The 461,373-nt window shown below is 53.0% G+C and carries 391 protein-coding genes, 4 tRNA genes, 2 pseudogenes and 1 riboswitch (2 of these 398 only partly in view); of the genes and pseudogenes, 184 read left to right on the top strand and 213 right to left on the bottom strand.

The genetic code is table 11. From position 1 onward, the window contains the following. The 5 genes from sucD to ACQ0MK_RS15395 form a co-directional block, all read right to left on the bottom strand. On the bottom strand, positions 1 to 807 hold the 5' portion of the coding sequence (gene sucD / locus ACQ0MK_RS15415; RefSeq protein ID WP_350042671.1) for a succinate--CoA ligase subunit alpha. The gene continues 69 nt to the left of window position 1, outside the view; only the first 807 of its 876 coding nucleotides appear in the window; its start codon is at positions 805 to 807; its stop codon lies beyond the left edge, outside the window. Between the two features lie 2 nt (positions 808 to 809). Next, positions 810 to 2,039: an ADP-forming succinate--CoA ligase subunit beta gene (gene sucC / locus ACQ0MK_RS15410; protein ID WP_350048833.1), complete on the bottom strand. Its 1,230-nt coding sequence runs from the start codon at positions 2,037 to 2,039 to the stop codon at positions 810 to 812. Between the two features lie 143 nt (positions 2,040 to 2,182). After that, positions 2,183 to 3,133: a malate dehydrogenase gene (mdh, locus tag ACQ0MK_RS15405; RefSeq protein WP_350042670.1), complete on the bottom strand. Its 951-nt coding sequence runs from the start codon at positions 3,131 to 3,133 to the stop codon at positions 2,183 to 2,185. A gap of 611 nt (positions 3,134 to 3,744) precedes the next feature. Next, complete coding sequence (zapE, locus tag ACQ0MK_RS15400) at positions 3,745 to 4,872, bottom strand: cell division protein ZapE (protein WP_430473354.1); 1,128 nt, start codon at positions 4,870 to 4,872, stop codon at positions 3,745 to 3,747. A gap of 132 nt (positions 4,873 to 5,004) precedes the next feature. Beyond that, positions 5,005 to 5,994, bottom strand: a complete 990-nt coding sequence (locus ACQ0MK_RS15395) for a zinc transporter ZntB (protein WP_430473353.1) — start codon at positions 5,992 to 5,994, stop codon at positions 5,005 to 5,007. 166 nt (positions 5,995 to 6,160) lie between these two features. Between ACQ0MK_RS15395 and ACQ0MK_RS15390 the strand changes: the two genes are divergently transcribed. Continuing rightward, the gene (locus ACQ0MK_RS15390) at positions 6,161 to 8,788 is read left to right on the top strand and encodes a DUF3772 domain-containing protein (RefSeq protein ID WP_430473352.1); all 2,628 of its coding nucleotides are present in this window, start codon (positions 6,161 to 6,163) and stop codon (positions 8,786 to 8,788) included. Between the two features lie 16 nt (positions 8,789 to 8,804). Here the strand turns inward: ACQ0MK_RS15390 and ACQ0MK_RS15385 are convergent, their stop codons facing one another. The 3 genes from ACQ0MK_RS15385 to nadA form a co-directional block, all read right to left on the bottom strand. After that, positions 8,805 to 9,227 carry an NUDIX hydrolase gene (locus tag ACQ0MK_RS15385; protein ID WP_430473351.1) on the bottom strand — a complete coding sequence of 141 codons (423 nt, stop codon included), beginning with the start codon at positions 9,225 to 9,227 and terminating at the stop codon, positions 8,805 to 8,807. A gap of 6 nt (positions 9,228 to 9,233) precedes the next feature. After that, on the bottom strand, positions 9,234 to 10,073 hold the full coding sequence (gene nadC, locus ACQ0MK_RS15380) for a carboxylating nicotinate-nucleotide diphosphorylase (protein ID WP_430473350.1): 840 nt from the start codon (positions 10,071 to 10,073) through the stop codon (positions 9,234 to 9,236). A gap of 78 nt (positions 10,074 to 10,151) precedes the next feature. Continuing rightward, positions 10,152 to 11,174: a quinolinate synthase NadA gene (gene nadA, locus ACQ0MK_RS15375; RefSeq protein ID WP_430473349.1), complete on the bottom strand. Its 1,023-nt coding sequence runs from the start codon at positions 11,172 to 11,174 to the stop codon at positions 10,152 to 10,154. Between the two features lie 569 nt (positions 11,175 to 11,743). Here nadA and ACQ0MK_RS15370 point away from each other — a divergent pair. Next, positions 11,744 to 12,019, top strand: a complete 276-nt coding sequence (locus tag ACQ0MK_RS15370) for a hypothetical protein (RefSeq protein WP_350048175.1) — start codon at positions 11,744 to 11,746, stop codon at positions 12,017 to 12,019. A 307-nt stretch (positions 12,020 to 12,326) separates the two neighbouring features. Continuing rightward, complete coding sequence (locus tag ACQ0MK_RS15365; protein ID WP_430476038.1) at positions 12,327 to 12,551, top strand: hypothetical protein; 225 nt, start codon at positions 12,327 to 12,329, stop codon at positions 12,549 to 12,551. A gap of 57 nt (positions 12,552 to 12,608) precedes the next feature. On the opposite strand, the gene ACQ0MK_RS15360 is transcribed toward ACQ0MK_RS15365, so the two are convergent. From ACQ0MK_RS15360 to fsa, 6 genes are all read right to left on the bottom strand, one after another. Continuing rightward, positions 12,609 to 13,997, bottom strand: coding sequence for a glutamine synthetase family protein (locus tag ACQ0MK_RS15360; protein WP_430473348.1), 1,389 nt, complete (start codon positions 13,995 to 13,997; stop codon positions 12,609 to 12,611). Between the two features lie 72 nt (positions 13,998 to 14,069). Further along, positions 14,070 to 14,561, bottom strand: a complete 492-nt coding sequence (locus ACQ0MK_RS15355; protein WP_350048181.1) for a class I SAM-dependent methyltransferase — start codon at positions 14,559 to 14,561, stop codon at positions 14,070 to 14,072. A 97-nt stretch (positions 14,562 to 14,658) separates the two neighbouring features. Further along, a complete protein-coding gene (locus tag ACQ0MK_RS15350) occupies positions 14,659 to 15,264 on the bottom strand; it encodes a glutathione S-transferase family protein (RefSeq protein WP_430473347.1) in 606 nt (201 codons plus the stop codon). Positions 15,265 to 15,367: 103 nt separating this feature from the next. Continuing rightward, positions 15,368 to 16,318, bottom strand: coding sequence for a tyrosine recombinase XerC (locus ACQ0MK_RS15345; RefSeq protein WP_430473346.1), 951 nt, complete (start codon positions 16,316 to 16,318; stop codon positions 15,368 to 15,370). Next, entirely contained in the window at positions 16,297 to 16,986 is a 690-nt protein-coding gene (locus ACQ0MK_RS15340) for a DUF484 family protein (protein WP_350042657.1), read from the bottom strand. The genes ACQ0MK_RS15345 and ACQ0MK_RS15340 overlap by 22 nt, the downstream gene beginning before the upstream one ends. A 139-nt stretch (positions 16,987 to 17,125) precedes the next feature. Next, complete coding sequence (fsa, locus tag ACQ0MK_RS15335) at positions 17,126 to 17,782, bottom strand: fructose-6-phosphate aldolase (protein WP_350042656.1); 657 nt, start codon at positions 17,780 to 17,782, stop codon at positions 17,126 to 17,128. Positions 17,783 to 17,978: 196 nt separating this feature from the next. Here fsa and ACQ0MK_RS15330 point away from each other — a divergent pair, with 196 nt between their 5' ends. Further along, positions 17,979 to 20,210 (top strand): primosomal protein N', encoded by a 2,232-nt coding sequence (locus tag ACQ0MK_RS15330; RefSeq protein ID WP_430473345.1) that lies wholly within the window; start codon positions 17,979 to 17,981, stop codon positions 20,208 to 20,210. Between the two features lie 24 nt (positions 20,211 to 20,234). Here ACQ0MK_RS15330 and ACQ0MK_RS15325 read toward each other — a convergent pair whose 3' ends face one another. After that, on the bottom strand, positions 20,235 to 21,068 hold the full coding sequence (locus ACQ0MK_RS15325) for a substrate-binding periplasmic protein (protein WP_430473344.1): 834 nt from the start codon (positions 21,066 to 21,068) through the stop codon (positions 20,235 to 20,237). 65 nt (positions 21,069 to 21,133) lie between these two features. Between ACQ0MK_RS15325 and ACQ0MK_RS15320 the strand changes: the two genes are divergently transcribed. From ACQ0MK_RS15320 to atpC, 7 genes are all read left to right on the top strand, one after another. Continuing rightward, positions 21,134 to 21,457 (top strand): dATP/dGTP pyrophosphohydrolase domain-containing protein, encoded by a 324-nt coding sequence (locus ACQ0MK_RS15320; protein ID WP_430473343.1) that lies wholly within the window; start codon positions 21,134 to 21,136, stop codon positions 21,455 to 21,457. A 40-nt stretch (positions 21,458 to 21,497) separates the two neighbouring features. Further along, positions 21,498 to 22,136, top strand: a complete 639-nt coding sequence (locus ACQ0MK_RS15315; protein ID WP_430473342.1) for a glutathione S-transferase family protein — start codon at positions 21,498 to 21,500, stop codon at positions 22,134 to 22,136. Between the two features lie 419 nt (positions 22,137 to 22,555). Then, positions 22,556 to 23,113 (top strand): F0F1 ATP synthase subunit delta, encoded by a 558-nt coding sequence (locus ACQ0MK_RS15310; protein ID WP_430473341.1) that lies wholly within the window; start codon positions 22,556 to 22,558, stop codon positions 23,111 to 23,113. Then, positions 23,113 to 24,645 (top strand): F0F1 ATP synthase subunit alpha, encoded by a 1,533-nt coding sequence (gene atpA / locus ACQ0MK_RS15305; protein ID WP_350042650.1) that lies wholly within the window; start codon positions 23,113 to 23,115, stop codon positions 24,643 to 24,645. Before ACQ0MK_RS15310 ends, atpA begins: the two co-directional genes overlap by 1 nt. 30 nt (positions 24,646 to 24,675) lie before the next feature. Then, positions 24,676 to 25,566, top strand: coding sequence for a F0F1 ATP synthase subunit gamma (locus tag ACQ0MK_RS15300; RefSeq protein ID WP_430473340.1), 891 nt, complete (start codon positions 24,676 to 24,678; stop codon positions 25,564 to 25,566). 52 nt (positions 25,567 to 25,618) lie between these two features. After that, positions 25,619 to 27,037 (top strand): F0F1 ATP synthase subunit beta, encoded by a 1,419-nt coding sequence (atpD, locus tag ACQ0MK_RS15295; protein WP_350042648.1) that lies wholly within the window; start codon positions 25,619 to 25,621, stop codon positions 27,035 to 27,037. A gap of 41 nt (positions 27,038 to 27,078) precedes the next feature. Continuing rightward, positions 27,079 to 27,483, top strand: coding sequence for an ATP synthase F1 subunit epsilon (atpC, locus tag ACQ0MK_RS15290; RefSeq protein WP_350042647.1), 405 nt, complete (start codon positions 27,079 to 27,081; stop codon positions 27,481 to 27,483). 113 nt (positions 27,484 to 27,596) lie between these two features. Here atpC and ACQ0MK_RS15285 read toward each other — a convergent pair whose 3' ends face one another. From ACQ0MK_RS15285 to ACQ0MK_RS15270, 4 genes are all read right to left on the bottom strand, one after another. Then, a complete protein-coding gene (locus ACQ0MK_RS15285) occupies positions 27,597 to 30,203 on the bottom strand; it encodes an ABC transporter permease (protein ID WP_430473339.1) in 2,607 nt (868 codons plus the stop codon). A gap of 22 nt (positions 30,204 to 30,225) precedes the next feature. Then, a complete protein-coding gene (locus ACQ0MK_RS15280; RefSeq protein WP_430473338.1) occupies positions 30,226 to 30,672 on the bottom strand; it encodes a response regulator in 447 nt (148 codons plus the stop codon). A gap of 316 nt (positions 30,673 to 30,988) precedes the next feature. Then, a complete protein-coding gene (ccmI, locus tag ACQ0MK_RS15275; protein ID WP_430473337.1) occupies positions 30,989 to 32,218 on the bottom strand; it encodes a c-type cytochrome biogenesis protein CcmI in 1,230 nt (409 codons plus the stop codon). Positions 32,219 to 32,239: 21 nt separating this feature from the next. Then, the gene (locus tag ACQ0MK_RS15270; RefSeq protein ID WP_430473336.1) at positions 32,240 to 34,222 is read right to left on the bottom strand and encodes a heme lyase CcmF/NrfE family subunit; all 1,983 of its coding nucleotides are present in this window, start codon (positions 34,220 to 34,222) and stop codon (positions 32,240 to 32,242) included. A 206-nt stretch (positions 34,223 to 34,428) separates the two neighbouring features. Here ACQ0MK_RS15270 and ACQ0MK_RS15265 point away from each other — a divergent pair, with 206 nt between their 5' ends. Further along, positions 34,429 to 35,448, top strand: a complete 1,020-nt coding sequence (locus ACQ0MK_RS15265; RefSeq protein ID WP_430473335.1) for a cation diffusion facilitator family transporter — start codon at positions 34,429 to 34,431, stop codon at positions 35,446 to 35,448. Between the two features lie 124 nt (positions 35,449 to 35,572). Here the strand turns inward: ACQ0MK_RS15265 and ACQ0MK_RS15260 are convergent, their stop codons facing one another. The 6 genes from ACQ0MK_RS15260 to ACQ0MK_RS15235 all read right to left on the bottom strand — a co-directional run bounded on the left by ACQ0MK_RS15260 (position 35,573) and on the right by ACQ0MK_RS15235 (position 40,892). Further along, positions 35,573 to 36,328, bottom strand: coding sequence for a PhoH family protein (locus ACQ0MK_RS15260; protein ID WP_430476037.1), 756 nt, complete (start codon positions 36,326 to 36,328; stop codon positions 35,573 to 35,575). A gap of 336 nt (positions 36,329 to 36,664) precedes the next feature. Further along, entirely contained in the window at positions 36,665 to 37,891 is a 1,227-nt protein-coding gene (gene arsJ / locus ACQ0MK_RS15255) for an organoarsenical effux MFS transporter ArsJ (RefSeq protein WP_430473334.1), read from the bottom strand. An 11-nt stretch (positions 37,892 to 37,902) separates the two neighbouring features. Continuing rightward, positions 37,903 to 38,919, bottom strand: coding sequence for an ArsJ-associated glyceraldehyde-3-phosphate dehydrogenase (locus ACQ0MK_RS15250; protein WP_430473333.1), 1,017 nt, complete (start codon positions 38,917 to 38,919; stop codon positions 37,903 to 37,905). Positions 38,920 to 38,960: 41 nt separating this feature from the next. Next, positions 38,961 to 39,995, bottom strand: coding sequence for an ACR3 family arsenite efflux transporter (arsB, locus tag ACQ0MK_RS15245; RefSeq protein ID WP_430473332.1), 1,035 nt, complete (start codon positions 39,993 to 39,995; stop codon positions 38,961 to 38,963). 20 nt (positions 39,996 to 40,015) lie between these two features. Further along, complete coding sequence (locus ACQ0MK_RS15240; protein WP_430473331.1) at positions 40,016 to 40,528, bottom strand: arsenate reductase ArsC; 513 nt, start codon at positions 40,526 to 40,528, stop codon at positions 40,016 to 40,018. A 31-nt stretch (positions 40,529 to 40,559) separates the two neighbouring features. Next, positions 40,560 to 40,892 (bottom strand): ArsR/SmtB family transcription factor, encoded by a 333-nt coding sequence (locus tag ACQ0MK_RS15235; protein WP_430473330.1) that lies wholly within the window; start codon positions 40,890 to 40,892, stop codon positions 40,560 to 40,562. 120 nt (positions 40,893 to 41,012) lie between these two features. Here ACQ0MK_RS15235 and ACQ0MK_RS15230 point away from each other — a divergent pair, with 120 nt between their 5' ends. From ACQ0MK_RS15230 to ACQ0MK_RS15215, 4 genes are all read left to right on the top strand, one after another. Continuing rightward, positions 41,013 to 41,366 (top strand): ArsR/SmtB family transcription factor, encoded by a 354-nt coding sequence (locus ACQ0MK_RS15230; protein WP_430473329.1) that lies wholly within the window; start codon positions 41,013 to 41,015, stop codon positions 41,364 to 41,366. 49 nt (positions 41,367 to 41,415) lie between these two features. After that, the gene (locus ACQ0MK_RS15225) at positions 41,416 to 42,450 is read left to right on the top strand and encodes a permease (RefSeq protein ID WP_430473328.1); all 1,035 of its coding nucleotides are present in this window, start codon (positions 41,416 to 41,418) and stop codon (positions 42,448 to 42,450) included. A gap of 111 nt (positions 42,451 to 42,561) precedes the next feature. After that, positions 42,562 to 44,157, top strand: coding sequence for a peptide chain release factor 3 (locus ACQ0MK_RS15220; RefSeq protein WP_430473327.1), 1,596 nt, complete (start codon positions 42,562 to 42,564; stop codon positions 44,155 to 44,157). A gap of 8 nt (positions 44,158 to 44,165) precedes the next feature. Next, a complete protein-coding gene (locus ACQ0MK_RS15215; RefSeq protein WP_430473326.1) occupies positions 44,166 to 45,203 on the top strand; it encodes an acyltransferase family protein in 1,038 nt (345 codons plus the stop codon). 12 nt (positions 45,204 to 45,215) lie between these two features. Here ACQ0MK_RS15215 and ACQ0MK_RS15210 read toward each other — a convergent pair whose 3' ends face one another. The 3 genes from ACQ0MK_RS15210 to ACQ0MK_RS15200 all read right to left on the bottom strand — a co-directional run bounded on the left by ACQ0MK_RS15210 (position 45,216) and on the right by ACQ0MK_RS15200 (position 47,407). Continuing rightward, positions 45,216 to 45,542 carry an AzlD family protein gene (locus ACQ0MK_RS15210; RefSeq protein ID WP_350048215.1) on the bottom strand — a complete coding sequence of 109 codons (327 nt, stop codon included), beginning with the start codon at positions 45,540 to 45,542 and terminating at the stop codon, positions 45,216 to 45,218. Then, entirely contained in the window at positions 45,539 to 46,348 is an 810-nt protein-coding gene (locus ACQ0MK_RS15205) for an AzlC family ABC transporter permease (protein ID WP_430473325.1), read from the bottom strand. The genes ACQ0MK_RS15210 and ACQ0MK_RS15205 overlap by 4 nt, the downstream gene beginning before the upstream one ends. Before the next feature lie 150 nt (positions 46,349 to 46,498). Continuing rightward, positions 46,499 to 47,407, bottom strand: coding sequence for a LysR family transcriptional regulator (locus ACQ0MK_RS15200; RefSeq protein WP_430473324.1), 909 nt, complete (start codon positions 47,405 to 47,407; stop codon positions 46,499 to 46,501). 181 nt (positions 47,408 to 47,588) lie between these two features. On the opposite strand from ACQ0MK_RS15200, the gene ACQ0MK_RS15195 reads away from it, so the two are divergent. From ACQ0MK_RS15195 to ACQ0MK_RS15165, 7 genes and pseudogenes are all read left to right on the top strand, one after another. After that, the gene (locus tag ACQ0MK_RS15195; protein ID WP_430473323.1) at positions 47,589 to 47,936 is read left to right on the top strand and encodes a hypothetical protein; all 348 of its coding nucleotides are present in this window, start codon (positions 47,589 to 47,591) and stop codon (positions 47,934 to 47,936) included. Between the two features lie 15 nt (positions 47,937 to 47,951). Further along, a pseudogene (locus tag ACQ0MK_RS15190) lies at positions 47,952 to 48,689 on the top strand (ABC transporter substrate-binding protein); the annotation flags it as partial. 152 nt (positions 48,690 to 48,841) lie between these two features. Then, positions 48,842 to 49,891 carry an ABC transporter ATP-binding protein gene (locus ACQ0MK_RS15185; protein WP_430473322.1) on the top strand — a complete coding sequence of 350 codons (1,050 nt, stop codon included), beginning with the start codon at positions 48,842 to 48,844 and terminating at the stop codon, positions 49,889 to 49,891. Beyond that, the gene (locus tag ACQ0MK_RS15180) at positions 49,888 to 50,739 is read left to right on the top strand and encodes an ABC transporter permease (protein ID WP_430473321.1); all 852 of its coding nucleotides are present in this window, start codon (positions 49,888 to 49,890) and stop codon (positions 50,737 to 50,739) included. Before ACQ0MK_RS15185 ends, ACQ0MK_RS15180 begins: the two co-directional genes overlap by 4 nt. Continuing rightward, positions 50,736 to 51,542 (top strand): ABC transporter permease, encoded by an 807-nt coding sequence (locus ACQ0MK_RS15175; protein ID WP_350042625.1) that lies wholly within the window; start codon positions 50,736 to 50,738, stop codon positions 51,540 to 51,542. The genes ACQ0MK_RS15180 and ACQ0MK_RS15175 overlap by 4 nt, the downstream gene beginning before the upstream one ends. 62 nt (positions 51,543 to 51,604) lie before the next feature. Beyond that, positions 51,605 to 52,660: an agmatinase gene (gene speB / locus ACQ0MK_RS15170; protein WP_430473320.1), complete on the top strand. Its 1,056-nt coding sequence runs from the start codon at positions 51,605 to 51,607 to the stop codon at positions 52,658 to 52,660. Positions 52,661 to 52,663: 3 nt separating this feature from the next. Next, positions 52,664 to 53,467: a carbon-nitrogen hydrolase family protein gene (locus ACQ0MK_RS15165; protein WP_430473319.1), complete on the top strand. Its 804-nt coding sequence runs from the start codon at positions 52,664 to 52,666 to the stop codon at positions 53,465 to 53,467. On the opposite strand, the gene ACQ0MK_RS15160 is transcribed toward ACQ0MK_RS15165, so the two are convergent. Next, positions 53,440 to 54,348 (bottom strand): AraC family ligand binding domain-containing protein, encoded by a 909-nt coding sequence (locus ACQ0MK_RS15160; protein WP_430473318.1) that lies wholly within the window; start codon positions 54,346 to 54,348, stop codon positions 53,440 to 53,442. The genes ACQ0MK_RS15165 and ACQ0MK_RS15160 overlap by 28 nt on opposite strands. A gap of 360 nt (positions 54,349 to 54,708) precedes the next feature. Between ACQ0MK_RS15160 and ACQ0MK_RS15155 the strand changes: the two genes are divergently transcribed. From ACQ0MK_RS15155 to ACQ0MK_RS15130, 6 genes are all read left to right on the top strand, one after another. Beyond that, a complete protein-coding gene (locus ACQ0MK_RS15155; protein WP_430473317.1) occupies positions 54,709 to 56,838 on the top strand; it encodes a methyl-accepting chemotaxis protein in 2,130 nt (709 codons plus the stop codon). 345 nt (positions 56,839 to 57,183) lie between these two features. Beyond that, a complete protein-coding gene (locus ACQ0MK_RS15150) occupies positions 57,184 to 58,329 on the top strand; it encodes an efflux RND transporter periplasmic adaptor subunit (protein ID WP_430473316.1) in 1,146 nt (381 codons plus the stop codon). 2 nt (positions 58,330 to 58,331) lie between these two features. Further along, positions 58,332 to 61,520, top strand: a complete 3,189-nt coding sequence (locus ACQ0MK_RS15145; protein WP_430473315.1) for an efflux RND transporter permease subunit — start codon at positions 58,332 to 58,334, stop codon at positions 61,518 to 61,520. 1 nt (position 61,521) lies between these two features. Further along, positions 61,522 to 62,973 carry an efflux transporter outer membrane subunit gene (locus ACQ0MK_RS15140; RefSeq protein ID WP_430473314.1) on the top strand — a complete coding sequence of 484 codons (1,452 nt, stop codon included), beginning with the start codon at positions 61,522 to 61,524 and terminating at the stop codon, positions 62,971 to 62,973. A 117-nt stretch (positions 62,974 to 63,090) separates the two neighbouring features. Next, positions 63,091 to 63,708: an alpha-ketoglutarate-dependent dioxygenase AlkB family protein gene (locus tag ACQ0MK_RS15135; protein ID WP_430473313.1), complete on the top strand. Its 618-nt coding sequence runs from the start codon at positions 63,091 to 63,093 to the stop codon at positions 63,706 to 63,708. Positions 63,709 to 63,804: 96 nt separating this feature from the next. Further along, positions 63,805 to 64,851, top strand: a complete 1,047-nt coding sequence (locus ACQ0MK_RS15130) for a LacI family DNA-binding transcriptional regulator (RefSeq protein WP_430473312.1) — start codon at positions 63,805 to 63,807, stop codon at positions 64,849 to 64,851. Here ACQ0MK_RS15130 and ACQ0MK_RS15125 read toward each other — a convergent pair. Next, positions 64,848 to 65,999 (bottom strand): glycosyltransferase, encoded by a 1,152-nt coding sequence (locus tag ACQ0MK_RS15125; protein ID WP_430473311.1) that lies wholly within the window; start codon positions 65,997 to 65,999, stop codon positions 64,848 to 64,850. The genes ACQ0MK_RS15130 and ACQ0MK_RS15125 overlap by 4 nt on opposite strands. Positions 66,000 to 66,051: 52 nt before the next feature. Then, positions 66,052 to 66,639, bottom strand: coding sequence for a DNA-3-methyladenine glycosylase I (locus tag ACQ0MK_RS15120; protein ID WP_430473310.1), 588 nt, complete (start codon positions 66,637 to 66,639; stop codon positions 66,052 to 66,054). Between the two features lie 290 nt (positions 66,640 to 66,929). On the opposite strand from ACQ0MK_RS15120, the gene ACQ0MK_RS15115 reads away from it, so the two are divergent. The 3 genes from ACQ0MK_RS15115 to folD are packed head-to-tail and all read left to right on the top strand — an operon-like array spanning position 66,930 to position 68,470. Then, a complete protein-coding gene (locus tag ACQ0MK_RS15115; RefSeq protein WP_350048245.1) occupies positions 66,930 to 67,226 on the top strand; it encodes a YggT family protein in 297 nt (98 codons plus the stop codon). Positions 67,227 to 67,242: 16 nt separating this feature from the next. Next, the gene (locus ACQ0MK_RS15110) at positions 67,243 to 67,578 is read left to right on the top strand and encodes a DUF167 family protein (RefSeq protein ID WP_430473309.1); all 336 of its coding nucleotides are present in this window, start codon (positions 67,243 to 67,245) and stop codon (positions 67,576 to 67,578) included. After that, positions 67,571 to 68,470 carry a bifunctional methylenetetrahydrofolate dehydrogenase/methenyltetrahydrofolate cyclohydrolase FolD gene (gene folD / locus ACQ0MK_RS15105; protein ID WP_430473308.1) on the top strand — a complete coding sequence of 300 codons (900 nt, stop codon included), beginning with the start codon at positions 67,571 to 67,573 and terminating at the stop codon, positions 68,468 to 68,470. Before ACQ0MK_RS15110 ends, folD begins: the two co-directional genes overlap by 8 nt. 446 nt (positions 68,471 to 68,916) lie before the next feature. Here the strand turns inward: folD and ACQ0MK_RS15100 are convergent, their stop codons facing one another. Next, positions 68,917 to 69,438, bottom strand: a complete 522-nt coding sequence (locus ACQ0MK_RS15100; protein WP_430473307.1) for a hypothetical protein — start codon at positions 69,436 to 69,438, stop codon at positions 68,917 to 68,919. 496 nt (positions 69,439 to 69,934) lie between these two features. Between ACQ0MK_RS15100 and larA the strand changes: the two genes are divergently transcribed. The 4 genes from larA to larB are packed head-to-tail and all read left to right on the top strand — an operon-like array spanning position 69,935 to position 73,918. Next, entirely contained in the window at positions 69,935 to 71,227 is a 1,293-nt protein-coding gene (larA, locus tag ACQ0MK_RS15095; RefSeq protein WP_430476036.1) for a nickel-dependent lactate racemase, read from the top strand. Beyond that, positions 71,224 to 72,477: a LarC family nickel insertion protein gene (locus tag ACQ0MK_RS15090; protein WP_430473306.1), complete on the top strand. Its 1,254-nt coding sequence runs from the start codon at positions 71,224 to 71,226 to the stop codon at positions 72,475 to 72,477. Before larA ends, ACQ0MK_RS15090 begins: the two co-directional genes overlap by 4 nt. Before the next feature lie 2 nt (positions 72,478 to 72,479). After that, positions 72,480 to 73,265 (top strand): hypothetical protein, encoded by a 786-nt coding sequence (locus tag ACQ0MK_RS15085; protein ID WP_430473305.1) that lies wholly within the window; start codon positions 72,480 to 72,482, stop codon positions 73,263 to 73,265. Beyond that, complete coding sequence (gene larB / locus ACQ0MK_RS15080) at positions 73,262 to 73,918, top strand: nickel pincer cofactor biosynthesis protein LarB (RefSeq protein ID WP_430473304.1); 657 nt, start codon at positions 73,262 to 73,264, stop codon at positions 73,916 to 73,918. The genes ACQ0MK_RS15085 and larB overlap by 4 nt, the downstream gene beginning before the upstream one ends. 76 nt (positions 73,919 to 73,994) lie before the next feature. Here larB and ACQ0MK_RS15075 read toward each other — a convergent pair whose 3' ends face one another. Continuing rightward, complete coding sequence (locus ACQ0MK_RS15075) at positions 73,995 to 75,959, bottom strand: SLC13 family permease (RefSeq protein WP_430473303.1); 1,965 nt, start codon at positions 75,957 to 75,959, stop codon at positions 73,995 to 73,997. Positions 75,960 to 76,159: 200 nt separating this feature from the next. Here ACQ0MK_RS15075 and ACQ0MK_RS15070 point away from each other — a divergent pair, with 200 nt between their 5' ends. Then, complete coding sequence (locus ACQ0MK_RS15070) at positions 76,160 to 77,398, top strand: winged helix-turn-helix domain-containing protein (protein WP_430473302.1); 1,239 nt, start codon at positions 76,160 to 76,162, stop codon at positions 77,396 to 77,398. 260 nt (positions 77,399 to 77,658) lie between these two features. Here the strand turns inward: ACQ0MK_RS15070 and ACQ0MK_RS15065 are convergent, their stop codons facing one another. The 7 genes from ACQ0MK_RS15065 to ACQ0MK_RS15035 all read right to left on the bottom strand — a co-directional run bounded on the left by ACQ0MK_RS15065 (position 77,659) and on the right by ACQ0MK_RS15035 (position 85,093). Then, complete coding sequence (locus tag ACQ0MK_RS15065; protein ID WP_430473301.1) at positions 77,659 to 78,429, bottom strand: SDR family NAD(P)-dependent oxidoreductase; 771 nt, start codon at positions 78,427 to 78,429, stop codon at positions 77,659 to 77,661. An 81-nt stretch (positions 78,430 to 78,510) separates the two neighbouring features. Further along, positions 78,511 to 79,518, bottom strand: a complete 1,008-nt coding sequence (locus ACQ0MK_RS15060) for an ABC transporter ATP-binding protein (RefSeq protein WP_430473300.1) — start codon at positions 79,516 to 79,518, stop codon at positions 78,511 to 78,513. A gap of 39 nt (positions 79,519 to 79,557) precedes the next feature. Beyond that, entirely contained in the window at positions 79,558 to 80,388 is an 831-nt protein-coding gene (locus ACQ0MK_RS15055; RefSeq protein ID WP_350048267.1) for a carbohydrate ABC transporter permease, read from the bottom strand. A gap of 10 nt (positions 80,389 to 80,398) precedes the next feature. Then, a complete protein-coding gene (locus ACQ0MK_RS15050) occupies positions 80,399 to 81,271 on the bottom strand; it encodes a carbohydrate ABC transporter permease (protein ID WP_350043142.1) in 873 nt (290 codons plus the stop codon). A gap of 156 nt (positions 81,272 to 81,427) precedes the next feature. Further along, on the bottom strand, positions 81,428 to 82,738 hold the full coding sequence (locus ACQ0MK_RS15045) for an ABC transporter substrate-binding protein (RefSeq protein ID WP_350048269.1): 1,311 nt from the start codon (positions 82,736 to 82,738) through the stop codon (positions 81,428 to 81,430). A 196-nt stretch (positions 82,739 to 82,934) separates the two neighbouring features. Continuing rightward, positions 82,935 to 83,885 carry a sugar-binding transcriptional regulator gene (locus ACQ0MK_RS15040; RefSeq protein ID WP_350043144.1) on the bottom strand — a complete coding sequence of 317 codons (951 nt, stop codon included), beginning with the start codon at positions 83,883 to 83,885 and terminating at the stop codon, positions 82,935 to 82,937. A 182-nt stretch (positions 83,886 to 84,067) separates the two neighbouring features. Next, the gene (locus ACQ0MK_RS15035; protein WP_430473299.1) at positions 84,068 to 85,093 is read right to left on the bottom strand and encodes an aspartate-semialdehyde dehydrogenase; all 1,026 of its coding nucleotides are present in this window, start codon (positions 85,091 to 85,093) and stop codon (positions 84,068 to 84,070) included. A gap of 385 nt (positions 85,094 to 85,478) precedes the next feature. Here ACQ0MK_RS15035 and ACQ0MK_RS15030 point away from each other — a divergent pair, with 385 nt between their 5' ends. The 4 genes from ACQ0MK_RS15030 (at position 85,479) to sigJ (ending at position 89,284) form a co-directional block, all read left to right on the top strand. Then, positions 85,479 to 86,768 (top strand): class I SAM-dependent methyltransferase, encoded by a 1,290-nt coding sequence (locus tag ACQ0MK_RS15030; RefSeq protein ID WP_430473298.1) that lies wholly within the window; start codon positions 85,479 to 85,481, stop codon positions 86,766 to 86,768. Positions 86,769 to 86,982: 214 nt separating this feature from the next. Then, a complete protein-coding gene (locus tag ACQ0MK_RS15025) occupies positions 86,983 to 87,405 on the top strand; it encodes a hypothetical protein (protein ID WP_430473297.1) in 423 nt (140 codons plus the stop codon). Positions 87,406 to 87,533: 128 nt separating this feature from the next. After that, the gene (locus ACQ0MK_RS15020; protein ID WP_430473296.1) at positions 87,534 to 87,968 is read left to right on the top strand and encodes a carboxymuconolactone decarboxylase family protein; all 435 of its coding nucleotides are present in this window, start codon (positions 87,534 to 87,536) and stop codon (positions 87,966 to 87,968) included. A 380-nt stretch (positions 87,969 to 88,348) separates the two neighbouring features. Continuing rightward, on the top strand, positions 88,349 to 89,284 hold the full coding sequence (gene sigJ / locus ACQ0MK_RS15015; RefSeq protein ID WP_430473295.1) for an RNA polymerase sigma factor SigJ: 936 nt from the start codon (positions 88,349 to 88,351) through the stop codon (positions 89,282 to 89,284). A gap of 54 nt (positions 89,285 to 89,338) precedes the next feature. Here sigJ and leuB read toward each other — a convergent pair whose 3' ends face one another. The 20 genes from leuB to ccoN all read right to left on the bottom strand — a co-directional run bounded on the left by leuB (position 89,339) and on the right by ccoN (position 108,455). After that, positions 89,339 to 90,442, bottom strand: coding sequence for a 3-isopropylmalate dehydrogenase (leuB, locus tag ACQ0MK_RS15010; RefSeq protein ID WP_350043150.1), 1,104 nt, complete (start codon positions 90,440 to 90,442; stop codon positions 89,339 to 89,341). An 89-nt stretch (positions 90,443 to 90,531) separates the two neighbouring features. Further along, positions 90,532 to 91,143 carry a 3-isopropylmalate dehydratase small subunit gene (leuD, locus tag ACQ0MK_RS15005; RefSeq protein ID WP_350043151.1) on the bottom strand — a complete coding sequence of 204 codons (612 nt, stop codon included), beginning with the start codon at positions 91,141 to 91,143 and terminating at the stop codon, positions 90,532 to 90,534. 4 nt (positions 91,144 to 91,147) lie between these two features. Continuing rightward, a complete protein-coding gene (locus ACQ0MK_RS15000) occupies positions 91,148 to 91,336 on the bottom strand; it encodes a hypothetical protein (RefSeq protein WP_350043152.1) in 189 nt (62 codons plus the stop codon). Between the two features lie 12 nt (positions 91,337 to 91,348). Continuing rightward, entirely contained in the window at positions 91,349 to 92,755 is a 1,407-nt protein-coding gene (gene leuC / locus ACQ0MK_RS14995; protein ID WP_350043153.1) for a 3-isopropylmalate dehydratase large subunit, read from the bottom strand. Positions 92,756 to 93,380: 625 nt separating this feature from the next. Then, on the bottom strand, positions 93,381 to 93,791 hold the full coding sequence (rplS, locus tag ACQ0MK_RS14990) for a 50S ribosomal protein L19 (protein ID WP_350043154.1): 411 nt from the start codon (positions 93,789 to 93,791) through the stop codon (positions 93,381 to 93,383). A gap of 3 nt (positions 93,792 to 93,794) precedes the next feature. After that, positions 93,795 to 94,511, bottom strand: a complete 717-nt coding sequence (gene trmD / locus ACQ0MK_RS14985) for a tRNA (guanosine(37)-N1)-methyltransferase TrmD (protein ID WP_350043155.1) — start codon at positions 94,509 to 94,511, stop codon at positions 93,795 to 93,797. 3 nt (positions 94,512 to 94,514) lie between these two features. Further along, positions 94,515 to 95,192: a ribosome maturation factor RimM gene (gene rimM / locus ACQ0MK_RS14980; protein WP_350043156.1), complete on the bottom strand. Its 678-nt coding sequence runs from the start codon at positions 95,190 to 95,192 to the stop codon at positions 94,515 to 94,517. Positions 95,193 to 95,240: 48 nt separating this feature from the next. Continuing rightward, the gene (gene rpsP, locus ACQ0MK_RS14975; RefSeq protein WP_350043157.1) at positions 95,241 to 95,651 is read right to left on the bottom strand and encodes a 30S ribosomal protein S16; all 411 of its coding nucleotides are present in this window, start codon (positions 95,649 to 95,651) and stop codon (positions 95,241 to 95,243) included. A 150-nt stretch (positions 95,652 to 95,801) separates the two neighbouring features. Further along, positions 95,802 to 97,289 (bottom strand): signal recognition particle protein, encoded by a 1,488-nt coding sequence (ffh, locus tag ACQ0MK_RS14970; RefSeq protein ID WP_430473294.1) that lies wholly within the window; start codon positions 97,287 to 97,289, stop codon positions 95,802 to 95,804. Between the two features lie 232 nt (positions 97,290 to 97,521). Continuing rightward, complete coding sequence (gene panC / locus ACQ0MK_RS14965; RefSeq protein ID WP_430473293.1) at positions 97,522 to 98,391, bottom strand: pantoate--beta-alanine ligase; 870 nt, start codon at positions 98,389 to 98,391, stop codon at positions 97,522 to 97,524. 56 nt (positions 98,392 to 98,447) lie between these two features. Further along, a complete protein-coding gene (panB, locus tag ACQ0MK_RS14960; protein ID WP_430473292.1) occupies positions 98,448 to 99,293 on the bottom strand; it encodes a 3-methyl-2-oxobutanoate hydroxymethyltransferase in 846 nt (281 codons plus the stop codon). Positions 99,294 to 99,507: 214 nt separating this feature from the next. Beyond that, complete coding sequence (locus ACQ0MK_RS14955; RefSeq protein ID WP_430473291.1) at positions 99,508 to 100,206, bottom strand: cyclic nucleotide-binding domain-containing protein; 699 nt, start codon at positions 100,204 to 100,206, stop codon at positions 99,508 to 99,510. An 81-nt stretch (positions 100,207 to 100,287) separates the two neighbouring features. After that, entirely contained in the window at positions 100,288 to 100,476 is a 189-nt protein-coding gene (ccoS, locus tag ACQ0MK_RS14950; RefSeq protein ID WP_430473290.1) for a cbb3-type cytochrome oxidase assembly protein CcoS, read from the bottom strand. Positions 100,477 to 100,480: 4 nt separating this feature from the next. After that, positions 100,481 to 102,901 (bottom strand): heavy metal translocating P-type ATPase metal-binding domain-containing protein, encoded by a 2,421-nt coding sequence (locus ACQ0MK_RS14945; RefSeq protein WP_430473289.1) that lies wholly within the window; start codon positions 102,899 to 102,901, stop codon positions 100,481 to 100,483. Beyond that, positions 102,898 to 103,416 carry a FixH family protein gene (locus ACQ0MK_RS14940; RefSeq protein ID WP_430473288.1) on the bottom strand — a complete coding sequence of 173 codons (519 nt, stop codon included), beginning with the start codon at positions 103,414 to 103,416 and terminating at the stop codon, positions 102,898 to 102,900. Before ACQ0MK_RS14940 ends, ACQ0MK_RS14945 begins: the two co-directional genes overlap by 4 nt. Before the next feature lie 34 nt (positions 103,417 to 103,450). Further along, entirely contained in the window at positions 103,451 to 104,944 is a 1,494-nt protein-coding gene (gene ccoG / locus ACQ0MK_RS14935; RefSeq protein WP_430473287.1) for a cytochrome c oxidase accessory protein CcoG, read from the bottom strand. Between the two features lie 241 nt (positions 104,945 to 105,185). Next, positions 105,186 to 106,058 (bottom strand): cytochrome-c oxidase, cbb3-type subunit III, encoded by an 873-nt coding sequence (gene ccoP / locus ACQ0MK_RS14930; RefSeq protein WP_430473286.1) that lies wholly within the window; start codon positions 106,056 to 106,058, stop codon positions 105,186 to 105,188. 15 nt (positions 106,059 to 106,073) lie between these two features. Then, positions 106,074 to 106,235 carry a cbb3-type cytochrome c oxidase subunit 3 gene (locus tag ACQ0MK_RS14925; RefSeq protein ID WP_430473285.1) on the bottom strand — a complete coding sequence of 54 codons (162 nt, stop codon included), beginning with the start codon at positions 106,233 to 106,235 and terminating at the stop codon, positions 106,074 to 106,076. Positions 106,236 to 106,251: 16 nt separating this feature from the next. After that, positions 106,252 to 106,983, bottom strand: coding sequence for a cytochrome-c oxidase, cbb3-type subunit II (gene ccoO, locus ACQ0MK_RS14920; RefSeq protein ID WP_430473284.1), 732 nt, complete (start codon positions 106,981 to 106,983; stop codon positions 106,252 to 106,254). Positions 106,984 to 106,997: 14 nt separating this feature from the next. Beyond that, positions 106,998 to 108,455, bottom strand: a complete 1,458-nt coding sequence (gene ccoN / locus ACQ0MK_RS14915) for a cytochrome-c oxidase, cbb3-type subunit I (protein WP_430476035.1) — start codon at positions 108,453 to 108,455, stop codon at positions 106,998 to 107,000. 422 nt (positions 108,456 to 108,877) lie between these two features. Here ccoN and ACQ0MK_RS14910 point away from each other — a divergent pair, with 422 nt between their 5' ends. Beyond that, positions 108,878 to 109,384 carry a hypothetical protein gene (locus tag ACQ0MK_RS14910; protein ID WP_430473283.1) on the top strand — a complete coding sequence of 169 codons (507 nt, stop codon included), beginning with the start codon at positions 108,878 to 108,880 and terminating at the stop codon, positions 109,382 to 109,384. Here ACQ0MK_RS14910 and ACQ0MK_RS14905 read toward each other — a convergent pair. After that, positions 109,348 to 109,932: a Crp/Fnr family transcriptional regulator gene (locus tag ACQ0MK_RS14905; protein ID WP_430473282.1), complete on the bottom strand. Its 585-nt coding sequence runs from the start codon at positions 109,930 to 109,932 to the stop codon at positions 109,348 to 109,350. The two genes, ACQ0MK_RS14910 and ACQ0MK_RS14905, sit on opposite strands and share 37 nt — an antisense overlap. Positions 109,933 to 110,024: 92 nt before the next feature. On the opposite strand from ACQ0MK_RS14905, the gene ACQ0MK_RS14900 reads away from it, so the two are divergent. From ACQ0MK_RS14900 to ACQ0MK_RS14885, 4 genes are all read left to right on the top strand, one after another. Beyond that, positions 110,025 to 110,792: an SDR family oxidoreductase gene (locus tag ACQ0MK_RS14900; RefSeq protein WP_430473281.1), complete on the top strand. Its 768-nt coding sequence runs from the start codon at positions 110,025 to 110,027 to the stop codon at positions 110,790 to 110,792. A 12-nt stretch (positions 110,793 to 110,804) separates the two neighbouring features. After that, positions 110,805 to 111,497, top strand: a complete 693-nt coding sequence (locus tag ACQ0MK_RS14895; protein ID WP_430473280.1) for a TVP38/TMEM64 family protein — start codon at positions 110,805 to 110,807, stop codon at positions 111,495 to 111,497. Positions 111,498 to 111,504: 7 nt separating this feature from the next. Further along, on the top strand, positions 111,505 to 112,386 hold the full coding sequence (gene dapF, locus ACQ0MK_RS14890; RefSeq protein ID WP_430473279.1) for a diaminopimelate epimerase: 882 nt from the start codon (positions 111,505 to 111,507) through the stop codon (positions 112,384 to 112,386). Between the two features lie 202 nt (positions 112,387 to 112,588). After that, entirely contained in the window at positions 112,589 to 113,785 is a 1,197-nt protein-coding gene (locus ACQ0MK_RS14885; RefSeq protein WP_430473278.1) for a phosphoglycerate kinase, read from the top strand. 89 nt (positions 113,786 to 113,874) lie between these two features. On the opposite strand, the gene ACQ0MK_RS14880 is transcribed toward ACQ0MK_RS14885, so the two are convergent. From ACQ0MK_RS14880 to gpmI, 11 genes are all read right to left on the bottom strand, one after another. Continuing rightward, positions 113,875 to 114,120 carry a hypothetical protein gene (locus ACQ0MK_RS14880; protein WP_350048315.1) on the bottom strand — a complete coding sequence of 82 codons (246 nt, stop codon included), beginning with the start codon at positions 114,118 to 114,120 and terminating at the stop codon, positions 113,875 to 113,877. Between the two features lie 170 nt (positions 114,121 to 114,290). Next, positions 114,291 to 115,277, bottom strand: a complete 987-nt coding sequence (locus tag ACQ0MK_RS14875; protein ID WP_430473277.1) for a phytoene/squalene synthase family protein — start codon at positions 115,275 to 115,277, stop codon at positions 114,291 to 114,293. Between the two features lie 99 nt (positions 115,278 to 115,376). After that, positions 115,377 to 116,042, bottom strand: a complete 666-nt coding sequence (locus ACQ0MK_RS14870) for a hypothetical protein (RefSeq protein ID WP_430473276.1) — start codon at positions 116,040 to 116,042, stop codon at positions 115,377 to 115,379. A 220-nt stretch (positions 116,043 to 116,262) separates the two neighbouring features. Continuing rightward, positions 116,263 to 117,108, bottom strand: a complete 846-nt coding sequence (locus ACQ0MK_RS14865) for an alpha/beta fold hydrolase (protein WP_430473275.1) — start codon at positions 117,106 to 117,108, stop codon at positions 116,263 to 116,265. 36 nt (positions 117,109 to 117,144) lie between these two features. Further along, positions 117,145 to 117,951 carry a methyltransferase domain-containing protein gene (locus ACQ0MK_RS14860; protein ID WP_430473274.1) on the bottom strand — a complete coding sequence of 269 codons (807 nt, stop codon included), beginning with the start codon at positions 117,949 to 117,951 and terminating at the stop codon, positions 117,145 to 117,147. Positions 117,952 to 118,010: 59 nt separating this feature from the next. Beyond that, complete coding sequence (locus tag ACQ0MK_RS14855; RefSeq protein WP_350043181.1) at positions 118,011 to 118,199, bottom strand: hypothetical protein; 189 nt, start codon at positions 118,197 to 118,199, stop codon at positions 118,011 to 118,013. A gap of 84 nt (positions 118,200 to 118,283) precedes the next feature. Next, positions 118,284 to 118,829 (bottom strand): RNA pyrophosphohydrolase, encoded by a 546-nt coding sequence (locus ACQ0MK_RS14850; RefSeq protein WP_430473273.1) that lies wholly within the window; start codon positions 118,827 to 118,829, stop codon positions 118,284 to 118,286. A 45-nt stretch (positions 118,830 to 118,874) separates the two neighbouring features. Further along, on the bottom strand, positions 118,875 to 120,437 hold the full coding sequence (locus tag ACQ0MK_RS14845) for a divergent polysaccharide deacetylase family protein (protein WP_430473272.1): 1,563 nt from the start codon (positions 120,435 to 120,437) through the stop codon (positions 118,875 to 118,877). Between the two features lie 34 nt (positions 120,438 to 120,471). After that, positions 120,472 to 121,773 carry a S41 family peptidase gene (locus ACQ0MK_RS14840; RefSeq protein WP_430473271.1) on the bottom strand — a complete coding sequence of 434 codons (1,302 nt, stop codon included), beginning with the start codon at positions 121,771 to 121,773 and terminating at the stop codon, positions 120,472 to 120,474. Further along, entirely contained in the window at positions 121,770 to 123,095 is a 1,326-nt protein-coding gene (locus tag ACQ0MK_RS14835) for a murein hydrolase activator EnvC family protein (protein ID WP_430473270.1), read from the bottom strand. Before ACQ0MK_RS14835 ends, ACQ0MK_RS14840 begins: the two co-directional genes overlap by 4 nt. A gap of 13 nt (positions 123,096 to 123,108) precedes the next feature. Beyond that, positions 123,109 to 124,701: a 2,3-bisphosphoglycerate-independent phosphoglycerate mutase gene (gene gpmI / locus ACQ0MK_RS14830; protein ID WP_430473269.1), complete on the bottom strand. Its 1,593-nt coding sequence runs from the start codon at positions 124,699 to 124,701 to the stop codon at positions 123,109 to 123,111. Positions 124,702 to 124,989: 288 nt separating this feature from the next. Next, positions 124,990 to 125,085: riboswitch (glycine riboswitch) on the top strand. A gap of 195 nt (positions 125,086 to 125,280) precedes the next feature. Here gpmI and ACQ0MK_RS14825 point away from each other — a divergent pair. Continuing rightward, on the top strand, positions 125,281 to 126,708 hold the full coding sequence (locus ACQ0MK_RS14825; protein ID WP_350162132.1) for an L-serine ammonia-lyase: 1,428 nt from the start codon (positions 125,281 to 125,283) through the stop codon (positions 126,706 to 126,708). A gap of 161 nt (positions 126,709 to 126,869) precedes the next feature. Further along, a complete protein-coding gene (locus tag ACQ0MK_RS14820; protein WP_350043187.1) occupies positions 126,870 to 127,406 on the top strand; it encodes a dihydrofolate reductase family protein in 537 nt (178 codons plus the stop codon). Between the two features lie 66 nt (positions 127,407 to 127,472). Here ACQ0MK_RS14820 and fabG read toward each other — a convergent pair whose 3' ends face one another. Next, positions 127,473 to 128,252 (bottom strand): 3-oxoacyl-ACP reductase FabG, encoded by a 780-nt coding sequence (fabG, locus tag ACQ0MK_RS14815; protein ID WP_430473268.1) that lies wholly within the window; start codon positions 128,250 to 128,252, stop codon positions 127,473 to 127,475. A 306-nt stretch (positions 128,253 to 128,558) separates the two neighbouring features. Between fabG and ACQ0MK_RS14810 the strand changes: the two genes are divergently transcribed. Then, positions 128,559 to 129,557, top strand: coding sequence for a phosphotransferase enzyme family protein (locus ACQ0MK_RS14810; RefSeq protein WP_430473267.1), 999 nt, complete (start codon positions 128,559 to 128,561; stop codon positions 129,555 to 129,557). Then, the gene (locus tag ACQ0MK_RS14805) at positions 129,557 to 130,921 is read left to right on the top strand and encodes an aspartate aminotransferase family protein (protein ID WP_430473266.1); all 1,365 of its coding nucleotides are present in this window, start codon (positions 129,557 to 129,559) and stop codon (positions 130,919 to 130,921) included. The genes ACQ0MK_RS14810 and ACQ0MK_RS14805 overlap by 1 nt, the downstream gene beginning before the upstream one ends. A gap of 12 nt (positions 130,922 to 130,933) precedes the next feature. Here ACQ0MK_RS14805 and ACQ0MK_RS14800 read toward each other — a convergent pair whose 3' ends face one another. The 6 genes from ACQ0MK_RS14800 to ACQ0MK_RS14775 all read right to left on the bottom strand — a co-directional run bounded on the left by ACQ0MK_RS14800 (position 130,934) and on the right by ACQ0MK_RS14775 (position 136,632). Continuing rightward, positions 130,934 to 131,707 carry a DeoR/GlpR family DNA-binding transcription regulator gene (locus tag ACQ0MK_RS14800; protein WP_430473265.1) on the bottom strand — a complete coding sequence of 258 codons (774 nt, stop codon included), beginning with the start codon at positions 131,705 to 131,707 and terminating at the stop codon, positions 130,934 to 130,936. A 50-nt stretch (positions 131,708 to 131,757) separates the two neighbouring features. Beyond that, positions 131,758 to 133,518: a methyl-accepting chemotaxis protein gene (locus tag ACQ0MK_RS14795; protein WP_430473264.1), complete on the bottom strand. Its 1,761-nt coding sequence runs from the start codon at positions 133,516 to 133,518 to the stop codon at positions 131,758 to 131,760. 238 nt (positions 133,519 to 133,756) lie between these two features. Continuing rightward, positions 133,757 to 134,215 carry a 23S rRNA (pseudouridine(1915)-N(3))-methyltransferase RlmH gene (rlmH, locus tag ACQ0MK_RS14790; RefSeq protein WP_430473263.1) on the bottom strand — a complete coding sequence of 153 codons (459 nt, stop codon included), beginning with the start codon at positions 134,213 to 134,215 and terminating at the stop codon, positions 133,757 to 133,759. 80 nt (positions 134,216 to 134,295) lie between these two features. Continuing rightward, positions 134,296 to 134,685, bottom strand: coding sequence for a ribosome silencing factor (rsfS, locus tag ACQ0MK_RS14785; RefSeq protein WP_430473262.1), 390 nt, complete (start codon positions 134,683 to 134,685; stop codon positions 134,296 to 134,298). 55 nt (positions 134,686 to 134,740) lie between these two features. After that, positions 134,741 to 135,349, bottom strand: a complete 609-nt coding sequence (locus tag ACQ0MK_RS14780) for a nicotinate-nucleotide adenylyltransferase (RefSeq protein WP_350048350.1) — start codon at positions 135,347 to 135,349, stop codon at positions 134,741 to 134,743. Beyond that, complete coding sequence (locus tag ACQ0MK_RS14775) at positions 135,346 to 136,632, bottom strand: glutamate-5-semialdehyde dehydrogenase (protein ID WP_430473261.1); 1,287 nt, start codon at positions 136,630 to 136,632, stop codon at positions 135,346 to 135,348. The genes ACQ0MK_RS14780 and ACQ0MK_RS14775 overlap by 4 nt, the downstream gene beginning before the upstream one ends. Positions 136,633 to 136,885: 253 nt before the next feature. On the opposite strand from ACQ0MK_RS14775, the gene ACQ0MK_RS14770 reads away from it, so the two are divergent. Both ACQ0MK_RS14770 and ACQ0MK_RS14765 read left to right on the top strand, forming a co-directional pair. Beyond that, positions 136,886 to 138,769, top strand: a complete 1,884-nt coding sequence (locus ACQ0MK_RS14770; protein WP_430476034.1) for an ABCB family ABC transporter ATP-binding protein/permease — start codon at positions 136,886 to 136,888, stop codon at positions 138,767 to 138,769. 91 nt (positions 138,770 to 138,860) lie between these two features. Next, positions 138,861 to 139,958: a YHYH protein gene (locus tag ACQ0MK_RS14765; protein ID WP_430473260.1), complete on the top strand. Its 1,098-nt coding sequence runs from the start codon at positions 138,861 to 138,863 to the stop codon at positions 139,956 to 139,958. A gap of 51 nt (positions 139,959 to 140,009) precedes the next feature. On the opposite strand, the gene ACQ0MK_RS14760 is transcribed toward ACQ0MK_RS14765, so the two are convergent. Beyond that, positions 140,010 to 140,966, bottom strand: a complete 957-nt coding sequence (locus tag ACQ0MK_RS14760; RefSeq protein ID WP_430473259.1) for an AEC family transporter — start codon at positions 140,964 to 140,966, stop codon at positions 140,010 to 140,012. A gap of 134 nt (positions 140,967 to 141,100) precedes the next feature. On the opposite strand from ACQ0MK_RS14760, the gene ACQ0MK_RS14755 reads away from it, so the two are divergent. Beyond that, on the top strand, positions 141,101 to 141,721 hold the full coding sequence (locus tag ACQ0MK_RS14755; protein WP_430473258.1) for a DUF4269 domain-containing protein: 621 nt from the start codon (positions 141,101 to 141,103) through the stop codon (positions 141,719 to 141,721). A gap of 4 nt (positions 141,722 to 141,725) precedes the next feature. Here the strand turns inward: ACQ0MK_RS14755 and ACQ0MK_RS14750 are convergent, their stop codons facing one another. The 4 genes from ACQ0MK_RS14750 to nadB form a co-directional block, all read right to left on the bottom strand. Then, positions 141,726 to 142,796, bottom strand: a complete 1,071-nt coding sequence (locus tag ACQ0MK_RS14750; RefSeq protein ID WP_430473257.1) for a sensor domain-containing diguanylate cyclase — start codon at positions 142,794 to 142,796, stop codon at positions 141,726 to 141,728. A gap of 144 nt (positions 142,797 to 142,940) precedes the next feature. Then, complete coding sequence (locus tag ACQ0MK_RS14745) at positions 142,941 to 144,011, bottom strand: diguanylate cyclase (RefSeq protein WP_430473256.1); 1,071 nt, start codon at positions 144,009 to 144,011, stop codon at positions 142,941 to 142,943. A 170-nt stretch (positions 144,012 to 144,181) separates the two neighbouring features. Next, positions 144,182 to 144,631, bottom strand: a complete 450-nt coding sequence (locus ACQ0MK_RS14740; protein WP_430473255.1) for an MOSC domain-containing protein — start codon at positions 144,629 to 144,631, stop codon at positions 144,182 to 144,184. Between the two features lie 57 nt (positions 144,632 to 144,688). Beyond that, positions 144,689 to 146,395, bottom strand: a complete 1,707-nt coding sequence (nadB, locus tag ACQ0MK_RS14735; RefSeq protein ID WP_430473254.1) for an L-aspartate oxidase — start codon at positions 146,393 to 146,395, stop codon at positions 144,689 to 144,691. Between the two features lie 179 nt (positions 146,396 to 146,574). Here nadB and ACQ0MK_RS14730 point away from each other — a divergent pair, with 179 nt between their 5' ends. Then, on the top strand, positions 146,575 to 146,991 hold the full coding sequence (locus ACQ0MK_RS14730; protein ID WP_430473253.1) for a GFA family protein: 417 nt from the start codon (positions 146,575 to 146,577) through the stop codon (positions 146,989 to 146,991). Here ACQ0MK_RS14730 and ACQ0MK_RS14725 read toward each other — a convergent pair. From ACQ0MK_RS14725 to ACQ0MK_RS14690, 8 genes are all read right to left on the bottom strand, one after another. Continuing rightward, entirely contained in the window at positions 146,972 to 147,946 is a 975-nt protein-coding gene (locus ACQ0MK_RS14725) for an SAM-dependent methyltransferase (RefSeq protein ID WP_430473252.1), read from the bottom strand. The genes ACQ0MK_RS14730 and ACQ0MK_RS14725 overlap by 20 nt on opposite strands. Before the next feature lie 132 nt (positions 147,947 to 148,078). Further along, complete coding sequence (locus tag ACQ0MK_RS14720) at positions 148,079 to 149,380, bottom strand: esterase-like activity of phytase family protein (RefSeq protein WP_430473251.1); 1,302 nt, start codon at positions 149,378 to 149,380, stop codon at positions 148,079 to 148,081. A 172-nt stretch (positions 149,381 to 149,552) separates the two neighbouring features. After that, complete coding sequence (locus ACQ0MK_RS14715; RefSeq protein WP_350041384.1) at positions 149,553 to 150,158, bottom strand: flavin reductase family protein; 606 nt, start codon at positions 150,156 to 150,158, stop codon at positions 149,553 to 149,555. A gap of 55 nt (positions 150,159 to 150,213) precedes the next feature. Continuing rightward, positions 150,214 to 151,503 (bottom strand): amidohydrolase family protein, encoded by a 1,290-nt coding sequence (locus ACQ0MK_RS14710; protein WP_430473250.1) that lies wholly within the window; start codon positions 151,501 to 151,503, stop codon positions 150,214 to 150,216. 67 nt (positions 151,504 to 151,570) lie between these two features. Continuing rightward, a complete protein-coding gene (locus ACQ0MK_RS14705) occupies positions 151,571 to 152,512 on the bottom strand; it encodes an ABC transporter permease (RefSeq protein ID WP_350041386.1) in 942 nt (313 codons plus the stop codon). 11 nt (positions 152,513 to 152,523) lie between these two features. Continuing rightward, positions 152,524 to 153,591, bottom strand: a complete 1,068-nt coding sequence (locus tag ACQ0MK_RS14700; protein ID WP_430473249.1) for an ABC transporter permease — start codon at positions 153,589 to 153,591, stop codon at positions 152,524 to 152,526. Beyond that, positions 153,588 to 155,186, bottom strand: coding sequence for an ABC transporter ATP-binding protein (locus tag ACQ0MK_RS14695; RefSeq protein ID WP_430473248.1), 1,599 nt, complete (start codon positions 155,184 to 155,186; stop codon positions 153,588 to 153,590). Before ACQ0MK_RS14695 ends, ACQ0MK_RS14700 begins: the two co-directional genes overlap by 4 nt. A 175-nt stretch (positions 155,187 to 155,361) precedes the next feature. Beyond that, a complete protein-coding gene (locus ACQ0MK_RS14690; protein ID WP_350041389.1) occupies positions 155,362 to 156,369 on the bottom strand; it encodes a BMP family protein in 1,008 nt (335 codons plus the stop codon). A 510-nt stretch (positions 156,370 to 156,879) separates the two neighbouring features. Here ACQ0MK_RS14690 and ACQ0MK_RS14685 point away from each other — a divergent pair. Further along, positions 156,880 to 157,980, top strand: coding sequence for a site-specific DNA-methyltransferase (locus ACQ0MK_RS14685; protein WP_350041390.1), 1,101 nt, complete (start codon positions 156,880 to 156,882; stop codon positions 157,978 to 157,980). A 139-nt stretch (positions 157,981 to 158,119) separates the two neighbouring features. Continuing rightward, positions 158,120 to 158,329 carry a hypothetical protein gene (locus tag ACQ0MK_RS14680; protein ID WP_350041391.1) on the top strand — a complete coding sequence of 70 codons (210 nt, stop codon included), beginning with the start codon at positions 158,120 to 158,122 and terminating at the stop codon, positions 158,327 to 158,329. Between the two features lie 99 nt (positions 158,330 to 158,428). Here ACQ0MK_RS14680 and mutY read toward each other — a convergent pair whose 3' ends face one another. Next, entirely contained in the window at positions 158,429 to 159,502 is a 1,074-nt protein-coding gene (gene mutY / locus ACQ0MK_RS14675) for an A/G-specific adenine glycosylase (RefSeq protein WP_430473247.1), read from the bottom strand. A 69-nt stretch (positions 159,503 to 159,571) separates the two neighbouring features. Between mutY and ACQ0MK_RS14670 the strand changes: the two genes are divergently transcribed. From ACQ0MK_RS14670 to ACQ0MK_RS14615, 12 genes are all read left to right on the top strand, one after another. After that, positions 159,572 to 160,195: a DUF721 domain-containing protein gene (locus tag ACQ0MK_RS14670; RefSeq protein WP_350048381.1), complete on the top strand. Its 624-nt coding sequence runs from the start codon at positions 159,572 to 159,574 to the stop codon at positions 160,193 to 160,195. A 189-nt stretch (positions 160,196 to 160,384) separates the two neighbouring features. Beyond that, positions 160,385 to 160,741, top strand: coding sequence for an ArsR/SmtB family transcription factor (locus ACQ0MK_RS14665; protein ID WP_430473246.1), 357 nt, complete (start codon positions 160,385 to 160,387; stop codon positions 160,739 to 160,741). After that, positions 160,716 to 161,204 carry an SRPBCC family protein gene (locus ACQ0MK_RS14660; RefSeq protein WP_430473245.1) on the top strand — a complete coding sequence of 163 codons (489 nt, stop codon included), beginning with the start codon at positions 160,716 to 160,718 and terminating at the stop codon, positions 161,202 to 161,204. Before ACQ0MK_RS14665 ends, ACQ0MK_RS14660 begins: the two co-directional genes overlap by 26 nt. Before the next feature lie 198 nt (positions 161,205 to 161,402). Next, on the top strand, positions 161,403 to 161,999 hold the full coding sequence (locus ACQ0MK_RS14655; RefSeq protein WP_350041396.1) for a DsbA family protein: 597 nt from the start codon (positions 161,403 to 161,405) through the stop codon (positions 161,997 to 161,999). A gap of 73 nt (positions 162,000 to 162,072) precedes the next feature. Next, positions 162,073 to 163,158, top strand: a complete 1,086-nt coding sequence (locus ACQ0MK_RS14650; protein WP_430473244.1) for an AAA family ATPase — start codon at positions 162,073 to 162,075, stop codon at positions 163,156 to 163,158. A 160-nt stretch (positions 163,159 to 163,318) separates the two neighbouring features. Further along, positions 163,319 to 165,607 (top strand): hypothetical protein, encoded by a 2,289-nt coding sequence (locus ACQ0MK_RS14645; protein ID WP_430473243.1) that lies wholly within the window; start codon positions 163,319 to 163,321, stop codon positions 165,605 to 165,607. A gap of 65 nt (positions 165,608 to 165,672) precedes the next feature. Beyond that, the gene (locus ACQ0MK_RS14640; RefSeq protein WP_430473242.1) at positions 165,673 to 167,004 is read left to right on the top strand and encodes a class I SAM-dependent methyltransferase; all 1,332 of its coding nucleotides are present in this window, start codon (positions 165,673 to 165,675) and stop codon (positions 167,002 to 167,004) included. Between the two features lie 435 nt (positions 167,005 to 167,439). After that, positions 167,440 to 167,805, top strand: a complete 366-nt coding sequence (locus tag ACQ0MK_RS14635; protein WP_350162105.1) for an AtpZ/AtpI family protein — start codon at positions 167,440 to 167,442, stop codon at positions 167,803 to 167,805. A gap of 21 nt (positions 167,806 to 167,826) precedes the next feature. After that, positions 167,827 to 168,549 carry a F0F1 ATP synthase subunit A gene (locus ACQ0MK_RS14630; RefSeq protein ID WP_350048395.1) on the top strand — a complete coding sequence of 241 codons (723 nt, stop codon included), beginning with the start codon at positions 167,827 to 167,829 and terminating at the stop codon, positions 168,547 to 168,549. 60 nt (positions 168,550 to 168,609) lie between these two features. After that, positions 168,610 to 168,834 carry an ATP synthase subunit C family protein gene (locus tag ACQ0MK_RS14625; protein ID WP_033068123.1) on the top strand — a complete coding sequence of 75 codons (225 nt, stop codon included), beginning with the start codon at positions 168,610 to 168,612 and terminating at the stop codon, positions 168,832 to 168,834. Positions 168,835 to 168,908: 74 nt separating this feature from the next. Beyond that, positions 168,909 to 169,394, top strand: coding sequence for a hypothetical protein (locus ACQ0MK_RS14620; protein ID WP_430473241.1), 486 nt, complete (start codon positions 168,909 to 168,911; stop codon positions 169,392 to 169,394). Positions 169,395 to 169,398: 4 nt separating this feature from the next. Further along, positions 169,399 to 169,902: a F0F1 ATP synthase subunit B gene (locus tag ACQ0MK_RS14615; protein ID WP_350041402.1), complete on the top strand. Its 504-nt coding sequence runs from the start codon at positions 169,399 to 169,401 to the stop codon at positions 169,900 to 169,902. A 109-nt stretch (positions 169,903 to 170,011) separates the two neighbouring features. Here the strand turns inward: ACQ0MK_RS14615 and ACQ0MK_RS14610 are convergent, their stop codons facing one another. After that, positions 170,012 to 170,974 carry a glutathione S-transferase family protein gene (locus ACQ0MK_RS14610; protein WP_430473240.1) on the bottom strand — a complete coding sequence of 321 codons (963 nt, stop codon included), beginning with the start codon at positions 170,972 to 170,974 and terminating at the stop codon, positions 170,012 to 170,014. 165 nt (positions 170,975 to 171,139) lie between these two features. On the opposite strand from ACQ0MK_RS14610, the gene ACQ0MK_RS14605 reads away from it, so the two are divergent. Continuing rightward, positions 171,140 to 172,108: a LysR substrate-binding domain-containing protein gene (locus ACQ0MK_RS14605; protein ID WP_430473239.1), complete on the top strand. Its 969-nt coding sequence runs from the start codon at positions 171,140 to 171,142 to the stop codon at positions 172,106 to 172,108. 21 nt (positions 172,109 to 172,129) lie between these two features. On the opposite strand, the gene ACQ0MK_RS14600 is transcribed toward ACQ0MK_RS14605, so the two are convergent. The 4 genes from ACQ0MK_RS14600 to ACQ0MK_RS14585 are packed head-to-tail and all read right to left on the bottom strand — an operon-like array spanning position 172,130 to position 178,907. After that, positions 172,130 to 174,205, bottom strand: coding sequence for a hypothetical protein (locus ACQ0MK_RS14600; RefSeq protein ID WP_430473238.1), 2,076 nt, complete (start codon positions 174,203 to 174,205; stop codon positions 172,130 to 172,132). After that, a complete protein-coding gene (locus tag ACQ0MK_RS14595; protein ID WP_430473237.1) occupies positions 174,202 to 176,916 on the bottom strand; it encodes a DUF4159 domain-containing protein in 2,715 nt (904 codons plus the stop codon). The genes ACQ0MK_RS14600 and ACQ0MK_RS14595 overlap by 4 nt, the downstream gene beginning before the upstream one ends. Continuing rightward, positions 176,913 to 177,860 carry a DUF58 domain-containing protein gene (locus tag ACQ0MK_RS14590; RefSeq protein ID WP_350041407.1) on the bottom strand — a complete coding sequence of 316 codons (948 nt, stop codon included), beginning with the start codon at positions 177,858 to 177,860 and terminating at the stop codon, positions 176,913 to 176,915. Before ACQ0MK_RS14590 ends, ACQ0MK_RS14595 begins: the two co-directional genes overlap by 4 nt. A 9-nt stretch (positions 177,861 to 177,869) precedes the next feature. Then, entirely contained in the window at positions 177,870 to 178,907 is a 1,038-nt protein-coding gene (locus ACQ0MK_RS14585; RefSeq protein WP_430473236.1) for an AAA family ATPase, read from the bottom strand. A gap of 114 nt (positions 178,908 to 179,021) precedes the next feature. Here ACQ0MK_RS14585 and ACQ0MK_RS14580 point away from each other — a divergent pair, with 114 nt between their 5' ends. The 5 genes from ACQ0MK_RS14580 to ACQ0MK_RS14560 are packed head-to-tail and all read left to right on the top strand — an operon-like array spanning position 179,022 to position 182,586. Next, positions 179,022 to 179,603: a DUF1285 domain-containing protein gene (locus ACQ0MK_RS14580; RefSeq protein ID WP_430473235.1), complete on the top strand. Its 582-nt coding sequence runs from the start codon at positions 179,022 to 179,024 to the stop codon at positions 179,601 to 179,603. Continuing rightward, the gene (locus ACQ0MK_RS14575) at positions 179,600 to 180,244 is read left to right on the top strand and encodes a CoA pyrophosphatase (RefSeq protein ID WP_350041410.1); all 645 of its coding nucleotides are present in this window, start codon (positions 179,600 to 179,602) and stop codon (positions 180,242 to 180,244) included. Before ACQ0MK_RS14580 ends, ACQ0MK_RS14575 begins: the two co-directional genes overlap by 4 nt. 24 nt (positions 180,245 to 180,268) lie before the next feature. Further along, positions 180,269 to 180,556: a hypothetical protein gene (locus ACQ0MK_RS14570; RefSeq protein ID WP_430473234.1), complete on the top strand. Its 288-nt coding sequence runs from the start codon at positions 180,269 to 180,271 to the stop codon at positions 180,554 to 180,556. A gap of 54 nt (positions 180,557 to 180,610) precedes the next feature. After that, entirely contained in the window at positions 180,611 to 181,945 is a 1,335-nt protein-coding gene (locus tag ACQ0MK_RS14565) for a CCA tRNA nucleotidyltransferase (RefSeq protein ID WP_430473233.1), read from the top strand. Continuing rightward, positions 181,942 to 182,586 (top strand): GDSL-type esterase/lipase family protein, encoded by a 645-nt coding sequence (locus ACQ0MK_RS14560; protein WP_430473232.1) that lies wholly within the window; start codon positions 181,942 to 181,944, stop codon positions 182,584 to 182,586. Before ACQ0MK_RS14565 ends, ACQ0MK_RS14560 begins: the two co-directional genes overlap by 4 nt. Before the next feature lie 35 nt (positions 182,587 to 182,621). On the opposite strand, the gene ACQ0MK_RS14555 is transcribed toward ACQ0MK_RS14560, so the two are convergent. The 5 genes from ACQ0MK_RS14555 to ACQ0MK_RS14535 all read right to left on the bottom strand — a co-directional run bounded on the left by ACQ0MK_RS14555 (position 182,622) and on the right by ACQ0MK_RS14535 (position 188,263). Beyond that, on the bottom strand, positions 182,622 to 182,969 hold the full coding sequence (locus tag ACQ0MK_RS14555) for a hypothetical protein (protein WP_430473231.1): 348 nt from the start codon (positions 182,967 to 182,969) through the stop codon (positions 182,622 to 182,624). Between the two features lie 121 nt (positions 182,970 to 183,090). Continuing rightward, positions 183,091 to 184,911 carry a GGDEF domain-containing protein gene (locus ACQ0MK_RS14550; protein WP_430473230.1) on the bottom strand — a complete coding sequence of 607 codons (1,821 nt, stop codon included), beginning with the start codon at positions 184,909 to 184,911 and terminating at the stop codon, positions 183,091 to 183,093. A gap of 255 nt (positions 184,912 to 185,166) precedes the next feature. Then, positions 185,167 to 186,117 (bottom strand): site-specific tyrosine recombinase XerD, encoded by a 951-nt coding sequence (gene xerD, locus ACQ0MK_RS14545; protein WP_430473229.1) that lies wholly within the window; start codon positions 186,115 to 186,117, stop codon positions 185,167 to 185,169. A 12-nt stretch (positions 186,118 to 186,129) separates the two neighbouring features. Next, a complete protein-coding gene (locus ACQ0MK_RS14540) occupies positions 186,130 to 188,124 on the bottom strand; it encodes an antifreeze glycopeptide (protein ID WP_430473228.1) in 1,995 nt (664 codons plus the stop codon). A gap of 1 nt (position 188,125) precedes the next feature. After that, on the bottom strand, positions 188,126 to 188,263 hold the full coding sequence (locus ACQ0MK_RS14535; RefSeq protein WP_350041417.1) for a hypothetical protein: 138 nt from the start codon (positions 188,261 to 188,263) through the stop codon (positions 188,126 to 188,128). A gap of 431 nt (positions 188,264 to 188,694) precedes the next feature. Between ACQ0MK_RS14535 and ACQ0MK_RS14530 the strand changes: the two genes are divergently transcribed. The 6 genes from ACQ0MK_RS14530 to ACQ0MK_RS14505 all read left to right on the top strand — a co-directional run bounded on the left by ACQ0MK_RS14530 (position 188,695) and on the right by ACQ0MK_RS14505 (position 194,776). Next, on the top strand, positions 188,695 to 189,306 hold the full coding sequence (locus ACQ0MK_RS14530; RefSeq protein WP_430473227.1) for a shikimate kinase: 612 nt from the start codon (positions 188,695 to 188,697) through the stop codon (positions 189,304 to 189,306). Between the two features lie 4 nt (positions 189,307 to 189,310). Then, positions 189,311 to 190,426 carry a 3-dehydroquinate synthase gene (gene aroB / locus ACQ0MK_RS14525; RefSeq protein WP_430473226.1) on the top strand — a complete coding sequence of 372 codons (1,116 nt, stop codon included), beginning with the start codon at positions 189,311 to 189,313 and terminating at the stop codon, positions 190,424 to 190,426. Positions 190,427 to 190,576: 150 nt separating this feature from the next. Then, positions 190,577 to 191,851: an HlyC/CorC family transporter gene (locus tag ACQ0MK_RS14520; protein WP_350041420.1), complete on the top strand. Its 1,275-nt coding sequence runs from the start codon at positions 190,577 to 190,579 to the stop codon at positions 191,849 to 191,851. 233 nt (positions 191,852 to 192,084) lie between these two features. Further along, on the top strand, positions 192,085 to 192,534 hold the full coding sequence (locus ACQ0MK_RS14515) for a CBS domain-containing protein (protein WP_350048423.1): 450 nt from the start codon (positions 192,085 to 192,087) through the stop codon (positions 192,532 to 192,534). Positions 192,535 to 192,710: 176 nt separating this feature from the next. Next, the gene (locus ACQ0MK_RS14510; protein WP_350048425.1) at positions 192,711 to 193,292 is read left to right on the top strand and encodes a DUF2889 domain-containing protein; all 582 of its coding nucleotides are present in this window, start codon (positions 192,711 to 192,713) and stop codon (positions 193,290 to 193,292) included. 185 nt (positions 193,293 to 193,477) lie between these two features. Then, on the top strand, positions 193,478 to 194,776 hold the full coding sequence (locus ACQ0MK_RS14505; RefSeq protein WP_430473225.1) for a hypothetical protein: 1,299 nt from the start codon (positions 193,478 to 193,480) through the stop codon (positions 194,774 to 194,776). 26 nt (positions 194,777 to 194,802) lie between these two features. Here the strand turns inward: ACQ0MK_RS14505 and ACQ0MK_RS14500 are convergent, their stop codons facing one another. The 3 genes from ACQ0MK_RS14500 to ACQ0MK_RS14490 all read right to left on the bottom strand — a co-directional run bounded on the left by ACQ0MK_RS14500 (position 194,803) and on the right by ACQ0MK_RS14490 (position 197,108). After that, positions 194,803 to 195,417, bottom strand: coding sequence for a c-type cytochrome (locus ACQ0MK_RS14500; protein ID WP_430473224.1), 615 nt, complete (start codon positions 195,415 to 195,417; stop codon positions 194,803 to 194,805). Beyond that, the gene (locus tag ACQ0MK_RS14495; RefSeq protein WP_430473223.1) at positions 195,417 to 196,670 is read right to left on the bottom strand and encodes a PQQ-dependent sugar dehydrogenase; all 1,254 of its coding nucleotides are present in this window, start codon (positions 196,668 to 196,670) and stop codon (positions 195,417 to 195,419) included. The genes ACQ0MK_RS14500 and ACQ0MK_RS14495 overlap by 1 nt, the downstream gene beginning before the upstream one ends. Before the next feature lie 141 nt (positions 196,671 to 196,811). Beyond that, positions 196,812 to 197,108 carry a BolA family protein gene (locus ACQ0MK_RS14490; protein ID WP_430473222.1) on the bottom strand — a complete coding sequence of 99 codons (297 nt, stop codon included), beginning with the start codon at positions 197,106 to 197,108 and terminating at the stop codon, positions 196,812 to 196,814. Positions 197,109 to 197,268: 160 nt separating this feature from the next. On the opposite strand from ACQ0MK_RS14490, the gene ACQ0MK_RS14485 reads away from it, so the two are divergent. The 4 genes from ACQ0MK_RS14485 to gluQRS all read left to right on the top strand — a co-directional run bounded on the left by ACQ0MK_RS14485 (position 197,269) and on the right by gluQRS (position 201,962). Next, complete coding sequence (locus ACQ0MK_RS14485) at positions 197,269 to 197,919, top strand: J domain-containing protein (RefSeq protein ID WP_350041427.1); 651 nt, start codon at positions 197,269 to 197,271, stop codon at positions 197,917 to 197,919. 200 nt (positions 197,920 to 198,119) lie between these two features. Then, entirely contained in the window at positions 198,120 to 199,127 is a 1,008-nt protein-coding gene (gene cobS / locus ACQ0MK_RS14480; RefSeq protein ID WP_350041428.1) for a cobaltochelatase subunit CobS, read from the top strand. A gap of 51 nt (positions 199,128 to 199,178) precedes the next feature. Further along, positions 199,179 to 201,104 (top strand): cobaltochelatase subunit CobT, encoded by a 1,926-nt coding sequence (gene cobT, locus ACQ0MK_RS14475; RefSeq protein WP_430476033.1) that lies wholly within the window; start codon positions 199,179 to 199,181, stop codon positions 201,102 to 201,104. 18 nt (positions 201,105 to 201,122) lie between these two features. Further along, on the top strand, positions 201,123 to 201,962 hold the full coding sequence (gene gluQRS / locus ACQ0MK_RS14470; RefSeq protein WP_430473221.1) for a tRNA glutamyl-Q(34) synthetase GluQRS: 840 nt from the start codon (positions 201,123 to 201,125) through the stop codon (positions 201,960 to 201,962). On the opposite strand, the gene ACQ0MK_RS14465 is transcribed toward gluQRS, so the two are convergent. Further along, entirely contained in the window at positions 201,959 to 202,894 is a 936-nt protein-coding gene (locus tag ACQ0MK_RS14465; RefSeq protein WP_430473220.1) for a LysR substrate-binding domain-containing protein, read from the bottom strand. The two genes, gluQRS and ACQ0MK_RS14465, sit on opposite strands and share 4 nt — an antisense overlap. Positions 202,895 to 202,996: 102 nt before the next feature. Here ACQ0MK_RS14465 and ACQ0MK_RS14460 point away from each other — a divergent pair, with 102 nt between their 5' ends. Next, positions 202,997 to 203,596, top strand: coding sequence for a short chain dehydrogenase (locus ACQ0MK_RS14460; protein ID WP_430473219.1), 600 nt, complete (start codon positions 202,997 to 202,999; stop codon positions 203,594 to 203,596). Between the two features lie 162 nt (positions 203,597 to 203,758). Then, a complete protein-coding gene (locus tag ACQ0MK_RS14455) occupies positions 203,759 to 205,825 on the top strand; it encodes a putative bifunctional diguanylate cyclase/phosphodiesterase (RefSeq protein ID WP_430473218.1) in 2,067 nt (688 codons plus the stop codon). Between the two features lie 15 nt (positions 205,826 to 205,840). Here ACQ0MK_RS14455 and ACQ0MK_RS14450 read toward each other — a convergent pair whose 3' ends face one another. Further along, the gene (locus ACQ0MK_RS14450; protein ID WP_430473217.1) at positions 205,841 to 206,239 is read right to left on the bottom strand and encodes a winged helix-turn-helix transcriptional regulator; all 399 of its coding nucleotides are present in this window, start codon (positions 206,237 to 206,239) and stop codon (positions 205,841 to 205,843) included. Between the two features lie 122 nt (positions 206,240 to 206,361). Between ACQ0MK_RS14450 and ACQ0MK_RS14445 the strand changes: the two genes are divergently transcribed. Then, a complete protein-coding gene (locus ACQ0MK_RS14445) occupies positions 206,362 to 207,447 on the top strand; it encodes an NAD(P)H-dependent flavin oxidoreductase (RefSeq protein ID WP_430473216.1) in 1,086 nt (361 codons plus the stop codon). Positions 207,448 to 207,484: 37 nt separating this feature from the next. Beyond that, positions 207,485 to 208,093 (top strand): glutathione transferase GstA, encoded by a 609-nt coding sequence (gene gstA, locus ACQ0MK_RS14440; protein WP_430473215.1) that lies wholly within the window; start codon positions 207,485 to 207,487, stop codon positions 208,091 to 208,093. 120 nt (positions 208,094 to 208,213) lie between these two features. Here the strand turns inward: gstA and ACQ0MK_RS14435 are convergent, their stop codons facing one another. Further along, positions 208,214 to 208,402: a hypothetical protein gene (locus tag ACQ0MK_RS14435; protein WP_350042875.1), complete on the bottom strand. Its 189-nt coding sequence runs from the start codon at positions 208,400 to 208,402 to the stop codon at positions 208,214 to 208,216. A gap of 484 nt (positions 208,403 to 208,886) precedes the next feature. Between ACQ0MK_RS14435 and rpmB the strand changes: the two genes are divergently transcribed. Beyond that, complete coding sequence (gene rpmB, locus ACQ0MK_RS14430; protein ID WP_350042876.1) at positions 208,887 to 209,180, top strand: 50S ribosomal protein L28; 294 nt, start codon at positions 208,887 to 208,889, stop codon at positions 209,178 to 209,180. 375 nt (positions 209,181 to 209,555) lie between these two features. Then, positions 209,556 to 210,122 (top strand): HNH endonuclease, encoded by a 567-nt coding sequence (locus ACQ0MK_RS14425; protein ID WP_430473214.1) that lies wholly within the window; start codon positions 209,556 to 209,558, stop codon positions 210,120 to 210,122. A 78-nt stretch (positions 210,123 to 210,200) separates the two neighbouring features. Here ACQ0MK_RS14425 and ACQ0MK_RS14420 read toward each other — a convergent pair whose 3' ends face one another. From ACQ0MK_RS14420 to ACQ0MK_RS14405, 4 genes are all read right to left on the bottom strand, one after another. Next, positions 210,201 to 212,378 (bottom strand): TonB-dependent siderophore receptor, encoded by a 2,178-nt coding sequence (locus tag ACQ0MK_RS14420; protein ID WP_430473213.1) that lies wholly within the window; start codon positions 212,376 to 212,378, stop codon positions 210,201 to 210,203. Between the two features lie 148 nt (positions 212,379 to 212,526). Continuing rightward, positions 212,527 to 213,414, bottom strand: coding sequence for a helix-turn-helix domain-containing protein (locus ACQ0MK_RS14415; RefSeq protein WP_430473212.1), 888 nt, complete (start codon positions 213,412 to 213,414; stop codon positions 212,527 to 212,529). Between the two features lie 257 nt (positions 213,415 to 213,671). Further along, positions 213,672 to 214,184 carry a disulfide bond formation protein B gene (locus ACQ0MK_RS14410; RefSeq protein WP_430473211.1) on the bottom strand — a complete coding sequence of 171 codons (513 nt, stop codon included), beginning with the start codon at positions 214,182 to 214,184 and terminating at the stop codon, positions 213,672 to 213,674. Positions 214,185 to 214,227: 43 nt separating this feature from the next. Beyond that, positions 214,228 to 214,815, bottom strand: coding sequence for a YqaA family protein (locus ACQ0MK_RS14405; protein ID WP_430473210.1), 588 nt, complete (start codon positions 214,813 to 214,815; stop codon positions 214,228 to 214,230). Positions 214,816 to 215,031: 216 nt separating this feature from the next. On the opposite strand from ACQ0MK_RS14405, the gene ACQ0MK_RS14400 reads away from it, so the two are divergent. Further along, positions 215,032 to 215,117, top strand: a tRNA-Leu gene (locus ACQ0MK_RS14400). 325 nt (positions 215,118 to 215,442) lie between these two features. On the opposite strand, the gene ACQ0MK_RS14395 is transcribed toward ACQ0MK_RS14400, so the two are convergent. Then, positions 215,443 to 216,138: a GntR family transcriptional regulator gene (locus ACQ0MK_RS14395; RefSeq protein ID WP_430473209.1), complete on the bottom strand. Its 696-nt coding sequence runs from the start codon at positions 216,136 to 216,138 to the stop codon at positions 215,443 to 215,445. 177 nt (positions 216,139 to 216,315) lie between these two features. Between ACQ0MK_RS14395 and ACQ0MK_RS14390 the strand changes: the two genes are divergently transcribed. From ACQ0MK_RS14390 to ACQ0MK_RS14370, 5 genes are all read left to right on the top strand, one after another. Beyond that, complete coding sequence (locus ACQ0MK_RS14390) at positions 216,316 to 217,353, top strand: C-terminal binding protein (protein WP_430473208.1); 1,038 nt, start codon at positions 216,316 to 216,318, stop codon at positions 217,351 to 217,353. An 88-nt stretch (positions 217,354 to 217,441) separates the two neighbouring features. After that, a complete protein-coding gene (locus tag ACQ0MK_RS14385; RefSeq protein WP_430473207.1) occupies positions 217,442 to 218,458 on the top strand; it encodes a TRAP transporter substrate-binding protein in 1,017 nt (338 codons plus the stop codon). Positions 218,459 to 218,534: 76 nt separating this feature from the next. Then, positions 218,535 to 219,134 (top strand): TRAP transporter small permease subunit, encoded by a 600-nt coding sequence (locus ACQ0MK_RS14380; RefSeq protein WP_430473206.1) that lies wholly within the window; start codon positions 218,535 to 218,537, stop codon positions 219,132 to 219,134. Beyond that, on the top strand, positions 219,127 to 220,455 hold the full coding sequence (locus tag ACQ0MK_RS14375) for a TRAP transporter large permease (protein ID WP_430473205.1): 1,329 nt from the start codon (positions 219,127 to 219,129) through the stop codon (positions 220,453 to 220,455). The genes ACQ0MK_RS14380 and ACQ0MK_RS14375 overlap by 8 nt, the downstream gene beginning before the upstream one ends. Before the next feature lie 188 nt (positions 220,456 to 220,643). Next, the gene (locus ACQ0MK_RS14370; protein WP_430473204.1) at positions 220,644 to 221,489 is read left to right on the top strand and encodes a fumarylacetoacetate hydrolase family protein; all 846 of its coding nucleotides are present in this window, start codon (positions 220,644 to 220,646) and stop codon (positions 221,487 to 221,489) included. 108 nt (positions 221,490 to 221,597) lie between these two features. Here ACQ0MK_RS14370 and ACQ0MK_RS14365 read toward each other — a convergent pair whose 3' ends face one another. The 7 genes from ACQ0MK_RS14365 to hutI all read right to left on the bottom strand — a co-directional run bounded on the left by ACQ0MK_RS14365 (position 221,598) and on the right by hutI (position 230,178). Then, the gene (locus tag ACQ0MK_RS14365; protein WP_430476032.1) at positions 221,598 to 223,145 is read right to left on the bottom strand and encodes a TRAP transporter large permease; all 1,548 of its coding nucleotides are present in this window, start codon (positions 223,143 to 223,145) and stop codon (positions 221,598 to 221,600) included. A 2-nt stretch (positions 223,146 to 223,147) separates the two neighbouring features. After that, complete coding sequence (locus ACQ0MK_RS14360; RefSeq protein ID WP_430473203.1) at positions 223,148 to 223,669, bottom strand: TRAP transporter small permease subunit; 522 nt, start codon at positions 223,667 to 223,669, stop codon at positions 223,148 to 223,150. 63 nt (positions 223,670 to 223,732) lie between these two features. Then, positions 223,733 to 224,827 (bottom strand): TRAP transporter substrate-binding protein, encoded by a 1,095-nt coding sequence (locus ACQ0MK_RS14355; protein ID WP_350043527.1) that lies wholly within the window; start codon positions 224,825 to 224,827, stop codon positions 223,733 to 223,735. A gap of 74 nt (positions 224,828 to 224,901) precedes the next feature. Next, positions 224,902 to 226,587, bottom strand: coding sequence for a urocanate hydratase (gene hutU / locus ACQ0MK_RS14350; protein WP_430473202.1), 1,686 nt, complete (start codon positions 226,585 to 226,587; stop codon positions 224,902 to 224,904). Next, entirely contained in the window at positions 226,584 to 227,387 is an 804-nt protein-coding gene (hutG, locus tag ACQ0MK_RS14345; RefSeq protein ID WP_430473201.1) for an N-formylglutamate deformylase, read from the bottom strand. The genes hutU and hutG overlap by 4 nt, the downstream gene beginning before the upstream one ends. A 2-nt stretch (positions 227,388 to 227,389) precedes the next feature. Beyond that, positions 227,390 to 228,931, bottom strand: a complete 1,542-nt coding sequence (gene hutH / locus ACQ0MK_RS14340) for a histidine ammonia-lyase (RefSeq protein ID WP_430473200.1) — start codon at positions 228,929 to 228,931, stop codon at positions 227,390 to 227,392. A gap of 44 nt (positions 228,932 to 228,975) precedes the next feature. After that, entirely contained in the window at positions 228,976 to 230,178 is a 1,203-nt protein-coding gene (gene hutI / locus ACQ0MK_RS14335; RefSeq protein WP_430473199.1) for an imidazolonepropionase, read from the bottom strand. Between the two features lie 82 nt (positions 230,179 to 230,260). Between hutI and ACQ0MK_RS14330 the strand changes: the two genes are divergently transcribed. The 3 genes from ACQ0MK_RS14330 to ACQ0MK_RS14320 all read left to right on the top strand — a co-directional run bounded on the left by ACQ0MK_RS14330 (position 230,261) and on the right by ACQ0MK_RS14320 (position 233,472). Further along, a complete protein-coding gene (locus ACQ0MK_RS14330) occupies positions 230,261 to 231,634 on the top strand; it encodes a formimidoylglutamate deiminase (protein ID WP_430473198.1) in 1,374 nt (457 codons plus the stop codon). Next, positions 231,631 to 232,332, top strand: a complete 702-nt coding sequence (locus ACQ0MK_RS14325; protein WP_350043533.1) for a GntR family transcriptional regulator — start codon at positions 231,631 to 231,633, stop codon at positions 232,330 to 232,332. The genes ACQ0MK_RS14330 and ACQ0MK_RS14325 overlap by 4 nt, the downstream gene beginning before the upstream one ends. 192 nt (positions 232,333 to 232,524) lie before the next feature. Further along, entirely contained in the window at positions 232,525 to 233,472 is a 948-nt protein-coding gene (locus tag ACQ0MK_RS14320; protein WP_430473197.1) for a cyclase family protein, read from the top strand. Positions 233,473 to 233,577: 105 nt separating this feature from the next. On the opposite strand, the gene ACQ0MK_RS14315 is transcribed toward ACQ0MK_RS14320, so the two are convergent. The 12 genes from ACQ0MK_RS14315 to ACQ0MK_RS14260 all read right to left on the bottom strand — a co-directional run bounded on the left by ACQ0MK_RS14315 (position 233,578) and on the right by ACQ0MK_RS14260 (position 248,008). Then, entirely contained in the window at positions 233,578 to 234,732 is a 1,155-nt protein-coding gene (locus ACQ0MK_RS14315) for an iron-containing alcohol dehydrogenase (RefSeq protein WP_430473196.1), read from the bottom strand. Positions 234,733 to 234,754: 22 nt separating this feature from the next. Beyond that, positions 234,755 to 236,227: an NAD-dependent succinate-semialdehyde dehydrogenase gene (locus ACQ0MK_RS14310; protein WP_430473195.1), complete on the bottom strand. Its 1,473-nt coding sequence runs from the start codon at positions 236,225 to 236,227 to the stop codon at positions 234,755 to 234,757. Positions 236,228 to 236,242: 15 nt separating this feature from the next. After that, a complete protein-coding gene (locus ACQ0MK_RS14305) occupies positions 236,243 to 237,397 on the bottom strand; it encodes an iron-containing alcohol dehydrogenase (protein WP_430473194.1) in 1,155 nt (384 codons plus the stop codon). A gap of 27 nt (positions 237,398 to 237,424) precedes the next feature. Then, positions 237,425 to 238,087, bottom strand: coding sequence for an ATP-binding cassette domain-containing protein (locus tag ACQ0MK_RS14300; protein ID WP_430473193.1), 663 nt, complete (start codon positions 238,085 to 238,087; stop codon positions 237,425 to 237,427). After that, positions 238,084 to 238,860: an ABC transporter ATP-binding protein gene (locus ACQ0MK_RS14295; RefSeq protein WP_430473192.1), complete on the bottom strand. Its 777-nt coding sequence runs from the start codon at positions 238,858 to 238,860 to the stop codon at positions 238,084 to 238,086. The genes ACQ0MK_RS14300 and ACQ0MK_RS14295 overlap by 4 nt, the downstream gene beginning before the upstream one ends. Beyond that, complete coding sequence (locus ACQ0MK_RS14290) at positions 238,857 to 239,804, bottom strand: branched-chain amino acid ABC transporter permease (protein ID WP_430473191.1); 948 nt, start codon at positions 239,802 to 239,804, stop codon at positions 238,857 to 238,859. The genes ACQ0MK_RS14295 and ACQ0MK_RS14290 overlap by 4 nt, the downstream gene beginning before the upstream one ends. Position 239,805: 1 nt before the next feature. Further along, entirely contained in the window at positions 239,806 to 240,705 is a 900-nt protein-coding gene (locus tag ACQ0MK_RS14285) for a branched-chain amino acid ABC transporter permease (RefSeq protein ID WP_350043541.1), read from the bottom strand. A 75-nt stretch (positions 240,706 to 240,780) separates the two neighbouring features. Next, positions 240,781 to 242,094, bottom strand: a complete 1,314-nt coding sequence (locus ACQ0MK_RS14280; RefSeq protein WP_430473190.1) for an ABC transporter substrate-binding protein — start codon at positions 242,092 to 242,094, stop codon at positions 240,781 to 240,783. Positions 242,095 to 242,115: 21 nt separating this feature from the next. After that, positions 242,116 to 243,453, bottom strand: a complete 1,338-nt coding sequence (locus tag ACQ0MK_RS14275) for an ABC transporter substrate-binding protein (RefSeq protein ID WP_430473189.1) — start codon at positions 243,451 to 243,453, stop codon at positions 242,116 to 242,118. Between the two features lie 242 nt (positions 243,454 to 243,695). Further along, positions 243,696 to 245,075 (bottom strand): sigma-54-dependent transcriptional regulator, encoded by a 1,380-nt coding sequence (locus ACQ0MK_RS14270; RefSeq protein ID WP_430473188.1) that lies wholly within the window; start codon positions 245,073 to 245,075, stop codon positions 243,696 to 243,698. Continuing rightward, complete coding sequence (locus ACQ0MK_RS14265) at positions 245,041 to 246,756, bottom strand: sensor histidine kinase (RefSeq protein WP_430473187.1); 1,716 nt, start codon at positions 246,754 to 246,756, stop codon at positions 245,041 to 245,043. Before ACQ0MK_RS14265 ends, ACQ0MK_RS14270 begins: the two co-directional genes overlap by 35 nt. 229 nt (positions 246,757 to 246,985) lie before the next feature. Further along, positions 246,986 to 248,008, bottom strand: coding sequence for a LacI family DNA-binding transcriptional regulator (locus tag ACQ0MK_RS14260; protein ID WP_430473186.1), 1,023 nt, complete (start codon positions 248,006 to 248,008; stop codon positions 246,986 to 246,988). Between the two features lie 195 nt (positions 248,009 to 248,203). Here ACQ0MK_RS14260 and ACQ0MK_RS14255 point away from each other — a divergent pair, with 195 nt between their 5' ends. The 7 genes from ACQ0MK_RS14255 to ACQ0MK_RS14225 all read left to right on the top strand — a co-directional run bounded on the left by ACQ0MK_RS14255 (position 248,204) and on the right by ACQ0MK_RS14225 (position 255,427). Next, positions 248,204 to 249,517 (top strand): ABC transporter substrate-binding protein, encoded by a 1,314-nt coding sequence (locus ACQ0MK_RS14255; protein WP_430473185.1) that lies wholly within the window; start codon positions 248,204 to 248,206, stop codon positions 249,515 to 249,517. A 119-nt stretch (positions 249,518 to 249,636) separates the two neighbouring features. Then, the gene (locus ACQ0MK_RS14250) at positions 249,637 to 250,584 is read left to right on the top strand and encodes a carbohydrate ABC transporter permease (RefSeq protein WP_430473184.1); all 948 of its coding nucleotides are present in this window, start codon (positions 249,637 to 249,639) and stop codon (positions 250,582 to 250,584) included. Beyond that, a complete protein-coding gene (locus tag ACQ0MK_RS14245) occupies positions 250,581 to 251,519 on the top strand; it encodes a carbohydrate ABC transporter permease (RefSeq protein WP_350048562.1) in 939 nt (312 codons plus the stop codon). The genes ACQ0MK_RS14250 and ACQ0MK_RS14245 overlap by 4 nt, the downstream gene beginning before the upstream one ends. Further along, entirely contained in the window at positions 251,516 to 251,704 is a 189-nt protein-coding gene (locus ACQ0MK_RS14240) for a hypothetical protein (protein ID WP_350043558.1), read from the top strand. Before ACQ0MK_RS14245 ends, ACQ0MK_RS14240 begins: the two co-directional genes overlap by 4 nt. A gap of 3 nt (positions 251,705 to 251,707) precedes the next feature. Further along, positions 251,708 to 252,805 carry an ABC transporter ATP-binding protein gene (locus tag ACQ0MK_RS14235; protein WP_430473183.1) on the top strand — a complete coding sequence of 366 codons (1,098 nt, stop codon included), beginning with the start codon at positions 251,708 to 251,710 and terminating at the stop codon, positions 252,803 to 252,805. Continuing rightward, positions 252,798 to 253,793, top strand: a complete 996-nt coding sequence (locus tag ACQ0MK_RS14230) for an ABC transporter ATP-binding protein (RefSeq protein WP_430473182.1) — start codon at positions 252,798 to 252,800, stop codon at positions 253,791 to 253,793. Before ACQ0MK_RS14235 ends, ACQ0MK_RS14230 begins: the two co-directional genes overlap by 8 nt. A gap of 11 nt (positions 253,794 to 253,804) precedes the next feature. Beyond that, complete coding sequence (locus ACQ0MK_RS14225) at positions 253,805 to 255,427, top strand: dihydroxyacetone kinase subunit DhaK (RefSeq protein ID WP_430473181.1); 1,623 nt, start codon at positions 253,805 to 253,807, stop codon at positions 255,425 to 255,427. 127 nt (positions 255,428 to 255,554) lie between these two features. Here ACQ0MK_RS14225 and yghX read toward each other — a convergent pair whose 3' ends face one another. The 3 genes and pseudogenes from yghX to ACQ0MK_RS14210 form a co-directional block, all read right to left on the bottom strand. Then, positions 255,555 to 256,442, bottom strand: coding sequence for a YghX family hydrolase (gene yghX, locus ACQ0MK_RS14220; protein ID WP_430473180.1), 888 nt, complete (start codon positions 256,440 to 256,442; stop codon positions 255,555 to 255,557). A gap of 194 nt (positions 256,443 to 256,636) precedes the next feature. After that, positions 256,637 to 257,355: pseudogene (locus ACQ0MK_RS14215) on the bottom strand (IS5 family transposase); the annotation flags it as partial. Positions 257,356 to 257,509: 154 nt separating this feature from the next. Beyond that, positions 257,510 to 258,427 carry a LysR family transcriptional regulator gene (locus tag ACQ0MK_RS14210; RefSeq protein WP_350048590.1) on the bottom strand — a complete coding sequence of 306 codons (918 nt, stop codon included), beginning with the start codon at positions 258,425 to 258,427 and terminating at the stop codon, positions 257,510 to 257,512. A 130-nt stretch (positions 258,428 to 258,557) separates the two neighbouring features. Between ACQ0MK_RS14210 and ACQ0MK_RS14205 the strand changes: the two genes are divergently transcribed. The 6 genes from ACQ0MK_RS14205 to ACQ0MK_RS14180 all read left to right on the top strand — a co-directional run bounded on the left by ACQ0MK_RS14205 (position 258,558) and on the right by ACQ0MK_RS14180 (position 266,461). Next, entirely contained in the window at positions 258,558 to 260,162 is a 1,605-nt protein-coding gene (locus tag ACQ0MK_RS14205; RefSeq protein WP_350048592.1) for an ABC transporter substrate-binding protein, read from the top strand. 4 nt (positions 260,163 to 260,166) lie between these two features. Continuing rightward, positions 260,167 to 261,192, top strand: a complete 1,026-nt coding sequence (locus ACQ0MK_RS14200) for an ABC transporter permease (protein WP_430473179.1) — start codon at positions 260,167 to 260,169, stop codon at positions 261,190 to 261,192. Next, positions 261,189 to 262,118, top strand: a complete 930-nt coding sequence (locus ACQ0MK_RS14195; RefSeq protein WP_430473178.1) for an ABC transporter permease — start codon at positions 261,189 to 261,191, stop codon at positions 262,116 to 262,118. The genes ACQ0MK_RS14200 and ACQ0MK_RS14195 overlap by 4 nt, the downstream gene beginning before the upstream one ends. A gap of 2 nt (positions 262,119 to 262,120) precedes the next feature. Next, positions 262,121 to 263,749, top strand: coding sequence for a dipeptide ABC transporter ATP-binding protein (locus tag ACQ0MK_RS14190; protein WP_430473177.1), 1,629 nt, complete (start codon positions 262,121 to 262,123; stop codon positions 263,747 to 263,749). 50 nt (positions 263,750 to 263,799) lie between these two features. Then, complete coding sequence (atzF, locus tag ACQ0MK_RS14185; RefSeq protein ID WP_430473176.1) at positions 263,800 to 265,575, top strand: allophanate hydrolase; 1,776 nt, start codon at positions 263,800 to 263,802, stop codon at positions 265,573 to 265,575. 145 nt (positions 265,576 to 265,720) lie between these two features. Continuing rightward, on the top strand, positions 265,721 to 266,461 hold the full coding sequence (locus ACQ0MK_RS14180; protein WP_430473175.1) for a thioesterase II family protein: 741 nt from the start codon (positions 265,721 to 265,723) through the stop codon (positions 266,459 to 266,461). A 3-nt stretch (positions 266,462 to 266,464) separates the two neighbouring features. Here the strand turns inward: ACQ0MK_RS14180 and ACQ0MK_RS14175 are convergent, their stop codons facing one another. The 3 genes from ACQ0MK_RS14175 to ACQ0MK_RS14165 all read right to left on the bottom strand — a co-directional run bounded on the left by ACQ0MK_RS14175 (position 266,465) and on the right by ACQ0MK_RS14165 (position 270,933). Further along, positions 266,465 to 268,105: a cyclic peptide export ABC transporter gene (locus ACQ0MK_RS14175; RefSeq protein WP_430473174.1), complete on the bottom strand. Its 1,641-nt coding sequence runs from the start codon at positions 268,103 to 268,105 to the stop codon at positions 266,465 to 266,467. Between the two features lies 1 nt (position 268,106). After that, positions 268,107 to 269,756: a cyclic peptide export ABC transporter gene (locus ACQ0MK_RS14170; RefSeq protein WP_430473173.1), complete on the bottom strand. Its 1,650-nt coding sequence runs from the start codon at positions 269,754 to 269,756 to the stop codon at positions 268,107 to 268,109. 103 nt (positions 269,757 to 269,859) lie between these two features. Continuing rightward, positions 269,860 to 270,933, bottom strand: a complete 1,074-nt coding sequence (locus tag ACQ0MK_RS14165; protein WP_430473172.1) for a pyridoxal-phosphate dependent enzyme — start codon at positions 270,931 to 270,933, stop codon at positions 269,860 to 269,862. Between the two features lie 231 nt (positions 270,934 to 271,164). Here ACQ0MK_RS14165 and ACQ0MK_RS14160 point away from each other — a divergent pair, with 231 nt between their 5' ends. Further along, entirely contained in the window at positions 271,165 to 272,442 is a 1,278-nt protein-coding gene (locus tag ACQ0MK_RS14160; RefSeq protein ID WP_430473171.1) for a TAXI family TRAP transporter solute-binding subunit, read from the top strand. Here the strand turns inward: ACQ0MK_RS14160 and ACQ0MK_RS14155 are convergent. From ACQ0MK_RS14155 to ACQ0MK_RS14140, 4 genes are read right to left on the bottom strand one after another with little or no spacing between them, the layout of a single operon-like run. Then, the gene (locus ACQ0MK_RS14155; protein WP_430473170.1) at positions 272,430 to 273,095 is read right to left on the bottom strand and encodes a hypothetical protein; all 666 of its coding nucleotides are present in this window, start codon (positions 273,093 to 273,095) and stop codon (positions 272,430 to 272,432) included. The genes ACQ0MK_RS14160 and ACQ0MK_RS14155 overlap by 13 nt on opposite strands. Continuing rightward, positions 273,092 to 274,108, bottom strand: coding sequence for an ABC transporter substrate-binding protein (locus tag ACQ0MK_RS14150; protein ID WP_430473169.1), 1,017 nt, complete (start codon positions 274,106 to 274,108; stop codon positions 273,092 to 273,094). The genes ACQ0MK_RS14155 and ACQ0MK_RS14150 overlap by 4 nt, the downstream gene beginning before the upstream one ends. Continuing rightward, positions 274,105 to 276,120 carry an MFS transporter gene (locus ACQ0MK_RS14145; RefSeq protein ID WP_430473168.1) on the bottom strand — a complete coding sequence of 672 codons (2,016 nt, stop codon included), beginning with the start codon at positions 276,118 to 276,120 and terminating at the stop codon, positions 274,105 to 274,107. Before ACQ0MK_RS14145 ends, ACQ0MK_RS14150 begins: the two co-directional genes overlap by 4 nt. Continuing rightward, positions 276,117 to 276,887: a hypothetical protein gene (locus tag ACQ0MK_RS14140; RefSeq protein ID WP_430473167.1), complete on the bottom strand. Its 771-nt coding sequence runs from the start codon at positions 276,885 to 276,887 to the stop codon at positions 276,117 to 276,119. The genes ACQ0MK_RS14145 and ACQ0MK_RS14140 overlap by 4 nt, the downstream gene beginning before the upstream one ends. Before the next feature lie 190 nt (positions 276,888 to 277,077). Between ACQ0MK_RS14140 and ACQ0MK_RS14135 the strand changes: the two genes are divergently transcribed. The 5 genes from ACQ0MK_RS14135 (at position 277,078) to ACQ0MK_RS14115 (ending at position 280,778) form a co-directional block, all read left to right on the top strand. Continuing rightward, the gene (locus ACQ0MK_RS14135; RefSeq protein WP_350162286.1) at positions 277,078 to 277,584 is read left to right on the top strand and encodes a YcjF family protein; all 507 of its coding nucleotides are present in this window, start codon (positions 277,078 to 277,080) and stop codon (positions 277,582 to 277,584) included. Between the two features lie 41 nt (positions 277,585 to 277,625). Then, positions 277,626 to 277,823: a hypothetical protein gene (locus ACQ0MK_RS14130; protein WP_350048620.1), complete on the top strand. Its 198-nt coding sequence runs from the start codon at positions 277,626 to 277,628 to the stop codon at positions 277,821 to 277,823. A gap of 47 nt (positions 277,824 to 277,870) precedes the next feature. Further along, complete coding sequence (locus ACQ0MK_RS14125; RefSeq protein WP_430473166.1) at positions 277,871 to 279,214, top strand: SPFH domain-containing protein; 1,344 nt, start codon at positions 277,871 to 277,873, stop codon at positions 279,212 to 279,214. 106 nt (positions 279,215 to 279,320) lie between these two features. Continuing rightward, positions 279,321 to 279,884: a YcjF family protein gene (locus tag ACQ0MK_RS14120; RefSeq protein ID WP_430473165.1), complete on the top strand. Its 564-nt coding sequence runs from the start codon at positions 279,321 to 279,323 to the stop codon at positions 279,882 to 279,884. A 153-nt stretch (positions 279,885 to 280,037) separates the two neighbouring features. Further along, a complete protein-coding gene (locus tag ACQ0MK_RS14115; protein WP_430473164.1) occupies positions 280,038 to 280,778 on the top strand; it encodes a 4'-phosphopantetheinyl transferase family protein in 741 nt (246 codons plus the stop codon). 34 nt (positions 280,779 to 280,812) lie between these two features. On the opposite strand, the gene ACQ0MK_RS14110 is transcribed toward ACQ0MK_RS14115, so the two are convergent. The 3 genes from ACQ0MK_RS14110 to ACQ0MK_RS14100 form a co-directional block, all read right to left on the bottom strand. Continuing rightward, positions 280,813 to 284,325, bottom strand: a complete 3,513-nt coding sequence (locus ACQ0MK_RS14110; RefSeq protein WP_430473163.1) for an AMP-binding protein — start codon at positions 284,323 to 284,325, stop codon at positions 280,813 to 280,815. Continuing rightward, complete coding sequence (locus ACQ0MK_RS14105; RefSeq protein WP_430473162.1) at positions 284,325 to 301,658, bottom strand: amino acid adenylation domain-containing protein; 17,334 nt, start codon at positions 301,656 to 301,658, stop codon at positions 284,325 to 284,327. Before ACQ0MK_RS14105 ends, ACQ0MK_RS14110 begins: the two co-directional genes overlap by 1 nt. 280 nt (positions 301,659 to 301,938) lie before the next feature. Then, positions 301,939 to 302,892 (bottom strand): D-2-hydroxyacid dehydrogenase family protein, encoded by a 954-nt coding sequence (locus ACQ0MK_RS14100; protein WP_430473161.1) that lies wholly within the window; start codon positions 302,890 to 302,892, stop codon positions 301,939 to 301,941. Positions 302,893 to 303,201: 309 nt separating this feature from the next. Here ACQ0MK_RS14100 and ACQ0MK_RS14095 point away from each other — a divergent pair, with 309 nt between their 5' ends. Together ACQ0MK_RS14095 and ACQ0MK_RS14090 are read left to right on the top strand one after the other, a co-directional pair. Continuing rightward, complete coding sequence (locus ACQ0MK_RS14095; protein ID WP_430473160.1) at positions 303,202 to 303,627, top strand: fumarylacetoacetate hydrolase family protein; 426 nt, start codon at positions 303,202 to 303,204, stop codon at positions 303,625 to 303,627. A 332-nt stretch (positions 303,628 to 303,959) separates the two neighbouring features. Next, positions 303,960 to 304,364, top strand: coding sequence for a DUF2218 domain-containing protein (locus ACQ0MK_RS14090; protein WP_430473159.1), 405 nt, complete (start codon positions 303,960 to 303,962; stop codon positions 304,362 to 304,364). A 171-nt stretch (positions 304,365 to 304,535) separates the two neighbouring features. Here ACQ0MK_RS14090 and ACQ0MK_RS14085 read toward each other — a convergent pair whose 3' ends face one another. Next, positions 304,536 to 305,423: a LysR family transcriptional regulator gene (locus ACQ0MK_RS14085; protein ID WP_430473158.1), complete on the bottom strand. Its 888-nt coding sequence runs from the start codon at positions 305,421 to 305,423 to the stop codon at positions 304,536 to 304,538. A gap of 152 nt (positions 305,424 to 305,575) precedes the next feature. Here ACQ0MK_RS14085 and ACQ0MK_RS14080 point away from each other — a divergent pair, with 152 nt between their 5' ends. Beyond that, on the top strand, positions 305,576 to 307,075 hold the full coding sequence (locus tag ACQ0MK_RS14080; RefSeq protein ID WP_350044482.1) for a CoA-acylating methylmalonate-semialdehyde dehydrogenase: 1,500 nt from the start codon (positions 305,576 to 305,578) through the stop codon (positions 307,073 to 307,075). A 114-nt stretch (positions 307,076 to 307,189) separates the two neighbouring features. Here the strand turns inward: ACQ0MK_RS14080 and ACQ0MK_RS14075 are convergent, their stop codons facing one another. Genes ACQ0MK_RS14075 through nirB form a run of 4 tightly spaced genes read right to left on the bottom strand, consistent with a single transcriptional unit; the run spans position 307,190 to position 313,697 of the window. Continuing rightward, the gene (locus ACQ0MK_RS14075; protein ID WP_430473157.1) at positions 307,190 to 308,200 is read right to left on the bottom strand and encodes an NAD(P)-dependent oxidoreductase; all 1,011 of its coding nucleotides are present in this window, start codon (positions 308,198 to 308,200) and stop codon (positions 307,190 to 307,192) included. Further along, on the bottom strand, positions 308,172 to 310,880 hold the full coding sequence (locus tag ACQ0MK_RS14070) for a molybdopterin-dependent oxidoreductase (RefSeq protein WP_430473156.1): 2,709 nt from the start codon (positions 310,878 to 310,880) through the stop codon (positions 308,172 to 308,174). The genes ACQ0MK_RS14075 and ACQ0MK_RS14070 overlap by 29 nt, the downstream gene beginning before the upstream one ends. Next, positions 310,870 to 311,220, bottom strand: coding sequence for a nitrite reductase small subunit NirD (nirD, locus tag ACQ0MK_RS14065; protein ID WP_350041742.1), 351 nt, complete (start codon positions 311,218 to 311,220; stop codon positions 310,870 to 310,872). Before nirD ends, ACQ0MK_RS14070 begins: the two co-directional genes overlap by 11 nt. A gap of 5 nt (positions 311,221 to 311,225) precedes the next feature. Then, positions 311,226 to 313,697 carry a nitrite reductase large subunit NirB gene (nirB, locus tag ACQ0MK_RS14060; protein WP_430473155.1) on the bottom strand — a complete coding sequence of 824 codons (2,472 nt, stop codon included), beginning with the start codon at positions 313,695 to 313,697 and terminating at the stop codon, positions 311,226 to 311,228. 630 nt (positions 313,698 to 314,327) lie between these two features. On the opposite strand from nirB, the gene ACQ0MK_RS14055 reads away from it, so the two are divergent. The 3 genes from ACQ0MK_RS14055 (at position 314,328) to ACQ0MK_RS14045 (ending at position 317,692) form a co-directional block, all read left to right on the top strand. Next, entirely contained in the window at positions 314,328 to 315,779 is a 1,452-nt protein-coding gene (locus ACQ0MK_RS14055) for a NarK family nitrate/nitrite MFS transporter (protein ID WP_430473154.1), read from the top strand. A gap of 137 nt (positions 315,780 to 315,916) precedes the next feature. After that, a complete protein-coding gene (locus ACQ0MK_RS14050; protein WP_350041746.1) occupies positions 315,917 to 316,507 on the top strand; it encodes an ANTAR domain-containing response regulator in 591 nt (196 codons plus the stop codon). A 3-nt stretch (positions 316,508 to 316,510) separates the two neighbouring features. Further along, entirely contained in the window at positions 316,511 to 317,692 is a 1,182-nt protein-coding gene (locus ACQ0MK_RS14045; RefSeq protein ID WP_430473153.1) for a CmpA/NrtA family ABC transporter substrate-binding protein, read from the top strand. Positions 317,693 to 317,695: 3 nt separating this feature from the next. On the opposite strand, the gene ACQ0MK_RS14040 is transcribed toward ACQ0MK_RS14045, so the two are convergent. The 4 genes from ACQ0MK_RS14040 to ACQ0MK_RS14025 form a co-directional block, all read right to left on the bottom strand. After that, positions 317,696 to 320,455 carry an ATP-binding protein gene (locus ACQ0MK_RS14040; RefSeq protein ID WP_430473152.1) on the bottom strand — a complete coding sequence of 920 codons (2,760 nt, stop codon included), beginning with the start codon at positions 320,453 to 320,455 and terminating at the stop codon, positions 317,696 to 317,698. Then, a complete protein-coding gene (locus ACQ0MK_RS14035; RefSeq protein WP_430473151.1) occupies positions 320,456 to 320,680 on the bottom strand; it encodes a hypothetical protein in 225 nt (74 codons plus the stop codon). Positions 320,681 to 320,713: 33 nt separating this feature from the next. Continuing rightward, positions 320,714 to 321,097: a response regulator transcription factor gene (locus ACQ0MK_RS14030; protein WP_350048652.1), complete on the bottom strand. Its 384-nt coding sequence runs from the start codon at positions 321,095 to 321,097 to the stop codon at positions 320,714 to 320,716. A gap of 132 nt (positions 321,098 to 321,229) precedes the next feature. After that, entirely contained in the window at positions 321,230 to 322,807 is a 1,578-nt protein-coding gene (locus tag ACQ0MK_RS14025) for a helix-turn-helix domain-containing protein (RefSeq protein ID WP_430473150.1), read from the bottom strand. A gap of 201 nt (positions 322,808 to 323,008) precedes the next feature. On the opposite strand from ACQ0MK_RS14025, the gene ACQ0MK_RS14020 reads away from it, so the two are divergent. The 5 genes from ACQ0MK_RS14020 (at position 323,009) to ACQ0MK_RS14000 (ending at position 328,193) form a co-directional block, all read left to right on the top strand. After that, a complete protein-coding gene (locus ACQ0MK_RS14020) occupies positions 323,009 to 324,370 on the top strand; it encodes an ABC transporter substrate-binding protein (protein ID WP_430473149.1) in 1,362 nt (453 codons plus the stop codon). 118 nt (positions 324,371 to 324,488) lie between these two features. Next, positions 324,489 to 325,505 carry a branched-chain amino acid ABC transporter permease gene (locus ACQ0MK_RS14015; RefSeq protein ID WP_350041753.1) on the top strand — a complete coding sequence of 339 codons (1,017 nt, stop codon included), beginning with the start codon at positions 324,489 to 324,491 and terminating at the stop codon, positions 325,503 to 325,505. Between the two features lies 1 nt (position 325,506). Further along, positions 325,507 to 326,676: a branched-chain amino acid ABC transporter permease gene (locus tag ACQ0MK_RS14010; RefSeq protein WP_430473148.1), complete on the top strand. Its 1,170-nt coding sequence runs from the start codon at positions 325,507 to 325,509 to the stop codon at positions 326,674 to 326,676. Between the two features lie 3 nt (positions 326,677 to 326,679). Further along, entirely contained in the window at positions 326,680 to 327,444 is a 765-nt protein-coding gene (locus ACQ0MK_RS14005) for an ABC transporter ATP-binding protein (protein WP_430473147.1), read from the top strand. After that, on the top strand, positions 327,441 to 328,193 hold the full coding sequence (locus tag ACQ0MK_RS14000) for an ABC transporter ATP-binding protein (RefSeq protein ID WP_430473146.1): 753 nt from the start codon (positions 327,441 to 327,443) through the stop codon (positions 328,191 to 328,193). Before ACQ0MK_RS14005 ends, ACQ0MK_RS14000 begins: the two co-directional genes overlap by 4 nt. 132 nt (positions 328,194 to 328,325) lie before the next feature. Here the strand turns inward: ACQ0MK_RS14000 and ACQ0MK_RS13995 are convergent, their stop codons facing one another. Continuing rightward, on the bottom strand, positions 328,326 to 328,793 hold the full coding sequence (locus ACQ0MK_RS13995) for an Lrp/AsnC family transcriptional regulator (protein WP_350041757.1): 468 nt from the start codon (positions 328,791 to 328,793) through the stop codon (positions 328,326 to 328,328). Positions 328,794 to 328,947: 154 nt separating this feature from the next. Here ACQ0MK_RS13995 and hppD point away from each other — a divergent pair, with 154 nt between their 5' ends. From hppD to ACQ0MK_RS13980, 3 genes are all read left to right on the top strand, one after another. Further along, positions 328,948 to 330,060: a 4-hydroxyphenylpyruvate dioxygenase gene (hppD, locus tag ACQ0MK_RS13990; RefSeq protein WP_430473145.1), complete on the top strand. Its 1,113-nt coding sequence runs from the start codon at positions 328,948 to 328,950 to the stop codon at positions 330,058 to 330,060. Positions 330,061 to 330,161: 101 nt separating this feature from the next. Next, positions 330,162 to 331,532, top strand: a complete 1,371-nt coding sequence (gene hmgA / locus ACQ0MK_RS13985; RefSeq protein WP_430473144.1) for a homogentisate 1,2-dioxygenase — start codon at positions 330,162 to 330,164, stop codon at positions 331,530 to 331,532. 15 nt (positions 331,533 to 331,547) lie between these two features. After that, positions 331,548 to 332,582 carry a fumarylacetoacetate hydrolase family protein gene (locus ACQ0MK_RS13980; RefSeq protein ID WP_430473143.1) on the top strand — a complete coding sequence of 345 codons (1,035 nt, stop codon included), beginning with the start codon at positions 331,548 to 331,550 and terminating at the stop codon, positions 332,580 to 332,582. A 10-nt stretch (positions 332,583 to 332,592) separates the two neighbouring features. Here the strand turns inward: ACQ0MK_RS13980 and ACQ0MK_RS13975 are convergent, their stop codons facing one another. After that, positions 332,593 to 334,185, bottom strand: coding sequence for a gamma-glutamyltransferase family protein (locus ACQ0MK_RS13975; RefSeq protein WP_430473142.1), 1,593 nt, complete (start codon positions 334,183 to 334,185; stop codon positions 332,593 to 332,595). A gap of 143 nt (positions 334,186 to 334,328) precedes the next feature. Between ACQ0MK_RS13975 and ACQ0MK_RS13970 the strand changes: the two genes are divergently transcribed. Continuing rightward, positions 334,329 to 335,042 (top strand): GntR family transcriptional regulator, encoded by a 714-nt coding sequence (locus ACQ0MK_RS13970; RefSeq protein WP_350044148.1) that lies wholly within the window; start codon positions 334,329 to 334,331, stop codon positions 335,040 to 335,042. Between the two features lie 113 nt (positions 335,043 to 335,155). Here the strand turns inward: ACQ0MK_RS13970 and ACQ0MK_RS13965 are convergent, their stop codons facing one another. Next, positions 335,156 to 335,581, bottom strand: coding sequence for a nuclear transport factor 2 family protein (locus ACQ0MK_RS13965; protein ID WP_350044147.1), 426 nt, complete (start codon positions 335,579 to 335,581; stop codon positions 335,156 to 335,158). 270 nt (positions 335,582 to 335,851) lie between these two features. On the opposite strand from ACQ0MK_RS13965, the gene ACQ0MK_RS13960 reads away from it, so the two are divergent. The 4 genes from ACQ0MK_RS13960 (at position 335,852) to ACQ0MK_RS13945 (ending at position 341,796) form a co-directional block, all read left to right on the top strand. Next, positions 335,852 to 337,039, top strand: coding sequence for an ABC transporter substrate-binding protein (locus ACQ0MK_RS13960; RefSeq protein WP_350044146.1), 1,188 nt, complete (start codon positions 335,852 to 335,854; stop codon positions 337,037 to 337,039). 104 nt (positions 337,040 to 337,143) lie between these two features. Next, positions 337,144 to 338,019 (top strand): branched-chain amino acid ABC transporter permease, encoded by an 876-nt coding sequence (locus tag ACQ0MK_RS13955; RefSeq protein ID WP_430473141.1) that lies wholly within the window; start codon positions 337,144 to 337,146, stop codon positions 338,017 to 338,019. Between the two features lie 8 nt (positions 338,020 to 338,027). After that, positions 338,028 to 340,583 carry an ATP-binding cassette domain-containing protein gene (locus ACQ0MK_RS13950; protein ID WP_430473140.1) on the top strand — a complete coding sequence of 852 codons (2,556 nt, stop codon included), beginning with the start codon at positions 338,028 to 338,030 and terminating at the stop codon, positions 340,581 to 340,583. After that, on the top strand, positions 340,576 to 341,796 hold the full coding sequence (locus ACQ0MK_RS13945) for an amidohydrolase family protein (protein ID WP_430473139.1): 1,221 nt from the start codon (positions 340,576 to 340,578) through the stop codon (positions 341,794 to 341,796). The genes ACQ0MK_RS13950 and ACQ0MK_RS13945 overlap by 8 nt, the downstream gene beginning before the upstream one ends. A 118-nt stretch (positions 341,797 to 341,914) precedes the next feature. Here ACQ0MK_RS13945 and ACQ0MK_RS13940 read toward each other — a convergent pair whose 3' ends face one another. The 11 genes from ACQ0MK_RS13940 to ACQ0MK_RS13890 all read right to left on the bottom strand — a co-directional run bounded on the left by ACQ0MK_RS13940 (position 341,915) and on the right by ACQ0MK_RS13890 (position 354,017). Further along, positions 341,915 to 343,252 (bottom strand): sensor histidine kinase, encoded by a 1,338-nt coding sequence (locus tag ACQ0MK_RS13940; RefSeq protein WP_430473138.1) that lies wholly within the window; start codon positions 343,250 to 343,252, stop codon positions 341,915 to 341,917. A 2-nt stretch (positions 343,253 to 343,254) separates the two neighbouring features. After that, complete coding sequence (locus ACQ0MK_RS13935) at positions 343,255 to 343,935, bottom strand: response regulator transcription factor (protein WP_350044135.1); 681 nt, start codon at positions 343,933 to 343,935, stop codon at positions 343,255 to 343,257. Between the two features lie 91 nt (positions 343,936 to 344,026). After that, positions 344,027 to 344,602, bottom strand: a complete 576-nt coding sequence (locus ACQ0MK_RS13930; protein WP_430473137.1) for a nucleotidyltransferase family protein — start codon at positions 344,600 to 344,602, stop codon at positions 344,027 to 344,029. A 46-nt stretch (positions 344,603 to 344,648) separates the two neighbouring features. Beyond that, complete coding sequence (locus ACQ0MK_RS13925; protein WP_430473136.1) at positions 344,649 to 345,644, bottom strand: XdhC family protein; 996 nt, start codon at positions 345,642 to 345,644, stop codon at positions 344,649 to 344,651. Positions 345,645 to 345,723: 79 nt separating this feature from the next. Then, positions 345,724 to 347,892: a molybdopterin cofactor-binding domain-containing protein gene (locus ACQ0MK_RS13920; RefSeq protein WP_430473135.1), complete on the bottom strand. Its 2,169-nt coding sequence runs from the start codon at positions 347,890 to 347,892 to the stop codon at positions 345,724 to 345,726. A 3-nt stretch (positions 347,893 to 347,895) separates the two neighbouring features. After that, positions 347,896 to 348,357 carry a (2Fe-2S)-binding protein gene (locus ACQ0MK_RS13915; RefSeq protein ID WP_430473134.1) on the bottom strand — a complete coding sequence of 154 codons (462 nt, stop codon included), beginning with the start codon at positions 348,355 to 348,357 and terminating at the stop codon, positions 347,896 to 347,898. Between the two features lie 275 nt (positions 348,358 to 348,632). After that, complete coding sequence (locus ACQ0MK_RS13910; protein WP_430473133.1) at positions 348,633 to 350,051, bottom strand: FAD-binding oxidoreductase; 1,419 nt, start codon at positions 350,049 to 350,051, stop codon at positions 348,633 to 348,635. A gap of 22 nt (positions 350,052 to 350,073) precedes the next feature. Beyond that, positions 350,074 to 350,973 (bottom strand): 4-hydroxy-tetrahydrodipicolinate synthase, encoded by a 900-nt coding sequence (dapA, locus tag ACQ0MK_RS13905; protein ID WP_430473132.1) that lies wholly within the window; start codon positions 350,971 to 350,973, stop codon positions 350,074 to 350,076. A 40-nt stretch (positions 350,974 to 351,013) separates the two neighbouring features. Next, positions 351,014 to 352,318 carry a TRAP transporter large permease gene (locus tag ACQ0MK_RS13900; RefSeq protein ID WP_430473131.1) on the bottom strand — a complete coding sequence of 435 codons (1,305 nt, stop codon included), beginning with the start codon at positions 352,316 to 352,318 and terminating at the stop codon, positions 351,014 to 351,016. Between the two features lie 8 nt (positions 352,319 to 352,326). Further along, complete coding sequence (locus ACQ0MK_RS13895) at positions 352,327 to 352,818, bottom strand: TRAP transporter small permease (RefSeq protein WP_430473130.1); 492 nt, start codon at positions 352,816 to 352,818, stop codon at positions 352,327 to 352,329. Between the two features lie 164 nt (positions 352,819 to 352,982). Then, on the bottom strand, positions 352,983 to 354,017 hold the full coding sequence (locus ACQ0MK_RS13890) for a TRAP transporter substrate-binding protein (protein WP_430473129.1): 1,035 nt from the start codon (positions 354,015 to 354,017) through the stop codon (positions 352,983 to 352,985). 406 nt (positions 354,018 to 354,423) lie between these two features. Here ACQ0MK_RS13890 and ACQ0MK_RS13885 point away from each other — a divergent pair, with 406 nt between their 5' ends. Together ACQ0MK_RS13885 and ACQ0MK_RS13880 are read left to right on the top strand one after the other, a co-directional pair. After that, positions 354,424 to 355,041: a helix-turn-helix domain-containing protein gene (locus ACQ0MK_RS13885; protein ID WP_430473128.1), complete on the top strand. Its 618-nt coding sequence runs from the start codon at positions 354,424 to 354,426 to the stop codon at positions 355,039 to 355,041. Between the two features lie 4 nt (positions 355,042 to 355,045). Continuing rightward, positions 355,046 to 356,191 (top strand): alpha-hydroxy acid oxidase, encoded by a 1,146-nt coding sequence (locus ACQ0MK_RS13880; protein WP_430473127.1) that lies wholly within the window; start codon positions 355,046 to 355,048, stop codon positions 356,189 to 356,191. A 70-nt stretch (positions 356,192 to 356,261) separates the two neighbouring features. On the opposite strand, the gene ACQ0MK_RS13875 is transcribed toward ACQ0MK_RS13880, so the two are convergent. After that, a complete protein-coding gene (locus tag ACQ0MK_RS13875; RefSeq protein WP_430473126.1) occupies positions 356,262 to 356,495 on the bottom strand; it encodes a hypothetical protein in 234 nt (77 codons plus the stop codon). 216 nt (positions 356,496 to 356,711) lie between these two features. Here ACQ0MK_RS13875 and ACQ0MK_RS13870 point away from each other — a divergent pair, with 216 nt between their 5' ends. Continuing rightward, positions 356,712 to 357,149, top strand: coding sequence for an Lrp/AsnC family transcriptional regulator (locus ACQ0MK_RS13870; RefSeq protein WP_350044129.1), 438 nt, complete (start codon positions 356,712 to 356,714; stop codon positions 357,147 to 357,149). Positions 357,150 to 357,460: 311 nt separating this feature from the next. On the opposite strand, the gene ACQ0MK_RS13865 is transcribed toward ACQ0MK_RS13870, so the two are convergent. The 4 genes from ACQ0MK_RS13865 to nspC form a co-directional block, all read right to left on the bottom strand. Further along, positions 357,461 to 357,856: a response regulator gene (locus ACQ0MK_RS13865; protein ID WP_430473125.1), complete on the bottom strand. Its 396-nt coding sequence runs from the start codon at positions 357,854 to 357,856 to the stop codon at positions 357,461 to 357,463. 2 nt (positions 357,857 to 357,858) lie between these two features. Beyond that, positions 357,859 to 360,966, bottom strand: coding sequence for an ATP-binding protein (locus ACQ0MK_RS13860; protein WP_430473124.1), 3,108 nt, complete (start codon positions 360,964 to 360,966; stop codon positions 357,859 to 357,861). 185 nt (positions 360,967 to 361,151) lie between these two features. Next, positions 361,152 to 362,393, bottom strand: a complete 1,242-nt coding sequence (locus ACQ0MK_RS13855) for a saccharopine dehydrogenase NADP-binding domain-containing protein (protein ID WP_430473123.1) — start codon at positions 362,391 to 362,393, stop codon at positions 361,152 to 361,154. 78 nt (positions 362,394 to 362,471) lie between these two features. Beyond that, positions 362,472 to 363,569, bottom strand: a complete 1,098-nt coding sequence (gene nspC, locus ACQ0MK_RS13850; RefSeq protein WP_430473122.1) for a carboxynorspermidine decarboxylase — start codon at positions 363,567 to 363,569, stop codon at positions 362,472 to 362,474. 674 nt (positions 363,570 to 364,243) lie between these two features. On the opposite strand from nspC, the gene ACQ0MK_RS13845 reads away from it, so the two are divergent. After that, on the top strand, positions 364,244 to 364,732 hold the full coding sequence (locus tag ACQ0MK_RS13845) for a VOC family protein (protein WP_430473121.1): 489 nt from the start codon (positions 364,244 to 364,246) through the stop codon (positions 364,730 to 364,732). A 32-nt stretch (positions 364,733 to 364,764) separates the two neighbouring features. Here the strand turns inward: ACQ0MK_RS13845 and ACQ0MK_RS13840 are convergent, their stop codons facing one another. Beyond that, on the bottom strand, positions 364,765 to 365,799 hold the full coding sequence (locus ACQ0MK_RS13840; protein ID WP_430473120.1) for a LacI family DNA-binding transcriptional regulator: 1,035 nt from the start codon (positions 365,797 to 365,799) through the stop codon (positions 364,765 to 364,767). A 174-nt stretch (positions 365,800 to 365,973) separates the two neighbouring features. On the opposite strand from ACQ0MK_RS13840, the gene ACQ0MK_RS13835 reads away from it, so the two are divergent. The 11 genes from ACQ0MK_RS13835 to ACQ0MK_RS13785 all read left to right on the top strand — a co-directional run bounded on the left by ACQ0MK_RS13835 (position 365,974) and on the right by ACQ0MK_RS13785 (position 378,466). Next, entirely contained in the window at positions 365,974 to 367,527 is a 1,554-nt protein-coding gene (locus ACQ0MK_RS13835) for a sugar ABC transporter ATP-binding protein (RefSeq protein WP_430473119.1), read from the top strand. Then, positions 367,520 to 368,542, top strand: coding sequence for an ABC transporter permease (locus tag ACQ0MK_RS13830; protein ID WP_430473118.1), 1,023 nt, complete (start codon positions 367,520 to 367,522; stop codon positions 368,540 to 368,542). The genes ACQ0MK_RS13835 and ACQ0MK_RS13830 overlap by 8 nt, the downstream gene beginning before the upstream one ends. A 64-nt stretch (positions 368,543 to 368,606) precedes the next feature. Continuing rightward, complete coding sequence (locus ACQ0MK_RS13825; protein ID WP_430473117.1) at positions 368,607 to 369,563, top strand: ABC transporter substrate-binding protein; 957 nt, start codon at positions 368,607 to 368,609, stop codon at positions 369,561 to 369,563. A 116-nt stretch (positions 369,564 to 369,679) separates the two neighbouring features. Further along, the gene (locus tag ACQ0MK_RS13820) at positions 369,680 to 370,735 is read left to right on the top strand and encodes a sugar phosphate isomerase/epimerase family protein (protein ID WP_430473116.1); all 1,056 of its coding nucleotides are present in this window, start codon (positions 369,680 to 369,682) and stop codon (positions 370,733 to 370,735) included. Between the two features lie 83 nt (positions 370,736 to 370,818). Then, complete coding sequence (locus tag ACQ0MK_RS13815; RefSeq protein WP_430473115.1) at positions 370,819 to 371,982, top strand: Gfo/Idh/MocA family protein; 1,164 nt, start codon at positions 370,819 to 370,821, stop codon at positions 371,980 to 371,982. 453 nt (positions 371,983 to 372,435) lie between these two features. Then, positions 372,436 to 373,401, top strand: a complete 966-nt coding sequence (locus ACQ0MK_RS13810) for a 2-hydroxyacid dehydrogenase (protein ID WP_430473114.1) — start codon at positions 372,436 to 372,438, stop codon at positions 373,399 to 373,401. 200 nt (positions 373,402 to 373,601) lie between these two features. Continuing rightward, positions 373,602 to 374,765 carry a TRAP transporter substrate-binding protein gene (locus tag ACQ0MK_RS13805; RefSeq protein WP_430473113.1) on the top strand — a complete coding sequence of 388 codons (1,164 nt, stop codon included), beginning with the start codon at positions 373,602 to 373,604 and terminating at the stop codon, positions 374,763 to 374,765. A 100-nt stretch (positions 374,766 to 374,865) separates the two neighbouring features. After that, the gene (locus ACQ0MK_RS13800) at positions 374,866 to 375,438 is read left to right on the top strand and encodes a TRAP transporter small permease subunit (RefSeq protein WP_430473112.1); all 573 of its coding nucleotides are present in this window, start codon (positions 374,866 to 374,868) and stop codon (positions 375,436 to 375,438) included. A 55-nt stretch (positions 375,439 to 375,493) separates the two neighbouring features. Continuing rightward, entirely contained in the window at positions 375,494 to 376,915 is a 1,422-nt protein-coding gene (locus ACQ0MK_RS13795; protein ID WP_430473111.1) for a TRAP transporter large permease, read from the top strand. A gap of 13 nt (positions 376,916 to 376,928) precedes the next feature. Then, entirely contained in the window at positions 376,929 to 378,281 is a 1,353-nt protein-coding gene (locus tag ACQ0MK_RS13790) for an amidase (protein WP_430473110.1), read from the top strand. Continuing rightward, positions 378,281 to 378,466, top strand: a complete 186-nt coding sequence (locus ACQ0MK_RS13785; RefSeq protein WP_430473109.1) for a hypothetical protein — start codon at positions 378,281 to 378,283, stop codon at positions 378,464 to 378,466. Before ACQ0MK_RS13790 ends, ACQ0MK_RS13785 begins: the two co-directional genes overlap by 1 nt. A gap of 84 nt (positions 378,467 to 378,550) precedes the next feature. Here ACQ0MK_RS13785 and ACQ0MK_RS13780 read toward each other — a convergent pair whose 3' ends face one another. The 14 genes from ACQ0MK_RS13780 to ACQ0MK_RS13715 form a co-directional block, all read right to left on the bottom strand. Further along, on the bottom strand, positions 378,551 to 379,714 hold the full coding sequence (locus ACQ0MK_RS13780) for a sulfotransferase family protein (protein WP_430473108.1): 1,164 nt from the start codon (positions 379,712 to 379,714) through the stop codon (positions 378,551 to 378,553). Then, positions 379,711 to 380,400 (bottom strand): hypothetical protein, encoded by a 690-nt coding sequence (locus ACQ0MK_RS13775; protein ID WP_430473107.1) that lies wholly within the window; start codon positions 380,398 to 380,400, stop codon positions 379,711 to 379,713. The genes ACQ0MK_RS13780 and ACQ0MK_RS13775 overlap by 4 nt, the downstream gene beginning before the upstream one ends. 89 nt (positions 380,401 to 380,489) lie before the next feature. After that, complete coding sequence (locus tag ACQ0MK_RS13770; RefSeq protein ID WP_430473106.1) at positions 380,490 to 380,798, bottom strand: hypothetical protein; 309 nt, start codon at positions 380,796 to 380,798, stop codon at positions 380,490 to 380,492. Further along, positions 380,795 to 382,183: an arylsulfotransferase family protein gene (locus tag ACQ0MK_RS13765; protein ID WP_430473105.1), complete on the bottom strand. Its 1,389-nt coding sequence runs from the start codon at positions 382,181 to 382,183 to the stop codon at positions 380,795 to 380,797. Before ACQ0MK_RS13765 ends, ACQ0MK_RS13770 begins: the two co-directional genes overlap by 4 nt. A gap of 216 nt (positions 382,184 to 382,399) precedes the next feature. Then, a complete protein-coding gene (locus tag ACQ0MK_RS13760) occupies positions 382,400 to 383,848 on the bottom strand; it encodes a hypothetical protein (RefSeq protein ID WP_430473104.1) in 1,449 nt (482 codons plus the stop codon). 126 nt (positions 383,849 to 383,974) lie between these two features. Further along, entirely contained in the window at positions 383,975 to 384,466 is a 492-nt protein-coding gene (locus ACQ0MK_RS13755; protein WP_430473103.1) for an Lrp/AsnC family transcriptional regulator, read from the bottom strand. A gap of 1 nt (position 384,467) precedes the next feature. Continuing rightward, positions 384,468 to 385,466: a N(2)-acetyl-L-2,4-diaminobutanoate deacetylase DoeB gene (gene doeB / locus ACQ0MK_RS13750; RefSeq protein ID WP_430473102.1), complete on the bottom strand. Its 999-nt coding sequence runs from the start codon at positions 385,464 to 385,466 to the stop codon at positions 384,468 to 384,470. Between the two features lie 111 nt (positions 385,467 to 385,577). Beyond that, a complete protein-coding gene (gene doeA / locus ACQ0MK_RS13745; RefSeq protein WP_430473101.1) occupies positions 385,578 to 386,759 on the bottom strand; it encodes an ectoine hydrolase DoeA in 1,182 nt (393 codons plus the stop codon). A 57-nt stretch (positions 386,760 to 386,816) separates the two neighbouring features. Beyond that, positions 386,817 to 387,809 (bottom strand): ectoine utilization protein EutC, encoded by a 993-nt coding sequence (gene eutC, locus ACQ0MK_RS13740; protein ID WP_430473100.1) that lies wholly within the window; start codon positions 387,807 to 387,809, stop codon positions 386,817 to 386,819. A 6-nt stretch (positions 387,810 to 387,815) separates the two neighbouring features. Then, positions 387,816 to 388,805 (bottom strand): hydroxyectoine utilization dehydratase EutB, encoded by a 990-nt coding sequence (eutB, locus tag ACQ0MK_RS13735; RefSeq protein ID WP_430473099.1) that lies wholly within the window; start codon positions 388,803 to 388,805, stop codon positions 387,816 to 387,818. Continuing rightward, positions 388,802 to 389,605, bottom strand: coding sequence for a maleate cis-trans isomerase family protein (locus ACQ0MK_RS13730; protein WP_430473098.1), 804 nt, complete (start codon positions 389,603 to 389,605; stop codon positions 388,802 to 388,804). Before ACQ0MK_RS13730 ends, eutB begins: the two co-directional genes overlap by 4 nt. Before the next feature lie 107 nt (positions 389,606 to 389,712). After that, on the bottom strand, positions 389,713 to 390,996 hold the full coding sequence (locus ACQ0MK_RS13725; protein WP_350044170.1) for a TRAP transporter large permease: 1,284 nt from the start codon (positions 390,994 to 390,996) through the stop codon (positions 389,713 to 389,715). Positions 390,997 to 391,009: 13 nt separating this feature from the next. Next, on the bottom strand, positions 391,010 to 391,591 hold the full coding sequence (locus ACQ0MK_RS13720) for a TRAP transporter small permease (protein ID WP_350044171.1): 582 nt from the start codon (positions 391,589 to 391,591) through the stop codon (positions 391,010 to 391,012). Between the two features lie 154 nt (positions 391,592 to 391,745). Continuing rightward, positions 391,746 to 393,143, bottom strand: a complete 1,398-nt coding sequence (locus tag ACQ0MK_RS13715) for a PLP-dependent aminotransferase family protein (RefSeq protein WP_430473097.1) — start codon at positions 393,141 to 393,143, stop codon at positions 391,746 to 391,748. Between the two features lie 219 nt (positions 393,144 to 393,362). On the opposite strand from ACQ0MK_RS13715, the gene dctP reads away from it, so the two are divergent. Further along, on the top strand, positions 393,363 to 394,382 hold the full coding sequence (gene dctP / locus ACQ0MK_RS13710) for a TRAP transporter substrate-binding protein DctP (protein WP_430473096.1): 1,020 nt from the start codon (positions 393,363 to 393,365) through the stop codon (positions 394,380 to 394,382). A gap of 89 nt (positions 394,383 to 394,471) precedes the next feature. Here dctP and ACQ0MK_RS13705 read toward each other — a convergent pair whose 3' ends face one another. Beyond that, a complete protein-coding gene (locus ACQ0MK_RS13705) occupies positions 394,472 to 394,852 on the bottom strand; it encodes a hypothetical protein (RefSeq protein ID WP_430473095.1) in 381 nt (126 codons plus the stop codon). Positions 394,853 to 395,053: 201 nt separating this feature from the next. Between ACQ0MK_RS13705 and ACQ0MK_RS13700 the strand changes: the two genes are divergently transcribed. After that, positions 395,054 to 395,443, top strand: coding sequence for a hypothetical protein (locus ACQ0MK_RS13700; RefSeq protein WP_430473094.1), 390 nt, complete (start codon positions 395,054 to 395,056; stop codon positions 395,441 to 395,443). 111 nt (positions 395,444 to 395,554) lie between these two features. On the opposite strand, the gene ACQ0MK_RS13695 is transcribed toward ACQ0MK_RS13700, so the two are convergent. The 8 genes from ACQ0MK_RS13695 to ACQ0MK_RS13660 all read right to left on the bottom strand — a co-directional run bounded on the left by ACQ0MK_RS13695 (position 395,555) and on the right by ACQ0MK_RS13660 (position 405,718). Then, positions 395,555 to 396,955, bottom strand: a complete 1,401-nt coding sequence (locus ACQ0MK_RS13695) for an aspartate aminotransferase family protein (protein ID WP_430473093.1) — start codon at positions 396,953 to 396,955, stop codon at positions 395,555 to 395,557. Positions 396,956 to 396,997: 42 nt separating this feature from the next. Continuing rightward, complete coding sequence (locus ACQ0MK_RS13690; protein WP_430473092.1) at positions 396,998 to 398,485, bottom strand: NAD-dependent succinate-semialdehyde dehydrogenase; 1,488 nt, start codon at positions 398,483 to 398,485, stop codon at positions 396,998 to 397,000. A 180-nt stretch (positions 398,486 to 398,665) separates the two neighbouring features. After that, the gene (locus tag ACQ0MK_RS13685) at positions 398,666 to 398,911 is read right to left on the bottom strand and encodes a hypothetical protein (RefSeq protein ID WP_430473091.1); all 246 of its coding nucleotides are present in this window, start codon (positions 398,909 to 398,911) and stop codon (positions 398,666 to 398,668) included. A 29-nt stretch (positions 398,912 to 398,940) separates the two neighbouring features. Beyond that, entirely contained in the window at positions 398,941 to 402,210 is a 3,270-nt protein-coding gene (locus ACQ0MK_RS13680) for an ABC transporter transmembrane domain-containing protein (protein ID WP_430473090.1), read from the bottom strand. 89 nt (positions 402,211 to 402,299) lie between these two features. Next, a complete protein-coding gene (locus ACQ0MK_RS13675) occupies positions 402,300 to 403,079 on the bottom strand; it encodes an MBL fold metallo-hydrolase (protein ID WP_430473089.1) in 780 nt (259 codons plus the stop codon). 132 nt (positions 403,080 to 403,211) lie between these two features. Further along, positions 403,212 to 404,030, bottom strand: a complete 819-nt coding sequence (locus ACQ0MK_RS13670) for an ion transporter (RefSeq protein ID WP_430473088.1) — start codon at positions 404,028 to 404,030, stop codon at positions 403,212 to 403,214. Positions 404,031 to 404,158: 128 nt separating this feature from the next. After that, complete coding sequence (locus ACQ0MK_RS13665) at positions 404,159 to 405,115, bottom strand: acetyl-CoA carboxylase carboxyltransferase subunit alpha (RefSeq protein ID WP_350043007.1); 957 nt, start codon at positions 405,113 to 405,115, stop codon at positions 404,159 to 404,161. A gap of 234 nt (positions 405,116 to 405,349) precedes the next feature. Continuing rightward, on the bottom strand, positions 405,350 to 405,718 hold the full coding sequence (locus ACQ0MK_RS13660) for a winged helix-turn-helix transcriptional regulator (protein WP_430473087.1): 369 nt from the start codon (positions 405,716 to 405,718) through the stop codon (positions 405,350 to 405,352). 177 nt (positions 405,719 to 405,895) lie between these two features. Here ACQ0MK_RS13660 and ACQ0MK_RS13655 point away from each other — a divergent pair, with 177 nt between their 5' ends. Next, positions 405,896 to 406,918, top strand: a complete 1,023-nt coding sequence (locus ACQ0MK_RS13655; protein ID WP_430473086.1) for a zinc-binding alcohol dehydrogenase family protein — start codon at positions 405,896 to 405,898, stop codon at positions 406,916 to 406,918. 173 nt (positions 406,919 to 407,091) lie between these two features. After that, positions 407,092 to 407,661, top strand: coding sequence for a hypothetical protein (locus tag ACQ0MK_RS13650; protein WP_430473085.1), 570 nt, complete (start codon positions 407,092 to 407,094; stop codon positions 407,659 to 407,661). Between the two features lie 94 nt (positions 407,662 to 407,755). Here the strand turns inward: ACQ0MK_RS13650 and ACQ0MK_RS13645 are convergent, their stop codons facing one another. Next, on the bottom strand, positions 407,756 to 408,661 hold the full coding sequence (locus tag ACQ0MK_RS13645) for a LysR family transcriptional regulator (RefSeq protein WP_430473084.1): 906 nt from the start codon (positions 408,659 to 408,661) through the stop codon (positions 407,756 to 407,758). A 98-nt stretch (positions 408,662 to 408,759) separates the two neighbouring features. On the opposite strand from ACQ0MK_RS13645, the gene ACQ0MK_RS13640 reads away from it, so the two are divergent. Continuing rightward, positions 408,760 to 409,593: an NAD(P)H-dependent oxidoreductase gene (locus ACQ0MK_RS13640; protein WP_430473083.1), complete on the top strand. Its 834-nt coding sequence runs from the start codon at positions 408,760 to 408,762 to the stop codon at positions 409,591 to 409,593. Between the two features lie 63 nt (positions 409,594 to 409,656). Here ACQ0MK_RS13640 and ACQ0MK_RS13635 read toward each other — a convergent pair whose 3' ends face one another. Continuing rightward, positions 409,657 to 410,643: an HpcH/HpaI aldolase/citrate lyase family protein gene (locus ACQ0MK_RS13635; RefSeq protein WP_430473082.1), complete on the bottom strand. Its 987-nt coding sequence runs from the start codon at positions 410,641 to 410,643 to the stop codon at positions 409,657 to 409,659. Between the two features lie 324 nt (positions 410,644 to 410,967). Between ACQ0MK_RS13635 and ACQ0MK_RS13630 the strand changes: the two genes are divergently transcribed. Further along, a complete protein-coding gene (locus ACQ0MK_RS13630) occupies positions 410,968 to 412,179 on the top strand; it encodes a diguanylate cyclase (protein ID WP_430473081.1) in 1,212 nt (403 codons plus the stop codon). Between the two features lie 89 nt (positions 412,180 to 412,268). Here ACQ0MK_RS13630 and ACQ0MK_RS13625 read toward each other — a convergent pair whose 3' ends face one another. After that, positions 412,269 to 412,790 carry a glycine cleavage system protein R gene (locus tag ACQ0MK_RS13625; protein ID WP_430473080.1) on the bottom strand — a complete coding sequence of 174 codons (522 nt, stop codon included), beginning with the start codon at positions 412,788 to 412,790 and terminating at the stop codon, positions 412,269 to 412,271. A 264-nt stretch (positions 412,791 to 413,054) separates the two neighbouring features. Between ACQ0MK_RS13625 and ACQ0MK_RS13620 the strand changes: the two genes are divergently transcribed. Together ACQ0MK_RS13620 and ACQ0MK_RS13615 are read left to right on the top strand one after the other, a co-directional pair. After that, positions 413,055 to 413,543, top strand: coding sequence for a fasciclin domain-containing protein (locus tag ACQ0MK_RS13620; RefSeq protein WP_430473079.1), 489 nt, complete (start codon positions 413,055 to 413,057; stop codon positions 413,541 to 413,543). A 259-nt stretch (positions 413,544 to 413,802) separates the two neighbouring features. Next, positions 413,803 to 414,348: a YaeQ family protein gene (locus ACQ0MK_RS13615; protein ID WP_430473078.1), complete on the top strand. Its 546-nt coding sequence runs from the start codon at positions 413,803 to 413,805 to the stop codon at positions 414,346 to 414,348. A gap of 328 nt (positions 414,349 to 414,676) precedes the next feature. Here ACQ0MK_RS13615 and ACQ0MK_RS13610 read toward each other — a convergent pair. Continuing rightward, positions 414,677 to 414,753: transfer RNA gene (locus ACQ0MK_RS13610), tRNA-Arg, on the bottom strand. Positions 414,754 to 414,808: 55 nt separating this feature from the next. Beyond that, positions 414,809 to 414,885, bottom strand: a tRNA-Arg gene (locus ACQ0MK_RS13605). Positions 414,886 to 415,219: 334 nt separating this feature from the next. On the opposite strand from ACQ0MK_RS13605, the gene ACQ0MK_RS13600 reads away from it, so the two are divergent. After that, on the top strand, positions 415,220 to 416,335 hold the full coding sequence (locus tag ACQ0MK_RS13600; RefSeq protein ID WP_430473077.1) for a hypothetical protein: 1,116 nt from the start codon (positions 415,220 to 415,222) through the stop codon (positions 416,333 to 416,335). A 163-nt stretch (positions 416,336 to 416,498) separates the two neighbouring features. Further along, a complete protein-coding gene (locus ACQ0MK_RS13595; RefSeq protein WP_430473076.1) occupies positions 416,499 to 416,813 on the top strand; it encodes a DUF4169 family protein in 315 nt (104 codons plus the stop codon). Positions 416,814 to 417,271: 458 nt separating this feature from the next. Here ACQ0MK_RS13595 and ACQ0MK_RS13590 read toward each other — a convergent pair whose 3' ends face one another. From ACQ0MK_RS13590 to lipB, 3 genes are all read right to left on the bottom strand, one after another. Further along, positions 417,272 to 417,811 (bottom strand): hypothetical protein, encoded by a 540-nt coding sequence (locus ACQ0MK_RS13590; RefSeq protein ID WP_350048790.1) that lies wholly within the window; start codon positions 417,809 to 417,811, stop codon positions 417,272 to 417,274. 299 nt (positions 417,812 to 418,110) lie between these two features. Next, positions 418,111 to 419,112 (bottom strand): diguanylate cyclase, encoded by a 1,002-nt coding sequence (locus ACQ0MK_RS13585; protein ID WP_430473075.1) that lies wholly within the window; start codon positions 419,110 to 419,112, stop codon positions 418,111 to 418,113. After that, positions 419,109 to 419,771 (bottom strand): lipoyl(octanoyl) transferase LipB, encoded by a 663-nt coding sequence (gene lipB, locus ACQ0MK_RS13580; RefSeq protein WP_430473074.1) that lies wholly within the window; start codon positions 419,769 to 419,771, stop codon positions 419,109 to 419,111. The genes ACQ0MK_RS13585 and lipB overlap by 4 nt, the downstream gene beginning before the upstream one ends. A 127-nt stretch (positions 419,772 to 419,898) precedes the next feature. On the opposite strand from lipB, the gene ACQ0MK_RS13575 reads away from it, so the two are divergent. The 5 genes from ACQ0MK_RS13575 (at position 419,899) to mgtE (ending at position 426,462) form a co-directional block, all read left to right on the top strand. Then, positions 419,899 to 419,985 (top strand) — tRNA-Leu (locus ACQ0MK_RS13575). 234 nt (positions 419,986 to 420,219) lie between these two features. Continuing rightward, positions 420,220 to 421,422 (top strand): N-acyl amino acid synthase FeeM domain-containing protein, encoded by a 1,203-nt coding sequence (locus ACQ0MK_RS13570; RefSeq protein WP_430473073.1) that lies wholly within the window; start codon positions 420,220 to 420,222, stop codon positions 421,420 to 421,422. Further along, a complete protein-coding gene (locus tag ACQ0MK_RS13565; protein ID WP_430473072.1) occupies positions 421,419 to 422,315 on the top strand; it encodes a class I SAM-dependent methyltransferase in 897 nt (298 codons plus the stop codon). Before ACQ0MK_RS13570 ends, ACQ0MK_RS13565 begins: the two co-directional genes overlap by 4 nt. Positions 422,316 to 422,610: 295 nt before the next feature. Next, complete coding sequence (locus ACQ0MK_RS13560; protein ID WP_430473071.1) at positions 422,611 to 424,902, top strand: NADP-dependent malic enzyme; 2,292 nt, start codon at positions 422,611 to 422,613, stop codon at positions 424,900 to 424,902. A gap of 156 nt (positions 424,903 to 425,058) precedes the next feature. After that, a complete protein-coding gene (gene mgtE / locus ACQ0MK_RS13555) occupies positions 425,059 to 426,462 on the top strand; it encodes a magnesium transporter (RefSeq protein WP_430473070.1) in 1,404 nt (467 codons plus the stop codon). A gap of 138 nt (positions 426,463 to 426,600) precedes the next feature. Here the strand turns inward: mgtE and ACQ0MK_RS13550 are convergent, their stop codons facing one another. Then, the gene (locus ACQ0MK_RS13550) at positions 426,601 to 429,225 is read right to left on the bottom strand and encodes a bifunctional diguanylate cyclase/phosphodiesterase (protein WP_430473069.1); all 2,625 of its coding nucleotides are present in this window, start codon (positions 429,223 to 429,225) and stop codon (positions 426,601 to 426,603) included. Between the two features lie 390 nt (positions 429,226 to 429,615). Here ACQ0MK_RS13550 and ACQ0MK_RS13545 point away from each other — a divergent pair, with 390 nt between their 5' ends. Next, positions 429,616 to 431,004 (top strand): class I SAM-dependent RNA methyltransferase, encoded by a 1,389-nt coding sequence (locus tag ACQ0MK_RS13545; RefSeq protein ID WP_430473068.1) that lies wholly within the window; start codon positions 429,616 to 429,618, stop codon positions 431,002 to 431,004. A gap of 260 nt (positions 431,005 to 431,264) precedes the next feature. Continuing rightward, the gene (locus ACQ0MK_RS13540; protein WP_430473067.1) at positions 431,265 to 432,314 is read left to right on the top strand and encodes a hypothetical protein; all 1,050 of its coding nucleotides are present in this window, start codon (positions 431,265 to 431,267) and stop codon (positions 432,312 to 432,314) included. A 54-nt stretch (positions 432,315 to 432,368) separates the two neighbouring features. Here the strand turns inward: ACQ0MK_RS13540 and ACQ0MK_RS13535 are convergent, their stop codons facing one another. Continuing rightward, a complete protein-coding gene (locus ACQ0MK_RS13535) occupies positions 432,369 to 432,884 on the bottom strand; it encodes an SH3 domain-containing protein (protein ID WP_430473066.1) in 516 nt (171 codons plus the stop codon). Positions 432,885 to 433,083: 199 nt separating this feature from the next. On the opposite strand from ACQ0MK_RS13535, the gene ACQ0MK_RS13530 reads away from it, so the two are divergent. The 7 genes from ACQ0MK_RS13530 to ACQ0MK_RS13500 all read left to right on the top strand — a co-directional run bounded on the left by ACQ0MK_RS13530 (position 433,084) and on the right by ACQ0MK_RS13500 (position 438,873). Next, on the top strand, positions 433,084 to 434,070 hold the full coding sequence (locus tag ACQ0MK_RS13530; RefSeq protein WP_430473065.1) for a 2-hydroxyacid dehydrogenase: 987 nt from the start codon (positions 433,084 to 433,086) through the stop codon (positions 434,068 to 434,070). Between the two features lie 150 nt (positions 434,071 to 434,220). After that, on the top strand, positions 434,221 to 434,625 hold the full coding sequence (locus ACQ0MK_RS13525) for a hypothetical protein (RefSeq protein WP_430473064.1): 405 nt from the start codon (positions 434,221 to 434,223) through the stop codon (positions 434,623 to 434,625). Between the two features lie 112 nt (positions 434,626 to 434,737). Then, positions 434,738 to 435,424 carry a fumarylacetoacetate hydrolase family protein gene (locus tag ACQ0MK_RS13520; RefSeq protein WP_430473063.1) on the top strand — a complete coding sequence of 229 codons (687 nt, stop codon included), beginning with the start codon at positions 434,738 to 434,740 and terminating at the stop codon, positions 435,422 to 435,424. Positions 435,425 to 435,500: 76 nt separating this feature from the next. Next, entirely contained in the window at positions 435,501 to 436,298 is a 798-nt protein-coding gene (xth, locus tag ACQ0MK_RS13515; protein ID WP_430473062.1) for an exodeoxyribonuclease III, read from the top strand. A gap of 184 nt (positions 436,299 to 436,482) precedes the next feature. Then, on the top strand, positions 436,483 to 437,322 hold the full coding sequence (locus tag ACQ0MK_RS13510) for a hypothetical protein (protein ID WP_430473061.1): 840 nt from the start codon (positions 436,483 to 436,485) through the stop codon (positions 437,320 to 437,322). Between the two features lie 471 nt (positions 437,323 to 437,793). Continuing rightward, on the top strand, positions 437,794 to 438,645 hold the full coding sequence (locus ACQ0MK_RS13505; RefSeq protein ID WP_430473060.1) for an OmpA family protein: 852 nt from the start codon (positions 437,794 to 437,796) through the stop codon (positions 438,643 to 438,645). A gap of 30 nt (positions 438,646 to 438,675) precedes the next feature. Next, complete coding sequence (locus tag ACQ0MK_RS13500; protein ID WP_350040489.1) at positions 438,676 to 438,873, top strand: YqaE/Pmp3 family membrane protein; 198 nt, start codon at positions 438,676 to 438,678, stop codon at positions 438,871 to 438,873. A 109-nt stretch (positions 438,874 to 438,982) separates the two neighbouring features. Here the strand turns inward: ACQ0MK_RS13500 and ACQ0MK_RS13495 are convergent, their stop codons facing one another. The 3 genes from ACQ0MK_RS13495 to htpG all read right to left on the bottom strand — a co-directional run bounded on the left by ACQ0MK_RS13495 (position 438,983) and on the right by htpG (position 442,600). Then, entirely contained in the window at positions 438,983 to 439,213 is a 231-nt protein-coding gene (locus tag ACQ0MK_RS13495) for a hypothetical protein (protein WP_430473059.1), read from the bottom strand. Between the two features lie 3 nt (positions 439,214 to 439,216). Beyond that, positions 439,217 to 440,551 carry a deoxyguanosinetriphosphate triphosphohydrolase gene (locus tag ACQ0MK_RS13490; RefSeq protein ID WP_430473058.1) on the bottom strand — a complete coding sequence of 445 codons (1,335 nt, stop codon included), beginning with the start codon at positions 440,549 to 440,551 and terminating at the stop codon, positions 439,217 to 439,219. Positions 440,552 to 440,719: 168 nt separating this feature from the next. Further along, positions 440,720 to 442,600: a molecular chaperone HtpG gene (gene htpG, locus ACQ0MK_RS13485; protein ID WP_430473057.1), complete on the bottom strand. Its 1,881-nt coding sequence runs from the start codon at positions 442,598 to 442,600 to the stop codon at positions 440,720 to 440,722. A 283-nt stretch (positions 442,601 to 442,883) separates the two neighbouring features. On the opposite strand from htpG, the gene ACQ0MK_RS13480 reads away from it, so the two are divergent. Further along, positions 442,884 to 443,210: an HPF/RaiA family ribosome-associated protein gene (locus tag ACQ0MK_RS13480; protein ID WP_033067024.1), complete on the top strand. Its 327-nt coding sequence runs from the start codon at positions 442,884 to 442,886 to the stop codon at positions 443,208 to 443,210. Positions 443,211 to 443,382: 172 nt separating this feature from the next. Here the strand turns inward: ACQ0MK_RS13480 and ACQ0MK_RS13475 are convergent, their stop codons facing one another. After that, positions 443,383 to 443,712, bottom strand: a complete 330-nt coding sequence (locus tag ACQ0MK_RS13475) for an antibiotic biosynthesis monooxygenase family protein (protein WP_430473056.1) — start codon at positions 443,710 to 443,712, stop codon at positions 443,383 to 443,385. After that, positions 443,712 to 444,296, bottom strand: coding sequence for an NADPH-dependent FMN reductase (locus ACQ0MK_RS13470; protein WP_430473055.1), 585 nt, complete (start codon positions 444,294 to 444,296; stop codon positions 443,712 to 443,714). The genes ACQ0MK_RS13475 and ACQ0MK_RS13470 overlap by 1 nt, the downstream gene beginning before the upstream one ends. A 113-nt stretch (positions 444,297 to 444,409) precedes the next feature. On the opposite strand from ACQ0MK_RS13470, the gene soxR reads away from it, so the two are divergent. The 7 genes from soxR to ACQ0MK_RS13435 form a co-directional block, all read left to right on the top strand. Then, entirely contained in the window at positions 444,410 to 444,871 is a 462-nt protein-coding gene (gene soxR, locus ACQ0MK_RS13465) for a redox-sensitive transcriptional activator SoxR (protein WP_430473054.1), read from the top strand. Between the two features lie 182 nt (positions 444,872 to 445,053). Further along, complete coding sequence (locus ACQ0MK_RS13460) at positions 445,054 to 447,966, top strand: helicase-related protein (RefSeq protein ID WP_430473053.1); 2,913 nt, start codon at positions 445,054 to 445,056, stop codon at positions 447,964 to 447,966. Between the two features lie 96 nt (positions 447,967 to 448,062). Further along, positions 448,063 to 448,470 carry an RNA-binding S4 domain-containing protein gene (locus tag ACQ0MK_RS13455; protein ID WP_430473052.1) on the top strand — a complete coding sequence of 136 codons (408 nt, stop codon included), beginning with the start codon at positions 448,063 to 448,065 and terminating at the stop codon, positions 448,468 to 448,470. A 201-nt stretch (positions 448,471 to 448,671) separates the two neighbouring features. Next, complete coding sequence (locus ACQ0MK_RS13450; RefSeq protein ID WP_430473051.1) at positions 448,672 to 450,393, top strand: peptidase domain-containing ABC transporter; 1,722 nt, start codon at positions 448,672 to 448,674, stop codon at positions 450,391 to 450,393. After that, a complete protein-coding gene (locus tag ACQ0MK_RS13445; protein ID WP_430473050.1) occupies positions 450,390 to 452,531 on the top strand; it encodes a peptidase domain-containing ABC transporter in 2,142 nt (713 codons plus the stop codon). Before ACQ0MK_RS13450 ends, ACQ0MK_RS13445 begins: the two co-directional genes overlap by 4 nt. Continuing rightward, positions 452,528 to 453,883 (top strand): HlyD family type I secretion periplasmic adaptor subunit, encoded by a 1,356-nt coding sequence (locus ACQ0MK_RS13440; RefSeq protein WP_430473049.1) that lies wholly within the window; start codon positions 452,528 to 452,530, stop codon positions 453,881 to 453,883. Before ACQ0MK_RS13445 ends, ACQ0MK_RS13440 begins: the two co-directional genes overlap by 4 nt. Positions 453,884 to 454,028: 145 nt before the next feature. Continuing rightward, a protein-coding gene (locus ACQ0MK_RS13435; protein WP_430473048.1) for a hypothetical protein crosses the window boundary here: on the top strand, positions 454,029 to 461,373 show its 5' portion. Its footprint extends 21,152 nt past the window's final position; 7,345 of the gene's 28,497 nt are visible here — the first part of the coding sequence; it begins with the start codon at positions 454,029 to 454,031; its stop codon lies beyond the right edge, outside the window.

The raw sequence follows: 461,373 nt of genomic DNA, 5'->3' as shown, positions 1-461,373 counted from the left end.
ACTGCGCATTGCGTCCATTTTTGCGTCCGCGGTACCCTGACCACCGGAGATGATCGCACCGGCATGGCCCATGCGTTTACCCGGAGGTGCGGTAACACCGGCGATGAAGCCTGCAACCGGTTTCTTGACGGCCGAAGCTTTCAAGAACTCACATGCTTCTTCTTCTGCTGTACCACCGATCTCACCGATCATGATGATGCCTTCGGTTTCCGGATCCCGCAGGAACAGGTCAAGGCAATCGATGAAGTTGGTACCGTTAACCGGGTCACCACCGATACCGATACAGGTCGACTGACCCAGGCCTGCGGCCGTGGTCTGTGCAACTGCTTCGTAGGTGAGTGTACCGGAACGCGATACGATACCGATTTTACCACGACGGTGAATGTGACCCGGCATGATGCCGATTTTGCATTCGTCTGGCGTGATGATACCCGGGCAGTTCGGGCCGATCAGGCGGGTCGAAGAACCTTCGAGCGCACGCTTGACGCGGACCATGTCAGCAACCGGAATACCTTCGGTGATGCAGACAGCCAGTTCGATTTTTGCATCGATGGCTTCAAGAATTGCATCTGCAGCGAAGGGCGGCGGAACATAGATCACAGAAGCATTTGCTTCGGTGACGTGTTTCGCTTCGGCAACGGTGTTGAAAACCGGCAGGTCAAGGTGCTTGGTGCCGCCTTTACCCGGGGTTACGCCACCAACCATTTTGGTGCCATAGGCAATTGCTTGTTCGCTGTGGAAGGTACCCTGCGAACCAGTGAAACCCTGGCAGATAACTTTGGTGTTTTTATCGACGAGAACAGCCATAGTTACGCGGCCTCCTTCACAGCTTTGACCACCTTTTCGGCGGCATCGGCAAGGTTGTCAGCCGAAACAATCGGCAGACCCGACTCTTCGAGGATCTTCTTGCCAAGTTCGACATTCGTACCTTCGAGGCGAACGACCAGCGGGACGTTCAGGCTGACTTCGCGTGCCGCGGCGATAACGCCCTCGGCGATCACGTCACAACGCATGATGCCACCAAAGATGTTGACCAGAATGCCTTCGACATTCGGATCAGACAAAATCAGTTTGAAGGCCGTGGTAACGCGTTCTTTGGTTGCGCCGCCACCAACGTCAAGGAAGTTTGCCGGTGCGCCACCATAAAGCTTGATGATGTCCATGGTTGCCATGGCAAGGCCTGCGCCATTCACCATGCAGCCGATGGTACCATCGAGCTTGATGTAGTTGAGGCTGTGTTTGGCAGCTTCAAGTTCAGCCGGGTTTTCTTCGTCTTCGTCGCGCAGGTTTTCGATGTCCGGATGACGGAACAGCGCGTTGTCGTCGAAGTTCATTTTGCAATCAAGCGCAATGATATCGCCTTCACCGGTCACGACCAGCGGGTTGATTTCAACCATGGCAGCATCGGTGTCGAGGAAGCACTGGTACATTGCCGACATGAATTTGACAGCTTTGGAAACCTGCTTGCCTTCGAGGCCAAGTGCGAATGCCAGTTTACGGCCGTGGAAGCCCGAGAAGCCGGCTGCCGGATCGATATCAACGGTGATGATCTTTTCCGGGGTTGCTTCTGCTACTTCTTCAATGTCCATTCCGCCTTCGGTGGAAGCCATGAAGATCACGCGCGAGCAAGCGCGGTCGACGAGAACCGAAAGATACAGTTCGCGTGCGATATCGCAGCCTTCTTCGATGTAAACGCGTTTGACTTCTTTGCCGTCCGGGCCGGTCTGGTGGGTCACCAGGGTCGAACCGAGCATCTGTCCTGCGTTTACGCCAACTTCTTCGACGCTTTTGACAACGCGAACGCCGCCTTTATCGCCTGCTTTGGCTTCCTTGAAGGTGCCCTTACCGCGGCCACCTGCATGGATCTGGGATTTCACCACGTAAACCGGACCAGCCTGTGACTGGGCAGCTTCGATGGCTTCTTCGGCGGTATATGCAACTTTGCCGTTCGGCACGGTCACACCGTATTTGCGAAGAATTTCTTTCGCCTGGTACTCATGAATATTCATGTTCGGTCGCTTTCTTGCCTTCCGTACGATTTCCTGTGGGTCAGAAATCGGGATTTCAACGTCCCCATTATCTTGCGAGAGGGACTTTGTTTGCGAGGCCCGCGATCATTGACGTCATACAAACGACAATGATTGAAAAACGGGCTGGTCACTGACCAGCCCGTTTCGCGTTCTTAGAGCATGCCCTTGGCAGCTTCGACCAGTCCGCGAACTGCGTTCACGGAATTTTCGAAGTTTGCTTTTTCGGACTCATCAAGATTGATCTCGACAATACGCTCAACACCGCCAGCTCCCAGAACAACCGGGACGCCAACGTAAATACCATCAACGCCATACTCGCCGCTCAGGTAAGCAGCAACCGGCATGACGCGTTTCTGATCTTTCAGGTAGCTTTCTGCCATTGCGACTGCCGAAGCAGCCGGAGCATAGAAAGCAGAACCGGTTTTCAGCAGAGCAACGATTTCGGCGCCACCATCACGGGTGCGCTGCACGATCTCGTCGATTTTCTCCTGCGTGGTCCAACCCATTTTGATCAGGTCAGGAACCGGGATGCCTGCAACGGTCGAATAGCGGATCGACGGGACCATGGTGTCGCCGTGGCCGCCAAGAACGAATGCGGTAACGTCCTTGACCGAAACTTTGAATTCTTCTGCGAGGAAGTAACGGAAACGTGCTGAGTCCAGAACGCCTGCCATGCCGACAACTTTCTTCGGATCGAAGCCGGTTGCCTGCTGCATCACCCAAACCATCGCATCAAGCGGGTTGGTGATGACAATGACGAATGCGTCAGGTGCATGTTCTTTAATGCCCTGACCAACCTGGGTCATGACTTTGGTGTTGATGCCGATGAGATCATCACGGCTCATGCCCGGTTTGCGGGCGACACCTGCGGTGACGATGACGACATCAGCGCCTGCGATGTCTTTATAGTCACTGCTACCCTTGAGGTCGGCATCAAACATGTCGACGGGGGAGGATTCAGCAATGTCGAGCGACTTGCCCTGTGGCATGCCATCAACGATGTCGAAAAGGACGACGTCGCCAAGCTCTTTCAGTCCGACGAGGTGTGCAAGTGTGCCACCAATATTGCCAGCACCGACGAGCGCGATCTTGTTGCGGGCCATTCCGTTACCTTCTTCCCTATTGCGCTTCCTGGGGGTCAAACTCAAGTTGGGAGCGCGATTGAAAATTTAAACCTGCGAACGCGAAATAATCGTTCGTAAACACCAAGTGTCCTAAACTGATTTGTCCTGATTTACAAGGGGAAACCCTGCTGTTTTCACGAGGAAAACTGCCGGTTCGGGGTTTGTTGCAACTATGGTCTAAAAGCTCAAAAACCATTCATGTTGCAGATGCGAAGATGGGCGAATGCGCAGCAAAACCAAAGCCTGTTTACGGTTGCGGCCTGCTTAAAGGAAAGGCAGTCTGCGTGTTTGCTGCGTATTCGGGCCTGAAAGCACCGCGAAACAGCCAGAGCATTGCGCCAAACTGCTATCTGCCATGCAGGGCGTGCCTATTCGAAAAATCTCTAATGTGATGAATTTTGCGCGAAGATGCGTTTGTGACATGGCTCACGCAAGAATCGCCCGGCGATACGCGCCCATACGGTGAATTATTGCGATGGTTTTAAACTCTGATGGGTGGAGTCGTTTTAAAGCCGGTCTATCAGGGGGATTCAGAGGGCTTCTGGTATAGCCGCAGGTGAGGCAAATCCCCCAATTGGTCGCTCAGACCATCAGGTCAGATGCGTCATATCAAGATATTCCTGACTGCGCATTTCCGTCATCCGCGATACCGTGCGCTGGAATTCGAATGAATAATCGCCGTCGGTATAAATATCTGTCGGATCACATTCGATGGCGCAAATCAGTTTGGTTTTATGTTCATACATCGCATCGATCAGGGTTCCGAACCGTTTCGCCCAGTCGCGACGCGCATCGGGAAGCTTGGGGATGAAATCAATGACGATCGTATGGAAGTGGGTGGCAAGTGCTATATAGTCACCCGGACCAAGCGGGCGGGTGCAAAGCTCTTCAAAGCTGAATTTGGCGACACCTGCACCGACGGCAGAAATCTCGATCTTGCGGCCTTTGACCGTCAGGCTATCGGCGGCAACGCGCGCGCCTTCGGTCACGGTTTTGAACATCTCATCGATTTTGCTTGCGGCTTGCTTTTGCGTGATCGGATACACAAACACGTCCGCCGCGGTCAGGTTGCGCATGCGATAGTCGGTCTGACTGGCCAGTTCGAGAACATCAAGTTTGTGCTTGATCATATCGATGAAGGGCAAAAAGTTCTGGCGCTGCAATCCGTCTTTATAAAGATCGTCAGGCATGCGGTTTGAGGTGGTGACAATCACCACACCATGATCGAACAGCTGTTCAAACAACCGGCCAAGGATCATGGCATCGGTAATGTCGGTGACCTGCATTTCATCAAAGCACAAAAGCCATGCGTCATCGGCCAGATCGCGCGCAATTGGCGGGATCGGATCGGCATCGTCTTTTTTCTTGGTCTGGCGATAACGGTGCATGCGTTCATGCACATCCTGCATGAAGTCATGGAAATGAACCCGGCGCTTTTTTTCAATGTCGATGGTTTCATAAAACAAATCCATCAGCATCGATTTGCCACGCCCGACCTCACCATAAATATAAAGCCCCGATGGCGGGGTGGGTTCGTCGCGACGACGGGTCAGCCCAAACCGTTCGCGCCAGCCACCCGTGCCGGTTGCCGGCTCGTAATGGGTCAGCGCATTTCTAAGACTTTGCAGTTTTTCAGCACAAAGTTCCTGCATCGGATCGTGGGACAGCTCACCAGAGGTGATTTTCGCGCGATAACGTGAAAGCGGGCCGTCGGTCATCAACATATCTCGAATGCAGTGAAAGAAATGGGGGCGTTGGCAATGTCATAGCGCCAAGATGCACTGCATTGCAATAAGGGGCTTTGCATTGCAGTTCCGTCTTCTCTGCAGTGAATGACGAAATTGGTGTATCTAGATCAAGCGCATTTTCTTAAACAGCCAGACTTCAAATGCGACAATTGCGGCCAGTATGATTGCAACCCCGACAAACCCCAACGGGCTATCCGCCGCAGGAATGCCGCCGACATTGATCCCCAAAAGGCCGGTGACGAAACTGATCGGCAGGAACAGACCGGCAATGACAGTTAGCCAATACATGGTTCTGTTCATGCGTTCGGTTTCAAGCGCCATCAGATTTTCATTCACAATTTGAAGACGTTCGCGCAAAGAATCGAATTCTTCGACTTGGCGGATCGTTTTATCGGCCAGCGCACGGGCGCGCCGTTTAAACCGTTTGTCTGACCAGCTGGGTTTTTGTTCGACAAACAAACCAAGGGCATCGCGCTGTGGCGCAAGATGGCGTCTTAGGCGTGACAGTTGATTGCGGATATCGGACCCGCGCATGCGTAAGGGGAGAGTTTTCCCTTCGGTCATGGCGACCTGATCGTCTTCAAGGGCTTCGACGTCTTCTTCAAGGTCATGGACAACATTTTCAACCCGATAGGCCAACCGTTCGGCAACGGTCAGAACAAAATCGTCGGGGCTTTTGGGGGCTGCGTTTGCGGCAATGGCGCTTCGAATGTCGTCAAAAGCCTTCAATGACTGATTGCGCAGCGTGATTATGATGTTTTCTGAAAGCCAGAAACGCACAGAAATCATATCCGCCGGGTCATTTTCTGCGTTCAGGTTAACCCCGCGAAGGTTCATGGAAAAACCATGATCATAGAAGAAGACAGACGGGCGCGTGCCACGGGTTGCCAAACTGTTGGCAATGGTCGGGTCAATGCCGGCAATATCGGTCAACCAGGAATGAACGCCATCGGCCATCCAGTCGAGATGAACCCAAAGATAATGTCCGCTATCAAGCACGGGTAACTGGGTTGCAATTTTGTCCCAGGCAATCGGTTGTGCTGAGCTGTCTGGCGCGATGTCGAATGCGTTGATCAGACCCGATGTCGTCATCTTTGGTTCCCTTTTTACTGTGGTACGCACAGAAACGGATGGAGGGTCGTGTCTTGCCGGGAACGAAACGTTGCGTGATTCGTTATGAGCTTCAGTGTAACCTGTTTACAAATCGGGAAAAACGGTCAAATACCGTTCTTTTGAGGATCATGGTGGAATATCAAGCATGAGTTCAATGCGTCGTTTATGTGCCGGGTTTGCCATTTGTATTTTTGTGATGGCAATGGCAGCAGATCTTCAGGCTCAGAATGCAACGTCTGGCGGTGATATTGGTCCGGGGCAAGAGGCAGTTCAAAAGGTTGAACTCGACAATGCCCAGGCGCGTATCGCTGAATGGGACACGCAGCTTGGTGAGCTTGAAGATGCGTTGGGCAACAGCGAAATTCTCGGCCGTGTGATATCGGACGGTCGTAGAACGACCGAGCAAATGGCTGTTGCGACATCTGCCTTGCGTAATTTGGCATCAGATCGTCTGAAACGATTAAACGCCGCCAAAAGCAAACTTGGCGAACCGCCTGCGGAAGGGCAAGACGAAGTGCCCGCCGTTGCCCGTGAACGCGAACGGCTTAATCAGGATATTGCAAAAGTAAGTGGATTGATCAAACAGATTGAACTGGTTGATTTCCGGGCTGCTGAACTCTCAGACCGGTTGGCCAGTTTGGCGCGAGAACGTTTTACACGGCGCATCCTGGGTCGGGTTGATGTGCCGCTTGATCCCAGCATTTGGGGTGATGCCGGGGGTGAAATTCTTGCCTTTCCAAGTATGGTTCAGGCCCGTTATTCCAATCTGGAAGTCCAAGGCGTTATTGCCGATGAGTTGAGCGAAATCGCACCGGGATTGGTGTTTTTGGCGATGGTCGTGTTAGCGGCTTTGGTTGGTGGCGAGGTCGTCGTTCTGCGATACATCCCCGCCCGCTGGAAGGTCATGCCAAAAGAAGACCGGATTGCGTTGATTTCGGGAACCCGGTTTGTCTTTACGGCATTGGTGCCCGGCATTGCGCTTCTGATTGCCTACAGCATGCTCGACTCTCAGGAAGAGCTGCTTAAGGGCAGTATGGGCGACTTTATTCATCAATGTTTTGCGGCGGCATTGTTCTTGCTGTTTGTGGGTGCGTCGGTCCGCAGTGTTCATTCGCCATTTGCCCCGACTTTGCGCCGATCCGGGACCACCACGCGTGGTGCACGGGTTGTTGGTGTCGCATCGCTTGCCGTCGCCCTGATTTTTGCTGTCGATATGATCTTGCTGCAGGGGGCAACCACGCTTGGGACTTCACTGAATGTTGCGTTGATTCAAAGCATCACCAATGTCCTTGTCATTTCGATCCTGCTTTATATCTGCTCGCTTGGTGTGTTTTGGGTCCATGGGGAACGGGTGCGGCACGAATTTTGGGCCAAACTGGAACGCCGCAGTCGTCGGGGGCTTAAGGCTGTTGCGATTGTTTTGCCGGTTCTGATGGTGCTGGGCTATGTCGCACTGGCGCGGTTTATTCTTGAAAACCTGATCATGGCGGCGGCGTTCCTGACCTGTTACTGGCTGTTGCGCGGATTTTTCCGGGCCTTGATGCACACCTATCTGGTGCAGCCCGATGAACCCAAAGATGACAGCACGCCCGATACGGTGCACGGCACATTGTATTTCTGGTTACGGGTAACGATTGATGTCGTGATGGTCATCATCGCAATCCCTGCTGCGGTCATGGTCTTTACCGATATTGCATGGGTTGATTTGATCAGCGCAGGCGAGCAGGCCTTCATCGGTATTCAAGTTGGCGGCATTCATTTCTCGTTGCGTGCGATCCTTCTGGCTGTCCTGATGTTTGTCATTGTGCTGGGCCTGATGCGGTTCTTCCAACGCATGCTTTCAACGCGCGTTTTGCCCAACACCAAACTTGATCAGGGATTGCAGCATTCTGTTTCGGCGATTTTTGGCTATGCCGGGATTTGCCTTGCGGTTTTGATGGCAATTTCCGCCGCCGGTATGGATTTGTCCAACCTTGCGATCATTGCCGGTGCCATTTCGGTCGGTATCGGTTTTGGCATGCAAAGTATTGTGAATAACTTTGTCTCCGGCCTGATCTTGCTGGTCGAACGTCCGATCAAGGTTGGTGACTGGATTGTGGTCGGGGCCGATCAGGGGTTTGTTAAAGACATTCGGGTGCGTGCAACCGAGATTGAAACATTTGATCGATCGTCGATTGTGATCCCGAACTCCGAACTGATTTCCAACCGGGTTCTGAACTGGACGCTTAAGGAGCGTTCAGGGCGTGGCATCATCAAGATTGGCGTGTCTTATGGATCAGATGTCGAAAAGGTCCGCGAAATCCTGCTTGAAATGGCCGATAAACGCCGCGAAATCCTGAGTTACCCGGCACCCCAGGTGGTGTTTATGGATTTCGGAGCCAGTTCGCTTGATTTTGAATTGCGGTATTTCCTGCGCGATATTGCAGATGTCCTGGCGGTTGCCAGTTCAATTCGCTTTGAACTGGTGCAGCGTTTCCGCGATGACGGGGTCGAAGTTCCGTTCCCGCAGCGTGATCTTAATCTGCGCGATATCGATAAGCTGACCGATGCAATTCGTGAAGCCGGGCAGGGGCGCAGGGAGCCTGCGCGCGATGCGCAAAAGCATGATGAACCTGACCCGTCGGCGTCAGATGATGCCGATGACATTGGCGAAGGGGCAGAAAAGAAACCGACCCCGCCATCCGCGGCAAAAGATGTTTCGCGCGATGGGGATGCGGCAGGGCGTTCTATTCCCGATGCCGGTGGTGATCCTGATGGGGATGCGCCGCGCTAGGCGAGAGCGTGTCGCATCAGATATCAAACAATGCAGCAGTGATCTTTTGGCCCATCGGGGCCATCAGATCGCGCTCGCGCGGGGTGAGCCAGCGGAGTTCGGCAATTTCACGGGAAGGCGCAAGTTCGCCGGTATAATAGGCGGTGAAACAGGTCATTCGGACAATCGCGCCGTCTGGCTGGTTATGCCCCTGTCCGGCAAAGGTGCCAAGGGTGCGAATTGTGCCGGGGATCAGGCTGACGCCAAGTTCTTCGTTGATTTCACGCTGGATGGCATCGCGTGCAGTTTCGCCTGGATCAATCTTGCCACCGGGCAGATAAAACCGGTCCCGCCCGTGGCTGCGCACAGACAGGATTTTCGCACCGTCCCGCAATATCCAGTTGGCGGTTTCAACCACCTTGGTGATGGCGGGTTCTATCTGGTTTTCCTGATTTCGCATGCGGCCTTACAGGATCGCAACATCAAGCCCGATATCGACGGCCGGGGCTGATTGCGTAATCCGCCCGACTGAAACGTAATCGACACCGGTGGCGGCAATGGCTCCAATGGTTTGAAGGTTTACACCGCCCGATGCCTCAGTCTTACAGCGACCACCTACAATTGCAACAGCCTTGCGCAGTACATCCGGATTCATGTTGTCAAGCAGGATGATATCAGCACCTGCATCTGTGGCCTCAAGCACCTGATCAAGGGTGTCGCATTCAACTTCGATTTTCGGAAGATTGGCCGCACGGGCAGCTTCGACGCATTTCGTGATCGATCCGACAACACCGATATGGTTGTCCTTGATCATCACCCCGTCATAAAGCCCCATGCGGTGGTTCTGTGCGCCGCCCATACGGGTTGCGTATTTTTCAAGTTTACGCCAGCCCGGAAGTGTTTTGCGGGTATCAAGCAGCTTTGCCGATGTGTTGCCCATGGCGCTCACATAGGTGCGCGTGGTGGTGGCGATCCCTGAAAGATGCTGCAGGGTATTAAGCGCAGTGCGTTCGGCGGTGAGAATGCCGCGTGCATTGCCCTCGACCACGGCGAGAACATCCTTGGCCGATACCGCGTCACCGTCTTCACAAAGCTTTTCGATTTTGGCGTCAGGGACCAGCTTGCGAAAACAATCAAGCGCAATATCAAGGCCAGCCACCACGATATCTTCTCGGGTTTCAAGGGCGACGCGCAGGCGTGCATCAGCGGGAATGACATTGTCCGATGTGATGTCGCCAGTCCCGATATCCTCGGCAAAGGCGCGGTCGATGAATTCCGAAATTTCAGCTTGGGTCAGGACGGTCATTTTGGATTGGCGCTTTGAATGCTGATGGGGATACGGAAACAGCCCCGCAAGTTTTGCGGGGCTGTGAATTGTTTTGGCCTAGGCCGCGTCGTCTTTTTTGACCGGAATGTGTTTTGACATTTCGAGCATACGTTCAAGCGGTGCTACCGCCGCCACGCGCAGGTCTTCTGGCATGACAATCTGTGGGCCGTTATTGACCAGACACAGATACAGCTTTTCGAGCGTATTAAGTTCCATGAACGGGCAATTGTTGCACGCACATGACCCATCGGCACCCGGAACCGGAATGAATTCCTTGTGCGGGGCGGATTTTTCCATCTGGTGGATGATGTGGGGCTCGGTCGCGATCAGGTATTTCTGATCCGGGCCATTAATCACATATTCCAGAATGGCACGGGTCGATCCAATGTGATCGGCATGTTTCAGAATGCCTTCATGGCATTCCGGGTGTGCGGCAACCTTGGCGTCCGGGTTTTGCGTTTGCAAACGGATCAGTTCGCGTTCGGAAAACTGTTCATGCACGATGCATGACCCGTTCCAAAGCGTCATGTCCCGACCGGTTTTTTTGGCAAGATAGGCGCCAAGATGGCGGTCCGGGGCCCAAAGGATCGGCTTGTCTGCCGGGATTTGATCAATGATCTCGGCCGCATTGGACGAGGTCACGATAATATCGGATGCGGCCTTCACCTCAGCTGAGCAGTTGATATAGGTGATCGACACGTGATCTGGATGTTCTGCACGGAATTTGCGGAACGGTTCTGGCTGGCACGAATCTTCGAGCGAGCAACCCGCTTTGGAATCCGGCAGCAGAACGGTTTTATTGGGGCTAAGGATTTTGGCAACTTCGGCCATAAAGCGCACGCCACAAAACACGATGACATCGGCATCGGTTTCGGCGGCTTTGCGCGACAAATCAAGGCTGTCACCGACAAAGTCGGCAAGGTCCTGAATTTCCCCATCCTGATAGTAATGGGCCAGAATGATCGCGTTCTTTTCTTTCTTAAGACGGGCAATTTCCGCCTCAAGATCCAAAGTCGGATCAATCTGCATTTCTGACATTGCGTCGGCTGATGCCTCGGCAATGGTGATCATCTCATTCATGGCGTCGTCTCATCTCGCCTGTTGCAAGCCGGAGATAAGCAGTGGGGCCCGGCATTGCAAGTTAATGACAGTTTGAAACCTGAATATCGCCATTGGGCCGGGAAGGCAAGGAATAGGGGTGCTTGATGGCGATTGTTTAAGTCAGGATGGCGGTTGGCCCGGCTTCCGCCCTAAAAACCCTGTTCTTGATTTACCAAGAAAAATGGGTTGTCGATGCCGGAGCCCTAAAAATTAAGGCGGCGTTTTATTTGAAAATGCGAAATAAAAAAGAAGATGATTGCAAATTTCAAGGAAATATTCATATAGTAAAAACTGGATATATTTTTAGAGTATCGCAAATATATCGCTTTCTGTTTTGAATTTTATTTTGATCAACGCGGTGTCGATGGGGATGTTTTAAGTCCCGATGGCGACCCGCGATAAATCACGTGCCTGAAATGATATCTGATTGTTAGGTGGTGGGAATCGTCCTGCATGTCCTTTCGAACCAACGTGCGTTCGCGCGCCAGGAGCTCTTTTTGACAAACCGTACCACATCGAAGATTCTGAATTTTGTAAGACCTTTTAGCATGCGCGGCTATGCCGAAGTTTTGCCAGCCGGTTCCTATAAGGTCACCACGGAAGAAACGCAGGATGAAAGTGTTACCTATCCGACATGGCAATGGGTTTCGACACAGATGCATCTGAATACCAATTCTGACCTTCCGGTCGATGGCCGCGTGGTCAGCGTTGATCCCCGTGATCTTGAAGTAGCCTATCTGCGCGATCAGAAAATGATTGATGCCCGCCCGAAAGTCGCATTCTCGGCGCGAAAATCAAATAATCGCGCCAAACGCGTCTTCTGATGCCTGATGGTGTCTCGATCTGTTCCCGGTCAGGCCATCCTGACCGGAAAACGGATCACACCGATTATCCGTAATATTCCCATTCAGCACCTGAAACCTTCAGCGCAATCTGTTCATGTTCTACCTGCTTGATCCTAGTGAAAGCAGTGTCGAATCGCGGGCCGGGTGCGTGTTGGTTGACATCAGTCACCCCGAACGGATCAATCGCGTTCTGCCGTTACATGTCAGCGTTGCAGAAAGAGAGGTACATGTTCGCCCAAGATGAATTCATAACTCACATAGCTGACGTAAATGAGAAGTCTTGAATATGGATTGGGTCCCGATCGTCTTCGGTACGTTTAAAGTTGTTGCACTGCTGACCGCGATGTTCTTCGCCATCAAGTGGCATTACGACCAAGGGGAGAAGAAGGGAAGGGAAGCGGTTCTGCGCGCAAGCGCCAAGATCACCGCACTCTTCGTTGTGGCGTTGGTAGGGGTTGGGCTGATGGCCTATACCATTAGCAGCATGCTCGGTCTGAACTTGAGCTACTGACGATGGCTTCCTAAAGGCACGCAAATGCGAACAGATTTGTTCTTTTGGGAACAGATGTTAGACCGAAAATCCGTAATATTCCCATTCAGCGGCTGAGATCTTCAGCGCCATCTGTTCATATTCCGCCTGCTTGATCTTGGTGAAGGCCATATGGAATCTTGGGCCAAGGGTGCGTTTGTTGAAATCAGACGCGCCAAATTGGTCAATTGCGTCCAGCCAATGACGCGGCAGGTCATTCGGCGCTTTTGCCTGACCGATTTCATCATCGCATGGCGTGCCCGGATCAATCTTGCCTTCAATCCCATCAAGTGCAGCACCCAGCGTGACAGCTGCGACCAGATACGGGTTGGCATCAACCCCGGCAATGCGATGTTCGAAATGGCGGGTTTTGCCCGGTGTGCCCGGAACCCGTAATGCCACGGTGCGGTTTTCAACGCCCCAGTCATCAGAGGCAGGTGAATACATCGCCGATGCAAACCGGCGCCATGAATTCATGAACGGGGCCAGAAGAAGCATGGTTTCGCCAATGGTGCCGCTAATGCCGCCAATGGCATGAAGCATGAGCGGGCTTAATGAACCATCGGCCTGATCGGCAAACAGGTTGTTGCCGTTTTCATCGGCCAGTGACAGATGAAGATGCATGCCCGATCCGGCTTCGTTGCCAAACGGTTTGGGCATAAACACTGCTTCCATCCCGAAGCGCCGGGCGCAGGTGCGAATCAGGCGTTTGGCAATGATCACGTCGTCCGCAGCGCGCATCAGATCGCGATAGCGGATGGTCATTTCATACTGACCCGGACCATATTCCGAAATCAGGGTTTCAAGTGTCAGATCAAGATGCTTGGCCCCTTCGTACACCGCATCAAACAGCGGCGACATTTCGTCAATCTCGTCGACCGACATGGTGTTGCGCAGTGTGCTGCGGCGTTTGGTCATGGCATAGGATGCCGGATGATACAGCCCGCCTGCATCCGCCTTGCGATCCACCAGATAAAATTCCAGCTCGAACGCGCCCATCGGGTGATAGCCAAGTTTTTGTGCACGTTTGACCTGTGCGGCAAAGACATTGCGCGGATCAACATCGTGGGGCGATCCGTCATCTTCATACATGCTGATCAGAAGCTGCCCGCGTCCGGTATGGGGCAAATATCCCAATGTTCCGGGAACCGGCCAGCACCGGCAATCACCACCCCCGCCGGTCTGAACCAGCCCGCAATCATCGACATCCTCACCGCTGACATCCTGACCAAAGATCGAACTTGGCAGGCCGCGCCCGGATTTATAGATGCTTTCCAGTTCGTGACGACGGATCGTCTTGCCCCGGCCAATGCCATGGAAATCGGTGAGGATGATATCAATGGCTTCAACATCCGGATATTTCGCAAGGAAATCCTGTGCTTCGGAAAGTTGGCTGGTGCTTGGCGATGGGGCGTTTGCGGTGGTCACAAGATGGCATCCTGATGGTGTTTTATCGTATTAGTCCCGCCATGATCGGCGGGCAACCTTGAGATCGGGATATTACCCCTGATAGCGCCGGAAGAAATAACGATCTTTCGGCACACCTTCGGGCAAGGGTTCTTCGATGGTGTTGGGCACGTCAATTTTCTGATCGGATGCGACAATCGCACCTGTCATAAGGGCGGTCGGCAGGGTCGCGCCGATAAAGGAAGCGATCTTGGCATTCAGGGCCTCGTCACCCGTACCGACATCGGAATGCACCAAAGCGACTTTGCCCTTGAACCGTTCAACCGCCATTGGCAGCGTTTCAAAAATATCGCCAAGGAACAAATGATCGTCATCAGGAATGCATTTCGGGTGGGCGGCGATCTGACGATCAAAGACATAGATTTCCCGGTCTGGCATGATTTCACGCAAATGATCGAACGTACGACCATTGCCCAAGCCAACTTCAAGCACGATGCCATCCTGATCCTTGATCATTTCTGCGGCCGCATTCAGGCAATCGCGTTGTGCTTGCAGGCGGCGAATAACGCTGTTCAGGCGTGACATATCAGTTGAAGCTCCGAGTTATATTAATATTATAAATATCTGATTTATCTGGGTTTACGCCCTGTGCAGGGAGACCCTTACACAGGGCATAAAAAGCTTAGCCTTCAAATTTCGTCGCATCAAACGCCGGAACGCGGGCGCGGAACGCATCAAGCCAGGCCACCAATGTCGGATAGGTTGCGCGCCATGCACCGTCAAAGCGCAGATCAAGATATCCAAGCGCACAGGCAATCGCGACGTGCCCAATGGTAAGGTCACCGTCAAGTGATGGCGGGGTGACGCTGATCTGATCCAGGGCCCGTTTGACCTTGTCTGACTGATAGCTCATCCAATCGGCATAGCGTTTTTCTTCCGGGCGCATGCGGACTTCATAGACCTGAAGGATCGATGCATCGACGATGCCATCGCCAAGTGCCTGAAGGGTTAGGGCTTCCCAGCGGGCGTCGCCTTCGGTTGGATGCAGGCTGATGCCATCGACTTGCGCGTCGAGATATTCACAAATAACCCGGCTATCAAAAATCTTGCGATCCCCGTCCAAAATCAGGATCGGGATTTTCCCCAACGGGTTCTGGATGCGCAGGCTGTCTTCGGGGTCGTTGGTGTTGGACATTTCAACGGTCAGCTGATCGTAAATGCCAAGCATTTTAGCAACGATTTTAACTTTTCGGCCAAACGGGGACGGGCCACTCGATCGCAGAATCATGATTTTCCTCCGGGCGGATCAATTGTTTGCGCGCAGTGTAAGGGGGAAGTGCAACCCGGAGAAACCGAAATTTTGCAAAATGATTATGGCATCGTCTTTGCGGTCATCGCCGCGCACGCGGATGGGTGCCGTTATAGACCGCCATGAGCTGTTCGGTATCAACGGCGGTATAGCGCTGGGTGGTTGAAAGCGACGCGTGACCCAGCAAATCCTGAATGGTGCGCAAATCTCCACCACCAGCAAGAAGATGGGTGGCAAAGGAATGGCGTAATGCGTGCGGCGTTGCGGTTTCAGGAAGGTTTAAAAGTTCGCGGACCTTGCGCATTTCACGTTGGGCGACCTGGGCAACCAGCCGGTTGCCACGCGCACCAAGAAACAGGGCATCATCCCCGTTCGGGGCAAAGGGGCAGGTGCGGACGTAATCTTCTATCGCTTCGCGCACGATGGGAAGAACCGGGACAAGACGCTGTTTGTTGCCCTTGCCGGTGATAACCATCGAATCGCCCGTTGGCCGTTGATTGGCGTTAAGGTCCAACGCCTCGGAAATACGAAGGCCACAGCCATATAGCAGGGTGAAAAGAGCAAGATTTCGTTTGGCCAGCCACGGTTCATCCTGCCATGCACCGGCATTTTCAAGAACCGCCATGGCATCAATCGGGGCCAATGGCTTTGGGGTGGTTTGGGGTAATCGCGGATTGCGGATTGACTGCACGGCGGCATTCTGTCCGCGGCCGGATCGTTCCAGAAATCGATAGAAATTGCGCAAGGATGAAAGGGCACGGGCCGTCGATGTTTTGGCCATGCCATCCATGCTGCGCCGGGCCAGCCAGCTTCGAAAATCACGCGGGTTTAAGCGCAGCAGATCTTTGAGGGTTGGCACATCACCAAGATGCCCGCCGATAAAACCAAGAAAGGCATATAAATCTGCCAGATAGTTTTCGGTGGTGTGGCTGGAGGCGCGGCGTTCATCGCGAAGCCATGTGCGCCAATCGGCAATGGCTTCGCGTATATCAGATGGAAGATTAATTGCGGTCAGACTGTTTGAGTCAGCCATCGACGCACACCAAATTCAATCACAGACGCCAAAAACATGATCAGGTCATTGGCCTGTGCCGGGCTGAAATAGCCCGGTTCCTTGACGCCAAAGGCAACAAGCCCGACCGGATCGCCATAAAACGGGGCAAGACGGACAATGGCAGCCGATCGGATTTCAGAGGCTTTGGGGCCAAAGATCGCTTCATCGCCGGCATCATCTGGCAAAAGCCAGACATCCTGTTCTTCACCAAGAACCTGATCAACCGCCCCGACAACAAGACGGCGCACACGCCCGTCACAGCTTGGTACCGGTGCTTCGTCACATTCTTCAAAACAAATGGCGATGGCATCAAGATCAAGTAGCTCGGGTACAAGATCCTGTAGTGCTTCGACAAAGGTTTCAAAGCCGCGGGCATTCAGCAATGCCAGAACCGCACGGTGAATGCGGCTTTGGGTTTCGAGATTGGATTTGGAGATATTGATAAGCTCGCTGGTCGCACCGCGCAGCTTTTCACGTTCATCACGCAGGCGGGTGACGACATATTGCTGCATATCGGCAACGCCATCGCCCATTTCGCGTACCGGTAGCTCAAGACTTTCGAGCAAATCAGCGCGCGAGGTGAAAAATTCAGGATGTTCGGCAAGGTAGTCGGCCACATCGTCGGCGCGCAAAGCTGTCTTTTCCATCGGTTCCGGCTTGAAAAATGAGAAATAAAAAACCCGGCTGCCACAATGCGGGCAGCCGGGTTAAATGCATGTTAAAAACCGCAGCAAGGTCGGTTTTTATCTGCTGATCAGGCAATATTGCCTGATAACAGCGCCGATATTACAGAATCGACTGGCCGGTTTTTTCCCAATCAGCAAGGAAGGTCTCAAGACCTTTGTCGGTGAGCGGGTGTTTGGTCAACTGACCGAGAACCTGCGGCGGGATGGTGACGACATCGGCACCAAGGCGGGCCGAATCGACAACATGCTGCGGGCCACGTGCGGAAGCCACGAGGACTTCGGTGGTCCAGTTCGGGTAGTTGCCATAAACGTCAACGATGTCAGCAATCAGCTGCATGCCATCAGACGAAATGTCATCCAGACGGCCAACGAACGGCGAAACATAAGTTGCACCGGCTTTGGCGGCAAGAATGGCCTGACCAACCGAGAAGCAAAGTGTAACGTTGGTTTGAATGCCTTCGTCGGTGAAGGTGCGGCAAGCTTTGAGGCCGTCCGCGGTAAGTGGTAGCTTAACGACGACATTGTCGGCAATTTTTGCCAGTTTACGGCCTTCTGCGACCATGGTGTCGTAATCGGTCGCAGCAACTTCTGCGCTGACCGGGCCGTCGACGACGTCACAAATTTCCTTGATCAGTTCGAGAAACGGTCGGCCAGACTTTGCTACCAGCGACGGATTGGTGGTGACACCGTCTACGAGGCCGGACATGGCGAGTTCGCGGATTGCTTCGATGTCAGCGGTATCGATGAAAAACTTCATTGGATTTCCTATTCGGACCTTTTGAAGATCGTCGTTTGAAGATCGTTGTTCGATGATGCGGTTAGCTGCTAGGGTCCGGCTCCATCCAATGGACGGTTCCTGATCCAAGCTGTGGGACCGTTTTCTAATATGCTGCGGGTCGTCGAAGATGTTCTTCCGACCGGCCCAACAGGCATTCCGACGGGGTTTATAATATATGAGCGCGGCAAAGGCCACATCTGGAAATCTGTTTGCTGATGATCCGGCCTTTCAGGTAACTGCACAGACCATTTCTGTGCTGCCGCCACTGCCGTTGGCCGGGCCGTATGACTATCTTGTGCCCGAAGGTTTATCCGTTGCACCCGGTGACTTCGTCGAAATCCCGTTAGGGCGGCAAACCCAGCGCGGCGTTGTCTGGGGGGATGCCAAGGGCGATGTCGAGTCGTCCAAGCTGCGCGAGATTTATGGTGTTCTGCCCGCCGAACCGATGCCCGCGGTTACCCGCAAATTCATTGATTGGGTTTCGGCCTATACCATGGCGCCGCAAGGGGCTGTTTTGCGCATGGCAATGAGCGTCCCGGATGCACTGGAACAGCCAAAACCCATTTTTCGATTTACGCTCAACCGTGATTTTGACGCATCAAGTTTGCGGATGACCCCGCCGCGTAAACGCGTCATGGCGTTTCTGGCCGATCACCCGTCGATGGAACAAGGCGATATCCTGCGTGAAACCGGGGCAGGTGCCAGTGTGGTCAAGGGGCTGGTTGAAGCTGGTGCTGTGCAACGTTTGATGGTCGCGCGCCCGTCACCGTTTGAGTTGCCGGATCTTGATATTGCCCGGCCTGATTTGTCCGATGAACAAACCGAAGCCGCCGACGCGCTGTGTCAACGTGTCGAGGAAGATGGTTTTTCCTGCACGCTTCTGGATGGCATTACCGGCTCGGGGAAAACCGAAGTCTATTTTGAACCCGTCCGCGCGGCCTTGGCGCAAGGCAAACAAGTGGTGGTTTTGCTGCCTGAAATTGCGCTTTCGGCGCAATGGTTGCAGCGGTTCCGCGACCGATTTGGCGTAAACCCGGCACTTTGGCATTCCGAAGTGGGGCAGGCGCGACGGCGTGATACGTGGCGCTCCGTCGCGGATGGTTCGGCCCATCTTGTTGTTGGTGCGCGATCAGCCCTGTTTTTACCGTTCCAGAATCTTGGCCTGATCGTGGTCGATGAAGAACATGAACACGCGTTCAAGCAAGAAGACGGTGTGATTTATCATGCGCGTGATATGGCGGTAACGCGTGCGCATCTGGGCAATATTCCGGTGGTTCTGGCATCGGCAACCCCGTCGCTTGAAACATTGGCCAATGTCGAAGCCGGTCGATATCACCGGGTTGAACTTGGTAATCGCCATGGGGCTGCGGTTCTGCCCAGTGTCGAAATCATTGATATTCGCAAGGACAAACCGGAACGGAATCGCTGGATTACGCCAACACTCAAAAAGCGGTTGATCGAAACCTTTGCCAATGGCGAACAGGCAATGCTGTTTTTGAACCGCCGTGGCTATGCGCCGCTGACCCTGTGTCGGGCCTGTGGGCATCGGTTCCAGTGCCCGAACTGCACGGCATGGCTGGTCGAGCATCGCGCATGGGGGAAGCTGCAATGCCACCATTGCGGATATCAGGCAAAAGCCCCTGATACCTGCCCGGCCTGCGGGGCTGAGGGCAAGTTAGCCCCCTGTGGTCCGGGGGTGGAACGATTGTTTGAAGAGGCGGTCGAAACATTCCCCAATATCCGGATCGAGGTTGCGACATCTGACAACATTATGGGGCCCAAAGCCGCGACAGAGCTGGTTAAACGGGTTCACAATCAGGAAGTGGACCTTTTGATTGGAACGCAGATTCTTGCCAAGGGCTATCACTTTCCGATGCTGACCCTTGTCGGAGTTGTCGATGCTGATCTTGGATTGGCGGGCGGGGATTTGCGTGCTGCCGAACGAAGCTATCAGCTTCTGACACAGGTTGCAGGGCGTGCCGGGCGTGGGGATCGACCGGGGACTGTGATGTTGCAAACGGCTGATCCGGCCAACCGCGTGATCATGGCAATTGCCGCAGGTGATCGCAATGCCTTTAACGAGGTTGAGCTGTCCCAACGCATGACCCATGGCATGCCGCCGCATGGTCGGTTGGCCGCCCTGATCATTAGCGGGAAAAAAGAAAATGAAGTTGATGAAGCCGCATGGCGGATTGGCCGCGCGGCGCCACGAGGCGATGGATTGATGGTTTTGGGGCCTGCCCCCGCACCATTATCACTACTGCGTGGGCGGTATCGCCGACGGTTCCTGATCCGGGCGGATAAATCGGTCAAGATGCAAGCCTTGATTCACGAATGGCTGTCGAAGGTCAAAACACCAGGCAGTGTCCGCGTGCAGGTCGATATTGATCCCTACAGCTTCATGTAATCTGCAGATGCTTCAGTGTGTGGTCTATTGCGCATATTGAGACTCCCACCAATCAACACCATCCGGGCCAAGATACCGTTCAAAAATCGCAAGCAACCGGCCGTCGTTTCGCATGTCGCGGATGATGCGGTCGTAACGTGCGATAAAGCGTTCCTTGCCCGGATAATCGGATGCCTTGGAAAACGGGTTGTAATATGCTGCCCGACGTAAGGGCGGATAAAGGAATGCGATCTTTTGCCGCAGGCCCGACTGGATGGTTTCAAATGCCGTGCTCAGGTAATTCACCGGGACGACGTCAAAGCGTTCTTCAAGAAGCATCGGAATTAAAAGGTCATTGCGGGCGACGGCTTCGATGTCGAGCTCGGAATCCCAAAAAGCTTTTGTATAGGAATAGCCCGCTGCGGCCCCGATCCGAAATCCTTCCAGATCACTAAGTTCGCTAAAACGGATGCGATTGGCGTCTTCGGCGCGGACGGCAAACCGCCAATCAAGAAGCAAATGTGCTTCGTTTGGATATAGCAGATACTTGCTGCGCTCATCATTAAGCGAAAGTGTCAGTGTGATGTCGGAAAAGCCGTTTTCGGCATTGTGCAAAAGCCTGCGGCCGCTATCGACAAAGTGAAATGTGAAATCGGTGATGCCCATTTCATCGAGAACTTCGGTCATGATATCGATATCAATGCCGCGCGGGACGTCTTGTGAGAGCCACTTTAACGGTGGCTCGGAAAGTCCTTCGATGATCAACGTCCGGGCAATGGCGGTTTGCGATGATACGATAAGAACGCACAATGTGACGCAGACACAGGCCATAAGGCGAAAGAAGTTCCACCCGTTTGCTGTGATTGCGCTTATATTCATACCTGCTGTCCTCAAACTTTAGGCGGCGGTCGCGTTTGCTATCTTACTCTATATATGGATTAAAATTGGAAAAGAGTTGCGAAATTAATAATTCTGAACCGGAAACGCAGCGTTCGATGTGTGATTGGGCGGAAAAGACTTTTGGCCCGGTTCGTGATCCCAAGGCGCTTTTGATGCGGGCAATGCTTGAAATGGATGAGCTTGGCGAAGCCATTGATGCGGATGATGTTGCCGAGATCGGCAAAGAAGCTGCTGACGTCATGATCTTGCTGTATCGGTTGGTCGATCAGTTCGGTCTGGAGCTGAAGAAAAAAGTCCGCGCGAAAATGGCAATCAACCGGTCGCGCAACTGGTCCTCAAAAGGTGATGGTACCGGATTGCATATTTGATCAGGTCGATAATCCTTACGTATATTTTTGGGAAAGCATGATGAGTTACACGCTTTTTTATGCGCCGGGTGCTGCGAGCATGGCCGTGCACTGGATGCTGATCGAACTTGACGTTCCGTTTAAGACGCTGCTGGTTGATATTGATAACAACCAGCAGCGCAATCAGGACTATTTACGTTTGAACCCGTCCGGACGGGTGCCGACCCTTGTGGTCGATGATGTGCCATATGGCGAATCCGTTGCCTTGATGATGATGTTGGCCGAACGCCACCCCGAATCAAACCTGTTGCCAGAACCTAATACAGCGCAGCGGGCCGAATGGCTGCAATTGACACTTTATATTGCCAATACCCTGATGCCTGCGATGCGGGACTGGCTTTATGCCGCCAAGGATGGCGACCCGGATGGGGCCGCTGCGGTAAAGGCACTTGCGGAAAAGCGCATCAGTGCGACCTGGGATGATTTCGAAAAACGACTTCACGGCGGCCAGCCATATCTGATGGGGGATATATTTGGCACCGTTGATATGCTGGCTATCATGTTGATGCGCTGGTCGCGCCATATGGCATGTGCTGCGACGACCCGACCGGTATTGCGCAAATATATCGATCACGTGTGCGAAAGACCGTCCTATCGCGATCTGAATGAACGCGAAGGTCTTTCGGGATGGCCAGATTGATACAAGAGATGGTTTGGATCGGTAAAATTGGCAGTTTGCCTGCAAAAATGTGAAGTCGATTACACTTTTTGACAGCAATGTTAATTCTTGATCGCGGTGGGCACGCGGCTGCGAGATCAGAATGTCTGGAGAATCGCACCTTAAACGCGATTTGGTCGCGGCAAGAATCCGCGTCTTGCGCGAAACAGCTTATTATTAAATAGTTGTAGAACCCCGCGAAAAACAGGTGAATTGGTGCAGTTTAAGCCCTTCTTTGCCACAGAATGAAAAAGAGCGTCCAAATGCGCTTGCGCGGGGGTTGCCCATGCTCAGGACATGTGATACCAAACGCTCGCTTCCCGGAAGGAGACCCTTTCGGGAGATCATTTTTTTATACGTATCCGAGTCGTTCTCATAACCAGAATTGAGGGCTTTCACCGGTGTCCCAAAATACTGCCGCGACCGGGCTCCAAGGGCGCTATGCCACAGCACTATTTGACTTGGCCAAATCGGCTAAGCAGCTTGATGCTGTCAAAAGTGATCTTGTCTTGCTCGACCAGGCCATTGCAAACAGCGATGACCTCCGGAATGTACTCCGCAGTCCCGTGATTTCCCGGGATGTGCAGGCCAACGCGATGGCTGCTCTTTTGGATAAGCTTGGTATTTCCGAGTTGACCAAGAAGACAGTTGGGCTTCTGTGTCAGAAGCGTCGTTTGTTTGTCCTGCCGGGTGTTATTAGTTCCTACCTTTCCATGCTCTCAGCTCATAATGGCGAAGTGACCGCTCAGGTGACTTCGGCAGCCGAGCTGAAGAAAGAGCAAATCGAAGCCGTTACCGACGCTCTTAAAGACGTTGTCGGCGCCACTGTAAAAGTGGACCTTAAAATTGATCCGGCGGTTCTTGGCGGCCTTGTCGTCCAAGTCGGCTCCCGGGTTTTTGATGCCTCGCTTCGTACTAAATTGCAGAAGCTCGAGCTCGCTATGAAAGGGGTTGCGTGATGGAAATCCGCGCTGCGGAAATCTCCGCTATTCTCAAGGATCAGATCGCTAATTTTGGCGCTGAAGCCGAAGTTGCCGAAGTTGGACAAGTTTTGTCCGTCGGTGACGGTATTGCCCGTGTTTATGGTCTGGACAATGTTCAGGCTGGTGAACTCGTTGACTTCCCGGGTGGCATTAAGGGCATGGCCCTTAACCTCGAAGAAGACAACGTTGGTGTCGTGATCTTCGGTTCTGACCGTTCGATCAAAGAAGGTGACCAGGTTAAACGTACTGGCGCCATCGTTGACGTTCCGGTTGGTAAAGAACTTCTCGGCCGCGTCGTTGACGCACTGGGTAATCCGATCGACGGTAAAGGTGATCTTGGTACCAAAGAACGTCGCCTTGCCGACGTCAAAGCACCGGGCATCATTCCGCGTAAATCGGTTCACGAACCAGTTCAGACCGGTATCAAGTCAATTGACTCCCTGATCCCGATCGGCCGTGGCCAGCGTGAGCTGATCATTGGTGACCGTCAGACCGGTAAAACCGCAATCATCATCGACACCATTCTGAACCAGAAGCCGGTGAACGATGCTGCGAAAACCGACAGCGACAAGATGTTCTGCATCTATGTTGCAGTTGGTCAGAAACGTTCGACCGTTGCACAGGTTGTTAAGGTTCTCGAAGAACGTGGCGCGATGGAAAACACCATCGTCGTTGCCGCAACCGCGTCCGATCCGGCGCCGATGCAGTTCCTTGCACCGTTTGTTGCTTGCGCAATGGGCGAGTATTTCCGTGATAACGGCATGCACGCAACGATCTTCTACGATGATCTGTCCAAACAGGCAGTTGCATATCGTCAGATGTCCCTTCTGCTTCGCCGTCCTCCAGGGCGTGAAGCATTCCCGGGTGACGTTTTCTATCTGCACTCGCGTTTGCTCGAACGTGCTGCGAAAATGAATGACGAAAACGGCGCTGGCTCGCTGACCGCACTTCCGGTCATTGAAACCCAGGGCAACGACGTTTCCGCGTTTATTCCGACCAACGTGATTTCGATCACCGACGGTCAGATCTTCCTTGAAACCGACCTGTTCTACAAAGGCGTACGCCCGGCTGTGAACGTTGGTCTGTCGGTTTCGCGTGTTGGTTCGTCCGCACAGATCAAAGCGATGAAGCAGGTTGCCGGCTCGATCAAGCTGGAACTCGCTCAGTATCGTGAGATGGAAGCATTCGCACAGTTCGCATCGGATCTTGATCCAGCAACCCAGAAACTTCTGGCCCGTGGCGCACGACTGACCGAGCTGCTCAAACAGCCGCAGTATTCGCCGCTTAAAGTCGAAGAGCAGGTCGTTGTGATCTATGCAGGTGTTAAAGGTTACCTCGACGGTGTTGCGGTAAACAAGGTTCGCGCTTTCGAAGACCAGTTCCTGTCGGACATTCGTTCCGCTGGTGCTGACATCCTTGATGCGATCCGCACCGAAAAGGTTCTGTCTAACGACAGCGAAACGAAGCTTAAAGCGTTCCTCGACAAGTTCGCGAAAACCTTCGCGTAAGACTGAAACTTAGGCGAAGGAGGAAACGCAATGGCTAGTTTGAAGGATCTGCGCTCGCGCATTGCCAGCGTCAAGTCGACGAAGAAAATCACTTCGGCGATGAAGATGGTGGCAGCCTCCAAGCTCCGTCGTGCACAAGATGCAGCGGAAGCAGCGCGTCCCTATGCTGAACGCATGGGAACGATGCTGGGCCGTCTTGCAAGTGCCGTCGGTAGCAATGAAGGTGCTCCAAAGCTTCTGGCCGGTACGGGTAAAGAGGACGTGCATTTGCTCGTCGTCTTTACTGCCGACCGTGGCCTTTGCGGTGGTTTCAATGCATCGATCGTGAAAGCGACCCGCCTTAAAGCCAAGGCCCTTCGGGCTGAAGGCAAGACGGTGAAGCTGATCTGTGTTGGCCGCAAAGGGGCAGATGCGCTCAAGCGTGAATTTGGTGACAGTATTGTCGCCCGGTATACCGGCATCGAAGGCAAGAAAGGGATTAACTTCTCCTCTGCCAGCGAAGTAGCCGATAAAGTTCTGGCGCTGTATGGCGAAGGCGAATTTGACGTTTGCACGGTCTTCTATAACAAGTTCGTGTCCGCAATTTCGCAAGTCCCGACAGGACAGCAGTTGATCCCATTCGTGGGTGAAGATGTTGACGTGCAGGAAGAAGCAACTGGTTCTTCTGCGGTTTACGAATATGAACCGTCTGAAGAAGCAATTCTCGCTGATTTGCTGCCACGGAATGTTGGCGTCCAGATTTTCGGTGCAATGCTTGAAAGCAGTGCGTCCGAACACGGTGCGCGTATGTCCGCTATGGATAACGCAACCCGCAATGCCGGCGACATGATCGACCGACTGAGCATCCAATATAACCGCTCACGTCAGGCTCAGATCACCAATGAACTGATTGAAATCATTTCCGGCGCCGAGGCTTTGTAAGCGGGTCGCAGGAAGATAACGGATAGTTTTGTCCGAGCAGGAGACAACACTTATGGCTGATATAAAGTCGGGGAAAATTTCCCAGGTAATGGGCGCCGTCGTCGACGTTAAGTTCGACGGAGAGTTGCCGCCCATTTTGAACGCACTGACCGTTGACAACAACGGCCAGCGTCTGGTTCTTGAAGTTGCACAGCATCTTGGTGAGAATGCCGTCCGTACCATCGCGATGGACACCACCGAAGGCTTGCAGCGTGGCCAGCAGGTCCTTGATACGGGCGATGCAATCATGGTTCCGGTTGGTCCGGAAACCCTTGGTCGTATCCTCAATGTCATCGGCGAGCCGGTTGATGAACGTGGTCCGGTCAATTCAAAAATGAAATTGCCGATCCACCGTGAAGCACCGTCTTTCACCGATCAAGCAACTGATACCGAAATCCTGGTTACCGGTATTAAGGTCATCGACCTTATCGCTCCGTACACCAAGGGTGGTAAAATTGGTTTGTTCGGTGGTGCAGGTGTGGGTAAAACCGTTCTCATCATGGAACTGATTAACAACGTGGCAAAAGGCCACGGTGGTTATTCTGTTTTCGCAGGTGTTGGTGAACGTACCCGTGAAGGTAACGACCTCTATCACGAGATGATGGACTCGGGCGTTATCAATCCGGAAGGCGGTTCTAAAGCTGCACTGGTTTATGGCCAGATGAACGAACCACCGGGAGCACGTGCACGTGTTGCTCTGACCGGTCTTACGCTTGCGGAATATTTCCGTGATGAAGAAGGCCAGGACGTTCTGTTCTTCGTCGATAACATCTTCCGCTTTACTCAGGCTGGTTCGGAAGTGTCCGCACTTCTCGGTCGTATCCCGTCTGCTGTGGGTTATCAGCCTACGCTGGCAACCGACATGGGCGCGCTGCAGGAACGTATTACCTCAACCAAAAAAGGTTCTATTACCTCGGTCCAGGCAATTTACGTCCCGGCCGATGACTTGACCGATCCGGCACCGGCAACCTCGTTTGCTCACCTTGATGCAACCACCACGCTGAACCGTCAGATTGCCGAGCTCGGCATCTATCCGGCAGTTGACCCGCTCGATTCCACCTCGCGTGCACTCGATCCCGGCGTGATTGGTAAGGAACACTACGAGACCGCTCGTGAAGTTCAGCGTATTCTGCAGACCTACAAAGGTCTTCAGGACATCATCGCCATTCTCGGCATGGACGAGCTTTCGGAAGAAGACAAACTGGTCGTGGCACGTGCCCGTAAGATTCAGCGTTTCCTTTCGCAGCCGTTCCACGTTGCAGAAGTCTTCACCGGTACTCCGGGCGTGTTTGTTCAGCTCGAAGACACCATCAAGGCTTTCTCAGCGATCTGCGCTGGTGAATACGACCACATGCCAGAACAGGCATTCTACATGGTCGGTACTATCGAAGAAGCCATCGAAAAAGCCAAGAAGATGGCCGAAGCTGCTTAAGGCAGTTTCGGTCCCCCTCCGGCTAAGGAGCGAGGATTGTCATGACTGATACGACTGTACTGGAACTTGTTTCGCCGTCTGCCCTGCTCAAATCCGAGCCGGTCGAGATGGTCGTTGTTCCGGGCACGGACGGGAATTTCGGTGTGCTGCCAAAGCATGCACCGATGATCTCGACCATTCGTCCGGGTGTCATCGACATCTATGCAGGTGGTAAGGTTTCCGAGCGTATCTTCGTTGCTGGCGGTGTTGCAGAGGTTAATCCCGAGCGTTGCACCATTCTGGCAGAAGAAGCGGTTCCGGTTGCCGACTTGAAAGCTGACGAAGCGCAGGCACGTCTTGAGACGGCACAAGCCGATCTTAAGGCTGCCAGCACTGCACACGATAAAGCCAATGCCGAGCGTTCGCTTGACATTGCCCGTGCACAGATTGCTGCCCTGTCGAACTAATCGTTGGTTCAAGAATATTGAAAAAGGCCGCTCTTTTTGGGGCGGCCTTTTTCGTTGCGTTGTCTCGTCCAGGAATTGGTGGTTCGGGGCAGGTAACAGCGTGCCGCAAAGACTTACCCGCGCCAGCCGGGTTGGGAGCGCAAAGCCGATGCTTGCAATACCCAGCCCCCACCAAACCCAATCGCGCAAATCCCGATCATGGTGATGACGGCAATCGGTCCAATAACCTCTATAATCTGCGCGAAAGTAATCGCACCGACGGCCTGACCGGCGACAATGGCAATTGCGCTCCCGGCACATAATCCAACGAGTCCACTTGCCCCCAATATCATGCCTGTTTCAAGCGCACCGGTTTTGACAATCTGGTTTGGGCGCATGCCCAAGGCGCGCAACATGGCAAGATCGTTGGCCTGACTTTGGCGAAGGGCGATCAGGCCGCTAAGGATCACAAACACCGCCCCAACGGTTGCCAGGACAGTCAATCCGACAAGTCCGCGCAACGCAGCGTCAAACAGGCCCGTAAGCTTTGCCAGTGCATCGGGTATGTGGATGGCGGGAATGTCGGGAAAGGCCGCCTGAAGGGTGCTTGCGACGGCCGCAAGGCTGTTTCTGTTCTGATCCAGCAGGCTAAGCGTACTGATCACGCCATGATCAATGGCGGGTGCCATCGGTGAAAAGACCAGCGGGAAATCAAGGCCAAGCCGGGTCCAGTCAATCTTGCGAAGGTTGGCAATAGTGACGTCATGTCCTTGGCCCCTGATATTGACCGTCAATTGATCATTTATCCCAACGCCAAGGGTCTTCGCCACATCGGCATCAAGGGACGCCAATTGTGCATTAAGGCTGTTTTCCTGCCACCACTGCCCCGCGACCACCTGATTGTTTTGCATATCGGCATTGGGCACATCTGCCCATGAAATCCCGCGATCTCCGCGCACGAACCAGTGATAGCGCCGCGGCACATCGGCAAGTTTGATTGGCTGGCCGCTGATATGGGTGACACGGCCATGAAGGAACGGCATCTGGGTCACTGATTTTACCGCCGGTATCGCGCTGGCTTGCGCGCGAAAAGCGGCCGCCTGATCTGGGGGCAGATCGAAAAAGACAAGATCGGGTGTTTGTGCTGGCAAGACGGATTTCAAATGATGCCTGGCAAGGGAACCAAACAGGATCACGGCAAACAGGCACGTGATCGCCAAGCCAAATGATGCTGCCATGGTGACGGTCGGGGCATTGGGACGGGCAATGTTGCGCAATGCCAGCCGGACGGACGGTAGTGCTATTTTCTGACTGGCAAGCTTCCCGGCCCCCCAGCGCATCAAACCGCCAAACCCAACAAAGACGACAAGGCACAGGATCAGGATACTGATCAGAACGGCGGAAAACCAGCCAAGATCAATCAGCTGACAGGCAAGGGCGAACAGGGAAATGCCGAGCCCATAAGACAGCAGCCGGTGTGGGGATAGCATTGATTGGATGCGATTGGCAGACGGGCCGGTGTTTGATGCCTGACGCGCGGACTGATGGCGAAACAGTCTTGCAGGTGTGGTTTGGCAGGCTGATCGTATCGGGTTGATGGCGACAAGTGCGACGAAGCCGATAATAAAACCAAGGATCAGATGTCCATCTTGATAGCTTTGGGTGAGGTCAAATCCGAATTGTTGGCTCATCACCGGCAGAAGCAGTTGATTGATCAAAGTAGTGATCAATGCGCTAACCGCAATTGCTGCCACGATGATCAGCGTGATGTGCCAAATAATTGCTGCTCCCAATTGTCTTGGGCGGACCCCGGTGCTCCGCATCAGGGCAAAGCGTTTCTGACGGCTGAGAAGATCGGCATGCAGGGCATTATGGATGGCCGTCATGGCTATGGCGAAGACGGCAATGCCAATCAAGCTGACAAAGGCGGATGCAAAATCACCAATGCGTTCAATCCCCGGAATGCCATCGGTCGCATTAACAATCCGCCAACCACTATCGGGAAAGCGATCTTCAATTTGGGCGATGACATTGCGGTTCTGCGTTGGGCTACTGCCCGGAATTTTCAATCGGGCATACCAGTAAATCTGTTTTCCCGGCGCAAGAAGATTGCTGTTGCGATAAGCCTCCAGCGACACAAGGACCCGTGGCCCGAGTGAGAAAAGCCTGAATTTGCGTTCTGGCTCAGATGTACTGACGCCCCGAATTTGAAAACCCTGACGACCAAGCCGGATCATATCACCAATCGACAGTCCCGTTTCATCAACGAATTCCGGGTCAACAACCGCGCCCGCGATCCCGTTTTGCGTTGAAAGCGCATTTGTGATCGGTATGTCAGGTGACAAAGATGTCGCGCCATAAAGCGGATATGTCCGGTCAATCGCCTTTAATTCCGAAAGAACGGGTGGTTTATCGTTCTCGTGCCGGACCATGACCCGTTGTTCGGCACTCAGGCTGAGGGCGCCGAGTGTCTTTAGGAACGTAATTTCATCCGATGATGGCGCGCGGTGAAACAGACGTAGGGAAATGTCCCCGCCGATTGTCTGTTGGGCCGATTGGCGCATGGCATCGCGCACGGAATGGGTCAGGCTGACGGTCAGGATAAGGACCGTTATGGCGAACACAAGGGTCGCAAACATCGCCCATACCCCAATATCAGGTTTACGCAACTCGCGAAGCGCAAATCCAAGACTGGCGATATGCAGTCGATATCTGGAAAATCGTAAGGGCAGGCGGGACACGGCAGTCTCGCTGGCAGGTGGGTTACGGCGTCGGGGTTAACGCCAACCCCAGCCAGAAAGATTCGATCATTTTCATCAGTTCAATGAATTCTGTCACATCGACGGGTTTGCGCAAATAACAGTTTGCACCCGCTGCATAACAAAGATCAACATCATGATCCGCACCCGACGTGGTCAGAACAATTACCGGGATGGAGGAAGAATTGGGATCATTGCGGATATCGCGCAGCATTTCCCGGCCATCTTTGCGCGGCATATTCAAATCCAGAAGGATAAGACGCGGACGCGGGGCATTGCGAAATGGGCCATCTTGTTGAAGAAACTGCAAAGCCGTCATTGCATCTTTAACGTGATGAAGTTCTACCGGTTTTTTGAACTCCCGAAGCGCCTCACGTACAAGACGTGCATCGCCGGGATTGTCTTCAATCAACAATAGATTGTTTATCGCACCATTTTCCTGAGCGGACATTGTACCCATTATCCTTCCGGGTGGGTTTTCCCTATCCCAGTTCACTTCGAGCCGCATTAACTAGATCACTGAACCCAAAGAGAGAATGGCCCCCCAGCCATAAAAGGCATCTCGTTCAGTTAGGATGATCACTTTCGATTTAGCTATCCTTAAGTCTGGTTCTCATACTTTAGCACGAAAATCAATTCAATAAGGCTTGGTAAAGTAGAAAACCATATCCTTACGTATGAAAGATGGTGCGCGAGAAGTGCCAGAAAAAGGGGGATTGTCATAAAATTTGCGACTCTATCGCAAACCAACGAACAAGCCCGGTTCCCTAGTTGGTGACGATCCCGATCTCTTTGGCAAGGGCATCGAACCTGTTCACCAGTTCAGGTTGATCGGCAAAGACATCGCCAGCCTTTTGATAGGCTGTGCGGGCCTCTGCGGGTTTGCCAAGAACCATATAGGCCTGCATCAAACGGGCCCAGCCATCCGGATTATCCGGTTCAGTTTCAAGACGCTCCGCCAAGCCACTAACCATCGAAAGAATCATTTCCTGACGTTCTTCTGGCGTCATTTGCTGGGCTGCGCGAACATCGTCTTCGCTTGGCCCTGCCATCGGAGCGGGGGCCTCTGCGATCGCAAGACGGTTTTCAATGTCGATCCCTTGTGCAAGGGCGGCATCCTTGATTCGGGTAACCACGATTGGAAGCCACCCGGCATCCGCCGGGGCATCATTGGCAAGTGCGATCCAGCGATCAACAGCCGCCGGAACCTTACCGTTCTGCGCGTCGGCCAGACCGATATAGTACTGAATGCGCGGATCAGCGCTGTCGGTGGTTGCGGCTTCGTTCAGGACACCAAGGGCGATGGGGTTGATTTGGCCGTTATTGCTGCGAATCAGGCTTTCGGCATACATCGCCAGATAATCACCATCCCGGCCAGACAGTTTGACGGCTTCAAGAAAGGCTGTTTGTGCCTCAACAGGACGCCCCAGCGCCATCAGGCTTGCGCCAAGAAGCTCCCACCCTTGAAGGTTGGCAGGGTCTTCAATCAGTTTTTGTGAAAGATCACTCACCGCGCGGTTCAGGACAATGGCCCGGTCTTCATCAATGGATTCGGCCTGCCGAATGGCATTTATTTCATCAACCCGGCTGGCAATCGGTCGGTCGGGCATGTCGGGATTGCCAAGATCAAGGTAAAGCCCAAAGCCCCCCAAAAGGAACAATGCAATCGATCCGACGGCGATGAAGCTTGGTGCGGCGGGGCTTAATGTCCGGTTTGGTGCTTCGGTCTGATCCTTGATCCGCTGATCCGCGGCAAGGATGCGGCGTTGCACTTCAATGCGGGCGGCGGTTGCCTGTTCGGCGTTCAAGACGCCACGATCAATGTCACGGTCAATTTCCGAAAGTTGATCGCGATAAACAGCAAGATCGCGTTCAATTTCGCTATCGGGGACGTCATTGGAAGAAGACGCGGCCTTTTGGTGCTGTTGTACAACAGGCCAAAGAACAAACCCCGCTACCAGAAGCGTTATCGTGCCAAGAACAATCCAGATGGTCATGAAGGTTTTCTGCCCTAATGCTTATTCTGCAGGAACCGCCTTGGCGGCGGATTTTTGGGAACGGGTCGGCGCACCAATGCGATAGCGCCGATCAGATAATGACATCAAACCGCCAAACACCATGACAAGACCACCGGCCCACATCCACGGGATCATCGGTTTGACGTAAAACCGTGTAATCCACTTGCCGGTTTCATCCTGATCCCCGATCACGGCATAGATATCGCCGGTGAAGCTTGAATGAATGCCGGCCTCGGTCGTTGGCATGCCTTCAACCGTGTAAACGCGCTTCTCCGGTGTCAGGACAAGGGTGCGTGCGCCCGGTGTGGTGATGGTGACTTCTGCTTCACGGGCGACAAAGTTCGGCCCCTGATATTCGCGGATGTCAGACAGGGTAAAGGTGTGGTCCGCGATTTGCGCACTTTCACCAACCGACAGCGACTGAACGGCTTCTTCTGTCCATGCTTGCGATCCGGTAATCCCGGCAACGACAATCGCCACCCCGGCATGGGCCAACATGGTGCCATGTGCGGATCGTGGCAGATTGCGCATCCGGCGCAGGCTGACATCAAAGGGTTCACGAAACAGCTTGATACGCCCGGCCCATTCAAGAATGGAGCCGACAAACAACCAGGTTGCCAAACCCAACCCAAACAGGGCAAAGGCCGGACCACCTGATAGCCATAATGCGATCAGGACAATCACAACGGTTGCAGCCAATGCGATCTTGAGCTTGTTAAATACGCCAAGAAGGTCGGCGCGTTTCCACGGCATCATCGGGCCAAAGGCCATGGCAATGATCACCGGCGTCATAATCGGGACAAAGGTCGCGTTAAAGAACGGTGCGCCGACGGAAATCTTTTCGCCGGTCAGGGTTTCAAGCAGCAATGGATACAGGGTGCCCAGCAAAACCATGGCCGCCGCAATCGACAGCAGCACATTGTTAAACACCAATGCGCCTTCGCGTGAGATCGGCTGAAACAGCCCGCCGCCCTTTAAGGTCGGTGCGCGCCAGGCATACAAGGTCAAAGACCCACCGACTGCGATACACAAAAGGATCAGGATAAACACCCCACGCGTCGGATCAGTGGCAAAGGCATGAACCGATGTCAAAGCACCCGAACGGACAAGGAAGGTGCCCAAAAGGGAAAATGAAAAAGCCATGATGGCTAAAAAGATGGTCCAGCTTTTAAGGGCATCGCGTTTTTCCACCACGATGGCAGAATGAAGCAATGCCGTCCCGGCAAGCCAGGGCATAAAGGATGCGTTTTCCACCGGATCCCAGAACCACCAGCCGCCCCAGCCAAGCTCGTAATACGCCCACCATGATCCAAGCCCGATACCCGCGGTCAGAAAGACCCACGCGGCCAAGGTCCATGGACGGACCCAACGGGCCCATGCGGCATCAACCCGCCCTTCAATCAGGGCGGCCACCGCAAAGGCAAAGGCAACGGAAAACCCGACATAGCCGAGATACAGGAACGGCGGATGAATGGCGATCCCCGGATCCTGAAGCAACGGGTTCATGCCTTCCCCGTCAAGTGGCGGGTTCATAATGCGGCCAAACGGGTTGGAGGTCAGAACAATAAACAGGATGAACCCAAACCCGATCAGGCCCATCACACCCAGAACTCGCGCAAGCAGGCTGGGTGGAAGGTTACGACCAAAGGCAGCAACCGCGCCGCCAAACAGTGTGAGAATCATCACCCACAGCAACATCGACCCTTCATGATTGGCCCACACACCGGTGATTTTATAGATCATCGGTTTGGATGTGTGGCTGTTTGCCATGACGTTTACGACCGAGAAATCGGACGTGACATAGGCATAGGTCAGCGCAAGGAAGCTGGTCGCGACCAAGGCAAAGCATGTTATCGCCAAACGCGGTGCAATCATCAAAAGCACCGGATCCCGGCGGGATGCCGCCAAAAACGGGATGGTCGATTGCGCGATAGCTACCACAAGCGATAGTATCAACGCGTAATGTCCGATCTCTACAATCATGAGTAGGCCTATGGTTTTCTTTTATGTGCCTGATTGGGAGATATAATCCCTTAAAAGCGGCTTGGAAACCTTGCGGAATATCAAATATGCGCTATTTGCTGCACAACAATGGGCAGAAATATGGCAATAGACATTACATGTTATTTCCAAACAGGCTATAAAACCGTTGTCAGACAGCGGATTGCTAGGCCAGAGGTCAACAACGTATGAGTCAATGTCCTGTCATTGACATAGCACAGAAAGAAATATGGGCGCGTCGTGCAACGACGGCCTCTATTGTTATTGCTGCGATTCTGATTGCCATCAAAGCGGTTGGTTGGTTCCTTACCGATTCGGTCAGTTTGCTGTCTTCTATGGTTGATAGCATGCTTGATGTCGGTACCGCGGTTGTCAATTTTATGGCGGTGCGATCCGCCTGGCGACCGGCGGACCACGATCACCGATTTGGCCATGGCAAGGCAGAGCCGCTTGCTGGTCTGTTCCAATGTGCTTTCATGATCGGGGCTGCTGTCTTTGTTGTCGCCGAGGCGTCATCACGGGTGTTTGAACCTCAACCGCTTCGGTTTGCGACCGAAGGCATCTGGATGATGGCGGTTTCGATGGTCATGACATTCGGGTTGGTTCTTTTGCAACGTAAAGCCGCCCGTGTGTCCGGGTCGGTTGCGGTTGAAGCCGACTCTTTGCAATATACCAGCGACATTCTTGCCAATGCGGCTGTGATCCTGGCCCTTGTATTGGGCATGTCGGGCTTCCTGTGGGCGGATCCGGTGATTGGTGTTCTTGTTGCAGGCTTCCTTGTGTTTTCCGCGATCAAGGTTGGCAAACATTCGATCAAAGTTCTGATGGATGCCGAACTTCCCGATTCCGATAGCCAGCGCATCATTGAATTGACGATGAAAAATGCGTCCGTGATCGGTATTCACCGTTTACGCACCCGTTCATCGGGTGTTCATCGCTTTGCCGAGATCGAACTGATCATGGATGGCGGCATGTTGATGCGCGACGCGCATACCATCTGCCATCACGTGATGGACAGTATCCGTTCGGAATATCCCGATCTTGATATCACCATCCATCCGGAACCACCTGAAGACATCCATCTTGATGAATTCAGCGGCTATACCGAAGATCCGGAATTCTGGCACACCGGCCGGGCCAAGCGCGCAGGTCAGCATGATATTCCGGTGTCTAATAGTGGCGGCGAAATTGCTGCGGTGGGCCGGTAATCAGGCGTGTGATCCATCACGCGTCAGGATGCTCGAGGATTCCATATCTTTGTTTCTATCGACAAAAATGTAGGCGGGCCCTTTCGGACCCGCCTTTTTCTTCTTTGGTTTGCTCTGTCGGAAATTAAAGAACGGTGAGCATGCTGGCGACCAGTGGGTGACGGACGATGTCTTTGTCGCGCAGACGAACACAGGCAATGTCTTCGACATTTTCAAGACGATCAGACATTTCCGACAGGCCGGACATTTCCGGGAGAAGGTCAGTCTGGTCCGGGTCGCCAGTCAGGATCATCGTCGCATTCCAGCCAAGGCGCGTGACCAGCATCTTGAGCTGCCCATAGGTGCAGTTCTGGGCTTCATCAATCACGACGAATGCATTGTTAAGGGTACGACCGCGCATATATCCGATTGGCGCGATTTCAATTGTGCCATCGGAAAGGTAGGTCCGCAGGCGTTTGGTCCCAAGGCGATCATTTAGGGCATCATAAAGCGGGCGAAGATACGGGGCCATTTTGGCTTCGACGTCGCCGGGAAGGAAACCGATATTTTCGCCAGCTTCAACAGCCGGGCGGGCCAGAACGATACGGCCGATATCCCCTTTATCAAGGGCCTCTACCGCCTTGGATACAGCGATATAGGTTTTCCCTGTGCCTGCTGGTCCAAGGGCCAGAACGAGGTTAAAGGCATCAATGGCCTCCATTAGGGCAGCCTGGTTTTCACTTTTTGGTCGAATGTGACGGCGGAAGCTTTGGTCGCGTTGTGTTTTCTCTTCTGAGCTTTCCAGAGGATGCCAATCGGCGTTCTTTTCATCAAACAGGTCATGAACATTGTTGTCAGACTGCTGCGGACGACCACGACGGCGTGCTGCGCGTTTACCCATTACAATCACCTCATCAATTGTGCCAAAAAGCAAAACGCGCCGTTCCGTCATGGAAGGGCGCGCATTCAGTTTTCATATTCAGATGGAAGTGGCGGTAGGAGTTTCCGCCGGTCACAGCATGTTGCATGTGCGATCCGGGGGGCGAAAATTCTCGTTTTACGACGCTTTCTCGCGGCACTCGGGAACTCCTCCTTGCGGTCTAGTCATTGACCGTTAATTTGAATCGTACCCCTACATGCTGTGTCTGTCACTGTTTTTATGCGATGAAATTTTCGTGAATCTGGAAGATGAATCTTTTCAGATGTTTATCCCGCATCTGCGAAAGAACTTTTCCGATCAACCCTGCGGTGTGGCCGTTGATCGGGTTGGTAATGCGGTGCTGATGATCCAGCTGATGGTCAAAAATGCTACCGATGTCACAAGGCATCCAACCAAGCCGCCATAGAAATAGGCGGCCCCGGACAGGATGGTGCCGGTCAGGCGCCCGATGGCATTGGACATATAATAGAACCCGACATTCATCGCGACCTTATCGCCCTGTGCATAGGCAAGGATCAAATAGGAATGTAGCGATGAATTGATGGCAAAGACCACCCCAAAGACCAGCAACCCACCAAGGACCGCAAGTTCCGGGGCGACATCCTGTTGAATGGCAGCGGCAATCGCAATGGTCACCGCAATCAGGGCGATCACCCAAAACTGTGCGGCTCGGCCATCGGGTTCATGGCTTTGTGCGCGGAGCATTTTGGGCGCTATGGCTTGAACAAAGCCATATCCAATCACCCATGCTGCCATATAGGTGCCAACTTCAATGTGGCCCCAGCCAAGTTCAGCCGCCAAAAACACAGGAAGCCCAACAACAAACCAGATATCGCGTGCACCAAACAAGAACAGCCGGGCACCGGAAAGAATATTGATTTTGCGATCTGATGAAAACACATCGCGGAACTTTGGTTTTGCGGCACTACTTGGGCCAGACATCGCATCGCCAAGTGATATGGCGACCGCAATCAGGGTTATGGCAAGACCGGCAGCCATGGCAAGCACCGCACCGCTAAAACCAAGCCAGGATAAAAGCGCACCGCCCATGAAAAAACCTACACCTTTTAGGGCGTTTTTTGATCCGGTTAAAAGGGCGACCCACCTGAAAAGAGCACCTTTTGCATCGGCAGGGACCAGAACCTTGATCGCCGATTTACTCGACATCTTGGTCAGGTCCTTGGCCACCCCGGATGCGGCCTGTAGCCCCATGACATAGGCAACTGAAACGGCCGGGAGCCAATCGGGACTGGTTAAGGAAAGAGCGGCAAGAGACGCGATCTGAAGGCTTAAGCCGCAATAAAGCGTAAAGCGCAATCCGCGGGCCTGTGCCAACCAACCGCCAACCAGATTGGTGACGATGCCAGCAAATTCATACAGGACAAACAGTAGTGCAATTTCAAACGCGGAATAGCCCAACGCATGAAAATGCAACAGCACCAGCATCCGCAATGCACCATCGGTCAGGGTAAAACCCCAATAGGCACTTGTGACCAGCGCATAGTTGCGGATTGCGGCTGACATGGTATTTCCCCTTACAGGCCTTGTGCGACTTTGGCGGCAAGATCAGCCATCCGGCAGACATAGCCCCATTCATTGTCATACCAAGCCAGCAATTTGACCTGACGTTTATCAATCACCATGGTGGATCCGGCATCAATGATCGAAGACCGACTGTCATTGAGGTAATCGACGCTGACCAGCGGACGTTCTTCATAGCCCAGAATACCGGCCAGATAGGTTTCCGATGCTTCGCGCATCAGGCGGTTGACAGTTTCAACATCGGTGTCGCGCGCGACTTCAAATACGCAATCGGTCAGCGACGCATTTAACAATGGTACCCGCACAGCAATACCGTTCAGTTTGCCCTTAAGTTCCGGGTAAATCATGGTGATTGCAGTTGCTGATCCGGTGCTGGTCGGGATCAAAGATTGCAGGCAAGATCGAGCACGGCGTAGATCACTGTGGGGTAAGTCAACCACACTTTGGGTATTGGTCACGTCATGAATGGTCGTGATTGATCCATGAACGATGCCAATTTGTTCGTGGATGACTTTGACCACCGGGGCCAGGCAATTGGTCGTGCAACTTGCCGCAGTTAAAAGATTGTGTGTGGCAGGATCATAAAGATCGTCATTGACCCCATAGACGATGTTAAGCGCACCTTCTTTGACCGGTGCGGCAACGATGACTTTTTTAACACCCTGATCAAAATACGGGGCGATTGTTTCGGGCGTTTTGAACTTGCCAGTACATTCCAGAACAATGTCACAGCCCATCCCGACCCAATCGGTCTCGCCCGGCGTAGCATTTTCGCTAAACGATATTTTGTGGGCCTGATCAATCACCACCTGATCGCCAATGCAGTCAACGCGTTTGGTCCAGCGGCCATGAACGGAATCAAATTCCAGAAGATGGGCCGCAGTTTTAGCCCCGCCTTTGATTTCGTTGATATGTACAAACTCAAAACTGGGATGACCCCAGCCAGCCCGCAGAACCAACCGGCCCATACGACCGAAACCATTTATGCCGATGCGGATCTTTTTCGTCATGACGCGAACCTGAAACCTTTAGCCGATAGAGGCAATTTTGATTAATGTGACGTGCTTTGCGATGGCGCGAACCAGCCGCGGGATCGATTGGCAATGGCGACAAGTGACAGCATGACCGGGACTTCAACCAAAACCCCGACGACAGTTGCCAATGCCGCACCCGATGAAAACCCGAACAGGCCAATTGCGGTTGCCACGGCCAGTTCAAAGAAGTTCGAAGCGCCAATCATTGCCGATGGCGCGGCAATGCGGTGCTCTACCCCAAGGACCTTGTTGGCTACATAGGCAATGGCGGCAATGAAATAGGTCTGCAAAATGATGGGGACAGCCAAAAGAGCGATGATCATTGGTTGGGCAATGATTTGCTGTCCCTGAAAGGCAAACAGCAAAACCAGTGTGCTCAGAAGGGCGATCATGGAAACGGGTTTAAGCTTGGCATCAAACGTATTGAACCGTTCGACCCCGCCTTTCATCATCTGATTTCGGATTATTTGGCCGATAATGACCGGAATAACGATGAATGCCACGACCGAAATGGTCAGGGTTTGCCACGGAATGGTGATCGCTGAAATGCCAAGCAGCAAGGCGACAATCGGGGCAAAGGCAAAGATCATGATCGTGTCGTTCAACGCCACCTGTGTCAGGGTGAAATTGGCATCCCCCTTGGTCAGGTTCGACCAGATAAACACCATCGCCGTACAAGGTGCTGCACCCAGCAGGATCAAGCCGGCGATATAGCTTTCAATCTGGGCTTCGGGCAAAAGAGGGCGGAACAAAAAGCCGATAAACAGCCAGCCAAGGGCAGCCATGGTAAACGGCTTGATCAACCAGTTCACACCAAGGGTGACGCTAATGCCGCGCCATTGACGGCCGACTTCGTGCAGGGCGCCAAAATCAACTTTCATCAGCATTGGGATGATCATCGCCCAAATCAGGACGGTGACGGGCAGATTGATTTCGTAGGCGGTCAGATTACCAATCGCCTGAAACAGGTTCGGAAATAGCTGACCTAGCGCAATACCAACCACGATACTAAGTGCCACCCACACCGTCAGATAGCGTTCAAACAAGTTCATTGGGGCATCTTCTTGGGCGGTCATACATCCTCGCGGTCGGTGATTTGTCCGATTTTGTTCAGTTCCTGTTGTAAGGACATGCGGTCAAGTGACCGGAATGGCAGACTGGTGAAAATCGAAATCCGGTTGCGCAACATGCGATAAGTATCGGCAAATGCCAGACGCTTTTCCGCTTCACTGCCTTCGACAGCAGCCGGATCGGGAACGCCCCAGTGGGCCGTCATTGGCGATCCGGGAAAGATCGGGCAGTCTTCATTGGCCGTCGCGTCACACACCGTGAACACGAAATCAAATTTGATCTCGTCCTGTTCGGAATAGGTCTCCATCGCCTTGGACGAAAAATCTGCCGGATTATGATCAAGGCTTTTCAAAAGTTCTTGAGCATAAGGATGGACTTCGCCACGTGGATAGGAACCTGCGCTGTAGCCAAAGAAATGGTCGTGACCTTCTTGCTTCAGGATCGCTTCGGCCATGATGCTACGTGCGGAATTGGCTCGGCACAGAAATAGCACGTTATAAATACCACCAGACATATCATTTATCCCTTAAGTGAGGCAATTTAGGCTAACAGCAGCCCTTATCCGTCGCGGGTGTCAGTCCACACAGTTCGGGGCGACCATGGCAGCAATCATCTGTCAGGAAACCCAGAAGGCTGCGCATGACTTCGGGAACAATGCGGTAAATCATCGACCGCCCGTCACGTGTTGCGGCAATCAGCCCCGCATTACTCAATGTCGCCAGATGCGATGACATTGTGTTGTGCGGGATGCCGATTTTGCGTGCGACGTCACCTGCGGCCATGCCGGTTTCTCCGGCCTCGGCCAGCAAACGAAACGCTGCCAATCTGTGTTCCTGTGCCAATGCGGCAAGTGCGCTAATTGCGTTATTTGTGTCCATATGTCGAGAATTATCGACATAATGATGGTTTGGCAAGTGACAATTGTGTTTCAGTTTGAATTATGAAGATGTGTGGCTAATTACATATTTAAAATCAATAAGTTGCATTGGAAATCGGAAATGCCTTTAAATAACTATAAAAATAGTTATAATGGTGGCATGAAGGAAACAGACATCGCCCCTATCCTTGCCGCATTGGGCCATACAGCCCGTTTGGGCATTTTCCGTTTGCTGGTGCGGGCGGGGAATAGCGGATTAAATATCGGTGAAATCGGTCGTCTCACCGGCCTTCCGGCTTCGACTCTGGCGCATCATCTGGGCGCGCTTGTACAGGTCGGGCTGGTCCAGCAGGAAAAACACGGTCGCGAGGTTGTCAATCATGCCGACATCCTGGCGGTTCACAACGTGTTGGGTGCGCTGATTGATGAATGCTGCATCGGGGTTGATGTCGGGCAAGACGAAGAAAAGGTCTGAGCGGCCACTTTTTTTGCCTTAACGAAACTAATTTACTAGGGATATGGATATGACAGATATTGCTCTGACACTGCGCCGGTTTGCTAAAACCGGCAGGTCTTTTGACCGGGTATGGGTTACCTTTGTCGCAATACTGGTGGTGCTGGCCGTGATCGTGCCAGCTCAGCTGCCCGGCAGTCTGGTTTTTACCGGACAGCAGCTTGCGTCAGTTGCACCGTTTTTGTTGTTGTCGGTGATGATTGCTGCCTGGGCCGGTGCGACCGGAGCCGATAGCCTGATTGCACGGGCTTTCAGTGGTCATCCGGTAAAGATGGTCCTGATGGCGTCTGCCTTTGGGGCATTGTCGCCGTTTTGTTCGTGCGGGGTGATCCCGTTGATTGCGGCATTGTTGTCAATGGGGGTGCCATTGGCACCGGTGATGGCATTCTGGCTGGCGTCGCCGGTGATTGATCCGGCAATGTTCATGCTGACTGTGGGCACAATCGGGATGGAATTTGCGGTTGGTAAATTGCTGGCCGCGATTGCACTTGGTTTGATTGGTGGATTTGCCACACTTTGGTTGACCCGGCTTGGTTTCCTGACCGACCCTTTGCGCGATGGGATTGGAAATGGTGGTTGCGGCGGGGCAAAGGTGCGGGTGCCGAAACCGCCAGTATGGCGTTTCTGGCAGGAAACGGATCGTGTTGACAGATTTCGTCGGGATGCCTTTAAGACCACTCTGTTTTTGGGAAAATGGCTGGCGTTGGCGTTTCTGCTGGAAAGCCTGATGGTTGCTTATATCCCGGCCGAGATGGTTTCGGCAGCGGTTGGTGGGGATGGTGTGATGCCGGTCCTGATCGCGACCCTTGTCGGTGTTCCGGCCTACTTGAACGGTTATGCGGCTTTGCCGTTGGTTGGTGGACTGATCGGGCAAGGGATGCAGGCCGGTGCAGGCATGGCGTTTCTGGTAGCAGGCGGGGTGTCGTCCCTTCCGGCGGCGATTGCGGTTTTTGCACTCGTCAAGAAACCTGTTTTTGCGCTGTATCTTGCCTATGCCTTGATCGGATCATTTGCTGTCGGGCTTGTGTTCCAGATCATGCATTGATCATATTGTGACGGGCAGAATTCATACCCGTCATGACGATTTCGGGATGGCGCGCAGCTTAAAAATCGGTACAGTGCGCGCCAAACCGAAATTAATGTTAATGGATCAAGAATGTCGACGATTGACCAGCAAGTATCGCGTCGCCGTACCTTCGCCATCATCTCGCACCCGGATGCGGGTAAAACGACCCTGACGGAAAAGCTATTGCTTTTCGGGGGGGCGATTCAAATGGCCGGTGCGGTGAAGGCGAAAAAAGAACAGCGCGGCGCGCGTTCGGACTTCATGAAGATTGAACAGGATCGCGGTATTTCTGTGTCTTCTGCTGTCATGACGTTCGAGTTCGAAGATCATATCTTCAACCTGCTTGATACGCCGGGCCACGAAGACTTTTCCGAAGATACCTACCGTGTTCTGACCGCGGTGGACTCTGCCGTCATGGTGATTGACGCCGCCAAAGGCATCGAGGCCCAGACACGTAAGCTCTTTGAAGTCTGTCGTCTGCGTGATGTGCCGATCACGACCTTTGTAAACAAGCTTGACCGTGAAACCCGCGATTTCTTTGAACTGATCGATCAGATCGAACAGGATCTCGCACTTGATGTATCACCGGTCACCTGGCCAATTGGGTCGGGCCGTGATTTCAAGGGCTGCTATGATCTGGTCAATGACCGCATCATGTTCATGGAAAAGGGCGGAAATGTTGTTAAGGAAGCCATTCAGATTGACGGTCTGAATGATCCAAGGCTTGATGAACTTGTCCCGGATTACCTTGTGGCCCAGCTTCGCGAAGATGTCGAAATGGTTCGCGCGGTGTGCCCGGAATTTGATCTTGAAAGCTACCGCGAAGGTCATCTGACCCCGGTCTTTTTTGGCTCGGCGATTAACAATTTTGGTGTGCGTGAATTGCTGCGCGGGATTGGCGAAAATGCCCCGACCCCGCGCCCGCAAGAAGCCGCCACCCGGACGGTTCATTCATCCGAAACCAAGGTGTCGGGCTTTGTGTTCAAGGTCCAAGCCAATATTGATCCGAACCACCGGGACCGTATTGCGTTTATTCGTCTGTGCTCCGGTCATTTTAAACGTGGCATGAAGCTTAAGCATGTCCGTGCAGGCAAACAGATGGCGGTGCATAACCCGATGCTGTTCTTTGCCAATGAACGTGACATTGCCGAAGAAGCATGGCCGGGCGATATCATCGGCATTCCAAACCACGGAACCCTTCGGATCGGCGATACCCTGACCGAAGGCGAAGATTTGCGCTTCCGCGGTGTTCCGGCCTTTGCGCCTGAGTTGCTGCAAAAAGTCCGCCTTGATGACCCGCTTAAGGGTAAGCACCTTCAGCGGGCCCTTGAACAGCTTGCTGAAGAAGGCGCATCCCAGGTGTTTAAACCCATGATGGGGGCGGACTGGATCGTCGGTGTGGTCGGGCAACTTCAGTTTGAAGTTCTCAAAGAACGCATCTCGGCGGAATACGGCATCAAGGTTCACTTCGAACAGACTCCGGCCTATGCCGCCCGTTGGGTAGTCGGCAGTGATCCGCTGGAAATTAAAAAATTCCGCGATGCCAACCAGTCTGCTTTGTTTGAAGACCATGACGAAACGCTTGTCTTTATCGCGCGGAATGCTTGGCATCTTGAAACCGCACAACGCGATTGGCCGAACCTGAAATTCGAAGCCACCCGCGAACAGAATATGGTTGCTGCCTAGGCATGCAGATGCCGGGCCAACCCGCACAAAACAGGATGGTGGCAATCGATGGATTGCGCGCCATCGCTGTTTTGATGGTGGTGGCATTCCATTATCTTGGTCGTTGGCCCAATGATTATACCGGGCTTTCAATCGAACCGATGTTTCAGTTCGGTTGGTTGGGAGTAGACCTGTTTTTTGTGATCAGCGGGTATTGCATTGCCATGACCGCATCCCGTGCGGGGTCGCTTGCGACCTTCTGGGGGCGGCGGTTTGGGCGGATTTATCCAGCGTATATTGGCGGTGTTCTTCTGACCTTTGTTCTGGTCAGCAGTTTTGGCCTGCCGGGTAAGGAAGTAAGTGCGGTTCAGGCTGCGGGCAATCTCGTATTCTTGAATGCCGTTCTGTTCCCGCCCGTCGACGGTGTTTACTGGAGCCTGATCGTCGAGCTGAAATTCTATTTCATCTACGGGCTATTGCTGTGTGTCAGCCGACAGCCCTCTATTATCTTGGGCGGTATGGCGGGTCTTTTTGTTCTTGGGCTTGGTTTGCGTCTGGTTGGAATTGATCATTTTGATCGAATCATTCGCCCGGAACATATCATTCTGTTCCTGATTGGTGCCGCACTATTCTTTGCCCATGCGCAAGAGTCTGTTGCGCAGAAAAGACCATTTTACCTGCTTGCGGGCGGTGCGTTTTTCGCCAGTTTTGCGACCGGGGTTTATGACGCTGTATTGCCATATGCCGCTGTCACTTTGTTGGCGGGGATTGTCGTGATCGCAACGCGGCGCTTGCCGGTTTTCACTCTTTTGTGGCCGATTGGGTTGGTGTCTTATAGCTGGTACTTGCTTCATCAGAATATTGGCCTGCTGATCATTCGTGCTTTGACCGACGCAGGGTTTGCCGATGCGCTGGCGGTTGCTGGTGCTGTAACCGGTACGTTTATCTTGTCGGTCATGCTGTATTTTGTTTTTGAAAATCGCACGATACGCAAAAAGGCCAACCAGTTGTTTGAAAAGATTTTCTCTCTTCTGAAATTCAACCGGTTAGCCAATCAATCTGCGTAACTGGTGTGATTATCAACCAATAAAATACCGGCCAACCCCAACCAGAACCATCCCTACCGCCATCGCGGCAAACAGGTTGCGGGCAAGCGCCATCGTGATCACGGTGGCAGCAGCCCCGGCGATGCCAATCGGGCCGGCTGACAAGGCACTTGGCACCCAGACCGAGATTAAAACCGCACCGGGCAGGCGTTCAAGGACATGCGCCCAGCGGCCATGTTGCGGCAAACGGTCCGCCATCATAAGGCCGCCCAATCGCATGCCATAGGTCACAGCCGCCATACCAAGAATAGTCAGGACAGCTTCAAGGCTGAAAGTGGTCAGATCAGGGAACGCTGTCATTTGCCGGTCTCCGGATTGAGTGTGCCTTCCGGCGCGCCATAAGCAGCGCGGCCTTCAACGGCATATTCGCTATCAAGGCCGGTATCATCCATATCCTGGCGCCATGTCAGGGCTGCGGTCACAACACCCGCCCCCGCACCGGCCAAAATCGACCAGGTTCCGGGCAAAGTGTAATGCCCAATGATCGATCCGATGGCCGCGGCAATCCATGGCAACAGATCAACTTTGCCTTTCCACATGCCAATGGTCAGGGCGGCGAAAACAGCGGTAAAGGCAAAATCAAGCGCATAGACTTCTGGATCGGGAATGCCACCCCCCAGAAGATAGCCCGCAATATTGCCAGTGGCCCAAACAACACCAAGGAAGATCCCGCCGCCCAGCAAAAAGCCCGGATTGGCGAGTTTTTCCTGGGTCATGGTCACCGCCCAGTTTTCATCGGCCACCATATGCATGCCACAAACCTTGACCCAAAGCGGGCGTCCACGAAACACCGGGCGCAGCGACGCACCAATCAGGATATAGCGCATATTGATTACAGTGGTGGCGATGATGATGGTCGCCGCCGGGACTGTTTCGCGCCACAGATCAACCGATACGAACTGGGCCGATCCGGCAAAGACCGTCAGGCTCATGAAAAGAAGTTCGCCAAGCGACAATCCGCGCTGGGCAGCAAGAACGCCAAGCACGGCACCAAAAATGATGGTGCTGGGCAAAAGGGGCAGACAGGCAAGGGCGCCACGTCTGATGGAGTCTGGGTCGAAATGCCCGATCTGGGCATCGTGTGGGGCGGTTTCGGGGCGTGCCATTTCCGACATTTCCTAAGTCATGATGCCGCCGGTTGTTTTGGGGCGTTCCGGCGTTTGTGTTTGTTCGGTGGGCGAGGAGCCTTATCGTTCAGGCTCCCTTATGGTGCAAATCAGACAGGGGGTATTGGACGATATTGCTATTGCCGATTTTTAATCGCGGCTGGCGCCGAAATCTTCGATCAGCAGATCAAGAAACAGCTCAGAAACCGGATCAAGCTGCTTGTTGGAATCAAAACTTGCCTGAAAATTTGCCTCGACAAAGAACTGATCGGGGCGGATCGGGCGCATGCGCCCGGCTTCGACAAATTGCTTGGCGTAATGTTCGGGAAGATATCCCAAAAACGCGCCTGACAGGATAAGGCGTGCTTCGGCCTCCATATCCGAAACCATGGCGTGGGGGCGGGCAATGGCAAAGTCTTTGAGATCACGCCCCAACCAGAATTTACGTCCGACAATGCGAAACCTCCGGATTTCATCAATGTCGATATCGGTATCGGATTGTTGGAATAACGGATGGTCCGATCCGCAATAGAACCGATGCATTTCAGGATAAAGCGAGATGTAGCTGAGGCCCAGAACCGTCTTTGGAAAGGCGCAAATTCCAACCTGAATGGCACCGGTAACGACTTCGCGCAAAAGATCGTTGGGCGGATAGGTCACAACATTTAACGTCACATCCGGGGCCTTTTCGACAAAGCGCGCGATGGTATGTTCGATCTTACGGGCCCCGGGATCGGTGATGGTATTGTCGGTCAGGCCGATGGTTAGTGTGCCGTTCAGTTTATCGCGCAAGGACCGCATTTTGGTTTCATATTGCGTTACCGCTTTAAACAAACGATGGGCTTCTTCGAAAACAATTTGTCCTTCGCGGGTCAGCGAAAAGCCGCTTCGACCGCGTTTGCACAACGTAAATCCAAGCCGCGTTTCAAGGCTGGTGACATAGCTTGATATCGTTGAAAGCGACAGATTCAATTCGCTCTGTGCTGCAGCAAAACCGCCAGCTTCAACAATCTTTAGGAAGATCCGAAGAAGCTTGAGGTCTGATTGTTCCGTTGCCATGCAATCCATGCCTTGTGATGATTACTTTGGGTTTTCTCAAAGTAAGTTTCAGCAATACGTGATTTTTCAAACCTGCGCAATTTGATCTGCTGATGAAACCAGATCGCTGTATCGGGAAAAAGCAGCGACAAAAAATCAAAATTGGCGGGCTGTTGCCCCCAAGTCATCAGAGGTGGATCACATGGACGACATGAAGAAGGGGATCAGTCGCCGTTCCGTACTGGCAGGGATTGCTGGCGGTTCTGCGGTTGCTATGGCGGGTATTACCGGCTTTCCGGGCATCCTTAAGGCACAGGAAAAAAGCCTGAAGATCGGTGCCTATGGCGGCTATTTCAAAGACAGCTTTGATAAACACATCTTCCCTGAATTCACCAAGGCAACCGGCATCGCGGTCGAGTCTGTGGCACAGCCAACAGGCGAAGCATGGCTGGTGCAGATCGAACAGGCCGCCCGTGCAGGCAAGGCACCGACGGATATTTCGATGATTTCGCAAGGCATGATGCAGCGTGGGGCTGCGGCCAACCTGTGAGCCAAACTTGATACCGCGAAAATGCCGAATGTGGCGAACGTTTTGCCGGCTTATCTCAACAAATATGCCGATGGCAGCCTGTGTGGTGTTGGTGCGGTTACCTGGTACATCACGCTTGTTTCCAATACCGACGTGATCAAAGAAGCCCCGACCAGCTGGGCCGAACTTTGGAAACCAGAACGTGCCGAACAGCTTGGCCTGTTGGCACTGGTTTCGAACTCCTTCCTGCTGGACGTGACGGCAAAAACTCATTTCGGTGGTCAGGACATTCTTGATACTGAAGAAGGCATCATGCAGGTCATGGACAAGCTGGCCGAGGTGAAGAAAAACGTGCAGCTTTGGTACCGTGACGAAGCGCAGTTTGAACAGGCGCTGAAATCTGGTGAAATCCCGATGGGCCAGTATTACCACGACGTTGCCGGTCTTGCGGCGGCTGACGGTCATCCGGTGCGCTCCACCTTCCCGAAAGAAGGCGGTATTAACGATTCCGGTAGCTGGGCGGTTTCGGGCAAGTCGGAAAAAATCGAAATGGCCCATGAGTTTATCGACTTCATGAGCCAGGCTGAAATTCAGTCACTTCTGTCACGCAAAGTCGGGACGTCGCCGACCGTTGCGCGTTCGAAAACCGATCTGACCGATGCCGAATTTGCATCAGTGTCGTCTGAGATTGAGCCGATCATTCCGCGTTATGACATCTATCTGCAGCGTGCCGATTGGCTGTCGCAGAAATGGACAGAACTGATCGTCAGCTAATGCTGGCGTTGGTTTCAGCATCATTTTGCTGATCTGGTCAGGCAGCATGCCTCCTGTTGCATCGTGCAGACATTTGCACCGGCATGCTGCCTGACATTTCGACTTCCAGGGCAATTCGTTTGTCGCGTCTAACGTTATATACAGGATCGCCAATGTCCGGTTTGGTCTTTGATTCCATTGTAAAAAAGTTCGGTGATTTTATCGCCGTTCATGAAACCAGCCTTACAATTCCGCAAGGAAAGTTTGTCTGTCTTCTTGGGCCGTCGGGCTGCGGCAAGACAACCTTGCTTCGAATGATTTCCGGTCTGGAAGACCCGACCGCTGGACGTATTTTGTTGGAAGGTGACGATGTCACCCGCATTCCGACCCATCAGCGCGATTTTGGGATGGTGTTTCAAAATCTGGCCCTTTTCCCGCATCTGAGCGTTGGCGAAAACATCGCCTATCCGCTGCGCATTCGCGGCGGGTCCAAGGCCGATTGTTTCAAGGCGGTCAAACGTCTGCTTGATCTGGTGCAATTGCCCGACATGGCGGACCGTCCGGTCGCCAAGCTTTCCGGTGGCCAGAAACAGCGCGTTGCAATCGCACGCGCCTTGGCGTTGGAGCCAAAGCTTTTCCTGCTTGATGAACCGCTATCAGCCCTTGATGCCAAACTGCGTGAAAGCATGCAGATTGAACTTAAACAGCTGCAGCAAAAATTGGGCATTACCACCATTGTTGTGACCCACGATCAGCGTGAAGCCATGACCATGGCCGATCTGGTTGTTGTGATGTCACAAGGAAAAGTCCATCAGGTTGCCCCTCCGGTTGAAATTTACCGCAAACCGAAGGATGCTTTTGTTGCCGACTTTATCGGTTCGACCAATCTGATTTCTGGGCGGGTGAGTGGCGTTGGTAAGATTGCAGTGGCAGGGGGCACTTTGCGGGCTGATGATCTGCCAAAATCGGGGGATGTTACCCTGTCCGTGCGTCCGGAAAATATTCGGGTGTCTAAGGATAATGGCGAAAATTCCCCTGGATCATTGATCGGTGATGTTTCCTATATCCGCGATCTTGGCGCGAGTATCGAATTTTATCTGAACGTCGCAGGCCAACAGATTATGGCGATTACAACGCCTTCGGACCGCCCGGATGTTGTTGCCGGTGATAGTGTTTCTGTCGCCTTCCCCAAAGATGCCTGTGTGGTGTTGGGGGACGCATGAAAATCAAACCCGGAAAGTTTTCTGATTACGCGGCGATTGGCTTCCCGGCCGGGATGCTGACGGTTTTCTTTGTCATACCGTTTGGCATCATGATCGCGATGTCATTTTTTCAGCGTGTGCAGGGTGCCTTTTATGAACCGGCCTTTGTGTTTGAGAACTATGCACGGTTTCTAAGTACATTTTTTGGCGGCATTCTTGGGTTCTCGGTTGGTTTGGCGGCCCTTGTTGCGGTGGTGTCCGTCCTTTTGGCCTTTCCGTTCACCTATATCCTGACCCGAATGGCGCGCCGAACACAGGTCGTGTGGCTGGTGTTTTTACTATCGGTTCTGTCACTCTCGGAAGTTCTGATCGGGTTTGGTTGGTCGACCTTATTGTCACGAACCGCCGGGATTACCAATCTTCTGGTGTCACTCGGCATCATGGATAAACCGATGTCGCTGTCGCCAAGCTTTGGCGCGGTTATGACCGGCATGGTCTATCAGACATTCCCCTATACGGTTCTTGTCCTTTACCCCGCATTGTCACGCCTTGATCCGTCGCTGGTTGAAGCCGCACGGACATTGGGTTCTGGCCCGGCGCGCAGTTTCTTGAATGTCGTTGTTCCGGCCTTGCGCAACAGCATCGTCTCGACCCTTATCATGGTGTTTGTCTTTGCTCTGGGCTGTTATTTGCTGCCGCAATTGTTGGGCAAACCATCGCATTGGACACTGTCGGTGCTGATCACGGATCAGGCGATTTATCAGTCAAACATGCCGTTTGCTGCTGCCATGGCGGTGTTTCTTGTGCTGGTCAGCCTGTCGTTGGTCGCGATCTCGCTTCTCTATGGCAAAAAGGAGAATGCAGGATGATCAACCGTTTTGTCTTGCGCCTGTTCCTTGCCGCAATGGCGCTGTTTCTTTCGGCTCCGTTGGTTGTGGTCGCCGGAGTATCGTTTAACGAAAAGAAGTCCCTTTCATTCCCGCCCGAAGGTTTCTCGCTTGATTGGTATGCTCAGATATTTACCGAAGATAGCTGGCGACAGGCCCTGTTTAACAGTCTGGGTGTGGCAATCGGGGCATCAAGCCTTTCGGTAATCATTGCCTTTCCGCTTGCATGGTTCTTATGGCGGTTTCATGCTCCGTGGGCGCGGATTGTTCAGGTGCTTGGACTGGCACCCTTTATCTTGCCGCCGGTAATTACCGCTCTTGGCTTCCTAAGTTTCTGGACCACGGCCGGTGCCTATGGGCAGCCATGGACGGTGGTGATCAGTCACGGGATATTCTTTGTTACCTTGCCGCTGGTCACGCTGACCCTTGGGTTCGAGGCCGTCGATGACAGTCTGGTCGAAGCCGCAGCCACAATGGGGGCGGATGATAGGACCATTTTACGGACAATCATTTTGCCGCTGATCCTGCCTTACATCATTTCGGGCATGGCTTTCGCTTTCGTGCTCTCGCTGAACGAATATATCGTTGCCTATATGGCGGTCGGCTTCACGGTCGAGACCCTGCCGATCAAGATTTTCAATTCCCTGCGATATGGCTACACGCCAACCATGGCCTCGGTCACTGTGCTGTTTGTCGCGGTGGCGATAGTGGTGTTTGGTTTGATTGCACGGTTTGGCGATCTGCCGCGTCTACTTGGCGCCTGGCGTCATGACGAGGACAGCTAATGCAATCTACGCCCGCAATTTCAAACAATTAGAAACGTCCCACACGGTATTAGGAGGCCACCATGGTTAACAGTGAAAAGCTTGCGAAACTCCGCGAGAAATATGGCAATGCCAAAGGCGGCGATATGTTCGACCCGCATTTCAAAGAAGTAGCTGAAACCCAGTTTTCCGCCACTGGAGAACGCAAATGGCCATTTGCCGGTGTGCCGACATTCCTTGATGCGCCTTTTGCACCGGATGCAGCAAAAACCAACTTTGAAGGCATTGATGTTGCTTTGGTCGGGGTGCCGATGGATTTGGGTGTGACCAACCGTGCCGGTGCGCGTCTTGGCCCGCGTGCGGTGCGCAACATTGAACGCATTGGCCCGTATGAACACGTTTTGCGTATGGTGCCGGGCGCCCAATGTGCGGTTGCCGATATTGGCGATGTGCCGTTCAGAAGCCGGTTTTCTCTGGAAAAATGCCATGAGGATATCGAAGAATATTTCACCAAGATTGTTGATGCTGGTGTCATTCCAATTGCGATTGGTGGGGATCATTCGATCACCTATTCAATCCAGCGTGCGGTTGGCAAAGATCGCCCGGTTGGCATGATCCATCTGGATGCCCATTGCGATACCAGTGGCGAATATGAAGGGGCGAAATTCCATCATGGTGGACCGTTCCGTCAATCGGTCATGGATGGGGTGCTTGACCCGGAACGCACCATTCAGATCGGTATTCGCGGTGGCGCGGAATATCTCTGGGAATTTTCCTATGATAGCGGCATGACCGTGATCCACGCTGAAGAAGTTCCGCAAATGGGGGTTGAGGCCGTCATTGCCAAGGCGCGTGAAGTCATTGGTGATGGCCCGGTTTATCTGTCCTTTGACGTTGATTGCCTTGATCCGTCCTTTGCACCGGGAACCGGAACACCGGAAATCGGTGGCCTGACATCACGCGAAGCACTGGCCATTCTGCGCGGGCTTAAGGGGCTTGATTTCGTCGGTGCCGATGTTGTCGAAGTCGCCCCGCAATATGATGCCACCACCAATACCGCCCATGCCGGTGCACAGGTTCTGTTCGAAGAACTATGCTTGGTGACCGACGCGCTGAAACGTCGCAAAGGCGGAGCATAAGTCATGAAAATTGCGGTTTATCAGTCCGGCCAAAACGCAGTCTTTGATAAACCGACCCGGATTGCGAGCCTCGCACGCCGTGCGTGTGAGGCTCGCGATGCCGGTGCCGAACTGATCGTGGCACCTGAAATGTATTTGACCGGCTATAATATTGGCCGCGAAAAGATATTGGCGGAATCCGAACCGTTATCAGGGGAAAGCCTGTCGGCGGTATGTGACATCGCGCGTGAAACCGGCATTGCGATTGTGGTCGGCTTTGGCGAGTTGGGCGATGACGGGCGCAATTACAATTCCTGCGCACTGTTTGACAAAACCGGCAAACGGCGTTTGCTGCATCGTAAAATTCAGTTATTTGGTGAACTGGATCGAACGTGTTTTGCACCGGGCAATAACATGCCGCTGGTGATTGACTGGAACGGTATCAAAGTATCGATGCTGATCTGCTATGACGTTGAATTTCCTGAATTGGTGCGCAGCATTGCGTTAAAGGGATGTGATCTTTTATTGGTCCCAACCGCCCAGATGGCCCCCTATGATCGGGTGGCGGAAATGATGGTTCCCATACGTGCGATGGAAAGTCAGATGTTTCTGGCCTATGCCAATCGTTGCGATCAGGAAGGCGCGCTTGATTATGTTGGCAAAAGCGTGATTTGCAGCCCATGGAGTGATCTTGCCCGTGCCGATGGTCAGGATGGTTTGATCATGGCCGATCTGGATTTTGATGCGCTGAAAAAATCACGTGCCGAGTTCCCGTATCTGGTGGATCGACGCCCGGAAAGCTATTTCGGCATTCTTGACGAAAACTGATCAAGACTTGCGATAAAGGCACCGGGGCTGACCCCCCACATTGCCTTGAAATGGCGGTTCAGATGGCTTTGATCTGAAAATCCGGTCGCAGCAGCAACATCGGCAATCGGTTCGCCGTCAAACAGCATCCGCTTGGCGCGGCGCAATCGCATATGATTGAAATAGGCGTGCGGCGGAAGCCCGGTGGCCGCGCGAAACACGCGCAGTAAATGAAACCGGCTTATCCCGGTCAGGGTCGCCAGATCATCCAGCGCAATATTCTCATCAAGGTGGGCTTCCATATAATCAATGATCGCCTGCACCCGTTTGTCTTCGGATCCAGGGCGATAAAGATAAGGTGGCGCATCTGCGTGACGCAGGGCCAAGCGCGCGGCACTGTATAAAAGCTGACTGTCGCGTTCGAGCAAGCTTGTCGATTGTGCCAAATCCGGGCGGAACATGCGGTGCAGTGATTGAAGCTGCACATGTAGTTCCGGGTCATCAACCACGCAATTGCCAAAAAACGGCAGGCCCGTGCTGGTGGGGGATAATTCGCTGACCAGATCACCAAACACGTCCGGGGCGATGAACATGATTTGGTATTGATAACCATCATCGGATGCCGGACCACCATCATGAACCTGCATCGGGTTCATTATTAAAAGTTGCCCACGCGATGCGACATAATTCGTCCCGCGCGTCATAAACTGTTCCGCCCCGTTCAGGATGGTGCCAAAGGCGTAATAGTCATGGCTGTGCTTGGGGAATGTGAAATTCTTATAGTCGGCTTCGAACAAATCAATTCCGTTTGCTGCCCGCCAATGACGGGCAATCTCAGGCGGGTGCCGGGTCGCAGTGTTGCGATTTCCCGGGGCTGCGATTTTGCGCGAAGTCTGTTCCATCGGGAAATTATAACGATCCGAAATCAACCCTGCTTGTACAATATTGTCATGGTGACATTTTAAGTCGGCCGGGACCGGATTTTCCAATCATCACACGCCAGCCGACCGAGTCGCGCCGATAATCGGGGCAAAAGTGCAAAACACGCCTTTCAGAAAGGAATAGTTCGACCTCTATTCCTGTATAGGGTCGTGTTCATATGAACATTTTTGATGGAATTAAATGTTGTATTGCGCTGCAAAATCTATCGTAGCGGTCAAATGTATGTGGATGAATGCGAATTTCATCTAAGTGTTACAAAACTAGGCACTCAGCCGGTGTAAGGATCGCGCCAAACGTCCCACTTTATGTTTGGATATCCCATGTTCCTTGATCGAATTCGCATTGGATCACGCATCTTCGCCGGCTTCTTTGTTCTGGTTGTCTTGCTTGTCGGTCTAAGTGCGCTTTCCTCGACCTATCTTCTTGGCTTTGGCGCCCATGCTGATCGGATCAGCAAAAGCACCAGTCTGGTCGGCCTTGCCAATGATTATGCCCTGAAACTTGAACGTCTCTCAAATCAGGTTCTTTTGTTTGCCCAAACCGTTGATCTTCAGGATCGCGAAGGCATTGCCACCATCCGAGAAGCCGCAGAACTTAGTGGTGCGACCCTTGTAGATGCGCTGCGGACCGCTGGTGATCTGGACCGCGCAGGCGCGCTTGAAAGCTTGAGTGCTGAATATATCGGGACGCTTGAACCACTTGTCCTGCGGGCTGAAAACCTGACGGCGGCGTCTGATACGATGCTGCTGGGGGCAAACCAGTTGGGCCAGTCTGCTGCCAAGCTCGAAGAATTCATCGCCAAACGCGATCCCGCCATTGCGGAAAAATACAGCGACAAACTTGGTTCCGCCAATCTGGCCGCCATCGTCAATAGTTTGCAATTCCCGATCTTACGCACCGATGATGCACTTGAAGCAGCACGCAGTCAGACATCCGCCCTGACCGACCTTCAGGAAGAAATCAAATCGTCCTTTAGCGATCTTAAGCGGAATGACAAGAAGCTGTTTTCGTACGCGATCCGCGACAATGATTTGCTCAAACAAGGCGCGAATCAGTTGCAAGGATCAATCGTCGGGTTCCGTCAATCGATGGACAATTTCAAATCTGCCGTACGTGAAGTGCAATCTATCACGCAAAACATCCGCCAGGAAGCAATGGCCAGCCAAGCTGCATTGGTCGAAGCAGCCCATGCAGAATCGGAGAGTTCTGCACTCACCAACATCATGGTGGCGGCGGTCGGTGTACTTGTTGCGCTGGTACTGGCATTTGGCATTGCCATGAGCATCCTGCGCCCGCTTAAGCGGGTAAATGATGACATGACGCGCCTAAGTGAAAACGACACCCATATTGATCTGGTCGATACCAAACGGTTCGATGAGTTTGGTACCATGTCACGCACTGTTGCGATCTTCCGTGAAAATGCGCTTAAGATCGAACAAATGGCTGAAGAACGCATCACCATGCAGCGTATCGAAGAAGAAAAACGTCGGGCATCCCTTGGTGCGATGGCCGAAACGATCGAAGGTGAAACCACCGGGCTTGTCAAATCGGTCAGCCATCAGGTCACCCGCATGCGTGAAGCCGTGACCGAGGTCGCAGCAGCTGCTGAACGCGTCACCCTTCAAACCCAAACCGCAACCAGTGCAGCACAAGACAGCCAGTCGCATTCCAACGCAATTGGTGATGCGGCCATCCGCCTGACCAAGGCCATTGGGTCAATCGCCAACCGGGTAGAACATCAGCGCGAGATTGCTCAAAACGCTGTGGGGTCGACCGAACAATCGACCAAGGCGGTGGATGATCTGCGCGAAGTTGCGGTCAGTATCGAACAGATCGTTGATTTGATCCGAGGCATTGCAGGGCAAACCAATTTGCTTGCGCTAAATGCAACGATTGAAGCTGCCCGTGCCGGTGAAGCAGGCAAAGGCTTTGCCGTTGTCGCAGCCGAGGTCAAAAATCTTGCCGGTCAAACCGAACAGGCAACCAAGCAGATCACAGAGCATGTAAATGCGATGGGCGCGGTAACAGATCGCTGTGTGGCATCGATGGAAGACGTTGGTGTGACCGTTCGTTCCATGATGACGATATCTGACGAAGTCGCTGGTGACGTCGAACATCAACGCCGAGAGACCGAAGAAATCACAGGGGCGATTACCCTTGCCGGTGATGCAGTGCGCAATGTCGGTACGGCAATTGGCGAAGTTTCTGACGATATCGAAGTCACCCGAAAACTAAGCCTTGATCTGAACCGTCGCGCAGATGAAGTCGAACGCAATGTCACGGAACTGACCGTATCGCTTGATCGTGCCGTGGCCTCTACCAGTGACGATAATCAGGTTTCTGATGATGCGCCAGCGGACCGGGATGACAATACCGCATTCCAAATCAATGATTGGCGGGATCAAAATCTGGTCGCGTTTCCCCATGGCAATATGCGGGGTGCTGCTTGATATCGGTTCTTTGGATCACTTGTACCTGACATAAATCATGTCACGTTTTAAGCGGAACAGGCCTGCATGCCGTACAGCGTGTGCAGGCTTGTTGCATTTGAAATAATGTTTCAGCAAGAAAGGTAGAGTTTAGCGAGAGTTGCGATACAAACTGCGACGTTTCTGATACACTTTTTGTGTGGTTCTGGCGGGCAGGTTGCAATATCTTTCCGGACATACGTATTTCGAAAAAGAATAATCGTCCCTTTCGGGTAATAAATTGAAATACAGAAGTTTTCCCGGACGGGAATGGGGCTCTCACGGGGACGATCATTTGATCTGGCCCGACTTGGAAGTATCAATGCGATGGCGCGTAAATCAACGCTTCTGATCGCAGGCGTCGTACTGATTGCAGTGGCGGCATCTGCCTATATCTTTGCCAAGGACGAAATCATCGCTCTTGTGTCGCCGGCTGGTCAAACGCAACAGGGCGGACAACGCGGCGGTGCCAATGGTGGCGACCGTAGCCTGCCGGTGATTGCCGAATATGCCAGTCTGATGGATGAAAAAACCGTGGTAGAATCTGTCGGGACCGGCAAATCCGCACTGGGGGTATCAATCTATCCGGCGGTATCTGGTGAAGTATCGGATGTTTTGGTTCGCGCCGGGGACAAGGTGACCAAGGGGCAGGTTCTTGTTATCCTGAATTCCGAACGCGAACGCCTAGCCCGTGACCTGGCCGCCGTTCAGGCCAAAGATGCCGAGCAACTTTTGGGACGCTATGAACAGGCCCGCCCATTGGGGGCCGTTGCAGAAAGTGAAGTCGATAGCGCCCGTACAGCATTGGCTGAAGCAAAAATTCAGCTTGATCAGGCCGAAGTAAATTTGGCCGACCGCACCATTTTGGCTCCGTTTGACGGTATCATCGGTATTCCCCAGATTGAAGCAGGCGACCGGGTTGATAGTTCAACCATCTTGGTGACACTTGATAACATCGATAGCATTCTGGTTGATTTCGAAGTCGCCGAAACCCGGTTTGGTAATGTAAAATCGGGTCAATCGGTTCGGGTCGAAACATGGAGCCTACCGGGCGAGCTGTTTACCGGTGTTGTCGAATCAATTAGCAGCCGTATCGACCCTGAAAGCCGGACATTTAACGTGCGTGCGCGCGTGCCAAATCCCAACGCGCGATTACTGGCTGGGATGTCCTTTGCGGTTTATGTCGATATCGAGGGTAAGCAATACCCATCCGTTCCCGAAATTTCGGTCCTATGGGGCGATGACGGTACTTATGTTTGGCGGATTAAGGATGAAACAGTTTCTCGTGTTCCTGTCCGTGTTGTGAAACGTACCAACGGTCGCATCCTGCTTGATGGAGGGGTTTCCAAGGGTGACTTGATTGTTGTTGAGGGTGTTTTACGTCTTCGGCCCGGGCGGACCGTTGCGGCAACCATTCGCGGCAATGATGACACCGGTGTTGCTGCCCGCGAGGGTGATGGTGAAGGATCCTGATCATGACGGATATGCCCGGTAATCAGGACCACAATGACCTAGCGTCGCTCAGCATTCGGCGGCCGGTTCTTGTTTGTGTGGTTTCTCTTCTGATCATTCTTGCCGGTCTTGCGGCGATGTTGGGGGTTGAAATTCGCGAACTGCCCAATGTGGATCGTCCGACCATTACGGTCACGGCCACCTACAGCGGCGCATCGCCTGAAACTGTTGATGCCGAAGTCACTTCTGTTCTGGAAAGTGCAGCATCACGGGTCAGTGGTATCAAGGACATCAACTCCCAAAGTGAAGAGGGCAGTTCCCGTGTCCGGCTTGAGTTTTATCCTGATATTGAAATCAATGATGCTGCAAGCGACATCCGTGAAGCGGTTAGTCGTGCGTCACGAAGTCTTCCCGACGAAGTTGAAGATGTCCGTGTGATCAAGGCCGATGCCGATGCCAGCCCGATTATGCGTATGGCCGTGGTCAGTAATCGTCTGACTGAAGAAGAATTGACCAATATTGTTGATGATCAGATCAGCCCGGCACTTCTGTCCGTTCCCGGTGTTGCTGAAATCACGATCAATGGGGATCGCGAAAAAGTTCTACATGTGCGGATTGATCCTTTGCGCATCGCCAGTTACGGCCTGTCGGTGCAGGATGTTGCCGATGTTCTGAGCACAGCTCAGTTTGACATTCCTGCAGGCAGCTTCGAATCCTCGGATCAAAAACTGTTTGTCCGTGCCGATGCCTCTGTCTGGGAAGTTGATAAACTGAATCAGATGCTGGTGCGTGATGCCATATTGCTGGGAGATATTGCCGATATCTACTACGGCCCGGATGATGCCACTTCTTATGTTCGCCTTGATGGAAGCACGGTGATCGGGCTTGGTGTTGTTCGTCAGGCGCAATCGAACACGATTGCTATCTCCAATGGTGTGCGCGATGTTGTTGAACGCCTGAACAGCCAATACGACGATATCGACGTATTTGTGAATTCCGATGATGCGGTATTCATCGAAGGTGCACTTTGGGAAGTGATCTATAGTTTGGCATTGGCCATCATCATCGTTATCGGTGTGCTTTATCTGTTCCTACGTTCTTTTAGTGCAACATTAATTCCGACCGTAACCATTCCGATAGCCCTAATCGGGACGGTGGCTGCTATCTGGGCAATGGGCTTTTCGATCAATATTCTGACACTTCTGGCCCTTGTTCTCGCAACCGGGATGATTGTTGATGATGCGATCGTGGTTTTGGAAAACATCCAGCGTCGCCGCCATCAGGGTTTGGGATCAATGGCGGCGGCTGTGCTTGGCACCCGGCAGGTGTTCTTTGCCGTTATTGCAACAACCCTGACATTGATTTCGGTGTTTGTGCCGATTTCATTCCTACCAAGTACAGCGGGACGTCTGTTCCGCGAATTTGGCTTTGTTCTGGCCTTTGCGGTTGCGGTGTCGTCCTTTGTTGCCCTGTCGCTTTGTCCCATGCTGGCGTCGCGGCTTAAACATATTGATCCGCATGACGGGGATACGGATAGCGCTCCCAATTTTCTTGAACGGATCGGGCTCTTCTTTGCTGGGATTTATCGTCATATTCTTGAATGGGTTTTGCGCAATCCGGTTGTGACACTGATGATCTGTATCGTTGCAGGGGGGCTGGCATTCGGGGTGTATGGTTCCGTGACCAAGGAACTTCTACCGGACGAGGACCGTGGACGTCTTCTGGTGTCGTTGCGTGGGCCTGACGGGGTTGGCATTGATTACATGGACCGACAGGTCGAGGTGGTTGAAGATATCCTGCGCCCAATTGTCGAAGATGGTGAAGCCTATAACATCTATACGATTGTTGGATTCCGCGACAATAACCGTGCGCTGGTAATTGTTCCTTTGGTACCATGGGAAGAACGGGCGCGTAGTCAGCAAGAAATTACCGCAGGTGTGCGCGGGAAACTTAATGCACTTCCCGGTGTTCAGGCCGTTGTCTGGCAGCCCAACAGTTTGGGTCTACGCGGTGGAGGCGAAGGATTGCAGTTCGCCCTGACCGGAACCAATTACCGGATATTGGCATCACATGCGCGTGCAGTGCAGCAAGAGCTGGAAGCCAATTACCCGAACCTGACGGGCTTGCGGGTATCCTATCAAACCACCCAGCCACAGCTTTTGGTTAATATTGATCGAAAACGTGCCTTTGATCTGGGCATTCCGATTGACGAGCTTGATACCACGTTGCGCACGATGATCGAAGGATATGAAGTTACCAACATTAATGTGGATGATCAGAATATCCCGATCAAACTGCGCAGTGCCGTGGGTAGCATCAATGATCCTTCCGACCTTGAAAATCTGTTTGTGACCGGGGCGAATGGGCGCGCCTTGCCGCTATCTTCGGTGATTACGCTAAGCGAAGAGGCGGTGGCATCCGAGCTCGGACGCGAAGGTCAGCAACGTGCTGTAACTGTCTCGGCTAATCTTGCGCCGGGCTACACGATTGATCAGGCGGTTGCGGATGTAACGACAGTTGCCAACGATGTTCTGCCGACCGGGACCAGCATTTTGTTCCTTGGGGATGCTGCGGCTCTTGGTGAAGCATCTAATGATGTGCAGATTACGTTCCTGATTGCTGTTCTTGTCGTGTTGCTGGTGCTGGCAGCCCAGTTCGAAAGCTTCATGTCCGCCCTTGTGGTGGTTCTGACGGTACCGTTTGGTCTGGCGGCTGCGATCTATGCACTTAGTCTCAGTGGTACATCGATCAATATCTATAGCCAGATCGGGCTTGTGATGTTGGTCGGGCTTATGGCCAAGAACGGCATTCTGGTTGTCGAATTTGCCGATCAACTGCGTGATGCTGGAAAATCCGTCCGCGAAGCAGTTCACGATGCGGCAATGGTGCGTTTGCGGCCAATCATGATGACGATGATTTCAACCGTCTTGGGTGGCTTGCCATTGGTGTTGGGATCTGGTGCCGGGGCAGAAGCCCGTGCGGCGATTGGTTGGGTCGTGTTTGGCGGGCTTGGCTTTGCCACGGTCTTTACCTTGTTCCTGACCCCGGTGCTTTACTTGCTGTTGGCACCTTTGGTGTCGGCCCGTGCCGATGGCGGTTTGAAATTACAAACCCAGTTGCGTGCCGCAGAAGACATTCCCGATACCGGTGAAATTCCAGAAGACGTGACGCATGGTTCAGCGCCCAGCGGAATTGAAGGAAGTGCGAAATAACATGAAGAACAATCGTTTTTTCGCAGTTTCTGGCATTGCGATACTGGTCGGGCTGGCAGGCTGTCAGTCGGTTGGTCCGGATTATATTGCACCGAACTTTGATCTGGTCGGGGCCTATTCCCCGGAAATTCCGGTGATTGCCGCACGTCAGGCAGAACAGGGGCGTTGGTGGGAAAGTACGACAGATCCTGTTTTGCAAAGCCTGATTGACGAAGGTGTTGCCAACAATATCGACCTTAAGATCGCCATCAGCCGTATTCGCGCCGCCGCCGCAAGCGCGCGCGGGGTGGCCGGGGCCAATGGTCCGACAATTGATGCCAACGTTGATGGATCGGCTGATCGTACGACATCAAGCCGTGTAAGTGGCAACCGTGTTGATGACATTGGATTTGGCGCGGGAATTGATCTGTCATGGACGGCAGATATCTGGGGCGGTCAGGCACGCGAAGAAGAAGTCGCCGAAGCAGATTATTTGCAACAGGTTTATCTGCGTGAAGATGTCTATCGCACCATGATTGCCGATATCATCACCAACTATATTGAGCTGCGTGGTGCGCAAAAACGTCTTGGACTTTTGCAAGACTCGCTTGATCTGCAACGTCAGACCAGCAACATCGTTCAGGTGCGTTTGCAAACCGGGCTTGGATCGGAACTTGATCTTTCGCGTGCCCGTGCCGAAGTCGCCGACCTTGAAGCGACCGTACCAATCTTGCAGACCAGCATCGACCGATCCATCAATGCGATTTCGATCCTTGTCGGCGCACAGCCAGGCAAACATCGCGATGCCTTGCTTGATACATCACCCCTGCCGGAATTCCAAAGCAGCCCGCCGATTGGCGTCCCTGCCGATCTTTTGCGCCGGCGGCCCGATGTGCGTGCTGCCGAACTTTCCCTGATCTCCGCGACGTCGCAAATCGGGGTGGAAACGGCAACGCTGTATCCGGAACTGACCCTTAACGGGTCTTTGGCCTTGGGGGCGACGGGCTATGGCAGTGGTCCAATTGTTCGAACTGCAATGGCGGCAATCGGTGCCGTAATTGATGCGACCCTTTACGATGGTGGCGAACGGCGGGCCAATATCACGGTTGCCGAAGAAGAAGCCGAGCAGGCCTTTTTGACCTATCGCCAAACCTTGTTGAACGCGATTGAAGAAGTTGAAAGTGCGATTTACGGCTATGTCGGGGCGGTGCAGCAACGCGATTCTTTGATTGCATCGGTGCAATATCACCGGGACGCATTTGATCAATCGCGGGTACGGTTTGTGCAAGGTCTGTCGGACTTTCTCGATGTTCTTGATTCTCAGCGCAGCCTGACCGGATCGTTACAGGCACTTGCCGATGCCGAAACCGATCTCGAACTTGAAACCATCAATCTTTACAGTGCTGCGGGATTAAGCGTTGAAGACGTTGAACGCTATGCCGCGCAAGAAGGTGTGATACTGATCAACGGCTAGTCTCTTGGCGACGTAACATCCCAACAACTTGCAAAAACGAATATATCAGCGAACTGTGGCTTGAGTTTCGCCTTCGTTCGGCCTAGGTCTTTGGCAGAATGACTTCCGGGGAAAATCATGACCGGCGATCTGTTTGCCAATGAACCACCACGCAATCTTTTGCCATTTGACGGCGACGTCTTGTTGTTGCGTGACATCATGGCACCTGACGATGCGGACAAGACCTTTGCCCGCCTTAAAAGCGGTATTGTCTGGCAGCAGGAAATTGCCAGAATTCATGGCAAAGAAATCGCCGTTCCGCGCCTGACTGCATGGTATGGCGAGGTCGCCTATCGCTATAGCGGCGTGTATCACCCAGCAGCCCCCTTTCCATCAATCATCGTGCCTTTGCGCAGTTTGGCCGAAGAACTTTCCGGGGCAGGGGTATCGTTTAACACGGTTTTGTTGAATCAGTATCGCGATGGCCGCGACAGCGTTTCCTGGCATGCCGATGACGAAGATGTGCTGGGTGAAAATCCGGTCATTGCCAGTTTGTCTTTTGGCGAAGAACGCCGGTTTCATTTGCGTCATAAGAAAACTGGTGATCGGATCAGCATTGATTTACCGCATAACTCGGCCCTGATCATGTCGGGCGCAACACAGCATTTCTGGCTTCATCAATTGCCTAAAACGGCAAGACAGGTAGGCCCCCGCATCAATCTGACATTCCGTAAAACGCAATCGGAATCCCGATAGGGATTAGCTTCTGGTAGAGATGGCGGGCTTCTGGCTATAGTGTAGCCAATTCAAACCAATAGCATCGTGAAGACACGGGATCGGAGAACGGGACGCATGGCAAAACGCGTAAAACTTCTGGATGTCGCCAAGGCCGCCGGGGTTTCGCAAGGAACAGCGTCGAATGCCTTTGGCAAACCGGATCTGGTGCGCCCGGAAGTCCGCGAACGCATTTTTGCTGCGGCCAAGGAACTTGGCTATCGCGGGCCACATGTCATGGCCCGTATGCTGCGTACTGGCAAGGCCGGGGCACTTGGCGTGGTCTTTCCCGATAATCTTGAATATGCCTTTAGTGATCCGGTGGCGATTGAATTGCTGCGCGGGATCGGGCGTGAATGCGCTCATCACGGGGTTAATGTCATGATCATTTCGGCCGAAAATCAGCAACAGGCGATTGCCGCGGTCAATAATGCCGCGGTCGATGCGTTTCTGGTTCACTGCTATTCGGATAACAATGACATCATTGCCGCGATTCAGCGCCGCAATCAGCCGTTAATTAGCATTGATACCGATATTGCCGGTGCCGCCGGAACCGTGGTTCTAGATGATCATGCTGCGGCAAAGGGGGCGGCACAGCATCTGCTTGATTGTGGGGCGAAACGGTTTGCCATCCTGTTATTGCAGGCAACCGAGCATGATCACTTCGGCCCGATGAATGCCAACCGCGTTGGTGCTGCCAGCCACCGTGTCGTGCGCGAACGATTGGCGGGCTATCATGATGCGCTGGGTAAGGCCGGGATCACCGCCGATGATGTGATCCATATTGAATGCGATAACCAGTCTGAGCACAGTGCCAAAATGACGGCCGAAATGCTGGCAAGCCATCCTGAAATTGATGGTATTCTGGCCATGTCCGATGTGATTGCGATCGGCGCAATTGATGCCGCGCGGAGCGTCGGGCGCAAGGTCCCGGATGATCTTAAGGTCATTGGCATTGATGGCATTGTCGCAGGCGAACGCACCGATCCACCTTTGACAACAATGTATCAGGATTCCGTTGAAAAGGGCCGGCTGGCCGCTGAAATGGCGCTATCGGATGATGGCGGTAAAACCATCACCCTGACAACCAAACTGTTGCTTCGCGGTTCCAGCAAGTCTGATTAATCCGCGAAATCAAATTCCGGCAAATCACGCTTCCCCGCCAATCCATCCCACAGGACAAGATACCGGTCATTCATGGCTGTCAGGCTATAGTGATCAATTATCCGTTTGCGTGATGCGGCCTTACGGAACGTTTTGCTGTCGGGGTCTTCACCAAGAAGTTCTTCAATCGCGCTTGCCATGTCATTTGGCGCGTGAAGCGGGACGGTCTTGCCGGTGCCGCCCAGAATTTCGGCCACATCGCCAACATCATTGCCAACGGCCGGTACACCACATGCCATGGCCTCACCAATAACATTGGGAAAGCCTTCGCCAAAGCTTGATGACAAAACCGCAACATCAAGGGCCGGGACAAGTTGGGCAACATCACGGCGCAGGCCTAGGGCGGAAATATGACCCTTAAGCGCGTCGGGGAATGTTAGTGTTTCTGTATCCTGTCCGATCAAAACCAGATGCACATCATGGCCGTTGGTACGTAGCAGTTCGACAGCGTCAAACAGGGTCGCATGATCCTTTGCCGGGTCCTTGCGTGCGACCATACCGATCAGCGATGTGGTCGGGGCAAGGCCAAGTTCCTTGCAAAGGCGCTTTTTTGCAGCCGGATCAGGACGCCATTCGTCGGTATCAAACCCGTTTGGAAGATAGGCCCACTTTTTCGGGTGATAGCCGCATGTGATGTGGTGGCGTTGTCCGGCATGGGAATTTGCGGCAATAACTGCTGGTCGGTCTGAAAGCTTTGCCAGAAGGTTTAAAACAATCCTTGTTGATCTGCCATAAAGCGACAGATCCATTTCTGCACAGCGAATGTTCCACGCCAAACGCTTGGTCCCACGTCCCGAAAGGGTTGCGGCCAGGGTGGCGATAAAATCGGAATGATACAGCCATGACATGATGGCATCGGGTTTATGACGGCGCATAAGACCGGCAAGCTTGAAAATTGCACCGGGCAGGTCACGAACACCCGATGACATGCCAAGACAAAAAAGCGCGACTCCTGCTTTACGAAGGTCAGCGCCAAAGACGCCTTCACCCATCAGTGAAACAACGATCTGACGCGGTGCATCGGGATCTGTGCTTTGGGCATTATGGCACGTAATCCGGGTCAGGACGCGTTCCGCACCCCCGGCATCAAGTTCATTGATGATGTGCATTACCAAAGTCATACCAAGCCTATAGCAGGCCTTGGACAATCCGAACAGATGGCTATTTCACCAGATCATGGAAGCGGTAACATTCAACTGTATGGTCCATCACAAGGCCGGTGGCCTGCAGGAATGAATAGATGATGGTGGTGCCGACAAACTTCATGCCGCGTTTTTTCAAATCCTTTGAAATGCGGTCGCTAAGCTCGGTTGAAACCGGGACATCGCCCATGGTGTTCCTGTGATTGATCACGGGTTGGTTATTCACGAACTGCCAGATATAGGCATCAAAGCTTCCGAACTCTTTTTGGATGGTGATGAATGTTTTGGCATTTTGAATAGTCGCCGCGACTTTTAACTTATTTCGAATAATCCCCGGATCGGCCAAAAGGGTCTGTTGTTTGGCATCGTCATAGGCCGCAACTTTATGCACATCGAAATGATCGAATGCTGCACGGTATGTGTCTCGCCTGGCCAGAATGGTCAGCCAACTTAATCCTGCCTGTGCGCCTTCAAGGATCAGCATTTCAAAGAAAAGCCGGTCATCATGAACCGGAACACCCCACTCGGCGTCGTGATAATCGACATAAAACGGTTTGTCGGCATGGCTCATGGCCCATTTGCACCGTGGGTGATCTGAAATGTTCATGATGAATGCTCCGTGATTACAACTTGGTATTTCTGGCGCGAAGCCTGATTGACAGCAAGCTGTTATCGGCAATTGCCTGACATCTCCTGACAGTTTTGGGTTGGGGAGGGGGCCATATTGTTAGTCGTCCGGGTGACAGGGATCACAAAGCGATGAAAACTTGACCCGGAAAGTGGGAAAAACAACGCTCTGCGCTTGCGTTACCGGTCATTGCCGACTAGGTTTTGCAGCGTGTAAACATCTTACCGGGCGCATATCGGTTTTCGACCCGGCGATCGTAAGGAGCGGCAATGCTGGCGATTTTTTGGCTTATTGACACTGTAGTTGGTATCTACATTTTCATGCTGATTGCATCTGCAATCCTGTCATGGCTTGTGGCGTTCAACGTGATCAATACCAGCAACCGGTTTGTTTATATGCTGGGGGATACCTTATACCGCCTGACAGAGCCAGCCTTGCGCCCAATCCGGCGGATCATGCCGGACCTTGGCGGTATTGATATCTCGCCAATCATTCTGATTCTGGTTCTGCAATTTGGCAATATGCTGATCCAGACCGATGTCCGGATGGCTCTTTTAGGGTATTAAATGTCTCATTCAGACAATGTCTGATCCTGTTTGCGAGATACTCTCTGACCAAACCGGGATACGTCTGTTTGTGCGTTTAACACCAAAGGCTTCGCGTGATGCGATCAATGGTCTGATGAATGATGCCAGTGGGCGCATGCGCCTTAAGGTATCGGTAAGTGCGGTGCCGGAAAACGGCAAAGCCAATCAGGCCATGATAAAACTTTTGGCAAAAGCGATCAAATGGCCTAAATCCTCGTTCGGGATCGCTGCCGGAAAGACAGACCGCACCAAAATGCTGGTCATTATGGGCAATCCCACAGAGTTAATGTCGAAAATCACCGAACTGACAGGCGGACGCACACATGAGTAACGCAAAAATCATCGACGGCAAGGCATTCGCAGCAAAACTGCGCGAAGACATTACAGCCGAAGTAACCAAGCTGAAAGCCGAGCACGGCGTTACCCCCGGTCTGGCCGTGATCTTGGTCGGTGAAGACCCCGCCAGTCAGGTTTACGTCCGCAACAAGGGCAAGCAGACTCTTGAATGCGGGATGAATTCCTATGAGCACAAATTATCCCCGGACACCCCGCAGGATGAACTTCTGGCCTTGATCGCCAAGCTGAATGCCGATCCGAACGTTCATGGCATCCTGTGCCAGTTGCCAGTTCCTGATCATATCGACGATCAGGCAATTTTGGCCGCAATCGATCCGGCCAAGGATGTTGATGGTTTCCATGTGGTTAATGCCGGTGCCTTGGCAACCGGTGGCGAAGGTTTCGCACCCTGCACGCCGTATGGCTGCTTGATGTTGCTCAAAGACACCCTTGGCGATCTGTCGGGCAAACGTGCGGTGGTTGTTGGCCGTTCCAACATTGTCGGCAAACCAATGGCGCAATTGCTGCTGAAAGAAAGCTGCACCGTCACCATCGCCCATTCGCGCACCCGCGATCTTCCGGAAGAAGTCCGCCGTGCCGATATCGTGATTGCCGCCGTTGGCCGCCCGAACATGATCAAGGGCGACTGGATTGCGCCGGGTGCGACCGTGATTGATGTTGGTATCAACCGCATCGAAGGCGAAAACGGCAAAATGAAACTGGTCGGTGATGTTGAATTTGCAACCGCATCCAAGGTTGCCGGTGCGATTACCCCGGTTCCGGGCGGTGTCGGCCCGATGACCATTGCGTGTTTGCTGAACAATACCCTGATTTCAGCCTGCCGAGCGAATGGCCTTGAAGTTCCGAACCTTGGTTTTGACGCTTAAGGCATTGAGAAATAATGCAAAAAATTAAAGTAACCCAGTAGTCGCTTTTCTTTTTAGTCTGAATTTTTAATGCTTTGATTTCAACACAGGTGAATACGTGCACAGATGTTGATGTACGCTTGCGAATCACGTCAAAAAGTAACACCAACTAGTCTCTTTTGCAGACATCCTCTGACACGTGTCTACTGCCAGCCGGTGAATTCCATTTTCAAGCTAAAAGATCGAACGCGCTCGAAGTACTCGTGCCCTACGGTTTTCTGATTGAATGGAATTTTTCCCAACTTAAGTGCCGTTAGGTACTGGGCAGAGACAGAGTCAGCGGCTTTAATCATTTTGTTGACGGAGTAATCCTTACCAACGTCGGAACTCGCATAAATCAGTTGTATGTTTTTGGGTAAGAAGACGTTCGCAAAAAAGGTTTCTTCCGGGCGTTGTAATCGGGAATGTTACCGAGATTCTGAATCGACAATTAGACCGATCCGTTCTTTGTTATCTAAAATTCCTGATTTTGCGAGTTCTTCAATTGCGGCGGTCCAACCAAGGTTCTCTGGCTTCTCTTTGATTTCAACAAACTCGAAACACAAGAATGAGCTGAACTGCCAAGCTTCTCGTAGTACCTGCATATCAGATACGAAGATGGACTCTATCAGAACCATTACTGCAGCAGAAACGCGCTTGCTATCGATGATGCGGGTGTTCGTATCGACTGCGCAAAGAAAATCATAGTTTTCCGTGAGTGCTCGGTCTTGGTTTTGTTGGAAATCATTGTTCGGTTGGGGAATCCAAGACAGAATCTTGTCGTTCTTTTCCCGTTCGTACGACACCTCTGAATATGTGTTCACCATGTCACCACCGAACCGGAGACTGTCTGTCTTCGGGTCGTAAACAACCTCAATACTGCTCACCTCTGTCGCGGTAGTGCCGCCAATATATTCATTACGAGGTTTTCGATTGTTTTTCCTTGGCATAAGTGAACCTATCAGAGTTCTCACATCGTGTTGACTTAAAATAAGTAGTCTGATCAGCGAGTATGGGGTTTAAAACGTCATTGGCCCAATTTCTTAATTTACAACGGCCAAACCTATAGCAACATCTGCATCCCAACTGCGACAACAATGATTTCAATCGGCAGGCCAAGCTTCCTGTAATTGCTAAAGCGGAACCCGTCGGGGCCAAGGATCAGGGTATTGTTCTGATGCCCGATTGAGTGAGGAAGGCACAAGATGCACCAATCGCAGCCGCCATCAGGAACGGGCAGGCACTGGTATCCAATTGCGTAGCACTGCCAATCGCACTAGCTTAAGCTCAACCAGCAAGCGCAATAATTTCAAGTTTGAGCAAAGACCGAAGCAGAGGATGCCGCGATCTTTTTCCACCAGATGAAATTGGTGTATGCTGGTCGTCTCTGGACCATCATAATGAAGTTTGTGCGCTTCTGATTGAACAAGGTTTTACCGATGCCCCATTCCCCCCCCCGAACTTGCCTATGGCCGTGGATTTATTTCGGTAAAACTGCCCGACACTGCGCGCACGACCGTCATTCGGAAGGCCGAGCTTGCCAAGCTTCCTGACAATCAGGTTGCCATTCGCAACGCCCTTGAAAATCCGGTTGATGCCGCCCCGCTTTTGGAGCTGGCGAAAAATCGCAAAAGTGCCTGTATCCTGATTTGCGATATTACCCGCCCCGTTCCCAATAAGCTGTTCCTGCGCCCGATGATCGAGACGATGGTTGCAGCAGGTATCGCGCAAAGCGAGATCAGTGTTCTGGTCGCGACGGGGCTGCACCGTCCCAATCTGGATGAAGAGCTTGAAGAACTTGTCGGTGATCCATGGGTTTTGGAGAATGTCCGGGTTGAAAACCACTATGCGCGCAACGAAGACGATCTGATTGATCTTGGCGTCACGCCAACCCGCGGTGTTCCGGTCAAGCTCAACAAACGTCTGGTCGAGGCCGATCTTCGGATTGCAACAGGGTTGGTTGAGCCGCATTTCATGGCCGGGTGGTCAGGCGGGCGCAAAGTTGTTGCCCCGGGTGTCGCCGGACATGAAACCATCCGCACATTCCATTCCGCCCGTTTCATGGAAGACCCGCTGGCGGTTCAATGCAATCTTGCAGGCAATCCGTTGCATGAAGAGCAGCTTGAAATCGTTCGCAAGCTTGGCGAGACATATGCGCTGAACACCGTTCTGGATGAAGACCGTGACCTTGTTCATGTGACATTTGGCGAAATCATCGCCAGCCACCTTGCCGCTGTGAGCTATATTTCAGAAGCAACCCGTATTGATGTTGGCCGGAAATACAGCACCGTGGTTACGTCGTCTGCTGGTTATCCGCTTGATAAAACCTATTATCAGACGGTCAAGGGCATGGTCACCCCGATGGATATCCTGAAACCCGGCGGGACCTTGATCATTGCATCAGAATGTTCCGAAGGGTTTGGATCCGAGGAATTCCGCGATGCACAGGCAAGGTTGGCCGATCTTGGGTCGGAGCGGTTTTTGGCAACGCTTAAGGCCAAGACACTTGCCGATATCGACGAATGGCAAACCGAAATGCAGCTTAAACCGATGCGGGTTGGCAAGGTGCAGCTTTATACCAAGGGGTTGAGTGAGGAAGAAAAACGTATCACCTGTGTCGATGTCGTGGATGATCTTGATCAGGCAATTGCGCAGAGCATCGTGCAAAGCGGCGATTTTGACGTGGCGATCATCCCCGAAGGCCCCTATGTCATTCCGGTGTCGGGCAATAATGAATGAACCATATTCATCTTGATGCTGTTGGCGGGATTGCCGGCGATATGTTTATTGCCGCAATGCTTGATGTGATCCCGCATCTGCGCCCTAGCATCGATCAGGATATAAAAAGCATTCTTCCAGCCGATGTTGGCCGTGTCGAACTTGTGAAAATCCGCAAAAACGGCATGCATGCCCAAACGTTCAATCTGGTCTTTAACCCGGATTATCAAGCGCATGGCAAATCGGATCATGGGCATGATCACGAACACGATCACCGCATAGGGTCTGGCGCATACACCGATATTGTTGGCTATATCCGGTCTTCTGAACTGGCAGCGGGCACGATTGAGGTTGCCTGTGCCATCTTAACGATTTTGGCGGAAGCCGAAGCAAAAACCCATGCGGTTGATATAAAGGACGTTCATTTTCACGAGATTGCCGATTGGGATTCGGTTTTGGATGTCGTGATTGCAGGCAGCATCATTGCTGCCTTGCCCGATACCAAGTGGAGTGTATCGGACTTGCCGCGCGGCGGCGGGCTTGTCAAAACCCGGCATGGGTTATTGCCTGTGCCTGCCCCGGCCACAGCAGAACTTCTGGCCGGATTTACCTGGTGTGATGATGGAGTTTCGGGTGAACGTGTGACCCCGACCGGTGCCGCAATCCTGAAATATCTGATTGATCCGGAAGATACCGACACGCCGTCAGCAGGTGCAAAAAAGTTGTTGGCAAGTGGTGTCGGGGCGGGAACCCGCACCATCAAGGAATTGCCAAACATTTTGCGCGCATTGCACTTTGATGCAGCATCGGCGGCACGCGATATGACCTACGATCAGGACCATGTCACGGTGATTGAATTTGAAATCGACGATATGACCGGCGAAGAACTTGCTACCGCGTCCGAGATTTTGCGCGATTGTGACGGGGTGATTGATCTGGTGCTATTGATTGGTCAGGGCAAGAAAAACCGCGCAGTGACGTCGTTCCGGTTATTGGCGCAGCCTGCCTTGGCAGACCAAGTAATGGATGCGTGTTTTGCCCAGACATCGACCATCGGGCTTCGTCATCAGGTGAGCGAACGGCGTATCTTGCGCCGGACTGAGGCCCGTGATGAAACGGGTATTCGGACAAAGTCCGTTGCGCGACCAGCGGGGGTTACATCGTGTAAGGTTGAACATGATGATTTGACCGGCGAAGATTTGCATTCCCGCCGTCGTCAAAAATATCAAGCCGAATTACAAGCCAAACTAAAAGCCGAACAAAAGGGGTGAGCATGGTTTTGACTTCTCACCAAGCCCTTGCCGATATTATCCTTGCGCAGCCACGCATCGCAATCGCGGTGAGTGGTGGTGTGGACAGCATGACGCTTGCAACATTTGCCCACATGGTGGCACCTGATCGGATTGAAATGCTGCATGCTGTATCGCCTGCTGTGCAGCCCGCTGCGACGGTTCGGGTGCGCGATGCAGGGCGTTTGCAAAACTGGCACTTAACCGTGACCGGGACGGGTGAATTTGATGATCCGCGCTATCGCGATAATCCGGTTAATCGGTGCTATTTCTGCAAGACCAATTTATATGACCGGATACGCAGTTTGACGGCGGCCCCGATTGCATCAGGGGCAAATCTTGATGATCTGGGGGAATATCGGCCGGGATTGCTTGCGGCATCGGAACGGGATGTTATTCACCCGTTTGTTGATGCCGGTATGGCAAAATCAGACATCCGCGCACTTGCCCGCGAACTTGGGTTGGATGATGTTGCAGAACTTCCAGCGCAGCCTTGCCTTGCCAGCCGCATAGAAACCGGCATTGCGATTGATCCAAACGATCTTGCCTTTGTCGATAGCATCGAAGGGTATCTCAGCAACGAGCTTGGCCTAAGCGGGGATGTCAGATGCCGGATTACAAAATCAGGTGTGATCATCGAACTTCCCGAAAGCGAAATAACCTCCGAAATTCAAGCCCGGATTGCAGAACGTTGCAAGATTAATGATCGCGCGCTTATGGGCCTGCGCCCCTATCAGCGGGGTGCGATGTTTATTCAGGACAGACCATGAAAAACGTTCATCAGCCCGATTGGGACCGGCAAAACCGGACCGGCTTTCCCGAAGCGATTTATTGCGCCCGAAAATCGCCTGAGCAAATCAACATCATCATTGAAGATGCGATCATGCGCGAACGCCCGCTTTTCCTGACAGCCCTTACGCCGGAAACCTGTCAGGGACTTAATGACGACAACCGTGCCAAGCTTGACTATGACCAAGTTTCGGCAACCGGGATTGTTGGCAAGACAGGACCACTTGGTCAATCGGGGATCGGGATCATTGCGGCGGGCACGTCTGACATTCCGGTGGCAACCGAGGCGCAAAGAACATTGGCCTTTTGCGGGTATGACAGCACCATGATCCAGGATGTTGGTGTGGCCGGTCTTTGGCGGTTGCTTGACCGGATCGAGGACATTCAGAAATTCCGCATCATCATCGCACTTGCCGGAATGGAAGGTGCTTTGTTCAGTGTTCTGGCCGGGTTGGTCGGGGCACCCGTGATCGCGGTGCCAACCTCTGTCGGGTATGGCGTAACGGCGGGCGGGAGAACAGCACTAGAATCTGCACTGGGCAGCTGTTCGCCGGGCATTCTGAGCGTGAATATCGACAATGGGTTTGGGGCCGCCGCCGCCGCCATCAAGATTCTGCAATCGGTTGCCAAATAAGGGTTGAATAGGCTGAAATATGCTTGCCGCCGGTCATACCGTGCGAGGATCGTTAGTCCGGCTATCGCCGGATGTTCTACAACGGCCAAACCCATAGCAATATCGGTACGCCAACGGCGACCACGATGATTTCAATCGGCAGGCCAAGCTTCCAGTAATCACCAAAGCGGAACCCGCCGGGGCCAAGGATCAGCGTGTTGTTTTGATGCCCGATCGGGGTCAGGAAGGCACAGGATGCACCAATCGCAACCGCCATCAGGAACGGGTCAGCACTGGCATCCAGTTGCGCGGCACTGCCAATGGCAATCGGGCACATGACAGCTGCCGTTGCGGCATTGTTCATGAAATCCGACAGAGTCATGGTGACGATCAGGATCAAGCCGACAGCAATCATGGCATTGCCCTGAGCAACGGTTTCAAGCAGGAAGCGGGCGATTAAATCCGCACTGCCGGTACTTTCCATCGCATTGGCGACGGGGATCAATGCGGCAAGCAACACCACGACCGGCCAGTCGACCGCATTATAAAGCGTTCTGGGTGAAACAACCCCGAACAGCAATGCCGCAAGCACCCCGAAGGAAAAGGAAATCGCGGCAGGCAGGATGCCAAAAGCCGCCAATAGAATGGCGACGGCCATGATAAATGTCGCGCGCAAGGCAATCTTGGTATCGGCGAGATGCAAGGAACGTTCGGCAAGAGGCACACATCCAAGGCGATTGCCGAAATCATAAACAGCATCGGGGGTGCCTTGCATCAAAAGCACATCACCTGCCTGCATTGTCATGGTGCGCAACCGCGCCATGGACCGTTGGCCCTGCCGGGAAACGGCCAGCAGATTGATGCCATAGCGATCCCGCAACCGTATGTCGGACGCCGACCGGCCAATGAAGGTGGCATTTGGCAGAACGGCAAGTTCGATCAGCGATATGTCATCGGATTCCAAAGCCTTTTGACGTTCGGCCTCGATCTTGGGGGGGGCAATGATGTCATCTGCTTTAATAGCATCGTTGCTAAATTCAGCACCGCCGACGACGGGGACATTTGCAGGTTCTTGAGTGTCTGAAGTTTCCGGAATGATATCTTTTTGCGCGTCTTTTTCGCGTTCAAGCGCCTTGGCCTGTTCTTTTTCAGCGGCCTTGGCCTGAGCGTCATTCCATTCGGCTTCAAGGGTTAGTTCGAGTGCCGAAAGGGCAGAGGCCAGACCTTCGGGTTCGGCTTCGATGAGAAGAATATCGTCCTGATGAAGTTCGCGATAAGGGCTTGGTGCGGGAAAGCGACGTTCGTTGCGGATCAGGCCAATGACCTGCGCATCGCTTTTTTCCAGTTCGTGATTGATATCGCGCAGCAACATGCCCGACGCTTTGCTGTCTTGTGTGATCCGGGCTTCGGTCAGGTAGGAGCCGGTTTCAAATCCTTCGGTACCGGCACGTTCGCGGGTCGGAACAAGAAAGCGACCCAGCAGCATGACAAACACCAACCCGGCAACCGCAATCGTGACACCGACCGGCGTAAAGGCAAACATCGAAAACCCTTCGCCGGTCTGTCCGGCACGAAAGCCCGACACAATCAGGTTGGGCGGTGTGCCGATCAGGGTCGTCATGCCGCCCAAGATCGACCCAAATGCCAGCGGCATCAGGATTTTGCCCGGTGGCAGGTTTTGTTTTCGCGCGATTTGCAGGGCAACCGGCATCAAAAGGGCCAAGGCTCCGACATTGTTCATAAAGGCCGACAGGATGGCAGCCAGAAGGCTAAGGGCAGCCATGGTGACAAAAGGACCCGCAGATTGTGGCAAAACGGTCCGGGTTAATGTATCGACAGCACCGGATTTCTGAAGGGCCGATGACAAAATCAGAATGCAGGCAACAGTGATAACAGCCGGATGACCAAACCCGATAAAAGCATCCCCGGTCGGGACCAAGCCCAATCCGACACAGGTTAAAAGGGATGCCATCGCCACCATATCATGGCGCCAACGCCCCCATAAAAACAGGGCAACCGTACCAACAAGAACGGTCAGGATCATGATTTGCGGGTTATCCATTTATGTCCGTCCTGTTTTGGGGCGCTGCATTTCGGCCCATGAAGCAAAAGCCTATGGCCTGACAGGCGGTTAGGTCAAGCAGGCCTTGTGTTATCTGAGGATGAAAGAGGCATCCTTTAAGGCACAAACCCTGCTGCCATATTTGTCAGGAGGGTGTGATAGTATCATTCTGTTTTAGTTAGCGAATTGAATGATCCATCATGCCAGATGACAGTGCCCACATGCCAAAGCCGTCTATTGCCGTTTCCATCAAGCAGGCGCGGAACCTTGCCCTTGTCGGGCAGGGGTTTGATTGCGATGAAAGCCGCCCTGTAACCAAGCGCCGGATCATGAAGGCGATCCGCAAGACCAATATGTTGCAGGTCGATAGTGTCAACGTTTTGACACGCGCACATTACATGCCGATCTTTTCGCGACTTGGCGTTTATGACCCGAAATTGCTTGATGATATCGTTTGGGGCAAATCGCGCGACCGAAAGCTGATTGAATATTGGGGGCATGAAGCCTCGATGATCCCGATTGAGGATTACCCGTTATATCGTTGGCGGATGGAAGATGCCCGGTCAGGCAAAGGCATGTGGGGACGGATCGCCCGCATGCAACGTGAACAGCCGGAGTTGATTGATGGCATTCTTGAGCGGATTGAAAATGAAGGTGCTCTTGGTGCGAGTGATCTCGATCAGGCGGGCCCCAAGAGTGCCGAATGGTGGGGCTGGTCGGATACCAAAACCGCACTGGAATATCTGTTCTGGAGCGGTCAGGTTACCGCGCACAAACGGCGTAACAGTTTCGAGCGGGTTTATGACTTGCCCCATCGGGTGATTGGGGATGCCGCCCATGATCCGGCACCCGACCGTCAGGATGCGATGTGTGATTTGATCTGTAAGGGGATTGCGGCAACCGGGGTCGCAGCCGAGATTGACCTTCGCAAGTATTTTCGGATGCCAACCGCTGAAACCAAAGCCTGTCTGGCGCGCCTTGTCGAAGAAGGCCGGTTGCTGCGCGCGGATGTACAGGGGTGGAAACAGAACGGATATCTGTGCCCGAATGTGAACCAGCGGGCACGGGCAAAGCCGACCTGTTTGATGGTGCCGTTTGATCCGGTGATGTGGGAACGTGATCGGGTAGAGCGGATATTTGGCTTTAACTACCGGATCGAGATATATGTTCCGGCTGAAAAGCGCCAATACGGCTATTACGTCCTGCCATTCATGCTAAACGGCGAATTTGTTGCGCGGGTTGATTTGAAATCGGATCGTAAGGCCGGGTTTCTTTTGGTGCAAAGCGCGCATCTTGAAGGTGGCTTTGAACGGATTGAAGTTGCGGGACCGTTGATGGAAAACCTGCATCGTCTGGCAGCATTTTTGGGACTTGGCGGGGTGAAGGTTATTCCGGCCAATGACTTTTCGAAATATCTGGCAGACGTCAGCGTTGTTTAAAAAAGTAAACGGGGCGCAGGTCCCACAACCGCGCCCCGTTTTACCATCGCACTGACCTGATCACAACGAGGACCTGTACTCGCCAAATTGGCTTAAATGGTCGCGAGAGATTTGGTCGGATATGAAGAGCTTGGCCGGGGGGAAAGCCCCGGCTGGCGGCTCCATCCTTACATATCTTGTTTATTCCATCGCCATTTCAGTCAATTTGGTGAGTACAGGTCCTTGCTTCAGGACATTGTGATCAACAGTTCCACCTGGCCTTACCAGCAGGTGTAACCCCCATCAGCCAATACGATGGATCCGGTCATCAGGCTGGATGCGTCAGAAGCAAGGAACAGCACAACCGATCCGATTTCATCGGTTTCGCCCAGTCGGGCCATCGGGGTGCCATTGATCCATGCGTCATACATTTCCGGCTTGGATTTAACGAATTCGTTCAGCGGTGTTGCGATATAGGTCGGAGCAACTGCATTGACGCGCACACCACGCCCACCCCATTCGGCGGCAAGTGACTTGGTCAGGTGGTGCACAGCGGCCTTGGATGCGTTGTAATAGGCCTGTTCTTGCGGCTTGTTGACGATAAAGCCGGACATCGAACCGACATTGACAATGACGCCGTTTTTCTTGGCCAGCATCAGTTTGCCAAATTCGCGACAGCACCAGAATGTGCCGTTGAGATTGACGTCAACGACATTAAGCCAATGTTCATCCGCCACGGTTTCCGCTGGAGTTTCCGAGCGGGCAATACCGGCATTATTGACAAGGATGTCAACGCCGCCCTGCTGGGCCATTTTTTCGGCACTGGCGCGGACCTGATCGGTATCGGTGACATCCATGATATCGATGTCAGCCGAGTATCCTTTGGATTTCAGGTAATCACGGCCTTCTTCGGCGACAGCATCGCTGATGTCGCCAATAATGACATGTGCGCCTGCTTCGGCGAGTGCTTCGCAGCAGGACAGACCAATGGCGCGACCGCCACCTGTGACATAGGCACGACGCCCGGAAAGATCGAACTTTTTAAGATACATATTGGGCTCACAATTTTCTTGATTTGCTAAGGCGGGACCGCAATGCGTGTGTGGGGCATTGCGGTCCGGGTTATGCACGTGTCAGGATTGTCCGAGTGCCAGACCATGGGCGTCAAAGCGGTGGATGCGATCCTGTTCAGGGGTCAGGAAGATTTTGTCATTGCCGCTTAGCGGTACTTCACCGGTGGCACGGACCGTCATGGGGCCATAGTCATCGGCCTGAACATGAAGGTATGTCTCAGCCCCAAGATGTTCGGCGATCTTGACTGTGGCGGCAATCGGGCCGCTTTCGGTGCTAACGGCCAAATGCTCAGGACGGACACCGATCTCGTGGCAGGTGTGTTTTGCCGCAAGCTCACCGCCAAGGAAGTTCATTTTTGGCGAACCGATGAAGCCTGCGACAAATTTGTTGGCCGGGTGGGCATACAAATCCATCGGCTTGCCGACCTGTTCAACCCGACCTGCCTGTAGCACCACGATTTTGTCGGCCATGGTCATGGCTTCGACCTGATCATGGGTGACATAGATCATGGTGGTTTTCAGTTCCTGATGCAGACCGGTGATTTCCAGGCGCATATTGACGCGAAGGGCGGCATCAAGGTTCGATAACGGTTCATCAAACAGGAAGGCTGCCGGGTTGCGGACAATCGCACGGCCAATGGCAACACGTTGTCGCTGACCACCCGACAGGGCCCCCGGACGGCGTTCAAGATAGTCCGTCAGGTTCAGGATTTTTGCCGCACTCTGGACTTTGTCGTTGATAACGTCTTTGCTTTCGCCTGCCATTTTCAGGCCAAAAGCAATGTTGTTATAAACGGTCATATGAGGGTACAGCGCATAGGACTGAAAGACCATCGACAGACCACGTTTGGCCGGTGCTTCGTTGGCAACATCGGTCCCGTCAATCAGGATTTTGCCGTCGGTGACATCTTCAAGCCCGGCAATAAGTCGCAGCAAGGTTGATTTGCCACAGCCCGACGGGCCGACAAAGACAACGAATTCACCATCATTGATTTCAAGATCAACACCCGGAATAACATCCAGCGTTCCGAAGGTTTTCTTGACTTTCTCCAGTCGGATAGCACCCATTTTGGTGTTCCTTCTTTCCAGATTTCTATTGGGCTGCGGTTACTTGACCGCGCCGAATGTCAGACCACGCACAAGCTGTTTCTGAGAGAACCAGCCAATTACTAGAATTGGGGCAACCGCCAAGGTTGATGCGGCAGACAGCTTTGCCCAGAACAGTCCTTCGGGACTGGAATAGGACGCGATGAAAGCGGTCAGCGGTGCCGCATCGGACGTTGTGAGGTTGAGTGTCCAAAAGGCTTCATTCCAGGCCAGGATCACATTGAGCAACATGGTTGATGCAATGCCCGGCAAGGCCATGGGCAACAGCACAAAGATGATTTCTTTGGGCAGGGTTGCGCCATCCATACGTGCGGCTTCGAGAATGTCGGTCGGGATTTCCTTGAAATAGGTGTAAAGCATCCAGACCATGATCGGCAGGTTCATCAAAAACAGAACCATGATCAGACCAAATCGGGTATCGAGAAGCCCCCAATCGCGGAACACCAGATAGATCGGCACAAGGACACCGACCGGTGGCATCATCTTGGTCGACAGCATCCAGAGAAGCGCATCCTTGGTCCGTTTGGTCGGGTTAAAGGCCATGGCCCATGCACAGGTCACAGCAAAGACCAAACCAACCAGCGTTGACCCGACGGCAAGAATGACCGAGTTCATGGCGAACTTGAAATAGTTCGACCGTTCCTGAACCTCGGCATAGTTTTCCAGCGTCCAGTCAAAGGAAATGAAGCTGGGCGGGATGGAGACGGCTTCAAGTTCGGACTTGAAGCTGGTCAGCACCATCCAGAAGATCGGGAAGAAGATCAGAAGTCCCACAATCCAGGCGAATACCGAAAAACTGATATAGCCAAGGGGTGTTTGTTTCTTTTCCATGTCGTGCCCCTTAATTATCCAGATTTTTGCCAATGAGGCGGATCAGGAAGATCGCCACGATGTTGGCCAGGATGACCGCGACAATGCCGCCTGCCGAAGCCCCACCGACGTCGTATTGCAACAGGGCCTGCGTATAGACAAGGAAGGCAATGTTGGTCGTTGCCAGACCCGGGCCACCACCTGTGGTGACAAAGATTTCGGCAAAGACGGTCAGCAGGAAGATGGTTTCGATCAGAACGACAACCGTGATCGCACGGCTAAGATGGGGCAGCGTAATATAGAAAAAGATTGAGACCGGACCGGCACCATCCATCTGGGCAGCTTCTTTTTGATCGCGATCAAGCGATTGAAGCGCGGTTAGAAGGATCAGCACGGCAAAGGGCAACCATTGCCATGACACCATGATAATGATCGATGTCAGCGGTATATTGGTAAACCAGTCAATTGCCGGCAATCCCAGTAAACTGGCAAGCCAGGCAAACATCCCCGAAACCGGGTCCATCAAAAGGTTTTTCCAGACCAGTGCATTCACGGTCGGCATAATGAAGAAAGGTGCGATCACCAGAAGACGCAGAATGCCGCGTCCGAAAATCGGTTGATCAAGCATCAATCCAAGAAGAATGCCGCCAACAACGGTGATGATCAAAACCGACCCGACAAGTAAAAGCGTGTTTGTCAGCGAGGCAAAAAACGCCGGATCTGTAAGGAAAAATTCGTAATTGAGTGTTCCGATCCATTCTTCCGTTCCCGGCGACAACAGATTGTAGCGCAGGAAGGAGAAATAAATCGTCATGCCCAGCGGGACGGCCATCCACAAGAACAGGACGATGATCGACGGTGCGGACATAATACGTCCGGTAAGGGTCGAGGCCCGTGTCGACATGATGTGCTTCCCCGAAATTGATGTTGCTGATCCCTGTCCAGATGGAAAGGGGGTGGCGATTTTTACAACCGCCACCCCAAGTTCATCAGGTCAAGGAGGCGCAGGCCAGAAATCATTTCATGATGTGCAATAAACTGAAATCTGGCCTGTGATGCATCAGTAGTAACCAGCTTTGCGCATGGTCCGGTCGGTGCTGGATTGTGCGGCCGCAAGGGCCTCTTCAACACTGGACTGACCGGCAAGGGCGGCTGAGAACTGCTGACCAACTGTCGTACCGATACCCTGGAATTCCGGGATCGCAGCGAACTGGACACCGACATAAGGTTTCGGTTTCAGGGTGGAGTTAACCGGATCGGCACTGTCGATTGCCAGAAGCGTCTCGTCTGCGAACGGTGCAGCTTCGAGATATTTCGGGTTTTCATACAGCGAGATACGGGTGCCCGGTGGGACGTTTGCCCAGCCTTCTTTGGAGGCGACCAGTTCCAGATATTCTTTCGAGGTTGCCCAAGCGATAAACTTCTGGGCTGCTTCGACTTTCTGGGAACCCATTGGAATACCAAGGTTCCATGCCCAGAGCCAGTTGGCACCGGTACAGGTCACAGCACAGGGTGCTTCGGTGAAGCCGACTTTGTCGGCAACTTTGGAATCTTTCGGGTTGGTGACAAAGGATGCTGCAACGGTTGCATCAATCCACATGCCACATTTACCTGAGTTGAACAGCGACAGGTTTTCGTTAAACCCGTTCGATGTCGCACCCGGAGGACCGTAGTTACCAAGGATATTGGTATACATGTCCAGAGCGTTTTTCCATTCTGCGCCGTCGAAGGTCGGTTTCCATTCTTCGTCGAACCAGCGTGCGCCATAGGCATTGCCCATGGTCGAAATCAGCGCCATGTTTTCGCCCCAGCCAGCTTTACCGCGCAGGCAGATGCCATATACGCCGTTATCCGGATCATGGAGTTTTTTGGCGATTTCAAGGGTCTGGTCCCAGGTGAGACGACCATTGATTTCAACACCGGCTTTTTCGAACAGATCCGTGCGATACATCATCATCGAGCTTTCGCCGTAGAAAGGCGCAGCATAGAGCGCATCATCTTTGGATACGGCAGCACGGATGGCAGGCATGATGTCGTCGACATCATAGTCAGCACCAAGATTATCAAGCGGTGCCAACCAACCTTTGTCGGCCCAGATCGGAACTTCATAGGTGCCGATGGTCATCACGTCATACTGGCCGCCCTTTGTGGCGATGTCGGTGGTGACGCGCTGACGCAGGGTGTTTTCCTCGAGCGTTACCCACTCAAGCGAAATGTCAGGGTTTTTGGAGGTGAAATCATCCGTCAGCTTCTGCATGCGGATCATGTCGCCGTTATTCACGGTGGCGATGGTTAGTTTCGTTTCAGCATTGGCATGAGCGATACCGCCCGCCAACAGCGCACAAAGCGCTGTTCCCATTACGCGTTTCATGTTTCCTCCCAAAAGGACTATCTACCCGTTGAGCAATTTGAATTGCCCGTGTTGATCATTTGTTCAGGTAATGAGCATTCACTCAATTTCAGGCTTGCTTGTCAAACGAATTCGTTTTTGCGGCGCACAAAACAAACCCCGCCAAACGTCTTGGCAGGGTTCTATGTCTTTAGTTCTGAGGCTGTAACAAGGGGTGCTAACGCAGCAAAGCTTCTGCTGTTGCTTCGTCGGTAATCAGGGTGGAAATCAGTTTGCCGCGCATGGCACCGCGAATCGCGGCGACCTTTTTTGCGCCCTTTGCAACCGCAATGGTGTTGGTCGCAGGCTGAACCGCAGGTGCGCTGGTGACGCAATGATTGACCGGATGATCCAGGATATTACCGTCCTGATCAAAGGACCAACTGATCACTTCGCCAATGGCACCGGCATCGCGAAGCGAGGCCAATTCGGTCTTGGTGATAAAGCCATCAATGTGAAGTGGTGCGTCATCGCCCAATTGCCCAACACCAATAAATCGAATGTCGGCTTCACGTGCGAGTTGCAGAATATTGTCCATCGGCGGCTGGGTCTGCATCCGTTCGCGCATTTTCGGGTCTTCGATAATGACCGGAATCGGTAACGGGTAATGGGGGGCCCGGGTGCGATCTGCCAGATCGATGACGGCATCATAAAAACTTGCCGCCCCGTCATGGGCGATGGTGCCCACCAGCGAGACGATTTTGTGATGGCGACCATCAATGCGCCCGACTTCATCGACCATGGCGCGCATTGCGCGACCTGTTCCCAATGCAATGATTTTTGGTTCTTGCGATTGCAGGGCCCGTTCAAGATAGGTTGCTGCGGCCTGCGCCATGCCAAACATGGCTTCGGGCGCGGACGGATCGGTTGGCACCACGTCACAATTTGCCAGACCGTATTTTTCACAGATGGCTTTGCCCAGTTCCATGCAGTGGGCAATGGGATGATCAAGGCGCACTTTGACAAGCCCTTCGCTGACAGCCGCCGAAACAAGGCGCTGTGCGGTTGGGCGCGATACACCCAGTTTGTGGGCGATCTCGTCTTGTGTATTTCGCGCACAATAATAAAGCCAGCCAGCGCGGGCAGCCTCATCAAGTCGCGCCGCTTCCTTGCGGGTCCTTTTTACCATCCGATTCCCCCGAAATTTTTTGTTCTTCATCCGTATGCGGGCAGGCGGCGGGCGATTTCATCCCTGACGTCTTATTCTTTTCCCTAGCGCCTTTTGAATGCAGTTACCAGCATCTATGCGTCTATATACGCCAAAACCCGCCCAAAGTTGGACGGGTTTTGGTTTGGATCCGGTGAAGAAGATCACTTTTTAGGCAGGAATTCCGCAACCAGCAATTCAGCAATCTGAACGGCGTTAAGGGCAGCACCCTTGCGCAGATTGTCACCAACACACCACAGCGACAGGCCGTTTTTGACGGTCGGGTCCTTACGCACGCGCGAGATAAAGACGTTGTCTTCACCCTGAACTTCCTGCGGGGTGACATAGCCTTCGTCCTGACGGTAATCGACAACCGACAGGCCCGGGAATGCTTTCATTGCCTTGCGGGCTTCTTCAACCGTGATCGGTTTTTCAAATTCGATATTTACCGCTTCGCCGTGACCGACAAAGACCGGAACGCGGACACAGGTCGCATGAACGGCAATGTCTGCAGGGGCGAGAATTTTGCGAGTCTCGACCGACATTTTCCATTCTTCGCGGGTTGCGCCATCATCCATAAAGCTGTCGATATGCGGGATGACGTTAAAGGCGATCTGCTTGGTGAATTCTTCTTTTTTCGGAAGATCGTTCACATAGATGCCCTTGGTCTGGTTGAACAGCTCGTCCATCGCAGCACGACCAGCACCCGATACCGACTGATAGGTCGAAACGACAACGCGCTTGATTGTTGCCAATTCATGGAGCGGTTTCAGGGCAAGCACCATCTGAATGGTCGAGCAGTTCGGATTGGCAATGATGTTCTTTTTGGCATAGCCGGCAAGAGCATCGCTATTGACTTCGGGCACGATCAGCGGAACGCCCGGCTCCATGCGCCAATAGCTTGAATTATCAATGACAACACAGCCTGCTTCAGCAGCCTTGGGTGCGAGTTTTTTGGAGGTTTCACCACCGGCTGAAAACAGAGCGATATCGACCTTGGAAAAATCAAAGGTCGCGGAATCCAGAACGGTGAGGTCGGTATCTTCGCCATAGACAACGGTGCGGCCAATTGATTTTGTCGATGCCAGCGCAAAGACTTCGTCAGCCGGGAAGTTGCGTTCAGCAAGCGTATTGAGCATTTCGCGCCCGACATTTCCGGTCGCGCCGACAACGGCAATTTTATAGCCCATCAGGTGCCTCTTTTCAGTCTGTAGGGCATGTCGGCCTGATCCGGGCGATTGCGGTGATAATCACAGCAACGATACGGACGGCGCAGGGCACATGCCTGTGGATAATTTCTGATAATCTGCGGCGAGATGTAAGGCGTTCAGGGCAATAGCGCAAGCGTATCCTTTGTAACCCAGCCATGATTACTACTTGAGATCGCAAAAAAATCTGGCAGAATTATAGAAGGGGTTCATGTGTCGGACCTCATATCAGAATCGTTTTGCGTTCAGCTTGGTTGATTTCTGTTTTCGGCACGGATCGCTTCGCGTTTCCGTTGTGATATTCCGGCTACCTTCCAAACGGCGTGATCAAACGGTCCTGATATGGGGTTCGGTGCAGATATGCGGCATGGCCGCATATGGGGCGATCAACATTCCGACTTTGCAAGAAGAAGGACGACCGATGACGTACCCGATGAATTTGGTTTGGACACAGAAAAAGGTTCTCGATTTCTTTCGGGAACATGTGACGCGCGGAACATTGGTTTTTCGCGTCGATGATAAACATGAAGTCGTTTTGGGAGATGGTACATCTCCCCGTGCGGCAATGACGATACCCGATTGGAGCAATACGCTGAAAATGGCGTTAAGTCCCGATCCGGGCTTTGGTGAAGCCTATATGCATGGCGGATTTGAGGTTGTCAGCGGCGAGCTGGAAGACCTGATCCGGGTGTTGCGTCTGAATTTCGAAGGCGGTCATTCCGCGAACGGGTTTGGCAGCTTTATTGAAAAGCTTCAGGCGCTTAAATTCCAGATATCACAGTTTACCACGGTAAAGGCTGCATCCAAGCGCGTGCGCCATCATTACGATATTGGCAATGATCTTTATACAAGGTTCCTTGACCCGGAGATGCAATATTCATGTGCTTTCTGGGATGACGGGGCGCAGACACTTGAAGAAGCCCAGCACCGGAAGATGAGCCTGACCACCCAGCGCCTTAACATCAATGAACCCGGTTTGCGGGTAGTTGATATCGGGTGTGGCTGGGGTGGGCTGAGCCGGTTTATTCGCCGTGAAACCGGGGCCGAGGTCCATGGTATTACGCTGTCGACCGAGCAGTATGGCTGGGCACAGGAAAAGCGTTCTGCGATGGGCGACAATGCCAAATCCGGGCTTGATTATCATCTGCTTGATTACCGGTTATTTGCCGACGCCAATGCGGGAAAATACGACCGCGTGGTATCCGTCGGGATGTTTGAGCATGTTGGCCGCCATCAGTTCAAAACATACTTTGAAAAGGTCGGCGCGCTTCTAAAGGCAGGCGGGCGGGCCGTCATTCACACCATCATCAAACCGCGGCCAGAGTTCACGTCCCCCTGGATTGATAAGTATATTTTTCCGGGCGGGTATATCCCGGCTGTGCATGAAGTGATCGAGGCGGCCGAACACGCCAATCTGATGGTTGAAGCATCGCATTTTCATCCGGGTCGGAATTACGCCCGGACATTGATTGCCTGGCGGGATCGTTTCCGGGCGATTTCAGATCAACTCGATCCGGCCAAATATGACGACGAGTTCAAACGCATGTGGGAGTTTTATCTGGCGGGCTGCATTAATGCCTTTGACGACGAAGAAGGCGGTGGCGGCATGCGGGTTGGCCAATTCGTCTTTACCAAGCAGGGCTTTGACTATGCATGATGATACGGGGTGGGAAACGATGGTTTCCTGCCCCGTTTGATTTTGATCCCCATATGCAAGAATACGGATGCTTTTTGCTGCACAACGAACTGCAGCATTGCCGATTAGGTGAAAGACCAAAACGCGCCTTTGAGTTCAATACGCATCGCGTGATCGACCGGCGCGGCAGATGCGAAAAACCCATGAACCGGTCATTCTGTCGGGAGGAAACGACATGCTTAAAGTACTGAACTGGGATGACGGCAACCATCAGGGGAATGACGGATCTGATAGCATCCGTGCCCCCCATATCGGCACCCCGGATGATTACGTGCGGGCCTTTGGTGCCATCGAACTTTCATCTTGTGAACGCGATATGCTGCGCGCGCACGCCAAAGCACCGGGGCGCGAAATTACCGGTCTGAGTTTGGCCAATACGGTGGGACATTTCGGATGCCGTATTGGCAACAAGAAATATGGACGTCTTGCCGCAAAAGTTGCCACAGCGGCCGGTCTTCCGATCTGTGCAACCGATGTCAGTGATTATCTCGCCGCGATCTTTACCCTTGCTGATGGCAAACAATCAGATGGTGAAGACTGGCATTGGGTGATGCATGACAATGTGGCCAAGGCATTGGAGCAGGCCGGAATGATTTAATCGGCATTGATTAAACTGCATTTCTGAAAATTATTTAGAAAAAAGGGCGGGCTGCTGTAACACGGTCCGCCCTTGCTTCGTCCTTGTTGGCAGAAGGGATTTTCCCGAACCAAACAAGGAGACTGACAATGAGCCGTTTCAATTTTCCTGAAGCCACCCCGAAGCTTTTTAAGGCAATGTTTGATCTGGCAACTGTTCTTGGGACGGACTCCAAGATCGCGCCGGTTTTGCGGGATCTGATCGAATGCCGGGTATCGCAGATCAATCAATGTGCCTTTTGCCAGCGTATGCATTCCAAAAGCTTTGCCGAGCATGGCGGCGATCCGATGAAACTTGCCATGTTGCCGGTATGGCGTGCGGCCAGCGGGTTTGACGATGCGGAACGTGCGGCACTTGATTGGGCGGAATCCCTGACCGAGGTGGCGTCGCAGGACCGTATTTCGCAAAGTCATCGCGTGTTGCTTGATCATTTCGAAGAAGACGAAATTTCCGAGCTGACCTGCATCATTTCGACCATGAATGCCTGGAACCGTTTGGGAATTGCGCAGCATGAATTTGCGTAAATCCGTTCATGTGAAACCTTTGGGCGGGGGTGAACTCGCCCCTTTGCATCCCCGCTCCCCTTCAGGCAGGATAGCGAACGAAGAAAGATCTTATCAAGCGGTACGGGGAAACCCCGTATCGCTCTATGTGTTTAGGGTCAAAACTCATTCACATAACCGCCCCGGCAATTGATATAAGAGAAAACACTAGGAAAAGACCGCCGAGCGGGATGATGCCCGGTCAAGGGATTTGACGCAGAGTCTTCTCTTATATCAGTTGTCCTTCGGATCCCCCGGATTTGCACGGCCTACTTTGTCGCAAAACCTTGAAAGATGTATATCTTCCTGCGGTTTTGCTTCGCGTATCCGCACAGATACGGGAGACCGGGGCCATTATGTGAATGAGTGTTGACCCTAATGGACCGAATATGGCGGATCAGATTTTTGAAACACATCGACCGCGTTTGACGGCCTTGGCTTTTCGCATGCTGGGCAGTCACGCCGATGCCGAAGATGCCGTGCAGGATGTGTGGCTTAGATGGCGCAATCAGGATCAGGACGTGATCCGCGATGCCACCGGATGGCTGGTCCGGGTATGTAGCAATATCTGCCTTGATGTTTTGAAATCTGCACGGCGCCAACGCGAACATTATGTGGGCAACTGGTTGCCCGAACCATGGGTTCCCGCCGAACAACCGCAAGCCGAAAAGAACCTGATCGAACAGGATGGTCTGGGACAGGCTTATTTGTTGATGCTTGAACGGTTGGCCCCGGTGGAGCGTGTGGCGTTGGTGTTGCACGAAGTTTTTGATTGGGTGCATGATGATATTGCCCCGGTGATTGAACGCACACCAAACAATACCCGGCAAATCCTGTTTCGTGCGCGGCGTAAAATGCAGCGTGAAAACGACCGTGATGCGACGCCAGAACCAAATGCACAGGCCTGCGAGCAATCCAAAATTGAAGCGTTTATCAAGGCGCTTAATTTGGGGGATGTCAGCATGTTGATCGGTCAGTTGGCCCCTGATGTCATTATGCATTCTGATGGTGGGGGCAAAGGATCTGCTGCGCTTAATCCAGTCTTTGGTTCTGAAAATGTTGCCCGGTTCTTTGTTGGCGTTTGGGGCAAACGCGAACCGGATGCGCGGGTGTTCTATCTTTGCAATGATCGGGAAAACTGGCTTTTGATGCAGGTGGGTGGCGTGATTGTGACTGGCATCAGTGCATCTGAACGCGACGGGAAACTGGTTGATGTGTTTGTCCATCGTAACCCGGACAAGCTTGTTCATTTTGAACCGGTTCTTGGCAATGCGGTTGAAGTGATTGTCGAAAAATAAAATGGCCGGGTGATGACACCCGGCCTTTTGAACTTCAAAGATCAGACCGAACGATCAAGCAAGCTTGTCGAGTTCGTTGATCAGGGCTTCGCCCATCACTGTGGTCGAAACTTTGGCCATGCCGTCCTGCATGATGTCTGCGGTACGCAGGCCGCCCTTAAGGACGTTCTGAACAGCAGTTTCGATCATGGTTGCGTCTTCGCCCATATCGAACGAATAGCGCAGCATCATGGCGAATGACAGGATGGTTGCCAGCGGGTTGGCAATGTCCTGACCGGCAATGTCCGGGGCCGAACCATGTACCGGCTCATACAGCGCCTTGCGTTTGCCAGCGGCATCTGCAGCACCAAGGGATGCAGATGGCAGCATGCCAAGTGATCCGGTCAACATCGCAGCACAATCGGAAAGAATGTCGCCAAACATGTTGGTAGTGACCATCACGTCGAACTGTTTCGGGTTGCGAACCAGCTGCATGGCGGCGTTATCGACATACATGTGGCTGACATCGACTTCAGGGAAGTCTTTGGCAACACGTTCGACAACTTCACGCCACAGAACGGTGGATTCCAGAACGTTGGCTTTGTCGACAGAACACAGGCGCTTGTCGCGTTTCATGGCCATGTCAAAAGCAACACGGGCAATGCGTTCGACTTCCGGTTCGGAATAAACCAGCGTGTTAAAGCCGGTGCGCACACCATCGCGTTCTTCGATGCCACGTGGCTGGCCGAAATAGATGCCGCCGGTCAGTTCGCGCAGGATCATGATATCAAGACCCTTGACGATGTCTTCTTTCAGGGTCGAGGCACCGACAAGTGCATCAAACACAAGGGCAGGGCGCAGGTTGGCAAACAGGCCCATTTCCTTGCGGATTTTAAGAAGGCCGCGTTCCGGTTTGATATCAAACGGAATGTTATCCCATTTCGGACCACCAACAGCACCGAGCAGAACCGCGTCGGCCGCCATTGCATCGGCAAGGGTTTCGTCGGTCAGCGGGTTGTTATGTGCATCGATCGAAGCACCGCCAATCAGGCCTTCGGTGATTTCGAAATTCACATCACGTTTTTTCGCCATCCAGTCCATGACGCGCTGAACCTGACGCATCACTTCCGGGCCAATTCCGTCGCCCGGCAGCATCAGTACTTTTTTGGTGGTGGTCATAAAAGCTTCCTTCCCAGATATTTTCGGACCGCTTAGCCCGTAAGGATAGAAAAAGGGCGGTAAACACCGGGTTCACCGCCCCTTTTGAATTAAAGCGACAGCCACGGCTGCGATGCAGCGCGCTTGGCTTCGAAGCTATCGATGGCATCACCCTTCTGCAGGGTCAGGCCAATGTCATCAAGGCCATTAAGCAGGCAATGCTTGCGGAAGGCTTCGACTTCAAACTTGATGCAGCCGCCGTCCGGACCAGAGATTTCCTGTTTTTCAAGGTCGATGGTCACGGTGGCGTTGGCACCACGTTCGGCATCAGCCATCAGCTTGTCGACATCTTCCTGCGGCAAACGGATCGGAAGGATGCCGTTTTTAAAGCAGTTATTATAGAAAATGTCGGCGAAGCTTGGCGCAATCACGCAGCGAATGCCAAAATCAAGCAGCGACCAAGGTGCGTGTTCACGTGACGAACCACAGCCGAAATTATCGCCAGATACAAGGATCTGTGCATTGCGATAGGCAGGCTTGTTCAGAACGAAATCAGGGATTTCGTTGCCATTGTCATCGTAGCGCATTTCATCAAACAGGTTCTTGCCAAGGCCAGAACGTTTGATGGTCTTGAGGAACTGTTTGGGAATGATCATGTCGGTATCGACATTGATCATCGGCAGCGGTGCTGCGACGCCGGTGAGCTTGGTGAATTTATCCATTGTCTTATCCCTTGCTTCCAGTTTCCCAGGCCAGACCCAGTGCTTCGATCAATTCTTCGGTCGCGTCGAGTTCCTGTGCGACAAAGTCGGGCAGGTTAATCCCGGTGAGCTGTGGCAAAAGTTGCTCGAGCACCGGTGCGCGTCCCATGCGGGGCGCGCTTTCGCGGAAATTGATCAATGCCTGTTCGGCCATGGGATTCTTTCCTTAACCGAATTTACGAATGTCGGTCAGATGACCGGTGATTGCAGCAGCTGCAGCCATGGCCGGGCTGACCAGGTGGGTACGACCACCGCGGCCCTGACGGCCTTCGAAGTTACGGTTCGAGGTCGAAGCGCAACGCTCGCCCGGTTCCAGACGGTCCGGGTTCATTGCCAGACACATCGAGCAGCCCGGCTCACGCCAGTCAAAACCTGCTTCGATGAAGATTTCATGCAGACCTTCGGCTTCTGCCTGTTCTTTGACAAGACCAGAGCCCGGAACGATCATTGCATTGACGGTTTCAGAAACCTTGTGGCCTTTGACGACAACGGCAACAGCACGCAAGTCTTCAATACGACCATTGGTGCAAGACCCGATAAAGACACGGTCAATCTTGATGTCTTCAATCGGTGTTCCTGCGGTCAGGCCCATATATTCCAGCGAACGGGCAATGGCTTTTTGTTTGCCAGCGTCTTTGCCGTCGGTTGGTGACGGGACTTTGCCGGTGACAGGCACGACGTCTTCCGGGCTGGTGCCCCAGGTAACCTGCGGAACGATGTCAGCGGCATCCATTTCGACGATCTTGTCGTAATGTGCACCTTCGTCAGACGGCAAGGTTTTCCAGTATTCAACAGCCTGCTCGTATGCGGCACCTTTTGGTGCCATCGGACGGCCCTTGATATATTCAAAGGTTTTTTCGTCCGGTGCGATCAGGCCTGCGCGTGCGCCACCTTCGATCGACATATTACAAACGGTCATGCGGCCTTCAACCGACAGCGAACGAATGGCCGAACCGGCATATTCGATCACATAGCCGGTACCACCAGCGGTTCCGATACGGCCGATGATGGCAAGGGTGATGTCCTTGGCGGTAACGCCCGGATGCAGTTCACCTTCGACTTTGACCAGCATGTTTTTAGCCGGTTTCTGAACAAGGGTCTGGGTTGCCAGAACATGTTCAACTTCGGAGGTGCCGATACCAAATGCCAGCGCACCGAAGGCACCATGGGTGGAGGTGTGCGAGTCACCACAAACCATTGTCACACCAGGAAGGGTGAAACCTTCTTCCGGGCCGACAATGTGCACGATGCCCTGACGCAGGTCAGCCATCGGGAAGTAATGAATGCCGGTGTCGCGCGCGTTCTGGTCAAGCGTTTCGACCTGAATGCGGCTGTCTTCTTCCTTGATGCCCTGGGAACGATCAGACGTCGGAACGTTGTGATCAGGAACCGCCAGGGTCAGTTCAGGGTGGCGCACTTTGCGGCCGGAATTGCGAAGACCTTCAAAGGCCTGCGGGCTGGTCACTTCGTGGACGAGATGACGGTCAATATAAATCAAGCAGGTACCATCATCCTGCGTGTCGACTACATGACTTTCCCAAATCTTGTCAAAAAGGGTTTTAGGTGCACCCATCTCGACCTCCTCATAAAATATCGATCTTTTGAGCAGCAACAATCACCCGGAGAATGTGATTTTGGATGTCGCGAAGAAGGACCGAAAGGCAAGCACACCCAAGGGGCGGGACGGACTTTGGCGTTTTCTCCGACGCAACCGGCTTCATCCGGTTTGCGAAATTTTATTATCCAGAACCACGCGGGTTTGATCGTTTTTGCCGCGGGAGTGCCTTTATACACCTCGGCCCTTAAATCGCAAGGCGCAGAGCGCGTGTTTTTCCAAGGATCACATCCTTAAATAGATTCGGCTGGAAAACAGCATCCCATAGTAGTCAATTCGCCGGGATTCATTATAGGTAAGAGATATCTGATATAATGAAAGCTGATGGAAATATGCAAAGGTTTCCGCGGGGCTTTGGAAATAAAGCAGAAACACAACGATTCGCTATAATGCACGCATAGCGTGTTTTAGTGCAAATCTGATCCCTTGGCCATGGCCTGTTGGGTTCGCCTCAGGGCGGGCAGGTATCAGACAGGTTGGCATATGGAACTGTCGATTCATTGACAAGACAGCAGGCCAAAAGAAAACGGGCCCACCCGAAGGTGAGCCCGCTTATTATTCCGACGTGTCGGAACGCCAAGAATTACTTCTTGCTTTTGGTGCGTTCTGCAGCGGTCAGTTTGCCTTTATGGCCGGTGGTCTGCTCGGCGATACGTGCAGATTTACCGGTACGGCCACGAAGGTAGTAAAGTTTCGCGCGACGTACATCACCGCGGCGAACGACTTCGATTTTGTCGATTGCCGGGGAATAAGTCTGGAAGATACGCTCAACGCCTTCGCCCGATGCGATTTTACGCACGGTGAAAGCAGAATTGAGGCCACGGTTCTTGATGGCGATGCAAACGCCTTCGAACTGCTGGATACGCTCGCGGGTACCTTCAACGACTTTCAGGTGTACACGAACGGTATCACCGGCGTCGAATTCAGGAACTTCACGCTGCGCAACGATTTTGTCGAGCTGCTCATTCTCGAGCTGCTGGATGATGTTGGTCATGGTTTAACCCTCTTTGATGTTCCCGTTTGCAACATACCGGTCCCAAAGGTCCGGGCGTCGCTCACGAGTAATTTCTTCTGCCTGTGCATGCCGCCAGGCTTGTACCTTGGCATGATGACCGGAAAGCAAGATCTCCGGCACGTCACGTCCGTTCCAATTGGCCGGGCGCGTGTAATGCGGATATTCAAGCAACCCGGTTTCAAAGCTTTCCTCATCTACAGAAGCGATCGTATTGACCGTTCCTTCGATCAGGCGAATACACGATTCAATCAGGACCATGGCCGGCAGTTCGCCGCCCATGAGGATGTAATCACCGATGCTGACCTCTTCGGCCTGATGTTCATCCAGAACCCGTTGGTCGATACCTTCGTAACGACCGCAAAGCAGGATGGCACCCGGGCCCGCTGCCAATTCGCGGCAACGTTTCTGGTTCAGCACTTTTCCCCGCGGGCTGAGATAAATCAGCGGTAATTGCGGTGCAGATGCACGCAATTCACACAGGGCGGCGTCGACAATATCCGGGCGCATGACCATACCGGCCCCGCCCCCAAATGGGTTGTCGTCTACAGTGCGGTGGCGGTCGGTTGCATGATCGCGGATGTCTTTGACATCAAGCGACCAGATCCCGTTCTCAAGCGCACGACCAGCCAAAGACTGACCAAGTACGCCCGGGAACATTTCCGGGAACAGAGTTGCAACTTTTGCCTGCCACACAGACATCGATCAGGCCTCCTTCCCGCTGCCGGTCGCGTTTTCCGCGCCTACTGCATCAGCAGTAACGGCATCAGAAGAATCGCGGTCGGCCTGAGAGTCTTTGCGGGACTTGTTGGGACGACGGGTACGATTGCCCGGTCCTTCCTCATCCTGCAGTAGCCCCTCGGGCGGATTTACCACCAGCTTGCGTTCCGAAAGAACCACCTCTGGTACTGCTTCCTTGGTAAACGGAAGAACGACAACCTTGCCCCGGACTTCTTCAAGCGCGACTTCGATTACGTCGCCAGCGCCAAAATCAGCCACACCCCTTACGGTTCCAAACAGCGAACCATCAATGTGGTAGGCGGTCAGACCAACAAGGTCAGCAAGATAAAATTCGTCTTCGTCTATCGTTTCAGGCAGTGCCGTCCGCGGTACATGAAGCTTGGTTCCCCGCAGCCGTTCGGCAGCATCCCGATCGTCTACGCCTTCGATCTTGGCGATCAGCTGGTCGCGGACATGTCCGACAGGAGACAACTTGTATTTCAAGGTGCCTTTGGCATCGAACAACGGGCCATAACCGACAAGGTTATCCGGGTCGACGGTATAGCTTTTGACGCGCACGGCACCACGCACCCCGTGAGGGGCGGTAATCATGCCGACGCAGACATAAGCTTCGTCGTTTTTGGATTTGCGGGTATCAGCCATTTCGGTTCACAAGTTTTCCGGTATCTGATCAAAGCGTGCGTTCAGCGATTACTCGCTTGCAGCCTCTTCAGCAGGTGCTGCTGCTTCGGCAGCGGCTTCCGCAGCAGCGGCAGCAGCAGCTTCAGCTTTTTCAGCTTTCTCACGAAGACGTTCCTGAGCTTTCGCTTTCGGAGCAGACTTCTGCGGCTGTTCGGTCGGTTTGAACGCGTCAGCAAGGCCAGCTTTGCCCAGGAAACGTGCAACACGATCGGTTGGCTGTGCGCCAACAGACAGCCAATATTTGATGCGCTCTTCTTTGAAGGTTACGCGGGTGTCAGATTCTTTCGGGAGCATCGGGTCATAGGTCCCGACACGCTCGATGAAGCTGCCGTCACGCGGAGCACGGGCATCAGCAACTACGATACGGTAGTACGGACGCTTTTTGGCACCGCCACGGGAAAGACGAATCTTAACAGCCATTCGGATAAGTTCCTTTCAGCTTGGGTTGTAGTCTTCTAAATCATGGCCCCGAGAGGCCTATTCACTCAGTCTTTATCGCCGGCTTTGTCGGCCGGTTTTGGTCCCTAAGAGAAATTCTTCAAGAACCTTCTTTAAGAACCGGGGGTTTGGCTATTTCTTCTTGCCGAACCCCGGAAATCCAGGAGGCATGCCACCGCCGCCCCCCATTCCCGGAAAGCCGGGTGGTAACCCACCACCGCCACCGGTTAATCCTTTTGGCAGATTGCCAAGGTCTGGCATGTCGCCGCCCTCAAGCATTGCCGGGTCCATTTTTGGCATGCCGCCAAACAGACCCTTTTTACCCATCTTGCCCATTTTTTTGATCATGGTGGACATGGTCTGGTACTGTTTCAGGAGCTTGTTCACATCCTGAACAGACAGACCACAACCCGCCGCAATACGCTTTTTGCGCGATGCCTTGATCAGGGCCGGATTTTCACGTTCTTTTGGCGTCATCGACAAGATGATCGCTTCTTGGTGTGTAAGAAGTTTTGGATCAAGCTTGGTCTGCGACATCTGTTTTTTCAGCGCGCCCATGCCCGGCAGCATGCCCATGATGCCGGAAAGATCACCCATCTTCTGAAGCTGTTTAAGCTGGGAAAGAAGATCGTTCAGGTCAAACTGACCTTTACGAAGTTTCTTCGCCATTTTCTCGGCGTCTTCGGCCTTGATGTTCTCAGCTGCTTTTTCAACAAGGCTGACAACATCGCCCATACCCAGAATACGGTTGGCAATACGATCAGGATGGAACGCTTCCATCTCGTCGATTTTTTCGCCAACACCAAGCATCTTGATCGGGCAGCCGGTGATCTGACGCATTGAAAGGGCCGCACCACCACGTGCATCACCGTCAACACGGGTCAGAACGATACCGGTGATACCGACCTTTTCAGCAAATTCCTTGGCGACATTGACCGAGTCTTGACCGGTCATCGCATCGGTAACCAAAAGCGTCTCGACCGGGTTGACCGCATCACGGACCTGGGCGACTTCGCTCATCAGTTCCATGTCGATATGCAGGCGACCGGCGGTATCAAGGATAACTGCGTCGTAGCCTTCCTTGCGGCCCATATCCATGGCGCGCTTGGCAATCGAAACCGGCTTTTCGCCCATAACGATCGGAAGGATGCCCAAACCATTATCGTCGGCCAGAACTTTCAGCTGCTGCTGCGCGGCCGGACGATAAATATCGAGCGATGCCAGAAGGACTTTCTTATTGCGCTTTTTCGTCAGATGCAGGGCGATCTTGGCGGAGCTGGTGGTTTTACCAGAACCCTGCAGACCAACGATGAGGATCGGAACAGGCGGGGTGGCAGCAAGATTGATCTCTTCGCCGTCGCCCAGCATGTTTTTAAGTTCGTCATGGACGATCTTGACAACCATCTGGCCCGGCGTGATCGAGCGGAGAACATCCGCGCCAATCGCACGTTCAGTTGCATTGGTGATGAAGGTTTTAACGACCGGCAGCGCAACGTCAGCCTCAAGCAAGGCGACGCGTACTTCGCGCATGGCTTCCTTGACGTCGGATTCCTTGAGCGCGCCACGTTTGCGCAGCTTATCAAGAACCCCGCCAAGGCGATCGCTTAGTCCTTCAAACATTCCAAATCCCGTCTGTGTTACCGGTGTTTCCACCGTATGCGCACAAAAAACTAAAACCCAGTGCTCGAAAACTCGAGGACTGGGGGAGGCACCCTTTGGGCGACCTGTGGTGGGGAGGGTTTATTGGATCGGGTTTAGGGAGTCAAGCGATATTGGGCGCAAAAGCCCATTGTTCTGCGCTTTTCGAGTCATTTTGTGCCCAATCGGCGATTCTGCCAGCAGGGCCGGGTATTTAACCCGCAATATCAATCGGCGTAATCGCGTGATTATCAATCAGACGCGCCTTGCCAAGATGGGCAGCAACAAAGATCCGTGCGGGTTTGGTGACGGTTTCATCGACCTGTTCAAGCGTTTGGGCATCGCGCACTTCAAGGTAATCAATCGGATTAAACCCGGCGGTGAGAATGTCCTGGCGGCCTTTAGCCAAAAGGGGGCCAAGTTCGGCACCCGAAGAGGCCTTGGTAGTGATTTCGGCCAATACACGGTTTAAGGTCGGGGCAATTGCGCGTTCTTCGGGCGACAGATAGCGGTTGCGCGATGACATGGCCAGGCCGTCTTCTTCGCGCAAGATTTTCGCCCCGATGATCTCGACCGGGATGTTCAGATCTTTGCTAAAACGGCGAATGACCATCAATTGTTGATAGTCCTTCTGGCCGAAAATCGCGCAATCTGGCAATGCTTGCAGCAGCAATTTAGTGACGATTTGGGCCACACCGTCGAAATGACCGGGGCGGGCCGCACCACACAAAACAGTGGTCATCGCATCATCGACGCTGACATTGGTGGCAAAACCGTCGGGATACATTTCATCAACAGACGGGGCAAAGCATAGCTCCACCCCGCCCGCATCAAGACGTTTCTGATCGTCAGGAAGGGTGCGGGGATATGCGCCGAAATCTTCGGTCGGGCCGAATTGGGTCGGATTGACAAAGATGGAAACGATCACGCGATCAGCATGTTCGCGGGCAAGTTTGGTCAGGCTGATATGGCCATTATGAAGCGCGCCCATGGTCGGAACCAGAGCAACACGAAGGCCTTCGGCGCGCCACGCGGCAACAGTCGCGCGCAAATCAGCGACAGTGTGAACAGTCGTAAGGGACATCTTTATCGTCGTATCGAAAATTTCATGAAATCGCGGCGGTCCAGACCCTGATCAGATCAGACTGCGCGCAACTTACCTTTTTTCGCAATACCAAAGCAATGTTCATCCGCCGGGAACTGACGGTTGCGCACTTCATCGGCATATTGACCAACGGCTTCGGACACGGCATCGCCAAGATCGGCATACCGTTTGACGAATTTCGGCGTGAAGTCGGAAAACAGGCCAAGGATATCCTCGGTGACGAGAACCTGACCATCACAGGCAACCGAAGCACCGATGCCAATTGTCGGGACATCAATGGTTTCGGTAATCGTGCGTGCGACCGGCTCGACCGTCCCTTCGACAACAACGCAAAAAGCACCGGCCTTGGCGACGGCCTTAGCATCGGTAATCATTTTCTGCGCTGCTTCATCGCCGCGACCTTGGCTTTTGAACCCGCCCATGGTGTTGACCTGTTGGGGCATCAAGCCGATATGGGCCATCACAGGAATTCCACGTGCGTTCAAAAATGCGATGGTCTCAGCCATCTCGGCACCGCCTTCAAGCTTCACCGCAGCACAGCCGGTTTCAGCAATAATATGCGAAGCCGTTCGGAAGGCCTGTTCTTTGGATTCCTGATAGCTGCCAAAAGGCAGATCAACAACAACACAGGCATTTTTCGATCCGCGCATGACGGCCTTACCATGATTGACCATCATATCGACGGTCACGGCAAGCGTGCTTTCCATTCCATAGACAACCATGCCCAATGAATCGCCGACCAGCAGAAGGTCGCAATGTTCATCAAGGCGCTGGGCCATCGGGGTGGTGTAAGCCGTAAGGCAGACAATCGGTTTCGCAGCTTTGCGGGCGCGAAGTTGTGGGACGGACATCCGGCCCATCTTGTTACTGGTGGCACTCATGACGTTTCTCCCCCGGTTAAACCGGAATTGGCTGCCCGATCTGTGTCGGGCGTACGATCATGTTTACAATATGATGACCATTTGCGGGAAATGTTTTTTCGCAATCGCGAAATAAGCAATTGGGCCAATAAGTTGTGCTTTTTCTGGAACGATCAGACCCTTTCGAAGGGTGTTCTGGTTTTTTGCGATTTTGGTGTGCAGTTGCACGACAAAATCACAAACCTTCGGCAAGATCTTCTAGCATGTCCAAGCTAACCGCTTCGATATGGCGGTTATCTTTAAGCGTAATCGTTTCATCTTTGCGCAGTTGAGTCAGGGTGCGCGACACCGTTTCAATCGTCAGGCCAAGATAATCGGCGATGTCTGATCGGCTCATCGGGACAATGATGGTGTCGCTGCTTTCACCGCGATGCTCTTGGCGGCGGGCCAGCATCAGCAAGAATGAAGCAACCTTTTCCTTGGCAGTCTTGCGGCCAAGAAGAAGCATCTGGTCCTGTGCCGCGGCCAATTCATCAACCGCCATGCCCAGCATGCGTTTTTCAAGATGAGGGAACTCGTCAAACAGCTTTTCAAGTTTCTGACGCGAGAATCGGCAGGCGGCGACAGGTTCAATCGCCTCGGCGGTATAGCTGTAATTGGTATTCAGCGCCAACCCCAGAAAATCACCGGCAAACAGGAAACCTGTGATTTGACGGCGACCGTCACCCAGCAACTTGTAAAGCTTTACTGTTCCTGATGTGACGTTAAAGACGTAATCGGCGTCTTCCGCTTCGTGAAAAATGGTGCTGTGTCCCTCATACTGGACATGCGTCAACAGTTTGCGCAGCTGATCATGTTCAGCCCCGTGTAGTGACGAGCAGAAGGTCAAGTCCTTGATAGAACAGGCTTCGCAAAGCTGAGGGCGGACTGCCATGGCAGACTCCGATACTGGTAACCAGACTAAGTCTAATGAGTGATCAATCTATGCGATTAGGTGGGGGGAATTCAAGTTATTCTAACTATCGTGTTTATTGATTTTCTTGGGTTTTGAAGAAATCATGTCGTCGTCATCATCAAACAAGATGCGGTTCGCTGCACCTTCCATATCATCGAACTGACCGGAACGAAGCGACCATAAAAACGCGGCCAAACCCAAGAGACCCAAAAACAACGCAATCGGGATCAGGAGGAGAAGGTTGCTCATGCGATTATGCTCCTGCCTGTTGCGTGGTTTTGGTGATGATTTCGAAGCTGCTGTCTTTTACCGCCGGGGGTTTCGAATGCAAGCGCAGTGCATTGGCAATGACAATCAAGGATGATGTCGACATTGCGATCGCTGCAATCAGCGGCGTGACAAAGCCAGATACCGCAAGCGGGATGGTGATCAGATTATAGGTAAAGGACAAGGCGAAATTTTGCCGGACCAGTTTATCTGCGGTACGGGCAACATCAATTGCCTCGATCACCGCACCGAGTTTGTCGCCTTGAAAAACAATATCAGCGGCATTCTGTGAGATTTCGGCAGCTGTTGCGGGTGACATGGATGCATGCGCGCAGGCAAGGGCCGGGGCATCATTGATCCCGTCGCCGACCATTAAATCAAAATGACCTTGATCTGCGCGGGATTGAATATGGGATGCCTTTTGGGTTGGCGACATGCGAGCCCGCCAATTTTCAAGATGAAGCATTTCGGCTAATCGTTTCACCGTACTTTGCCTATCACCTGACAGCAAACCTACGTCAAATCCTCGGGATTGTAGTTGCCCAACCACGCGCGCAACGTCGTGTCGAAGTGTGTCTTGAAAGATAAATCGCGTTGCCGCCTTGCCCGGTTCAGCCAACCATAATTCCGGGCCGATAATATCGTTTGGAAGATCTGCGTTTTCGGCAACGCCACAAAAATCACGACTGCCAAGACGAATGGGACCAGTGGCACCTTGTGCAATCAACCCTTGACCGGGATGTTCCGTGACATTCGATCGCGGGACAACGGTGCCAGCTGCACGGAGCAGGGCACGCGACAGGGGGTGATTGCTGTTTGCAGCGATTTCTGCCGCAAGGATTAGGGTTTTATCATCCGGGCTTACGACCAGTTCGGGTTTGCCGGTGGTCAGGGTGCCGGTTTTATCAAAAATTACACCGGTGATTTTGGTCAACCGTTCCAGTGCGGTCGCCGATTTAACAAGGATACCGGCGCGCAAAAGCCGCCCGGTCGCGATGACTTGGACAACCGGTACTGCCAATGCCAAGGCACAGGGGCAGGTGATGATCAAAACTGCAATCGCATTCATCAAGGCATCATGCCAAGGTAGGCCAGCAATTAACCACCAGCCGATAAATGTTGCCAAGGAAAGAAAGTGAACAACCGGAGCATATGATTTTGCCACCCGGTCCGCGATGGCAACATATTTGGCCCGCCCCTGTTCGGCATTTTCCATCAACCGGACGATTTCAGACAGAAGAGTATTCCCGCCCGTTGCTGTAACACGTATGCGCAACGGGGCTGATATATTGGTGGTTCCGGCGAATACATTCGTGCCCGGGCGTGTGAGAACGGGGATGCTTTCACCGCTGATAACGCTTGTATCAATGTCGGACTGTCCATCAATGACTTCGCCGTCAACGCCAATACGTTCACCCGCCGCAGCTAAGACAATCATGCCCGGTTCGGCTTTTTGTGGGGGGATCAGGCGTCGCGTGCCATCGTCTTGAATGACCGTGATCGAGCGGGCATTGAGAGACAAAAGATGTTCGGCGGCAGACCTGGCCTGACCGCGTGCCCGCCCATCAAGATAACGCCCGATCAACAGGAAAAATAGCAACGTGATTGCACTGTCAAAATAGGCATGGGGTTCACTGCGGATGGTTTGTGCCAAGCTCATGCCCAGCGCCAGGATCACACCCAAGCTTATCGGGACATCCATATTGACCCGGCGATTGCGGATCGCACCAAGGGCAGACCGATAAAACGGCATCCCGGCATAGGCCGCAGCGGGCAGCGCAATCAAGGCCGATAGCCAATGAAACAGATCTCGGGTTGCCCCGCCCATACCTTGAAAATATCCGGCCCAGACCGAGACGGAAAGCAACATCACATTCCCCGCAGCAAACCCGGAAACCGCCAAACAGCGCAGCAATTCCTTGTTGCGTGTTGCGGTTGCCTGTTCAAGGGCAGCTGGGTCAAAGGGGATCAGGCGATAACCCATCTGAAGAACCGGGTGAATGAGTGTGGCGATATCTTCAAGCTTGCCCTGCCAGCTTAGGCGCAGGCGGCGGGTTGTCATGTTTATACGGGCCTGAAGAATGGCATCATTTCGTTGCAACAGGGTTTCGATCAGCCAGACGCATGCTGCACAATGAATGCCATCGACCATCAAATTTAGATGATGGTTTCCGTTTTCATCGGTGCTTGCCAGTTCCGTGAAGTCAAAGCTTGCAACTTCATCTTCATCCGGGCGCAAGGCGCGGATTTTCGGATCTATCGCACGGCGCTTGTAATAGGAAGACAATCCCAATTCGCCCAGCAATTCAAATGCACCGGCACATCCGGCACAGCAAAAATCTGGTGCTGCGGGGGACATGGCCGTAACTGGTTCATTGCAGTGGCGACATAGGGCATCGTGGGTCATGGATCAACGACGACGTTCTCGACCGTTTGGTAATCATCGCCCATGGCATGGGCAATGGTGCGCAATTGCCAGCGGCCATAAACCGGGAAAGATGCACTGGCCCGGTATTCGCCCGGTGCGATTTCAGCCATCGGAACGGTCATGTCCAAATCATCGCGATCAGATCTGATCATGACCACCGACATTTTGGCACCCGTGATGGGTTGGGAATCCTTGTCACGGAACAGGACCGTAATGGTGCCGTTCTGATTGATGACACCACTGACCGAAATTTTGCTGCGCCATCCCAATTCGGCCTGACGGGCCGCACCGGAAATCGCGGCATTGTAATTATTGCCTTCTTCGAAGGCATGTTTGGTGACAAGGCCGTTCCAGCTGGTCATGGAAAAGGTGATCAGCGAGATGTTGGCGATCAACATGATTGCAAAGCCGCCAACGAAGTACCACGGAATCCAGCGATCTGATTTACGTGGGCCGTTCTGGTCTGATGAAGGCGAGGTCATGTGCGTTGCCATCGGTTATCTTTCCTGTACTGAGCCGTTTTCACGATCAGCGGTCGGTCTTTGGACCGGCAAATACTGTATCATAAGTTTCAGAATTTCCGGTTTCGAGATCGGTTACCTTAAATTCAAACGAGGTCGCGTCGCCATCAAGTGCGGTCGGTGTTGCTGCAACAAAGACCCGGAAACTGCCCACCCGATCAGGGGCGACATCAAGGTTAAAGCTGCCATCCTGATTGGGGGTTTGGCCAATGACTTGCAGACCGGTGGTCGGAAGACCCGTGACCGACAAAATATAGGTCTTATTAGCCTGTTCTTTGTTCAGAACCTTGATGGTGTAACCGTTGCGGACATCGCCATCCGACAATGTGACAAACAGCGGATTGCGATCGCGCAGGACATTGAGTTCCAGAACCGAGCGGTTAAACAGGCCAAACATCATGACCGACGCGACGACCATCAAAATGAAAGTATAAAAAATGGTGCGCGGACGGATAAGCCGCACGCGGGTTGCTTTACCTGTTGCCCGAAGCTGGGTGTTCTGAACCGAGTCAAACCGCACAAGATCGCGAGGGAATCCAACCTTGTCCATGATATCGTTGCAGGCATCAATACACAGGCCACAACCAATGCATTCCATCTGCAAGCCATCGCGAATATCAATGCCGGTAGGGCAGACATTTACACAGGCATGACAGTCAATGCAGTGACCGGTCTCGGGGACTTCGCCGCGTGCCAGGTTTTTACGTTTGATTGGGCCACGGGTTTCACCGCGCCACCCTTCATAGGTTACGATCAGGCTTTCATCATCAAGCATGGCCGATTGAAACCGCGGCCATGGGCACATATAGGTGCAAACCTGCTCACGGGCCCAGCCTGCCAGAAGATATGTCGAAGACGTCAAAAACGCGATGGTAACATAAACCGCCAATGATGCGTTGCCGGTAAACACATCGACCACCACCGTGGGCGCATCGTTGAAATACAGAACAAATGCACCGCCAGTGATCATAGAAATGGCAACCCAGGCCAGATGGGTTGCGCCAATTTTCCAGATTTTTTCCAACGTCCACTTTGATTGATCAAGCCGAACCCGGGCGTTTCGATCACCCTGAATATAACGTTCAACCAACATGAACAGGTCGGTCCAGACCGTTTGCGGGCAGCCATAGCCACACCAGATACGGCCGAACAGCGATGTTGCCAAAAACAAACCGATGGCGGCCATGATCAGGATACCGGTGATGTAATAGACTTCTTGAGGCCAGATTTCGATGAAGAAGAAATAAGCCCGGCCCAAATCCATATCAATCAGAACGGCCTGATCAGGGGCCGTTGCCCCGCGATCCCAGCGCAGCCACGGGACCAGCCAGTAAATTGCGAGAAGTGCAATCAGGGCAAACCATTTCAGGTTCCGGAAATATCCCGATACCCGTTTTGGATAGACCTTATCGCGGGTTTTATAAAGTGGCTGCTCACGATCTTCGTCACCATTCGCGGCAATGGTTTTCGGATCGGATTGTTGCAAATTGGACATGGCCATGTTCGCTACCTGAATTTTATGCCGCAATTATCTGACTGTTCTCTATGTGGAAACCACCAACCAGATGATGCGGATATGCTGCCATGACACTGCTTATGTCTGGCGGCTTTGTGGGGCAGGCTCGAATTATTCAAATCTGATATTGAAAGTACGAAATGCCCGCCGCAATCACCATGATACATATCAATTCCAGACAGGATCATTGCAGTGATGGTGCGGCGGGCATTCTGTATTATTAAGTTTACTGGCCACCACCAAGAGAGTGGACATAAACGGTCAGCATTTTGATGGTTTCTTCATCCAGACGACCGCCCCAAGCAGGCATCACACCACGGCGTGAATTGGTCACGGTTTCGGTCAGGGTGGATTTATCCCCACCATAGAGCCAGATGGCATCGGTCAGGTTTGGTCCGCCAAGTTCCTGAATGCCTTTGGCGTCATCGCCGTGACAGGATGCACAGTTTTCTTCAAAAACAACGGCACCACGATTTGCAGATTCTGCATCTGTCGCGCGGTTGGTGAAGGCCATAACATACTGAACGACATCATCAATCTGATCGCGTTCAAGCAAACCGTCCCGGCCAAATGCGGGCATGTCGTTGAAACGGGTATCTTCGTTGGCATCCCAGCGAACGCCGACATGAAGCGTTTCATTGATGGCATCAAGGGATCCGCCCCAAAGCCATGCATCATCCTGAAGCGACGGGAAGCCCGGATTGCCCGACCCACCTGTGCCATGACACGGGGCGCAGTTATCAGCAAAGATGGCTTTGCCCCCGGCCATGGAGAAGTTCAGAAGTTCGCCATCATTGACGATCTCCGAAAGATCCAAAGCAGCCAGACGTTCCATATAAGGGGCCCGTTCGGCGGCAACATTGGCCATGGTTTCATGAAGTTGGGTGCGGTTGGTGGTGCCAAAGGCACCTTTGAGATAGTCGGTCGCACTTGGCCAGGATGGATAGACCACCCAATAGCCAACTGACCAAACACAACAGGCCCAGAAGACATAAACCCACCACGATGGCAGCGGTGTATTCAATTCCTTGATACCGTCCCATTCGTGGCCGGTGGTCTCACGCCCGGATACTTGGTCTTTCTCGACTTTTGTCGACATTGCTCGGTTCTCCCCTTAATCCTGATCCCGCAATGGGATGTGGGCGTGGTCTTCCATGTCTTTATTGCGTTTTTTGCTGGGCCACATGACCCAAGCGATGATTGCGCCAAATAAAAGCATCAGCCACAAGCCCCATAGAGGGCGGAAAAAGTCAGCGAGTTGCGTAAAGAATTCCATGACGTTCCCCTTTGCCCTAGCGCAGGTTCATTTGCGGATTGTAGGTGGTGAAGTCGACCATCCGGCCCAACACCTGCAGATACGCAACCAGCGCATCCATTTCGGTTAGTTTTGTTGGATCACCATCAAAATCACCTGTCGCCGCATTTGGGTAACGTGCAAGGAAATCATCGTCATAGGCGGCGTCCTCGCTGGCCTGCAGGTAAAGGTCGGCTTTGGCGGCCTCGATCATCTCGTCGGTATAGGGAACCCCAACCATTTTAAGCGTTTCGAGATGGGCTTGGGCATCATCGAATTTCAGTTTGCGCTCGGCCAAAAACGGGTAGCCGGGCATGATCGATTCCGGCACAACGGCGCGCGGATCAATCATGTGGGCGACATGCCAGTCGTTGGAATATTTCCCGCCAACACGGGCCAAATCCGGCCCGGTACGTTTTGATCCCCATTGGAATGGATGGTCATACATCGATTCCGCGGCAAGGCTGTAATGACCATACCGTTCGACCTCGTCACGGAATGGACGGATCTGCTGGGAATGGCAATTATAGCACCCTTCGCGGAGATAGATGTTACGACCAGCCTGCTCAAGCGGGGAGTACGGACGTACGCCTTCGACCTTTTCGATGGTTTGTTCCATCGTGAAAAGTGGGACGATTTCAACAATGCCACCAATGATGATGGTCAGGAAAATGCCAAGGATCAGAACAAAGACGTTCTTTTCAACAATATGGTGTTTTTTAAGAAGCATATCTCGTTCCCCCTTTATTCGGCTGCAACGGTTGCAGGTGTGCCAATCGGTGCTTCATTGCGCAGATCGCCACGGATTGTCTTGTAGACGTTCCAGACCATCAGGAATGAGCCGAGTACAAACAGCAGGCCGCCAGTTGCGCGAATGATGTAATAGGGATGCATCGCTTCAACAGTCTCGATGAAGGAATATTGCAGGAAGCCCAATTCATCATAGGCACGCCACATCAGGCCCTGCATGATCCCCGAAACCCACATAGAAGTGATGTAAAGAACGATCCCGATGGTCGACAACCAGAAGTGATGTGACACCAGACGCATCGAATAAAGCCGTTCACGGTGCCACAGAACCGGGATCAGGAAGTAGATCGCCCCGAAGGAGACAAAGGCAACCCAGCCAAGCGCCCCGGAATGAACGTGACCAATGGTCCAGTCGGTATAATGCGACAGGCCGTTGACCGCCTTGATCGACATGACCGGCCCTTCGAAGGTCGACATGCCATAGAAGCCAACAGCAGCGACCATGAAACGCAGAACCGGATCGGTGCGCAGTTTGTCCCATGCACCCGAAAGCGTCATCAGGCCGTTGATCATCCCGCCCCATGAAGGCATCCACAACATGATCGAAAACGTCATGCCAAGGGTCTGTGCCCAATCGGGAAGTGCGGTGTAGTGAAGATGGTGCGGACCAGCCCAGATATAGAGAAAGATCAGCGCCCAGAAGTGAATGATCGACAGGCGATAAGAATATACCGGGCGTTCCGCACGTTTCGGGATGAAGTAATACATCATCCCCAAGAAACCGGCAGTCAGGAAGAAACCAACCGCATTATGGCCATACCACCACTGGGTCAGGGCATCTTGTACGCCTGAAAACATCGAATAGGATTTGGTGCCCATGAACGATACAGGAATGGCAAGGTTATTGCCGATATGGAGCATCGCAATGGTCACAATAAAGGCCAGATAGAACCAGTTTGCGACATAGATATGCGGCTCACGCCGTTTTAGCAGGGTGCCGACAAATACCGCCAGATAGCAGACCCAAACCACTGTCAGCCAGATATCAACAAACCATTCCGGTTCGGCATATTCGCGGCCCTGGGTCGTTCCGGTGACATAGCCGATGGCGGCCATGACGATGAACAACTGATATCCCCAGAAAACGAATGCCGGCAGTGACTTTCCACCATAAAGCGACGCGCGGCAGGTGCGCTGAACAACATAGAAGGACGTCGCCAAAAGCGCGTTACCGCCAAAGGCAAAAATGACCGCGGACGTATGCAGCGGGCGCAAACGTCCGAAGTTCAGAAATTCGTTATCGAAATTGAGAACCGGAAATGCGAGCTGCCATGCGATGACATCACCGACCAAAAATCCGATTACGCCCCAAAACACGGTCGCCAATGCGCCCCAGCGCACAACGTCCATATTATAGTCGACAGCAACAGATGGTGACGCTGTCTGTGCCATGCTCCCCTGGCTCATGCTTGACTCCCGTTCAAGGTCTTCGGGTGAACTGTCCAAAACCCTCTTGGACAATTTCATCAGTCCCCGTGAACTAACGGCGCGGGCGCCGATAACTCACCTGCACAAAAAGCCCCACCCACTTGCGGTGCTCGTACAATCGAACACGTTCGGTTTCAGGCGAGGTTTTCTAATCTGTTCGGTAAGTATGCGGGCAGGCAGGACAAAAACCATTGATCCACGTCAATATCGACGCGAAAAACCCGTCATAATTTCAATCATAGAAAACAACACGCCTGTTGGTGAGGCCGTCAAATGCTAGGGATGTTTATGCCAAGCAATTCAGCAAAAGGTGTTGATGCACATCAAGGTTGGGAGGGTTTATTTCCGGCATCATCCGGGAAATTAAAAAGTTTAAGGTCAGGGTCATGCCAGAAGTCTATCAGGCACTTCCACTTACATCCCAGACAGCGGATATGACCTTTCCGCTGGTTCAGATGTTGCAGGTCGATCTGACATTTGTGCGCTGGCGTGCCTTTGTGGATAAATACTGCCTGCCGGTCATCAAAAACGAACAAGCCGGGCAAGATTACGGGGATAGCATCCTGTGGCAGCGCCAGCGTGGCATTATCGTTATTGCCAATGAACGTGGCTATATCCATGGGCTGTTTTCCTATCATGTCCGCGATGACATGACGGATGGTCTTGTTCTTCACGTCGACAATGTCATGGCCGTCGAAATCGTTACGGGTAACTATGTTCTGGATGCAATGGGGGATGCCATGACCCGGCTATCCAGCGACCATGATTGCCACAACGTTTATGTTTCGCTTGGCGAGATGGAAGGCCGATTACGCGACTATTTTGCCAAGGCTGGTTTTGTCCCCAGCAAAGTGCGCTATTGCGCGCCGGCAACGCCCAAACTTTCCGCCTGACGGAGCCGTTTGCGAATACGCGAAAGGGCGATGGGCGTGATGCCGATAAAGCTTGCGATTTGTGCCTGTGTCAGACGCGGGACGATGTTGGCGTATTCTTCGATAAAGCCCTGATAGCGATCCTGGGCCGACAGGCAGAGAAATTCATATTCGCGTTTTTCTTTCCGCAGGCTAACCTGTTCGTTGAAATCAAAAAACACCGCCAATAAATCGGCGTTTTCAGCGGCTGCCAAACGAAGTTTATCATACGGAAATGCCGTGACTTCGCAGTCTTCAAGGCAGGTTATGGCAAAATGGCTGGGCTCCCCCGTGATCTGGCAGCGCCGTGATCCCATCACCGCATTTTCAGCAAAAAAGCTTTTGATCCATTCTTTGCCCTCAAACGTGACATAGGACATCTGCGCCAGACCTTTGCGCAGGAAAATGACGTCCTTGCATATTTCGCCCTGTTTAATGATCTGGGCTGCTTTGGCAAATCGTGCCGTGCGTATATGACCGGCCAGATGCCGGTTGCTTTCCAGCTGTTTAATTAATCCGCCAAAATCCATGACCAATAAACCCGGGTTAATGCAAGATGGGTGTGCACAACAGATCCTTACCGCTGATTTGATCTTACGAGTACGCGGTAGGAACGCCCATTATGAACAAACAAACCGGAATTGTCCTGATCACTGGTGCCACATCGGGGATCGGGTTGGAATTGCTTCGGATTTATCACGCGCAAGGGGTCGAGATTGTTGCGCATGGTCGTTCAGAACAGAAATTGGCAATCCTTCAGGATCGATATCCCGGCCTTCATATTGTTAAAGCCGATCTGAGTGATCCGGACGCGGTCGATGCAATGATGCGCGATGTTTTGAACGTCTATCCCGATATCAGACTGATCCTTAACAATGCCGCCATTCAGGAACGGGGTATTTTAACCGAAGACGGTTTTGATCCGGATGTGGCCCAGCGCGAAATTGCGATCAATTTGCTTGCGCCAATCCGCATATGTCATGCCTTTGTGACCAAATACGCAAACAGTAACCGGTCAAAATCCCGATCCGAACCCGTGGAGCTTCGGATCGTCAATATTTCATCTGGTCTTGCGTTCTTCCCGAAAACAAGTGGTGCGATCTATTGCGCAAGCAAGGCCGCCTTGCACAGTCTGTCGCAAAGTTTGCGGTATCAACTTGCCGCAGCAGGCATTCCGATCGCCGTCAGTGAAGTGTTCTTGCCCGTTGTCGATACGCCCATGACCAAAGGCCGCAAGATGCGCAAGATTTCAGCCCGGAAAGCTGCCCTTGCCATCCATCACGGCATTGATACCGGTCTTGATGAGATTTATGTCGGAAAGGCACGGTTGATCCCGATCATCAGCCGCCTGTCGCCGTCCTTGATGAAATCAATTCTGCGCAATGGATAAGGGGCGGCTGTCATGAAAGATCTTTTGAAAACGGGATTGGTTCTGGCGATTTGTTTTGCCGCAACCTTTGGCATTCTGGTTGCGACCGGGTTGTTGCAACGTGATGACGTGGTTGGATGGCTCGAATTTGCCCAGCGCATTGACCCATGGTTTGTCGCCACCATCGTCATCGGTCTTCTGGTTGCGGATCTTTTTATTGCTGTGCCAACCATGACGGTCACACTGCTTGCGGGATATTTTCTGGGCCCGATAGGCGGTGCCTTGGCGGCGGGGTCGGGCATGATTTTGGCAGGTGTGAGCGGATATATCATCAGTCGAAAATTTGGCCGGGCGGTGTTGCGTCGGGTTATCTCGGATGACCAGCGGCTTCTTGAAATGGAAGATGTGTTTTCGCGCTATGGCTTGGTGGTTTTGATGATTTGCCGGGCCATGCCGATCCTGCCGGAAGTTTCATGTTGTTTGGCCGGGGTCACGCGCATGAAGTTTGGCTATTTCGGGTTGGCCTATTTGATTGGCACGGTCCCCTATGTGATTGTTTGTAGCTGGTTTGGGTCACAAAGTTCGCTTGCCAATCCGATGCCTGCCATTTGGGGGGCTTCCGGGGTGTCATTGGTGATGTGGTCATGTTGGTTTTTCCTGATCCGTCATCACCGGGCACAAAATCGGAAGGTTGCGGAACATAAAGGTGCCTCTATATCCGGGTAAGCGACATATGGACGCAATTTCGAATCAGGACTATAAGGCGGTTATGAACGGTATTCCTTTTGTCAAAATGCATGGTCTTGGAAATGATTTCGTTGTCTTTGACGGACGACGCGATCCTGCTGTGCTTGATCTTGATAACGCAACAGCGGCCAGAATTGCAGATCGCAAGACCGGCGTCGGGTGCGATCAGTTGATTGTGATTGAACCGGCCCTTGATGACATGGCCGATGCATTCATGCGCATCCGCAATAATGACGGTGGCGAGGTTGAGGCATGTGGCAATGCCGCACGCTGTGTCGCCAGCATCGTCATGGGCGAGTTGGGCCGGAAAGACGTCATCATCGAAACGGTGGTCGGGCTTTTGGATTCAAATGGCCTTGCCGATGGGCGTGTGACGGTCGATATGGGGCAGGTCAAACTGGACTGGCGCGATATCCCGTTATCCCAGGCGGTTGATACCAATCATATTCCGCTGTCGCTTGGGCCGCTTTCGGATCCGGTCGGTGTTAATGTTGGCAATCCGCACGCGGTGTTTTTTGTCGATGATGCCGAGGCGATTGATATCGAAAAGCTTGGACCGGTTCTTGAACATCACGAAATGTTCCCGGAACGTGCAAACATCGAAGTGTGCAGCATTGTTGGCGAAAACCAGATCCGCATGCGGGTATGGGAACGTGGTGTTGGCGTAACCCGCGCATGTGGCACAGGTGCCTGTGCCGTTGGGGTTGCGGCAGCACGTCGTGGCCTGACAGATCGCAAAACCGAAATCATTCTGGATGGTGGCAAGCTGACCATCGAATGGTTGCCCGATGATCATGTGTTGATGACCGGGCCGGTGGCGACCAGTTTCCAGGGATTTTTGCATTCATCCCTTTTGGGACAACATTGATAAGATTTTAAATTCCGGCCAGCACATCACGTGACTGGCCGAAATTTTATGCCGATATCTTTTACAGGTATTCTTACGGACCCCATCTGGTCTTGCGTCGATTGCACTGATCGGGCAAAACAGGGCGCATCAGGATTTGGTTCGATCCATGTCGGGACATCCCCCTCCCGTCTTTTGTGAAACTCAAAAGCAGGTTCAGATAATGGCTGACTTTAATACGCTTGACGGTGTCAATGTCGCTGGCAAGCGCGTTTTGCTGCGCGCTGATCTTAACGTTCCGATGAAGGATGGTGTTGTTGGCGATACGACCCGTATCGAACGGACTGTTCCCGGACTGATCGAACTGGCCGATGCCGGCGCGAAACTGGTTGTGATTACCCATTTTGGCCGCCCAAAAGGCCAACGCGTCGCAGAGATGACCTTAAAGCCGGTTGCAGAAGCACTCGCCAAGCAGCTTGGTCGTCCGGTGAAATTTGCCGATGATTGCATCGGGGCGACAGCAGTGGACGTGGTCAACAGCCTTGAAAACGGCGAAATCGCACTTCTGGAAAACCTGCGCTATCATGCAGAAGAAGAAAAGAACGATCCGGCATTTGTTGCGGAACTGGCCAAACTTGGCGACATTTTCGTCAATGATGCCTTTTCCTGTGCGCACCGTGCTCACGCATCAACCGAAGGTCTGGCGCGCGCACTTCCGTCTTATGCCGGTCGTCTTATGCAGGCCGAACTAGAAGCACTTGGCAATGCGCTTGAAGCACCGAAACATCCGGTGATGGCGATTGTTGGCGGCGCAAAGATTTCCACCAAGCTTGATCTTCTGGGCAATCTGGTTGCCAGGGTTGATCAGCTTGTCATTGGCGGTGGCATGGCCAACACGTTCCTTGCTGCCAAAGGTGTGAATGTTGGTAAATCGCTTTGCGAGCATGATCTTCTTGCAACCGCACGCGAGATATTCACCAAGGCCGAAGCTGCCAATTGTGAAATCGTTCTGCCGGTCGATGGCCTGGTGGCCAAGGAATTCGCAGCAAACGCACCGCATGATGTTTCAGACATCAATGATGTCGCATCTGATGGCATGATCCTTGATGCGGGTCCGAAGACCATTCTGGACCTGAATGCGCGTCTTGAATCCTGTGAAACACTGGTTTGGAACGGACCGCTGGGTGCGTTTGAAATCACCCCGTTTGATACCGCGACGGTGTCGGTTGCCCAACATGCCGCCAAACTGACCAAGGCAGGCAAGCTTCTGTCGGTTGCCGGTGGTGGCGATACGGTGGCGGCCCTGCGTCATGCAGATTCCGATCAGGCATTTTCATATGTCTCGACCGCAGGTGGGGCATTCCTTGAATGGCTTGAAGGTAAAACCCTTCCGGGTGTTGCAGCCCTTAGCACCAAGTGAAGGTCTTCTGACCAAGACTGAAAATGACAAACCCCGCCAAATTGGCGGGGTTTTCTTTTACGTAATGCCCCGGACTGATGATGGGGGCTTTACGCTTTTTCCGGATAGAAAATCAGGCCGATACTGTGCAGAACCGGCGGGATTGAGCGAATGATATGGGCAAGGCCCAGAACAAGCACGCCATGGGATGTTCCGACATTCCCCGACATCACATCATCAAAAAGAGTATCCCCGGTGTCGCTTAATGCGGTGAACAGCAATATGAAGCCCACAGAAGCATCGACCCACTGGTTCCGCACCCATGATTCGACCTTTTTAAGGAAAGGAAACATCATTTAACCTCTTGTTGCGTAAGTAAGAGATGCAGCAAGGAAGTGTCTTCCTGATTTTCTGTTTCTCTTAAGTCAAATGTAGCGGGGCGGTTGGTTTCGGTGATGTGTGGCGGAAACCTTCATGTTCTTGGCAGGTTTTCGGGCCGAGTTTCGCTAACGTCTCGGCCCTGATCTTATGGTTTGTTGACGTCCGGCAGATTGTTTTGCGCGGTGGTCTGCATGATGGTGTCGCGATCTTTCAGGAAGCTGGCATAGCCATTTTCCATCATGGAGCCACCCAGTTCGATATAGACCGTAAACAGGCGCGAAAGGGTATCTGCCTCGTCCGTATCGAGAATCGACAGCAATTCGCCGGACCGTGCCTGACCGGTTTCAAAATGTTCCCACGCGCGTTCAAGCAGGATGCCACCAAGATAATCAAGGTCGTCATATTTCCCCTGACCAATCACATTGCGAATTTCGCCAAGGGTAATATCGGCCGCGATCAGCATTTCTGCCGGAATGGTGACAAGGCGGTCGGGGCCTTTGATGTCTTCGGGAAGATCACGCAGGATATGAATGATGTAGCAAAAAATCGCCATATCGCGTGCATGGTAGACCGGTGGATTGGTCAGTGGCGAGGTATAGCCGATGTCCGGATCATATCGGGCGGACAGCAAATAGACAAAAATCGATGCCGGGGCAGCCGTCGCACCTTCGCAATAGGCGATGAAGTCATCCCATTCATCCATCGGTTCTTCGGCAACGTCACGATGAAGCGCATCTGCCAGTTCGACCCATGGTTCCGGTGACAGGTCGCTACGGCCCAGTGTCGCGCGCAAGGCTTCATAAACATCATTATTCAGCGGACCGGTTTCGGGAAGCGGGTTTTCTGCACCGGCCTTGGCGGAAATGATCTGTGCCTGCCACTGATCAATTGTTTGAATGATGTTTTCACGATGGGCATCGCGTTCTGCATCAGACAGTTCCAGAAACCCGTCATCGACAATATCGTCAATGACGCGCATGGAAGCATAACTTGCCAAAAAGAAACGTTGGCGTTCCGGGGAAAGCCGCATGGCTGCACGGTAAAGATTGGCGTTTTTGGCTGCTGCAAGTTGGTTGCACGCGTCAAACGGTGCGCCAAGTACGGACTTTTCTGGTGGGAGCGAATGGCTCATGCGTCTCTATATGTCCCTTTGGTTTGCCTTTCAAAGAGTCATACAGGACTGCCCGGCCTGTGCAACAGCGTAATTTAGTCGCGCAACGGAAATGCGAAATCAGAATTCGATGCGATAACGGGCTGTGAGGCCCAGCATGGCATCAATGCCGTCCAGAATACCCTGATCAGGCGGGGTTGGCGTAAGGCTGTGCGACACACTGCCATGCAAGCCAATCCAGATATCTTCAAGCGGCATATAAGATAAAGATGCAGCAAGGCCAGCATCGTTAAAGGCGCTGTTACTTCCCGATATCAAAGCCCGTTGGCGGGGCTGTTCAATTGTCAGTCCGCCTGTTTGATAAATGCCAATATTGCCCGATGTGGCGGCATTCAGATCCAGAAACGGGCCGACGGCAAACCCGACATCCGGTGACGGGGAATAGCCAAGTCCGATTTGGGCACTAATGCCTTGTTGGTTGTTGGTATTGCTATCGAGTTCCAACCAGAATTGATCGGTTCTATCTGGTTGATCGGGGGCGGGCCTTAGTGAAATGCCATAGCTTGTCCGACCAGAAAAATAATTGCCAATCCCGTCATGTCCTGCAGGCGGGAGTATGCCCGTGGCAAAGCCGCCACCAAATGCTAGCCGGGATGACGGGGTGACAGTTTCCGCAGTTTCATTTGATTGCGCGTACGCAGCATAAATCGGGCCCAAACCTGTGTTGATGCAGGTGGCCAGAATTAATGTAAGCAGCGAGCGTTTTATCAGATGCAGTTTCGTCATGCCGCCTGTTCCCACAGGTGATCAAACAAACACAACAATCGACGCATTGGTCGGGGATCGTCCAGGTGAATGGACAAATCAGAGCAGTATCAGTGTCGGTCCCATACCAACCATATGTCTGCCCGCAGCGACCAATTTAAGTATGGTTCTATGCGGTCAGGGTCGTATTTGTTCAGGTTCTTTGGTAGGAAATTGTCAATTGGTGCGCGTGAGTTGCACGCTATTGACGATCGATGCCCAGAAAGTCCCTGATTGCGTTGATTTGCGCTTTGTCATTCAGATGGGGTGCATGACCGCAGTTCGCCACTGCAAAAACCGGCATTTGTGGTTTTTTATTTTTCATTTTATCGACGATGGTTTTGGGGATCAGATCGGATTGTTCGCCACTGATCAGCATAACGGGGCACGGAAGGGCGTCAAATTCGGGCCAAGCATCAAAGGAATCAATATGTTCGGCAAAAACGCGCATGACTTCGGCATCGTAGTGCATCATGAAATTGCCGTTGGGCAGGCGACGTACAGAACGTGATGCCAAAAATGCCCAAGTCGCATCATCTGCAACGCCAAACGGGGCATAGACCAGTCGGACAAGCTTTTCGACATCATCAATGGTTTCAAATTCCGGTGATGCGCCGACATAAGATTTGATACGTGCAACCGCATCGGGATCAAGTTCCGGGCCGATATCATTCAGCACAAGCTTTTCAATCCGCCCGGCGACTTCAGCGGTGGCATAGAGCCCGATTAACCCGCCCATGGATGTGCCGATCCAGTCACAGGTTTGAACGCCAAAATGATCAAGCAGCTCGAACATCTGCGCGACATAGAATGGCACGGTATATTCCCTATCAGGATCTTTGGCCCAGCCAGAAAAACCGCGCCCGATCATGGTGGGGCACAGAACATAATACTGATCGGTGAAATGCGGTGCGACATGGTCAAAATCATCGGCCAAGCGGGCCAGACCATGCATCATGATCAAGGGACGTTTGGATGGATCACCCCATGCCCTGACATGGACTTCATAACCGCAGCATTTGACGAAATGTTCGCGAAACTCTGCCATAGATGGCTCCTTGTCAGGGGATGTCTTATCAGATGATCATTCTGAACGTTTGCGGGCAATCATGAACAGGCGGTTGAACGGAAACAGGGTGCGGCCATCTTCGCGCGACGGGTAGACCTGATTAAGGCGGTCTTTGTATTTCTTGGTCAAGCTCGCGCGAGCGTCATCATCGGGAAGGGCTGCCAGCACCGGGCGTAATATGGTCGAACTGGTCCAGTTATACACCGCATCGGGTCCGGTCAGGACGTGACAATATTGTGTCTGCCACAGATCAATGTCGTCACAGGCTGGCGCGAGAACATCAAAATAGTCGCCCGGGCGCATAATGCGGGCCACGTGCATTGCTTCTGCCACTTCCTTGCGCCATTCAATGCCCGCTTCGCCGATCAATTGATGGCTGGGTGCCAGAAAGTTGTTTGGCACCTGAATGGCAATAAAACCACCGGGGCGGACAAATTCAATCAGTTTGGGAAACAGTGTGGAGTGTTCGGGCACCCAATGCAGGGCCGCGTTGGAAAATAACAGATCCACCTGGCCATCGGGTTCCCATGAGGCGATGTCGGCTTTTTGCCATTCGATATTTTCAGAACGTTTGCGGGCGGTTTCAAGCATCTCGTCCGAAGAATCGACCCCGACAATACGCGGCGCATCATCACCAGATGCGGCAAAGGCATCGGCCAGAACTGCGGTCACTGATCCCGGGCCGCAGCCCAGATCGACAATATGACGGGGCGAAAACCCACTTGCTGCTTTGGGCAGGCGGGCGATCAAATCGATGGCCGGTCGAAGGCGTTCATTGCCAAACAAACCGTAGCGGGCAGGATCCCAATGTGTATTGCTCATAAGTGATTCTTAGAGCTTTTCGGGGTGATTTTAAAGCATTTGATGTTGGTCGTGGCCGATCAGTGATCAGACGCTTCTAGCTGGTCATAATGTCCCTTGATCAGATGGAACATGAACAGCACCGCACCAACAAACAGTGCCAGCCCAACAAAGTAGGAATAACCGTCATGCGATCCTGCTGAATAAAACAGGCCGAAAAGACCAACCGCGATGGTCAAAACACCAAAGATAAACCGATCCGTCGCCATGGTAGAGTTCCTTGTGTCGTAAGTGTCTGATAATTCGTGAAATAAAGCGAAACACATGTCGCTTCACAGCCGCAACCTGTCTCTTTATGCATTTTTCATTTCACGAATTCTTTGAGGTACATCATGAAATGCGTCGGCAAGTTGCAAATAAACGGGTCGTTTGAACGGTACGATCAGGTCCGGCAAAGTTACCAGATCGTTCCAGCGCCAGTCGTCAAATTCCGGATTTGGCACGTCAATTTTGATATGCTTGTCCTTGCCGGTAAAGCGCATGGCGAACCATTTTTGTTTCTGGCCGCGATATTTTCCTTTGAACGCTTTGCCGATCAAATGGTCAGGCAGATCATAAGTCAACCAGCCGGGGGTTTCGGCAATGATCTCGGCCTTGCTTGTGCCGATTTCTTCCTTGAGTTCGCGCATTGCGGCTTCAACCGAGCTTTCCCCGTCATCAATCCCGCCTTGCGGTAACTGCCAGGCCCCTTCAAACCCAAGCCGGTTTCCCATCCAGACCAGACCATCTTCATTAAATAATGCAATGCCGACACACGGCCGGTACGGCAGGTCTTCCGCCCGGACTTTGGACTTTTTTGCGGTATCGTCAGTCGATGGGGTCGGAGACTTCGGTGCCATGGTTCTTCCTAATTGATTGATGCCCGACATGCGGGGCATTCATCCCTAGTTTTCGATAGAGCCGCCGCCAGTTTCTTCGTCTTGTGCGGCCTCTTCGGCCATGGCGGCATTTTCACGTTCTTCTGCTTCGCGACGGGCTGCTTCTGCTTCGATTGCGGATTGTGGGGCAACTTGCAGGTTGGCAATCGCGCTGACCGGAACCAGTTCAACACCGAACCGCTTTAATCGAAGCGCCCAACTTCGCAGGCGCTGGATGGTGACCGGATAGGATTGGGCAATGCCAATAGCGGCACCGTTGCGTTTGGCAATTTCCACCAGCTCAGCCAGATTTGCATCAATCTGACGGCGGCTGAGAACCTGATCGATGATGACATTGCCAATCGCATTTGGCGATCCCGCATTGGCTGCCAGTTGTGCGCCGTAACTGGCAACACCGCTGTTTGATCCTTCGATATACATAAGCCCCGTGCGCGAGATGAATTCAATGATTGGTCTGATCGCACTATCAAGGCTACCGAATTTCGATCCCTGACGACTGACAAGGCCTGCATATCCCGGGAACTGGGCCAGTAACCATTCCAGTCGCACAAGGTTTTCACCTTCTGAAAGCGATGTCAAAAGGGCACGTGGTCCCGGATCGGATAGCGGGAAATCAACCGGTTCCATTGGCAGTTCAAGAAAGACCTCGTGGCCCATCGCACGGGCGTCGCGGGCAACGGTTTGCACATCGCGGGCATAAGGCGATATTGCCAAAGATATATTGAGCGGCAATTTGTTGATGGCGGTTTCGGTTCGCGCTTCATTCAAACCAACCCCGGTCAGCATAATCGCGACATAAGGTTGCCCTTCGACCAATTCGAATGGTCGTTTATAGGCATCAAACGGTGTTGTGCCGTCATCGGCAATCCGCGGGATGCGACCAAAGCTGCCTTCCTCATCGAGACCCGGCAACGGGGCCGGGCGCAATGGATCAGGTTCAATCGGATCGTCAATTGATCCTTCTTCTTCGATCAGGGCAGCAAGTTCTTCGGGTGTTGGGTGATCACCTGATCCGGTGCCATCAGTTTGTCCCGGTGCATCAGTTGCGTCGGCCCCGCTATTAAGCTGATTGGCGATATCTTCAGCCGATAGGGGGGCGTCACCAGTGGCGTCCGATGCCCCATCTTCTGCCTGCGCGCGATCGCGTTCCTGCACATCGCGGACTCCACGGGCAATTTCTTCTTGGAGTTCACGTTCCGATCCGGGCACGGCAACGGTTGCTTCGGGTCCCCCCATATGAAACAGCCGCCAGCCGGTTTCCGGATCAAGGATCGGGATCATCGCAACTGCTGTCGCGCCGAAGGGCGACATAAACAGCGTGATGATCAGAAGTTTCGACATCCAGCTGCGCCGCGACTTTGGTCGCTTTGGCAGCTTTTTGGTCTGAATGTCAATTGGCCATTCGCTGAAGGGCAGGTCTTCAAGATCAGTTTCGTGTTCGTCGTCCTCATCGTCGGCGTCAGTCATCCCGTCGTCAAGGTCGTCGGCCAATTCGTCGGCCATGTCCTCGTCGATATCGCCGTTGTTCTTTTTACGGAACGGCAAGGAATTTAGGATTTTCCTGAACACGAACAGCTAGTCTCTCACGATGCCCGGCTGGACCTTACCCATGTGGGCGCGGACCAAACAGGGAAATGCCTCGGATCATGTCAAGCGCACGCGAGAGCTGATAATCATCAGTTGCAAGCTGCTCGGCCTGATCGCGGCGGGAATTCGCATCCTCTTCCGCATTTGTTGTGCGGGCATCTTCGTTACGAAGGGCACCACTCAGTGATGCTTCGGAACGTCGCGTTTCCGCTTCGATGCTTTCAAGATGGGCTTGCGGGACAATGATGTCCGGAACAATCCCGACTTCCTGAATGGATTTACCCGACGGGGTGTAATAGCGCGCCGTGGTCAAACGCAGTGCCACATTGCCCGGCATTGGCAGGATGGTTTGAACCGATCCTTTGCCAAAGCTGCGTGTGCCCATAATGACCGCGCGGCGGTGATCCTGAAGCGCACCGGCAACAATTTCAGATGCCGAAGCAGAACCGTCATTGATCAGGACAACCATCGGAAGCCCTTCGGCAAGGTCGCCGGTACGTGCATTGTAACGTTCAGTGTTTTGCGTGTCGCGCGGACGGGTCGAGACGATCTCGCCTTTATCAAGGAAGGCGTCTGATACTGAAATCGCCTGATCAAGAAGACCGCCCGGATTGTTACGAAGGTCAATCACCAGACCCTTGATTTCCGGCCCGATTTGATCGCGCATATCGCCAATCGCACGCTGCAGACCGCTAAAGGTTTGCTCGTTGAATTTGGTGATGCGGATATAACCGATATCTTCTTTGACTTCGGCGCGGACCGACTGGATCTTGATCACGGCACGGGTCAGGGTTACATCAAACGGTGCTGCTTCGCCCTTACGGACAATCGTCAGCAAAATGTCTGTATTGACCTTGCCGCGCATCATTTCGACCGCGTCATTAAGCGTCAGGCCGCGAATGGCGGTGCCATCGATATGGGTAATGAAGTCGCCAGACTGCAGACCTGCCTTTTCAGCCGGTGTGTCATAGATCGGTGCGATGACTTTGACGAAACCGTCTTCCATCGTGACTTCGATGCCAAGCCCGCCAAATTCCCCACGGGTATCGACCTGCATTTCCTCGAAATTATCCATGTTAAGATATGAGGAATGCGGATCGAGCGACGTCAGCATACCGTTGATTGCAGCTTCGATCAGCTGTTTGTCATCGATATTTTCGACATATTTGGCTTTCACCTGTTCAAAGACATCGCCGAACAGGTTGAGCAGGCGATAGGTCTCGGCCGAAGACGTTGAAGATTGCGCCAAACATGGGGACGCAAGGCCGAAAGTCATGCCGGTCGCGAGAGCGAGTACTGCCAATCGAGAGGTTTTCATCCACTTACCTTGCCGTTTTTCGAGGCCAGCCACGGAAGCGGATTGATTGCTTCCCCGTCCTGGCGCATCTCCAGATACAGTTTTGGCGCAGTTTCACCCATAATACCAACAGGTTCGCCCGCCAAGAGATATTGTCCTACCACACTGTCGAGCCGATCAAAACCGGCGATGAGACTATGGTATCCTTCGCCGTGTTCGATAATCAAGAGTCGGCCGTAACCGCGGAAGGGGCCAGAAAAGACCACTTTACCATCAAATGGCGAGACAACCTGTGCATTTGCACGTGTGCTGATCTCAATTCCTTTTGATCGTGTAACAGTCAATCCATCCGGACCACGTGATTTTTCCCCAAACAGTGTGACGACTTTGCCACTGGCTGGCATGCGTAAATCACCATGGGCCAGTGTTATCGAACTACCAACAGCAAAATCTTCTTCGTTTGTGGTGTCGTTATCGGTCCCGACCTTGCCCGGATCATCTCGATCAACAGGCGGTGGGGGAGGTGTGTTTTTTGCGATGGTCGAAGTGCCCAGCGTATCGGCATCCGGTTCCGTGCGGGTTGCAACTTCAACGTCCGGGCGTGCACGGGGCTTGGGCAGGCCTTCGGCGCGTTTGCGTAAAGTCCGCAAAAGGTCGCCAAGCGATTTGGCTTCGTCGGCAAGGGCGCTGACGGCTTTGGCGGCTTCGTGGGCTTCGGCTTCGGTTGCTGCACGCAGGCGGCGCTTTTCACCAAGCAGCTCGGTAAGGGAAGCACGTTCTGATTGCAGTTCGCTTGTGGCCTTTGCAACGTCACCACGACGATTGCGGATATCTTCGCGCAAGCTGGCGATTTCGCCAAGTTCCTTCCGCAGATCACGTGCATGTTGCTCGACACCGGGCAGGGCTGCTTTTAACAACACGGCGGAGCGCAAGGTATCCTGCGGGGAAGTCGGCAAGGCAATCACTGCTTCTGGTGGGGTGGTCGAGAGGCGCTGTAACGCCATCAGAATGCGGGCATATTGCCCGGCCTTGTCTTCAAGACTGGTCGCGGCACGTTTTTCACGGGATTCCAGCGTTGCAAGCTGATCTTCCATATCGGTCAGGGTCGCTTCAAGACGCTGGGTCCGACGGGCAACCGAAATAGCTTCGGATTGAAGAGCCTGTTCTTCGGTCCAAAGTTCACGCGATTTACGCGACAGGAATTCTTCCTGTTTTTGCTGTTCGGTCAACTGGCTTTCAAGTTGATCAAGTTCCTGATCAACTTTTTGCAGCGATTGGGCAAAAGAAGGTGCGGCCCCGCCCGCGATCAGAACTGCCAAGGCAGTCAGCGCAGGCAGGGTCATCTTCGAGACTGGATCAGCTCGCAAGAAGCGCATCATTCTGTTTCATGCCCTTAAGCAACGGTTTGCCAGTCATCTCGGCTGGCTGCGGTACGCCAAGCAGTTGCAGCAAGGTTGGTGCTACATCGGCAAGACGCCCATTCTCCAATGTTACCCCTTCTGGACCGTTAACAAGGATGGTCGGCACCAAATTAAGGGTATGTGCAGTATGTGGTTCGCCGGTTTCCGGATTGACCATCACCTCGCAATTGCCGTGATCTGCAGTGACAAAGGCAACACCACCAACCGATTTGATGGCATCAATCACTTGCCCAAGGCAGGCATCAACGGCCTCGGCCGCTTTCATCGCAGCACTCAGAATGCCGCTATGGCCGACCATGTCGGGATTGGCAAAATTAAGAATGATGGTGTCATAGGTCTCTGCCTTGATGGCCGCCACAAGCTTTTCAGTGACTTCGGGGGCCGACATTTCCGGCTGCAAGTCATAGGTCGCGACTTTTGGCGATGCGACAAGAATACGGTCCTCGCCGTCAAACACCTGTTCTTCGCCGCCGTTAAAGAAGAACGACACATGCGGGTATTTTTCAGTTTCAGCGATACGAAGCTGTTTCAATCCGGCCTTGGAAACCACTTCGCCAAAGATGTTTGGCAGGGTTTGTGGCGGATAAATCGCATCCATATATTTGGCATGTTCTGACGAATATTCTACCATACCGGCCGGAACGGCGAATTTGGGGGGAGTACCACGATCAAACCCGTCAAATTCCGGGGCGCACAGGGCGGCGAGAATTTCACGGGCACGATCAGCACGGTAATTGGTCATCAACAGTCCATCGCCATCGGCAATGCCATCAAACCCGTCAATCACAGTCGGCAGAACAAATTCATCGGTCGTGTTGGCGGCATACGCTTCGGCAATCGCGGCTTCGGCACTTTTTGCACTGCGGCCATCAGCGTAGTTTTTGCCTTGAACCATGGTGAAATAGGCCTGACTAACGCGTTCCCAACGGTTGTCGCGGTCCATGGCGTAATACCGCCCGGTTACCGTCGCGATTTCAACATTGGCATCGCCGATCAGGGCACGGAATTTTTCAAGGAATTTTGCCGCACTTTTCGGTGCAGTATCACGGCCATCAAGATAGGCGTGGATTTTGACCGGCACACCGGCATCGGCAATGGTTTTCGCCAAGGCGGCCATATGAACCTGATGGGAATGAACCCCGCCTTCGGACAGAAGACCGGCAACATGGCACACACCTTTGCTGCTCTTCAGTTTGGCGATGACTTTTTTGACGGCATCCGTCTCGGCAATGGTGCCGGTTTTGACGGCTTCGTCAATTTTGGGCAGTTCCTGCATGACAACGCGGCCTGCACCCAAATTCATGTGACCGACTTCCGAATTACCCATCTGACCTTCTGGCAGGCCGACATCAAGACCACAGGCCTTTAAAAAACCGGTCGGATTGTTGGCATAAAGTTCATCCCAGACAGGCGTATTGGCCAAGGCAACTGCGTTGTCCTTGGTTTCTTCGCGATACCCCCAGCCGTCCAGAATGCACAGCACTACAGGGCGCGGGCGCTTTACGGAATTCGATACAGTCACGTTCATAGATCCCACAAATAAAGATAAAGGCTGAATTACCCGTAAATAATTACCAATAAATATGGTGACTTACAGGCCATTTTGCCATCAATCCCGTTGTGCGGGCAGGGTGGGTTATCCGTTACTCACAACAGGCGCATGCGTAATCCCGGCAATTTAGCACGAATGTGGTGCCTTAACAGCACTTGGGTGGGGAAAATTTTGCAGCAGCGAACCAGTTCTTTTGACAGCGTCTAAAGACGCAGATACAGTTTTCCCCAACGGTGAACCTCAGAGGTGACAGAAATGTCATTTCGCACCGCGATGGGAGAGTTCGGTCACCAATATGACCGGCGCCGAAGGAGCAATTGCCTCATAAACACTCTCAGGCAGATGGACCGTCGCGGATAGAGGCTCTGGAGAGAGAAAAAAAGATAACGCATGAGAGAGTGCGCTATCTGGCTTCCACCGAAGGATGAAAACCTGTTGGCTTATTGTTTTTGGCCAGCAGGAATACAATCTCAGGTCAAGGGACAGAGGGGGCAAGACACCGGTTCGTAAACGGCGCGATTTTTTCGCGCGTTCAAGAGCCGTGAAGGAGGCCCTATGACCAATGCTCCCGCCACCGGTCCCACGACAGGATCGCAAGACGTAAACCTTTCTGTTGTCGATCTTTATACCATTGGAATTGGCCCATCGAGTTCGCATACGGTTGGCCCGATGCGTGCAGGCTATCGTTTTTGCCTTGAGCTTGAAGCACGTAATCTTTTGGCGAAAACCGGCAGCGTTGTGGTTGATCTTTATGGATCTCTTGCCCTGACCGGTAAGGGGCACGCCACAGATACGGCTGTGATTATGGGCCTTAACGGCAAGCGTCCGCGCAATATTGACCCGGATGATATCAAGCCGACCGTGGCGGCAATTGATGAAACCCACAAGCTCCAGCTTTATGGTCAGTATCCGGTTGTCTTTAACCGCGACACCAATCTGGTCTTCCATTTTACCGAAACGCTTCCGCAGCACCCCAATGGCATGCGCATCACGGCCTTTGATAACGACGGGGTGAAAATCCACAGTCAGGAATATTTCTCGGTCGGTGGGGGCTTTATCGTTTCAAGCGATGATCACGGGGCGGAATATTCCGGGGATAATATCACGCTGCCATTTCCGTTCTCGTCAGCCGATGAGTTGATGGAGATCTGCAAACGCGAAGGGCTGTCCATTGCCGAAATCATGATGGCAAACGAACAAAGCTGGCGTAATCCTGATGAGACAATTGCGTTTGTTGACCGCGTCCATGAAGCGATGATGAACTGCATTGACCGGGGCTGTCGAACCGACGGCATTTTACCCGGCGGGCTGAATGTCAAACGCCGGGCATCAAAGCTTTATAAGGAGCTGACCGAAAAGCCGGAGGCAGGGCTCCGGGATCCGCTGACGGTGATTGACTGGGTCAATCTTTATGCCCTTGCAGTGAACGAGGAAAATGCCGCCGGCAGTCGCGTGGTTACCGCACCAACCAATGGTGCAGCAGGGGTTATTCCGGCGGTTTTGCGCTATTACGAACGGTTCGGGGCCAATGCCAGCCAGCACAATATTCGTGAATTCCTGTTAACGGCAGCAGCGATTGGATCGATCTATAAAAAACGCGCTTCAATCTCGGCCGCCGAAGTTGGCTGTCAGGGCGAAGTTGGTGTTGCCTGTTCAATGGCAGCAGGTGCGCTTTGTGCCGTGATGGGCGGCACCCCCGAACAGGTTGAAAACGCCGCCGAGATCGGCATGGAGCATAATCTTGGCCTGACCTGCGATCCGATTGGCGGATTGGTCCAGGTACCGTGCATTGAACGTAACACCATGGGGGCAGTCAAAGCCATCAACGCAGCCCGATTGGCCTTGCGCGGTGACGGGCAACATACGGTGTCCCTTGATAAGGTCATCGAGACCATGCGCCAGACGGGACTCGACATGCAAAGTAAGTACAAAGAAACCAGTCAGGGTGGTCTTGCGGTCAATGTCAACGTGGTGGAGTGTTAGAACCTCCTCGTAAGAATAGGGCGGAAAACCGGGGGATTTAGCGTTTTTGCCGTGGAGCCATCTGGCCGGGTGTTTGGTTTATTGTCACGCGTGTATGGCAATCTGTTATACTTAATCGAGCAAAAATGGGGCAAAGACCCCACCCAAGGTTGGACATAGATATGAGCAAAAAGCTGTTTCGCATTTATATCGCGGTCAGTTTGGATGGCTTCATTGCGCGCGCCAATGGCGCGGTGGACTGGTTGGATGAATATGATCCGGCCGAGTTTGGCTTTGAGGATTTTCTGGACTCCGTCGGGACATTGATCATTGGTAGAAATACCTTTGATCAGGTCATGGAATTTGGCGACTGGCCCTATGAGGCCCGCCGCACAATCGTTTTGACATCACGTGAACTTCCGGAAAATCGACCGGCCAATACCGAGTCGTATGGCGGCAGTATCATCGAACTGGTTGATCAGTTGCGCGATAGCCGAAATGGTAATGGCGATATCTGGGTTGTTGGCGGCGGGAGTGTGGTGACACAGTTCCTGTTTGGTGGCTTTGCCGACCAGCTTGATATTTTCACGATCCCCGAAGTGCTGGGCGACGGAATATCCCTGTTTGGGCGCGATGCCGGTGGGATAAAGCCCCGATTGCTGGCCTCCGAACGGTACAATTCCGGGGTCGTTCGCAGCCAGTACGGATTGCACGAATAATAAAAACCGCGCCGATGATTTCCGGCGCGGTTTTTGATTTGGCTATGTGCAGTTTGGCAAGGTTTCTTAGATCTCGCCAATTGCATCAAGTGATTCCGGCAGGATCTGGCCGCCATCAACGACGATTGACTGACCGGTGATATAGGCGGCTTCATCGGATGCAAAGAAAAGGGCCGCATTGGCGATGTCTTCGACGCTGCCCAATCGTTTAAGCGGGATCGAGCTTGCCATTGACTCCAGATAACTCTGTCCCAGATCAGCCAGACCTTCGGTCATGATATTGCCCGGCAAGACGGCATTAATCGTTATGTTATAGCGCGACAATTCCATGGCCGCAGTGCGGATAAAGCCAAGCTGGCCTGCCTTGGACGCCCCATAATGGGCCCATCCCGGATAACCGGTTACCGGGCCGGTGATGGATGACGTGATCACAACCCGGCCTTTGCCCGATTGTTCAAAATACGGGATGCAGGCCTTTACGCACAAAAAGCTGCTTTTGAGGTTGGTGGACATGACCTGGTCCCAGTCATCTGCTGCCATGTCGACCATTTTGACCTGTGGGAAGATACCGGCATTGGCGCACAGGATATCGATGCCGCCAAATGCCTTGGCGGTGTATTCAGCCATGGCTTTGACCTGATCCCAATTAGACACATCGCACAGAACCATTTCAGCCGTACCGCCGTTGGCGCGGATTTCTTCGACCGTAGCCGCAGCATCCGTTTCCGTGCGGGCGGCTACCATGACTTTCGCCCCCTTGCTGGCGAAGACACTGGCGATACCTTTGCCAATACCCTTTGAGCCACCAGTGACGATGACACTTTTCCCGGAAATTGAAGTCAGCATGGTCGATCCTTTCGTGAACCCATCTCGCAACAGGGAGCCGCATTGATGCGGTTCATCTTGTTGGCGGCCTTCCTGATTGTGCAGTGCGTTATGTTTCCCCGATGATTGGGCTATTTTTTCCGTTATGCAACAAAAAATGTTGCAAATTACACATTTTAAGGCGCAATCTTCACAAGATAACGTGCTGAACCGCAGAGTTCGGCGGGAATTGAATGAGTTGAAACCGTCGCAACTGTTGTTTCCCGCCTTGTTGGGGTTTGGTGAAGCGTTGCCTGGATGCTGGTATTGGGCCAAAGGAGATCACTGTTGGGTGGCATTTACGATGACAACATGATTGGTATCCTAAAGACCGGTGCCATGTCGGTTTTGCCGGGATGGAGCATGGGGAAGGATGCCGATGTGTCGCTTCTGACCGTCTCGGAAAATGCGACCTTTCTTGCAACCGATCCTGCGACGGGTGGGAAGCTGATTTTGCGGGTTCATCGACCGGGCTATCACACGCGGGCTGAGATTGAATCCGAACTGGCGTGGATTAATGCCCTTCGTGCCAGCGAGATTGTCCACACCCCGAAACCCCGTTCGCGCAGCGACGGCTCACTAGTGGCCGAGTTTGACCACGACGGTGTCAGTCGCCATGTCGTCGCGTTTGACTTTATGGCAGGCGAGGAGCCATCGGCGGGAGACACGTTGGTTGACGGGTTCTTTAAACTGGGTGCGATCAGTGCGCGGCTTCATGGGCATGCGCGGCAATGGGCGCGATCGGTTAATTTTGTCCGCAAAAGCTGGACCTTTGATACGACCCTTGGCGCGACACCCCATTGGGGGGATTGGCGGGCAGCACCGGGATTGGATGGTGCCAGCACGGCCTTGTTGGAACGGGTTTGTCATCACCTTGAGCATAAGCTTATGGCATTCGGGATGGATAAGGACCGGTTCGGCTTGATCCATGCAGATTTGCGCTTGGCCAATCTGTTGGTCGATGGAAACCGATTGGGTGTGATTGATTTTGATGATTGTGGCTTTGGCTGGTTTGGCTATGACTTTGCCGCGGCCATCAGCTTCATCGAACTTGATCCGATTGTTCCGGCCTTAAAAGAAGCATGGGTAGAAGGATATCGCACCGAAGCACCATTTCTGTCGGCAGACACCGCGATGCTTGATAGTTTCGTCATGCTGCGCCGGTTGTTGTTAACCGCCTGGATTGCCAGCCATCCGGAAACACCGACGGCACAGGAAATGGGAACCGGCTTTACGACCGGAACGCTGCAAATGGCAGAAAGCTTCCTTTCGGCTGAAGGTGTGTGATGAGCAAAATGCCCACCCCGCCGACCTTACCCACCGCCACCGTGCGCCCCATCCTTGATATGAATGCCTATGATGGTCAGGTGTCCGCCAAAGCAGATCAGGGCAATGATCTTCTTATGCGCCGCACCCGGAATGTTGGCGCCGCATCGGTTTTATTTTACCGTGATCCGATTGAAATGGTTTCGGCTTCCGGATGCTGGATGACAGCATCTGATGGTACCAATTATCTGGATTTTTATAACAATGTGCCATCCGTCGGGCATTGCCACCCACAAGTGGTTTCTGCCATGGCCGATCAGGCCGCACGGCTGAACATCAACAGCCGATATCTGCATCAGACCACAGAAACCTATCTTGATCGGCTGAAGGCGACTTTCCCCGATCATTTGGAAAATGTCGTTCTGACCTGCAGCGGGAGCGAGGCAAACGATCTTGCCCTGCGGACTGCCCAGCGTGGAACAGGGGCGCGGGGCATTATCGTGACTGAGTGCGCTTATCACGGCAATACTGCGACGGTGACAGATATTTCGCCGTCTGCCTTCAAGCGCGGTAAATTGCCCGACCATGTGGTGAGCGTGCCTGCACCCGGTAAACTGGCTTACGGCGATGATATCGCCGGAGGTTTTGCCGATGCGATTGTAAAGGCGATTGCAGTTCTTTCAGATCGCGGTCACGGGATTGCGGCCCTGATCGTTGATAGTATCTTTTCGAGTGATGGCGTGTTTTCCAATCCGCGTGGCTTTTTACGCTTGGCGGTTGCAGTGGTTCATCGTGCCGGGGGTGTTTTTATCGCCGATGAAGTGCAGCCGGGTTTTGGCCGGACCGGGGATGCGTTTTGGGGGTTCCTGCGCCATGACGTGACCCCTGACATCGTCAGTATGGGAAAACCGATGGGCAATGGATTTCCCATGGCAGGGATCGCCGTACGACCTGAACTTCTGGCGGCATTTTGCGAAGATGTTGGCTATTTCAACACCTTTGCCGCAAGCCCGGTGGCAGCGGCAACCGGACTTGCCGTACTGGATGTTATTCGCGACGAGAACCTTTTGGCGAATGCGATGATTTGCGGGAAATACCTGCGCGAAGGATTGCAGCATCTGGCCGATATCGATGGACGTATCAGTGATATTCGCGGTGCGGGGCTGTTTCTTGGCGTGGATTTATCCCCGAATGGTGCGCCGGAAGACGCAAACGGGCAGTTGGTCGGGGATGTGATCAATGCCATGCGTCGTCACCGGGTTTTGATCGGTGCGGCGGGAAAATATGGTGAGACATTAAAAATCCGCCCGCCCTTGTGCCTGAGGCAGTCAGAAGTTGATTTCTTTATCGAAGCATTGGGGAAATCGTTGCGAGAATGCGGGTAAGGACAAAGGCAATCAAGGTTTGCTTGCGGCCTTGATCGTGCATCCGGCTCCCCGGATGGTTTCACCCAGACGACCCATCGGATTTTCATCGCAGACCAACACATCAACTGCATTCCAGTCACAGTAGCGGGCTGGAAAGGCCTGATTGAATTTTGTGTGATCGGCAACGATCATGCTCCGGGTTGCGCGTTCCATCATGACGGAATAGACGTCTGCTGCCTCGATCAAGGCATCACTTGCGCCATCGTCATCAAGGCCACTGGCGCCAAGGATGGCCCATTCAACCCGGTAGTTTTCCAAAAAACGAATGGTCTGCGCGCCGTGCATGGCCCCTTCCTGTGCGTGATACAGGCCCGGGGCCATGATCACGCGGATGGTCGGATTAATTGCCAGAACGGTTGCCACGCCAAACGAATGCGTAATCACGGTCAGATCATTCATGGTGATGGCAAGTCGTTTGGCGACGTGAACCGTGGTTGCACCCGATCCAATCATGATGTGGCGCGCACCGGCCAAAATCGGGACTAATTGTTTGGCGATGATTTCGCGTTCTGCAACATGGAGCTTGTGGCGTTCATTCAAGCCCGGTTCGCTGGATTGGCGGCGTACCGCCCCGCCATAGGTACGGTTGATCAATCCCTGTTCTGTCAGGTCGTCAAAGTCACGGCGAATGGTTTCACTCGACACGTTCAAACGGCCAGAAAGATCCGCGATCCGTAAAGACGGTTCGTGTTCCAATTCACTTAGAATGCGTTGTTGTCGCAGGGATTTTTTGTTTGTTGCCATGGCGTGATGATACTGCCGAGGGCATCATCACGCCAGCCGTTTATGTGCTCTTAGATGGCGGGATCCAGCCCGTATTTCCGGCAATGGGCGTGAAAACTGCTGGCAAGCTCATCCGCACCGATCAGGTTTCCGGCCTCATCTTTGTAAGTCAGGTGATGTTCGATGGCCTGACCTTGCCACAGTTTTTCAATCTCGGCCCGTTTTGACGTCGCGCGGAACTGGGCGATGAAGGCGTTAATTTCGGTCAACAGGTTATAGGATGCCGGGTCTGCCGCGACCGCAGCAACATAAAAGAACGGATGAGGCAGGATTGGTTTGGGCAGAACTTCAAGGCGTTTGTGCCATGGGCTTTGCGGGTTTTGTGACGCCCAGTGAAATACAGGGTGATCACCGGCAAAGGCATCAATCGCCCCGTTGGCAACCGCGTCATGGACACGCGAAATGTCGCCATAGGCAATCATGTTGGACAGTTTTGCGATGCCGCCCGGCTTGTTTTCATTATCGGCCCAGCGCAGGCCGACCTCTTCAAGAACGGCAAGGGCGGCGGGGTCATTGACCGTGCCCAATACTTTCCCTTCAAGATCGGCAATGGTGTTGATTGATGTGTTGTCCGGTCGGCGGATCAGTGAAAAATTCAGATAGGTGTAGGTGTCTGAAAAGGCGACACCTTTGTAAAAATCACTTGGCGGCAAGGCGCACCAGACAGCATCGGCGGTTGGTTGACCGGCCTTTTTGCCGACGAACAGAAGTTCGGTCAGCAAGTCCCAAGGATGTTCAACAAACTCGCAGGTAACACCGATGGATTTTGCAAAGGCCTCGGCATAGTCGATATCGATCCCGTGCAATGGCCCATGTTTTTGGGGCCGGAAAGATGCGCCGACCAATGCCGGATCAATTGCAATCCGGATTTTGCCGCGCGCCTTGATGTCCGCCAGCCGGTCATAGGCGGGGTCTTCATGGATGTGGTTGGATGCCAGAAATTGCGAAAGTTTGCCAGTTACGGTTGCGCCATCCATGGTGCAGCGCGAAAGTTTGGCGATTTCACTTTCAGCCCAAGATACCTTGCCGCGTGTTCGGGCCGATGATTCTTTGCTGGCGTCCAGAAGTTCAAACACGACCTGATTGTGGCCGCTGATATGTTCCAGTCGCCCCGACATTTGCGAAAAGCGGTCTTTAAGGCCGCCAAGGGCCTCTTCGATTTCGCTGCCCAGACTGTCAAGGTCATTGCCGATATTGCCCATGCTTTCACGAAGGGACTTTGTCACATCTGAAAGATCAATCAGATCGACGGCCTCGTTGGTGCGTTGCATGGTACTTTGCGCAAGGTTGCCGACTTCTTTGGCGACCACGGCAAAGCCACGTCCATGTTCACCTGCACGGGCGGCTTCAATCGTTGCATTGAGCGCAAGAAGCTTGATCCCCTTGCCGATATCTTCAATGGCTTTAAGGACTTTAGACGCCCCTTCTGCCTTGGTTTCAAGATCCTGACTGATCTTTTCAAGGTCACTGCGGATGGCGTTTGTTTTTGCCGATACAGTCGCACGGGTGGCGTTTTGCACGTCACTTGCGGTGACGGTGCTTTCATCGATTTCGCGACCGGTTTGTTCAATGCCAATGCGCAGATTGCTGGATCGAACGTCGATCTCGCGCATCAGGCTGTCCTGGCTTTCACCGGCCGTATTGGCGAATTTTAAAAGGTGCTCGATATAATCAAGTGCGGTTGTAATGCCCCGCATCAGGTCGTCGACCTGTGCAGATGTTTTGGCATTGTCATACGTTACGTCGCGTACCGCGAAAACGGTTTGTTCCATCGTCAAAAGCCTCACCACTGCCCAAGGGTATTTTTCTGGGAATGTTTTTTTCTTATGATGAAACTTTAGCCAAGCTTTGGTTATGTTGCAAGGCAGCATAACCGAATAGCGGGAGAAGGTGCTTGTTCATTCGGTCACAAGTTGAACCGGATTGATTCCTGTGACGGTGACAGCCACAGCAAGGGTGACGAATAAGGCGGATCGCCAAATTGACCGCGCATATTGTCATACGGTAGGATTATTCGCGGTGATAAGGATGGTTGGTCTGAATGGCATGGGCACGGAACAGTTGTTCGGCGATAAGGGCGCGGACCAACATATGCGGCCAGGTGGTCTTACCCAGCGACCAAAGAGTATTGGCGCGTGATTTAAGGGCTGCGCCATGGCCGTCCGCCCCGCCAATGGCAAAGGCGATATTGCCCGCATATTGATCCATCCAGCCTTCAAGCTTCTGTGAAAAATCAATAGAGCCATATTCCTTTCCGCGCTCGTCAAGGGCGATCAGAAAGACATTGTCAGGAACGACGCCAAGCAGAAGTTCGGCTTCGCGGTCTTTCAGCTGATTTGGCGGGAGCTTTTTCTTTTCTTCGACTTCGCGGACAACGAATGGCCAGCGCAATCGGGCAGCATAATGGTCAAACAGATCTTTCTCGGGGCCGGACTTCATCCGGCCTACCGCTGCAAGAGTGATTTGCATGTTTCTGATCCAGACCGTTACGCAGATACTGTCAGGCGTGCGCTTGAGGATCACCTCAAGCGCGCCAAGCGGCGAGACTGTTAATACAGTCGCGCTGCCTGCTGTTTCAGTGCCGGATTTTCAACGCCCCACATCTCTTCGATGTTGTAGAAAGCGCGTACTTCCGAACGGAACAAATGGACGATGACATCACCGGTATCAACCAGAACCCAGTCACCCTGTTCCTTGCCTTCTGCCAAGGCACGGCCCTGACCGGCATTCTTGATCACCTCAACGAGATGCTCTGCCATGGCGGCCACGCGACGCGAGGACGAGCCAGTAGCAATGATCATGTGATCGGCAATAGAAGTTTTGTCGATCAAATCAATGGTAACAAGGTCTTCGGCCTTGTCATCTGCGAGAGTACTCTGGATCAGCGAAAGCATTTCGCTGGAAGTCAGAGATTGTTTTGCGGTACCTATGGTCGCCACCTTAATTTTCACGCGATGGCCCGGTTTAAACCGAAAGCACACATCGCAGTATTGCTTACACCTGCCATCTGCCTTCGGCGCGAATTGCGGTCGAAGAAGCCGGATGGCGCTTGATTGGCAGGTATACCCAGGCCGGAACATCCAGATCGGCCAGCAAACCCGCCCTGTCCATAGGGATACGCCAGCGTTCCATACGGCGCGCGGCAGTCCCGGACAATGCCTTGTTAGAATACCCTTCACGGTCGATAACCGCAATGGGAGCACGTAAAATCAACCTGTCCCACCATTTCCACTTATGGAACTGGGCCAGGTTGTCTGCTCCCATCAGCCAAACGAACTGTGTTCGGGTAAAACGGCGTTGCAAGGCTGCAAGAGTATCGGCCGTATAGCGGGTTCCGAGCTCGGTTTCAATTGCAGAAACCACAATGCGGGGATGCTTAGCCATCATTAGTGCTGAATCAAAGCGATCCGCAAGGTCTGCCATGCCCGATCTTGACTTCAGCGGGTTCTGTGGTGAGACAAGCCACCAAACCGCATCCAACCTTAGGCGTTTCAACGCTTCTAGGGTGATATGCAGGTGGCCTTCATGGGCGGGATTAAACGACCCGCCCAACAAACCAACCCGTGGCGGAGCCACATGCGATCTTGGCGTGCCAAAGGTCATGGACGTGTCTGACCTTGGCCGCGAACGATGTATTTGTAGCTTGTAAGCTGTTCGACTCCGACGGGACCGCGTGCATGGAGCTTTCCGGTCGAAATACCAATTTCCGCACCCATGCCGAATTCGCCGCCATCTGCGAACTGCGTTGATGCATTTACAATGACGATCCCGGAATCAACACCGTTCAGGAACGTTGTTGTTGCGGAGGCATTTTCAGCAATGATTGCATCGGTATGGTGGGAGCCGAATGTATTGATATGATCAACTGCCTCATCAACACCCGAAACAACCTTGATTGCGACAATCGCATCAAGATATTCCGTCACCCAGTCATCCGATGTTGCCGGTTTGATACGACCATCCACAGCCTGTGCCGTTTCATCGCCGCGCAGCTCGCAGCCTTTGGCGACAAGTGCTTCGGCAATGCGCGGCAGTAAACGGCCCGCGACCGAATTGTCGATCAAAACGGTTTCAGTCGCACCACAAACACCAACACGGCGCATCTTGGCATTGACGACAATGTCGACCGCTTTCTGCGGGTCAGCACTGGCATGGACATAGGTGTGGCACAGGCCTTCAAGATGCTTGAACAGCGGAATGCGGCTTTCTTCGGTGATGCGCGAAATAAGCGACTTGCCCCCACGCGGCACAATCACATCGATGTAATCCGAAAGTTTCAGCATTTCGCCCACGGCGGCGCGATCCGTGATCGGGATCATCTGAATGGCATGGTCAGGTAATCCGGCTTCGCGGATTCCGGCGACCATGCAGTCAAAGATCGCACGCGATGAATGAAAGCTTTCCGAACCACCACGCAAGATTGCCGCATTGCCCGATTTGAGGCACATGGCACCGGCATCGGCTGTCACATTCGGGCGGCTTTCATAGATGATGCCAATCACGCCAAGCGGCACAGACACGCGTGCAATATCAAGGCGGTTATGTTCCGGGCTCCATCGTGCCAGTTCGCGGCCAACCGGATCGGGCAGTTCGGCCACAGCTTCCACACCGGCTGCAATGCCTTCGAGCCGCCCGGCATCAAGCGCAAGGCGGTCAAGAAGCGCATCGGTCAGGCCTTTGGCGCGACCGGCTTCCATATCCTTTGCATTGGCAGCAAGGATCAAGGCAGCATTTTCGCGCAGTTTGGCAGCGGCGGCTTTGAGGGCGGCTTCTTTTGGCTTGGACGGGACCTGTGCCAGTTCCAGCGCTGCTTTGCGTGCTTTGATGCCCATGTCGCGCATAAGTGCGGCGACATCCTGGTTTTCGATACTGGCAAGAGCCGTCATGGTCCTGGTTCCGTTCCTAGAAGCTTGGTCTATTGCGGTCATGCAACAGATCCGTCTTTTTGAGATTTTATCAACAAATTGGCAAAATAGACATCAAACCGACGATCTGCAATGGCATTAAGGCGATAAAGCACCAAGCATGCTTGCCAAACGGTTCTTGCCGGTCCATCTGTTGATGACAGAATGAAAAGATACGCCGTGCGCATCCCGCAATGTTGTTCGGTGCCTGATTGGGGATAAAAAATTGAAAAATATGGGTTCTGATCAGCCGACTGCGCGCGCAGAGTTCGGTGTGGTTAAGACATTTTTGCCTTATCTTTGGCCGCGTGGTGAATTTGAACTCAAGGTTCGTGTGGTTCTTGCCCTTATGTTCCTTGTCGGGGCAAAGGTCGCGAATGTCTATATCCCGGTTCTATATAAATATGCCGTTGATGCCCTTGGGGGTGGTGGAAAATCCGCCAATGTGGTGGATGGCGCATCAAATGCAGCCCAATCAGGTACATCGGACACCACATCACTGATTGTTGTGCCGGTGGCATTGATTCTTGGCTATGGCCTTGTCCGTATCTTGGTGTCGGCCTTTGGTGAGATACGGGATGCGGTGTTTGCCAAGGTTGCCCAGCGCGCCATTCGTCGATCGGCACTTGGGGTGTTTGAACACCTGCATGGTTTGTCTTTGCGGTTCCATCTTGATCGTCAGATGGGCGGGCTTTCGCGTGCGATTGAACGCGGGGTAAAGGGCATTGAATTCCTTTTGTCCTTCATGCTGTTTAACATCCTGCCGACCTTGCTTGAGATCGTTATGGTCTCGATCATCTTGTGGGCGCTGTATGACGTCTGGTTTGCGGTGATTACGTTTACAACCATCGTGATCTATATCGCCTTTACCCTGATCGTGACCGAATGGCGCATGAAGTTTCGCCGCGAAATGAACAAGCGCGATGACGAAGCCAATACCAAGGCCATCGACAGCCTTATCAACTACGAAACAGTCAAATATTTCAACAACGAAGCCCACGAATCAAAACGGTATGACGCAGCCTTGCGTGGCTATGAAACTGCAGCCGTTTTATCGCAAGTCTCCTTGTCGAAATTAAATGTCGGGCAGGGTGCAATCATTGCGGTTGGTCTGGTTCTAAACATGCTTTTGGCAGCCCAAGGTGTCAAAGACGGCAGCATGACGGTTGGCGACTTTGTGTTGGTAAATACCTACTTGCTGCAGCTTTATATGCCGCTTAACTTCCTTGGCTTTGTCTATCGTCAGATCAAGCAGTCCCTGACCGATATGGAACGGATGTTCTCGTTGCTTGATGTTGAAAAGGAAGTCGAAGACCGCCCCGATGCCCGTGCGCTTGAATGTGATCAGGCCGCGATCCGGTTTGAAGATGTGCATTTCTCCTATAACCCGGATCGAAAGATTCTTAAGGGGGTTAGTTTTGAGGTGCCCGCCGGGAAAACTGTTGCCGTGGTTGGGCCAAGCGGGGCGGGTAAATCAACCCTGACCCGGTTGATGTTCCGGTTCTATGACGTATCGGATGGCCGGATTACGATTGACGGGCAGGATATTCGCGATGTGACGCAAAACTCGCTGCGTCGCGATATTGGCATCGTGCCACAGGATACCGTCCTGTTTAACGATACGATTGCCTATAACGTTTCCTATGGCCGTCCGGGATCGGATCAGGGCGAGATTGAAAACGCGGCAAAGCTCGCCAGCATTGATGGCTTCGTTGCCGGATTGCCCGACGGGTTCAAAACCATGGTTGGTGAACGCGGCCTGAAATTGTCGGGCGGGGAAAAACAACGTGTCTCGATTGCCCGCATGTTGTTGAAGCGGCCAAAGATCATGATATTTGACGAAGCAACATCCGCCCTTGATACCCGCACAGAAAAAGACATCCAGCAGGCCCTGCGTGACGTATCGCGCGGGCATACGACACTTGTAATTGCGCACCGTTTGTCGACCGTTATTGATGCCGATGAAATCATCGTCCTGCGCGATGGTCAGGTGGCAGAACGCGGCCGCCATCAGGATCTTTTGGCGCAAGACGGGCTGTATACGGAAATGTGGGCGCAGCAGCAGGAAATCCGCGAAGCCGAAGAAATCCTTGCCCATGCTGGGGAAATCCCGAGTTAATTGCGAAAAGTCTGATTTTTGACTGGAACCTTGTGACGTCATCGCCAAATATTAGGGGGATGACGTCACAGTTACTTTGGGGGAAAGTCTGGTGCCGAAACTAACAAGAAGCGAACTGCACGCTTTGCAAAAGGGCGGAACAGGTCACGGTCACGCCAACCATCATCACAGTCATGATCACCATCATGAACCGCTTGATGAGGGGCAATATTCCGGTGATACGCGTGAAGAAGTTGATCGCATGCGCCGAAACCTTTTGGTCGGGTTGGGTATGTTGCCGCTGGCGGGGATGGTGCTAAATCCGACGAAACAGGCGTGGGCCTTGTCCAACGAAGTCAATATTCGGGAAGACGGACGCTTTCGATATATCAATTCCAACGCGATACCCGATCACGCAACGGGCAGTTTTCCCAATCGTAAAAACCCCAATTCGATCAAGGCGCAGTCGCTTGAATTTCGCTTTCCCTTGAACCCGACCCGCACCGGGCGGTTTTCGCCCATCGACCGGTTGTCATTCGGCGTGGCGGTCAACGGGGTGCCGTTTGATCCTTACACGGCAGAATACTGGCAACGTGATCGTCAGTCGGGATGGCGGTATGAGGCAATTTCGCCGACGGTGGATTTGGGTCTGGATCAGAATAATGCCCATGTGCAACCTGATGGTACCTATCACTATCACGGGGTTCCCAAGGGTTTGATCAAAAGCTGGTCACCCAATCAACACTCTGCCCGCATCGGTTTTGCCGCAGATGGTTTTCCGATCTATACGATGTTCGGGTATCAGAACCCCGATGATGCGGGGTCGCCGATTGTTGCTTTACGCAGTTCCTGGCAGGTGAAAAACGGACAACGATCAGGCGGTCCGGGTGGTCGATATGATGGGACTTACGGCGAGGATTTCGAATTCGTACCCGGTCTTGGTGATCTTGATGAGGCCAATGGTCGTGAAACGGTCACACCGGAATATCCGCAAGGGACATATGCCTATTTTGTCACCGAAAGTTTCCCGTTTATTCCGCGTGTTTTGGCGGGAATGGGCGATCCAAGTTTTAACAAAGGCCCGGGCGGCATGCCACCAGGTGGGAGTGGTACTGGCGGCGGCGGACCCGACAGGCGCCGTGGTCCACCACCGGGTGGCGGTGGCGGGTTCCCGGGGCAACGACCAAAATTTGGCCCACCACCACGCTAAAGATGAGAAGGGGTGTCCGGTTGGGCGCCCTTTCTTTCTAAATCTGTTGGATCAGGGCAGTGGCCCGAAAACCTGTGTGGTATCGAGCAGCCAAAGAGCTGTGCTGATAGTTAAGAATGACATCGACGTTGCCATCATAAGAGAGGCGGCACACAGTCCTTCGTGGCCATAACGTTGACCAAAAATCGGATAAATGCTGAGCATGGGCGAACATGCAAAGGAAACGCAGGCAATCTGCAGCATCGGATCAATGTCTGGCATGAAATAGATCAGGGCGAAGATGGCAAGTGGATGCAAGATCAGCTTTGCGCTAACGATCCGTGCCATATCCGCACGCATGCCTTTTAACCTCAACCCGACCAAACCGCCGCCAATGACAAAGAGTGCAACTGGTCCTGATGCTGATGCCAGCATATCAATGGCCTTAAAAATCGGACGGGGCAGCGTGATTCCAGACAGCGAAATAACTAGCCCGATCATGATGGCGATAATGATGGGATTTTTCCCCAGATTGCCGAGCGCCTTGCTTAAAACCTGCCAACGGCTTTCGTCTTCGTTCTTGGCACTGTCACCAAGGACAAGAACCATTGGCATCATGATCAGGTTTTCAATAATCACGCAAAGTGCCAAGGCGATTTCAGCAGCGGGGCCAAGTAACTGTGATGCAACCGGATACCCAACAAACCCGCTGTTGGACATGGACATGCCAAGGCCTTGCAAGGTGGCATTCGGCTGGCTTTTTTTTGCGATCAGAAGGGCATAGGAAAAACCCAGTGCAAAGACCAATAATGAACCGCTGCCATATGCCAGAAGAAAAATCGGATCAATAATTTCGGTCAGGTCACGTTGGGCAAGGGCGCGGATCAACAGGCACGGCAGGGCGAAGTTTAGGACAAACGCCCCCATGCCGCGGACAATGGTTTGGGGCACAATATTGCGATATACCGCGAAATAGCCAATTGCGATGATCAGGAATATCGGTGTTGTTATCGCCAGAATATCAAGCATGGGTGCCCGCGGATGTTTGATGTAAATATGACCGCTGACGCATGGAGTAGCATGTTTGGCGTATCGTATCGGGATGGTTGTATCAGGTATCCCCGTTGTCGGGGGTGACGTCAAGAAACGGAATGGTTTTATCAATGAACCAAATGGTAATGGATTGGGCGGATGACCTGAAACCCGAAGGGTTTTATGGACTGGGCCGGCTAAAGCGTGCATCGGAAAAAGGTGCGCTTGTGGCTGATAGCATAATCAGAAATCGCATCTTTGAGAATTTGGCCAACTTCAATCCGGTTGTCGCGGGTACGCTGCCAATTGCGGTTGATACAGCAGAATCCGACATTGATATTCTCTGTGAATGTTCGGATTTGGGCGCGTTCACACAGATTGCCGATCACGTTTTTTCGGGCTTTCCGGACTACGCCCTGCATGACCGTGCACCAACCCGCCATGTTGGACAGGCCGTTGTCGCGCGGTTTACGTGTGACGAAATACCGTTCGAAATTTTTGCGACAGATTGCCCGACATCAGAACAGTTCGGGTTTGTTCATATGGTGGTAGAAGCAAGAATTCTGGCGCTTTTGGGCGACGATTTTGCGCAAAAGGTGCGGGCGTTCAAGCAGACCGGGGTTAAGACCGAACCCGCCTTTGCACAGATTCTGGGGCTTGATGGCGATCCATACATCACACTTGCCGGGCTTGCAGATTTATCACCCACGGAACTAAAAGACCGACTTGGTTTGATGCTGAGCCGCGAATAAACGGTTAGTTGGCGTCTGCCGGGATTGGCAAAGAACGATAGACAACATTTTCAATGCCTTCTGCGATGGCTTCGCGCATCGCGTTGGCGGCAAAATCCAGAATTTCATTTGCCTGGAAATGTTGTGTTGCTTCTGGTTCGGCCCAAGTTGAGCCGACACTGACTGTGATGCGCACAGGATTGCCTTCCGCATCCGTAAAACGGCATTGTTCGCGTATCGTGTCGCACAGCTTGTATCCTAGAAAACTTGTTTGTTCCTGACGTACACCGGGCATCAAGCAGGCAAAGCCACACTCATCGACCCGGCCGACGACATCGCGATCGCGCAATGAAGATGTGATGGCAGATGCAATTGCTTGGACAATCCTGTTGACGGTTTCCTGACCAAAACTGGTGACAAGATTTTTATGATCATCGATTTCAAAACGATAGATTGCAATGCTTCCATGTTTCAGTCGGGCATTGATCAATTCACGATGGAGGAATTCTTTCATCCCCATTTCATTCCACAGCCGGGTTAATGGATCGATCAGCATGCTGTGTTTCGAAGGATCAAGATCGTCATAGACCTGCTGCGGTGTTCTTGCACCATATCGCAGCGCGATGGTTGTTTCAGCCCAATGGCCAAGATCCTCAAGGATTTGAAGGTCTTCCGCGCTAAAGTGACGTGTTTCGCTATCGACCACGCAAAGGGTGCCGATCTTAAACCCGTCCGGGTTGGTCAACGGAACACCGGCATAGGAGCGAACATTTGGAACCCCGGTGACAAGCGGGCTGTCATGGAAACGCTCATCACGGGTGGCATCTTCGACAACAAAGGTCGTGTCGCCATCGATCACATGACCACAAAACGAAATATCACGGGGGGTTTCGGTGCTGGGCTGGTTGATGTTGGATTTGAAAAATTGACGATCATTATCAAGCAACGAGATCGCAACAATTTCTGAACCGAAAATACGCTGAGCAACCCGTGTGATGCGATCAAGTTCCGGGTCCGCTTCACTGGTCAGAATCCCCATGCTTTCAAGAGACTTCTGGCGCGCAATTTCGTTTTCGGGCAATGCCGCTTTTTTCATCCAACCGTTCCCCCGGTTTATCGGTAACCCGTCGAAACTGAATTCTAGGTATTTCTAACAGGGGATCAAGTTAGCTTTTTGGAGTGCGCGTTGTTATTGCAATGGCTTGGAAGGCGTATTCATTACATGGCATGATTCATCGCGTTAATCCAAAGCACGATCAACATCAAGGGGCTTATAGCACACAGTATCGCGTCCGGCTTTTTTGGCTTGGTAAAGGGCGTCATCGGCCATTTGAAGAACCTGACTGGAGCTGTATTTCGTTTTGATGTGCGGCGGGACCCACGTTGCGCCAATACTGACGGTAACCTCAACAGGATCACCATTTTTGTTGCTTACTTTTCCAAGATGGCGAATGGTTTGACAAAGTTTCTCACCAAGAAACATTATAGGGTCCAAACGAACACCTGGCAAAATACAGACGAATTCTTCGCCGCCAAAACGCCCGATAATGTCCTGATCGCGCAGGCTGGATGCGATGATTTCTGAAATGCCCTGAATCACTTTGTCACCGACCAGATGACCATGAGTGTCATTGACGCGTTTGAAATGATCGATATCAAGCATAAAGATACCGACCGGCGTATTCCGGATATGGGCAGATGAAATTTCGCGTTCCAGCAATTCTTCAAGCCCGCGCCGGTTCCAGATGCCGGTCAAAGTATCAATCAGTGCGTCGCGCTGTGCCGTGTCGAGGTCCGAAACCAGTTGCTTTTGGCTGCGTTCGCTATAGCGCAGTGCGATCACTGTTTCGACCCAATGGGCAATATCCTGAAGCGTTGCAATTTCATCGTCGCTAAAGTTGCGTGTGTGGCTGTCGATCACGCAAATTGTGCCAAGCTTGTAGCCTTGTTCATTGGAAATCGGAACGCCAAGGTAGGAGCGTATTTTCGGGTCGCCAGTGACCAACGGGTTGTCAATAAACCGTTCGTCTTTATGGGTGTCGGAAACGGCCATCGGTGCGTCATGCATGACGGTATGGCCGCAAAATGAAATGTCCCGGCTGGTTTCAGAAACAGAAAGATTGACGTGTGACTTGAAGAATTGCCGGTCATTGTCGAGAAGTGATATCGCGACAATGTCGGTTCCGAACAACCGCTTGGCGAATTTTGTGATTCGGTCAAGCTCAGGATCGCGTTCGATTGAAAGCAGCCCCATCGTATTCAGCGACGTTTGACGGGCCATCTCGTTCGCAGGGATAGGTGCAGGCTTCACAAAGCGATCTCCCGATTTGGTGCAGGCTTTTTGTAAAGTTCCGTGCACCAATGCCTAAACACAGACAGCCATACGTGGTGCGTGTTCTGAACCATATGTTCAGAATTCCATAATTTATAGTTCATTTAAAGTTGGTCTGATAGCTCTGCGTTTAAAGAGAGGTTAGGCGTTTAATCAATCGTGCTAACGCGATCACCACAGCAAATGACGCCATCTTGAATAACCCGACACGTGACCCCACCTCGCCAGTCCGGCGTCATCGCATTCTTTAGCCCCGGTGCGGCTTCATCCATCCGGTGGCAGGGATCCGTTTCGCCGGTGATCTCAAATATAACTGACCCAATTGCAATTTTTCTGCCCTTGGTTCGCGGCAAAGTGATGCCACGGACAAAAAGGTTCGCACGCCGGATTGTCCAGTCAAGATCGGGTTGGTTGATCTCTTCGCATGCTGCCTGCCAGCCTTCTTCCGACAGGATGGTGACCTGACGACGGCGTAATTTGCCGCGGTAGTCACCATCGATACCAAGCTTGGTGGTGACGTCAACCCGATCAAGCGTTTCCATTGGCGCATGGGATTTTGCTTTTCGGGCGATGCCGATCAGTTCGGCTGTGGTCGTCATGCCGGGAAACTCCTGTACGCTCTTTATCGACGCATTACATTGGCGGGCAACCACAGATCAGGTCTTCCATTGACCGGAAATCACCCAGCGCCCCGCGAAGTTTTCAGGTACCAGAATGGTCTGGCGTGGTGATCCGCTTTCATCAAGTTCCGGATAATCGGTTGTGTAATGCAGACCACGGCTTTCGCGACGCCACAGGGCGGATTGAATGATCAGTTTGGCAACAACGGACAGGTTACGCAATTCCAGCAAATCATTGGTGACGCGGAAATTGCCGTAATATTCGTCAATTTCAGACAGTAATAAATCCACCCTGTGCTGGGCGCGTTGCACGCGTTTTGTGGTGCGGACAATGCCGACAAAATCCCACATCACGTTGCGCAGCTGTTCCCAGTTATGGGCGACAATGACTTCTTCGTCAGAATCGGTAATGCCGGTTTCGTCCCACTCTGGAAGCGGTTTGAAATGGTCTTCGACCGGGAAGGCTTCGATGATGTCTTTTGCTGCGGCTTCACCAAACACCAGACATTCCAGAAGTGAATTGGATGCAAGGCGGTTGGCCCCATGAAGGCCCGTTCCGGCACATTCACCAATTGCATAAAGGCCGGTAAGATCGGTACGCCCCCGAAGATCGGTCAAAACGCCGCCGCAGGTATAATGCGCAGCAGGGACAACCGGGATCGGTTGTTTGGTCATGTCGATGCCATAACCAAGGCAGGTTTCATAAATGGTGGGGAAGTGTTCCTTGATGAAATCAGGCCCTTTGTGGGTGATATCAAGATAAACGCAATCAGCCCCCAGGCGTTTCATTTCATGGTCAATCGCACGGGCGACAATATCGCGCGGTGCAAGTTCCCCGCGGTCATCAAACCGGTCCATAAAGCGCGTACCATCAGCAAGAAGAAGTTTGCCGCCTTCACCGCGAACGGCCTCGGTAATCAGGAACGATTTGGCTTGGGGATGATAAAGGCAGGTTGGGTGGAATTGGCTAAATTCCATATTCATCACACGACAACCCGCGCGCCATGCCATGGCAATGCCATCGCCGGTCGAACCATCCGGGTTGGATGTAAACCGATAAACTTTACTCGCCCCACCCGTTGCCAAAACAACGGTGCGGGCGTTGAATGATTTTACCGTTCCGCTATCAAGATCAAGCGCATAGGCGCCGATGCAGCGGCGTCCTTCGCCGCCAAACTTGCGATCGGTGACCAGATCAATCGCAAGATAGTTTTCGAAAATCTTGATGTTGGGATGATTGACGGCCTCACTTTGCAGCGTGGTTTGAACCGCCCGCCCCGTGGCATCAGCCGCATGGACAATGCGACGATGGCTGTGGCCGCCTTCGCGCGTCAAATGAAACGGCTGACTGTTGTCGCCTTGCGGATCACGCGTGAGCTGAATGCCAAGTTCGTCAAGCCATGCAATGGCGCGCGGCGCATTGGCCGCGACAAATTCAACGGTTTCGCGTTTACACAGATCGGCACCAGCAATCAGGGTGTCACGGACATGATTTTCAATGCTGTCAGTGGCATCAAGCACGGCGGCAATCCCGCCCTGTGCCCAGTTGGTAGATCCGTCATCAATCTTTCCCTTGGAAAGAACGGCGACCTTTAAACTTGGGGCAAGTTTCAAGGCTGTGGACAGACCAGCAGCACCGCTGCCAATGATAAGCACATCATAGTGGAAAGAGTTTTCGGCCATTTTATCCCATCGCTTTTGGGCGGTGCCAGATGGCAGGATTTGGCGCGGTGGCGTCAACATCGGCTCCGATCAGAAGGCGCAGAATAGGACTGCTTTTCGCCAATCTCAAACATATTTGTCTGAAATCGTACGATGTTTAACGATAGTGCGGTGTTGAGGGATCGTAGCAGCCCTTGCAATCGGGCTTTTGGCAGACAGATTATTAAAGAGCAACAGGGCGCGGATCAGGGGAGGTTTCGATGACCAATGTCAATACGCAAGAACCGTCGCATACGGGCGGATGCCATTGCGGCATGGTCCGTTTTGAAATCAAAGGGCAGATCGATAACCCGGTCATGTGCCACTGTGAGCTATGCCGCAAACTGCATGGGCATGTCAGTTCCTATTGCCGGTTTGATACACATGCCTTGCAATTGACTGATGACACCGGTTTGCGATGGTATCGCATGTCAGACAAAACCGACCGCGGATTTTGCAAGCTATGTGGAACCGGCATTTTTTGGCGGCCAGTGCGGTCAAGCGGCATGGCGGTCATGCCCGGTACCCTTGACGATACCGGAACACTTATGGTGACGGGACAGATTTTCTGTGCGGATAAAGGCAATTATTATCCGCTTGATCCGGCGATTAAACAGTTCAGTCAGTCTGATCGGTAATGCCTGGAATCTTCAGCCATGTCAGTTCGTGCTTGTTGTTATACAAATGCACCACTTTTGATCCGGGGATGTCGGCAAACTGGGTGATGGCGGAATAATCCGTGTCTCCCTGTAATTTGATGGTGCAGATGAAATTGGTTGCCATACCGGCATCCAACCACTGATTGACCAGTTGAAACAGTCGATCCGGATAGCAGATCACGTCAGAGCACAGCCAATCCATATAGCCGATTTCTTCCGGGTTCATGCCAAAGGCACTTTGCTGACGGAAATCAACACGCGGCAATTTGGCGATATTGGGATCAAGCCGGGCCTTGTCGATGCTGATCACATCGGTCCCGAATTCATGCAAAACCCATGTCCAACCGCCGGGGCTTCCGCCCAGGTCCATGGTGCTGTCACCCTGCTGCGGATAAACGCCCAGCCGGGTGAATGCTTCCCACAATTTCAAATAGGCGCGGTTTGGCGGGGTGGTTTTGTCTTCTTCAAACTCGACCTCGCCGTTTTTCCACGGGCTGGAACAATCGGTCGCTGCGATGATGGTATCAGGATCAATCAGCGTCCATGACCCAAGTGGTGCAGTCGGGGCCGGTTCGCCAAAAACCTGACGTTTGGCCGATACATGCGGCAGGTTTGCTTCGATCAGCTTGGCACGGGAGAAATGGTCAAACTTGAACATTGCCCAGTTACGCTGATTGAATTTCAGGAGCTTGGCAGCACCCTTGATTGACGGGATGGCAATCCGTACCGGATTACGCCAGACATTCTGTGCCCAGAAAACACGCCGTTCGGGACCGGGCGCAAACATCAACCGGTCGTGGCGTTCAGTCACATCGCCCAACTCGTTATACAACTGATCTTCAAACCCGACAGGGGCGAGATAGCCGGTTGCGTCCATTGGCTCGATGACGGCTGTAACGCCGTCCGGGGTATCGAATGTGTGTTTTTCTGTCATCATGGGGCTGCTTTTACGCCCATTTTTCGCAATAAAAAAGCAGGAAAGCTGCATAACAGCCTTCCTGCTTTTGTGTGTGTTCAGTCGGGTTGGTTCTGTTTAATCAGAAATACCCCGAACAAAGGCTAAAAATCAGAATTTGTCAGCCTGAACCAGACCTTCGATCAGGATCACCTTGGTCGGGTCACCTTTGATGCCAAAGTCATTGTCATTGATCATGGCAAGTGCGCCATCACCCATGATTGCAAGGCCTTCAAGTTTGTTCGGTGCTTCCGGGTAATCCGCACTGTCAAAACGAAGGGTCTTGGAAACCGCGATTAGGTCCAACTTGGAAAGATCGTTTTCTTGTTCAAGCGATGGGTTGGTCGACATATCATCCCAACGGGTGGACAGAATGTTGGTCGCACCAGCAAGCTTGATTTCATGAAGTTTGGTGGTTTTGTCGGTACGTTCAAGAACCAGAAGTCGGTCATCGCCCAGTGCCAGAACTTCGGAAATGCGCGGTGCGTTCTGTTTGTCAGACGGATCGTTGCGGAAGGTCTGCGGGTCATCAAGCTGATAGATATATTCGCCACTCAGCTTTTCCGAAACACGGTCATAAACGAACAGACGTGTGTTTTTTGCCACTTTGTAGGCATCGGCATTTGGATTGGCCAGCGGGTTCTGAACCATGAAATACAGCTTGGTTTCATCAGGCGAAACGGCCATGGATTCGATGCCGCGGTTGGTCTGACGGGTGACCAGAATGGCTGGAAGGCCGCCGGTTACCTTATAGGCCGCACCGTCGAAATCTTTTTCCGAGCCCGCCGGGACGAGACGGTTAATCACGGTGCCGTCTGCTCCAACATGCAGAACCGATGGGCCGTTTTCTTCGCCAATCCAGTATGAACCGTCTGTCAGACGAATGATGCCTTCTGCATCAATCGACGATACCGACTGTTCCAGTGGCTTGCCGTTGGCATCAACCGGCTTTTCGGTTTTGGCAACGGTCAGTTTGTTGGTAAGGCCGGTCAGCGGAACGCCACTTTGATCCTTGATGGTGATGACATCCTTGATGTCAAAGCTGCCATCGTCATTGAGGAAAATGGTGTAGATCGACGGGGAATAATCCGGGGTCGGATAAACGCGGACTTTTTTGCCCTGACAGACAACGTCTTCGGCAACACCAAGAACATCCTGAACGTCACCACAGACAAAGTTCGGACCACGGTCAGAAACGGCATAGAACATATTGGCCGGATCGCCGGGACGACGATAGGCACCAGAACCCAAGCCGACGGTTAAATCGCGGGCCTTGCCCCCTTCGACCATAACGGTCGAAAGATTGTTCATCGCACTTTTTGTTTCGAAAACCTTGGCTTCGCCTGCGATTGCAGTGCTGGCCAGAAGCATTGCTGCAACGCCGGCGATACCGGCTGCAAACATCCGTTTCATAATATGGAATCCCCCACAGAACCTGGTCTGTAAAATGTACAAAGACATGCAGCTCAAGCCCGTTTGATGTTCGGGCGAACTGTGTGCTTGTTCACATTAGAGAGTTTCTGTGACAGTTTGTTTGCGGTTGAGCGTTATTTTAATGAAACCAATCAATGCCTTGGCAGAAGACCTACTTCCAGAAATCTTCGCGTTTGACGGTAAAGGTTTCCGAAATGCTGGCATATTCCTGATAGCCAAGACGCGCAAGCGGCTCAAACAGCGTGATATCAACCATACCATTGCGAATGATGGCATCATCAATATGCAGGCCGATGACGGTGCCTATGACCATCGCACAGGGGCGCTCCGGATTGGCACTGGGCAAATCGACAATCTGGAAAACCTTGCATTCCATATGGATCGGAACACCTTTGATCAGATGTGGTTTGACACACGTTGCGGGCAGTTTTTCAAGCCCGGCATATTCAAATTCGTCTTCATCAGATGGCAGCGGCGCAGAAGAAAAATTCAATTCTTTCAGCATCGCCTTTGGCGCAACACCGACAACAAATTCTCCGGTGGCGCGTGCGTTTTTCAGGCTGTCGACAGACCCGCCTGAAGAAAACATCACCATCGGCGGATTGCCATGCACAGCATTGAAAAACGAATAGGGTGCCAGGTTCGGGCGACCTTCGGCATCAACCGTGGAAATCCAGCCAATCGGACGCGGCGCGACACAGGCCTTGAACGGATCGTGTGGAAGATTATGGGCGGTTTTTCCGGGTTCATAGAACATGGGGCATTCCGTTCAGCAACTGATGGTTTCTATCGTGCGGTCAATTTAGTTTGGATCATAGACCCGGCGCATATTCATGTTCGCGAACATGATCCGGGCGCTCGGCCAAGTGCAGACGGGTTTGCGCCATCGGGCTTTCTGCAATGATCTTGCCACGGCGAATAACAAACAGGCGATTGGCCCGCATGCGGATGGCTTCAATCGTATCGCGTGCTTGCAAAACAACAAAATCGGCATTGTTACCAACGTCAATGCCATACCCGTCAATGCCCATGATTTTGGCCGGTTCGGTGGTAACTGCGTTATAGCAGGCCCGGATATCTTCGCGCGATGTCATCTGGGCAACATGCAATCCCATGGAGGCAACTTCAAGCATGTCGCCAGATCCCATTGAATACCAAGGGTCCATGACGCAATCATGACCAAACGCAACAGTTAGCCCCGCCTTGCGCAGTTCAGGCACACGCGTCATGCCGCGACGTTTTGGATAGGTATCATGACGCCCCTGAAGCGTGATGTTGATCAGCGGATTGGCGATGGCGGAAACTTCTGCCTCGGCCATCAGGGCGATCAGTTTGGAAACATAATAATTATCCATCGAATGCATCGATGTCAGGTGCGATCCGGCAACACGCCCCTGAAGCCCCAGACGTTGGGTTTCATAGGTCAGCATTTCGATATGACGCGATAAAGGGTCATCAGATTCATCGCAATGCATATCAACCATAAGGCCGCGCTTTTCTGCCATTTCACACAGTTCTTTGATGCTGGCGGCACCGTCGCTCATCGTGCGTTCGAAATGCGGAATGCCACCAACGACATCAACCCCCTTATCAAGGGCGCGAATGACATTGTCCTTAGCGGTCGGGCTTCGGAAATAACCATCTTGCGGAAAGGCCACCAGTTGCAGGTCAATATAGGGCGCGATCTGCTTTTTGACCTCAAGCAACGCATCAACCGCCAAAAGACGATCATCACACACATCCACATGGGTTCGGATGGCGAGAAGCCCCTTGGACACGGCCAGATCGCAATATTTAAGTGCGCGTTCAATAACGGCTTCCGGGGTCAGAAGGGGTTTTAATTCTCCCCAAAGGGCTATGCCTTCAAGCAGCGTTCCAGACTCGTTCATGCGCGGCAGGCCAAGCGACAGGGTCGCATCCATGTGGAAATGGCTATCGACAAATGGCGGGCTGACCAACATGCCGCCGCAATCGATTTCTTCAACCGCCGGGATGTTCAGGTTTTCGCCAATCTCGACGATCTTGCCGTTTTGACATGCGATATCAACGCCGGTGCGCTCGTTGGCGATATTGGCATTTTTCAAAATCAGATCGGCTTGCATGGTGTCATCCTTGGTCTGGTGGTCGCGGTATCAGAAGAACGATTTAGGGTCGTGGTTGGTGTCACGCTTAACGTTGGCCTTTAAACCATGGCACAAGAAGGGCCTTGGGGTAATCGGCCTTACGTGCAACGACAATCAGGGCAATGATCGACAGGATATAGGGCATCATCAGGAAAACCTGTGATGGCAAAAATGCCCCGACTTCGGTTTGCAAACGGACTTGGAATGCATCAAACGCGCCGAATAATAAGGCACCGATGAGTGCCTTGCCCGGTCGCCAACTGGCAAATACGGTCAATGCAATACAGACCCAGCCGCGGCCATTGATCATGCCAAAGAAGAAAGCATCAAAGGCCGACATGGTCAGAAACGCCCCGCCAAGCGCCATCATTGCCGAACCGACAACAACCGCACCAATACGAAGGGCATAAACCGAAAGTCCCTGTGCTTCGACCGATGATGGATTATCGCCAACGGCCCTGATAGCAAGGCCAAGCGGGGTGCGATACAAAACCCAGCCAGTCACAAATACCAGAACAAAGGCAAGGATTGTCATTGCCGTTTGCGAGAATAGCGCTTGCCCGATGAAGGGCAGGTCGGACAAAAACGGGATATCAAGCGGTTGGAACGGCGTAATGCGCGGGGGCGAAGAAACGTCCGGAAGGGCGGTGCGATAGGTAAAATAAGACAGGCTGGTGGCCAACAACGTAACGCCAATACCCGAAACATGCTGACTTAACCCAAGTGGCACGGTCAGGATCGCATGGATCAGGCCAAAGAACCCGCCGGCAAGGGCGGCAACCAAAAGCCCGCCCCAAAGACCAGCCCCAAGCCACACGGCCATCCATCCGGCCATGGCACCGGCGGTAAAGATGCCTTCAATCCCAAGGTTAAGGACCCCTGCTCGTTCGCAAACAAGCGCGCCCAACACCCCAAAGATCAATGGGGTCGCAATGCGAATGGCGGCTTCCCAGAAGCTTGCGGCAAGAAGAATTTCAAGGATTTCCATGTCTTTTCCCCTTAACCCGCAGTCTTGCGTTCAAAATGAACTTTAAACCGGGTTAGAAAACCGCCAATTAAAACGCACAGCAACGCCATGGCCACAATCAGATCGGCGAGATAGCTTGAAACACCAATCGCACGGCTCATGGAATCTGCCCCGACAAAGACCGATGCGACAAACAATGCTGATGCAATCACCCCGATTGGGGACAGGCGTGCCAGCATGGCAACAACGATCCCGGCATAGCCATAGCCCGGTGACAAATCAGTTGCGAGGTATCCCCGCGTACCGGCAACTTCCGACACACCGGCAAGGCCCGCCAGCCCGCCCGAAAGGGCGGCAACAAGGATCATGGTTTTGGTCACAGAGATGCCTGAAAACCTGGCCGCAGCGGCATTTTCACCAACCGCCCGAATTTCAAAACCCCAAACGGTGCGTTTAACGAAAACGGCCAGCGCAATGGCACACATCAAAGCAACGACCAGGCCAAAATGAACCCGCATCCGTTCGATAAGGGCCGGGAATGCCGCACTATCAATGATCGGTTCAGATTGCGGCCACCCCATCGACATCGGGTCTTTAAGCGCACCTTCAAGCATCATCTGAACAAACAGCAAGATAATGAAGTTCAAAAGCAATGTCGTCACAACTTCATCAACGCCAAGCCGGGTCTTCATCAAGGTTGGACCGATCAACATCAGCGCACCGGCAAGCGCACCGGCAATCATCACAATCGGGATCATGATCCAGCTTGGACCATCAATCACCCCGGCCCCAACCGCAACTGCGGCCATGGCCCCCATGTAAAGCTGTCCTTCGGCACCGATGTTCCAAAGTTTTGCCCGAAACGCGATGGCTGCCGCCAATCCGGTCAGGATCAAGGGTGTTGCACGGGTCAGCATTTCCGAAACTGAAAAGACCGATCCAAAGGCACCACTGATCATAAGGCCATACGCCTTGAGGATCGGTGCATTGGCAAGGGCAAGCGGGATGGCGGCCAAAAGGATTGCGATGGCAGCGGCAATGACGGGAACGCCGTAAGTTAAAAACGCACCGGGATTGCTGCGCGGTTCAAACCGGATCATGCCGTTTCTCCTGAATTCGGGGTGGTATCGGCATGCGATGATTTCTTTTGCCCGGCCATCATCAGGCCCAGTTCAGATCGATCAATGGTGTCGGTCGCCATGGAAGATATGATGTGGCCGGCATGGATCACCGCGATCTGATCGGAAATCGTCAGCAATTCGTCCAAATCTTCGGAAATCAGGATGACGGCAGCACCGCCTTGGCGCGCTTCAAGCAACCGGCGATGGACTTCGGACTGTGCACCAACGTCAAGACCGCGTGATGGCTGATTGGCCAGAATAAGCTTTGGTGATTTTTCCAGAACGCGGGCCAGAATCAGTTTTTGAATGTTACCACCCGATAACAGCCGTGCCGGGGCATCGGGGCCGGGGCAGCGCACATCATAATCGACAATGGCATGTTCGGCACGTTTGCGGATGGCGTCAAAATCAAGGAAGCCAAGTTTTTGATACTCAGAGCTTCTAACATCTTCGATCGCAATATTTTCAGCGACCGTCATGGAACCCACCATGCCGTCATGGTGGCGATCTTCGGGAATGCGGGCGATGCCATTTTGGGCGAACTGATGGGCATCGAATTTTATAACGATCGCTCCAAAAATCTCCACGGTCCCATGATCGGGTTTATCAAGTCCGGCAATTAATTGTGCCAGCGCGGCCTGACCATTGCCTGACACACCGGCAATGCCAAGAATTTCACCTTCGCGGGCGGTGATGTTGACACCATGCAGGGATCGTCTTGAATCACCGCGATCAATCGTAACGTCGATCAGTGAAATGACCGGTTCACCCGGTTCACGGGCTGTGCGCCGACTGACCGGGACTTCGCGCCCGACCATCAGTTCGGCGATGGATCGGTGGTCGGCCTCGCTCGTGGTCATTTCGCCGACTTTTTTACCGCCCCTAAGGACCGCGATACGGTGTGATACGGCAAGAACTTCGGCCAGTTTATGGGCAATGATAATGACCGAAAGCCCGGTTGATGCCAGTTTGCGCAAGGTTGCAAACATGCTTTCGGCTTCTTGCGGTGTTAAGACCGCCGTTGGTTCATCCAAAACCAGAAGCCGTGCATCGCGATAGAGGGCTTTTAAGATTTCAACGCGCTGCTTTTCACCGACCGTCAGTTTATGCACCGGCTGATCAAGATCGACATTCAAACCCGATCTTTCCATCAGATCATTTAGTTTGGCGCGCGGCTTGGTAAGGTCGCGACGCAGACGGAAAATCGGTTCAGTGCCAAGAACAATATTGTCCAAACCCGTTAGGTTTTCAGCCAGCGTGAAATGCTGATGAACCATGCCAATACCGGCATCAAGGGCAGCCTGCGGGGCGCCCGGTTCAAGCAGCTCAAGATCACCATTGCGATTGGCAACAGTTACGCTGCCTTCATCGGCAATGTAATGGCCAAACAAAATGTTCATCAATGTGGTTTTGCCGGCACCATTTTCGCCAAGCAAGGCGACGATTTCGCCGCGATGAACCGTAAGGTCGATGGCGTCATTGGCGACCAGCGGGCCAAATTTCTTGGTGATACCTGCAAGCGACAGCAGCAGGTCCTGAGACTTTTCAGATGATGTATGCGCAGCAGATGACATCCGGGTAATCCGTTTTGTTTTTATGCGTCACGCTGTGGGGCGATAAGGCGATGGTGCGAACAGATTGCGAAGTGATGATGGGACCCGATACGGGGGCGGGTCAAAATATTTTGGATCAAACAAATAAGGGCAGTTCGGCTTTTACACCGAACTGCCCTGTAAATTTAAGGAAATCTTACATCGAAGATTTCGGTTCTTCGTCATTTACCGTGACGCTGAACGTGCCGCCAAGAATTTCTGCTTCCTTGGCTTCGACGTCGGCAACCGTGCCTTCCGGAAGCAGGGCTGCGTCAAGCACGACACTGCCGCCGCCATGTTCCATATAGCTGAATTTACCGTAATCTTCGGCTTTGAATTCACCGGCTTTGACCGCAGCGATTGCGTGGTCAATGGTGGCTTCCATATGCCAAAGTGCCGAACCCAGAATGGTGCCCGGATAGTCCGCCGCCGTATCAATAACGTTGCCAACTGCAAGGATACCGCGTTCCTTGGCCGCATCGGAAACACCAAAGCGTTCCGCATACATGATGTCAGCACCCTTATCGATCATGGCAAAGGCGGCTTCTTTGGCCTTGGGCGGGTCATACCAGCTGTTGATGAAGGTCACCATGAATTCGACATCCGGATTGACCGATTTGGCACCTTCCATGAAGGCATGCATCAAACGGTTTACTTCCGGGATGGCAAAGCCACCGACCATGCCGATTTTGTTCGACTTGGTTGCTGCACCGGCAGCCATGCCGACAAGGTAGCTTGGCTCATGGATGAAGTTGTCAAAGACCGAAAAGTTGTCGGCTTCCGGGGCAAAGCTTGACCCCATCAGGAAGGCGGTTTCGGGATATTGGGCGGCAACCTTGCGGGCGGCGCGTTCAACGCCGAAGACTTCGCCGACAATCAGGTTTGACCCGTTTTCGGCATATTCGCGCATGACGCGCTCATAATCGGTATTGGCGACGTTTTCAGAAAACTCATAGGAAATTTCGCCACGGTCTTTGGCGGCATTCAGCGCCTTGTGGATGCGCGATACCCACTGCTGTTCAACCGGAACGGTGTAGATCGCTGAAACTTTAAGCGGATCTGCGGCCTGTGCCGGTGTGCCAAGGCCAAACGACACGACGGCTGCTGCGGCCGCCATGGCCGAAAGCAGTGCGCGGCGGGAAAGGCCGAATGTAGCAGACTTCATAATGTCCCCCTGGAGGTTATTGCTGTTTTGCGAAGTTCAACTCTCATGCGTAGATTGTGGGCAGATTGTATACACGATCAGAAAAGAGGCAAAGCTTGTTCTGTCCAAATGGTCAGTTTTTATAGATTGACCTAAGTATTTGGGATGGCTTCGCGTTTTAATGAAGTCTTTCGCGTGTATAACCCGCAAAAACATCATCTTAAAGGTGATGTCCGCATGGGGGATGCCGTTTGGGGGGATTTGCGATAGGTACCCTGCTTTGCGGAGTCCGCTCGGTCTTACCAGTCTGTGCGTGATAAGAAGGGGGCAGCGGAAGCACGAGCAAAATCTTCCGGTTTCTGGAGCATATCCGTTAAAATTGTATAAACGGAATGCACAGTTTCGAACACAATGCGACTCCTTGAAAAATTAATGCGACTCCGAGGAAAAAATCGGAGTCGGTTAACTCTTTCATTAACTATTTCAGTCGATGCTTTCCTCAAGATTTCAAGGGGGAACCTAGAAGGCATCATGACACAAAAGACAACTTTACCACTTGATCAGGTTATGGTCGGCGATTGCATCGAGCTTATGAACAGCTTGCCGGAGAAATCCGTTGATCTGATTTTTGCTGATCCACCCTACAACCTTCAGCTCGGCGGCGATCTGCTGCGGCCGAACAATTCCAAGGTCGACGCTGTTGACGATCATTGGGACCAGTTTGACAGCTTCCGTCACTATGACGAGTTCACCCGTGACTGGCTGACGGCGGCGCGGCGCGTGCTGAAAGATACCGGCGCAATCTGGGTGATCGGCTCGTACCACAACATTTACCGTGTTGGTAATACGCTGCAGGATATCGGGTACTGGATCCTCAATGACATTGTCTGGCGTAAAACCAACCCGATGCCGAACTTCCGTGGCAAACGTTTCTGCAATGCGCATGAAACGCTTCTGTGGTGTTCCAAGAGCGAAGAGCAAAAAGCCATCACCTTTAACTACGAGGCGATGAAGCAGCTCAATGAAGGTCTGCAGATGCGCTCTGACTGGCTGATGCCGATTTGCTCCGGCTCGGAACGTCTCAAGGACGATAACGGCAAAAAGGTTCATCCGACCCAAAAGCCGGAAGCCCTTTTGCAGCGCGTTTTGATGGCAACCACCCGCCAAGGTGATGTGGTTCTTGATCCATTCTTTGGAACGGGTACGACCGGTGCAGCGGCGCGTCGTTTGGGACGCCACTTTATCGGTCTGGAACGCGAAGAAACCTATGCCGAAGCCGCCCGTGAACGGATTGCCAAGGTCCAGATGCTGGATGGCGACAGTCTTGAACTGACCGAATCGAAACGCTCGCTTCCGCGGATTCCGTTCGGTGCGGTCATTGAACGTGGTCTTCTGTCACCCGGCGACAAAATCTATGACAACCGCGGCAATGTTGCGGCGATGGTGCGTGCAGACGGATCAATCAGTCACAAGGACAATGCCGGTTCGATCCATCAGATCGGTGCGCGTGTTCAAGGCGCAGAGGCTTGTAATGGTTGGACTTATTGGCATTACAAATGTGATGGGCGTTTGGTTGTGATTGACAATCTGCGCACTCAGTTACGCAAAGAAATGGGTCAGGTCCCCGCCTGATCCTGATCGGAATTTTCCGATTAAATCATTGATGCCTAAAAGCCGACGTGGTTGAGAAACCCGTCGGCTTTTGCATTTTCGAAAAAAAGTGCTATATCTAATCTCTAAATATTATCCGTAAGGATAGATGGAGTAGGTTATGCAAGCAGGTTCAGTAGGCGGTGCAGGATACGCACCCAACCCCGTTCAGGTTCAGCAGGCGGCAGCGCCGATTGCTGAAACCGGAAATAACGATCTGAATTCTCCGGCACGACAGCGAATTGAGCAAACGGCAGAAACGGAAACTTCGCAACAGGCCGCACCACCCCCGACCGAGGGACGTGGACAGGTGATCGATATTTACGCCTGATCGCGCCGAGCAAGTTATAAAAAACAAAGGCCCGTGATGTTATGTCACGGGCCTTTGTCAATTCTACAATCTGGATGGATATTTGCCAGATCAGTAACCTTATCGGTACTTCAACGCGTGGCGGACGATCTTTTTCATGATGGTTGGCAGGGCGAAGTCCGCCAGCCCGTCAATTGTTGTCCAGCTGCCATCCAGTTTATTGGCTTCTTTTGCCGGAAGGGTGGCGGCCAATACACTGACATTGAGATGAAAATGCGTGAAGGTATGCCCGACCGTGCCATCAAGTTCTGACCACTTGGCGGATATCGGGGCTTCGGACAGCATCACATCATCGGGGGCGTCAATCGCCCGCCAGTCAGAACCGGGAACTTCATAAAGTCCGCCAAGCAAACCCTTTTCTGGACGGCGTCGAATTAAAATGCGGGCGTCATCTTCGCGCCTGATCCAGAAGGCATACCCGACCCGGGTTGGTTTGGCCGGTTTTTTCCGCTTTTTCGGAAGATCAGGAGCAATGCCGGACTTGCGGCCTTCGCAATCTGCCTGCCATGGGCAAATGCCGCAGGCCGGATTGCGCGGGGTGCAGATCGTCGCCCCCAGATCCATCAGGGCCTGTGCATAGTCGCCGGGCCGGTTTGACGGGGTCAGGGCCGATGATTTTTCCTTGATCTCGGGTTTGACGTCAGGAAGCGGGGTTTCCAAGGCAAACAGCCGCGATATGACCCGTTCAATATTGCCATCAACCGGGCTGGCATGCCGGTTAAAGGCAATCGCTGCGACCGCGCAGGCGGTATAGGGGCCAATGCCGGGTAACTTGAGTAAGCCTTCCTCGGTATCGGGGAAAATTCCGTCATACTCGTCTGCGACTGCCTTGGCGCATTTATGAAGGTTTCGCGCACGGGCATAATAGCCCAGCCCTTGCCAGGCATGCAGAACATCATCAAGTTCTGCCTTGGCAAGATCGATAACCGTTGGCCAGCGTTTCAGGAATGCCGCAAAATATGGCCCGACCGTTTGCACGGTGGTTTGTTGCAGCATGATTTCGCTAAGCCAGACGTGATATGGATTGGGCGTATCGCCGGGTTCCGAGCGCCATGGTAACGTGCGGTGATGCCGATCATACCATTCAAGCATGGTATGGCCGAGGCGTTGTATTTCCTGATTGGTGAAATGCACGGCGTTCCCGTGTTATGTTGCAGGTTGAATGACGGGTAAATTTGAACTGACCCTACGAAAGAAGCGGGCGTGAGCAAGCAAAAAGATAGTCGTGATACGAAAAGCGGTGTCGGGGTGGATCAGGGATCCTCGTCGGTCGCAGCAAAAAACGCGGTTAAAAAGAAGCAAAAAATCACACCGATGGGCAGCACGGAACGCCGCATGGGATTGCGGAATGTTGCACCCTTGGTCGGCAATCTAACACGTCCGCTGGTGCGCAAACGCGGTTTTTTCCAAACGGAAATTATCCTGCATTGGGCCGAAATCGTCGGACGTGATCTTGAACAATTTACCATGCCGGTGAAATATGCCCCGCCGCGCGGCGAAAATGCCGGTGGCGGAACATTGGTTATCCGGGTGACAGGACCCGTCGCGATCGAATTACAGCACCGTATGCCTCAGATCATTGATCGGGTGAATACCTATTTTGGGTATCGCGCGGTCGAACGGATCAAGATGATGCAGGGCGATATTTCCCGCCCCGAACGTACGGTGCATCGCCCAACAGTGGTGCCTGAAGGCAACATCACACAGGCAAGCGAAATCAATATTGCCAAGATTGAAGACCCACATCTGCGCGAAGTCCTGACCCGGTTGGGCCGTCATATTGCCGGTGCGACTGGCGGGCTTCGGCCAAAAGACGGCAAAAAATAGGGCATATCCGCAAGCTCAGTTGGCGGCTGCGCTGATCAACTAGATGCTCAATGCAGATGCCGATTAAACGTTTCTCAGTGTGAAGCCACCATAGGGCCTGATTTTTTGACCTGACGACGCATATGGGAATAGTTAGGTGATTGCCTAATTTTTATTGACAGATGCCGGAAAATTCGATTACTAAGGTATATGCCTTATCATTCAAATCCCCTTGATCTTGCGTTTCACGCGCTTAGCGACCCGACCCGTCGCGCGGTGGTCTCAAAACTTGCCGACGGTGAAGCGCCCGTAAGCGACTTGGCAGCGCCTTTCAACATGGCTCTGCCGTCATTCACCCAGCATCTCAAAGTGCTTGAGGATTGCGGGCTGATCGCCAGCGAGAAACGCGGGCGCAGCCGCTGGTGTCGACTGGTGCCGGAAGGTTTTAACGAGGCAGCAGTCTGGATGGAGGCGGAGCGTCGGCGCTGGGCTGCTCAGCTGGACCGTCTGGAGATTTACCTGGATTCGAAGGAAGACGATGATGGATCAGATAAAAAATCCGATTGAGACATGGTCTCTCGACCGGGAGATTGTGCTCGTAAAGCTGTTCAATCACCCGCGCGACAAGGTCTTTGCTGCATGGACAAACCCCGATGCGCTGGCAAAATGGTATGGTCCGGAGGGTCTCGATATCGAAACGCAAGAAGCCGATATCCGCGAAGGCGGGGTTTGGCGGTTTGACATGGTGGGCACGTTCGAAGGCAAAGAGCAGCGCTTTGAAAACCATATGTATTTTCTGGAAATCGTCCCGAACGAGCGGATCGTTATGGATTATGGCACACCCGATCCAAACGACCCCGACCGGTTCCGGATGACGGTTACCTTTGACGAACAAAGCGATGGCAAAACAGTGGTCACTTTGCGTCAGCTCCACCCCACCCGCGAACGACGCTTGGCCGTCATTGGTTTTGGTGCGGTGGAATACGGCTTGCAAACGCTTGAAGGTCTTGCTGACTGGCTCGCCGATTGAACCCTTAGCGGGTTGGCATAGGGACGCTATGTCAGATCAAATTATCGAATCAGTTTCATGAAATGAACGATCACGGAGTTGCCGCATTTTCCGGGCAGCTTGGCGACTCGTTGGTGCAATAGCTGTTTTGGGGTGCGTGTTGACTCGCGTGCTGCAACAGGCTTGTAATCACAAAACTTTGTTTTCACGGAGGTTTCCTTGTTTAAGGCGGTTAAGTTTCTTGCAGGTGCATTTCTGATTGCGCTTGGTGTCTCAGGCACGCAACAGGCACATGCAACAGAATGGAAAGAACGCGTATTGGGCGACGAGAACGCGCCGGTCACAATGATTGAATATGCGTCGCTGACGTGCCCGCATTGTGCAGCGTTCCATAATGAAGTTCTGCCAGAGCTTAAAGAAAAGCTGATTGATACCGGCAAGCTCAAATTGATCTACCGCGATTACCCGCTTGATGGGGTTGCCTTGCGCGCGGCGGCAGTTGCCCAATGTGCAGGTGATGATCGTTATTTCGGTGTGCTGAGCATGTTGTTTAAATCCCAGATGACCTGGGCGCGCTCGGAAGATCCGGTTGGCGGCATCAAAGAAGTCGTTCGTTTTGGCGGTATGACAGGCGATGCCGTTGACGCCTGCATTGCGAATGAGTCCTTGATTGAAGCCATCGTTGCATCGCGCATGAAGGGCGAACAGGAATTCAATATTTCCTCGACACCAAGCTTCATCATTGATGGTGAAACCATTGCCGGTGGACGTGACGCAGAATTCTTTATTGAAAAAGTCGAAGACCTTATCGACTGATGAAAACAACATGCCGGATACCGTAACCACGGTGTCCGGCACCAGGGGCACAGGTTCGGACCGGGGGACATGATTGGTCCAGTTTAAATCACTACGGCTGACGGGGTTTAAATCCTTCGTCGATTCAACCGATTTATTGGTTGAAGACGGGCTGACAGGTGTTGTCGGCCCGAATGGCTGTGGCAAATCCAATCTTGTTGAAGCGCTGCGCTGGGTCATGGGGGAAACCTCGGCCAAGCAAATGCGTGGTTCGGACATGTCCGACGTCATCTTTGGCGGGACGTCGACACGTCCCGCCCGTAACGTGGCGGAAGTATCGGTTATCCTTGATAACAGCGAGCGCAAGGCGCCCGCGATGTTCAATGACTTTGAAATGCTTGAGGTCACCCGCCGGATCGAACGCAGCGGGGGATCGAATTATCGGGTCAATGGCAAGGATGTCCGTGCGCGTGATGTGCAATTGCTGTTTGCCGATGCCGCAACCGGTGCCCGGTCAAATGCCATGGTTTCCCAAGGTAAAATTGGTGCACTGATCGGGGCGAAACCGATCCAGCGTCGCCTGATCCTTGAAGAAGCAGCGGGCATTACCGGCCTTCATTCCCGTCGGCACGAAGCCGAACTGCGTTTGAAAAATGCCGAACAGAATATGGAACGTCTTGATGACGTTCTGGTCACTCTTGATGGTCAAATCGCATCCCTGCAAAAACAGGCCCGTCAGGCCGAACGGTATCGCAAACTCAGCGAAAGCATCCGCGAAACCGAGGCCTTGCTGTTCCATATCCGCTGGACCGATGCGGAAAAACGACAAGCTGATGCTCGTGAATTGCTTGTCGCGGGCGAAAGTGCGGTACGTGATCTGACATCATCGGTGACCGAGGCAACCACGGTTCAGGCCCATATTGCTGCCAGCCTGCCGGATCTTCGCAAAAAAGAAGCCGACGCTGCGGCGGCTTTGCAGCGCCTTTTGATCGAACGTGAAGGCCTTGATAAAGACAAAGCCCAGATCGAAACCCAGATGGGCCAGCTGCGCGGACGCATTCAACAGATTGATGCCGACCTTGCGCGTGAAGCCGAGCTGGCAAGCGATGCACAGGGTGCGCTTGAAAAACTGAAAAACGAACGCGAAGAACTCAGCGACGCGCAGGGGGGGGGAGGATGATGAACTTGACCAAGCCCGTGAAACGGCTGCGGAAAAAGCCATCCGGGTTGAAGAACTTGAGGCTGCGGTCGATCTTCTGACCAACAAGGTCGCCGAAGAAGAAGCCCGCCTTAAATCCGTTCAGCAGCGCCTGAGCGAATTAAACACCCGCCGCAACCGTTTGACCGAACGTCATGACGAAGCGGTCGCAAAGCTAGATGACATCCGGATCGAAGCTGATTTCTCCGAAGTGCTTGAAGAAGCAAGCATGCATCTTGAAGAGTGCGAAGAACTTTGCGAACAGCGTAAAATGGCGGTTGAAGATGCTGAAATGCGTCTTGCCGAAATGCGCGATCGTGAAGACGGCCTTAAAACCGCAGAAAGCGATGCCCGCGATGCCCTGCGCGATGTCGAAAGCCGCAAGGCCCGCCTGATGGCCGAAGTCGAGGCGCTTGAAAGCCTGCTTAAGGGCGGTGACGACGACAAATATACCGCGGTGATTGAAGATATTTCGGTGCAAAGCGGTCTTGAACTTGCGATGGCAGCCGCCCTTGGCGAAGACCTTGATGCACCAGATGCGACAGATGCCCCGATGCATTGGTCGGCAATTGATCCGGCATCCGATGACCCGGCTTTGCCAGATGGTGTCACTGCACTCGCCAAATTTGTCGAAGCACCGGCTTTGCTGAACCGTCGCCTGTGGCAGATCGGTATTGTCGATGACGAGGCAACCGGCAATTGGCTTTCGAAAAATCTGAAAGCCGGGCAACGGTTGGTATCGCGCGAAGGGTCGCTTTGGCGCTGGGATGGCTATCGCATTCTCGCCGGTGCGGAATTGCCCGCAGCCGTTCGATTGCGTCAACGCAACCGGCTTGAAGAACTGCGCGGCGAGATCGAAGAAACGGATGCAGTGGTCGAAGCTGCTGCCGAGCGTGCCGAAATCGCCAGCGAAAATGTCGAACAGCTTGATGAGAAAATCGAGGAAGCAAGAACGGCTGAACAAGAAGCCCACCGTTCTGTGCGCGAAGCTGAAAACACCTTGTCACGCGCCCGCGAAGAAGTCGCCAATATCAAGCGCGATGCAAGTGCCATCGAAAGCCGTCTGCAAAACGCAGAAGAAGCTGAAAAACGCGCCAAGCAGGATCTGGACGAACTGATTGCCGAGCAGGAAGAACTTTCAGCCCTGCCCGAAGAAAGCAGCGAAGGCCTGATGGAAATCAAGGCCGAGATGATCGAACAACGTGCGACCCTTGCCGATGCCCGTGCCGATCAGATGGAAGCACGTAGTCAGCTCGAACGTATGCAGCGCGATATGTCTGGCCGCCGCAAGCGTCTTGAATTCGTTGAAAACGAAATCGCGACCTGGAACGAACGTGCATCGGGGGCTGGCGAACGTGTTTCTGAACTGCGTGAACGTCAGGAAGAAGCCCGGATGGAGATCGAGGAGCTTGAACTCAAGCCCGAAGAGATCGAAGAACGCCGGGCGATTTTGTCAGACCGGATTGAACTTTCCGATCAGACCCGCAAGGAAGTCGCCGACGAATTGCAAAGGGCCGAAAATGCCCAGCGCGAAGCGGATATGAACCTGAAAGAAGCCGAACAGAAACTGGCCGAAGCCCGCGAAGGGCGCGTGCGCTGTGAAGCTTTGCTTGAACAGGCAGAACAGCATCGTCGTGACTTGATCGAACGCATTCGTGAACGTGTTAATTCAACACCTGATAAGTTGGTTGAACTTGGCCAGATTGATCTGACCAAGGAATTGCCGAGCGAAGACGACATTGATGCCCGTCTGCAACGTCAGTCACGTGAACGCGAAAACCTTGGTGCGGTCAACTTGCGTGCCGAAGTCGAACTGGCCGAAATGCAGGAACAAAAAGACACGATGGTGTCTGAACGTGATGATTTGATTGCTGCCATTGAAAAACTGCGCAATGGCATCAATCAGCTCAACCGCGAAGCACGTGCCCGTTTGAAAACGGCCTTTGACGAAGTTGATAAACATTTCCAGCAATTGTTTGTCCGCCTGTTTGGTGGTGGCGGCGCGCATCTGATGCTGACCGATGCCGATGATCCGCTTGAAGCCGGGCTTGAAATCCTGGCATCTCCACCGGGTAAAAAGCTTCAGCATCTATCGCTTTTATCAGGTGGGGAGCAGGCATTGACCGCTGTTGCATTGCTGTTTGCGGTGTTCCTGACCAACCCGGCACCGATTTGCGTGCTCGATGAGGTCGACGCACCGCTTGACGATGCGAACGTAGACCGCTTCTGTAAGCTGCTGGAAGCGATTGGCCGTCATGCCAATACCCGCTTCCTTGTCATTACCCACCATCGCATGACCATGGCGCGGATGAACCGCCTGTTTGGTGTGACGATGGCCGAACGCGGTGTTTCGTCACTGGTGTCGGTCGATCTGCATCAGGCAGAGGTATATTCCAAGAAAGAACAAACTGAACTCGATTTTACCGGTTAGGTTAATGTACGGGCAGGGCGCTAGATGGTACATCTCATTGAAACTTAATGATGGTGAAGGTCTCGATGTCCCAGAAAGTGCGTGAGCTATATGAACAGTTTCCTTATCCGTTGCGCGATGCGCAGGAGGAAAAAGACCGTTTATTAATGCCGCCACTCGATACCTTATCGCGGGTTAATCATTATTGCTTTGGTGCCAGCCGTGACATTACGGCCGATTTCCGCGCCCTTGTTGCGGGTGGTGGTACGGGTGATTCGCTGATTTGGCTGGCAGAGCAGCTGCGCGAAGTTGGCGGGCAGGTGACCTATCTTGAGCCATCCGCTGCCAGCACCAAGGTTGCCCGTGCCCGTGCAGAGGCACGCGGTCTGACAAACATCACCTATGTGAATGCAACCATTGACGCGTTTGCCAAATCCAGCCCCGACGGGTTTGATTACATCAATTGTGCGGGCGTTTTGCATCATCTGGAAAACCCGGAAGAAGGTCTGCGTGATCTGGCATCGGTTCTTAAACCCGATGGCGCGATGGGGGTGATGGTTTACGGCGAACATGGTCGTCTTGCGGTGACCGAATGGCGCAAAATGATTGAACCGCTTCTGGTGGGCAAGGATCTGGTCGAACAATTGGCCATGACCCGCAAATTGCTGACCAACCTGCCAGAAGATAACATGCTGTTGAAGATGGGCGGTGGTCCGGGCTTTATCAAAGGCCTGTTGGAAAACGATCCTGAAATTGTTGATTTGCTGCTGCACCCTGTGGAGTGCGCCTATGATGTGCACGGGGTGTATGACTTTGCCGCATCGGCAGGACTTCATGTGGCGGCCTTTACCGGGTTCTTCGGGTTCGGCGGAACAGGCAAGGCGCATTATAATATCGAAAACATGGTCCGTGATGCAGGTTTGGTGCGTGAAGTGTCCGCCATGCCGCTCCGCGATCAGCAGGCTTTCTGCGAACGCTTTAGCGGGGCGATGCCGCTTCATGCGTTCTATCTGACCCGCAATGATACCGGGCAGGCATCCGAAATGCTTCCGGACGCGGAACTTGCGCCATATTTCTTTGTGCCGCCCAACGAAACGTTCTTTGATGATCTGATTGCCTTGGCCGGACAGCCGGTCCTGATTGAAGATGGCAGTGGCAATGCGGTTGATCTTACCGGTGGACCTGACCTTGCGCGCTTGCTGGCCATTTTTGATGGCAAAAACACGGTTGCGGATCTGATCAGAATTTTGCGCGACGAGATTCTTGATAAACAGCCGATCGATATGAATTCAATCGCGATCAACACCCTTGGTGCGGTTTGGGCCCTGTTCCATAAATTCGACTGGATGTTGGCAGCACGTTCAGACGGATGGCAAAAACCGGATACCCAAAGAGTTTTGACGGTGCGCAAAGTTTAAGGTTGTGATTCTCTGCCCTGAATTCACGTGCTGGTGAATCGGCCAATCTGATGGGCCTTTCTGCACGTTCTGTCATACTGTTAGGCTAAATCTGCGATCTAATTTGCCGAAATTGCCTGATCTTGTTGAATATAGATCGCTTTGTGATCTGGCTCGCTATTTGGCGTCAAACACTTGAGAACTAAGGGAAACCGCCGGTTCTGAGTAGGTGGGGCCTGAAATTACCAGCATAAACGACTGCTACTATTGCCTAAGAACAAAAGTGTTTTCCATCACATTTTATCAGTTAAGTTATTGGAATAATTATGAATATTGTTATTTCGGACTTCGCTGCAAGCTGGGGTTTTACAGCTTGACAGCCCATGGGGTGCTAAGTATGTTGCCCGCGCATTTCCTTGCGACGTTTGCAGGGCTGCCAAAGCGGGGTTCACGACAATGAGCGATGATAAAGATCGCGCTTCATTAGAAGAGCTTGAAAGTAAGCTGACGGCAGTCGCACACAAGCGCGAAGAAAAGCACAGCCCGAACCGGGCAGCCCGCAAACCGTCCCAAGGGATGGCGTTAGGCATGAGAATTTCGGCGGAAATGGTCGCTGCACTTCTTGTCGGTCTGATAATTGGTTGGGCGCTTGATCGGGTGTTGGATACGACGCCATGGCTACTTGTCCTGTTCGTTGTTTTGGGAACAGGTGCAGGTGGTCTAAACGCTTATCGCGTTGCCAAAGGATACGACAGTGCTGTTGGTCTGGGGCGTGCGATGGGGAAGCGTAATCAAGGGGACAGGGATAACCCTGAACCTTAACAAGATTGAGCGAGGATTACGGTGGCTGGACCGCTAGAGCAGTTTAAAATCGAACCGTTGGTCGATCTTTCGGTAGCTGGTGTGGATATCTCCTTCACCAACTCCGCATTGTGGATGGTGATCGCCGCTGTTTTTGTAACCGGTTTCATGACGCTTTCGATGCGTCGTGGGTCATTGGTTCCAGGACGCTGGCAGGGTTCTGCTGAGGTGATGTATGAATTCGTCGCCAATATGCTTAAGGACAATGTCGGAAGCGAAGGGCGCAAATATTTCCCGTTCATCTTTACCCTGTTCATGTTTGTGCTGTTCGGTAACCTTCTGGGTATGATCCCGCACAGCTTTACGTTTACAAGTCATTTTGCTGTCAACTTCGCGTTGGCGCTGGTGATTTTCATCGGTGTGACCATTATCGGTTTCGTTCGCCATGGAACGCATTATTTCCGGATGTTCTTCCCGGAAGGTGCGCCGATCGCGACGGCACTTATTCTGATCCCGATTGAGATCATTTCTTACTTCTCTCGTCCGTTCAGCCTTGCTATGCGTTTGTTTGCCAACATGACTGTTGGACACATTATGCTTAAGGTTGTTGGCGGATTTGTCGGCCTGATCGGCATTCTGGGCGTACTTCCGTTTGCCTTGCTGACAGGGATTACAGTTCTGGAGTTCGGCATTGCTGCACTTCAGGCTTACGTCTTCACAATTCTCACCTGCATTTATCTCCATGATGCAATCCACATGCACTGATGTGTGTGGTCTGGTGTGATCTCTAGTTATTGCCTTTAAGAAATTCGAAAGGGTGAAGTTATGGAACTCGATGCTGCTAAGATGATTGGTGCTGGCCTGGCTGCTATTGGCATGATTGGTGCCGGTATTGGTGTGGGTAACATCTGGTCGAGCCTGATTGCGACTGTTGGCCGTAACCCGGCTGCCAAAGGCGACGTTGAACTGTATGGCTGGATCGGCTTTGCCGTTACCGAAGCTATTGCACTGTTCGCACTCGTCGTTGCGCTGATCGTTCTCTTCGTTTAATCGGCGCCTTTTGAGCGAATACTCGGCCCGGCGAGGTGCGCCCTCGCCGGGGTCGCTGAATTCGGGAGTAGGCTATGCCGCAGTTTGACTTAGCGTTGTTCTCCGAGCAGATTTTCTGGCTCTTCGCTGTTTTCGCCGTCTTGTACTTCTTGATGTCGAAATTGGCGTTGCCGAAAGTCGGTGAGGTTTTGGAACGGCGACAGAAAACCATCGAAGACAACCTTGGCAAGGCTCGGGCGTTGAAAGACGAAACCGATGCCGCCATCGCGAAATATGAGGCTGCTTTGGCAGAAGCTCGTAATGCTGCGCAGGCAGATATTCGCGAAGCTTCGGAAAAGGCTGCTGCAGAGCAGGCTAAAAAAACCGAAGCAATGGTCAAGAAATTGTCTAAAAAGACATCTGATGCCGAGAAGGCTATTGCGGATGCCAAAACGGATGCGATGACCGGTGTTGCAGAAGCAGCATCAGAAATTGCCCGCGAAGCAACCGACAAACTTATCGGTGTCAAGGTTCAGGCCAAAACTGCCGACAAGGCTGTTTCGGCTATTGTAGGAGAGTAAGATTATGGCAACCCAAGAGGTTACTTTCCTTACCGATCCATACACCTGGACCACGCTGTCCTTCTTACTGGTCGTTGGCGTTGGCGGTTTTAAAGCCGTCAAGGGTATCTCTGCTGCGCTTGATAAGCGTGCTCAGAAGATTTCCGACGATCTGGACGAAGCACAGCGTCTTCGCGAAGAAGCTCAGGAGCTTCTGGCCAACTATCAGGCCAAACAACGCGAAGCCTTGAAGGAAGCTGACGAGATCCGCGCGCATGCCAAGGCAGAAGCCGAACGTATGCTTGAAAGCGCCCAGGCTGAGCTTAAAGCGGCACTTAAACGCCGTGAACAGCAGGCTCTGGAACGTATCTCCAACCTGGAAAGCCAGGCGATTGCCGAAGTTCGTGCACATGTTGCCGAAATCGCTGCAAAAGCTACCATGGCGCTTGTGACCGAAAAGGTTGCTGGTGCCAAGGCTGACGAGTTGGTGAACGGCGCGATTGCGGAAATCAAAGGTCGCCTGAACTAAGATTTTCCGGTTTCCGGATTAAAAACCCCGCAGTATATCGCTGCGGGGTTTTTTGTTTTCCGATGCTCGGTGAAGCTTGGGAATTAGGGGACCTTTTCTTGGTCAACCCTCAGCGCGAAAAGCGATCCCGGTCATGGGGCGCATCAAAATCAATCACCGGACCAAGTGGCACGACGCCAGACGGGTTCACGGATGGATGGCTTTGGTAATAGTGTTTTTTGATGTGATCAAGATGGACGGTCTGTTTCACACCCGGATGCTGATAAAGCGCCTTGGTGTAATTCCAAAGGTTCGGATATTCATGGATCATCTGGCGATTGCATTTGAAATGCCCATGATAGACAGGGTCAAACCGAAGCAATGTCGGGAACAGCCGCCAGTCCGCTTCTGTAAGCGTATCGCCCACAAGGTAGGGTTGCTTGTCCAATCTGTCTTCAAGCCAGTCCAGCGTGTCAAAAAGGGCCGTAACGGCCTCTTCATAGGCCGACTGGCTGGTGGCGAAGCCTGATTTGTAAACACCGTTATTTATGTCGTTATAAATACGGCTATTAATCGCATTGATCTCGGCACGCAGGTGTTCGGGATAGTAATCGCCAGCCTTGGCACCAAGCCCATCAAATGCGTAGTTAAGCATCCGAATGATTTCAGCGGATTCGTTACTCACGATCTGGTTGGTCTTTTTGTCCCAAAGGACCGGCACAGTCACCCGCCCGGAATAATCGGGTTTCGCCGACGAATAGACCTGATGCATGAAATCGTGACCATGAAGATGATCAATCAGGCCATCTTCCTTGGAAAACTTCCAACCGTGATCTTCCATATGCCAGTGCACGACTGACACCGTGATCATGTCTTCAAGTCCCTTAAGGGCGCGAAAGATCAATGTGCGGTGCGCCCAAGGGCAGGCATAGGACACATAAAGATGATACCGCCCGGCTTCTGCCGGGAACTTGGCACTGGGATCAGACGACAGCCAATCGCGAAATGCAGAATCCTGACGTTTGAATTTGCCGTTGCTGTTTTTGGCAAGCAGGGCTTCGGTTTGCCATTTTCCGTTTACCAATTGTCCCATCTTGGTCCTCCGTCTTGTCATTCTGTATCGCGTTGATCACGTAAATCGCGAAATTTCAATGTTCTGTCCATTGTCGTCATTTCCGCGTTGAAGACAATTCGGTCTTATGACATTTATTTGTTTCCAATGGCGCAACAGTGCAGTTGCGCCGCGATCAGGAGTAGCATGATGTTGATCGGCAATCTCGACGGCATGACCGTTTTCGCCCGCGTTGTAGAAGAACACAGTTTTTCCGGGGCCGCCCGTAAACTTGGCATGTCTAAATCTGCTGTCAGCAAACATGTTACCAAGCTTGAAGACAATCTTGGCATTCGGCTTTTGAACCGCACCACCCGTCGTCTTAGCCTGACCGATGCGGGATCAACGTTCTATCAGCATTGTGCGCGTGTGGTTGAAGAAATTGAAACCGCCGAACATGCCCTGACCGATTTACGCGGCACACCGCGTGGGACGCTTCGCATTTCAGCACCGCTTACCTTTGGGCAAATGTATTTGCCACAATTGGTCACGGAATTCATGGAGATGTATCCAGGCCTCCATGTCGATATTCATCTGGCAGATCATATGGTTGATCTGGTTGCTGACGGTATTGATATGGCAATTCGCATTACCCGGCTTAAGGATTCCAGCCTGATTGCCCGTAAGCTTGCCGATTATACCGGGCATGTGGTTGCCGCGCCGTCTTATCTTGCAAAATATGGTGAGCCGAAAACACCACTGGAACTTACCCAGCACAAGACGATTGTTTACACCAATATCACAAGTCCCAATATTTGGGATTTTGAAGGTCCAGAAGGCCCGGTAACGGTGCGGGTTGATCCGGTGATGTCGTGCAATAACGGTGAATTCACCTCTATCGCGGCAATCCGTGGGCTTGGCATTGCTCGCGAACCGGAATTCATCGTGGCCGAGGCTCTAAGCGAAGGGCGTCTGGTACGCATCCTTAAAGATTACGACCCTCTTAATAATGGCGGGATTTACGCGGTCTATCCTGAACGCCGCCATCTGCCCAGCAAGGTGCGGGTGTTTATCGATTTTCTGGTCGAAAAGTTCCGGGGCGGTTTGTGTTCCTTCCATGCGGAAGCGTGTAAGGAATACGAAGAAGGTCGCGCCCGTCAGCGCCCGACACCATAATTCACGACAAAAAACATTCAGCTATTTGCTTTCGACCCGCCAGCCCAGCAAACAGATCGCCCCGATCAAAAGGGCGATGAACGGCAATGGCAGCAAATTTGTGATGCCGCCAATGATGGTTTTGTAGCTGTCGGTTTGAATGAAACCGGCCCAGTTGCTGCCGTGCCAAACCCGGCTATCGGGCACATGACGGAAATCAGGCAATCCATTTTCTATGCGGCCGATATAGCCGCCATTTTCCGACACCAATCCGGCAAGAAGTTCCGGGGTTGAATTGGTGTTTTGCGTTTCAGCGGTCAGCACATCGCGATCAACATGAAGGGCAGTTTGTCGACGATCATCTTGATCACGGACACTGATCCGGATCAGGCCCCGTTCGGCGATTGGCACCACCGCCTGCCACGACTGATCGGGTAATTGTTCAAAGGGCGCGTTGATTTGCGCACCGCTTTCCGGGTTGATAGCACTTGCCGATTTCGGTGATGCACCGATTTTTCGCCAATTCAGGATCAAGCTTTGTCCATCAGGGCTTCGCGCCGTTTTGACCGTGTTTTCATCAAGGGCGGGTTCCTTCATCAGCCAATGTGACAGACGCCGCAGCAATTCGGCAACCGGCCCGCCGCCATCATGACCACGTTGCCACAGCCACATCTGATCGGAACTCAACATCGCAACCCGTCCTTCTTCAACGCGTTGTAATGTCAAAATCGGCATATCATCCACCCCGGTCAACAGGGTCATGGCATCCGGATCGGAAACCCTGGTTTCGATTTGACGGTACCAGCGCCCCCATTTTGGGGGTGTGCTCGGCGATCCTGCAATGACTGCCGTGACCGGGTGTAAGCGCCCGGCAGGATTAACCCGCGGGACGAAGGGTTGTTCAACAATGCGCCCGGTCGTCTTTGCCGGCATCAGATCATCAAGGGCTGTGCTAGATAGTCCTTCTGGTCCGATATATTCCGGACCGGCGACAACAAGTGCAGCCCCACCCCAGCGGACGTAATCGACAACCTTTTCCAGATAATGCGGCGGCAAAACCCCGCGCATCTGATAGCGATCAAAAATGATCAGATCGAATTGACGCAGGCGGACTTCAAACAGATCCCGGATCGGAAACGGGATAAGGGCCAATTCATTGATTGGCGTGTCATCGCCTTTTTCCGGTGGTCTTAAAATGGTGAAATGCACCAGATCAACACCGGGATCGGCGCGCAGCAAATTACGCCATGCCCGTTCACCCGGATGTGGTTCGCCCGATAACAACAATACCCGCAGGCGATCACGTACCCCGGTTGTCTCCAGAATAAGCCGGTTGTTGGTGCGATCCGTTTCTTCCGGAGCATCGGGCATCCGTAATTCTGCCAAAACCGATCCGGCATGGGGGACAGGAATGCTGACCCGCTGTTGTTCGTTCGCCGGGAGGAAGATTTCCTTTTCCGTGCCGTCTTCAAGCAACATCCGCACGGGCACAGGGGTTCCCGGTGCAAGGTCCTGATCAACGGCTTCAATCATGAATTCGGCATCCTTGCCGACAATGCCGTAATCGGCACTTTGGCGGACCACAAGGCGACGGTCGCGTTCATCTTCCGCCCCGCTGATCAGAACATGCAACGGTGCGCCAAGATCAAGACGGCCGGGAATGTCATGGACTTGCCCATCCGTTATCATCATTACCCCGCCAAGCCGTTCGCGGGGAATGCCGCCCAACAGACGGTCAAGGACAGCAAACATGCGAGTGTCGGATTCGCCGGAAACTTCTTCGAACCGCACTTCAATCGATGGATCGTTTGAAAAGCGATCTTTGATTTCGGTAATCGCGGCATCTGTCTGATCCGTGCGCCCGGCGATACGTTGGCTGGCAGATCGATCCACCAGTACCAGAACGATATCGCTAAGCTTTTCGCTTTCGCGATCAGTGAATTGCGGGGCCAAAAGCGCAAGAAGGACAAGCACCATCACTACCGCGCGCCAGACCGTGCCGCGCAGACGGAAAATGGTAAACAGAATGATCGCCGCCAAGCAGACAAATGCCAACCCTTGCAGAATGGAGATATCCAGAAGGGGCGATATCTGAAGATTTTGCCAACCCTGGTTCATCGGCCCAACCTTTCAAGAATGGCGGGAAGGTGAACCTGATCGCCCTTATAACTTCCGGTTAAGGCATACATCACAAGATTGATGCCAAACCGGACAGCCATTTCGCGTTGGCGCGGGGCGATGTCTTCGGCCAGCAGCTCATCCCGTCCTTCGGGAAGTATCCATGCCGATGCCCAGTCATTGCCGCCAAACAGGACCGATGCCACACCGTCAAGACGTTGATCGGGGCGGGCATCAAGCCATAAGGGGGCCGAAAACCGTCCATAGGCGTGATCAAGCAAATAGAAACTGCGAAACAGGATATGGTCGCCCGGCGCACGGTCCAGAAGAGGAACTTCAAGACCGGCAAGCAGGCGGCGCAAACGGGCCGGCTGGACTTCGCGGTCGCGGCTATCGATCAAAATCATGCCGCCATTATTCAAATAGCGATTGAGCCGTTCGCGCGCACGTTCGGAAAACGGTTCCTGTCCATCAACCAGTGGCCAGTAGATCAATGGGTAAAAACTAAGCTCGTCCGTTTCAGGATTTATACCATCAACTGTATTTAAATCCGCAGCACTGCGACGGCGCAGAAATTCGGTCAGGCCGGTCATGCCTGCCTGACTAAGCCGGTCTACCGGCGCAACACCGGTTTTCAAATAGGCTAGACGCGGTGCCAGAGCGGCTTCCTGAATGGATGCGGCATGTGAAACCGTATTGGACCCAAGTAACATCATGCCCGCCAACCCGGTGATACCAAAGGCAATCAGGATGGAGGTAAATGCATTGCTTTGCCGGTTGCGTCGCAGGGTGACGTGATGAATGGCCAAAAGGATCAGCGCATCAAACAACAGTAAGGCAAGTGCCCCCAGCAGACAAAGTGCGGCCAAATCAACCTGACTTTGATCGGTGATTTTGCGCGTGCTGATGCCAGATGGCCAAACCATATCGTTGGCAATATTGTCCAGAGACGGTCCAAGATTAAGCGAAACAGCCTGACCGTTTTCACCATATATTCCCGGAGGATGACGGGGATTAGGCGTTGGAAGCGGGGCACGAACCGGAAGGATCAAGGCATCAGGTTGATGGGTTTGACCAAACCCGTCCAAAACCGTTTGGGGTGGCAGGCTTGAGCTCAGTTCCGCATCGTTGCGGTTGCTGGGGCTGGCAAGCGGCAGGATTTTCTGCCACAGCTCGACAAACAGGCCCGACATTGGAAGGTTTGACCAATCAGCCCATGGCGTTACATGGAACAGAACTACCCGCCCGGAATTGCGTGGGGCACTGGTGATCAGGGGGGTACCATCGGTAAGGCGGGCCCAGGTTTTACTGAGGATGTCGGGGTCCGGTTCGGCCAGCAATTGACGGGTTACCGTGATGTCTTGCGGGACTTCTATCCCGTAAAACGGGCTGCTGTCAGGGAAGTCAAGCAAGCGCTTAGGTTTTTCCCATGACATCGAGCCACCAAAATCACGGTTCCCCAACCGCAAGGTCACCGGCAGGAATTCATTGCCAATCTCGGTCGAACTATCCCCGGCAAAGCGGACCAGCATGCCGCCTTCATTTACCCAACGTTCAAGGGCCTCATACTGGCTAGCAAGGCCGGAAACTGGACCGGCGGCAACCAGAATATCGACCTTCTTTTCCAGAAGCCTGCCCAATGGTTCGTAAGATATTTCGGCATAAGGGGAAAGTGCGCGATCAAGGAAGAAATACTGATCAGACAGAACACCCGGACTATCCCCGGAACTTACAATCACACCAACGCTGCGCTGTTGCCAACGTGCGCCGGTCTGAAACACGGTGGCGGCATCTTCAATGCCCTCAATTCCGACGGCCTGAATGGCATTGGCGATATCACTGGGTAAAAAGATTGCGACTTCTGTCTGATCGGTATTGGCAGCAAGTTCACCACTGTGACGCAAAAGAACGCTTCCCCGGTCACCGCGGGCCAAAAGATTGATTTCGCGTGGGGTTTCGCTGCGATTATGCGCGATGGTTGCCACCAGCCCTGTGCGTGAACGCATTAAAGAACGAATGGCAATCCGGTCAGACCGTGTTGGCGAAATGATCGTGATCGGGGCAATGTCCTGAAGGTCTGAGGCAATCGTTGCTTTGCCCGGACTGTCCATATTGTCCGTCAGCCACAAAATACTACCAATCGTGTTGTTCATTTGCGGATTTTCGGAAATCAGATCGGACAGGGCGGTATAATCCGAATTCCACGGGCGCGGTTGTAACCGATCAATCAGGCTGTCGGCATCATGGGACGAAATCGGCCCCACGATGTCGGGTAGTTTCCATGTGGATGCACCGGATGCTTCGGGCGCTGTTTGGGCAATATAGACCGTTTGAAGATCGAACCGGGCCTGATTGGCAATCTGTTGCAGGGCGGTTTTGTATTGCGCCCAGTTGGCCGCACTTTGCCAACCATTGTCGGCAATGATCAGAACCGCGCCATTGTTCTGGGCAAAATCATTGCGGTTCATGACCGGTCGGGCGGCGGCGATAATCAACAGGGTCAGGATGATAAAGCGCAGAATGGTTTGCCAGATCGGGGCGCGCTGAATATCACGGCGTTGGCTTTTAAGGCCGCGCAAAAGGCGGGCGGCGGGAAAAATGACGTTTTTCGGCGAACGTGGGGCGGACCGGATCAATAGCCAAACCACCGGCAAGATCATCAGACCTGCCAGCATGGCGGGATACAGAAATGTAATGGCCGACAGGCTCATGACATCTCCTGCTGGTTCTGGCGATGCAGGGTCGGGCGTCCGCGCCCGTTTGAACCACTTTGATTCTGGCGTTCGCTGAGATGTTGATAAAGCGCCAACAAGGTCGGGCTGGCACTGTCAGATGTGACATGGCGATCATACAGCCAATCGTTTTGACGCGCGGCATCGCGAACAACGGCACGCCATTTTTGTGCACGTTGCTTGAACCCGTCGGCAATGTCTTCAAACCGTTCACTTTTGAAGACCATTTGATCTTGGGTATCATACAGGTTGACGCGTCCGCGAAATGGCGGGGAAATCTCGGCCGGGTCAAGAATTTGAACCAGTGAACCATCGTTTTGATATTGGCCAAGCTGACGGATGGCATTTGCGGTTTTTTCGCCGTGATCGGCAAATTCAAGAAAATCCCCCAAAAGCAAAACCGAATGTTTGCGACCGGGATGAATTCCCATGCCTTGCTGGGCGATGCTTTGTGGACTGGCCAACATCGCATGGGCAAGTTTTTCAAGATGTTCTGCCGATGTAATTCGGGTGCGCTCGCCATCAAACGTGCCGACCGTTTCACCATTACGGATCAAAAGATCGGCAAGGGCGATGGCAATGATCAGGGTCCGTTCGGCCTTTGATGAAATAGTGTCGGCGGATGACCAATACATCGATGGCGATAAAACCGGCCATATCCAGTAATTGTGACTGGCCTGCCATTCGGTCTGACGAATGAAAGTATGGTCCGAACGGCCTGAGCGCCGCCAGTCAATCTGATTGGTGGGATCACCGGGGACATAGGGGCGGAACTGCCAGAAATCGCTGCCCGGGCCAACCTTGCGGTTGCCATGAAGACCGCTCCGCAAACTGATTGCCGTTCTGCGGGATTCATCGATCAATTGGGGCAGTCGTGCCGCAAGGGCGCGGGCGGCAGCGACATGATCATGCACGGCGGTCACTGCCAACTCCTAGCTCTCCTGAAGGTGGGCAAGCGCATCTGCAATCAGGCCTTTGGCGGTATAACCTTCTGCGCGTGCGCCGTAAGTCAGGCCAAAGCGGTGACGCAGGACCGGAACGGCCAGTTCTTCTATATCTTCAATCGAAGGCGCAAAGCGACCAAACAACATTGCCCGTGCCCGGCATGCCAACGACAATGCCTGTGCCGCACGTGTGCCGGGGCCCCACGCAACATTTTCGCGGATATCGGTCAGGGATGTGCTTTCCGGGCGGCATTCGCGACAAAGCGCGATGATGGTATCAAGCACACGATCAGGCATCGGCAGACGGCGCACGAAATCTTGTGCTTCGACCAGATCATCTGCCTGAAGAACCTGACGCGGGCGGTTGGGGTAACGGCCCGTTGTTTCGGTTACGATCCTGCGTTCTTCGTCGGCATTGGGATACCCGAGACGGACTTCAAGCAAGAAACGATCAAGCTGTGCCTCGGGAAGGGGATAGGTGCCTTCCTGTTCCAACGGGTTTTGGGTGGCAAGCACATGGAACGGTTCAGGAAGCTTGTGGCTGTAACCCGCAACAGATACTTCACGTTCCTGCATGGCCTGCAACAATGCTGACTGTGTCCGCGGGCTTGCGCGGTTGATCTCATCGGCCAGAAGCAACTGACAGAAAACCGGGCCCTTGATGAACCGGAACGCCCGTTTGCCATCCGCACCATCTTCAAGCACTTCAGAACCCAGAATATCAGCAGGCATCAGGTCAGGCGTGAATTGTACGCGTTTGTCCAAAAGACCAAGGACTTTGCCCAATGTGTGGGCCAGTAACGATTTGCCAAGACCGGGCGCGCCGACCATCAAGACATGACCGCCGGATAAAATTCCGATAAGTGTTTGCTCTACGGCATCATTCTGCCCAAATATAATGGATGAAACCATTTTGCGGGCTTCGGCCAGCCGGTTGACGCATTCGTCTAAACGAGCTGCGTCGCGTTCCAGACTGCTGTCTTGGGAAAAACCCATTTCTTCGGGGAAACGTGGCGCGTTTGTCATGATGCTAGACTTTGCTTCCTTTGTTGGGGCGCGGATGCTGGTCGATTGTAGAACGCAGATGGTCTCAGATAAAGCAATACGAGAAAACGTCTGGTTCGGGATCAACTGTACAGCATGACTGATAACCAAAAAACCATCGATCTTGCCGAAAATTTATGGACCCGCCTACGGGGACAAATGCCCGGGAATGGGCGGCATCCGCAAATCTGCGGTGACATTCCTATGTCTATAGGTCGGGATGGAACATGGTTCTATCAAGGTGGTCCGATCGGCCGAATTGAGTTGGTGAAACTTTTTTCTTCCGTACTGCAGCGTGACGAAGAAGGAGGCCACTGGCTTGTCACCCCTGCCGAGATGGCCAGAATTGAAGTCGAAGACGTCGCTTTCATTGCGGTCGAGCTGATAAATGAAGGGCATGGCAAGGACCAGATCATCCGGTTTCGAACCAATATCGACCAATGGGTGGACCTGGACAAAGACCATCCGCTGCGTGTCGAACAGGACCCCAAAACAGATGAGCCGTCCCCGTATGTCGGGCTTGAACGCGGGCTCGAAGCAAGATTGAACCGGGCGGTTTTTTACCAGCTTGTTGAATTGGCGGATGAAATAAGTGACCCTGAAAGCAATATGTTACGTATCGGTGTGTATAGTCATGGACAATTCTTTGAAATTGGCCGGATGGAGAACCCTGAATGAAGCCCGATGACATCATTGCGGCCTTAAAAGCACCACAGGGTGGTATCTTGCAGCGCCGGGGCGACCATGCAGTGGATTATCCCGGTTCGAAATCGCGTGCACGGGCCTTTGCCGAAGGTGAACTTGTTTCGCGCCCTGCTGCGGTTTTGGTGCCGCTGGTCAAGCGCGACGATGGGCTGCATGTGATTTTAACGCGCAGAACCGACCATCTGAGTGATCATGCCGGTCAGATCAGTTTTCCCGGTGGCCGTCAGGAAGAAGAAGACGCAACGCTTGAAGAAACCGCACTGCGTGAAACCGAAGAAGAAATTGGACTTTCGCGCCGTCATATCAATCTGATCGGTCGAATTGACGATTACTACACCGTAACCGGCTATCAAGTGACGCCGATCATTGGATTGATCACACCACCCTTTGATCTGGTACCAGATGATCATGAAGTGGCTGAGGTGTTTGAAGTGCCGTTGACCTTCATCCTTGATCCGAATAATCAAAAGCTGCAATCGGTGACATTTGAAGGCACACGCAGACGTTATTTCGCAATTCCCTACCGGGAATATTACATCTGGGGTGCGACCGCCGGGATGCTTGTGAATTTCAGCGAAGTCATTCGTGTCAACGCACCAACCCTTCAACCTTAAACCAAGTGTTTGGGACATTGCCTTATGTTGCGACAAATTATCCAGATCGGCCTTCCTTTGATACTACCCTTTATTCTTTACGGGTTGTGGCTGAAATGGGCACGGGTCAAGGCCATCCGCGAAGGTCATGAAGTCATCCCGCCCTGGAATAAAGGACCATGGTTATTGCTGTTTGGGGCCGGTGTTGCCTTAACTGCCGCGATCCTGATTTTTACCGCATTGGGGACTGGTGCGCCGCCTGATTCCATTTATCATGCGCCAGTATTGCGCGACGGCGTGGTTGAACCGGGCTATTTCGAACCGAAAAAGTAACAAAGCCCGCAAGCGTGATTGCGAAACATCATTGAGCGGGTGCCAAGGCCTCAGATGACAGCACTGGAAGTAACCGGAAGATTGCGGCCATACGGGATTATGGTTGCCGATGATACGGCCCGCGTGTTTGACGCCATTGCGCAACATGGCGGGCAGGCACGTTTTGTCGGTGGGATGGTGCGCGATGCACTGCTTAAACGCGACTTGTTTGATGTTGATATCGCCTGTGACCTGTCCCCTGAGGAAACCTCAAAAGCCCTTGAAAAGGTCGGTATTCGCGTTATCCCGACCGGGATTAAGCACGGAACAATCACTGCGATCACGGATGCCGGCGCCTATGAAATCACCACCCTTCGGGTCGATGTCCTAAGCGATGGTCGCCATGCCGAAGTCGCCTTTACCGACAGCTGGCTTGAAGATGCGAAACGGCGCGATTTCACCTTTAACGCCATTTACTGTGATCTGGACGGCGCGGTCTATGACCCGTTCGATGGGGAAACCGATCTTCGCGAAGGCCGGGTGCGCTTCATCGGGGTGGCGGAAAACCGGATTGCCGAAGACTACCTGCGGATATTGCGGTTTTTCCGTTTTCAGGCATGGTTCGGGCGCCCGCCAATCGATCCGATCGGGGCAGAGGCCTGCCGCAAGGCGGCAAAAAGCCTTGTGGATATTTCGGCTGAGCGCATCCGCGATGAAATGTTCAAATTGCTAAGATCCCAAAGCCCTGCCAGTACGATTGGCAACATGATCGGGTTTGGCGTTTTGCCTTCAATCCTGCCGCAGCTTGTCCAGACCGATTGTCTGCGCATCATGCAATGGCTTGATAGTACTGCCTTGGCTGATCCAGCCATCCGACCGGATCCCTTGCGCCGTCTTGCGGCTTTGTTTGCGGTTGGCGAGTTGCACGATGACGCTGAAAATCAGGATGGAAAGCCTGCCACGGCGGAACAACTTGCCCGTAGACTGCGTCTTTCGAACGACGAAACAGATCGCTTTGTCGCGATGATTTCGCATGCGCCGCTGATTGATCCCGAATTACCAATTGAGACGATCCATCAGGACTTGTACCGCGTAGGGGCGGATGCATTTCGTGACGCCGTTTTGTTGGCATGGAGCGTACGGGCGTCTGTGCCACCACGCTGTTCGCGTACCGAAAATGAACAATGGAAAAGCCTGTTGGCGATTGCGGCAGATTGGCAGCCCGTCACATTCCCAATACAAGGGCGCGATATTCTAAGTGCTGGTTTGGTCCCGGCTGGACCGAAAATCGGTGTGATGTTAAAGCAGGCTGAAGAATACTGGCTTGATCACGGGTTCGCGCCAGACAAAAAAGATTTGATTGCATATCTTGCCAGCCAACCCTTGGCAGGCGAACAGGAGACGGAATGAGCGAAGGCAAAATCGGACATCGCATTTGCTGTTTTGGTGACAGTTTGGTCAATGGTGTTCGCGATGCGGATAAAGGCGGCTGGCCAATGCGGTTGGGGCGCAGGCTTCTTGACGATGCCAAACGCGAAACCACGATCTATAACCTTGGCATTCGCGCAGAAACCACCGAAGGACTTAAAGCCCGGTGGAAGTTTGAGGCCGAGCTGCGCATGGTGCCTGATTTTCCGACTGTCCTGATGTTCAGTTTTGGCGTCAATGATGCCAACCATGCCGAAGACCGCGGCGAAGAAACCACCATGCGGGTATCCCCGGCGACATCGGCAGGAAATGCAGCCGAGATTATTGGCGAGGCCGCAAAGCTCGCCCCGACCCTGTGGATTGGTCCGCAGGCCGTGATTAATGGCAGCAAATCCAGTCAGGAAATCAACGAACGTCTTGAAGGGTTAAACCAGATTTATCTTGAGACGGCCCGTGGACTTGATGTGCCTTATCTCGACGTGCTTAACACCACCCTTCATGATGAAGCATGGCAACGGGCATTGCGCCGTGGGGATGGATATCACCCGGACAAAGTTGGTTATGACCGTATGGCAGAACTGATTTGGCAATGGGATGGCTGGCAGAACGCACTCGGGCTTTAACAAAGCTTTGCGTTCATGCTGAACTGGTATTCTGATCAGGCGTAGAAGTCGATATAGGTGCCGCGTGCGGCGTTTGAACTTGCGCTGGCACCGCTGGCATAACCCGACGGATCATAGCCCGTTGCAGCATCATATTCAGCATTGTTTTCAAGCGCGTTGCGTTCAAGATTAGAACTGTCAGATTTTTGTTGCTGGTTTCTTTGCTCATAGGCAAGAAGAGCGCGATTGATATCTTCGTCTTGAACGACATTTTGCTGACGGGTCGCCTGTTCGACGATCTGGTTTTGTTGATCTTCTTGCTGTGCATTGCGCGATGCCACCGGACGCGCGGGGCGAACCGGGATCGTTTGCAGCAGCTCGTTTGAAGAATTAACGCTAACCATCTTGTGTCAGTAACTCAATCTGATAAAGCAAGGCGCGACTCACCCGGCATTTTTCGGATTTTAATCAAGCTGACGCGAAATTGAAGCACTAATTTCAACCCGTTGCTGTTCACCCGATCTTTTATTGAATGCCTTGGGTAAGAACCTGTTTCCCGGTCATTGGGGCAGGCGTGCACGGTGCATCATAAAAGCCGCTTGCGAACCTGTTAGCACTACTCTTGGCAATGGCCTTAAGTTTGGCAGCTTCGACCGACACATGATCAAGTGTGATGTCTGTGCGTTCGGACGGGATGCGGATCAGGGCGGCACTGACACTCATAAGATCAAATCGCGCCATGTTGTTATCGCGCCCTTTACCGATCAAATACCCGCGATCACGGGTTTCCGGATCATAGAAGCTTTTGATTTGCTCGTCGAACATTGCCTGTGCGCGTTGGACTGCCTCGACCGCATCTTCGAAATCAATAGACTGGACATAGGCAAAAAAGTCATCGCCGCCAATATGGCCGACAAACCAGTCATTCTGGCTGAGCACTTTGCCAAGGATGTCCTTGAATAAAAGGATCGCGCGATCACCTTGGCGGAAACCGTATCGGTCATTGAACGGTTTGAAATTATCAAAGTCAAAATAGACGGCAAAGCGACGTCGGCGGGGGTCAGTAAGGGCGCGTGCCGCATATCGGTAAATCGCACTATTGCCCGGAAGCCGGGTTAACGGGTTTTCATCCCGGGCGTTAAGTGTGTTGCGTTCGTTCACGGCACGCAACAATGCACTTTGATCAAGTACGCCAAGATAGTGACCATTTTCCGTCAGGATCACGCCATCAAGTGCATCGGTCGCAACAAAGGTTTCAAGCAATTCGGAAAGGCTGGTGCGGATATCTGCGACCGGGCATCGGCGCAGGAACCGTTTGATATTGGCACGGTTGGCCGGGTTCTGTAGTAATTCACGGCCAAACGGGGTGTAGATAAAAGCCTTGAATTCGGCATCCCTGACCACCCCCATCGGTTCCCCATGTTGATTAACAACCGGGACCAGTGAAATGTCGGGGTTCTGCTGAAAATATGTCAGGATATCGACCGGGTTAATATCACTTGGGATGGCGGGGGTATCTAGCAGATAAGACCGCACAACGGCATCATCACAATCTGTTTGTCGGCGGGTGTCTGCGGCAATATCGGCGGCAACCGGGACGATGTCGGTTCGTTCAGGAAGATCAACGGATGGGCGGGCAATAAAGAAACCTTGCACTAGGTCGCAACCCAAACGTCGGCAACATAAAAATTCTTCACGGGTTTCGACACCTTCGGCGACGACCTGTGCCGCGATCATGTGGGCAAAGGCAGTGATTTGGGTGACGAACAATTCTTTGCGCCGGTCGCGGTCAATACCATCAATAAAGAACCGGTCGATCTTGATGATGTCGGGTTCACATTCATAAAGCGCACGCAGTTGGGCAAAGCCACTGCCGTAATCGTCAATGGCAATCTTGAAGCCCTGACTGCGATATCGCACCAGAATGTCTTTAAGATAACCGGCATTGCTGATGTCGTGGCGTTCGGAAATCTCAAGGAAGATGGTGTCGCGTTCCAGCCCTGCCTCGGCCAATAATGCCGCTGTTTGGCCGGGTTGATAATCCTCGGTTTTCACAACCCGATTATCGAAATTGTAAAAAAGCTTTAGGCGTTTGGCGTCGGGCATCCGGGCAAATTTTTCAATCGCCTTGGCGCGCAGCATCATATCGACGCTATGCAGGTTGCCGGTATCCCACGCGGTATCAAACAATGATTGAATGGATGGAAACCCCGCAGCATCCCAACAGCGCAACAAGGCTTCGTAGCCAAAAACATGGCCCGTATGTGGGCTTACAATCGGCTGAAAGGCAAAATCGACCTTTTCGACGACCTGTTGCCAATTGCGCAACATGACTGGTTTGGTCATTGGCCGGCCGGACATCAATTCATCGTCTGCACCAAACGCCAATGCAGTTCCCCGATCTTCAAAAATGGTCTGAGTTCCCGGAATAAGGATTTACGGAATGTTCCGGTATTGCTGGTATCGCAGAATTGACAACAACTTGATGACAGTAAAGTTACGAATAAATGACATCCGCAGAAAACGTCCGTTTTTGTGTCAGAATACTGACTTTTTCTTATACAAAGGGGTTAGATGAATTTCGCAAGCTAATACTAACTTCTATTTCGCACCGAGATGTGCAAGCGGATGATGTTCCTGTACCAGTCCACGTAGCCGTGACTCGAGGACATGGGTGTAAATCTGTGTGGTCGAAATATCGGCATGGCCCAGCATCTTTTGCAAACTGCGCAAATCCGCACCATTGGCCAACAGGTGGCTGGCAAAGGAATGACGCAACACGTGCGGCGATACTTTTGATGGTGGGACCCCGGCATCTATTGCCAGATCCTTGATCATTTTCAAAAACATCTGCCGGGTTAAATGGCCGGTTTTTCCACGTGACGGGAATAAGTATGAGGATTGACCGGGCCGATCGGCATGCCCGTTTGATTTGTCTGATGATATAAACGCATCGCGGACAACAAGATAATCCCGAAGTGCATCCCGCGCCGGATCAGACAAGGGAACAAGACGTTCTTTGTTGCCTTTGCCGCGCACAATCAGCATCTGCGGATCGCGGGCCGCCGCGGCATAGGGCAATTCAACCAGTTCGGAAACACGCATGCCGGTTGCATACATCAATTCGACCATCGCAACGAGGCGCTTGCCCTTGATCCCCGGATGATCGATAGCGGCCGTAATCAGACGATCAATCTCATCAATCGACAAGAATTTCGGCAAGGTCTGGCCTTGTTGTGGGCTGTCGATGTTCGAAGACGGATCATCATTTCGATATCCATCAGCATAGAGAAACTTGTGAAACTGGCGCAACGCCGACAGACGTCTTGCCTGTGTGCGCGGTGCCAATCCCGCAGCCCCCAACTCCGCCATATAACGCCGAAGGTCGGTATCAACTGCTGCAACCGGATCAGACTTACCGGCAGTTAGCGACGATGCATAATCTTCAAGATCCCGGCGATAGGCATCAAGCGTATGTGGACTTGCCCCACGTTCAGCCGCCATCATTTCAAGAAAGGCGGCGATAAGGGAACTAGTCAGTGCCTTGGCCATCGCCTGATTCCATTACTGGTCAAAGGACAAAAGCAATTCTGTCGCAAGGTGGCGTGCATCACTTGGCAGCCCAACCAATTCAAGGGCGGCGACTGTGTCAGCCAGTGCTTTCGGGTCGGCATTTTCCTCGGCCGAGATTTGCTGTGCTTGAATGGCCATGGCAACTGTTTTGGCCTTCTGGCGTGCCGCAGCGGAAGCATTGAGGTGATGGGATACTGCACTGCTGATTGTCAGGCGGTTTTCAGCATAGGGTGCGGTTAAAAGCCCATCCCAAAGTCCTGCTGGGACTTCGATGCCGAACCCTTCATACAGATTGAAAATCAGTTCACCATAGCGTTTTGCAGCCGCCTGATCGCCGCGGGCTGCCTGCATTTCCTGCCATTCGGCCATGCGGGCACGGTGGCGGGCAAGCGCCTGTGGATCTTGGGTTTCGACCTGTTGTGGTTCTGGCGCGTTTACGGTAACCGCACCGCCCAGACCAAAGCTTGGCTGTGGCGTGCTCTGAACATCCATCTGTGCCATCGTGTTTTCCACGGGCTTGACAGCACCGGTTTCCTCAAGCCCGGAAATGGCGAGGACCGGATACAGCAGGCTGATCCGCCATGCGATATCGTTGCTTGGATTTGCCGCATTCTTGGCGATCTGAAGCCAGTTTTCAGCACGTTCAAGCGCATTGGATGCGATGGATGCCTTAAGTGCGACAACCGCAAACCATGAAAAGTCACCATTGATCGGGATTTCAGTCAGAACCGGGGCGGTAAGGCGTGCGGCCTGAAGGAAGTCACCTTCGATTTCGGCATTCTCAAACAGTGCAGCCAGAATTTCTGCGCGGGCGGCGGGCACATCGCTTTGGATGGCTGCTTGATAAAGTTTGGCATACTGGCGGGCCTGAATGCCTTCAGGGGCATCATCAAGTGCATTATCCAAAACACCCGCATCGAAATTCACCGCACCATAAATCCCGGCCAACTGATAGGCACTGATCAACCCAAGCTTTTCGGCTTTGCGGGCAGCTTCAAGACGAATGTCGGTTGCGGTGGCATCTGCATTGATCATACCAATGATTGCTGCGGCATTGCCAGAATCAAGCTGGCTGTTGGGAATGGATTGTTTGGCGATGGCCAAAAGCGCGATATCAATCGGGCGGAGTTCTTCAAGCAAGTCGGGTGAAACGGCACCGCCGCTGCGAATGGCGCCCACCAGCCCAAAGAAGGTGGCATCACTTTCGCCGTCCATTTCGCGGACAAGATCAACCGAAAAGGCCGCCGATGCCGGGTCATTGACATGAAACGCGCACATGACGGCAGCTTTTAGCCAGAACATCTCGTCATAGCTTGCCCCGTAACTTTCAATTGCACTGCAGGCATCGTCGATCTTGGCGCCGATCAAAAGGGCATTGACCTCGGCCTGCGCCAGCATCGAACCGCGTGATCCTTGTGGGGCTGCACGGACCAGCTCAATGGCTTCATCCAGTGCGCCCATATTGATCAGTTTGGCGACACGGGCTTCAAGCAGGCTGATTTCTTTTGAGTCCTGTGGTAAGGCTGCGGCAGACAGCAAAAGACGAATTTGCAGATCGCGCGCCGTATGGGTGGCCGGTGTTGCGGGAAGATCGGAAATCAGCTGTGCCGCAGATTTCCGTGTTGTCCCATTCCACATATCAATACCCAGCCCGCCACGGGACCGGTCAATCGTGCCAACGGCTTCGACGTCAACGGCACCAAGGGTCAGGGATTGAACCGCGTTTGGATCGGACGGAAAGCTGTTGGTTTCGGGGTTCGATGTCGTGCCGGCCCCAAAGCCACCAGAAGAAACCGCATTGGATGGGCTGTTTTGGGTGGAGGGCGTTTCATCAGATCGAAGTTCTGCGTCCCGTTCTGCTTCCTGTTTTAAAAACAGTGGTACAGGTGCCGAGGTCTGTGCATATGCAGGCGCGGATACAATTCCCGTTCCCGTCATCATTGCCAGTAAACAGGTCTGTATCAGCAGGCGGGAACGCAAATTCATCTTAATTGAACCTCGAATTCGGAATGGTTTCTTCGATTTGAGTGGTCGGTGCCGGGATATCCCAAGTGACAAGGAACGTAGCACCACCGGCAATTACGGCGATGACCAGCAACAAGATGAGGCGCGATAAGATCTTCATTTTAATCCAGACTTCGAAGCGTTTAAGCGAATGGCACAACGACCAGTATGCTGACGATAATCAAAGATGCAAGAAACGGAAACAACGCGTTGATCATTCAATCAAATGATCAACGACATTTCTGGCATGTTTGTATGTTCCGTCCAACAAGACCACACAACAGGATGGTCAAGCAGGCTGGGTGACATTTCATTTCGGCAACTTCAAGGCAGTATAAGCTGCTTGATCCTGACAGAGGGTTAATAAGCATCAACGCAACAAGGTTCGCCAAATGCGCCTTTGGGCACGTGCCCTGTGACCTGCATCGGCAAATTTGCGCAGGTTTTTTGTTGCAAATTATACGTGGTTTGCTTGCGTTCGACGCCGAGCTGGCCTAAAGAATTGGGTAATTTGTATATCAACCGGATGAACTACAGGACTGCAAACCGAACATGGACAGCAACATTGCCGAGTCGGGTTTGCACGAAGACGTAATCGCCAAAATTCGGGAAGGCCTTAAAGGCCGGACTTTGGTTTTTATTGGACTGATGGGTGCAGGAAAAAGCTGCATCGGCCGAATGGTCGCCAAGGAACTGAACCTGGAATTTGTCGATGCCGACCGCGAAATCGAAGAAGCCGCTGGCTGCTCGGTTGCCGATATCTTCAAGCTGTATGGCGAAGAGGCATTTCGTGATGGCGAGGAACGTGTAATTGCCCGTTTACTTGATGGCGAACAGATCGTGTTGGCCACAGGCGGAGGTGCGTTTATTCGCGAACGCACCCGCCAACTGATTCTCGATAAATCCATATCTGTTTGGCTGCGTGCGGATATTGATCTGCTCTTGCACCGCACGAGTGGCCGAACCCATCGTCCGTTGCTGAATAGCGGCGATCCGCGCCAAATTCTGGCGGGACTTATCGAAGCGCGTCACCCGATCTATGCCGGGGCTGACATTGTTTTCGACTGTGATGAATCGTCAAAAGAAGAAACCCGCGATGCAGTTTTAGAACTGATGGCGAATTCTTTTGATGATGACGGTCAATTGATCAAGACAGGAAGCTGACGAAGTGAGCAATCACGATACCCTTCGCGTCGAACTTGGCGCACGCAGTTATGACATCCTTGTTGGCAGCAATCTTTTGGCAGATACCGCCAAATATATCGCACCCTTTGTCAGAAAGGCCGGGGTTATCGTGATCAGTGATGGGGTCGTGGCCAACCATCATCTTCCAACCGTTCTGACATCCCTTGATGGTGCAGATATCGCGCATCGGGAAGTTGTCGTGCCTTCGGGCGAGAAATCCAAAAGTTTTGCCGTGTTCGAAGATGTCGTCGAACAGATTTTGGCAATGGGCATTGAACGATCCACGCTGATCATTGCATTGGGCGGCGGGGTTGTTGGTGATCTGGCGGGCTATGTCGCGGCATCTCTTTTGCGCGGTCTTGATTTCGTGCAAATCCCGACAACACTTCTTTCACAGGTCGATAGTTCTGTCGGTGGGAAAACCGGGATCAATTCCAAATCGGGCAAGAACCTTGTCGGGGCGTTTCATCAGCCGCGTCTGGTTCTGGCCGATACGGCTGTTCTTGATACGCTTCCGGCCCGTGAATTGCGTTCGGGCTATGCCGAAGTTGTGAAATACGGCCTGATTGATGATCCGGAATTCTTTGCATGGCTGGAAGAAAACGGTCAGGCGGTTCTTGATACAGATGGCGCGGAACGCCGTCAGGCCGTGATCAAAAGCTGTGCGGCAAAGGCCCGCATCGTATCCGAAGATGAACGAGAAGGCGGCAAGCGTGCCTTGCTTAACCTTGGTCATACCTTCGGTCATGCGTTTGAAGCAGAAACCGGTTACGGCGAAAAGCTTTTGCATGGTGAAGCTGTGGCGATGGGTATGGTAATCGCCCATGACGTTTGTGGTGCGATGGGCATGGCGCCTGCCGGGGAAAAAGATCGCATTACGGATCATTTGAAATTGGTTGGTCTTCCGGTCAGCGCATCGGAAGTTGCCGGGATGCATTGGGATATCGACAAAGTGATTGGTCATATGTCACGCGATAAAAAGGTCCGCGACGGTGAAATCACCTTTGTCATGACACGCGGTATTGGCAAGGCATTCACATCCAAGGCCATGGATGTTGAAAAGATGCGGGCGGCAATTACCCGGTCGTGCCGTGGCTGATTGATCGTCTTTGTGTCGAGACCAGACATGGCTTGTCTGATCGGCTAATCTGTTTAGTGATGTTGTTAACTTGTTTAACGGCAATTGACCTTATAGGTGAAGACAGGACAAAGTAGTTTTGTTGCGATCACCCTTTGGAGACTTCCCTGAATGACAATCACGATCATCGTGATTTTTTTCCTGCTGATGTTGTCGGCATTCTTTTCTGGCTCGGAAACTGCGCTGACAGCAGCGTCGCGTCCGGTCATGCATCACAAAGAGCAGGATGGGGATCTGCGCGCCGGGATCGTTAACAGGCTGCGCCAGTATCAGGAACGCCTGCTTGGCGCGATCCTGCTGGGCAATAACATGGTCAATATTCTGGCCTCAGCCCTTGCGACATCGGTAATGATCGAGCTGTTTGGCGAGAACGGTGTTGTCTATGCAACCATTGCCATGACAGCACTTGTTCTGGTGTTCTCCGAAATTCTGCCAAAAACCTATGCCCTGCAGCATGCCGATACCATGGCACTGCGGGTCGCCCGACCAATGAGCATTCTTGTGGTGCTTTTTGCCCCGGTGACGCAAACCATTCAGGTTGTCGTGCAGGCAACTTTGCGGCTGTTTGGCAGCGGCGAAGGCCCCGGTCTGGACAGCGAACGCGAATTGCGTGGGGCAATTGAATTGCACGCCGATGATGTTGTCGTCGGCAATCATCACGCCGAACGCACCATGTTGCATGGCGTGCTTGATCTTGAGGATGTCGGGGTATGGGAAATCATGGTGCACCGTCGCAAGGTGCAGATGATTGATATCACCCGTTCGATGGAAGAGATTATTGATACGGTGCTGGCCAGTCCGCACACCCGTATTCCGGTCTATGAAAAAGACCCCGATAACATCGTTGGCGTTTTGCATGCGCGTGAAGTGCTTAAGGCGATTGTGCGCGGGGCAAAACCGACATCGGCAGCCGATGTGCGTGAATTATGCGCAGAAGCATGGTTTATCCCGGATTCCACGACCCTTGCCGATCAGTTAAAGGCATTCAAGGAACGGCACGAACATTTTGCCATCGTGGTTGACGAATATGGTGCGTTCGAAGGCGTGGTATCGCTTGAAGACATTCTTGAAGAAATCGTTGGCGACATTGCCGATGAAACCGATGTTGAAGTTGTCGGTGTTCAACCCCAAACCGACGGATCGGTGATCGTGCGCGGTGACGTCACCATTCGTGATTTGAATCGTCGATTTGGCTGGCGTCTGCCCGATGAAGAGGCCGCAACTGTTGCGGGCCTTTTGCTGTATGAAACCCGACGTATTCCCGATGTCGGGCAACATTTCCGCTTCCACGGGTTTGAATTTGAAGTCCTTCGCCGTATTCGTAATCAGGTAACGCGTGTGCGGATGCGTGAAGTTTCCGATATTATCGCGGCAGATCAGGAATAAGCCAGACGCGACGAATGGTTGATTGCGTTTTCCTGATATGAACCGGTTCGGCGTAAACCGTTTTAAGTTTCTCCACTTATGGGTTAAAATCTTGTCAGAAGGTCTTGACCCAAAGGATTGCAGGGCCACTTGCAAATAAGGGCCCCTGTGTTTCGCAAGTGTTTTGCAGCGCAGCACCAAATGATCTGATCGGGTTTGGGCGTGTGGCAACAGCAATCTGCAGAGAGAGAAAAATGGATACGAAAATCGTACCAGGTGTGGTTAAGGAGCAATCCATAGCGACACTTAATCCCGCCGATTCCGTAATGGATGCCGTTAACCTGATGTCCGAACGCAAAATCGGTGCCGTGATCATTGTTGATGATAATGCAAAGCTTGCAGGTATCTTTACCGAACGTGATCTTGTGAACCGTGTTGTGGCAAAGGGACTTGATGCTGCGACTGTGCCATTGTCACAGGTTATGACCAGCGATCCCGATACACTTGGCCCCAACGATACAGCAATGAGTGCGCTTAATTTGATGAGTGCCCGGCGCTACCGCCACTTACCTGTTGTCGACGGGGATAAAGTGATTGGCATGGTGTCGATCCGTGACCTGTTCAACGCGGTCAAGGCGCAACTTGAAGAAGATGTTCGCGAACGTGAAAAGTTCATCTTCGGATCGGATTACGGCGTCGCCTAGCGGGAATTTTCCGGCGCAAGGATGGCTGTAATCCGGCTTTTGCCTTCAATCCAAGTTCGTTTTCCCGGCCTGTTTGGGCGCGGGAGGATAGGTGTGGGCATTCTTTGAAAAATGCTTTGTTGCGTGACAACGTGCAAGTGAATATCTTTACGTTTACGTAAAGGAGAGAATTCCCGATGCCATTGTCCAGCCCCGCCGCGCGTGAACATATTCATACCCGCACCGTGACCTGTCAGGGGTTTCGCCGTCAGGACGGGTTGTGGGATGTCGAAGGCCACATCACCGATATCAAGACATACGGATTTGCCAATCACGACCGTGGTGAAATCCCGCCAGGCGAACCTGTCCATGAAATGTGGATACGGGTCACCATCGGTGATGATCTTGTCATACAGGCGGTCGAGGCGGTCACGGATTATGCGCCCTTCACCGGATGTGAGGCGATTGCGCCCGATTATGAAAAACTGGTCGGGTTAAAGCTTGGCCCGGGCTTGCGCAAACAAATCCGCGATCGTGTCGGAGGTATTCATGGATGCACGCATCTGAATGAGTTGATGGGGCCGGTTGCAACCACGGCTTTTCAGACGGTATTTCCGATCCTTGCCCGTGAATCGCTTGAGGGACAGCAAGAAGGGCATCCTTCAGATGACAAAACGCCAAAACGGCGCATGCCATTGATCAATACCTGTCATGGTTGGCGCAGTGACGGGCCTGCGGTCCGGCGCGTTGCCCCAGATTTCTATACAGGTGAGAAATAGGTTCTTGGAGTTTATCTGATCAAAGGGCAGGCCAATAAGTTTACCTTGCAAGTGGCGTTTGAAGGCCCAATATCAAAATCTATCCGTCGCGTGTATTTGTCAGGCTGGACATGACCTTATTACGCCGTGTTGGAAGAACAAAGAAGAACAAGAAGGGTCGAAATGTTCTGGCGCGTAACATCTCAATGTTCGCGCTGGCTATTGGTTTGTCTGGTGTTTTGCAAGGTGGGGCTGCTTCACCCGTAAGCGCAGATGAAACACCTTTGCTGACGGAGCAAGGGCAGGCGCCGGTTGATAATCAGGACAGTTTCTTGATCCTGCAAACCAATCTTCATCCGCCTTATCAAGAATTGCAAAATGGAACGCTGGGTGGGTATTCCATCGCGGTTCTGAATTGTGCATTTGAACGTATCGGGGTTGGGTACGGTTTGGCCGTGGCACCGCGTCAACGGAACCGTGAAATGGTTCAAAGCGGACGTTCGGACGGGTTCTTTTTGGCACGCATCAGCGAGTTCATGGACGAATATGCGGTGGCGTCAAAGCCACTGGCCTTGGAAAAATGGGTATGGGTTTCACCCTCTACGCTAACCAGTAGTTCACAAGCCAAACAGGCACCAAAACCCAATGAATATTCGACAATTGGTGCGATACTTGGATCGAACGAAGCAGAATGGTTAGCCGAACAGGGCTACGGCGATGTTGTGCGCGTTCCATCCATCGCCTCCTTGGTGGGGCAGGTCGCAATGGGGCGTGTCGATTTTGCATTGGTCGACAAGCACAGTTTTGAGATTGCCCGAAATGAGCTGGATCTTGGCGCGGAGAAGTTTCGCGTTCAGTTTGAACGTTATGCGCCGTTGGTGGTGTATTTCTCCAAACGTTACGTGGAACAGTTCCCCAACCTGCTCAGCGATTTGAACGGTGTGCTGGAATTTTGTGAAACAAAACCAATGCATCTCGAACCATGGGAGCGTGATGCGATTGAACGGGTCCAGTTGCCGATGGTACGTCAGCTTGCCAAGTCCGCAGATTTGATCGGGAATGTAAGGGCTGTTCTTGGCGGTGGGCGGTTATCCGCAGACCATAAACGACTTATCGATGAAGAATGGATAGCGATGGGACGTCTGGGGGAGCCAAGTGCCCGGGCGCGTGAGGTGCTTGATAACGTTCTGTCGGAATATCTACGTGGGTTCCAGGCCTCTAGTGCGGGACAAGTGGCAGAAGCCTTTGTGTTTGATATCTATGGGCAGACCGTTGGCATGAGCCGTCTGACATCGGATTTCGACCAATCTGATGAACCGCAATATCAGATGGCCGAATATATTAATCGGGATCATGCCTTGATCGCCGACATCCGGTTTGACGCATCCACCCGATCTTTCCTGTCACAAATCACCGTCCCGATCATTGATCCGGAAAACGGACAGATCCTTGCCGCCTTGACAGTCGGGCTGGATGTATCGGCGGCATTGCGCCCGGAAAGCTAAGCGATGTTTGTCGATGGGTTCAGGCGCTAGCTTCCGTTTGGATCCGTGATCTTGATCGCGATGTTGCTATACCAGTCGGCTGCTTCCTGCATTTCCTTGACACTTAGATCTTCGGCAATTGGCGTCATGATCTCATGGGTCCGTTTGCCGTTGGCAAATGCCTTAAGCTGCGTCTCGATATAGATATTGGTTTCTCCGGCCAAATTCGGGGCATCGTCCAGTTCAGAAATCCCGTTCACGCCGTGGCAGCCAACACACAGTTCCGGTGCATTATCTTCGGTTTTTCCCATGGGAAGCGTTGCCATTACGTCGAAATGGTTGAACCAAAGCGAGACATTGTTGATTTGATCGTCTGACAAGCCGCGTGCCACAACAGTCATCATTTCATGTTCGCGGTCGCCATTTTTGAACGCCTGTAACTGCGTGATCAGATAATCAACAGGTTCACCGCCAATATGCGGTGCAATGGGAATGCGCGCCTTGCCATCAAGTCCATGACAGGTGCGGCACATGCCAGCCACTTTGCGCCCGTCTTTTAACGTTGAGCCGTCACTTGTTGGGGTCGGGGTTGTTGTGTCCTGGGCGAAAAGAACCCCGGCGGGCAAAAGCCCGCCGAGGAGTGCGATCAGCAAAATACGCATCAATTACCCTCGTACCAAATGCGATACAAAGCACCGGCAAGATCATCGGAAACAATGATCGAACCATCACGTAATTGGGCAACATCAACCGGACGACCAAGATATTCGCCGTTCTCGTCGATCCAGCCTTCTGCAAATGGTTCGATGCTGGCATTGCCTTCGGCATCGATGAAGGTCACCATCACGCGTGCACCAACCGGTGTCGTGCGGTTCCATGACCCATGCTGGGCCGAGAAGATTGCGTTCTTGTATTTGGCCGGGAACATCTTGCCAGTATAGAAGCTCATGCCAAGGTCAGCGGCATGGGCAACCGTTTCAACGGCTGGCATGACTACATCGTAGGGGACTTCCTGCCCGGCATATTCGTTGGTACGAACGTCACCGCCGCCATACCAAGGATGTCCGAAATGTTGTCCGGCGGCGGTCTGGTGGTTGATCTCTCCGGGTGGGATGTCATCGCCCATGCCATCCACCTGATTGTCCGTCCACCACAGTTCGCCGGTTTCCGGATGGAAGTCATGACCAACGGAATTGCGCACCCCATAGGTATAAACTTCGCGTTCGGAACCATCGGTCTTGATGCGGATAATCCCGCCAATCCCGAATTCGCGGTACAGGTCCAGTTTATCTTCCGGTGCAACGTTAAACGGCTGACCAAGCGAGATATAAAGCTTCCCGTCCGGGCCGATTTTACAAACGCGTGCGGTGTGGTTGTAGCTTTCTTCCGATGGTGGAACCAGTTCACCCTGTTTAACAACGTTAAACGCTGCAACATCCGGGCTTTCATAGAAAAACTCGGCGGCCGGGAAGGTCAGGACGCGGTTTTGTTCGGCAATATACAGCATCCCGTCCGGCGAGAAGCACGGACCATTGGGGATGGCAAAGCGCAGCGACGGGGCAAAATCTTTTACTTCGTCAGCAACCCGGTCCTTGTTGCGGTCGGTAACCGACCAGACTTTATCTTTGCGGGTGCCGACAAACACCACGACTCCTTGCGGGCCGACGGCAATATGGCGTGCATCCGGAACGACGGCATAAAGCCCGATCTTGAACCCGTCAGGAAGCTTGATGCGATCAAGGGTCTTTTTGATCCCCTCGGCATAGTCGCCGTCCTGTTCAATGCGGGTGAATTCGGTCGTCCCGGTGGATTGGAAGTTTGATAGTTTTTCAAGATTGTCCGGTGCTGGTGCTTGCGCATAAGCGGTTCCGGAGATGGCGAGGGCAATGCTCGCCAATAGTAGGCGTTTAGTCATTACGTAGTCCTCCCGATTGTAACGAATGCCATTCACCGGCATCCGCGCTGCAATACAAAAGTTGTAAATACAGCTTGTGCCACCAGCATTGCGCTTAATCGGAAGGATCGTCTAGGTTGATTTCACGATGTGGAATTGTAATTAATGGGATCCGCTTTCCTGTGCGTCTTTAAACTCTGCCGGGGTCATGGTTTTAAGCGCCAAGGCATGAACGCGTTCTTTAAGCAGTTCATTAAGTGCGCCATAAACCAGCCGCTGGCGGTTCACACGGTTTTCCCCGTCAAACTTGTCGGACACCACCAGCACGGAAAAATGGGACTCGCCGCGCGGGTCAGCACCCGAATGACCGGCATGTTTTGACGAATCGTCGATAATTTTCAGTTCTAGTGGTGCGAACTCGGCAGTCAGAATGTCACGGATCTGATTGGCAACCTGCATGATAAGGGCCTCTATTCTCTTGGGATGTTTGCAGATCACTGCAAAAATGAAACTCTATGCCCCGTTCTGGCATGCGATGGCAGTTTTTCAAGCCTTTTATCGCATTAAAACGCCCCGTATGATATTGCGAGCTTCGACTTTTTAGAACATATAGACGCAAATGAACCGCGGACACCGTAACAAGCGCAAGACACTTTACCATGAGAACCCCATTCTGCCCGATTGTGATTGGCCGGGATGTGAGGGGCATGGGGAATTTCGTGCGCCCAAGGATCGGAAGCTGCGCGACTATTATCAGTTCTGCTTGGATCATGTCCGCGAATACAACAAATCCTGGAACTATTACGAAGGAATGAAGGCCGAAGACATTGAAAACGATGTCCGCCGCGACACCCATTGGCAGCGCCCGACCTGGCAGTTCGGCCATATTCGCGGATCGAAAAAGCCCTTCAACTTCAAGTTCAAAGACGGGTTTGGCTTCTTTAACGAAGACGGTGACCAAAGCCATCATGGCCCGGGGGCAGAGGCCGATGCGCGCGCAGAACGCAAACGCAAAAGCGAAGAAGCCCAACGTCGCGCAGGCGCACTTGGCATGCCAAGTGAACAGCAACAGGCGATGGCAACCCTTGATCTTGGCTGGCCGTTTACCCGTGATGAGCTAAAAGCCAAATACAAAGCCCTTTCCAAAAGATATCACCCCGATGCCAATGGCGGGGACAAAGCCGCAGAAGAACGGTTTAAAGTTATCAGTGCGGCTTATGCGTCTTTGATGGGGTATATCCGTGATCTTGAAGCACGGGTTCCGCTGTAATCGTATCTTAAATCTCGGCAAAATCTGGTCGATCTGTTTGCAGATTACGTATCGGGGATGTCTGATTGACAGAACCTTTTGCGGGAATAGAGATTTTTTACGTATCTTCCCTTTGTGTGACGCGACTTAGCCGTTATTAATGAGCAAGTTTAATGAAACGACCGCGCCACCCGTGTCGGTCTGAAAATACGCGAGTACTTATGAGCCAAGGTTACGAAGCGACAGGTGTTGCAGCGGAACATCCGCTTGATGCACCCGATACCACCATTTCCGTACGTGATACGTTTGGAATTGATGCAGATATGGACGTCCCGGCATTCAGTCAGGGCAGTGAACACGTGCCGGTCGCAGATCCGACCTATCGTTTTGACCGTGATACCACAATGGCGATTCTGGCGGGCTTTGCCCACAATCGCCGTGTGATGATCCAGGGGTATCACGGCACGGGTAAATCGACCCATATCGAACAGGTGGCATCGCGCCTGAACTGGCCGTGTGTACGCGTGAACCTCGATAGCCATATCAGCCGTATCGATCTGATCGGTAAAGATGCGATTGTTTTGCGTGATGGCAAACAGATCACGGAATTCCGCGAAGGTATTTTGCCGTGGGCGCTGAAACGCCCTGTGGCGATGGTGTTTGACGAATATGATGCCGGTCGCCCGGATGTGATGTTCGTGATCCAGCGTGTTCTGGAAGTTGATGGTAAACTGACACTTCTTGATCAGAACAAAGTGATCCACCCGCATTCGCATTTCCGCCTGTTTGCGACGTCAAACACGGTTGGTCTTGGTGATACCACCGGGCTTTATCATGGTACGCAGCAAATCAACCAGGCACAGATGGACCGTTGGTCGATCGTTGCAACCCTGAACTATCTGTCGGTTGCAGATGAAACCAACATCGTTGCTGCCAAGGTACCGGCATTTGATGATGCCGAAGGCCGTCAGAAGATCGAAGCAATGGTCGCATTGGCCAATCTGACCCGTCAGGGTTTTGTTGCCGGTGATATCTCGACCGTAATGAGCCCGCGTACCGTGATTACGCTGGCTGAAAACGCCAAGATTTTTAATGACATTTCCTATGCCTTCCGCGTGACGTTCCTGAACCGTTGCGATGAAGTCGAACGTCCGATCCTGGCGGAATATTATCAGCGTTGCTTTGGTGAAGACCTGCCTGAGGAAGCCATTAATGTGATGGTGCGCTAAGGCGTGTCATTGAAGCAGATTGGCGAGTTGGTCCCAGAAGCGAGTAGTGTGATGAAGAATGATGAGGCTCTTTCCGGGTTCTTGCGCGGTACGGCAGCGACGTTTCGTGCGCTTGCCGGGCGCAATGATCTGGAAGTCGGCTTTGTCAAAGGCGGGCGTCCGGGGGGGTACGGCGAACATGTGCGTTTGCCAATGCCCAAACAGGCGATGCCCAAGGATGAAGTCGCGGATCTTCGCGGTATAGCCGATGGCTGGGCGCTTAAGATGCGCCACCATGACGTGGCACTGCACGCCAAACGTATGCCCGAAACAGCCGAAGCACAGGCTGTTTACGATGCGCTTGAAACCGCACGCTGCGAAGCCGTGGGATCGCGGTATTTCCCCGGTGTGCGCAAAAATTTGCGCGAACATGCTGAACAAGATTGCCACGCCAAAAACTATCATCGTCTGAAAACCCGTGATGATGCCCCGTTTTCCGATGCAATCGGGATGCTGGCGCGTGAAATCTTTACCGGCGAACCGGCCCCGGAATCCGCCCGTCCGTTGATTGATTTGTGGCGCACCCATATCGAAGAAAATGCGGGTTCGGACTTGTCCGACCTTGTTGATGTTCTTGATGATCAGGATGCGTTTGCGCGTGGTATGCGCCGCTTGCTTGATCATCTTTCGCTTGAGGATGATCTTGATGACGTCCCGCCTGAACAGGAAGGCGAGGATGACGAGAACAAAGAAGGCGAAACCGATCCTGAACAGGAAGACATGGAAAGTCAGGGCGGCCAGCAGGGCCAGAATGACGATTCAGAACCGGATGGCAGTGATCAGCAACAAGATGCCGGCACCGAAGACGCCGAAGCAGGCGAAGGCGATATTGACGATCAGCAGCTTGAAGCCATGTCGCAGGAAGAACAACCTGCCGGACCGGGTGAACAGCCAGAATTTGATGGTCGCAACGAGCCGATTGAACGCGGCTATGAGCCGTTTTCCCGTGAGTTTGACGAAGTCGTCACAGCCGACGAGCTTTGTGAAAATCTCGAACTGTCGCGCCTGCGTGCGATGCTTGATAAGCAGCTTGCCAATCTTCAGAACGTGGTTTCACGTCTTGCCAACCGGTTACAGCGCCGTTTGATGGCGCAGCAAAACCGTGGCTGGGACTTTGACCTTGAAGAAGGCATCCTTGATGCGGCCAAACTTGCGCGGATCGTCTCGACCCCGTCGACGTCTCTTTCGTTCAAGCAGGAACAGGATACCGATTTCCGCGATACGGTCGTGACCCTTCTGATTGATAATTCCGGGTCCATGCGTGGGCGTCCGATCACGATTGCGGCATTGTCGGCAGATATTCTGGCCCGGACGTTGGAGCGATGCGGGGTGAAGGTCGAAATTCTTGGCTTTACCACCCGCCAATGGAAAGGCGGACAATCGCGCGAACGCTGGGTCGAAAGTGGCAAGCCGCCGAAACCCGGACGTTTGAATGATTTGCGCCATATCATTTATAAAGCAGCCGATACGCCGTGGCGTCGTGCGCGTAAAAACCTTGGTTTGATGCTGCGCGAAGGGCTGCTTAAAGAAAACATCGATGGCGAAGCACTGCTGTGGGCACATGAGCGTTTGTTAAGCCGATCAGAACAACGCCGCATCATGATGGTGATTTCCGATGGCGCGCCGGTTGATGATTCAACATTGTCGGTCAATTCGGGAAATTATCTGGAACGGCATTTGCGCGAAGTGATCGACATGATCGAAACCCGATCGCCGGTCGAACTGATGGCCATCGGTATTGGTCATGATGTGACGCGCTATTATCGTCGTGCGGTGACAATCAACGATCCGGAAGAACTGGGCGGCGCGATGCTGCGCGAACTTTCTGATCTGTTTGATGAACAGGGCGCGCGCCAGCCAAAGCGTCCATTGCGTCATGTGCCAGCCGATACTGCGCAGCCGCGCGACCGCGCCGCAGGCGACCGCGACCGTTGGTAAAAATGGGGGCGTGCTGATATGACCGCCATCACCCGTTTTGCCCCCAGTCCAACTGGATATCTTCATCTCGGCCATGCAGCCTCTGCCTTGTTTTGTGCAAAACAGGCGGGGTTGGATGGCCGTTTTTTATTGCGGATCGAAGATATCGATCAAACCCGGTGCCGACCTGAATTCCTGTCTGCGATCTATGAAGATCTAGCGTGGCTGGGATTGCGTTGGGAGGATCCGGTTCGCATACAGTCGGATCATTTTGCGGACTATCAAAACGTGCTGGACCGCTTGACCGAGATGGGTTTGCTTTATCCGTGTTTTTGCACGCGTAAGGATATTCAGGCCGAAGTCGCGCGTATCGGGAATGCGCCGCATGGTCCCGATGGCGCACTATATCCCGGTACGTGTCGGCATTGTTCCGCAACCGAACGGGCGGAACGGATTGAAGCAGGCGAAAGCTATGCGTTACGTCTGGATATGGATGGTGCAATCAAACAGGCTGGCCCGGAACTTGTCTGGTTTGATCGGGCATTGGGCAAACAGATCGCGACCCCGCAAATCTTTGGCGATGTGGTGTTAGCACGCAAAGACACTCCGACCAGTTACCATCTTTCGGTTACCCATGATGATCATCTTCAGGGCGTTACCCTTGTTACCCGCGGGCAGGATTTGTTCTTTGCCAGTCACCTGCATCGCTTGCTGCAGGAATTACTGGGCTATGACGTGCCGGAATATCATCACCATGGTCTTTTAACCGGGGCAGATGGCAAGCGGTTTGCCAAGCGCGATAAATCGAAAACCCTGCGGTCTATGCGCGAGGACGGCACGACACCACCTCAAGTGAGTGAACTTACTCAATTGACTTAATCCCTGTCCGAGTTGCCCAGCGTATGGGTTTCCAGAAGGTCGGGGTGGGTGCTAAACCAGTTTCTGATGAAATCGATCATGAGCCGGTTTTTAATCGGCAGGTTCCCCTGATAGGGATAAACCAAGTAGATCGGTCGCAATGGAGATCGATAGTCATCCAGCGCCGTTTCAAGCCGCCCGGCACGGATTTCAGGCATTGCGACATAGCGGGGCAGGCGGGCAACACCCAATCCCTGAAGCGTTGCATTTCGGATCAACGGATAGTGGTTTAAACGCAGATTACCGTTCGCGGTGATCGATTGCGGGCCATCTTTGGAGAAGAACACCCATTTGCGATCCTTGTAATACTGGAAATTAACCAGACAATTGTGATCGACCAGATCATCAGGCCTTTGGGGCCTTGAATGGTTTTGCCAATAGTCGGGGCTGGCACAAATCAGTTCGGAAAGTTGTCCCAGTGGAATGGCAACCTGATCCGGGTCATCGGTTAGTCCGGCACGGATCGCCAGATCAATATGGGATGCCTGAAGGTCGCGGAACGTGTTTTCCAGTTCCATTTCAATCTGGATGCGCGGGTGATTTTGTTGAAACGCAACGATGATGTCATGGAGAAACATCTCGCCGAAGGATACGGGCACAGTCATGCGCACGGTGCCAATCGGCTCGCCACGTAATGTTTCAACGGCCTCAAAGGCAGCATCGGCACTTTGCGTGATGTTTTGGCAATAAACCAAAAACGTGCTGCCAATTTCGGTCAGTTCAAGTTTGCGGGTGGACCGGAAAAGCAGCTGTGCACCCAGAACATCTTCGAGACGTTTGATATGCTGGCTGATCAATCCTTTGGACACGCCGGTCGCTTGGGCGGCGTTGGTAAAACTGCCCTGTTTAATCACTGCCGCAAAGCTGCGCATTTCGCTGAGATAATCTTTCATTGTTTAAAATATTAAACGATTGGTTCGGAAATAACCAGATTATCGCCGGAACTGTTTTGTGAAATCATTCGTTTATTGGAATTTCCACATATGGAGACTGAAATGAAAGTTCTTTTGATCGGCGCATCGGGCGTCATTGGCAAAGGTGTTGATGCCGAATTATCCCCGCGCCACGAAATTATCCGCGCCTCACGCAACAGTGGTGATGTGAATGTTGACCTTAAAGACCGCACATCGATCCGTGCGATGTTTGAAAAGGTCGGGGCGGTTGATGCGGTGGTATCAACAACCGGCAAGGTACATTTCGGTGACTTTGCGGAAATGGACGAAGAAAAATACCGTGTCGGTATTGATGACAAGCTGTTTGGACAGGTCAATCTGGTGTTGATTGGTCGTGATTATGTTGCCGAAAATGCATCCTTTACCCTGACCACCGGTATTCTTTCAAAAGACCCGATACGCTATGGAAGTTCGGCTTCGATGGTAAATGGCGCGATTGAATCCTTTGTTAAATCCGCAGCATTTGAAATCAAACCGGGCATGCGTATCAATGCCGTTAGCCCGGGCGTTATCGTTGAGTCAATGGAAGGCTACGCGCCCTATTTCCGGGGTCATGATCCGGTTCCTGCTGCCCGTGCGGCCCTTGGTTATGCGAAGTCTATCGAAGGGCTTCAGACAGGACAGGTGTTTGAGATTTTCTAATCGACCATTTTATGTCATCGGGTGACGGGCCGTCCTGACGGTGCTGTCGCCCGGTGGCATTTCCATGCTGCTTGGTTTCTTGCTTATATTCTCATTGGCGCAAATTAGTACGTATGTATAGGATGCTTTGTGTGACTGAAGAATTCAGAGGCAAAAGACCAGATGGAAAGTTACGCCAGTTTGGTCAGGAAAATCGGTAGCCGATTTGTTGATCCCGAAATAGCGTTGATGACCGGTGAAGATTTGATCGGAAAAGTGCAACGCGACCTGCTTGATCTGGCATATCACAATAACTGGGCAAACATACTGGTTAACCTTGCGGCCAGTGCCGGTGTGGTTCTGATGTTCTGGGCGCAAGATGATCTTCATACGAGCACCGTGATATGGTTCGCGGTGGTGGTCATTTTATGCGTTTTTCGCCTTTGGGGCAGTTATCTTTATCGCCGCGCACGCATGGGGGCGAGTGAGCTTGAGACCAACGATTTTCTCCGCTGGCATTTTTACTATGTGATTGGGGTTCTGGCAGGGGGATTTCTTTGGTCCGCCATTGGAATTCTTGAAGTTCCGACTGTGCGTGGCGAAAGCCAGTTTTTGACCATGATCATCTTTGCCGGACTTGCAGGCGGAGCGACAGGTATCCTTGCGCCGATGTTTCTGGTTGGGCGCATTTACCTGATTGCATTGTTGGTTCCACCGACTGTGATCCTGACCTTTATGTCTGATCCGAACTACATTCTTGCTTTTTTGGGGATGATATTCCTGATCGTGATGTTGGTGACCCATCGTAATAACCACGCAATTTTATTCAGATCATTGGTTCTTAAGCATCAACATGATGATCTGGTTGATGATCTTAGACAGAAAAACCGCATTACGGAAAATTGGAACGCGACGCTTGAGGCCCGTGTTGAAAAGCGGACCGAAGAACTTCGAAATCTTGTTGTCCGCGATACCTTGACCGGGCTTTTGAACCGGGATGGTATCCATGAATGGTTTGAAAGTAAGTCCGAGCTGTCTGATGGTCTTGATTTCGCAGTCCTGTTTATTGATCTTGATCACTTCAAGCAGATCAATGACGGGCTTAGTCACGCGATCGGCGATGAAGTTTTGCGGGTGGTCGGTGACCGACTGCGCCAACATGCCGACGATCAGCATGCTGTCGGACGCTGGGGCGGGGATGAGTTCCTGATGGTGCTGGTGGCTCCTAAGGACGAACTTCATGGTTTGGTCGAAACGACAATCAAACAGGCCCAGAACGCGGTCAGTCAGCCGATTACCATTGTCGGTCATACGCTTCAGGTTGGATTTAGTACCGGCATTGCCTTTGCGCCCAAAGACAATCCGGGCATTTCCGAGCTGATCCATTGGGCCGATTTAGCCGCAGCAGAAGTCAAACGGGCCGGGCGCGGGTCGGTGTATGATTATGACAGCTTGCTTCTGATTGAACAGGAACGCAGGCTTGCGATTAACCAAGCCTTACGCCGCGCACTAAGTGCCGAAGAATTCCATATTGAATACCAACCGGTTATCAATGCGAAAGATGGTGCCATTGTTTCATATGAGGCGCTGTTACGCTGGCACAGTGCTGAGCTTGGCATCATTCCACCCGATGATTTCATTCCGATTGCCGAAGAAAGTGCGTTGATTGTTGATATCGGCGAATGGGTCCTGCGGGATGCCTGCAAAACTATCCAGTCTTGCACCGATATTGCCGTGGAAACCAAGGTTGCCGTCAATATATCTGTCCGGCAAATCATCGTTCCGCGTTTTGCAAAAATGGTTGAAACCATTCTTGCCGATACCGGGCTTTCGGCCAATCGGCTGGTGCTTGAAGTTACCGAATCGATCTTTGAAAAGCGTCAGACGGTTCAGATTGCCAATGTGCTTGATCAACTCCATGACATGGGGATTGAAATCCATATTGATGACTTTGGCACAGGCTACTCATCGCTGTCGCGTCTTCATCAGATCAGGATTGATGCGGTCAAAATCGATAAATCATTTGTCTTGAAAATGGATGAAAACACACGTGTGGTGATCGAAGGTGCCATTTTGATCGCACACCGTTTTGGATTGAAAGTCATCGCCGAAGGTGTCGAAACCGCGCATCAGCGCGATGTTCTTGAAGCCATGGGGGTTGATGCCCACCAGGGGTATTTCTTTGCCCGCCCCGGTAGCATCCCGTGTCAGGACTGCCATTGGCAGATCAAAGCCGTGTCTGATGCGTAAGCCTTAAGCGAACAGTCAAACGGGGTGCGCGGTCATGTCATGAGATAAGGCGGCGGCAACCGGGCTTTCGGCCTTGCGCCGTTTGAGCCGTTTACTGACATCAATGATTGCTTCAAGGATCGGGATCAGCTCACGCCCCAGATCACTTAAGGCATATTCCACCGATGGTGGCGATGTTGGCATGACGGTCCGCACGACGACGCCCTTTTGTTCAAGATCGCGCAAACGTGTGCTGAGCATCTTGGCCGATATGCCCGGAAGATCGAGTTTAAGCTCGTTAAAGCGGCGTGCCCCGCCACTCAGATACCAGATCACCCCCGGTGTCCATGCCCCTTCAATCAATGGCAGGCACTCTGCAAGCGGGCAGTTGTCGGGGGGCTGGTTGGATTTATTTTTCCGGACTTTTAAGGGCACCGTTCGCTCACATGGTTACTGTTTGGTAATCTCAAAGTGCAGGTTACCTAAAGTTACTACCTATTCAAAGGTAATTTTATGCGTTTAAGTCTCCTCAATCGTTCCTAACGAAGGAGACAACAATGCATATGACATCAAATGTCACGGGCATACTTGGAATTGATCTACCCATCATTCAGGGGCCGTTTGGCGGTGGCATTTCCACCCCCGAACTGGTGAGCGCGGTATCGAACCGTGGCGGGATGGGATCATTCGGGGCGCATATCGTGGCCCCGGATAAAATGGCCGAACTGACCAATAATCTGCGAAGCCTTACAGACGGGGCTTTTGCCCTTAATTTGTGGGTGTCGGATCATGACCCGGGAGGCGAGGTTATTGGTGTGGAAGAATTCGAACGCGTTTCCGGGATCTTTGCACCTTACTATCACGAACTTGGTGTTGATCTGCCGACAATGCCAGATCGCTATCACGAACGGTTCGAAGATCAGGTCGAGGCCTTGATAGAAGCAAAGCCGCCTGCCTTTAGCTTCGTGTTTGGTGTGCCGTCAAAAGCCGTGATCGCCAAATGCAAACAGCAAAACATCATTACCATCGGCACGGCGACGAACGTTGCCGAGGGCGAGGCACTTGATGCTGCGGGTGTGGATTTGATCGTCGCAACCGGATTTGAAGCCGGTGGGCACCGGGTGTCTTTCCTGAAACGGGCAGAAGACAGCCTGATCGGGACTTTGGCTCTTGTGCCTTTGATTGCCGATCGTGTCAGCGTGCCGGTGATTGCAGCAGGCGGGATTTCCGATGCGCGCGGGGTAATGGCCGCGTTGCATTTGGGGGCCGGCGCTGCACAGCTTGGATCGGCATTCCTTGCCTGTTCCGAATCCGGCACCAACGATCAGCATCGTCAATTGCTGCTGTCAGGCGAAATCCACGATACGGTTTTGACCCGGACCTATACCGGGCGTTTGGCGCGTGGCGTGCGCAACAAGCTGATCGATGAAATGGAAAAGCGCATTACGGAACTGCCGCCTTTCCCGGTTCAGGCTTTTTTCGTTTCAAAGATCAAGGCAGCCTGTATCGCGCAGAACCGAACTGAATTCACCTCGATCTATGCCGGTCAAGCCAGTGCCAATCTGAAACATGACAGTGTTTCAAGTCTGATGGATGCGCTTTCGTCCGGGCTTGATGCGCGTGGATATAAATCAGCGGCCTGATGGTCGAAACCTCAAAGATATTTAAGGATAAAAGACAATGAAGCTTTATTACGCAACGGGTGCTTGTTCGCTTTCTCCCCATATTGTTCTCAACGAACTTGGCAGCAGTTTTGACCTTGAAAAGGTTGATCTGGCGACCAAAAAAACGGAACACGGGGAAGATTTTGTTGCGATCAATCCCAAAGGATATGTGCCCGCCCTTATGCTTAACGATGCAACGCTCCTGACCGAAGGTGTCGCGATCATTCAGTATCTGGCCGATCAGGCGCCGGATGTGGCACTTGTGCCCAAAGCCGGAACAGTTGCACGCGGCATTTTGCAAGGGCACCTGAATTATCTTTCGGCTGAGCTGCACAAATCCTTTGGGCCGTTGTTTAATCCAAATAGTTCGGATACTGAGCGGGCACAGGCGCGTAAAAACGTTCTGGCGCGATATGACTATCTTGAAACGGTCCTATCTGCCAATGGCGACTGGTTGCTAAAGGACCGCTTCACTGTTGCCGATATCTATATGTTCGTTCTGGTGAACTGGTCAGCACATTGCGAGATTGATCTTGCGGGGCATCCCAATATTGCCAAGCATCGTGACCGCGTTCTGGCCCGCCCGGCAACGCAACAGGCCCTTAAGGCGGAAGGCTTGATCTAAGCTCTGTCTTACTGCAGGGCTGACTTTTACCCCAAATAGTTTGGGTGCATGAACATCACGAAAAACGGCCTGCACACATTCGTGGCAGGCCGTTTTGGTAACTGGATGGTGGTGCGGGAATTAGCGGCTGAAATCAAACAGGACAAGGAAGCTTACCGGGACAAGGGCCAGTGCCACATAAAGCCAGAAAGACGCGACGGACACGCCAAAATGGGCCAGAACAAAGCCGATAACATAAAGCGCAAGGCCGACCACAGCGACCAGCAGAATGCCCAAAAGTGGCAAAGATACAGTGCTATCTGATTTCATGGCCCGTCATGCTCCTGATCCGGGTTTGTTAACTCATGCTGTTAAAGATACCTATATATGTGGGCCGATGTTTTGATCCGTATCAATCAGGGGCGCGATATAACGCCTATGCGATGGGGAAATATCGACAACACAGATAGAATCGCTTGGGAAACCTGAATTTATTTGGCCGGGTTTGGCCAAAATGGGCGGAGAATCGACCGGGATACCGGTTGCCTAACGGTGAATTTAGCTGTGAAACCGGCCTTTGATATTGTCGCGCAGGTTTGAAAAGTCGTGGATTTCGTGCGGTTGAGTTGGGTAAAATACGATCCATACCGCGGATTAATGCAAAAACACCTCTGATAAGCGCTTTTGTCGCAGATTTCGGTTGATGAAGGCTTGACGACATTGGTGAGAGGCGGTAATAACCCGCTTCCAAGCGCGGGCCTGCATGTTCAGGCCAAGCGTCCTTTTGCGAATTTATAGACCAGGAGATCAGGTCATGGCACGTCGCTGCCCGGTATCCGGCAAAGGCGTTTTGGTCGGCATGAATGTGAGCCACGCCCACAATCGTACCAAACGTCGTTTCCTCCCGAACCTGCAGCCGACTTCGCTGCTTAGCGAGTCGCTCGGTCGTTCGGTGCGTCTGCGTCTGACCACCAATGCTGTCCGCACCATCGAAAAACGTGGTGGTCTGGATGCGTTTTTGCTCAGCACGACAAATGCAAAGCTTCCGGCTGATTTGGTGAAAATCAAACGCCAGGTTGCCAAAGCTGTTGAAGCAAAAGCTGCCTAATTCAGGCTTCTGCTTTACAGACAGATTTTACGAGGGCTCGCTTCTGGCGGGCCCTTCGTTTTTCTGACGATATTTGGTTTGGCATCAAACCGCGGAAATAGCTGCACCATCCTAGATGGGCGGCTTTTTTTTGTGCTTTGCGACATGCGCTATGTATAGGCGCTCTATGGGTTATAGTGACCAAGGGTCGGCAAAACGCGACTCGCCGGAACACGGGCTTTGCGCTTTTGCGAAATTGGTCTATACTTTTCTCTATCAGTGGTTTAGTCGCCGGGGCGTCTGGTTTGGTGAAACGTCATGATATGTTCATCACACGCGATTCACGGACCTGCTAAATAAGGCAAGCGACTCGGTAAACACGGTGGAGCGGATGGTATGCATTTATCGCCCAATGTGTGTCCTGCACTTGTTCTTAACGCCGACTTCCGGCCGTTGAGCTACTTCCCGCTGTCCCTATGGTGCTGGCAGGATACGCTCAAGGCGGTCTTTTTGGATCGCGTCAACGTGCTTTCGGAATATGACCGCGAAGTCCATTCACCATCCTTTACGATGAAGCTGCCCAGCGTCATATCGCTTAAGGAATATGTTCCGCTTAAAAGCAGCCCGGCCTTCACACGTTTTAACGTCTTTTTGCGCGATCAGTTTTCCTGTCAATATTGTGGCGACCGGTTGCCGACCAACGAGCTGACCTTTGATCATGTCATCCCGCGTGCGCGCGGTGGGCGGACCAATTGGGAAAACATCGTTACGGCCTGTTCTGAGTGCAACCTGTTCAAAGGCTGCCGATCGGTCCGCGAGGCGGGCCTGCGATTGCGCAGGACGCCGGGACAGCCCACGATGCACGAACTCCAGACATCAGGACGCCGTTTCCCGCCAAACTATCTTCACGAAAGTTGGCGGGATTTTTTGTATTGGGATACGGAACTGGATTACGACTTCTAAAGTCGATGTTTGTAGAAAAAAGCACTGCCGCAAAAGGGCAGTGCTTTTTCTGTGAAGCTCTCAAACGCGCTAAGCCAATTACCAGCGGTATTTGACCATGGCAAGGATGGTGCGGCCTTGGCCGTAGTAACAAGCGTTTGAGCCCGAGCATGTCGCGACCCAACGTTCATCGGCAAGGTTGGTGGCGTTCAGTGCCAGCAGATAGCTGTCAATTTCATAGTGAATGCCAGCATCAAACAGTGTTGCTGATGGAACTTGGAAGCTGTTTGACTGATCGCCATACTGCTTACCCAGATAACGAACACCACCATTAAAGCCAAAGCCCTTCATGGTGCCGGTTTGAAGGGTGTAATCAGCCCAAAGCGATGCCGTATGTTCCGGGACGCCAACCGGTGCGTTCCCCTTATAGCCGTCATTGTCCTTGGTTACCTCAGCATCGTTAAAGCTGTATGCGACTTTACTGGTAAGACCTGCAATTGGCTCGACGGTTGCTTCGAGTTCGATGCCGCGGGAGCGGACTTCTCCGGTTTGAACTTTGCGTGCGCTGTCATCGGGATCGGTGGTGGTGACATTCTGACGGCGCAAGTCATATAGGGCTGCGGTGAACAGGCCGTTAAACTCAAGCGGTTCATATTTTGCACCGATTTCGTACTGTTGCCCGGTTTCCGGTTCGAAGTTCTGGCCGCTTTGGCTTGCCACCGGGGTAAAGGATTCCGAATAACTGAGATAAGGTACAAGACCAAATTCGGTTTTATAGACGACACCAGCCTGCCCCGAAAATGCATGGTCGTTGGTGCTGCTTTCGGCACCATTGCTCGCATTGTTATATTTCTTTTCATCCGACCAGTCCTGACGCCCGCCAAGGGTCAGTGTCCAATGATCATCGAAATCAATCTGGTCCTGAGCATAAAGGCCAAGCTGACGCAGGGTAATATCGTCATCATACCAGGTTGTCAGGGCGTTAATGGTTCCACCATAAGACGGGTTATAGACATTCAAGTCGGACGCCGTGCCATAGGCGGCATAGCGGTCGTAAATGTTATGCTGATAGTCAACACCGGTCAGCAATGTGTGGCCGATGCTTGCGGTGTCAAACCGGGTTTCAAGCTGGTTGTCGATCGTGATCGTGTGGGCATTCTGATCTGTGCGCAGCGTGTTGCGTTTCAATGTGCCTGCATTTACGTCGGACCAACCGTTTCCATAAACGGTTTTGTAATCAACATCGACGAACGCATATCGCGCGTTCTGACGGAATGTGAGATCGTTATTAATGTCATGGCTGAATTCATAGCCAACGGATGTCTGGACGCGTTCATAGCCTTCAAACGCGGGCTCGCCGGTAAATACATCTACCGGAATTGCACCATTCGGTGCGTCATAGATCGAGCCAACCGTTGGCAACCAGTTATTGCCAGAGCCAGTTTTGTCATGCTGGTAATGGGTCAGGATGGTCAGTGACGTATCATCGTTCTGCCATTTGACGGATGGTGCAATGTAAACCCGGTCATCATCAACCATGTTGGTTTGAGTGCTCGAATCCTGCACCAGACCGGTCAGGCGATATAGAACGCTGCCATCTTCGATCAGTTTACCGCCAACATCAAAAGCGCCCTGTTTGTGATCGAAGTTTCCGGCCTGAAGCGCAACTTCATTGACCATGTCTTCATGTGGGCGTTTCGTCACAACATTGACCAAACCACCCGGGGCATTCTGCCCATACATCACGGACGTTGGGCCGCGCAGCAGTTCGACACGTTCCGCACCATATGCTTCCTGACGGAAAGACGCATATCCTGAAGAACGAAGCTGTAAGCCATCCCGGTAAAGACCGACATCCTGTTGGGCAAAGCCACGGACCTTGAACCAGTCATACCGTGTGTCATAGCCAAACTGATCGGGCTGAATGCCTGCTGAGTATTTAAGCGCGTCCATAACGGTCTGAGCCTGACGAAGTTCGATTTCGTCCTTGCCAACCACAGACATCGAACGCGGTGTTTCGACAATCGGGGTATCGGTTTTTGTCGCGGTGCCGCTTTGGGTCGCAACAAAGCCTTGAACCGGTGAGGTGGCGGTTTCGAATTGCTGATCCGCCTCGATCATGATGGCCGGTGTTTCGGTCGCTTCGGTGTTTTCTGCTTCGGTCGCTGTCGCATCATCATTTGATTGCGCCAACGCAAAATTAGGGGCAGCAAAAATCAATGCGACCGCAGTGCCACGCAAAAGTCGTGAAGACAGTGTCTGTCCTGTAAAACGCATTTGGGATTCCCTGTGTCGGTTGTCTGTGATGACGACCTGCTTGGCGGGAACCGGCTGGCCATCTTTCATGATGGGCATTCGATACCACGTTCGGGAGGCGGGAATATTGAACCGGATTTGTCCGTATTGAACGGATTTTGGTTTAATTTCAGGCCAGTTGTTCTTTGCGCCATGCGCCAGGTGTCGTGCCAACGATGCGCCGGAAGACACGGGTCAAATGGGCCTGATCAGCAAAACCGGTTCGAAGGGCAACAGATGCCAACGGTGCGCTGTTGTCTTTAAGCATGTCTTTTGCGCGTTCTACCCGTGCCTTCATTTGCCATTTTTGCGGTGGCATGCCTGTTGATTCACGAAAGGCCGAGCAGAAATAGGACTGTGACAGCCCGGTCAGTTGGGCCAGCTCATCAAGCCGGATGGTTCGACCGCAATTCTGTTCAATGTAATCGACAGATTTACGCAAATGGTGCGGGGCCAGTTTGCCGCGCTTGCGTTGGGGCTCGTCAATTTGGTTTGGTTGGAACAATGCCGATGTCAGGGCCGTGATAAGCCCTTCGCCGTATTGTTGAGGATCAGGGAAGTCACTTTTAAGGTTCTCAGCCAGCAACCGGGTGATCGTCATAATACGCGGGTCGCAAAACCCGATACGCGGTGTTTCCAGTATGGTTCGGTCGATTGTGCTGCCCAAGCTATTCTCAAGGGCGTTTACATCAAGATGAAGATCAAGATGGCGTAAGCGACATTTGCCGATAAATTCCGAAGAGATCTCCATTCCGGCAGGAATATAGTAAAGGCAGCCTTGCTTTTGATAACGTGTGCCGATGTTGTGACGCGTTGTGCGGACCTGTGCTTCTGTATTGCCGATGCATTCCAGGATCGATACGAGAAGCGGGGCGCGCGATACATATGTGCCGCCAGCTTCTTCTTCACACTCGACATGCCAAAGATCGGTAATGGCTGCGTCCCAACGACGGAAACGCAGATCATCAAGAAGGGAAATGCCTTTGATGCTACTGGTCATCTGGGGATGGAACGTCATGTCGGTCAATCCTGATCATGTCCTTTGTCGCGGGTGGTGTGGGCTGTTGTATCGGCGGAGAATCCGTGGCCAAATATAACCGGGATTATTTTGCAAACAATAACAATTCTCATTATCATGTGAATAATTGTGTATTTACTGAAGATATATTCGCGTAAAAAGAGATGTCAGACACAAAGAAACCCGTCTGACGTGTCAGACGGGTTTGCTGAGGGGGATTCCTACAACCACTTTTCGGAATTCTTATCGCGCGGGGATCAGGCTTGTTTCTTGATCCAGCGCGATGGTGCGATCAGGCAGAATACGGTTAAGGCCGCAGAGAAGAAGACATTGACCGTTGGCATTGTGATGCCAAACAGTTTCCAGTCGATTTTATCGCAGCGAATAATCGGTTGGGCGAGGAGTTGCGCTTTAAGCTCGGCCAGCGATCCTGCACCACTTTGAACCCCACCACACATGGCCGGTCCCTGCCACCAGAGTTCCTGTACACCAACATGATAGATCGCAATGCCCGTTCCGACGGCGAAAACGACAGCGCAAAGATAAACAATCGCGCGCACAGCCGCCGGAAAACGAATCAGGAGCAGGGCAAGAACGGACAGGCCCGCGACAGTGTAAAATGGCGTGCGCTGATACAGACACAAAATGCAGGGCAGCAGTTTTTGGACATGTTGGGCATATAGGGCAAAGCCTATACTGCCGGTTGAAACCAACAACAGAATGATCGGTGCCAAGGCAGGGGCGAAACGGGGGCGCAGCAGTTTGAACATCACAAGGTCCGTATGTCGTCTTCCATTAAATATATGCATCGGGTCAACCATGCGGGATCAGTTTGATCGTCGCAAACCCACCGACAAGAACCACAATAAATATGGTGAAAACGAGGCCTAGGCGTTTTTCGATAAAATCACGGATGACCGGCCCAAATTTCCAGATCAGGGCCGCAATGATAAAGAACCGCAAACCACGGGCAAGGATGGAGGCGAGTGTAAAGACCGTTGGATCAAGGGCGGTAACCCCCGAAAGGATCGTGATGACCTTGTATGGGAACGGCGTGATACCGGCGATAAACACCGCCCATGCGCCCCATTCGTTATAATAGTCACGGAACTGATCAAACTTCGCCCCATAGCCATAAAGCTGAAGAACAGGTTGCCCGACCGTTTCAAACAGGAAATACCCGATGCCATATCCAATCAGGCCGCCCAGAACGGAACCCACCAGACATATCAGCGCATAGCGCCATGCCTTGGTCGGGGCGGCAATGATCATGGGGATCAAAAGGATATCAGGTGGAATCGGAAAGACCGAGCTTTCAATTGCTGCAATGAAAAACAGTGCCCAGCCGGCATGACGATGCCCGGCCAGGTTCATGGTCCAATCATAAAGACTGCGGATCACGGCAATTGCGCCCTGTATTGTTGGTAAGTGAATTGATCAGTGGCGCAAGGCCTTAAAACTGGGCAGATCAAAGCGCATTTCAGGGCTAATCGCAATGATGCAGTTGGCAATCTTAAGATTGATCACATTTTTGTATAAACCCCCATTGACCCCGCGAAATTTACAGCTATTATCCCGCCCGTCGATGGAGGGTGTGAAAGCGCACCCAAATTGCCTGCCCCTGTGGCGGAATTGGTAGACGCGGCAGACTCAAAATCTGTTTCTCTTTGAGAGTGGGAGTTCGATTCTCCCCGGGGGCACCATCGCTTCAATCCTTGCTTTCAGCGATTTAATAATCGCGCCAAAAAATCTCATTCCGGATTTTCAAAGCGGCCCATTCCGTAAACGTGTTTCGGAATGCTGGGCGCAACCGCGTTTTGCGGCTTAGTCGTTAAAGCCGACCTTCGGGCTTGGGCTGACGAAGCCCGCAACAGGGTGAAAAGCGATCAGGCCCTATGAGGACAGGAGCAGTACGGCTTCCTATGCCAGCGAAGTCCATTGGAAAGATTGCAGAAATCAAATAGCCGCACGAATACGCTTTGTTGCAATCACTTTTATCCCGATCTCTTAAGGCCGCGCTAAAAGCGATTATGAAAGCAATTTTGTATATTCTTCATCAGAGCGTCGGCGGCTTTTGGTGCGCTGGTTGATGTTCGCAGAAGGCAGTGAGATTGATCGGTTGATCACCAGAATATGCTCTTCGAGCAAGGCCTGTGCTTCATCAAACTGGCGTTTGGCCATCAAATCGCGCATCTGGGTGTGTTCGGCAAAGGAACGCTGCCAGAAATCACCTTCGCCAGATTGCAAATGGGCACGCAGAGCTTCCAGCGCGGTGGCGGTCAGATCGTACGCTTTTTCCAGATAGCGGTTGCCGGCATGACGCAGGATCTCACGGTGATAGGCACTGTCAGCACGGCTGTAAAGCGTGAATTCCTGAACATCAATCGCGTGCTGCATTTGCACGATTGCCGCTGAAAGCCCCTGCACAAGACCGTCCGGATCACGTGCCAGCGCACTGCCGAGTGCCTCGCGTTCCAGCATCGCGCGAAAATGGCTCATCTCTTTGACTTCTTGCGGTGTGGGCGTGAAAACATATGTGCCTGCCTGCGGTACAATGCTGACCAGCCCCATATCGCGCAGATCTGTGAACGCTGCGCGCACGGGTGCTTTGCTCATGCCGAGCGCACGGGCAATCTGTTCTTCGGACAGCCGTTCGCCAAATTCAAACTTGCCCGATACAATCGCATCGCGAAGCCGTTCACAAGCCTCTTGAGTGAGCGACACGGCACTCTCCTTCGCATTTTCAGATCAGTTCCGTGGTGACACCATTTGCCATCAATCCCCTGATTTTGCTCAGCTATCAAACACCAAAAAAACAATGTTGACAAGATATTAAAATTCTAGAATTCTAGAATGACAATTTGATTAAACCTGATGCCGACGAACGCCAAAGAGGTCCTTATGTCACGCTTTCGCCTACTTACGCCCGATGCCCAGTATCCAGACGACGCGACGATTGAGCGTCGTACCTCCGGCGATCAGGTCGACTGGAACATTTTCCGGGAACGGTCGCCAGATAACATTCCGGCAGATGTGCTGGGCAAATGCGATGCGATGGTTGTGTGGCACGAAATGAAGGTCACCCGCGAGGTGATTGCAAAGCTTGATCGCTGCAAGATCATTGTTCGCGCCGGTGTCGGCTTTGACCATATCGATCTGGATGCGGCTGCCGAAGCCGGTATTCCTGTGTGCAATACGCCGGACTACGGCACAAGCGAGGTTGCCGATCATGCCATCGCGCTGATGCTGACCATGCGCCGCGGTATTGGCTCCTACCACAGAAACCTGATGGACTCACCGCGGGATGGCTTTGACCATGCCCGTGCCCCGTTGCTGGGGCGGCTCCGTGGCAAAACATTCGGCGTTGTTGGTCTTGGCCGCATTGGCATTGCCGCAGCCCTTCGGGCAAAAGCATTTGGCATGCGCGTTCTGGCCTATGATCCGCTGGTATCGCGGGGCACTGAAATTGCCGCCGGTGTTGATCGCTGTGATCGCCTTGAAGACCTACTCGGGCAAAGTGATGTCGTCAGCCTGCACTGCCCGCTCACGACTGAAAGCCACAAAATGATCAACGCTGAAAGGCTGGCCATGATGCAGCCCCATGCGATACTGATCAACACCGCGCGCGGCGCGATTATCGACATTGAAGCCCTGCTGGATGCCTTGCGAAACGGCACGATTGCCGGTGCGGGCATTGATGTGCTGCCGGTAGAGCCGCCAGCACCCGAAGACGCCATCGCGCTGGCCTATGCCAATGGCAAGGATCCGATTGTTGGCGAGCGGTTGTTCTTGACCCCCCATGCAGCGTGGTCGAGCCCTGAAAGTGTGGCCGATGCGCGCCGTCTTTCGGTTGAAACCGCGATGCAATATCTGCGTGACGGCACGTTGCGTAATCTGGTTAACGCGCCGGCGCAAACCCGTCTAAGCGGCGCTGCCTGATTTGGGCGCAGGGTAAACAAACTGATTTACGACATGGTCCAAAGGCATGGGATCGCTAAAACATGCTTTAATCAGGGAGGAAATAAATATGAAAAGAACACATATAAGCCTAGCTTTTGCGGCACTTCTGCTCAGCGGTACTGCTGCCGCTGCGCAGGAATTTGAACTTACATTCCAGTCGGTTGATCCGGCAGGTAACCCGAACTTTGCCATTCAAAAAGAGTGGACCGAACGCGTTAATAAAATGTCGGGCGGTCGCATTGCGATCGAACTTCTGCCCGTCGGCGCGGTTGTCAATTACAGCGAGACACAGGAAGCTGTCGGCTCCGGTATTCTAGATGGCCACATCACCGATGTAAGCTATTTCTCCGGTAAAGACCCGGCGTTCGGCCTTGTTGCCAACCCGATCGGCGCATGGGCTTCGCCTGATGAAATGTTCCGTTTCATCAATTACGGCGGTGGCTATGAGTTGATGAATGAACTTGAAGAGCCATACGGCCTGCATTTTGTCGGCGCGACGACAACCGGTCTTGAGGGCTTTGTTTCGGACCGTCCGCTTGACGGCGTTGCCGATCTTAAAGGCTTGAAAGTACGTGCACCGGAAGGTCTCATTCAGGAAGTGTTTGCCGCTGCGGGTGCTGTACCGGTGAACTTGCCTTATTCAGAAGTCTACACCTCGCTCGACAAGGGCGTGATTGATGCTGCTGACTCCACAGTGTTTTCAACCAACCATCAGCAGGGCCTGCATAAAGTTGGCAAACACCCTGTCTATCCGGGCTTCCACTCCATGCCGCTGGTCGAGGTATCGATGAACCTTGAGAAATGGAATGCGATGCCTGAAGACCTGCAGGAAATCATGACTGTTTCCGTGCGTGACTTTGCGCAGGACGCCGTTGCCCGGTTGTCGATGAATGATCTGATTGCGGTGGCTGAAGCAAAAGCAGATCCGTCCATCACCGTTCATAACTGGTCGGCTGAAGAACGCGCAAAATTCCGTACCATCGCAATGGCCCAGTGGTCAAAAGTTGCTGCGAGCTCAGAAAATGCGCAAAAGGTCTATGATTTGTTGACCAAGTATCTGGAATCGCAAGGTCTGTTGGACTGACACCACATATCCGGGCGCATTAATCGCGCCCGGATCCTTATCCGATCATCACTTTGCTTGAAACGATTGGCCAGCCATGCCCGTGCGCCCCGACCAAAATCCTACCGCACCAGATGTGCCGCAAACCGGCACGCCTCACCTTGAAGCCCTGTCGCAGGCCGGTTGGCTTGGACGCGCCATAACAGTCGCCGCACGTACCTTTGCGATCTGTATTCTTGCGGCCATGGCGATCCTCGTGACCGAGGTTTTCCTGCGCTATGTGTTTAACCGGCCAACCGTTTGGGCGCATGAGACAACCATATTCCTAAGTGCGCTTACCTTTATCTTTGGCGGACTTTACTGTGTTGCACGCAACACGCATATCCGTGTCGTCCTGGTTTACGATGTTGTCAGATCACCTGTGCGCCATGTGCTTGATGTTGTCATTTCAATCGCCTGTCTGGGTGCCAGCCTGTTTTTCGCATGGGCCTCGTGGCTTATGGCGAAAAAGGCGATGTTTCGCCCGGATGGCAGCTTCGCACTGGAAACCAGTGGGAGTGCCTGGAACTCCCCTGCGCCTGCAGTTTTGAAAATATTCCTGCTATGCGTGCTGGTTACCATGAGTGTTCAGTTTCTCATCCTGACTTTCAATTACGCACGCGGCACCAAAGCGCCAAAAGGGCATGACGATGTTTGATCTTCTTGATCTTGGACTGAACCTCAAGGCGCTGGGGATTGGCTGGGGAACATTGCTGATGTTCGCCCTTCTGGTCGCGCTGTTATTGACCGGAACGCCGCTTGCAATGGTGACATTGCTTGTTGCGCTGATCTTTGCGGTGGGCTGGTTCGGGCCAAGCTCGGTGCCGTTGATCACCAGCCGCGTTTACAGTTTCGTGTCATCCTTTGTCTTTGTCTCGGTGCCGATGTTTGTGCTGATGGCGGCAATTCTTGACCGTTCCGGCATTGCGCGTGACCTGTTTGACGCGATGAAACTCGTCGGTGGTCGCCTGCGCGGAGGCGTCGCGGTCCAGACGATTTTCGTGGCCGTCATTCTTGCCGCGATGAGCGGCATTATCGGCGGTGAAATTGTGCTGCTTGGCCTTGTCGCTTTGCCACAGATGCTGCGCCTTGGCTATAATAAGCGCTTGGCAATCGGCGTTGTCTGTGCCGGTGGCTCGCTCGGTACAATGGTCCCACCATCGATCGTTCTGATCATTTACGGCCTGACCGCCAATATTTCGGTCGGTGACCTTTTCACCGCAGCCTTCCTGCCGGGGTTCATGCTGGCCGGGCTCTATATCGCCTATGTTCTTCTGCGCTCCTATCTTGATCCGAACGCCGCACCGCCATCGCCTGTCGAGCGTGTCTCGTTCCGCGATAACTTGCCACTGCTGCGCGGCCTTGTATTGCCATTTTTGGTTGTTTTTACGGTTCTTGGATCGATTTATGGCGGCATTGCCTCGGTCACAGAGGCCTCGGCCATCGGCGTTGCAGGCGTGATCGTCTCGACCATTTTGCGCCGGGAATTCTCATTCCGCATGTTGCTTGATGCAGCACTGCACACACTGGCAACCGTTGGCATGATCATGTGGATCGGCATCGGCGCAAGCGCACTGGTCGGTGTTTACAATCTCATGGGCGGCATCCGCTTTATTTCGCAGCTGATTTCCGGCATTTCAGACGAGCCGATGGTGATCATCCTGTTCATGATGCTGATCCTTTTCATCCTCGGAATGTTTCTTGATTGGGTCGGCATCGCACTTTTGACCATGCCCATTTTCGTGCCGATCATTCTTCAGCTTGGCTATGATCCGGTCTGGTTTGGTGTTCTGTTTGCCATGAACATGCAGGTCTCTTTCCTGACACCGCCTTTCGGGCCCGCCGCGTTTTATCTCAAAAGCGTGACCCCGCCCGACATCTCTTTGGGCGAGATATTCAAATCCCTCACGCCGTTCATTTGCCTTCAGGTACTGGCCGTCGGCCTGCTGATCCTCTTTCCGGCAATCGCAATTTATTAGAACAGCATTTCAAGGTGCCGACATGATACGCACTTTAGATGGCAATCACGACGACATCATCAGTGGCACGGGCACCAACTGGCTTATCGGTGCGGCAAGTTCCCGGGTGGATGCCGTACGATCAACAACATGATTCTGCGCTCTGCCTAACAGCGCAACTGAAAGAACATTTTTGAAAGGACAGAACTATGAAGTTTCTCCGTCATGGACCTGTTGGGAATGAAAAGCCGGGCTGCCTCGATTCTGATGGAAACATACGCGATCTTTCCACTTTGATTGCCGATTTTACACCCGAGACGGTGACCTGCGATGAACTGTCGGCATTGGCCGATCGTGATCTATCAGCTTTGTCGATCATTGATCCCGCCACACGCATCGGCCCGTGCGTTGGTGCGGCGCGCAACTTTTATGCGGTGGGTTTGAACTATGCCCGCCATGCCCGCGAAACCAACAATCCGGAACCGAAAGAACCCGTTCTTTTTTCCAAATCAACATCAAGCATTTGCGGCCCGAACGATCCGATCATTTTGCCGCGCGGCTCTGTAAAAACAGACTGGGAAGTCGAACTTGGCATCATTATCGGCCGCCCGTGCAGCTATGTTGGTAAAGACGAGGCACTGGGTTACGTTGCCGGTTTTTGTACGATCAACGATGTCAGCGAACGCGCCTATCAGATCGAGCGCGGCGGACAATGGATCAAAGGAAAATCAGCACCGAATTTCGGTCCGATTGGCCCGTGGATTGTCACGCCTGATGAGGCCGGTGATCCCCAAAACCTGTCCTTAAACCTTTCGGTCAATGGCGAGACTGTGCAGAACAGCTCGACCGCTGACATGATTTTCTCTGTAGCTGAAATCATATCTTATATGTCGGGCTTCATGCGTCTTATGCCGGGCGATATTATTGCAACCGGAACGCCAGAAGGTGTCGGTCTTGGCCTCACACCGCCGCGCTTTTTGAGTGCCGGTGATATTGTCGAGCTATCGGTCGAGGGGCTTGGCTCACAGCGCCAGACGGTTGTGGCAAACGAATAATAACGATCTGTTTTGATAGCTGCGGCTAAAGCCAATCGCTTGATGCCTGAAACAAAAAACGCCCACGGATTTCCGGGGCGTTTTTTTGGGTCTTTTGTCTTTCGGTCCTTAGAACACTACGCTGGGTAACCAGTTGGCCAGGGATGGCCACAGCCAGATGACGAAAATGCCAAACAGCTGAAGGATGATGAACGGGACAACACCCTGATAGATCTGGCCGGTGGTGATTTCCGGTGGTGCGGCACTGCGCAGGTAAAACAGCGAGAAGCCAAATGGTGGGGTCAGGAACGATGTCTGCAGGTTGATCGCAATCAGGATTGCCAGCCATACCGGATCGTGCCCCATCATGATCAGGCCGGGCGCAATCAGCGGCAGCAGGATCACGGTGATTTCGACGAAATCAAGGAAGAAGCCCAGAACGAAAATCAGCGCCATGCAAAAGACCAGCGCACCGGTCGGGCCGCCGGGCATGGATTCCAGAATTTCGGCCACATGGTCTTCACCGCCCAGTCCGATAAACACCAGTGAGAACATGCTGGCTGTCAGAATGGTGGCGAAAATCATCGAACTGACTGTCATGGTCGAGGTCAGGGCAGATTTCAGAATATCGGTCTTCCATGCCTGACGCAGGCACGCAAGGATGGTAATGATCCCGATCACCGCAAGCACTACATAGCCCGCACCGAGCACATAATCCAAACCGGTCAGATCATTGCGTTGGAACCGCACAGGTGCGACACCGGCCATCACCGCCAAAATCAAAAGGGCGATGGTTCCGATCAAAACCAGATTGCGGTTGGCCCCTTGACGGACACCTGCCATCAGCATAGCACCAATTGCGCCAACGGATGCGGCCTCGGTCGGGGTAGCGACCCCGCCCAGAATGGCACCCAGAACCGCAAAGATCAAAAGAACCGGTGGTAAAACTGCACGGGCAACTTCACTCATGCTTGGACGACCATCATCGCTTTTGACTGGCGGCATATCATCGGGAAGGAACACCCCGCGCAGCAGGATATAAAGGATATAGATCGCAACCAGTGTCAGACCCGGGATCAGTGCACCGGCAAAAATCTGCCCGACCGAAATGGTTTCAATCGTGAACTTTCCCTGTTCATACTGGGCCTGCTGATAAGCCGATGACATCACATCCGAAAGAATGATCAGAAGCGTCGAGGGCGGAATAATCTGCCCCAACGTACCCGCCGTGCAAACAAGTCCAGATGCCAGTTTCGGGTTATACCCCGTGCGCAACATCGTCGGCAGGGCAATCATCCCCATGGCAATCACCGTGGCCCCGACAATCCCGGTAGAGGCGGCGAGTAACGCACCGACCAGCACGACCGAAATACCCAGACCCCCGCGCAACTGCCCGAACAGACGCCCCATGGTATGAAGCAAATCTTCGGCAATGCTTGATCGTTCCAGGATCACACCCATGATGACAAACAACGGAATGGCAATCAGGACGTTATTGGTCAGCGTACCAAACACGCGCTGCCCGAAGGCACCCATCAGGCCGATATTCATCGTATCGGTGACCCAGCCGATATAGCCGAAAATCACCGCAATCCCGGCAATTGAAAACGACACCGGAAAACCCAAAAGGATGCAGCCCATCAGGGCGGCAAACATCAAAAAATCAAGATATTCCAACATCAGCTTTGCGCACCCCGTTCTTCAACGCTACTGCGCAAGGTAATGATTTGTCTGAGCAAACAGGCAAGGGACTGAATAATCAAAAGAATGCAAAAGGCCGGGATCAGGGACTTCAAAAGCCAGACGGCGGGAATGCCGCCAACCGAAATCGCGCCTTCCATCATCGAGATGGAATTAATCACGGATGGCCAGGTCCAATAAAGCAGGGCCGCCATCGAAGGGATCGCCAGAACCAGATAGCCAAACGTATCTATCCGCGCCTTGGTCTTGTCGGTGGCCGCCGCATAAAAAATGTCCACCCGGACATGCCGATCAACCAAAAGCGTATAACCCGCACCAAGCATGAAAAGCCCGGAATGCAGGTAAAGAACACTTTCATTGAGCGCGATTGAACTGAAACCGAAAACATAGCGCAGCAACACCACGGTAAACTGCAAAAGAACCATGATCAGTGCAAACCAGCGCACCGTCATGCCGGTCCAGTGATTGACCAGATCAAGCCGATCAGCAAGGCGTTCCATGATTTTCCCCAAGGCGAAAAACAACCGGCGCAGGGAATGTCCCTGCGCCGGATATCATTTTTATCAGAAGCCAAGCACTTTGGCGCGTGCATTCATCTGACCGTTATCGGCATAGGTCATGTAACCACCGATCAGGTCGCGATAGGATACAAAGCTTTCTGCAACCTTGCGGGTCAGGGCATCGTCGCTTTCGCGCAACTCTGCAATGACTTCCGCACCGGCTTTGCCCATGGCGTCAATCACGTCTTCTGGCAGCATACGGACTTTAACGTCCTGTTCTGCAACCAGTTTCTGCAACGCCATCGCATGTTTGGTCTCATACTCGGTCCAGACTTCGTTATAAAGACTGTCACAGGCAAATTTGACCACGGCTTTCAGATCATCGGGAAGATCGGCATATGCCTTGGCATTAACCGCACATTCTTCTGCCGATGAAGGTTCGCCAACACCCGGCCAGTAGTAGTTTTTGGCAACCTGATAGAAACCAAGTGCACTGTCACTCCAAGGACCGATGAACTCACCGGCATCAAGTGCACCGGACTGCAGGGCCTGGAACATGTCGCGACCACCCATGGCTTGAACCGCCATACCGAGTTTCGAACACATTTCAGAAGCCAGACCGGTGGTGCGGAATTTCAGACCTTTAAGGTCTTCTGCCGATTTGATTTCATCACGGAACCAACCTGCCCACTGCGGGCCGGAATTGCCGCAAAGGAACGGTTTCAGGCCGAACTGGCCATACATTTCATCATACAGTTCCTGACCGCCACCATGGGCAAGCCAGCCAACCTGTTCATCCGCACGCAGGCCAAACGGCTGCGAACCGAACAGAAGAATGCCCTTGGATTTTGAACCCCAATAGGCCGGAACCGCGTGATACAGCTCGGCGGTACCTTCGGCAACGGCGTCAAAAACACCCGGTCCCGGAACCAGTTCGCCAGCAGCATGAAGTTTGACTTCAATGCGGCCGCCCGAAAGCGTTGTAATACGATCAGCCAGTTTCTGGGCAGCAACACCCGGTCCAGGCAGGTTTTTCGGCCATGCGGTAACCATGTTCCACTGGCGTTTGTCCTGTGCGATGGCAGGGGTGGCAAAGGTCGCAGCGGCCGCTGCACCAACACCAGCCACACCGGCTGTCAGAAAATCACGTCTCTTCATGTTAAGAAGCCTCCTTGATTAAACCCTGATCAGGTTGAGAAGGGACAAAAAGCCCCCGCTTTTACGTATCGAAGTTATTTGCCGAGAATACCGGGCAGGTTCAGCCCGTTTTCCCGTGCGCAATTCAGTGCGATGTCATAACCGGCATCAGCGTGACGCATCACACCGGTTGCCGGATCGTTCCAAAGGACGCGTTCGACCCTCCGCGCGGCATCTTCTGTGCCGTCACAACAAATCACCATGCCGGAATGCTGCGAGAAGCCCATTCCGACACCGCCGCCATGATGCAGCGAGACCCACGTGGCCCCCGATGCAGTATTAAGCAGCGCATTAAGCAGCGGCCAGTCACTGACCGCATCCGAGCCATCTTTCATGGACTCAGTCTCGCGGTTCGGGCTTGCGACCGAACCACTATCAAGATGGTCACGACCGATCACCACCGGGGCTTTCAGTTCACCATTCTTGACCATTTCGTTAAATGCCATGCCCAGACGGTGGCGTTGACCCAGACCGACCCAGCAAATACGCGCCGGAAGCCCCTGGAAGGAAATGCGCTCGCGCGCCATGTCCAGCCAGTTATGCAGGTGCGGATCATCGGGGATCAGTTCTTTGACCTTCTGGTCGGTCTTATAGATGTCCTCGGGATCACCCGACAGGGCTGCCCAGCGGAACGGGCCAATACCCTTGCAGAACAGCGGGCGGATATAGGCCGGCACAAAACCCGGGAAAGCGAATGCGTTCTCGAAGCCTTCTTCAAGCGCGATCTGACGGATGTTGTTGCCATAATCGACGGTGGGGACACCGGCATCATGGAAGGCAACCATTGCTTCGACCTGAACGCGCATGGACGCACGGGCGGCCTTTTCGACGGCCTTGGGATCGGATTCCTGTTTTGCACGCCATTCGGCAACCGTCCAACCCTGCGGCAGATACCCGTGAACCGGGTCATGGGCGGATGTCTGATCCGTGACAATGTCCGGGCGGACACCGCGCTTAACCAGTTCCGGGAACACATCGGCCGCATTGCCAATCAGGGCAACCGATTTTGCCTCGCCCGCCTTGGTCCAGCGTTCGATCATCTCCAAGGCTTCATCCAGCGAATGGGTTTTTGCATCGACATACCGGGTGCGCAGGCGGAAATCGGCACGGGTTTCGTCACATTCGACCGCAAGGCAACACGCCCCGGCCATGACCGCTGCCAATGGCTGTGCGCCACCCATGCCGCCCAAACCACCGGTCAGAATCCATTTGCCCTTAAGGCTGCCGCCATAATGCTGACGGCCAGCTTCGACAAAGGTTTCATAGGTGCCCTGAACGATGCCCTGGGACCCGATATAAATCCACGACCCGGCCGTCATCTGGCCATACATCGCCAGACCTTTTTTATCGAGCTCGTTAAAATGATCCCAGTTGGCCCAGTGCGGCACCAGATTGGAGTTCGCGATCAAAACGCGCGGTGCATCCTTATGGGTCTGAAACACGCCCACCGGCTTGCCCGACTGCACCAGAAGCGTCTGGTCATCTTCGAGTTCTTTCAGGCTGGCAACGATCTGGTCGAAATCCTTCCAGGTACGTGCCGCGCGCCCAATGCCGCCATAGACCACAAGTTCATGCGGGTTCTCGGCAACGTCCGGATGCAGGTTATTCATCAGCATGCGCATCGGAGCTTCAGTCAGCCAGCTTTTCGCGGTGATGTCCGTTCCCGTTGCCGGGTAAACGTCGCGCTGATTGTGACGCGGGTTATTGCTCTGATTGGTCATGATTTGCCTCTTAGTGCTGGGGCCAATGCGGCCAAAGTCTTCAAGATTTCCGAAAGATGTGTGCGCAGCTTTGCCGCGCGCGTCTCGTCATAATTCCAAGGTGCAGCTTCGGCCGAAAGATAGGCCGATTGCGCGATTTCCATCTGGATTGCGTGCTGATTGATCTCTGGACGGCCATAATGGCGCGTCGTCCAACCGCCTTTGAAACGGCCGTTCAATACGGCTGTATATCCTTCGGCCTGCGAACAGATATCGGCGGTCAGCGTTTCAATCGTATGGTCGCATGTCGTGCCAAGATTGGTCCCGATATTGAAATCGGGAAGTGTGCCATCGAACAAAAACGGGATGTGTGAGCGGATCGAATGGCAATCATACAAGATCGCCACACCATGCTTGGCCCGCACCCGTTCAAGCTCCGCCCAAAGGGCCGCGTGATAAGGCGCGTGAAACTGTTTGGCACGATCCGCAATATCGTCTTCGGTCGGGGCAACGTCCCAGATATTTTCACCATCAAAATCGGTCAGCGGTACCAAGGTTGTGGTGTTTTGACCGGGATAAAGACTGACACCCGCCGGATCACGGTTGGCATCGATCACGTAACGATGAAACGTCGCACGCACCGTGGTCGCGCCGTCTAACAACCCGTCATAAAGGGTATGGATGTGCCAATCCGTATCGGCCAGTTCGCGGCCGCGATCATTCAGCTTGGCGGCAATGTCCTCTGGAACGTAAGTTCCTGTATGGGGCAGGCCCAAAACAATCGGGCTATCACCGCGATGGATTTCTACGGGGGTGGTCATGGTTATGCTGCCTCCCCGACGACAAAACCCGAAAGCTTGGCGGCAGCAACCAGAACACCTGCGGTGACAAGTTCACCGGCCTTGGCAAGATCGGGTGCCATGTAACGGTCCTGCTCAATCGTTGCGATGTCCTTGCGCACGGTTTTCAGCACATTCTGCAAACCGGCACTGGTTTTAAGCGGGGCCCTGAATTCAACACCCTGTGCCGCACAGATCAGCTCAACACCCAGAATGTAAGAAAGATTGGTATTCATCCGTGCAAGGCGGCGCGCCCCGTGGGCGGCCATCGATACATGGTCTTCCTGATTAGCACTGGTTGGTGTGCTGTCAGTTGAACATGGATTGGCCAGATGCTTGTTCTCGCTCATCAGCGCGGCGGTGGTGACTTCTGCAATCATCAGACCAGAATTCAAACCCGGGTCCGGTGTTAAGAACGGCGGCAAATCGTGTGACAATGTCGGATCGACCATCAAAGCGACCCGGCGTTGGGCAATTGCCCCGATCTCGGCAACCGCAAGCGCGATTTGATCGGCGGCAAAGGCCACCGGTTCGGCGTGGAAATTTCCGCCCGAAACGATGCGGCCATCTTCTTTCAGCACCAGCGGGTTGTCGGTCACGGCATTGGCTTCGATTTCCAAGGTCTGTCCGGCAAAGCGCAGCAAATCCATTGCCGCCCCGGTAACCTGTGGTTGGCAACGGATGCAATAAGGATCCTGAACGCGGGTATCGCCTTCGCGGTGGCTTTCGCGGATTTCCGATCCTTCCATCAGATCACGCATGGCCCGCGCGACATTGATCTGGCCCGGATGCCCGCGAAGCGTATGGATTTCATCCACCAGCGGCGCGGTTGATCCCATGATCGCATCGGTCGACATTGATGCGGTGACAATTGAACTTGCCGCATTGCGCCAGGCCGAAAACAGCCCGACCAACGCGCAGGCAGTCGAAAACTGCGTGCCGTTAATCAGTGCGAGACCTTCTTTCGGGCCGAGAACAACCGGGGTCAGATCCGCTTTGGCAAGGGCGTCGCCACCGGCAAGGCGTGCACCTTGGAATTCGGCTTCGCCTGCGCCAATCATAACCGCTGCCATATGCGCAAGCGGGGCAAGGTCACCAGATGCACCGACCGATCCCTGTGACGGGACAACCGGGGTGACACCCTTGGCCAGCATGCCTTCGATCAGATCGATAACATCCCAGCGCACACCAGATGCACCACGGCCAAGCGACAGCAGTTTAAGCGCCATCATCAAACGTGTGGTCGCGACATCAAGCGGCTCGCCAACGCCACAGCAATGGCTAAGGATCAGGTTGCGTTGCAGGGTTTCGGTGTCTTCGGATGCAATCTTGACGGAGGCCAGTTTGCCAAATCCGGTATTCACGCCATAGACCGCTTCTTTCCCCTCGGCGGCCTTGCGGACCATATCGCTTGCGGCTTCGACACCGGCACGTGCAGCGGGGTCAAGTTTGACCGCGACCTGGTCGCGCCAGATATGTTCAAGTTCTGCCAGTTTGACCGATGCGGGGATAAGGGTGACAGTCATGTTCTATCCTCAGGGCACGTGTTGATGTGGTGGCGCGGTATTTGTTATGCGGCAGTGCTTTCGCCTGCGAAAATACGTTCGAACAGGGTGTTGAAACCGATGCGGTACGATAGCTCTGCCGGATGCTTGGCATTCCAGATGGCAAGGTCGGCCCGAAGTCCCGGCTTGATCCACCCGGTATCGGACAAACCCAGTGCGCGTGCGGCATGGGCGGTTGCACCGACCAATGCCTCCTCGGGCGTCAGGCGAAACAGGGTGCAAGACATGTTCATGGTCAAAAGGATCGATGCCAGTGGTGATGAACCCGGATTACAATCGGTGGCAACGGCCATCGGCACGCCATGCTTGCGGAATGCGTCTATTGGCGGCAATTGCGTTTCATGCAGGGTGTAAAACGCACCGGGCAGCAGAACCGCGACCGAGCCGGATTTGGCCATCGCAATCGCGTCTTCCTCGTTGGCATATTCGACGTGATCAACCGAATGCGCGCCATAATGTGCGGCTAGTTTGGTGCCGCCGATATTTGACAGTTGCTCTGCATGTAGTTTGACCGGAAGGCCAAGGTCGCGCGCGGCGTCAAATACACGTTTGATCTGATCAGTATTAAAGGCGATGCCTTCGCAGAAGCCATCAACCGTATCGACCAGCCCTTCGGCATGTGCCTTTTTCAGGGTCGGGATGCAAACATCATCAATATAGCGATCAGGGTTGTCTTTATATTCAGTCGGTACGGCATGGGCGCCAAGGAAGGTGGTTTTGATCCGGACCGCGCGGTGATCGGCAATCATGCGGGCCGCACGCAGCATATTAAGTTCGGTCTCTTCGTTCAGACCATACCCTGATTTGACTTCAATCACCGAAATGCCTTCGGCCAGCAGCGCATCGACACGCGGCAAGGCGGTTGCCAGAAGTTCATCAATCGTTGCTTCGCGGGTAGCCTTGACCGTTGAAACGATGCCGCCACCAGCGCGCGCGACTTCTTCGTAGCTGGCCCCTTTAAGGCGCATTTCAAATTCAACTGCACGATCACCGCCATGCACTACATGGGTGTGGCAATCAATCAAAGCCGGGGTGATCAAACGACCTTCAAGGTCGCGGGTCGGACCATCAAGATATTTGGTGGGGATCGCATCATGTGCGCCGACCCAGTCAATCAGGCCGTCCTTGATTGCCAGGGCACCGCGCGCAATCAGGCCGTAGCCATCTTGATCATCGACCGTGACGATTTGTGCATTTGTCAACAACATGACGAAGCATCATCCCTTGATAAGTTCGTTATTAAAGTTAATATGTACGTACATATTATTTCTGTCAAGACGGGTAGATGCAATGACGGTTCTTTGGGCAAAACAGGCACTTACGACGGCAGGCTGGAAACAGAATGTCCGCATCGAGATTGATGAAAGCGGCAGAATTGCAGCGATTCAGACCGATTCCACGCCGCCTTCAGACGGTGTGACAAGAACCGACATCCTTCTGCCAGCGATTTCAAACCTGCACAGCCATGCATTTCAGCGCTCCATGGCGGGCCTGACGGAAAAGCGTGGACCAGATCCGCGTGATACGTTCTGGACCTGGCGGCAGTTGATGTTCCGCTTTCTTGATCAGCTCACCCCGGATCATGTCGAAGCGATTGCTGCCTTTGTTCAGATGGAAATGTTGGAAGCGGGTTACGCCAATAATACCGAGTTCCATTATCTGCATCACCGCCCCGGCGGGCATTTGTATGACAATATCGCCGAGATGGCCGAACGCATTGCCGCAGCAACCAAAATCACCGGTATTGGCCTGACCATTTTGCCCGTTCACTATCAATATGGCGGCTGTGACAAGCGTCCGCTGGGTCCCGGCCAGATCCGTTTTGGCAACGATCCGGACCAGTTTGCGAAATTGTATGAGGAATCAGCGCGCGCGATCAAAAACCTGCCCGCCGACACTGTTCTTGGTGTCGCGCCGCATTCCCTGCGGGCTGTCGGGCGCGAAGACCTGATTGCGACGACCAAGCTTTCCAAAGACGGACCGGTCCACATGCATCTGGCCGAACAGTTGGCCGAGGTTGATGAAGTGCTTGATAGCTGGGGCAAGCGACCGACAGAGTGGTTGCTTGAAAATGCCGATGTGAATGAAAACTGGTGCCTGATCCACTGCACCCAGATGGAAGAACACGAAACCCTTGGACTTGCCAAAACCGGCGCGGTGGCGGGCCTGTGCCCGCTAACGGAAAGCAGTCTGGGCGATGGCATTTTTGACGGGGTGCGGTATCTGAACGCGGGTGGTGTGATCGGGGTTGGGTCTGATTCCAACATCCGTATTTCAGTTTCCGAAGAACTGCGCACGCTGGAATACAGTCAACGTTTGCGTGACAATTCACGTGCCGCATTGGCGAGTGCGGAAAAATCAACAGCGCGGCGTATCTATGAGGCCGCTGCCAAAGGCGGCGCGCAGGCAGCAGGACGTGATACGGGGCGGATCGAGGTCGGTGCGCTGGCCGATTTGATGGCGCTGGATGGTTCGGCAGTTGACCTGATCGGCCGGACAGGCGATACGATCCTCGATACATATATCTTCGCCGGAGATGATCGCATGGTGCGTGATGTCTGGTCGGCCGGTCGCCACGTTGTGACCGAGGGCCGCCACATTGCCCATGACGCGATCACGGGCCGGTATCGTAAAGTGATGGAACAACTCAAGGAAGCGGTGTGAACAGCCAGCAGCAAAAAAACTGGCAGTCGGTCCATGACGAGGTTCTGCGCCGCATTCATACCCGTGAATGGAAACCCGGCGATCAGATCCCCAAGGAAGTCGAACTTGCCGAGGAACTGGGCTGTGCGCGGGCTACGGTAAACCGTGCGCTGCGCGAACTGGCATCCGAAGGGTTCCTCGATCGCAGGCGCAAGGCCGGCACAAGGGTTGCTGCACATCCGGTGCGGCGTGCCAAGCTTGATATTCCGGTCATTCGTCTTGAGATCGAAGGCCGCGGGCAGAAATATGCCTATGGCCTGTTGTTTAGCGAACGGCGCACACCGCCACCTGAAATCTGTGCCAATCTTGGCGTAACCGCAGACAGCGACATGCTCCATATCACGTCGCTTCATTTGGCCGATGGCAAGCCGTTTATGTTTGAAGATCGTTGGGTGTCGGTCGCAGCAACCCCGGCGATCCTTAAAGCGGACCTTGAAAAGATCAGTGCTAATGAATGGCTGGTCCTTCATGCGCCCTATACGCGCGGCGATATTTATTTTTCCGCGGCCAATGCCACCGAGATCGAGGCCAAGGTGCTCCGCACCGATCCGGGGGCGTCGCTGTTCCTGATGGAACGCACCACCTGGGAAGACACCACCGGGATCACGTCGGCACGACTTCTGTTTGCACCGGGCTATCGCAAACACTCTGCGATCTGAGTTTTCCGGTTCGTTTCCGAGAAAGTAAAGCCGGCGACGAAGCGATCGCAATCTGAGCGGTAACCGATCACTTCAGGGTTGCGCATGATCGTTCTCCGCTCAACTTAATGCTGATATCCTAAGGTTTCTGCCATTTTTTCTTGGTACAAAAATTGCCTTTCCCTGAGTCCTTATCAACTTAGGGAGGAAATAATGCAAAAAGTAAAAATCATGACCTTTGCATCCGTGATGCTGGGTGCAATCGGAATTGTTGGTTCTGCGTCCGCTGATGACAGGTTCAGTTCCCAATTTGGTCCAGAAGATCAGATCGGGGCAGCAAACTATCTGACTTCGGAAGTAACGCTTGCAGCAAGCAAGTTGATTTCCGAAGGCAGGGTCTATTCACTGGGTATGGAAATTTCACGTGATACGCCGGCGTTTGCGCCGCGTGGTGTTGCCGTCACGGTTTTCTCACCCGGGCAAAGTGGCAATAAAACAATTGGCAGTAATGCCGGAACCTATAACGATGACATGTTCACCGGCTGGCTCGGTGTGGGGACACAGATTGATGGCCTTGGTCATCTAGGTGATCATCATACCTATTATAACAACAACCACGCTGAAGACATGGTTGCAGCCACTGGTTTGACCAAGCTTGGTATTGAAAACGTACCACCAATGGCGACGCGTGGTGTGCTGCTTGACGTTGCTGCGATCAAGGGGACAGATCGTCTTGACGGCGGCTACGTTATTACCCTTGAGGACATCATGGCTGCCCAAAAGGCTGCGGGTACAGAAATTCGCAAGGGAGATGTCGCTCTGATCCATACTGGCTGGCTTGACCTGGTTGGGAAAGATAATGAGCTTTATGGCACAACTGAACCGGGCATCGGACTTGAAGCAGCGGAATGGTTGGCAAAGCAGGGTGTGGTAGCCGTGGGTGCAGATACATGGGGTCTTGAAGCTGTTCCCCATGAAGACCCGAGTGCTTTCTTCCCCGTGCATGTCAAGCTTCTGGCTGAAAACGGCGTATATATCCTTGAAAACATTGTCACCAAGGATCTGGCCGCGGATCGTGCTCACGAGTTTCTCTTTGTTCTGGGGCAGGCAAAACTCAAAGGAGCTGTACAGATGATCATCAACCCGGTTGCTATTCGCTAACCTAGCCCGATCATCTTTTGCTAACTTTAGAACCGGCGGCCAAGCGACCAAACAGGCCGCCGGTTCTTGTGCTACTATGCAAACAGCAGTTTGCAAGCGGCGAAATCAATAAACACTGCGATAAATCGCTTCTATTTCCTTGGCGGTCATATCTCGCGGGTTACTGTCGATCAGGCGATGGATCTTGGTAAAGACTTCCTCGGCCATCTCCGGCAGGGAATCTTCGGTGACGCCAAGATCGCGCAGACGGGTTTCAAGACCGCTGGCCGGGACCATTTCTTCGATCCGTTTAACAAAGGCTTCGGCGGCTTTTTCATCTGATGCGAAATCTGCGTTCTCGATCAGGCAAGGGGCGAGTTCGGCATAGAGTTTACCGGCCGAAGGCAGGTTAAAGCGCAGAACCTGTGCCATTACCAAGGCATTGGCATGGCCATGCGGGATGTGAAAACGTGCACCGAGTGGGTAAGCCAAACCATGAATGGCGGCAACCGATGCATTGGCAAAGGCCATCCCGGCAATCAACGATCCTTGCAGCATGGCTGAACGGGCATCTTTATCGCCCGGATTTTCAATCACCTTCATCAGGTTCTTGCCCAGAAGCGACAGGGCCGTGACCGCCATGCCATCGGCAATCGGGTTTTTGCGTGTGCGGCTGGTATAGCCCTCAATCGCATGAACCATCGCATCAAGGCCGGTTGCTGCAGTAACCTTTTGTGGCAGGCCATAGGTCAATTCCGCATCAAGAAGGGCGATATCAGGCATCAGTTGCGGGGTATAGACAACCTGTTTGAGGTTATCCGGGTCGGTGATTACCGATACCCATGTGACTTCTGATCCGGTTCCGGCTGTTGTTGGGATCTGTATCAGGGGCAGGCGATCACCGGTTGCTTTGTCGATGCCGTAAATGTCTTCGATGGTCTGATCGCTATTGGCCAAAAGGGCCACGAGCTTGGCACTGTCAAGCGAACTGCCGCCGCCAAGACCAATGACGCCATCGGCCTTCCAGTCTTTGGCGCCGTCAATGGCCTGTTGCACGATATGCTGGGGCGGATCGGCGGCAACGTCGGAAAACACCTGTACAGCGATGCCGACAGCCTCAAGCGATTGTTGTGCCTGACCGGCAAAACCAAGGGCGACGATGCCCGGATCGCAAATGATGGTAACACGGCTTGCGCCAAGTTCCTTCATCAGCGGTCCGGTTTTGGCTATCCCGCCCGCTTCGCAAACGATGCGGGGTACACTTCGGAACATGAAACTCATGGTGGGGCTCCTTGATCGGGGATCAGTTGGTTTTTCCGGCAAGACCGCCGAGGCACATGTATTTGATTTCAACAAAGTCATCGACGCCGTATTTCGATCCTTCACGGCCGATACCGGATTCTTTGACACCGCCAAACGGGGCGGATTCAGTTGAAATGATCCCTTCATTGATACCGACAATGCCGTATTCCAAGGCCTCGCCAACACGCCAGATGCGGCCAATGTCACGGGCATAGAAATAGGCGGCCAACCCAAACGGTGTGTCATTGGCCATGCGGATGGCTTCATCCTCGCTGCTGAACCTAAACAGCGGTGCCACCGGACCAAAAATTTCCTCGGAGAACATCCGCATTTCTGCCGTCACCCCGGTTAGAATGGTCGGGGTAAAGAAATTGCTGTCGGCTTGATGACGTGCGCCACCAAGTATGGCTGTCGCCCCCTTGGAAAGGGCATCGGCCACCAGTGTTTCGACCTTTTCTATGGCCTTGGTATTGATCAGAGGGCCTTGGGTGATGCCTTCTTCCATACCGTTGCCGACGCGTAATTTTGAAACTGCCTCGGCAAGTTTTTTGGCAAATGCATCATAAACGCCGTCTTGCACTAGAATGCGATTGGCACAGACACAGGTTTGACCCGCATTACGGTATTTTGAGGCGATGGCACCGGCGACGGCTTCGTCAAGATCGGCATCGTCAAAGACAATAAACGGTGCATTTCCACCAAGCTCCAGACTGACCTTTTTGACGGTGTCAGAACATTGGCGCATCAAAAGTTTGCCAACCTGTGTTGATCCGGTGAAGGAGAGTTTGCGCACAATCGGATTTCCGGTCAGCTCATTACCGATTTCAACCCCGTGCGATGCGGTAACAACATTGATCACGCCATCGGGGAACCCGGCACGTTTCGCCAATTCGGCCAAGGCCAAGGCGGTTAGCGGGGTATCTTCGGCCGGTTTGATCACAACCGTGCAGCCCGCAGCCAGTGCCGGGGCACATTTGCGCGTGATCATTGCCATGGGGAAATTCCAAGGGGTGATCGCGGCAACAACGCCGATTGGCTGTTTGATAGTGATGATCCGTTTGTCAGTCCCGTGCGAGGGGATGACATCGCCGTAAATGCGTTTGCCTTCTTCGGCGAACCATTCAATGAAGGACGCGCCATATACGACTTCGCCGGCGGCCTCGGCTAGTGGTTTGCCCTGTTCGCGGGTCATCAGAAGGGCAAGGTCATCCTTGGCCGCCATGCAAAGGTCAAACCATTTGCGTAAAACAGCTGCGCGGTCCTTGGCCGTGCGCGCCCGCCATGCAGGAAGCGCTTCATTGGCACTTTCGATGGCCTGACGTGTTTCAGTCGCACCCATGTCCGGCACATTTGCAAGATGCTCGCCGGTGGCGGGATCAAGAACCGCAAAGGTTTTACCAGATGTCGCGTCTGTCCATGCGCCATTGATGTGGCCCTTGGTTTGCCAAAGGCCGGGATCATTCAGGATAAGCATTTTGGGGTTCCGTCGTTAAAGTACGGTGGCGTAAATTTTGCGGGCAGCATCAAAGGTCATTTCACGCGGATTGTTGATCAAAAGGCGTTCGACCTTCATCGCATCGGTCGCGAGCATATCCAGATCGCTTTCTGAAACACCGACTTCACGCAGGGTTTTGGCAAATGGCATGCGTGCAACCATGTCGGTCATGAAGGCGATGAAGCGATCACATGCCATTGTGTCATCGGAAAAACGTTCATCGGGCAGCAGGGCACGGGCAAGTTCGGCATATTGACCGCGCGCGGCATCACGATTGAATTTCAGGATTTCAATCAGAACCAGCGCGTTGCTATGACCATGCGGGACATGGAAATGCCCGCCAAGCGGATAGGCTAGTGCGTGGACTGCCGCAACCGGGGCATTGGCAAAGGCCATTCCGGCCATCATTGATCCTTGCAACATGGCTTCGCGTGCGGCCTGACTTGGATTTGTTGAAACCGCATCATCGATATTGCTGATCATGAGTTGCAGGCCGCGAATGGCCAACCCGTCAGACAGGGCATTTTTCTTGTGCTTGGTTGTATAGGCCTCAATCGCGTGAACCATCGCATCAATGCCGGTCATGGCCGTGATAGAGGCCGGAAGGCCCATGGTCAGTTTGGCATCAAGAAGTGCGATATCAGGATAAAGCAGCGGTGATACAACACCCTTCTTTTCCTGTGACGGCGTCGTAACGATTGAAATCGGGGTGACTTCCGATCCGGTTCCTGCGGTGGTTGGCACCTGTATCAATGGCAAGCGCGGACCTTTGGCCAATCCGATGCCGTAAATATCTGAAAGCTTCTGATCGTGACCGCACAAAAGGGCGACCAGTTTTGCCGTATCCATCGATGATCCGCCGCCAAGCCCGATGATAATATCGGCCTTGAAATCAGAAGCCCCTTTTACGGCGTCAAGGATGGTGCTTTCGGGTGGATCGGCTTCAACCCGGGTCCAAAGAAGTGTTTCGATACCGGCCTGTTTGAGTGCTTCAAACGGAGCATCAATCAGTCCAACCTTTTCCAGGCCGGGATCGGTAATCAGAACCGCGCGTTTTGCGCCAAGCTCGGCACATAATGTGCCAAGCTTCAGCGCGCCATCGAATTCGCAAATCACGCGTGGGGTTGTTTCAAACGTAAAGTCAGACATGGAAAACCTCATCTTTGGCGGGTCGGTTTATGCGGACTGCATGTCGGCGGCGTGAACTGTGCCGCGTTCAATGCGGTAGCTGCCTGTGACCAGATCGGCGGAATGACTGTCATCTGATTCAGAGATCAGGACACAAAGACCACTGCTGCCGAGATTGGCGATGACTTCGGACAGGCGGCGCGACAAAACAGGTGCGACACCTTCGAATGGTTCATCAAGCAACAACAGGTTCCGACCGGGCATCAAAGCACGGCCAAGTGACACCAGTTTTTGTTGCCCACCAGATAGTTGCAGTGCGCGGCGTTGCCTGAACGGGGCAATTTCGGGCAACAGGTCATAAACCCATTCAAGCCGTTCCTTGGCATCGGTAATGCCATTGGTCCATGCAGGCATGAGGATGTTTTCTTCAACCGTCAGGGACGGGATTAAACGACGGTCTTCGGGCATATAACTGATGCCGTTTTTCGCACGCGCATGATCGGCCATCTTACGAAGATCTTTGCCATCAAAACTGACGGCCCCGCCATCAATCTCAAGCAATCCCATGATGGCACGCATCAATGTGGTTTTACCCGCACCATTATGACCAATAAGACCAAACATCTGACCCGACGGGACTGACAGCGAGACATCACGTAGGATCGGGATATTGCCGATCGAAACATTCAGGTTCTTGATTTCCAAGGTCATGATGCGCCATTCCCTTTTTTATGAGTAGGCCGATGGCCGGTTACAAGATCACGGACCCGTTCATCGGCAAGAACAGCAGCCGGTTTGCCATCAGCAATGATCTCGCCGCTGTAAAAGGCCAGCACACGCGAGACATAGCGTTCGACAACATCCATATCGTGTTCAACAAACAGAACCGTTACGCCATGTTGGCGAACCGCATTCATCACCGTATCCATCAGCCCGGTTTTCTCGTCCATGCTCACACCACTGGTCGGTTCATCAAGCAGAAGCATCTGCGGATTGCCGATCAGGGCCATGGCGATATCAATCAATTTACGGGCCCCTTGCGGGACAGCCGTGACCTTTGAATTGCGGTAATTTTCAATGCCGAACTCGACCAAGATTTCCTCAGCGCGTGCTATGCGGGCATCGCTGCGAAGCGGGCTTAGGAAACTGGGGCGCGGGCTTTCGGCGGCGGCAAGGGCAACGATAAGATTGTCAATTACCGACATTTCAGGAAACAGCTGTGCAACTTGAAATGATCGCGCCATTCCTGCACGGGTGATGGCGCGCGGCGAATGGCCAAGGATTGATTTCCCATTGAACAGGATTTCACCACGCGTTGGCTTCAAATAGCCGGTAACCATATTGATGAAAGTCGTTTTGCCAGCCCCGTTGGAACCGATAACACCGACGACTTCGCCCTTGGCAACCTGAACATCCAGATCCTTGGCCGCAATGACGGCGCCGAATTCTTTGTTCAGGGAACGGGTTTCAAGAATGGTGGTCATGTGCGCTCTCCTGACTTTTCACGTGAGACCAGGCTCCAGAGACCCTTGGGCAGGAACACGATGACGCCAAGCAGGGTGAAACCAAGGATCATTTGCCAAGTGTTGGGGACAAATTCGATCGAATAGGTCCGAACGACCGAGAAGACGATCGCGGCAATGAACGGTGCTGCGACATGGCCAAGTCCGCCGAGAAGGGCAATGAAAATGAACTCACCCGACGTGGTCCAATAGGCCATTTCCGGATCAACGTGACCGGTGGCAAGGGCGGTTAAGCCGCCACCAAGTGCAGACACAGAGGCCGCAGCAACATAGTTGCCATACAAAAGCCAACGCGGGGAAAGGCCAAGATATTCGACCCGGACTTCGTTTTCGCGCACCGCTTCGCAGATCACGCCGATGCCGGCCTTGGTATAACGGTGGATCATGATTGCGATCACCAAACCGGCAAGAATGGTCATGGTAAAGACGGTTTGCTGACTATCAGCACCCGTTTCAGGGGCCCAGCCAAACACTGTCCAGTTATGAACGTTAAAGCCATCCGTGCTGCCCAGTCCCTGACTTTTGACCAGAATGCCAAACAGGATCATGGAAAATGCCAGTGACAGCATCGCAAAGAAGATGTCGCGATAGCGGGTCAACAGCAGGCCAAGGATCATGGCAACCACAATGGCAACCGCCATGCCCAGTGCAAGGGCAGCAATCGCATCATGAATGCCAAAGAATTGGCCACCCATACCGACGGTATAACCGCCGATGCAGTAAAAAAGGCCCTGACCAAATGATACCAGTCCGGAACGCATCTGCATGACCACGCCTTGCACAACAAGTGCCTTTGACAGTGCAATGGTCAAAAGGAAGATCAGCCAGCCGGGTGATACAAAACCAAACAGGACACAGGCGATTGCGATCAACGCAAGCGAGATTTCAGTTCTATCAAAACGCATGTCAGATTTTCCTCGCCATGGTACGGCCAAACAGGCCCTCGGGGCGGAACGCCAAGACCAGCGACATCACGCCATAAATGACGAACAGTTCGAATTCCGGTGCATAGTGAACGGCCGCAGCGCGGCTAAGTCCGACAAGAAGGGCGCCAACTGCTGCGCCGCCGATGCTGCCAAGGCCGCCGATGACGACCACGGCAAAGGCAAGAACAATCACTTCGATCCCGATGCCCGGTACAACTGAAATGGCGGGGGCTGTTAACGCACCGGCAAGTGCGCCAAGGGTCGTTCCCAAAACAAAAGTAATGGTGAACATCAGGCGGACATTAACGCCCATGGCAACCGCGATTTCGCGGTCATGGATCACGGCACGCAGGACCTTTCCCTGATTGGTGCGTTCAAGCCAGGCCCAAAGGCCAAGACCAAGCAGGCATGAGACACCGACCAGTGCCAGATCGTAATTTGAGACCTTCAGCAATCCGAACGCCGTTCGCCCAAGTTCGGTATAGGGCTGATAGGCGAAATACGGGCTGACTCCCCAGACGATTTTCATCGTGTCTTCGAGGATCAGGAGAAGTGCATAGGTAATGATCACCATCAGGATTTCATCGCGGCCATACATCAGGCGCAGTAATCCACGTTCAACGATCACACCGACAATCAGGCCTGCAAGCAGCGCGGCACCGACCAGTAAAAGGTAACTGATCCATGCGGGACCAATACCATTGTTGAAATACCAGCCAACCAGGGATGCCGCGGAATAGGCACCAATGGCATAAAAACTGCCATGCGCCATGTTCAGAATGCGCATCACGCCGTAAATAACGGTCAGGCCGGCAGCAACAAGAAACAGCCACGATGCATAGATCGAGCCATCAATCAGGACGGCAAGAAGACTTGTCATCACAAATATCCAATGTGCAGGAAAAGGGGCGGACATCCCGCAATGGGGATGTCCGCAGTCACAGGGAGAATGCGCTTAGTTACACTGAGCGCCTGGGAAACCCTCGGCAATCCACTCAGCAGCGGAAACGCCTTCTGGCGGGGTTACGCACTCGCCAGAGAACGAAACAGCATTCACGATGGAGGCTTTGTCATCTTCGTAATGGTATTCGCCATAGGTGATGCTCTGCATCGCCTGATGACCATTGGCACGGGCCATTTGAACGGTGCCTGAAACTGATTCAAAGGTTGCACCCTTGATGCCAGAAGCAAGCTGTTCTGCCGTCGGGATTTCTTTGTCTGCAACGCCGGCATTTTCAGCCGCAAATTTCAGACCAAGGATTGCCTGTGCCATTTTCGTGGCCGGATAAACCGGGTCAAGGTCATAGGCCGCGTTGTAGGCACCCTTGAACCAGGTGTTGAGTGCATTGTCCGGTGCAAAGGCACCAAACGGGCCGCGTGCACCAATGATCATGCCATTCGGTGCCTGATCCTTATAGGTGGCGAAGCTTGCTTCACCACAGGTCAGAAGACCGGTTGCATCTTCAAGAAGGCCACGGGCATTTGCCTGCAAGACCAGTGCTTCCATGTCACCGCCCCAGAAAGAACTGTGGACGATTTCCGGGCGTTTAACCGACAGGGCAGAGATTTCTGCGCCGTACTGGCCCTGATAGATTTTCGGGAACTGTTCTTCGACGATTTCTGATTCAGGAAGAAGTTTCGCGGCCGCTGCGGTGAAGTCTGCCCAGCTGTCCTGGCCCCAGGAGTAGTTCTGCTGGATGCCGGAAAGACGGGTGACGTCCGGGCGGGTAGCGGCGAGGTAACGTGCTGCACCAATATTGTCGACAGATGCATCAAGGCCGGTACGGAACATGTACTGGGCATCGGCATTGTCGGCAAACAGGCGGGGAGTACCGCAATCATATGCGATGGTGAAGGTTTTAAGCTCTTCGGCGACAGGTGCGACAGCAAGGCAATCACCTGACGAAACATACCCGATAACCGCGTCGACTTTCTGACGCTGTACAAGGTTACGGTATTCTTCGACCTGTTTGGTCGCGCCACCGGCTTCGTCAATGATCACGGCTTCGATTTCGATGCCGTTGATGCCCATTTTGTCGTAAGGGGCCGGAAGTTCGCCCTTGTTCAGGCCTTCAACAAGTATCTTGGCAGCATTGGCAGACGGAACACCAAACGGACCAGCAGCGGCACCTGACAAGAATGTCACGATACCAACGCGGAATTTACCGTTTTCGGCCGCAGATGCACTTGATGCCATTCCGGCACTCAGGGCGAGGGCTGCGACGCCCGAAACAAGGTATTTGCTGAAAGTTGCTTTATTATTCTTCACGTTTTCCTCCCTAGGAAAGTTCTATGGTGTTGGCGGTGGAACTGCCTCCGACCCGCCGGCCACGGCATCGCGGCGGCGTTTGACCATCTCTTGTGACGGTTTGAGGTCTTCGGCGTCGTAGATCGCCCAATTCCCCACCATCAGTTTTGACGGCGGAAAATCTTCGTTATGGACGACCGTGCCCACGGCTTGCGCCTGGACAATCTGGTGAGTGTCTGGATCGATATAGGATGCAAAGCCGGGTGGATCTTCGGGCAGGGCCAGCTGCAAGCCTTCAAGCGACTTGATCAGGGCTTCGTCATCATCCGCACTGCCGGCTTTTTCAATTGCACGGGCAATCGCCATGATCCCGGTATATGCGCCTTCGGCGGCATAGGTCGGATAGCGACCGGTCATTTCGTGGAACTGGGTGACAAACCGTTTGTTGCGTCCGGTTTCCGGCCAATTGTTATGGTGACGTGCTGATAGGATAAGCCCCGGATAAGGCTGATCGCCCAGTGCCATCATCACATCGTAATTCGCCCCGGTATCAAAGTTGGCCAACCGTGTGGTTTCAAAAAACCGTGTGGTCGATGCCTGTTTGATAAAGGCAATGAAATCGCCACCCCAAAGGGCCGTGACAACGATGTCGGGTTTGGCCGACTGGAGTGCATTGATGTAAATCGAATAGTCCGGCTCATAGAGTTTTGGCCAAAGGTCGCTGACCGTTTCGTATTCAACATCGAGTTCATCAAGTGCGAGTTGAAGGTCGGTCCAAGAGACATGTCCGTAATCGTAATCCGGCCCGATAAAGGCCAGTTTTTTCCAGCCGGTTTCCTTTTGCAGATCCCGCAAATACCGGGCACCAGCCGCCATTGACGTCCAACTGTCATTGGTTACGCGGAAGTAATATTTATGTCCGGCTTCGATGCTGAGGCGCGATGACGCATGATCGGTGCCGACCATGATGATCTTTTCGCGCAATGCAAGATCGCTGACCGCATGGGCGACACCCGATGATACAATGCCGCAAAAGAACCGGGCCTTGTCATTGGCGATGAAATCTTGTGCCAACCTTACGGCATAGGATGCCTTTGATCTTGGATCGTCGGCAATCACGCGCAATTTCGGGGCGGGGAGCCCGCTTGCCGCTTCGGCTGCAAGATCATCAAGTGCAATCTGGATACCGGCGATACTGTCGCGACCATAGGTCGCTGATCGTCCGGTCATCGGGTACAAACAGCCTACGACCGCGTCCGCCTCTGTCGGGGCCGCGCCGAGTTCAAAACGTTCAGCCTGTGCAGGTTTACCTGCCAACAGAACCAACGTTGCTGCAATGATGGTGATGCACCCGGAAACCGGGAGTTTGAGCATCTCCATGACGTATCCTCCCTACGAATGGTTGTTCCATCCGTGTTTGTACCTTTGTCGGCCTGTTTCGCAAAGGCTGTGCCAGTTTCAATGATTTGGCTGGAAGGTAGTCAGGGCGCGGTTTTGGATGGTTTTTGGGAGAATGTGGACATGGGAATGAGCGCTAGGTTGAGCGGTTGACGCTCCAAATAACAGCCCCTCTTGAGCGGGTTCCGCTCAAGAGGGGCTGTTAACACGAAAAACTGGGATGATTATTGCAAGCCAAGCCGTTGTAAACGGCGTTTCAACGCATGGCGTGAAATGCCAAGGATCTCGGCCGCGCGGCCTTTGTGCCCGTCGGCTTGGTCAAGAGCGTCTTGGACAAGATGGCGTTCTGTCACATCCAAGCGGTCTTGCAATTGTGGATGGGCGGCGTTTGCGGAATTGTTTTGTCCCTCGGCGTCATGCAGCCCATTTTGGGCGTGGAATTCACCGGGCAGTACATCAGGACCGATTGTTTTGCCCGGATAAAGGATCGTCAGGCGTTCAATCAGGTTTTTAAGCTCTCGTACATTGCCGCGCCACGGGTGGGCTCGCAATATGCTTTGCGTTTCAGCGTCAAACTGGATCGGGTGGCATCCTTCTGCCTGGGCCTGCCGGTCGGCGAAATAGCAAACAAGGCTTAAGATATCTTCGCCCCGTTCCCGTAGGGCAGGAATATCAATGGTAATGACATTCAGGCGATAGAACAGGTCTTCGCGAAAATGACCAAGGCGCACCTGTTCGGCAAGATCACGGTTGGTTGCGGCGATGACGCGGACATCTGCGGACGCAGATCGTTCTGCGCCGACCGGGCGGTAATCACCGTTTTCCAGAAAGTGTAAAAACTTGGCCTGAAGGGCGAGGGGAAGCTCGCCAATTTCATCCAGGAACAAGGTGCCGCCATCGGCAAGCCGGACCAACCCGGTCCGTTTTTGATGGGCGCCGGTATAAGACCCTTTTTCTGCTCCGAACAATTCGGATTCAATCAATTGTTCGGGCAATGCCGCGCAATTGACTTCGACAAAGGCACGATCCTTACGCGGGCTTTGGCTGTGAATGGCGCGGGCGACCAATGCTTTGCCGGTGCCGGATTCACCAAGAAGTAAAATACGACTGGCACTGCTTTGCGCGACCCGGTCAATTGTGGTGCGAAGTGCGCCCATGGCTTCACAGTCACCAATCAGTCCGTTGGTCGGAACGGCATCACGACGGCGATGATAATCAAGTTCCAGCGCGACCTGATTTTGATCAAGCGTGGTTCTGATGGTGTGGATCAGCTCATCAAGCTCGAACGGCTTGCTGAGATAATCTGCCGCACCACTTTTAACCGCCTGCACGGCAGCCCGAGTGTCGCCATGTGCCGAAATCATGATGACGGGAATGCTGATATCAAGTTTCTGAATGCTGCTCAGCACTTCCATGCCATCCGCACCGGGCAGGCGCAGGTCGAGCAATATGATATCAAACTGTTCCTTGTGCACAGCAAGAAACGCGTCTTCACCCGAATGAACACCGGTGACGTCCATTCCTTCTGTGCGGAGCGCAAAACTTAATGACCGAACAAACGACTCTTCGTCATCGACGATCAGAATTCTGATCCTCTTGGACATTTTTTGGTATTTCCTCCCGACTGTTTCCCGGACGTGTGGCCGGGAACGTCAATATTATCGTTGTGCCCTCTTTCGGGGTGCTTTCGATATTGATCGTACCGTGATTGGCGTCAACCAATTGCTGGCTGATTGTCAGACCCAATCCGGTACCTTTGCTTTTCATGGTAAAAAATGGCTGGGTTACGTCAAGTAAATGCTCTCGCGGAATGCCGCACCCGTCATCCGTAACCCGGATTTCAACCGTTTCGCCATGATCTTCTGCGCGCAGGTTAACGGTACCGCCCGCATCACAGGCCTGCACCGCATTAATCCCGAGATTAAGCAAGATTTGCAAAATCTGTTCGGGATCGACAAAAACGTTAAGGCGCGAATCACCACTGGTGAAAAAGCCGACATGAACTTCTGCCGCGACAGGTTCAAGTAACAATGATGTTTGTCGAAATAACTCGCGGATGGCGGTTGGCTGCGGTGCTGCTTCACCCGGACGACCATAAGACAGTAAATCATTGACCACGCGCGACAGCCGGTCAATCTGATTGCCCATATCATCCAGAAGCGTTTTGCGTTCTTCATCCTTTTCGCGGCGGGTCAGGGCCTGAACGGTTGTTTTCATGGTGGCAAGCGGGTTGCGGACTTCGTGGGCCACCCCGGTGGCGAACTGGCCGAGAACGGCCAGCTTCTCGGCGCGGACTGTGCGATCAATCAGGTCCTTTAACTGCCATGCCATGGTGTTGAATGCCTTGGCAACTGTACTGATCTCGTCACGTTTGCGGCCTTCGGGCAGGCGATAATAAAGGTCCCCCGATGCAAGACTGTTTGCCCCTTGGACAAGGGTATCGACCCGTCGGCGCAGGCTGCGAGACAGCGCAAAGAAAATGGCTAAAATCACGGCAATGATCAGAATGGCGGTGGCATAAAGCCACAGGCGGGTTTCATCGATTGGCTGCAAGATGGTGCCGGGATGAACGCTCATGACAATGTTCCAGCCCGGAAGGATGCTGGGTCCCTCAACCAATTCACCGGTAACCTTGGCCGGGCGGCCGGTCGGATCAAGAACCGCCCCGCCTGGCGTTCGCAATAACGGCTCAATCACGCCGGCAACTCCAGCACTTGCCAGAAGCTCAGTCAGCGATGAAAGGCGGACATGCAGGGCAACCGAGACATTTTGACCAAGGCCGGAATCACGGATTTGCTGGCGCATCAATATCCAGCCGGAATTGCCATTCTCTGGCAATTTCGGGCCGATAAACTCGACCCCTTCGTGGGTGACACGTGGAAGCTGGCTAATATCCCAATCGGTTTTTGACCAGTAAGGCGGGCCGGATGCAGCCTGCCCGGCGACCAGACGGTCAAGGTTATCCTGCCAGTCAAAAAACAGCACGCCATACAAATCAGGTGAGTCTGCTTCAACCCGCAAAAGTGTTAGCGCCTCGTCCGCTTGCGGGGTGTTTGGCGCGTCAATAAAAGCAGGGAGTGCGGGATGATTTGAAAGGGTCACAAGCTGATAGATGCGTGCATCCAGAAACGCAGAAAGCTTGTTCGATGTAGCCGCGACTTGCGCACTCAGACGCTCTCCCGTAAGGCGGTCAATGAGTTCATTGGAAAAACGCTGATAGAAAAAGCTTAAGGCAATCAGCGCGCACACAACAACGCCAACCGACAAAAGCGTATATCGGGCCACAAGGCTTAGACGTTGATCACGAGACCAATGAAACGCGGAAATGGTCGCCCCCTGTATGCGGAACTACGCAAGAATCATGTTGATTGTTGCCCAAGTACTGCAGCATTTCCGCGAAATCAGCAAGATAAAGGTGTGGAGGAATTCGGGGCCGATAGGTGGCAGGTCAGTGACTGCTTACTTGTACTTTCGCACTGTAGGGGATCAAGCAATAGCCGGATTTTTCAGCGCGTTAAAGATTCTCAGCAATCAGTATTTCAATACGGATGCGTTCCTGGGATGCCAGCGTTTCACGGTTTTCGCATTTGGCGCGGAGCGTTCGAACGGCACTGCGGACGATATGTCCGGGGTCCTGATTGATCAGGGCATCAAGGGTGTTTTCGCGCAAAGCCTGTTCGGTGGATGGGGTGCGTTCATGGGCAACTGTGATGAGTTTTCCGTCGCCATGCAGCTTGCGGGCGAATTCAATCGCGACACGTGCTTCAGACCCCATGATGTAAAGCCCGACAATGTCTTTGTGGGCAGCAAAGGCGTTTTTCAGAACAAGGTTTGTGCGGTCCGGATAGCCGTGTGTTTCAAGGGTGGGAAGGGCGTGAAACTGCTGGTAATCAGGGCTGATGACCTGATCAAAACCAAGGCGGCGTTCCAAGCTGTCGCGCGATTGCATGGTTTCGGCAAGAACCAGAATGGATCCCGAAGTTTGGCCCAAAAAGCGGGCCATCAAGCGCCCGGCCGTTGCCCCGGCTGCAATGTTATCAATGCCGACAAATGATTGGCTGTCTTCTTCTTGCTGGTTGGAGATGAAGGCAACCGTCTGAACGCCGCGTTCACGCATACGATGAAGGGCATCGCGGATTTGCGGCGTTTCAGGTGCCATGATCGCAATGCCGTCATATTCATCAGAAGACAGGCGTGAAAGGGTTTTGGCTGCGCGATGCGGGTCGTGTTCATCAATGCGCACGATTTTGGTCTGGATCATTTCAGCACGGCTGGCCTGATCGAATTCGGAAATATGTTTGACGATGACGTCGAGAAACTCGTCACCGGAGCGTGGAACCACAAACCCGAAGCGATAACCCTTCTGGCGGGCCAGCGTTGCCGCAACCTGATTGCGCTCAAACCCGATGCGCACAATCGCTTCGTTGACAGCATCGACTGTTTTCTGCCGAACGCCACTGCGTCCATTGAGCACGCGATCAATCGTGGCAAGGCTTACACCAGCCGCCTTGGCGAGATCTTTTGTGGTTGGTCTCATTGGTTTTGTCGGCCCAAATCGCTTTGTTTTTCTTATCTTATCCTCAACCATCGGGCGCGTCTCTGCAAGAAATTTGAGGTGCGTAACTCAAAAAATGCTCATTTTGAGGTGCGTACCTCAAAAACTTGTGGTAGAAGTGTCGCTGTCGCTGCAAAGCTGCGACGTTCCAACGGGAGGAAAAACAAGATGAAATCAATGTATTTAAAGACGATCGTCGCGTCGGCAATCGTCGCCGGTTCGCTGCCAACGGTAGCTGCCGCCGAAGATCTGACTCTGTGCTGGGCGGCTTGGGACCCTGCCAATGCGCTGGTGGAGTTGTCCAAGGACTTTGAAGCCAAAAGCGGCAACACCATGAATTTCGAATTCGTGCCATGGACTTCGTTCGCTGACCGTATGCTCAACGAGCTCAATTCCGGTGGCAAGCTATGCGATCTTATGATCGGGGACAGCCAGTGGATCGGGGGCGGTGCGGAAAACGGTCACTACGTAAAACTGAATGATTTCTTTGATGCCAATAGCATCGACATGGTCGATTTCATTCCGGCAACTGTCACCGGATATGCCGAATGGCCAAAAAGTACCCCGAACTATTACGCTCTTCCGGCATTTGGCGATGTGGTCGGTTGGACCTATCGCAAAGACTGGTTCGAGCGTCCGGAACTTCAGAAAGAATTTCAGGAAAAATATGGCCGCAAGCTTGATGTTCCGGCCTCGCTTGAAGAACTCAAAGATATCGCGCAGTTCTTCCAGGGACGCGACATTGACGGCACCACCGTCTATGGTGCCGCGATCTATACCGAGCGCGGCTCGGAAGGGATCACGATGGGTGTGACCAACGCCCTTTATAACTATGGTTTCCAGTACGAAAACCCTGATAAGCCCTATGATATCGAAGGGTTTGTAAATTCGGACGGCGCTGTCGCCGGACTTGAATATTACAAAGACCTTTATGATACCGCGACCCCTCCGGGATCATCGAACTGGTATATGGGCGAAAACATCGATGCCTATAAATCCGGGCAGGTTGCCCTTCAGATGAACTTTGCCTTCATCTGGCCCGGTGTTGAAGCCGACCCGAATGTTGGTGGCGGTAAGTCGGGCTACTTCCCGAACCCGGCCGGTCCTGCAGGGCAGTTTGCCCAGCTTGGCGGACAGGGGATTTCGGTTGTGGCCTATTCCGAGAAACAGGAAGCCGCGCTTGAATATATTAAATGGTTTGCCCAGCCAGATATTCAGGCCCGCTGGTGGGAACTTGGCGGTTATTCAGCACTTCGTGCCGTGGTCGAGGATCCCGGTTTTGCCAGCAGCCAGCCTTATGCACAGACCTTCCTTGATAGCATGGCCATCGTGAAGGATTTCTGGGCCGAGCCGGCTTATGCCGATCTGCTTTTGTCGATGCAGGAACGCATCCACAATTATGTTGTGGCGGGTGACGGCACCGCAAAAGAAGCGCTTGATGATTTGGTCAGGGATTGGACCGAAGTCTTTGAGGACGAAGGCAAGCTCTAAGTCTTCTTTCCTGAGATGACTGGCTCTGGACCGGTCCCGGTATGTTTTGAAAATGCCGGGACCAATCCTCCGACCAAGTAGAAACTGTGTGGCAGTGCCATACAGCTAAGGGCATCATAATGAAGAATATTCCGATCGAAAAGATCGCCAAAGCGACGCCGGACAACATGGCGCAGCATATTCGTGGTCTGTCAGACCGAACCATCGCGTGGATATTTGTCGCGCCGACGATATTCCTGCTTTTGGCGATCAACATTTTTCCATTGATCTGGACCGTTTGGCTCAGCTTTACCGACAGCCGCGTAAATCGTCCCAACCGGGATGTCGAATGGGTGGGTTTGCGCAACTATGAACGCATCCTCACAGACCTTGACGTCTGGAACACGATGCAGGCAACGGCCCATTTTCTGATCTGGACCATTGTTCTACAGGTTCTGATCGGCTTCTTTCTGGCCTTCCTGATCAACAAGAAATTCAAAGGAAACGACCTTTGGACCACGATCATCGTTTTTCCGATGATGCTTTCACCCGCCGTGGTCGGTAATTTCTGGACCTTCCTGTATCAGCCGCAAATTGGCCTGTTCAATTATGTTGTCGCCTTCTTTACCGGGGCTGATCCGGCAAGCTTTTCAATGATTGGCGATGTGCATCTGGCACCTTGGGCGATTGTCATTGCCGATACATGGATGTGGACGCCGTTTGTGATGCTGATCTGTCTGGCAGGTCTGCGATCAATCCCAAACAGCATTTACGAAGCAGCCGAATGTGACCGTGCGTCAAAGTGGCGGCAATTCTGGACGATTACGATTCCGATGGTATTGCCGTTCCTGATGTTGGCCGTACTGTTCCGGGGAATTGAAAACTTCAAAATGTTCGACCTTGTGGTCCAGCTTACGGGCGGTGGACCGGGAAATACAACGACATTGACGTCCATCGATCTGAAGCGCGAAGCTTTTGAAAAATGGCGGACCGGATATTCATCGGCCTATGCCGTTATCCTGTTCGTGACGGTCTTTGGTCTTGCGTCGATCTATGTCAAAGCGCTGAACAAGGTAAAAGAAAGATGAGCTTTTCTGTTACAGAACCAAACAATGGAACCAAATGGTTCGCAGGGATCCTTGTTGTCGGTTATGCCTTGATCACGATTGCGCCTTTGCTGTGGATCATCGCAACCGGTTTCAAATCCCCGGCTGATTCAATTGCCTATCCGCCAAAGGTGGTTTTTGACCCATCGCTTGAAGGATATGTGAATCTCTTTACCGAACGGACCCGGGCGACGCCCGACATGCTTGAAGCCGAAGGTGAACCGCAAAACTGGTACGAAGAAATCGCCCGTGAACAGGGAACGGTCATCAGTGGCCCGTCGCGCTATGGCGAGCGTTTTTTGAATTCCGTGATTATCGGGTTTGGCTCAACTGCGCTTTGCATGGTCCTTGGAACGGCGGCGGCCTATGCCTTTAGCCGGTTCAAAGTGCCGATGAAGGATGATCTTTTGTTCTTCATTCTTTCAACCCGCATGATGCCGCCGATTGCGGTCGCCATTCCGATCTTTTTGATGTTCCGGAACCTTGGTCTGAACGACACGCATCTGGGTATGATCCTGCTTTATACCGGGGTGAACCTGTCGCTGTCGGTCTGGCTGCTTAAGGGGTTCATTGATGAAATCCCGATCGAGTATGAAGAAGCCGCATTGATTGATGGCTACACCCGGTTTCAGGCCTTTTACAAAGTGGTCCTGCCGCAAGCGGCAACCGGTATCGCATCAACAGCGATCTTCTGTCTGATCTTTGCGTGGAACGAATATGCGTTTGCGGTTTTGCTCACGTCGGGGACGGCTCAGACAGCACCACCGTTTATTCCGACGATCATTGGTGTCGGCGGTAAAGACTGGCCCGCTGTTGCGGCCGGGGCGACGATCTTCCTTGTTCCGGTCATGGTGTTCACCATCCTGTTGCGCAAGCATCTGCTGCGCGGGATCACGTTTGGAGCCGTACGCAAATGAATGATTTCATCCATAAATTGTTCCGGTTACGCCGTGGCCCGTGGGAGATGGTGGCTTCTGTGCTTATCGCGCTTGGCGTTTTGATGTTGATGCAACCGGTTGCAATCACACTTTACACCTATTCCTTCATTACCACGCTGACGGGAACAGTAATGTTCATCATCGTCAGCCACTTCCCGGAGTGACTCATGGCACAGATACGAATTGAAAACGTGCGCAAGGATTTCGGGGCGTTTACGGCTGTTCAGTCGTCAAGTTTCACCATCGAGGATGGCGAATTCTTCATGCTTCTGGGGCCGTCGGGCTGTGGCAAAACGACCACGCTTCGCATGATGGCCGGGTTAGAGCTGCCAACTAGCGGGCAGATCTATATCGATGGTCAGGAGGTGGGTCAAAAACCCGCCAGCCAGCGCGATATCGCCTTTGTTTTCCAGATGTTTGCGCTTTACCCGCATATGAATGTGCGCGGCAATATCAGCTATCCCTTGAAAAGTCAGGGGATGAAGTCCGCAGATGTGAAAAAGAAGATTGGCGAAGTTGCCGAGATTCTTGGCATCAATGACATTCTGGACCGACCGGTTGGCGGGTTGTCGGGCGGGGATCGGCAGCGCGTGGCACTGGGCCGCGCAATTGTCCGTGATCCAAAGGCCTTCTTTATGGATGAGCCACTTGGCGCACTTGATGCGGAATTTCGTGAACATATGTCCGAAGAGCTTCGCGCCTTGCACGACCGGATGGGGGCAACCACGGTGTATGTCACCCATGATCAGCTCGAAGCAATGCAAATGGGCGACAAGATCGTTGTGATGAACCATGGCGTTGTCGAACAGTTCGGTGTTCCGCAAGACATCTATGATTGGCCAGCCACGCGGTTTGTTGCGCAATTTATCGGATCACCCCCCATGAACTTCCTTGATTTCGACGGGATGATTGGAACCGGCGGGACGGAGGTTCAGCTGGGTGATGTCGCCTTGCAGGTTCCCAAAAGTCTTGAAGGGGCTAATGGCAAGCTGACCTTTGGCGTGCGTCCTGAACATGTGAAGTTCGATGACGACGCCCCGTATCGCGGCCGGGTGATTGCGACCGAATATCTGGGCACAACCCAGATTGTTACCTTTGAAACGCCCAACGGGTTGCTTAAGGCGCGCGTCGCAAGTCATGAAACCGTCAGTAATGGTCAGTTGATTGGTCTTCGGTTTGATGCACGCACCGTCACCTTGTTTGATGGGAAAAAGGGCAGTGCGTTACGCTCGGAAGGGAATGAAGGAGTACTCGGTCATGGCTGAAGTAAGTTTGACAGGTGTTACCAAGCGCTTCGGGGCGGATGCGGCACTTGATAATGTGACAATGACAATTCCCGATGGCTCGTTCGTTGTGCTTCTTGGACCAACCGGTGCGGGCAAAACGACAACGCTTCGCATGGTATCGGGGCTCGATAAACCCGATGCGGGGCAAATCATGATTGGTGGTCGCGACATGGCCGGTTTAACCCCGGCCCAGCGCAACGTCGCGATGGTGTTTCAGCAATATTCGCTTTATCCGCATATGACGGTGCGCGAAAATCTGGAATTTCCGTTGAAATCGCCGATCCTTAAAACACCGACGGATCAGATCAAGAACAAGGTCAACGAGATCGCCGAAATTCTTCAGATCAGTCACAAGCTTGACAACAAGGCGACCGAATTGTCGGGCGGTGAAATGCAGCGCGTGTCGATCGGGCGTGCGTTGGTGCGCAAACCATCGGTCTATCTGATGGACGAACCACTGAGTTCTTTGGATGCGAAACTGCGTGCGGATCTTCGGGTTGAATTGAAATCCATTCAGGCCGATTCCGGTGCGACATTGCTGTATGTCACCCACGATCAGATCGAAGCCATGACCATGGCAACCCATGTCGGGGTGCTTGATGCAGGGCGATTGGTTCAATTTGGATCGCCGCGCGAAATCTATGAAGATCCGGTCAGCATCTATGCCGCAAGCCGTCTTGGCCAACCCCGGATCAATGTCCTGCCTGCGGATGTGTTTTCTGGCGCACCGGGCGGGGCTACGAAAATCGGTTTGCGCCCTGAGCAGATTATTCAAGGCGAAGGCGAAGACAGCTTTGTGCAAAGGGTCGAGCATCTCGGCGATCAGACGCGGCTTCATCTGATTTTCAAGTCACATGATTTGATCACGGTCACCGAAGCACATACCGACCTTAAAACCGGGGACATCGTAAAGATTCGCCCGCGCAAACCATTCTACTTCGGCGCCGATGGCGCTCGGGTGGCCTGAAGGAGATTATCATGGCCCAATTTATAAACAAAAAAGACGCAACCGTAACCGAGGCCATCGATGGCGTGATCAAGGCATCAGGCGGCAGACTGGCCAGACTTGACGGCTATCCGCATATCCGTGTTGTGGTGCGCAATGACTGGGACAAGTCAAAGGTCGCACTGGTTTCTGGCGGTGGTTCCGGTCATGAACCTGCGCATGCCGGATTTGTCGGGGCGGGCATGCTCACCGCTGCGGTTTGCGGTGATGTGTTTGCGTCACCATCTGTTGATGCCGTTCTTGCCGGAATTCTGGCCGTCACCGGTCCTGCGGGCTGTCTTTTGATTGTGAAAAACTATACCGGAGACCGTTTGAATTTCGGTCTGGCGGCTGAGCGGGCGCGTGCCTTCGGGCGAAAGGTCAATATCGTCATTGTCGATGATGATATCGCCTTGCCCGATCTTCCGCAGCCACGCGGCGTCGCCGGAACCTTGTTCGTGCACAAAATCGCTGGTGCCATGGCCGAAAGCGGTGCATCGCTTGAAGACGTAACGATTGCTGCTGAACGGGTGATTGCCGGGACCAAATCGATTGGTATGTCGCTTGATACCTGTACTGTACCGGGATCGCCCAAGGAAAAACGTATTGGCGAAGGCAAGGCCGAACTGGGTCTGGGTATCCACGGCGAAGCCGGTGTTCAGCAGGTTGACTATCATAATGCAGAACAGGCGATGGCAGCTGTCACCGCCAAACTTGCAGCCGTGATGGACAACAAACCGCATGTGGTTTTGCTCAACAACCTTGGCGGGACGTCCGTTCTTGAGATGTCAATTCTGGCCAATGATCTGATCAATTCATCGATTGCCAAGAACCTGAAATTCATTGTGGGGCCGGCAGCAATGATGACCTCGCTTGATATGCAGGGCTTTTCGGTTTCGGTCTATCCGCTAAGTGCCGAAGATCATGCGTGGCTTTCGGCACCCTGTGCTCCGTCAGCATGGCCGGGCTGCAATCCGATCAAAGCGGTGAGTGTGATCGAACTTCCAGACGGGTTAACGCCGATCCAGCCAATTCCGTCTGAACATCGCCAAACTGCGGCGTTTCTAACCCAATGTTGTCATATCCTGATTGATGCGGAAAGTGATCTGAATGCACTTGATGCAAAGTCGGGCGATGGTGATACCGGATCAACACTGGCCGGGGCCGCACGTGCATTGATGGGGGCACTTGATCGCCTGCCGCTGGCCGATCATACCCAACTTCTGCGTGCCATCGGGCAGGAACTTAGCCAAACCATGGGTGGGTCATCTGGTGTGTTGCTGGCCATTTTCTTCACGGCCGCCGGGGATGCTGCGTCAAGTGGCCGTTCCATGGTTGCCGCACTCAAGGACGGGTTGGAGCGTATGCAGCAGATCGGTGGGGCCCAACTGGGCGACCGCACGATGGTAGACGCGCTTAAGCCCGCACTTGATATGCTTGAGGAAAAAGGGATTTCCGAAGCGGCCAAAGCTGCGCGCAAAGGGGCGATCCATACATCGACAATCGTTAAGGCCAAGGTCGGACGCGCATCCTACATCAATGCCGAGCAACTTGAAGGTCATATCGATCCGGGTGCCGAAGCCGTGGCGCGCTTGTTCGAACAACTCGGCAGCTAACAAAAAGCAGGACATCATCGGTTTGGTGATGTCCTGTTTCGATCATATGGGGTTTCATATGTATGAATAAAAATCGGTGTCGCCTTTGCGGGCAACACCGATCCGTGTCAGGCAGGTTATCTTGACACTAGCTTAGATATTTCTTGAACCAGTCGATGGTGCGTTGCCATGCAAGTTCGGCGGCTTCTTCGTCATAACGTGGCGTGGAATCGTTATGGAATCCGTGGTTTGCACCGGGATAGATGTGGGCTTCATATGTCTTGTTGTTGGCTTCAAGGGCCGCTTCATAGGCAGGCCAGCCTTCGTTGATCCGTTCGTCAAGCTCACCATATTGCAGCAAGATCGGTGCTTGAATACGTGGCACGTCTTCAACTGCGGCCTGACGGCCATAAAACGGAACAGCAGCCCCCAAATCGGGATAGGCAACAGCGGCTGCATTGGCGACACCCCCACCATAGCAAAACCCGGTAATGCCGGTTTTCTCGGTGGTTGCTTCATGGGCGGTCAGGAATTCAATCGCGGCAAAGAAATCATTCATCAGTTTGGTCGGATCGACCGTGCGCTGTAATTCGCGACCTTTGTCATCATTGCCGGGATAGCCCCCGACCGATGTCAGCCCATCCGGGGCAAGGGCAATAAAGCCCGCCTTGGCAACACGGCGTGCGACATCTTCGATATAGGGGTTCAGGCCGCGGTTTTCGTGAACGACGACCACGCCGGGTACTTTGCCTGTCACATTGGCAGGTTTGACCAGATATGCCCGTACCTCACCGTGACCGTTGGGCGATGGGTATGTGATATATTCGGCAACAATGCCCGGGTCGGTAAATTCGATCTGTGTTGCCATTGCATAGTTCGGGCTCATGGCATTCAAGACCGCAAGTGCGGTCATGCCGCCGATGGCATATTTTCCTGCGCGGTCTAAAAACTCGCGACGGTTGATGATGCCATGGGCATAGAAATCATAAAGTTCGAGAAGTTCTGGCGAAAAATCCTTGGCAGTCAAACGTTCCATCATAGGCTCCTTGGCTGAAAGGGGCGGCGATCCGGGGCTTTGTGGTGACGGTATTTGCAGCAAAACGGATTAATTCAAATTCTTGCCAAACCGGAATCCTGTTTAAATTCCCGGGCAGTCTCGCAGGTGGTTGTGATTTTCACCCATTTGCACAGATGCACAAGTCACAAACGCGCTACTAGGGTCTGGACTCAATTGGCCCAACATCTGATTGCAAAAATCCTGACCATATTGAGGAAGTTTTCTGCACACTTTTCGTATCGGGTAGTGAGCCGCCTCATGTCCTTCATGCGACAGAAGAAGCGTTCAACCAGATTGCGTTTGGCGTAAAGGCCAGCATCATGGGGGATCGGCTTTTTGGCATTTACCTTGGCGGGGATCACCGGCAAAGCCCCTTCATCTTCTATCTCTTGACGGATACGTGCACTGCCATAGGCCTTGTCGGCGACAATGGCCAATGGTGGTTTTGACCAATTCAGGAAGCAGTCGATCATCTTGCTGTCGTGGAGTTGTCGGCCACTGACCGCAAGGCGTAACGGGCGACCGAGTACATCTACAGCGGCGTGAACTTTACTTGTCCTGCCACCGCGTGAGCGTCCAATACCTTCTGCCAGTTCCCCTTTTTTGACCCAGCCGCGGCGCGGTGAGCCTTCACAATCGAACTGTCGATAAAGACAAGGGCATCTTCATCTTCTGATGCCAGGGCCTCGAATATATCGCGCCATATACCGCGTTCTCCCCAGCGGACATAACGATTATAGACTGTCGTAGGCGGGCCATACCTTCCCGGAAGATCCCGCCAGGGCGCGCCAGTTCGAAGAATGTAAAAGATGCCATTGAGAACTGTTCTGTCGTCGCGCCGCTTCGGTCCCCGACCGTCAACCGGAAGAAGCGGAGCAATGATCGCCCATTCTTTATCGCTCAAATCAAATCGTGCCATGTGATAACTCCCTTTCCCAAAGGGTGAATCACATTTCGACTATAAATTTCAAGCGTCCCAATTGGGTTCAGACCCTAGCCATTACGTTTAACTATAATGACATGGTTGATACGTGCGGGTGGGCTGCTTAGATCGTTAACTCGTGCGATGTTTGATAATCCTTAAGCGCAGTGGCCAGTTGCATGGCAAATCGCGCGGATGCAACGGGTAATGTACGTCCCCGCATTTGACCCAGAATAAGGTTTCCGGGCGGAACATCGCGTTCAGAAATAGGTTTGGAAACCAGTGACCCGTCACCCGGGATTCTAAGCCCGATCGGGATTTGGAAGCCAACAGCGTTTTCATGCAAAATGTAATGCCGGATCAACTCGAAACTTTCCGTTTCGACCACGGGTGAGACATGCCGTGAACTGCGTCGTGCCGCAAAATCAAGTAAGTGGCGCACACCAAACCGAACAGTGGGGGCGACATGCGGTACATCAAGACAATCGCGCAGTCGGATTTCCCCGCGCGATGCCAGCGGATGGTCTGACCGCATCACCACATCGACGGTTTGGGGAATGGCGTGGATGACTTCAAAATCCACCAGATAAATCGGCTCAAATACAAGGGCGAGGTCGCTGGAATAACTGGCGAGTTCCTGTTCGGCCTGTGCGCGGTCGCGGATATTGACGCTAAATGTCACGCCGGGATGAAGGGAGCGGTATATTGCGATCTGTTCGGGAAGGAAATAGGGCAGCAATGCCTGCGAACAGGCGATTGAAACATGACCACGCCGTTCACCGGTTAAATCGGCAACTTGTCCCTGCACCCGTTCTAGGTCCGATGCCATTGCGCGGTAATGATGCAGTAAAAGTTCCCCGGCCGGGTTCAAGCGCACCCCGCTTGGCAAGCGTTCAAAAAGTTCTGCGCCAAACTCGTCCTCAAACCCGTTGATGCGCCGGTTCAAGGCCGAAGCCGTAAGGTTCATGTCCTCGGCTGCTTTGCGCATGGAGCCAGCACGCGCAACGGCTTCGATCAGGCGGAAGGTTTGCAAGTATCTCATCAAACGGACCTTTTTCACGGTGGTGCATTTTTTGCACCGCATTGGTGAATTCATAGCAGTTTTCGCGAACGCAAAAAACTGCAAACTGGCTGGCAGTGATTCAAGTAAGCTGTTCATGGGGGTTTTGACGATGCCTACGAGACGCAATTTCCTAAAAGCCGGTGCCGTACTTGCAGGTACCTTGCCGTTCGCCCGGACGTTCTCCGCACTTGCCGCAGGCAGTGACACCTTGGTTGCCGTGTCGGGGCAAACGGTAAACAGTCTTGATTTGCACCGCACCGGAACCAACCGTGCGAGCTATCAGATTGCTGTGAATTGTTATGATCGTCTGGTGTCGTTTGGCACCAAGCCGGCAGAAGGTGGTGGTCTTTCCTATGACTATTCAACCATCGTTCCTGAACTTGCTGATAGCTGGACCTTCTCTGAAGACGGTATGAAGATCACCTTCAAGCTGAAATCCGATGCCGTTTTCAATGATGGCAGCAAAGTTACCGCAGCAGACGTCAAATGGTCATTTGATCGCGCGGTCAGCGTCGGGGGCTTCCCGACTGTTCAGATGAAGGCAGGCGGTTTCTCGCGCGCAGATCAGTTCGAAGCGATTGATGACGAAACCTTTGTCATCACACTGGATCAGCCTTCCAAGCTGTCTTTGCCTGATCTGGCGGTGCCGGTTCCCTTCATCATCAATTCCAAGGTCGCGATGGAAAATGCGACCACCGATGATCCATGGGCGATGGAATATCTGCATCTGAACACGATCGGTTCCGGGGCCTATTCCGTGACCCGCTGGGATGCCGGTCAACAGGTTGTGTTTGAACGTAACGACAAATGGGTTGGTGGACCGACCCCGCCGATCCGCCGCGTGATCATGCGCGAAGTACCCTCGGCAGCAACCAGCCGTGCACTGATTGAACGTGGTGATGTTCAGGTTGCCTTTGATATTCCCGATAAAGATGCGGCTGAACTTGCCGATAAAGTCACGGTGCATTCAACCCCGATTGAAAACTGCATTCATTCATTGTGCCTGAACACCAAGTTCGAACCGTTCCAGGACCCTGATGTGCGCAAGGCGATTGCCTATGCCGTGCCATATGACGCGATCTTTAATGCTGCGGCCTATGGCCGCGGAGCGCCGCTTTGGGGTGGTGGGCCAAAAGCAACCGACATCGCATGGCCGCGCAAGTCGCCCTATGACACCAATCTGGACAAGGCCAAGGAACATTTGGCCAAGTCGGGCTTTGCCGATGGATTTGAAACCAAGCTTTCGATTTCAACCGATCTTTCATCATGGATGGAACCTGCTGCACTTCTTATTCAGGAAGCCGTTGGCAAACTTGGCATCAAGGTCGAGATCGAAAAAATCCCGGGGGCCAATTGGCGCACGGCGGCACTGGTTGAAAAGCGCCTTGATTTCCATCTGGAAAACTTCGGCGGTTGGCTGAATACGCCGGATTATTACTTCTTCTGGGCCTATCAGGAAGGACATCTGTTCAACTCGTCGAACTATGCCAATGCCGAGGTTGAACAACTGACCAATGAAACCCTTCATATGGCGATGGACGATCCGGAATATGCGCCAAAGATCATGCGAATGATCGATATCGTTTTTGAAGACCTGCCGCGTATTCCACTGTGGCAGCCGGCCCTGAACGTCGCCTTGAACGGGGCGGGTGGTTATGAATTCTGGTTCCACCGTCAACTTGACATTCGTGGTCTGACATCGGTGGAAAGCTAAAAACATGGCAGTCCGGGGAACCAGCGTTCTGACACGCATCGCACAGGCCATTCCGGTCCTGTTCGGGGTCATCGTTATCAGCTTTGTCCTGACGCGTGCCTTGCCTGGTGACCCGGCTGTCCAATTTGCCGGTATTATGGCAACACCCGAAACCATCGAAGAAACACGGGTGAAGCTTGGTCTGGATAAGTCGCTTCCCGAACAGTTTATGGTCTATCTTGGGCAACTGTTCAAAGGCGACCTTGGTCAATCGGTCTCGACCGGACGACCGGTCTTAACCGAACTGGCCAGTCGTCTTCCGGCGTCGCTTGAATTGACGTTAAGTGCCTTGATACTGTCTTGTCTGGTTGCTGTTCCGCTTGGCGTTTTGGCAGCAACACGACCGGGAAGCTGGATTGATCAATGCTGTCGTTTGCTCGTCACGATGGGGGTGTCGCTTCCGACCTTCTTTACCGGCGTGATGCTGATTTACATTTTCTATTATCTGCTGGGTATTTCGCCATCCCCGTTGGGGCGGCTTGATTTTGTCTATCTTGATCCGCCGCATGTGACGGGGTTCTTCCTGATTGATGCTGCTGTTGATGGGGATTGGGAAACCTGGTTCGGCGCACTCAAGCAGCTCATTCTTCCTGCCGTGACACTGGCGCTTTTCACCCTTGCACCGATTGCGCGCATGACACGTGCGGCAATGCTTTCGGCTCTGTCATCCGATTATATCCGGACTGCCCGGGCGGCTGGATTGGGATCAGGGCGTATTTTGTACGGTTATGCGTTTCGCAATGCGCTTCTGCCGGTCGTAACCACGCTTGGTATGGTGTTTTCCTTTGTGCTAGGCGCGAATGTTCTGGTCGAAAAGGTCTTTGCATGGCCTGGGATTGGGTCCTATGCGGTCGAAGCCCTGATTGTGTCGGATTATGCCGCAGTTCAGGGGTTCGTTCTGGCGATGGCGTTTCTTTTCGTCTTCCTCAATTTGATGATTGATCTGGCTTATTCGCTGATTGATCCGCGTTTCGGGACATACGGTAAATGAACAAGATTTTGCCTTCTGCTTCCGAAACGCCCGCCTTGGAACCGGCAACCGGAAAGCCGATCACAACACCGGTTAAAGCCAAATCTGGTGGCTTTGCCCATCTGGTTTATGTGCTGCGCGAAAATCCGGTTACAGCCCTTGCATTTGCGATGTTCGGGGTTTTGATTTTCGCTGCTGTTTTTGGCCCGTCAATCGTGCCCTATGACCCCTTGGCAACCGATGCGACAAGCGTCTTGCAGCCCCCATCTCTGACCCACTGGTTTGGAACGGACAATCTGGGGCGCGATGTGTTTAGCCGCGTGGTAGTCGCCACCCGTCTTGATCTGGTAATTTCGGTTGCGGCGGTCGCACTTTCATTTGTCATTGGATCGTTTCTGGGGGCCGTTGCAGGGTATCGCGGGGGTTGGACAGATATCACGCTGAACCGCGTTCTTGATACCATCATGGCCTTTCCGCTGTTTGTGCTGGCGATGGGGGTTGTTGCGGCCCTTGGCAATTCGGTGGCAAATATCATCTACGCGACTGCGATTATTAACATCCCGTTTTACGCCCGCCTTGTCCGGGCAGAGGTCAATATTCGCCGCAATGCCGGCTTTACCCTTGCCGCAAAGTTATCGGGGAACAGCGATACACGCATTCTGGCTTTGCACATTTTCCCGAATGCTTTGCCGCCAATGATGGTTCAGGTGTCGTTGAACCTTGGATGGGCGATCCTGAATGCTGCGGGGCTGAGCTTCATCGGTCTTGGTGTGCGTCCACCGACCCCGGAATGGGGGATCATGGTGGCCGAAGGTGCAAACTTCATCGTGTCTGGTGAATGGTGGATGGCACTGTTTCCGGGGCTGTCTTTGATGATTGCGGTTCTGACATTCAATCTGATGGGCGATGGGTTGCGCGATATCGTCGATCCACGTCGGAGGACATAAAAATGCTATCCATCAAAGGATTGAGTGTCGCCTTCCGCACCCGTCACGGCGAAGTCAATGCGGTCAAGGGGATTAATTTCGAACTGGCCAAGGGCGAGCGTCTTGGCATTGTCGGGGAAAGCGGATCGGGCAAATCGGTCACATCCTATGCCCTGATGCGTATTCTTGATGCTGGCGGCACGATCAAATCCGGCGAAGCGGTTTATGGCGGGATTGATCTGCGCCGCGCGTCCGAGCGCGATATGCGCGACATTCGCGGGCGGGAAATCAGCATGATTTTCCAAAACCCGCGCGCGGCCCTGAACCCGATCCGCAAAGTTGGTCATCAAATCGAAGACGTTTTGCGCCGCCACAGTCGGGCCACGCGCCATAACGCGAAATCCAAAGCGATAGAGGCCCTTGAAGCGGTTAAAATCCGTGATGCGGCCGCCCGTTACGAGGCCTATCCGTTCGAACTATCGGGTGGCATGTGTCAACGTATTGTCATTGCGCTGGCCCTTGCGTGTGATCCGAAACTGATCATTGCCGATGAGCCGACCACAGGACTTGATATCACCACCCAAAAGGCGGTTATGGATTTGGTTGATGATCTGGTACGTGCACGCGGGATGTCATCGATCCTGATTACCCATGATCTTGGTCTGGCATCGCAATATTGCGACCGGATCGTGGTGATGAAAGATGGTCTGATTGTTGAGGCCGGTGATCCGGTTGAGCTGTTTACCAACCCGCAACACGCCTATACCCGTAAACTAGTCCATGCGACCCCGCGCAGAACCGGCACCATCAGATCCCTTTTGCCGGATGGTGAGCGACCGGACCTTGAACCGCACATCATCAGTGAAAAACCGCTGATTGACGTGATCAACCTTACCAAGACCTATCAGGGTAAAAGCGGTCCGGTACATGCGGTCAAGAAAATCAGCTTTACCATTCACGAAGGTGAAAGTGTCGGGCTGGTCGGGGAATCCGGATGTGGAAAATCAACAACGTCATCAATGTTGGTGCGGTTGCTTGATTCAACATCGGGAAGCATTTTTTATCGTGGCGAAGATATTGCGACACTGCCTGCAGCAGACTTTGCCAAGCACCCATTGCGGCCCAAAATCCAGATGGTGTTTCAGGATGCGACAGACAGCCTGAACCCGCGCTTTACTGCCCGCCAAGCAATTGCTGATCCGTTGCATCGCCTGATGGGGATGCGCGGTAATGCGGCGAGCACCCGCACCGAAGAACTTGCGGAAATGACGGGGTTCCCGGCACATCTTCTTGACCGGTTTCCCCATCAGTTATCCGGTGGGCAGAAGGCCCGCGTTGGCATTGCCCGTGCGCTTGCGACGGAACCTGATTTCCTGATCCTTGATGAACCCACAGCCGCCCTTGATGTGTCGATACAGGCACTTGTCCTGAACCTTTTGGCCGATCTTCGGGTGCGACTTGGCATGAGCTATCTGTTTGTCAGTCACGATCTGAATGTTGTGCGGTTGCTCTGTGATCACGTGATCGTCATGCAAAATGGCAGCATCGTTGAATCCGGTCCCGTCGCGACGGTGATGGAAAATCCGCAACACCCCTATACCCTTGAATTGCTTTCGGCGGCGCCGCAGGCTCCCGAACGCGAAATTGCCTGATTTTTATCCGCCTTGAAAATTACAACAACGCCACAGACGGAACACCGAAAATGATTGCTGATCTTCCTTTCACACTTGTCGCCTTGCGGCAGGCATACACATCTGGTGTGAGTCCAGAACAGGTCATCGTAGAAGCGTTTCGCAGGCTTGATGCCACCAACGATCCGGGCATTTTCATCCATGCGGCGCGCGAAGCAGCGATTGCCGCCGCCAAGGAACTTGGTGCCTATGATGGCAGGCCTTTGTGGGGGGTGCCATTTGTTGCCAAGGACAATATTGATGTGCTGGACATGCCGACAACGGCGGCCTGTCCTGATTTTGCCTACGACGCAACGGGTGATGCCTTTGTCATCGCGAAGCTTCGTGAGGCGGGCGCGATTTGTTTGGGCAAAGCCAATCTGGATCAGTTCGCAACCGGTCTTGTCGGGGTGCGAAGCCCGTATCCGGTTCCCAAAAACGCCATTGATCCGGCAATTGTACCGGGCGGGTCATCGTCGGGCTCCGCTGTTGCTGTGGCGCATGGTATTGCGACATTTTCACTTGGCACTGATACAGCTGGATCGGGGCGTGTACCTGCGGCACTCAACAGTCTTGTCGGCCTGAAACCGACCTTGGGCGCATTGTCGGCAAGCGGTGTGGTACCGGCATGTCGTACCCTTGATACGATTTCGATCTTTGCACTGGGCGTATCTGATGCGTGGGAAGTATTTGAAGTTGCCGCCCAATATGATGGGGCGGATGCCTATGCGCGCAAGTTCCCCAAATCGGGCGGTCTTGGCGCGGTCCAGCCAATGCGCATTGCCGTTCCCGATGCCAAAACGCTTGAAACATTTGATGACAAGGTTCAGCGCGACCACTTCCATCAAGATGTGAAAAAGCTTTCTTTGCTGGGATGCGAAGTCACCGAGATCGATTTCACGCGGTTCTATAATGTCGCCAAGATGCTTTATGAAGGTGCCTGGGTGGCTGAACGGGTCGCGGCCGTTGGTGAATGGTTGACCGCAAAGCCCGAAACCCTGCACCCGACGACACGCGCCATTCTGGAGCCGGGTTTGAAATTGTCGGCGGTGGATGCGTTTAACGGCATTTATCGTCTGAAAGAACTTGCACGCGAATGCGAAGAAGCCCTTGTTGGCATTGACGCTATCTGTGTGCCGACCATCCCGCATTTTGTTTCGGTTGATGACATTACAGCCGATCCAATCGGGCCGAATTCACGGTTGGGAACCTATACCAATTTCGTCAATTTGCTTGATATGTGCGGTATCGCAGTGCCGACAGGTCCGCGCCAAGATGGCCGTCCAGGCAGTCTGACCATTCTGGCGCGCATGGGCGAAGATGCCATGGTTGCTTCATTGGCAATGGCGATGGAAAGCGGTGATGTGGGCGCGACCGGTTGGGAACGCATCAAACCAGATCTGCCGGATCCGACCATTGGCGAAGATGAAATCGGGATGGTTGTTTGTGGTGCGCATATGTCCGGCTTGCCGCTAAACGGTGAACTGACCGATCGGGGAGCCCGTTTAATTCGCAAAACCAAAACCGCAGCAAAATATAATTTCTACGCCTTGGCCGGGAGGCCGCCAAAACGACCGGGGATGGTTGCCGTGGCCGAAGGTGGCGGGGCGATTGACGTTGAGGTCTGGGCCTTGCCAAAATCGGAAGTCGGCGGGTTCCTTGCCGGTATTCCATCGCCGCTTTGTCTTGGCTCGGTCGAGCTTGAAGACGGTATGATGGAAAAGGGCTTCCTGTGCGAAGGGGCTGGCTTGGTGGGCGCGACCGAGATTACAAAACTTGGCAGCTGGCGGGCCTTTATCGCCAAGTAGTCCGCTGTTATTCAGCTCCATCCAAGACGCATTTGCTGCGCGTCAAAACGGTATGTGATGCCAATTGGTCGAAATATTTCTTCATTCATTGCGACAGGATGGTAACAAGTAAGGCAGGTTTGCACAGGACAGGAACGAGGCATCAATGGAGAGCAGCAAGTGGTTCGTGACTGTATCGGGTCAGGTGCCAGCACGGATGCGATTGTTCTGTTTTCCATTTGCCGGAGGCGGTGCATCATTTTACCGATCCTGGCGTGCTTCACTGCCTGATGATGTTGAATTGGTATTGGTGTGTTTGCCGGGCCGGGAGCAACGGTTCGGCGAAACATTGATTGATACAATCGATGTGATGGTTGCTGAAATCAGCAATGCGATCCTGCCTTTGACCGATAAGCCCTATGCGTTTTTTGGCTATTCCATGGGGGCGATCATTTCCCATCATCTGGCCTGTCAGATTGTTTCAGAAGGGGCGCTGGGGCCTGAACATCTTTTCCTAGCGGCAAGGCGCAGCCCGGATTGTGCAATGACGCGTACGCCATTACACAATTTATCGTCGGCGGCGTTTTGGCAGGAAGTTGCCAAATATGGCGGTACGCCAACCGAAATTCTTGAGAACGCGGAATATCGCGATCTGTTTGAAGGGCCGCTTCGTTTCGACTTCAAGCTTTCTGAAACGGCCGTGTCGGATGAATTGCCGAAACTGTCTTGCCCGATTACGGTTTTTGGCGGGGTGGATGATACAAGCCCGGTGCCAGAACAGCTTGATGGTTGGCGTGATGCGACCACCGGCCATTTTGCAAAGCATGTTTATTCTGGCGGTCATTTCTTCATCACCGATCACGGGGATGCGGTAACAAGTGTGATCGCACGCGTGCTTGAAGATTAAGCCTTATTCGCGGGCTGCATCAAACACGCCATCTTGAACATGATAGATACGATCAGCAAGATGGAACCATCTGTCATCATGGGTGACACAGATCAGAATCTTGCCTTGTTTGCGCAGGGACGGCAGCAATTTTTCGTAAAAGACCGATCGGAAATGCGGGTCCTGATCCGCTGCCCATTCATCAAGAACAAGAACCGGCTTTTCTTCAAGCAGGGCGGTAATCAGGGCTAATCGTTTGCGCTGTCCCTGTGATAGGGAAATGGTCGAAAATGTGTTGCCCTCAAGGGTAACCTTATCGGCAATTTCCATCTGTGTAAGCAATTCCGTGACCTTATCCGCATCAATCGGATCAATCCCGTAAAGCTCGTCGAACAAATGATATCCCGACAGGACCGAGGCAAACTGATCGCGATATTCCTGAAGCTGATCGACGCGCAATGAAGTGCCATTGACCAGAATTTCACCGTCATCAATGGCACGGAGGCCGGTCAAAAGCGAAATCATCGTCGATTTCCCTGCCCCGTTGCCACCGGTGATGAAGACGATCTCGCCACGTTTGAAGCTGGCATTCAAGGGACCAACAGAAAACCCACCCGTCGGTCCGGGATAGGTGAAACGCACATCTTTAAGGACAATCTCGGTAATGGCACCAAGCGGGGTTTTGTTCTCATTTATGGTGTGGGTTTTTGCTTCTTGGTCCTGTTGTTTGCCAAGCGCTTCTCCAAGTTCTTCTTGCAGGCCAATAACCTTTGCCAGCGCTGCTTCCGTTTCATTAAAACTTGGCAGGGTCATGATGGTTGATCCGATCGGACCAAACAGGAACAGGGTTGCTGTTGTGACCTGTACTGCGACGTCATGATAGTCGGATGTGAAAATAGGTACGATGAAGACCATCGCAGCCATCATCACGTAAAAGGCAAGCTGCACGGCCGATGTTTCGCGGCTCCATTGCTGTTTGATTTCGGCCTTGGTGTCGCGGGTCCGCAAGGATTGTTCGTGAAGTCGCGAGATCAAGGTATCGCGGCGAAGATTGTTCATCTTCACTTCCTTGAAGCCATTCAACAGATCACTTAATCCACCAAACAGTTTTCCTTCATCCTCGGCGGCGTCGCGAATGGCAACATTAACCCGTTTAATACGATAAAGATGAATACCGATGGCCAAGGCAGCAAGCACTGCAATCAAGGCTAGGGCAAACAGCGACAGCCACGCAAGATAGAGACTGACAAACAAGATCAAAACCAATTGCTGGACGCCATTCATCAGCATCGGCAATGTGTTTGAAATCGTCTGCATTTCCTGGGTCATCGCACTTTGGATGGGCCCTTGGCCGACAGCATCAAGTGTCTCGGGCGAGGATGTGCGGACCTTGTCAAACAGCGACAGGCGGAATTGGTGCAGGATGTTTTCGACTTCTGCGGAAACAAGGGTATCTGCCTTGTGCTGAGACCAGATGAACCCGATCAGCGACAAACACATCAAAGCCAACAAGCGGAGGCTGATAGCGCCTTCTTCGGCCTGATCGGATGCCATATTTACAATGACCAGAACCATGGTCGTAGACACGGCTGACATGGTCAGAAGGGCAATAACAGTCCGCATACTGATCTTGGCGCGGGTGCGAAGGATTTTAAATAACAACATGTTAAATCCTCCCGCGTGGATCATTAAGGTCAAGCTCGGTCAGCTTGCCTGTTTCAAGATGCATCCGGCGATCCGCGATATCAAAATAATGGTCGTCATGGGTAACGGCGATGATTGTTATCCCGCGCTGTTTTAGTTCCGGCAGAATTTCACGGTAAAACTTCTTGCGGAAATAAGGGTCCTGATCAGCCGCCCATTCATCAAGAACAATGATCGGCCGTTTTTCGAGGATTGCTGTGATGAGAGCAAGGCGTTTGCGTTGACCTGCAGACAGGTCAATGGTGACAAACTGCCCGTCGCGAATGCCCGTCACATGGGATAATTCAAACCGTTCGATCCAGTATTGCTCATCTTCGTCCAAGATTTCAGCCGCACCGGAAAGGTCTTCAAACAAATGAGAGTCGGAAAACACGGTCGCGATCAGATTGCGATAGGCAAAGAGGCTTTGCGGCCCAAGCTGAGTTCCATTGATCCTGATCTTGCCGGAAGTCGGGCGGTAAAGCCCGGTGAGCAACTTGATCAGGGTCGATTTTCCAGCACCATTTCCACCCGTGATGAATAAAAGGTCTCCGCGTTTGACTGTGAGGTCAATCGGACCAAGGGCAAATCCATGGCGTGCGTCGCGGTTAGGGTAGGTAAAGAAAACATCATCAAAGCTGACCTGATCAAAATTCTCGCTCAGCGTCATGCCATCTTCGGCAATGGGTTCACGGATAGCTTCAAGGTCATTTGAAAGCTGGATCATGCGCCCTGCCGATTGTTCGGCCATCCCGAGAACGGACATTGATTGGACAATAATGCTGATTGGCCCAATCATGAAAAGTACCGCGGTGCTGATTTTTGCGACATCCGTATCAATGCTGTCGGAATAAACCGGTACGATAAAAACGATAATCGCCAGAAGGATATAAAAGGCAGAAATACCCATGATCATTTGGCGAGAGATCATGGCTTGGGCGGATTTGCCGATTTCGGCCTTGTTCGCGGATGCCTTGTCAAACGCAATTGCGAAAGTATCGCTGCGTTTCGACCACATACGGACTTCTTTGATACCGGCAAACAGATCGGAAATTTTACCAAACAGGGTTGTTTCAACCTGATGGAGTTTACCAAACCACTCGGTCAGGGTTTTATTCATCCGCAAATAGATGGCAATGCCGGTCCCGACGACGATCACAATAATAAAAAAGGCCAACATTGAGAGCCAGAAGACATAGGCCATAACCGCAACCAGCAACAACAGGCTTCTAAACGCCATCCCGATCATGTGGGAATGTTGCGAGATGCTTTGAGAGCTTTGAGTAATGCTGTCAAAAAGCCGTGTCTGGCCGAAAACTTCAAGTTGGGCAAAATCGGCATCAGCGATTTGTGAAAGCAGTTTCTTGCGGACCCGATCAATACCGGCTTCGATCTGACGGGCGATGCGGCCGATCAAAAATACCTCGGCGAGAAAATAGACGACGGCAATCAAGATAAAGCCAGATGCCAACAGCCAGTTGACCTTATCAACACCATTGTCGGCGATTTCCTCGGCGGCCATGTTCACGATGCCAAGAAGTGCTGCGCTGCCGACACCGGAAAGGATACCGGCAACGACAAGTTTCGCGACAAGCTTGTTATCATCTAAGGATAACAATTCCAGCAACTTCATTGATTTACCGGTCCCCAAAAAACCATCCCGACATTGTTGCGCACAACTGTATCATGGCGAGATGAACTGTCCAGCAGGGGGCGCAATAATGATACGTTATCCATCAAAGATATTCGTCCGGGATTGCGCCTTCGCTATTGATGACCAGCAGGCGACTGGTCGGGGTGATCCCGAATTTTTGGCGTAATGCCGGGTTTTCGGCGACATGCCATAGGCCAGAAATGCCAGATATTCCGGTATCCCAGGTATCAAGTGCCGGGTCTGCGCCAACGCCCGATGTCAGTCTGTCTTGCACGCGCTGTGCAATTGCATCGTCAATGACGATATTGCCCACTGAGACTTCCCGAAGAATTTCAAATGCAGACAGACTGGGGCAACCACAAGACAGTCCAACCATGCGGGTCAGCAATTTTCCCGGCACACGGGTCAATGTATTGCGATCAATGCTCGATTTGACGCAGGCGGCACTTTCGGGTTCGACCGTGTAAACTTTTGGCTTCATCCGCGTTTCATGCCACATGCCAATCGCACAGCCCGCGGCCATGCCGCCAACGCCGCATTGTAAAAACATGCTGTCAATTTCAGCATTTTGTTCGTGAAGTTGACGGGCGCATTCAACGCCAAGAACAGCGTATCCGGCCATGATGTCACGGGTGACGTCCTGATCACCTTTGTAATCTGTGTCGGTAATCAACAATGCATCCGGGGCGGTTGCGGCATTACTGGCCGCAATCACCGCATCATCATAGGTGCCGTTGACATAAACCAGTTCAGCACCATTGTCTTGAATGCGCCGCATCCGGGCCGGATCAACGTCGCCGCCGACAAATATCCTTGCCCGGCAATTGAACTTTTCAGCAGCCCAAGCGGTCGCAAGACCATGATTGCCATCGGTCGCGGCAATTGCGACATAGTTTCGGCATTCAAGACTGCCGGGTTCAAGCCCAAGTTTAAGAAGCTGTTGTTTCAAGCCATATGGCGCACCAAGCGCCTTGACACCGCCAAGGCCAAACCGTTTGCTCTCATCTTTGATCCAGACCGCGCCAACACCAAGTTCTGCCGCAAGCCCCGGGCATGGGAGCAAGGGACTTTGACAATAGTCTGGCCATGAGGAGATAATTTCTAATGCCTGATATATCTCGTCACGTTCTGGTGCAAAGGCATTCAAGGGTGTCACAGAATGTTCCTAGGTGTTTGGACCCTATGGCGAAGTATAGGCAAGTTTGATCATATTCTTGGTTATGATAAGCCTATCATGAATCGTCAAACATAATTTGTGCGAAAGTGCGGGGTAAATGTCTGAGAAACTTGGAACATGCTCCTCATTATTTGTTTGGGTAGTGCTATATTGATGCTCGACGGTTGGTGGTGGAATCCAGTAGACTGAAGATCGTTGCGCATATTGTTTGTGGTGAATTGTACCTTGTGGTTCCTGTCTTCTGATTTTGCACAGAAAACAAAGTGGTTGATCGCATCTCTGTGTTTTGGATGCGGGGTAAGCTTTGGTGCTGCTGCACAAGTTGCTGCTTCGTCGCCAGAAGCGCAAACTTTTGACGTCGACCAGTACAATACCGATGACATAACACCGCCGAAGCCCAATCCTGATTTGTACGATGGGTTGATCTATAAGCCCGACGCCGTTCCGTTGTCTCAGTATCGTCGAAAATTTCGCGATCCTGACAGTCTTATTGCACTTTCCAATACGACCGAGATCATGGGCGATGGAAAGCATGAACGGTCCTTCTATGCCGCGATTTATAGCGGGAGTACGAACGGTGTTTATTTTCAGGTTGCGGCAAAAATCTGCGATATGATGCGCAAGTCTTATGCCCGTCATCATGTTCATTGTGTCCCACTGCGATCACAAGGGGTGGGAAGCAATATTCAGCTGATGAAAGAAGGCCGGGTTCAGTTGACGATTGTTCAGTCGAACAATAACTGGGAAGCGGAAGCGGGTATCAATCCAATCCCCGGTGCACGGTCGGTCATGTCACTGCATGACGAGATGGGACTTTTGGTTGTGCGTCAGGATTCAGACATCAACAGCATTGCGGATTTGCACGGCAAACGGATCAATATCGGACCAGAAGGATCCGCTTCGCGTGAATTGTGGCTGGAAATTCTGGGGCAATACGGAATCAAGCTTGAAGACCTGGAAACGGTTTACACGGTTGCACAGGACTATAACCGACTTGGTATTTGCGAAGATTACATTGATGCATTCGGTCTGTGGATCGGGCACCCGGCATCCATTATCGAAGAAAGTATTACCTGTGATGCGCGGGTTATAGGCATGGGCGGGCCTTTGACCCAGAAGCTGGTTGACGCCAACCAGTATTTCTTTAATCAGGTTTTGCCAGCACGGACATATAGTGGACAAAACGAAGCCATCAGTTCATATGGCTTCAAGGCGTCCCTTCTGGCCTATGAACCAGCCGATCCATATGTCGTCTACTGGATCACACGTATCATCCATGAAAATATCGAAAATTTGAAAACCGAGTTCCCGACATTCAGCAGCGTTGTTGCAGATGATCTGCAAGACAAAGGCAACTTTTTGCCCTTCCACAAGGGAGCAGCCTGTTATTGGGAAACCGATCTGCATGCCTGTGACTGGCAGCAATACTATGATCAGCGTGACAGCGTTTCGCAGGCCGGGAAACCAGACTACACCTATATGCAGTGACGCAGTATCCAGCCGATTTCAGGCACGCTTTGCGACGTGATTTTTCGGAACGTCACGCCAATATATCCAGAATTCAAAAAATCATGACACCGGGTAAAATCTGTTGCCGGGCACCAGTCGGTAATCTTGTCGTGGGTGATGGTTGTTAATGCCTTGTCGAGGTCCAGACGCATCAAAAACCGTTTTGCACCGTATTTATCTATCAGGCCGCGAATGGTCATCCCGACAGAAAGGATGTTGATCAGGCTCGCAAAATTTCCAGGGGCAACAGTGGTGAGTGCGATCTTGCGGCCGGATGCCCGGGCCTGTTGCAGGCGATGAAGTGTCAGTTTTTGTTGCCAGTGTTGTCCGCGACAATCTTTGCGTATAGCGACACCATCGATATGGGCGACTTCTGCCAATAAGTCGGTTGGCAAATTATGGTCGGTTCCAAAATTTGGATCATCTGGTCGCGGAAGCCCCAATACGCCATAGGCAACGAGGGTATCTTGGTCAAAAATGCCAAATATCTGGCCGCAATCAGACATATGATCTTTGAAAAAGGCGTCCGTCTCGGCCGCGACAAGTGCCGGATCGATGTCGACAATTACGTCATGATGCAACGCAATTACCGCAGGAAGATGGATTTCGACAAGACGGATGATCTTCGTCATTCGATGATTTCAGCATAATCAAGAAGTGAAAGCGGTGGATAAAGTGCCAGTTTGCGCGCTGACGAGAGTCTGATCAGATAGGAAAACCGATCAAGTGTCTCAATGGGAATGTTGGCCGGTGATACGCCATTGATCAGGATGTCTTCGACCTTGTTTGCAGCAAGCCGACCAACCAGCTCATAGCGGCTGACAAGGCCAAGCATCGCATGTCCGTCGCGGACTTCAAGCTCGGTGGCGGTGAAGGCGGCAAGCCCGTTGGCAAAGCCGGCATCTGTCAGGGCGTCACGATGCGTTCCAATGAAATTGTCCGGACCGATATAGAGAATATCTGTCCCGCGTTTGGCAAGGTCAGAAACAGCCGGGGCGATATCATCAGCAGATGGCACTTCATTGTTCTGGCCAAGCGGGGCAGTCAGAACGTCAAACCCCATCTCAGCCCCAAGGGCGGTTAAATCCTCGATATTGGAGGCCGAGTTGTCTTCTGAACTGTTATAGACAACACCCAGTTTCGTCATTGGGCGATAGGCACGGATGGCCTGTATTTGTGCGGCCAGTGGTGCGATATGGGTCGCACCCGTAACGTTGGGGCGTGATTGTCCTGCTGGTGCCGCGATACCGGTTTTCCACGGCGATGAAACCATGACAAAAACCACAGGAAGTTCGGTAATGTTCTTGTCGGGATCGACTTGGTCATGTTTACCGGCAACGGTCGCGGTAATGCCTGTTCCCCACGTATAGACCAGATCCGGCGGGTTTTTGCGGATGGAGTCCAGAATGCCAGGGATGCGGCCAAGGTCACGTTCGGTGTCGTAGATTTGCAGATTTACAGCAATGTCACGTTCCTTGAAATAGGCGCGAAAGCCTTCTTCAACACGGGTTTCACCACGCCACAGGATCATTGCAATATTCAGTGGTTTGGCCTTGGTTTCCTGTGCCCAGCCCGATTGCATGGTCAGGGGCGTGATCACCAGCGCGACAACAAGGATGTAAAATGCTTTGAACAGATGGTTCATGATACAACCTTCTGAATGGCGGGTTTTCTATCGGGATTGGGGGTGACATGCCCGATAAAGATTTCAAAGAAAATCACCGAAATAGCGGCAAAAACCCCAAAGCACAAAATGGCATTGCTGTTCCCGATCCAAAGGCTTAGCCCTGCTGCAAGCAATGGCCCTAATGCACCGCCAAGCCGTTCAGCCAACCTTAGAACAGCCAACACCGGGCCTGTTCCGTGGTCACGTGTGAAATCGGAACTGATTTTCAAGCTGGCGGACACTTGCGCTGGAATAGAGGTCGCTTGCGCAAGGCCAAGCATGGCAACCGCGCAGGCAAAGACGGCGTATTGCGGCATGAAACCTGCCAGTAACAACCCAATTGCGGTTAAAGCACCGCCAATCCCGACCGCCCGTGTTTCATTTTGTTTGCGGTCTGTCCATCGCGCAGCACCCCAGCCGGTTAAAAGCGCTACAAGGCCATACAGCATAATGACACGACCGGTTTCGGCCATCGTCGCACCCGATTGGAACAATATCATTGGCGTCAGGTAATAGAGGAATCCGCTTAAGATCATTTTGGCAGGAACGGCAGCAAACAGGACCAGAACCTGTAATTGGCGATTGGCTACCATTGCCTTGAAAGCTTTGCGGGTCGGGATTGGCGGTGGCGTTTTCCCGCGCACCATGTTGTCCATTAAGAAGAAGGCAAGTGCAACCGCAAGGCAGGCGACTGTGGCACCCGTAAGGAACGTAATGTTCTCGCCAAAATGCCCGGCAAAAATACCGCCAACGGCTGGTCCGCAGATGTCAGCAAGCATAATGCCGCTGACCATCATCGCCGTGCCCTGGGTCCGGTTTTTGTCGGTGGTTGCATCAAGAACATAGGACTGACAGGCAACAAAGGTTGTGGCATAGCCGATCCCCGATAGTGCGCGCCACAGCATCAAATCCCAAAGGCCGGTAGCAAAGGCCGTCCCAAACAGCCCGATGGTCGCAAGGAGCGCACCGGCAAGGTACATGCGCAAGGAACCAACACGTTCCTGAAACAGGCTGCAAAGTGGCATTGCGATCGCGACCATCAGCAAATGGACGGCCATGACAATGCCTGCGCCAAGTTGACCATCAACGCTTGATGCCGTGATTTGGCTAAAGAAAGTCGGCATGACGGGGCGCGCCAGTTCTTCGGCCAGAACAAACATGAACGCAAGCAAACGCACACCGATCAATTTGACTTCGCGTTCACGGCGGGGCTTGATCCCGGCCTTGTGCGCGGTCCGGCTAATCACGGTGTTAATATGTTCCATGAAGCTGCCGATTTCATCTCGCGTTGATTGACCATGCAGGATTGTGAATTTCCGCTCCCGAACATTGGTTAAAACCCGTGTTGCGACCCGGATTGGTAATGCCACATTGACGGTCAGAACCAGAAGAACCAGTTCGAAAGACAGGGCAAGCGTGATGATGAAAATGATTGCGATATCAAACAGATTATCCGTGACCGGACGCATCAAAGCAGCACGGTCATGTCCAACGACAATCGCTAAATCATCGACGACATTGCTATCGTTATCATGAGCAACAGCAACACGGGTGACGATATCAGGTTGTGTATCCTCATGCGTCGCACGCTCAAGTGCCTGACCAATGGCATCGGTTGTAAGTCCGCCGCCATACAAAACGTTTTGACCATGAACAATGGCGGCAAAGCGTAAATCAGGATCACCATCCTGTAATTGGTCAACGACCGTCGAAAACCCGACAATCCCGTCCAGCGGGATGCCCAGTCGCAGGGCATGTTCAAGCTTTTCGGCCAAAGTTCTGGCTTCGATTTCGGCCTTTTGGCGGATCTCTGATTGCAAGTCCGCACGTGCAAGGTCGGCTGCGCGCCAGGAAATTCCGATCAAGGCTGCACATAAGGCAAAGGTGCTAAACAGCAGCAAAATCCATATTGCCCCTTTGGGCAGGATCCGACGGGCAGTGGGCTTGATTGGATTGCTGTTGGGTGATGTTGACGGTAATGGTTCGGTCATTTGGATTTCTCCGAAGAATCATCACCGTTTGTCAATGGGGCGTTGTGTGGCAGTTGATCACGAAGTTCACGGTAAAGCGCAATCAATTCCATCTCGCTTTGTGTCAAAGCATCTTTGTCATGACGGGTACCTGTGCCTTTTTGCCCAGAAAGGGCGCGCTCTATATCTTCGTGAAGTTCGGAAAAAACGCGGTGGCGGCGACGCATCAAGATGAAAAGAAGTCCCAACACAGGAATAATGGCAAGCATCCCGGTAGCGGCCGATTTCCACATTTCGGTATATGCTCCGTCCAATTTTCGGAAATAGTCGGTGCTGTCAGCGGTGACCGTTAGAATGCCCGCACATTGCCCAAGGCTATCGCGCAATGTTGTCCCGGTGACGACACCCTGTTTGCCGAAATTGGTCCAGCTTGATCCCGTGTGGTTCTCAAGGGAAGCTGCGGTAATTGCATTTTCTTCTGGTGTTTTGGAAGATTGGGCAATTGATGCGCCCTGACAGTTGGCAACCGTGATACGGGTGATTTCCAATGACATGCCAAGGCGACGGTCAAGGATCGCATCAAGGTTTTCCATGTTTTCCAAACGAAGCCCAAGATCAATTCCGGCAAGAAGATCCTGCGTGGTTTCGTTACTGATGACATTGATCCGTTGAGTCAACAGCGTACGCAATGTCTGTTCGAAACGCAGATAATTAAGCATGGTGGTCATGCTGAGCGCGGCTGCAAGCACCAGAAACAACGCTACACCGATCTTTACTGTCAGACTCAAATTCGTTGCTCCAGCGATCAATCAGAATGACGATCAAAAATCATGGATAGTGGGTGGATCAAATGATCGCTTCTTGTCTATCGTCGGTTGCGAGAGATCAAGGGTCAAGTGCGCATAACCCCCTGAATCGATTTGCAGTGTGAAAATTTAGCGTTTATGCTTTGCCAATCTAACAAAACCGGGGAGCGATATGGGGAATTCACGTTTGGAGCGTCTAAAACGCAACAAGCAGAATCGGCTGGGACGCGGCATTGTAAGACGTAATACAATGTGGGCAGCTGGTACTGGCTTGATTCCGATTCCCGTTCTCGATTCGGCAGCCATCGTCGCGGTGCAGCTAAAGATGCTGGCCGAGTTGAGCAGCCTGTATCAAGTGGATTTCCAGAAAAACAGTGGGCAGGCCGTCATTGCGACGATGATGACCAGTCTTTCCGGAAGTGTTTTGGGAAAATCGTTTTTGGCGACGGGGATTTTTTCGGGGCTTGCCAAAGTAATCCCCGTGGTTGGCTCAACTTTGAGTATTCTGACCATGCCGGGTTTCAATGCTGCGTTTACCTATGCGCTGGGCCGGGTATTTCTGAAGCATTATGCGATCGGCGGGACTTTGCAGGACTTTGATCCGGAAAAGGCAGAACCGTACTTTAAAGAAAAGTTCAAAGAAGGTTTCAAGGTCGCTCAGGGTGCCAAGGCGGCCTGATTGATCAGACAGGGCAAACTCAAGGCTGCGGAATTCAAGCTATGCATTTGATGATTATTATACTTTATCTCCTTGCTGCGGTCGTTTGCGGTCTTTTGGGGCGCAAGACGTCCTTTGGCTTCTTGGGGCATTTCATCCTGGCGATTGTTATCACGCCGATTGGTGATTTTCTGGTGCAGATCGTTGCCCGGCCATCACGGGACGTGCGCGAGAAAATCAAGGATTTGGATGAATATTGACGTGCAATCGACTTTTCACAAAGACGCATTTGAGAACGAGATAACGAATGGTTGATGGCACCACAGCTTCCGCAGGCGGCGTTGAAAATGGCGGTGATGAAAATGCGCGCCCAGCCGGGATCGTCAGGCGGATCGTCAATTGGCTGCACGACGTTCTTCAACGTTTTCAGACCGGTTTGCTGATCACGATCTTTTTTGTGCTGATTGGTATGATCGCGTTAGCACCACAAATCTTTATCACCATCCCGTCGGGGCATGTCGGGGTTATGTGGTATCGGTTCTTTGGCGGGACTGTTGTTGAACATACCTATGGTGAAGGGGTTCAGTTAATCTTCCCGTGGGATGAAATGTTCATCTATGACGCCCGTTTGCAAAATCAGGCACGTGTCTATGACACGATTTCATCGAACGGTCTTTCGATGGAAGTTGATATTGCTGTGCGGTATCGCATCAACCGCGAAGCGGCCGGGATGCTCCATAAACTTGTTGGGCCGAATTACCCGGAAGTTCTTGTTTATCCGGAAATCGGATCGCATGCGCGTGAGTTGATTTCACGCTATACCCCTGAACAGCTTTACACCGAAACCCGCGCCTTTATTCAGGCAGAAATTCTTGAGCGGATGGTTAATCAACTTGGCTCGTCATTGGTCAATCAAAGCTTCCAGGGGCGGTTGGTCACAGTTGAGGACGTCTTGATCCGGTCGGTAAAACTGCCAGAGCGTGTTGCCGATGCGATCGAGCGCAAAGCCGAACAGTATCAGGCCATGCTGGAATATGATTTCCGACTGGCACGCGAAGAAAAAGAAAAGCAGCGCAAAAAAATTGAAGCCGAAGGTATTCGTGAATTCCAGGATATCGTGGCCAAAACGATCACCGAAGAATATCTGCGTTTGCGCGGCATTGAAGCCACCATGTCGCTGGCAACATCCAAAAACAGCAAAACGATCATTATTGGTGGCCGGGATGGCCTGCCGGTTATCTTAAATACTGCGGATGCGCCTGGATCATCGCGGGAGTCCGAAGAACCAGGCGCCGAATTGACCGGCGATCAGGAAAGTACATTGCCATCGGCAAGTGATTTCAATGCCCGTGGCGGGGAGATTTCACCACAGAATGCGATCTCACCCGGATTGCGCGAACCGGGGTCAGGCCGTGGATCGGCTGCGGCAACCCCGGAACCGGCGATGAAACCAAACGCATCGCAGCCTGCTTCGGCATCGCAGACGGCTCCTTCCGGTTCAGCACCGGAACAACCAGCCGCGCCGGGCACAATGCAAAAAGTCATGCAGTCCATTGCGCCGATCTATGATGCATCGAGTTCTGCTGCAGGAACACCGGCCGGGCGCGAACCCGCAGCACAACCTGAGATGAAGGCAGACATTAAACAGTAATGGTTTCTGTCGATTGCGATAAACTATAAGTTGGGTTAAACTGCTGACAGTATAGGTTTTTGAGTAACTTATCTGTTGGCCAACAGACATTTGCAAAGAGGCGATTATGAGCGAAGCAGAGAACGTTGAAGAGACTGAAGAAGTTGCGCTAGAAGAGGCAGCCGAACTCCGTGCCTTGGTGCGCGGGTGCATTCATCGTCACGCTGCTTACGCAGCAGTTGGCGGGCTTGTACCAATTCCTTTCCTTGAAATGGCGACAAGCAGCACGATCCAGCTTCGTATGGTTGCGAAGCTTTGTGATGCTTACGGTATTCCCTTCTCGGAAAATGCAATCAAGAGTTCCATCTCGACCTTGGTGGCAACGGTTCTGCCGGTTACCGGTGTCGGTTATGCCACGGCGAGCCTGATCCGTCGGGTGCCGGTTGTCGGGACGATTTTTGGTGTTGTTGCAATGCCAACTTTTGCTGCCGCATGCACCTATGCGCTTGGTCGTGTGTTTGCATGGCATTTTGCAAAGGGTGGCACGGTTGCCAACTTTGACGCAGATGAAGCATCTGAGAAATTCCAGGATGAGTTTGCAGAAGGCAAACGTAAGGCATCGGAATTTGTTAAGGGTGGCAAGACGACTACTGCCAAGTCGACCGGTGGGGCAGCTACTGCCAAAGCGTAACGGTTTTCCTAAACCGGAACACTGATATTATTTGGAAATGCCCAAAGCATGCTTTGGGCATTTCTTTTGTTTATGGGGCAATGAATATTCTGTTTCGCCAAATGAGGTCTTAAATTGCTTGTGCCTAACGCTGTTAAAATTCAGACCTTGCTGATGGATCGACCCATTGCTTCAGGCAGCTTTGACGCGCCTGATCTTTTGCGGGCAACATTGGCTGTAATTGACCTTGATGCGGTGAATAGCCCTGCCAATGATGCCGCCTTGATGCGTTCATATTTTCATCCACGCGAAATGGATCGTCGTGACAGGTTCGAACATATACGCCGCAAGGACAGCTATACGGTTGGGCGTTTGGCGGCAAAGTTGGCACTTAAACACCATTGCCCATCCGCAGACATGCAAAAAATCTCTGTCGAAAAGGGTGTTTTTGATCAGCCAATTCTGCTGGCGGATAGCTCGGCAAGTGATGTTGCGCAAGTGGGAATTTCAATCTCGCATTCAGCCAGCTACGCCGTGGCATTGATTTTTCATCGGGCCCATCCAATGGGGGTCGATATCGATTTACCAACACAGCAGGATATTGCCCCTGTCCTGTCCGGCCTTGATGAGAAGACGCAACGTCGGTTTGCGGACCTTGGTCTGTCGGATGTCGCGTGCGCCAGTCTGATCTGGACTGCCCGGGAAAGTCTGGCAAAGGCGCTTACGACTGGAATGATGACACCGCTCGCGCTTTATTGTTCATCAAATATCACGCGACAGGGAAATTGTTTTGTCCTGCATTATGAGAATTTTGCGCAATACAAAACACATGTCTGGCCGGGGAAGAAGGGGTGGCTTGCCCTGACAATGCCAGCCCGAACCGACATGAAAACTGCCGATCCGGACTGGGAATAATAAAAAGTTGGACGCACTTTCAAAGCAATCCCATCTAGTTCGTGCGGATCATTTGTTCCCGAATGGCATTCGCCACGGGACGGACATCGGGGCCAGTGATCATCGTCCCATGTGTTCCCGGCACCATGGCGAGTGAGATGTTGTTTTCAACAAAACCAAGCCAGCCGTTAAAGTCATCTTTTGCCATATAGGGCGCACCCCGAACGACTGTTTCAGGTCTGATCAGCAATACGTCGATATCATCGATTTTCGGTGGAACATAATGCACAGCGGCGAGCGCATTGTTCTGAAATACTGCAAGCAATCGACGCATTGTATTGCGGTCCGCCCCTTGGGGCAAAAGATCAGATTTTTTGCCTTGGTCCAAAAGATAGTCAATACGTTCTTCCGGGGTCAGAGGGCGGAGTTCTTCAGATTTAACGATGCCGAGTTCGCCAAAGACGTCAGCAAGATATTCAGCCTCGTCCTTGCGCAGCATCTCTCGCACGGAATCAGGAATTGCAATCGCATCAAGCAACGTAATGCTGCGAACATCAATCCCCATCTGAGACAGTCGATGGCCGGCCTCAAATGCAAGTAACCCGCCAAAGCTCCAGCCGGTCACACGTACCGGTCCCTTGGGAACAGCTTCCTGGATTGCAGGAAGATAGTAAGCGACCATTTCTTCAACGGTCGGATTTAAAGACTGGCCGCCGTCCAGACCGCGTGCCTCAACCATGTATATCGGCTGTTCCGGTCCCAACGTTTGTGCAAGTTTCTGGTAACACAGAATGTTGCCGCCCACCGGGTGGAAACATATCATCGGGATATCTTTACCGTTCGGATTAACCGAAACAACCGGGCTTTTGGCCTTTTCCTCTTGCCTGCGTGTTTCGATACGTGCGGCAAGTTTGGCAACAGATGAACAACTGAACAGGTCGCTGAGCGGGATTTTGACATCGACCGCTTGCTGGATCTTGGACAGAAACTGAACTGCCAACACGCTATGGCCGCCAAGTTCAAAGAAATCAGCATGTGCATCGCTGATTGCACAATCAAGAACAGCTCCCATCAGTTTTGCAACTTGATGTTCAAGGTCGGACTGAAGGGGAACAACAGGGCGTGTTGATACAGCGGTTTGGCTTCCTGCCGGCTCGGGGAGCTTTGATTGGTCAACTTTGCCGTTTGACGTTAACGGCATCTGATCAAGGCAAATGATGTAGCCGGGAACCATGTAGGATGGCAGGGTCTGTTCAAGTTGGGTGCGGCAGTTCGCAACGTCAAAGCCATCGTCAGTTGTGACGTAAGCAACAATGGTTTCTGTGCCTTGATGATCTGCTTTGTGCAGAATGACGGTTGCACGGTTGACCAGCGGGTGCTTGGTGAGTGCGGATTCAATTTCGCCCAGCTCGACCCGGTTGCCGCGTATTTTGATCTGGCTGTCTTCACGGCCGATAAAGACGATTTCGCCGTCGTTACGTCTGCGGCCAATGTCACCACTGCGATACCAGCGGCTTCCATCCGGACGGGTAATGAATTTCAGTTCACTCTGATGGCGATCATTTAGATATCCGCGGGCAACGCCTGCTCCCCCAATCAGTATTTCACCAGGGACACCGTTGGGAAGGGGCCGGTTTTTCGCATCACAGATATCAACCCGTACACCTTTGATAGCACTTCCGATCGGCGGTGGCAGGATCTGACGGAAATTGTTGGCCGTCGTGACATATTGCGCGGCTGAGACGCAGCATTCTGTCGGCCCATAAGCATTTATCAGTTTGCAGTTGCTATGTTCGGGGTGGGTAAAGAATTGCTCGACAAGGTCGGTCGATACCGGCTCTCCGCCCAAAACGACCATCTTTGCTTGGCAGGTTTGCCCCGATTGTTGCCAGTATCTCAGCAACAGGAAGAACATGCTTGGTGTCGCATCAAGCTGATCTATTTTCTGACGGACCACGAAATTATGCAAAGATTCAGGATCAATACGGGTGTCAAAACCGGGAATATGCAGGCTATGACCGTTCAAAATGGCTGAGAAAATCTGAACAATTGATCCATCAAAAGCAAATGGCGCAACACATGTAAGGTTCAGGCCAATGTCAGGACTGTTCGTTGCGATAAGATCAAGCTGCGTCTCGCGGACGGAACGGGCAAGGTTGACCACTGATCCATGCTCGATCATTACCCCTTTTGGGGTGCCGGTTGTCCCACTGGTAAACAGGACATAGGCAAGGTCAGAAGGGGCAGACACGCTTGGAACGTGGGGAAATTGCGCATCATCAAAACGCGTTAGGTTGGATGCATCATATCGCTGTTTTGATCCGGTCTTGGGAGTGACCGTTCTATCCGGGGTAAGGACAAGATCAAAGGTATAAGGGGCGGGATCAAAGCCCGGTGCGTTTATGACCGATCTCTGTGTCGCAAATCCACCATGTTCGGCGGCCCAGTCCTTGATGAAGGCTTCGGAAACAAACAAGTCTTCAAGGAAATCAAGACGGGTTTCATATCCCTTACCGGCATTGTCAGTGGCAAATTGTGCAAGATCGCCGAGATAGTCGTCACGACGATCAGCATCCCAGACATTGCCAAGATAAATGGCACCATTGGGGGCAAGAAGCTTGGCCGCTTTTGCCAGTACCTGACGAAGGTAGCCGAATCCCGGGAAGTTTTCGATGACGCTGTTCAGGATGATCAGATCAAAAGAACCTTCTTCAAATACGTCAATATCATGCGCAGCCAACTGGCGGCCCATCACATGAGACATACCGGATTTGATCGCAAGTTCTTCGGTGCGTTCGACATTGCGCCGCGACAGGTCAGTTGCGACATAGCGCCCGACAACCGGGGCAACATGCTTCATCGTAAAGCCCGAAGCACAACCGATTTCAAGAACCTTTGCATTGTCTGAAACCAGATTGGACACCTTGTCTCGCGCATTGGCGCCAAAGGCATCCATCGCAGACTGATCAATCGGCTGTCCTGTGAACGCGCTTTTCCATCCGCCCGCAAGAACATTGTCGGCATCATCCCCGGCAAGGTGATCCCATAATTCGATCGACATCAGGGAGCCGGGCATTTCGGTGATGCTGTCAATCGCATCGTGATCAACACACAGGATATGATCAATGCAGGCACAGCGCCATTGCATCTGATGCAAATCACCGACATTGGCTTTGTCAGCCAGAACAAACGGAATTTCGGCATTGCGTGCGATTGAAATACGGCGCGCCAAAGGAATGGTGGGATCAAGCGGAACAAACGCATGGCCGGATTTCAGCACACCAAGGATCGCAGCGATGTAATGGCGATTGCGTCCCGTCATTACGCCAATCAAAGCCTCACCTGGCAGGTTCAGGGTGGTAATAAAATTGGCAATATGTGTGCTCAGACGATCCAGATTGTTGTACGAAAAACTGCCGGTTTCATCTGCAACGGCAATGTTATTGGGACAGGACGACGCAACCGAGACAAATGCGTCAACGATGCTGCCAAGGTCTGCACCCTTTGAAGATTCTGGTTCAATCAGGGCCGTTTCCAAACTGTCAAAGTCAAAGTCGGCAATCTTCATCAATCGGTCCCTTTGGGTGTTGTACTCGTTGCGTTCTGAGCAGCGGCTTTGGCAAATTTGGACAAAAATGCCAACCAGCGCTGCATTGTTTCCGCGTTAAACAGATCCGTGTCGTATTCCAGCGTGAAGCGTGCCTGATTGGCTTCTTCTGTCAGGAACAGGATGATGTCATGCTTGGCAGCAGTATTATCGACAAACTCATCCATATTGTCTGGCAGGAGACCTTGATGACCCGGCCTCGTCACGGGAAGTCCCTTGTTGCTGCCTTCATCAGTTAGTGCGCCAAACCGCTGATACTCAAAAACAACATTCATAAGCGGTTGGCGGTTTCCATGACGCTTGGGCGCGATGGCGCGGACCAGCTCATCAAACGGATAATCCTGGCGATCAAGTGCCGCTGTGATATTTGAATGAACACTGTCGATCAGTGATGACAGTTCTGTTTCCGAATTCATCTGAACGCGGATCGGCAGAACATTAACAAAGAACCCGATCAATCCTTCTGTCTCGGTTCTTTCCCGCCCGGCGACGCCCATTCCAATGACCATATCTTCCTGACGAGTAAGACGATACAGCATTGCAGAAAACAGCGCCATGCCGACAGCGGAAAGAGTGGTGTTATGTGTTCGTGCCAATATGTGCAGGCCATGCAACACGTCATCTTCGATCATCATGTGCGCATGTGCGCCGCGATATGATTGTATGGCAGGGTGTTGGTGATCCGTTGGCAATGCAATGGTATCTGGTGCGCCTTCGAGTTTGTCGCGCCAGTAGCTTTCTGCTTTTGTCCAATCTTGTTCGGATTGCCAGTTGGCAAAATCTTTGTAACTGATTGGAAGAGGCACCAGATCAGGTGCCTGTTTCGTCATTGCAGCCTGATAGAATGCGCCGAGTTCATTTACAAGAATGCGCGATGACCAGCCATCCCCGACAATGTGATGGGTTGTAATGACCAGCAGTTCCTCATCATTGGAAACCTTGATGATATGTGCGCGAATCAGTGGTGGTTGTTCGAGCAAGATGGGGGTTGCTGCCTCTTGGCGGGTTAGGCGAAGTGCTTCACGGGCAATGGTTTGATGCTTTGAAATGTCGCTGAATTTGACGTCCGGCGTTGATGTCGGATGGATGCGCTGGCTGATGATGCCATCTTGTTCGATAAACTCGGTTCGCAAAGTTTCGTGGCGATCAATCAGGTCGCGTAGTGCGGTTGCAAGTTTGTCTTGTTGCAACGAACCATCACACCGCAGAACAAACAACATGCCATATGCACCGCTATTCTGATCCATCTTTGACAAAAGATAGAGCCGCTTCTGCGCATGACTGGCAGGATAAACCGCCATGGCAGGAGCGGTTGGAATAGTGTCATGTTCTGTAGTTGAGGCAGGCGCCATATCCCGTGCAATCAGGTTGGCCAATTCCGCAACAGTGGGGTTGGCAAAGAAATCAGCCATGCTGATACGTTTGCCTGTTCGATCGGTCAGTCTGTTGACGATACGGATCGCCATAAGACTGTGTCCACCAAGAGCAACAAAGCTGGTGGCCGGATCGGTAATCTCGGTTTTGAACACCTCGCTGAAGACTTGGGCAACGATGGTTTGGATTTGCAAAGCATCGTCTGATTTCGTCAATTCCATAACGCCGGGGGGTGGAGCCACCGGCGCTATATTCGCTGCGCTGTTATCCCAGAACTGAAGTGCATCAATCGCCCGGTGGGCCGGTAAGGAAATGTGATCAAGGGTATCTTGGTCCGATTGGATCAATCGTTGCAAGGTGCCGACAAAAACTTCACCCAACGCCTTGATCGAGGTGCTGTCGAACATCTCTGCATAGTAGTCGAATGCAATCGTCATTTTGTCAGGAAGGTCGCGGACAAAGATTGAAATGTCATTCTTGCAATGATGGCGCTGAACCTGAATATCTTGTGGTGATGAACCCGTGGTTTCCGGTGCCATCTTACTTGCTTCATAATTCATGTAAGACACCGAGACTTCTGACAGCAAAGTCCGGTCTGGTGCGGCAGGAGGGGCCAGATCGGTCAAAAGTTGATCAAGGAAATAGGCACGGTGACGCATGGCCCCAACATGGGCTTCTTGCATGCGGGTTAGCAGGTCCGCGATTGTCTCATCTGCATTCAGCTTCATGCGCAAAGGTAGTAAGGAGACCATCATTCCGGGGATATTTCGGAATCCTGTTGCATCACGTGAATCCACCGGGACACTAATGACCAGATCATCGGTCTTGGCGATGCGTCCAAGAATGGTAAACCATGTTGCCATGACGAGTGTGAACATGGTGACGCGCTGACTTGATGCGAATTTGCGTGCATCGCGCAACAAATCAACACCCACTTCGAAGCTGGTAATTGCGCCATCAAACGTATGATAGGGCGGACGTGGGCGATCTGACGGCAGATCAAGTTTTGGTATGCGGTCAGAATAGACTTCCTGCCAATATTTCTTGGCAGCACTTAACCGCGTTTGACTTTCGTCTGTATGGCTCCACCATGCGTAGTCTCGCAATTGGTATTTTAGAGGGGGCAGCGTCACGCCGGAATAAATGCCAAACAGGTCGCCAAGAATGACCTCGGTTGTAAAGCCATCAGCCATGACGTGATGAATATCAAAGAACAAACATGTTTCTCCAAAATCATCACGCAGGAGGTTCCAGCGAACAGGAAGTTCGTTTTCAAGATCGAACGGTTGGATCAATGCGCTGCAGGCATCTTCAAGCGTGCCTGAAATGGTTTGCACCGCAAGATCAGGCATTGCCTGATCTGCGGGCAGAATTTCCATCTGCCAGCTTTCATTGGCATCAATGCTGATGATGCGGGTGCGCAGTATTTCGTGACGCTCGGTCAACGTGCGGATGGCTGTTGCCAATCCGCCAGCATCAATGCTGTCACCTAAACGATACACAAAGGGCAGGTTAAAGGCTGTGCCCATATTGCCTTTTTGGGCAGCATTCAGGACTGAAACCTGTTCAAGCGCAAGCGGATAGAAATCTTGCCGCGGGGCGCGAAGCGGATCATCAGAAACACCGGAAACACTGGGAACAGGTGCCGGAGTGAATTCAGCCGGGGCTTCTGACAATTCCATCTTTGGTGTGTCTTCGAAAGACACGATCTTCGCGTGAAGTTGTTCGATGGTCGCGTTTTCAAACAGGTCAGTCAGGCTGACGCGATAGCCAAGGTCATGGATCAGCCGATCAACGATTTGCATGCCGGTAATCGAATCACCGCCCAGTGCATAGAAATCATCTTTTGGACCGACGTCATCATATCCAAGTGTTTCTGCCCATATGGTGCAAATTGCGTCTAAGGCGGAAGGTGTCATCGCAGTGATATTTGCGGACACCTTTACATCCTGTTCATGGGCGGTGTTTGTTGCAGCCGTTGTTGAACTTAGTTCTGTCGCGGACGGGATGTTTGCGATTTGTGCCAGCGATGTGACCGTCGGCGCAGAAAACAAGTCCGATATGGTCAAAGAAAGACCAAGTTCGGCATTCATGCGATCAACGATTTGGACGCCAGTGATTGAATCCCCGCCCAGACCAAAGAAATCGTCGTCCTGACGGATCGTATCGTACCCAAGTGTTTCTGCCCAAATTCCGGCAATCATCTGATGAATATCCGCAGCCGGTTCGCTCGTCGCGGGAAGGTCATGTGCAGCAGTTCTTTCATGCACATTGTGGGGGGCAGATGGCGTAATTGCCTGCGTTGCATTCAGCCGGTCACGGGCAAGAACAACCAGCTGCCGTGCCGAATGACGGATTGCGTCGCGCCACAAAGCACGCGCAGCTTTGGGCGAAATCCACGCGCCATCTTGAAGACGGACATCGTTGCGTGCGGCCATGCCTTGTTCACTCAGCGCACACCAGTCAATACTCAGGGCAGGGCGACCATTGAAAACACGAAGGTAGGCAAGCCCGTCAAGGAACGCATTGGCGGCACAATATGCCGTTTGCCCCGGTGCACCAGCAATGGCTGTCAGGCTTCCGAACATGACAAATGCTTGAAGTGGGTCAGTCCGGGTTAAGGCGTCAAGATTCCGTCCGCCAGTAATCTTCGGGCGTAGGACGTCGTCAAAGTTTGCCAAGTCGCGGCGTGCAAGGAACCCACCATCTGCAATGCCCGCAGCATGCACAACTGCGGTGATCGGCCCCATCTGGCTTCGAATGTCGGCGAGTGTCGCGTCAAGAGAACCAAGGTCGGAAATATCACAGGACAGGACCGTCAGTTTGACGCCCTTATTGCGCAAACCGTTGAGCTGATCTTTGGTTTCCTGCTCAAGCGCATCTTCTGATCTTCGCCCGATCAGGGCAAGCTGAACAGCCCCATTGGCCGAGAATTCTTCGGCAAGGGCAAGCGCAAAGCCACCGGTGCCCCCGGTTACAACGCAAACGCCATGATCAGGCCAGTTCACGGAGCTACTGGATTGGACTTTGGCAGCAGGCAGTAGATCACGCTTATAGCGCACACCATCCCGGTATACTGCGATCGGATCATTGGCTGCGGTTGCGGTTAATTCAGGACCAAGGTAATCAGGAAACTCGGCCGGTATAATATCAAGATAACGGATATCAAGCAGCGGTTCTTCCTTGGATAAGGCCAGAACGATACCAGCGACTGATGCGTGATCTGGATTTGGCGTGACGAGATCATTTTCAAGCGTGAAGGCACCATGTCCAACAATGACAAACCGCAAGGGACCATTCATCCCGACTAGGGTTTTCTGAAGGAGGCTCGCGGTGCTGTGTGCGACGTCATCATCTTCTGACAACGCCAATACAACATGTTTTCTGTTGGTTAGGTGATCTTTTGAAAAGGCATCAAGACGGATGGTTTCCCAATTGTCTGGAATGGGCCAGGTATCGGAATCACAGATAAACAGACAATCTTCAGGTGTGGCTGCCCCGGCAAGGGGGGCCTTTTGCCAGACGGTGGCAAGAAGCTCCGGCTGTGATTGTTGTAAGGTTTCACCAGATTTGGCAAATTTAAGCCCCGTTGCCGATAAAACCGGTCTGTCGGTTTTCGCATCATATAATGCAACCGTTCCCAAACCGTTTTCGCGGATCTCGCAACCTGCATATATGTCACCGCATGAACCACCATGCACCGTGATCTGATCAATCCCGACCGGGACATACCCCACCCCCATTTTTGCAAGTGGCATGCTAACGGCGATATCGGCGATTGCCGGATGGAATGGCCATTCCGTCATATCGCGCTGATAGTCATCTTTCAGGCGCAGGTGCTTAAGAAGCAGAGTTTCTTCAGGATCATAATGGACGGATTGCTGACAATCCCAGCGATCACTGACCGAGACAGTGCCGAACTGCGCACTAAAGGGTGAATTGGGTGCAGTTACAGTTGCGCGATGGCGCATGTCATCAAGCGTGATTATTCCGGGATCTGGAGAAACAACACCGCTTTGCCAGAATGCAGTAGCAAAAACCCGCCATTTCCCATTCTTAAGACGCGCACCTACTTCAACATGTCCATCTTCGGCAAACGACAGGCTGATATTACCATCCGCCAAGGCGTCTTCTATGAGCGGGCTATGCCAGACCAGATTCTTTAATTGTATGACTTGATCCGTCGGGGCCAGCCGGGCGGCGGCTTTTGCGATCAAAGCCGGTATTGCCATACCGACAACAGTCGGGCGGCTATTGAGTTTATGTTCGTTAAGCGGCCAGAAATCGGGACCCGTAATCAGGATGCTAAATACGCGTGCCGTTGGGGTTTCGACTGGTCCGCGCAGCATGTCGGGTGCTTGTGCCTGTGCTTGGGTCTGTGGACGGGCCTCAAAGACAGGTTTGCAGGTTTTGCGGACGAATGGCGATGCCGGTAAAGCAACACGTCGGGCCTTCTGCGTCAGGGGCCAGACAAGCTGCGCACCGTTAAGATAATGCGCCACATGCAAGGGTGCGTCAGCCGGGTTTTCAAGGACAAGCTGACAGGATTTTTCTGTAATCGGGTGGTTTGCGTCTGTTCCGGTTTCAATGCCGGTTGCAATGTTAAGCAACTGGTCAAGAAGCTCTGATCGGTTTTGGGCTGCAAACGCAAAACGGTGTTTCAGATGGTCACGTCCGGATGCCAAGGTAAAGGCAATATCGCGCAGGTCCAATGACGTATCTGCCTGAATACGGCGCAGCAGGTTTGCCGCATATTGGCGTAATGCATCAGCATTTCCGGCCGAAAATGCGACAATAAAGGTCGGGTCTATGCCATCTGTATTCTCTGAGTGATGAGCGGGCTGAGGTGCCGTTTCGATCAGAATATGGGCGTTGATCCCGCTCAGACCAAACGAACTGATACCAGCGCGCCGTGCGGTGCCAAGATCAGGGAGTTTTTCAAGTTTCTGCGCGACCTTTACCGGCGCGCGATTGAAATTGATTTTGGGGTTGGGCATTACAAAATGGGGTTGTGGTGGGGCCTGATCATGACGAAGAGCCATGATTGCACGGGCAAGGCCAAGTGCCCCGGCGGTTCCGTCAAGATGGCCATAATTGCCTTTGCCTGACCCGATAAAGGCGGTCGTCTTTTGATCGGTGATGCCTGCGAAAGCACGGGTCAATCCATCAATCTCAATCGGGTCGCCAAGTGATGTTCCGGTGCCATGCGCCTCGAAATAAGAAACGCTCGTAAGGTCGATATCGGCCGAGCGTGCGGCATCCCGAATGACTTCCGCCTGCATCACCGGATTGGGGGCAGCAGCACCGCTTGATGTGCCGTCCTGATTGACAGCACTGCCGCGAATGACAGCATGGATGTGATCGCCGTCTTGCATCGCATTGCTAAGGGGTTTGAGGACGAAAATCACACTGCCTTCGCCCATGCCGGTGCCATCGGCATCTTTATCGAAGGCCCGGGTCCGCGCGGTCGAGGAATCGATGGTAAAGGTGCTATCGGCACTGGGCGGGCACGGCAAAATCTTTGCCCCGCCGGCGATGGCGACCTTGCAGCTGCCATTACGCAGGTTTTGACATGCATGGTGGACGGCAACCAGCGACGACGAACACGCGGTATCAATAACAGTGGCCGGACCGTGCCAGTCTTTGAGGAAGGACAGGCGGGTCACGATGTTGGATGGCACATTTAACGCAAAGGCCTGCTCGGCCTTGGCGGGCGGAATATGTTCCATCGCCATGCGCCAAACCGGGTTGCTGCCACCACCGGCAAATACGCCGACCTTCTGACCATTCAGGGCATTGCCGCCATATCCGGCATCCTCCATCGCCATCAAGGCGGTTTCCATGAACAGCCGTTGTTCCGGATCAAGCAGCCCGGCATCAATCGGGGCAAGGCGGAAACGTGCCGCATCAAATTCATAAAGCGTGTCGAGATAGGCGACTTCGCGGAAACGTGATGGAACGGGTTTGCCAAGTGCGGTCAAGATTTCGCGGGCATCGGCTTCGCGATCGGTTGGCACCGGACGGACAAGATCACGACCCGATGCGACATCTTTCCAGAATGTTTCGACTGTGTTCGCACCTGCAACTTGCAGCGCCATGCCGATGACAGCAATCGGTTCATCATCGGCAAGAATGGCACTTTCGGAACTCTGAATGCGTGTATCGGCTGGGATATCGTCTTCCGCGCCAAGAAGCACCGCCTGTCGGGAAATCGACGGATTGGCAAACAAGTCGGCAATACCGATTTTCCCGGGCCAGCGGGCATCAATTTTTTCAAACAATCGCAGCAGCAACAACGAGTTTCCGCCAACGTCAAAGAACCCGTCATCAAGTGCCGGATGAACATCGGGAAGAACTTCCGACCAAAGCACCGTAATCTGTGCTTCAAGATCACTTTTTGCTTCCGTCGATCGTGCCACAGGTTTTGCCGCGGTTTTGATCGATGGTGCGGTTTTACTTTTACTGGTCGGGATTTGGACACCGGCAAGAGCCTTGCGGTCGACCTTGCCACTGCTGGTCAATGGTAAATGGTCAATCTTGAAGAACCGTGCGGGGATCATGTATTCCGGCAGGCGTGTTCGCAGATGTTCGCGCAGCGCAGTGCTTGTCAGATCGTCTGCACCAAGAACAAAGGCATGCAATTCATCAAGGCCCCCAATCTTGACAGGCTTGACCGGCGCACGTTCGATTGCCGGGTGGCTTTCAAGGGCCACTTCGATTTCACCGCATTCGATCCGGTAGCCACGAATTTTAACCTGATGATCGATGCGGCCAAGATATTCAATCGTGCCATCATGGCGCCAACGACCAAGGTCGCCGGTGCGGTATAGACGCTGTTTCGGCGATGCCGGATCAGGCGGGAATTTTTCGGCACTTAGTTCGATGCGGTTACGATAGCCCAGTGCGATTTGCGGTCCACCCAATGTGATTTCACCGCTAACCCCGATGGGGACAGGTGAAAAATCAGGGGCAAGAACTTGCACCGTTGTGTTGGCAATCGGCTTTCCAATCGGGACAACATTTCCCGTTATATGCGGCGAACATGCTTGCCAGGTGACATCAACGGTTGCTTCTGTCGGACCATAAAGATTGTGAAGTTCCGTGCCAAATTCATTGAACAGTAGTGTGTTGAATCGCTGAACAACAGCAGCATCAAGAGCTTCGCCACTGGCAAAGACGCGTTTTAAGGTCGCCAGTTTGCCGATATCAACCATGCCGCTTTCGATGGAGAACAGGAATGTCGCCAGCATCGAGGGCACAAAATGCATTGTCGTGACGCGATTGTCGAAGATTGCATCTGCGATTTGTCGTGGGTCACGTTCGGCACCGGGCGCAGGCAAGACAACCTTTGCACCGGTCCATGACCACCAGAATAATTCCCAGACCGACACATCAAAAGTGATCGGTGTTTTTTGCAAGATGACATCGTCGGGGCCAAGCGGGAAGGCATCTTGCATCCAAAGAATGCGGTTCAGGACCCCGCGATGGGCAATCTCCACCCCTTTTGGTCGGCCGGTTGATCCGGATGTAAACAGAACATAGGCCAGATCATCCGGCCCGTGTGAAAGGGCCGGAATATCCCCAACTTCATGACCATCAAGCAGGATGGTTTTTGCGGGATCAAACAGGTTTGCCAAATCTGGCGTGGTGATGACAAAACCGTCACCAAGATCTTCGAGCATATCCTTGCGGCGTTGCTTTGGATGATCGGGGTCAAGCGGGCTGTAAGCGGCACCGGCAAGAAGAATACCGTGAATGGCCGCAAGCATATTGACGGATCGACGAATGGCAACGGCAACGACATCACCGGGACGGATGGCACGCGCATGCAGCATCGTGGCAATGCCAGAAGCACGGCGGGCAAACTGCGCATAGGTCAGTTCTTCATTGTCATCCACAACCGCAATATCATCGGGGGTGGATGCTACCTGATCAAGGAAGGGCTCAGAAATTGGCCTTTCAATCGGCAAAGAACAGTTAGTCGCATTAAATTGTTCAATCTGCGCATATTCACGCTCAGACATAATAGAAAGCTTGGAAACCGGCTGGTCAGCCATGTCGCAAAGAGCTGCTTGGCTCAGTGCTTCCAGTCGTTCTGCGAAGGCGGAAATTGTTTGGCGGTCAAAAAGACCGGTGTCGAACTCAATCGTGCCGCATAGCTTGTCATCACTGCGCCAGAAGTAAAAACCAAGATCAAATTTGGCGAATGGAAACTCTGTTCTGCGCAGTGAAACACTGGCGTCCCCCAACTGCGCATTTTCGGGCAGATTGTCCTGCCAGGCAACCATCACATCGAATAGCGGGTTGCGTGAAAGGTCACGTGGCGCATTTATCGCATTTACAACGTCTTCGAATGGCACTGCCTGATCGGCAAGCGCATCCATGACAGTTTTTTGTGTTGCGGCAAGATGCATATCAAAGCAGGCATCCGGATCGACTTTCTGGCGAACCAGCACTGTGTTGACGAAAAATCCAATGACATCATCAAGTGCTGAATGTTCGCGTCCGGCAACCAGCATCCCCAGTGGAATGTCGGTTTGTCCGCAATGGCGATACAAAAGGACCTGCAACAAGGCAGTCAGAATATTAAAGGCTGTGACACCTTGCTGCTGTGCGGTGTCATCAATCAGGCGCGTTGTCGCATCACCAAGTTCGAATTCAAGGAAGTCACCGGCAAAGCGGCGTTCGGCCGGGCGCGGATAGTCTGTCGGCAAATTAAGCGGTTCGGCAATCGGGACAAGCCGTTCTTTCCAGCGCGCAAGTGCAGCTTTTCCCTCGTCACCCTTAAGATAGCCACGCTGCCAGGTGACGAAATCTTCATAATGGCGTTCCAGTTTTGGCAGTTGTGGTGCTGTGTGATTGATTTCTGCGCTATAGAACGCAGCCAGTTCGCGCAGCAAGATCGGCATCGACCAGCCATCGCAAATTGCGTGGTGCAGTGAAATGATCAGCCAGTGACGCTTGGGACCCAAGGTGACAAGATCGGCACGCGCCATCGGCGCATCATTAAGGTCAAACGGGCGTCTGATTTCCGAGGTGATAAATCGGTTTGCCGTTGCCGCGTCCATATGATGATGACCCAGGGACCATGAGCCTGAAGGTGCAATATACTGATGAACCCCGTCATGATGATCCGGATCAGACTTGAACCGCAGGCGGAGCGCATGCTGTCGATCTTCAAGTTTATGCAATGCGCGTTGGAGCGCATCGACATCAAGCAGGCCGGATACTTCCAGCGTTGCCGGGACTGAATAGACCGCAAGGTCGGGCTGCATGCGTTGCAAGACCCACAAGCGCGCCTGTCCGCTTGAAAGGCTAAATCGGTCAGCGGATGTATGCTGCAGGTGTGGCAAAATATCTCGGGCGGATGCATTTGGCGCATCGCCAACCAACACGGCGATATTCGCGACCGTACGAGCGCTAAAGATTTCTGGAAGGTTGGGCCGATAGCCTGATTGCGCTTCGATCAGGCCCGCAAGTCGCATGGCAAGCAGGCTGTGCCCGCCAAGAGCAAAGAAATCAGAAGACGCTGAGATGACCTTGCCGGGGAATAATGTTTCGAACTGGGCAATGACCCATTGTTCCGTCTTGTTACTATCGGTTGTTGCCGGTAAACGGATTTGCTCGGCATCACCAATCACGGCTTGCAGCTTTTTGCGATCAACCTTGCCATTGGCATTCACCGGCAGGTGCGACAGAACGACAAAGCGTTCGGGCACCATGTAATCCGGGAAGTCACGCGAAAGGGCTGACGCCCAAGCCGTGCTTTCATCATGATCTGCGACAATGGCGGCCCCCAGAAACGCATCTGCGCCGGCACCCACCGGCAGCACGCAGACATTGCGAATGCCCGCAAAGTCAGAAAGCTTTTGTTCAATCGCGGTTAGTTCAATGCGGTGGCCACGGATTTTGACCTGCCCGTCGCGACGTCCGCCAAACTCAATTGTGCCATCTTGCCGCCAGCGCACCCGGTCGCCGGTTTTGTAAAGACGATCTTCGTTGATGCCGTCGATCTTTACGAAGGATGCGTCGGTGCGTTGGGGCGCACCGGTATAGCCAAGTGCAAGGCCGTCCCCGGCGGTATAAAGCTCACCCCAAACATCAACCGGGGCCAGTTTTCCGTCCCCGTCAACAACATAGATGCGAGTGTTGCCAATTGGTTTGCCGATCGGAATGTGACCGCTTTCAATGTTATTTTCAGTGATCAAATGTGTACAGGTAAATGTCGTGTTTTCTGTTGGGCCATAACCGTTGATCAGCATCACGTCCGGGCAGTCCGCCCTGACCTTGCGCAGATGGGTGGGGCTAAGCGCTTCGCCGCCGCTCATCAACCGTTTGAGGGATTTAAATGCCGTGGGTGCCTCATCGGCAATGAGATTAAACAGACTGGCTGTCATCCACATTGTGGTGACACCGGCATTGGCAAGTGTTGTCCCCAGTGATGACAGGTTAAATAGCGCATCGTTGTCGATCACATACAAGCGCCCGCCATTCAGAAGCGGTGCCCAGATTTCAAGCGTTGCCGCATCAAAGCCAAGGGATGCGGCTTGTGCTACGACGTCGTTTTCATCAAATGGCAAAGCGGGGTTGTTCACAACAAGGCGGGCAACGGCCCGGTTGGGCACCAGGACGCCTTTTGGTTTGCCCGTCGATCCGGATGTAAACATGACATAGGCAAGGTCATCCCCCGACCGTTTCGCAGGGAGGTTGAATTTGGCTGTTGTTGCGTCTGTGTCCGCATCCATGTCTGCGGTCGGTAGCGGGGCAATGGTGAAACATGTCGAAAGTTCCGCCAATCGGTCTTGTTCATGCGGGCTGCACAGAAGCGTTTTGGCGCCGCATTCTTCCATCAGATCGGCAATCGCCTTTGCCGGCAGGGATTTGTCGATGGGAAGATAGACATTGCCATGCCAGACCAGCGCTAGCAGGGCGATAACCGCATCCATATTGCGTTCTGTTGCAAGGGCAACAGTTTGACCGGGTTGGACACCGATTTCATCAAGCTTGCGCGCCAATCTGGAAAGAAGACTTCCGAGTTCGGGGTAACTGATTTTGGTTTTGCCATCGTCAATCGCGATGCGGTTGGCACATGTCGGGTCTTGAATGCGCCGTGCCAGCAATTCGCCAAGTCCCGTATCACGCGGATATTGGGCATATGTCGCGTTGAGGTCTTCGATCAAGATCTGCCGTTCTTCATCGGGCAGAATATCAATTTCGCCTAGTGGTTTTCCCGGTTCTTTGGCCAATTTGCCCAGGAACGAGACCAGTCGTTCGGCAAATCGTTCCGCCCATTGAGGCCCATATAGCGACGTTTGATGTTCAATGACGATAAATGATCCGGCACCACATTTAAGAAGTGTTACCATCAACGGGAACTTCCCCGCGCCAAAATCAATATCGCTTATGTCGTAAATATCTTCGTTGATTTCGATGGTGCTGACCGCATCAAACGGCAGGTCGACCGGCGCCTGTGCCTTCTGTGACAAGTCTTTGATTAAGCGCGATAACGGATAATCCTGCACATCAAGTATCGACAGTATTTCGCGGCCAACGTTACCGGCCAAGACATCAAAGCCTGCCTGCATGTCGCGCTTGACCGCAATTGGCAAAACGTTGGCAAAGCAACCAATGATCTGATGGTTGTCTCGAACATGCCGCCCGGAAAACGGCTGTCCTAGAACCGCGATGTTATGTTCCTTGTGCCGTGCAATCACGGCCATGATAAGCGCGTTCCAGATCGCCGTTGGCGTGGCGCTTTTGGTGCAGGCCGAAAGCGTCTTAAAGGCGTCTATCTGTGCGTCACTCAGCTTTTTAAACAGGCGGGTGGAATGACCGGGATGTGTCGCATCCGATCCGCCGGGCAATGGGGATGCCAGCAGCAATTCACTGCGTTCTTTCCAGAAATTCTTTCCAGATTGCCCGCGGCTACCAGCCAAATCTTTATGTCCGCGTTCGGCAATGGATTGTGCCGTTTCAGGACGGGGTTTCTCAATACCCTTTAACGCCTCGAGAAATGCGCGTTCCAGGATCGGGGCGGATTGGCCGTCAAAGCACATGTGGTCAATGGCAAGTGCGAGAAGCGGCGGATGTGAATTGTTTTGTTCAACATAGCCAAATCGGGCTATCGGACCGGTGCGCAGATCGAACAGACCAATTCTGATGTCTTCAACGCGATTTAGTCGGCCGATCGGGACCGGCATCGTGGCGTGGACGCGCTGCAGGAGCTGGCCTTGGTGTTCGTCAAATGTGGAACGCAGGGCGTCATTGCGGTCTATGACCTGCTCAAGGGCGCGTTTTGCATCCTCAAAACTGGTATTTTGCGGCAAGCGGAAGCTGACAATAATCTGATGGCTGTTGTCTGCGGGCTTATCGCGACGGGCCAACCATTGCCCTTCGACTGCGGGATGAGCCGGGAAAGTCGCAATGATGGGACGGGGCTTTGCACCATCCGTGGTACCTGAGGGGGCAACTTGCCGCTTTTGCGTGCTGACATGCCGAAGTGGGGGAGCTTTTGACGTGGGGATCGCATTTTCGGGAGATGCCGCAAACGCAGCCCCCTTTGCCCAGATCGCAGTAAGACCACGGGCCAACGCATCCTGCCCCACAAATATTTTCTGCTCCATGCTTTCGGGGTTTGAGGCAGGCTGCAGGGCAATGCAGTGTTCTACCTTGACGCCGTTTACAGCCGCCAGACGGGTCGCCGTATTGCCCGGACCGCATTCGATAAACAAGGCGTCGGGCGAGGATGACAAGAGGCCGTCAATGTTATCTGCAAACCGGACGCCATGACGCAAATGACGCACCCAATAGTCGGGATTTGTCGCATCTTCATCCGTCAGCCATGCCCCCGTCAGGTTCGACTGGATCGGGATTTGCGGTGGATGCAGGGTGATAGATGCAACTTCGTCACGAAATGCCGCAAGGATCGGGTCCATCAGATCAGAATGGAAAGCACGCGAAACAATCAGGCGTTTGCCAGTTTTTCCGACAGCCTTCAGATGGTTTTCAAGGCGATCAATCGATGCAATATCACCGGAAACCACATGCTGGCGCGGTCCGTTTTTCGCGGCCAAAGAAAGTCCCGGGCCAAATTGTGCCAGAAGACCTGTGACCTCCTCTTCGGGCATGGAAAGGGCATACATCGCACCGGATGCCGTTTGACTCATCAGCTTGCCGCGCATCACAACAAGGCGCAGCGCATCTTCAAAGGACATGACGCCTGCAATGCAGGCTGCAACATATTCACCGATACTATGTCCAGCCAGACCTGATGGTGTGACGCCAAACCGCATCAGCCAGCTTGCAAGCGCATATTCAAAGATAAACAAAGCAGGTTGGGCATAGTCGGTGCCAGCAAGCTTTGCTGTTTCAGCCGGTGTTTGATCTGGCGATAAAAGTAAATCACGCAGGTCAACCGGGCCGGAAAAACCGGCAACTTTCTTGCAGGCGAGATTAATCAGTTTTGCGGAATTCGGGTCGACGTCAAACAGCGCACGTGCCATCGCCGGACGTTGCGATCCTTGGCCGGGAAACAGCAAAAAGGTTTTGACAGGGTCACCCGAAAGGCTCGCGTCAATGCGCCTTGTCGAGCGATTGGACGTAAGCGCGTCGATGGCTGATGCCGTATCGTTCGCAACGATCGCTACACGTTCTGGATAGGCCGCGGCGGCTGCCAGTTGCGTCGCCAAAATGGTGAGCCGGTCAGTCGCCCCATCGTCACTGAGTTGTGCACAAGCCTGTTCGGTGATTTTGTCGAGTTCATTGCGGGTCGTGGCGCTGAACGGCAATATGTGAAGCCCATTTGGCCAGATGATGGGCAGTTTTTTGGGCAAAAATGGATCGGAAGCATGTGCGTCTTCTGACACGGGGGCGGTAGAAATGACACTGTCACGGACGGTTTTGAAACTGGGGTAGGTGTCACAGATACGATCTGCGATGGCGTTAATTGTTGCGCATTCGACAATCTCAAGCAGGGACAATTCAATCCCGAAAAGTTGCGAAATCTCATACTGCACGCGGGGCAGAAGCATCGAATGCGCCCCTGCTTCGATCAGATTGTCGTCCGCTCCGATATCATCATATTCAAGCAATCCGGCCCAGATGCCGGTAATGTCTGCGACAAGCTGTTGGCGATCATGCGAGGTAATTTCAGCAATACTGTGGCGCGCGATATCAACAGTGTTTGTGCGCGCTAGGCCGTTTGCCGCGTCTATATCTTGATCGGCATTGGCCAATACGGTCTTGATATCGGAACAGGTATCGCAGATATGCCTTGTCAGGGCGTTTATGGTCGGGTTTTCAACAATTTCATGCAGCGAAATATCACGCCCAATTCGTTGCGACAGCGCATATTGAGCACGCGGCAGCAACAGTGAATGCGCCCCCGCTTCGATAACATTATCGTCTGGCCCAATATCGTCATTCCTGATCAATCCGGTCCAGATTCGGGTGATATCAGCAGCAAGCTGCTTTTCATCCTGCGAAACGAGTTCTGTCGTGACTGTAGGGCGGGACGGGATGGATGGCGTGCCGAGTGTCTGGCCCGTTAGATCAAGGCTTTCCTGATCAATATTAACAGCACTGCCAATGGTGTCGATATCTTGATCGGGATTTGCCAATACCGATGCAAGGATCAGTTCAAACTGATCGGCAATCTGTGTGACGGCCTGCTCATCAATGCGATTGGCATCGAATTGCCAGATCAATTCAGCTCTTAGGTTGTTTAGTGCGTTGGTTTCGCTGAAGAATGCGAGGTTGATGTCGCTTGCCGGGCCGACCTGAATGTTAATGAACCGGCTTGAGAGACCGGCAAACGTAATCGGTTTCGCCGCATCAAGACTGTTGAACAGGGCACCAGATGCTGAAAGGCTTTTTACGCCAAGATTTGCCATACGCAAGCGTACCGGGGTTATCCGGGCATGGCGAAGATCACCGCGGGTTTTGGCAAGGATGGCTTTGCCTAATTCCGATACACTTTTGTGTTTATCCAAATTGACATCATAGGGCACAACACAGGTGAAGGTTCCCGGCGTGTTTCGTTCTGCCTTTCCAAGCCGATTAAGGATTGGCATGTTCCAGACAGGATGATTTTGACGTGTAATCCGTCCAAGCAAGATGGCAAAAATGCTCATCGTCATTGCCGCGGATGACATGCCAAATGCGCGCGACACGTTCTGCAGTGCCTGCAGTGTTTCGCCGTCCAACATGCGCGTAAATTGCGCATTTTTTTGCGTCTTCGGGGTCGGACCGGCCGAAAATTGCGTTGGTTGCCTGTCGGGTGTCAGGCGTTTGCGCCAATAGGTCAGATCACGTTGATATGCGGGGCTGTCCGCATAGGTGGCGTCAGCTTCAACGAAAGTGCGGTAGGACTGAAACGGGCAGTTGGGAATGGCTGTCTTTGTTTGAAGTGCGTTATAGATCGACGCAACCCGTTCGGCGATCAAATGACCGGCATAACCGTCAATCACAATGTGATGATAAACCCGGACCCACCAGAAAAGCTTTTTGCTTAACTGCAACAGCCGATGGCGACAGTTTTCGCCTGTTTCAAAAGAAAGCTCTCTGCTTTGCAAGGCCCTGACTTCGACCAAGGCTGCGGCATTTGGATCATCAGAGGATCGCAGATCAATGACATCAAAATCGGTTGGCAGGCATTCATCGGCAAAGCATTGCGTGGTCTGGCCTTCGTGATTTGAAAAGCGCAGCCGCAGAGCATCATTTTCGCGATCACTTTGGGCGATGGCTTGGTGCAACAAGGCAATGTCGAGATCGCCGTCAAACTCGAGAATATTGCAGACATTATATTGTGCAGGATCACGGCCTTTGGCCAGATCGAGCCAAATGGCAGCTTGAGGTGACGTGAGAGGATAGTGTTTCGTATCCGCCCGCGTCGCCAGCTGATTTACTTCTTTCTTTTGCAACGTCTGGCCCCTTCAAACGCTGTACCTAAAATCAAAATTTCTCAAACGCGATTAATGTGCTCGTTCATTTTTCTATTGCGTTGATCTAATTGATTTCCCCGTCAGCCTTCAGTACCGAATATGACGTTGTTCCTACCTTGTTTTCAAGTGCAGGTGTAAAAAAATAAGTTAAAGTTTAATGGTTATTTGCAATTTTTAGTTGGAACCCGTGCGGACAAAAGTGATGCAGGAAATATCATAAATTTTGCCGATGGTAATTGCAGGGCCGTATCGCCAGTCGTCAGGACGTGATGACGCCATGTGGCCTGCCATTAATCCATGCGGCAATGGCCGTGGTGGTTTGGCCGTAAAAGACCTCCCAAGTATGTCGTGTGACATAGCCAAGATGCGGTGTAAGTAATAGCCCCTCGCATTGGCGCAACGGGTGGGAGGATGGCAGCGGTTCAATGTCATAGACATCAATGCCTGCACCGGCGATTTCACCGGAATTTATCGCATCAATCAATGCAACATCATCGATAATCGGCCCGCGCGATGTATTGATCAGATAGGCACTCGACTTCATTTGCTTGAATTCTTCGTTGCCGATCAACCCCCGTGTTCTATCAGACAGCCGTTGATGGATGGTGACAAAATCGGCGTCGCGCAACAGGGCTTCTTTACTATCTTTGAACTCAACGCCAATTTCATCGCAGCGATCCTGGGTTAAGTTTGTGCTCCAGGCCGTGACATGCATGCCAAAGGCCTGTGCAATCTTGGCTACATTTGCACCCAATCGTCCCAGCCCGATGATGCCAAGTGTTGATCCGGCAAGATCTTGCCCAAGACCGACTTGCCAGCCGCCGCTACGCATTGACGCGTTTTCAGGAACGAGGTTGCGTGCCAAACCCAACATCAAGGCAAAGGTAAGCTCAGGCGTCGCTGTCGACGGGGAATCTGTCCCGCAAACCGTGATCCCCAGTTTGGTTGCCGCAGCAACATCGATTGCGGCATTGCGTTTGCCGGTCGTGACAATCAGTTTCAGGTTCGGAAGTGCACCGATAAGCTTACCCGAAAGCGGGGTTCTTTCGCGCATGACGCAGATCACATCAAACGGTTCTAACCGGGAACGTAAATCGTCTTGTTTGGTGATTGTGTCATTGAAAACCGTGATCTCGCCAAAGGATAGAACTTCCGACCAATTGGCGGATGGCAGGGCAAGGTTCTGATAATCGTCAAGAATGGCGATGCGCATGGGGGAGGCACTTCCTTTGTCAATTTGTTCGAGTAGGCGCGTATCGCAATCATCATCGAGCGCAATGTCGCGAAGTGCAACGACTTCATAGAATTGGAGCGGTTCTCCACTCCTTACTTTTGAGGATGTGAGGTTCAAGAAAGTGATTTTGAAAACCACATGACTTGCGCTTTGGCTTCATGCTGTGACAACACTATTGTATGAGGAATGAATATGTCTGTATCCGGGGCTTGCGGCAGTGCGGCCAGAACGGTGCAGAATAAGCAACAATAAATAATATCGGGAGGTAGATGCTGAAACTTTTGCGCTATGGCCCATTGGGTAAGGAAAAGCTGGGGCCGTTGCCTGACCAATGACGTTTTGGAGCGGGCCTTTCAACTTGAACATTCCGGGCAATGGGTAAAGGGAAAAAGTGCCGATACTTTTGGCCCCACCGGCCCGTGGCTTGTCACCTGTGATGAGATCGCAGATCCACAGAACCTGTCGATGTGGCTGGATATCGATAACAAGCGCTATCAGGATGGCAGTACAAAGCCCATGGTATATGGGGTTGCGTTTGTGGTGAGCTACCTGTCGAGTTTCATGAGCTTGCAGCCCGGTGATATCACTTCAACTGGCAGGCCGCCCGGTGTTGGGATGGGGCAAAACCCGCAAGGGTTCTTAAAGCCCGATGATGTAATGGAGCTTGGAGTCGAAGGTCTGAGCTGCCAGCGACAGGAAGTTGTTCAGGGTTAGAAGGCAACTGCACTGTTCCAGTATCTTTAAAATTTTATGACAAAGCGGGCGATTCTAGGCTAGGACGCCCGTTTTTTGCATCTAAAAAGCCGCCAAAAATCAATAATTTGTGCGGATGCAGCAATTTTCTTTAAAAAAGTTGCGTCCAAGACTTGCGATCTTGGAATTTTGCGACATTTTGCCTTTAGGAATACGGGGTTACACAAACGCCTCACATTTTAGTGACCAATGGTCACTATTGTCGCGGGTAGTACCTTTGTGCTATGCATGCGATAGGGGTAAGGGGATTAGCTTGGTGCGCAGTCAGCACCATTGGAAAAATGGGTTTGTGCATGTCTGACCGGACGATCAGTGCGAAGGATGCCGGGGAAGATACAGGTGAGGACGCAGCGGCTGACTCATCAGAGATGCAAGACCTACCTGATGTTGGATTGGATCGGGAAATGGACGCCAATTATTGTTTTGCTGATATCTATGTACGCAATGCCCCATGCTATCTTCAAGGTCTTCTTGGTGACGTGCAAGAACCTGTTCATGGTGAGTTGCGCGACCCGAACAGAGGCCTTCTGGCTTTCGAAGACGGTGTCTGCGAGATTTCTGCCAGTTCGTCATTTTTGACGGTCGCGATGTCGGCCTCGGATGGTAAGGGGCTGGATCAAATCCGCGACTATTTCGAAGAAAACCTGCGCCGTATGTCCAAGCAGCAAGTTATCGAAGTGGATTGGCGAAAAAAGTGACCGATGGTCACTAGTTTGGCGACTGGTTGACGTCACGCTGCTCTTTTCTGGACATGGCACGCACCATTAACGGGCCCAAAGACGAAACGTCTTTGGGCCCGTTCTTATTTTGCTATGCTTTGGTTTGGGTGGATATCTTTTGTGCAATGCGGGGCATCTGAGGGACTTGCTTTAGCTCATTACAAACCGGTCGCGTTCTGTGCGCACGACACGGGTAATGTATTCCGCAACCGCGGCGACACTTCTGGTGTCCTTGGTGTCCGGGTGCTGGAGCATCCAGTAATTGCGCGTAAAGCGGATTTCGGGCAGCAAACGGATCAGATCAGGCACGCCTTTGGTGGCGTAATCATGCAGGATGCCGATGCCGTGCCCGTTGCGCACCGCCTCCATCTGGGCAACCACGCTGCCGCATTCAAAACGTCGGCGCATCAGTTTGCCAAGGCGGGCGGCATAATCAAGTGCGCGGCTGTAAATCAAATCTTCGATATGGGTGACAAACAGGCGATCAGATAAGTCGGCTTCGGTCTCCACCACCCCAAATCGTTCGATATAGGCGTTGGTGGCATAGACGCTGAGCGTATAGTCGGTGAGTTTCTTGATCACCAAACGGCCTTGTTTCGGGCGATCAAGGGTGATGGCGATATCGGCTTCGCGCTGTGACAGCGAGAACGTGCGCGGAAGCGGGACCAACTGGATCACAAGATCGGGATGTTCGGCGGCAAAGGCCGCCAGTTCGCCTGCCAGGAAATAGTTGCCAAGCCCATCTGGTACGCCGACGCGCACTGTCCCGCCGATGGATTCTGTGCGGTTCGAAACCGCCGTTTCAGCCCGAAGGAAGGCAGATTCAGCGGCCTCTGCTGCCTGCATTAGCTCCCGCCCGGCGGCGGTTAGCTCCGACCCGGTGGTCCGCCGCTCGATCAGTTTAATGCCCAGTTCCTGCTCAAGCGTGGTCAGTTGCCGGCCCACGGTTGCATGGTTCAGGCCAAGCTGCCGGGCCGCGCCAAGGATTTGTCCCTGTCTGGCGACGGCAAGGAATATGCGAAAGCGATTCCAATCCATAATCGGTAACGGCCTTTATCGACTTTAATTTTTGCACATCGAATTTGCAAGAATGATAATTGATGTGCATCACTGTGCATAGGCATAATAAGGACACTTTGCGGATGCTATCATCACGCAATCACCAAATCAGGTTTATCGGGAGACACCCAATGTCCAGCCAGCTCACCCACTATATCAACGGCAAGCGCGTTGCCGGCACGTCCGGTCGTTCGGCACCGGTTTTCAATCCGGCAACCGGTGCGCAAAGTGCGACGGTTGATCTTGCCTCGAAATCCGAAGTCCGCGCTGCTGTTGAATCCGCCGTCGCCGTGCGCGACGAATGGGCCAACACAACCCCGCTGCGCCGTTCGCGTATCCTGAATAAATTCCTTGGCATTCTGGAAGACCGCGCCGAAGAATTGGCCGCAGCCATCACCGCCGAACATGGTAAGGTTCTGTCCGATGCGCTGGGTGAAGTCACCCGTGGGATTGAGGTTGTTGAATTTGCAACCGGCGCCCCGCAGTTGCTTAAGGGTGAGTTCACCGAAAACGTCGGCACCAAGGTCGATAGCCATTCTGTGCGTCAGCCATTGGGCATCGTTGCCGGTATCACGCCGTTTAACTTCCCGGCGATGGTGCCGATGTGGATGTTCCCGGTTGCCCTTGCATGTGGCAACTGCTTTATCCTCAAACCATCAGAACGCGATCCGTCCGCAGCGTTGCTTCTGGCAGAATGGCTGACCGAGGCAGGTCTTCCAAATGGCGTATTCAACGTTGTTCAGGGCGACAAAGAAGCTGTCGATGCGCTTTTGTTTGATGCGGACGTCACCGCAATCAGCTTTGTCGGTTCGACCCCGATTGCCAAATACATCTATGAAACCGCAACCGCGCAGGGCAAACGTTGTCAGGCCCTTGGTGGTGCGAAAAACCACATGATCATTATGCCGGATGCCGATATGGATCAGGCGGTTGATGCCCTGATGGGCGCTGCTTACGGCTCGGCTGGTGAACGTTGCATGGCAATTTCGGTCGCCGTTCCGGTTGGCAAAGCAACTGCAGATACGTTGGTTGAAAAGCTGGTTCCGCGCATCAATGAATTGCGCGTAGCACCGGGCACCGATCCGGCGGCCGAAATGGGCCCGCTGGTAACGGCTGCACATCGTGACAAGGTTGTTGGCTATATCGACAAGGGCGTCGAAGAAGGTGCCAAACTGGTTGTCGATGGTCGCGGGATTAATCTTCAGGGCTATGAAGAAGGTTACTTCGTCGGCGGGACGCTGTTTGATGACGTCACCCCGGATATGAGCATCTATAAAGAAGAAATCTTTGGCCCGGTTCTTTCAATCGTCCGTGCGGATGATTACGAAACCGCAGCCAATCTTGTCGATAGCCACGAATATGGCAACGGGACTGCGATCTTTACCCGTGATGGCGATACAGCACGTGAATTTGCCGCCCGTACCCAGACCGGCATGGTTGGTATTAACGTGCCGATCCCGGTTCCGATGGCCTTCCATTCATTTGGTGGCTGGAAAGCATCACTGTTTGGCGATCATCACATGCATGGCCCCGAAGGTGTGCGTTTCTACACCAAGCTGAAAACCATCACCTCGCGCTGGCCGACCGGCATTCGCAAGGGTGCCGAGTTTGTTATGCCGACCATGAAATAAGCTTTGCGGTTACCGCAGACAAAGAAAGGCGCGCAAATGATTTGCGCGCCTTTTAGTTTATGTGGATGACAGGGAGTCAGGTCCACAGGGGTGGTGGAGTGATGCGGTGATGCTTTAATGCGCCGTCGGGTGGGTCAATGTGACAATATTGAATCCCTGACGGGCAAAGATTTTGGCCTGTTGCGCAAGATGTTCGCGTTTTTGGGTCGGGTCTGCTTCCTGATCGATATGGCCGATGGCAATCACCGTCGCATCGCGGCGTGCAAGGGTCAGTATTTCATCAGCAACATCATCTTCGTGGAAAACGATATCGGCGGTTTCAATTGCACGCGCAATGCCGTGCGGCAGATCAAATGCGGTATCCACATGAAGCTCCGCCATCATGGTCTGCCCACCGGGAACCGTCGCACTGCTGCCATCAGGAACGAACTGGCGCAGCGCCAGATCAATATCTTCCGGGCCAAGGGATTTTGCATTGCGCGATTGTAAGCCGCGCTGAAAGAAATGCGTCCAGAAGCGTTGGCGTGACACATTGTCATGCAAATGATCAGCAACCTTCTGCCGTGCATCACGCGCGATCCGGGCCAACTGTGACATGGTTGCCGGAAGAACGGTTTCAAGCCGCTGGCGAATGATGCGGGCCAGGGCCGGTGCACAGGCCCCGGTCGAAATCGTGATCATGACCGGGGATCGATCAAGGATGGCCGGTACGATAAAATCACACAGCGGGGTTTTATCCACCACATTCAAAAGAATGTTGCGCCGTTTGGTCGCGGCCTGAACCCGTCCGGTCAAATAGGGATCGTCGGTGGCATCAAACACCATCGCCGCGCCATTTACCATAGTGTCAACGAAGGGCATGCTTTCCCAAACAATGCGCCCTTCGTCGACCATCACGGCAATGTCGTCGCAGATTTCGGCAGCGACGACCGTGATTAAGGCTTGGCTTCGGATCAGAATGCGCAGCTTGCCTGCTGCGACTTCTCCGCCGCCAAGAACCAGTACCTTTTTCCCGGTGACATGAATGAAAGCCGGGAAATAGGCGAAGTTTTCCGATGGGTCGGGCAAGGTGCTGCCGCCCGTTTCCAAGGCACGATTATTCTGCGGCGCGCGGTAGTGCGTCATCGAGAATCTCCTTAATTTCCGGAAGGCATGAACCACATCCTGTCCCGGCCTGAAGCAGGCGGCCGATATCGGATGCCGAGACGGCATTCTGTTCGGTAATCGCCTTGCTGATGGAGGCAAGCCCGACCGAGAAACAAGAACAAATCAAACGATCATTGATCGCCCCGGCATCGGGCATGCGCCCGGCAAGAAGCGCATTGCGTTCCGGTGTTGCCACGGTTTCAGTCGTAAACAGGTTTGATACCCAGTCACGGCCAAGGGCCGGGCGATCCGGGCTGATAAACAAAGCCCCGCTGATGCGCCCACCATTCAGGCGGGCATAGCGATGAACGCCCTTTTTGGTGTCGTTATATTCAATGATGTGCTGATCATCGGCATTGGCGGCAATCGGCAGAAGCGATTTGAACATGCAGGCTTCATCACCGGCAATTTCATAAATCATGCTGCCCGGTCCGGTCGCGCTTACCCAATATGGCAGATGGGAAAGATCAACCGGGGTGTTGGAAAACAAAAGTCCCTGCCACCTGGTGACAAATGGTTCGATGGAAACCGGGACATATTTGCTTTCGGGTTGGCCGGAATGGGGGTCGACATTGGGGGGCATAAGTCGACCAATCCCACCCGCGCCCGAAAAGACATCGTTCCAGTGCATCGGAACGAATACCTGTCCGGGCAATTGAGCATCGGTGACCAGAACCCGCATCAAGGATGTGCCATGTTTACTGTTGATGCGCGCAATTGATCCATCCGTAAGGCCGTAATGACCGGCATCCTTCGGATTGACTTCAAGGAGCGGTTCGGGGCGATGCGCGCTAAGGCGGGCTGCCGTTCCGGTTCGGGTCATGGTGTGCCATTGATCGCGGTAACGCCCGCTATTGGCAATCAGCGGGAAGTCTTTGCTAAGCTGTGATTGCGGCGGGATATGTTCAACGCCGATCATTTTGGCGCGACCACTTGATGTGGTGAAAATGCCATCGCCATATAGACGTTCTGAACCGCTAGCGGGCTGGTGCTTGCGCGATGCCGGCCATTGGAACGGTTCCATCGCGTCATAGGCGGATTTCTTTGGCTTGTGCCAGATGCCGATATCAAAGGCACGCATGCCGTCATTTTCAAATTCCGACAGGGCGGCATGTTCGGCAAAAATGTCGCTGGGGCCTTTATATTTAAATGCCTTGGCATAGCCCATTGATCTGGCGACCTCGGTCATGATCCACCAGTCGGGTTTGGCATTGCCCTGTGCTTCGCGGAACGGGCGTTGGCGGGAAATGCGGCGTTCGGAATTGGTCACCGTACCTGATTTCTCCGCCCAACCGGACGCAGGCAGCTTGATATGGGCATAGCGCAAGGTATCGGTGTCGCTGACCACATCCGATGCAATCACAAGCGGACAACGCGACAGGGCCAGACGCACCCGACCCGTATCCGGCAGGCTGACGGCCGGATTGGTCGCCATGATCCAGACAGCCTTGATTTCCCCGCTTTCAATTGCGCGGAACATATCGACGGCCTTGTATCCTTCGCCCGGTTCAAGAACGTCGGATTTCCAGAACCGTCTGACCCGATCAACATCAATTGGATCATTGGGGTTCATATGGGCGGCCAACTGATTGGCAAGACCGCCAACTTCGCGGCCCCCCATGGCGTTGGGTTGGCCGGTGACGGAAAACGGGCTGGAGCCCGGTTTTCCGACACGACCGGTTGCCAGATGGCAATTCAGGATCGAATTGACTTTGTCCGATCCGCTAGAGGACTGGTTCACGCCTTGTGAAAACACCGTGACGGTGCGATCAAAGGCGGCAAACCAGCTAAAGAACGTTTCCAGTTTTTCCAGACCTGAGCCGAGTTCATCAGCACTTTCTTGGGTATCGAGTCCGCATTTTTGCGCGGTTATCTCGATGTCCGGGCAGTCGGCGCGGGCCTCTGCCACGGCATGTTCATAGCCACTGACATGGCGGGCTACGTAACGAAGATCGGTATTGCCATTCTGGTCAAGCCAGGCCAGCAAACCGTTAAACAGGGCAACGTCGCTGCCCGGTTTGATGGCAAGATGCAAATCGGCGATATCGCAGCTTGCCGTCCGTCGTGGGTCAATCACGACGATCTTTGTGCCCCGCTTTTCTTTGGCAGCGCGTAGGCGCTGGTTCAGTACGGGGTGACACCATGCCAGATTTGATCCGGTCAGAATGACCAGATCGGCAATTTCAAGGTCTTCGTAACAACCGGGCACAACATCCGCACCAAAGGCGCGTTTATGGCCAACCACGGTAGATGCCATGCACAGGCGCGAATTGGTGTCGATATGCGGTGACCCGATGAAGCCTTTGATCAGCTTGTTGGCGACATAGTAATCTTCGGTCAGGAGCTGACCGGAAACATAAAATGCCACCGATTTCGGACCATGCTTTGCGATGGTGTCACGCAACCGGTTGGCGGTTTCCGCAATTGCGGTTGACCAGTTGACCTGTTGGCCATCGACTTCAGGTTCAAGCAAACGGAAATCGCGTTTGGTTTCGGCTGTGATCGTATCGATCAAAGCCGCCCCCTTGGAGCAAATCCGCCCAAGATTAGCCGGGTGATCGGGATCACCGCCCACAGCAAATCCATCGCGGGTTGGCGAAATGATCAGGCCACAGCCAACACCGCAATAGGGGCAGGTTGTTTTGACCTCATCCCGCATGGCGCAGTCCGGCTTGCAGCTGGGTCAGACCGACACGAACAGTGCCATCAACCACCTGACATTCAACTTTGGCGGCACAGCCGTCATCCGGGCCCTGTGCTTCGCCGGTTTCAAGCGAGAAAACCATATTGTGAAGCGGGCAGGTCACGAAATGACCATGCACAATGCCCTGTGCCAGCGGCCCCTGTTTGTGCGGGCAACGATCAAGCAATGCGTAAACCTGATCATCCAAAGTGCGAAAGATCGCAATCCGGTCGGTTTCGGTCTGAAGCGTGCGTGCCCCTTGCTGCGGAATGGTCGAAACAGGACCGATATTTATCCAGTTGAGCATATCTGTCATTTTTCCTACTCCGCTGCGACCATCGAAAGGGGTTTGAATTCGTGGGCATCAACACCCTCGGATGCGCGTTCGGCCCATGGGTCTTTTTGTGCGTTCTGCTGACTGATCATGAAGCGTTCAAACAATGCTTTGCGGTTTGCTGCGTCATCAACCATGCGATCCTGAACATGTTTCAGGCCAACGCGTTCGATCCACGGTGCGGTTCGTTCAAGATAACGGGCTTCTTCGCGGTAAATCTGGATGAAGGCGCCGCAATATTCCATGACTTCTTCATCCGTGGTGACCTTGCACAGAAGTTCGGTCGCCTTGACGTGAATGCCGCCATTGCCGCCAACATGAAGATCCCAGCCGCCATCAGTTGCGACAACACCAAAATCCTTGATCGTGGCTTCGGCGCAGTTACGCGGGCAACCTGATACGGCCATCTTGAATTTATGGGGCATCCATGATCCCCACGTCATTTTTTCAAGCTCGACCGCCATGCTCAGCGACATCTGGGTGCCAAAGCGGCACCATTCCTGCCCAACGCAGCTTTTGACCGTACGAAGCGACTTGCCATAAGCATGACCGGAAACCATCCCTGCCGCATTCAAATCGGCCCAGACACCCGGAAGGTCTTCTTTCTTGACCCCCAAAAGGTCAATACGCTGTCCGCCGGTAACCTTGACGGTCGGGATTGCAAACTTGTCAGCGACATCGGCAATCGCACGCAATTCGCGCGGATTGGTCAAACCACCCCACATGCGCGGAATAACCGAATAGGTACCGTCTTTTTGAATGTTGGCGTGAACACGTTCATTGATGAAGCGCGATGCGCCGTGATCAACATATTCATTCGGCCAGGCGGCCAGCAGGTAATAGTTCAAGGCCGGACGGCAAACATGGCAGCCGTCTGCGGTTTTCCATTCCAGTTCCTGCATGACCTGCGGCATGGATTTCATGCCTTTGGCAATGATCAGGCGACGGACACTGTCATGATCATGGTCCGTACAGGTGCAAATCGGCTTGACCGTTGCAGCCTGATAATCGCCACCAAGGGTTGCTGCCAAAAGGTTTTCAACCAGTCCCGAACATGATCCGCAGGATGCCGATGCCTTGGTGTGGCCTTTGACCTCATCAAGGGTGGTCAGGCCCTTTTCATTGATCGCCGATACGATGGAACCTTTGCAAACGCCGTTGCAGCCGCAGATTTCTGCATCATCTGGCAGTGCTGCAACGGCATCAAGCGGGTTTCCAGCGGATCCTCCCGCGAATGCCTGACCAAAGGCAAGCGTATCACGCAGTTCTGTGACGTCCTGACCATCCTTCATCAGTTGGAAATACCAACCGCCATCAGATGTGTCGCCATAAAGGACCGCACCCTTGATCTTGCCGTCTTCTAGGACGATGCGTTTGTAAACGCCGCGCCCGGCATCACGGAAGACGATTTCTTCGGTTTCGCCGCCACCTGAAAAGTCACCAGCCGAAAACACATCAACGCCGGTGACTTTGAGTTTTGTCGATGTGACCGACCCGGCATAGCCAAGCGTTTTGATTTCGGCCAAATGATCGGCACAGGATTTCGCCATTTCAAACAGCGGGGCGACAAGGCCGTAACACTGGCCGCGATGCTGTACGCATTCGCCAACTGCGAAAATGTCCGGATCACTGGTGGTCATGACATCGTCAACAACGATGCCGCGTTCGACGTTCAGGCCTGCGTCTGCGGCCAGTCGCCCGTTCGGGCGAATGCCAACAGCCATAACCACCAGATCAGCCGGGATCATGCGCCCGTCTTTAAGACGAACACCGGTAACGGTTTCGCTGCCAACGATTTCTGCTGTATCGGCTTCGGTAATAACCGTGATGCCGCGGCGCTCGAGCTCCTGTGCCAGAAGATAACCCGCAGACGGATCAAGCTGGCGTTCCATGACATGGCCTGCAAGATGCAGCACTGTGACATCCATGCCGCGCGATTGCAGGCCAACCGCTGCTTCAAGACCCAAAAGACCACCACCAATGACAACGGCAGGGCCGCCTTTGGCGGCGGCACCTAGCATGGTGTCGACATCATCAACATCACGGAATGTCACAACGCCACCCAGCTTGTGGCCGGGGATCGGGATAATGATCGGATCGGAACCGGTCGCCAGCAGCAGCTGATCATATTCGGTTTCAGTGCCGCTTTTGGAAATGACGACTTTACGATCACGGTCGATCTCAACCACCGGGTCGCCGGAATACAGGTGGATGTTGTTTTCAACGTACCATTCCGCGGTGTTGATGACGATTTCGTCAAAGTCTTTCTCGCCGGAAAGCAGCGGGGACAGCATGATGCGGTTATAGTTCACACGCGGTTCGGCGCCGAAAACAGTGATGTCGTATTTGCCCGGGGCACGCGACAGAATTTCTTCGACTGTCCGCATGCCGGCCATGCCGTTGCCAATGACAACGATGCGGGCTTTCGCAGATTTTATATTTGCAGTGACGTGGTTCATTTGTCTCTGGCTCCTCGTCGCGGGATGCGAAGTTGGCACAAAAAAACGCCCGATGCGGCCTGCTCTTAAAAAAGGCATTTCGCAACGGACGTCATTATCCGGGGAACCCGTCTTTGGATTCTTTATATATAGGATCGGCTTTTACACCGGAGCCGCAGACGGCACTGTCCGCGCTCATGCCCTTCTATATTCAAGCGCCATGCCAGAATTGTAGATATGACGAATTATCTTATAACCGACTGAATTCGCGCCAAAAATTAAGGTTCCTTAAATAGGCGGTTTTCTGGACAAATGCATTGTTTGACTAAAAAATAAACAGCACAAACTGTGGATGATTTAATTTTGTGCAAAAAATGATCATTTTAGCTGTGCATTTTTTTGTCTGAGCATGTGCGGCTGAATAATACGTAATATTTTCAGAAGTTTACCGTGTTTATCCCGCAGCGCAGAAAAACTGGCGCGGTGTTTGCAATGTTGTTTTCGTGTGAGCGGCTTTGACGAAAGTAAGCCCAACGATGGGTGGCTCACAGTTCTTCGTCCAACGGCGGACGATCAGACGTTTGGAATAGCCGCGCGATGATCGCGCAGTCTTTCCGATACGAATGACGGGTCGCCTGCGGAATCTTCAAGATGAAGCATGAGGCCCATAGGGAAAACCGTTGGTCGCCCGCAGAAAACATCAAGCTCTGTGCGACCGAAACGAAGGGCTTCACTGTTATGGAAATCAAAAACAAGGCAACACGCATAAACCTGTTCAGTCTCAAGACTGTTCAGATGCGTACTTTCCACCTCACCTGGTTATCCTTTTTCCTGTGCTTCTTTGGTTGGTTCGGGATCGCGCCGTTAATGCCGCTGGTCCGCGATGACCTGGGTTTAAGCAAAAGCGAAATCGGTAGCACCATCATTGCTTCGGTTGCGATTACAGTTCTCGTCCGGCTTCTGATCGGGCCGCTTTGCGACAAGATCGGGCCCCGCAAGACCTATACAGGCTTGCTTGTGCTCGGGTCTTTGCCGGTCATGCTGATCGGTCTTGCGGATAGCTACGAGACCTTCTTGCTTGCGCGTCTTGCCATCGGCTCAATCGGCGCATCCTTTGTCATCACACAGTATCACACCTCGACCATGTTCGCGCCGAACGTCGTTGGCACCGCAAACGCCACCACGGCGGGTTGGGGTAACCTTGGCGGCGGTGTGACCCAGATGGTGATGCCGGCAATCCTTGCCATGATTCTTGGTTTTGGGATTGCGGAAACCATGGGCTGGCGTCTGGCGATGGTCTTCCCGGGGGCCATCATGCTGGTGGTTGCTGTTCTGTATTGGGTCTTCACGACCGATTGCCCGGACGGCAACTATGCCGACATGCGCAAAAGCGGCGCACTTAAACCAGAAGATGACCATGCCGGTGCGACCAAAGGCATGCTTGCGGCAATGTCTGACTATCGCGTTTGGGCACTGTTCCTGGTGTATGGGGCGTGTTTTGGTGTTGAGCTTACGATCAACAACATTGCCGCGATCTACTTCTTTGACAAGTTCGAGCTTTCGCTTGCAACGGCAGGCATGATTGCCGGTCTGTTTGGTCTGATGAACATTTTCGCCCGGACCCTGGGCGGTGTGTTTTCCGATAAATTTGCCGCCAAGGGTGGTCTTTCGGGTCGTGTCAAATTCCTGTTCATGGCGCTGTTCATCGAAGGTGTTGCCCTGATTGCATTCTCGCAGATGGAAGCACTGGTTGTTGCCGTTTCGGTAATGATTGTTTTCTCGCTGTTCGTTCAGATGTCTGAAGGTGCAACGTTCGGGATTGTGCCGTTCGTGAACCGTCGCGCCCTTGGTTCGGTTGCGGGTATCGTTGGTGCTGGCGGGAATGCCGGTGCGGTTGCGGCGGGCTTCCTGTTCAAGTCCGAAGAACTTACCTATCAGGAAGGCCTTCTTTATCTTGGTTGTGCGGTGGTTGTCTGTTCATTTGCCGCCCTTGCGGTGCGTTTCTCCGCAGCAACGCAGGCCGAAGAAAAAGCCCGCTTTGACAGTGCACAGGCAGAACGTCTTGGCACGTCGGGATCGGCACAACCGGTACCGGCGGAATAAGAATACTGCTATATCGCTTTTTCGGGATGCGGCGCTGGTCGCATCCCGATACAAATCGGGATCTAAAAAAGACCGGAAAATAATAAACCAGATAGAGAGGCTTGATCGTCGATGGTTGTCAGGGAGTTGGGGTTAGATTGGTAAGACTGGAAGAATACAACATTCTGGTGATTGACGAGAATCCTGACCGCGCCGCAATTGTCGAGCGCGGCCTTGTTGAAAGTGGCTATACCCGTGTGGCCCGTATCGGAACGTCCCATAATCTGGTCGAGCGCATTCAGGCCTTGGCGCCAGATATCATCATCATTGATTTGGAAAACCCCGATCGCGATACGCTTGAACAAATGTTTCAGGTGTCGCGCGCCATTGCCCGCCCGATTGCGATGTTTGTCGATCAAAGTGATGCTTCGATGATTCAGGAAGCCATTCTGGCCGGTGTCAGCGCCTATGTCGTGGACGGGTTGCGCCAAGACCGCATTCGTCCGATTGTCGATATGGCGATTTCGCGGTTTACCGTGTTTGACCAACTGCGCCGCGAACGGGATGAAGCCCAGGCAAAGCTGAGCGAACGTAAATTGATTGAACGGGCCAAAGGAATTCTGATGAAAGAAAAAGGCCTGTCAGAAGAAGAGTCTTATGCGCTGTTGCGCAAGAACGCCATGAAACAGAATCGCAAGATCTATGAGATCGCTCAAAGCGTCATCACGGCGTTTCAGTTGGAGTTTTGAGGAATGTCTAACAAGGTTCGTCTTGGCTTTGTGCCGTTGGTCGATTGTGCGATCCCGGTTGTTGCCCGTGCGATGGGATTTGCCGAGCAAGAAGGTATTGATCTGGAATTGGTCCGCGAAATGTCGTGGGCGGCCATTCGAGACAAGCTTTCTTATGGTGTTTATGACGCCGCCCATCTTTTGGCAGGGATCCCGATTGCCGCCCGTCTTGGCCTTGGCGGGGTTCCGGTTCAGCACATTGTTGTTCCCATGGCGCTGGGTCGGGGTGGCAATGCAATTACGGTTTCAACCCGTCTTTATCAGCGCATGCTTGAAGCCGATCCGGTTTCGATGCATGGGCCGCGCGGGCTTTCATCGCGCGCCTTGAAAAAGGTGATTGATGAAGACCGTGTTGCCGGACGCCCGATCATGTCCTTTGCGACGGTGTTTCCGTTCTCAAGCCATAATTACGAGTTGCGCTATTGGATGGCAGCAGCGGGAATTGATCCGGACAAGGATGTGAATATCGGGGTGATTGCCCCGCAGCGCATGTTTGACAGTCTGCGCAACGGTTGGGTTGATGGCTATTGCGTCGGGGAGCCGTGGAACCAGCGTGCCGTTTTCCATGGCGATGGCGTGATTGTTGCGCTTAAGGATGATATCTGGCCGCGAAGCCCGGAAAAGGTTCTGGGTGTGCGCGAAGACTGGGTCAATTCCAATCCTGATACGGTGTCGGCGTTGGTGCGCGCCCTGGTGCGTGCCGCCGAATGGGCCGATGAGGCCGATAATCGTTCTGAACTTGCGCAAATGCTGTCTGAAGAATCCAATGTTGGCGCGCCATATGAAATCCTCAAAGCATCCCTTTGTGGACGTCCGGTCTTGCGTCCGGGCGAAGCACCAACCGAAATGCCTGATCGCCATGTGTTTTATCGCTATACCGCGACCTTCCCGTGGCTGTCACAGGGAAGCTGGGTTGGAACACAGATGAAACGCTGGGGGCAGGTGCCAGCAGACGCCGATATCAATAATGTCGTGCGTCAGGTGTATCGCCCTGATTTATATCGCAAAGCGGTCACGGGACTTGATGTGGCCGTGCCAACCCATGATTGGCGTGTCGAAGGTGCCAATGATGCCGAAGATCGGCCAATTGTCGGGCCAGACCGGTTTCTTGATAACACCATCTTTGACCCTGAAAAGGTGAGTTAGTTTCTAACGGGTTGGAGGCTTGGCCGCATCAATAGCCTCCAACATCTGACCGGGTATGAAGACGCGGAATGTCGCCCCCTTACCCACAGGGCTTTCAACCCATATTTTACCTTGGCAATGTTCGACAACATGCTTGGCGATGGCAAGTCCAAGCCCGGAACCCGATGGTTTGGGTTTGTCATCGGCATATTTTCCGCCGCGCGAGAATTTATCAAAGATGATTTCAAGTTCGTTCTGCGGGACGCCACTACCGTTATCGGTAATCGATACAAGATAGCCGCCATCAATTGCCTCGCCGCGCACCAGAACGGTGGGTTGGTCGGGGTGGGAAAATTTGGCGGCATTTGACAGAAGATTGATAAAGACCTGTGTCAAGCGATCCCGATCAACAAACAGCCGTACCGTCTGGCGCGAAAATTCCGTCGACAGAATAACACCCTTGCGGTCCATCAGGCCTTTGACCGCATCAACACTTTCATCAAGGACCGTGCGCGGATCGACATCGACAGCCCGCCAGTCAGAATGACCCGCTTCAAGGCGCGCCAGATCAAGGTGATCGTCAATCAGTCGGGTCAGCCGTTCGCTTTCCCGCACAATGATGCTGAGGAAATGTTCAGCGCGCTCATGATCCAGATTTGGCGTATCGACCAGAATTTCTGAAAATGACCGGATCGAGGTCAGTGGCGTTCTGAATTCATGACTGACCATCGTCAGGAATTCATCTTTAAGCTTATCAAGTTCCTTAAGCCGGTCATTGGCGGCGCGCAATTCTGCGGCAGCCTGTTCAAGTTCGTGGGATTTCTGTTCCAGACGCTGGGAATATTCGATGACGTGCGAGGTTTCTTCAAGGATCTCAAGAACCTCTTCAAGGCTGACCATTTCCCCCTTGGCGACCGATGACACCATAACACGTGCCGATGCCGCCCCGATGGACCCGGCAAGAAGGCGTTCGGTAAAGGCAATCATATCGGCATTGGCTTCGCCCTTGCCGCGCCATGGCGTGTCTTTCTCCCAGCCAAAATCGCGGAATGAATGAAAGGCGCGTTCGCGGCCCAGAAACCGTTCAACCAGTTCATATAAATCATCGACCGAGGCCGATGATCGCCAAATCACGGTATCCTGCCCTTTGCGCGAAAAGGCATCGACAAACAAAGTCGCCTGAATACGTTCAAGTGCGCTTGGTTGGGTAAACAGACTGATCAGGACAAAGGATGCGGTATTCAGCGAAATCGACCAGATCAGCGCATGGGTCAGGGGTTCAAAGTCTGTCAGGCCAAACAGGCTTTCAGGCCGCAACCACGGATGGCCAAACGCCCCGTTCAGGATCAAAGCCGGATCCATCCAGCCGCTATCGGCAAGTGATGGCAGCAACAGGGTATAACCCCACAGGATAAAGCCGATGACAAGGCCAACCTGTGCGCCGGTTTTGGTCCCGCCTTTCCAGTAAAGGCCACCGATCATAATCGGGATAAATTGTGCTGTTGCGGCAAAGGATATCAGGCCGATTTCGGCCAAGGCGTCACTCGCCCCGGCGGATCTGTAATAGGCAAACCCCAAAAATACGACAGCAACGATGGATGCCCGGCGGATGGTGATCAAAAGCCCGGTCAGATCATCGCGTTCGGTCAGGCGAAAGGGACGGATACGCAGCAATGCCGGAACGACCAGATCGTTACAGACCATGGTCGAAAGCGCGATGGTTGCCACAATGACCATACTGGTACTGGCCGACAACCCGCCAACATAGGCCAATAGCGCCAGTAAGGATTGCCCTTCAAACAGCGGGACTGAAATCACAAAGAAATCCGGGTCCGACCATGCGGGCAGGGTGCCAAGCCCCGCCAGAGCTATGGGCAGGACAAACAGGTTCATCAGTAATAGATAAAGCGGAAAGGCCCAGCTTGCTGTCGGCAAATGCCGTTCATCGACATTTTCAACAATGATGACCTGAAACTGGCGCGGCAAACACAGGATGGCGGCCATGGACAGCATCATCAATGTTGTCCAGCGCGCGGCACCATCTTCGGGCAATTGCAAGAGTTTGGCGGTGTCGGCATTGCGCGCAGCTTGGGCAAACAGTTCGCCAATTCCGCCATACATGACAAAGCAGACAAAGATACCAACCGCCAAAAGCGCAAACATCTTGACCAGACTTTCAAAGGCGATGGCGGCAACCATGCCTTCGTGATGTTCGTCTGCATCAATAAAGCGCGTGCCAAACAAAATACCAAACAGTGCAAGCCCGACAGCTGCCCAGAACCCGCTGTCTGAAAACATGCTGGCGGTTTCTTGGGTGGTCGGGAAAATACCGTGATCCCAAACCGTCAGAACCGTATAACTGGTGGCAATTGCCTTAAGCTGAAGCGCAATATAAGGGGTCGTCCCGATGACGGCGATCAGGGTCACAAGCACGGAAAGCTGCGTGCTTTTGCCATACCGCGATGAAATAAAATCGGCAATCGATGTGATGCGGTGGGCCTTGGAAATGCGCAGCATCTTGCGCAGCAAGAACCACCAACCTAAGAAAATGACCGTCGGCCCAAGATAAATGGTCAGATATTCAAGCCCGTTACGTGCTGCGGTCCCGACCGCACCATAAAACGTCCATGATGTGCAATAGACCGCGATTGATAAGGTATAAACCGTCGGGTTCCTGACCCATGATCGGCCATCACGCGCACGTTTATCCCCCCACCATGCAATGGCATACAGCAAGCCGACATAGCTGAGTGAGACCGTGATAACCAGTTCAGAGGACAGCATTTAAGATGATCCCTCTGACTGGCCTACTTTGCGAAGGGCGCGCGTCAAAATCGCACAAAGCGCAATCAGGGTTGCCCAGCCTGCAAAGAAATAGATAAACAGGATCGGCAGGCCAAATAGCGTTCCATCAAGGGAAAATACGCCAACCAAGGGTGGCATCCAGACAAAAAACGCCGCCAGGACAAGGACAAATGCCCGTTCTGTCATTTTGCGCGGTGGTGTCATGGATCTGGCTCCTGCCTGTCGGTTAAACGCGTATCAGCATTCGCTTCGTTCAAGCAGGGCCTTGACCCGGGCAACGACATCGCGGGTCGAAAAAGGTTTGGTCACAAAATCATCAACGCCAAGTTCAAGTCCTTTGCGGCGGTCGACTTCGCGTGTTTTTGCCGTCAACATCATGATCGGAATGCGTTTGGTTCTTGGATCGGCGCGTGCCGCGCGCACCACTTCGAACCCGTCGCAGCCGGGCATCATCACATCAAGCAAAACCATATCAGGAATGTCGCGCGCAATCATTTTGATCGCGGTTTGGCCATCGGTGGCCACACTGACTTCATAGCCTTCTTTTTCCATAAGAAAGCTCAGCGACTCAACAATGGTTTCCTCATCTTCGGCAATCAGGACCTTTGGTCTCTTATTCAAGGACGTTCTCCCCGATTTATCGGATTCTTATATGCCCCAATCCTAGCGGGTTATGCATCGAATTATAATGCTACTTTGGGGTGGTATGTTTCATGCTTTCAGTTAAGGCCGAAAATGACGTGATTTTGATGGCTATACAGCGATTTGCGCGGTTGCTGTATCCGACATTTCATAAGCCCGCTGGCCGCAATCATTGCGGGGGCATTGACGACAGCCAATGCCCACCGGAACCGCAGAATCCGGGCGATCCAATGACAATCGATCACCATAAACCACGTCATGGGCAAAGGCCGTATCGCACCCGATCATTACTGAATAGACCGACCGGGGAACACCATATCCACCCGCGCCAGTGCGCAAGGCGCGGGCGACAAAAAGATATTCGCTGTTGTCTGGCAGGCGGACGAATTGGGGGATCACCCGGTCTGGTGCCATATAGGCTTCATGCACGACCCAGCGTGGGCAGGCCCCGCTATAACGCGGTAACTGAAGGCCGGATGCCGAAAATCGTTTCGAAATATTGCCTGCAATATCTGTTCGCAACAGATGGAAAGGTATGCCTTCAGCACCCGGTCGACGCAGTGTGGTCAGGCGGTGGCAAATCTGTTCCCAGCTGGCGGCATATCGTTGTTGAAGAAGCTCGATATCGTGGCGAAACCTTCGGGCATCTTCAAGAAACACATCGTAGGGAAACAAAAGTGCGGCTGCGCCATAGGAAATCAGGGCCTCGGCTGCACGGGCCCGTCCGGCGTCACTGTCGATCTGGGTGCGGTTAAGGATTTCATTTACAGTTTCCGGGGATTCAAGCCGGAAAATCATGCGCGCAGCCTGAAAGCGCGCTGACGTTATGGGAAGGGCGCGTGAAATCTTAAGGGTCCGGTGATCGGCATCCCATTTGTGGCCACTGGTCGGGAATTCTTCGGAAGGCAGGCGTTCAACCCGAATGTCATGGGTGTTTTCAAGATAATTGATCAAATCGGTCAGGAATAACCCGCCTTCCGGATCAATGCGGGGGCGCATTTCGGTCGCATGGTCTTCAAGTACGGGGAAATAGTTGGCGTTATCATATAAAAGATCATCGACTTCCTCGGCCGGGCTGGCAGCCGGGCGTCCGGCATCGCCACGCTCAAGGAAGTTGAAAATCTCGGTCGCGGATTCGGCCAGTCGTTGAGATTCCCGAACCAATGTCGCGTTAAACCGTGCGCGCTGTTCCTTGGACAGGTCGTCATAATCATCAAAAATCTCTGCGACCGTCCGGATAGAAGTAATCCGGGTGAGGATCGAATGGCTGGCTTCGGTCAGAAACGGGTCGTGGCTGAGCCGTTCGGACAATGAGTTAATCTCGTCAAGGCCACTGCGATAGGCACGGTAAAGAGAAAGAAAAGCACCAATCAAACCGGGGGCAGCGGCGATTGTTGCCGGGAACTCCCGACTTTCAATCGGGGTGCTGCGAAACACCGGATCAGATGCGGCTTCGTTCAGATCTGAGAGTAGGCGGCTTTCTTCAGACCCTGACAATGTATGGGGTTGAATCTCGAGGGCTTCGGCAATGCGCATGAGCAACCCGCCCCCGATCGAACGCCGGTTATGTTCGATAAGGTTCAGATATGACGGGGAAATGCCGGCGGTCTTTGCCAGGGCATTCTGGGTCATCCCGATATCTTTGCGGCGACCGCGTATGCGGTGTCCGATGGGGGCTTGTCGGTTCATACTAAAGTCTCATTTTTGACAAAATTTACAACTTTTCAAAACGTAAGTCGGTATATTTACAAAAAAACTGTTCTATATCAACTAGGTGTTGATTCATTTTCAAACGGCACCCATTGTTTGATCAGGTCGTGAAAAAAACAAACCAGAAAATAGGCCTCAGATTTTTCTGAAACAAATCCCAAGACATTGGGGAGGAAAACCATGTCGGAGACCAAGATTATTAAAGATGTATCCCGTCGTACGATCCTTAAAGGATCCGCGGCAACGACCGGTGCTGCGCTTATTGGCGGCACTTTTCCGATGCATTTCATCAAGAACGCACATGCTCAGACTTTTCCGGGCGATCCGGGCAATTCGGGCAGCGTAAAACTTGGCTTTAACGTACCACAGACCGGCCCTTATGCCGATGAAGGTGCCGATGAGTTGCGTGCCTATCAGCTTGCTGTCAAACACCTGAATGGTGAAGGCGACGGCGGGATGATGAACACCATGAAGCCGCTTCAGCTTAAAGGCAACGGCATCCTCGGTAAGAAGGTCGAGTTCGTTACCGGCGATACCCAGACCAAATCGGATGCAGCACGTGCATCGGCAAAACGCATGATCGAAAAAGACAATGTCGCAATGATTACCGGTGGTTCGTCATCGGGTGTTGCGGTTGCTGTGCAGGGTCTTTGCCAGGAAATGGGCGTGATCTTCATGGCGGGTCTTACCCACTCCAACGACACCACGGGTAAAGACAAAAAGCGTTATGGCTTCCGCCATTTCTTCAACGCTTACATGTCTGGTCAGGCAATTGCGCCGGTTCTTCTGGATGAATATGGTGCGGAACGTCGCGCGTATCACCTGACGGCTGATTACACCTGGGGCTGGACCCAGGAAGAATCGATCAAAGCTGCAACCGAGAATATCGGTTGGGAAACTGTGAATACCGTCCGTACCCCTGTTGGTGCTGGTGACTTCTCGCAGTATATCACACCGGTTCTGAACTCTGGCGCAGATGTCCTGATCCTGAACCACTATGGTAAGGACATGGTCAACTCGCTGACACAGGCTGTTCAGTTTGGTCTGCGTGACAAGCAGGTAAACGGCAAAAACTTCGAAATCGTTGTTCCGCTGTATTCCCGCTTGATGGCACAGGGTGCTGGCGATGCTGCAAAAGGCATCCTGGGTACCACCAACTGGCACTGGTCGCTGCAGGATGCAGGGTCGCAGGCCTTTGTTAAATCCTTTGGTCAGGAATACGGCTTCCCGCCGTCCCAGGCTGCTCACACTTGCTATGTACAGACGCTGCTTTATGCAAACGCCTGTGAAATGGCTGGTACGTTTGCACCTTGGGAAGTCATCAAACAGCTCGAAGGTTTCGAGTTCGATGGCGCGGGCAATGGCCCGACCCTGTACCGTGCGGAAGATCACCAGTGCTTCAAAGACGTTCTGGTTGTGCGCGGTAAACAAGAGCCTTCTTCCAACTTTGACCTTCTTGAAGTTGTTAAAGAAGTGCCGCGTGCACAGGTTGAGTACCCTGCCGATATGTTCGGTGGTGAACTGGGCCCGTACAAAGTCTGATACGGCTAAATTGATGCAAGCAGGGCCGACCATTTCCCAGTGGTCGGCCCATTTGCCCCGCACTCTTGTCCCAACGGTCTTTTCATTAAGCCCATTACGAATACGCGGCGGATAACTGATGGACTCTATATTTCTTCAAATTCTCAACGGTCTGGACAAGGGCGGCGCTTACGCGCTGATTGCGCTTGGTCTGACCTTGGTGTTCGGCACACTTGGTGTGGTGAACTTTGCCCACGGCGCCATCTTCATGATAGGCGCCTTTTGTGCGGTGAGCTTGGAAAAGCTCCTGACCTTGTCCGTTAAGGTCAAGGACGAATCCGTGACATTCTTTGATGCCTATAAGGAAACGCCATATCTCGAAGTCTGGTTTGGCGAAACCGGGACAGCCATCATTGATTGGTCCGTGCCGCTATCAATCATTCTTGCGATACCCGTGATGCTGGCAATCGGCATCGTGATGGAACGCAGCCTGATCCGGCATTTCTATAAACGCTCCCATGCTGAACAGATCCTTGTGACCTTTGGTCTGGCGATTGTTATTCAGGAATTGGTCAAGGCTGCCTTTGGCGCCAACCCGATCCCGCAAGGTGCACCCGATATCGTTTCCGGTTCTGCCGCAATCGGTGCCGTGTTCGGCCTGGGTGAAGCCGTTGTTTATCCTTGGTGGCGTCTGATTTATCTGGCGTTCTCATTGACCATTATTGGCCTTGTCTTCTCGTTCCTGCATTTCACGACCTACGGTATGGTGGTGCGTGCAGGCATGGCAGACCGTGAAACGGTCGAGCTTCTTGGCATCAATATTGAACGTCGCTTTACAATTGTGTTTGGTATGGCCGCGGTTGTCGCAGGCCTTGCAGGCGTGATGTACACGCCGGTACTTCCCCCGGATTATCATTTGGGAATGGACTTCCTTGTGCTGTCATTTGTTGTGGTGGTCGTTGGGGGTATGGGCTCTCTACCCGGTGCAGTTCTGGCAGGCTTCCTGCTGGGTATTCTGCAATCCTTCTCGTCCATGACCGAGGTGAAAGAAATCATCCCGGGCATTGACCAGATCATCATTTATCTTGTTGCCGTCGTTATTCTGCTGACCCGCCCGCGCGGTCTGATGGGTCGTCGGGGCGTGATGGAGAGCTAAAATGACAAACACAAAAATCGTCTCGCCAAAGCAGGATATCCTTTACATGGTCATTCTGTCGGTCGTGGTCCTGACCATGCCGATCTGGCTCCAGCCTTTCGGGGCGGCCTATCCTGACCTGATGCAGAAATTCATGATCTTTGGCATCTTTGCCATCGGCTATAATATTCTGTTTGGTTTGACCGGCTATCTTTCATTCGGTCATGCGGCCTTCCTGGGTGTGGGGTCCTACACCGCGGTCTGGTCGTTCAAGTTACTTTCGATGAATGTCATCCCGGCGATGATTTTCGGAACGGTGCTGGCCGGTCTGTTTGCCTTGGCTATCGGGTTTGTCTCGTTACGTCGTTCGGGGATCTATTTCTCGATCCTGACGCTGGCCTTTGCGCAAATGTCTTATAACCTTGCCTATTCGGTTTTGACCCCGATCACCAATGGTGAGACCGGTCTACAGCTTACACAAGGTGATGCGCGTGTTCTTGATCGCATGTCTGGTATTGAGGCAGATGCATCGCTTCCGACACCGACCTTGTTTGGCATTGAAGGAACCGGATATTCAGGTTTCTATATTTGTGCAGTGATTATGCTGGCTTCGTTCTTTATCTATCTGCGTATCTTTCGCTCCCCGTTCGGGCTTAAGCTGCGTGCGATTAAATCGAACCAGAATCGCATGGGCTATACCGGGTACAATACACGGCCCTATCTGATGACCGCCTTTGTCATCTCGGGCATGTATGCCGGTCTTGCCGGGTCGCTTCTGGCGGTGACCGATCCGCTTGCAGGGGCCGAACGCATGCAGTGGACAGCATCGGGTGAGATCGTTCTGATCACCATTCTTGGCGGTGTCGGAACCTTGATTGGTCCGCTTCTTGGGGCTGGCGTTATCAAGTATTTCGAAAATATCTTCTCGGCCTTTAACGACACGGTTCTTCTCAATGCGTTTTCATTCCTTCCCGATTGGCTCGCACATGGGGTGGCAACGATCCTTGGTCTGTTTGTTGGCGAAGGCTGGCATCTGACCCTTGGTCTGGTCTTCATGCTGATCGTGATCTTCCTGCCAGGTGGCATCATGGAAGGCATCAATCGCCTGTGGCGTCTTGTGTCCGACCGCGCGTCTTCAGCTTCTTCGGCTAAGGACAAAGAAAAAGAACAACACTCGGCGGGGGAGGTCTGATCGATGTCCGAATACATTCTTGATGTCACTGATGTGGATAAGAATTTTGGCGGCTTGCGCGCGCTGTCTGACATTAACCTTCGGGTTAAAAAAGGCACGGTTCACGCCATCATTGGCCCGAATGGTGCCGGTAAATCCACGTTGCTCAATGTCATTGTTGGGCGTCTTGCACCCAACCGTGGGCGGGTGTTGCTGGGTGATGAAGTTCTGACGGGCAAACAGCCCCACGAGATTAATCAGCTTGGTGTGGCACGTGTTTTCCAGACGCCGGAAATCTTCCCGGAATTGTCGCTTTTGCAAAACGTGATGGTTCCAGCTCTTGCCAAACGTGATGGCGAGTTCAAGCTAAGCTTCCTCAAAAGCCTGTTTGCGGAAAAAGACATTCTCGAACAGGCCGAACATCTGCTTGAAGATGTTGGTTTGATTGAGCAGAAGGACAATATTGCCAGTGCGATGTCGCGCGGGGACAAACGCCGTTTGGAACTTGCGATGTGCTTGGGGCAACATCCCAAATTGTTCCTTCTCGATGAGCCGACAGCAGGCATGTCGCGTCATGACACCAACCGCACGATTGATCTGCTTCAGCGGATCAAGGAACGCGGCATGACCAAAGTCATTATCGAACATGACATGCATGTTGTGTTCAGTCTGGCTGACCGCATCAGTGTTCTGGCTCAGGGGGCCATCATTTGTGAAGGCACCCCGGAAGAAGTTCGCAATGACCCACGCGTCAAAGAAGCCTATCTCGGAGGGGAAGCAGTAGTATGACCTCACTGCCAAAACAGGAACCTGTCCGCAATCAGGGCGGTGATCCGGCCTTTTTCTCGGTGCATAATGTTCACGCCTATTACGGTGAAAGCTATATCGTTCAGGGTGTCTCATTTGACATCCGCGAAGGCGAAATTCTGGCATTGCTGGGCCGTAACGGTGCCGGGAAAACATCGACTTTGCGTGCCTTGGCACGTATGTCGGACCCGGAGCTTAAACATGGTGAAATTTGGCTGGATCATCAGCCATTGCACACCATGAAGGCTTGGCAGGCTGCCCGTCTCGGGGTGCAGCTTGTGCCAGAAGATCGTCGCATCATTCCGGGCATGACCGTTCAGCAAAACCTTGAATTGGCCCAGATTGCCGAGCCGATTGGCTGGTCCGTTGAACGCATCTACGAGCTTTTCCCGCGCCTTGGCGAACGGGCAGAGCAAGAAGGCACCACCCTGTCGGGGGGCGAACAACAGATGCTGGCAATCGGCCGTGCCTTGGCGCGTGATATCAAGCTTTTGCTGCTTGATGAACCGTATGAAGGCTTGGCGCCGGTGATTGTTCAGGAAATTGAAAAGACGCTTCAAAACGTCAAAAAACTTGGCATTACCACGATCATTGTCGAGCAGAATGCCATCGCGGCACTCAAGCTTGCAGATCGTGCGATCATTATGGATAGCGGCGAGATCGTCTTTGACGGTTCAGCACAAGCTGTTCTTGATGATGCCGAGCTTCGCGACCAATATCTGGCTATCTAGATCTACTGTAGTGGGGGCGTCTCCGAAGCTTCGTGGTAAGGGGAGTTTCGGGACAGGGAAGACCGTGCCTTTGGGCGCGGTCTTTGCCATTTTATGGCGCTGAAACCGGTCGATTGATCGATGCGGTGTTGATCAATCCGGGTTAACCGCCAGACCTTCAAAATCCTTCAACACGTTTAGAACAATTGACGTTTTGACATGCTGCACAGAATCATGCGGCAAAAGCACCTCATTGACGAAATGCGACAGGGCCGCCAGATCCTTTGTCGCGACCTTAAGGTGGTAATCCATCTCCCCGGTCAGGGAAAAGGCTTCTAGCACTTCGGGCAAATCGGCCAGTAAACGGGCAAACCGTTTGGCATTGTCGCGGTTATGGGTGGCAAGGGTTACCGAAATCACTACCAGCAATCCCAACCCCATCTTTTGACGGTCAATATCGGCACGATAGCCGCGAATGACCTTGTCATCTTCAAGTCGCGCGCGTCGGCGCGAACATTGCGATGCTGAAAGGCCAATGCGTTCTGACAAATCATTATTGGTCAGACGCCCATCCTTTTGCAGTTCTGCAAGCAGTTTAAGGTCTAGTCGGTCAAGTTGCATGTTTTACGCGCCATTATGATTAATTATGCATGATGTGTGCATTTTGTTCGAAAAATCAACCATGAATGCACGCACGTTGCATGGGGTTTGGCGCACGATTGGAACATAACAAAAGTTCGAAGAATTCGAATGTTTCAATCATAGGAGACTTCCGATGGGACCGTTCCCGCATGACGCCCCTCGCGCCACCATTACCGATGAAAACCCCGCCGGGACCGACGGGTTCGAGTTTGTCGAGTTTGCCCACGAAGAAGCCGACAAACTTGAAACCCTGTTCACCCGCATGGGCTACACCCCGGTTGCCGGACACAAAACCAAAAACATTACGGTTTGGCGTCAGGGCGACATCAACTATATCCTCAATGCAGAACCCAACAGTCATGCGATGAAATTTGTCGGGATGCATGGTCCGTGCGCGCCGTCGATGGCATGGCGGGTGGTCGATGCCAAACATGCCTTTGATCATGCGATTGCCAAGGGGGCAGAACCCTATACCGGCAACGATAAAACCCTGGATGTTCCGGCTATTGTCGGCATCGGTGGGTCGCTTTTGTATTTCATCGATACATATGGCGATACCGGTTCGGCCTATGACGCAGAATTCGACTGGATCGGGCATCGTGATCCCAAGCCTGAAGGGGTGGGGTTCTATTATCTCGATCATCTGACCCATAACGTTTATCGTGGCAATATGGATAAATGGTGGGACTTTTATCGCGATCTGTTTGGCTTCAAGCAAATCCACTTCTTTGACATTGCCGGTAAAATCACGGGCTTGGTCAGCCGTGCGATCACCTCACCCTGTGGGAAAATCCGTATTCCACTGAATGAATCAACCGATGACAAAAGCCAGATCGAAGAATATCTGCGAAAATACAAAGGCGAAGGCATTCAGCATATCGCGGTGGGATCAGACGGTATTTACGACGCCACCGACAAGCTTGCCGCGAATGACTTGAAATTCATGCCCGGCCCGCCGGAAACCTATTACGAAAAATCCCATGACCGCGTCCATGGTCATGACGAGCCGATTGAACGGATGAAAAAACACGGTATCCTGATTGACGGCGAAGGCGTGATTGATGGCGGGATGACCAAAATCCTGCTGCAAATCTTCTCAAAAACCGTGATCGGGCCGATTTTCTTTGAGTTCATTCAGCGCAAAGGCGACGAAGGTTTTGGCGAAGGCAACTTCCGCGCCTTGTTTGAAAGCATCGAAGAAGACCAGATCCGCCGCGGTGTTTTGAAAGTCGATGCTGCGCAATAGCATTAACACCCCCATATCTTAATCAGGACCCGTTTCGATCAATATAATGGGTCCTGACGGTTTGTTGTTTTTGCACTTGGCTGCCATTGGGAAATTCCGCCATGCTTGATAAACCAACCCGCGATCAGGCGACGGCTGTATCTGATCAAACGGATCTGCGCTATATGTCTGGTTTCGGCAATGATTTTGAAACCGAAAGCCTTGCCTGTGCCTTGCCGCAGGGGCAAAACAGCCCGCAAAAATGCGCCTATGGCCTGTATGCCGAACAGCTTTCCGGGTCGCCCTTTACCGCACCACGTGGCACCAATGAACGGTCCTGGCTGTATCGCATTCGGCCCAGTGTGCGTCATAACGGCCGGTTTGCTGCCCTTGATCGACCGCACTGGAAAACCGCACCCTGTTTGAATGATCACAGCTTGGCCCTTGGCCAATTGCGCTGGGATCCGGTGCCAATGCCAAAAGACGCGGTCGATTTCGTTGCCGGGATGCGCACCATCACAACCGCTGGCGATGCACTGTCCCAGACCGGGATGGCAAGCCATGTCTATGTGTGCAATGCCGATATGGTCGACGACTATTTCTTCAATTCGGACGGGGAACTTCTGATCGTGCCCGAAACTGGCACGCTTCGTGTCTTTACCGAACTTGGCATGATGGATGTTGCCCCGCTTGAAGTCGCCCTGATCCCGCGCGGCATGATGTTTAAGGTCAGCATTCTTGAAGCGGGCCCTGAAGGCGGTGCGCGCGGTTATGTCTGCGAAAACTATGGCGCGAAATTTACCCTGCCGGATCGGGGCCCGATTGGCGCAAACTGCCTTGCCAATCCGCGTGATTTTAAAACACCTGTTGCCGCCTATGAGGATAAAGAAACTCCCTGTCGCGTTTTGGTGAAATGGTGTGGTCAGTTCCATGTGACTGATATTGGGCACTCGCCGCTTGACGTGGTGGCCTGGCACGGCAATTACACCCCGTTCAAATATGACCTTCGGACGTTTTCACCCGTTGGCGCCATTGCCTTTGATCATCCTGATCCGTCGATTTTTACCGTGCTGACCGCCCCGTCGGACGAGGCCGGAACCGCCAATGTCGATTTCGTGATTTTCCCGCCGCGCTGGATGGTGGCCGAACATACATTCCGCCCGCCTTGGTATCACCGCAACATCATGTCCGAATTCATGGGGCTGATTTGTGGGCAATATGACGCCAAGGAAAAGGGATTTGTTCCCGGCGGGATGAGTTTGCACAACATGATGTTGGCCCATGGCCCAGATGCCTTCGGGTTTGAAAAGGCATCGAATGCCGAACTTGGCCCGCAGAAGCTTGAAGGCACGATGGCCTTTATGTTTGAAACCCGATTTCCGCAGCAACTGACCAAATTCGCTGCCGAACTTGAAACCCTTCAGGACGATTATCTTGAGTGTTGGTCGGGGTTGGAACGCAAATTCGATGGCACGCCGGAAGGCCGTAAATAAAGGCGGAAGAACAAGATGAAACTGGCGACGCTTAAAAACGGCACCCGCGACGGCAAACTGGTTCTGGTCACCCGCGACTTGGCATTTTATGTCGATGCCAGCGCGATTGTACCAACCTTGCAAGCCGCCCTTGATAACTGGGCGGTATTTGCCCCGCGCTTGCAGGAACTGGCCGACGAGATTGATGCCGGATCAACCATCGCCAAACGGATCAAGCTTGATACACAACACCTTCATGCCCCCCTGCCGCGCGCCTATCAGTGGGCGGATGGATCGGCCTATGTCAATCACGTCGAACTGGTCCGCAAGGCCCGTGGGGCGGAAATGCCGCAAAGCTTCTGGACTGATCCGCTGATGTATCAGGGCGGATCTGACAGCTTTCTGGGTCCGCGTGATGATATCGTGATGGCCGATCCCGCGTGGGGCATTGATATGGAAGGTGAGATTGCAGTCATCACCGATGATGTGCCGATGGGCGCCAGCCTTGATCAGGCACGCGATGCCATTCGTTTGATCATGCTGGTCAATGATGTGTCGCTGCGCGGTTTGATCCCCGGTGAATTGGCCAAGGGATTTGGCTTCTTCCAGTCAAAACCGTCCTCGGCCTTCTCACCCGTGGCGGTGACCCCGGATGAATTGGGCGCTGCGTGGGATGGTGGCAAGCTTCATTTGCCCCTGCATGTCGATCTGAATGGCAAACCGTTTGGCCGGGCCAATACCGGGATTGATATGACGTTCGATTTTGCCCAACTGATTGCCCATGCCGCGCGTACCCGCCCGCTGGTCGCCGGAACAATCATTGGCTCAGGCACGGTTTCAAACAAGCTGGATGGCAAGCCGGGAAAACCAATTGCCAAAGGTGGGGCGGGATATTCCTGTATTGCCGAAATCCGCATGATCGAAACCATCGAAAACGGCACCGCAAAAACACCGTTCCTGCAATTTGGCGATCAGGTAAAGATCGAGATGTTTGGTGCAGACGGCGCATCGATTTTTGGCGCGATTAACCAGACCGTCCGCCCGTATTCACCAACGCACGGTGTCGATTAATGCTGGTTGATCAAACGCCAATCGCCATCCCGTCGCTGCGCGGATCATGTGCGCCGTCAACGAACCCGTCATCATCAATTCGAATGATCCCCGCCTGACCGGCAAGGGCGTTTTGGGCTTCGATGGCGCGTAAGATGTGCCCACGCGCGGACAGCGTATCAAACACATCATCACCCGCATCGACTTCAAGTTTCAGGCTGTCATTGGCATCGGAAAATGTCTTGCCCAGCAAGAAGCGCGGCTTGGCCAATGCCTCTGCCGGTGACAATCCAAAATCAAGCAACCGGGTCAGAAGCATCGCCAAGGTTTGTGGCTGTCCATCGGCCCCTTGGGTGCCATACAGCAAATGTGGCTTACCGTTCTTAAGCGCGATACCCGGGTTCAATGTATAGAACGGGCGTTTGCCGGGTTTGATGGTGTTGGGATGGTTGGGATTGGTGCTAAAGGCAGCCCCACGATTTTGCCAGACAATGCCGGTATCGCCGGCAACAACCCCGCTGCCCCAGTCAAAATAGGTACTTTGCAGGACACTGGCGCAATTGCCTTGCGCGTCCTTGGCCGCCAAAAAGACGGTATCGCCATGGCGGAACGGATGGGGCCAATCCATTGCTTTGTCCGGGGAAATGTCGGCCGCGGCAGAAGAAAGGCTTTCAGTGCCAAGCATTGCCGCGAAATCATGCAGGCTAAAATCAGGATCGGCAATCTGATCGCGTTGCAAGAAGGCGCGTTTAATTGCTTCGACCACCAGATGGTAATGATCTGCCGTGCCTTCGGCCCAGTTTTTTGTACCGAGTTCACGCAAAACCCCCATGGTCATCAAGGTTGCCAATCCTTGGGTCGGGGCAGGCGGGGCAAACAATGTCACGTCGCCATAGTCAAGCGATACGGCATCCACTGTTCTTGTGCGGGTTTTGGCAAGGTCGGCCTTGGTAATCGGCGATCCGAGTTTGGACAGGCCATCAACAATCCGGTCCGCCAAGCCACCTTCGTAAAAGTCCCGCGCGCCATGTTTCGCGATGCGTTTCAGGCTATCGGCCAATTGCGGTTGGTAAAAATGCTGACCCGCGATCGGCATTTTGCCATTGGGGGCAAAGATATCGGTAAAGCCCGGCCAGGTGCCAATTTCCTCTTTACGGAAATCAAGCCAGAAACATTGCGACGCACTGATCGGAAAACCGTTTTCAGCCAGATCAATCGCAGGGGCAATCAAATCAGAAAGATTTTGTTTCCCGCCCCAGTTCCGCGCGGAATGATCAAGGGCATGTTGCCATGAATCAACCGTGCAGGCCGTGGTTAGGGTCGAGCCAACCCCGCGCACCGGGATCGGTTTGTTTGGCGTGATGCTATCACCCGCATTTTCGACGGCCTGACCGATGCCCAGGAACGATTGTACTTTGCCTGATGCGTCCGAGACCATCCAGACCGCGTCACCGCCAATGCCGCAGAAATGCGGGTATGTTACCGCTAACATCGCGGCAGTTGCGACAACCGCCTCAATCGCAGTGCCGCCATTCTTCAGGACATCCGCCCCGGCTTGGCTGGCGGCGGTACTTGGGCTGGTGACCATGGCGCGGGGTAATGATGATGGTGTGCGGTCGGTCATAACGGGTTCTTCTTTCTGAGATGGGCGGTTGGCTGGACGGATTGATCGGGCATAGATGTGATCGGGTGTGGCGCAATTGTATGCAATCAACTATACAAACTGAATCGGTTAATTGTATGCAGCATGAAACGTGACGGATAGGCATGAAGGCATCTGACAAGGTTAAGCATCGCACGGACATGATCAGTTCGGCCTTGCGGTCGGCAATTCTCGAACGTGTGTTGATGCCCGGGATGAAATTGCCCGAAGATTCCCTTGGCGAACGTTTCGGGGTGAGCCGGACTCTTATTCGTCAATCGCTTGAACGTCTTGCTGCCGAAGGTCTGATCGAACTTCGCCGCAACAAGGGGGCGATGGTTGCCAAGCCCAGTCTGGAAGAAGCCCGCGATCTGTTTGAATTGCGCACCCAGATCGAAGACCTTGTGATCAGCCGGGTGATCAAGAACATGAACCCGGCGGTTCTGGCCGAACTTGAAGGCCATCTTGCCAAGGAAGTCGAAGCCGAACATGCCTCCGAGCCAAAATCGATCCGGCTTGCGACCGAATTCCATATTTTGCTGGCCAAGCTTGCCGGAAGCCCGGTTTTGCTGCGCTATGTCGAAGAAATCGGCTATCGCTGTGGCTTGACGCTGTCGCTCTATGCCAGACCACACTCGACCGATTGCGGTATTCAGGAACACCGCCAGATTATCGAAGCATTGGCCACCGGGGATGAAGATACGGCGCGCCAATTGATGCGCCATCATCTGACCGCCGTTGCCGACAGGGCATTGTTCACCACCGACGAAGGTGGGCCGCTTTTGTATCTGGACGCGCTTGAACCCTATGCCAAAAAAGTGCGCGACGGCGGGGCATAAAGCAACAGTGCCGCCGCGCACATAACCGCCCGTCCGCAAGAGCAGGCGATTTGGTGTCTGGTGCATTAAATGACCAAAAAGGTTTGATGCAGCGTCATTCATATCGGGCGGGGTTATGCCTTGATACCTTTGCGCACCAAGATGCGTTCGGCACTTTCATTCCAGACATCCATTTTGACGATTTTGCCGTTTTTGATCACAAAACGATCAACATAACGGTTGCCTTCAAACGGGGTGCCGTCTGGCCATTCGCCATAAAGCCATCCCGTGCTGTAAACCACGGTCTGACCATCGGTATTGGCAACGTCAAACTGACCAAACTTCTTTTTCACCCATTTATAACGTGCCGCGTTAAAGGCGGTCGTGCCCGACGGGTGGTCGTATTTCTGACCATCGGTAAAGGTGATCACGACATCATCAGACATGAAAGTCGCGGCCAGTTCCGGGTCAGGCTTCATCGACGCATCAAGAAAATTGCGCACGGTCTGGGCTTCTGGCGGCAGCGTATCAAGCACATTTACCGCGGTCTGCTCGGTCATTTGGAAATCCTCATTTACTGCATGTGATCTGTCGCCAGCATAATACGCGGGCAAAAAATTTGCATGCACTAATTTTATGCAATAATTGCATGCAATTTGCGTATACATAAGGCAAATGGCTTTTGAGGCTTGGTAAGAAATCATCCAAGCCCTTGATTTTCGGGGATTTAGATTCTTGGCACGCTCTTTGCTGCAGTGCGATGGCTATTTGGCGCGCACCGTGAAACTGCGACGACTGAATGCGAAAGTCATATAATCAGGGAGTCTCACATGCCTATTTCTTCGCCTATCCCGAAACTGACGCGCCGTGCCGCCCTTCTGGGTGCTGCGGCTGCAATGATGTTTGCTGCCACCTTGCCTGCCCATAACGCCCGTGCTGATGAAACCGTAAAGCTCGGCCTTGTTGCTGCGCTGAGTGGTCAGTCGGCCAAATCGGGTGAGGCGATTACGCGTGGTATCATGCTTGCGATTGACAAGATCAATGCCGAAGGCGGCGTTCTTGGCAAGTCGCTTGAACTTGTCTCACGTGATGATGAAAGCAACCCGGGCAAAGGTCTGGTTGCTGCACGTGAACTGGTACAGCGCGAAGGTGTTGCTGCGATCATCGGGGGTCTTGATACGCCGGTTTCCTTTGCCATTGTACCTTTCGTCAATCAGCAGAAAGTCCCGTTCATCGGCCCGTGGGCTGCAGGAACCGGGATCACCAAAAACGGTGCTGAAGAAAACTATGTCTTCCGTGTTTCAGCCGTTGATGAATATGTCGACGAAGCGATCACTGAATATCTGATCGCAAATTACGGTGCCAAAAAACCGGGCATGATCCTGATCAACAACCCGTGGGGTGAGTCCAACGAAAAAGGCTTGCTCAAGGCACTTGATAAACGTGGCATGGCCCATGCCGGGATCGAAAAGTTTGAATCCAACGACGTTGACGTTGTCCCGCAGCTGACCCGCCTTAAAGAAAACGGCGCGGATTCCCTGTTTGTTGTTGCCAACGTTGCCCCGACCGCACAGGTGATCAAGTCGCTTGATCGTATGGGTTGGGATGTTCCGATTTCATCGCATTGGGGCCCGTCCGGTGGTCGCTTCACCGAACTTGCCGGCAAATCGGGTGAGAAGGTCCACTTCATCCAGACCTATCTGTTTACCGATGTGGCTGATCCGATGTTTGCCAAACTTCAGGAAAAATATCCTGAAATCAAAACACTGGCTGACGTGACCCCGGCAACCGGTATTGCCAATGCCTATGATGCGACCCTTCTGATCGCAGCGGCGATTGATAAAGCCGGCTCAACCGATGGCCCGGCCATTCGCGCAGCAATGTACGAAATCAGCGGTGTCAAAGGCATGATCAAAACCTATGACACGCCGTTCACCCCGGACGATCAGGACGCGCTTGGTCCGGAAGATTACACCTTCGCGCATTTCGTCGAAGGCCAGATCATTCCGATCAAATAATCCATCTTTTAAACCCGTGTGGCGCGGCCCATCGCGCGCCACACGGGCTTTATCCATTTTTTGAATGATGCACTTTTGTGCAATCCATAAGCAGGCGACTGGCAATGACATTATTAATCGCGGCCCTGATTACCGGTATCGGTCTGGGGAGTATGTACGGGCTGATCGCGCTCGGATTTCAGATAACCTATTCGGTATCCTCAAAGGTCAATTTCGCCCAAGGGTCCATGGTCATGCTGGGGGCCGTACTGGGTTTTGTCTTTTGTGAGAGATACGGTTTCCCGGTCATTGTCGGATATCCATTGGCGATTTTGTGCTGTGGTATTGCCGGTATTCTGGTCGAGTTTTTCCTTGTCCGTCCATTTGCTGTGCGCAATTCGGAAGCCTGGCTTATGGCAACGGTTGCGGGCGGTATTTTGCTTGATAACGCGGTTTTGTTCACCTTTGGCAATGAACCACGCACCTTGCCATCTGCCCTTGTCGGGGAAAGCTGGAATGTGTTTGGCACCGGTGTCTATCCACAACAAATCCTGATCCCGATTGCCGCCATTGGTGTCGCACTGACCCTGCATGCCTTGTTCCGCCGCACCCGTCAGGGACGGGCACTTTGGGCCGTCGTGCAAAACCTTCAGGCGGCCAAGCTAATGGGGATTAACACCACGGTTATGGTGACCGGTTCATTTGCAATCTCATCGATGCTGGCCGGTTGTGCCGGGCTTTTGATCGCACCTTTGTTTTCCGTGCATTCGGATATGGGAACGCTGTTTGGGCTTAAGGCCTTTGCGGTGGCCATTCTGGGCGGCATGACATCGGCCTATAGCGTGATGTTAGCCGGGTTCATCTATGGTCTGGTGGAAGCCGGTGTGACCACCTATCTCGGCTCGTCCTATACCTTTATCGTCGTGTTCGCGCTCGTGATTGCGGTTCTGACCATCAAACCAAGTGGGCTTTTTGGGCGCACGGCGATCAAAAAGGTTTGATGATGAAAATGAAATTCGAATTCAAAAATCCCATTCCCAAACTCAACAAATCCATCGCCCTTGATAGCGTGATCCTACTCGCCGTGCTTGGCGGATTGATCGGTGTTTCGATCACGGGTGGTTATACCCAGTTCATTATCGGTCTTGTCGCGATCTCGACTGTTTTATGTGTCGGCCTGAACGTTCTGTATGGTTTAACCGGGCTGGTCTCGCTTGGTCAGGTTGGCTTCTTTGCCATCGGCGCTTATGCCAGTGCCATCCTGACACTGGCCGGGGTGAATTTCTGGTTATCCTTGATCGCGGCAACACTGATCGCTGGGGTCACGGGCTGTGTTCTTGCGTTGTCTGCTGTGCGCATGGCCGGGCCGTTTTTGGCGATGGTGACGATTGCCTTTGCCTTTATCGTCGAACATGGTGCCATTGAATGGCGGGCTTTGACCGGCGGGCAGAACGGCTTGATGGGTTTCCCGATGCCGGATCTGTTTGGCTATATGTTTAGTGAAAGCGATCTGGTGATGCTGTGCGTCATTCTGGGCGGGGTGGCACTGCTTGCCTTCCGCCGGTTGGCGACCAGTGGCTGGGGCATGGCAATGACCAGCATGCGCGATGCCGAAATTGCCGCCAGTTCGCTTGGCTATAACGCCTTTGCGGTCAAGGCCAGTGGCTTTGCCATTGCTGCGGCCATGGCGGGACTTGCCGGGGCGCTCTATGCCCCCTTGATGATGTTTATTGCGCCATCGAACTTCCCGATCAGCCAATCGATCCTGTATCTGTTTGCGGTCATTCTGGGTGGAGCCGGGACTGTGCTTGGCCCGCTTGTCGGGGCGTCTGTTTCGGTTCTTTTGCCCGAAATGCTGGCTGATTTTGCCGAATATCGTCTGCTGATCTTTGGCGCACTTTTGATTGGTGTTTTGTTGATTGCACCGCGCGGAATTGTCGGTGTGGTTGAACGCTTCATCCCGCTTAAAAAACGCGGTGTAAGCGCAATTCCCGCTGACGAGATCGAGGCCGGGTTAAAAGCCTATGCCAAGTCTGATGGTCTGAGTGCCGAGGATATTTCGATTGCCTTTGGCGGGGTGAAGGCGGTGAACAACGTATCCTTCACCGCCAAACCGGGCGAGGTCACCTCGATCATTGGTCCGAATGGTGCGGGCAAAACCACGTTGCTGAACATCATCAGTGGTTTTTACAAACCAACGGCCGGTGCTGTTCGGATTGACGGACAGGATATTGCCGGTAAGCCGACGGACTTTGCGGCGCGCAATGGCATTTCACGGACCTATCAGGCAACCCGTTTGTTTGAAAATATGTCCGTGATCGATAACGTGATCGCCGGTTTCCCGGTGGGGCGTTTTGGCAAGCCGTTCAGTGCGATTGCATCGGATGAAAACCGCAATCATGCAGCAGGCCTTTTGGCTTTTTGCGGCTATCACGGCGACATTGATGCCCGGGCGGGCGACCTTCCGCATGTGGATCGGCGATTGGTTGAAATCGCAAGGTCGTTGGCGACCAAACCGGGCGTGTTGTTGCTTGACGAACCGGCTGCCGGTTTGATGCATGCCGATAAGGTGTCCCTGGCGAAACTTCTGCGTCAATTGGCCGATGCCGGGATTACGGTGGTTCTGGTCGAACATGACATGGAAATGGTCATGGGAATTTCCGATCAGATTTTGGCTGTCGATGCCGGAACGCCGATTATCTTTGGCGCACCACAGGATGTGCAAAAGGATGCACGGGTGATTGCCGCCTATCTGGGTGATGGCAAAATGAAAGCCCGTCCACGTCCGGTGCCGTTCGAAGCCGGGGCATCGCCGGTGATTGAAACCTTGCGCCTGACCGCGGGATATGGTGCCGCACCGGTCTTGCAATCGGTCGATATCCGGGTTCGCCAGGGCGAGATGGTGGCGCTGCTTGGGGCCAATGGCGCGGGCAAGTCAACCTTCCTGACCGCACTTGCCGGATTGCTGCGCCCGGTAAAGGGCAGCATCGTTTTGAATAACGAATATATCCATGCCCTTGCCCCGCATCAGATCGTCGAACAGGGATTGATCCTTGTCCCCGAAGGACGTCAGGTCTTTCCGGAACTGACCGTGCGCGAAAACATCGAACTGGGGGCTTATAAGCAACCAAAACCGGTGAGTTCCGAGGAACTCGAAACCCTTCTGAACCGCTTCCCGCGTTTGCGTGATCGCATCAACAGCCCGGCTGGTTTGTTGTCCGGTGGTGAACAGCAAATGATGGCGATTGCCCGTGGTCTGGTGGCAAAGCCAAAAGCATTGCTGCTTGATGAACCTTCCCTTGGTCTGGCACCGGCAATGGTCGAAGAACTTTACGCCATTCTGGGCGAGCTTCGCGATGACGGGGTGACGATCCTTCTGGTTGATCAGATGGCGACCATGGCGCTGTCCGTGGCTGATTACGCCTATGTCCTTGAACAGGGACAGGTGGTTGCCGAAGGCAAGGCCGCAGACCTGCGTCAGGATGAACGCCTGATTGCCGCCTATCTGGGCGGCAGCGAAAAGGACGATACAAATCAAAAAAAGGTGGCATGCGAAAATGCTTGATTATCTGGTGAGGAACGCCTGCCTGAATGGTGAAAACGCGCTTGTCGATCTTGCCATTCGGGACGGAAAAATTGTCGAAATTGCCCAATCGATTGCTGCTGAAGCCCCAAGCTTTGATGCCGAAGGTCAGTTGATCAATTGCGGCTTTGTCGAAAGCCATCTGCATCTGGACAAAGCCTGTATTCTTGATCGGGCGAAAAATGAAACCGGCACCCTTGCCGGGGCGATCCGTGCGGTGGCCAATGCCAAAAGCGGTTTTACCGAAGATGACATTTACGCCCGTGGCGCACGGGTGATCGAAAAGGCAATTACCGAAGGCACCAACGCGGTCCGCACCCATGTTGAAATCGATCCGGGCATCGGATTGACCGGCTTTAACGCCATCAAGCGTTTGAAGGCCGACTATGCATGGGCGATGGATATTGAAATTTGCGTCTTTCCGCAGGAAGGGCTGTTTAATTATCCCGGGACCGAAGAATTGCTGCGCGACGCCTTGGATAATGGTGCGGATCTGCTGGGCGGCTGTCCGTATATGGATACCGATCCGAATGGCCAAATTTTGCGGTTGTTCGAGATGGCGCGCGAATATGATGTCGATCTGGATTTCCATCTGGATTTTGATCTTGATGGCAGTTGGCGGCATCTTGATGAAGTGGCGAAACAATCAATTGCCTTTGGCTGGCAAGGCCGGGTGATGATTGGTCATGTGACCAAACTTTCGGTCCTGCCAAAGCCGGAATTGGAAGACACCATTGCCATGATGCGTGATGCGGGCATTGGCTTGACGGTGTTACCGGCAACCGATCTTTTCCTGACCGGGCGCGATCATGATCATTCGGTTCCAAGGGGGGTGGCCCCGGCACATAAACTGGCTGCACATGGTGTGTGTTGCACGATTGCAACCAATAATGTGCTGAACCCGTTTACACCTTATGGCGATTGTTCGCTGTCACGCATGGCAAACCTGTATGCCAATGTCAGTCAGCTTTCGACCGAAGCAGAACTTGAAAACTGCTTTGCCATGGTCGCGGATGCCCCGGCCAAATTGCTGGGCCGGTCCAGCAAAATCGCAGTTGGCGAAGCGGCAAACTTCATCGTCCTTCCGGCGCAAAGCCGGGCCCAGGTGGTTTCGGAAATCAGCCGCCCGGTTTGGGGGATGAAAAATGGTCGGGTGACGTTCGATCATCCCGCCGCCCGACTGCACCGGCCCTAAATCCTCATACAAAACAAACGGGACAGCCAAAAGGCTGTCCCGATAGTTTGACGGTCAGGTTTCCGGATTGGATCAACCGCGCACAGGCAGGGTCATGTGATTGGCCGCGATCACGGAATTATTCGCCAGCCAGTTCCACAACAGATTGAACCAGCTTGTCTGCGCCGGGGTCAAAGGTGACCGACATGCCGCCATTGGCAAGATGTGTTGGCGTGCAATCCCAATCAAGCCGTTCACAAATCCGGCGGACAAGATGCAAACCAATGCCTTCGCCCTGTGGGGTGGTGCATTGGCCATTGCAGGTCGAAATGGTGTTTTCAACGCGGATTTCACTGCCGGTAAGCGTGATGGTGACTTGGCCTTTTGGGGTGTGCTGGAACGCGTTGCGGATCAGGTTGGAAACCACAATCATCAGGGCCGGGCGCGATACTGCAATTAATGTGTCGGGGTGATCGGGCGTGAAGCTGCATGTGACATGCTTTCCTTCCATCAAATAGGAAAGGTCGCTGATTTCCTGTTCGATGAAGGCTGGGAAATTAAGGGTTTCGGTTTCGCTTAAGGGGGTGTTTTCACGTCCCAGCCACAACAGCGTTTCAAGCAATTGCTGCATGTTACGATTGGCACGTTTGATCCGGGCCAGAACACGTGCCTGTGTCTGGTTGAGCGGGCTTTTTTCAAGCAGTTCGACATTGCCCGAAACAATGGTCACCGGGGTGCGCAATTCATGGCTGGCTTGGCGCAGAAATTCACGTTCACGGGCGACAAACCGGTCAATCTCATCAACGGATCGATGCAGCTCATGGGCAACATCGTTCAGTTCTTCAAACCCGAAATCGGGAATGGGGTCATTCAGACGGTCTGCGGTCAGGTTGTTGGCCCAGCTTTGCAGATGTTCGGATGGTTGGGTCAGGCGTTTGCCGATGATCCACAGGAACCATGCGAAAATACCAATCACGATCAGGGCAAAGGGAACGGACAACCATGCCAGATTATGCAGCCGTTCAAAAAACACGCTTTCGCCGTCACCGGCATGGTAGGTCTGCAAAATCAGGATTTCGCGCCCATCCGCCAAGCGATGCGGAAACACCAGAAAGATCGGATTTTCCGGGTCTTTCTGGTCGGTATATTGATCCGTGTTGATGTAGAAAAGCTCGCCAAGTTCGAGGTTATTCGGGCTTGCATAAGCGCGCAACTCTGCGGGCAGCTCGTCAAAACGTTCAAAGGATTCAATATTGAAACCCTTGGGCAAGGGGGCGTTGGGATCGCGGGCAAGCTGATCGTCATATTGTTCGGCAATCAGTTGAAGCTGAAAGGAAGCCACCATCCATTTGCCATAGAGCATGTAGAAGTTCAGCACCGCCGTATAGAGAACCAGCGTGATCACCAGACCCAGCAGCACGTAATTACGCACAAAGCGGGAAAAGGATTTGGTTTTTGGTGCACAACAGGTGTTCATGACTACTCGCGAAGGGCCACGCCTTGGCCCGGTATGGTGTGGATCAGATTTTGCTCAAACGGTTTGTCGATCCGATGGCGCAATTTGTAAAGATGCGTTTTCAGCGCATTGGTATCGGGCGGGTCGCCCTGCCACAGTGCCATCGACAGGCGCGAGCGCGTTACAACACGCGGGCTGTTTTGGGCCAAAACTTCCAAAATCGTCCATCCGGTTGGCGATACACTGATGACTTGACCTGATCGCATGACAGACCGGTTTTCAAAATCAATCATAAGGTCTTGCAGGGCAAAACGCTTTACCTCGCCGCTGCGCCGACGTGAAAGGACACGGGTGCGCAGCAGAAGTTCTTCCAATTCAAACGGTTTGACCAGATAATCATCGGCACCGGCATGGAAACCTTCGACCTTATCTTCAAGCGTATCACGCGCAGTTAACATCAAGATGGGCGTATCAATGCCTTCATCGCGAAGGGCGCGACAGATGCTAATGCCGTCGCGAAATGGCAACATGATATCCAGCAAAATGACGTCATATTCGCCGGTTAATGCTTGTTGATAGGCGGTTTCACCATCATAGGCATGGTCGCACTCAACCCCTTCAATCGTCAGATAGTCACTGACGGTTGCGGCAAGGTCCATATTGTCCTCGACCAGAAGGACCATGATGTTGGCAGTGGCTTTCATTCACGTTATCTCTTTATCTGCGCCATCTCAGCATGGCGCAATTTCAATCCAAGGTCAGCTTGAAACATTCACGATGTCGCTGGCCCTATGATTACCCCGTCTGACTTTGCAGGGCTTTCAGATCATTAACTGTATCGATATCGATGGCGGCATTTGGCAGATCAATCCCGATAACGTCATGGTTTGATCCATTCAGCATTTTACGGGCACCAGACGCACCTGACAGGGTTTGAAGCGTTTTAAACATATGGGATGGGAAAATCGCCGGGACACCAAAACCATCCTTATGGCGCGTCGCAAGGATGTGTTGCTGGTCAAACGCTGCAATCAGTTTGGTGTAATCGCCAACGGTCAGTTTCACCTGATCACACAGGGTGATCAAAACACCGTCAAAACGGCCTTGGTCAGCAATGGCTGACATGGCGCATGCGATTGAGCTTCCCATGCCTGCCGCCCAGTTTTCATTGCGAATGATATGGGCAGCAGCGCCAAGTACCGGGGCGACTTCATCGGCAAAAGCCCCCAAAACCACAAAGGTTTCCATGGCCGTTGTGGTGTTAAGCGTATCAAGCGCATGGCGGATCATGGGTTTGCCATTGATCAATGCCAATTGTTTGCGCCCGCCAAACCGCGCACTTTCACCGGCCGCCAAAATCAGGGCAGCCAAGTGTGGTTTGGGTTTATCAACCGCGGTGGTTATGGCGTTTTTGCAATCATTCCGCCGCCTGTGCCAAGGCCGGTGCGGCAAGCTGTTTGAACAGCGCACTATGAATGCCCGATAGCATCGAAAGCGCGATGCTTTCAGGCAATTGACCACCAATATCCAAACCGGCAGGGCTGGATATTTCAAAGGCAAGATCGCTGCGATGAAGGCCCGCTTGGTTCAAAACATCGGTAAATCGGTGACGCGGGCCAAGGGCCGAAAGATGCTTGACCGGCAAGCTGTGCAACATCGCCAAGGCAGCGGCATCAATGGAGATGCTGTGCGCCATTAAGATCACGGCATCGATCTTTTGATTTTGAACATGACGGACAAGGCCAGCATCAATTTTGCGCAAGATGGTGTCGGCATTGGGGAAATGTTCAGCCCGTGCATTGGCCGGACGTGGATCGACCAATGTGGTTTTCCAGCCCATTTGATGGGCGATATTGATCACCGGGCGGGCATCAATGCCGCCACCAACCACCAGAATATGGGGTTCGGGCAGGATCACTGTGACCAGCCAGTCGCCATCATGGCGGTTTTCAATATGGGCAGGGCGTTGACCGGTGATTTTGCTGGTTTCGAAATAGCCTTCGACAGCACCGATTTTCTGGAAATAAAGCCCGCTTTCACGGTGCGTCAAAGCCGCATGTAAATCCGAAAGCCCAAGATCGTTTTGCGCACTTAATGGCTGCAGCATGATGTGAACCGTGCCGCCGCAACCCACACCAAGTTTGAAGGATAGATCATCTTCATCATTGCCGTCATAGGTCAGCATGACGGTTTTGCCGGTATGCATGGCCTTGCGGGCATTGCGGATGGTGTCGGCTTCCAGGCACCCGCCACTCAGCAGGCCAAATTGTTGCCCATGGCCATTGATCAGCATCATGGCACCGGCCTTGCGATAGGCCGATCCATCGGTGCGATATACCGTGCCAAGAACCCATTGGGTGGTGTCACGGTTTTGATGCCACGCACTTAGCATTGCAGAAAGTTGGTTGCTCATCACTTGATCCCTTTTGGGGAAGGACCACTGCCCGGGAAACATCGGGGGGGAAGAAAACACATTTCCCGGGCAGCTTGCCTTACATGAAGTCGAAACCAGCCTTGGACATGGGAAGATCCATAATCCGCGTTCCGGTCTGTGCGAAGATCGCATTGGCAACGGCCGGCCCGGTTGGGGGCACGCCCGGTTCGCCAACACCTGTCGGTGCATTGTTCGATGGAACAATGACGACCTCGACTTCAGGCATCTCGTGATTGCGCAGCAGATCGTAATCAGGGAAGTTATATTGATCGACTTCCCCGTCGCTTAGCGTGATCTGATTGCGATAGATGGCAGACAAGGCAAAGCCAGCGCCGCCTTCCATCTGGGCGCGGATGACATCGGGATTTACTGCAACCCCGCATTCAACCGCCATGAACAGTTTGTTGACCTTGACCGTGGTGCCATCGACCGTGACATCAGCAACAACCGCAACACAGGTGTTAAATGAGAAGTGCGATGCAAAGCCGCGCTTATCGCCTTTTTTCCAGCCGGAAATATCGCGGACATGTTTGATGGCCTCAATCATGCGGGCCTGATTGGCAGTACCACCGTCAAGCATCGCAAGGCGCATTTCAATCGGGTCCTGACCGGTTTCAGTTGCGACCATATCCATCAGGGTTTCCATGACAAAGCCTGTATGGGTATGGCCAACTGAACGCCACCAATTGATTGGAACGGGCGTTTGAAAATCGCTAAGGCCAATGCCGAAATTCGGCACGTTATAAAGGCTTTCCGCGACACCTTCGGCGGATGTTGGGTCAATATCGTTCTGGACCATTCCGGCAAAAGGCGTGCCTTTTACGATGGATTTGATCGCAAGCCGGTGATCCCAGCCAATGATCTTGCCATCGGCATCAAGGCCGATTTTTGCCCGGTGGGCAGACATCGGGCGATAATACCCGCCTTTAATATCGTCTTCGCGGCTCCAGACCAGTTTGACCGGTACTTTACGCCCCGAAACGGCAAAGGCCATGGCTGCTTCGGTGTTGTAATCCGATGTCGCATTAGCGCGACGCCCGAACGATCCACCGGCATACAGCGTTTTGACCTCGACCTGGGATGGGTCAAGTTCAAGAACGGCGGCGACCATTGGCTGGGTAAAGGTCGGGAACTGGCAGCCGTCATGAACGCGGACACCATTTTCGGTGGGTTCAATCGTGCAGTTTTCCGGCTCCAACGGTGCATGGGCAAGGAACGGGAAGGTGAATTCTGCATCAATCGTTTTGGTCGCATTGGCAAGAACGGCGGCGACCGATGCCAATGGGACTTCGTGATTGGCATCAAATTGCGGGCTATCAAGCATCGCCTTATGATCGGCAATCATGGCATCGGTGCTGCGTGTTTCAGCCGCACTGAAATCCCATTCAACGGACAAGGCATCGCGGGCCTGAAACGCAGCCCATGTGTTTTTGCCAAAGGCAACCACACCGGCCTTGTTCGGCAGAACCTGTGCGGCAATAAATCCACCGATTTCCTTGGCATCAGCATCATCAAACGAGACAACCGTGCCACCGAATTTCGGGCTTCTGATGATGGCGGCATAGATCATACCGGGCAGATTGACGTCCATGGCAAACATCGCTGTGCCATTGGTTTTGCCGGTATTGTCTTTGCGGTGCAGTTTTTCACTGCCGATCAGTTTGAATTGATCTGGGGTTTTAACCGTTGGTTTTTCGACGGCTTCAAGTGTTGCGGCAATGGCAACGAATTCACCGAAATGACCGGAATTTCCACCAGATGACAGCATGCCGTTTTCAACGGTGATGGTGCTGGCATCCACATCCCATTTCTGGGCGGCGGCACGGATTAGAAGATCACGCGCGGCGGCACCGGCTTCGCGGTATTGCATGAAGGAATTGGCGATCGAGGTCGATCCGCCCGTGCCCTGTGCGTGAAAGAACAGGTTGGCATAACGGTTATTGTCGGATGGGGCGAATTCGATCTGAACCGCATCCCAGTCAGCGTCGAGTTCTTCGGCAACCAGTGTGGTAAGGCCGGTTGTCGTACCTTGGCCCATTTCGAAATGTTTGATGATGACGGTGACAGTGCCATCGGCATCAATCTCGACAAAGGGGTTAAGGCCGGTTGCAACAGCAGCAGATGTGCCTGCTGCTAAAACGCCCTTGGCGTTCAAGCCGACCAAAAGGGCGGTGGTGCCCGCCGCTGTTGCCTTAAGAAAACCGCGGCGTGAAACATTGATGGTCATGACTTAGGCCTCCAGCTTTTGCGATGCCAGCTTGATGGCTTCGTTAATGCGGACATAGGTCACACAGCGGCATGCATTGCCGTCCATGTAATCTTTGATGTCTTCATCGGTCGGGCTGGGGTTTTCGGTCAGAAGGCCGATGGCCGACATGATCTGACCAGATTGGCACCAGCCACATTGCACGACGTCTTTTTCGCGCCATGCCGCCTGAACGGCCTGTGCGACCTTGTCGGTTGCCCCTTCGATGGTGGTGATTTCGGCCTCAGTCGCATCTTCAACAAAGGTTTGGCACGATCGGGTCGGGTAGCCGTCAACATGCACAGTGCAAGCACCACAATAAGCAACACCACATCCAAACTTGGTGCCGGTAAGCTGCAGTTCGTCGCGCAAAATCCACAGCAAGGGTGTGCCAGGTTCTGCATCAACGGTGCGGGATTCTCCATTGATCTTAAGCTGATATTGCATGACCGCCTCTCTCTCTTGGCTTGTTATGCAACATCATCGCGTGAATGCAGGTAACCGAGGGGTAAACGTGGGAAATGACCGGGTCCGACGATCCAGTGACGTGGATTGAACTGCTATCAGATCGGCTGGTCTTAGAGTGTATGGAAGGAAAGCCACGCGGGATTTAAGGATGAGATTGCCAAAAGAAAACGGGCGCAACATGTTGCGCCCGTTATGTCGGTCCAACTTCGGCTTGGGAGTTAAAGTGGATCAAACATTGCAATGATCAAATGTCGCTATTGAAAAAGCACACCGGGGTTCATGCGGTTATCCGGATCAAAAGTGTGTTTTACACTTTTCATCAACTCGTACCGCAACGGGTCTGCCAGACGTTTTAATTCATCAGTCAATTTACGGCCGACACCATGTTCAGCACTGAAGGTTCCCCCAAAGCTGGCGGCGATATCATGCACACAAGCCTGAACGTCGTGCGTGACGGTGTCCGGGTTAGACAGGCCTTGCCAATAATTATGCGGGAACATCAGGATGTAATGCACATTGCCATCGCCCAGATGGTTGACCAAAATGGGGGTGGCCATCGGGAATTTTTCAGCGGTGACTTCCTTGGCCTTGGCGATGAAAGCAGGGACTTTGGAAACACGCACTGCGACGTCATGGACAAGGCCCATGCCTTCGAGTTTGTTGGCTTCGGTCACGGAATGGCGCACATGCCATATCTGTTCTGCCTGTTGGGAATTACTGGCAATGAAGGCATCCAGAACCGATCCGTTTTCAAGGTTTTCGCCAAGGATTTCTTCAAACACACCATTAAGGTCAACTGATGCATCAGTTGAGGTCAACTCGATCATCAGTGACCAGTCGGGCACGGTTTCGAACGGGATGTGTATGCGATCAATATGGCGTACGACGGCATCAATTTCAGTGCCCGATAGCAATTCGAAGGCTTCGACATAGGGACCGCATTTATCTTGAAATTCGGTGAAAAGGAGCACGGCTGTTTCGGGGCTATCAACCGACACCCACGCATGGGCATCATTGGTGTTTTCCGGATGCAGGCGTAAAGCCGCCCCTGTGACGATGCCAAGGGTTCCTTCGGCTCCGATGAACAGGTGTTTAAGGTCATAGCCGGTGTTGTTTTTCTTCAACCCTTCGAGATCGGTCAGAATGCGACCATCAGCCAAAACGACTTCGATCCCGCAGACCAGATCGCGCATCGGGCCGTATTTGACAACCCCGGTACCACCGGCATTGGTCGAGATTAGTCCGCCGATTTGTGCGCTGCCTTCGCTGCCAAGATACAGTGGGAACTGGCGTTTGTGGGGCTTACATTTTTCATGAAGTTCGGCAAGGATCACGCCCGCATCAACGGTTGCAATATTTGCGGCGGCATCAAATTCACGGATCTGTTTCATCCGCTGAAGACTGATGACAATGCCCGGTTTTTCTTGCGGAGACGGGCTTTCGGGAACCCCGCCATAGCAAAGACCGGTATTCCCCCCAAGGGGAAATACCGGCTGCCCTTCCTCGGCAGCCACTTTCATCGTCCGGGAGACCTCCTCGACATTGGCTGGAAGCGCAACGCAAAGAGCATTGCCTTTCCTGCGATCACGCCAATCGATCAAGTAAGGGTGCATTTCTTGAGGATCGGTAATCAAACCTTTATCGCCGAGGATTTGGTGGAGACGATCAATCATGGCTGGTCCTTGGAAAGATAAATCAGGCTACGTTTGCAAGCGAGGCGGCATCAAATGCGGTTTTAAGCGCAGTGATGGTGTGGTCTGACGGGCCTTCTAGCGGTAAGCGAACACCACCGGCAGAATAACCAGCCATTTCCATGTATTTCTTCAGCGGGCCCGGGTTGGTTTCACGGAAGATGGCATCAATCGCGGTATCCAGCTTGGTCTGAAGTACGAGGGCTTCTTTCAGTTTTCCTTCGCGTGCCAAGTTAAAGACCTCAATCCAGATTTTCGGATAGACATTGGCCGATGCTAAAACACCACCCTTGGCACCCATTGTTACATGTGTTGCAAACAGGGGTTCTTCACCACTGAGAATAGCCATTTTGTCACCAGCCAATTTCATGGTCTTGATGAAAGCGGGCATGTCGTAGTTCGAACATTTCATGCCAATGATCGAGCCGTCTTCCGCCATTGCCTGAATGGTTTCCGCATTGGTAGCGACGGTCGTACGGCGCGGTATTTCATAAAGTAAAACAGGAACGCCAATTTCATTGCGGTAATTGGCAAAATATTCGCGCATACCATCTTGCGTGCCCGCAGCATAATATGGGGTAACGGTCATGACCGCAGCAGCACCAACGTCTTCGAAATCCTTGCCTGCTTCAACAGCGTCATGGAAACCGGTGGAAAGGACACCGGGAATGACCGGTGCTGTGCCAGCCGCATCAACACAGGTTCTGACGATGTCTTTGCGTTCCTGACGCGATAGCGCAGGGTATTCGCCAGTGCCGCCAATCGGGACGATGCCGGTGGCACCCGCTTCAAGTTGCCGGGTGACCAGATCAGCCAATGCTTTGTGGTCGACGGATTTGTCTTGGGTGAAGGGCGTTACAATGGCGGTATAAAGGCCACTGATATCGTTTTTGGTAAGCGTCATTTTTTAGTCTCTTGTCTTTTGGGTGGTGGCGATATGGCGATTAATTCAAAAACCCGAACAGGCGCGGCAAGGTCAGTGAGACCGCCGGGATATAGGTCACGATCAACAAAACGATCAGGTTTGATATCAGGAAGGGGAAGCTTTTTCGGACAATGGCGGCAAGGGGCTGCCCGCTAATGGCCGATCCAAGATATAAGCCTAGCCCATAAGGCGGGGTCATAAGACCAATCATGACATTGACCACCATGATCACGCCGAACTGCACAGGATCGACGCCCATTGCAGCAACGATTGGGGTGAAGAGTGGGGCAAACAGCAACAACTGAACAGAATCCCCGATCCAAAGACCATTGATCAGGAAGAAGATGTTAAGGCAGAGCAAAAGCATCCAGGGTTGCAGATCAAGTGTTTCGATCAGCATGGTCAATTCGGACGGCACGCGTTCAGTGGCCAAAATCCAACTGATGACGCTAGCAAAGCCAACAATCAAATAGACAGAGGCTGATGTGCGGACTGCACGATCAAGGATAGCCCATACCTGTTTAAGAGACAGCGTGCGATAGGCACAGATACCAACGACAATGGCATAGGCAACAGCAATGGATGCAGCTTCGGTTGCGGTGAAGATGCCCGAGATAATTCCGCCAATAATGATCAGCGGCATGAACAATGCCCAGAAGGCGTTATAGAAAATCTTGAACGCCAAGGCCAATGTCAGTGCCTTGATCGGGTTGGCCGGGAAATTGTTTTTGCGGGCGATGAAATAGATCACGACAATTTGCGCAATCCCCATCAAGGCACCGGGAACAGCCCCGCCCAGGAACAATGCGGCAACGGATGTGTTGGTTAGGCTTGAAAAAATAATCAAGGGGATCGACGGCGGAATGATCGGGCCCTGAATGGCCGAACTGACTGTCACAGCCGCTGCGAAGTCCGCGTCATATCCATCCTTTTTCATCATGTCGATTTCGACAGGGCCAAGGGCAGAAATATCGGCAAGGGCCGAGCCGGAAACACCCGAAAACATCATAGATCCGACAACGTTGACATAGGCAAGACCACCGCGCCAGCGGCCGACCAGAAGCCGGGAGAATTGTACCAGCCGTTCTGTCATCCCGACTGATGTCATGATTTCGCCGGCAATGATGAATAGCGGGATCGACAACCAAATGAATACATCCATTCCCGTGAAAAACTTGTGGGAATACATGTGCAGCATGTCGGTCATGCCGGGTTTGATAAAGAAATATGAAAGACCGGCAAAGCCGATGGCGAAGATCACGGGGCTGCCGAGGAACATCAGCAACAGCAACAGCCCGATCATGGTGATAAGTGCGTAATCCATAATGATCCTTAGAGCTCCGCGCGAAGAAGGGATGCTTCCTGCTCAATATCGGGACCTTTAACAAGGTCGCGAATGGCAAGAATAACCATGTGGAACAACATCAGAGCCGATCCGACCGGGACAGAGAGATAAATCCAGAACCATGACAGGTTCAGCGCCGCAGAAGTGCGCCGTAAACCAAAGATTGCGGAATCCACGCCTTTGACCAGAAGCACAGTAAGAAGAAATGCGAGAAGTAGACGGAACAGGGCGTTACGATAGCCAAGCCATTTGCGCGGCCAGAAACGATCGAAGAAATCGACACAGACCAGTTGTTCGTCGCGAACAAGCAGGCTGCCGCCAAGCATCACGACCCAAACCATAAGAAAACGAGATGCTTCTTCGGGCCATGGAAGTGAAAAGTTGAAACCAAATCGCAAAACAACTTGAACGAACAGGACAATCGCAACGGATGCAAGCATCAGTCTGGCAACAATTGACGTCACATTCGCGACGGTCATAGATAGTTTATCTAAGGTCAGGAGCATGAAGGGTCCTCTCTCGGATCGTGTTTTCTGTGGACGAGAACACGGATCGCAGAACGGCGTGCGAATGGACCAAACGCAATTCGCAAATCAAGCGGGAAGAATAAAGGCCCGAACAGTAAATGTTCGGGCCGAGGTGTTTATTCCTGTGTCGCTTTGACGGCAGCTTGAAGTTCATTGATCAATTCTGCACCAACCTTTTCTTCCATGAAGGCGCGGATAGGCTCCTTGGTCGCATCGACAAACTTCTGGAACTCTTCCGGGGTTGGCTGATAGATCTCGACGCCAGCATCACGGATAACTTTAAGATCCTGTGATTCCTTGGCCGCAATGATACCAAGCATCGCGAAGGTTGCTTCGCTGGCAGCAGTGTCAAAAATGACTTTATCCTCGGCGCTTAGCGCCTGATAAAAATCGTCATTGATGGTGATCAGCGGCATGTTGATCAGGTGGTGATCAAGTGTGTAATAGGATTGAACTTCCTGTAGATTGGTCAGAAGCATGGTGTAAGGGGCATTTTCTTGCCCGTCGACAACGCCGGTCTGAAGTGCGCTGTAAAGTTCAGCCCATGCAATTGGGGTTGGCGATGCGCCAAGCGCCTTGACCATTTCCATATGGAGCGGAACGGTCTGAGTCCGGATTTTCAGACCCTTCATATCTTCCGGGGTGCGGATCGGGCGAACAGAGTTTGAGAAGTTACGAAACGCACCGGTCAGGTAGCTCATGATGCGTACACCGCTGCCTTCTGCAATCATATCAGACAGTTTGGCGCCAAACGGACCTTCATTAAGAACCTTGCGAGCGACTTCAGTAGTTGGGAATGTGTATGGCATTTCAAGGATCTGTGCCGGCGGGTAGTAAGCCGCCAGATGACCAGCATTGAGACCGCCAACCATGTCGACAAGGCCAATGGTGTTTTGTTCGGCAAGGGATTCAAGATCGCCCAGCTGACCGTTTGGGAATACCTCGAGCTTATAACGACCGCCTGATTGGTTCTGAAGAACGTTGTCGAAAACCTCGGTAAAGGTCCAGTACGGGTTATCCAAAAGATCGCCTTCGCCATCAACATGGGCGAATTTAACAATGGTTTGTGCATATGCAGATGCGGACAAGACTGTGCTCAGGCCGATGGTGGCGGCGAGGGTGACATGTCGAAGTTTTCGAATGATCGTCATTTTTTCTCCTTTGCCGGGCGACGTACAAAGCAGTGGCGCTTCGAAAGTTGCCTGGTTTCCCTGATGATATTTTGAACGCATGTGTCTGACTTGGTGTTCGATCACAAGCGTCAGTTTTGTTGCCGGATGCATGTCGAACGGTTGTGCAATGATGATTGGGCGAGAAGAAAGGCATCACTGAATTCGACTGCATCCGGTCAATTAACAATATATCCGATACAATCGGAGTCAACACAATATGATAAAAAATTTCCCATAGTATATTTTTTGTCATATGTGGCATAATGCGCAAGATGGTATATGGTGCTGTTATCAGAAAAGAAGTGCTGTGCATTCAATTCATGGTTGTCAGATCTGAGTGTACGGGAAATAAAAGTACGATGTTTGCAGAAGGGAATGAGCAAGGATGAATGTCGATCTGGAAGATTTTCAGTCCAACCGTCGGCAGGTAGGTGCAACAAGTAACAAGTCCGATGAGATCGGACCAAGGTTGCATCAGTTGCGCAAAGGTCGTGGTTGGACTTTGCAGGATGCTAGCAAGGCGTCGGGCATTTCGGCATCTGCCTTTTCCAAGATCGAGCGTAGTGAATTATCGCCAACGATCTCGACCATTCAGCGGATTGCGCGTGGTTTTGAGATGGATGTGCTGAGCCTGTTGGCTAATCCGGAAGAACAGCCGACTCTTCTTGGGCGCCGTAGTGTGACACGTGCCAACGAAGGCAAGCCACATTTGTCGGGGAATTGCGATAACCAACTTCTCTGCGCAGATCTTAAAAACAAACGCATCACTCCGATAAAAACACGCGTTGTTGCACGTGAAGTTGAGGAATATGACGTTTGGCCCAAAACGGATGCTGAGATTTTCATGACGATTCTGAGCGGGACCGTGGTCGTGCATAGCAAGATCTATGAACCGCTAGAGCTGCATGAAGGGGATTCGATGTATTATGACGCGAGTGCAGAGCACGTCTGGACGCGTAAGGGTCCTGAAGAAGCAGTTGTGCTTTGGGTTCTGACGAGCTGATTAAATGGCGTACTTGTTGAATGCCAACGATTACCGTGCCGCAGCGCGAAAGCGCCTGCCCAAGGGATTGTTTGAATATATAGATCGCGGCACAGAGGCCGAATTGGCAATGTCTGACATCCGGCGTTCCCTTGACCGGATTAAATTGCGTCAGACGGTTCTGACCGGCCATGCCACGTGCGATATGACAACATCATTCCTTGATCGGAGTTATCCCAACCCGTTGATCATTGCACCAACGGCACTGGCGGGGCTTGTGTCTCATGATGGAGAGGCCAAGCTGGCGCGTGTTGCCAGTCGATTGGGCATCCCGTTTTGCGTTTCAACGCAGTCTGTCACATCAATTGATGACATTCGTAAAGGGGCACCGGATTCAGAACTATGGCTACAACTTTATGTTTGGCGAAACCGCGAATTGACATGGCAATTGCTTGAACGAGCAAAGCGCAATGGTGTCTCGACACTGGTGATTACCGCAGACACACCACTTTCTCCCAAACGGGAATATAATCAGCATAACGGATTTTCTGTACCATTCGTGCCAACCTTGCGCGGGGTGTCGGATATTCTGAAACGGCCCGTTTGGCTATGTTCTGTGATGCTGCGTTATTTGATGACGAGTGGAATGCCAAACTATGCCCATTATCCGGACGCATTTAAAACCGCGATTACGCGTAATGCCGTTGCCGAGGATGTTAAAATTGAAAATGGTCTGAGTTGGTCCGACATTGCCGAAATCCGGGATCGCTGGCCTGGTGAAATCATCATTAAGGGCGTGTTGTCAGTCGAGGATGCCACAAAGGCAGCTAAGATTGGTGCGGATGGAATTGTTGTTTCTGCGCATGGTGGGCGGAATTTTGATATCGCGCCTGCGCCAGTGGATGTTCTGCCGGGCATTGTAGATGCGGTTGGTCGCCAAATAACGATTATGGCTGATAGCGGTGTGCGCCGGGGGAGTGATGCCTTGAAATATCTGGCACTGGGAAGTCGCGCAGTTTTAGTCGGGCGCTTGCCTTTGTACGGATTGGCCGCAGGTGGGGAGCAAGGGGCGTATGACATACTTGCCATGCTCATTGATGAGATGCACAGCAATCTTGTCTTTTCCGGTTCTGATAATCTTGAAGTGTTTGGCCGCAACGCAATCGCTTGACTGTAACGCCAAGGACAGTTTTGTTGGTTGGCAAGGAGGTTGGGGCACCCGTTTGCCATTCATCGGGGGATTATTTCGGCGCGTAGCCGTTTTCGCAGGCAAATTCGATGTCACTGCGGGCAATGCCGATATCTTCAAGAACCTCACGCGGCGCATGGCGCAGCATTTCGGTATCACGGGCAACCTTAAATGCAGTGGCCCATTTGCGCGGGAAAAGGACGAGCCAGCGCCAGATGGATGCGCCCGAAACCGGCGCTACATTGGTGGTGGCGGCGAGGGAGTCAGTCGTAAACTGTGCTGGCATGATGCTGGCTCGCTAGTTTGTTTGCTAATAAGGGGACAAAGTTTCCTTTGAGCCCACAAACAATTTACGCCTGAGATGTGTTAATTGGCGCGCAAACTTCGCAAATCCATGCGAGATTCTCGCAAAAAATTTGTAAAAACGATTTTCTTTCGCTCGCCGCATAGGTCATGTTTGGGTGCAGCGCGTTATATCACCATGATTCGGGAAAATTGAACTTTGGCGGAACTCGATAAATTCGACTATCGCCTGCTGGAACTGTTGCAGGATAACAGTCGGCTGACAGGTACGGAGCTTGCGGAAAAGGTTGGCCTTTCGTCCGCGGCATGCCTGCGCCGTGTGCAGCGTTTGCGCGAAACGGGCGTGATTGAACGCGATGTTGCGGTAGTTTCACCCAAAGTTTTCGGCAAAAAGATGATGGTTATCGTCCTTCTGACCATGGAACGGGATCGCCCGGATCGTTATATGCTGATGCGCGAGGCTTTCGCGAAAATGCCCGAAGTGGTGCAATGCCATCATGTTACCGGGGCGCATGATTTTGTTTTGCGTATTCAGGTCAGTGACATGGAAGAATATAGTGCTTTTGTCGATCGGGTGTTTCATGAACCCTATATCAAACGCTATGAAAGTCTGGCGGTTTTGGGGTCGTTGAAATAGCGGGTTTGGACAGCAGAAAAAGACCGTTCCGTACGGTTTTGATTGTTCAGTTATTTTAAATAATCAAGCGTATTATTCAATTTTAGTGCAGAGTTATGGGGCGGGCCGGAAGCCCGCCACGGGCTGGCGCATTTTAGCTGATTTTAATTGTATGAGGATTATGGTGCCGGGATTTATGAAAAATCCACAGCCCGGTCGCCGTCGAAATCCGTGATCCGGGTCGGCAGAGCCAAGCCTGTTTGAACCGTCAGATATGAACCGTCAGATTGTTCAGGTTATCGTCAGAACAAGATCGGCCCGATACCGGATTTTCAATGTTGCAAGACAGCGTCGAGTTTTTCCTTGAGCTGCTGGACGGAGACCGGCTTGGCGATATAGCCGCTGACGTCAAGGTCGCGGGCGGCAATGACGGTTTCGCCTTGCACATCGGATGTCAGGAAGATGACCGGTATAGCGGAAAACCGCGGATGGTTGAAATTGCGCAAGGTTCTTAAAAATTCCAGTCCGTCCATCGGTTCCATATGGATATCGCAGAGAATGATATCGGGTCGGGTGCGAATCACCTGTTCCATCCCGGCTTTGCCGTCCGATGCCTCGTAGATCGAGCGAAACCCGATCTGGCGCAACAGCCGAACGATGATTTGACGGATATAGATATCGTCTTCGATCACCACGATTTTCATGGTCAGATAATCAAATGCTGACATGGTTATTTCTCAATAATTTTTGCAAAGATATGAGGCAGGATTTCTCTGAATTCGGTCAAGGTCGGGGCGAGCAGCGGCGCCATGATGTCGGCCATATCGACATCGTCAGCATCAAGGGCATCCTGAATATCGGCGGCAATGCGTCCGAACCGTTCCGCACCAATAGAAAGTGCCGCCCCCTTGAGCACGTGTGCTTCGGCGCGGGCCGGTCTGGTGTCCCGGTTGGTCAGGGCGGTTTGCAGGTTTTCGATTTTGGCATCCCAGCTATTGGATGCTTCGGTGATGAAGGCTTGGGCTTCGGCGTTCAAGCTTCCGAAAATCTCGATGGCGGCATCCGGGTTCAAAATTTCCCGATCCCAATCCACGACGATGTCAGAAGGTCTGCTGGTTGCGAGATCGTCTGCCTGTTGCTCATCCTCAGGGGAAGCGGTGCGCATTTGGCGTAAGGGCAGGGCGGCGGGAAGGTTTTTGGCCAGAACAGCGCCCAGTTTCCGGCTGTCGATCGGCTTGGTGAGATAGCCGTCCATCCCGGCTTCAAGACAATCGCGTTCGGTGCCACTGAGCGCGTCTGCGGTCAGGGCGAAAATCGGCACGTGGTGATCCGTGCCATCTTCCTGACCGCGCAGGGCAAGGGTCAGCTCATAGCCGCTCATACGCGGCATATTGATATCGGTCAGAACAAGGCCGTGGTCGGACGGACGATAGGCTGCAAGGGCTTCCTGGCCGTCATCATGAATTTCACAGGCAAATCCCATGCGATCGAGCATCTTGCGAATGACTGTCTGGTTGGTCGGATTGTCTTCGGCAACCAAAATCAATGCGCCGTGATCCGCAGCAGTGCCATAGTCCGGCGGGCTGAAATCAAGATCCGTGCGATCAGAGGTTTCGACGTCGTCAGGGTCAATGAGCCCGGCGGCGATGGCACAAGCATGCCAAAGCTTGGTCCGGCTTAGTGGCAGCATCACCCGGTGCGGGTTCAGACGTGACAGATCAGAAGGCAGATCGTGCAAAAGATTGCGCGGTCCGACCAGACCAATCGTTGAATTTTGATCGATGCCGGTAATGGCTTGATTAAAGGAAATCTTGCTATCGATCAGAACCAGCCGAAGCGCATCGGTTTGGGATGTCAGATCGGACAGATCAGGCAAATCAGACAGAGCGTCGATATGTGTCACGCCACCGGCGCGTAAATACCGTGTCGCCAAATCTTGATCTTGCGGTGTCAGCCCGATGAGCGAAACGGACAATGGCGAAAGATCACCATCATATGTCGGGGCAGCGGGGGTTACCGGGGTTAAAGGCAGTTCAAACCAGAAGGTCGATCCTTGGGACTTGATGCTGGTTGCGCCAATATCGCCACCCATCATTTCAACAAGGCGTTTGCAAATCGAAAGTCCAAGCCCGGTGCCGCCATATTTGCGCGTGGTCGAACTTTCGGCCTGTGTGAACGGTTGAAACAGGTTGGAAAGCTGATCTTCGGTCAGGCCAATACCGGTATCGGTGATTTCAAAGCGGAGGCGGTTTGCATCCCCGTTTGCAGCAACAAGCCGTAAAATCACATGCCCGGTTTCGGTGAACTTGACGGCATTGCCACCAAGATTGAGCAAAATCTGACGCAAGCGCACCGGATCGCCGATACGGAGATCGGCCAGTTCCGTATCGATATCGACCAGAAGCGAGATGTCTTTTTCTTCGACCTTGGGGGCGAGTAATTCAGCCGCACCATCGACAATATTCATCAACGAAAATTCGACAGCTTCGATATCAAGTTTTCCGGCCTCGATTTTGGAGAAATCGAGAATATCATTAATGATGGTCAGAAGGGCCGTGGCCGAATCATGGATGACACCGGACATGCGCCGCTGTTCGGAATCAAGCCGGGTGGTGCCGAGCAATTCGGCCATCGACATCACACCGTTCATCGGTGTTCTGATTTCGTGGCTCATGGTGGCAAGGAAGGTTGATTTTGCGCGGGTTGCGGCCTCGGCCGTGTCGCGGGCGGCGATAAGTTGGTCTTCGGCCTCTTCGCGGGCGGAGACTTCAACGCGGAGTTTGGCGGCATAAAACAGGATCAGGCTGACAATGACGCTTAGGGAAAAGATCAGCGCAACATTGCGATACAGGCCTTCGGAGGCGGATTTCAGAACGGTGTCGGTGCTGCGCGCAAAATAAACCCGCAACGGCATGGCGGTGGACGGATTAAGGTTCAGCCGGGTTGCGAGATAATCGCTGCCATTTACCGAAATGGTTTCGACGGTACCTGTTTGGGTGACCTGATCGATCAGGGCTTGTTCAAGGTCCTCGTTATGGGCATTCGGTGTTGGCAAAACGGTGTTTGCTGCGCCTTCTTCGGTGCTGCGGCGATGGGCGAGAACGCGGTCTGAAAAATCGGTGGCAAAGATGACGTCGCCCAATTGCGCCATTGCGTTGCCTGCCCGGATCAGGGTTTGCGACAAGGCATCAAGCGACAGATCAACCCCCATGACGGCCCATAACTGACCCGAGCGGGTATAGATCGGGCGGGCAAATGTAATGCCGAGCTTGCCGCTTGAAGCAAAGATATACGGGTCCGTCCATCCGCCAAATTCGTGACCAAGGGCAAGGCTGTACCAGCCGCGCTGACGCGGATCATAGGGCTTTGCCGCCATGGGTGCGGATGACCATTGTTTGCTGCCATTGGCCTGCATGAACCATTTTCCAACCGGGTCGGTTTCAGGGGTGTCAATGGCGCGACGCATGATGTGGTTTGCGGGTAACTTGCTGCGTCCGGTGGGCTGATCACCGCCGGTAAACAGTATGTCTTGCACATGATAAAACCGACCATCGGGAAAGCCGATAAAGGCCCCGTCAAGTTGATCAAGGTTGCGAACGGCCCCGGTGACCAATCCGAAAAAAGTATCGGAAAATTTCGGGTCATCCTTTTCAGGGAAACCGGCATCTATCAATGTCTCGTACAAGACAGGGGCCGGTTCAAAGATCATGTTGAGTTCAAAGGAAAAAACGCGGCGGGCAAGGTCAAGATCATGCTTGGCATCATCGAGCAAACCGGCCTTCTGAATCTGGTAGCTCCACAGCGCAATCGTGCTGCCGACCAAAAATATGGCTGCCATTACGGCAACGTATCCGATGCCCCGTTGCATGGGTATTTGATCCCGAAATCTGTCCCTGCAATCTAGGATAGTAGTGTTCTGTAAAGCTGCCTAGCGTTTTGTGCGGTTGTATAGCCTTGCGCATAAGAAAAAACGGCGGGAACATGCCCGCCGTTTTGTATTTTATCGTAATGGGTTAGTGGAAATTATGAAAAATCCAGCGCCCGGTCGCCATTGGCGTCCTTGATGCGGGTCGGAAGGCCCATGCCGTTGAGCAAATTCAGGAACGGTTTGGATGGCAAATCTTCGACATTTGCCATTTTCTTCACATCCCATTCGCCCGTGGCGATCAGCATCGCAGCAGCCACCGGCGGAACACCTGCCGTATAGGAAATGCCTTGGCTGCCGACCTCGTTAAAGGCGTCTTTGTGGTCCGCCACGTTATAGATCAGGACTTCGGTTTCTTTGCCGTCCTTGGTGCCCTTGACCAGATCACCGATGCAGGTTTTACCGGTATAGTCCGGTGCCAGCGAGCTTGGGTCCGGCAGGCAGGCCTTTACGACCTTAAGCGGCACAACTTCAAGGCCCTCGGCCGTTTTGACAGGCTGTTCGGAGAGAAGACCGATGCTGTTGAGCACGGTAAACACATTGACGTAATGATCGCCAAAGCCCATCCAGAAGCGGACATTGGGCACGTCAAGGTTCTGGGACAGGGAATGGACTTCGTCATGGCCGGTCATGAAGGTCTGGCTTTCACCCACCACAGGCATGTCCCAGATTTTCTTGATCTCGAACATCTTGTTGGACTGCCATTTGCTGTCCTGCCAGGAATAGACCGTGCCGGTGAATTCGCGGAAATTGATTTCCGGATCGAAGTTGGTGGCGAAATATTTGCCGTGGCTGCCGGCATTGATGTCGATGATGTCAATCGAGTCAATCTTGTCGAAGTAATCTTCGACCGCCAGTTTGGCATAGGCATTGACCACACCCGGATCAAACCCGATGCCAAGAATTGCGGTGATACCGGCCTTTTCGCATTCTTCGCGGCGCTTCCACTCATAGTTGGCATACCATGGCGGGGTTTCGCAGATTTTGTCCTGTTCTTCGTGAATGGCGGTATCGAGATAGGCAACACCGGTTTTGATGCAAGCCGACATCACCGGCATGTTCACAAACGGGGATCCGACATTAATGACGATCTGGCTTCCGGTTTTTTCGATCAGGGCAGCGGTCGCAGCAATATCGGTGGCATCCAGGGCGTGACCTTCAAGAACGCCATCGTTCTTTAGGGCTTTCTTTTCATGGATACTGTCAATGATTGCCTGACACTTGGCAGCAGTACGCGATGCGATATGAATATCGCCAAGCACGTCATTATGCTGTGCACATTTATGTGCAACGACCTGTGCGACGCCACCTGCGCCGATAATCAGTACATTCTTTTTCATGTCGGGCCAAAAACTCCCTTGTTGTGAGAGGTGGGGCAACTCAGTGCCCCGGTTCGCTATGAAAAGTCCTTTTCCTGCTTAGGAAAGGCTCGATACGTAGTCATCAAAGGTGAACTCACGCACAACGCGTTCCGTTCCGTCGAGTTCCCGGATTACGATGGACGGCATGCCGACCCCGTTAAACCAGTTCTTTTTGACCATGGTGTAGCCGGCCGCATCCTGAATGGAGATACGGTCGCCGACCTTGATCTCATGCTCGAAATTAAAGTCGCCAAAGACATCCCCGGCCAAGCATGATTTGCCGCAAATCATATAGGAATGGTCGCCGGTATTTGGCAGCACCTTGGCATTTTCGCGGTAGATCAGAAGGTCCAGCATGTGGGCTTCGATCGAGCTATCGACGATGGCCAGGTTTTTGCCGTTAAACAGGGTATCGAGCACGCTGACTTCAAGGGTGGTGCTTTTCGTGATCGATGCTTCGCCCGGCTCAAGATACACCTGCACGCCGAACTTTTCGGAAAATGCCCGAAGACGCGCACAGAATGTATCAAGCGGGTAATCATCACCGGTAAAGTGAATGCCGCCGCCCAAGCTGACCCATTCGACACGCGACAGGAGGGATCCAAATTTGGCTTCGATATTGCCCAGCATCTGATCAAACAGATCAAAGTCGGCATTTTCGCAGTTATTGTGGATCATAAAGCCGGTGATCTGATCCATCACGGCTTCGACCTTGGTGACATCCCATTCGCCAAGGCGCGAAAACGGGCGGGCCGGATCGGCCAGATCGAAGCTTGATGTCGAGACCTGCGGGTTCAGGCGCAAACCGCGCACAATTGACGATGCCTGATCGCTAAAACGGGTGAGCTGGCTGATGGAATTGAAAATGATTTTATCAGCATTTTCAATCACCTCAGTGATTTCATCATCGGAATAAGCCACACTATAGGCGTGGGTTTCCTTGCCGAATTTCTTGCGGCCAAGTTTAACTTCGTACAGCGATGATGATGTTGTGCCATCCATATAATCGGACATGAAGTCAAACACCGACCATGTGGCAAAGCATTTTAAGGCCAGCAATGCCTTCGCGCCGGAATGTTCGCGCACATAGGCGATCTTTTCCATGTTGCGCAGCAGCTTGGACTTATCGATCAGATAATACGGCGTTGCGGGCATAGGCGGCTCTCTACAACTATGTCACGGGGACGGGAAAAATTGGATAGGGTGGCGTTAAACGCCAAAACCGAACGTACCATCAGGCGCACCAGAAGTTGGTGCCATCATCTAATGGTCGGCGAAACGTTGCGTCATCCATGACCCGGAGACGGATAAACTGTAGTCATTCATCGTTTATGTCCCCATCAAGGGTGGTGATGCCAAATGCGCGTTGTTTGAATGTGGGTAACAACGCGCGCGATCGCCGGGATGTTCCGCAGCTATGTTCCGCGACCCAATAGCAGCGAGGGGCATGACGGTCAATACTGCATTGCCTTAATATGTAGGGTCAGGACTGATTAATGCGACTGCCATTCCAATCGAATTAATCAGTCCTGACCCTAATGCGATTTTATCATTGCGTGATATTGTGGTTTTATGACGCTTTGTCCGGATGGTCATCGCATTGATTTTGGTTTGCAATTCCCCATCTGCTTAGTATGGGCGGACGCCGGAAAAAATACGTGCGTTTGAAAGCGAAAACACGCTGCTTGCAAGTTGCGAAATCCTGATCCTAGTCTGATACCGAAACCGCGGGCATTCAATGGTTCAGGAAAGATTGACCATATTGATGGCGGATCATTTTCTGTGTTCTCGCGTTTGACCCTTAAGGATAACCAAAGACGGAGGAGGCCATGTCACCTGCACCTGTCAGTGTCGACCATCTTGCTTTTCCAACCCGCGATCTTGAAAAGACGGATCATTTTTATGCCAAAGTGATCGGCGCAACGCTTGTCCATGCCGAAAGCGGTTATAGCCCGTCGTGGAAAAGCGATTATTTGCTGATGACATATTCCTTGCCGGATGGAACGCGGCTGTCATTCTTTGACTGGCCCGCAGATACCGGGCCTTATCCCAATGATCCGCATATGCCCGACGAAGTGTTCCATATCGGTCTGCGCTGTGATGCGCCGCGTGATGTGATTGCCTGGCAGAACCATCTGTTCCAGCACAAGGTGGTGTATCACAATGAAGATGACGGGCGCGCACGGCGTCTGTTCTTCCGTGATCCCAACGGTATCCGGTTCGAGATTTTCGCATCAGAAACGTCAAAATCCGGGCGTGATCACGAAGGAGAGGCGCGCGCTGTGGTTCGGGAATGGCAAAAGATCACAGGTGGTTAAGGGGGTGGTTCGCTAAGGGATAGCTTGTCACCTTAACTCTTGGGGCAAGGGCCTGTGCTTTGTCGCACGATCAATTCGGTTGGTACAATGACAGGGCCCTTTTCACGGTTTTCAAAAGGTGCCTTGGCACCCAGCCGATCCAGAAGAAGGGCAATTGCCCGTTCGCCCAATCGGCGGCGGGGTTGGCGAACGGTGGTGATGGGCGGATCATAGGCGGCCGCATGGGGAATGTCGTCAAAACCAACGACGGAAAGGTCTTGGGGGATGCGCAGGCCATATTCCTTGGCCGCAACAATTACCCCGATTGCCATGCCATCACTGGCACAAAATACGGCTGTTGGTCGTGTTTTCGGATCGGCCAGAAGGGCGCGTCCGGCGGCAATCCCCGAATCAATTGAAAAATCACCGCGATACATCAGGGCCGGGTCGTGTTGAATGTCAGCGGACACCAATGCGCGGCGATATCCCGCAACACGGTCTGTGGTCAGGATGTTGTTTGAAGGGCCGCTGACATGGGCGATGCGTGTGTGGCCAAAATCCGTCAAATGGCGGGTGGCGATAAAAGATGCCTCGTCATTATCAATGATGACAGTTGGCAGCGCACATCCGGGAATACGTTCACAGGCAATCACCACCGGCGGCGCTGCATTTGCCGGTGCATTGGCAAGCGGGGCTGGTAATCGACCATTCAGCAAGATCATGGCATCGGCCTGATTGCTGCGCAGATAGGCGGCATAAGTGGCTTCGCGGTCAGGGTCGTTTTGCGTATCACCAATCAGAACATTATAGCCCGCCTGACTGGCACCTTTTTCAATGCCCGACAGAATCGATGAAAAAAACGGGTTTCCGATGTCTGGAACCAGCAAAAGGATCATGCCAGAACGGTTCAGGCGCAGGTTTCTGGCCATGACATTGGCGGTATAGCCCGTCGCGGCGATGGCGGTTTGCACTTTTTCACGGGTGGTTTCTGAAACCACATCTGGCTTGTGCAAAGCCCGGCTTACAGTGGCAATCGATACCCCCGCATGGCGGGCAACATCTTCAATCGTCGCGATTTTTTCATTCATGCTTCTTCCTACTCTGCCGGTAACAGGCTGTCTAGCGGCATTCATCAGGTCGTTTGGAGCGGTGATTTTGATCACAATTACACAAATGTAAAGGTTTACATAAAAAATGAAAACGTTTACACAGGCTGTAATAAGCAGTTGATCGCAAAAATGCGACGCTAGGGAGGATACATCATGTCGGATGCGGCCGTTCACGCCGTTAATCCCGATCAACAGGCGCGAATACGCCTGTCCGGTCGGCAGATTTGCAAGTCATTTGGATCAGCACAGGTGCTTTTCGATGTTTCCATCGATCTGTATGCGGGCGAAGTCCATGCTCTTTTGGGCGAGAATGGTGCGGGCAAATCGACATTGGTTAAAATCCTGTCTGGCTATCACCAGCCGACCAGTGGTGAACTGGTTCTTGATCAGGCATCTGTTGAATTCCTTGATAGTGAAATTGGTGAAAACCACGGCGTGATCCTGATCCATCAGGAATTGAACCTTGCCGAACAACTGACCGTTGAAGAAAACATTTTCCTGGGCCGTGAAATCAAACGGGGCTGGTTCCTTGATAAAGCGACGATGCGCTTTGAGGCCAAAAAGCTTCTGGATCAATTGCAATGCGATGTTGATCCGCGTACGCGCATTCGGGACCTGCCGGTATCTGACCGCCAGATGGTCGAAATTGCCAAGGCACTGTCCAAAAAAGCCGATATCCTGATTCTGGACGAACCCACAGCGGTTCTGACCGGGCGCGAGGTTGATATCCTGTTTGAGCAGATCAAGCGGTTGCGCGAGCAGGGTGTGGCGATCCTTTATATTTCTCATAAACTTGACGAGATCAAAGCCATTGCCGACCGGGTGACAGTTTTGCGCGATGGGTGTCACATCACGACCGAACCTGTTTCGGGTCTTGAAAAGGATGATATGGCGCGTCTGATGGTTGGGCGCGACATCAAACAGATGTTCCCCGATCGTGAACCGGTCAAGGCATCCGACATTGCGCTTTCGATCCGGGGGCTTTCGGTGGATGGGCAAGTCCGTGATGCCAGTTTTGATCTTCGCCGTGGTGAAGTTCTTGGCTTTGCCGGGATTGTCGGAGCCGGACGTACCGCCCTTATGGAAGCGATCATTGGTCTGCGCGACAGAAGTTCGGGTCAGATTGAGCGCAATGGGGCGCCGATCCAGATCAACAGCCTGCAAGATGCCAAGAAAAGCGGGATTGCTTATCTGACCAAGGATCGCAAAGGCAGCGGGTTGCTGTTGAATATGGATATGCGGCCCAATCTGACATTGCTGGCACTGGAAAAATTCGGGCGCGTGATCATTGATCGCAAGGCCGAAGAAGCCGCGCTTGAAGCCGCGATTGAAGCATTTGATATCCGGGCAGCCGACCGTAAATCCAAGGTCGGTGATTTTTCCGGCGGCAATCAGCAGAAACTTCTACTGGCCAAAGTCATGGAAACCGATCCGGACATCGTGATCATTGATGAGCCGACACGCGGCATTGATATTGGTACGAAAAGCCAGATTTATCATTTCATCGGCGATCTTACCAATCGCGGTAAATCCGTCATTCTCCTGTCGTCCGAAATGCCCGAAATGCTTGGCCTGTCTGACCGTATTGCGGTTATGGCAGCCGGGCGCATTACAGGCATTCTCGAAGGTAACGACCGCAATGAGCATGAAATCATGCGGCATGCGACAGGAATTTCAGGCAAGCAGGGAGTGTCTGTTCATGAGTAGCCTTGAGCGCACCGAAGCCACGACTTCAAAGACTTCGAGCGGCTTTAGCATCGATTTTAAGGCGCTGGGCCCGTTCCTTGCGCTGGTGGGACTTTTCATCTTGGGAACGGCGATTAATGAAGCCTTCCTGAGCGGCGGGAATCTTTCAAATATTTTCACCCGCGCGGCCTTTATCGGCATCATCGCGGTCGGGGCGACCTTTGTTATTACGGCCGGCGGGATTGATCTTTCGGTCGGGTCGATGGCGGCGTTTATTTCCGGTGCCATGATTGTTGTGATGAACACGCTTGTCGAAACATTGGGGGCCGGGGTTGAAACCGTTCTTCTTGGTGTTTTGCTCAGTATCGTTCTGGGCATCGGGGCCGGGGCGGTTAATGGTCTGGTCAGCACAAAGGGCAAGATTGAAGCCTTCATCGTCACCCTTGGCACCATGGGGATTTACCGATCGCTTGTGACCTATATGGCCGATGGCGGGACCTTGTCGCTTGATTTTGGGGTGCGCGGTGTCTATCGCCCGATTTATTACGGCGATGTCTTGGGCATTCCTGTGCCGGTACTGGTGTTCTTTGTGGTCGCGGTTGCCGGGTATGTGTTGTTGAACATGACGCCGTTTGGCCGGAAATGCTTTGCCATCGGGTCAAATGAACAGGTTGCACGCTATTCCGCAATCCATGTCGACCGGGTCAAAACCCTGACCTATGTGATCCAGGGGATTTGTGTGTCGATTGCGACCATCATTTATGTGCCGCGCCTTGGTTCGGCATCCAGTTCGACCGGCGTTCTTTGGGAACTTGAAGCCATTGCAGCCGTGATCATTGGCGGCACGATGCTTAAGGGCGGCTATGGCCGGATCTGGGGCACGGTTGTCGGTGCGATCATGCTGACCACCATTGGTAATATTCTGAATTTGACGGATGCGATCAGTAACTATCTGAACGGAGCGGTTCAGGGGCTGATCATCATCGTTGCTGTTTTCCTGCAACGTGGGGACTGGCGACGCAAAAAGAGCAAATAACCGGCGATCAACGTCCGGGATGAATGTGAAAACGCATCATTTTTTTGATCAGGAGGAAGCGTTTATGAAAACGTTTACGAAATATCTTGGGGCCGCCTGTGTTCTGGGTCTTGGCCTTGTGTCTACCGGTGCTTTTGCACAGGAAAAAATTAAAATCGGTGTTTCTATTCCCGCTGCGACCCATGGTTGGGCCGGTGGCCTGAACTGGCATGCTGCGGAGGCCGAAAAACGTATCGAGGCTTCCTATCCCAATATTGATGTCGTCGTTGTTTCGGCAAATGGTGCATCGGAACAGGCCAACGATCTTGAAGATCTGGTGTCGGTTCAGAATATTGATGCGTTGGTTATCTTGCCGTTTGAATCTGATCCGCTGACCGTTCCGGTCCAGCAGGTCAAGGAAGCTGGAAAGTTCATCACCGTTGTTGACCGTGGTCTTTCCCTTCCGGGGATTGAAGACGTTTACGTTGCGGGGAATAACCCGGAACTGGGTCGTGTATCGGGTGAATACATCCGGGATCGTCTGAATGACGAAGGCAAGATCGTTATCTTGCGTGGCATTCCGACCACGATTGATACCGAACGTGTGGATGCCTTCATTGAATCCATCGAAGGTTCAAACATCGAAGTTCTTGATATGAAGCACGCCAACTGGAACCGCGATGACGGCTATGAAGTGATGCAGGACTTCCTGTCGCGCTTCCCGCAGATCGACGCGGTCTGGGCACAGGATGATGACATCGCACTTGGTGTGATCGAAGCCGTCAAACAGGCGGATCGTACCGACGAGATGTTCATCGTTGGCGGTGCGGGCATGAAAGACATCATCAAACGCGTGATGGATGGCGACAAACTGACCCCGATTGACGTTCTGTATCCGCCAGCAATGATCGCAACCGCGATGGAGCTGACGGCGCTGAAATTCACATCCGGTGTGCCGGTTGAAGGCCGCTACATTCTTGGCGCGACTGTCGTGACCCAAGAAAATGCCGAGAACTTCTATTTCCCGGACAGCCCGTTCTAATTGATCTTTGCTAATTGGTCTTTGGTTGGGACCAAGCATCCAGGCGTCGGGCGAGATCCCGCCCGACGCCCCTATTTTCCACCATACCCATCAGGACGCAGTCAAAGAGGTCTGAGATGAAAACGCTTAAGGGACCGGCTATTTTCCTAGCCCAGTTTGCAGGTGATGAAGCCCCGTTCGACACCATTGATTCCATTGGCCGTTGGGCCGGGTCGTTGGGATATAAGGGGGTTCAGATCCCGAGTTGGGACAAGCGGCTGTTTGATGTTGAAAAAGCTGCAAACAACAAAGATTACTGTGAAGAAATTACCGGAACACTTGCGCAATATGGCGTCGAGTTGACCGAACTTTCGACCCATCTGCAAGGCCAGCTTGTTGCGGTTCATCCGGCTTATGATGAAATGTTTGACGGCTTTGCTGTACCGGAAGTGCGCGGCAATCCCAAAGCCCGTCAGGAATGGGCGGTTAATCAGGTAAAAGCAGCGCTTAAAGCATCGCAACATATGGGCATTTCGGCCCATGCGACTTTCTCGGGCGCGCTTGCCTGGCCTTATGTTTATCCGTGGCCGCAGCGCCCGGCGGGTTTGATTGAAACCGCGTTTGACGAACTTGCCAAACGCTGGACCCCGATCCTGAATGTTGCGGATGAATGCGGCGTTGATGTTTGCTATGAAATCCATCCGGGTGAAGACCTGTTTGACGGGGCAACATTCGAGATGTTTTTGGAGCGGGTGAAAAACCATCCACGGGCCAACATTCTGTATGATCCGAGCCACTTTGTGCTTCAGCAGCTTGATTATCTTGATTTCATCGATATTTACGCCGACCGTATTCGTATGTTCCACGTCAAGGATGCCGAATTTAATCCGACCGGGCGTCAGGGCGTTTATTCCGGGTATCAAAACTGGGTCGGGCGTGCGGGGCGGTTCAGGTCGCTTGGCGATGGGCAAGTTGACTTTAGCGCAATCTTTTCCAAGCTTGCCGCGATTGATTTTGATGGCTGGGCCGTGTTGGAATGGGAATGTGCGTTAAAACATCCCGAAGACGGTGCCCGCGAAGGGGCCGAGTTCATCAAGAACCATATTATTCGCGTGACGGAAAAGGCCTTTGACGATTTTGCCGATGGCGGCACGGACGAGGCGGCAAATCGCCGTATTCTTGGCCTTGATTAAGGCAGCCTAGGTCCTGAGCCTAAGCCTAAGCCTAAGCCCGTCACGTCGTATCAAACACAGTGAAAAGACTTCTGGAGACAGACATGAGCAATATTTCCAATCCTAGTCGTCGCATCCGTCTTGGTATGGTCGGTGGCGGGCAAGGTGCCTTTATCGGTGCTGTTCACCGCATTGCAGCCCGCCTTGATGACCGTTACGAACTGGTTGCAGGGGCTTTGTCATCAAAGCCTGATATTGCTGCCGCGTCGGCCGCAGAATTGTTCATTGCCCCGGATCGCAGCTATGACAGTTTCGAGGCCATGGCCAAGCAGGAAGCCGCACGTGAAGACGGTATGGATGTCTGTGCAATTGTCACACCAAACCATCTGCATTTCCCCGCCACCATGGCGATGCTGAATGCAGGCATTCACGTGATTTGTGACAAGCCGCTTTGCCTGACGGTCGAGGAAGCCGAGAAAATTCAGGCCAAGGTCGAAGAAACCGGTCTTTTGTTTGCCCTAACACATAATTACACCGCCTATCCGATGGTGCGCGAAGCCCGTCAGATGGTTGCCGATGGCAAGCTTGGCAGCATTCGACTGGTGCAGGTCGAGTACCCGCAAGGCTGGATGGCAACCCGGGTCGAAGACACCGATAACAAGCAGGCCAGTTGGCGTGCCGATCCGGCCAAAGCCGGTATGGGCGGGGCACTTGGCGATATCGGCACCCATGCACATAATATCGCGGAGTTTGTCTCAGGGCTTGAGGTCAGCGAACTGTGCGCGGATGTTGATGCCATTGTTCAGGGCCGTAAGCTTGACGACAATGTGCAAATTCTTCTGCGCTATGAGAATGGCGCACGCGGGATGCTTTGGGCCAGTCAGGTTGCCATTGGGCATGAAAATGGTCTGAAATTGCGGGTTTATGGTGACAAGGGCGGGATTGAATGGGCGCAGGAACATCCCAACCATTTGCATTTCCGCCCGCTTGATGGTCGCCCGGAACTGCTGACCCGTGGCGGGGCCGGTATCGGTTCCGAAGGTCTGCGTGGTGTGCGTGTGCCACCGGGACACCCGGAAGGCTATCTTGAAGGTTTTGCCAATCTTTATAGCGATTTTGCCGATCAGTTGACTGCGCATATCAACGGAACGGCACCAGACACGGGATCGCTTTTGGTGCCCGGCGTTGTCGAAGGCCTTAAAGGCATGAAATTTGTCGAGGCCGTCGTTCGGTCCGGTCGGGACGGGGCTGTTTGGGTCAAGATGTGATCACGTTACGGGCACTGTAAATCTGGGGATTGCAGAAGCTCGTAGATCATAAATTACGGATTCTTCCCGACCGGCGTCTTGTCGGCCGCATTGCCGCTGCCTTAACGGGCAGCGGCCTTTTTTATCCCAAATCGCTTTTTGATGACGTGCCAGAGTCTGCTTGCGGTGATTCGCACGGGTCATTGTTGGTCAGATGTATACGTTTGTATGAAAGAAAGATGTTGGTAAATTTCGTTTGGGAAATCAGGGCGTAAAACTGGTTTTATCTATTGAAATCATTGTCCTGAGTGTCTTTTGGTGTGTGTGAGGCATTTGCAGTTCGGTCCTTGGTTTTCCACGAAGTGAAAAAGAATTGCTGCATAGTTGATCGCCTATTGATGGTTTTTCCTTATAGGTGTTTCCTTGTTAGATAATAAATAAATCTACCTTTCAGGGAAAACCGGGAGCGTCCGCATGCCCGATAAGCCAAAGCTTTTGATAACGCGCCGTTTGCGTGATGCCGTTCAGGCACGCGCGGCACGCGACTATCAGGTGCTTACCAATGCCGAAGACCGCGTTTTTACGCGTGAAGAACTGATCGAAAAATGCCAGCAGGTCGATGCTGTCCTGCCGTGCCATTCCGAACATTTTTCAGCAGATGTCATCGCGGCATTGCCGAAAAACCTTAAGATTATTGCCAACCATTCTGTGGGTGTCGATCACGTTGATCTGGCGGCTGCCAAGGATGCGGGGATTGTTGTGACCAACACCCCTGATGTGTTGTCCGATGCCACGGCCGAGATCGCGATGCTGTGTATGTTAGGTGCATCACGGCGCGGTGCCGAAGGCGATGCCATGGTGCGTGCCGGGAAATGGGATTTCTGGTCGCCGGCCTTTATGGTCGGGCGGCAGGTCACCGGCAAACGTTTCGGCGTTCTCGGGATGGGGCGTGTCGGGCAGGTTGCAGCCGAACGTGCGCGTGGTTTTGGAATGACTGTTCATTATCACAACCGCAAACCGGTCGCGGAACATCTTGTGAAGGGGGCTGTGTATCACGATACGATCGAAGGGCTTTTTGCCAATTCGGATGTGTTGTCATTGCATTGCCCGTCAACGCCGGAGACGACCGGCATCATTAATCGTGATACCATTGCGTTGCTGCCAGATCGTGCGATTATCGTGAATACGGCACGGGGCAATCTGGTGGATGAAGATGACTTGGTCGCGGCCCTTGAAAGCGGAAAGCTGTTTGCTGCCGGTTTGGATGTGTTCCGCACTGAACCCGGTGGAAATCAACGGATTAGCGCGTTGAAAAACGTTTTTCTGTTGCCACATATAGGATCCGCCACCGAAGAAACGCGCGATGCCATGGGGTTCCGCGCGCTGGACAATCTTGATGCCTATTTTCAGGGACGTGAACCGGGTGACCGGGTTGCGTAAAAGGTGGGAAACCGCCGAAATTTCGTTAGTTCAAAGTTATAATAATAACAAAATGCGTGCCGTTTTTCAGGTCCCGAAACGGGAAAAGCGCATCCTAAATGATCTTCAATAATGAGGTCAGGGACTTTTGAAGGCTGACAGTTATCGTTCATTATCCGGCAATGGTTGTCGGGAAACGGCGATAAATCTGGGAGGAAATAATGGATATGAAATCTAAGGCCAAAGACGTGACGTCCAAGGAACTATCCCGCCGTTCGTTCCTTACCAAAGGTGCGACCGGGGTTGTCGCCGGTGGTGCCGCAGCAACAGGAATGTTTGCCGCACCTGCCGTCCATGCACAGCCAGCACCGATGGTGCTGAAAATGCAGACTTCCTGGCCGTCATCTGACATCTGGATGACATTTGCCCAGCAATATGTTGATCGTGTCGAAGCCATGTCAGGTGGTCGCCTTAAAATCGACCTTCTGCCAGCAGGTGCTGTTGTTGCTGCTTTTCAGGTTCTGGATGCGGTCAATGATGGCCTGATCGATATTGCGCATTCCGTGCCGGTTTACTGGTATGGCAAAAACAAAGCGGCATCCCTGTTTGGTACCGGTCCGGTGTTTGGTGGTTCTGCAACCACGATGCTGAGCTGGTTCTATGCGGGCGGTGGTCAGGAATTCTATCGCGAACTGACCCAGGACGTGATGGGTCTTGATGTTGAAGGCCTTCTTGGTTTCCCGATGCCAGCACAGCCGTTCGGCTGGTTCAAAGGCGAAGTCAACACGGTTGCCGATATTGAAGGCTTCAAGTACCGCACCGTGGGTCTGGCTGCTGACCTTCTGCAGTCAATGGGCATGTCTGTTGCACAGCTTCCAGGCGGGGAAATTGTCCCGGCAATGGAACGTGGCGTGATTGATGCGTTTGAATTCAACAACCCGTCGTCTGACATGCGTTTTGGCGCACAGGACGTTGCGAAGAACTACTATCTTTCTTCGTACCATCAGGCATCTGAAAGCTTTGAGTTCCTGTTCAGCAAATCGCTGATGGAAGACCTTGATCCGGATCTCGCAGCGATCTTGCGCCATGGGGTTGAAGCTGCTTCGACCTCGAACACCGCACTTGCCATGGATAACTATTCTGCCGATTTGCAGAAACTTCAGGACGCCGGCGTTGAAGTTCACCGCACGTCGAAAGAAATCCTGGCAGCGCAGCTTGAAGCTTGGGATAAACTGATCCCGACCCTGGAAGAAGATCCGTTCATGAAACGGGTTCTTGATAGCCAGCGTGCATGGGTAGAACGTGTGACTTATTATGAACTGATGAACTCGCCTGATTATCAGTTGGCATATAACCACTACTTCCCGGGCAAATTGAAACTCTGATCAACCGTTACGGTTTTTCAGTGGTTTGATGATCCTGATCGCTTCGTCTGCTGTGTCATGCAGCAGGCGGAGCGATCAATACGCGAACGGACAGGATTTCATGATTGGATTTATTGAATTCGCGGACAGATTGTCGGCTTGGTTTGGCAAAACCTTTGGCTGGCTGATTCTCCTTATGACGCTTGGCATGAGCTATGAGGTGGCTTCGCGATACTTATTTAACGCACCAACCACATGGTCACTTGATGTGTCCTTTATCATGTATGGCACGCTGTTCATGATGGGTGGGGCTTATACCCTGTCACGCGGCGGGCATGTACGCGGCGATTTCCTTTATCGCCTGTGGAAGCCTCAAACCCAGGCCAAGGTTGATCTGGTCCTTTATATCTTTTTCTTCTTCCCCGGTGTTACGGCACTGATCCTGTCTGGCTGGAAATACGCGGTCCGGTCTTGGGGTTATGGCGAAGTAAGCGTGAACAGCCCGGCGGGCGTTCCGATCTTTCAATTCAAGGCGGTGATTGTCGCAGCCGGTATTCTTCTGTTCATTCAGGGCATAGCCCAGGTCATGCGTTGCATTTTGTGTATCCGCGAAGGGTACTGGCGTAATGCGGATGATGATGTCGAAGAAACCGAAGAACTGCTGATGAAACAGCAAGTGGCCAAGGAAGACTGACCGATGCCGGTTTCTGACCACGACCTGATCAACGCCCCCGAACGGAGCTGCCAAAGTGATTGACGCACATGTCGCCCTGCTGATGCTGGGCATCTTTATTATACTGGTATTTCTGGGTTTCCCGGTTGCCTTTACCCTGATGGCCTTGGGGATAGGATTTGGTTATTACGCCTATTTCGATGCTGGTCGCATGTGGCGGGCCTTTGACCGGCTGGCCGAAGACAGTGATATTCTGACATCCGTGAGCACGTGGTTTGAAGGCGCGTTTAACAGTCGAATATTCGATCTGTTTATCAACCAGACATACACGGTGATGTCCAACGAGGTGCTGACGGCAGTGCCGCTGTTCCTGTTTATGGGCTACATCGTTGAACGGGCCAATATCGTCAATCGGTTGTTTGGCACCCTTAACATTGCGGCGCGCAATATACCGGGATCCCTTGGTGTTGCAGCCCTTGTTACCTGTGCATTGTTTGCGACCGCGACCGGGATTGTCGGTGCGGTTGTGACCCTGATGGGGATGCTGGCCCTGCCAGCGATGCTTAAAGCCCGTTATGACAAAAGCTTTGCTGCGGGCATTATCTGTGCCGGTGGTACGCTTGGCATTCTGATCCCGCCATCAATCATGTTGATTGTCTATGCCGCTGCATCGGGTGTTTCGATTGTGCGTCTGTATGCGGGCGCGCTTCTGCCGGGCCTGACCTTGGTTGGTTTGTATCTTTTGTATGTGATGGGCCGTGCAATGTTGCAGCCCAAGGCAGCACCGAAGCCAACCAGTGATGAAATTCCCGAAGTGCCGCTGCCCAAAGTTCTCTGGATGCTGGCAACCTCGTTCTTCCCGCTGGCCTTCCTGATCCTGTCGGTTTTGGGGTCTATCCTGTTTGGTCTTGCGACCCCGACCGAAGCCGCATCGATTGGTGCACTTGGCGGGATGGTTCTGGCATTGTCTTATCGGGCACTGACCTTTGACCGGTTGCGTGAGTCGGTTTATCTGACGGTGCGGACATCGGCGATGGTGTGCTGGTTGTTTGTCGGGTCTTATACGTTCTCGTCTGTGTTCTCTTATCTTGGTGGTGAACATGTGATTGCCGAGTTTGTTGGTGGACTTGACCTGACGCCGCTTCAGTTCCTGTTGCTGGCCCAGCTGATCATTTTCCTTCTTGGCTGGCCGCTGGAATGGTCGGAGATCATTATCATCTTCGTTCCGATCTTCCTGCCATTGCTGCCGCTGTTTGATATTGATCCGCTGTTCTTTGGTATTCTGGTTGCATTGAACCTGCAGACCTCGTTCCTGACACCGCCGATGGCGATGTCGGCCTATTACCTGAAAGGGGTGGCGCCTCCGGGGATGTTGTTGACCGATATCTTCAAGGGCATCATGCCGTTCCTGTTCATGGTGATCGTCAGCATGGTCTTGATGTACACTTTCCCACAGATCGTGTTCCATCTGCCGGATCTGTTCTACGGCGCACGGTAAGGGGATTGCTTAGATGAGTAAGATCAACCCATTACTGACGCTTGATGTCATCGAGTTGCGGGACCGCCTTGCAAGCGGGGCGGTCCGCGCAGTCGAATATGTCGAGGCCTGTCTTGCCCGGATCGCCGAGATTGAACCACAGGTTCAGGCATGGGCGTGGCTTGATAGTGATCATGCCATTGCCCAGGCCCGCGCATTGGATGCCAGACGGCAATCCGGTGCACCAATTGGCCCGCTTCATGGCCTGCCCGTCGGGTTAAAGGACGTCATTGATACGGCCCGTATTCCAACGTCAAACGGTACTGTGCTTGATAGCGGTCGGGTTCCGGAAGATGATGCGGTTTTGGTGTCGCGGCTTAAAGCGGCCGGTGCGATCATTATGGGCAAGACGGTTTCCACCGAACTTGCCTTTATGCATCCATCAAAAACCCGAAACCCCCACAACCCGGATCATACACCGGGTGGGTCATCAGCCGGATCGGCGGCCGCCGTCGGTGCGGGCATGGTGCCGCTGGCTGTTGGCACGCAAACGGGTGGATCAATTATCCGTCCGGCTTCGTTTTGCGGGGTGGTCGGGTTTAAACCGACATTTGGCGCGATTGCCCGAACCGGGGTTCTAAGCCAAAGTCCAAGCCTTGATACGATTGGTGTCTTTGCCAATTCGATCAATGGTGCGGCGATGGTGGCTGAAACCCTGTTTGGCCATGACGCACATGATCCTGCAACCACGCCAAGTCCAACGCCAAGGTTGCTTGATACGGCCAAAAGCGATCCATTGGTAACCCCGATGTTTGCCTTTGTCCGTCCGCCGCAATTTGAAGACGTGGCGGATGAAGAAACCGTCATGGCGTTTGAAGAGATCACCAAAATGCTTGGTGATCAATGTTTCGAGGCCCCTTTGCCCAAGGCATTTGATGATGCGAGTGCGCTTCGCGCACGGATCAACTTTGCCGAAATGGCCAAGGATTACTACGCCTATGAAAAACGTGGCCGGGATCAATTGTCGTCAGAAATTCTCGAAGCGATTGATAAGGGCAACGATGTCAAGGCGCGCGATTATCTTGCCGCACTTGATTGGCGCAAGATTCTGAATGCCGGGTTGAAGGAAGTGTTCGCGCGCTGTGATGCGATCATAACACCGGCGGCCCCTGGACCTGCTCCGGCGGATTTGAATACCACGGGCAACGCGATCTTTAACGGACTTTGGACGTACTGTGGCACACCGGCCATTACCATTCCGTTGCTTTGGTCGCAAAGCGGTATGCCGATGGGCATTCAGCTTGTCGGAAAAATAGGTGACGATGCCCGTTTGTTGCGGACAGCAAACTGGTTGAAAACATATCTCAGTACACAGGGAGAAACCTGATGGCGAGTAATCTTGTAAACCGCATTATGGCGCTTTCGGCGTTTGTGGTTCTTGTCGGTTTTGTCGGCATTCTGGTTGGGTATGTCCCGCGCTGGGATTTGGGGATCATGGTGGCGTTTACCGTCGCCCTTGCCGGATGGGATCTTTGGCATGTTGCCACAGGTCGTAAGGAAGACACCCACTGATCTGTCAGGGAGTATTCCTGAGAGATGCAAGGAAACTGACGGGGCAGGAAAACATTCCTGCCCCTTTTTTGTCGGTTATATGCTTTAGGCAGGTCTGCCGTCATAGCCAAACCGTTTCGCCGCAATGCCGGTGAGGTCGTGGATCATTGCTGTTTCTTCGGTGCTAAATTTCGGTTGGTAATAATCCGGCGCATGAATGGTCGGGGCAACGCGGTCAATGATCGGTTGTGCATCATCCAGATCGACATGGTCAAACAGGGTGCGCAGTTTTCCTGCCGGATCGGCAACAAGGTCTTCATAGCGGACCACAAGTGTCGCCTTATCCAACGCCTTGTTCACGATCAACCGGTCGGCGATATAGTGATGCAGATTTGACCAGTATCGCGCCCAGCCTTCTATTTCATTCCCGTTTTTCCAAAGCTTCATGATGTCGAGTGTCGCATGCAGATCGCCGGTATTGATCGGGCGACGGTCGAGACCGAATTCATAATGCCCGACACGCTGCATATGGGCTACCGCACGCGGATTGTTCTGTTCACCCAAACAAAACAGCGCATGTTGTTTGATCAGGGATGCGATATGCCAAACCGGATCACGCACCGGCAAGACAAAGCGTGCGTCGGGGAATATCGACAACAGATATTCCATCCGGGTGACGAGATAATTGGCCTTTGACACATAACGTTGACCGCCGCGTACATGGATCAGTTTGCGAATATGTTCGCGGTAGAATTTTTCGAATGCCGGGTTGCTGATCTGACCATCAAGAATGTTGCTTTCGCCGGTATCATGCAGATGGCGGAAGAACGCCATCCAGATCATTTCTTCGAAGGCTTCGGGGCTTTCGGGGGTGATGTTGATACCATCGGCATGGGTGCGTTCGACCGCGACATTCTGCCGACCCGGGGCAAGATCAACAAAGCGGTTCCAGAACCATGGTGTAAAGACCGGCGGATAATCGCGGTAGCGGTGGGTTGCGGCATCTTCATGCCGGGCGAGTGTTTCAAGCAAGATTGTGCTGCCCGATCGGGCAAGACCGGCAACGAAGATCGGTTTTTCGACCTGAACGTTTTCGATGCTGTCAGCAGCCATCCTTGTTTCGAAATTGCCCAGGCGTATCCATTGCGACGGGCTGCGCGCGATCCATCCGCTTAGCCAGTGGTCCCATCCCGAGACGTGGAATGCTTCGGCATTGGAAGGCGTACGCGATGAGGGGGCATTGGTCATGTTGTTTGCTGAGTGGTTCATTCGATCCGAAATCCTTTCTTGATCGCAAGCGATCCCAACAAAAGGGCGACAAAGAATGTCAGCTCCCAGCCACGTGCCCAATACGGCCCGACAGAAAGGATTTCCTGTGCAGGTAACTCGAAACGAAGCAAGGTCACCGGGGTGTCATCGGGAAGATATCCGGCGGGATTCCCGATCAGATGGTTCCACCAGACCTTGTGATGCATGACCGGAATGGCGGCTGCGGCGGCAACGACATGGCTTTGCCCGTCAAGGTTTCCGGGGATTTGCACAATCGGGCAGGTGCCATTGTCGGCATCCGGGTTGATGCCGACCTGTTCAAACGCGGTTCCTTGCGGTTCGATTGTGATGGCAATGTTTTGATCGGGGGCTGGACAGCTATATCCATATTGCCCGTCCAGCCAGACAATCAGGGCAAGGGCGGGCAACGATGCAACAACGGCCGGACCGATGACAAAGCCAACCAGCTTGAACGCCTTTCCAAGCTGCGCGCGGGCCAGTCGCATGCCATGAGCGAAATCTTCGCCATCATCATCGGCCATGGCTTTTTGCGCCGTTTTGACTTCGGACTTGATCTGTTTGATGCGTTTTTGTGGCGACAGGACGCGATACAGCACCATTGAGATCACCGCACAGAGCAGTGCCCATACAAGCACGCGGCCAAACGGGCCGATGGCATTTGTCATAAGCCCGTCCAGGGTGGCAAATACGGGTGCGGGCCAGTCAAAAATTCCCATCGTGCTCAAGTCCTGTGGTCGGTTATTGCGAAGTTGGCTTAGGAATTCTGTTGTTCGGAAACATGTGTCGCCGTGTGCTTGGCCGTTTCACGGTTGGCTTTGCGTTTGCGCATCATTTTGCGAAGCGGCCACATCAGAATGAAACCAACAGCGACAAATACCGCGGCCAGAACGGCCCAGAGTGCGGATAAAAGGCTTAGCCCCGCACCGGGACCGACATAGGCATGGGCCGGAAATGCGGTCAGAAGCATGGCGCAGGCAATTGTCGCCGTTCCGATTGTCAGCAGTTTCAAATCGGGCTTTGTCGACGGGGCGATTGTTTTAGGTACGTTTTGTTCGGATATCATTGTGCTTCTCCTGCGTTGGAGGCGGGGGTGTTGCGATACAGATAGACACGCGCATCGGTGATGCGTTCGGCCTGCGATACAACGGGGATAAGTTTGGTGTCGGGTTTTTCGGGATCATCACGCCGGATCGGGTTGTGGAATTCCCACACGATGTCGCCGTCCTGTGTGACTTCAAGCAATCGGCCGCCACTTGATTCAGTGATCAGCGTATTGCCGTTGGGCAGGCGTTGCTGATCTGCGCGGATGTTGCTGTCGAACTTCTGATCGGCCGTGCCTTTATATTGCCAGGTGATGGCATTGGTTTGCGGGTTGATCTGAAGCACGCGCGATTGCCCGCCATCCGGATCGGCAAGCTGCCCCTGATTATCAAACAGCAAGATATCGCCATTGGGCAGAACATCCGGGTCATGCTGACCCAGCCATGGACCGCGTGTCGCCCAGACGATTTTTTCCGCATCCATATCAAGCACGGCAATGATGCCAAGATCACGGAAGGAGACGACAACATCACCTTCTTTGCCATAGGCGAAGTTTTTGGCCGTTTGGGCGTCAATCAACTGGATGGTGTTGGTGTGCAGAATATCTTCGTTCGAGAAATAGGGCGCGAAATCGACCATGTTCGCATAGCTTGAATTGATCAGCGCATCGAGGATGGAGACCTTTTTGATCTCTTCACCCTCTGGCGACAAGATTACGGCAAAGTCATCGAGACGCGGCGGGGTCAGTTGTTTGCGATTGGCATAGCTGTTGAACCGGAATTCCTGCGTTAACGCATAAACCCGCCCATCATCGGCGATGGAAAAATCGTGATGGGCGGTGCCGAGATATTTCCAGACCGGGTTCGAATCCCGATCAATCTTGGCCATGCCATAGCCATATGGCGTATCGCCAGCCGCGGTATATTGAACAATCAGATCACCATCCGGTGCCATCTTGGCCGTATGCCAATGCATGAAATCGTCTTTTTGCGGATTGGGGATCGGGGATGTTTCATCATGGATGGTGCTAAAGGGCATGCGCCATTCATGGACAATATTGCCATCCATATCGATCAGCACGGCATGCGGGCCATCGCCGGATGAATAAAGGGTCAAGCCGTCCTGTGCACGGTTTTCGTCGTGAATGGTGACACCGGTTTGCGTGCTTCTGGCCTCGGACCAGAAATCAAGCCGTTCAACATCGGTGTATTTTGTGCGCTGTTCCCACAATGCGGTACCAGCACGCCATGCATTTTTAAGCGGTTGATATGGCGGCACTTCAGCCAGAACGACAAACGCGCCCAAACCGAAGCTGATTGCGGCAATACCGACAACAAAGGCAGAAATAAAAATGCGATCGCCGCCATTGTTGGCGGCGGTTTGATCTTCTTTATCAGGACCAGGCACGCATAACCTCCATATCATTTGAGAGGGAGGTTACGGTGCAGTGCGGGCGAATTTACGGCCACTTTTCCGGGGATTATGGCTTTTTGGCCGGTATTTTGTCGCGGTTTCGCCTTAAACGTAAATTGTAAACATGACTTTTCGCGTTGGTAACAGGGATAATGATGGCGTTTATCCGGGCCCTTGCCGGGTGGAATATTTGGCATGTTGCACCATGATCTAACGGCGGTATTCTACCCCGTCAAACACCAGAACCGTTCCGTCATAGCCGCAGGATACTGTGCCTGACGGGGCGCTCATGCGTTGTAGAACTTTTCCGGTTGCTGCGTCGCTATAGACGCCGTTGCCGTAGGTGACAGAAATGCTGTCGGGGGTGGTGGTAAAGGTAAAACCGATTTCAAACCGGTATTTGGCCGCACCCCCATAGGTGTAGCTGATGAAATTGCCACTGCCTTGACCGGGGCTGTCAAGGCGCAGGGTTGAATTGCCGGTATTGTCATTAAATGTACCGCTGGCATTGCGGCATCCGGCTTGGCCGGTTTCCGGTTGGCGGGGGGATTGTTTGGTGGCTTCCTGTGCGGCTTTCCCGGCGGCGGCTTTGGCTGCGATCTGGCGGTCACGTTCCATCAGGGTGGCCAGTTCATCGGGCCCGGAGAGTTTTTTGCCACCATAATAATAGCATTCACCGACCGCGACCATTTCCCTGCCACAGACAAATGCGCCGGTCTGTCCGGGGAAGACCGATCCATCGGGCAGGTCCATCCAGTCGCCTTCCCACCGGGTCAGACGACCCTGACCGAATGGTTTGCGTTCGCGCACGGGTCCCTGCCAGATCGTGCCATCAGCCATCTTCAATTCGCCGTCTTGCGGTTCGAACAAGGTGTAGCTGCCGGTAAAGACGGTTCCGTCCGGCCATTTGGTGGTGCTGCCCGGTGTCAGTTGGTGGCCCGCGTTTTGATAGTCGCCGTCAACGTCACGGCCATCGGCATAGGTGATGTCGCCGGTGATTTTTTCATCGGTGATTTCGGCGTTGAGGATTTCGGCAAAGGGCAGGCCATTGCGGGTAATCTCGACCGTTCCTTCGCCAACCCGTTCGCCGTTATTTTGCGGGCCGGTATATTCGGCGCGAAATCCGCGTTCGGCAAAAAGTGTTTCGGGTTCATAGGTGGTGGATATCGGCACGCGCCAGGCGGTGGTATCAAGTTCTGGATGGGCGCGGAACGGATCGATCTGCCGACTGATGACAATGTTGTCGGACAGCAAACCATAATCGGCGTAGACGACCGTGGTTTCGCCGGGGCGGATTTCGATCTGACCATTATATTTGAGATCCCCCAGACGATAAACCGTCAAGGTATAGCTGTCGGGCCAGAGGGTGTATTCCTTGGTCTGCCCGGCGGAAAGCTGTTCGGTGGTAAAGGGTTTGAAGCCCTTGTTGCGCGCCGCCTTGGTGATCTGCATCTGCCAGCCATAATAGGCCCCGACACCGGATGGATTGATTTTGAACTGAAGGATTCCCGGATCGGAAATTTCGGCAGCGGGCAGGTTGTTCTGGGCAGGTGGGCTGGCGGTCTGTGGGGTGCCGGTGGTTTGACAGGCGGTAAGGACCAGCCCAAGCAGAGTTGCGCCAACCGTTTTTGCCATTACTGTCAGATAACGCCTGTCCATGCCATAAATCCCCCGAAAATGGCGGCTCCGATGCGCCTGAACCAGAATGGAATTTCGGGTTCTGTTGCAGCGGAAACTTCGCCATAAATTCGGGGGAAAGGAAAGCGGAAAGACATTCTTGAAGGGTTATTTTCGTTCCGGGGACTCCACCAGATTTTCAATCGGGGTGATTGCGGTGGTTTTGACTTTCTTGGTCACGATATAGGTGAAGTATCGGTCAATCCCGATATCGGAGACCAGAAGCCGGTCTATCAGGCGCTGATAGGCATCAACATCGTGGCATAATACCTTGAGCATATAATCCACCCCGCCGCCGAGCGCATAGCATTCGACGATTTCGGGGATGTCCTGCACGGCCTTTTCGAAAATCTGGAAGTCATCATGCTGATGATGGCGCAGGGTGACTTCGGTCAGAACCAGGGTTGGTTTGACCAGTTTTTCAAGATTGATATGGGCATGATAGCCCGAAATAACGCCAAGGTCTTCAAGGCGTTTAAGCCGTTCCCAACAGGGGCTTGGCGAAAGGTTCACCGCCTCGGCCAGTTTGACCTTGGTGATGCGCCCTTCGCGTTGCAGGGTTTTGAGGATTTTCAGATCCAGCTCATCAAGCCTGATCATGTCAGAGCACCTTTGCAATCACGGCCAGACAGTCCCCCGTTTTGATCAATCCGGGGAAATGGCGACATGAAACAATGCCATCACGCGATGCATGATATTCACGCGGGACGGAGCCGGTACGCTCCACATCATAGATGCGGGCAATCAGATCGCCCTTTTTAACCATGTCGCCAAGATCAACACAGGGTTCAAACAGTCCGGTTGCCTCCGATGCGACAAAGCAGGTGTCATCGGGCATATCAAGCATGGTGGTGCCATCCGGTGCGGCGTCAAGTTCGCCGCCAACAATACCGGCATGGATCAAAATATTGCGCACACCGCGATCGGCAATCGCAACCCGTTCTGCGGTGGTTGAACCACCCCCGCCAAGTTCGGTGGTGACAAAGGTTTTGCCAGCTTCTTCGACAACAGTATCGAACATGCCAACCGCATCAAGTTCGAGCATCATCATGGAATAGGGCGCGCCAAAGGCGTTCATTGCCGCCACACAGCGGGCTTCCTGTTCCTTGTCAGGCAGGACGTGGGCCGCCGCGAACGGAATGAAATCAAGCGTTTTGCCGCCCGAATGGATATCGAGAACAATGTCGGCTTCGGGGACCAGAAAACGCAGCACATAGTCGGCAATTTTCTGGGTCACGGTGCCATCAGGCTTGCCGGGATAGGACCGGTTCATATTGCCCGCATCAATCGGGGAAATCCGCGATGCATTGCGAAATGCCGGATAGTTCATGGCAGGCAGGATGATCACGCGGCCCGATACTTCGGACGGGGTAAGCGATCCTGCCAGTTTGAACAGGGACACAAGGCCCTCGTATTCATCGCCATGATTGCCGCCGGTCAAAAGGGCGGTGGGGCCATCCCCGTTTCGAATGACCGTGATCGGGATCATCACAGCCCCCCACGCAGAATCATCGCGCGAATAGGGAAGCTTTAAAAAGCCGTGATGAACGCCATCCTGATCAAGCGGGATCGTTGGGCTGATGGGTGATGGTTTTGTCATGGTCGTATCCTTAAATATCCCGGTTTCGCGACCGTCGTTACCGGGCGGTGACGTCTGACACCGTATGCTGCCCACTTTAGATGGGCAGCATCGGTGCGGTTTTGATGGCGACTAGTTCTTGACGAACAACTGCCGTGGATAACTGGTCAGGGTTTTGCTGCCGGTTTCCGTAATCATCATGCTTTCGGTGATCTCGATCCCCCAGTCATCAAACCACAGGCCCGGCATGAAGTGGAAAGTCATGCCCGGTTCAAGAACCGTTTTATCACCCGGGCGTAAGCTCATGGTGCGTTCGCCCCAGTCTGGCGGATAGGAAAGCCCGATCGGGTAACCGCAACGGCTGTCTTTTTCGATGCCGAATTTTTGCAAAACACCAAAGAAGGCAAGGGCGATATCTTCGCAGACATTGCCGGGTTTGGCGGCTTCGAGACCGGCCTGAAGGCCTTCGATCAGGGCACTTTCAGCATCAAGGAACCGCTGATCAGGGTCGCCCAAGAAAATCGTGCGCGACAGGGGGGCGTGATAGCGTTTGTAACAGCCGGCAATTTCAAAGAACGTACCGGAATCACCGGGGATGGGTTTTTCATCCCATGTCAGGTGCGGTGCCCCCGCATCCGGACCCGATGGCAACAGCGGAACAATCGCCGGGTAATCGCCACCAATCCCGTCGACACCGGCGATGCCGGTACGGAAGATTTCGGCGACCAGTTCGTTTTTCTTCATGCCCGGTTCGACGATCTCGAAAATACGTTCATGCATGTTTTCGACAATGCGTGCGGCCTGACGCATATAGAAAATCTCGGTCTCGGATTTGATGGCACGCTGCCAATTGACCAATGCGGTTGCATCGGAAAATTTGGCATTGGGTAGATGGGTCTGCAATTGCAGGAAGGCCTTGGCCGAGAAATAGTAATTATCCATTTCCACGCCGATGCGCCGTGATGCCCAGCCACGATATTCAATTACCTCGGAAAGGTAATCCATCGGGTGATGGGTGGTCGATTGCACATAGTAATCGGCATAGGGAATGATGCGATCATGAGGCATATAAACCGTGCGTTTGGCACCATTGGCGTCCTGAGATCGCCCAAACCAGATCGGGTCATCTTCAATTGGCACAAGCACACATTGATGGACATAAAAGGACCAGCCGTCATAGCCGGTCAGCCAGGCCATATTTGATGGGTCGGTCACGATCAAAAGATCGAGCCCCTTTTCCACCATGGCTTTTTTGGTTTTCTCCAGACGCTCGGCATATTCCTCGCGCGTGAAATTTAATTCAACCTGGCTCATCGCAGGCCTCCTGATAAAGGCGGGTTTCAGTTTTTCTGACCCATGTTCCTTTTGTTGTTACGAAGTAATCTCGACACCGGCACCAGCTGCAGCGCAGCGGCTTTGGGCGAGGGTGGCGATTGCGGTGTCTTGCACACCGGTTCCGGTCAGGTCACACACCGTAATCTGATCGGCAGAAGTCCTGCCGGTCATGGATTTGGCGATGATCTGTCCAAGCTCGGGGAATGTCGCGTCCTTGGCAACGGTTCCGGCATTAATGGCGTGATGAAGTTCGCCAAGGATGCTGGTTTGTGCCTGACTGTCGCTGACATAAAGATCAGCCTGCCCGATCAGGGCAGGGTCAATTTCGTTTTTGTGTTCCATGTCCGCCCCCATGGCGGTCACATGGGTTCCGGGATTGACCCAGTCGGCCATCAATATCGGATCGCGCGTCGGTGTGGTGGTGACGATGATATCTGCATTAGAGGCAGCCTCTTTGCCATCGTTTGTCGCTCTAACCGGGATGCCAAGTTCGATGGATGCTTTTTTTGCACAGGTTTCTGCCTTGGCAATATCTCGCGCCCAGATGGTGGCCGATGTAATGTCTCTGACCAATGTCAGAGCTTTGAGTTGCAGGCGTGCCTGTACACCGGCACCATAAATGGCCACTGTTTTTGCATCTTTACGGGCCAAGTGATGTGCGGCAACACCGCCTGCTGCTGCGGTGCGAATATCGGTCAGATAGCCGTTATCAAGCAAGACAGCTTCGAGTATTCCGGTTTTGGATGAGAATACATTCATCATCCCGGCAACGGATGGCAGGCCCAGTTTCGGGTTGTCAAAGAAACCGGAACTGATTTTGACAGCAACCCCGTCCAAACCGGGGACATAGGCCGTTTTGACGTCTATTTCACCGTTGTTGGCCGGGATATCAAGGCATGCGATTGGTGGCATACAAACGTCTTTGGTTGCCAAGGCAACAAAAGCATCCTCGATGCAGGTGATTGCATCCATATCAAGGTCGATAACCTTACGCAGATCACTTTCGGTTAGGATTCTAATTTGAGGCATTATGGTTTACTCCGCCATCAGGTCGACGTCTTCGCCGCCAACGATTCGTTTATGTAAGTCCATATCGATATTGCATCCGGTGGCCAAGACCACGGTCCGTCCCGGATTATCGACCAGTCCGGCGCGAAGGGCGGCAATGCCAACGGCCCCTGATCCCTCGATGACTTGTTGGTCATCAAGGTAGGCGGCGCGAATGCCATCAGCGATCTGGGCTTCATTGACCAGAACAAAGTCATCGGTCAGATCGGCACACATATCAAATGTGTATTGATTGTTCTCCCCAATGCCCCCGCCAAGGCTGTCGGCAAGGGTTGGCAGTTCCTTGACCGCGGTGGGTTTGCCTTCTTGCAGGCTTGTGATCATGGCACAGCCGCGTTCCATCGAAATGCCGACCACGCGAATGGCGGGATTGATCGATTTGGCAACCAAGGCAACACCGGCCAAAAGCCCACCACCTGACAGCGGGACAAGAAGTGTGTCGAGATCGGGCAGGGCTTCGACGATTTCAAGGCCAAGGGTTCCTTGACCGGCAATGATGTCGGCATGGTCAAACGGCGGCAGCATTGTCATGCCGTCCTGTTCAACCAGACGGTCGACTTCTTGCTGGGCCTCGTCCTGTGACTGACCAATGATGCGGACTTCGGCGCCTTGGGCGCGGATGCCATCGACCTTGTTCTTGGGCACCAGTTCGGACATGCAGATGACAGAACGAACACCGGCATTGCGCGCAGCATAGGCTAATGCACGACCGTAATTTCCGGTCGAGACACCGACAACGCCTTTGGCCTTTTGCGCATCGCTCAGACGTAAAACCGCGTTGGCCGCACCGCGTAGCTTGAAGCTTCCGGTATATTGTTGTTGTTCGCATTTCAGCCAAACCGGACTTCCGACACGCTCGGAAAGGGCCGTGGATGGGCGCAGTGGCGTATGGATCACGTGCCCTGCAATAGTTTTGCGGGCAGAAAGAACATCAGCAAATGTGATGGGATCTTTCATGGGACCTCGACTTGATTTTGGAGTTGTGGGGCATGGTCAAACAGGCATCCGAACCCTTTGACCGGTTTATCATACTTGATCAGGCCAAGCGCATGCCAGATCAGGGCCTGATTGCTGGTGATCACGGGCTTGCCCAATTGTTTTTCAGCCTCGGCGGCGATTTCCGCGGACCGGATGGCGGTACAGGAAATAAATACCGCATCGGCATCTTTGGTGTCGGCCTTGATCGCAGCTTCCAGAATAGCTTTGGGCGGAAGTGCGGTCATGTCCTGATCACTATCAAGGCCAAATCCCATCAGGCGCGTGGCCTCAAATCCCTGTTGGGTGAAACCGTCTGCGACCGATCGGGTGACATCGGGAAGATAGGGGGTGACGATGGCAATTTTTTGCGCGCCGAGGGCGCGCAACGCCAACGCACTCGCAAGCATAGGGTTGGTGACATGGACACCGGGCATGCCTTCGTTGATCAGGGCGGCTATTTTGTCAGACCCGGTGACGGCTGTTCCCGATGTGCAGCCAAAAATGACGACATCAACGCCATACCCCGGCATCAGGGTGCGGGCGGCACGCGGCAAGTCCGCGGCCATAGAACGCAGGTTTTCGACCGTCACCGGATTGGCATTTTCAATGCGGGTGGTGAACAGGCGCACGTCACCGGGCAGGATACCGCGCAGGTCATCCTCGCTGTTGAAGTCGGTTGCCAGTGTAATCAAGCCGATCTTTCCTGCTGGTCCGACAGGATCAGGAAAATAGGGCAGGTTTACCGGCTCTGGCGTGACCGTCGGGGATACGGACATCATCCTGAACTCCAAGTCGGGGGCGGTCTTTATCCAGATTGGAAAGACCACCCCCGGTTTCTGTGGTTATCGAATATCGGGCGAACCCGGTTCTGCTGACTTAACCCAACTTAGTGGAAGGCAAGTTCAGGCAGGAACAAAGCGATTTGCGGGACGAAGACCAGAATCACCGCTGCGAGCAACAGCATGATGATAAAGGGCGGCGTTCCGCGAATGACCTCGGCATAGGGTCGCCGGAAGATCGCGATGGCTGTAAAGATGTCGCACCCGAATGGCGGTGTCGCCGACCCGATGGCAACTTGCAGGGTGACCAGTGTCCCGACCAGAACCGGATTAAGTCCGGCAGCATGGACCAACGGCATAAAGATCGGGGTCAGAACCAGAATGACAACAATCGGATCGACAAACATACAGCCGATAAAGAACGCGGCGCAGATTGCCGCCAGAATGATGTATTCGTTTGCCCCTTCTAGGCCAAGGGTACCGATCACGTGCTGCGGAATCTGGGCAAAGGAAATCACGAACGAGAATGTCGTGCCTGCACCGACCAGAATAAACACAACGGCGGTGATCAAACCTGTCGACCTGGCAATATCAAGCAGTTCAGACCATTTGACCGATTTGAAAATCAGCACTTCAAGAATGATCGCATAGACCACGGAAACGGCTGCGACCTCGGTCGGGCTTACCCAACCCAGATAGATGCCGCCAACAATCAGAACCGGGAACATGATCGCCGGTCCGGCATTGATCACGGCCTTGCCGCGTTCGGCCCATGTCATGCGCGGGATGGTCGGGATGTTGTTCTTTTTGGCGTAATACATGCAGTACAGCGAGAACATGATCAGGATGAGAATACCCGGACCAATACCCGCCAGGAACAGCTCGCCAATCGAGACTTTGCCGACAACACCAAACACGATCATGCCGATTGAGGGCGGGATCAAAAATGCGATGTCGCTGGCATTAATGATCAATGCCATGGCGAATTTGTCTTCGTAGCCGGCCTTGAGCATTTTGGGACGCAGCGGGCCGCCCATGGCAACCACGGTTGCCTGTGTCGAACCCGATACTGCACCAAACATGGTGCAGCCAAGGGCGGTTGTCACGGCAAGGCCACCCCGGACATGCCCGACAAAGGTCATGGCAAGGTCAATCAGCCGGTTGGCTGTATGGCCCTTTGTCACGATGTCAGCGGCAAAGATAAACATTGGCACAGCAATCAGGGCTACGGGCGAAATGCCGGTGACCATTTGCTGGATCAGAATGCGTTCGGGGATCGGCATGTAAAAAGCGAATGCGACGACACTGGCGGTTGCCAGCGGCACCATCATGGGGAAGCCCAGTACCAGAAGGACGAGCATCACCAAAAGGATTGTGGTTCCAAGATCCATAATTGCGTCCTCCTTACAGGTGAATGTCGTCGGCTTCGAACGTATCTTCTACCCGGTAGGACAGATGTGTCCCCGGCTTGAAGATGTTCGTCGCTGCGGCGAGAAGGAACTGAATGCCCGTTACGGTCAGGCCGAACGGAACCCAGAGGACGGTAAAGTAATATGGAATGCGCAAAGCCGGTGTCAGTCGGTTTGACGTAATCAACGACGACACATAACCGACGGAATACCATGCCAGTAAAAACAGAAGGCAGGCGGTGCCGGTTGTAATAATGATCATCATGACTTTGCTGGCCTTGGGGCCAAGCATATCGGTAAAGGCCGACATGCGAATGTGGCGCCCCATGCGGGCTGCTTCGCTGATGCCGACGAAAGTCACAAGAATAATCAGAAACTGATTGAGCTCTTCGGAAAAGAAGATGCTCGAACTGAATGCGAGACGCGCAATCACGTTGGCAACCGTGTTGACCGCCATGATCACAATGCTCCACCCCAAAAGCTGACGCTCGACCACGGATAATCCGTCATCCAGCCGTTTCAGAATGCCCAACACCCCACCACCCGAGGCGGGGGTCTCCCCGTTAGAAGTTGACATACGACCTCCTTGATGCGCGTGCGAGACATTGTTGCAGAACGTTATGTGCGGTGAATGGTTCCCTCCCACACGGGTGTCGTTCGCTTCGCGCCTAATAGGCCAGAATAAAAACGCTTTGTAACGGTTCAATCAGATTTTTGTCATGACACAAAAATCAATACATCACGTCGAAGCCATGGACACCGGGCATCTGTTCCATCGTATGGCGGATCTGCATCAATCCGCGATGGGTTGTTGGTGTATCTGGCGCCCCGCCAAGGCAGATGCGAATGGCATTGGGGCGGGGTACTTTTACCGTCATAAACGGGTCGGAAATCGTAACAGCCACGCCATTTTTACGCAGTTCTGATGCAAACCATTCTTCCTGCCAATGTTCGGGAATACGCACCCACGCACTGAGCGATGTCGGGTGGTGGCGGACTACAGCGTCACCCAAAACTTCGGCAACAAGGGACTGTCTTTCGCGCATCAGCGCGCGTTGGACTGTGACGGCCTGATCGACGGTTCCATCCGAAATCCAGCGTGCGCCGATCTCTGCCATCAATGGAGTCCCCATCCATCCGGTGACGCGCAGCACACTGCTGGCGCGGATCGAAAGGTGCTGTGGAACGGTCAAAAACCCGGTGCGCAGACCAGGCATGACGATCTTGGTCAGGCTTGAAACGTGGAAGCCAAGTTTTGGCAGGAAGCTGGTAATTGGCGGCAGGTTTTGTTCAAGAAGCGGGCGATAAACATCATCCTCGATGACGTAAACGCCGTAATGTTCGGCGATCTCGGCGATCTTTTTGCGGCGCTCCAATCCCATCAAGCAGTTGGTAGGATTGGTGAAAATCGGTGTGACGACAAGAGCGCGCACCTGACGGTGGCGGCACTCGGCTTCGAAGGCATCGGGGATGATGCCTTCGTCATCGGTGGGAAGTGCACCCAGTTTAAACCGCAGGATGCTGGCCGTACCGATCACGCCATGATCGGTCAGGCTTTCGGTCAGGACCACGTCATCGGGTTGAACGATGGTGGAAAGGGCGGTGAAGACGCTTTGGGCGGCGCCATTGGTGATCAGAAGATTGGGGATGGTGACATCAACCCCCATGCTGGCCAGCCAGTTGCAGCCGATTTCGCGGTGATACTCAAGCCCGGCAACCGGACGGCAGCTTTCCATCCAGCCATGATGGGGGTCTTCGGCGAGTTTGACATGCATCTGGCGTGACAGGTCATTGTGATAATCGGTATAGGCCGCGCGCACGATGGACAGGTCAATCAGATCAGGTTGGCGGTTATCAAGGATGAAGGTCGATGCCCGGTCGGTCAGGCGGGCCTGCACGAACGTTCCACGCCGTCTTTCAGATCGAAGATAGCCCTGTCGTTCGACTTCCTTATAGGCCGCACTGACGGTCTGGACGCTGACTTTAAGGCGATATGCCAGTTCCCGGTGGGTTGGCATGCGGACATCATGGCGCAGGCGTCCCGACTCGATATCGGTGATAATCGCTTCGACCAGTGCCTTGTATTTTGGCCCGGTCTCGCCGCTTAGATCGATCTCTGGCAACCACATGGTTCGTTTTCTACCCCCTCGCGTTTTGCCGAACCCTAACATGCCCTCCGGGTTAATGTGTAGGTGTGATTGTTATTTTGTCATGACACAAAATCGGCATTGACCTGATACAGGAACATTTCAACACTTTGGGCGTTCATAAAATTGATGTGCCAACCAAACGCCCCGATTCCGGGCCAAAACTCGGTCGTTGCGCGTAATAATAAGGGAGACTTCGATATGAGTTTGAACAAACTCTTTAAGGCGACTCTGTCTGCTGCCGCCCTGTTTGCAGTAGCTGGAACCGCTGCTCACGCTGAAGAATGGAAATTCGCCCACGAAGAAAGCCCGGGTGATGTTCAGGATCTGTATGCACAGGAATTCAAACGTCTGGTCGAAGAAAAGACCGACGGTGACGTCTCTGTTACCATTTATACCTATGGTCAGCTTGGTACGGAAAACGACATTACTGAATTGACAGCTGCAGGTGCGGTTCAGTTCTCGAATGCTTCACCAGGCCACCTTGGTACCTTTGTTCCTGAAATTCAGGTCTTTGGTGTTCCTTATCTGCTGTCGCAAGACAACGACGTGAACAAGAAAGTTCTGTCGAGCAGCCCAACCATTTATGACGGTCTTGGCAAAGATTTCGAGCCCAAAGGCTTGAAGCTTTATACCATGTACCCGGAAGGCGAAATGGTCTGGACCACCAAAAAAGAAGTCACCACGCCAGATGACTTTGATGGTGTTAAGTTCCGTGTGATGACCTCGCCGATCCTGATCGAAACCTATAAATCATTTGGTTCCGACCCGGTTGCATTGCCGTGGGGCGAAGTTTATTCGGGTCTTCAGACCAGCGTTATCGACGCACAGGTCAACCCGATCTTCTTCGTTGAAAGTGCAAAATTCTACGAAGTTACCGATTATCTGATCTATGCCGGCCAGCAGCAATACACCACGACCGTGGTATCGAATGCTGACTTCTATGCCGGTCTGTCTGATGAGCGTAAAGAGCTGCTTGCAGAAGTTAAAGCCGAGCTGGATGACTTCATCTATGACGCACAGACCAAAGCAAATGAAGCCGCCCTTGATCGTATCAAGGAAGCAAAGCCTGAGATCGAGGTCATCCGTTTGACCGACGAGCAGCGTGAGGCCTTTAAAGAAGCTTCCAAAGGCATTGGCGCAAGCCTTGTCGATGAAGTCGGTGGCGACACCCAGGAAGTTCTTGATGCACTTCGTAAGGAATTCGGCACCGCGATGTAAGGTTTAAGAACCTTATAAACCGGACGAATTGACAAGCCCCCCGCACGTTAACCTTGCGGGGGGCTTTGTGCATTCAGGGTATGAAAACGTCAGTTACCGGTATTGATCCGAAGTGGTCGCATGATGGTGATGGCAACGAAAAGCGCGGCGGAAACGATCACCATAAGGGATCCAAGTTTCGCTAGTTCTTCGGCCCCGGTTTGATGGGCGATGGCAATCCCGACGCCCATGATGATGGAGCCCGGAATGGCAAGCAGAACCTGTAGGCGGGCAATCAGCAGGCGTGTAATGCCAGCCAGGTGATAGTAGGTGCCATATAATGCCAGGCTGACCCAACCCAGCAGGTTCAGATGGGCGTGGGCTGGAAAGTTACTGTGATCCCCACTGATGGCCATATGCAGGCCCCATAGCATCCCAGCAAGGGCAATGATTGCCGATGTCGTCCAACAAATACGCGGCAGATTGTTCATGATTGTCCCCATCATAGTGCACAATAACCAAGTATGCCGTGGAATGACGGGTTTGTAACCATAGATAGAAAATATGTAAATTCCGGGTCGGGTCGGTTGGTGTGTTCCTTCTCACACCTCCTAGGGCATCTACGTCTGACGTGAGCCATCTGTTTGATGAATAGGCAGGTGGAAACACAACAGACTTGAAAGGAAATCGCTGTGAAATATTGCAATTTTTCACGGATGCTATCGGGTGTCTTGTTGCCTGCGATGCTGACAGCAGCCGTGCTTTTGGCGGCGTTTGTTGCGCCGGTAAAGGCCGATGTTTATTCGCCCAATGGTGTCTTGCTGAGTAGTGCTGAATGGAAAGATGCATCGACCGATGGCAAGAATGTTACGGTGCGCGATGCCCTGACCAATGCCGGGAATGCCATGATCACCAACGGGGTCAAAGGGGTTAAGGGTTACACCCTGACCGTCATGTCCTTTTGGGACAGCTCGCCTTCTGGTGACACATTGGTCATCGAAGTCCGCAAGGACGGAAGTGTTCAGGGGACGTGTGATGTGACCTCGACCAAGACCGGGAATACCTTTGACACGACCTGCTAGTCACATGACGGGTCAGATATAGAAAACAGGGGCCGGCATGGGTCCGGCCCCTGTTGTGCTCCGCGTCAGGAAAAGGCATGACGCGGCGGGGATAGCGGTGATCAGGCGAACTTATTTTCCTGCGGCAACTTCATCAGCAACCGCATCAACGGCCTGTTTGGCAATGTCGATGACTTTGTCGACTTCTGCCTTGGTGATGCACAGCGGTGGTGCAAAACCAAGGATGTCGCCATGCGGCATGGCACGGGCAATCATGCCGCGTTCAAGGCAGGCTGCAGAAACGCGCGGACCGATTTTCAAGTTCGGATCAAAACGCTCTTTCTTGGTTTTATCAGCAACGAATTCGAGTGCTGCCATCAGGCCAACGCCACGTGCTTCACCAACCAGCGGGTGATCGTTAAAGGTTTCGCGCAGACGGGTCTGCATATAGCCACCGGTTTCAGCCGAGTTACCCGTCAGGTTTTCACCATCAACGATATCAAGGTTGGCGTTGGCTGCTGCGGCGCAAACCGGATGTGCTGAATAGGTCCAGCCGTGGCCGATTGGTCCCATTTTGTCCGATCCGTCTTCGAGAACTTTCCAGACGCGCTCACCGACAATCACACCTGAAAGCGGCAGGTAGCCAGATGACACACCTTTGGCAATCGTGATCAGGTCCGGTTTCATGTCGTAATGCATGGACCCGAAATAGGACCCGGTACGACCAAAGGCGGTAACAACTTCGTCAGCAACCAGAAGCACGTCATACTTGTTCAGAACCGCCTGAATGGCAGCCCAGTAGCCTTCTGGCGGGGTGATGATGCCGCCCGTACCCATGACCGGCTCGCCGATAAAGGCAGCAACGGTTTCTGGACCTTCGCGGAGGATCATTTTTTCGAGATCAGTGGCGCAGCGTTTGGCGAATTCTGCTTCGGTTTCACCGGCCTCGGCATTCCAGTAATGGTGCGGGCAGGTGGTGTGCAAAACAGGTGCGCGCGGCAAATCAAATGCGTTATGGAAGGCCGCAAGGCCGGTCAGGCTGCCGGTCATGATCCCGGAGCCATGATAGCCACGCCAGCGCGAGATGATCTTTTTCTTCTGCGGCAGGCCGCGGATGTTGTTGTAATACCAGATCAGTTTGATGTTGGTTTCGTTGGCATCCGATCCGGACATGCCGTAATAGACGCGCTGCATGCCTTCTGGCGCGCTTTTGATGATGCGGTCTGACAGGCGAATGACCGGCTCGTTCCCGTGCCCGACATAGGTGTGGTAATAGGCCAGTTCTTTGGCCTGCGCATAGATTGCATCGGCAATTTCGGTACGGCCATAGCCGACATTCACACAGTAAAGACCGGCAAACGCATCAAGGCTTTCTTTGCCTTCGGTGTCATGGATATAGATGCCCTTACCGCCATTGATGATGCGGTTCGGGGTTTCACCGGCGGCGTGCTGACGCATGTGGGTGGATGGATGCATGAAATGCGCCCGGTCCATTTCCTGTAGATCAGCCGTGGTGTTTTTGATGACATTCATTTTTCTTCTCCCATGTGAATGCGGTGGTATCAGATGCGCGCGTTACTGTTTGAACGCAGCGCAGACATATTTAAGCTCAGTGAATTCTTCGAGACCGTGGCGCGATCCTTCGCGCCCGAGGCCGGATTGTTTGACCCCGCCAAACGGGATTGGTGCGCCGGTGATTTTCACGCAGTTGAGCGCAACCATGCCGTATTCAAGCGCGTTTGAAACGCGGTTCGCGCGGTCATGGTCCTTGGTAAACAGATAGGCTGCAAGGCCATATTCGCTGTCATTGGCCTGATCGATTACGTCTTGTTCAACATCAAACGTCATGACCGGGGCGACCGGACCAAAAGTTTCTTCGCGGTAGATTTGCATGTCACTGGTGACATCGGCAAGCAATGTCGGGGCATAGAACAACCCGCCCATCTTTTTACCGCCGGTCAAAACACGCGCCCCTTTGGCGCGGGCATCGGAAACATGCTCGTCACATTTGGCAACAGCACGGTCATGCATCAGCGGGCCGATTTCGACATGTTCCTCGATCCCGTTGCCAACGCGCAGTTCACCAATGGCCTTGGCGTATTTATCAAGGAATTCATCATAGATGCCGCTTTGAACAAAGATGCGGTTTGCCGCAAGGCAGTCCTGACCACTGGTGGCAAATTTGGCGTTCATCGCGTGGGCGACGGCTTCGTCAACATCGACATCATCAAAGACGATGAAAGGTGCATGACCGCCCAGCTCCATCGACATTTTTTTGATGGTCTGCGCACCTTGCGACAAAAGCAAACGCCCGACTTCGGTCGAACCGGTAAAGGACAGTGCACGGACAGTCGGGCTGCCGCACAGCTCACCTACCACCGGGTTCGGATCACCGGTGATGATGTTAAATACACCAGCCGGAATACCGGCACGTTCGGCCAGTTCGGCCAAGGCAGTTGCCGAAAACGGCGTTTCGGTTGCCGGGCGGACAATCATGGTGCAACCCGCAGCCAAGGCGGCCGCGGCTTTGCGCGTGATCATGGCGCACGGGAAGTTCCATGGTGTGACGGCCGCAGTAACGCCAATGGGTTCGCGCTTGACCGACATGTTCCGGCCGGGCAGATGGGATGTGATGTTTTCAACATTCATCCGTTTGGCTTCTTCGGCGTAAAAATCGATGAAGCTTGCGGCGTAATCAATTTCACCACGGGATTCCGTGATGGGTTTGCCTTGCTCCAAGGTCATCAGAAGGGCGAGATCTTCCTTGTTTTCGATCAGAAGATCATGCCAGCGACGCAGCGCGTTTGAACGTTCCTGTGGCAGAAGGGCAGCCCATGCCGGGAAGGCTTCTTTGGCCGCAGCAATTGCCTTACGGGTTTCGAAGATACCCATATTTGGCACTGTGCCGATGAAGCTTCCGTCAAACGGGTTGGTGACTTCGATGATCTGAAGGTTATCGGCAGAACACCAGCGACCATCAATATAGGCATGTTCGCGCAGCAGCCGCAGATCGGCCAACTGGCTCAATGACACGCAACGCTGTTCTTTTGATTGTGCCGACATCGGGACCTCCTTGAAACGGGCTGGCACATTTGCGCCAAGCTTGTTTGTTGAACTGCAAGGAAGCTAACAGCAGTCATTCAGAGGAGGTGTCCGAACTCGATGCCAAATGATGCGCTTTTTTTGGCGCGGCAGGGGGAAATAGGCATGTTTCTTCTGCTTGAAGCGTCAAACGCCCGAAAATCAATCGTCTCGGGATGTCAGATACTTTTGCATTTCGCGCTTTTGACGACGTTTTTCGATGACAGTCCGGACAATGATCACGGCAAAAAACAGAACAACAATGCTGGTCGACACCGGAAAGGCAAAGGGAATGCCCACGAGAAACAGCAGGCCACCAAGGATACTGCCGCCTAAAATCGCGATAAAGCCGCCAAGGATGACGACGGCAATAACGGTGGCCAGCAGGATGGAGGCGATCTTATTCATTCAAGGACAGTCTTTTTAGGGCAGAGAACTTAATCGTTGTTACGCGCACTTAGTTGTTTGGTGGTCTGATCGAGCCTGTCGGCAAGAACGCGGATCAGCTGAACGGCGACCGCCTGGTCCTGTCGGACCAGACCAAGGAACTCGGTTTTATCGAGTTTCAGAACCGTCATGTCTTCTACCGCACGAATGGTTGCCGAACGTGGGGCATCGACCAGAAGGGCGATTTCGCCGATGACTTCCTTGGCGTGAACATCGCGTAGTTTCACGGTTTGCTGTTCTTCTGTCGTCAACCAGATCTCACCACGGCCGGATATCACTATATAGGCGGCATCGCCCGGATCGCCTTGTTTGACCAGAAGCTCGCCACGCTTGAAGGTCAGGCGCGGGCTGGTAAAGGCAAGAAGTTTAACCACACTTGGATCAAGACCGGCAAACAGCGGAATGGTGCGCAGAAGGCGAACTTCCTGTTCGATATCACCATCTGCAACGACGGCAGCATCTTCATCAGCCTCTGCTGTTTCTGATGGGCTATCGTCATTGTTGCTGCGGCGTTTGACCAGTTTGCCGTTCGACATATGCAAGAAGGTGTCGAACTTTTCACTGGCCTCATCGTCGCCATCGACCCAGACCAGACTGGTATTGTCGTTTTCGCCGGTGAGGTAATTGATCACACCTTCGCGGGTTTCACGATCAAGCGCGGACAGACCTTCATCAATCACAAGAAGGTTCGGGTTTTTGATCAGGGCGCGCACAAGGGCAATTTTCTGACGCAGGGTTTGGGACATCCGGCTGCCGCCAACGCCAACCTGACTTTCAAGGCCCAGCGCAACCAGTCCTTCATACAGCCCGCCTTCATGGGCAATTTCAAACAGGACTTCACCAACACGTTCTTCGGAATTTGCACGGCCATAGGCAAAGCGACCAAACAGCAAGTTGTCAAGGATCGGGGCGGCTGGCGCGTAATCGTCTGCTTCGAAGAAGTCGATATATTTGGCGAGTTCTTCGGGTATGTTTGCGCGAATGTGCGGGCGTGCCTTTAGGATAAGACCGCGGAAATCATCGTCAATCACCCGCAAACGATGGCGGGCGGGGGTCAGTTGCATGGCGACGTCAAGAAGATGAAGCTGATCTTCTTTGCGCATGTCTTCGACTGCAACCCCGTCGGTGCGTTTCAGGATATTTTTAACTTCCGGGATTTCATCGGCCGAAACAAAGCTGTAGCGATCAAAGAACTCATGTCCCGGTGGCAAGCCGGTAAACAGTTCGATCATGAGATCAAGCGTTTCGCGGCCCATTTTAACCATTTTCTCATAGAGGCCATATTTACGCAGGCTGTCTTGGATAAACGGGTGTGAGAGGAAATCAAACCGTTTGAATTCTTCGGTACGCGACGGTGTTCCGAACATCAGGTTTACGCCGACGGGCGCGTTTTCATTGTATTTTTCAATGTCATAAGGCTCGACAAGGTCAGACAGTTCGCGTTCAGCCAGAATTTGTTTAAGGCGTGGACGTACGGTCAGAACCGATTCAACCAGTTCCGGGCGTTCTTCGGCACTGATGCGTCGCTGTAAGCCAATGCGATAGATGTCGCGGTCCAGGCCGACGACTTCTAACAGTCGCATCAGTTCGCCTTGAAGTTCATCCGGCGATCCAAAGCCGGGGCCGACATAGTCAATCCATTCAGCTGACGGATCATAGGGGATGTTGCCCGACATTTTGATTTCGTCGAACATCTCGCGGGTCAGTTTCTTTGGCAGTTCAGCCGGATCGGTTAGTTCAATGACATCGACAAATTGCGGGTCGGGATAGTCATGATCGTCGGCGGTGCCTTTGGACGTGTTCGCGATTTTGGCAACAGCTTTGCCCTTGGCAGTATCTGATTGTGCGGCATTGTCATTTTCACCCGATGGCCCGGATTTTTGCCCCGATTCACGATCCTGAGTGATGGTGATCGGGCGATGTTTCAGGCCATAAAACAGGTTGTCCGCGATACTGCCGTTAAACAGATAGGCGTCCGCACCGACATAGGCCAAACGTTGACCAATGACCGCAGATGGAAGCGTGCTGGCATCAAGATCATTAAATTGAATACGGCCACCGGTCGGATCAAGGATACCAGCCAGAAGACGGGCAAGCTGTGATTTGCCGCTGTCTGATGCGCCAGTCAAAAGGGCCTTGCTGGGTAAGGACATGTTAAAGGAGACATTTTCGACAACCCGCGTCCCATCATCATCGATCCATGACAGACCACTGACATCAAGCGGTCCGCCGAGCACAGGTGACGGGGCGGCAAAAAGCTGATGTTCGGGTTTAAGATCAGGCAGTTCGAACTGTTCGTGAAGCTGTTCGTATTTGATCCGTGCATCGGCAAGGCGTTGATAATAGGCCAGAAGTTCTTTCCAGGGGGCGGCCATATCTTTATAGGCGGCAAGGGCTGCGACCAATGCGCCAAAGCTTAGATCGCCCATGATCACGAGATAGCCACCAATCGAATAGAAGAAGAATGGCGTGATCTGCGCAATGAAGTTGTTGAGAAATTTGATAAAGAATTTGCGGAAATAGATTTCCTTGCGGATTTCAAAAATCCGGCCCAGTCGCTGGGTGAAATGGGTAAGTTCGAACCCCTGGGTTTCATTGGCACGAATATCGGTCGCACCGCCAACAGATTCCCCCAGATGTTCTGACATGCGGCGCACGTTCTGAACGCGCTGCTTGCCCAGAAGATTGACCCGTTTTTGCAGCTTCGGGATCATGTAGCCCTGAAGCGGATAGAACGCAATCGCGGCCAACCCCATCATCGGGTCCTGAATAAAGATAAAGGCCGAAATCGTAATCAGGATGCCGCCTTGATAGATCGGAAGTGAAATTGCCTCGCCAAAGAAGCCGCCAAGCGGTTCTGCTTCGGCGGTGATCATGGAAACAATTTCACCCTGACTGGTTTTGCGGAAATGCGGCAGGGGAAAGCGTAAAACGCGGTCAAACAATGTATAGCGCAGGCGGCGCAGCATGCGTTCCGCCATGACGCCCTGATAGACATTGATGAAATATTTGAACCCGCCATTGACGAAAACAAGGGCAAGGAAAATACCCGACAGGGCGAAAAGATATTCAACTTGATCAAACGACATGCCCGCGATGCTGTAAGGGGCACCGGCACCACCAATGGCTTCGTTGACAATCTGTTTGGGCAGATCGAGCGAATAATACAGAAACGGAAATGAAAGTAGCGTCACCACCAGCAAGATGATCTGCTGAAGGCGGCTATGGCGCCAGATATAGGCAAAAACCGATTTAGGCATTCGCACGTCCCGTCTTGTTGTTTGGAACTTTTTGTTCCAGTCGCTCGTTTTTGTCTGGGTAGTGTGCAGATTATGCGCCGGTGGTTTGATCAGCCAAGATCAAAAACTTGCTCCGGTTCAATAAATCCACAGAATCCATCCGCTTTTGCATCAGGCTTGTCATAGGCTTGATAATGATACAGCCACATCTTTGCCTTTACATCATCTGGCAGGGTCACAAGTTCATCATAATGGGCATGTACCCCGGAATGACGCGGGCCCAATTCACAATCCTGAAAAATGATATCTGCCTTTTGATAGAAGGCCATATGGGCAGCTGGATTGAAAATCGCATCTGTTGTCAGAAAAAAGGAAGTCTTGGCACCATGTCCGAACAGGGCATATGAAAACATGGTGGTTTCACTGGTAACGATATGTGGCACTGGAATGACATCAAGATGCATATCTTGCCAGTCAAATCCGTCTTTGGCTTTAAGGGGAACAACATCGAAATAAGATGAAAGCTGGCTATGGCCATGATCGCTGGTTTCAAGCCCGCCGCGCAGGGAATGTTCCCAAAGCGGTTCAAGCAGTTCTTTAACGGCAAACAGTTTCGCGCGATGGCCATCAAACACAAAGTAATTGGCAAGTGCCATCCATTCCAGACCCCCGATATGGTCTGAATGCAGATGGCTGATATACACCCCGTCAAAATCGTTTGGCAGGTGGCCAAGGTTGCGCAACGAATGACGCGCATCTGAACCGCAGTCAATCAACAGGCGTTGCGGTTGTTCGTCACCTAGCGGGGTCGTTTCCAGAACCATATTGCTCTGAAAGTTTTCGGCAGCCATGCAAAAGGCTGAACCTGTCCCCGCAAATGTAAGCTTCATTCCCCGTTCTCCCGATATTTTGTCGAAAGATTAGACGAGGTTCGGGGCGTTTAACCACCCCCTTTTATAAGGAAAGCTTGAATTTTTCCGTATTGGTCGATCCTGACCCGGTGTCTGTTAGGCCCGCATTGGTCAGTTTTGTCCGGAGTCAGGCCGGTTGGCACCGGGATTTTGGGCGGCTGCAAGTTTGGCCATTTCCTGGCGCAAAGCGCGGAGTTCACTCATAACTTCCTGATGATCGTGATCTATTTCATCGCGGGTCTGGTCTTCTTCAACGTCAACATGGGTTGCCATCGCATCGACCACAATCGCGATGAACAGGTTGAGAACCGCAAATGTCGTCACCAGGATGAACGGCACGAAAAACATCCATGCTAATGGATATAACACCATCACCGGGCGGACGATTCCCATCGACCAACTTTCAAGCGTCATGATCTGGAACAGGGAATAAAGCGAGGCACCGATGGTGCCGAACCATTCCGGGAAGCCTTGCCCAAACAGTTTCGTTGCCATGACGGCCGAGACATAGAACACTAGTGACAGCAAGGTCAGGACCGAAAGCATGCCCGGAATAGCCCGCATCAAAGCTTCGACGACTTTGCGCATTGATGGCACAATCGAAATCAGACGGAAGGCCCGCAAAATCCGAAGCGCACGCAAGACCGAAACCCCCTGACCGACGGGCAGAAGCGTGATGGCAACAATCGTGAAATCAAAGATGTTCCATGACCGTTTGAAAAAGGCCAGTCGATAGACGACCAGTTTCATCAACAGTTCGATGACAAAGATCGCAACCGCGATCTGATCGAGAATATGCAGGATCGTCCCGGCATGTTCCATGACGGTCGGCGAGGTTTCAAAGCCAAGGATCACTGCGTTTAAGGCAATGACGATTGTGATGAAATTTTTAAAACGGTTGGATTCTACAATCTGGCGAAGAACGTCCATGGTGCCTCCCGACGGCGTCGGAACAGGGCGTATTTGCGTGCCGGATGTCACCGACGGGACAGACTACGCCGGAGATAAAACAACAGGGCGCAGCATGATCACGTGATCGCTGCGCCCTGAATGGGAAATCAGTTCAGGCCTTTGCGGCCCATTTCAAGGAACTTGTCACGACGCCGTGCTTTAAGAACGCCGCCTTCAACATTGTCCATGCTTTCAAGCGACTTGATGATGGCATCGCCAACCCGTTTGCAGGCTTCTTTGCCATGGCGCTGTGCGCCGCCAAGCGGTTCGGGAACGATTTCATCAATCACGCCAAGCTGAAGCAGGTCCTGTGCCGTAAGGCGAAGGGCCTCGGCTGCGGTTTTGGCTTCGTCGCCAGAACGCCACAGAATGGATGCGCACCCTTCCGGGGAGATGACCGAATAGATCGAGTTTTCAAGCATGAGAACAGTGTTGCCAACTGCAAGCGCAATCGCACCACCAGACCCGCCTTCGCCAATGATGACCGAGATCAGCGGAACTTTGATATCAAGGCATGCTTCGATCGAACGGGCGATGGCTTCGGATTGGCCACGTGCTTCTGCGTCGGCACCCGGGAAGGCGCCAGCCGTATCGACAAGCGTTATCACCGGGATGTTAAACCGTTCAGCCATACGCATCAGACGGATTGCCTTACGGTATCCTTCCGGGCGGGCTGAACCGAAATTGTGTTTCACACGGGTTTCGGTATCGCGGCCCTTTTCATGGCCAATAACCATGACAGAGCGTCCCTGAAGACGGGCAAGTCCACCAATGATCGCGGCATCTTCACCAAACTGGCGGTCGCCGGAAAGCGGGGTGAACCCGTCAAACAGGTTGGCGATATAGTCGGTAAAGTGCGGACGGTCCGGATGGCGTGCGACTTGCGTCTTCTGCCAAGGCGTCAACTTACCATAGGTGCTTTGCAGCAACTTGGTGAGCTTATCCTGGAGGCGCGCAACCTCGTCTGTGATGTTGACTTCGTCATTGCCCGTCAGGTGACGGAGCTCTTCGATCTTGCCTTCAAGCTCGGCGATCGGTTTTTCAAAATCAAGGAAGTTGTGCATCTGGGCATCATATCCGACAGGGAAACAATGGGGCGGAACATAGTTGATCGACCCGCTACGTCAAGGGTTGAGCGATAAGCCGACCATATTTTCCGTTTACGTAAGAATCTAAGACGTATCATTCATTTTGTTCAGCGACAGTTTGCACATGGAATTCGATAACGTCCAGTATCGAGATTGCAATGCCTTTAAGTGGTTATGATCAAACCAATAGCAAGGTGCTGTCAGGAGCATTTAAACCAGATTTCTTTCTGTGTTGTCTTCTTTTGTGAGCGCATAATACGGTACATGGGTTTCGCCCCACGCCTTAAGGGCGAGAACAATATCACGAAGCGTTTCGCCCTTCGCCGTCAGGCTGTATTCAACCCGTGGGGGCACTTCGGCATAGACTTCGCGGTGGACAAGCCCATCTGCCTCAAGTTCGCGAAGCTGGCGGGTCAGCATGCGTTGGGTGACGCCCGGCATCAACCGGCGCAATTCATTAAAACGTTTGGTGCCATCAAGCAGATGAAACATCACAACGCCTTTCCACTTGCCGCCAATGACATCAAGTGCGCCTTCGACCGGGCAGCCGGGGCTGCGATTCGGGAGGCATTGTTCCATCTTGTTTCTCCTGTGAGGCTACATTGGAGGGGGGTGGATCTTTGATTTCCCGCAGAATTTTGCATTAGTATACAAAGTGATACTATATGCATAAATTGTGCGTACTTATCAGTTTGGTGATTATCGGCTATTTCAGGGACATTCACAAATCAAACATTCGTCAAAAGGAATGCAAATATGAAATCCATTGGTATTCATCGACCTGCACCGGTCGAAACGCCCGGGCTTTTCACCCAGATTGAAACCGAAATGCCGACCGCCGAAGGTCGCGATATTCTGGTGCGGGTCAAAGGTGTTGCCGTGAACCCGGTCGATTTTAAAGTCCGTAAAGGTCGGGCCGAAGAAGGCAAATTTACTGTCCTTGGCTGGGATGCTGCGGGCGTTGTCGAAGCCGTTGGCGAAGACGTCACCCTGTTTCGTCCGGGGGATGAGGTTTGGTATGCCGGTGATGTGACCCGGTCCGGGTCAAATAGCGAATTTCAGCTTGTTGATGAACGTATCGTTGCGCCGAAGCCCAAATCGCTTGATTTTGCGGCCGCTGCGGCCTTGCCGCTGACGGCCATTACGGCATGGGAGGCGATGTTTGACCGGCTTTTGATCGACCGTACCGCGACGGATGCCAATGCAAATAAAACCATCCTGATCATTGGCGGGGCCGGGGGCGTTGGATCGATTGCCATCCAGCTTGCCAAACTTGCCGGTCTTAAAGTCATCACGACCGCATCGCGCCCGGAAACGGTCGAGTGGGTCAAAAAGCTTGGTGCAGACCAAGTGATCAACCATCGCAAGCCCCTTGATGAAGAACTGGCTGCGTTGAATATTCCGAATGTGGATTACATTTTCTGCACGTCTGAAACCGACCAGTATTTTGACATGATGGCAACTCTGATTGTGCCGCAGGGTCGCATCGTTACGATTACCGAAGCCTCGGAAAATCATAATGTGGATCTGCTCAAGGCAAAATCAGCCAGCTTTTCCTATGAATTCATGTTCACCCGGTCGATGTTCGAAACACCTGATATGATCGAACAACATAAATTGTTGGCGACCGTAGCCCAGTTGGTTGATGAGGGTGTGATCAAGAATACCGCCAATGAAAGCTTTGGCCCGCTGACACCGGAAAGCCTGCAAAAGGCGCATGTGCTTCTTGAAAGCGGCAAGGCGATTGGCAAGATCACCTTTGACGGTATTGCCGACTGATTTCACACTTCTTTCGGTTGTTACGCAACGTTGTGTGAGATGACATGCGCCCTGTGTGTCATCTCATTTTTTTATTGTTATAGATAATTGACACAGTATTACTCAAGAAATGAACATTTATGCTATTCATTTTCATCGTGTGCATAATTGATTACTAACTTCGGGCAGATTCCATGAGCGATCCAGAAGACAGATTTACTTATTTGTTGGATGAGGCGGACCGTTGTTGCGCACATTTCGGTGGTGGAAAGGACCTGATAGTAAGGCTCTTTCGTGAAACATCGAGTTGGGCATTCATAATTCAACTGGATGCTCTTCACGAGACATCGATAAGAAGTATTGCTAGGCGCTGCCTTTCATTCCAATCAAAAAATACAGCGTTTGAGGTTCCATTTTTAGCTGACAAGTTAAACTATCAAGGTGGGGCGAACTCTTTACTTCATTTGATCCGCTCAATAGGTATTAAACCCGAGCTTGTCACCTATGCTGATCGTGTGCGGAAAATCAGAAATAGGTACGCGCACAATATTAATAATGTAGAGGTGGATTTGTTAGACATGATCTTGGAGTATCAAGATCATAACGCATGTTTAAAAATGTTCTCATACATTGAAGATACTGGCTGGAATGTAGAGAGGTTTGTTGCTTTAGAACGAGAAAACCATGCGCTACTTCATTTTGGCATGTTGCATCAAACAATGCTTCTCCTGTCTGAGTTGCATGTAGCTACGGAATTGCGTTGAACCTGATCTACGATTAACCGCTAGAGTGCTGAAGTTATTTTGGGCCGGTCCGCGTGAATGTTGCGGGTCGGCCTTTTTCGTTTGGCTGAGGGGATTAACCGGCAGTGATCAGGGTTGTGATCTGATCACGGATCCAGCGATGCAGCGGATGGGTGGTGGTGCGGTCATGCCAGATCAGCGCCATGTCAAAGCCGGTGACCAGCAGGGGCGGGTCAAAGATCTGGATGTGTTCGGCGCGCCCCTTTGCCACCCGGCTGGGCACAAGGGCGATCATATCGCTGCGTGCGACGATTTCAGGGACAACAAGAAATCCCTGTGTGGATAATGCTACGTTGCGTTTCCGACCAAGGGCAGCAAGTGCATCATCGGTAGGCCCGTGAAAGCCGCCGCCTTTGGGGGAGACGATGACATGATCCAGCGCACAGAACTGGTCGAGATCAAGCGTTCCGTCGATTGCAGAATGATCGGTTCTGGCGATTGCGACATATTCCTCGCGATAGATTTTGCGCATCCGCAGTGTTTCGGGCGCGGTTGCCGGGGTGGAAAGCGCCAAGCTGACCTCGCCGCGCGCCATTTGGGTATCGAGCATCGCGGTATCAATCGTGCGCCAGGCAACTTTGATCCCCGGCGCATCGCGGCGCAGAATTTCAAGCAGCGGCATCAGCACCGCGTATTGCACATAGTCACTGGCGGCAATCGCAATGGTGGCGGTGATTGTTGATGGATCAAACGGGCTGTTTTCAGCAATGACCCGACGCACGCCTTCCAATGCCTGATGCAGCGGTTCTTGCAATTCAAGTGCGCGTTCAGTCGGGATCATGCCGCGCTGCGTGGGCAATAACAGCGGATCATTAAGCAGTTCACGCAACCGCGTCAGCCGGGTCGATATGGCAGGCTGGCTGAGATTAAGGCGTTTGGCCGCGCGCGTAACATTGCATTCGGCCAACAAGGTATCCAGCGTGACCAGCAGATTGAGATCAAGGTTTTTGATATCAGTCATATTTATACCAACAAATAAAAACTTCAATTTCAACAATAGCAAAAACACCGGGCATGATCACGCATCAAACCCAAGGAATTGAAGAAAGGACCAGCGTTATGAGCAATATTCTTATTGTCCATGCCCATCCCGAGCCGAAATCACTGACCAGTGCGCTTAAAGATATCGCTGTTGAGAAGCTGAGCGCGCGTGGCCACACGGTGAAGGTTTCGGATCTGTATGCCATGGGATGGAAAGCCGTTGCCGATGAAGATGATTTTACCGAACCGCACAATCCGGACCGGCTGATTTATGTCGCGGAATCCCGTGATGCCTTTGCTGCGGGAACGCAAAGTCCCGACATCGCAGCCGAACAGGAAAAACTGTTGTGGGCGGATGCGGTTTTACTCAGTTTTCCGCTTTGGTGGTTTGGCATGCCAGCGATCCTTAAAGGCTGGTTCGATCGGGTGTTTGCCTATGGATTTGCCTATGGCGTGGGTGTGCATGGCGGGGAACGTTGGGGCGACCGATATGGTGAAGGAACCCTTATGGGGCGACGCGCGATGGTCATTGTGCCGATTGGCGGACGTGCCCCGCATTATAGCGATCGCGGGGTGAATGGTAGTCTTGAGGACATTCTTTGGCCGATCCATCACGGGGTGCTGTTTTATCCCGGAATGGCCGTAATGCCGCCGTTCCCGGTCTATCAAAGCGACCGGCTGGATCAGGATGGCTGGAACCGTGTCGTGAAAGAGTTCGAACAGCGTCTGGACGGGCTGTTTGTTGATCCGCCAATCCCGTACCGCACGCAAAATGGCGGCCATTACGATAGTGACCAGCGGCTGAAATCAGGGCTTGGTGAAAATGAAGGGGGGATTCGCATTCATCTGGTACAGCCCGATGATCCGAAGGAAAACCTGACGGTGGGCAATAAGCAGCGCATCGCGTCCTAGGTCCGGATCAGATGGTTGGCAAACGAAGGGCAAAGCCGCCCTTCGTTTGCATCATTCGGGCGGTTAGGTGTTGTCGAGCGCTGCGATGGCTTCGGCCTGACGCACCATGACTTCGGCCTGCTTGATCGATGCGATATCGATCAAACGGCCATCAAGGGCAACGGCACCGGCCCCTTCGGACTGGGCTTTTGCCATGGCTTCAAGGATGCGTTTTGCCTTGGTGACTTCTTCTTCGGACGGTGAATAAACTTCGTTCGAAAGGCCGATCTGGCTTGGATGGATGGCCCATTTGCCTTCGCAACCGAGCACCATGGCGCGTGCCGCCTGTGCGCGGTAGCCATCCGGATCGGAAAAATCACCAAAGGGGCCGTCAATCGGGCGCAGGCCATTTGCGCGTGCGGCAACCACCATGCGGGCAATGGCGTAATGCCACATATCGCCCCAATGATAATCGCGCGGTTTGTCGCCATCCTTGTCGGTCAAAACCCCGTAATGCGGGTTCGGGCCGCCAATGCCGGTTGTCATCGCCTTGGTAGAGGCGGCGTAGTCGGCAACCCCGAAATGCAGGCTTTCATTGCGCGGCGAGGCGGCGGCAATTTCGTGGATGTTTTGCATGCCAAGGGCGGTTTCAATGATCAGTTCAAACCCGATGCGTTTTTTACGACCTTTGGCGGCTTCGATCTGGGTTGCCATCATATCAAGCGCGTAAACATCGGCGGCGGTGCCGACCTTGGGGATCATGATCAGGTCAAGACGATCGCCCGCCTGTTCAAGAACATCGACAACGTCGCGATACATATAATGGGTATCAAGTCCGTTGATGCGGACCGAAAGAACCTTGTCGCCCCAATCAACGTCATTGATCGCAGCGATGATGTTTTTACGTGCCTGTTCCTTGTCACTGGGCGCAACGGCGTCTTCCAGATCAAGGAAAATGGCATCGGCTTTGGACTTGGCGGCTTTTTCAAACAGCTCGATCCGACTGCCGGGAACGGCAAGTTCTGATCGGTTTAGCCGTGCCGGGGCCGGGGTCGGTGTGGTGAAGCTCATGATAACGTTTCTCCAGAACCTGTCATTTCAATCGTCATCGCAAAGACCGAAATCGCGCGATGTCTTGGGCGTATTATTGCGTCCTGTTTTCAGGATCGTACCGTGGCCGCCGTGACAGTTATGTGGTCCGCGATCATTGTGCGTCGCAGTAAGGTTGGTTCAATTTATGGTGCAGATGCGAATGGGTGCAAGCTTAAAAGACTTTTCCCTCATTGTGCTTTCGACCAAGGCGGGGCGTAAATAAGAAAAAGTGGGAATAGCGGGATAAAGCAATAGCCCCTTAACCCGTCAGTGGTTAGATTACCGCCGATATCCGGGGTCGGTATGCTGTATTTGGCCCTGACGGTCACATCAGCAGGTAGTATCGAACGCCCCATGCGTCGCGCTTATTCCACCATTGTTTCTGCCAGTCTCGCCCCCGTTCTTATCATGGGTGCGTGTCTGGTGCTGGCGATGTCGCCGACTTTGGTGCCGAGCGAACTTTCCGGCCTTGTCCGGTATGGCCCATTTTTATTGGCGATGTTTGGCGGGGTTATTGGTTGGTGGTTTAACCGTGGGCGTGCGGTTTTCGTCATGTTGCTGTTGCTGGTGTGTTACTGGCTATTGGTTGGCAATGGCGCGGAATTCCAGCCAGATGGTTTGGCATTTTTACGCATCGCGACGCTTTATCTGATCCCTGTCAATCTGCTTGTTCTTGGCTTCACTGTCGAACGCGGGGTGCTAAACCCGCGTGGCATTGCCAGAATGCTGATTCTCGGGTTGCAGATTTTCGTCATGTTGATGTTGGCGGGCCAACCCGATGTTGGATCAGCGCTGTATCATCTGCTGGATACGCGGTTCTTTGCCAGCACCGGTATTTTAAACGCGATGCCCCATCCGGCGATGATCCTGTCGATGCTTGCCATCATCTTGCTGTTGATACGGCACAAGCCGCTTGAAACAAGCTTTGCCGCGGCGATCATTGCCATCACGGTGGCAACGGTGATGGGGCCGGGTGCCATTCAATATGGATATCTCGCTGCAACCGCCGTGGTTCTGGCCGGATTGGCGCAAGAAGCCTGGCGGATGGCCTTTGTCGATGATTTGACCGGGCTTGCGGGGCGGCGCGCCCTTGGTCATGCGATGGCCGAACTTGGCAGCCAGTACACGATTGCCATGCTCGATGTGGATCACTTTAAAAAGTTCAACGATACCTATGGCCATGATGTTGGCGATATCGTTTTGAAAAAAGTCGCCCGCGAACTGGCCCGTGTTGGCGGTGGGGGCAAGGCGTTCCGCTATGGCGGTGAAGAATTCACCGTTGTCTTTGCCGGACGTAGTGCCGAAAAATCGTATGAGCCGCTTGATGCACTGCGCAAACGGATTGCCGAGAATAAAATCACCGTGCCGGAAAAAAACAAAACCGTATCGGTGACGATTTCCGTGGGGCTGTCAGAGCGGGACGAAGATGAAACCGATCCATGGGGCGTTTTGAAACGGGCCGACAAAAAGCTTTATGAGGCCAAACAATCGGGGCGTAACCGCGTCGTTTCGTGAAGCGGCAATCACTCCTTTGCGGGGCCGGTCGTTTGTAGACCGCCAGCCGATCATAAAGTCGATGTCAGCCCGAAGACATCAAAGGTGTTTCAGAGTTCTTCAAACTTGAAAACGAGCCGCATGGAGCCTGCGGTATTGGCCAGTGTTGCCAGACAGTTGCTTGCCCGTTCCGGTGCGATGGCAACGGCAAAGCGTGTGGTGTAAATCCGGGCGTCTTTTTCGTCGGTTGCCGATGCGGCAAGGCGCACGATATTGGCATTATATTCGATGAAAATTTCCGAGAGACGTGCGATCAGGCCCGGTTGATCAATGCCGGAACATTCGATCATGTGGGTCGCGCCCGGTGCGGTGGTCAGTTCCGGGGCGGCGGCGATTTCCTCTACCCTGATATCGGCATTTTCCAAAGTCAGCTCGCGCAAGGCTGTTTCGCATTCTGAAACAGGGCTGCTGTCGGGCAATTCACAACTGGTTTCGAATTTTGCCATGCCATTCTGAATGGCAAAGGATGTTGGGCCGAGATTGGTGCCGATATCAAAAAGACGACCGCAAATTTCCGATACAAGGCCGACACGGTCAGAACAGGAAATGGTGATGCGCGCATTTGCATTCATTTGGACGGCTCCGTCAAAGGTCAGGTGTGAGATAGGCTGTCTTGTATATGTCGACCATATCATCACCGCCACACGACATGCAGTTATTATTGTGTGTGTACGGCTTTGCGGGCGCGCCTTTACGGTATGCCCTTGTTGGTGGATTATAGGCTGATGATCACAATCATATGATTGAACTGATCGCTTAGACTGCGCCGTAAGCACCATGACAGTGTGATTTGGAAAGAGACAATCCAACACAACAAACTTACAGGAGTTTGAGGCATGAGTGCGTTCAGAAAAACGATTATCGCAGCAGTGAGCGGTGCTGTTTTGACCTTCGGTGCGATGTCAGCAAAGGCTGCAGATATTGTCGATACTGCAGTATCGGCCGGTTCATTCAATACCCTTGTTGCTGCCGTGAAAGCGGCAGGATTGGTCGAGACGCTTAAGGGCGATGGCCCGTTTAGCGTATTCGCACCAACCGATGATGCCTTTGCCAAGCTGCCAGCCGGGACTGTTGAAGACCTCTTGAAGCCGGAAAACAAGGACAAACTTGTTGCGATTCTGACTTATCACGTTGTGCCGGGTAAAGTGATGGCCGCCGACATGTCCGGTAAGGAAATGATGGTCGAAAGTGTTCTGGGCGATACGATTGATGTGAATGCGATGAAGGGTGTGATGGTCGATGACGCCACCGTCATCCAAGCCGATATCATCGCTGATAACGGCGTTATCCATGTGATTGACACCGTGATCATGCCGGGCATGTAAGGTTTTCGAAAATTCAAGATGACGCAGCCCTGCGCGTTATCGTGCGGGGCTGTTTTCTGTGCGTGCGGAAATCGGGATTTAATGCGCACAATATTCAGAGATATGCCCGCTACTGCTCCTGCCTCTATTTCCGCGATACCTGCAATCTTGATGCGAGAATGCAGCAATCCGTCGCGGTTGATTAGGTGGTCCTGATAACTGCTTCCCAAAGCTCAACGGACGGGGTATGCAGCCTGATCTTTGAAAGTTGGGGAAGATTATGGCGCAAAAGGCCACCATATATAAAATTGAGTTGTCGGTTTCGGACATGGATCGCCATTATTATGAGACCCATAAACTTACCGTTGCCAAGCACCCGTCCGAAACCGATGAGCGGCTGATGGTGCGTGTCGTCGCCTTCGCTTTGAATGCCCATGAGCATTTGGAATTGACCAAAGGGCTGTCGACGGACGACGAACCCGACATCTGGCAGAAGACCCTGAGCGGTGAGATCGACGTGTGGGTTGCGCTTGGGCTTCCGAGTGAAAAGGTTCTGCGTCAGTCTTGCAGCAAAGCCGCGAAGGTCATTGTCTACCCCTACGGCGGCAGGGCTGCTGAAATGTGGTGGGACAAGTTAAAGAACGGCACCAACCGTTTCGATAATCTGCAGGTTATCAATTTCTCGGAGACCGACACAGCAGCATTGGCAAAGTTGGCCAGCCGCGCGATGAATCTCCAGATCAATATCCAGAACGGCGATGTGATGGTCAGCGTGAATGAGAGCGTCGTCTACGTCACACTCGACACATGGAAGGGCGCCGCATAGCTTGACGTCTCCTGATGCAATGCCAAGTCGAGTGGAAACCCGTCTCGTTCTCATTTGGGGATGGCAAAAGTAGCAGAGGCGTTAGCCGGTCGTGCTTTGTTCAAGCAGGTTTTGGCGCCTATTGTTGGTCTGATGATCATGATGTTTGGTCGGTGGTAAACGGTACGGCGACAATGGCAAAGGGTGCGTTTGGGGCCGTATATCGGGCAAGGCCGTGACAGGGGCACAATTTTGTACGCTGGAATACGGGCGGGGATGCTTCGGCGGGAAGAGGCGTCTGTGATGCTGAAAATGACAAAGGCCCGACGGGTAACGTCAGACCTTTGATTGGTGCGCCCGGAAGGATTCGAACCTCCGGCCCTCTGATTCGTAGTCAGATACTCTATCCAGCTGAGCTACGGGCGCATTTTATCGTATGTTAAATGGCAAGGGCTCGACGCGTAAACGTCGAGCCCTTGAATGGTGCGCCCGGAAGGATTCGAACCTCCGGCCCTCTGATTCGTAGTCAGATACTCTATCCAGCTGAGCTACGGGCGCATATCTTGTTTTCCGGCGGTTTGCTTGAGGAAGCTCCCCGTCGGCGGAGCGGAACTTATGCAAACGAGCAGGTCATTGCAAGTAGTAAATTTGAAAATCCGGCATTTTTTCGTAATGCGCGGTTTTTGGCGCCGCTAGCCTCTTGTTTTGCCCGGCTTTGTCCGGTTTGTCAGACTTATGGGCAAGACTCGGCAAAAAAGGGCAAATGCGTCTTGTTCCATAAGTGGTCGTAGACTAAGATGCATTCAATCCCGGGGGAACAGGGGCTTGTTTCACCACATAAAAAAGCAGGCCCAGGGAGATTCGCATATTTCTACTTAGGTAATAGATCGAAATGGCCGTTCGTAAAACCTACCTTGCCGTAATCGGCACCGCCCTGATGCTGGGGGGATGTTCTTTTTCTTCTGAGGCCCTTTGGCCGACGCTTGCTGGCGATGAAACGACCGAACAAAATATGGTCTCATCAGAGCCTGTTGGTGCCGACACCACCACCAGTTATCAGGTTGCAGCACATTCGCAGCCACTGACCGGTGTGTCTCAGACCGGAACCTTTGTTGGTTCCAAGGTTGAGAACATGCAGCAGGAATTGAACCGTCTTAAGACGGCTCTCAATGAGCATAACAACGAGCTGCAACAGCTTCGCGGACAGACAGTATCGCACTCGCAGGCCTATCACGGCACTGTGGCAGCGATCAGCGCACGTTTGCAGGTTGGCACAACGCCGGGTAACCCGGTTCTGGTGCAGCAGTGGAACACAGCACAGTCTGAACTTGACCGTGTGAATGATGACATTGCCGCACTGAACTCGCTGGCGAACAAAGTAGCTGCTGATAGCACGCTTTCGACCTTCTTGCTTGAGTCGGTCCGTTCCGCCTATCAGGTTTCCGGTGCCGTTGACGAAGATCATCGCCAGTTGGCTCTTCTTGAAGACGAAACGAACCGCACAACGGTTCTGATTGATCGTCTTCTGAACGAGATCAGCGAAGGTCTTGCCCGTCAGACATCGTATGTCAGCACGGAACGCGCAAATCTTAATGCGCTGGCTCTGGCTGTGAAAAACGGTGAAATCTTTGGCGATTCGCTTTCCAAGCGTGTTTTCCAGTCGCAGGCCGATCCGGCCGCAAACAGCCCGCGTATGGCAGCAGCCAGTGATCGCCCGCTTGTGGTGATCCGGTTTGATACGGCCAGCGTGAAATACGAGCAGGCGTTGTATAACGCGGTAAACCGTGTTCTGGAACGTCGCCCGCAGGCAAGCTTCGATGTGGTTGCGGTGACGCCCAATCGTGGCACCCCGGCGCAGGTTGCTCTGAATTCCAATAAATCCAAGCGCAACGCGCAGGCAGTTCTTCGGTCCTTGACCGATATGGGCATGCCAAGCACGCGTGTTCGTGCTTCTGATGCGACCAGCGCATCTGTCTCGGCCAACGAGGTGCACGTCTTCGTGCGCTAAGTCTGATCAGACAAAACGGATATTATGAACGGCTATGGCGGGTGCTTCGAGTAATCGAAGCGCCCGCTTGTTTTTTTGGCCTGCTTGTTTTTTGCGGATATTGCGCCAAATAAAACATGCGATCCGCGTCCGGGTCGGATGAGATGAGAACAAGAAGAGTGTCATGGGCGATCTGGTGAATTTGCGACAGGTACGCAAAAACAAGCAGCGCGATCAAAAGGCCAAGAAGGCCGACCAGAACCGTGCTCTACACGGTCGGACCCGTCATGAGCGCACACTTGTTGATGCCGAGCGCAAGCAGGCTGAAAAGCGGCTTGAAGGGCATCAGAGATCAACCGATGACGCGGAAACGCGTTCTGCAGAAATCCCGCCGGAGACGCCAAAGGCCGAGCCAAAATCAAAAGGTCCGGCGAAATCGGACAAGGACGAGAGCAACGTCGTTGTGATGTTCTCTTCTGACGGTCCGGAGAAGCCTTAGCAGTCTGTCGGTTCCTTGTGGATCGTGCCCATTGGTCACCCGATCGGGCCGTTATTTCTTTCCCTCTATATATGACATTGCGGTCGCATACGCCGGTTCTGAGGCGGGCGTTGATGTACGCCAGATCGCTGTGGGGCTTGTTTGAGGTTTGGCATGCGTACGGGTGCTGCAGATAGCGCCAAAGATGCGTCAGCAACCGTATGGACCCGTATTCAATGGTATTTGTCGTCAGGGGGCAGGGAGCCATCACCCGTGTCAGGAGCGCAGTGTCAGAGGCCTGATGCCAGCACTGCAAATCACACGGGCAGGAATGTGGCCGTTTCAATCAATGTTGTACGGCGCTACCGGCATCAAAGCCGGGAATTCAAATCACAGCACCTTGTTGGCAAGAATTCAAAACAGGTGCCGGTCACAAGTCGTCTTTACATCACATCACATCGCATTCAAGGATGTGTTGCCTAGTTTACAAGCGTTTCCGCTTCGCGCTTGCTTTGATCAAGGGCCTCATCCCATCCCATCAACCAGTCTTCGTGATCGCGTGAATCGGACGGGTAAGGATTTTCGGTCAGACGATGTTCCCCCAACCCGGCCGAGAAACCCGTACCATAAGCCGGATTTGGCAAATGGCGTTCATGCACAACAGGTGCGTTGGTTTCATAAATGCTGTTGCGGAAAGCCGGAAGTGAACACAACACGCCATCATCAATGCCCAACGGATAGGCCAGCATCATTGCCCTGCCAAGGGATGTGATAGAAAGTTCGTCCATCGGGGATGACTGGATCAAGCCCGCCATTTTGAGATGGGAAATGGCGCTGTCGATACGCCGCTGCAGGTCGGCATTGTCTTCGATGGCAATCTGGTTGCCATCATCGTCTGTGCAAAAAAGGGATAAAACACGGGTCAGCAACAAGCTGCGATCAAGGTTGGCATCTGCGCTGCGCAGCACCGTCAGCATCAAGGCGGGATCGCCAGGTGCAAAATCCATAGAACTGGACATTCAAGGGCCTCCGTTCAAGTAAGAACCGAATTCCCTCCCAAGTCGGCAGTCATTCTCTCTCATGGGCTAAAGCCCCGCTGCCTTTTATTATTATAGTTTGCAGATATGTTGCCAACTTGTGAAGACAAGATTGCAGTTTATAAGAATTTTTTGTTCATATCAGTGAACGAGGCCACATTTTCAGTCTAGTAAATTGAAAAGGCGGACAAATCGGTCCTGCTGTGTGGGGCTTAAAACCATCCGGGCTGCGCATCACTTTTTCGACACCGCATCGGGTTCAGGCACAGGTCGTCGGATGTCTATGTATCTTGCTTCTGTTTTTGGGGCGGCGGTTTGCCGTCGGGATTGCGCCATACTCGCACCCGGTTTCGCCCGCCTTCCTTGGCGGCATAAAGTGCCTTGTCAGCCTTTTCGATGATTTGTTCGACGCTGCGCGTTTTGGTCATCGGTGCTGCCCCGATGGAGGCGGTCACAGGAAGGATGGTGCCGTCGGTCAAGCTTGCCGGGGATGCTTCAATCACACGTCTTAGACGTTCTAGAACACGTGCACATTGCTTCATATCGGCATTGGGCAGGCATATCAGGAATTCTTCACCGCCATATCGGTACACCTTGTCGAACGGACGCACATGGGACTGGAGGATCCCGGCAATCGATTGCAAGACAACATCACCCGATTGGTGGCCATAGGTGTCGTTAACCGCCTTAAAGTGATCAAGATCGACCAGTGCGATGGCGGTCGGGACATTGGTTCGGATGGCGCGTTCGCGTTCGGAATTAAGATCACTCAGCATCGTCTGGCGATTATAGGTACCGGTTAACGGATCAACATCGGACCGCGCGGTGCGGAAGGCGCGTTCGAGGCGGCGCAATTGGGCAAAGAATGATTCAGCACGCAGTGACATCATGTCGAATTCTGCCGAATCGATGTCGCCATCAACTTCTTGGGCGGTCAAAAGCCGCTTTGCCGAATCGTGAAGTTGTTTATGTGTGGCGGCCAATGCGTGCATGGCGGGCTGATCAATCAGGCGGTTATGGCGATTAAGCTCATACCAGGCGCCAAAATCGCAATCATGATCGTCGTCGTCGGTGTCTTCCGGTGCCGACGCATATGGTAAGACGAGTTTCCGGTTCCAGCGCAGCAACAGAGAAACATGCTCGCCCAGTGCCTTTTCAAGTTCTGCAAGAATGTCGCGCTCGGCATCAGCCATCCCGCCATCCGCAACGCTTTCAGGCATTTCATGGCCCTTGCTGTTGCTTCTGGCCGGGGGGGCGTTGGCCGGTTGCGATTGGTCACTCATTCATCAGATCCGGGAAATATTTCACTAAAGGTCTGTTTTAACAGGCGATCAAGTTCTGCCATAGGAATATCGACTCCAAGGTCGGCAAGACTGGTCACGCCGTGTTCGGCAATGCCGCACGGCACGATTCCACCAAAATGCGACAGATCAGGCGCAAGATTGATGGCAATGCCATGAAATGTAACCCAGCGACGGACACGAACGCCAATGGCGGCAATTTTGTCTTCGCGACCATTGTCGCGCACGACCCAAATGCCGACCCGGCCATCGCGACGTTCACCTTTGACACCCAAAAGGGCGAGGGTGCGAATCACCCATTCTTCAAGGTTATGAACATAGACGCGGACGTCACGACCCCGATTCTTTAGGTCAAGCATCAGGTAAACCGTCCTCTGGCCCGGGCCGTGATAGGTATATTGGCCGCCGCGTCCGGCGTCATAGACGGGAAAGCGATCTGGATCGACGAGGTCTTCTTCGTGTGCGCTGGTGCCTGCGGTATAAAGCGGCGGATGTTCAAGAAACCAAACGAGTTCACTGGCTTCGCCAGCATGAATGGCCTCCGCACGAGCTTCCATTTCAGTCAGTGCCTCGGGATAAGGAACCAACTCGGAGGTGGTGCGCCACTCTGGGATTTGCACGGTAGGGGCGATGGAATGCATATTTCCTGACAAATAAATGAAATTAAGTGAAATGAGCCCTTGATCACGGCATACCAATTTGCTATCTCCCTTTCCGCGCCAAGGCAAGCCCACTTCTACACCTCAAGGGCTTTGCTGCAGACAATATGCGGTCGTGGCGGAATTGGTAGACGCGCAGCGTTGAGGTCGCTGTGGGCTAACCCCCGTGGAAGTTCGAGTCTTCTCGACCGCACCAAAAACGCCTCCTCTTTTTAAGAGGGGGCTTTTTTGATTCTGGGATGTATTTGCATCGAGCAGAGCAAAAAGTACAAATTTTGATGGAATAACCTGCGGTTATGTCTATTCTCGGCCACGTCTTAGTGTGCAGGCCGATATAAAAAAGTCCCATGCCCATTCAATTGGTGTCGTCATAGCCATTTGCGATTGCTCACGATAAGGCCTATCGGGATAGGGGCGTGAAAGCGTTGCGATGTCTATCAGAATAAAACTTGCCCAAACCGAACAAGAGCTGAACGATGTTTACCGGTTGCGTTATCAGGTCTATTCGGAGCTGGGGCGGTTTGCCGAAAAATATGATGATGCAATCGTCGATGTGTTCGACGCCATACCGTCGGTCGCCAACATAATCGCCTATAGCGATGATGTGCCAATCGCGACGATCCGGGTCAATCTGGATACCGCGCTGAAGCTGCCATCAGATCACACCTTTGACTTCACACCTTACCGAGAACGCGTTGCCGCAGAGGAACAAGAGGCCGGTCGAAACCAACCGGTCTTTGCCAGTGCAGGGATGCTTGCGATTGCAGCGGAATGGCGCAATCGTCGCAATGTATTTGCGGGACTTCTGCGGATGGCGGTTGATATCGGACACATGTTGGGGGTGACCCATATCGTTGCGACAGTAAACGATGAGACAGCGGGTATCTATGAACGGTTGGGGTGGGAGCGGTTGTCCCAACCCGTGCCCATGGGGGAACTTGGCGTCAATATATCGCCCTTTGCAACGCCGATGGCGCCGATGTATCGCTGGGCCTTTGGCATGTTCCGCGAGAAAAAAGACCTTCTGGAACAGTTCAGTGGGTGCTTTACCTGGTATCTGGTTGACAAGGGAAACAAAGTTTTTTGTCAGGGTGAACCAGGTGACGAAGCCTATCTGATCACCAAGGGTGGTATTGATATCAGCTGCTTCCATGAAGCTTCGGACAAAACGCTCTATCTGGCGAGACTGGGACCGGGCGACATGTTCGGCGAGCTTTCGTTGATTGACAGTTCCGAACGATCAGCAACGGCTGTTGCGAGCCGTAATACCGAACTGATTGTGATTAGTCGCGATGTGTTCTGGGAAAAAAGCTATGAGGACCCATCGCACCTGAAAGCTCTGATGCAGGTTCTGTCGGGCCGACTTCGGGACGCAAACAACCTGAGCATGATCTACGCCTATGCCTCCTTGGAGGAGCGTTTGCGCTATTTCGTCGAAAGGCTGCGCAAAACTGCGGTCGAGGATGTTCATAACCCCGATCTCTTGCGGTCCAAAATGACGGTGCAGGAATTTGCCGATATGTCGCACGCCTCGTTGGAGGAGGCCGAGCGTTTTCTTCAAAAGCTTCACGACGAAAACAAGCTGGAATATTCCAGATACCAGATCACCTTTTTTGAAGGCAGGGAATCTTGAAGGAAAACACCGCAAGCTCGACAGCCTATACGGTTTTGCAGGGGCTCATCTATATCGCGAAATGCACCGAGCACCGCTATCTGGTGTCCGATGAAATGTATCGTCTGGGGGAACAGGTTCTACTGGCATCCGATGAAGGCCGGAAACGGCTGGCAGAGCTGGACAAACCTGCGATCAGGATCAAAACCGGTATTCGCGAGTTCATCTTCCTGCCGGGAATTACCCTGCATTATATTTTGCGCAAGCGATGCATCGAAGAAAAAACACGTGAAGCAATTGCCGGCGGGGTGACGCAGGTGATCAGCCTTGGCGCGGGGTTTGACAGCCTTGCATATCGGTTGTCGTGCGAGTTTCCTGTTGTGAATTTCATTGAAATCGACCATCCCGATACCCAGAAGTTCAAGGAAAGTGCATTTGATCAGGCTGCTGATGTTCAGGCTGATCAGGCAAATTTATCTTATCTAAGTGTCGATTTTACCCACCAGAACATCGAAGACCGATTACACGGTTTTGCGGCGTTCGATGGCAGCCGTCCGACCCTTTTCATCAGTGAGGGGGTGACCATGTACCTGACGGAGGACGAGATAGCGCATATGTTTCAGTCCATACGTAATCTTAGTGGGGCGGGCACCAAGTTTCTTTTTACAGCACTTGAGCCGCGAGAAAGCCCGCACAACAACACACGGCTTGCATTGTTCCTGTATCTCAAACTGATTGGCGAGCCGATCAAATGGTCGATAGAGGCGCCGCGCCTGGGCGCATTTCTCGAAAAACAGGGATGTGTTTTGCATTCGATTGACGCGACAGAGGACTTCAAAAAGCGTTATCTGCGATCCGGCAGCCAGCCGCGTTTGCACCATGGCGAATATGTTGCAATGGCCGAATTTCAATAAGTGTCGGGTAACCGGTTTTTTCGGTTTAGGTCCTTCCCCATATATGCCTTACAATGGGTCACGCACGGCTTTTCGCCGGTATGTGGGCGACAGCGCAGTTGCGGTACAACTGATTGATTTATTGTGCGGTGCCGCGTTGAAAATTATGCAATGCAGCCCTTTGACAGAGAGTTACACTGAGTGCTTCAATCGCGGGGCAAACTCCTTTAGTCTGGGGCTCCCGCTAGAATGAATTATCAGGATTTAACCGATTTGTGGTTAATTAATGTAAATACCTGAAATTAAAGGTATTATGATGGCAAATAGAAATGACAAGCTGCGCGAAGCAGCTTTGGACTATCACCGGTATCCCACCCCGGGGAAATTGGCGGTAACGGCAACCACGACCCTTGCCAACCAGCGTGATCTTGCACTGGCCTATTCGCCGGGCGTTGCATTTGCATGCGAAGAAATCGTCAAAAACCCAGAAACCGCAGCAGATTATACCGCGCGTGCCAACTTGGTTGGTGTGATTTCCAACGGTACGGCTGTTCTTGGCCTTGGCCCGATTGGCCCGCTGGCGTCCAAGCCGGTGATGGAAGGCAAGGCGGTTCTGTTTAAGAAATTCGCCAATATTGACGTTTTCGATCTTGAAGTTGATGAAACCGACCCGCAGAAATTTATTGATATTGTTGCCGCGCTGGAGCCGACTTTTGGGGGTGTTAACCTAGAAGACATTAAGGCGCCGGAATGCTTCATCATCGAGAAGGCTTTGCGCGAACGCTGCAACATCCCGATTTTCCATGATGACCAGCATGGCACAGCCATTTGCGTTGCCGCTGCGGTCCTGAACGGTTTGCGCGTTACCGGCAAAGATATCAACAAGGTCCGCCTTGTGACATCGGGTGCCGGTGCGGCGGCATTGGCATGTTTGAACCTTTTGGTGTCCATGGGGCTGCCCAAACACAACATCACGGTCACGGATCGTTTTGGTGTGGTCTATAAGGGCCGCAAGGAAGAAATGGATCCGTGGAAAGACGGATATGCCATTGAAACCAACGCGCGCACCCTAAGTGATGTGATCGAAGGGGCTGATATTTTCCTGGGTCTTTCCGCACCAAACGTGATGGGCGAGGAAGAGCTTCGCAAGATGGGCGAAGGCCCGATCATTATGGCGTTGGCAAATCCGACCCCGGAAGTTTCGCCGGAACTGGTCAAGGAAATCCGCCCGGATGCGGTTATGGCAACCGGACGGACGGATTATCCCAATCAGGTCAATAACGTTCTGTGTTTCCCGTTCCTGTTCCGCGGGGCACTTGATGTTGGTGCGACCGAGATTAACGAGGAAATGAAAATCGCGGCCGTGAAGGCAATTGCCGATCTGGCAACGGCGGAAGTTTCTGACGTAGTTGCGACTGCCTATGGCGGAGAGGAGCTTAAATTCGGGCCGGAATATTTGATTCCGAAACCGTTTGATCCGCGATTGATGCTTGAAATCCCGCCCCGTGTGGCCAAGGCCGCAATGGATAGCGGTGTTGCAAAACGCCCGATTGAGGACTTTGAAGCGTATCGTCAGCAGTTGGAAGGCTTTGTCTTCCGCTCAGGGCTTGTGATGAAGCCGGTCTTTGATATGGCACGTGCGCACAAAAAGCGTGTGGTTTATCCAGAAGGCGAATCGCGTCGTGTTCTTCAGGCCTGTCAGGTGCTTGTTGATGACGGCATTTGCCATCCGGTCCTGATTGGGCGTCGTGAAGTAATCCTTGAACGGATTGCGGAGCTTAGCCTGCGTATTATACCAGACGAGCATGTCGAAATTCACGACCCCGATGACAATCCGCATTTCGAACAGGATTGGCAGGATTTCCATAACATCATGGGCCGTCGTGGGATTAACCCGGAATATGCCCGATCCATCGTGCGCACCCGTCCGACCGTGATCGCAGCCTTGATGCTACGCCGTGGTGAAGTTGATGCGATGCTGTGTGGCTGTCAGGGCGGTTTCCTGCGTCATCTGCGCTATGTTCGGAACCTTGTGGGCCTGCGCAAAGGTGTCAGCGACTTCTCGACCGTCAATATGATGATCATGAAGCAGGGGACGTTCTTCCTGACCGATACTTATGTGTCGGTTGATCCGACACCAGAGCATGTGGCCGAGACGACCATCATGGCCGCAGACGTGGTCAAGCGGTTTGGGATTACGCCAAAGGCTGCTTTGATTTCGCATTCGAATTTTGGCAGTCACGAAAACAAATCGGCCTGCAAAATGCGCGATGCACTTCAACTGATCAGAACGCAAGCACCTGATCTTGAGGTTGAAGGTGAAATGCATGCGGACGCGGCAATTTCGCAACCAATCCGCGATCGTATCTTCCCGCATTCGATGCTGAGCGGTTCGGCAAATCTTTTGGTCATGCCGACCCTTGACGCAGCCAACATCTCTTACAATCTGGTCAAGATGCTAGGGGATGGTTTGCCGGTTGGTCCTATTCTGGTCGGAGCTGCAAAGTCAGCCCACGTGGTTAGCCCATCCATTACTGTTCGTGGCATCGTCAACATGACGGCAATGGCCGTTGTTGATGCCGTTACGCGCAGTCAGGAAGACCAGTAAACACGATCTGTTATCGCACCCTTGACCAAGGGCATGCGATAGCGCAGAAACAGCCGTGCCGGGAAATTGATCCTCAACTTCCCGGCACGGCGTTTTATTGCGGCAAATTAATCTGATACGGAACGTATAAGCAGCATATCATTCAGGGAGGGGCATATGACAGGTCAAGTCGAAGAACTCGACCGTCCGGCGGAAACATCCACCGGCGATGAATATGTTGATCTTACGCCTGAATATGCCCGCGAAATTTTTGACGCGCTTGGCGGTGGCGAAGGAACGACGGCCTCCGAACTTCTGTCGGAATTGCACTTTGCCGATATTGCCGATTTGCTTGGCTGGGCAAGTCCCAATCAGCGTCAGCACCTTGTTGAACTTATCCGTCCTGACTTTGACCCGGAATTTCTGACCGAACTTGATGATGACCTGCGCGAAGAGGTCATCGGGCTTCTTGGCACCAATGTGGTGGCCGAAGCCATCGCAGAACTTGATTCCGATGATGTCGTCGAAGTCATCGAAGATTTTGACAAGGACGAGCAGCGCGAACTTCTGGGCGCGCTTTCCGATATCGAGCGTGCCCGGGTTGAAGAAGCCCTGTCATACCCGGAATATACCGCCGGTCGTATCATGCAGCGCGAGCTGGTGGCGATCCCGGATTACTGGTCGGTTGGTCAAACCATTGATTTCCTGCGTTCGGCAAAAAGTTTGCCGGATGATTTCTATGACATCATTGTCGTTGATCCACGCTATAGCCCGGTCGGCATTGTGCCCCTGTCACGTGTGATCCGCACCAACCGCCCGGTTCTGGTGCGTGATGTGATGGAATCAGATGAAATGCGCACGGTCGTTGTGACCGAAGAACAGGAAAATGTCGCCCATATTTTCCGTCAGCGCGATTTGATTTCAGCACCGGTTGTTGATGACAGTGGTCGTCTGGTCGGTGTGATCACGGTCGATGATGTCGTTGACGTTATCGATGAAGAATATGAAGAAGACATGATGCGTCTTGCCGGTGTCGGTGAGGAAGATGACCTATCAAGCGCAATCCTTGATACGACCCGATCACGGTTTACATGGTTGTTGGTTAATCTCGGCACAGCGATAATGGCATCCCTTGTGATCGGTCTGTTTTCAGGCACGATTGAGCAACTGGTTGCCTTGGCTGTTTTGATGCCGATTGTCGCATCGATGGGCGGCAATGCCGGAACCCAGACCCTGACCGTTGCCGTGCGCGCGATTGCAACCCGCGAATTGACCAGCACCAACGCATTGCGTGTTGTCCGTAAGGAAGTTGCCGTCTGTGGCCTGAACGGTGTCGCGTTTGCGGTGTTGGCAGGCGGGGTCACGTGGTTCTGGTTTGATGATCCGATGCTGGGCGTTGTGATCGGGATCGCCATGGTGATCAACCTGCTGTTTGCCGGGCTTTTCGGGGCGTTGATCCCGCTTGGGCTTGAACGGGCAGGGATCGATCCGGCCGTTTCGTCATCGGTCTTTCTAACCACGATTACCGACGTTGTCGGTTTCTTTGCATTCCTTGGATTGGCGGCAATTCTTTTGCTGTAACAGCGATTGGAACACGTTTTTCAAGGGGACTTTGATCGTGGTCGCGAAGCCAGACTGCGCATCATCAGGTGGCATTAAAAAGCCCCGCACCATAAATTGGGCGGGGCTTTTTCTATTGGGTCTTTCGCGGCAATCGCATCAACCGGAATCTTCATCCTGTGCCGGATTTTTAGATTCTGTTTTGCGGTCGGCTGTGCTTTGGCGAAGGAGGAGTTCAAACGTGTCAACCGCATCGCGTGGATGGGACAGAAGAAAGCCTTGCATCTCATCGCAATCAGCAGCCTGAAGGGCGGCCAGTTGTTCTTCGGTTTCAACGCCGACGGCCACAACTTTGCGGTTCAGGCTTTTACACAGTCGGATGGCAGGTTGCAGGATGCTGTTTTCAGGTTGCTCATCAAGGGCGACGTTAAACAGCGATTTTGACAGCTTGATGCGTTGAACCGGGAAACGTTTCAAATAGCGTAGCGACGTGTTGCCAGCCGCAAAGTGGTCAAGTGTCAGACCAATGCCGGCTTCGGCAAAGCGGTAGAATTGTCCGAGGGCGCGTTCAGGTTCGCGCATGGCAATGTCTTCAGATACTTCGATCTCGATCATGGTTGGATCGATTTCATATTCAGCGGTCAGATCAATGATGTTTTTGATCAGATCAGCCTGAATGAATTGTCGGCTTGAAACGTTCAGGGCAATCGGAACCTGAACATAGCCCTGATGTCGCCATTCGGCCAATTGTATGCAGACAGTTTCAATGATCCAGTGACCAAGCGGGGAGAGAAGGCCCGTACGATCCGCAACGGCAATGAAGTCAGGCGGAAGACGCCGTTTGCCACTGTCATCAATCCAGCGCAGCAGGGCTTCAAATCCGGTAAGCGCCCGGTCAGATGTCCGGTAGCGCGGCTGATATTCCAGAACGAAGCGTTTTTCATCCACAGCGCGGCGCAACTGGGTTTCCATCGACAGGCGCGCATGCATCACGTTGTTCATCGTCTCGACAAAGAAGCAATACGACGATTCTGCCGATTTCTGTGCGCGATACATGGCGGCATCGGCGTTGGCCAACAGTTGTGACGGGGCGCGCGCATCATTGGGATAAAGGGCGACCCCGACACTGACATGAAGGCGAATTTCTTCGTTGGTGGTGGTCTGGATGGGTTGGGACATTGCCTCGACCACGCGTTCGGCGACCAAGGCAGCACCTTCGGCCTCAGACAGATCCGTTGCGATGATTGCAAACATATCGCCCGAGAAACGCGCACAGGTATCTTTTTCGCGGACCGTCGCACGCAGGCGACCGGAAATGGTGCGCAGGGTTTCATCGCCGACATCTGCGCCAAATCGGTCATTGATCGCCCGGAAATTGTCGATGTCGACGACAAGGACCGACAGCAGTTTTTCATACCGCTTTGCGTGGGCAACGGCCTGATTTAGACGGTCTTCAAACAGGGCATGGTTGGGAAGCCCGGTCAGCGGATCATGGGTTGCCAGATAGCGCAGGCGGTTCACGGATGCGTTGGCCGCCGGGTTGTGATGAAGTGTGATATCGACGCAATCGGGATTGATCGTCGATGGTTTCATCGACAGATTGCACACGACATGAACGCCCTCGGCACTGCGGACAATCCATTCACGGCGGAGTTCTTCGTCACCGCGATTGATCGCAAGCAACATCTTTTCTTGCGATCTGCGGGATGCAGTTCCGTCCGACTGGAATTCAGGGGCCAGATTATAGAACCGGATAAATCCATAATCTTCTTCGCGCAGATCAAAGAATTCTGCCGTTTCGGGCGACATGGATTTCAAATGGCCATCAAGCTTCGTGATCGACAATGCCAGATCATTGATGTCGTCGCCGGCATTGATGTGATGAAGCGAGCGGCGTGCAGATGTTCGCTGCCGATTGGTCAGCATAAAGATCAGAATGGTAAACAGGACCGTGGCAATCGCCCCAAACAGCAATACCAATTCAGGGTTTATAGTGTGTTGGATTGCCAGTTTCGGGTCTGCAATGACGTCAACCTGCCATTGGCGCCCGACAATCTCGACCGAGACCGTCTGTTGTAATTCCTGCGCATCGCCTTCGCCGCGAATTTCAAACAGGACAGTATCACCTTCACGGACACGAACGGTGTAATCTGCAATATGTTCGCTATTGATAACCGCCGCGAGCATCGCGCGAATACGAAATGCCCCGTTGATCACGCCAATGATATCACCATCGCGGCCAAGAACGGGACTATAGGCTGCAAATCCACGCCCGCCCTGCAGCAATTCAAGTGTCGGGGTGATTTGCGTGCGGCGTTGATCCAGCGCGATATCAAGGACAGGTCCCGCAACCGGGTGGCGCTTTAAATCTGCCCCCATGGCCGGAACATTCCCCTTGATCGGGGCGACATATAAAATGATGTAGTTTGGCGAAATCCAGTTGATTGCCTGCAGGGCCGGGAACCGGCTTTGCAGCGGGGTGGCAATTGAAAGATATTCGCGTTCATTTTCCGGGGCGCCGTCTTGCCAATTGTCGGCAAAGCTTTCAAGGACAGCGAGATTGCTTGAAACAATCTGTTTGACCTGCTGGGCAACCGCTTCAGCGGTGATTCCCGCTGCGGACAGCTGGATGGTGCGGCGATTGTTTTCAACCATTTGCCAGACAAAGTATGTAACAGAGGCAAAGAAAAGAGCGGTCAGAAAACCAGCCATCAATGCCCGCTTTTTCAAGCGGGACGTCTGAACGGTTGTGTTCTCTTCTGCTTGTTGGTTCTCTTCTTCCATATCTCCCCCACTAAGTGACCCAACAGGCAGGTCCCGTCCGTCATGCATTGGCAAAATGCTTTGGTCGCATTATCACCGTTTCGCACCAGATCAATTTATGATGTCGTACAAATGATGACATGTCACGCAGATGACAAAGAATTCTAATGTCTTTTATGGTGTTATTCTTACACGACTTTAAGGGGTTGGTCGCGTTCAATTGCGGATTAATTTTCCTAGTATGGCGCAGTGACGCGGTGATTGGGCTGCATTTAAGAGGTGCGGTCGGGATATAAATCGTTGTTCGCCCCTGTTCGGAATGTCTTAACTGGTGTATCTGAGGCGAATATCTTGCAACTAGGCTAAGTTGCCTGAAAAATTGTGACGAAGATCACCCCCGAGAGAGAGTTTATGAAACATCATCCCCGCAATCCCCGTGCACGTGGGGGACGCAAGCGTCAACCATCCCGACGTGACCCGCTGATTGGTTTTGAAGCACCCGTAACAATCGAACAGATTGGTGCGCGCGGCGATGGTATTGCGCATGTCCAATCCCCGGATGGCAAGTCCGTTCTGGTTTATGTCGATTGCGTGCTGCCCGGAGATGATGTGCGTGTTGCCTTGCGCCAAAAGCGCGGTGATGGCTATGGCGCGGAAGTCGTCGAAGAAATTTCACGTACAGCGGCCTATAATTCGCCGCGTTGTTCGCATTTCAAGGAATGTGGTGGCTGTGCATTACAGCATATGGATGACGGGGCATATCGTATCTGGAAACGCGATAAGGCCAAGGTCGCCGTGCAGCGCACGGGACTGTCCGCCGACGAGGCGGAAGAACTGGTCGCAGAGGTCGAAGTTTCCCCGCCGGCCAGCCGCCGTCGCGCAGGATTCTCGGTCCATGTTGGTGAAACCGGCGTCTATGTCGGGTTTCATGGGCGGTTCAGTCCTACGGTTTTGAATGTGCCTGATTGTGCCGTTCTGCGCCCGGAATTGATGACCTTCCGCGAAGCATTTGTCGGATTCCTGAAATCCTGCCCGGTCGATGATGCCCGGCATATCAAGGAAGTGTTTGTGACACTGGCCGATAACGGCCTTGATATCCTGATCGAGGCCAGTAACGAGCCGGATCTGGATATGCGTCAGGAACTGGCCGTCTTTGTCGATGCGCAAAATATTGCCCGGTTAAGCTGGAAAGTTGGTGATCGCCCGGAAGAACCAGTTGCCGCCCGCCATATCCCGCTTGTGAAATTCGAATCCATTGATGTGCCGGTTGCACCGGGTGGGTTTTTGCAGGCAACCCAGGAAGGTGAGCATGCACTTGTATCGGCGGTGAAATCGGCCCTTGCTGATATTGCGCCAAAACAGGTTGCCGATCTGTTTTGTGGTATCGGAAGCTTTACCTTTGCACTGGCACTTTCGGGCAAACGCCGGACGGTGACCGCTGTTGAAAGCGATCCGCGCGCGGTCGAACGCCTGCAATATGCCGCAGGTCAATCGGGAAGCCCGATCAAGGTGGTTAAACGTGATCTGTTCCGACAGCCCCTGACCGGGGATGAATTGACGCATTTTGATCTTGTGTTGTTTGATCCCCCACGTGCCGGGGCCTTGGCCCAGTGCGAGGCATTGGCGGCAACCGGGCCGGAATGGATTTTGGCCGTGTCGTGCAACCCGGCGACCTTTACCCGCGATATCCGCGTGCTGCGGAATGGCGGATACAAGATTGAAAAGGTTGTGCCTGTCGATCAGTTCTTATGGTCTTCGCATCTTGAATTGTTTGCCGTATTGCGCCGCGCCCAAGATTAAATCTTGCCCGATTCGCATGGGGTTTTTGGCAAATTTGGGCGGCACGTCATCGGATTGACGCCCCGATTGGGCACATTTACGTGATATCGCGCCCCGATTGTGTATTAGCGCTTAATATTTTAACTTTGATACATTATACTATCGGTTGGTATTTCCGCCGGACACCAGGATGGTCAGACGGATAAGGGTTTTGAACAATATCAATCCCTTTGTCTGTGCAGCATGTAGTTGCCTTGCCGGCTTGTTTGTGCGGAAAAGCAATGGACCCACTGGGTAGTCAGCTTACAATCTACACCAACACTGCGCGTGCGATTGCACCGCAGAACAGGTTGATTGTGCCTGATGAGAACCCGTTCTCCGCCAATACCAGCAGTTCAGACCGTAATAGCGATACGCATCGCAATGCCAATTACACGACAACACAACTGCGTGGATCGCTTGGCGATGCCAGTGATCTTTTAACGCAGGCATCCGATGATTTGTCGCGGATCGGTGATGCGCTTGACGAGATCGATGCGCTGGTTCAAATCGCAGAGGAAAGCAGCACCCTTTCCCGTCAGCAACGTGCACAGCTGAATGCCCAGATCGAAGATTACCTGACCGTGATCGACGATATTTCGGCCAATAGCAGCTATGAAAGCACGAACCTTCTTGCCGAAGATCAGACCATCACGTTGCAAGTCGGGTCTGGAACATCTTCGGAAAACCGGGTTGATGCCGAGCTGTTTGCATCCTCATCCGAGGATTTGGCGAGCGGATTGTCATCGATTGATCTTTCGGATGATGCGGGCGTTGTAAATGCGCGGGCCTTGGTTGATGAAGCCCAAGAATCCCTTCGTGATCGCGAAATTTCTATTTCGGCTGACCTTGTCAGTGTCGCGACAGCACAAGATCAACATCGTGTCTCGCAAGTTGCCAGTGACAATATATTACAGGCGCAGTTAGCCGCAGCAGAACCATCCGCGAACCAGGCGTCTCAGGATCGCATTTCGGAAAACCTTCAGGCTTATTTGGGTGGGATTTCATCGCAGTTGGCAAGTCAGACGGTAACGGTGGGTGGCTTTAGCCTGCCGGAACCGCGACCTGATCCGGTTCCTGAACCGAACGATACGCCGGTCTATGATCCGAATGCCGAGGACGGGGATGAGTTTGCTCAGGACTTCTTTGGCACGTCTTCCGGGCGGGAAACCACCAGCCAGCCGTTTAATACTCCGGCCTTTGGTGGATATGATCGCGGTGGGAACGGGACGCCAGGTGGCGGCAGTAGTGCCCCTGAACGTCAAACCAGAAGCGTCTCGGTTGACGCCTAACTCTCTTTCGGCTGGTTTTGCAGTGGTTAGGGATATGAGCGTGGTTTTTGCGAATTATCCTTCGACATTTTCGCCGTCATAAATTCCCCAGAAACCATGACGCGGCGCCCATCCTTCAAAATCACCAAATCGCAGTTGGCACCAGTTCAGGTTTACCGGGCAATCTTCAATACTGCCGATCACACTGGCCGATACCATGGCGATCTTACGGGCGTTTTCATCAGCGGCGGAATAGAGCAGAATACTTTCATCGGTGACGATCACGTGCCGCGATCCCACCAGAAGACTTTGATGAACCCAGCCTTCGCTGCCTTCCCAATCGCGAACCTTGCGCCAGGTATCAAATTCCGAAACCACTTCCATGGGCATGTTGCGACGGTGATATATCCAAACCTTGGGATAACGAAGCCCGGGGCCAGAGCGCAAAAAGACTTTATCTGACCGCAGTGCGACAAAACGCGGAATCGGCAGGCCGGATTCTTGCGCGCTGGCGACAATAGGCGTGGTCAGGCTGCCAAGAATTGCCAAAGCCATCAAGCGATACAGAAAAGTGCGAAAAATTCGCGGCATCTTGTTGGTATTCCCTCGTTTATTCTGCCTGTCAAAGCTTGGCAACAATACGTCATCGCGTAATAAAATTACAAAAATGGTGTCAAAATCCTTGCTTTTGTACCTTTTTGCATGGCATCACTGCGATGCGGCAGGGCACAAAAGTGCAACATGCCTCATTTTGTCAGAAAAGAGTTAAAAGACCGCATAGGATCGGCAGATGACCAAGAAAAAACCACTTGTCGTCGTAACCCGGAAACTGCCGGAAGCGATCGAAACCCGCATGATGGAATTGTTTGACGCGCGTCTGAATATCGATGATGCGCCAATGAGCAAGGCGGACCTTATCAATGCGGTCAAAGAGGCCGATGTTCTTGTGCCGACAGTGACGGACAGGATCGATGCGGCTGTGCTTGCCCATGCGGGGCCGAACTTGCGTTTGATTGCCAATTTCGGGACGGGGGTTGACCATGTCGATCTTCAAACAGCCCGATCACGCGGCATTACCGTGACCAACACGCCCGATGTTTTGACAGAAGATACAGCCGACATGACCATGGCGCTGATCTTGTCAGTATCGCGCCGTCTGGCCGAAGGCGAACGGGTTATTCGCAAAGGCGATTGGGGCGGATGGGGCCCGACTTTGATGTTGGGGCACCGTATCTGGGGCAAGCGTCTTGGTATTGTTGGTATGGGACGTATTGGCAGTGCGTTGGCGCGTCGCGCCAAAGGTTTTGGGTTGTCTGTGCATTACCATAACCGCCGCCGTGTGCATCCGGAAGCCGAAGCAGAGCTTGATGCAACCTATTGGGAAAGTCTTGATCAAATGCTCGCGCATGTCGATGTGGTGTCGGTCAATTGCCCGCATACCCCGGCGACCTATCATCTATTGTCCGCACGTCGTCTGAAGCTGATGCAGCCGCATGCGATCCTGGTCAATACAGCGCGGGGTGAAATCGTTGACGAACCTGCACTGACCCGCATGTTGGCTAATGGCGAGATTGCCGGTGCGGGGTTGGATGTGTTTGAACATGAACCGGCGGTGAACCCGAAATTGCTTGATCTTCAAAATGCGGTTTTGTTGCCGCATATGGGATCGGCGACGATTGAGGGGCGCGTTGATATGGGCGAGAAGGTCCTGATCAATATAAAAACCTTTGTCGATGGGCATACACCACCAGACCGGGTGATTGAAGGGCTGCTCTAATACAGCCGTCCCGACAAATTCCAAAAGGGTGATACCAGCGGTGTCACCCTTTTTTTGTTTCATACTCCCCAAATGCGGATGGTGCAGGAAACCCGTTACGGGCATTTTCCCGGCGAACAAACCACTGTTGCGACTTGGGAAGGCCCGTCCATGTTCCATCGCGGAAATGTGCAACCAGTTTTAACTGATTTCGACAATGTGCCTTTTCATGGCATCGCATCGTCCCTGAGTACGCGCGAAGTGTTGCTAGAAGGACCATGTGTGGTGTCCGGGGTGCAAAATCTGAATGCTGAAGAATTGATTTTTGTTCTGTCAGGCAGCGTCGAAATCTGTGATGCAGATGGCGACAGTCTTGCCTGCGAGGACAGTTGCATTTTGATCAAACCCCGTCAGCGCTATCATCTTCATATCACCTCAGAGGGCGAAGCAAAGCTGCTGACGATGACTGTTCCGGCTTTCTGGGATGCCAGACAGATCGAAGATGCAAAAGCCGGTTTCAAAGACAGGATCCTTAACTGGCTGGGATCTGATAACCGTGATCCTGACAGTTCCTGACAGTTCCTGACAGTTCCTGACAGTAGATCAGGGATAAACAGCTTTCGGCATTTCCTTTTGCGTGTGGCTTGGCTATCAGTAATGCCAACAATTCCTGACACAGGGGGCCACCATGGGCATGATTTTCCAGCCTGCCGACGTAACGACCGTTCCGGTCCAAGATTCCGATCAGCTTTTTCCGGTTAACCGCATTTTTTGCATCGGTAAAAACTATGCCGATCATGTGCGTGAAATGGGATCGGACCCATCCGATACACCGCCATGTGTCTTCATGAAACCGACCAACTGCCTTGTCGTTGGTAATGGGGATTTGCCATACCCGTCTGCCACCGACGATCTGCATTACGAAGGTGAATTGGTTGTTGCCTTGTCCAAAGGTGGCAAGGATCTTGATCGGGATGCGGTCGAAGATGCGATCTTTGGCTATGCCGCGGGTCTTGATATGACGCGCCGTGATGTTCAGGCAGACCTAAAAGAGCGCCGCCTTCCATGGGATATGGCCAAGTCTTTTGATGGCTGTGCCGCCATTTCGGCAATCAAACCGAAATCAGATGCCGGTAATCCGCATGCGACCAATCTGAAATTGTCGGTCAACGGGACGGTCCGTCAGGACGACACAACCGCCAAGATGATCTGGCCGATTGTCGATGCCTTGGTGCATCTTTCAACCCTGATTGAACTGAAACCCGGTGATCTTTTGTTTACCGGCACGCCAGAAGGTGTTGGTCAGGTGGTGCGCGGTGACCGGATGGATGTCGTGATTGCCGATGTCGCAGACCTGTCGGTGACATTGAAATAACTCGACTGTTTGCTGAAAATTCACGGGATCGCGGGTCAGGAGCCCACCCCCGAAAAAAATTGAAACGGAGCCCGTTTTGAAAATCGTAAGTTGGAATATCAATTCCGTCCGTCTGCGTATCGAGCAGGTCGTCAAATTTCTTGACGAACAGCAGCCAGATGCGCTGTGCCTGCAGGAACTGAAATGCCCGGATGAACATTTCCCCCACAAAGCGTTCGAAGCGGCAGGCTATGTTCATCGCCACAATCACGGTATGAAAAGCTATAACGGGGTGGCGATTATTTCGCGCCTGCCGTTTGTTGAAACCGATATCAAAAATTTCTGTGGCAAGGACGATCGCCGTCATTGCATGGCAAAGTTTGAAAACGGTGTTGAATTGCACAATTTCTATATCCCGGCAGGCGGGGATGAACCCGATCCGGCGATCAATGAGAAATTTGCCCATAAGCTGTCCTTCCTTGATGAAATGACAAGTTGGTGGACGGACCGTCGCGCCAGTGAGCCGGATCGCAAAGCGGTTCTGGTGGGGGATTTCAATATTGCCCCGTCGGAAAATGATGTTTGGTCGCATAAAAAGCTTCTGCGGGTTGTAAGCCACACCGCGATTGAGATCGAAATTCTGGAAAAATTCCGTCAGACCGGTGATTTCATCGATGCGGTCCGCGAAGTTGTCCCGGAACCGGAAAAACTGTTTAGCTGGTGGAGCTACCGTTCGCGTGACTGGCGTGCAAGCAACAAGGGCCGCCGGTTGGATCATGTCTGGATGACGCCGAATATGGCGGGCACAGTGCGCACTGCATCTGTCTATGATCTTGCCCGTGATTGGGAAAAGCCATCTGACCACGCACCAGTGGTGGTTGAGTTTAATCTTTGATCTGATGGTCTTTGAATGATGTTAAAAACAGCGGGCCCGGGAAACCTAGTCCGCTGTTTTGTCATGGAAAAGAACTTGATTATCCGACCGATCAGCGCAAATCTTTTGGTTGAAGACTGCCGAATATGTGCCCATGTTGTGAATGTCGCACTGTTTCAGTGGAAAATTATGCAGGATACGGGCAATGAAAAAGATACTGATTGGTTTGGCTGCGATCATTGTGTTGGTCGTCGGTGGCCTTGTGTACGTTTATGTCAATCTGGACAATATCGTTAAAAGCACGATTGAAGAAGCGGGCACACGCGTGACATTGGCTGATGTCACAGTCGAAGGTGTTACAATCGACACAACGCAAGATACAGCAAGCATTACTGGTCTGGTGGTTGGTAACCCTGACGGGTTTAATACCGACTATGCTTTTTCGTTGGGGAATATCTCGGTCCGGCTTGATGGATCGACCCTGACCAGTGATACCATCCGGATTATCGAAGTTATCGTTGATGCGCCAAGTGTTACCTATGAACTGGGTAATGGGTCGTCAAATATCGCAACCATTCAGCGTAATGTTGAAAGCTTTGTGCAGCGTGTGTCCGGCCCGACAGGGGCCGGTGGTGCGGAAGGCGGCGATAGTGCGGAATCCGAAGACGCAGCGTCGGGGACCAAAATCATCATTGATAATGTCTATGTCCGGAACGGCGATGTTGGTGTTTCTGCAGGCTTCCTGCAGGGCAAAAAACTTTCGGCAAGCTTGCCTGAAATCCATCTTCAGGATGTTGGCAAAGAAGAAGGTGGCGCAACACCGGCCGAAGTTGCGGGTGAAATTCTGACCGCAATCAACGCATCTGTCTTCAAGGCTGTTTCGACCCTGAATGTTGATGGCTTGATGCAGGGCGTTGGTGATCTAGGCAAAGGTGTCGCCGGTGCGGTTGGTGCCGTTGGTGGTGCCGGCGGTACGAAGCTGAAAGATGGCGCGGATGCACTTGGTGGTGCCGTGAAAGGCCTGTTTGGTGGGTCTTCGGACTGATCTATCGCGCAGGTTCTTGAGTGACCGATAAGCTTTGGCCTGATGAGGGATGCCTCATCAGGCCATTTTGGTCTTTGAAGGGATTTATCCATTTGCGCGGGTTTGCGGGATGCTCGTAAACCCCTGGTCAAGGGTGCGCGCGCAGGTAGCCGGATGTGAGGGGATTATGAATTTTCTCTATCCCACTGCTTTTTTTCATGAATTTGACTTCTATATATCTGTGGATAGGGTTAAGTATATCCTTGAACCATGTTGTCTTGGGGTGTTTGGATTGTGGTGTTTATCCATGGTCAAAATTCGGGGTCATGTCTGATGGATCAGATTGACTGTAAGAACGGCATGGAAGATGGACAGGCGCAAATGACCTGTCAGATGGATATGGCAAGATATCGGCAAACAGATATCAGCATATCCATCATGAAATTTATGGGATTGGGATCCTGATATTCGGTCTGACAAGGAGTAAAACCGATGAAAGCTAAACTGCTTGCCGTTGTTTCCGCCGCCGCCTTTTTGAGCGCGTGCGCAAATATGAACATTCCCGGGGTACGTGACATGGCCGACGAAGGTTCGGCTTTTGATGCGGCCCTTCATCAGAATTACGCCAATTTGGCCCAGGCTGAATATGATGAAGCCGATTGGACCGATGCGCGTTACTTTACCAGCAGGTCGAAAATGGCTGCGATGAGCCAGGATACTGGCCCGCAGATGATTTCCGAGCGTACCCTGCCAGAAGGCACCACCAGCGAAGTTGAAATTGCCCGTAGCGATCTGATGGCCGCACTTGATGCCGGTGGACGGGACAAGGCCGCTTCTGCTGCTGCGCGTGCCCAGTCGAGCTTCGATTGCTGGTTGCAGGAACTTGAAGAAAACATTCAGCAGGAAGACATCGATAATTGCCGTTCGGCCTTCTATCAGGCACTGGCAATCGTTCAGGCTGAACTTGAAACCAACGAAATGCCAAAAGCAATGCCGATGGCAATGCCGGTTCCGATGAATGTCTATTTCGGCTTTGATAGTGCTGCCGTTGACGGCAAAGCAATGTCGGTTGTTGATGGTATTGTCGAAGCATATGGCAAATACGAGCCAGCCATGATCAGCCTGGTTGCCTATGCAGACCGTGCGGGCGATGCGATGTATAATGACATTCTGGCGAAATCGCGTGTTGATGCAGTGGTTAAAGCATTGCGTGACGGTGGTGTTCCGGCAAGCCGTCTTGCAATCAGCATCAGCGGCGAAGCAAACGTTCCGGTCGCAACAGATGACGGTGTTGCCGAACAGGGCAACCGCGTTGTGACGGTTACTTTCGAAGACGGCATGTAAGCACGTCGAACTGATAAGGGGAATTCATCCATGCGTTTATTGATCGCACTTCTTTTACCATGGCTGCTGTTCTTTACCATTGGGCGGCCTATTGCAGGTGTCATCTGTCTGATTCTGCAGATTACGCTCGTTGGTTGGGTTCCGGCTGCGATTTGGGCTGTTTATGCGCTTAGTCAGTACAATACTGACAAAAAAATCAGCAGTGCCATGGGCGGCGGTGATGATTAAGTGACTCTGTCAGTGGTCAAACTGGCAGTTTCAATCATCTGAATGAAGAAGGCAGGCTTTCGGGCCTGCCTTCTTTTTGCGTTTTACGCGGTGCTGGTGCTTGATCTGGTTATCTCATGTGGCGGCGGACACCACCGACAAACCGGCCGATCAGCCGGGATATGATGAAGCGTGTGACAATAAAACTGACAGACCCGAAAACCGTTGGCCAATACCAGGCATCAAGTTCCGGGCGGGTGCTTTGGTCAACCAAGCCATAGACGACAACCGCAATGCCAGCAGCGGCAAAGAAAGCCGTCCTGCGGCGATAACGTGCGATGAAGGGGCCGAAAAACCACATTGATCAGTGCTGTCCCCCGCCAATGTCGCGTGCCAGCCGGGCGGCAAAATCATCGGTCATGCCTGATACGTAATCGAGAATTACAAGATAAAGATCATAAAGCGGTGCGCCGATTGGCATGGCATCCTTGCCGATCAGCTCACGCACCCGTCCGGCGCGATAGGGAATGTTGGCTTCTGATCCGGCGTGATGCACATCAAGTGCGGTTTTGCAAAACGTATCAAGCAGGGTTTCAAGATGGGCAAAGGCGCCGACTTCGATCTGGACCTTACGCCGGTTGAGAATGATCTGCTTTTCCGAGAATGATTTGGCGGTGGTAATCAGATCGTTATACGGGCCGCTGGCACAGGCCAGAAGATCACCTTTCCAGACGCCCGCCAGAAGTTCGTCTTCATTGGCGACAAAGGCCTCGACCAGCGCATCGAGAAGGCCGGTCATAATCTTGCCGCGCAGGAATGAAATCTTGCGGCTGATGTTAAGTTCGCGGTGATACTCGGCAGGAAGGTCATCCGTGATGCAGGGCAGAAGCATTTGTTCGAGAACTTTGAAATCGACCAGTTCCAGCTCGACCCCGTCTTCGATGTCAATCAGCGCATAGCAAACATCATCGGCCGCCTCGACCAGATAGACCAGCGGGTGACGGCAGAAGGCCTGATCGCTGGTGCGGATAAGGCCGGTGGCATCGGCAACTTCTTCAAGCAGTCCGAATTCCTTTTGGAAGGCACCGAATTTCATTTTTTGCGGGAAAGGACTGCCAGATGCCGACCAGGGATATTTCAGGAAGCTTGCCAAGGTCGCATAGGTCAGGCGCATGCCGCCATCATACAGACCAGTCCGTTTGTTGGTCAGAAGGCGAAAGCCCTGCGCATTGCCTTCATAGGTGGTGAGATCGGCAAACTGTTCAGCTGTCAGGCTCTTGGTGAATTCGGGATCGGCATCGACAAACCATTGGCGGATGGCATATTCACCGGCATGCCCAAAGGGTGGATTGCCGATATCGTGCGACAGGGCCGCGGCCTGAACGATGGCGGCCATGTGATCGGGTTCAATCGCATCGGGCAGACTGCCCTTTTCATGCAGTCGATGCCCGACCATCAGGCCGAGCGAACGACCAACACAGGAAACTTCCAGACTGTGGGTCAGGCGGGTATGAACATTGTCATTTTCCGGTAGCGGATGAACCTGTGTTTTACGTTGCAGGCGTCGAAACGCAGCCGAGAAAATGATCCGGTCATAATCCTTGTGAAAGTCGGATCTACCAAATTCACCCACACTGGAATGACGGGTGCCAAGCCGCGCCGGTGACAGCAGTTTTTGCCAGTTCATCATTGCAGTCATCGTGTTTGGGCCTTCCCGTCGGGTTCCGTAAGGACATCTATCTTGTGTGTATGTGATGCCTTTATGCCTGTTGTTGGTAAATAAGCATTTTAAATTTTGCACAAAGCCAAAAGAAAACGGCGCATCTGATGATACGCCGTTTTCAGAGTTTATTGGAGTGTGGGTGGGTTATGCACCCAGACCCTTTTCCATAATCAGGTCGAGGCGACGGGCAAAGCTGACCGGGTCGGGCAGGGCTTCGCCTTCGAGAATGCGGGCCTGATCAAGCAACAGCAGGGCTGCATCATGCAGGATCGGGGCTTTGGCATCCTTGATCGCCACATCCGAGAGCTTTTTGATCAGGCTGTGTTTCGGATTGATTTCCAGAATGCGCGGGCTGATGTGATCAACACGATTGTGCTGTTTCATCATCCGTTCCATCCGTAAATCCATGCCCATTTCATCGGCAATCAGACAGCATGCGGAATTGGTCAAGCGATCAGATTCACGGACATCCTTGATGTCAGTACCAAGCGCGATCTTGATGGATGCGATCAAGGCATCGACGGATGCATCACTTGCCGCGTCGTCTTTTTTATCGTCCTTGGCATCATCCTTATCGTCCGATTTGACATCATTCAGATCCGCACCACCACGGGTGACAGATTTGAAGTCTTTCTCGTCAAACTGGCCAACCGACGGCATCCAGAATTCATCAACCGGATCGGTCAGGAGCAATACTTCGATGCCCTTGGCGGCAAAGCCTTCAAGTTGCGGGCTGCGTTTCAGCGCATCGATGTCTTCGCCGCTGATGTAATAGATGGCCTTCTGGCCTTCTTTCATGCGTTCGACATAATCGGCAAGCGTTGTCCAGCCATCGCCCTTGGTCGAGCGGAACTTGGCGATTTTCAGGATGCGGTCACGGTTTGACTGATCTTCATAAAGGCCTTCCTTGACGACAGAGCCAAAGGTATCCCAGAAGGTTTCAAACCCTTCGACATCCTTTTTCGCAGCCGTTTCAAGTTCGGAGAGAAGCTTTTTGGTCAGACCGTTCTTGATTTTGGTCAGAACCGGATTGTGCTGCAACATCTCGCGCGAGACATTCAGCGGCAGGTCCTGACTATCGACAACACCCGACACAAAACGAAGCCACGGCGGCAACAGATCGTCAGCACCTTCGGTGATGAAGACCTTGCGGACATACAGTTTCAGATGGCCTTTGCGCTGCGGATCATAAAGATCAAACGGGCGCATGGTTGGCAGATACAGAAGCCCGGTATATTCAATCGCACCTTCTGCCTGATAATGGATGGTTTTCCATGGATCATCGAAGGCATGGGAATTCTGTTTATAGAATTCCTTGTATTGTTCTTCGGTGATGTCGCTTTTGGGACGGGTCCAAAGGGCAGATGCCGCATTTAACGTCTCGTCCCCGTCACCCTTCATCAGGACAACCGGAATACCGATGTGATCGGAATAGGTTTTAACGATGTGGCGCAGGCGGTGTTCATCGGTGAATTCTTTGAAATCGTCGGTCAGATGCAGCGTGATCTGCGTACCGCGACCTTCCATTTCGGCCTCGGCGATGGTGTATTCACCTTTGCCGTCCGATGACCATTTCCATGCCTGATCGTCGCCGGCCTTTTTACTGACGACATCGACTTTACTTGCCACCATAAAGGCAGAATAGAAACCGACACCAAATTGACCGATCAGGTCAACATCCTTGGCATTGTCGGATTTCGATGCCGCTTCAAGAAACTTTGCGGTTCCTGAATTGGCGATGGTGCCAAGATTTTCAATCAGGTCTTCCTTGTTCATCCCGATCCCGTTATCGGCAATCGTCAGAACATTGCGGACATTATCTGTCAGCAGGCGGACCTTGAATTCAGCATCCCCAGCGAGCAGTTCCGGTTTGGCAATCGCTTCATAGCGCAGCTTGTCGCACGCATCAGAAGCGTTGGAGATCAGCTCGCGCAGGAAGATGTCCTTGTTGGAATAAAGCGAATGGACAACGATATCGAGCAGTCGGCTGACTTCGGCCTCGAACCGCATTTTTTCTTCCGTCATGATCTCTTTTTTCTCCTGTCTTTCAATTATTTATCGATCTTCCCCACAATAGGCAGAAGGTCGCGTAACTCAACGGGTTAATCTTTAAACCGCGCTTGATATGCGTCAACGCACCTTGCAGCGCAAGTCCTCTAACCTAAGTATAGATATAGACGGTTTTTTACAGGGGTTGGCAACCATACAACAAGCCCCCCTGAATGACCCCGTCGCCAAGGCGTCGGGGTGAAACGGCAGGGTGCAATGCCCTGCTTTGCGTCCAAGGCTTATAACAGGAGGCCGTATCATGAAGGTTCCCGTTCAAATCACCTACCGTGATGTTGATCAGTCCGATGCGCTTGACGAGCGTATCCGTTTCAAGGTGCAAAAACTGGAAGAAACCTTCGATCGCATGACCAGTTGTCATGTTGTTGTGGAACGTCCACATGCTTCTCATAACCATGGAAACCGATTTGCCGTGCATTTTGGCATCAACGTGCCGGGCAAGGAAATCATGGTCAAACGCGACAGTGCCGATCACGCTCATGAGGACGTGTATATCGCGCTTAAAAACAGTTTTCAGGCCGCGCGTCGGCAGCTCAAGGAATACGCAGACAAGATGCGGAACCACTAAGGTCCCTGTTGAATATTAAAGGGTAGGCGGGGCGACCGGATGGTCGCCCCGTTTTGCGTTCAGGTCGAAGTTACCCGATTTTCCGGTGGCGCAAAGGGGCAGGCGTGATGGCGGAACAAGATATTTTGCCATCACAGTTGCATCAGCCCGACACTGTTGCGGGGCGGGGGTATTAAACAGTGCCGGACTGATACAGGACGTGGAACCGACCGGGACTGGGCGGTTCAAGCATGGGACGCACACGTGCCATATGCTGCCCAAAACGGGCAGAATGTGTCCATTTTTCCAGATCGGCGTTCGATCTGAAACGGGCCATGATCACAAGGCTTTGGCGATCTTCGGCGATCAGAAGGCGTCCGCCGATCAGGCCGTCGATTTCTGATGCGACATTTTGCTGAAACGCGGTCTGGATTTCGATAAAGCTTTCGAGTTGCCCGGGTTTGGGGCGGACCTGACTGATGGTGACAATCTCGTCAGGGGATATCGGGGTTTGGGTGCTCATCAGCCGACCTCGCGCAGTTTGGGGGTGGCTTGTGGATAGCGGGCATCGCGAAGCGCACCTGCCCACCATTTCAAATCCGTCACCATGTGGCCAAGGGCGGCATCGGTGCCATCATCAACGGGAACACCGGATGCATCATCAAACCGGCCCCATGCGTTGGCGAAACTCACAACGTCGCGCATGGTCACAACGTGCAATTCAGCAAAGACCAACCGCAATTGTTCAACAGCACGCAGGCCACCGGCCATGCCGCCATATGAGACAAAGGCAAGCGGTTTGCGTTTCCACTGTGCTTTGGCAGCGTCAATCAGAAGCTTAAGCTCGCCGGTGAAGCTGTGATTGTATTCCGGGGTGACAACAATAAAGGCGTCTGCCTCGGCCAAGGTTACATGAAGGTCGCGGACACCCTGATGTTCCGCACCCACATGGGCGGCAGGCAGGTTCAGGACCGCCGGATCGAGAACATCGACTGAAATGTCGCTATCGGTTTTCAGGGTTCTGACAACCCAGTTGCCAACGGTATCGCAGAACCGGTCTTCGCGGGCACTGCCATAGATGACGGCTACATTGAATGTCTCTTTCATCGGACTTGTTCCTTGATAATTTCTTTGCAATGGGTAAAGGTCTAAAACCTCAACTAAAGTTAAGGTCAAGCGTGAATTTCGACTTTTGTGAAAAACCGGTTTGGAGACGTCAATTGGCAGGCAGTGGTGTGTTGCAGCGGTATATGAGTGTCGGCGAGGTTGCCCGGCGGAGCGGGATTGCCGTATCGGCGGTGCATTTTTATGAACGCAAAGGCCTGATCAGTTCGATCCGGACCGATGGCAATCAGCGCCGGTTTCATCGCGGGGTTTTACGCAAGGTTGCGATCATCAAGGTGGCGCAAAAAACCGGTATTCCGCTTGGCGAAATCGGGGATGCCTTTGATAAATTACCGCCCAACACCATCCCGACCGCCAAGGATTGGGCAAAGCTGTCTTCACAGTGGCGCGACGATCTTGATGAACGGATTGAGCAGCTTACGCGCTTGCGTGATCAGCTTGGTCAATGCATCGGGTGTGGCTGTCTGTCGATATCCGATTGCCCGTTGCGCAATCCCTATGACGAACTGGCCGTTGATGGTCCCGGTGCCCGTCTGCTTGAATTAGAAGACGAATAACGTGCCTCAACCTTTTGATCAGGCATTAGGGTGAGCCCGACGATATGGTTGGAGCCGCACAGTTCTGCGCTTTGTGCATAGGCGGGCGCGGGCAGAAAGCTTGACATTGCTTCTGTTGCCGTGTTGAAAGGCGCAATGATTGCGACAGCCCGGATCATTGGGGTGTCGATTGGAAAAGTTTGATGCAGATTTCAACCCGATCCGGCCCCCGTATCCTTGCCATCTTGGGGCCGACCAACACCGGCAAGACCCATCTGGCCATGGAACGGATGTTGGCGCATACCACCGGGATGATCGGGTTCCCGCTGCGATTGCTGGCGCGTGAAAACTATGACCGTGCGGTTGCCAAAGTCGGCAAAGCTGCTGTCGCGCTGATTACCGGTGAAGAACGCATTCTGCCCAAAACGGCCCGTTATTTCCTGTGTACCGTCGAAGCCATGCCGGTTGCCAAACAGGTCGAGTTTCTGGCAATCGATGAAATCCAGATGTGTGCCGACCCGGAACGCGGTCATGTCTTTACCGACCGGCTGCTTCATGCGCGCGGGCGATCTGAAACCATGTTCATGGGGGCGGAAACCATCCGTCCGGTGATCCGCAAGCTTGTCGAGAATGTCGAATTTGATACGCGCGCGCGCTTTTCGACCCTGTCTTATAACGGGGCCAAGAAAATTCAGCGCCTTCCGGCACAATCGGCAATCGTGACATTTTCGGCCCAGGAAGTGTATGCGGTGGCGGAACTGGTGCGGCGTCAAAAAGGCGGTGCAGCGGTTGTTCTTGGCGCGCTCAGCCCGCGGACGCGCAATGCGCAGGTCGAAATGTTCCAGAATGGCGAGGTCGAGCACCTTATCGCGACGGATGCGATCGGCATGGGGCTTAATCTTGAACTTAATCACGTTGCTTTTGCCGCATTGCATAAGTTCGACGGAAATTTCAACCGGAGCCTGTCGGCAGCCGAAACCGCACAGATCGCCGGTCGTGCCGGGCGTCACATGAATGACGGGACATTCGGTGTTACGGGCAACCTTTCTGGCATCGATCCCGATATTATCGAGCAAATCGAAGCACATGAGTTCGAACCGCTGACAAAAGTGTTCTGGCGGAATGCGCGACTGGATTTCCGGTCCGTTGGCGCGCTTCAGAAATCATTGCGTCGTCGATCAGAAGACCCGACGCTGATTTTGGCCCGCGAGCCGGTTGATGAAGTCATGCTCGAACATCTGGCGAATAACGAGGATGTTGCACGGATTGCAACGGCACCCGATCGCGTCCAGTTATTGTGGGAAGTCTGCCAGATTCCCGACTTTAGAAATATCCATACCGATACCCATCCAAGACTGCTAACATCGATCTATCGTTATCTTGCGAAACCCGGAAGCACGCTGCCAATCGACTGGTTAGGCGAACAAGTCTTGCGTCTGGATCGTTATGATGGTGATATCGACCAGTTGTCATCACGTTTGGCAGGTATTCGCGTCTGGACATATGTATCGCACAAGCATCACTGGCTCGATGATTCCAATCATTGGCAGGAACGCACGCGGGCCATTGAGGATAAGCTCTCAGATGTGCTACATGAACGCCTGACCCAAAGGTTCGTCGATAGACGGACCTCGGTTTTATTGAAAAGTCTCAAGGACAAGTCTGAACTCATGTCTACCATCACTGCGAATGGTGAAGTACAGGTCGAAGGTGAATTTGTCGGCCGTCTTGACGGATTCCGTTTCATCGCTGATGAAACCGATGCTGCTTTCGAAGGCAAGGCTATCGCCAGTGCCGCACGTCGCGCGTTGACAGGCGAAATCGCCCAACGCGTCAAACAACTTGAAACCGATGAAGACGATAAATTCTCGGTGAATGGGCAGCTTGATGTCCTTTGGAACGGTGCGCAGGTTGGCGTGCTGAAAAAAGGTGACACGGTTCTGTCTCCTGAGGTCCAGGTGATCGACAGCGAGTTCTTTGACGGCCCGACCCGCGAACGTGTTCGCATCCGTCTGTTGAATTTCGTCAATGCTCATATCGAAGAGCGCCTTAAAATGCTGACCCGCCTGCGCGATTGTCAGCTTTCAGGTCCGATTCGGGGTCTTCTGTTCCAGCTGAACGAAGGCCTCGGCTGTGTTCCGCGTTCGGAACTTGACAGTCTGGTCAAAGATTTGTCCGACGAAGACCGTAAGGCGCTTGCCAAACTTGGTGTGCGTCTTGGTGTTGAAACGGTTCATGTGCTTGACGCGCTTAAGCCCGATCCGGTTGAGCTGCGTGGCATTCTTTGGGCTGTGGCGCGTGAACTTGATGCGCTTCCGCAATTGCCGCCTGCGGGCCGGACTTCGGTTCCCAATGATCGTGCAAATTCCAAGGGCTTCTATCTGGCTGCTGGCTATATGCCGGTGGGGCCGTTGGCCGCACGTGTGGATATGCTTGAACGCTTTGCCGCGTTGTTGCGTCAAAAGGCGCGCGAAAATGACGGTAAGGTTCGCCCTGATCCTGATCTTTTGTCGCTTTTGGGCTGCACGGTCGAGCAGGCAGAAGGCGTGTTTACCGCACTGGGCTGGCGTGCCGAAGTAACCAAGGTCAAAAAATCCGAACTTGAAGCCAAAGAAGCCGAGAAAAAAGGCGCAGAGGCAGCAAAGACAGATAAAGCCGAGGCCGTGGCCGAAACGCCAGCCGAGGTAAAAGCAGAAGCTCCTGCCGACGTTACAGCAGAAGAAACGGTACCAGTTGCAAGCGAAGACGCACCGGCAGAAGCTGTTGCTGAAGTTGCAGCAGTTGATGCGGCCGAAGCCCCGGTCGGGGACGCGCCTTCTGTTGAAACCGATGCAGATGGCGATGAACTGGTTGAAGTCAAATTCTTCGTTCGTGTCGACCGTCGCAAACGCAGTGGTCCGGCTGGCCGTGGTCAGCAGCGTGGCCCGCGTCAGGATGCACGCGCCAAAGGTGGCCCAAAAGGCAAGGGTGCAAACCGCCCGAACCGTGGGGGCAACAAAGGCGAACGCGGTGATAAGCCGGGTGGTCGTGGTGGTCAGGCTCCTGAAAAGAAGAACCAGATCAACGAAGATTCACCTTTTGCCAAGCTTAAGGAAATGCTTGCAGCCAAAGGCTGATCGCACCGGATATGAACTTTGGAACGGCGACCCTTGCAGGTCGCCGTTCTGCGTTCCAAATGTAAATTGATCAATTGGTTACAGGATCAGAAGGCTGTGAAGGAACAGGCAGAAAAGCTTCGGATTGATAAATGGCTTTGGCATGCGCGGTTTTACAAAACCAGATCACTGGCCAGTAAGGCCTGTCAGGCGCGTCATATTGTTCTGAACGGCCAGTCTGTTTCAAAATCCAGCGTGGCGGTGGTCCCCGGTGACCGGCTTCAATTCTTTCAAGGAACGCATCTGCGTGTTGTCGAAGTTGTCGGATTGGGGGAACGTCGCGGTCCGGCCCCGGAAGCCCAGACCCTTTATATTGATCATTCACCGCCCAGAATGCCCAAAAAAGAAGTGGCATCAGATATTCGAACAGCCCCGATAGCAGAACGAGATGCCGGTGCAGGACGCCCGACAAAGGCCGAACGGCGTGCGACCGACAGATTGCGTGGCGAAGACGGTGACGCATAAAGTTTATTGAACCTTGATTGCGATCACTTTGACCTGAATAAATGAGGGTTCGAGCGGGTGTGACGTGCGAATATCTGGTTGTAAGTTACGAAAGATTTTCTTGCGTCGGACTTTGGTATCCTTTATTCATCCTATCTGATGGTATAAGTATACCGCCTTTTGGGTGGTATTAAGTAATAAGCTCTGGAGCAGACCAGCCCCATGACACGTCGGTCGGGACTGAATATCGGAACATTGTCGCATTTGCGCACGGGTCGTTTTGCGCTGTTGGTTGCCGCTTTGGTAATCAACCTGCTGTCGCTTGCGTTGCCGATCACCTTGCTTCAAGTCTATGACCGCGTTCTTCCGCACAATTCGATCCCGACCCTGACGCTTTTGGTGTTGGGGGTTCTGGGCGCCTTGGTGCTTGAGGCCCTTTTGCGTCTTGGCCGTTCTTATGTCTCGTCCCTATCGGCGGCAAAGTTTGAACATCACAGCGCACAGGTCGCCGTTGGTCATTTGCTCTCAGCCAGCTTGACCGATTATGGAAAAACCGCGCCGGGCTTGCATCTTCAACGGTTAAACAGCCTGAACATGTTGCGCGACTTTTATTCTGGTCAGGCAATTGGTGCGGTTGTTGATCTGCCCTTTATCATTCTGTTTCTGGCTTTGGTTACGATCATTGGCGGAGTTCTTGTTGCGGTTCCGCTTGGTATCTTGTTGGCGTTTTTACTTACGGCAGTGCTTTTGGGACAGCAGTTGCGCTCGGCCCTTGATAAGCGCAGCCAGTCTGACGAACGCCGCTATAACTTCATTATCGAAACCCTGACCGGGATCCACACCATTAAATCGATGGCGATGGAAAACATGATGATCCGCCGTCATGAACAGCTTCAGGAACAATGTGCTGGTGATGATCTTGTCGCCGCACGATCTGCACATGCTGCGGTCAATGCCAGTGCACTGTTTTCGATGCTGACCATGGTTCTGGTTGCGGCATTTGGCAGTGTGCTGGTGATCCAGGGTAACTTGACGGTTGGCGGGCTGGCGGCTTGTACGATGCTTTCGGGGCGTTCAATTCAGCCATTGCAGCGCGCGATGAGCCTGTGGACCCAGTTCCAGAACATTCGTGTTGCCCGCCATCGCGTGCAGGAATTGTTTGAAGTCGAATCTGAAGACAAACCGGGATCGGTCGAAATGCCGTTACTTGATGGCAAGATCGAGTTGCTGAATGTCGGCTTTTCGCATGCCGATGGCAAAAAGGTTTTCGATAACCTTGATCTGGTGATCGAACCGGGTGATTCGATTGCGGTCACTGGCGACAACGGGACGGGTAAAACCACCTTGTTGTGGATGTTGATGGGGGCGTTGCGCCCTGATCGCGGTGAGATATTGCTTGATGGTAAAAATCCGGCAGATTACAGCGCGGAATCGACCCGACGTCAAATTGCTTATCTGCCGCAACATGGTGTGATGTTCAAAGGGTCGATTCTTGAAAATATCACCGGATTTCGCAAGGAAATCGGCATTGAGCGGGTTGTCGAAATCGCCAAGCGTCTGGGGCTTGATGACATCGTGATGCGGATGCCCCAAGGCTATGACACCGAAGTTGGCGGGCAGGCATCTGAAACGCTGCCGCGCGGGGTGAAACAACGCATTGCCGTTGCCCGTGCCTTGATTGATTACCCGCGTATTGTGCTGTTTGACGAAGCAAACAGTTCGCTTGATATCGCGGGCGATAACATTATGGCCAGCTTGATGGTGGAATTGAAAAAGCATTGTACCTTGGTCATGGTATCGCACCGTCCGTCGCTGATTTCCTTGGCAAACAAGCAATATCGTCTTGTCGATCATCACCTTGTGCCGATCCTTAAGCGGAGCAACAAACGTGTAACCCGGGCGCAATCGGCGTTTCGTTTGCCAGTCGGGACGGGTGCGGAATGAAAAAACTTGAAAACATGGACTATGCACTAAATTACCGGATGGGGTTGGGAAGTACTGACGCCCTGTCTGATTTTGACGCATGTCTTTGGCCATTGTTGCAGGCATTGGGCTGGCGCGGTTTGCCGCGTCAGGTTGCAGAAGCCTTGCCGCATATGGATCAGGCGCTTGATCTGGTTGATTTCCGCAACGTTCTTGCGCATCTGAACTATCAATCGCGTGAAATCGACACGACCTTTGATCAAATCGATGAACGCATGATGCCATGTATCTTTGTGCCGGATGACGGCACGGCATTGGTGGTGATGCGCCCGGAAGATAACGGTATCCGCGTTTTTGACGGCGGGACTGACCGGGAAATCGTGATCAAGGCATCGGCCCTTCCGGGCAAGCTTTATCAGTTTACGGTTGCCGATCGGCGTGAACGGTATTTCGAAGACGATAAACGCGGCTGGTTTGGGGGGATTGCCGAACGGTTTTCAAATCTTGGCCATCAGTTGTTGGTCATAACGCTTGTGCTCAACATCATGGCACTGGCGACGCCCATTTTTGTGATGGGCATTTATGATCGCGTGATCGGAACACGTTCGATCCCGATGCTGATCCAGTTTTCGATCGGTATCGGTATTGTCCTGATCTTGACGTGGGTCTTGCGTGCGCTTCGCAGCCAGATCGTTAGTCACTTTGGCGCGCGGCTTGATACGTTGGTCAGCGGGGCGATCTTTGAACGGCTGTTGTCGTTGCCGCCTGCCTTTACCGAACGTGCGCCTGTCGGGGTGCAGATTTCGCGCATTCGTGATTTTGAAAGTGTACGTGAATTTTTCACCGGGCCGATGGCTCTGGTGATGTTGGAAATGCCATTCGTCCCGATATTCCTGATTGTGATGTTCTATCTTGGTGGATGGCTGTCTCTTATTCCGGTCGCTTTGATTTGCGTTTTCGTCCTGATCGGGTTGATTGCTTTTCCTGTTGTGTCGCGACGGGTCTCCGAGCTTGGTCGCAACGGGGCAAACCGGCAGGAATTCCTTGTCGAAACGGTCGCCAAGATGTCTGCCCTTAAATATACCGCGTCGGAAAAACGCTGGTTGGCGCGCTTCCGCGATATTTCGGCAGATACGGCCTATGCCGGATACCGGGTTGCGATGGTGAATAACGTGATTAACACATCTGCCCAGATCCTGATGATTACAGCCGGTGCGCTGGTTCTTGCCTTTGGTGCCGATCGGGTGATGAATGCGCAAATGAGTGTTGGCGCGCTGGTGGCATCGATGATGCTGGCATGGCGGGTGTTGGGGCCGATCAATCAGGCATTCCTGGGCTTGCCGCGACTTGCGCAATTACGCGGGAGTGTGCGCCAGATTAACCGACTTATGACGCTGGCACCCGAAGGGGACCTTGTGCCCCGTTCGGTTGATCAGCGCCGGTTTGAAGGGGCTGTATCCTTCTCCCGTGTCAGTTTCCGCTACAGCCCGGAATCTGATCCTGCATTGGTCGGGGTCAATTTTGATATTAAACCGGGGCAGGTTGTTGCAGTGGTTGGTGCCAATGGTGCGGGGAAATCATCCCTGATCAAGCTGGTTGCCGGGATGTATCAGCCACAAGCGGGCGCGGTTTTGATTGATGGCGCGGATATCCGCCAGATGGACCCGCAAACCTTGCGTCAGGCGATTTCCTATGTGCCGCAGGATATTGAATTTTTCCGCGGTTCGATTGCGCAGAACTTGCGGCTTGCCAACCCTGTTGCATCGACAGATGATCTGCGCATGGCCTGTATGTCTGCTGGAATCCTCCAAGAGGTCGAAGCACTGCCAGAAGGGTTCTCGTCCCGGCTGGGCGATCAGCATTCTTCGCGCTTTTCAGCCAGTTTCCTGCAGCGGCTTGCACTTGCGCGCGCATTTGTGCGCGAAGCACCGATTATTTTGTTTGATGAGCCGACCAATGGTCTGGATCAGCGTGCGGACCGTGCGTTTTTGCATACGATCAACCGTTTGCGCGGCGGATCAACAATATTCCTGATTACCCACCGGCCAAGCCATCTGGATATGGCCGACCGCATTCTTGTTCTTGATGCGGGTCAATTGCGCGGGGATGCCCCGCCAGAACGGATCAAGCAGCAAGTGATAGACGGAGGCTACCTATGAGTGATGGAGCTGTGCAAAATACTGCGATAGAACGGTTCCGTCGATCCCGCCGGATGACGCGTTACCTTTCGCATGCGGTCTTGCTCGAAGAAGGCGGTATTTCGGTCTTTGTCCGTTCGGCCATGGTGATGTTGTCGGTTGGTTTTCTGGCACTTGTTGCATGGGCTGCGACGACCGAGATCAAGGAAACCGCGATTACATTTGGTCAGGTGATGCCAACCAGTGCTGTGAATAAAATCCAGCATCTGGAGGGGGGTATCATTGAGCAAATCATGGTGCGGGATGGTGCTCTGGTCGAAAAGGGGCAGGTACTGATACGGCTTAAGGCCGATGGTGCGCAGGCTGAACTTTCCCAAACCGAAACCAAGCTGGGTAATCTACAGCTCGAGTCGGAACGCTTTCGTGCTCTGGCCGAAGGTCGGGAGCCGAACTTTGCAACTTGGCTGGTTCTGTATCCTGAACTTGCAAGCAATCAGCAGGAAATTTATCAAATTCAGACGGAGCTGGATGCGAACCAAAGCGAAATTCTTCAAGTCCAGATCAAGGAACGCAATGCCGAACTCGCACAGTTAAGCGAACAGGAAGCAACGCTGCGCAAATCTGCTGATTTGCTTAATCAGGAAGTGACCATGCGTCGGTCCCTGTATGAGCAGGGACTGAATTCCAAGGTGTTGTTCCTTAATATCCAACGTGAATTGAACGAAGCACAAGGCAACCTTTCGGGTGTGATTGCGGAAAAAGCACGCGCACGTGAAACGATTGCCGAAGCCAATTTGCGTTTGAACGAACTTGAAAAAAGCCAACGCGAAGAAGCGATTACGGAACTTGGCCGTCTTGGTGGCGAGATTGCCCAGACGCGCGAAGCCTTGCGTAAATTGCGCGATCGTGTTGCGCGCCTTGAAATCGTTGCGCCAACGCGCGGCTATATCAAAGGCCTGCAATTCACAACAATTGGCGGGGTGATTGCGCCAGCCCAGATTGTTATGGAGCTGGTTCCGGTTGATGATGTGTTGATTGCCGAAACGCGCATTTCAACCGAGGATATCGGTCATATCCATCTTGGGCAGCCGGTTACGGTTAAGGTCAGTGCATTCGACTTTATACGATATGGTGGTATATCGGGCGAATTAGTATCGATTTCTGCATCTACTTTTGTTGATGAAGAAGGCAAACCGTATTATAAAGGCAAAGTTGCACTTGATACTGATTCTGTTGGTATAGGTGCAACTGCTCAAAAGATTATACCCGGAATGACTGTTCAGGCGGACATCCAAACCGGGGAGCGTACCCTGCTGAAATACCTTTTGAAGCCGGTTTATGTCTCGCTTGATCAGGCGTTCACGGAACGATGAGCATTTTTTGGTCCTGCTGGAAATGAAACTCTCATTTCTACTGCCCGGCCGCACATTTCTCTGGTTTAAACCAGAGTGTCTATACTAATGTATAGAAGTGTGGGCCGGGATATACCCGCTTCGCACTTTTTGGAGAACGGGTTATATGGCGGACGATCCACGGAATTCTGAAAACGCACGCGGCGAAGGCAATGGCGGTCTGGATGAACAGGCAGCGCCAGACGATCTTCAGCGCGCCGATGGTCAGGACAGTGAGTCAGAAGAACTGGTTGAATTGCATGACGACCAGAACAGTAACCCGACCCCTCCAGATCAGGAACTTGGGTCCGTCCATTACGGCAATCAGGTCTTTAACCCGCAAGCCGAAGCCCAACAGGCTTTCCGTCGCCAGAACGCGGCAAGTCAACGTCAGGAACGTACTCAGGCTGCCGAGGCTACTGAGCAGCAAACAATTGCCCAGGCCGACGAAGCCGAGATCAATAACCAGATTGATACGAGTGCTGATTCGTTTGATTCCAATACGGGCACTGATGGCTCGGATGACATCTCTCTGAAGTCCGATCCAAGCACGGTTGAGCTTCCCGATATTCCGCTATCGACCAACGACACCAACGATCTGCGCGGCGAACGTGAAGTACCCGGTCGTGACGACCGGGAAGGTCTGGGGCAGGATTTTGTCCCGACCGATGAACAAGCTGTCGAGCCTGAAGAAGTTCTTGAAGAAGCTGAAGAAGAAGAAACTGTTGAAGAAACAGTAGTTGAAGAAACTGTCGAGATCGAAAAGGTCGCCGACGCGCCCAAGCTTTCGGCTGGTAATGTGACCGGTTCGGAAGACGGCGCGATCGTGCTTGATCTCTCGGCATCGCTTAACGACCTTGATGGTGGTAGCGAAACCCTTTCCATCACGATTTCCGGTGTGCCGGATGGCGCAACTTTGTCGGCCGGCACCAACAATGGTGACGGGACCTGGTCGCTTTCTCCGGGGCAATTGGGTGGCTTGGCGATCACACCACCGGATAATTTCAGTGGTAGTTTTGATCTTTCCATTACCGCAACCAGCCGCGAATCAAACGGCAGTACAAATTCGACCAGTTCAAGCTTTACGGTCGAGGTTGAAGGCGTTGCCGATGGCGCGACGTTGGATGTTCTTGATGCGTCAGGGCGCGAAGATAGCGCGATTGCACTTAATATTGATACCGAACTGCTTGATGACAGCGAAAGCCTGTCGATCACAATCAAGGGCGTTCCGGACGGCGCGACCTTGTCTGCTGGCACCGATAACGGTGACGGGACCTGGACGCTTGATCCGGATCAACTTGAAGGCCTGACCATTACGCCAGCCGATGATTTCAGCGGCGAAATCGACCTGACCGTTCTGGTCTCCACCACCGATGGCAATGATACCGCCGTGGTGATGGAAGAAATCAAAGTCAATGTCGAAGGCGTTGCGGATGCGCCTACACTCGACGTTGCTGATGCTTCGGGTAAAGAAGCCAGTGCGATTGCTCTGGATATCGATGCCGGTCTGACGGATTCCAGTGAGGTCCTGACAGTTACGATCTCCGGCGTGCCGGACGGTGCAACCTTGTCGGCCGGTACGGATAATGGGGATGGCACTTGGACGCTGGGTTCGGATGATCTTGAAGGTCTGACGATCACCCCGGCCGGTGACTTCAGCGGGTCGTTTGATCTTGGGGTCACCGCACAGTCGGCTGACGGCGAAGATGTTGCGACGACGTCCGGTTCGATCACAGTTGATGTTGCCGGTGTTGCCGATGCCCCGACTTTGGATGTTGCAGACGCCAGTGGTTCCGAAGATTCAGCGATTGCACTTGATATCGATGCCGGCCTGACAGATTCCAGTGAAGTTCTGACGGTTACGATCAGTGGCGTTCCGGATGGCGCGACCCTGTCTGCCGGGACCGATAATGGGGATGGCACCTGGACGTTGGGATCGGATGACCTTGAGGGTCTGACGATTACGCCAGCGGATGACTTCAGCGGATCGTTCGATCTGGGTGTGACGGCTCAGTCTGCCGATGGTGAAGACATCGCCTCTGTAAGCGACAGCATTACGGTCGATGTTGCGGGCGTTGCGGATGCCCCGACGTTGGAAACCTCCAATGCCTCTGGCAATGAAGACAGTGCGATTGCGCTTGATATCGATGCCGGTCTTACCGACAGTTCGGAAGTTCTGAGCGTTACCATCTCTGGTGTTCCAGATGGTGCGACTTTGTCGGCTGGTACCGACAATGGCGACGGGACCTGGACGTTGGGTTCGGATGACCTTGAAGGCCTGACGATCACGCCTGCGGACGACTTCTCTGGGTCGTTTGATCTTGGCGTTACCGCTCAGTCTGCTGACGGCGAAGATGTTGCCACGACTTCTGGTTCGATCACGGTTGATGTTGAAGGTGTGGCGGATGCGCCGACCCTTGATACTTCTGACGCCAGTGGTTCCGAAGACAGCGCAATTGCGCTCGATATTGACGCTGGCCTGACAGATTCCAGTGAGGTTCTCACTGTGACCATCTCCGGTGTTCCGGACGGGGCAACCCTGTCTGCTGGTACGGATAATGGTGATGGCACCTGGACGCTGGGTTCGGATGATCTTGAAGGTCTGACAATTACACCGGCGGATGACTTCTCTGGGTCGTTTGATCTGGGTGTAACTGCCCAGTCTGCGGATGGTGAAGATGTTGCGACCACGATCGGTTCGATCACGGTTGATGTTGCTGGCGTTGCAGATGCGCCGACACTTGATGTCGCTGACGCTTCTGGCTCAGAAGACAGCGCGATTGCACTTGATATCGATGCGGGCCTGGCGGATTCCAGTGAGGTTCTCACGGTCACCATCTCCGGCGTTCCGGATGGCGCAACTCTGTCTGCAGGTACGGATAATGGTGATGGCACCTGGACGTTGGGATCGAATGACCTTGAAGGTCTGACGATTACACCGGCTGATGACTTCAGCGGGTCGTTTGATCTGGGCGTTACAGCGCAGTCTGCAGATGGCGAAGATGTTGCCGATGTTAGCGGTAACATCACGGTTGATGTTGCGGGTGTTGCTGATGCCCCGACTTTGGATGTTGCAGACGCAAGTGGCAACGAAGACAGCGCGATTGCGCTTGATATCGATGCGGGCCTGACAGATTCCAGTGAGGTTCTCACTGTGACCATCTCCGGTGTTCCCGATGGCGCGACCCTGTCTGCTGGTACCGATAATGGCGATGGCACCTGGACGTTGGGATCAGATGATCTTGAAGGTCTGACGATCACCCCTGCAGATGACTTCTCTGGCAGCTTTGATCTGGGCGTTGCCGCCCAGTCTGCTGACGGTGAAGATATTGCCGTTACGACAGACAGTCTGACGGTCGATGTTGCCGGTGTTGCCGATGCGCCGACTTTGGATGTTGCAGACGCCAGCGGTAATGAAGATTCAGCGATTGCGCTGGACATTGATGCTGGTCTTACCGACAGCTCGGAAGTTCTGAGTGTGACCATCTCCGGTGTTCCGGACGGTGCAACTCTGTCGGCTGGTACCGATAATGGCGATGGCACCTGGACGCTGGGCTCGGATGACCTTGAAGGTCTGACGATCACGCCTGCTGATGACTTCAGCGGATCATTTGATCTTGGTGTGACTGCTCAGTCTGCGGACGGCGAAGATGTTGCCTCTGTAAGCGATACTGTTACCGTCGATGTTGCAGGCGTTGCTGATGCGCCGACTTTGGATGTTGCAGACGCAAGTGGCAACGAAGACAGCGCGATTGCGCTTGATATCGATGCCGGTCTGACAGATTCCAGTGAGGTTCTGACGGTTACCATCTCTGGCGTGCCGGACGGTGCGACCCTGTCTGCGGGTACGGATAATGGCGATGGTACCTGGACGCTGGGCTCGGATGACCTTGAAGGTCTGACGATTACCCCTGCCGATGACTTCTCTGGTTCGTTTGACCTGGGCGTGACGGCACAGTCGGCTGACGGTGAAGACGTTGCCGATGTTAGCGGTAACATCACAGTCGATGTTGCCGGTGTTGCCGATGCGCCGACTTTGGATGTTGTTGACGCAAGCGGGAATGAAGATTCTGCGATTGCACTCGATATTGACGCCGGTCTCACCGACAGCTCGGAAGTTCTGACGGTCACCATCTCCGGTGTTCCGGATGGTGCGACTTTGTCGGCTGGTACGGATAATGGTGATGGCACCTGGACGTTGGGATCGAATGATCTTGAAGGTCTGACGATCACGCCTGCGGATGACTTTAGCGGTTCGTTTGATCTGGGCGTTACAGCTCAGTCAGCGGATGGTGAAGACATCGCCTCTGTAAGTGATACGGTTACCGTCGATGTTACGGGTGTTGCGGATGCGCCAACCCTTGACGTTGCAGACGCAAGTGGCAACGAAGACAGTGCCATTGCGCTCGATATCGATGCTGGCCTGACAGATTCCAGTGAGGTTCTGACGGTTACCATCTCTGGTGTTCCGGATGGCGCGACTTTGTCGGCTGGTACCGATAATGGCGATGGTACCTGGACGTTGGGGTCGGATGATCTTGAAGGTCTGACGATCACGCCTGCGGATGACTTTAGCGGATCGTTTGATCTGGGTGTTACCGCTCAGTCGGCTGACGGTTCAGATGTTGCGGTTACGACAGACAGCCTGACGGTTGATGTTGCGGGTGTTGCTGATGCGCCGACTTTGGATGTTGCAGACGCAAGTGGCAACGAAGACAGCGCGATTGCACTTGATATCGATGCCGGTCTGACAGATTCCAGTGAGGTTCTGACGGTTACCATCTCCGGCGTTCCGGATGGCGCAACTCTGTCTGCAGGTACGGATAATGGTGACGGCACCTGGACATTGGGGTCGGATGATCTTGAAGGTCTGACGATCACGCCTGTGGATGACTTTAGCGGATCGTTTGATCTGGGTGTTACCGCTCAGTCGGCTGACGGTTCAGATGTTGCGGTTACGACAGACAGCCTGACGGTTGATGTTGCGGGTGTTGCTGATGCGCCGACTTTGGATGTTGTTGACGCAAGCGGGAATGAAGATTCTGCGATTGCACTCGATATTGACGCCGGTCTCACCGACAGCTCGGAAGTTCTGACGGTCACCATCTCCGGTGTTCCGGATGGTGCGACTTTGTCTGCAGGTACCGATAATGGTGACGGCACCTGGACGTTGGGCTCGGACGATCTTGAAGGTCTGACGATTACACCGGCGGACGACTTCAGCGGTTCGTTTGATCTCGGTGTGACGGCGCAATCTGCCGATGGTGAAGATGTTGCGACCACGACCGGTTCGATCACGGTTGATGTTGCTGGCGTTGCAGATGCGCCGACACTTGATGTCGCTGACGCTTCTGGCTCAGAAGACAGCGCGATTGCGCTCGATATCGATGCCGGCTTGACAGATTCCAGTGAGGTTCTCACTGTGACCATCTCCGGCGTTCCGGACGGTGCGACTTTGTCGGCTGGTACGGATAATGGCGATGGCACCTGGACGTTGGGGTCGGATGATCTTGAAGGTCTGACGATTACGCCGGCCGATGACTTCAGCGGATCGTTCGATCTTGGTGTTACGGCTCAGTCGGAAGACGGCGAAGATGTTGCCTCTATCAGCGATACAGTTACCGTCGATGTTGCTGGTGTTGCCGATGCGCCAACCCTTGACGTTGCAGACGCAAGTGGCAACGAAGACAGTGCCATTGCGCTCGATATCGATGCGGGCCTGGCGGATTCCAGTGAGGTTCTGACGGTTACCATCTCCGGCGTTCCGGATGGCGCAACTCTGTCTGCAGGTACGGATAATGGTGACGGCACCTGGACATTGGGGTCGGATGATCTTGAAGGTCTGACGATCACGCCGGCCGATGACTTCTCTGGGTCGTTTGATCTTGGTGTGACGGCGCAGTCTGCCGACGGTGGAGATGTTGCGACGACCTCTGGTTCGATTACGGTTGATGTTACCGGTGTTGCCGATGCACCGACTTTGGATGTCACGGATGCCAGTGGCTCAGAAGACAGCGCGATTGCACTCGACATTGATGCTGGTCTTACCGACAGCTCGGAAGTTCTGACAGTCACGATCTCCGGTGTTCCAGATGGCGCGACTTTGTCGGCAGGTACGGATAACGGTGACGGCACTTGGACTTTGGGTTCGGATGATCTTGAAGGTCTGACGATCACCCCGGCCGATGACTTCTCTGGTTCGTTTGATCTTGGTGTGACGGCGCAGTCTGCGGATGGCGCAGATGTTGCGACGACCTCTGGTTCGATTACGGTTGATGTTACCGGTGTTGCCGATGCACCGACTTTGGATGTTGCGGATGCCAGTGGCTCAGAAGACAGCGCGATTGCACTCGACATTGATGCTGGTCTTACCGACAGCTCGGAAGTTCTGACAGTCACGATCTCCGGTGTTCCGGACGGTGCGACCCTGTCTGCCGGTACGGATAATGGTGATGGCACCTGGACTTTGGGGTCGGATGATCTTGAAGGTCTGACGATCACGCCGGCCGATGACTTCTCTGGTTCGTTTGATCTTGGCGTTACCGCTCAGTCGGCGGATGGTGAAGACATCGCCTCTGTAAGTGATACGGTTACCGTCGATGTTACGGGTGTTGCGGATGCGCCAACCCTTGACGTTGCAGACGCAAGTGGCAACGAAGACAGTGCCATTGCGCTCGATATCGATGCTGGCCTGACAGATTCCAGTGAGGTTCTGACGGTTACCATCTCTGGTGTTCCGGATGGCGCGACTTTGTCGGCTGGTACCGATAATGGCGATGGTACCTGGACGTTGGGGTCGGATGATCTTGAAGGTCTGACGATCACGCCTGCGGATGACTTTAGCGGATCGTTTGATCTGGGTGTTACCGCTCAGTCGGCTGACGGTTCAGATGTTGCGGTTACGACAGACAGCCTGACGGTTGATGTTGCGGGTGTTGCTGATGCGCCGACTTTGGATGTTGCAGACGCAAGTGGCAACGAAGACAGCGCGATTGCACTTGATATCGATGCCGGTCTGACAGATTCCAGTGAGGTTCTGACGGTTACCATCTCCGGCGTTCCGGATGGCGCAACTCTGTCTGCAGGTACGGATAATGGTGACGGCACCTGGACATTGGGGTCGGATGATCTTGAAGGTCTGACGATCACGCCTGTGGATGACTTTAGCGGATCGTTTGATCTGGGTGTTACCGCTCAGTCGGCTGACGGTTCAGATGTTGCGGTTACGACAGACAGCCTGACGGTTGATGTTGCGGGTGTTGCTGATGCGCCGACTTTGGATGTTGTTGACGCAAGCGGGAATGAAGATTCTGCGATTGCACTCGATATTGACGCCGGTCTCACCGACAGCTCGGAAGTTCTGACGGTCACCATCTCCGGTGTTCCGGATGGTGCGACTTTGTCTGCAGGTACCGATAATGGTGACGGCACCTGGACGTTGGGCTCGGACGATCTTGAAGGTCTGACGATTA

Origin of the sequence: Thalassospira lucentensis (assembly GCF_050516545.1) — a bacterium.
Lineage (GTDB): Bacteria > Pseudomonadota > Alphaproteobacteria > Rhodospirillales > Thalassospiraceae > Thalassospira > Thalassospira lucentensis_C.
The sequence above is the reverse complement of the archived record's forward strand: the minus strand, read 5'-3'. Positions and strand labels throughout refer to the sequence as shown.

Excerpts from the sequence above, each read along its gene's own strand:
- ACQ0MK_RS13625 (WP_430473080.1), bottom strand. The coding sequence starts at position 412,790 with ATGAATGCAAATGCGCGCATCACCATTTCCTGTTCTGACCGTGTCGGC.
- ACQ0MK_RS14035 (WP_430473151.1), bottom strand. The coding sequence starts at position 320,680 with ATGACACCACCGCGCAAAATGACAGAACGGGCATTTGTCCTTGTCCTG.
- ACQ0MK_RS15045 (WP_350048269.1), bottom strand. The coding sequence starts at position 82,738 with ATGAAACGCGTAATGGGAACAGCGCTTTGTGCGCTGTTGGCGGGCGGT.
- ACQ0MK_RS14530 (WP_430473227.1), top strand. The coding sequence starts at position 188,695 with ATGGACAGCAACATTGCCGAGTCGGGTTTGCACGAAGACGTAATCGCC.
- ACQ0MK_RS13695 (WP_430473093.1), bottom strand. The coding sequence starts at position 396,955 with ATGAATGTCATCAAAAACACCACGGCTGATCTACAGGAAATGGACCGG.
- ACQ0MK_RS13780 (WP_430473108.1), bottom strand. The coding sequence starts at position 379,714 with ATGAACCACTCAGCAAACAACATGACCAATGCCCCCTCATCGCGTACG.
- ACQ0MK_RS15165 (WP_430473319.1), top strand. The coding sequence starts at position 52,664 with ATGAAAATTGCGGTTTATCAGTCCGGCCAAAACGCAGTCTTTGATAAA.
- ACQ0MK_RS13965 (WP_350044147.1), bottom strand. The coding sequence starts at position 335,581 with ATGACCGAGCAGACCGCGGTAAATGTGCTTGATACGCTGCCGCCAGAA.
- ACQ0MK_RS15395 (WP_430473353.1), bottom strand. The coding sequence starts at position 5,994 with ATGACGACATCGGGTCTGATCAACGCATTCGACATCGCGCCAGACAGC.
- ACQ0MK_RS13760 (WP_430473104.1), bottom strand. The coding sequence starts at position 383,848 with ATGGACAGGCGTTATCTGACAGTAATGGCAAAAACGGTTGGCGCAACT.
- ACQ0MK_RS14665 (WP_430473246.1), top strand. The coding sequence starts at position 160,385 with ATGCCTTATCATTCAAATCCCCTTGATCTTGCGTTTCACGCGCTTAGC.
- ACQ0MK_RS15205 (WP_430473325.1), bottom strand. The coding sequence starts at position 46,348 with ATGGCACGCCCCGAAACCGCCCCACACGATGCCCAGATCGGGCATTTC.
- hmgA (WP_430473144.1), top strand. The coding sequence starts at position 330,162 with ATGCTTGATAAACCAACCCGCGATCAGGCGACGGCTGTATCTGATCAA.
- ACQ0MK_RS14715 (WP_350041384.1), bottom strand. The coding sequence starts at position 150,158 with ATGTTCTATGAACCCGGAAAAACCGCCCATAATCTTCCACACGATCCG.
- ACQ0MK_RS14490 (WP_430473222.1), bottom strand. The coding sequence starts at position 197,108 with ATGCAGGTTGCCAATCAGATCCGTGACATTCTGACTGCCGAGTTCGCA.
- rimM (WP_350043156.1), bottom strand. The coding sequence starts at position 95,192 with ATGGCTGATACCCGCAAATCCAAAAACGACGAAGCTTATGTCTGCGTC.
- ACQ0MK_RS13685 (WP_430473091.1), bottom strand. The coding sequence starts at position 398,911 with ATGAATAAGATCGCCTCCATCCTGCTGGCCACCGTTATTGCCGTCGTC.
- ACQ0MK_RS13935 (WP_350044135.1), bottom strand. The coding sequence starts at position 343,935 with ATGAAAGCCACTGCCAACATCATGGTCCTTCTGGTCGAGGACAATATG.
- ACQ0MK_RS13675 (WP_430473089.1), bottom strand. The coding sequence starts at position 403,079 with ATGAAGCTTACATTTGCGGGGACAGGTTCAGCCTTTTGCATGGCTGCC.
- doeA (WP_430473101.1), bottom strand. The coding sequence starts at position 386,759 with ATGAGCCAGGTTGAATTAAATTTCACGCGCGAGGAATATGCCGAGCGT.
- ACQ0MK_RS13925 (WP_430473136.1), bottom strand. The coding sequence starts at position 345,644 with ATGAGCAACCAACTTTCTGCAATGCTAAGTGCGTGGCATCAAAACCGT.
- ACQ0MK_RS14410 (WP_430473211.1), bottom strand. The coding sequence starts at position 214,184 with ATGTTCAAACTGCTGCGCCCCCGTTTCGCCCCTGCCTTGGCACCGATC.
- ccoG (WP_430473287.1), bottom strand. The coding sequence starts at position 104,944 with ATGGCCATGTCCAATTTGCAACAATCCGATCCGAAAACCATTGCCGCG.
- ACQ0MK_RS15135 (WP_430473313.1), top strand. The coding sequence starts at position 63,091 with ATGACCGGCGATCTGTTTGCCAATGAACCACCACGCAATCTTTTGCCA.
- ACQ0MK_RS13660 (WP_430473087.1), bottom strand. The coding sequence starts at position 405,718 with ATGGAACAATGCCTCCCGAATCGCAGCCCCGGCTGCCCGGTCGAAGGC.
- ACQ0MK_RS15160 (WP_430473318.1), bottom strand. The coding sequence starts at position 54,348 with ATGGAACAGACTTCGCGCAAAATCGCAGCCCCGGGAAATCGCAACACT.
- ACQ0MK_RS15265 (WP_430473335.1), top strand. The coding sequence starts at position 34,429 with ATGAGTCAATGTCCTGTCATTGACATAGCACAGAAAGAAATATGGGCG.
- ACQ0MK_RS13500 (WP_350040489.1), top strand. The coding sequence starts at position 438,676 with ATGCGTTTATTGATCGCACTTCTTTTACCATGGCTGCTGTTCTTTACC.
- ACQ0MK_RS15130 (WP_430473312.1), top strand. The coding sequence starts at position 63,805 with ATGGCAAAACGCGTAAAACTTCTGGATGTCGCCAAGGCCGCCGGGGTT.
- ACQ0MK_RS14290 (WP_430473191.1), bottom strand. The coding sequence starts at position 239,804 with ATGCGTTTTGATAGAACTGAAATCTCGCTTGCGTTGATCGCAATCGCC.
- nspC (WP_430473122.1), bottom strand. The coding sequence starts at position 363,569 with ATGCCCGCAACGCCGTATTATCTGATCGATAAGTCCAAGCTGCTGCGC.
- ACQ0MK_RS13820 (WP_430473116.1), top strand. The coding sequence starts at position 369,680 with ATGAAAACGCTTAAGGGACCGGCTATTTTCCTAGCCCAGTTTGCAGGT.
- ACQ0MK_RS13680 (WP_430473090.1), bottom strand. The coding sequence starts at position 402,210 with ATGCCTAAATCGGTTTTTGCCTATATCTGGCGCCATAGCCGCCTTCAG.
- ACQ0MK_RS14725 (WP_430473252.1), bottom strand. The coding sequence starts at position 147,946 with ATGACAGAAAAACACACATTCGATACCCCGGACGGCGTTACAGCCGTC.
- ACQ0MK_RS14385 (WP_430473207.1), top strand. The coding sequence starts at position 217,442 with ATGAAAAGAACACATATAAGCCTAGCTTTTGCGGCACTTCTGCTCAGC.
- ACQ0MK_RS14045 (WP_430473153.1), top strand. The coding sequence starts at position 316,511 with ATGTCTAACAAGGTTCGTCTTGGCTTTGTGCCGTTGGTCGATTGTGCG.
- ACQ0MK_RS13775 (WP_430473107.1), bottom strand. The coding sequence starts at position 380,400 with ATGACAAATGCCATCGGCCCGTTTGGCCGCGTGCTTGTATGGGCACTG.
- ACQ0MK_RS13970 (WP_350044148.1), top strand. The coding sequence starts at position 334,329 with ATGAAGGCATCTGACAAGGTTAAGCATCGCACGGACATGATCAGTTCG.
- ACQ0MK_RS14880 (WP_350048315.1), bottom strand. The coding sequence starts at position 114,120 with ATGATGTTTCCTTTCCTTAAAAAGGTCGAATCATGGGTGCGGAACCAG.
- hutI (WP_430473199.1), bottom strand. The coding sequence starts at position 230,178 with ATGTTGTTGACAAATGCACAAATCGTCACGGTCGATGATCAAGATGGC.
- ACQ0MK_RS13880 (WP_430473127.1), top strand. The coding sequence starts at position 355,046 with ATGGCGTACTTGTTGAATGCCAACGATTACCGTGCCGCAGCGCGAAAG.
- ACQ0MK_RS14925 (WP_430473285.1), bottom strand. The coding sequence starts at position 106,235 with ATGGAATTCTTTACGCAACTCGCTGACTTTTTCCGCCCTCTATGGGGC.
- ACQ0MK_RS15035 (WP_430473299.1), bottom strand. The coding sequence starts at position 85,093 with ATGGGCTATAAAATTGCCGTTGTCGGCGCGACCGGAAATGTCGGGCGC.
- ACQ0MK_RS15345 (WP_430473346.1), bottom strand. The coding sequence starts at position 16,318 with ATGGCTGACTCAAACAGTCTGACCGCAATTAATCTTCCATCTGATATA.
- ACQ0MK_RS15385 (WP_430473351.1), bottom strand. The coding sequence starts at position 9,227 with ATGCGAAATCAGGAAAACCAGATAGAACCCGCCATCACCAAGGTGGTT.
- ACQ0MK_RS15155 (WP_430473317.1), top strand. The coding sequence starts at position 54,709 with ATGTTCCTTGATCGAATTCGCATTGGATCACGCATCTTCGCCGGCTTC.
- ACQ0MK_RS13470 (WP_430473055.1), bottom strand. The coding sequence starts at position 444,296 with ATGAAAGAGACATTCAATGTAGCCGTCATCTATGGCAGTGCCCGCGAA.
- ACQ0MK_RS15325 (WP_430473344.1), bottom strand. The coding sequence starts at position 21,068 with ATGAATATAAGCGCAATCACAGCAAACGGGTGGAACTTCTTTCGCCTT.
- ACQ0MK_RS14150 (WP_430473169.1), bottom strand. The coding sequence starts at position 274,108 with ATGAACCATCTGTTCAAAGCATTTTACATCCTTGTTGTCGCGCTGGTG.
- ACQ0MK_RS14945 (WP_430473289.1), bottom strand. The coding sequence starts at position 102,901 with ATGACCCACGATGCCCTATGTCGCCACTGCAATGAACCAGTTACGGCC.
- ACQ0MK_RS13635 (WP_430473082.1), bottom strand. The coding sequence starts at position 410,643 with ATGAGCTTCACCACACCGACCCCGGCCCCGGCACGGCTAAACCGATCA.
- ACQ0MK_RS14005 (WP_430473147.1), top strand. The coding sequence starts at position 326,680 with ATGTCCGAATACATTCTTGATGTCACTGATGTGGATAAGAATTTTGGC.
- ACQ0MK_RS14495 (WP_430473223.1), bottom strand. The coding sequence starts at position 196,670 with ATGACTAAACGCCTACTATTGGCGAGCATTGCCCTCGCCATCTCCGGA.
- ACQ0MK_RS13615 (WP_430473078.1), top strand. The coding sequence starts at position 413,803 with ATGGCGCAAAAGGCCACCATATATAAAATTGAGTTGTCGGTTTCGGAC.
- ACQ0MK_RS15125 (WP_430473311.1), bottom strand. The coding sequence starts at position 65,999 with ATGCACATCATCAATGAACTTGATGCCGGGGGTGCGGAACGCGTCCTG.
- ACQ0MK_RS13720 (WP_350044171.1), bottom strand. The coding sequence starts at position 391,591 with ATGTCAACTTCTAACGGGGAGACCCCCGCCTCGGGTGGTGGGGTGTTG.
- ACQ0MK_RS13960 (WP_350044146.1), top strand. The coding sequence starts at position 335,852 with ATGCCTATTTCTTCGCCTATCCCGAAACTGACGCGCCGTGCCGCCCTT.
- ACQ0MK_RS13495 (WP_430473059.1), bottom strand. The coding sequence starts at position 439,213 with ATGTGGTTTTTCGGCCCCTTCATCGCACGTTATCGCCGCAGGACGGCT.
- nadA (WP_430473349.1), bottom strand. The coding sequence starts at position 11,174 with ATGAATGAGATGATCACCATTGCCGAGGCATCAGCCGACGCAATGTCA.
- ACQ0MK_RS14085 (WP_430473158.1), bottom strand. The coding sequence starts at position 305,423 with ATGGATTGGAATCGCTTTCGCATATTCCTTGCCGTCGCCAGACAGGGA.
- ACQ0MK_RS14090 (WP_430473159.1), top strand. The coding sequence starts at position 303,960 with ATGTCTGACCGGACGATCAGTGCGAAGGATGCCGGGGAAGATACAGGT.
- ACQ0MK_RS13670 (WP_430473088.1), bottom strand. The coding sequence starts at position 404,030 with ATGGACGTTCTTCGCCAGATTGTAGAATCCAACCGTTTTAAAAATTTC.
- ACQ0MK_RS15260 (WP_430476037.1), bottom strand. The coding sequence starts at position 36,328 with ATGGGTAAACGCGCAGCACGCCGTCGTGGTCGTCCGCAGCAGTCTGAC.
- ACQ0MK_RS15215 (WP_430473326.1), top strand. The coding sequence starts at position 44,166 with ATGCCGGGCCAACCCGCACAAAACAGGATGGTGGCAATCGATGGATTG.
- ACQ0MK_RS14585 (WP_430473236.1), bottom strand. The coding sequence starts at position 178,907 with ATGACAAACGCGCCACGTTTCCCCGAAGAAATGGGTTTTTCCCAAGAC.
- ACQ0MK_RS14485 (WP_350041427.1), top strand. The coding sequence starts at position 197,269 with ATGAACCGCGGACACCGTAACAAGCGCAAGACACTTTACCATGAGAAC.
- ACQ0MK_RS13945 (WP_430473139.1), top strand. The coding sequence starts at position 340,576 with ATGCTTGATTATCTGGTGAGGAACGCCTGCCTGAATGGTGAAAACGCG.
- yghX (WP_430473180.1), bottom strand. The coding sequence starts at position 256,442 with ATGGAACGTTTGACTGCCAAGGATTTTTCGCCAGAACTTCTCGAACTT.
- ACQ0MK_RS14445 (WP_430473216.1), top strand. The coding sequence starts at position 206,362 with ATGCATATGACATCAAATGTCACGGGCATACTTGGAATTGATCTACCC.
- ACQ0MK_RS14010 (WP_430473148.1), top strand. The coding sequence starts at position 325,507 with ATGACAAACACAAAAATCGTCTCGCCAAAGCAGGATATCCTTTACATG.
- ACQ0MK_RS14205 (WP_350048592.1), top strand. The coding sequence starts at position 258,558 with ATGCCTACGAGACGCAATTTCCTAAAAGCCGGTGCCGTACTTGCAGGT.
- ACQ0MK_RS13460 (WP_430473053.1), top strand. The coding sequence starts at position 445,054 with ATGCAGATTTCAACCCGATCCGGCCCCCGTATCCTTGCCATCTTGGGG.
- eutC (WP_430473100.1), bottom strand. The coding sequence starts at position 387,809 with ATGCCTCAAATTAGAATCCTAACCGAAAGTGATCTGCGTAAGGTTATC.
- ACQ0MK_RS15150 (WP_430473316.1), top strand. The coding sequence starts at position 57,184 with ATGGCGCGTAAATCAACGCTTCTGATCGCAGGCGTCGTACTGATTGCA.
- ACQ0MK_RS14510 (WP_350048425.1), top strand. The coding sequence starts at position 192,711 with ATGCCATTGTCCAGCCCCGCCGCGCGTGAACATATTCATACCCGCACC.
- ACQ0MK_RS14720 (WP_430473251.1), bottom strand. The coding sequence starts at position 149,380 with ATGAAACGGATGTTTGCAGCCGGTATCGCCGGCGTTGCAGCAATGCTT.
- ACQ0MK_RS14560 (WP_430473232.1), top strand. The coding sequence starts at position 181,942 with ATGAGCGAAGGCAAAATCGGACATCGCATTTGCTGTTTTGGTGACAGT.
- ACQ0MK_RS13715 (WP_430473097.1), bottom strand. The coding sequence starts at position 393,143 with ATGTGGTTGCCAGAGATCGATCTAAGCGGCGAGACCGGGCCAAAATAC.
- ACQ0MK_RS15100 (WP_430473307.1), bottom strand. The coding sequence starts at position 69,438 with ATGCCAAGGAAAAACAATCGAAAACCTCGTAATGAATATATTGGCGGC.
- ACQ0MK_RS15370 (WP_350048175.1), top strand. The coding sequence starts at position 11,744 with ATGCGCGGCTATGCCGAAGTTTTGCCAGCCGGTTCCTATAAGGTCACC.
- ACQ0MK_RS14360 (WP_430473203.1), bottom strand. The coding sequence starts at position 223,669 with ATGGAACGCCTTGCTGATCGGCTTGATCTGGTCAATCACTGGACCGGC.
- leuD (WP_350043151.1), bottom strand. The coding sequence starts at position 91,143 with ATGGATAAATTCACCAAGCTCACCGGCGTCGCAGCACCGCTGCCGATG.
- gpmI (WP_430473269.1), bottom strand. The coding sequence starts at position 124,701 with ATGAACGTGACTGTATCGAATTCCGTAAAGCGCCCGCGCCCTGTAGTG.
- ACQ0MK_RS15055 (WP_350048267.1), bottom strand. The coding sequence starts at position 80,388 with ATGGAAAAGAAACAAACACCCCTTGGCTATATCAGTTTTTCGGTATTC.
- ACQ0MK_RS13480 (WP_033067024.1), top strand. The coding sequence starts at position 442,884 with ATGAAGGTTCCCGTTCAAATCACCTACCGTGATGTTGATCAGTCCGAT.
- hutU (WP_430473202.1), bottom strand. The coding sequence starts at position 226,587 with ATGACCAATCAGAGCAATAACCCGCGTCACAATCAGCGCGACGTTTAC.
- ACQ0MK_RS15365 (WP_430476038.1), top strand. The coding sequence starts at position 12,327 with ATGGATTGGGTCCCGATCGTCTTCGGTACGTTTAAAGTTGTTGCACTG.
- ACQ0MK_RS14320 (WP_430473197.1), top strand. The coding sequence starts at position 232,525 with ATGCAAAAAGTAAAAATCATGACCTTTGCATCCGTGATGCTGGGTGCA.
- ACQ0MK_RS14095 (WP_430473160.1), top strand. The coding sequence starts at position 303,202 with ATGGCCCATTGGGTAAGGAAAAGCTGGGGCCGTTGCCTGACCAATGAC.
- ACQ0MK_RS14175 (WP_430473174.1), bottom strand. The coding sequence starts at position 268,105 with ATGTTGTTATTTAAAATCCTTCGCACCCGCGCCAAGATCAGTATGCGG.
- dapA (WP_430473132.1), bottom strand. The coding sequence starts at position 350,973 with ATGACGCTTACCAAAAACGATATCAGTGGCCTTTATACCGCCATTGTA.
- cobT (WP_430476033.1), top strand. The coding sequence starts at position 199,179 with ATGAAGAATGATGAGGCTCTTTCCGGGTTCTTGCGCGGTACGGCAGCG.
- ACQ0MK_RS14390 (WP_430473208.1), top strand. The coding sequence starts at position 216,316 with ATGTCACGCTTTCGCCTACTTACGCCCGATGCCCAGTATCCAGACGAC.
- ACQ0MK_RS14115 (WP_430473164.1), top strand. The coding sequence starts at position 280,038 with ATGGATCGACCCATTGCTTCAGGCAGCTTTGACGCGCCTGATCTTTTG.
- htpG (WP_430473057.1), bottom strand. The coding sequence starts at position 442,600 with ATGACGGAAGAAAAAATGCGGTTCGAGGCCGAAGTCAGCCGACTGCTC.
- ACQ0MK_RS13640 (WP_430473083.1), top strand. The coding sequence starts at position 408,760 with ATGAGCAATATTCTTATTGTCCATGCCCATCCCGAGCCGAAATCACTG.
- larB (WP_430473304.1), top strand. The coding sequence starts at position 73,262 with ATGAAAAACGTTCATCAGCCCGATTGGGACCGGCAAAACCGGACCGGC.
- ACQ0MK_RS13645 (WP_430473084.1), bottom strand. The coding sequence starts at position 408,661 with ATGACTGATATCAAAAACCTTGATCTCAATCTGCTGGTCACGCTGGAT.
- dctP (WP_430473096.1), top strand. The coding sequence starts at position 393,363 with ATGAGTTTGAACAAACTCTTTAAGGCGACTCTGTCTGCTGCCGCCCTG.
- ACQ0MK_RS14625 (WP_033068123.1), top strand. The coding sequence starts at position 168,610 with ATGGAACTCGATGCTGCTAAGATGATTGGTGCTGGCCTGGCTGCTATT.
- ACQ0MK_RS15185 (WP_430473322.1), top strand. The coding sequence starts at position 48,842 with ATGTCCGGTTTGGTCTTTGATTCCATTGTAAAAAAGTTCGGTGATTTT.
- ACQ0MK_RS14075 (WP_430473157.1), bottom strand. The coding sequence starts at position 308,200 with ATGACGCACTACCGCGCGCCGCAGAATAATCGTGCCTTGGAAACGGGC.
- ACQ0MK_RS13730 (WP_430473098.1), bottom strand. The coding sequence starts at position 389,605 with ATGATGTCCGTATCCCCGACGGTCACGCCAGAGCCGGTAAACCTGCCC.
- ACQ0MK_RS14270 (WP_430473188.1), bottom strand. The coding sequence starts at position 245,075 with ATGTCCAAGAGGATCAGAATTCTGATCGTCGATGACGAAGAGTCGTTT.
- ACQ0MK_RS13835 (WP_430473119.1), top strand. The coding sequence starts at position 365,974 with ATGTCGGATGCGGCCGTTCACGCCGTTAATCCCGATCAACAGGCGCGA.
- ACQ0MK_RS14295 (WP_430473192.1), bottom strand. The coding sequence starts at position 238,860 with ATGACCACCATTCTTGAAACCCGTTCCCTGAACAAAGAATTCGGCGCC.
- ACQ0MK_RS15020 (WP_430473296.1), top strand. The coding sequence starts at position 87,534 with ATGAGCCGTTTCAATTTTCCTGAAGCCACCCCGAAGCTTTTTAAGGCA.
- gstA (WP_430473215.1), top strand. The coding sequence starts at position 207,485 with ATGAAGCTTTATTACGCAACGGGTGCTTGTTCGCTTTCTCCCCATATT.
- ACQ0MK_RS13955 (WP_430473141.1), top strand. The coding sequence starts at position 337,144 with ATGACATTATTAATCGCGGCCCTGATTACCGGTATCGGTCTGGGGAGT.
- nirD (WP_350041742.1), bottom strand. The coding sequence starts at position 311,220 with ATGACAGATATGCTCAACTGGATAAATATCGGTCCTGTTTCGACCATT.
- ACQ0MK_RS14900 (WP_430473281.1), top strand. The coding sequence starts at position 110,025 with ATGAACAAACAAACCGGAATTGTCCTGATCACTGGTGCCACATCGGGG.
- gluQRS (WP_430473221.1), top strand. The coding sequence starts at position 201,123 with ATGACCGCCATCACCCGTTTTGCCCCCAGTCCAACTGGATATCTTCAT.
- ACQ0MK_RS14795 (WP_430473264.1), bottom strand. The coding sequence starts at position 133,518 with ATGGAACAAACCGTTTTCGCGGTACGCGACGTAACGTATGACAATGCC.
- ACQ0MK_RS14875 (WP_430473277.1), bottom strand. The coding sequence starts at position 115,277 with ATGAGCCATTCGCTCCCACCAGAAAAGTCCGTACTTGGCGCACCGTTT.
- ACQ0MK_RS13785 (WP_430473109.1), top strand. The coding sequence starts at position 378,281 with ATGGCGAGTAATCTTGTAAACCGCATTATGGCGCTTTCGGCGTTTGTG.
- ACQ0MK_RS14860 (WP_430473274.1), bottom strand. The coding sequence starts at position 117,951 with ATGAGCAATACACATTGGGATCCTGCCCGCTACGGTTTGTTTGGCAAT.
- xerD (WP_430473229.1), bottom strand. The coding sequence starts at position 186,117 with ATGGCCAAGGCACTGACTAGTTCCCTTATCGCCGCCTTTCTTGAAATG.
- ACQ0MK_RS14415 (WP_430473212.1), bottom strand. The coding sequence starts at position 213,414 with ATGACGTTCCATCCCCAGATGACCAGTAGCATCAAAGGCATTTCCCTT.
- ACQ0MK_RS14145 (WP_430473168.1), bottom strand. The coding sequence starts at position 276,120 with ATGACCGAACCATTACCGTCAACATCACCCAACAGCAATCCAATCAAG.
- ACQ0MK_RS15145 (WP_430473315.1), top strand. The coding sequence starts at position 58,332 with ATGACGGATATGCCCGGTAATCAGGACCACAATGACCTAGCGTCGCTC.
- ACQ0MK_RS13600 (WP_430473077.1), top strand. The coding sequence starts at position 415,220 with ATGGCCGTTCGTAAAACCTACCTTGCCGTAATCGGCACCGCCCTGATG.
- ACQ0MK_RS13630 (WP_430473081.1), top strand. The coding sequence starts at position 410,968 with ATGCTGTATTTGGCCCTGACGGTCACATCAGCAGGTAGTATCGAACGC.
- ACQ0MK_RS13690 (WP_430473092.1), bottom strand. The coding sequence starts at position 398,485 with ATGTCGGCACAATCAAAAGAACAGCGTTGCGTGTCATTGAGCCAGTTG.
- ACQ0MK_RS14245 (WP_350048562.1), top strand. The coding sequence starts at position 250,581 with ATGAGCTTTTCTGTTACAGAACCAAACAATGGAACCAAATGGTTCGCA.
- ACQ0MK_RS14300 (WP_430473193.1), bottom strand. The coding sequence starts at position 238,087 with ATGACCTTGGAAATCAAGAACCTGAATGTTTCGATCGGCAATATCCCG.
- ACQ0MK_RS15200 (WP_430473324.1), bottom strand. The coding sequence starts at position 47,407 with ATGGCAACGGAACAATCAGACCTCAAGCTTCTTCGGATCTTCCTAAAG.
- ffh (WP_430473294.1), bottom strand. The coding sequence starts at position 97,289 with ATGTTTGAAGGACTAAGCGATCGCCTTGGCGGGGTTCTTGATAAGCTG.
- ACQ0MK_RS15065 (WP_430473301.1), bottom strand. The coding sequence starts at position 78,429 with ATGTATCTTAAAAAGTTCGATCTTTCCGGGCGTCGTGCCTATGTCACA.
- ACQ0MK_RS14000 (WP_430473146.1), top strand. The coding sequence starts at position 327,441 with ATGACCTCACTGCCAAAACAGGAACCTGTCCGCAATCAGGGCGGTGAT.
- ACQ0MK_RS15050 (WP_350043142.1), bottom strand. The coding sequence starts at position 81,271 with ATGTCGACACGGGCCTCGACCCTTACCGGACGTATTATGTCCGCACCG.
- ACQ0MK_RS15300 (WP_430473340.1), top strand. The coding sequence starts at position 24,676 with ATGGCTAGTTTGAAGGATCTGCGCTCGCGCATTGCCAGCGTCAAGTCG.
- ACQ0MK_RS13510 (WP_430473061.1), top strand. The coding sequence starts at position 436,483 with ATGAAAAAGATACTGATTGGTTTGGCTGCGATCATTGTGTTGGTCGTC.
- ACQ0MK_RS14080 (WP_350044482.1), top strand. The coding sequence starts at position 305,576 with ATGTCCAGCCAGCTCACCCACTATATCAACGGCAAGCGCGTTGCCGGC.
- ACQ0MK_RS14695 (WP_430473248.1), bottom strand. The coding sequence starts at position 155,186 with ATGTCATCTGCTGCGCATACATCATCTGAAAAGTCTCAGGACCTGCTG.
- ACQ0MK_RS13825 (WP_430473117.1), top strand. The coding sequence starts at position 368,607 with ATGAAAACGTTTACGAAATATCTTGGGGCCGCCTGTGTTCTGGGTCTT.
- ACQ0MK_RS14850 (WP_430473273.1), bottom strand. The coding sequence starts at position 118,829 with ATGGCACCGAAGTCTCCGACCCCATCGACTGACGATACCGCAAAAAAG.
- ACQ0MK_RS15110 (WP_430473309.1), top strand. The coding sequence starts at position 67,243 with ATGTCTGATCCTGTTTGCGAGATACTCTCTGACCAAACCGGGATACGT.
- ACQ0MK_RS13755 (WP_430473103.1), bottom strand. The coding sequence starts at position 384,466 with ATGATCAGGCTTGATGAGCTGGATCTGAAAATCCTCAAAACCCTGCAA.
- ACQ0MK_RS14130 (WP_350048620.1), top strand. The coding sequence starts at position 277,626 with ATGCATTTGATGATTATTATACTTTATCTCCTTGCTGCGGTCGTTTGC.
- ACQ0MK_RS14580 (WP_430473235.1), top strand. The coding sequence starts at position 179,022 with ATGACTGATAACCAAAAAACCATCGATCTTGCCGAAAATTTATGGACC.
- ACQ0MK_RS13560 (WP_430473071.1), top strand. The coding sequence starts at position 422,611 with ATGGCAAATAGAAATGACAAGCTGCGCGAAGCAGCTTTGGACTATCAC.
- ACQ0MK_RS14800 (WP_430473265.1), bottom strand. The coding sequence starts at position 131,707 with ATGGCAACAAACAAAAAATCCCTGCGACAACAACGCATTCTAAGTGAA.
- ACQ0MK_RS13770 (WP_430473106.1), bottom strand. The coding sequence starts at position 380,798 with ATGATATCCGAACAAAACGTACCTAAAACAATCGCCCCGTCGACAAAG.
- doeB (WP_430473102.1), bottom strand. The coding sequence starts at position 385,466 with ATGACAAAACCATCACCCATCAGCCCAACGATCCCGCTTGATCAGGAT.
- ACQ0MK_RS14355 (WP_350043527.1), bottom strand. The coding sequence starts at position 224,827 with ATGAAGAGACGTGATTTTCTGACAGCCGGTGTGGCTGGTGTTGGTGCA.
- ACQ0MK_RS14520 (WP_350041420.1), top strand. The coding sequence starts at position 190,577 with ATGACAATCACGATCATCGTGATTTTTTTCCTGCTGATGTTGTCGGCA.
- ACQ0MK_RS15090 (WP_430473306.1), top strand. The coding sequence starts at position 71,224 with ATGAACCATATTCATCTTGATGCTGTTGGCGGGATTGCCGGCGATATG.
- ACQ0MK_RS14635 (WP_350162105.1), top strand. The coding sequence starts at position 167,440 with ATGAGCGATGATAAAGATCGCGCTTCATTAGAAGAGCTTGAAAGTAAG.
- ACQ0MK_RS13545 (WP_430473068.1), top strand. The coding sequence starts at position 429,616 with ATGAAACATCATCCCCGCAATCCCCGTGCACGTGGGGGACGCAAGCGT.
- ACQ0MK_RS14690 (WP_350041389.1), bottom strand. The coding sequence starts at position 156,369 with ATGAAGTCTGCTACATTCGGCCTTTCCCGCCGCGCACTGCTTTCGGCC.
- ACQ0MK_RS15070 (WP_430473302.1), top strand. The coding sequence starts at position 76,160 with ATGCCAGATGACAGTGCCCACATGCCAAAGCCGTCTATTGCCGTTTCC.
- ACQ0MK_RS14135 (WP_350162286.1), top strand. The coding sequence starts at position 277,078 with ATGGGGAATTCACGTTTGGAGCGTCTAAAACGCAACAAGCAGAATCGG.
- ACQ0MK_RS14755 (WP_430473258.1), top strand. The coding sequence starts at position 141,101 with ATGAACCAAATGGTAATGGATTGGGCGGATGACCTGAAACCCGAAGGG.
- atpD (WP_350042648.1), top strand. The coding sequence starts at position 25,619 with ATGGCTGATATAAAGTCGGGGAAAATTTCCCAGGTAATGGGCGCCGTC.
- ACQ0MK_RS13810 (WP_430473114.1), top strand. The coding sequence starts at position 372,436 with ATGCCCGATAAGCCAAAGCTTTTGATAACGCGCCGTTTGCGTGATGCC.
- ACQ0MK_RS14710 (WP_430473250.1), bottom strand. The coding sequence starts at position 151,503 with ATGCAAGCCGATCTGATTTTGAAAAATGCCAATATCGCCAACGAGCGC.
- ACQ0MK_RS14170 (WP_430473173.1), bottom strand. The coding sequence starts at position 269,756 with ATGAAGTTGCTGGAATTGTTATCCTTAGATGATAACAAGCTTGTCGCG.
- ACQ0MK_RS13475 (WP_430473056.1), bottom strand. The coding sequence starts at position 443,712 with ATGAGCACCCAAACCCCGATATCCCCTGACGAGATTGTCACCATCAGT.
- ACQ0MK_RS14885 (WP_430473278.1), top strand. The coding sequence starts at position 112,589 with ATGGCTGACTTTAATACGCTTGACGGTGTCAATGTCGCTGGCAAGCGC.
- lipB (WP_430473074.1), bottom strand. The coding sequence starts at position 419,771 with ATGCATTCCATCGCCCCTACCGTGCAAATCCCAGAGTGGCGCACCACC.
- ACQ0MK_RS14770 (WP_430476034.1), top strand. The coding sequence starts at position 136,886 with ATGGGTTCTGATCAGCCGACTGCGCGCGCAGAGTTCGGTGTGGTTAAG.
- ACQ0MK_RS15240 (WP_430473331.1), bottom strand. The coding sequence starts at position 40,528 with ATGTCTGGTGGTATTTATAACGTGCTATTTCTGTGCCGAGCCAATTCC.
- ACQ0MK_RS14110 (WP_430473163.1), bottom strand. The coding sequence starts at position 284,325 with ATGAAGATTGCCGACTTTGACTTTGACAGTTTGGAAACGGCCCTGATT.
- ACQ0MK_RS14285 (WP_350043541.1), bottom strand. The coding sequence starts at position 240,705 with ATGACAAGTCTTCTTGCCGTCCTGATTGATGGCTCGATCTATGCATCG.
- ACQ0MK_RS14330 (WP_430473198.1), top strand. The coding sequence starts at position 230,261 with ATGACGGTTCTTTGGGCAAAACAGGCACTTACGACGGCAGGCTGGAAA.
- eutB (WP_430473099.1), bottom strand. The coding sequence starts at position 388,805 with ATGAAAGATCCCATCACATTTGCTGATGTTCTTTCTGCCCGCAAAACT.
- ACQ0MK_RS13815 (WP_430473115.1), top strand. The coding sequence starts at position 370,819 with ATGAGCAATATTTCCAATCCTAGTCGTCGCATCCGTCTTGGTATGGTC.
- ACQ0MK_RS14620 (WP_430473241.1), top strand. The coding sequence starts at position 168,909 with ATGCCGCAGTTTGACTTAGCGTTGTTCTCCGAGCAGATTTTCTGGCTC.
- ACQ0MK_RS14240 (WP_350043558.1), top strand. The coding sequence starts at position 251,516 with ATGAATGATTTCATCCATAAATTGTTCCGGTTACGCCGTGGCCCGTGG.
- ACQ0MK_RS13725 (WP_350044170.1), bottom strand. The coding sequence starts at position 390,996 with ATGGATCTTGGAACCACAATCCTTTTGGTGATGCTCGTCCTTCTGGTA.
- ACQ0MK_RS13790 (WP_430473110.1), top strand. The coding sequence starts at position 376,929 with ATGAGTAAGATCAACCCATTACTGACGCTTGATGTCATCGAGTTGCGG.
- hppD (WP_430473145.1), top strand. The coding sequence starts at position 328,948 with ATGGGACCGTTCCCGCATGACGCCCCTCGCGCCACCATTACCGATGAA.
- ACQ0MK_RS13890 (WP_430473129.1), bottom strand. The coding sequence starts at position 354,017 with ATGACGATCATTCGAAAACTTCGACATGTCACCCTCGCCGCCACCATC.
- folD (WP_430473308.1), top strand. The coding sequence starts at position 67,571 with ATGAGTAACGCAAAAATCATCGACGGCAAGGCATTCGCAGCAAAACTG.
- ACQ0MK_RS14100 (WP_430473161.1), bottom strand. The coding sequence starts at position 302,892 with ATGCGCATCGCCATTCTTGACGATTATCAGAACCTTGCCCTGCCATCC.
- ACQ0MK_RS13975 (WP_430473142.1), bottom strand. The coding sequence starts at position 334,185 with ATGACCGACCGCACACCATCATCATTACCCCGCGCCATGGTCACCAGC.
- ccoN (WP_430476035.1), bottom strand. The coding sequence starts at position 108,455 with ATGGCACAGACAGCGTCACCATCTGTTGCTGTCGACTATAATATGGAC.
- ACQ0MK_RS14235 (WP_430473183.1), top strand. The coding sequence starts at position 251,708 with ATGGCACAGATACGAATTGAAAACGTGCGCAAGGATTTCGGGGCGTTT.
- ACQ0MK_RS15250 (WP_430473333.1), bottom strand. The coding sequence starts at position 38,919 with ATGACGAAAAAGATCCGCATCGGCATAAATGGTTTCGGTCGTATGGGC.
- ACQ0MK_RS14870 (WP_430473276.1), bottom strand. The coding sequence starts at position 116,042 with ATGACGAAACTGCATCTGATAAAACGCTCGCTGCTTACATTAATTCTG.
- ACQ0MK_RS13440 (WP_430473049.1), top strand. The coding sequence starts at position 452,528 with ATGAGTGATGGAGCTGTGCAAAATACTGCGATAGAACGGTTCCGTCGA.
- ACQ0MK_RS14255 (WP_430473185.1), top strand. The coding sequence starts at position 248,204 with ATGTATTTAAAGACGATCGTCGCGTCGGCAATCGTCGCCGGTTCGCTG.
- ACQ0MK_RS13800 (WP_430473112.1), top strand. The coding sequence starts at position 374,866 with ATGATTGGATTTATTGAATTCGCGGACAGATTGTCGGCTTGGTTTGGC.
- ACQ0MK_RS14275 (WP_430473189.1), bottom strand. The coding sequence starts at position 243,453 with ATGGAGATGCTCAAACTCCCGGTTTCCGGGTGCATCACCATCATTGCA.
- ACQ0MK_RS13585 (WP_430473075.1), bottom strand. The coding sequence starts at position 419,112 with ATGAGTGACCAATCGCAACCGGCCAACGCCCCCCCGGCCAGAAGCAAC.
- trmD (WP_350043155.1), bottom strand. The coding sequence starts at position 94,511 with ATGTCTGTGTGGCAGGCAAAAGTTGCAACTCTGTTCCCGGAAATGTTC.
- ACQ0MK_RS14460 (WP_430473219.1), top strand. The coding sequence starts at position 202,997 with ATGAAAGTTCTTTTGATCGGCGCATCGGGCGTCATTGGCAAAGGTGTT.
- ACQ0MK_RS13530 (WP_430473065.1), top strand. The coding sequence starts at position 433,084 with ATGACCAAGAAAAAACCACTTGTCGTCGTAACCCGGAAACTGCCGGAA.
- ACQ0MK_RS15195 (WP_430473323.1), top strand. The coding sequence starts at position 47,589 with ATGGACGACATGAAGAAGGGGATCAGTCGCCGTTCCGTACTGGCAGGG.
- ACQ0MK_RS14375 (WP_430473205.1), top strand. The coding sequence starts at position 219,127 with ATGTTTGATCTTCTTGATCTTGGACTGAACCTCAAGGCGCTGGGGATT.
- ACQ0MK_RS14615 (WP_350041402.1), top strand. The coding sequence starts at position 169,399 with ATGGCAACCCAAGAGGTTACTTTCCTTACCGATCCATACACCTGGACC.
- ACQ0MK_RS14740 (WP_430473255.1), bottom strand. The coding sequence starts at position 144,631 with ATGACGACCACAGCCGAACTGATCGGCATCGCCCGAAAAGCAAAATCC.
- ACQ0MK_RS14570 (WP_430473234.1), top strand. The coding sequence starts at position 180,269 with ATGTTGCGACAAATTATCCAGATCGGCCTTCCTTTGATACTACCCTTT.
- ACQ0MK_RS14750 (WP_430473257.1), bottom strand. The coding sequence starts at position 142,796 with ATGAAAAAAGCGGCATTGCCCGAAAACGAAATTGCGCGCCAGAAGTCT.
- ACQ0MK_RS15220 (WP_430473327.1), top strand. The coding sequence starts at position 42,562 with ATGTCGACGATTGACCAGCAAGTATCGCGTCGCCGTACCTTCGCCATC.
- ACQ0MK_RS13665 (WP_350043007.1), bottom strand. The coding sequence starts at position 405,115 with ATGCACAACTTCCTTGATTTTGAAAAACCGATCGCCGAGCTTGAAGGC.
- ACQ0MK_RS14805 (WP_430473266.1), top strand. The coding sequence starts at position 129,557 with ATGAGCAAAATGCCCACCCCGCCGACCTTACCCACCGCCACCGTGCGC.
- ACQ0MK_RS15075 (WP_430473303.1), bottom strand. The coding sequence starts at position 75,959 with ATGGATAACCCGCAAATCATGATCCTGACCGTTCTTGTTGGTACGGTT.
- ACQ0MK_RS14595 (WP_430473237.1), bottom strand. The coding sequence starts at position 176,916 with ATGAGCCTGTCGGCCATTACATTTCTGTATCCCGCCATGCTGGCAGGT.
- arsB (WP_430473332.1), bottom strand. The coding sequence starts at position 39,995 with ATGAACTTGTTTGAACGCTATCTGACGGTGTGGGTGGCACTTAGTATC.
- ACQ0MK_RS15390 (WP_430473352.1), top strand. The coding sequence starts at position 6,161 with ATGAGTTCAATGCGTCGTTTATGTGCCGGGTTTGCCATTTGTATTTTT.
- ACQ0MK_RS13910 (WP_430473133.1), bottom strand. The coding sequence starts at position 350,051 with ATGATTGATCGTCTCCACCAAATCCTCGGCGATAAAGGTTTGATTACC.
- ACQ0MK_RS14565 (WP_430473233.1), top strand. The coding sequence starts at position 180,611 with ATGACAGCACTGGAAGTAACCGGAAGATTGCGGCCATACGGGATTATG.
- ACQ0MK_RS13885 (WP_430473128.1), top strand. The coding sequence starts at position 354,424 with ATGAATGTCGATCTGGAAGATTTTCAGTCCAACCGTCGGCAGGTAGGT.
- ccoP (WP_430473286.1), bottom strand. The coding sequence starts at position 106,058 with ATGTCGACAAAAGTCGAGAAAGACCAAGTATCCGGGCGTGAGACCACC.
- ACQ0MK_RS14760 (WP_430473259.1), bottom strand. The coding sequence starts at position 140,966 with ATGCTTGATATTCTGGCGATAACAACACCGATATTCCTGATCATCGCA.
- ACQ0MK_RS15025 (WP_430473297.1), top strand. The coding sequence starts at position 86,983 with ATGCTTAAAGTACTGAACTGGGATGACGGCAACCATCAGGGGAATGAC.
- ACQ0MK_RS15085 (WP_430473305.1), top strand. The coding sequence starts at position 72,480 with ATGGTTTTGACTTCTCACCAAGCCCTTGCCGATATTATCCTTGCGCAG.
- ACQ0MK_RS14575 (WP_350041410.1), top strand. The coding sequence starts at position 179,600 with ATGAAGCCCGATGACATCATTGCGGCCTTAAAAGCACCACAGGGTGGT.
- ACQ0MK_RS13915 (WP_430473134.1), bottom strand. The coding sequence starts at position 348,357 with ATGCAATATCAGCTTAAGATCAATGGAGAATCCCGCACCGTTGATGCA.
- ACQ0MK_RS15230 (WP_430473329.1), top strand. The coding sequence starts at position 41,013 with ATGCCTTTAAATAACTATAAAAATAGTTATAATGGTGGCATGAAGGAA.
- ACQ0MK_RS14200 (WP_430473179.1), top strand. The coding sequence starts at position 260,167 with ATGGCAGTCCGGGGAACCAGCGTTCTGACACGCATCGCACAGGCCATT.
- atpA (WP_350042650.1), top strand. The coding sequence starts at position 23,113 with ATGGAAATCCGCGCTGCGGAAATCTCCGCTATTCTCAAGGATCAGATC.
- ACQ0MK_RS14955 (WP_430473291.1), bottom strand. The coding sequence starts at position 100,206 with ATGGCAGTCCGCCCTCAGCTTTGCGAAGCCTGTTCTATCAAGGACTTG.
- ACQ0MK_RS14435 (WP_350042875.1), bottom strand. The coding sequence starts at position 208,402 with ATGAAATCAGATAGCACTGTATCTTTGCCACTTTTGGGCATTCTGCTG.
- mdh (WP_350042670.1), bottom strand. The coding sequence starts at position 3,133 with ATGGCCCGCAACAAGATCGCGCTCGTCGGTGCTGGCAATATTGGTGGC.
- ACQ0MK_RS14730 (WP_430473253.1), top strand. The coding sequence starts at position 146,575 with ATGACCAATGTCAATACGCAAGAACCGTCGCATACGGGCGGATGCCAT.
- ACQ0MK_RS14685 (WP_350041390.1), top strand. The coding sequence starts at position 156,880 with ATGACACAAAAGACAACTTTACCACTTGATCAGGTTATGGTCGGCGAT.
- ACQ0MK_RS15350 (WP_430473347.1), bottom strand. The coding sequence starts at position 15,264 with ATGATTCTGCGATCGAGTGGCCCGTCCCCGTTTGGCCGAAAAGTTAAA.
- ccoO (WP_430473284.1), bottom strand. The coding sequence starts at position 106,983 with ATGCTTCTTAAAAAACACCATATTGTTGAAAAGAACGTCTTTGTTCTG.
- ACQ0MK_RS15225 (WP_430473328.1), top strand. The coding sequence starts at position 41,416 with ATGACAGATATTGCTCTGACACTGCGCCGGTTTGCTAAAACCGGCAGG.
- ACQ0MK_RS15060 (WP_430473300.1), bottom strand. The coding sequence starts at position 79,518 with ATGGGTGCTATCCGACTGGAGAAAGTCAAGAAAACCTTCGGAACGCTG.
- ACQ0MK_RS14310 (WP_430473195.1), bottom strand. The coding sequence starts at position 236,227 with ATGCTTATCCTGAATGATCCCGGCCTTTGGCAAACCAAGGGCCACATC.
- hutH (WP_430473200.1), bottom strand. The coding sequence starts at position 228,931 with ATGACTGTCACCCTTATCCCCGCATCGGTCAAACTGGCAGAACTTGAA.
- ACQ0MK_RS15175 (WP_350042625.1), top strand. The coding sequence starts at position 50,736 with ATGATCAACCGTTTTGTCTTGCGCCTGTTCCTTGCCGCAATGGCGCTG.
- ACQ0MK_RS13840 (WP_430473120.1), bottom strand. The coding sequence starts at position 365,799 with ATGAATGAAAAAATCGCGACGATTGAAGATGTTGCCCGCCATGCGGGG.
- rlmH (WP_430473263.1), bottom strand. The coding sequence starts at position 134,215 with ATGCAAATCACTCTTGCAGCGGTAGGCCGGATGAAGTCCGGCCCCGAG.
- ACQ0MK_RS13540 (WP_430473067.1), top strand. The coding sequence starts at position 431,265 with ATGGACCCACTGGGTAGTCAGCTTACAATCTACACCAACACTGCGCGT.
- ACQ0MK_RS14555 (WP_430473231.1), bottom strand. The coding sequence starts at position 182,969 with ATGGTTAGCGTTAATTCTTCAAACGAGCTGCTGCAAACGATCCCGGTT.
- ACQ0MK_RS14835 (WP_430473270.1), bottom strand. The coding sequence starts at position 123,095 with ATGACCCTGCCTGCGCTGACTGCCTTGGCAGTTCTGATCGCGGGCGGG.
- cobS (WP_350041428.1), top strand. The coding sequence starts at position 198,120 with ATGAGCCAAGGTTACGAAGCGACAGGTGTTGCAGCGGAACATCCGCTT.
- ACQ0MK_RS14455 (WP_430473218.1), top strand. The coding sequence starts at position 203,759 with ATGGAAAGTTACGCCAGTTTGGTCAGGAAAATCGGTAGCCGATTTGTT.
- ACQ0MK_RS14780 (WP_350048350.1), bottom strand. The coding sequence starts at position 135,349 with ATGACCTTTGGCACGCCAAGATCGCATGTGGCTCCGCCACGGGTTGGT.
- nadB (WP_430473254.1), bottom strand. The coding sequence starts at position 146,395 with ATGTTGACGCCACCGCGCCAAATCCTGCCATCTGGCACCGCCCAAAAG.
- leuB (WP_350043150.1), bottom strand. The coding sequence starts at position 90,442 with ATGACCACCACCAAAAAAGTACTGATGCTGCCGGGCGACGGAATTGGC.
- ACQ0MK_RS13535 (WP_430473066.1), bottom strand. The coding sequence starts at position 432,884 with ATGCCGCGAATTTTTCGCACTTTTCTGTATCGCTTGATGGCTTTGGCA.
- ACQ0MK_RS14855 (WP_350043181.1), bottom strand. The coding sequence starts at position 118,199 with ATGGCGACGGATCGGTTTATCTTTGGTGTTTTGACCATCGCGGTTGGT.
- ACQ0MK_RS14905 (WP_430473282.1), bottom strand. The coding sequence starts at position 109,932 with ATGGATTTTGGCGGATTAATTAAACAGCTGGAAAGCAACCGGCATCTG.
- ACQ0MK_RS13805 (WP_430473113.1), top strand. The coding sequence starts at position 373,602 with ATGGATATGAAATCTAAGGCCAAAGACGTGACGTCCAAGGAACTATCC.
- ACQ0MK_RS14190 (WP_430473177.1), top strand. The coding sequence starts at position 262,121 with ATGCTATCCATCAAAGGATTGAGTGTCGCCTTCCGCACCCGTCACGGC.
- ACQ0MK_RS15235 (WP_430473330.1), bottom strand. The coding sequence starts at position 40,892 with ATGGACACAAATAACGCAATTAGCGCACTTGCCGCATTGGCACAGGAA.
- ACQ0MK_RS14840 (WP_430473271.1), bottom strand. The coding sequence starts at position 121,773 with ATGAAAACCTCTCGATTGGCAGTACTCGCTCTCGCGACCGGCATGACT.
- ACQ0MK_RS14380 (WP_430473206.1), top strand. The coding sequence starts at position 218,535 with ATGCCCGTGCGCCCCGACCAAAATCCTACCGCACCAGATGTGCCGCAA.
- ACQ0MK_RS14540 (WP_430473228.1), bottom strand. The coding sequence starts at position 188,124 with ATGAATTTGCGTTCCCGCCTGCTGATACAGACCTGTTTACTGGCAATG.
- ACQ0MK_RS14195 (WP_430473178.1), top strand. The coding sequence starts at position 261,189 with ATGAACAAGATTTTGCCTTCTGCTTCCGAAACGCCCGCCTTGGAACCG.
- ACQ0MK_RS15340 (WP_350042657.1), bottom strand. The coding sequence starts at position 16,986 with ATGGAAAAGACAGCTTTGCGCGCCGACGATGTGGCCGACTACCTTGCC.
- ACQ0MK_RS13900 (WP_430473131.1), bottom strand. The coding sequence starts at position 352,318 with ATGGATTACGCACTTATCACCATGATCGGGCTGTTGCTGTTGCTGATG.
- nirB (WP_430473155.1), bottom strand. The coding sequence starts at position 313,697 with ATGAACCACGTCACTGCAAATATAAAATCTGCGAAAGCCCGCATCGTT.
- atpC (WP_350042647.1), top strand. The coding sequence starts at position 27,079 with ATGACTGATACGACTGTACTGGAACTTGTTTCGCCGTCTGCCCTGCTC.
- ACQ0MK_RS14825 (WP_350162132.1), top strand. The coding sequence starts at position 125,281 with ATGACCAATGCTCCCGCCACCGGTCCCACGACAGGATCGCAAGACGTA.
- ACQ0MK_RS13855 (WP_430473123.1), bottom strand. The coding sequence starts at position 362,393 with ATGAAAAAGAATGTACTGATTATCGGCGCAGGTGGCGTCGCACAGGTC.
- ACQ0MK_RS14910 (WP_430473283.1), top strand. The coding sequence starts at position 108,878 with ATGCCAGAAGTCTATCAGGCACTTCCACTTACATCCCAGACAGCGGAT.
- ACQ0MK_RS15140 (WP_430473314.1), top strand. The coding sequence starts at position 61,522 with ATGAAGAACAATCGTTTTTTCGCAGTTTCTGGCATTGCGATACTGGTC.
- leuC (WP_350043153.1), bottom strand. The coding sequence starts at position 92,755 with ATGGGTGCACCTAAAACCCTTTTTGACAAGATTTGGGAAAGTCATGTA.
- ACQ0MK_RS14600 (WP_430473238.1), bottom strand. The coding sequence starts at position 174,205 with ATGAACCAGGGTTGGCAAAATCTTCAGATATCGCCCCTTCTGGATATC.
- ACQ0MK_RS15115 (WP_350048245.1), top strand. The coding sequence starts at position 66,930 with ATGCTGGCGATTTTTTGGCTTATTGACACTGTAGTTGGTATCTACATT.
- fsa (WP_350042656.1), bottom strand. The coding sequence starts at position 17,782 with ATGAAGTTTTTCATCGATACCGCTGACATCGAAGCAATCCGCGAACTC.
- ACQ0MK_RS13895 (WP_430473130.1), bottom strand. The coding sequence starts at position 352,818 with ATGACCGTCGCGAATGTGACGTCAATTGTTGCCAGACTGATGCTTGCA.
- ACQ0MK_RS13650 (WP_430473085.1), top strand. The coding sequence starts at position 407,092 with ATGAGCGATCCAGAAGACAGATTTACTTATTTGTTGGATGAGGCGGAC.
- ACQ0MK_RS13875 (WP_430473126.1), bottom strand. The coding sequence starts at position 356,495 with ATGCCAGCACAGTTTACGACTGACTCCCTCGCCGCCACCACCAATGTA.
- ACQ0MK_RS15280 (WP_430473338.1), bottom strand. The coding sequence starts at position 30,672 with ATGTCCGCTCAGGAAAATGGTGCGATAAACAATCTATTGTTGATTGAA.
- rpsP (WP_350043157.1), bottom strand. The coding sequence starts at position 95,651 with ATGGCTGTTAAGATTCGTCTTTCCCGTGGCGGTGCCAAAAAGCGTCCG.
- ACQ0MK_RS15040 (WP_350043144.1), bottom strand. The coding sequence starts at position 83,885 with ATGGTAAAAAGGACCCGCAAGGAAGCGGCGCGACTTGATGAGGCTGCC.
- ACQ0MK_RS15210 (WP_350048215.1), bottom strand. The coding sequence starts at position 45,542 with ATGACAGCGTTCCCTGATCTGACCACTTTCAGCCTTGAAGCTGTCCTG.
- ACQ0MK_RS13525 (WP_430473064.1), top strand. The coding sequence starts at position 434,221 with ATGTTCCATCGCGGAAATGTGCAACCAGTTTTAACTGATTTCGACAAT.
- atzF (WP_430473176.1), top strand. The coding sequence starts at position 263,800 with ATGATTGCTGATCTTCCTTTCACACTTGTCGCCTTGCGGCAGGCATAC.
- ACQ0MK_RS13860 (WP_430473124.1), bottom strand. The coding sequence starts at position 360,966 with ATGGCAGCCATATTTTTGGTCGGCAGCACGATTGCGCTGTGGAGCTAC.
- ACQ0MK_RS13950 (WP_430473140.1), top strand. The coding sequence starts at position 338,028 with ATGAAATTCGAATTCAAAAATCCCATTCCCAAACTCAACAAATCCATC.
- ACQ0MK_RS13940 (WP_430473138.1), bottom strand. The coding sequence starts at position 343,252 with ATGAACACCTGTTGTGCACCAAAAACCAAATCCTTTTCCCGCTTTGTG.
- ACQ0MK_RS14180 (WP_430473175.1), top strand. The coding sequence starts at position 265,721 with ATGGAGAGCAGCAAGTGGTTCGTGACTGTATCGGGTCAGGTGCCAGCA.
- ACQ0MK_RS15180 (WP_430473321.1), top strand. The coding sequence starts at position 49,888 with ATGAAAATCAAACCCGGAAAGTTTTCTGATTACGCGGCGATTGGCTTC.
- ACQ0MK_RS15270 (WP_430473336.1), bottom strand. The coding sequence starts at position 34,222 with ATGATTGTAGAGATCGGACATTACGCGTTGATACTATCGCTTGTGGTA.
- mgtE (WP_430473070.1), top strand. The coding sequence starts at position 425,059 with ATGACAGGTCAAGTCGAAGAACTCGACCGTCCGGCGGAAACATCCACC.
- ACQ0MK_RS14550 (WP_430473230.1), bottom strand. The coding sequence starts at position 184,911 with ATGACCAAACCAGTCATGTTGCGCAATTGGCAACAGGTCGTCGAAAAG.
- panC (WP_430473293.1), bottom strand. The coding sequence starts at position 98,391 with ATGTCCCTTACGACTGTTCACACTGTCGCTGATTTGCGCGCGACTGTT.
- ACQ0MK_RS14040 (WP_430473152.1), bottom strand. The coding sequence starts at position 320,455 with ATGCTGTCCTCTGAACTGGTTATCACGGTCTCACTCAGCTATGTCGGC.
- ACQ0MK_RS13865 (WP_430473125.1), bottom strand. The coding sequence starts at position 357,856 with ATGTCAGCATTTGATTATCTGACCATGAAAATCGTGGTGATCGAAGAC.
- ACQ0MK_RS13980 (WP_430473143.1), top strand. The coding sequence starts at position 331,548 with ATGAAACTGGCGACGCTTAAAAACGGCACCCGCGACGGCAAACTGGTT.
- ACQ0MK_RS13450 (WP_430473051.1), top strand. The coding sequence starts at position 448,672 with ATGACACGTCGGTCGGGACTGAATATCGGAACATTGTCGCATTTGCGC.
- ACQ0MK_RS14155 (WP_430473170.1), bottom strand. The coding sequence starts at position 273,095 with ATGACGAAGATCATCCGTCTTGTCGAAATCCATCTTCCTGCGGTAATT.
- ACQ0MK_RS14605 (WP_430473239.1), top strand. The coding sequence starts at position 171,140 with ATGATGTTGATCGGCAATCTCGACGGCATGACCGTTTTCGCCCGCGTT.
- ACQ0MK_RS13505 (WP_430473060.1), top strand. The coding sequence starts at position 437,794 with ATGAAAGCTAAACTGCTTGCCGTTGTTTCCGCCGCCGCCTTTTTGAGC.
- ACQ0MK_RS15315 (WP_430473342.1), top strand. The coding sequence starts at position 21,498 with ATGAGTTACACGCTTTTTTATGCGCCGGGTGCTGCGAGCATGGCCGTG.
- sigJ (WP_430473295.1), top strand. The coding sequence starts at position 88,349 with ATGAGTGTTGACCCTAATGGACCGAATATGGCGGATCAGATTTTTGAA.
- ACQ0MK_RS14500 (WP_430473224.1), bottom strand. The coding sequence starts at position 195,417 with ATGCGTATTTTGCTGATCGCACTCCTCGGCGGGCTTTTGCCCGCCGGG.
- ACQ0MK_RS14125 (WP_430473166.1), top strand. The coding sequence starts at position 277,871 with ATGGTTGATGGCACCACAGCTTCCGCAGGCGGCGTTGAAAATGGCGGT.
- ACQ0MK_RS14370 (WP_430473204.1), top strand. The coding sequence starts at position 220,644 with ATGAAGTTTCTCCGTCATGGACCTGTTGGGAATGAAAAGCCGGGCTGC.
- ACQ0MK_RS13845 (WP_430473121.1), top strand. The coding sequence starts at position 364,244 with ATGTCACCTGCACCTGTCAGTGTCGACCATCTTGCTTTTCCAACCCGC.
- ccoS (WP_430473290.1), bottom strand. The coding sequence starts at position 100,476 with ATGAGCAACCTTCTCCTCCTGATCCCGATTGCGTTGTTTTTGGGTCTC.
- ACQ0MK_RS14250 (WP_430473184.1), top strand. The coding sequence starts at position 249,637 with ATGAAGAATATTCCGATCGAAAAGATCGCCAAAGCGACGCCGGACAAC.
- ACQ0MK_RS14700 (WP_430473249.1), bottom strand. The coding sequence starts at position 153,591 with ATGATCCGGTTTGAACCGCGCAGCAATCCCGGTGCGTTTTTAACTTAC.
- rpmB (WP_350042876.1), top strand. The coding sequence starts at position 208,887 with ATGGCACGTCGCTGCCCGGTATCCGGCAAAGGCGTTTTGGTCGGCATG.
- ACQ0MK_RS13595 (WP_430473076.1), top strand. The coding sequence starts at position 416,499 with ATGGGCGATCTGGTGAATTTGCGACAGGTACGCAAAAACAAGCAGCGC.
- ACQ0MK_RS14420 (WP_430473213.1), bottom strand. The coding sequence starts at position 212,378 with ATGCGTTTTACAGGACAGACACTGTCTTCACGACTTTTGCGTGGCACT.
- ACQ0MK_RS15030 (WP_430473298.1), top strand. The coding sequence starts at position 85,479 with ATGGCCGCATATGGGGCGATCAACATTCCGACTTTGCAAGAAGAAGGA.
- ACQ0MK_RS14820 (WP_350043187.1), top strand. The coding sequence starts at position 126,870 with ATGAGCAAAAAGCTGTTTCGCATTTATATCGCGGTCAGTTTGGATGGC.
- ACQ0MK_RS14230 (WP_430473182.1), top strand. The coding sequence starts at position 252,798 with ATGGCTGAAGTAAGTTTGACAGGTGTTACCAAGCGCTTCGGGGCGGAT.
- ACQ0MK_RS14425 (WP_430473214.1), top strand. The coding sequence starts at position 209,556 with ATGCATTTATCGCCCAATGTGTGTCCTGCACTTGTTCTTAACGCCGAC.
- ACQ0MK_RS14865 (WP_430473275.1), bottom strand. The coding sequence starts at position 117,108 with ATGGCAGAGTTTCGCGAACATTTCGTCAAATGCTGCGGTTATGAAGTC.
- ACQ0MK_RS14015 (WP_350041753.1), top strand. The coding sequence starts at position 324,489 with ATGGACTCTATATTTCTTCAAATTCTCAACGGTCTGGACAAGGGCGGC.
- ACQ0MK_RS14210 (WP_350048590.1), bottom strand. The coding sequence starts at position 258,427 with ATGAGATACTTGCAAACCTTCCGCCTGATCGAAGCCGTTGCGCGTGCT.
- ACQ0MK_RS13620 (WP_430473079.1), top strand. The coding sequence starts at position 413,055 with ATGAGTGCGTTCAGAAAAACGATTATCGCAGCAGTGAGCGGTGCTGTT.
- ACQ0MK_RS14895 (WP_430473280.1), top strand. The coding sequence starts at position 110,805 with ATGAAAGATCTTTTGAAAACGGGATTGGTTCTGGCGATTTGTTTTGCC.
- dapF (WP_430473279.1), top strand. The coding sequence starts at position 111,505 with ATGGACGCAATTTCGAATCAGGACTATAAGGCGGTTATGAACGGTATT.
- ACQ0MK_RS14515 (WP_350048423.1), top strand. The coding sequence starts at position 192,085 with ATGGATACGAAAATCGTACCAGGTGTGGTTAAGGAGCAATCCATAGCG.
- ACQ0MK_RS14305 (WP_430473194.1), bottom strand. The coding sequence starts at position 237,397 with ATGTCTGACTTTACGTTTGAAACAACCCCACGCGTGATTTGCGAATTC.
- ACQ0MK_RS14610 (WP_430473240.1), bottom strand. The coding sequence starts at position 170,974 with ATGGGACAATTGGTAAACGGAAAATGGCAAACCGAAGCCCTGCTTGCC.
- fabG (WP_430473268.1), bottom strand. The coding sequence starts at position 128,252 with ATGCTGACTTCAATTTCCGGGAAAAGTGTCATCGTCACTGGTGGCTCA.
- nadC (WP_430473350.1), bottom strand. The coding sequence starts at position 10,073 with ATGACCGTCCTGACCCAAGCTGAAATTTCGGAATTCATCGACCGCGCC.
- ACQ0MK_RS14020 (WP_430473149.1), top strand. The coding sequence starts at position 323,009 with ATGTCGGAGACCAAGATTATTAAAGATGTATCCCGTCGTACGATCCTT.
- rplS (WP_350043154.1), bottom strand. The coding sequence starts at position 93,791 with ATGACCAACATCATCCAGCAGCTCGAGAATGAGCAGCTCGACAAAATC.
- zapE (WP_430473354.1), bottom strand. The coding sequence starts at position 4,872 with ATGACCGACGGCCCGCTTTCACGTTATCGCGCGAAAATCACCTCTGGT.
- ACQ0MK_RS14070 (WP_430473156.1), bottom strand. The coding sequence starts at position 310,880 with ATGCGGGATGAGGTCAAAACAACCTGCCCCTATTGCGGTGTTGGCTGT.
- ACQ0MK_RS13920 (WP_430473135.1), bottom strand. The coding sequence starts at position 347,892 with ATGACCATCAATGTTTCACGCCGCGGTTTTCTTAAGGCAACAGCGGCG.
- ACQ0MK_RS14940 (WP_430473288.1), bottom strand. The coding sequence starts at position 103,416 with ATGGCAACGCACATGACCTCGCCTTCATCAGACCAGAACGGCCCACGT.
- ACQ0MK_RS15355 (WP_350048181.1), bottom strand. The coding sequence starts at position 14,561 with ATGTCACGCCTGAACAGCGTTATTCGCCGCCTGCAAGCACAACGCGAT.
- ACQ0MK_RS15330 (WP_430473345.1), top strand. The coding sequence starts at position 17,979 with ATGAGCGCGGCAAAGGCCACATCTGGAAATCTGTTTGCTGATGATCCG.
- ACQ0MK_RS13550 (WP_430473069.1), bottom strand. The coding sequence starts at position 429,225 with ATGGAAGAAGAGAACCAACAAGCAGAAGAGAACACAACCGTTCAGACG.
- ACQ0MK_RS14225 (WP_430473181.1), top strand. The coding sequence starts at position 253,805 with ATGGCCCAATTTATAAACAAAAAAGACGCAACCGTAACCGAGGCCATC.
- ACQ0MK_RS14120 (WP_430473165.1), top strand. The coding sequence starts at position 279,321 with ATGAGCGAAGCAGAGAACGTTGAAGAGACTGAAGAAGTTGCGCTAGAA.
- hutG (WP_430473201.1), bottom strand. The coding sequence starts at position 227,387 with ATGACCACCCCCGTAGAAATCCATCGCGGTGATAGCCCGATTGTTTTG.
- ACQ0MK_RS14025 (WP_430473150.1), bottom strand. The coding sequence starts at position 322,807 with ATGAACCGACAAGCCCCCATCGGACACCGCATACGCGGTCGCCGCAAA.
- ACQ0MK_RS13655 (WP_430473086.1), top strand. The coding sequence starts at position 405,896 with ATGAAATCCATTGGTATTCATCGACCTGCACCGGTCGAAACGCCCGGG.
- ACQ0MK_RS14680 (WP_350041391.1), top strand. The coding sequence starts at position 158,120 with ATGCAAGCAGGTTCAGTAGGCGGTGCAGGATACGCACCCAACCCCGTT.
- speB (WP_430473320.1), top strand. The coding sequence starts at position 51,605 with ATGGTTAACAGTGAAAAGCTTGCGAAACTCCGCGAGAAATATGGCAAT.
- ACQ0MK_RS14315 (WP_430473196.1), bottom strand. The coding sequence starts at position 234,732 with ATGAGTTTCATGTTCCGAAGTGTACCCCGCATCGTTTGCGAAGCGGGC.
- ACQ0MK_RS13570 (WP_430473073.1), top strand. The coding sequence starts at position 420,220 with ATGTCTATCAGAATAAAACTTGCCCAAACCGAACAAGAGCTGAACGAT.
- ACQ0MK_RS13520 (WP_430473063.1), top strand. The coding sequence starts at position 434,738 with ATGGGCATGATTTTCCAGCCTGCCGACGTAACGACCGTTCCGGTCCAA.
- ACQ0MK_RS13490 (WP_430473058.1), bottom strand. The coding sequence starts at position 440,551 with ATGACTGCAATGATGAACTGGCAAAAACTGCTGTCACCGGCGCGGCTT.
- ACQ0MK_RS14705 (WP_350041386.1), bottom strand. The coding sequence starts at position 152,512 with ATGGAAATCCTTGAAATTCTTCTTGCCGCAAGCTTCTGGGAAGCCGCC.
- ACQ0MK_RS14260 (WP_430473186.1), bottom strand. The coding sequence starts at position 248,008 with ATGAGACCAACCACAAAAGATCTCGCCAAGGCGGCTGGTGTAAGCCTT.
- ACQ0MK_RS14505 (WP_430473225.1), top strand. The coding sequence starts at position 193,478 with ATGTTCGCGCTGGCTATTGGTTTGTCTGGTGTTTTGCAAGGTGGGGCT.
- ACQ0MK_RS13445 (WP_430473050.1), top strand. The coding sequence starts at position 450,390 with ATGAAAAAACTTGAAAACATGGACTATGCACTAAATTACCGGATGGGG.
- ACQ0MK_RS14660 (WP_430473245.1), top strand. The coding sequence starts at position 160,716 with ATGGATCAGATAAAAAATCCGATTGAGACATGGTCTCTCGACCGGGAG.
- ACQ0MK_RS14775 (WP_430473261.1), bottom strand. The coding sequence starts at position 136,632 with ATGACGGCTCTTGCCAGTATCGAAAACCAGGATGTCGCCGCACTTATG.
- ACQ0MK_RS14055 (WP_430473154.1), top strand. The coding sequence starts at position 314,328 with ATGAAGCATGAGGCCCATAGGGAAAACCGTTGGTCGCCCGCAGAAAAC.
- arsJ (WP_430473334.1), bottom strand. The coding sequence starts at position 37,891 with ATGTCAGCCGCAATCCGCAACTATGCGCTGGTCACAAGTGCCTATTGG.
- ACQ0MK_RS14535 (WP_350041417.1), bottom strand. The coding sequence starts at position 188,263 with ATGAAGATCTTATCGCGCCTCATCTTGTTGCTGGTCATCGCCGTAATT.
- ccmI (WP_430473337.1), bottom strand. The coding sequence starts at position 32,218 with ATGACCATCTGGATTGTTCTTGGCACGATAACGCTTCTGGTAGCGGGG.
- ACQ0MK_RS13590 (WP_350048790.1), bottom strand. The coding sequence starts at position 417,811 with ATGTCCAGTTCTATGGATTTTGCACCTGGCGATCCCGCCTTGATGCTG.
- ACQ0MK_RS15120 (WP_430473310.1), bottom strand. The coding sequence starts at position 66,639 with ATGAACATTTCAGATCACCCACGGTGCAAATGGGCCATGAGCCATGCC.
- panB (WP_430473292.1), bottom strand. The coding sequence starts at position 99,293 with ATGAGTGCCACCAGTAACAAGATGGGCCGGATGTCCGTCCCACAACTT.
- ACQ0MK_RS14465 (WP_430473220.1), bottom strand. The coding sequence starts at position 202,894 with ATGAAAGATTATCTCAGCGAAATGCGCAGCTTTGCGGCAGTGATTAAA.
- ACQ0MK_RS13830 (WP_430473118.1), top strand. The coding sequence starts at position 367,520 with ATGAGTAGCCTTGAGCGCACCGAAGCCACGACTTCAAAGACTTCGAGC.
- ACQ0MK_RS13995 (WP_350041757.1), bottom strand. The coding sequence starts at position 328,793 with ATGCAACTTGACCGACTAGACCTTAAACTGCTTGCAGAACTGCAAAAG.
- ACQ0MK_RS14640 (WP_430473242.1), top strand. The coding sequence starts at position 165,673 with ATGTCCCAGAAAGTGCGTGAGCTATATGAACAGTTTCCTTATCCGTTG.
- ACQ0MK_RS15000 (WP_350043152.1), bottom strand. The coding sequence starts at position 91,336 with ATGGCCGAACAGGCATTGATCAATTTCCGCGAAAGCGCGCCCCGCATG.
- ACQ0MK_RS13705 (WP_430473095.1), bottom strand. The coding sequence starts at position 394,852 with ATGAACAATCTGCCGCGTATTTGTTGGACGACATCGGCAATCATTGCC.